This is a genomic window from Chryseobacterium sp. CY350 (genome assembly GCF_027945075.1).
GTDB lineage: Bacteria > Bacteroidota > Bacteroidia > Flavobacteriales > Weeksellaceae > Chryseobacterium.
Window position 1 is genome coordinate 1,211,099 of record NZ_CP116034.1, and the last position, 461,373, is coordinate 1,672,471.

Annotated in this window: 419 protein-coding genes, 9 tRNA genes, 2 pseudogenes and 1 riboswitch (2 of these 431 only partly in view); of the genes and pseudogenes, 149 read left to right on the plus strand and 281 right to left on the minus strand. The window is 35.1% G+C overall.

What is annotated here, in order from left to right; all coding sequences use genetic code 11:
- Positions 1-1,347, minus strand: partial view of a SusC/RagA family TonB-linked outer membrane protein gene (locus tag PGH12_RS05520; protein WP_267597121.1) — the 5' portion only. 1,473 nt of this gene lie to the left of the window's left edge; the window shows 1,347 of its 2,820 coding nt (coding positions 1-1,347); the start codon lies at positions 1,345-1,347; its stop codon lies beyond the left edge, outside the window.
- Positions 1,348-1,784: 437 nt separating this feature from the next.
- On the opposite strand from PGH12_RS05520, the gene PGH12_RS05525 reads away from it, so the two are divergent.
- Together PGH12_RS05525 and PGH12_RS05530 are read left to right on the plus strand one after the other, a co-directional pair.
- Positions 1,785-2,462, plus strand: coding sequence for a DUF4197 family protein (locus PGH12_RS05525; protein WP_267597122.1), 678 nt, complete (start codon positions 1,785-1,787; stop codon positions 2,460-2,462).
- A 37-nt stretch (positions 2,463-2,499) separates the two neighbouring features.
- A complete protein-coding gene (locus tag PGH12_RS05530) occupies positions 2,500-2,805 on the plus strand; it encodes a DUF493 family protein (protein ID WP_267597123.1) in 306 nt (101 codons plus the stop codon).
- A gap of 49 nt (positions 2,806-2,854) precedes the next feature.
- Here PGH12_RS05530 and PGH12_RS05535 read toward each other — a convergent pair whose 3' ends face one another.
- The 18 genes from PGH12_RS05535 to PGH12_RS05620 form a co-directional block, all read right to left on the minus strand.
- Complete coding sequence (locus PGH12_RS05535) at positions 2,855-3,205, minus strand: ArsC/Spx/MgsR family protein (RefSeq protein ID WP_267597124.1); 351 nt, start codon at positions 3,203-3,205, stop codon at positions 2,855-2,857.
- Between the two features lie 80 nt (positions 3,206-3,285).
- Entirely contained in the window at positions 3,286-3,900 is a 615-nt protein-coding gene (locus PGH12_RS05540) for a deoxynucleoside kinase (RefSeq protein ID WP_267597125.1), read from the minus strand.
- Positions 3,901-3,936: 36 nt separating this feature from the next.
- Positions 3,937-4,800: a hypothetical protein gene (locus tag PGH12_RS05545; RefSeq protein ID WP_267597126.1), complete on the minus strand. Its 864-nt coding sequence runs from the start codon at positions 4,798-4,800 to the stop codon at positions 3,937-3,939.
- Between the two features lie 43 nt (positions 4,801-4,843).
- A complete protein-coding gene (locus tag PGH12_RS05550; protein ID WP_267597127.1) occupies positions 4,844-5,521 on the minus strand; it encodes a TlpA family protein disulfide reductase in 678 nt (225 codons plus the stop codon).
- A gap of 43 nt (positions 5,522-5,564) precedes the next feature.
- Positions 5,565-6,593, minus strand: coding sequence for a glutaminyl-peptide cyclotransferase (locus PGH12_RS05555; protein ID WP_267597128.1), 1,029 nt, complete (start codon positions 6,591-6,593; stop codon positions 5,565-5,567).
- 25 nt (positions 6,594-6,618) lie between these two features.
- Positions 6,619-7,641 (minus strand): glutaminyl-peptide cyclotransferase, encoded by a 1,023-nt coding sequence (locus PGH12_RS05560; protein WP_267597130.1) that lies wholly within the window; start codon positions 7,639-7,641, stop codon positions 6,619-6,621.
- A gap of 38 nt (positions 7,642-7,679) precedes the next feature.
- Positions 7,680-8,063, minus strand: coding sequence for a VOC family protein (locus PGH12_RS05565; protein WP_267597131.1), 384 nt, complete (start codon positions 8,061-8,063; stop codon positions 7,680-7,682).
- On the minus strand, positions 8,063-8,488 hold the full coding sequence (locus PGH12_RS05570; protein ID WP_267597132.1) for an SRPBCC family protein: 426 nt from the start codon (positions 8,486-8,488) through the stop codon (positions 8,063-8,065). Before PGH12_RS05570 ends, PGH12_RS05565 begins: the two co-directional genes overlap by 1 nt.
- A 24-nt stretch (positions 8,489-8,512) precedes the next feature.
- Positions 8,513-10,201 carry a Na+/H+ antiporter gene (locus tag PGH12_RS05575; protein ID WP_267597134.1) on the minus strand — a complete coding sequence of 563 codons (1,689 nt, stop codon included), beginning with the start codon at positions 10,199-10,201 and terminating at the stop codon, positions 8,513-8,515.
- A 45-nt stretch (positions 10,202-10,246) separates the two neighbouring features.
- Entirely contained in the window at positions 10,247-11,251 is a 1,005-nt protein-coding gene (locus tag PGH12_RS05580; protein WP_267597135.1) for a bestrophin family protein, read from the minus strand.
- Positions 11,252-11,288: 37 nt separating this feature from the next.
- Positions 11,289-11,963 carry a DUF2490 domain-containing protein gene (locus PGH12_RS05585; protein ID WP_267597136.1) on the minus strand — a complete coding sequence of 225 codons (675 nt, stop codon included), beginning with the start codon at positions 11,961-11,963 and terminating at the stop codon, positions 11,289-11,291.
- Between the two features lie 114 nt (positions 11,964-12,077).
- Entirely contained in the window at positions 12,078-12,470 is a 393-nt protein-coding gene (locus PGH12_RS05590; protein WP_267597137.1) for a DUF1398 domain-containing protein, read from the minus strand.
- A 104-nt stretch (positions 12,471-12,574) separates the two neighbouring features.
- Complete coding sequence (locus PGH12_RS05595) at positions 12,575-13,024, minus strand: VOC family protein (protein WP_267597138.1); 450 nt, start codon at positions 13,022-13,024, stop codon at positions 12,575-12,577.
- Positions 13,025-13,082: 58 nt separating this feature from the next.
- Positions 13,083-13,454, minus strand: a complete 372-nt coding sequence (locus PGH12_RS05600) for a VOC family protein (RefSeq protein ID WP_267597140.1) — start codon at positions 13,452-13,454, stop codon at positions 13,083-13,085.
- Between the two features lie 158 nt (positions 13,455-13,612).
- The gene (locus tag PGH12_RS05605; protein WP_267597141.1) at positions 13,613-14,083 is read right to left on the minus strand and encodes a hypothetical protein; all 471 of its coding nucleotides are present in this window, start codon (positions 14,081-14,083) and stop codon (positions 13,613-13,615) included.
- A 221-nt stretch (positions 14,084-14,304) separates the two neighbouring features.
- The gene (locus PGH12_RS05610) at positions 14,305-14,760 is read right to left on the minus strand and encodes a DUF1569 domain-containing protein (RefSeq protein WP_267597142.1); all 456 of its coding nucleotides are present in this window, start codon (positions 14,758-14,760) and stop codon (positions 14,305-14,307) included.
- Between the two features lie 162 nt (positions 14,761-14,922).
- A complete protein-coding gene (locus tag PGH12_RS05615) occupies positions 14,923-15,411 on the minus strand; it encodes an ecotin (RefSeq protein WP_267597144.1) in 489 nt (162 codons plus the stop codon).
- Between the two features lie 42 nt (positions 15,412-15,453).
- Positions 15,454-21,450 (minus strand): alpha-2-macroglobulin family protein, encoded by a 5,997-nt coding sequence (locus tag PGH12_RS05620; protein WP_267597145.1) that lies wholly within the window; start codon positions 21,448-21,450, stop codon positions 15,454-15,456.
- Between the two features lie 98 nt (positions 21,451-21,548).
- Here PGH12_RS05620 and PGH12_RS05625 point away from each other — a divergent pair, with 98 nt between their 5' ends.
- From PGH12_RS05625 to PGH12_RS05640, 4 genes are all read left to right on the plus strand, one after another.
- Positions 21,549-22,310: a UbiA prenyltransferase family protein gene (locus tag PGH12_RS05625; protein ID WP_267597147.1), complete on the plus strand. Its 762-nt coding sequence runs from the start codon at positions 21,549-21,551 to the stop codon at positions 22,308-22,310.
- Between the two features lie 30 nt (positions 22,311-22,340).
- A complete protein-coding gene (locus tag PGH12_RS05630; protein WP_267597148.1) occupies positions 22,341-22,652 on the plus strand; it encodes a hypothetical protein in 312 nt (103 codons plus the stop codon).
- A 287-nt stretch (positions 22,653-22,939) separates the two neighbouring features.
- Entirely contained in the window at positions 22,940-24,043 is a 1,104-nt protein-coding gene (gene recF / locus PGH12_RS05635) for a DNA replication/repair protein RecF (protein ID WP_267597149.1), read from the plus strand.
- Positions 24,044-24,048: 5 nt separating this feature from the next.
- Positions 24,049-24,345 carry a hypothetical protein gene (locus tag PGH12_RS05640; protein WP_267597151.1) on the plus strand — a complete coding sequence of 99 codons (297 nt, stop codon included), beginning with the start codon at positions 24,049-24,051 and terminating at the stop codon, positions 24,343-24,345.
- On the opposite strand, the gene PGH12_RS05645 is transcribed toward PGH12_RS05640, so the two are convergent.
- From PGH12_RS05645 to PGH12_RS05655, 3 genes are read right to left on the minus strand one after another with little or no spacing between them, the layout of a single operon-like run.
- Entirely contained in the window at positions 24,323-26,356 is a 2,034-nt protein-coding gene (locus PGH12_RS05645) for a transporter-like protein (RefSeq protein ID WP_267597152.1), read from the minus strand. The two genes, PGH12_RS05640 and PGH12_RS05645, sit on opposite strands and share 23 nt — an antisense overlap.
- Before the next feature lie 13 nt (positions 26,357-26,369).
- Positions 26,370-27,014, minus strand: coding sequence for a monofunctional biosynthetic peptidoglycan transglycosylase (gene mtgA / locus PGH12_RS05650; protein ID WP_267597153.1), 645 nt, complete (start codon positions 27,012-27,014; stop codon positions 26,370-26,372).
- 39 nt (positions 27,015-27,053) lie between these two features.
- A complete protein-coding gene (locus tag PGH12_RS05655; RefSeq protein WP_324290981.1) occupies positions 27,054-28,010 on the minus strand; it encodes an ABC transporter substrate-binding protein in 957 nt (318 codons plus the stop codon).
- 137 nt (positions 28,011-28,147) lie between these two features.
- Between PGH12_RS05655 and PGH12_RS05660 the strand changes: the two genes are divergently transcribed.
- Positions 28,148-28,221: transfer RNA gene (locus PGH12_RS05660), tRNA-Arg, on the plus strand.
- Here the strand turns inward: PGH12_RS05660 and PGH12_RS05665 are convergent.
- The 25 genes from PGH12_RS05665 to PGH12_RS05785 form a co-directional block, all read right to left on the minus strand.
- Complete coding sequence (locus PGH12_RS05665) at positions 28,187-28,318, minus strand: hypothetical protein (RefSeq protein ID WP_267597156.1); 132 nt, start codon at positions 28,316-28,318, stop codon at positions 28,187-28,189. The two genes, PGH12_RS05660 and PGH12_RS05665, sit on opposite strands and share 35 nt — an antisense overlap.
- Positions 28,319-28,348: 30 nt before the next feature.
- Positions 28,349-28,630, minus strand: coding sequence for a hypothetical protein (locus tag PGH12_RS05670; protein ID WP_267597158.1), 282 nt, complete (start codon positions 28,628-28,630; stop codon positions 28,349-28,351).
- 72 nt (positions 28,631-28,702) lie between these two features.
- Positions 28,703-30,457 (minus strand): TonB-dependent receptor, encoded by a 1,755-nt coding sequence (locus tag PGH12_RS05675; protein WP_267597160.1) that lies wholly within the window; start codon positions 30,455-30,457, stop codon positions 28,703-28,705.
- Positions 30,458-30,465: 8 nt separating this feature from the next.
- Positions 30,466-31,827 (minus strand): PKD domain-containing protein, encoded by a 1,362-nt coding sequence (locus PGH12_RS05680; protein ID WP_267597161.1) that lies wholly within the window; start codon positions 31,825-31,827, stop codon positions 30,466-30,468.
- A gap of 33 nt (positions 31,828-31,860) precedes the next feature.
- Positions 31,861-35,088, minus strand: coding sequence for a SprB repeat-containing protein (locus PGH12_RS05685; RefSeq protein WP_267597162.1), 3,228 nt, complete (start codon positions 35,086-35,088; stop codon positions 31,861-31,863).
- Positions 35,089-35,100: 12 nt separating this feature from the next.
- Positions 35,101-37,206, minus strand: a complete 2,106-nt coding sequence (locus tag PGH12_RS05690; protein WP_267597163.1) for a fibronectin type III domain-containing protein — start codon at positions 37,204-37,206, stop codon at positions 35,101-35,103.
- Between the two features lie 63 nt (positions 37,207-37,269).
- Complete coding sequence (locus PGH12_RS05695; RefSeq protein WP_267597165.1) at positions 37,270-38,691, minus strand: hypothetical protein; 1,422 nt, start codon at positions 38,689-38,691, stop codon at positions 37,270-37,272.
- 205 nt (positions 38,692-38,896) lie between these two features.
- A complete protein-coding gene (locus tag PGH12_RS05700) occupies positions 38,897-39,268 on the minus strand; it encodes a hypothetical protein (RefSeq protein ID WP_267597167.1) in 372 nt (123 codons plus the stop codon).
- 95 nt (positions 39,269-39,363) lie between these two features.
- Positions 39,364-39,924, minus strand: coding sequence for a hypothetical protein (locus PGH12_RS05705; protein ID WP_267597169.1), 561 nt, complete (start codon positions 39,922-39,924; stop codon positions 39,364-39,366).
- 245 nt (positions 39,925-40,169) lie between these two features.
- Positions 40,170-40,412, minus strand: a complete 243-nt coding sequence (locus PGH12_RS05710; protein WP_267597170.1) for a hypothetical protein — start codon at positions 40,410-40,412, stop codon at positions 40,170-40,172.
- Between the two features lie 105 nt (positions 40,413-40,517).
- A complete protein-coding gene (locus tag PGH12_RS05715) occupies positions 40,518-41,015 on the minus strand; it encodes a CPCC family cysteine-rich protein (protein ID WP_267597172.1) in 498 nt (165 codons plus the stop codon).
- Positions 41,015-44,329: a hypothetical protein gene (locus PGH12_RS05720; protein ID WP_267597173.1), complete on the minus strand. Its 3,315-nt coding sequence runs from the start codon at positions 44,327-44,329 to the stop codon at positions 41,015-41,017. Before PGH12_RS05720 ends, PGH12_RS05715 begins: the two co-directional genes overlap by 1 nt.
- A 4-nt stretch (positions 44,330-44,333) precedes the next feature.
- A complete protein-coding gene (locus PGH12_RS05725) occupies positions 44,334-45,392 on the minus strand; it encodes a hypothetical protein (protein WP_267597175.1) in 1,059 nt (352 codons plus the stop codon).
- A gap of 4 nt (positions 45,393-45,396) precedes the next feature.
- The gene (locus tag PGH12_RS05730; protein ID WP_267597177.1) at positions 45,397-45,774 is read right to left on the minus strand and encodes a hypothetical protein; all 378 of its coding nucleotides are present in this window, start codon (positions 45,772-45,774) and stop codon (positions 45,397-45,399) included.
- A 43-nt stretch (positions 45,775-45,817) separates the two neighbouring features.
- Complete coding sequence (locus PGH12_RS05735) at positions 45,818-48,997, minus strand: fibronectin type III domain-containing protein (RefSeq protein ID WP_267597178.1); 3,180 nt, start codon at positions 48,995-48,997, stop codon at positions 45,818-45,820.
- A 64-nt stretch (positions 48,998-49,061) separates the two neighbouring features.
- Positions 49,062-53,765: a hypothetical protein gene (locus PGH12_RS05740; RefSeq protein ID WP_267597179.1), complete on the minus strand. Its 4,704-nt coding sequence runs from the start codon at positions 53,763-53,765 to the stop codon at positions 49,062-49,064.
- Positions 53,766-54,738: 973 nt separating this feature from the next.
- Positions 54,739-55,650, minus strand: coding sequence for a carbohydrate kinase family protein (locus PGH12_RS05745; protein WP_267597181.1), 912 nt, complete (start codon positions 55,648-55,650; stop codon positions 54,739-54,741).
- Entirely contained in the window at positions 55,650-57,191 is a 1,542-nt protein-coding gene (locus PGH12_RS05750; protein WP_267597182.1) for a glycoside hydrolase family 32 protein, read from the minus strand. The genes PGH12_RS05745 and PGH12_RS05750 overlap by 1 nt, the downstream gene beginning before the upstream one ends.
- 11 nt (positions 57,192-57,202) lie before the next feature.
- Positions 57,203-58,597, minus strand: a complete 1,395-nt coding sequence (locus PGH12_RS05755; RefSeq protein ID WP_267597185.1) for a DUF4960 domain-containing protein — start codon at positions 58,595-58,597, stop codon at positions 57,203-57,205.
- Between the two features lie 12 nt (positions 58,598-58,609).
- The gene (locus PGH12_RS05760) at positions 58,610-60,307 is read right to left on the minus strand and encodes a RagB/SusD family nutrient uptake outer membrane protein (protein ID WP_267597187.1); all 1,698 of its coding nucleotides are present in this window, start codon (positions 60,305-60,307) and stop codon (positions 58,610-58,612) included.
- A gap of 18 nt (positions 60,308-60,325) precedes the next feature.
- Positions 60,326-63,427 carry a SusC/RagA family TonB-linked outer membrane protein gene (locus tag PGH12_RS05765; protein ID WP_267597189.1) on the minus strand — a complete coding sequence of 1,034 codons (3,102 nt, stop codon included), beginning with the start codon at positions 63,425-63,427 and terminating at the stop codon, positions 60,326-60,328.
- Positions 63,428-63,438: 11 nt separating this feature from the next.
- Positions 63,439-65,001, minus strand: coding sequence for a glycoside hydrolase family 32 protein (locus PGH12_RS05770; protein ID WP_267597190.1), 1,563 nt, complete (start codon positions 64,999-65,001; stop codon positions 63,439-63,441).
- A gap of 95 nt (positions 65,002-65,096) precedes the next feature.
- Positions 65,097-66,407 (minus strand): sugar porter family MFS transporter, encoded by a 1,311-nt coding sequence (locus PGH12_RS05775; protein ID WP_267597191.1) that lies wholly within the window; start codon positions 66,405-66,407, stop codon positions 65,097-65,099.
- 515 nt (positions 66,408-66,922) lie between these two features.
- Positions 66,923-69,682 (minus strand): substrate-binding domain-containing protein, encoded by a 2,760-nt coding sequence (locus tag PGH12_RS05780; RefSeq protein WP_267597192.1) that lies wholly within the window; start codon positions 69,680-69,682, stop codon positions 66,923-66,925.
- 835 nt (positions 69,683-70,517) lie between these two features.
- Positions 70,518-71,657 carry an Atu1372/SO_1960 family protein gene (locus PGH12_RS05785; protein ID WP_267597194.1) on the minus strand — a complete coding sequence of 380 codons (1,140 nt, stop codon included), beginning with the start codon at positions 71,655-71,657 and terminating at the stop codon, positions 70,518-70,520.
- A gap of 66 nt (positions 71,658-71,723) precedes the next feature.
- Between PGH12_RS05785 and PGH12_RS05790 the strand changes: the two genes are divergently transcribed.
- Entirely contained in the window at positions 71,724-72,524 is an 801-nt protein-coding gene (locus PGH12_RS05790) for a helix-turn-helix domain-containing protein (protein ID WP_267597196.1), read from the plus strand.
- 125 nt (positions 72,525-72,649) lie between these two features.
- Here the strand turns inward: PGH12_RS05790 and PGH12_RS05795 are convergent, their stop codons facing one another.
- From PGH12_RS05795 to PGH12_RS05835, 9 genes are all read right to left on the minus strand, one after another.
- Positions 72,650-73,168, minus strand: a complete 519-nt coding sequence (locus PGH12_RS05795; RefSeq protein WP_267597198.1) for a DUF2911 domain-containing protein — start codon at positions 73,166-73,168, stop codon at positions 72,650-72,652.
- A gap of 19 nt (positions 73,169-73,187) precedes the next feature.
- On the minus strand, positions 73,188-74,879 hold the full coding sequence (locus tag PGH12_RS05800) for a sodium:solute symporter family protein (RefSeq protein WP_267597200.1): 1,692 nt from the start codon (positions 74,877-74,879) through the stop codon (positions 73,188-73,190).
- 100 nt (positions 74,880-74,979) lie between these two features.
- On the minus strand, positions 74,980-77,484 hold the full coding sequence (locus tag PGH12_RS05805) for a PIG-L family deacetylase (RefSeq protein WP_267597202.1): 2,505 nt from the start codon (positions 77,482-77,484) through the stop codon (positions 74,980-74,982).
- A 386-nt stretch (positions 77,485-77,870) separates the two neighbouring features.
- Positions 77,871-78,290, minus strand: coding sequence for a pyridoxamine 5'-phosphate oxidase family protein (locus tag PGH12_RS05810; protein WP_267597204.1), 420 nt, complete (start codon positions 78,288-78,290; stop codon positions 77,871-77,873).
- A 188-nt stretch (positions 78,291-78,478) separates the two neighbouring features.
- Positions 78,479-78,712, minus strand: coding sequence for a hypothetical protein (locus PGH12_RS05815; protein WP_271286809.1), 234 nt, complete (start codon positions 78,710-78,712; stop codon positions 78,479-78,481).
- 338 nt (positions 78,713-79,050) lie between these two features.
- Positions 79,051-80,235 carry a hypothetical protein gene (locus PGH12_RS05820; RefSeq protein WP_267597208.1) on the minus strand — a complete coding sequence of 395 codons (1,185 nt, stop codon included), beginning with the start codon at positions 80,233-80,235 and terminating at the stop codon, positions 79,051-79,053.
- Positions 80,225-81,328, minus strand: a complete 1,104-nt coding sequence (gene glf, locus PGH12_RS05825) for a UDP-galactopyranose mutase (RefSeq protein ID WP_267597209.1) — start codon at positions 81,326-81,328, stop codon at positions 80,225-80,227. Before glf (PGH12_RS05825) ends, PGH12_RS05820 begins: the two co-directional genes overlap by 11 nt.
- Positions 81,321-82,448, minus strand: a complete 1,128-nt coding sequence (locus tag PGH12_RS05830; RefSeq protein WP_267597210.1) for a glycosyltransferase family 1 protein — start codon at positions 82,446-82,448, stop codon at positions 81,321-81,323. The genes glf (PGH12_RS05825) and PGH12_RS05830 overlap by 8 nt, the downstream gene beginning before the upstream one ends.
- A gap of 220 nt (positions 82,449-82,668) precedes the next feature.
- The gene (locus tag PGH12_RS05835) at positions 82,669-83,094 is read right to left on the minus strand and encodes a DUF2141 domain-containing protein (protein ID WP_267597212.1); all 426 of its coding nucleotides are present in this window, start codon (positions 83,092-83,094) and stop codon (positions 82,669-82,671) included.
- A gap of 385 nt (positions 83,095-83,479) precedes the next feature.
- Between PGH12_RS05835 and PGH12_RS05840 the strand changes: the two genes are divergently transcribed.
- From PGH12_RS05840 to ade, 6 genes are all read left to right on the plus strand, one after another.
- The gene (locus tag PGH12_RS05840; RefSeq protein WP_267597214.1) at positions 83,480-83,695 is read left to right on the plus strand and encodes a hypothetical protein; all 216 of its coding nucleotides are present in this window, start codon (positions 83,480-83,482) and stop codon (positions 83,693-83,695) included.
- A gap of 42 nt (positions 83,696-83,737) precedes the next feature.
- Positions 83,738-84,334 carry a Crp/Fnr family transcriptional regulator gene (locus PGH12_RS05845; RefSeq protein ID WP_267597216.1) on the plus strand — a complete coding sequence of 199 codons (597 nt, stop codon included), beginning with the start codon at positions 83,738-83,740 and terminating at the stop codon, positions 84,332-84,334.
- A 437-nt stretch (positions 84,335-84,771) separates the two neighbouring features.
- A complete protein-coding gene (locus PGH12_RS05850; protein WP_267597218.1) occupies positions 84,772-85,341 on the plus strand; it encodes a hypothetical protein in 570 nt (189 codons plus the stop codon).
- Positions 85,342-85,422: 81 nt separating this feature from the next.
- On the plus strand, positions 85,423-86,133 hold the full coding sequence (locus tag PGH12_RS05855) for an ABC transporter ATP-binding protein (protein WP_267597220.1): 711 nt from the start codon (positions 85,423-85,425) through the stop codon (positions 86,131-86,133).
- 50 nt (positions 86,134-86,183) lie between these two features.
- Positions 86,184-86,618 carry a hypothetical protein gene (locus tag PGH12_RS05860; protein WP_267597222.1) on the plus strand — a complete coding sequence of 145 codons (435 nt, stop codon included), beginning with the start codon at positions 86,184-86,186 and terminating at the stop codon, positions 86,616-86,618.
- 73 nt (positions 86,619-86,691) lie between these two features.
- On the plus strand, positions 86,692-88,320 hold the full coding sequence (ade, locus tag PGH12_RS05865) for an adenine deaminase (RefSeq protein ID WP_267597223.1): 1,629 nt from the start codon (positions 86,692-86,694) through the stop codon (positions 88,318-88,320).
- Between the two features lie 2 nt (positions 88,321-88,322).
- Here the strand turns inward: ade and PGH12_RS05870 are convergent, their stop codons facing one another.
- From PGH12_RS05870 to PGH12_RS05930, 14 genes and pseudogenes are all read right to left on the minus strand, one after another.
- Entirely contained in the window at positions 88,323-89,114 is a 792-nt protein-coding gene (locus PGH12_RS05870) for a patatin-like phospholipase family protein (protein WP_267597225.1), read from the minus strand.
- A gap of 138 nt (positions 89,115-89,252) precedes the next feature.
- On the minus strand, positions 89,253-89,867 hold the full coding sequence (locus PGH12_RS05875; RefSeq protein WP_267597227.1) for a PH domain-containing protein: 615 nt from the start codon (positions 89,865-89,867) through the stop codon (positions 89,253-89,255).
- A 289-nt stretch (positions 89,868-90,156) separates the two neighbouring features.
- Positions 90,157-91,545: a dihydrolipoyl dehydrogenase gene (lpdA, locus tag PGH12_RS05880; RefSeq protein WP_267597229.1), complete on the minus strand. Its 1,389-nt coding sequence runs from the start codon at positions 91,543-91,545 to the stop codon at positions 90,157-90,159.
- Positions 91,546-91,718: 173 nt separating this feature from the next.
- Positions 91,719-91,991, minus strand: a complete 273-nt coding sequence (locus tag PGH12_RS05885) for a hypothetical protein (protein ID WP_267597231.1) — start codon at positions 91,989-91,991, stop codon at positions 91,719-91,721.
- 122 nt (positions 91,992-92,113) lie between these two features.
- Entirely contained in the window at positions 92,114-93,424 is a 1,311-nt protein-coding gene (locus PGH12_RS05890) for a PQQ-dependent sugar dehydrogenase (protein ID WP_267597233.1), read from the minus strand.
- A 210-nt stretch (positions 93,425-93,634) separates the two neighbouring features.
- On the minus strand, positions 93,635-94,357 hold the full coding sequence (locus PGH12_RS05895; protein ID WP_267597234.1) for a YqjF family protein: 723 nt from the start codon (positions 94,355-94,357) through the stop codon (positions 93,635-93,637).
- Between the two features lie 213 nt (positions 94,358-94,570).
- Entirely contained in the window at positions 94,571-94,984 is a 414-nt protein-coding gene (locus PGH12_RS05900) for a hypothetical protein (protein ID WP_267597235.1), read from the minus strand.
- 149 nt (positions 94,985-95,133) lie between these two features.
- Positions 95,134-95,637: a GbsR/MarR family transcriptional regulator gene (locus PGH12_RS05905; protein ID WP_267597237.1), complete on the minus strand. Its 504-nt coding sequence runs from the start codon at positions 95,635-95,637 to the stop codon at positions 95,134-95,136.
- A 108-nt stretch (positions 95,638-95,745) separates the two neighbouring features.
- On the minus strand, positions 95,746-96,783 hold the full coding sequence (locus tag PGH12_RS05910) for a vWA domain-containing protein (RefSeq protein WP_420710258.1): 1,038 nt from the start codon (positions 96,781-96,783) through the stop codon (positions 95,746-95,748).
- Positions 96,771-97,244 carry a von Willebrand factor type A domain-containing protein gene (locus PGH12_RS19125; RefSeq protein WP_420710259.1) on the minus strand — a complete coding sequence of 158 codons (474 nt, stop codon included), beginning with the start codon at positions 97,242-97,244 and terminating at the stop codon, positions 96,771-96,773. Before PGH12_RS19125 ends, PGH12_RS05910 begins: the two co-directional genes overlap by 13 nt.
- Positions 97,224-97,637, minus strand: a pseudogene (locus PGH12_RS05915) (thrombospondin type 3 repeat-containing protein); the annotation flags it as partial. The gene PGH12_RS19125 and the pseudogene PGH12_RS05915, both read right to left, overlap by 21 nt.
- A 291-nt stretch (positions 97,638-97,928) precedes the next feature.
- The gene (locus PGH12_RS05920) at positions 97,929-98,519 is read right to left on the minus strand and encodes a hypothetical protein (protein WP_267597239.1); all 591 of its coding nucleotides are present in this window, start codon (positions 98,517-98,519) and stop codon (positions 97,929-97,931) included.
- 5 nt (positions 98,520-98,524) lie between these two features.
- A complete protein-coding gene (locus PGH12_RS05925; RefSeq protein ID WP_267597241.1) occupies positions 98,525-101,041 on the minus strand; it encodes a vWA domain-containing protein in 2,517 nt (838 codons plus the stop codon).
- An 11-nt stretch (positions 101,042-101,052) separates the two neighbouring features.
- On the minus strand, positions 101,053-101,571 hold the full coding sequence (locus PGH12_RS05930; RefSeq protein WP_267597242.1) for an RNA polymerase sigma factor: 519 nt from the start codon (positions 101,569-101,571) through the stop codon (positions 101,053-101,055).
- Between the two features lie 156 nt (positions 101,572-101,727).
- Between PGH12_RS05930 and PGH12_RS05935 the strand changes: the two are divergent.
- Positions 101,728-101,886 (plus strand): annotated as a pseudogene (locus PGH12_RS05935) (C1 family peptidase); the annotation flags it as partial.
- A gap of 158 nt (positions 101,887-102,044) precedes the next feature.
- On the opposite strand, the gene PGH12_RS05940 reads toward PGH12_RS05935, so the two are convergent.
- Positions 102,045-103,049, minus strand: a complete 1,005-nt coding sequence (locus PGH12_RS05940) for a hypothetical protein (RefSeq protein ID WP_267597243.1) — start codon at positions 103,047-103,049, stop codon at positions 102,045-102,047.
- A 261-nt stretch (positions 103,050-103,310) separates the two neighbouring features.
- Entirely contained in the window at positions 103,311-105,743 is a 2,433-nt protein-coding gene (locus PGH12_RS05945) for an alpha-ketoacid dehydrogenase subunit alpha/beta (RefSeq protein ID WP_267597245.1), read from the minus strand.
- 138 nt (positions 105,744-105,881) lie between these two features.
- Between PGH12_RS05945 and PGH12_RS05950 the strand changes: the two genes are divergently transcribed.
- Positions 105,882-106,178, plus strand: coding sequence for a hypothetical protein (locus PGH12_RS05950; RefSeq protein WP_267597246.1), 297 nt, complete (start codon positions 105,882-105,884; stop codon positions 106,176-106,178).
- A gap of 57 nt (positions 106,179-106,235) precedes the next feature.
- Here the strand turns inward: PGH12_RS05950 and PGH12_RS05955 are convergent, their stop codons facing one another.
- From PGH12_RS05955 to queA, 4 genes are all read right to left on the minus strand, one after another.
- Positions 106,236-107,213 carry a polyprenyl synthetase family protein gene (locus tag PGH12_RS05955; RefSeq protein ID WP_267597248.1) on the minus strand — a complete coding sequence of 326 codons (978 nt, stop codon included), beginning with the start codon at positions 107,211-107,213 and terminating at the stop codon, positions 106,236-106,238.
- A gap of 242 nt (positions 107,214-107,455) precedes the next feature.
- Positions 107,456-108,334 carry a hypothetical protein gene (locus tag PGH12_RS05960; RefSeq protein WP_267597251.1) on the minus strand — a complete coding sequence of 293 codons (879 nt, stop codon included), beginning with the start codon at positions 108,332-108,334 and terminating at the stop codon, positions 107,456-107,458.
- A 186-nt stretch (positions 108,335-108,520) separates the two neighbouring features.
- Complete coding sequence (gene rlmN / locus PGH12_RS05965) at positions 108,521-109,555, minus strand: dual-specificity RNA methyltransferase RlmN (protein ID WP_267597252.1); 1,035 nt, start codon at positions 109,553-109,555, stop codon at positions 108,521-108,523.
- Positions 109,556-109,654: 99 nt separating this feature from the next.
- Positions 109,655-110,704 (minus strand): tRNA preQ1(34) S-adenosylmethionine ribosyltransferase-isomerase QueA, encoded by a 1,050-nt coding sequence (gene queA / locus PGH12_RS05970; protein ID WP_267597253.1) that lies wholly within the window; start codon positions 110,702-110,704, stop codon positions 109,655-109,657.
- 198 nt (positions 110,705-110,902) lie between these two features.
- Here queA and PGH12_RS05975 point away from each other — a divergent pair, with 198 nt between their 5' ends.
- Complete coding sequence (locus PGH12_RS05975) at positions 110,903-111,595, plus strand: AIM24 family protein (protein WP_267597255.1); 693 nt, start codon at positions 110,903-110,905, stop codon at positions 111,593-111,595.
- A gap of 36 nt (positions 111,596-111,631) precedes the next feature.
- Here the strand turns inward: PGH12_RS05975 and PGH12_RS05980 are convergent, their stop codons facing one another.
- From PGH12_RS05980 to PGH12_RS06015, 8 genes are all read right to left on the minus strand, one after another.
- Positions 111,632-112,312 carry a hypothetical protein gene (locus PGH12_RS05980; RefSeq protein ID WP_267597257.1) on the minus strand — a complete coding sequence of 227 codons (681 nt, stop codon included), beginning with the start codon at positions 112,310-112,312 and terminating at the stop codon, positions 111,632-111,634.
- Between the two features lie 255 nt (positions 112,313-112,567).
- Positions 112,568-113,245, minus strand: a complete 678-nt coding sequence (locus PGH12_RS05985; protein WP_267597258.1) for a hypothetical protein — start codon at positions 113,243-113,245, stop codon at positions 112,568-112,570.
- 49 nt (positions 113,246-113,294) lie between these two features.
- Entirely contained in the window at positions 113,295-113,966 is a 672-nt protein-coding gene (locus tag PGH12_RS05990) for a hypothetical protein (protein WP_267597259.1), read from the minus strand.
- A 32-nt stretch (positions 113,967-113,998) separates the two neighbouring features.
- The gene (locus tag PGH12_RS05995; protein WP_267597260.1) at positions 113,999-114,655 is read right to left on the minus strand and encodes a hypothetical protein; all 657 of its coding nucleotides are present in this window, start codon (positions 114,653-114,655) and stop codon (positions 113,999-114,001) included.
- 56 nt (positions 114,656-114,711) lie between these two features.
- Complete coding sequence (locus tag PGH12_RS06000) at positions 114,712-115,200, minus strand: DNA-deoxyinosine glycosylase (protein WP_267597261.1); 489 nt, start codon at positions 115,198-115,200, stop codon at positions 114,712-114,714.
- A 192-nt stretch (positions 115,201-115,392) separates the two neighbouring features.
- Positions 115,393-117,387, minus strand: a complete 1,995-nt coding sequence (locus tag PGH12_RS06005; protein WP_267597263.1) for a S9 family peptidase — start codon at positions 117,385-117,387, stop codon at positions 115,393-115,395.
- 218 nt (positions 117,388-117,605) lie between these two features.
- A complete protein-coding gene (locus tag PGH12_RS06010) occupies positions 117,606-117,950 on the minus strand; it encodes a phage holin family protein (RefSeq protein WP_267597265.1) in 345 nt (114 codons plus the stop codon).
- 52 nt (positions 117,951-118,002) lie between these two features.
- On the minus strand, positions 118,003-118,425 hold the full coding sequence (locus tag PGH12_RS06015) for a PaaI family thioesterase (RefSeq protein WP_267597266.1): 423 nt from the start codon (positions 118,423-118,425) through the stop codon (positions 118,003-118,005).
- Positions 118,426-118,740: 315 nt separating this feature from the next.
- Between PGH12_RS06015 and PGH12_RS06020 the strand changes: the two genes are divergently transcribed.
- The gene (locus PGH12_RS06020) at positions 118,741-119,163 is read left to right on the plus strand and encodes an ester cyclase (protein WP_267597267.1); all 423 of its coding nucleotides are present in this window, start codon (positions 118,741-118,743) and stop codon (positions 119,161-119,163) included.
- Between the two features lie 253 nt (positions 119,164-119,416).
- Positions 119,417-120,721, plus strand: coding sequence for a DEAD/DEAH box helicase (locus tag PGH12_RS06025; RefSeq protein ID WP_267597268.1), 1,305 nt, complete (start codon positions 119,417-119,419; stop codon positions 120,719-120,721).
- A gap of 65 nt (positions 120,722-120,786) precedes the next feature.
- Here PGH12_RS06025 and PGH12_RS06030 read toward each other — a convergent pair whose 3' ends face one another.
- Positions 120,787-121,677, minus strand: coding sequence for an SMP-30/gluconolactonase/LRE family protein (locus tag PGH12_RS06030; protein WP_267597269.1), 891 nt, complete (start codon positions 121,675-121,677; stop codon positions 120,787-120,789).
- A gap of 83 nt (positions 121,678-121,760) precedes the next feature.
- Between PGH12_RS06030 and PGH12_RS06035 the strand changes: the two genes are divergently transcribed.
- Genes PGH12_RS06035 through PGH12_RS06045 form a run of 3 tightly spaced genes read left to right on the plus strand, consistent with a single transcriptional unit; the run spans position 121,761 to position 123,641 of the window.
- A complete protein-coding gene (locus tag PGH12_RS06035; protein WP_263002568.1) occupies positions 121,761-122,105 on the plus strand; it encodes a MerR family transcriptional regulator in 345 nt (114 codons plus the stop codon).
- 12 nt (positions 122,106-122,117) lie between these two features.
- Positions 122,118-122,285 carry a hypothetical protein gene (locus tag PGH12_RS06040; protein WP_267597270.1) on the plus strand — a complete coding sequence of 56 codons (168 nt, stop codon included), beginning with the start codon at positions 122,118-122,120 and terminating at the stop codon, positions 122,283-122,285.
- A gap of 57 nt (positions 122,286-122,342) precedes the next feature.
- Positions 122,343-123,641, plus strand: a complete 1,299-nt coding sequence (locus tag PGH12_RS06045) for a ComEA family DNA-binding protein (protein ID WP_267597271.1) — start codon at positions 122,343-122,345, stop codon at positions 123,639-123,641.
- 164 nt (positions 123,642-123,805) lie between these two features.
- Here PGH12_RS06045 and PGH12_RS06050 read toward each other — a convergent pair whose 3' ends face one another.
- Both PGH12_RS06050 and PGH12_RS06055 read right to left on the minus strand, forming a co-directional pair.
- Positions 123,806-125,929: a type IA DNA topoisomerase gene (locus PGH12_RS06050; protein WP_267597272.1), complete on the minus strand. Its 2,124-nt coding sequence runs from the start codon at positions 125,927-125,929 to the stop codon at positions 123,806-123,808.
- A gap of 57 nt (positions 125,930-125,986) precedes the next feature.
- Complete coding sequence (locus PGH12_RS06055) at positions 125,987-126,301, minus strand: hypothetical protein (protein WP_267597273.1); 315 nt, start codon at positions 126,299-126,301, stop codon at positions 125,987-125,989.
- Positions 126,302-126,851: 550 nt separating this feature from the next.
- Here PGH12_RS06055 and PGH12_RS06060 point away from each other — a divergent pair.
- The 4 genes from PGH12_RS06060 to PGH12_RS06075 all read left to right on the plus strand — a co-directional run bounded on the left by PGH12_RS06060 (position 126,852) and on the right by PGH12_RS06075 (position 131,992).
- Positions 126,852-127,880: a methionine ABC transporter ATP-binding protein gene (locus PGH12_RS06060; protein WP_267597274.1), complete on the plus strand. Its 1,029-nt coding sequence runs from the start codon at positions 126,852-126,854 to the stop codon at positions 127,878-127,880.
- The gene (gene metI, locus PGH12_RS06065) at positions 127,873-128,529 is read left to right on the plus strand and encodes a methionine ABC transporter permease MetI (RefSeq protein WP_267597275.1); all 657 of its coding nucleotides are present in this window, start codon (positions 127,873-127,875) and stop codon (positions 128,527-128,529) included. Before PGH12_RS06060 ends, metI begins: the two co-directional genes overlap by 8 nt.
- 49 nt (positions 128,530-128,578) lie before the next feature.
- Positions 128,579-129,388 (plus strand): methionine ABC transporter substrate-binding lipoprotein MetQ, encoded by an 810-nt coding sequence (metQ, locus tag PGH12_RS06070; RefSeq protein ID WP_267597276.1) that lies wholly within the window; start codon positions 128,579-128,581, stop codon positions 129,386-129,388.
- 342 nt (positions 129,389-129,730) lie between these two features.
- Positions 129,731-131,992 carry a glycoside hydrolase family 3 C-terminal domain-containing protein gene (locus PGH12_RS06075; protein WP_267597277.1) on the plus strand — a complete coding sequence of 754 codons (2,262 nt, stop codon included), beginning with the start codon at positions 129,731-129,733 and terminating at the stop codon, positions 131,990-131,992.
- Between the two features lie 68 nt (positions 131,993-132,060).
- On the opposite strand, the gene PGH12_RS06080 is transcribed toward PGH12_RS06075, so the two are convergent.
- Positions 132,061-133,005 carry an aldo/keto reductase gene (locus PGH12_RS06080; protein ID WP_267597278.1) on the minus strand — a complete coding sequence of 315 codons (945 nt, stop codon included), beginning with the start codon at positions 133,003-133,005 and terminating at the stop codon, positions 132,061-132,063.
- A gap of 256 nt (positions 133,006-133,261) precedes the next feature.
- Between PGH12_RS06080 and PGH12_RS06085 the strand changes: the two genes are divergently transcribed.
- Positions 133,262-134,692: an SDR family oxidoreductase gene (locus tag PGH12_RS06085; RefSeq protein WP_267597279.1), complete on the plus strand. Its 1,431-nt coding sequence runs from the start codon at positions 133,262-133,264 to the stop codon at positions 134,690-134,692.
- Between the two features lie 816 nt (positions 134,693-135,508).
- On the opposite strand, the gene PGH12_RS06090 is transcribed toward PGH12_RS06085, so the two are convergent.
- From PGH12_RS06090 to PGH12_RS06125, 8 genes are all read right to left on the minus strand, one after another.
- Positions 135,509-135,859 (minus strand): hypothetical protein, encoded by a 351-nt coding sequence (locus PGH12_RS06090; RefSeq protein ID WP_267597280.1) that lies wholly within the window; start codon positions 135,857-135,859, stop codon positions 135,509-135,511.
- Positions 135,856-136,335, minus strand: a complete 480-nt coding sequence (locus PGH12_RS06095; RefSeq protein ID WP_267597281.1) for an ankyrin repeat domain-containing protein — start codon at positions 136,333-136,335, stop codon at positions 135,856-135,858. Before PGH12_RS06095 ends, PGH12_RS06090 begins: the two co-directional genes overlap by 4 nt.
- Before the next feature lie 6 nt (positions 136,336-136,341).
- Entirely contained in the window at positions 136,342-138,012 is a 1,671-nt protein-coding gene (locus PGH12_RS06100; protein WP_267597282.1) for a GH-E family nuclease, read from the minus strand.
- Positions 138,013-138,016: 4 nt separating this feature from the next.
- Positions 138,017-138,823 carry a hypothetical protein gene (locus PGH12_RS06105; protein WP_267597283.1) on the minus strand — a complete coding sequence of 269 codons (807 nt, stop codon included), beginning with the start codon at positions 138,821-138,823 and terminating at the stop codon, positions 138,017-138,019.
- 4 nt (positions 138,824-138,827) lie between these two features.
- Entirely contained in the window at positions 138,828-141,038 is a 2,211-nt protein-coding gene (locus PGH12_RS06110; protein ID WP_267597284.1) for a type VI secretion system Vgr family protein, read from the minus strand.
- A gap of 196 nt (positions 141,039-141,234) precedes the next feature.
- Entirely contained in the window at positions 141,235-141,639 is a 405-nt protein-coding gene (tssD, locus tag PGH12_RS06115) for a type VI secretion system tube protein TssD (RefSeq protein WP_267597285.1), read from the minus strand.
- 371 nt (positions 141,640-142,010) lie between these two features.
- Entirely contained in the window at positions 142,011-142,409 is a 399-nt protein-coding gene (locus PGH12_RS06120; RefSeq protein WP_267597286.1) for a response regulator, read from the minus strand.
- Positions 142,399-143,949, minus strand: a complete 1,551-nt coding sequence (locus PGH12_RS06125; protein WP_267597287.1) for a sensor histidine kinase — start codon at positions 143,947-143,949, stop codon at positions 142,399-142,401. The genes PGH12_RS06120 and PGH12_RS06125 overlap by 11 nt, the downstream gene beginning before the upstream one ends.
- 399 nt (positions 143,950-144,348) lie before the next feature.
- On the opposite strand from PGH12_RS06125, the gene PGH12_RS06130 reads away from it, so the two are divergent.
- Positions 144,349-144,843 (plus strand): hypothetical protein, encoded by a 495-nt coding sequence (locus PGH12_RS06130; protein WP_267597288.1) that lies wholly within the window; start codon positions 144,349-144,351, stop codon positions 144,841-144,843.
- A gap of 20 nt (positions 144,844-144,863) precedes the next feature.
- Here the strand turns inward: PGH12_RS06130 and PGH12_RS06135 are convergent, their stop codons facing one another.
- Positions 144,864-145,295 (minus strand): hypothetical protein, encoded by a 432-nt coding sequence (locus tag PGH12_RS06135; protein ID WP_267597289.1) that lies wholly within the window; start codon positions 145,293-145,295, stop codon positions 144,864-144,866.
- Positions 145,296-145,549: 254 nt separating this feature from the next.
- Here PGH12_RS06135 and xth point away from each other — a divergent pair, with 254 nt between their 5' ends.
- A complete protein-coding gene (gene xth, locus PGH12_RS06140) occupies positions 145,550-146,329 on the plus strand; it encodes an exodeoxyribonuclease III (protein ID WP_267597290.1) in 780 nt (259 codons plus the stop codon).
- 55 nt (positions 146,330-146,384) lie between these two features.
- Here the strand turns inward: xth and PGH12_RS06145 are convergent, their stop codons facing one another.
- Together PGH12_RS06145 and PGH12_RS06150 are read right to left on the minus strand one after the other, a co-directional pair.
- Entirely contained in the window at positions 146,385-147,842 is a 1,458-nt protein-coding gene (locus PGH12_RS06145) for an OmpA family protein (protein WP_267597291.1), read from the minus strand.
- A gap of 366 nt (positions 147,843-148,208) precedes the next feature.
- Positions 148,209-148,487 carry a hypothetical protein gene (locus tag PGH12_RS06150; RefSeq protein WP_267597292.1) on the minus strand — a complete coding sequence of 93 codons (279 nt, stop codon included), beginning with the start codon at positions 148,485-148,487 and terminating at the stop codon, positions 148,209-148,211.
- 250 nt (positions 148,488-148,737) lie between these two features.
- Between PGH12_RS06150 and PGH12_RS06155 the strand changes: the two genes are divergently transcribed.
- Positions 148,738-149,115: a PEGA domain-containing protein gene (locus PGH12_RS06155; RefSeq protein WP_267597293.1), complete on the plus strand. Its 378-nt coding sequence runs from the start codon at positions 148,738-148,740 to the stop codon at positions 149,113-149,115.
- 46 nt (positions 149,116-149,161) lie between these two features.
- Here PGH12_RS06155 and PGH12_RS06160 read toward each other — a convergent pair whose 3' ends face one another.
- From PGH12_RS06160 to PGH12_RS06205, 10 genes are all read right to left on the minus strand, one after another.
- Positions 149,162-149,389, minus strand: a complete 228-nt coding sequence (locus tag PGH12_RS06160) for a hypothetical protein (protein WP_267597294.1) — start codon at positions 149,387-149,389, stop codon at positions 149,162-149,164.
- Positions 149,390-149,392: 3 nt separating this feature from the next.
- Positions 149,393-150,334: a hypothetical protein gene (locus PGH12_RS06165; protein ID WP_267597295.1), complete on the minus strand. Its 942-nt coding sequence runs from the start codon at positions 150,332-150,334 to the stop codon at positions 149,393-149,395.
- Positions 150,335-150,339: 5 nt separating this feature from the next.
- Positions 150,340-152,274, minus strand: a complete 1,935-nt coding sequence (locus PGH12_RS06170; protein ID WP_267597296.1) for a type VI secretion system Vgr family protein — start codon at positions 152,272-152,274, stop codon at positions 150,340-150,342.
- A 263-nt stretch (positions 152,275-152,537) separates the two neighbouring features.
- Entirely contained in the window at positions 152,538-152,942 is a 405-nt protein-coding gene (gene tssD, locus PGH12_RS06175; RefSeq protein ID WP_267597297.1) for a type VI secretion system tube protein TssD, read from the minus strand.
- A 230-nt stretch (positions 152,943-153,172) separates the two neighbouring features.
- Entirely contained in the window at positions 153,173-153,367 is a 195-nt protein-coding gene (locus PGH12_RS06180; protein WP_047445827.1) for a cold-shock protein, read from the minus strand.
- Positions 153,368-153,437: 70 nt separating this feature from the next.
- Positions 153,438-154,082 carry a DEAD/DEAH box helicase gene (locus PGH12_RS06185; protein WP_267597298.1) on the minus strand — a complete coding sequence of 215 codons (645 nt, stop codon included), beginning with the start codon at positions 154,080-154,082 and terminating at the stop codon, positions 153,438-153,440.
- Between the two features lie 430 nt (positions 154,083-154,512).
- Entirely contained in the window at positions 154,513-155,052 is a 540-nt protein-coding gene (locus PGH12_RS06190) for a helix-turn-helix domain-containing protein (RefSeq protein WP_267597299.1), read from the minus strand.
- A gap of 189 nt (positions 155,053-155,241) precedes the next feature.
- Positions 155,242-156,753: an acyl-CoA dehydrogenase family protein gene (locus PGH12_RS06195; RefSeq protein WP_267597300.1), complete on the minus strand. Its 1,512-nt coding sequence runs from the start codon at positions 156,751-156,753 to the stop codon at positions 155,242-155,244.
- Positions 156,754-157,035: 282 nt separating this feature from the next.
- Complete coding sequence (locus PGH12_RS06200) at positions 157,036-157,299, minus strand: SemiSWEET transporter (RefSeq protein WP_267597301.1); 264 nt, start codon at positions 157,297-157,299, stop codon at positions 157,036-157,038.
- Between the two features lie 25 nt (positions 157,300-157,324).
- Positions 157,325-157,639 carry a hypothetical protein gene (locus tag PGH12_RS06205; RefSeq protein ID WP_267597302.1) on the minus strand — a complete coding sequence of 105 codons (315 nt, stop codon included), beginning with the start codon at positions 157,637-157,639 and terminating at the stop codon, positions 157,325-157,327.
- 235 nt (positions 157,640-157,874) lie between these two features.
- Between PGH12_RS06205 and PGH12_RS06210 the strand changes: the two genes are divergently transcribed.
- Complete coding sequence (locus PGH12_RS06210; RefSeq protein WP_267597303.1) at positions 157,875-158,468, plus strand: YciE/YciF ferroxidase family protein; 594 nt, start codon at positions 157,875-157,877, stop codon at positions 158,466-158,468.
- Between the two features lie 70 nt (positions 158,469-158,538).
- Here the strand turns inward: PGH12_RS06210 and PGH12_RS06215 are convergent, their stop codons facing one another.
- From PGH12_RS06215 to PGH12_RS06240, 6 genes are all read right to left on the minus strand, one after another.
- Positions 158,539-159,042: a CinA family protein gene (locus tag PGH12_RS06215; protein WP_267597304.1), complete on the minus strand. Its 504-nt coding sequence runs from the start codon at positions 159,040-159,042 to the stop codon at positions 158,539-158,541.
- 140 nt (positions 159,043-159,182) lie between these two features.
- Positions 159,183-161,330, minus strand: a complete 2,148-nt coding sequence (locus PGH12_RS06220) for a catalase (RefSeq protein WP_267597305.1) — start codon at positions 161,328-161,330, stop codon at positions 159,183-159,185.
- A gap of 288 nt (positions 161,331-161,618) precedes the next feature.
- Complete coding sequence (locus PGH12_RS06225) at positions 161,619-161,831, minus strand: hypothetical protein (RefSeq protein WP_267597306.1); 213 nt, start codon at positions 161,829-161,831, stop codon at positions 161,619-161,621.
- Between the two features lie 152 nt (positions 161,832-161,983).
- Positions 161,984-162,436: a PA2169 family four-helix-bundle protein gene (locus tag PGH12_RS06230; protein WP_267597307.1), complete on the minus strand. Its 453-nt coding sequence runs from the start codon at positions 162,434-162,436 to the stop codon at positions 161,984-161,986.
- A gap of 299 nt (positions 162,437-162,735) precedes the next feature.
- Complete coding sequence (locus PGH12_RS06235; RefSeq protein WP_267597308.1) at positions 162,736-164,268, minus strand: carbon-nitrogen hydrolase family protein; 1,533 nt, start codon at positions 164,266-164,268, stop codon at positions 162,736-162,738.
- A gap of 488 nt (positions 164,269-164,756) precedes the next feature.
- Positions 164,757-166,484, minus strand: coding sequence for a helix-turn-helix domain-containing protein (locus tag PGH12_RS06240; protein ID WP_267597309.1), 1,728 nt, complete (start codon positions 166,482-166,484; stop codon positions 164,757-164,759).
- 232 nt (positions 166,485-166,716) lie between these two features.
- On the opposite strand from PGH12_RS06240, the gene PGH12_RS06245 reads away from it, so the two are divergent.
- Positions 166,717-166,986 (plus strand): hypothetical protein, encoded by a 270-nt coding sequence (locus PGH12_RS06245; RefSeq protein ID WP_267597310.1) that lies wholly within the window; start codon positions 166,717-166,719, stop codon positions 166,984-166,986.
- A 282-nt stretch (positions 166,987-167,268) separates the two neighbouring features.
- On the opposite strand, the gene PGH12_RS06250 is transcribed toward PGH12_RS06245, so the two are convergent.
- Positions 167,269-172,533 carry a GEVED domain-containing protein gene (locus PGH12_RS06250; RefSeq protein WP_267597311.1) on the minus strand — a complete coding sequence of 1,755 codons (5,265 nt, stop codon included), beginning with the start codon at positions 172,531-172,533 and terminating at the stop codon, positions 167,269-167,271.
- 415 nt (positions 172,534-172,948) lie between these two features.
- On the opposite strand from PGH12_RS06250, the gene PGH12_RS06255 reads away from it, so the two are divergent.
- The 3 genes from PGH12_RS06255 (at position 172,949) to PGH12_RS06265 (ending at position 175,325) form a co-directional block, all read left to right on the plus strand.
- Positions 172,949-173,953, plus strand: coding sequence for an aldo/keto reductase (locus PGH12_RS06255; protein ID WP_267597312.1), 1,005 nt, complete (start codon positions 172,949-172,951; stop codon positions 173,951-173,953).
- Between the two features lie 15 nt (positions 173,954-173,968).
- Entirely contained in the window at positions 173,969-174,865 is an 897-nt protein-coding gene (locus PGH12_RS06260) for a helix-turn-helix domain-containing protein (RefSeq protein ID WP_267597313.1), read from the plus strand.
- Positions 174,866-174,992: 127 nt separating this feature from the next.
- Complete coding sequence (locus PGH12_RS06265; RefSeq protein WP_267597314.1) at positions 174,993-175,325, plus strand: hypothetical protein; 333 nt, start codon at positions 174,993-174,995, stop codon at positions 175,323-175,325.
- Here the strand turns inward: PGH12_RS06265 and PGH12_RS06270 are convergent, their stop codons facing one another.
- The gene (locus tag PGH12_RS06270) at positions 175,326-176,618 is read right to left on the minus strand and encodes a cryptochrome/photolyase family protein (protein WP_267597315.1); all 1,293 of its coding nucleotides are present in this window, start codon (positions 176,616-176,618) and stop codon (positions 175,326-175,328) included.
- A 154-nt stretch (positions 176,619-176,772) separates the two neighbouring features.
- Here PGH12_RS06270 and PGH12_RS06275 point away from each other — a divergent pair, with 154 nt between their 5' ends.
- On the plus strand, positions 176,773-177,231 hold the full coding sequence (locus PGH12_RS06275) for a PA2169 family four-helix-bundle protein (protein ID WP_267597316.1): 459 nt from the start codon (positions 176,773-176,775) through the stop codon (positions 177,229-177,231).
- Between the two features lie 190 nt (positions 177,232-177,421).
- Positions 177,422-178,477 (plus strand): 3-oxoacyl-ACP synthase III family protein, encoded by a 1,056-nt coding sequence (locus PGH12_RS06280; protein ID WP_267597317.1) that lies wholly within the window; start codon positions 177,422-177,424, stop codon positions 178,475-178,477.
- 54 nt (positions 178,478-178,531) lie between these two features.
- Here the strand turns inward: PGH12_RS06280 and PGH12_RS06285 are convergent, their stop codons facing one another.
- The 6 genes from PGH12_RS06285 to egtD are packed head-to-tail and all read right to left on the minus strand — an operon-like array spanning position 178,532 to position 185,090.
- Positions 178,532-179,215 carry a phosphatase PAP2 family protein gene (locus PGH12_RS06285; protein WP_267597318.1) on the minus strand — a complete coding sequence of 228 codons (684 nt, stop codon included), beginning with the start codon at positions 179,213-179,215 and terminating at the stop codon, positions 178,532-178,534.
- A gap of 53 nt (positions 179,216-179,268) precedes the next feature.
- Positions 179,269-180,432 (minus strand): MalY/PatB family protein, encoded by a 1,164-nt coding sequence (locus tag PGH12_RS06290; protein ID WP_267597319.1) that lies wholly within the window; start codon positions 180,430-180,432, stop codon positions 179,269-179,271.
- A 1-nt stretch (position 180,433) separates the two neighbouring features.
- Positions 180,434-181,999 (minus strand): ABC transporter permease/substrate-binding protein, encoded by a 1,566-nt coding sequence (locus tag PGH12_RS06295; RefSeq protein ID WP_267597320.1) that lies wholly within the window; start codon positions 181,997-181,999, stop codon positions 180,434-180,436.
- Positions 181,996-182,904 (minus strand): ABC transporter ATP-binding protein, encoded by a 909-nt coding sequence (locus tag PGH12_RS06300; protein ID WP_267597321.1) that lies wholly within the window; start codon positions 182,902-182,904, stop codon positions 181,996-181,998. Before PGH12_RS06300 ends, PGH12_RS06295 begins: the two co-directional genes overlap by 4 nt.
- A gap of 6 nt (positions 182,905-182,910) precedes the next feature.
- Positions 182,911-184,083: an ergothioneine biosynthesis protein EgtB gene (gene egtB / locus PGH12_RS06305; RefSeq protein WP_267597322.1), complete on the minus strand. Its 1,173-nt coding sequence runs from the start codon at positions 184,081-184,083 to the stop codon at positions 182,911-182,913.
- A gap of 17 nt (positions 184,084-184,100) precedes the next feature.
- Positions 184,101-185,090, minus strand: a complete 990-nt coding sequence (gene egtD / locus PGH12_RS06310; protein WP_267597323.1) for an L-histidine N(alpha)-methyltransferase — start codon at positions 185,088-185,090, stop codon at positions 184,101-184,103.
- A gap of 222 nt (positions 185,091-185,312) precedes the next feature.
- On the opposite strand from egtD, the gene PGH12_RS06315 reads away from it, so the two are divergent.
- The 3 genes from PGH12_RS06315 to PGH12_RS06325 all read left to right on the plus strand — a co-directional run bounded on the left by PGH12_RS06315 (position 185,313) and on the right by PGH12_RS06325 (position 188,640).
- Entirely contained in the window at positions 185,313-186,107 is a 795-nt protein-coding gene (locus tag PGH12_RS06315; protein WP_267597324.1) for an alpha/beta fold hydrolase, read from the plus strand.
- A complete protein-coding gene (locus PGH12_RS06320; protein WP_267597325.1) occupies positions 186,100-187,209 on the plus strand; it encodes a PAS domain-containing sensor histidine kinase in 1,110 nt (369 codons plus the stop codon). Before PGH12_RS06315 ends, PGH12_RS06320 begins: the two co-directional genes overlap by 8 nt.
- Before the next feature lie 834 nt (positions 187,210-188,043).
- On the plus strand, positions 188,044-188,640 hold the full coding sequence (locus PGH12_RS06325; protein WP_267597326.1) for a Crp/Fnr family transcriptional regulator: 597 nt from the start codon (positions 188,044-188,046) through the stop codon (positions 188,638-188,640).
- Positions 188,641-188,694: 54 nt separating this feature from the next.
- On the opposite strand, the gene PGH12_RS06330 is transcribed toward PGH12_RS06325, so the two are convergent.
- The 17 genes from PGH12_RS06330 to PGH12_RS06410 all read right to left on the minus strand — a co-directional run bounded on the left by PGH12_RS06330 (position 188,695) and on the right by PGH12_RS06410 (position 201,662).
- Complete coding sequence (locus PGH12_RS06330; protein WP_267597327.1) at positions 188,695-189,699, minus strand: SDR family oxidoreductase; 1,005 nt, start codon at positions 189,697-189,699, stop codon at positions 188,695-188,697.
- A 54-nt stretch (positions 189,700-189,753) separates the two neighbouring features.
- Positions 189,754-190,008, minus strand: a complete 255-nt coding sequence (locus PGH12_RS06335) for a GlsB/YeaQ/YmgE family stress response membrane protein (protein ID WP_267597328.1) — start codon at positions 190,006-190,008, stop codon at positions 189,754-189,756.
- A gap of 41 nt (positions 190,009-190,049) precedes the next feature.
- The gene (locus PGH12_RS06340) at positions 190,050-190,505 is read right to left on the minus strand and encodes a hypothetical protein (RefSeq protein ID WP_267597329.1); all 456 of its coding nucleotides are present in this window, start codon (positions 190,503-190,505) and stop codon (positions 190,050-190,052) included.
- A gap of 48 nt (positions 190,506-190,553) precedes the next feature.
- On the minus strand, positions 190,554-191,075 hold the full coding sequence (locus PGH12_RS06345) for a CinA family protein (protein WP_267597330.1): 522 nt from the start codon (positions 191,073-191,075) through the stop codon (positions 190,554-190,556).
- Positions 191,076-191,199: 124 nt separating this feature from the next.
- Complete coding sequence (locus PGH12_RS06350) at positions 191,200-191,790, minus strand: ferritin-like domain-containing protein (RefSeq protein ID WP_267597331.1); 591 nt, start codon at positions 191,788-191,790, stop codon at positions 191,200-191,202.
- Between the two features lie 71 nt (positions 191,791-191,861).
- Positions 191,862-192,677, minus strand: a complete 816-nt coding sequence (locus PGH12_RS06355) for a KGG domain-containing protein (RefSeq protein ID WP_267597332.1) — start codon at positions 192,675-192,677, stop codon at positions 191,862-191,864.
- Between the two features lie 197 nt (positions 192,678-192,874).
- Positions 192,875-193,120: a hypothetical protein gene (locus tag PGH12_RS06360; protein WP_267597333.1), complete on the minus strand. Its 246-nt coding sequence runs from the start codon at positions 193,118-193,120 to the stop codon at positions 192,875-192,877.
- Positions 193,121-193,361: 241 nt separating this feature from the next.
- The gene (locus PGH12_RS06365) at positions 193,362-193,979 is read right to left on the minus strand and encodes a hypothetical protein (protein WP_267597334.1); all 618 of its coding nucleotides are present in this window, start codon (positions 193,977-193,979) and stop codon (positions 193,362-193,364) included.
- A 28-nt stretch (positions 193,980-194,007) separates the two neighbouring features.
- Entirely contained in the window at positions 194,008-194,661 is a 654-nt protein-coding gene (locus tag PGH12_RS06370; RefSeq protein ID WP_267597335.1) for a DUF6766 family protein, read from the minus strand.
- Positions 194,662-194,685: 24 nt separating this feature from the next.
- On the minus strand, positions 194,686-196,170 hold the full coding sequence (locus tag PGH12_RS06375; RefSeq protein WP_267597336.1) for an alpha-amylase: 1,485 nt from the start codon (positions 196,168-196,170) through the stop codon (positions 194,686-194,688).
- Positions 196,171-196,175: 5 nt separating this feature from the next.
- Positions 196,176-196,928, minus strand: a complete 753-nt coding sequence (locus PGH12_RS06380; RefSeq protein ID WP_267597337.1) for an SDR family oxidoreductase — start codon at positions 196,926-196,928, stop codon at positions 196,176-196,178.
- Positions 196,929-196,933: 5 nt separating this feature from the next.
- Positions 196,934-197,731 (minus strand): SDR family NAD(P)-dependent oxidoreductase, encoded by a 798-nt coding sequence (locus PGH12_RS06385; protein WP_267597338.1) that lies wholly within the window; start codon positions 197,729-197,731, stop codon positions 196,934-196,936.
- An 11-nt stretch (positions 197,732-197,742) separates the two neighbouring features.
- Positions 197,743-198,234 carry a CinA family protein gene (locus PGH12_RS06390; protein WP_267597339.1) on the minus strand — a complete coding sequence of 164 codons (492 nt, stop codon included), beginning with the start codon at positions 198,232-198,234 and terminating at the stop codon, positions 197,743-197,745.
- A gap of 50 nt (positions 198,235-198,284) precedes the next feature.
- The gene (locus tag PGH12_RS06395; RefSeq protein WP_267597340.1) at positions 198,285-199,451 is read right to left on the minus strand and encodes a zinc-dependent alcohol dehydrogenase; all 1,167 of its coding nucleotides are present in this window, start codon (positions 199,449-199,451) and stop codon (positions 198,285-198,287) included.
- A 324-nt stretch (positions 199,452-199,775) separates the two neighbouring features.
- On the minus strand, positions 199,776-200,393 hold the full coding sequence (locus PGH12_RS06400) for a DUF4142 domain-containing protein (RefSeq protein WP_267597341.1): 618 nt from the start codon (positions 200,391-200,393) through the stop codon (positions 199,776-199,778).
- 210 nt (positions 200,394-200,603) lie between these two features.
- Complete coding sequence (locus PGH12_RS06405) at positions 200,604-200,963, minus strand: response regulator (protein WP_267597342.1); 360 nt, start codon at positions 200,961-200,963, stop codon at positions 200,604-200,606.
- A gap of 105 nt (positions 200,964-201,068) precedes the next feature.
- The gene (locus PGH12_RS06410) at positions 201,069-201,662 is read right to left on the minus strand and encodes a Crp/Fnr family transcriptional regulator (protein ID WP_267597343.1); all 594 of its coding nucleotides are present in this window, start codon (positions 201,660-201,662) and stop codon (positions 201,069-201,071) included.
- Positions 201,663-202,332: 670 nt separating this feature from the next.
- Here PGH12_RS06410 and PGH12_RS06415 point away from each other — a divergent pair.
- The 3 genes from PGH12_RS06415 (at position 202,333) to PGH12_RS06425 (ending at position 204,093) form a co-directional block, all read left to right on the plus strand.
- Positions 202,333-202,863 (plus strand): Crp/Fnr family transcriptional regulator, encoded by a 531-nt coding sequence (locus PGH12_RS06415; RefSeq protein WP_267597344.1) that lies wholly within the window; start codon positions 202,333-202,335, stop codon positions 202,861-202,863.
- A 110-nt stretch (positions 202,864-202,973) separates the two neighbouring features.
- Positions 202,974-203,327 carry a response regulator transcription factor gene (locus PGH12_RS06420; protein WP_267597345.1) on the plus strand — a complete coding sequence of 118 codons (354 nt, stop codon included), beginning with the start codon at positions 202,974-202,976 and terminating at the stop codon, positions 203,325-203,327.
- A gap of 298 nt (positions 203,328-203,625) precedes the next feature.
- Complete coding sequence (locus tag PGH12_RS06425; protein ID WP_267597346.1) at positions 203,626-204,093, plus strand: hypothetical protein; 468 nt, start codon at positions 203,626-203,628, stop codon at positions 204,091-204,093.
- 35 nt (positions 204,094-204,128) lie between these two features.
- On the opposite strand, the gene PGH12_RS06430 is transcribed toward PGH12_RS06425, so the two are convergent.
- Positions 204,129-205,355, minus strand: coding sequence for a cation:proton antiporter (locus tag PGH12_RS06430; protein WP_267597347.1), 1,227 nt, complete (start codon positions 205,353-205,355; stop codon positions 204,129-204,131).
- A 120-nt stretch (positions 205,356-205,475) separates the two neighbouring features.
- Positions 205,476-206,078, minus strand: coding sequence for a YciE/YciF ferroxidase family protein (locus tag PGH12_RS06435; protein WP_267597348.1), 603 nt, complete (start codon positions 206,076-206,078; stop codon positions 205,476-205,478).
- 485 nt (positions 206,079-206,563) lie between these two features.
- Here PGH12_RS06435 and PGH12_RS06440 point away from each other — a divergent pair, with 485 nt between their 5' ends.
- Positions 206,564-207,193, plus strand: a complete 630-nt coding sequence (locus PGH12_RS06440) for a hypothetical protein (RefSeq protein WP_267597349.1) — start codon at positions 206,564-206,566, stop codon at positions 207,191-207,193.
- A gap of 12 nt (positions 207,194-207,205) precedes the next feature.
- Positions 207,206-209,326 carry a cation:proton antiporter gene (locus tag PGH12_RS06445; protein WP_267597350.1) on the plus strand — a complete coding sequence of 707 codons (2,121 nt, stop codon included), beginning with the start codon at positions 207,206-207,208 and terminating at the stop codon, positions 209,324-209,326.
- Between the two features lie 107 nt (positions 209,327-209,433).
- On the opposite strand, the gene PGH12_RS06450 is transcribed toward PGH12_RS06445, so the two are convergent.
- Positions 209,434-210,066, minus strand: a complete 633-nt coding sequence (locus tag PGH12_RS06450) for a helix-turn-helix domain-containing protein (RefSeq protein WP_267597351.1) — start codon at positions 210,064-210,066, stop codon at positions 209,434-209,436.
- 116 nt (positions 210,067-210,182) lie between these two features.
- Here PGH12_RS06450 and PGH12_RS06455 point away from each other — a divergent pair, with 116 nt between their 5' ends.
- The 5 genes from PGH12_RS06455 (at position 210,183) to PGH12_RS06475 (ending at position 219,383) form a co-directional block, all read left to right on the plus strand.
- Positions 210,183-210,584 carry a type III secretion system chaperone family protein gene (locus PGH12_RS06455; protein ID WP_267597352.1) on the plus strand — a complete coding sequence of 134 codons (402 nt, stop codon included), beginning with the start codon at positions 210,183-210,185 and terminating at the stop codon, positions 210,582-210,584.
- Positions 210,585-210,602: 18 nt separating this feature from the next.
- Entirely contained in the window at positions 210,603-211,238 is a 636-nt protein-coding gene (locus PGH12_RS06460) for a PspA/IM30 family protein (protein WP_267597353.1), read from the plus strand.
- Positions 211,239-211,305: 67 nt separating this feature from the next.
- Positions 211,306-211,953, plus strand: a complete 648-nt coding sequence (locus tag PGH12_RS06465) for a hypothetical protein (protein ID WP_267597354.1) — start codon at positions 211,306-211,308, stop codon at positions 211,951-211,953.
- Between the two features lie 253 nt (positions 211,954-212,206).
- On the plus strand, positions 212,207-214,216 hold the full coding sequence (locus PGH12_RS06470) for a flotillin family protein (protein ID WP_267597355.1): 2,010 nt from the start codon (positions 212,207-212,209) through the stop codon (positions 214,214-214,216).
- 355 nt (positions 214,217-214,571) lie between these two features.
- Entirely contained in the window at positions 214,572-219,383 is a 4,812-nt protein-coding gene (locus tag PGH12_RS06475; protein ID WP_267597356.1) for a DNA repair ATPase, read from the plus strand.
- A gap of 136 nt (positions 219,384-219,519) precedes the next feature.
- Here the strand turns inward: PGH12_RS06475 and PGH12_RS06480 are convergent, their stop codons facing one another.
- The gene (locus PGH12_RS06480) at positions 219,520-221,544 is read right to left on the minus strand and encodes a BCCT family transporter (protein WP_267597357.1); all 2,025 of its coding nucleotides are present in this window, start codon (positions 221,542-221,544) and stop codon (positions 219,520-219,522) included.
- Positions 221,545-221,817: 273 nt separating this feature from the next.
- Here PGH12_RS06480 and nhaA point away from each other — a divergent pair, with 273 nt between their 5' ends.
- Positions 221,818-223,143 (plus strand): Na+/H+ antiporter NhaA, encoded by a 1,326-nt coding sequence (gene nhaA, locus PGH12_RS06485; RefSeq protein ID WP_267597358.1) that lies wholly within the window; start codon positions 221,818-221,820, stop codon positions 223,141-223,143.
- 9 nt (positions 223,144-223,152) lie between these two features.
- Positions 223,153-224,442: a DUF389 domain-containing protein gene (locus PGH12_RS06490; RefSeq protein ID WP_267597359.1), complete on the plus strand. Its 1,290-nt coding sequence runs from the start codon at positions 223,153-223,155 to the stop codon at positions 224,440-224,442.
- A gap of 54 nt (positions 224,443-224,496) precedes the next feature.
- Here the strand turns inward: PGH12_RS06490 and PGH12_RS06495 are convergent, their stop codons facing one another.
- The 3 genes from PGH12_RS06495 to PGH12_RS06505 all read right to left on the minus strand — a co-directional run bounded on the left by PGH12_RS06495 (position 224,497) and on the right by PGH12_RS06505 (position 228,899).
- Positions 224,497-225,264, minus strand: coding sequence for a 4-hydroxy-tetrahydrodipicolinate reductase (locus PGH12_RS06495; protein WP_267597360.1), 768 nt, complete (start codon positions 225,262-225,264; stop codon positions 224,497-224,499).
- A gap of 166 nt (positions 225,265-225,430) precedes the next feature.
- On the minus strand, positions 225,431-226,816 hold the full coding sequence (gene mnmE, locus PGH12_RS06500) for a tRNA uridine-5-carboxymethylaminomethyl(34) synthesis GTPase MnmE (RefSeq protein WP_267597361.1): 1,386 nt from the start codon (positions 226,814-226,816) through the stop codon (positions 225,431-225,433).
- Positions 226,817-227,129: 313 nt separating this feature from the next.
- Positions 227,130-228,899 carry an aminopeptidase P family protein gene (locus PGH12_RS06505; protein ID WP_267597362.1) on the minus strand — a complete coding sequence of 590 codons (1,770 nt, stop codon included), beginning with the start codon at positions 228,897-228,899 and terminating at the stop codon, positions 227,130-227,132.
- A gap of 234 nt (positions 228,900-229,133) precedes the next feature.
- Here PGH12_RS06505 and PGH12_RS06510 point away from each other — a divergent pair, with 234 nt between their 5' ends.
- From PGH12_RS06510 to PGH12_RS06605, 20 genes are all read left to right on the plus strand, one after another.
- A complete protein-coding gene (locus PGH12_RS06510) occupies positions 229,134-229,640 on the plus strand; it encodes a DUF6526 family protein (RefSeq protein ID WP_267597363.1) in 507 nt (168 codons plus the stop codon).
- 209 nt (positions 229,641-229,849) lie between these two features.
- On the plus strand, positions 229,850-230,953 hold the full coding sequence (locus PGH12_RS06515) for a DNA topoisomerase IB (protein ID WP_267597364.1): 1,104 nt from the start codon (positions 229,850-229,852) through the stop codon (positions 230,951-230,953).
- 882 nt (positions 230,954-231,835) lie between these two features.
- Complete coding sequence (locus tag PGH12_RS06520; protein WP_267597365.1) at positions 231,836-233,416, plus strand: AMP-binding protein; 1,581 nt, start codon at positions 231,836-231,838, stop codon at positions 233,414-233,416.
- Positions 233,417-233,448: 32 nt separating this feature from the next.
- Positions 233,449-234,315 carry a beta-ketoacyl-[acyl-carrier-protein] synthase family protein gene (locus PGH12_RS06525; RefSeq protein WP_267597366.1) on the plus strand — a complete coding sequence of 289 codons (867 nt, stop codon included), beginning with the start codon at positions 233,449-233,451 and terminating at the stop codon, positions 234,313-234,315.
- Positions 234,302-235,336 (plus strand): 3-oxoacyl-ACP synthase III family protein, encoded by a 1,035-nt coding sequence (locus PGH12_RS06530; RefSeq protein WP_267597367.1) that lies wholly within the window; start codon positions 234,302-234,304, stop codon positions 235,334-235,336. Before PGH12_RS06525 ends, PGH12_RS06530 begins: the two co-directional genes overlap by 14 nt.
- A gap of 12 nt (positions 235,337-235,348) precedes the next feature.
- Positions 235,349-235,594: an acyl carrier protein gene (locus PGH12_RS06535; protein ID WP_267597368.1), complete on the plus strand. Its 246-nt coding sequence runs from the start codon at positions 235,349-235,351 to the stop codon at positions 235,592-235,594.
- Positions 235,595-235,773: 179 nt separating this feature from the next.
- Entirely contained in the window at positions 235,774-237,267 is a 1,494-nt protein-coding gene (locus tag PGH12_RS06540; protein WP_267597369.1) for a phytoene desaturase family protein, read from the plus strand.
- A complete protein-coding gene (locus tag PGH12_RS06545; protein WP_267597370.1) occupies positions 237,264-238,289 on the plus strand; it encodes a diiron oxygenase in 1,026 nt (341 codons plus the stop codon). Before PGH12_RS06540 ends, PGH12_RS06545 begins: the two co-directional genes overlap by 4 nt.
- The gene (locus tag PGH12_RS06550; RefSeq protein ID WP_267597371.1) at positions 238,286-239,278 is read left to right on the plus strand and encodes a 3-oxoacyl-ACP synthase III family protein; all 993 of its coding nucleotides are present in this window, start codon (positions 238,286-238,288) and stop codon (positions 239,276-239,278) included. The genes PGH12_RS06545 and PGH12_RS06550 overlap by 4 nt, the downstream gene beginning before the upstream one ends.
- A 14-nt stretch (positions 239,279-239,292) precedes the next feature.
- Positions 239,293-240,168 (plus strand): MBL fold metallo-hydrolase, encoded by an 876-nt coding sequence (locus PGH12_RS06555; RefSeq protein ID WP_267597372.1) that lies wholly within the window; start codon positions 239,293-239,295, stop codon positions 240,166-240,168.
- A complete protein-coding gene (locus tag PGH12_RS06560) occupies positions 240,165-241,319 on the plus strand; it encodes an FAD-dependent monooxygenase (protein ID WP_267597373.1) in 1,155 nt (384 codons plus the stop codon). The genes PGH12_RS06555 and PGH12_RS06560 overlap by 4 nt, the downstream gene beginning before the upstream one ends.
- A gap of 7 nt (positions 241,320-241,326) precedes the next feature.
- Positions 241,327-242,082: a 3-oxoacyl-ACP reductase FabG gene (fabG, locus tag PGH12_RS06565; RefSeq protein WP_267597374.1), complete on the plus strand. Its 756-nt coding sequence runs from the start codon at positions 241,327-241,329 to the stop codon at positions 242,080-242,082.
- Between the two features lie 13 nt (positions 242,083-242,095).
- Positions 242,096-243,340 (plus strand): beta-ketoacyl-[acyl-carrier-protein] synthase family protein, encoded by a 1,245-nt coding sequence (locus tag PGH12_RS06570; RefSeq protein WP_267597375.1) that lies wholly within the window; start codon positions 242,096-242,098, stop codon positions 243,338-243,340.
- Positions 243,327-244,370, plus strand: a complete 1,044-nt coding sequence (locus tag PGH12_RS06575) for a beta-ketoacyl synthase N-terminal-like domain-containing protein (protein WP_267597376.1) — start codon at positions 243,327-243,329, stop codon at positions 244,368-244,370. Before PGH12_RS06570 ends, PGH12_RS06575 begins: the two co-directional genes overlap by 14 nt.
- 3 nt (positions 244,371-244,373) lie before the next feature.
- Positions 244,374-244,856, plus strand: a complete 483-nt coding sequence (gene fabZ, locus PGH12_RS06580; protein ID WP_267597377.1) for a 3-hydroxyacyl-ACP dehydratase FabZ — start codon at positions 244,374-244,376, stop codon at positions 244,854-244,856.
- Entirely contained in the window at positions 244,857-245,585 is a 729-nt protein-coding gene (locus PGH12_RS06585) for a thioesterase II family protein (protein ID WP_267597378.1), read from the plus strand.
- A 15-nt stretch (positions 245,586-245,600) separates the two neighbouring features.
- Positions 245,601-247,001, plus strand: coding sequence for an anthranilate synthase component I family protein (locus PGH12_RS06590; protein ID WP_267597379.1), 1,401 nt, complete (start codon positions 245,601-245,603; stop codon positions 246,999-247,001).
- Positions 246,998-247,567, plus strand: coding sequence for an anthranilate synthase component II (locus tag PGH12_RS06595; RefSeq protein ID WP_267597380.1), 570 nt, complete (start codon positions 246,998-247,000; stop codon positions 247,565-247,567). The genes PGH12_RS06590 and PGH12_RS06595 overlap by 4 nt, the downstream gene beginning before the upstream one ends.
- A 7-nt stretch (positions 247,568-247,574) precedes the next feature.
- Positions 247,575-247,973: a DUF3995 domain-containing protein gene (locus PGH12_RS06600; RefSeq protein WP_267597381.1), complete on the plus strand. Its 399-nt coding sequence runs from the start codon at positions 247,575-247,577 to the stop codon at positions 247,971-247,973.
- Between the two features lie 6 nt (positions 247,974-247,979).
- A complete protein-coding gene (locus tag PGH12_RS06605) occupies positions 247,980-249,206 on the plus strand; it encodes a cytochrome-c peroxidase (protein WP_267597382.1) in 1,227 nt (408 codons plus the stop codon).
- 138 nt (positions 249,207-249,344) lie between these two features.
- Here PGH12_RS06605 and PGH12_RS06610 read toward each other — a convergent pair whose 3' ends face one another.
- Entirely contained in the window at positions 249,345-250,877 is a 1,533-nt protein-coding gene (locus PGH12_RS06610) for a tetratricopeptide repeat protein (RefSeq protein ID WP_267597383.1), read from the minus strand.
- A gap of 492 nt (positions 250,878-251,369) precedes the next feature.
- Between PGH12_RS06610 and PGH12_RS06615 the strand changes: the two genes are divergently transcribed.
- The 13 genes from PGH12_RS06615 to PGH12_RS06675 all read left to right on the plus strand — a co-directional run bounded on the left by PGH12_RS06615 (position 251,370) and on the right by PGH12_RS06675 (position 260,229).
- Positions 251,370-251,939 (plus strand): Crp/Fnr family transcriptional regulator, encoded by a 570-nt coding sequence (locus PGH12_RS06615; RefSeq protein WP_267597384.1) that lies wholly within the window; start codon positions 251,370-251,372, stop codon positions 251,937-251,939.
- Positions 251,940-252,003: 64 nt separating this feature from the next.
- Positions 252,004-252,528, plus strand: coding sequence for a heme-binding protein (locus PGH12_RS06620; RefSeq protein ID WP_267597385.1), 525 nt, complete (start codon positions 252,004-252,006; stop codon positions 252,526-252,528).
- 19 nt (positions 252,529-252,547) lie between these two features.
- Positions 252,548-252,955 (plus strand): hydroxyisourate hydrolase, encoded by a 408-nt coding sequence (uraH, locus tag PGH12_RS06625; protein WP_267597386.1) that lies wholly within the window; start codon positions 252,548-252,550, stop codon positions 252,953-252,955.
- Positions 252,956-253,325: 370 nt separating this feature from the next.
- The gene (locus PGH12_RS19130; protein ID WP_442867869.1) at positions 253,326-253,691 is read left to right on the plus strand and encodes a recombinase family protein; all 366 of its coding nucleotides are present in this window, start codon (positions 253,326-253,328) and stop codon (positions 253,689-253,691) included.
- Between the two features lie 15 nt (positions 253,692-253,706).
- Positions 253,707-253,883 carry an AAA family ATPase gene (locus PGH12_RS06635; protein ID WP_267597387.1) on the plus strand — a complete coding sequence of 59 codons (177 nt, stop codon included), beginning with the start codon at positions 253,707-253,709 and terminating at the stop codon, positions 253,881-253,883.
- A 106-nt stretch (positions 253,884-253,989) separates the two neighbouring features.
- On the plus strand, positions 253,990-254,628 hold the full coding sequence (locus PGH12_RS06640) for a hypothetical protein (protein WP_267597388.1): 639 nt from the start codon (positions 253,990-253,992) through the stop codon (positions 254,626-254,628).
- A gap of 252 nt (positions 254,629-254,880) precedes the next feature.
- Complete coding sequence (locus tag PGH12_RS06645) at positions 254,881-255,375, plus strand: GNAT family N-acetyltransferase (RefSeq protein WP_271286810.1); 495 nt, start codon at positions 254,881-254,883, stop codon at positions 255,373-255,375.
- 263 nt (positions 255,376-255,638) lie between these two features.
- Positions 255,639-256,190 carry a hypothetical protein gene (locus PGH12_RS06650; protein WP_267597390.1) on the plus strand — a complete coding sequence of 184 codons (552 nt, stop codon included), beginning with the start codon at positions 255,639-255,641 and terminating at the stop codon, positions 256,188-256,190.
- Positions 256,191-256,580: 390 nt separating this feature from the next.
- Positions 256,581-256,886, plus strand: a complete 306-nt coding sequence (locus PGH12_RS06655) for a hypothetical protein (RefSeq protein WP_267597391.1) — start codon at positions 256,581-256,583, stop codon at positions 256,884-256,886.
- A gap of 49 nt (positions 256,887-256,935) precedes the next feature.
- On the plus strand, positions 256,936-257,628 hold the full coding sequence (locus tag PGH12_RS06660; protein WP_267597392.1) for a helix-turn-helix transcriptional regulator: 693 nt from the start codon (positions 256,936-256,938) through the stop codon (positions 257,626-257,628).
- A gap of 72 nt (positions 257,629-257,700) precedes the next feature.
- Positions 257,701-258,093, plus strand: a complete 393-nt coding sequence (locus PGH12_RS06665; RefSeq protein WP_267597393.1) for a RidA family protein — start codon at positions 257,701-257,703, stop codon at positions 258,091-258,093.
- A gap of 152 nt (positions 258,094-258,245) precedes the next feature.
- A complete protein-coding gene (locus PGH12_RS06670; protein ID WP_267597394.1) occupies positions 258,246-258,830 on the plus strand; it encodes a hypothetical protein in 585 nt (194 codons plus the stop codon).
- Positions 258,831-259,674: 844 nt separating this feature from the next.
- Complete coding sequence (locus PGH12_RS06675) at positions 259,675-260,229, plus strand: Crp/Fnr family transcriptional regulator (protein ID WP_267597395.1); 555 nt, start codon at positions 259,675-259,677, stop codon at positions 260,227-260,229.
- Between the two features lie 388 nt (positions 260,230-260,617).
- On the opposite strand, the gene PGH12_RS06680 is transcribed toward PGH12_RS06675, so the two are convergent.
- Positions 260,618-261,214 (minus strand): Crp/Fnr family transcriptional regulator, encoded by a 597-nt coding sequence (locus PGH12_RS06680; RefSeq protein WP_267597396.1) that lies wholly within the window; start codon positions 261,212-261,214, stop codon positions 260,618-260,620.
- A gap of 462 nt (positions 261,215-261,676) precedes the next feature.
- Between PGH12_RS06680 and PGH12_RS06685 the strand changes: the two genes are divergently transcribed.
- Positions 261,677-262,162, plus strand: coding sequence for a YcxB family protein (locus PGH12_RS06685; protein ID WP_267597397.1), 486 nt, complete (start codon positions 261,677-261,679; stop codon positions 262,160-262,162).
- Between the two features lie 130 nt (positions 262,163-262,292).
- The gene (locus tag PGH12_RS06690; RefSeq protein WP_267597398.1) at positions 262,293-262,844 is read left to right on the plus strand and encodes a hypothetical protein; all 552 of its coding nucleotides are present in this window, start codon (positions 262,293-262,295) and stop codon (positions 262,842-262,844) included.
- A gap of 333 nt (positions 262,845-263,177) precedes the next feature.
- Here PGH12_RS06690 and PGH12_RS06695 read toward each other — a convergent pair whose 3' ends face one another.
- The 14 genes from PGH12_RS06695 to PGH12_RS06760 form a co-directional block, all read right to left on the minus strand.
- On the minus strand, positions 263,178-263,624 hold the full coding sequence (locus PGH12_RS06695; RefSeq protein WP_267597399.1) for a DUF3872 domain-containing protein: 447 nt from the start codon (positions 263,622-263,624) through the stop codon (positions 263,178-263,180).
- 10 nt (positions 263,625-263,634) lie between these two features.
- The gene (locus PGH12_RS06700) at positions 263,635-264,168 is read right to left on the minus strand and encodes a conjugal transfer protein TraO (RefSeq protein ID WP_267597400.1); all 534 of its coding nucleotides are present in this window, start codon (positions 264,166-264,168) and stop codon (positions 263,635-263,637) included.
- A gap of 22 nt (positions 264,169-264,190) precedes the next feature.
- Positions 264,191-265,090, minus strand: coding sequence for a conjugative transposon protein TraN (gene traN, locus PGH12_RS06705; protein ID WP_267597401.1), 900 nt, complete (start codon positions 265,088-265,090; stop codon positions 264,191-264,193).
- A gap of 20 nt (positions 265,091-265,110) precedes the next feature.
- Positions 265,111-266,427, minus strand: a complete 1,317-nt coding sequence (gene traM, locus PGH12_RS06710; protein ID WP_267597402.1) for a conjugative transposon protein TraM — start codon at positions 266,425-266,427, stop codon at positions 265,111-265,113.
- Positions 266,424-266,666: a hypothetical protein gene (locus PGH12_RS06715; RefSeq protein WP_267597403.1), complete on the minus strand. Its 243-nt coding sequence runs from the start codon at positions 266,664-266,666 to the stop codon at positions 266,424-266,426. Before PGH12_RS06715 ends, traM begins: the two co-directional genes overlap by 4 nt.
- Positions 266,667-266,677: 11 nt before the next feature.
- On the minus strand, positions 266,678-267,301 hold the full coding sequence (traK, locus tag PGH12_RS06720) for a conjugative transposon protein TraK (protein WP_267597404.1): 624 nt from the start codon (positions 267,299-267,301) through the stop codon (positions 266,678-266,680).
- 12 nt (positions 267,302-267,313) lie between these two features.
- Positions 267,314-268,306, minus strand: coding sequence for a conjugative transposon protein TraJ (traJ, locus tag PGH12_RS06725; protein WP_267597405.1), 993 nt, complete (start codon positions 268,304-268,306; stop codon positions 267,314-267,316).
- A gap of 1 nt (position 268,307) precedes the next feature.
- Positions 268,308-268,940, minus strand: coding sequence for a DUF4141 domain-containing protein (locus PGH12_RS06730; RefSeq protein WP_476384900.1), 633 nt, complete (start codon positions 268,938-268,940; stop codon positions 268,308-268,310).
- Positions 268,941-268,962: 22 nt separating this feature from the next.
- Complete coding sequence (locus PGH12_RS06735) at positions 268,963-271,470, minus strand: TraG family conjugative transposon ATPase (RefSeq protein WP_267597406.1); 2,508 nt, start codon at positions 271,468-271,470, stop codon at positions 268,963-268,965.
- On the minus strand, positions 271,467-271,799 hold the full coding sequence (locus PGH12_RS06740; protein WP_267597407.1) for a DUF4133 domain-containing protein: 333 nt from the start codon (positions 271,797-271,799) through the stop codon (positions 271,467-271,469). Before PGH12_RS06740 ends, PGH12_RS06735 begins: the two co-directional genes overlap by 4 nt.
- 11 nt (positions 271,800-271,810) lie before the next feature.
- Positions 271,811-272,116, minus strand: coding sequence for a DUF4134 domain-containing protein (locus PGH12_RS06745; RefSeq protein ID WP_267597408.1), 306 nt, complete (start codon positions 272,114-272,116; stop codon positions 271,811-271,813).
- A 316-nt stretch (positions 272,117-272,432) separates the two neighbouring features.
- Positions 272,433-273,065, minus strand: coding sequence for a conjugal transfer protein TraD (locus PGH12_RS06750; RefSeq protein WP_267597409.1), 633 nt, complete (start codon positions 273,063-273,065; stop codon positions 272,433-272,435).
- A 1-nt stretch (position 273,066) separates the two neighbouring features.
- Entirely contained in the window at positions 273,067-273,498 is a 432-nt protein-coding gene (locus PGH12_RS06755) for a DUF3408 domain-containing protein (RefSeq protein WP_267597410.1), read from the minus strand.
- 3 nt (positions 273,499-273,501) lie between these two features.
- The gene (locus PGH12_RS06760; protein WP_267597411.1) at positions 273,502-274,269 is read right to left on the minus strand and encodes a ParA family protein; all 768 of its coding nucleotides are present in this window, start codon (positions 274,267-274,269) and stop codon (positions 273,502-273,504) included.
- Positions 274,270-275,051: 782 nt separating this feature from the next.
- On the opposite strand from PGH12_RS06760, the gene mobA reads away from it, so the two are divergent.
- Positions 275,052-275,489 (plus strand): conjugal transfer protein MobA, encoded by a 438-nt coding sequence (gene mobA / locus PGH12_RS06765; protein WP_267597412.1) that lies wholly within the window; start codon positions 275,052-275,054, stop codon positions 275,487-275,489.
- 1 nt (position 275,490) lies between these two features.
- Positions 275,491-276,783 (plus strand): conjugal transfer protein MobB, encoded by a 1,293-nt coding sequence (gene mobB / locus PGH12_RS06770; protein ID WP_267597413.1) that lies wholly within the window; start codon positions 275,491-275,493, stop codon positions 276,781-276,783.
- Between the two features lie 20 nt (positions 276,784-276,803).
- On the opposite strand, the gene PGH12_RS06775 is transcribed toward mobB, so the two are convergent.
- A complete protein-coding gene (locus tag PGH12_RS06775) occupies positions 276,804-277,691 on the minus strand; it encodes a PDDEXK nuclease domain-containing protein (protein ID WP_267597701.1) in 888 nt (295 codons plus the stop codon).
- Positions 277,692-277,987: 296 nt separating this feature from the next.
- On the opposite strand from PGH12_RS06775, the gene mobC reads away from it, so the two are divergent.
- Positions 277,988-279,979, plus strand: a complete 1,992-nt coding sequence (gene mobC, locus PGH12_RS06780; RefSeq protein ID WP_267597414.1) for a conjugal transfer protein MobC — start codon at positions 277,988-277,990, stop codon at positions 279,977-279,979.
- Between the two features lie 115 nt (positions 279,980-280,094).
- On the opposite strand, the gene PGH12_RS06785 is transcribed toward mobC, so the two are convergent.
- Both PGH12_RS06785 and PGH12_RS06790 read right to left on the minus strand, forming a co-directional pair.
- A complete protein-coding gene (locus tag PGH12_RS06785) occupies positions 280,095-280,943 on the minus strand; it encodes an RteC domain-containing protein (protein WP_267597415.1) in 849 nt (282 codons plus the stop codon).
- Between the two features lie 42 nt (positions 280,944-280,985).
- The gene (locus tag PGH12_RS06790) at positions 280,986-282,701 is read right to left on the minus strand and encodes a helix-turn-helix domain-containing protein (protein ID WP_267597416.1); all 1,716 of its coding nucleotides are present in this window, start codon (positions 282,699-282,701) and stop codon (positions 280,986-280,988) included.
- Positions 282,702-282,976: 275 nt separating this feature from the next.
- Between PGH12_RS06790 and PGH12_RS06795 the strand changes: the two genes are divergently transcribed.
- Genes PGH12_RS06795 through PGH12_RS06810 form a run of 4 tightly spaced genes read left to right on the plus strand, consistent with a single transcriptional unit; the run spans position 282,977 to position 285,224 of the window.
- Positions 282,977-283,204: a hypothetical protein gene (locus tag PGH12_RS06795; protein ID WP_267597417.1), complete on the plus strand. Its 228-nt coding sequence runs from the start codon at positions 282,977-282,979 to the stop codon at positions 283,202-283,204.
- A gap of 10 nt (positions 283,205-283,214) precedes the next feature.
- Positions 283,215-283,388, plus strand: coding sequence for a hypothetical protein (locus PGH12_RS06800; RefSeq protein WP_267597418.1), 174 nt, complete (start codon positions 283,215-283,217; stop codon positions 283,386-283,388).
- A 17-nt stretch (positions 283,389-283,405) separates the two neighbouring features.
- A complete protein-coding gene (locus PGH12_RS06805; RefSeq protein ID WP_267597419.1) occupies positions 283,406-284,926 on the plus strand; it encodes a MauE/DoxX family redox-associated membrane protein in 1,521 nt (506 codons plus the stop codon).
- A 25-nt stretch (positions 284,927-284,951) separates the two neighbouring features.
- Entirely contained in the window at positions 284,952-285,224 is a 273-nt protein-coding gene (locus tag PGH12_RS06810; RefSeq protein WP_267597420.1) for a hypothetical protein, read from the plus strand.
- A 30-nt stretch (positions 285,225-285,254) separates the two neighbouring features.
- Here PGH12_RS06810 and PGH12_RS06815 read toward each other — a convergent pair whose 3' ends face one another.
- From PGH12_RS06815 to PGH12_RS06825, 3 genes are read right to left on the minus strand one after another with little or no spacing between them, the layout of a single operon-like run.
- Positions 285,255-287,747, minus strand: a complete 2,493-nt coding sequence (locus tag PGH12_RS06815) for an alpha/beta hydrolase family protein (protein WP_267597421.1) — start codon at positions 287,745-287,747, stop codon at positions 285,255-285,257.
- Positions 287,747-289,123: a RagB/SusD family nutrient uptake outer membrane protein gene (locus tag PGH12_RS06820; protein WP_267597422.1), complete on the minus strand. Its 1,377-nt coding sequence runs from the start codon at positions 289,121-289,123 to the stop codon at positions 287,747-287,749. Before PGH12_RS06820 ends, PGH12_RS06815 begins: the two co-directional genes overlap by 1 nt.
- Before the next feature lie 53 nt (positions 289,124-289,176).
- On the minus strand, positions 289,177-292,170 hold the full coding sequence (locus tag PGH12_RS06825; protein ID WP_267597423.1) for a SusC/RagA family TonB-linked outer membrane protein: 2,994 nt from the start codon (positions 292,168-292,170) through the stop codon (positions 289,177-289,179).
- 1,062 nt (positions 292,171-293,232) lie between these two features.
- Here PGH12_RS06825 and PGH12_RS06830 point away from each other — a divergent pair.
- Positions 293,233-293,601, plus strand: coding sequence for a helix-turn-helix domain-containing protein (locus PGH12_RS06830; protein WP_267597424.1), 369 nt, complete (start codon positions 293,233-293,235; stop codon positions 293,599-293,601).
- A gap of 68 nt (positions 293,602-293,669) precedes the next feature.
- Here the strand turns inward: PGH12_RS06830 and PGH12_RS06835 are convergent, their stop codons facing one another.
- The 6 genes from PGH12_RS06835 to PGH12_RS06860 form a co-directional block, all read right to left on the minus strand.
- A complete protein-coding gene (locus PGH12_RS06835; RefSeq protein WP_267597425.1) occupies positions 293,670-294,512 on the minus strand; it encodes a restriction endonuclease in 843 nt (280 codons plus the stop codon).
- A 21-nt stretch (positions 294,513-294,533) separates the two neighbouring features.
- A complete protein-coding gene (locus tag PGH12_RS06840) occupies positions 294,534-295,226 on the minus strand; it encodes a hypothetical protein (protein WP_267597426.1) in 693 nt (230 codons plus the stop codon).
- A 31-nt stretch (positions 295,227-295,257) separates the two neighbouring features.
- Positions 295,258-296,184 carry an AbiTii domain-containing protein gene (locus tag PGH12_RS06845; protein ID WP_267597427.1) on the minus strand — a complete coding sequence of 309 codons (927 nt, stop codon included), beginning with the start codon at positions 296,182-296,184 and terminating at the stop codon, positions 295,258-295,260.
- Positions 296,185-296,201: 17 nt separating this feature from the next.
- A complete protein-coding gene (locus tag PGH12_RS06850) occupies positions 296,202-297,026 on the minus strand; it encodes a hypothetical protein (protein ID WP_267597428.1) in 825 nt (274 codons plus the stop codon).
- A gap of 254 nt (positions 297,027-297,280) precedes the next feature.
- Entirely contained in the window at positions 297,281-298,162 is an 882-nt protein-coding gene (locus tag PGH12_RS06855) for a hypothetical protein (RefSeq protein ID WP_267597429.1), read from the minus strand.
- Entirely contained in the window at positions 298,163-299,428 is a 1,266-nt protein-coding gene (locus PGH12_RS06860; RefSeq protein ID WP_267597430.1) for a hypothetical protein, read from the minus strand.
- A gap of 61 nt (positions 299,429-299,489) precedes the next feature.
- On the opposite strand from PGH12_RS06860, the gene PGH12_RS06865 reads away from it, so the two are divergent.
- The 5 genes from PGH12_RS06865 to PGH12_RS06885 all read left to right on the plus strand — a co-directional run bounded on the left by PGH12_RS06865 (position 299,490) and on the right by PGH12_RS06885 (position 305,750).
- Entirely contained in the window at positions 299,490-299,927 is a 438-nt protein-coding gene (locus PGH12_RS06865; RefSeq protein WP_267597431.1) for a hypothetical protein, read from the plus strand.
- Positions 299,928-300,141: 214 nt separating this feature from the next.
- Entirely contained in the window at positions 300,142-301,122 is a 981-nt protein-coding gene (locus PGH12_RS06870; protein ID WP_267597432.1) for a nucleoid-associated protein, read from the plus strand.
- Between the two features lie 10 nt (positions 301,123-301,132).
- Complete coding sequence (locus tag PGH12_RS06875) at positions 301,133-302,353, plus strand: hypothetical protein (protein WP_267597433.1); 1,221 nt, start codon at positions 301,133-301,135, stop codon at positions 302,351-302,353.
- Positions 302,354-303,016: 663 nt separating this feature from the next.
- The gene (locus PGH12_RS06880; protein WP_267597434.1) at positions 303,017-304,939 is read left to right on the plus strand and encodes an RNA/DNA-binding domain-containing protein; all 1,923 of its coding nucleotides are present in this window, start codon (positions 303,017-303,019) and stop codon (positions 304,937-304,939) included.
- A 292-nt stretch (positions 304,940-305,231) separates the two neighbouring features.
- Positions 305,232-305,750 (plus strand): hypothetical protein, encoded by a 519-nt coding sequence (locus tag PGH12_RS06885; RefSeq protein ID WP_267597435.1) that lies wholly within the window; start codon positions 305,232-305,234, stop codon positions 305,748-305,750.
- Positions 305,751-305,840: 90 nt separating this feature from the next.
- Here the strand turns inward: PGH12_RS06885 and PGH12_RS06890 are convergent, their stop codons facing one another.
- The 3 genes from PGH12_RS06890 to PGH12_RS06900 form a co-directional block, all read right to left on the minus strand.
- Positions 305,841-306,095, minus strand: a complete 255-nt coding sequence (locus PGH12_RS06890; protein WP_267597436.1) for a hypothetical protein — start codon at positions 306,093-306,095, stop codon at positions 305,841-305,843.
- 227 nt (positions 306,096-306,322) lie between these two features.
- On the minus strand, positions 306,323-306,499 hold the full coding sequence (locus PGH12_RS06895; RefSeq protein WP_220180099.1) for a BF3379 family histone-like protein: 177 nt from the start codon (positions 306,497-306,499) through the stop codon (positions 306,323-306,325).
- Positions 306,500-306,583: 84 nt separating this feature from the next.
- On the minus strand, positions 306,584-307,936 hold the full coding sequence (locus tag PGH12_RS06900) for a DUF3945 domain-containing protein (RefSeq protein ID WP_267597437.1): 1,353 nt from the start codon (positions 307,934-307,936) through the stop codon (positions 306,584-306,586).
- A 426-nt stretch (positions 307,937-308,362) separates the two neighbouring features.
- Here PGH12_RS06900 and PGH12_RS06905 point away from each other — a divergent pair, with 426 nt between their 5' ends.
- The gene (locus PGH12_RS06905; protein ID WP_267597438.1) at positions 308,363-308,908 is read left to right on the plus strand and encodes a hypothetical protein; all 546 of its coding nucleotides are present in this window, start codon (positions 308,363-308,365) and stop codon (positions 308,906-308,908) included.
- A gap of 348 nt (positions 308,909-309,256) precedes the next feature.
- On the opposite strand, the gene PGH12_RS06910 is transcribed toward PGH12_RS06905, so the two are convergent.
- Together PGH12_RS06910 and PGH12_RS06915 are read right to left on the minus strand one after the other, a co-directional pair.
- Positions 309,257-309,541, minus strand: coding sequence for a hypothetical protein (locus tag PGH12_RS06910; protein ID WP_267597439.1), 285 nt, complete (start codon positions 309,539-309,541; stop codon positions 309,257-309,259).
- 348 nt (positions 309,542-309,889) lie between these two features.
- Positions 309,890-310,165 carry a hypothetical protein gene (locus PGH12_RS06915; RefSeq protein WP_267597440.1) on the minus strand — a complete coding sequence of 92 codons (276 nt, stop codon included), beginning with the start codon at positions 310,163-310,165 and terminating at the stop codon, positions 309,890-309,892.
- A 421-nt stretch (positions 310,166-310,586) separates the two neighbouring features.
- Here PGH12_RS06915 and PGH12_RS06920 point away from each other — a divergent pair, with 421 nt between their 5' ends.
- Complete coding sequence (locus PGH12_RS06920) at positions 310,587-312,566, plus strand: ATP-binding protein (protein WP_267597441.1); 1,980 nt, start codon at positions 310,587-310,589, stop codon at positions 312,564-312,566.
- Between the two features lie 6 nt (positions 312,567-312,572).
- On the opposite strand, the gene PGH12_RS06925 is transcribed toward PGH12_RS06920, so the two are convergent.
- Positions 312,573-313,130 carry a helix-turn-helix domain-containing protein gene (locus PGH12_RS06925; RefSeq protein ID WP_267597442.1) on the minus strand — a complete coding sequence of 186 codons (558 nt, stop codon included), beginning with the start codon at positions 313,128-313,130 and terminating at the stop codon, positions 312,573-312,575.
- Between the two features lie 450 nt (positions 313,131-313,580).
- On the opposite strand from PGH12_RS06925, the gene PGH12_RS06930 reads away from it, so the two are divergent.
- The 5 genes from PGH12_RS06930 (at position 313,581) to PGH12_RS06950 (ending at position 317,524) form a co-directional block, all read left to right on the plus strand.
- Entirely contained in the window at positions 313,581-314,672 is a 1,092-nt protein-coding gene (locus PGH12_RS06930) for a sensor histidine kinase (RefSeq protein ID WP_267597443.1), read from the plus strand.
- Positions 314,673-315,213: 541 nt separating this feature from the next.
- Entirely contained in the window at positions 315,214-316,272 is a 1,059-nt protein-coding gene (locus PGH12_RS06935; protein ID WP_267597444.1) for a 3-oxoacyl-ACP synthase III family protein, read from the plus strand.
- A gap of 170 nt (positions 316,273-316,442) precedes the next feature.
- Positions 316,443-316,712 (plus strand): hypothetical protein, encoded by a 270-nt coding sequence (locus PGH12_RS06940; RefSeq protein WP_267597445.1) that lies wholly within the window; start codon positions 316,443-316,445, stop codon positions 316,710-316,712.
- 143 nt (positions 316,713-316,855) lie between these two features.
- Complete coding sequence (locus PGH12_RS06945) at positions 316,856-317,221, plus strand: hypothetical protein (RefSeq protein WP_267597446.1); 366 nt, start codon at positions 316,856-316,858, stop codon at positions 317,219-317,221.
- Positions 317,222-317,305: 84 nt separating this feature from the next.
- Positions 317,306-317,524, plus strand: a complete 219-nt coding sequence (locus PGH12_RS06950; RefSeq protein ID WP_267597447.1) for a hypothetical protein — start codon at positions 317,306-317,308, stop codon at positions 317,522-317,524.
- 256 nt (positions 317,525-317,780) lie between these two features.
- Here the strand turns inward: PGH12_RS06950 and PGH12_RS06955 are convergent, their stop codons facing one another.
- Positions 317,781-318,233 (minus strand): PA2169 family four-helix-bundle protein, encoded by a 453-nt coding sequence (locus PGH12_RS06955; protein WP_267597448.1) that lies wholly within the window; start codon positions 318,231-318,233, stop codon positions 317,781-317,783.
- 426 nt (positions 318,234-318,659) lie between these two features.
- On the opposite strand from PGH12_RS06955, the gene PGH12_RS06960 reads away from it, so the two are divergent.
- Entirely contained in the window at positions 318,660-318,953 is a 294-nt protein-coding gene (locus PGH12_RS06960) for a hypothetical protein (protein ID WP_267597449.1), read from the plus strand.
- Positions 318,954-319,330: 377 nt separating this feature from the next.
- On the opposite strand, the gene PGH12_RS06965 is transcribed toward PGH12_RS06960, so the two are convergent.
- From PGH12_RS06965 to PGH12_RS06995, 7 genes are all read right to left on the minus strand, one after another.
- Positions 319,331-320,293 carry a YihY/virulence factor BrkB family protein gene (locus tag PGH12_RS06965; RefSeq protein WP_267597450.1) on the minus strand — a complete coding sequence of 321 codons (963 nt, stop codon included), beginning with the start codon at positions 320,291-320,293 and terminating at the stop codon, positions 319,331-319,333.
- A 572-nt stretch (positions 320,294-320,865) separates the two neighbouring features.
- On the minus strand, positions 320,866-322,722 hold the full coding sequence (locus PGH12_RS06970; RefSeq protein ID WP_267597451.1) for a PAS domain-containing sensor histidine kinase: 1,857 nt from the start codon (positions 322,720-322,722) through the stop codon (positions 320,866-320,868).
- Between the two features lie 33 nt (positions 322,723-322,755).
- Positions 322,756-323,544, minus strand: a complete 789-nt coding sequence (locus PGH12_RS06975) for a cyanophycinase (RefSeq protein ID WP_267597452.1) — start codon at positions 323,542-323,544, stop codon at positions 322,756-322,758.
- A 55-nt stretch (positions 323,545-323,599) separates the two neighbouring features.
- On the minus strand, positions 323,600-326,164 hold the full coding sequence (gene cphA / locus PGH12_RS06980) for a cyanophycin synthetase (RefSeq protein ID WP_267597453.1): 2,565 nt from the start codon (positions 326,162-326,164) through the stop codon (positions 323,600-323,602).
- A 98-nt stretch (positions 326,165-326,262) separates the two neighbouring features.
- Positions 326,263-326,847, minus strand: coding sequence for a DUF1989 domain-containing protein (locus PGH12_RS06985; RefSeq protein WP_267597454.1), 585 nt, complete (start codon positions 326,845-326,847; stop codon positions 326,263-326,265).
- Between the two features lie 3 nt (positions 326,848-326,850).
- Positions 326,851-327,528, minus strand: a complete 678-nt coding sequence (gene gntA, locus PGH12_RS06990; protein ID WP_267597455.1) for a guanitoxin biosynthesis heme-dependent pre-guanitoxin N-hydroxylase GntA — start codon at positions 327,526-327,528, stop codon at positions 326,851-326,853.
- A gap of 1,064 nt (positions 327,529-328,592) precedes the next feature.
- Positions 328,593-328,916 (minus strand): hypothetical protein, encoded by a 324-nt coding sequence (locus PGH12_RS06995; RefSeq protein WP_267597456.1) that lies wholly within the window; start codon positions 328,914-328,916, stop codon positions 328,593-328,595.
- A gap of 862 nt (positions 328,917-329,778) precedes the next feature.
- Here PGH12_RS06995 and PGH12_RS07000 point away from each other — a divergent pair.
- Complete coding sequence (locus PGH12_RS07000; protein ID WP_267597457.1) at positions 329,779-331,251, plus strand: phage tail-like protein; 1,473 nt, start codon at positions 329,779-329,781, stop codon at positions 331,249-331,251.
- Positions 331,252-331,856: 605 nt separating this feature from the next.
- Entirely contained in the window at positions 331,857-332,810 is a 954-nt protein-coding gene (locus PGH12_RS07005) for a manganese catalase family protein (protein WP_267597458.1), read from the plus strand.
- 359 nt (positions 332,811-333,169) lie between these two features.
- Here the strand turns inward: PGH12_RS07005 and PGH12_RS07010 are convergent, their stop codons facing one another.
- The 14 genes from PGH12_RS07010 to PGH12_RS07075 all read right to left on the minus strand — a co-directional run bounded on the left by PGH12_RS07010 (position 333,170) and on the right by PGH12_RS07075 (position 345,328).
- The gene (locus tag PGH12_RS07010) at positions 333,170-333,364 is read right to left on the minus strand and encodes a hypothetical protein (RefSeq protein ID WP_267597459.1); all 195 of its coding nucleotides are present in this window, start codon (positions 333,362-333,364) and stop codon (positions 333,170-333,172) included.
- A 10-nt stretch (positions 333,365-333,374) separates the two neighbouring features.
- Positions 333,375-335,636 carry a cytochrome-c oxidase, cbb3-type subunit II gene (gene ccoO / locus PGH12_RS07015; RefSeq protein WP_267597460.1) on the minus strand — a complete coding sequence of 754 codons (2,262 nt, stop codon included), beginning with the start codon at positions 335,634-335,636 and terminating at the stop codon, positions 333,375-333,377.
- A gap of 61 nt (positions 335,637-335,697) precedes the next feature.
- A complete protein-coding gene (locus tag PGH12_RS07020; RefSeq protein ID WP_267597461.1) occupies positions 335,698-335,946 on the minus strand; it encodes a hypothetical protein in 249 nt (82 codons plus the stop codon).
- Positions 335,947-335,979: 33 nt separating this feature from the next.
- Positions 335,980-336,435: a hypothetical protein gene (locus PGH12_RS07025; RefSeq protein WP_267597462.1), complete on the minus strand. Its 456-nt coding sequence runs from the start codon at positions 336,433-336,435 to the stop codon at positions 335,980-335,982.
- A gap of 290 nt (positions 336,436-336,725) precedes the next feature.
- Positions 336,726-337,094, minus strand: coding sequence for a hypothetical protein (locus PGH12_RS07030; RefSeq protein WP_267597463.1), 369 nt, complete (start codon positions 337,092-337,094; stop codon positions 336,726-336,728).
- Positions 337,095-337,127: 33 nt separating this feature from the next.
- A complete protein-coding gene (locus PGH12_RS07035) occupies positions 337,128-337,556 on the minus strand; it encodes a Crp/Fnr family transcriptional regulator (protein WP_267597464.1) in 429 nt (142 codons plus the stop codon).
- A gap of 310 nt (positions 337,557-337,866) precedes the next feature.
- Positions 337,867-338,628, minus strand: coding sequence for an SDR family oxidoreductase (locus tag PGH12_RS07040; RefSeq protein WP_267597465.1), 762 nt, complete (start codon positions 338,626-338,628; stop codon positions 337,867-337,869).
- A gap of 46 nt (positions 338,629-338,674) precedes the next feature.
- Positions 338,675-339,163 (minus strand): CinA family protein, encoded by a 489-nt coding sequence (locus PGH12_RS07045; protein WP_267597466.1) that lies wholly within the window; start codon positions 339,161-339,163, stop codon positions 338,675-338,677.
- Positions 339,164-339,220: 57 nt separating this feature from the next.
- Entirely contained in the window at positions 339,221-339,847 is a 627-nt protein-coding gene (locus PGH12_RS07050; protein WP_267597467.1) for a hypothetical protein, read from the minus strand.
- Between the two features lie 207 nt (positions 339,848-340,054).
- Complete coding sequence (locus PGH12_RS07055; RefSeq protein WP_267597468.1) at positions 340,055-341,221, minus strand: zinc-dependent alcohol dehydrogenase; 1,167 nt, start codon at positions 341,219-341,221, stop codon at positions 340,055-340,057.
- Between the two features lie 41 nt (positions 341,222-341,262).
- The gene (locus PGH12_RS07060; RefSeq protein WP_267597469.1) at positions 341,263-343,404 is read right to left on the minus strand and encodes a catalase; all 2,142 of its coding nucleotides are present in this window, start codon (positions 343,402-343,404) and stop codon (positions 341,263-341,265) included.
- A gap of 68 nt (positions 343,405-343,472) precedes the next feature.
- Positions 343,473-344,129 carry a DUF6766 family protein gene (locus PGH12_RS07065; protein ID WP_267597470.1) on the minus strand — a complete coding sequence of 219 codons (657 nt, stop codon included), beginning with the start codon at positions 344,127-344,129 and terminating at the stop codon, positions 343,473-343,475.
- A gap of 1 nt (position 344,130) precedes the next feature.
- A complete protein-coding gene (locus PGH12_RS07070; protein ID WP_267597471.1) occupies positions 344,131-344,934 on the minus strand; it encodes an SDR family NAD(P)-dependent oxidoreductase in 804 nt (267 codons plus the stop codon).
- Positions 344,935-345,067: 133 nt separating this feature from the next.
- Complete coding sequence (locus tag PGH12_RS07075; RefSeq protein WP_267597472.1) at positions 345,068-345,328, minus strand: hypothetical protein; 261 nt, start codon at positions 345,326-345,328, stop codon at positions 345,068-345,070.
- A gap of 200 nt (positions 345,329-345,528) precedes the next feature.
- Between PGH12_RS07075 and PGH12_RS07080 the strand changes: the two genes are divergently transcribed.
- The 3 genes from PGH12_RS07080 to PGH12_RS07090 all read left to right on the plus strand — a co-directional run bounded on the left by PGH12_RS07080 (position 345,529) and on the right by PGH12_RS07090 (position 346,908).
- Positions 345,529-345,927 carry a DUF2383 domain-containing protein gene (locus PGH12_RS07080; RefSeq protein ID WP_476384928.1) on the plus strand — a complete coding sequence of 133 codons (399 nt, stop codon included), beginning with the start codon at positions 345,529-345,531 and terminating at the stop codon, positions 345,925-345,927.
- Positions 345,928-346,114: 187 nt separating this feature from the next.
- Entirely contained in the window at positions 346,115-346,303 is a 189-nt protein-coding gene (locus PGH12_RS07085) for an SDR family NAD(P)-dependent oxidoreductase (protein ID WP_271286812.1), read from the plus strand.
- A 47-nt stretch (positions 346,304-346,350) separates the two neighbouring features.
- Complete coding sequence (locus PGH12_RS07090; protein ID WP_271286813.1) at positions 346,351-346,908, plus strand: SDR family oxidoreductase; 558 nt, start codon at positions 346,351-346,353, stop codon at positions 346,906-346,908.
- A gap of 116 nt (positions 346,909-347,024) precedes the next feature.
- Here PGH12_RS07090 and PGH12_RS07095 read toward each other — a convergent pair whose 3' ends face one another.
- Positions 347,025-347,621, minus strand: coding sequence for a Crp/Fnr family transcriptional regulator (locus PGH12_RS07095; RefSeq protein WP_267597473.1), 597 nt, complete (start codon positions 347,619-347,621; stop codon positions 347,025-347,027).
- Between the two features lie 420 nt (positions 347,622-348,041).
- Here PGH12_RS07095 and PGH12_RS07100 point away from each other — a divergent pair, with 420 nt between their 5' ends.
- On the plus strand, positions 348,042-349,559 hold the full coding sequence (locus PGH12_RS07100) for an FAD-dependent oxidoreductase (RefSeq protein WP_267597474.1): 1,518 nt from the start codon (positions 348,042-348,044) through the stop codon (positions 349,557-349,559).
- Positions 349,560-349,850: 291 nt separating this feature from the next.
- Here PGH12_RS07100 and glf (PGH12_RS07105) read toward each other — a convergent pair whose 3' ends face one another.
- The 3 genes from glf (PGH12_RS07105) to PGH12_RS07115 all read right to left on the minus strand — a co-directional run bounded on the left by glf (PGH12_RS07105) (position 349,851) and on the right by PGH12_RS07115 (position 353,354).
- A complete protein-coding gene (glf, locus tag PGH12_RS07105; protein WP_267597475.1) occupies positions 349,851-350,954 on the minus strand; it encodes a UDP-galactopyranose mutase in 1,104 nt (367 codons plus the stop codon).
- Positions 350,947-352,074 (minus strand): glycosyltransferase, encoded by a 1,128-nt coding sequence (locus PGH12_RS07110; RefSeq protein ID WP_267597476.1) that lies wholly within the window; start codon positions 352,072-352,074, stop codon positions 350,947-350,949. Before PGH12_RS07110 ends, glf (PGH12_RS07105) begins: the two co-directional genes overlap by 8 nt.
- A gap of 515 nt (positions 352,075-352,589) precedes the next feature.
- Positions 352,590-353,354 carry a succinate dehydrogenase/fumarate reductase iron-sulfur subunit gene (locus tag PGH12_RS07115; RefSeq protein WP_267597477.1) on the minus strand — a complete coding sequence of 255 codons (765 nt, stop codon included), beginning with the start codon at positions 353,352-353,354 and terminating at the stop codon, positions 352,590-352,592.
- Positions 353,355-353,538: 184 nt separating this feature from the next.
- Between PGH12_RS07115 and PGH12_RS07120 the strand changes: the two genes are divergently transcribed.
- Complete coding sequence (locus PGH12_RS07120) at positions 353,539-353,772, plus strand: glutathione synthase (RefSeq protein WP_267597478.1); 234 nt, start codon at positions 353,539-353,541, stop codon at positions 353,770-353,772.
- A 111-nt stretch (positions 353,773-353,883) separates the two neighbouring features.
- On the opposite strand, the gene PGH12_RS07125 is transcribed toward PGH12_RS07120, so the two are convergent.
- From PGH12_RS07125 to PGH12_RS07140, 4 genes are read right to left on the minus strand one after another with little or no spacing between them, the layout of a single operon-like run.
- Entirely contained in the window at positions 353,884-354,051 is a 168-nt protein-coding gene (locus tag PGH12_RS07125) for a hypothetical protein (RefSeq protein WP_267597479.1), read from the minus strand.
- Between the two features lie 60 nt (positions 354,052-354,111).
- Positions 354,112-354,954, minus strand: a complete 843-nt coding sequence (locus tag PGH12_RS07130) for a cyanophycinase (RefSeq protein WP_267597480.1) — start codon at positions 354,952-354,954, stop codon at positions 354,112-354,114.
- A gap of 44 nt (positions 354,955-354,998) precedes the next feature.
- Positions 354,999-355,820, minus strand: coding sequence for a Type 1 glutamine amidotransferase-like domain-containing protein (locus tag PGH12_RS07135; protein WP_267597481.1), 822 nt, complete (start codon positions 355,818-355,820; stop codon positions 354,999-355,001).
- A gap of 10 nt (positions 355,821-355,830) precedes the next feature.
- Positions 355,831-356,037: a hypothetical protein gene (locus tag PGH12_RS07140; RefSeq protein ID WP_267597482.1), complete on the minus strand. Its 207-nt coding sequence runs from the start codon at positions 356,035-356,037 to the stop codon at positions 355,831-355,833.
- Positions 356,038-356,562: 525 nt separating this feature from the next.
- Between PGH12_RS07140 and PGH12_RS07145 the strand changes: the two genes are divergently transcribed.
- Positions 356,563-357,159, plus strand: coding sequence for a Crp/Fnr family transcriptional regulator (locus tag PGH12_RS07145; RefSeq protein WP_267597483.1), 597 nt, complete (start codon positions 356,563-356,565; stop codon positions 357,157-357,159).
- A 37-nt stretch (positions 357,160-357,196) separates the two neighbouring features.
- Here PGH12_RS07145 and PGH12_RS07150 read toward each other — a convergent pair whose 3' ends face one another.
- Positions 357,197-358,465, minus strand: coding sequence for an NAD(P)/FAD-dependent oxidoreductase (locus tag PGH12_RS07150; protein WP_267597484.1), 1,269 nt, complete (start codon positions 358,463-358,465; stop codon positions 357,197-357,199).
- Positions 358,466-359,051: 586 nt separating this feature from the next.
- Here PGH12_RS07150 and PGH12_RS07155 point away from each other — a divergent pair.
- Both PGH12_RS07155 and ccoG read left to right on the plus strand, forming a co-directional pair.
- A complete protein-coding gene (locus tag PGH12_RS07155; protein ID WP_267597485.1) occupies positions 359,052-359,648 on the plus strand; it encodes a Crp/Fnr family transcriptional regulator in 597 nt (198 codons plus the stop codon).
- A gap of 62 nt (positions 359,649-359,710) precedes the next feature.
- Complete coding sequence (gene ccoG / locus PGH12_RS07160) at positions 359,711-361,165, plus strand: cytochrome c oxidase accessory protein CcoG (protein WP_267597486.1); 1,455 nt, start codon at positions 359,711-359,713, stop codon at positions 361,163-361,165.
- A gap of 203 nt (positions 361,166-361,368) precedes the next feature.
- On the opposite strand, the gene PGH12_RS07165 is transcribed toward ccoG, so the two are convergent.
- The 3 genes from PGH12_RS07165 to PGH12_RS07175 all read right to left on the minus strand — a co-directional run bounded on the left by PGH12_RS07165 (position 361,369) and on the right by PGH12_RS07175 (position 362,546).
- Complete coding sequence (locus PGH12_RS07165) at positions 361,369-361,884, minus strand: CinA family protein (protein WP_267597487.1); 516 nt, start codon at positions 361,882-361,884, stop codon at positions 361,369-361,371.
- A gap of 59 nt (positions 361,885-361,943) precedes the next feature.
- Positions 361,944-362,282: a CCC motif membrane protein gene (locus tag PGH12_RS07170; RefSeq protein WP_267597488.1), complete on the minus strand. Its 339-nt coding sequence runs from the start codon at positions 362,280-362,282 to the stop codon at positions 361,944-361,946.
- A gap of 114 nt (positions 362,283-362,396) precedes the next feature.
- Positions 362,397-362,546 (minus strand): hypothetical protein, encoded by a 150-nt coding sequence (locus PGH12_RS07175; protein WP_267597489.1) that lies wholly within the window; start codon positions 362,544-362,546, stop codon positions 362,397-362,399.
- Between the two features lie 658 nt (positions 362,547-363,204).
- On the opposite strand from PGH12_RS07175, the gene PGH12_RS07180 reads away from it, so the two are divergent.
- Both PGH12_RS07180 and PGH12_RS07185 read left to right on the plus strand, forming a co-directional pair.
- Positions 363,205-363,801, plus strand: a complete 597-nt coding sequence (locus PGH12_RS07180; protein ID WP_267597490.1) for a Crp/Fnr family transcriptional regulator — start codon at positions 363,205-363,207, stop codon at positions 363,799-363,801.
- Between the two features lie 62 nt (positions 363,802-363,863).
- A complete protein-coding gene (locus tag PGH12_RS07185; protein WP_267597491.1) occupies positions 363,864-364,778 on the plus strand; it encodes an NAD(P)/FAD-dependent oxidoreductase in 915 nt (304 codons plus the stop codon).
- Between the two features lie 119 nt (positions 364,779-364,897).
- On the opposite strand, the gene PGH12_RS07190 is transcribed toward PGH12_RS07185, so the two are convergent.
- The 11 genes from PGH12_RS07190 to PGH12_RS07240 form a co-directional block, all read right to left on the minus strand.
- Positions 364,898-365,350: a PA2169 family four-helix-bundle protein gene (locus tag PGH12_RS07190; protein ID WP_267597492.1), complete on the minus strand. Its 453-nt coding sequence runs from the start codon at positions 365,348-365,350 to the stop codon at positions 364,898-364,900.
- 50 nt (positions 365,351-365,400) lie between these two features.
- A complete protein-coding gene (locus PGH12_RS07195; protein WP_267597493.1) occupies positions 365,401-366,018 on the minus strand; it encodes a DUF4142 domain-containing protein in 618 nt (205 codons plus the stop codon).
- A 63-nt stretch (positions 366,019-366,081) separates the two neighbouring features.
- A complete protein-coding gene (locus PGH12_RS07200; RefSeq protein ID WP_267597494.1) occupies positions 366,082-367,047 on the minus strand; it encodes a gluconolaconase in 966 nt (321 codons plus the stop codon).
- A gap of 5 nt (positions 367,048-367,052) precedes the next feature.
- Positions 367,053-368,231, minus strand: coding sequence for a PQQ-dependent sugar dehydrogenase (locus PGH12_RS07205; RefSeq protein ID WP_267597495.1), 1,179 nt, complete (start codon positions 368,229-368,231; stop codon positions 367,053-367,055).
- A gap of 58 nt (positions 368,232-368,289) precedes the next feature.
- Positions 368,290-368,850, minus strand: a complete 561-nt coding sequence (locus tag PGH12_RS07210; protein WP_267597496.1) for a YciE/YciF ferroxidase family protein — start codon at positions 368,848-368,850, stop codon at positions 368,290-368,292.
- A 612-nt stretch (positions 368,851-369,462) separates the two neighbouring features.
- Complete coding sequence (locus tag PGH12_RS07215; protein WP_267597497.1) at positions 369,463-370,059, minus strand: Crp/Fnr family transcriptional regulator; 597 nt, start codon at positions 370,057-370,059, stop codon at positions 369,463-369,465.
- Between the two features lie 522 nt (positions 370,060-370,581).
- A complete protein-coding gene (locus PGH12_RS07220; RefSeq protein WP_267597498.1) occupies positions 370,582-372,678 on the minus strand; it encodes a type IA DNA topoisomerase in 2,097 nt (698 codons plus the stop codon).
- A gap of 83 nt (positions 372,679-372,761) precedes the next feature.
- Positions 372,762-374,237 (minus strand): DUF3945 domain-containing protein, encoded by a 1,476-nt coding sequence (locus PGH12_RS07225; RefSeq protein ID WP_267597499.1) that lies wholly within the window; start codon positions 374,235-374,237, stop codon positions 372,762-372,764.
- Positions 374,238-374,321: 84 nt separating this feature from the next.
- Positions 374,322-374,636, minus strand: coding sequence for a helix-turn-helix domain-containing protein (locus tag PGH12_RS07230; protein ID WP_267597500.1), 315 nt, complete (start codon positions 374,634-374,636; stop codon positions 374,322-374,324).
- A 28-nt stretch (positions 374,637-374,664) separates the two neighbouring features.
- Complete coding sequence (locus PGH12_RS07235; RefSeq protein WP_267597501.1) at positions 374,665-374,925, minus strand: helix-turn-helix domain-containing protein; 261 nt, start codon at positions 374,923-374,925, stop codon at positions 374,665-374,667.
- 643 nt (positions 374,926-375,568) lie between these two features.
- Positions 375,569-375,703, minus strand: coding sequence for a hypothetical protein (locus PGH12_RS07240; protein WP_267597502.1), 135 nt, complete (start codon positions 375,701-375,703; stop codon positions 375,569-375,571).
- A gap of 530 nt (positions 375,704-376,233) precedes the next feature.
- Between PGH12_RS07240 and PGH12_RS07245 the strand changes: the two genes are divergently transcribed.
- Complete coding sequence (locus PGH12_RS07245; RefSeq protein ID WP_267597503.1) at positions 376,234-376,677, plus strand: JAB domain-containing protein; 444 nt, start codon at positions 376,234-376,236, stop codon at positions 376,675-376,677.
- A 93-nt stretch (positions 376,678-376,770) separates the two neighbouring features.
- Here PGH12_RS07245 and PGH12_RS07250 read toward each other — a convergent pair whose 3' ends face one another.
- From PGH12_RS07250 to PGH12_RS07355, 22 genes are all read right to left on the minus strand, one after another.
- Entirely contained in the window at positions 376,771-378,018 is a 1,248-nt protein-coding gene (locus PGH12_RS07250) for a site-specific integrase (RefSeq protein WP_267597504.1), read from the minus strand.
- Positions 378,019-378,547: 529 nt separating this feature from the next.
- Positions 378,548-378,621, minus strand: a tRNA-Asp gene (locus PGH12_RS07255).
- A 32-nt stretch (positions 378,622-378,653) separates the two neighbouring features.
- Positions 378,654-378,727 (minus strand) — tRNA-Asp (locus PGH12_RS07260).
- Positions 378,728-378,760: 33 nt separating this feature from the next.
- A tRNA-Asp gene (locus PGH12_RS07265) sits at positions 378,761-378,834 on the minus strand.
- A 133-nt stretch (positions 378,835-378,967) separates the two neighbouring features.
- Positions 378,968-379,285 carry a thioredoxin gene (trxA, locus tag PGH12_RS07270; protein ID WP_034741495.1) on the minus strand — a complete coding sequence of 106 codons (318 nt, stop codon included), beginning with the start codon at positions 379,283-379,285 and terminating at the stop codon, positions 378,968-378,970.
- 70 nt (positions 379,286-379,355) lie between these two features.
- Positions 379,356-380,531: a cysteine desulfurase family protein gene (locus PGH12_RS07275; RefSeq protein WP_267597505.1), complete on the minus strand. Its 1,176-nt coding sequence runs from the start codon at positions 380,529-380,531 to the stop codon at positions 379,356-379,358.
- Between the two features lie 2 nt (positions 380,532-380,533).
- Entirely contained in the window at positions 380,534-380,992 is a 459-nt protein-coding gene (locus PGH12_RS07280) for a hypothetical protein (protein ID WP_267597506.1), read from the minus strand.
- A gap of 22 nt (positions 380,993-381,014) precedes the next feature.
- Complete coding sequence (locus PGH12_RS07285) at positions 381,015-381,602, minus strand: HAD family hydrolase (protein ID WP_267597507.1); 588 nt, start codon at positions 381,600-381,602, stop codon at positions 381,015-381,017.
- Positions 381,603-381,609: 7 nt separating this feature from the next.
- Complete coding sequence (locus PGH12_RS07290; RefSeq protein WP_267597508.1) at positions 381,610-382,335, minus strand: SDR family NAD(P)-dependent oxidoreductase; 726 nt, start codon at positions 382,333-382,335, stop codon at positions 381,610-381,612.
- Entirely contained in the window at positions 382,332-383,651 is a 1,320-nt protein-coding gene (locus PGH12_RS07295) for an FAD-binding oxidoreductase (RefSeq protein ID WP_267597509.1), read from the minus strand. Before PGH12_RS07295 ends, PGH12_RS07290 begins: the two co-directional genes overlap by 4 nt.
- A gap of 82 nt (positions 383,652-383,733) precedes the next feature.
- A complete protein-coding gene (locus PGH12_RS07300; protein ID WP_267597510.1) occupies positions 383,734-384,621 on the minus strand; it encodes a decaprenyl-phosphate phosphoribosyltransferase in 888 nt (295 codons plus the stop codon).
- 111 nt (positions 384,622-384,732) lie between these two features.
- Positions 384,733-385,422, minus strand: a complete 690-nt coding sequence (locus PGH12_RS07305; RefSeq protein ID WP_267597511.1) for a YiaD family glycine zipper/OmpA-like lipoprotein — start codon at positions 385,420-385,422, stop codon at positions 384,733-384,735.
- Between the two features lie 22 nt (positions 385,423-385,444).
- Positions 385,445-385,936: a lipocalin family protein gene (locus PGH12_RS07310; RefSeq protein WP_267597512.1), complete on the minus strand. Its 492-nt coding sequence runs from the start codon at positions 385,934-385,936 to the stop codon at positions 385,445-385,447.
- Positions 385,937-386,119: 183 nt separating this feature from the next.
- The gene (locus PGH12_RS07315) at positions 386,120-387,796 is read right to left on the minus strand and encodes a S8 family serine peptidase (RefSeq protein ID WP_267597513.1); all 1,677 of its coding nucleotides are present in this window, start codon (positions 387,794-387,796) and stop codon (positions 386,120-386,122) included.
- 10 nt (positions 387,797-387,806) lie between these two features.
- Complete coding sequence (locus tag PGH12_RS07320; RefSeq protein WP_267597514.1) at positions 387,807-388,415, minus strand: WbqC family protein; 609 nt, start codon at positions 388,413-388,415, stop codon at positions 387,807-387,809.
- Between the two features lie 67 nt (positions 388,416-388,482).
- A complete protein-coding gene (gene lepB / locus PGH12_RS07325) occupies positions 388,483-390,138 on the minus strand; it encodes a signal peptidase I (RefSeq protein ID WP_267597515.1) in 1,656 nt (551 codons plus the stop codon).
- A 109-nt stretch (positions 390,139-390,247) separates the two neighbouring features.
- Positions 390,248-390,949 carry a 4-hydroxy-tetrahydrodipicolinate reductase gene (dapB, locus tag PGH12_RS07330; RefSeq protein WP_267597516.1) on the minus strand — a complete coding sequence of 234 codons (702 nt, stop codon included), beginning with the start codon at positions 390,947-390,949 and terminating at the stop codon, positions 390,248-390,250.
- A gap of 32 nt (positions 390,950-390,981) precedes the next feature.
- Complete coding sequence (locus PGH12_RS07335) at positions 390,982-391,629, minus strand: DUF5683 domain-containing protein (RefSeq protein ID WP_267597517.1); 648 nt, start codon at positions 391,627-391,629, stop codon at positions 390,982-390,984.
- On the minus strand, positions 391,630-392,520 hold the full coding sequence (locus PGH12_RS07340; RefSeq protein ID WP_267597518.1) for a ParB/RepB/Spo0J family partition protein: 891 nt from the start codon (positions 392,518-392,520) through the stop codon (positions 391,630-391,632).
- A gap of 90 nt (positions 392,521-392,610) precedes the next feature.
- Positions 392,611-393,384: a ParA family protein gene (locus tag PGH12_RS07345; protein ID WP_267597519.1), complete on the minus strand. Its 774-nt coding sequence runs from the start codon at positions 393,382-393,384 to the stop codon at positions 392,611-392,613.
- A gap of 166 nt (positions 393,385-393,550) precedes the next feature.
- Entirely contained in the window at positions 393,551-394,384 is an 834-nt protein-coding gene (locus tag PGH12_RS07350) for an energy transducer TonB (RefSeq protein WP_267597520.1), read from the minus strand.
- A gap of 252 nt (positions 394,385-394,636) precedes the next feature.
- Positions 394,637-395,923 carry an adenylosuccinate synthase gene (locus tag PGH12_RS07355; protein WP_267597521.1) on the minus strand — a complete coding sequence of 429 codons (1,287 nt, stop codon included), beginning with the start codon at positions 395,921-395,923 and terminating at the stop codon, positions 394,637-394,639.
- Between the two features lie 160 nt (positions 395,924-396,083).
- On the opposite strand from PGH12_RS07355, the gene PGH12_RS07360 reads away from it, so the two are divergent.
- The 8 genes from PGH12_RS07360 (at position 396,084) to PGH12_RS07395 (ending at position 403,107) form a co-directional block, all read left to right on the plus strand.
- On the plus strand, positions 396,084-397,085 hold the full coding sequence (locus tag PGH12_RS07360; protein WP_267597522.1) for a hypothetical protein: 1,002 nt from the start codon (positions 396,084-396,086) through the stop codon (positions 397,083-397,085).
- Positions 397,086-397,172: 87 nt separating this feature from the next.
- Entirely contained in the window at positions 397,173-397,769 is a 597-nt protein-coding gene (locus PGH12_RS07365; protein WP_267597523.1) for a hypothetical protein, read from the plus strand.
- A 293-nt stretch (positions 397,770-398,062) separates the two neighbouring features.
- Positions 398,063-398,617 carry a hypoxanthine phosphoribosyltransferase gene (gene hpt / locus PGH12_RS07370; protein ID WP_267597524.1) on the plus strand — a complete coding sequence of 185 codons (555 nt, stop codon included), beginning with the start codon at positions 398,063-398,065 and terminating at the stop codon, positions 398,615-398,617.
- Between the two features lie 127 nt (positions 398,618-398,744).
- On the plus strand, positions 398,745-399,323 hold the full coding sequence (locus PGH12_RS07375; RefSeq protein ID WP_267597525.1) for an adenylate kinase: 579 nt from the start codon (positions 398,745-398,747) through the stop codon (positions 399,321-399,323).
- A 79-nt stretch (positions 399,324-399,402) separates the two neighbouring features.
- Positions 399,403-400,386, plus strand: a complete 984-nt coding sequence (gene obgE, locus PGH12_RS07380) for a GTPase ObgE (RefSeq protein WP_267597526.1) — start codon at positions 399,403-399,405, stop codon at positions 400,384-400,386.
- An 89-nt stretch (positions 400,387-400,475) separates the two neighbouring features.
- Complete coding sequence (locus tag PGH12_RS07385; RefSeq protein WP_271286814.1) at positions 400,476-401,114, plus strand: porin family protein; 639 nt, start codon at positions 400,476-400,478, stop codon at positions 401,112-401,114.
- A gap of 80 nt (positions 401,115-401,194) precedes the next feature.
- Positions 401,195-401,683: a DUF6438 domain-containing protein gene (locus PGH12_RS07390; RefSeq protein ID WP_267597528.1), complete on the plus strand. Its 489-nt coding sequence runs from the start codon at positions 401,195-401,197 to the stop codon at positions 401,681-401,683.
- Positions 401,684-401,847: 164 nt separating this feature from the next.
- On the plus strand, positions 401,848-403,107 hold the full coding sequence (locus PGH12_RS07395) for a DEAD/DEAH box helicase (protein WP_267597529.1): 1,260 nt from the start codon (positions 401,848-401,850) through the stop codon (positions 403,105-403,107).
- A gap of 47 nt (positions 403,108-403,154) precedes the next feature.
- Here the strand turns inward: PGH12_RS07395 and PGH12_RS07400 are convergent, their stop codons facing one another.
- The 7 genes from PGH12_RS07400 to PGH12_RS07430 form a co-directional block, all read right to left on the minus strand.
- Positions 403,155-403,919 carry a TatD family hydrolase gene (locus PGH12_RS07400; protein WP_267597530.1) on the minus strand — a complete coding sequence of 255 codons (765 nt, stop codon included), beginning with the start codon at positions 403,917-403,919 and terminating at the stop codon, positions 403,155-403,157.
- A 5-nt stretch (positions 403,920-403,924) separates the two neighbouring features.
- Entirely contained in the window at positions 403,925-404,452 is a 528-nt protein-coding gene (locus PGH12_RS07405) for a DUF4269 domain-containing protein (RefSeq protein ID WP_267597531.1), read from the minus strand.
- 6 nt (positions 404,453-404,458) lie between these two features.
- Positions 404,459-405,409 carry a GSCFA domain-containing protein gene (locus PGH12_RS07410; RefSeq protein ID WP_267597532.1) on the minus strand — a complete coding sequence of 317 codons (951 nt, stop codon included), beginning with the start codon at positions 405,407-405,409 and terminating at the stop codon, positions 404,459-404,461.
- Between the two features lie 77 nt (positions 405,410-405,486).
- Positions 405,487-406,458 carry a polyprenyl synthetase family protein gene (locus PGH12_RS07415; RefSeq protein ID WP_267597533.1) on the minus strand — a complete coding sequence of 324 codons (972 nt, stop codon included), beginning with the start codon at positions 406,456-406,458 and terminating at the stop codon, positions 405,487-405,489.
- A gap of 102 nt (positions 406,459-406,560) precedes the next feature.
- Positions 406,561-407,703 carry an inorganic phosphate transporter gene (locus PGH12_RS07420; RefSeq protein ID WP_267597534.1) on the minus strand — a complete coding sequence of 381 codons (1,143 nt, stop codon included), beginning with the start codon at positions 407,701-407,703 and terminating at the stop codon, positions 406,561-406,563.
- An 18-nt stretch (positions 407,704-407,721) separates the two neighbouring features.
- Positions 407,722-408,360 carry a DUF47 domain-containing protein gene (locus PGH12_RS07425; protein WP_129536417.1) on the minus strand — a complete coding sequence of 213 codons (639 nt, stop codon included), beginning with the start codon at positions 408,358-408,360 and terminating at the stop codon, positions 407,722-407,724.
- Between the two features lie 246 nt (positions 408,361-408,606).
- A complete protein-coding gene (locus PGH12_RS07430; protein WP_267597535.1) occupies positions 408,607-410,331 on the minus strand; it encodes a DEAD/DEAH box helicase in 1,725 nt (574 codons plus the stop codon).
- A 274-nt stretch (positions 410,332-410,605) separates the two neighbouring features.
- Here PGH12_RS07430 and PGH12_RS07435 point away from each other — a divergent pair, with 274 nt between their 5' ends.
- The 3 genes from PGH12_RS07435 (at position 410,606) to PGH12_RS07445 (ending at position 413,675) form a co-directional block, all read left to right on the plus strand.
- The gene (locus tag PGH12_RS07435; RefSeq protein ID WP_267597536.1) at positions 410,606-411,283 is read left to right on the plus strand and encodes a DUF2461 domain-containing protein; all 678 of its coding nucleotides are present in this window, start codon (positions 410,606-410,608) and stop codon (positions 411,281-411,283) included.
- Positions 411,284-411,398: 115 nt separating this feature from the next.
- Positions 411,399-412,190: an FkbM family methyltransferase gene (locus tag PGH12_RS07440; protein ID WP_267597537.1), complete on the plus strand. Its 792-nt coding sequence runs from the start codon at positions 411,399-411,401 to the stop codon at positions 412,188-412,190.
- Between the two features lie 6 nt (positions 412,191-412,196).
- Positions 412,197-413,675 (plus strand): lipopolysaccharide biosynthesis protein, encoded by a 1,479-nt coding sequence (locus PGH12_RS07445; protein ID WP_267597538.1) that lies wholly within the window; start codon positions 412,197-412,199, stop codon positions 413,673-413,675.
- Here the strand turns inward: PGH12_RS07445 and PGH12_RS07450 are convergent.
- From PGH12_RS07450 to PGH12_RS07465, 4 genes are all read right to left on the minus strand, one after another.
- Positions 413,668-414,738, minus strand: coding sequence for a hypothetical protein (locus PGH12_RS07450; RefSeq protein ID WP_267597539.1), 1,071 nt, complete (start codon positions 414,736-414,738; stop codon positions 413,668-413,670). The genes PGH12_RS07445 and PGH12_RS07450 overlap by 8 nt on opposite strands.
- 80 nt (positions 414,739-414,818) lie before the next feature.
- Positions 414,819-415,673, minus strand: a complete 855-nt coding sequence (locus PGH12_RS07455; protein WP_267597540.1) for a glycosyltransferase family 2 protein — start codon at positions 415,671-415,673, stop codon at positions 414,819-414,821.
- Positions 415,674-415,782: 109 nt separating this feature from the next.
- Entirely contained in the window at positions 415,783-417,183 is a 1,401-nt protein-coding gene (gene aspA, locus PGH12_RS07460; RefSeq protein ID WP_267597541.1) for an aspartate ammonia-lyase, read from the minus strand.
- Between the two features lie 21 nt (positions 417,184-417,204).
- Positions 417,205-418,230: an N-acetylmuramoyl-L-alanine amidase gene (locus PGH12_RS07465; RefSeq protein WP_267597542.1), complete on the minus strand. Its 1,026-nt coding sequence runs from the start codon at positions 418,228-418,230 to the stop codon at positions 417,205-417,207.
- Positions 418,231-418,365: 135 nt separating this feature from the next.
- Between PGH12_RS07465 and PGH12_RS07470 the strand changes: the two genes are divergently transcribed.
- The 5 genes from PGH12_RS07470 (at position 418,366) to PGH12_RS07490 (ending at position 419,633) form a co-directional block, all read left to right on the plus strand.
- A tRNA-Ser gene (locus PGH12_RS07470) sits at positions 418,366-418,452 on the plus strand.
- A gap of 14 nt (positions 418,453-418,466) precedes the next feature.
- Positions 418,467-418,541: transfer RNA gene (locus tag PGH12_RS07475), tRNA-Pro, on the plus strand.
- 342 nt (positions 418,542-418,883) lie between these two features.
- Positions 418,884-418,957 (plus strand) — tRNA-Arg (locus PGH12_RS07480).
- Positions 418,958-419,347: 390 nt separating this feature from the next.
- Positions 419,348-419,422: transfer RNA gene (locus PGH12_RS07485), tRNA-Pro, on the plus strand.
- A gap of 137 nt (positions 419,423-419,559) precedes the next feature.
- Positions 419,560-419,633: transfer RNA gene (locus PGH12_RS07490), tRNA-Arg, on the plus strand.
- Between the two features lie 82 nt (positions 419,634-419,715).
- On the opposite strand, the gene PGH12_RS07495 is transcribed toward PGH12_RS07490, so the two are convergent.
- The 8 genes from PGH12_RS07495 to PGH12_RS07530 all read right to left on the minus strand — a co-directional run bounded on the left by PGH12_RS07495 (position 419,716) and on the right by PGH12_RS07530 (position 430,299).
- Positions 419,716-420,213: a hypothetical protein gene (locus PGH12_RS07495; RefSeq protein ID WP_267597543.1), complete on the minus strand. Its 498-nt coding sequence runs from the start codon at positions 420,211-420,213 to the stop codon at positions 419,716-419,718.
- 68 nt (positions 420,214-420,281) lie between these two features.
- Positions 420,282-421,118, minus strand: coding sequence for an SH3 domain-containing protein (locus tag PGH12_RS07500; RefSeq protein ID WP_267597544.1), 837 nt, complete (start codon positions 421,116-421,118; stop codon positions 420,282-420,284).
- Positions 421,119-421,134: 16 nt separating this feature from the next.
- Entirely contained in the window at positions 421,135-421,962 is an 828-nt protein-coding gene (gene prmA, locus PGH12_RS07505) for a 50S ribosomal protein L11 methyltransferase (protein ID WP_267597545.1), read from the minus strand.
- Positions 421,963-422,259: 297 nt separating this feature from the next.
- Positions 422,260-422,973, minus strand: coding sequence for a 3-ketoacyl-ACP reductase (locus PGH12_RS07510; protein WP_267597546.1), 714 nt, complete (start codon positions 422,971-422,973; stop codon positions 422,260-422,262).
- A gap of 250 nt (positions 422,974-423,223) precedes the next feature.
- Positions 423,224-424,807 (minus strand): calcineurin-like phosphoesterase C-terminal domain-containing protein, encoded by a 1,584-nt coding sequence (locus PGH12_RS07515; RefSeq protein ID WP_267597547.1) that lies wholly within the window; start codon positions 424,805-424,807, stop codon positions 423,224-423,226.
- Positions 424,808-424,827: 20 nt separating this feature from the next.
- Entirely contained in the window at positions 424,828-426,279 is a 1,452-nt protein-coding gene (locus PGH12_RS07520) for a SusD/RagB family nutrient-binding outer membrane lipoprotein (protein WP_267597548.1), read from the minus strand.
- A gap of 13 nt (positions 426,280-426,292) precedes the next feature.
- Complete coding sequence (locus PGH12_RS07525; protein ID WP_267597549.1) at positions 426,293-429,268, minus strand: SusC/RagA family TonB-linked outer membrane protein; 2,976 nt, start codon at positions 429,266-429,268, stop codon at positions 426,293-426,295.
- Positions 429,269-429,552: 284 nt separating this feature from the next.
- Positions 429,553-430,299 carry a glycerophosphodiester phosphodiesterase family protein gene (locus PGH12_RS07530; RefSeq protein WP_267597550.1) on the minus strand — a complete coding sequence of 249 codons (747 nt, stop codon included), beginning with the start codon at positions 430,297-430,299 and terminating at the stop codon, positions 429,553-429,555.
- A gap of 228 nt (positions 430,300-430,527) precedes the next feature.
- On the opposite strand from PGH12_RS07530, the gene ligA reads away from it, so the two are divergent.
- Together ligA and PGH12_RS07540 are read left to right on the plus strand one after the other, a co-directional pair.
- Positions 430,528-432,525 carry an NAD-dependent DNA ligase LigA gene (ligA, locus tag PGH12_RS07535; RefSeq protein ID WP_267597551.1) on the plus strand — a complete coding sequence of 666 codons (1,998 nt, stop codon included), beginning with the start codon at positions 430,528-430,530 and terminating at the stop codon, positions 432,523-432,525.
- Between the two features lie 55 nt (positions 432,526-432,580).
- Positions 432,581-435,202, plus strand: a complete 2,622-nt coding sequence (locus tag PGH12_RS07540) for a DUF7619 domain-containing protein (RefSeq protein ID WP_267597552.1) — start codon at positions 432,581-432,583, stop codon at positions 435,200-435,202.
- Positions 435,203-435,274: 72 nt separating this feature from the next.
- Here the strand turns inward: PGH12_RS07540 and PGH12_RS07545 are convergent, their stop codons facing one another.
- Both PGH12_RS07545 and PGH12_RS07550 read right to left on the minus strand, forming a co-directional pair.
- Positions 435,275-435,928, minus strand: coding sequence for a DUF1349 domain-containing protein (locus PGH12_RS07545; RefSeq protein ID WP_267597553.1), 654 nt, complete (start codon positions 435,926-435,928; stop codon positions 435,275-435,277).
- Positions 435,929-436,034: 106 nt separating this feature from the next.
- Positions 436,035-436,595 carry a sugar O-acetyltransferase gene (locus PGH12_RS07550; RefSeq protein ID WP_267597554.1) on the minus strand — a complete coding sequence of 187 codons (561 nt, stop codon included), beginning with the start codon at positions 436,593-436,595 and terminating at the stop codon, positions 436,035-436,037.
- Between the two features lie 76 nt (positions 436,596-436,671).
- Here PGH12_RS07550 and PGH12_RS07555 point away from each other — a divergent pair, with 76 nt between their 5' ends.
- The 4 genes from PGH12_RS07555 to PGH12_RS07570 all read left to right on the plus strand — a co-directional run bounded on the left by PGH12_RS07555 (position 436,672) and on the right by PGH12_RS07570 (position 441,254).
- Positions 436,672-437,424, plus strand: a complete 753-nt coding sequence (locus tag PGH12_RS07555; protein WP_267597555.1) for a response regulator transcription factor — start codon at positions 436,672-436,674, stop codon at positions 437,422-437,424.
- A gap of 73 nt (positions 437,425-437,497) precedes the next feature.
- The gene (locus PGH12_RS07560; RefSeq protein ID WP_267597556.1) at positions 437,498-438,142 is read left to right on the plus strand and encodes an MgtC/SapB family protein; all 645 of its coding nucleotides are present in this window, start codon (positions 437,498-437,500) and stop codon (positions 438,140-438,142) included.
- A gap of 187 nt (positions 438,143-438,329) precedes the next feature.
- Entirely contained in the window at positions 438,330-438,911 is a 582-nt protein-coding gene (locus tag PGH12_RS07565) for a Crp/Fnr family transcriptional regulator (protein ID WP_267597557.1), read from the plus strand.
- A 201-nt stretch (positions 438,912-439,112) separates the two neighbouring features.
- The gene (locus PGH12_RS07570) at positions 439,113-441,254 is read left to right on the plus strand and encodes a S46 family peptidase (protein WP_267597558.1); all 2,142 of its coding nucleotides are present in this window, start codon (positions 439,113-439,115) and stop codon (positions 441,252-441,254) included.
- Between the two features lie 140 nt (positions 441,255-441,394).
- Here PGH12_RS07570 and PGH12_RS07575 read toward each other — a convergent pair whose 3' ends face one another.
- Complete coding sequence (locus PGH12_RS07575; protein WP_420710254.1) at positions 441,395-444,274, minus strand: M16 family metallopeptidase; 2,880 nt, start codon at positions 444,272-444,274, stop codon at positions 441,395-441,397.
- Positions 444,275-444,463: 189 nt separating this feature from the next.
- Between PGH12_RS07575 and PGH12_RS07580 the strand changes: the two genes are divergently transcribed.
- From PGH12_RS07580 to PGH12_RS07595, 4 genes are all read left to right on the plus strand, one after another.
- Positions 444,464-445,021: a YdeI/OmpD-associated family protein gene (locus PGH12_RS07580; RefSeq protein ID WP_267597559.1), complete on the plus strand. Its 558-nt coding sequence runs from the start codon at positions 444,464-444,466 to the stop codon at positions 445,019-445,021.
- Positions 445,022-445,085: 64 nt separating this feature from the next.
- A complete protein-coding gene (locus PGH12_RS07585; RefSeq protein ID WP_267597560.1) occupies positions 445,086-445,796 on the plus strand; it encodes a hypothetical protein in 711 nt (236 codons plus the stop codon).
- Positions 445,797-445,825: 29 nt separating this feature from the next.
- A complete protein-coding gene (locus PGH12_RS07590; RefSeq protein WP_267597561.1) occupies positions 445,826-446,389 on the plus strand; it encodes a DUF4256 domain-containing protein in 564 nt (187 codons plus the stop codon).
- Positions 446,390-446,621: 232 nt separating this feature from the next.
- Positions 446,622-447,020 carry an immunity 22 family protein gene (locus PGH12_RS07595; RefSeq protein WP_267597562.1) on the plus strand — a complete coding sequence of 133 codons (399 nt, stop codon included), beginning with the start codon at positions 446,622-446,624 and terminating at the stop codon, positions 447,018-447,020.
- A gap of 55 nt (positions 447,021-447,075) precedes the next feature.
- Here the strand turns inward: PGH12_RS07595 and PGH12_RS07600 are convergent, their stop codons facing one another.
- The 11 genes from PGH12_RS07600 to namA all read right to left on the minus strand — a co-directional run bounded on the left by PGH12_RS07600 (position 447,076) and on the right by namA (position 458,777).
- Positions 447,076-447,345, minus strand: a complete 270-nt coding sequence (locus tag PGH12_RS07600) for a hypothetical protein (RefSeq protein WP_267597563.1) — start codon at positions 447,343-447,345, stop codon at positions 447,076-447,078.
- Between the two features lie 119 nt (positions 447,346-447,464).
- Positions 447,465-450,329 (minus strand): DNA polymerase I, encoded by a 2,865-nt coding sequence (polA, locus tag PGH12_RS07605; RefSeq protein ID WP_267597564.1) that lies wholly within the window; start codon positions 450,327-450,329, stop codon positions 447,465-447,467.
- Between the two features lie 131 nt (positions 450,330-450,460).
- On the minus strand, positions 450,461-450,916 hold the full coding sequence (locus PGH12_RS07610; protein ID WP_267597565.1) for a tetratricopeptide repeat protein: 456 nt from the start codon (positions 450,914-450,916) through the stop codon (positions 450,461-450,463).
- A 30-nt stretch (positions 450,917-450,946) separates the two neighbouring features.
- Positions 450,947-451,510: a hypothetical protein gene (locus PGH12_RS07615; protein WP_267597566.1), complete on the minus strand. Its 564-nt coding sequence runs from the start codon at positions 451,508-451,510 to the stop codon at positions 450,947-450,949.
- 16 nt (positions 451,511-451,526) lie between these two features.
- Complete coding sequence (locus PGH12_RS07620) at positions 451,527-452,822, minus strand: PAAR-like protein (RefSeq protein ID WP_267597567.1); 1,296 nt, start codon at positions 452,820-452,822, stop codon at positions 451,527-451,529.
- 12 nt (positions 452,823-452,834) lie between these two features.
- Positions 452,835-453,893: a hypothetical protein gene (locus PGH12_RS07625; protein ID WP_267597568.1), complete on the minus strand. Its 1,059-nt coding sequence runs from the start codon at positions 453,891-453,893 to the stop codon at positions 452,835-452,837.
- A 2-nt stretch (positions 453,894-453,895) separates the two neighbouring features.
- Positions 453,896-456,055 carry a type VI secretion system Vgr family protein gene (locus PGH12_RS07630; protein WP_267597569.1) on the minus strand — a complete coding sequence of 720 codons (2,160 nt, stop codon included), beginning with the start codon at positions 456,053-456,055 and terminating at the stop codon, positions 453,896-453,898.
- A gap of 202 nt (positions 456,056-456,257) precedes the next feature.
- Positions 456,258-456,662 carry a type VI secretion system tube protein TssD gene (gene tssD, locus PGH12_RS07635; RefSeq protein WP_267597570.1) on the minus strand — a complete coding sequence of 135 codons (405 nt, stop codon included), beginning with the start codon at positions 456,660-456,662 and terminating at the stop codon, positions 456,258-456,260.
- Positions 456,663-457,049: 387 nt separating this feature from the next.
- Positions 457,050-457,379, minus strand: a complete 330-nt coding sequence (locus tag PGH12_RS07640; RefSeq protein ID WP_267597571.1) for a CCC motif membrane protein — start codon at positions 457,377-457,379, stop codon at positions 457,050-457,052.
- Positions 457,380-457,412: 33 nt separating this feature from the next.
- A complete protein-coding gene (locus PGH12_RS07645; protein ID WP_267597572.1) occupies positions 457,413-457,694 on the minus strand; it encodes a DUF2752 domain-containing protein in 282 nt (93 codons plus the stop codon).
- Positions 457,695-457,724: 30 nt separating this feature from the next.
- A complete protein-coding gene (namA, locus tag PGH12_RS07650) occupies positions 457,725-458,777 on the minus strand; it encodes an NADPH dehydrogenase NamA (RefSeq protein WP_267597573.1) in 1,053 nt (350 codons plus the stop codon).
- 63 nt (positions 458,778-458,840) lie between these two features.
- On the opposite strand from namA, the gene cdd reads away from it, so the two are divergent.
- Complete coding sequence (gene cdd / locus PGH12_RS07655; RefSeq protein ID WP_267597704.1) at positions 458,841-459,362, plus strand: cytidine deaminase; 522 nt, start codon at positions 458,841-458,843, stop codon at positions 459,360-459,362.
- A gap of 135 nt (positions 459,363-459,497) precedes the next feature.
- Positions 459,498-459,674: riboswitch (cobalamin riboswitch) on the plus strand.
- 32 nt (positions 459,675-459,706) lie between these two features.
- Positions 459,707-461,373 carry the 5' portion of a TonB-dependent receptor plug domain-containing protein gene (locus PGH12_RS07660; RefSeq protein WP_267597575.1) on the plus strand. Its footprint extends 169 nt past the window's final position, so only the first 1,667 of its 1,836 coding nucleotides appear in the window; the start codon lies at positions 459,707-459,709; its stop codon lies off the right edge, out of view.

Below are 461,373 nucleotides of genomic sequence, written 5' to 3' on the forward strand. Positions count from 1 at the left end.
TACATCAATATTATGACTACCAAAAGTTCTGTTATAGTTTAAGAAATTTGTAAGTGACCAGTTATAGTAATCTTGTTTAGTATTGGTCAAGGTATTCTGAGCATTTCCGTCGAATAAAGAAGGAACTCTAGTTGGGTCTGAAGCCAGCCAGATTGCTAGATCGTTTGAAAAATTATATGATTTGAAATTTGAGTACTCACCTGAAAATTGAGAGGTAAATTTCAATCCTTTCATAATTTCTATATCCAATTTAAGGCCTCCCTGCATTAGCATGGTTTTATTTTGCTCATTATTGAAATCTAGTTGACTCACAGGATTGCCGACATTATTAAAGCGTGATCCTGAATAAGAAATATCGCCACTACCATTTATTATAGGAACTCCATATTGTCCGGAAGGAAAAAATACAGGAACTAAAGGTGACTGTTTATAAGCAGTTGTAAAAGCACCAAGTGGTTTAGGACTAACTCTTGTAAAAGCAACACTTAAATTTTGTGATAATGTAATTCTTTTAGAAAGTTTAAATTCGTTATTTGTTCTGAAAGTACTTCTATTGTAGTCAGTTCCTCTTAGAATAGATTGTTCGTCATAATTATTTAAACTAAAAAAATATTTCACAGCTTCTGAAGAACCAGATACCGCAACATTGTGTTGGTTGTAGACACCCGTTCTGGTAATTTCTTTAAACCAATCTGTGTTATATGGTTGGTTTGTAGAGAAAGATCTACCAGGAGTAGTCAAATAACTGTTAGCGGTATTATTATAATTAACAAACTCTTGAGAATTTGCCATCTCTACTTTTTTCAAAGGATTTCTAATACCTATAAGACCATCATACTCTACATTTATCTTTCCTCTACCAGATTTTGTTGTAATGATTATCACACCATTAGCAGCCCTGTTACCATAGATCGCCAATGCAGAAGCATCTTTTAAAACATCATATGAAAGAATGTCATTAGAATTAATATTGTTGATATTATCCATAAACATACCATCAACAACATAAAGTGGAGTTCTGCCTCCCAAAACAGTTCCAAGTCCTCTAATCATTACCGTCGGCGTAGAACCTGGCAGATCTGAAGCCGTTATCTGAACTCCCGCCGCTTTACCTTGTATTGCCTGTGAAGCATTAAGAACTTTAGTCTTTGTAACTTCATCTGCAGAGATTGAACTGATAGAAGTCGTATTATCTACTTTCTTTCTGCTACCATACCCAATCATCACAACTTCCTCGATCTTCTGCTCTTTTGGGAGTGTATCTTGAGGAGTTGTCTGTCCGTTGACGTTCATACCGAAGTAAAGAACAGCAATCAGACCAGAATACTTTAAATTAGTTTGTTTCATATAGTTTAATTTTATCTTGTACAAATCAAATGAGCTACCGTCAATTATTAGATGTTATTTTCTCAAAAGAAGACGTTGCTCAAAAATATGAAAAATATCAAATGATGTTAATATTCGTTAAACATTTTAAAATTAGGACTTTATATTGTAAAATCTCTTAATATAATTGATATTTTAATAAATTTAGATTCTTAAAACTTTATTATAAATGAATATTTCACAATGAAGCAAAGACCATTTTATCGCTGAATTTAACCAAAACTTAACATTAACATCTCATATTTTCCAAAATACAGAATTAAATAAAATTTTAACATTATGAATCTACAAAGCTCATTTTCCAAACACATATTTTTAATCTCAAGTGCCAATTTTTGTTAAACATATATTTGTTTTTACCTTTGGTGCAGTATTTGACAATGTTAAAAAAATTGAAAATGAAAAAATATATTATAGCCATTGCATTAGTTTTCGGAACAGGAGCAGTAATAACTTCCACTCTGCAGTCTTGTTCTAGTATTGCTACTTCAGATTTAGGTTTAGCAGTGATCAAAAGAGTATTATTGGGCGGCATCAATAAAGGAATGAATATCTACGGTAATAAAGAAGCATTTTTGCAAAACAATCTTGTTGACAAGGCTTTACCGAAACAGCTACGAGATATTAACTCCACTTTAGAAAAAATTGCTCCTTCTTTGGTTGCCAAAGAGAGAGAGTATATTGCAGATGCGGCTGTATATACTGTCAATATCTCAAGACCGATTCTTGAAAGCGCAGTCAATAGCTTAAATGCTCAGGATGTTTCAAGAATTATTCAGGGCGAAAAAGGAACAGCTACATTAATTCTGAAAGAAAAAACATCTCAACAACTTGTTGCGGCAATCGCACCTAGAGTAGAGCAAGAGCTTAACAAATATGGTATCGTAAAAACGATCAATACAGCATTATCCGGCAGCAATCTTTTAGGAAGTTTGCTAGGTGGAAGCAAAAGCAATGTAAACGCAGGCGGATTAAGCATGCTGGCTTCTGAGCAAATTGTTGATGGATTATTCAATATTATTGAAGATCACGAAAAGCAAAACTCGGCATCTCTGCTGGGACCACTTGGAAAATAATTAAATTTTCATTATATTTATATAAATAAGAACAATAATGGACATATTACAAGGAAATCAGCATGCGAATCCTGAAGATTTTTATATTTCACTAAAGGAGAAACTGGAAGGTCATCACGACTTTCCTGAAGATTATCTTTTTAAATTTATAATTCCTACTGATGAGGCAAAACTTACCGAGATTTACAGAGTTTTTGATGGTATAAAGTTTACATTAGGGAACCGCGAAAGCAAAAATGGAAAATACACAGCATGCAATATTAATGCTTTTGTGCTTGATGCAGATCAGGTCGTTAAGATTTACAAAGAAGTAGCAAAAATAGAAGATGTTATCCTACTATAAACGTAGAAAGTCAGCAATTTAGCTGACTTTTTTTTATTTTGGAATACAATTAATGCTCTATAAAAAACTTTACATTTTCCACCGGCCTGCCGAGCATTGCTACGGAACCTTTAATCAGGATCGGCCTTTGTATTAAAGAAGGGTTTTCTGATAAAATCTGTAACCATTCTTCTTCCGAAAAATCTTTTCCGGCGTACTTATCCAGATAGAGTTTTTCTTCTTTTCGAATAATGTGAAAAACATCTTGGTTAAGCTTTTTTAAGACGGTTTTCAGCTCTAAAATACTCAATGGATCTTCCACAATGTTGATGATTTCAAACGGCACTCCATTCTCATCCAGATATTCTAATACCGCGTTTGATTTTGAACAATTTCCGTTATGAAGAACTTTTACCAACATTTTTATACTTTATTTAATTCCCTTGGTTTAAAACAAATTTAGCACCAAATTTTGTAATACTTTTTTTTCACTACAATAGTTTAAAACAAACCATTGAGTTCAGTCTCAATTTTTTCTAAAATAACACCAAAATCCTCAGGTTTCTCCACAAAATCAAGATCATCGACTTCAATGATGAGAAGTTTTCCTTCCGTATAATTGGTGATCCACTTCTCGTATTTTTGATTGAGCTTAGAAAGATATTCGATACTGATAGAAGCTTCATATTCCCTTCCTCTCTTATAAATTTTCTTTACCAGATTCGGAACATCAGATTTAAGATAAATAAGAAGATCCGGAGCCGAGACGAAAGTTTTCATAAGATCAAAAAGTGACGCATAATTAGTAAAATCACGATCCGAAAGAAGTTTCATATCATTAAGATTTTCGGCAAAAATATGCGCATCTTCATAAATTGTACGATCCTGAATAATATTTTTTCCGCTGTCTCTGATCTCTTTTACCTGTCGAAACCTGCTTCCCAGAAAGTAGATCTGGAGTGCAAAACTCCATTTGCTCATGTCTGCATAAAAATCTTCGAGGTAAGGATTATGATCTACATCTTCGAACTGCGCATCCCAACCGTAATGTTTTGCCAGCATCGTGGTCAAAGTCGTTTTTCCTGCTCCAATATTTCCGGTCACTGCAATATGCATATTCGTATGTATGTATTATATTTAAAATTATCCCGTCTAGAAACCCAAATCCTGAATTTCCTCCAAAAGTTTAATAACATCAGGTGTTTCAGATTTCTCTTTCATCAATTCTTCTACCGTTTTTTCGGTGTCGTTTTTACGACTCTCAATCACAGGATCAATTTTAGAATCTGTGCTGTTTTCGAAGTTGTAAAGATAAAGTTTGTTGCCCTTGATTTCAAAATAAGCAAGCGAGTTTTTTTCCACAATCTGTACATCGGGATCTTGAAAAATTTTGATCAGCTCTTTCTCAGGAATATATTTGAAAATTGAATTTTTAGATACCACCAAAATAAATTCGTTTTCTCTCCGCAGCCGTTTTGCGTTTTCAACCGGAGCTTCATAAAGTTTTTCAAATTTCAGATTATACACTCTGAATTGATTTTTCGTTAAAATATAAACCTTATTTTCAAAAACCAAAAGATCAATCAAATCATCAAAACTGGCATCAAAAGGATAAGAATTGATTGTAGTATCATTTCTAAAATTGTATTGCAGAAGCCGTTTTGTACTTTCATCAAGCAACCATACCTGTTGCAAATCTTCTGCGTACGCATGCTTAATATAAGTGAATTTTTGTTTAAAATCTAATTTCTGAATTTCATTTAAATTTTGATCAACAAATTTCATTTCCTGAGCATTTTCAGAAAAAAGCGCGATACTCAAAGGATTTTGCACGCCCTGGACTTTAAAAGGAACTGTAAACATGAGCTTACCAAGCTGCTTACCTAGAGAATCGTACTTGGTGAAACTGAAATCTTTATTTTTATACAGATAAATATTTCCGTAGTCATCAGCAAACAGATCTCTCACCTCTTTGATTTTCAACGTATCAAAAGGGAGAATTCTCTGTGCGGACAAAGAACAGAAAATAAAAATGAATAATAATTGTAAGATCTTCAAATTAATGATTGATAACTCTGTTTAAGATTTCTTTAGTATACTTTTGGCTTTCCTGATTTTGGTAATTTACAAATTTAATAAAGTTACCGTCTTTATCTAAAATCAAACTGACAGGATATGACATGATTTCCATTTTATCTAAAAGCTTTTTCTGATCAGTCAAATGAATAAAATTAAAAGCAGTTCTATTGAGAAAGTTTTTAACTTTATTTACATCATCAAAAGTTAACGCTACAAAATTTACTTTTCCAATATATTCGGACTGAAGCTTATTCAGATCAGGTATTTCTTCAATACAGGGACTGCAGTTTACGTACCAGCAATTGATAAAATAAGGTTTTGAATGATCAATCTTTTTATTACTTTTAATTTCTTTTAAAGCTGTAAAATCGACTTTATTTTTAAAAGTTTTTTCGAAAAAAACATCCTCATCAAAATATATTCTGGTACTGTTTTTCTTAGCATTGTGAACTTTCAATCTAGGTAAAAAAATCTCAATTCCGTTGTCAGTATAGCTAAACACTATTTCTTCACTTAGTGTATATTCACTAGAAATACTGTCTTTAAAATTTTGATATTTTGTTTCTTCAAACTGAGTACCATTGATCAAAAAAAACTTTTTCTGCGAAAACACTAAAGTCGCAATCATCAAAAAACCAAGGCACAATATATATTTCAACAAATTATTTTAAATGTAAATATAGATTAATAATTTAATAGTTTTACAAAATTTCAACTTCATAGATTTTTGCCCAATTCTTTCCAGTTATAACCATATTTTCACCTTTAAAGGCGATTCCGTTTAAAACATTTTCGGGATTATTTTGAGCATTGTCTTCGGTAATCCTTGTAAAATCAAATTTTCCTACCGTTTCTCCAGTTTCGGGATTGATTTTTAGAATAGTTGGCCGATGCCAAAGATTTGAATAAATAAAACCGTTATGAAATTCTAACTCATTGACCTGATTATATACTTCTCTGTTTCCACCGACAAAAATTGTTTTGATAACTTTTGAAGGATTATCGAGATCCAAATAAAAGAGCCTGTTTGTACCGTCGCTTGCAATAAGATTTTTCCCGTCGAAAGTGAGACCCCAACCTTCATTCATTTCATTAGGGAGAGGGAATTCAGCTATTTTTTTTAAAGTTTTTTTATCGTATACAAATCCTATTTTACTCTGATAAGTAAGCTGAAAAATTTTGTTTCCTGCAATCGCACAGCCTTCAGAAAAAATCCCTTCAGCTTGTTTTTCAGTAAGTAAAGGCTTTATTTCACCTAATTTATATTTGATCAATTGTGAAGAACCGTTCAGCCCATCGCTTTCATAAATGATACTGTCTTCCATCAGAAATCCCTCTACAAAATTATCTTGATTGTGAGGATATTCTGCTGAGATTTTATAAGAAAGATTTTGCTCGGGATCTTTTGTAAAAACATTAATGGTAGCATCCTGATTTAATACTTCACCACTTTTAGTTTTGATGATGAAAGTGACCTTATTTTCTCCAAAAGTAAAAAATTGATTATTGATATTCAGACTCTGAGTTTCTTTATCACCAAAGCTAATTGCAATACTTTCCGCGTGATCTTTCACGTCTTCCGGTAAAATTAATTGATCTCCGAAGTGATAACCTTTTTGCTCCATAAAATTGTTGTAATCTGCCAGAGAACTAAGAATTTCCTGATCATTTTTACAAGAAATCAATAACAAAAAAACCGAAGCAAAACCAATAATGAAGGATTTCTTCATTTAAATATATTTAAAATTGAAAAAATTACTTAATGACAATTTCATATATTTTTGACCAGTTTTTACCCGTGATCACCATGTTGTCACCTTTAAAAGCAATCCCGTTCAATACATCGTCACTTCCTTTTGTATTTTCTTTTGCAATATTGGTAAAGTCAAATTTCCCGACCACTTCCCCGTTTGCAGGATTTATTTTGAGTACAATTGGTTTTTGCCAAACATTGGCATAAATAAAGCCTTTGTAAAATTCGAGCTCATTCAACTGATCGTAAATTTCAGAATTTCCGGCGACAGAAATATATCTTACAACTTTCGAAGGATCGCTTGCATTGAGGAAATAAAGATTTTTTGTTCCGTCTGAAGCAATTAAATTTTTACCGTCATAAGTAAGTCCCCATCCTTCTCCCATCACATCCGGATAGGGAAATTCTGACAATAAACTTAAAGAATTTTTGTCGTAAACAAATCCTTTTTTATTCTGCCATGTTAACTGATAAATTTTGTCGCCAACGATTGCGCTTCCTTCAGAAAAAATGTCTTCAGCTTGTTTTGTAGAAGCAATTGGCGTGGTATCTCCAAGGTTATACTTCAAAATTTGAGAAGAGCCTTTTTGCCCGTCACTTTCATAGATTGTATTTCCTTCAATCTGAAAACCCTGAACGAAATTCGCAGGATTATGAGGATATTCTGCTACAACTTCATAATTGATATTCCTTACCGGAATTTTGGTAAAAACATTGATCGTAGCATCCTGATATAAAGTTTCGCCGCCTTTCGTTTTAATATTAAATGTAACGGCATTATCTCCCAGTGTAAAATATTTTGAATCTACAACAAGACTAGACGTTTCTTTGTCTCCGAAACTAATCGATATGCTTTCTGCATTTTCTAAAACATCTTTGGGAAGATCAAGTTTATCACCAAAATGATATCCTTTGATTTCCATAGAATTGTTGTAGTCGGCTAGAGAATTAAGTATTTTTTCGTCACTATTACAAGACACGAACAAAAGAAGTGCTGCAAAACCTGTTATTATTTTATTTTTCATTATTATTTTCTAAAATATTTCCCCAAAAATAGCAAAATTTATTCCTCCTTACTAATTTCGGATATAGGTTGCCCAAATTGCAGTATATAACCATTGTTGTCGTAAATTGAAAATTCTCTCATTCCCCAATCTGAAGTTTCGATTTTGGTACAGATTTTTGTGATCGTTTTCAGGTCTTGCCAAAGATCATCCACATCATTTACATTGAAATAAAAGGAGCCAGAAAAACTGATTTTATTAAATTTTTCGTTCTCACTTGGCTTCGAAATCATAATTTTCACACGATCTTTTTGTAAGAAAGCCCACTTTTTTTCAGAATTTGCGTCAATTAGCGAAAATTTTAGAATATGAATATAAAAACCAACGGTTTCCTCAAAATTCTGAGTCCAAAATACCGGAAATGAGGAATTAAATTCTGCCATTAGTTTTCCATGTAAAGTTTTAGGCTTTGTCCCACAATCTCATTCCATCCCTTAGTAAAACTTTCTTCTGAAAAGCCTTCTCCCAAATCTTTAAGATTTTCTGTCCCCTCGTGTGTTAATGAGACTTTAGTTCCGCCTTCATCATTTTCGAGTTCCCAGGTAACTATGGTTTTTTGATCTGAAAATAGAGGATAAAACCACGTATGTTTCAGCTTCTGATTTTCAATAATTTCCAGAATTTCGATTCGGTGCAGATATTTTTTTTCTTCCCCTGGTTCATAAAAGTCAAATGATTTTCCGACCACAGCTTCAAAATCAGCGATATTAAAATACCATGACGGTATTTCATTTTTATCTGTCAGGGCTTTCCAGACTTTTTCTATCGGTGCTTTGATCTTTTTTGTAATGACAATCGGCGTTTTCATGTTTAATTTTACTTTAAATAACCGTTAGCTGTGAGCAAATCCTGTAATTTTAGCTTCATCAAAATCTAGCTGCATCTCGATTGTTCTCATCACATGATCATCAAAAATTTTCTCACGCTTCATTCTGTGAAGTTCATTTCTTTGAGCCTGAATAAGTTGTCTGATGACATCTTTATTTTCGTTCATTGCAGTAACATAGTCGCCTGTAGATGCCATACATTGAGATTTATCCTGCATCATCAGCATTTCGTTTTCCAGTCTTCGTTTCTGATGTCGAACCATACTATTTGTTTCCGTTAATTCAGAAAAATCAGATTCCAACTTATTTAATGCGGTTTCTTTCAGCTTTTTCATCAAAATAACTTCCTGCTTTTCTTCCGGCAAATCGCTTCCGGCATCATTGACTTTTAAAAATTTTAAAATTGGAGCAAGCATTAATCCTTGTCCGACTAAAGTTATCAAAATAATCACAAAAGTCACAAACAAAATAATATTTCGATGCGGAAAAGCTTCTCCATTGGGTAAAAATGCAGGAATGGAAAGTGCTGCAGCCAATGAAACCACGCCTCGCATCGCTGCAAAACTGATTATAAAAGGTTCTCGCCAGTCAGGCTTCGGATTTTCGGCTCGTAACTTTTTAGATAAAAACCAAGGAAAATACATGATAGAATAGCTATAAAATAACCTCGTGAAAATAATAGCTCCACCAATAACGACACTGTAGAAAATACCCTCAGAAATAGTATAATCTTTCATTGCAGCCACCACAACAGGCAATTCTAAGCCAATCAGTATGAAAATTATGGTATTCATGACGAAGATCAGCACACTCCAGACATTACCTGATTGTATTCTGGAGGTATGACTCAAATAACAATGAGAGTTGTAAGACATAAGTAAACCGCCTGCAACTACTGCCAGAACGCCGGAAAAATGAAAATGCTCTGCACCCACATACATAATATAAGGCACGATGAGCGTAATTACCGTATCAATGTTTGAATTAGAAGGAATCATTCTCAAAAAGAAACCAAAAAGCAAACCTGCAGCAACACCGACTGCAATTCCGCCAACTGCCATGCTGAAAAAATCACCAATTGCATTTCTCCAGATAAACTGCCCGGAAATCACTGCGGCTAAAGCAAATTTAAATACAATTAAACTCGAAGCATCATTTATTAAACTTTCGCCCTCCAAAATACTTGTTATTTTTTTCGGAATTTTCATGTGCTTCAACACTGAGGTTGCGGCAACAGCATCCGGCGGAGAATTGACGCCACCCAACAGAAATCCCATTGCGACGGTAAGCCCCGGAATTATTGATGAAGAAAGGTAAGCAACGACAATCGAAGTCAGAAAAACCAACCCAAAAGCCATTGAGAAAATCTGCTTTCTCCACTTGTGAAAGTCCTGCCATGATGTAAACCATGCTGCCTCAAATAAAATCGGAGGTAGGAAAATAAGGAAAACCAGATCCGGCTCTATCTCAATATGTGGCATTCCCGGAACCAGACTGATGATCAATCCTGCAATTACGAGAAAGATCGGATAAGCTACTTTAAGCTTTTGCCCGATCATTACCAATATCATCACAGACAGCAAAACTGCAATAGATATAATGACGTAGGTGTGAATCATATTATTTTGTTTTTTAATGGTTTTCAGGTAACGATTGAAGCATTTTTTAGTTTTAATATTGTCAATGTGAAACATTTTGACTTTAATTAAACCTCTTTTCTAACTACCGCATCTTATATTTTAAAGTACAATATTATTTTTCGGGGTAATAGCAGCCGGAAGGTCAGTTTCATCCAGCATATCTCTCATGTCAATTTCTATTGTTCGGCTGATCTGAGTGATCGGAACATCATTCGGGCTTCCTTCAAACGGATTTACAGACGCTTCACCCACACTGTCTAAGGTGTGAAAACACCACGTGACCAATAAAGAAAACGGAATATTAAACCACAAAGTATAATCTGCCAATGCCGTTCCCTCTCCCATTTTATCAAACTCCCTGATTAATCCGAATGGAACGAAAACGATAAATATATGCAGAAGATAGGTTGTGATCGAAGAAAAATTTCTTGGGTAAGGAAAGTTTTTGATACGTTCTGCTTTCCCCTGATCATCGGTAAATTTCACCAATTGTTGATTGATCTGCGTCCACTGAAAATCATTAATTTCATTGTTAGCATAAGCTTCAGACAAATCTTTGCTCTGCAAAGCCATCAATTGTGTGGCGCGGTTTTTTTTACCTAAAACATATTGTAATTCGTCTTGCGAAAGATATTTTTCCAACTCAGCATCAACAGTAGAAAGTCTCTCGGGAATATCATATTTCTGTGCATATTCTTTAAACTGTGCCGTACTCATGTTTTCCCAATTTCGGGATTCACGAAGCTGAAAACGAAGTGCCGTCAACCAAGCATAATGACGTCTAAACATCAATTTTACTTTATCTGAATTTTTCTCTGATAAAGAATCTCTCAGAATATATCCGAAACTACGGCTGTCATTAATGATCGCCCCATAGATCTGTCTCGCCTCCCAAAGTCTGCTGTAACTCGCATTATTTTTGAAGCCGACAATGAAAGCAACTGCTGTACCCATGATCGCAATCGGCTGCCATGGAAATGAAACGAAAACAAATCCCAAATAATAAAGAACGGTAGGAATTGTTGACATAATTAATAAAATGTACAGACTTCTTCGCGTCCACATCATAAATTCTATCGGCCCGAATCTTTTTCCTGAATGCATTTTTTTAGTTTTTAGTCATTAGTTTTTTAATGTTGGATCAATTTCTCGTAAACGGAATATTGTTGTAAAATCCTATCTGTATTTGTCCGCGGTTTTTATTTTCCTGAATCTGATTCATGTAACCCGCTTCAATTCTCATATTTTTATTGATAACGAAACCTAAAGCACCAAACACTCTGTTTCTGTCGAAAACCGGACTGTCAAGATTTAGAAAAATCTCGTTGTAAGCTGAAAGATACAATGTTTTTGGAAGCATTTCTTTATTGGTAATCGGAATATTAAATCCTAAATAATAACGGAATCTCATCCGGAAATCATCCTGAAGAAAACGTTCTTCAAGTCGGTACCGGTGCTGAAGATTGAAACGTCCAAATTTTTGCTTTGTAATAAACTGCTGGAAAACACGGTGCTCTATATTTTCTCTTTTTTCACCGTTCAAATAGGGCTGACTGAGAATAAAACCGTAACCTACTAAAACATTATTGTTGTTTTCAGTAAGATCATAACCAATTCCGGTACGTATGAGAAGCTGCTCAAGATCTCCGATTCCATCAAAATTACGGTACTGAATTTCATTATGGAAATTAAGTTTTTTACTGATTTTATTGTTTCCAAAATACATATACCATGCACCAAGATCACTTTTCTGGGCATATGTTGGTAAAGAAAAACTGATCAATATTATAAAAATAAAGTGCCTGAAAATTCTCATAAACTATTTCTTTATTACTATTATCTATCGCAAGTAACAAAATTAATACTTTAAATCAATAATAGCAAATAAAAAATGTTAATGCAAATTTTCAGGCAATGATTCAGTGACCGTTTAAGCTGGAACTTTTTCTTCCAATATATCAATATCTTTCATGTCAAAATAAGTACAGGTCATTTCAGCTAAATCCATTCTCCAGCCTTTCACGCCATTTTCAGCGCAGTCTTTGCAAAAGGTCGGATAATCTGTACCGCCTTGTTGGTGAAGATGTAGTTTTAATTTAAATTCATCAAGATTCGAACTCTCTGAAATAGATAATGTTTCATACTTACTTCCCGTATTTGCAGAGTTCTTCTCAGAATCAAAATATTCTGTATTACCATCTTTTACGTACGCGATGTAATGAGAAACGCCGAGATTTTTTATTGCCTGAATGTACTTTGGGAAATCTGCACCACTTTTTACTTTCTGATGTTCTGATTTAATTTCTTCAATTGTGAATTTCATTTGTCTTTTTTTGTGAGGGTTTAAATAATTTTTCCTGAATTTTATTTAAATAATAAACGACAAACAAATCTGCCGGTTATTATTAATTGTATCCGTATATTTAATTATGGATGTTGCTGCATCTTAGAAGGATCGTCGTAATTGACCATCCAGTTGATGCCGAATTTATCGGTTAACATCCCGAAATAAGCGCCCCAAAATGTATCTGCAAGAGGCATTGTAACTTGCCCTCCGTGCGATAAACCATTAAATAATTTGTCTGCTTCATCTTTAGAATCTGCATTGATGGAGACTGAAAAATTGTTCCCGATTTTTAGGTTTGAGGCCCATTCTCCTCCGGTATCACTTCCCATCAAAACAGTTTCTTTTGAGATCGGAAGTGTGACGTGCATAATTTTGTCTTTGTCTTCCTGCGAAAGTTCTTTTCCTTCCTGCGGAGGCATTTCGCCAAAAGTTCCCATGTAAGGAAATTCGCCGCCAAAGACTGATTTGTAAAATTCGAATGCCTCTCTGCACTCGCCGTTGAATGTTAAATAAACATTTACTGTTGCCATAATTTTAATTTAAATTTTTGTGTTTATCGTTAAAAAAATCACTAATAATTCAGGCTAATCATCTGTGTTGATCAATCAGAATCATATTTCCGTCGGGATCTTTCAAAAAAATATGTTCCGGTCCTGAAGTTTTCTCATCGGCTTCCTTTTCGAGTGTAATTTGATTTTCCTTTAAATGACTCTGAATTGTCCGTACATCATCAAAGGTGTCCAGATTTTGAGCATTTTCGTCCCATCCGGGATTGAAAGTGAGCATATTTCCGTCAAACATTGCCTGAAAAAGTCCGATTAAAGTGGTTCCGTTTTTCATGATAAGATAATTGTTATCTAAACTTCCACCCATTTCACTGAAACCTAATTTTTCGTAAAAATCTTTAGATTTCAATAAATCTTTAACACTTAAACTAATGGAAAATGCGCCTAGTTTCATCTTTATTTTTTTTAAGTTAGATAGTTTTTTTTAAACCAATAATATTAAATAAGATTAATCGCTTTTAATCATAAATTTTACAAAAAGCCAGCGAAGATTCTTTTTTAATTATTTGTAAATCATTAATGATAATCGAATATTTCTGATTTTTTAACGTCTTATTGATTAAGTAATTTAGTTTTAAAATCTAAAGTATTGTCATAGCTTTTCCAGTTACCAAACAGCTCAATATAAGGGTTTTCTATTTTTTCGGTCTTTTTATTCCAATTAAATGTATAAATAAATTTGCCTGAAAATACGCCGGAATGTTTACCTTTATTTTCTTCAGCTAATTCATAATCGCCATATACCACACTTCTTTTTTTTCCGTCTTTATATTTGGTAATGATTAATTTACCTTCGTATTTAGATTTGTTTTTATCTATAATCGTATATCCTGAGACAAAATATTCCTGATCATTTTTCCTGTTCTGTTCAGAAATTTCAATTTGAAGTTTTATCGTCTGATTTTCGTTGCCAATTGTACCGATGTATGGCTTTGAATTATTCGTCCAGACATTGGCGATATTTGGCATTTGAGCCCATGCAAAATTGGAAATCAGAATTAGAAGAAGTAAAAGCTTTTTCATTATTTGTTTGTGTTTATTTAAATATTACATCGTAATTTTTACAAAAATTTGAGAGTCAAATGTAAGATTCTTTCCTTTTTATGAAAATAAATAGATTGATTGCTAACATTACCTTCAGCAGTTTTGTTATTCATCCTCATGACTAAGAAGATTGATTGAAGTCCGCTTTAAGTGAAATCAATACCATCGTTTTTCAATCCAAAAAACTATGGATTACAATTTTAAACTCCGAACTGAGACAAGTGATGGTTCAGATGTTTTGCAAACATATTGTTCCATTCATCAGATTTTAATTTCCCAAATGAAAAAGATTCTTTCTCATGAAAAGCTGATGCACCCAATTGCTGAGTTTTTTGAATAAAACCGATGAGTCTTTTCTTCTCATCGTCGAAATTTTTCCTGCCTGTGATGACAAACTGAGGTGCCGTAGGAGAATCTCGCGGATACGCTTTTTCACCAACCACTTTAGGTTTTACAAATCTCTTTAAAATAAATTTTGCGATCGCTCCCGGTTTTTTGTGCTTTTCAGGTTCGTAAATCATTTCGTAAGTGATACAGCAATGCGCCAACATTTGATCTACCGTCATTCTGCCCCACAAACCGTGTGTATCTTCTACTAAATTATTTATTCTATTGATGTAATTCTGAGCGTCTTTCGCATCAAATACGTTTTCCATAGCTTGTTAAATTGTATAGAAACAAATATAATATTATTTCGGATGATTTAAAAAATTGTTTTCAATCATAAATTGTGAAATATCCGATGATGAAAGTTTTCGGCGCAACAAAAAACTCCCCACAAAATCTGTGAGGAGCTGAATATTATAATTTTTGAGATTTTATTTCTGAACTGCTTTTTTCATTCCAACATCGGGACGTAAGACTCTGTAACGTACTTCAAAATCTTTGGGAACATAAAAAACCAGTGGCAATTTGCTGTTGTATCTCACAATTTCCGGTTGCAGAGAAACAAATTTCTTTTTCTTTTTCTGATCCGGACAACCCATCAGAGTTCCGCCTGTCTCACCGTTGGATTCCACTTCATAGTAATTGTAACCCCAACCTTGTAAATCCTGAACGTTAACTTTTCCCATCAAAAAATGTTTATTGCAATCTAGCATTTTTTCAATTCCTACAAAAAACTCGACTTTCAGATCAGATTCATTTTTCGCAATCGGCAATTGAATATAGACCTGTTTAAATCCTTCTTTAGCTTTTGGAAACATATCAATCTGAAGCTTTTCAAACTTTTCAATTTTCTTTTGCGCCGAAATATTCATGGCAACAAACAACATCAAAAATCCAGATAAAGCTTTTAAAAATTTCATATTTAAATTATTTTAAAATTACACATTCCGTAATGTCAAAAATTATTCCGCAATTATAATAGTAGTTCCCTTTGTATGAGCATTCATCTGCGGAGCATAATAATTTTGCATCGTCGTAATTCCGTTTGAGAATTTTCCAGAAGCATTCGTAACAAAATCATATTCAAATACATATTTTCCTTTAGGCATCGATTCAATATAGAAGTTGGTAGATGCGTCTTTGGTCGATTGATAATAGCCAAGATTATTTTTCCACTGGTATCCTGAAATCACGTCCAAAGGCTCAAATCCTGCCGCTCTCATGTCTTTTATATGAATAAATTCCATTGCTCTGTCGGTATTTAAAATCATTCTTACCGTTACTTTATCACCAACTTTTAATGGAGTTTCCGGTAATATCTTCTGTAATTCTTCACCGTTTACCGTTTTGACTTTTTTATACAGTTCCTTCGTAATTGAAATGTAATTTTCTGAAGATTTTATCTTATTTAAATCTTCATAATATTGCCAGAATAAACCTCCCTGAACAATTCCCGCGCCTAGTTTTGTAACGGTTACGGTTGCTAAATTTGTATCTAAAATATCAGTTTTCACCGTAGATTTTACATACCCTGTTGCCTGAGTTTGCGGTTTCAATTCTTTTCCGCCCCAAATGATGGTTGCTTTATCGCTTTGTGCTGAAGTCCAAGATTTTCCTGAATTTAAAATCGTGAAAATCACTTCTGCAGTTCCTCTGGAGCTTCCCCAAGAATTCACTTCTTTTTGCGTGATCAGCCAGATTTTCATGTCTTCAATGAATTTTTGGTCATTTGGCTTTAATTTATTGAAGACTTCCAAGGCGCCGGCATGATTCACCACTTTTGAGCTGAACCAACCCCAATCATCGAGATTCTGTTTCCAGTAAGTTCCCTGAGATTTTGAATCCACCGAAGTTTCTTTTAAATAGTTTAAAAATTTTTCTGAAACATCTTTTATACCATAATCATTCATTAATAAAGCTGTACGATGCAATCCAAAAAACGTAAAATCAGTAATCTTCGCAGTTGTCGCTTTTTGTTTAACCAAAGATTTTAAACTTGCTCCTTTTCCTTTCAGAGGATATTCTTTTTCCCAATAATTTCTGGTGTCGAGATAATCTAAACTCCAGTTATTCCAAACATTGTCTCTTTTTGCATCATAATATTTTTCAATCTCGCCATCAACATATCTTACCAAATTAGCAACTAATTCTTTCTGCTCAGAACTTTGATAGTCTTTAACATTATCTTTCAGCCAAGCATTGATTTTTCCTAAATTTTTAAGAATATAAAGTGAGGTAGAATATGAGCTCGGATATCCGGAATACCAGGAGAAGCCACCGTCTGGATTTTGAAGTTTTTTGAAATCGTCCCAATCCTGATTGATCGAATTCTTCATTGTATTGGCATCAAAAAGCAACGCTAATTTCTGCATTTGTTCTTCTTCATTTTTACTTTCCAAAACCCACGGAGTTTCTTCCAGCAACAATTGCTTCAGTTCCTGATTTTTTTCAAGATTTGAACCCAATAAACCTTTATTCTGATATTCTTCGAAAACAGTTTTCAGCTTAGGATTAGATTTAAAAATCTCAGAAGCCAATACATCTGCAAACCATTTATTAAAAATTACATCCGCAGAATTATTCTGATCATTTTTCAGACTCGGAAGCGCAAACATAATTTCCCAAATCGGGTTGGTCGTCAATTCTAACGTATTTGAAACATTCGAAATCGTTGTAGAATTAGCATTTTTAAGATTTTCGAGTTCAAAAGTTTTCGTTTCGCCTTCTTTTACAAAAATTGGCAAAGCATCTGTCACCAACATTCTGTTTGGAAGAATAGCAATTGCTTTTTGTTCTCCATCAGAATATTGACCGCCTTTGGCAATTACTTTTAAAATAATTGATGAAACGTTATTCGGAACTTTCACTTTCCACATCAAAGCAGAATTGCCATTTTCATTTAAATCAAAATTTTGAACGCTTGAAATTAAACCAAATTTTACTGAAATATCTTCATTCGTAAATGCATCAAGAATTTGCAACTGTGCAGTACCGCTTAGTTTTTTGCTTGTTAAATTTGATAATTTAGACTGCAAATTCAGCTCATCACCTTCTCTTAAAAATCTCGGATAATTCGGCGTTACCGAAAATTCTTTTTGCGTTACCACTTCTTTTTCCAATGTTGCTGCTCTTGCTTCTTTTGTATGAGCTAAAAACATTAATTTCCATTTTGTCAGAGCTTCCGGAGACGTGAATTCGAAATTGACATTTCCTTCTGCATCGGTTTTTAAATCTGGGTAGAAGAATGCTGTTTCGTTTAAGTTTTGACGGACTGGGATCTTATCTAATTCTTCTTTGGATGATTTTATATCAACCATACTATCTGCACTTTGCACAGTATTACTTGCTACAGTACTTCTTTTTGTAATTGTTTTATTATACCCTAAAACTACGACTTCTTCAATATTTTTGCCCCCAGCAGCCATTGGCGCAGGTGAGGCAATACTAGATTCTATCTCATTTGCTGTAACCATTTTTGGTTTTGGACAACCATTGTATTCTGAATAACCTGGAACGGTAGGACATGCATCATCTCTATCTAAGACACCATCACCATCGTTGTCTAGGTCTGAACCAATAATTCTCCCATCAAACCAATTAAATTGTGGAACAGATACAAATTTTCCATTATAATATTGCACTCTTCTCTGGTAATTTTTCTGAGATAAGTACTCTCTAATTTCATAAGAGCTAATAATTGAATACGGCATATACAATTTTTCCCAACCAAAAGTATTCACAGCAAACTGATCTAAAGACTTATCATACATATTGGCCAGAACTTCTGCGTTGATTTTTTCTTTGCCAGTTCCAACAACTTTCACTGTCCATTTTTCTTTAGAATTGGGTTCTAATTTATCTCTAAATGTCACCGTTTCTATTTTCAAAGGCTGTGCGGTATCTTTTATTTTTAAATCAACCGTTTCTGTCTGCACATCATTAAAAGCGACAACCTGAAACTGAACATTCAAATTGGTTACGCTTTTTTCTTTCGGAATATCAACCGTAAATTCTAAAATTCCATTTTTAAATTTTTGAACTTCAGAAATTGTTTTTCCTGAACCATCCTGCACAAAAACATTAACCAAAGCATCAGGAATTGCAGAATACACATAGATTTTTGCTTTCTCTCCTCTTGAAAATTCATCTTTAGGTTCTAAAACCGTTAAGAAAGTTTTCTGATTGGGTTTCAAAGATTTTTTATCCCAAACATTAAAATTCTGAGAAGATTTTATCGTGTCTTTTCCTTCAATATTGTACAATTCCAACATATAATCCCCAGCTTCTAATTTTCCTAAATCTAGGTTGGCTGATTGTTCTTTTTTGTCGCCAACTGGTTTCTGAGTTTTTTCAAAAACAATTGTAGACTTCCAGTTTTTCAATTCATCATTTTTATCATACAAATCGTGCGGGAATTTCTTGATAAATTCTTCTTTCGACAATTGAGGAAAATTTTGGATATCAGATTTAAAATTATTTCTGAAAATTCTCTCGGGAGACTCGAGCTTTTTTAATCTTACCTGATAAGCTTTTTTCAGATTTTGCTCGTTATAATTTTTAGTTTCAACCTTCAGCTTTACATTTTCGTCTGCGAAAATATTTTTAATATCATCAGCTTTGATGTAATGAGAAACTGAAGAAACTTTCAGATTGGTATTTGCAGTTTGTGTTTCACCGTTGATGTCGGTCGCAGAAGCACTGATTTGATAATTATCAATTTGAATACCTTCTAATTTTTCGTCTTTTTTAAGATCTAGTTTTATAATAAATTCTCCCTTTTCGTTCGTTTTTGCTTCACCTAAGATCGAATTTTCGTTATCATGGTTATTTGGATACCAAGGAAAGTATCTCCATCTTATATTCTGCTTTTTAATTTCGTAATTAACGTTGGTATTACTCAGGGCAACTCCTGAAAACATCATGGCTTTTCCTTTCAATTCGATGGTTTGTCCATATTTGTATTCATCTTTTACAGGATCAAATGTGACTTCAAATTTCGGACGTTTGTATTCTTCTACCTGAAAATATGCCACACCCAAATATTGCATATCATCATCACCTTTATTCACAGACAGAGTAAATTGTCCGTTCAATTTTCCTTTCGGTAAAATAAAACTTCCGTGATAAGAACCAAATTCATTTGTAGTAAAATCCTGTGAACTCACCTCTTCGTCGTTAGAATCTTTCAATGTAATTCTCTGTTTCAGATTAGAAATTACGTTTTCTTTTTGACCAACAGATTTAGTATTAATAGCTTTAAAATAAACCGTTTGTCCGGGTCTGTAAATCGCTCTGTCTAAAAATATCTGAGCTTTTTCCAGATTATTTACCTCGTAATTTACAGCTTCATTAGATTGATTTCCATAAACTTCCATTATCTGGAAATCATTACTTTTTTGCTGCTGAACTAAAAAAGTTCTGTAATATTCATTGTTTGTAGTGACAGGAAATTTAAAAACTCCCTTTTCATCTGTTTTTCCGTTAGCTTTATTTAAATTTTTATTCTGCACAAACTCATGGAAAGTCAAATTTTCATTATTGATTGGTTTTCCGTTTTCAGAATTCACCAATTTTAATACATTCAAAAGCTGGTTTCTGTCATTTCTAGACTGATAAATAATCTTGTGATTTGAAACTAAAAAGTAAAAATTCTGTCTCGATTCCATATCTTTCCCATCTACTCCTGCAACCGCGTATTCTGCAACATAAATTCCTGAAGGCAGCGGCTTTATTTCAAGCGAAGTTTTGTGAAGCTGATAATCTTTCGTATCAGCCAAATTAAAAGTTTCTGTTTTCAACAAACTCTTTTTAACCTTTGAAAAAGCATTGTTATACGGATTTTTAGCATATTGAATGAAAGATAAAAGATCATCTTTTACTACATAAATCTTCACAGAAAATTGTGAAACGTTTTTATATTCTGCAACCAAGTGAATAGGAAGATTCGGTTGAGTTTGCTCTTCGTATTTTATGGCTAAATAAGGATTAATGATCTGATTATCTTTATTTTTAATATTGTTAAGAAAAGAAGATTTCGGATATTCATTCTTGGCCTGATTTCCGATTGCTAAAGCCTCACTTTTTTTATTTTTTAAAATCAGTTCATTCATGACCTCTTCCATTACAAGAACTTTGTAATCGCCGTCAGTATTTGATTTCACTAAATTCTGAAGTTGCTCAAATTTATCTTTACATTGCGTAAACTGGCAGTTTTCAGATATTTTCTGATGCATGAAGTACAACTTAGAATTTCCTGAACTCTCACTAATTAACTCATCAAAAACACCATTGATTAGAGTTCTGTTTTCTATTAATTCATTTTTGGTAAACAATTCGTTATTAGATAAAAAATTCACTTTTCGAAGCGAATACCAATCAAGCAAGGTCGGGAAATAAGCTGCATCATTTGTATTTGAAAAAGCATCTTTATATTTTGCAAAAGAGATTTTTTTCATCTCAGCTTTTTGGCGATCCAGATCTTTAAAATTTTTACTCAAATAATTTTTAAAATCAAGTTTACTCCATGTTTCAATTTGCGAAATATCCTGAGAATTCATATTCGTTCTGCCATCAATTTCCCAAGAATGCTCATTATAATAATCGAACATAAAGCCAGATAACAATACTTTATAAACCAAAAGATCATCACCCTTCAAATTCTTTTCCGCATTTTGCAGCTTCGCAAAAAACTTTGAAACAGAATCATTTTTATCATCATCGGTTGTCTGATTTACAATACTGAATTCTAATTTGAGAGAGCGAATGAGCTGAAGTGCATTATTTTCTTTCATGGCTTGTTTTTGTATTTCCAGAATAACAGGAAGGTTGGATTTGAATGTCCCTTTCTTGCTGTTTTCTTCTATTTTCTTCCATTGCTGGTCGTAATAATTTTGCGAAAATGCCACCGAGAAATTAACGAGCATCAGTAGAAGGAATAAAAACTTAGGAAATTTTTTCATATTTAAATGTTTTTCTATTAACGGAGAATATTGAATCTTTATTTAAAATTGTTTACGCTGGCTTTGTTATAAAGAATCATAAATGTTATTTTTGATCAATGAATTTCTTAAAAGTACTGAAAAAATATGTCATAGACAGCCAACTTTACGTATCCTTAATGGGAACGCTTTTTTCGGTATTTTTCATGGAGGAGCAAAACACATTCCGTTTTCCAACTATATGTCTGATATTCATTACTTATTTCAGCGGTTACCTCTACACGAAATATCAAAATACGCGACATTTTTACAAAATTTTTATCTTAAATATATTTGCAGGACTTATTTCTGCAGTTTTAATTATTCTTAATCATAATGAAATACGTCTCCTGAAATGGTTTATTATTGTCGTTTTAGGCTTATTGTACAACAGCTTTTTTCTTGAAAATTACATCCGTAAAATTCCTTTTCTGAAGGTTTTTTATGTAGGATTGGTTTGGGCTTTGGTCAATTGCTGGCTGACTTTACCTCAATTTAACCTTCCTATTTTTTTGATCAGTTTTTTTTTCATCACAGCTTTGGTTCTGCCATTCGATATACGTGATATGAAAAGCGATACCGTCGAAACTTTTCCAAAATTGATCGGAATTCAAAACACGAAATATATTGCTTATATATTGGTTTTTGTTTCGTGCATTTTATCTGTTTTTTATCTGGATGTTCTGTTTTCTGTCGGCTATTTTTTAACCACAATTTTTACCTTTATTTTAATTTATTTTTCTGAAAATAAAAGAAGTGACTCCTATTATTCTTTTTGGGTAGAATCTTGCTCGGGTTTGCCCTTATTGTTTCTTTGGTTTCTCAATTATTTTGTGAAATGAAATTTTTATCTTTACTGAAAATTTGAAGTCATGGAAAATATTAATGATATTAAAATAAAGCTGATTCAAAAAGTTTGCGAGTTGGAAAATTATTATCTGTTATCTTCTTTTCTGAAAAATTTAGAAAATCAGTCAAAAGATATTGTGAGTGAGCAAGATCTGCTCTACAAAAGTGAAAAACCTTTGACGGATGAAGAGGTGGAAGAATATTTTAAAGAAGATGAAATCGTTTTACCTGATTATGTAATGAAAATGATTGAGCGAGGAATGAATGATATAAAAAACGGAAGAGTTTATACGGAAGAAGAGATAGATAAAATGGATGAAGAATGGTTAAAATAAAAATCGAATGGTCTCATTTTGCAAAACAACAGAGAGATGAAATTTTTATATATTGGAACAACAGAAACAAAAGCACAGTTTACTCAAAAAAACTAAAAAGTATAATTAAGGAGAAAACAAATCAATTAAAAACCACTTTCAGGCAAAAAAACTTCTGAAGAAAATATCCGAATTTTAGTTCTCAAGAATTATAGCTTGTTTTATACAATTACACCAGAAACTATTTACATCATTTCATTTTGGGAAAATCATCAAAATCCTGAAAAATTAAACACCATTTTAGGATTATGATCATTAAAAAACTCACCCTTTACAATTTTAAAAACCATTCTGAGAAAAAGTTTGAGTTTTCACCGCAGATCAATTGTTTCGTAGGAAACAACGGTGCCGGAAAAACCAACATTCTTGATGCTTTGCACTATCTCTCTGTAGGGAAAAGTTTTTTGGGAAATACCGACATCAATAACATCAAAACAGACGAAGATTTTTTCACAATCGATGCTGAAATTCAAAACGAAGACAGCGAAGACAGTATCAAAATTTCGCAGCCGAAAGAAGCCAAGAAAATCATTAAAAAAAATGATAAAAGCTATGATAGAATGGCAGATCACATCGGTTATTTGCCAAGCGTGATGATTTCTCCGTACGATTCGAATCTTATCTCAGATTCGGGAGAAAGTCGTAGGAAATTTCTTGATTCGATGATTTCTCAGACTGATTCCGGTTACCTTTTTGATCTCATTCAATACCAAAAAACGATTCAGCAGAGAAATGCTTTACTGAAATATTTCGCAAAAAACCGAGTTTGGGATAAAGATTCTCTGGAAATTTATGACGATCCTATTACAAAATCCGGAACCAAAATTTTTGTAAAAAGAAAGGAATTTGTTGAAAAACTGAATCCGATTGTTCAGAATTTTTACGAGATAATCTCTGGCGGAAAAGAAACAGTTTCTGTAATTTATGAATCTCATCTATTGGAAAGCTTCGATGTTGCTCAGCCAGAAAAGAAGTTTCGTGATCTTTTAACAGAAAGTTTAGAGCGCGACAGAATGCTTACCTACACTTCAAAAGGAATTCATAAAGATGATTTGCTTTTTGAGATGGATTCTGTTCTCATTAAAAAAATAGGTTCGCAAGGACAGCAGAAATCGTTTTTAATTTCATTAAAACTCGCTCAGATGAGTTTGGTGAAAGAACTTACCGGAAAAACTCCGATTCTTTTGCTTGATGATATTTTTGATAAATTGGATGATACTCGTGTTGCTCAGTTGATCAAATTGGTTAATCAGGAGAATTTCGGACAGATTTTTATTACAGATACTCACAGAGAACGTACGGAAAGTGTGGTGAAGAAAATAAATGAAGAAAGTATAATTTTTGAGATTTAAAAGTAATGAAACGGAATAAAAAACGCGAATTTCAATCTTCTGAACTTGTGAAATCTTTTGCGAGAATTTATGGTTTTGAAGATAAGCTGTTGGCTTTCGAAATTAAAGATTTTCTTGGAGAATATCTTGATGAAAGCTTATATAACGAAATCGAAAGCGTAAATATTGCTGATAAAATAATTACTATAAAAATCGATTCTCCTTTACTGAAAAATGATTTCCAGATGCGAAAAAGCTTCTATCTCAAGAAGTTTCAGGAGAAATTTGGAGAAGAAAAATTTACTGATCTTCAGATTTTGTAGGAATTGTCTTTTTTACCATATCCGAGGTTTTAAAGTCAAAACTTGAACGCAACGGAATAAAAAATTTCAGCGGATTTTTGATAAAATACCTGAAAATCTCTTTATAAATCTCACTAACCTCGCCAAAATTCAGTTTTCTGGATCTAAATGCCAAAAACATCGATAAGCTAAAACTTACCAAAAAGTTGAAAAATCCGATAATAAAAACGGTTAAAAGTGCAATCCAGAATGTGTAAGAATCTACGCTAAAATCTTTACCATACAATCCTAAAGCAAAATTTCCTGCGGCAAATGTAATGTGACGAATGTCTAGATCTAAACCAAAAAACAAACCTATCGGCGCCGTTGCACCCAGGAAAACACCAAACCAAAAATTTGAAATGATACCGGCCCAATTCTTCGCATAATAAACTGAAAGTCTGTTCGCAAATTTAGCTCCGAAAACCCTTTTAATTGATTGGTTTTTCGCAATTCTGTCCGGAATCTGAAAAAACACCGAGTTATTACCAATATTTCCTGAGATAATCCCGGAGATAAATAGATAAAATCCCGCAATACTTGCGTGGAGAATCGCCTTAGAGTTAAAGGGATCTAAATCTTTCAGTAATTTCTCAGATCTTTCAACCGCTAAATTTTGTGAGAAAAAAACATCCAAACCATAAATAATTGCTAATGCCACCGGAAAAGCCAGCAATACATTCCCAACAAAAGCTATAAACTGGCTCCTGAACAGTTTTGAGACAAGATCTGCAAATTCTGTATTATTTCTTTTCGTATTTCCCTGTTCAGAAAGTACCTTAGTCATTGTTGCAGCCGTCATTGCAGGCTGTTTTGTAGCAAGTGTAAATCCCATGAGATAGATCATCACAAATCCCATTGCATAATTTAACGAATATAAAAATGCATGGTAAAAATCACTTCCCGGCATGAAACCATACAACATTTTCAGCACACACAAAGCACCAACAATGATTCCTCCGCCGCTTGCTTTCATAAACATTTTCATGTACTGCTTGCGGTTTGAGGTAATGTAATGACTGCCCGTTTCCGCTGTATGATTAGTGATGAGATGGGAAATCATTCTCGTACTGTCGTTGAAAAGCTCAGAAATATTATTTTTATGAGATTTGTAACTTAATACATTAAACATCAACTGTTTAGACTTAATAATAACATCGGCGTTGCTATCTATAATCAGCAATTGAGCGATTTCAGAAATTCTTTGTGTCTGCTGACGTATTTTGATCAGCGACTGATTGATCTTCCCAGATATACCGTATTTTGAGGAATTCTTGAACGCAATATTCACAAAGTCAAGACATTGACTGATATAAATTTTTATTTGCTTGTATCTGCTGTCTTTGGAATGTAGTTGTATTTCCGGATTTACTTTAAACTCTTCTGCTAAAGCTTCAAGCTCATTCTGTAAAGCCAAAAAAGGATTATCGAAATTTCTGTACTCAGGCGCCATTCTTACGACCTCAACTTCGAGAGCCATCCCTGTAACACGCCAAGAAAGAATATTCATAGAAAAGATAAGCTCTCTTTTTACCTTTTTTTTCTGAATAAAATCTGAGATACCGAGAACATCAAAAAACTCATTCATCTCATTTTCCGGTAGATTATGCAGATATTCCAAATCTTTTTTGGGTCTGAAACTGATGTTATCTACCATATACCAAACCGTTTTTTCATGCTCTACGGGCGGTAATATTTTATTTAAAATCCGTTTTTTTAATTCAGGAAAAAAGGCGTTTTCTGATAAAATATTGGCCTCGGTAAGCGATAAATTGAAAGGCCGGTCTTCAAAAATGTTGTGAATATAGTATTTGAAATGGTCAGCAAGATTAGGATTTGCCTTAAAGCAATTGAGAACATCAGTAAAATCTGCTTTCTTAATGGCTTCCAGAAACTCAGCAAAAGGCTCCAGAGAAAGCGTTTCGTTCTTAAAAGAAAAGTATTTTTTAAGAACAGCTTCAAAATTTTTTGTACTTGTACTGAGAAATTTCATTGGTACAAAGATACTACTTCAAAGTTACATTTCTCATTTGTCGTACGATCCAATTATGTTTCTTTCTCAAGTAAGAAGAAGGATTTTTTGGATCGTATTTTTTAGGGTTGGGCAATACAGCTGCAATCCACGCTGCTTCTGAAGTATTTAGGTCTTTTGAAGATTTTCCAAAATAATATTGTGAAGCAGCTTCTATACCAAAAACTCCCTGCCCCATCTCAATAGAATTTAGATATCTCTCAAGAATAATGTCTTTACTCCAGACTTTTTCGATGATAAAAGTATACATTGCTTCAAGCCCCTTCCTAATCCAGCTTCTTCCCTGCCAAAGAAAAACATTTTTTGCGGTCTGTTGCGAAATCGTGCTTCCACCTCTCAGCTTTTTCCCTTTTTCATTGTTTTTCATCGCTTTTTCGATCGCAGTATAATCAAAACCATTGTGGTTAAAAAACTTTTGATCTTCGGAAGCTATTACCGCTTTTTTTACATTATTTCCCATTTCATCGTAAGAAATGTAATCGCGACTGAGTTTACCATACTCAAACAGTCCGCCAATTTGCGTAATCGTGATGGGCGGATTAAAAAATCTTCCCCAGATGATGAATACTACGTTCAAAATAAGAACGATGAAAATAAGTTGTTTTATTTTTTTCCACATAAACTAAAAACTTCTGCAAAAATAAAAAATTCCTGCGAGCTATTGTAATTCTTTCAGATAAGTGAGCTTATAATCCTGCAAAAGCTCCGGATGAAAGATTTTTATATAATCTTTAAGAATAAGATCTGATCGCACCACTCCGCTTTCAAAAAAATCATTGGCTTTTTGCCGCTCTTTCTCTGTAACGCCGTAGATTTTTCCATTTTTAAAAACTTCAAGTTTTCCATAATATGGGTTGATATTCAGCAATTCCTGTTTAGAACGATGATTTCCTGCGTTGATCCAGTATTTTGTCTCCATAGATTTCGAATAAACTTCTTCAAAACTCATCGTAACTGCCTTATCTTCCATGTTATCTTTTAGAATATAATCGGCGTTTGCATCTGCGATATAGTTAGCTGTAAAAGTTTTTCCGCCAGGAAGATACCACACGTCTCCATACATTTCGTTAGCTAAAACTTTTGGCCGCGACTGTGATTTTAGTGCTAATTGCTTTAATTCTTGATAATTTTTTTTAATCTCAGCATATTTTTTTTCCGCTATATCAACTTTTCCGAATAGTTTCCCGAAAAGCTTGATGTATGCAGTTTTCTCTAAAGGCTTTTGCTCAAGATATTCATCGAGAAAAATAACCTGTATTCCATTATTTTTTAGAAGTTGGTAAGTATTTTCAAAACTTGCTATATAATTTGTAAAAACAGCATCTGGCTTAAGTGAAATAATTTTCTCAACATCGTATTTTTGGTCGTTTCCTACAGTTTCAATTTTTCCGTTTTTAATCAATTTTTTAATTTTTTCAGAATAGATATATTCCGGACTTGCAACTCCCATTATTGAGTTTTCTGCTTCTATTTCAGACATGTATCCTAGCAAACTGGAATTGAGAAAAATAACTTTCTTAAAAGGAATTTGATTTGTAGTAAAAACATATTTAAATTTACCTGACTCAAAATGAAAGTTTCGCCCTTCTACTTTATAATTAAGCTTTGAAGACAAAGAAACAACATCATTTTGCGATTTTTTTTGTTCTTGTTTACAGCAGATTACCGCTAGAAATGCAATAATTATTAAAAATTTCAGTTTCATCTTTCAAAGAAACTAAAAAAGTCTTATATTTGCAAACCCTTAAACAAGGCCTCGTGGCGCAACTGAATAGCGCATCTGATTACGGCTCAGAAGGTTACAGGTTTGAATCCTGTCGAGGTCACAAGACCGACATTTGAAGTTTTTACTCTCTTATGTCGGTTTTTTTTATTTCCTAATCCATTGTTATACTGATAGATACATTGAGCAACGATGTTCATTTTGGTGTTTGAAAACTTTTCCCGTCAAATTCAACTTTTTGAGGAAATATCAAAACACCCTATCGTTCTTATTGTTAGCAGGTCACCCTGCTGGTAAAGGTTTACAAGATTTTCCATTGAATCAAAGGTGTTCTCTATTTTTGTTCTGATATCAAGTTCTTTGCTTTCCGAGACGATCTGCTGTATATCCAATTCTAGCTTTTCAATCTGTGATTTTGAAATTCTTTCAAAATCTTCAACCAAATATTTCGATATTTCTTCGGTTATGGGTACAACCAAAAAATGGCGCCAACTAAAGACAGTTGGCGCCATTTTGTTTTAAAATATTTTGATAATTAGGAAATTAAAAAATTTAGCAACGATATTAAGTAAGTGGTTTGCCTATTAAAAATTATAATTATACCCTAATGTACAAGTCATCTCATTGAGATTTGGATTTTCAATGGCCTGGTCTGTATTTCTGAACAATTGGATAAAGTTCAGATTAAAATTATGCTTTTTCCAAGGCATATAATTGGCACCCAATCTAAAATTCATCACGTTAATATTAGAAGTCGTACTTCCTGAATGATTATAAGATGCTCCAAAATTAGTTTTTAGCTTTTCATCCTTCAATAAAGATTTGGTCACATTTATACCTGGTCCCCAAATTGTAGAAGTTTGTGATGCGGCATAAGTGTGGGTGAAATTAAATGATGTGGCAATGTTCATTTTCCTTTCAGGAAAACCTAAATTGTAATTCACATTGGCATTATGAAATCGCGAAAGTCCTCCCCTTCTTACAATCCCATTTTCTCTATTGACCATATCATTCAATGAATAAGTAAAGTTGATATTCTGTACTTTTTCTTTGGTGCTGGAAAGGATATAATTCACATTAATATTGGTGTTCTGTGAAATCTGCTTATAATCTATCGAATCTTTAGGTTGTTGAATGAGCAAAGGATTATTATTAACAGTGTTGAACTGGTTTAACTGGTTGCTGGTAAACATCGTAAAGTTGGAATAACTTGCGGTAATCATTAGTTTATCCGAAGCTTTCAGATTGGCATTCACTGCACCCACCCAACGACTGGTCTGCTTTGCTTTTTTATTATCCAGATTATCTCTTTGTCTTCCGATGTTTGCAGAAAGAGCCAATCGATCTTTCAGCATTGTGAAAGAAGAATTAAGCGTGATGTTTTCCAGATCATTATTAAAATAATAGGCTCCTAATGTTCTGTATCCTGGATCAATTTTTTCATATCTAACGCCTACCATTCCTTTTTTAAGTTTGAGATTGACTCCTCCATTATAAGCAGAATAGTTTTCCATAGAAGAATTGGGCGAAAGAAATTTAGAAGCAATTCCTTTTTTTATAGCACCGTTTGGTGTAGCTCTCAAATCATTTATGACAGAAGTATTGGCGTATTCTCCAAATGCCTCAAGATTTTTATCTAATTTAAAACTTCCTGTCATTGAAAGCACCAAGTTTTCCTGTGGCAAAATTCCTTTTGCATCAGGTGCGGTCTTCAAAGAACCTACATCATCTTTTGCATAGAATCCAATCAGTCCTAATTTATACCTCTCTTTTTCCCATTTCAGATGAGCACCATACCCAATTCTTTTGTAGGCGGGAATTGTATTGGGATTTCCGTCATCTTCTACAGCTTTGTTGAGCCTTCCAGTCATTAAGGCAACTTTCAAAGGTATTTTGGGTGTCAGCTCCAAACCGGCTCCGGTAAATAGTAACCCATTAAATGTATATGGTGAAAAGGTCATATTAGCATCTCCAATATAGACTTTTACCCATTTATATTTTGGAGCAATACTAATCCGGTTAAATTTAAAGGGAACCTGATATCCTAATTGGCTGCCTTGATTTGTTAAACTATAAGAAATAGGCATTGACCATTTGTAGAGACCAAGATTAAGATTTCCATTGAGAAAATAAGTAAATGGAGCTCTTCCACTATACACATTTGAGCTGTAAAAAACAGAATTTGCTGAAATTCCTCCACTAATTTTAAAGGGATTTTTTTTCAATTCTTCCATCGTTTTTTTTCCTAAATTTTCCAAATTTACTTCTTGAGCTTTGTAGAACGTAAATGTTGAAATCAGCAGTGATAATGCTAAACTTTTGCTATAGATCTTCTTCATAAAAAGCATTATGGTTGTTTCTGAACTTTAATATCAACAAGTATATATGAGCCTGTTCCTGCCGATACAAAATCTGTGATTTTTATTGCTCCTTTTCTGCCATCCTCCGTTTTAAACAAAACCACTCTTGGAACAACCGTATTGTTAAATGGTGTTTTTCCTGTATTAGTTTCATTCACATTAATGGAATTAAAATCACTTCCTACATTAATAGCATTGAACCCTGAAATCGAAAGCTGTGCTCCCACCAATTCTTGCGAGTTGATGACTTTACTGTGGGTTGCATTTGGAATTGAAGAAAACGCCGTATTCTGTACTTCATCCGGAGATACAAATTGGTTGTAGTTAAATGAAGAGTTAAGCCCGAAAAATCCAAAATCTATTTTAGAACCATTTGCAGGAGTAACATCTCCTTGTTTAATAACTGTGCCTAAATAGGAAGAAAAGAAGCACCCAATCGTAGAGTGAGCAGTACTGATTCCCAATTTTACATTGCTAAAAGAAAGCAAATTGGTATTCGGCTGTATGGTAACCTGTTTTTGAAGTATTTTCGTTTCTTTATCGTTGGTAGCTTTCAAAATAATGGTATATGTTCCGGCAGCACTGAAATTAATATCAGGATTGGTTACCGTGGATAAAGAAGGCGTTGCTCCTACTATTTCCCATTCATATGTATATGCATTAGTAGACAAGTTATTTAGATGCAGCAATAGCGGTGCTTCGTAGTCATTGTCAATAGGATCTACACTCCAGTTAAAATCAACGGTCATTGCAGGTTGTATCGTTACCGTTTTTTGGGTAGAGTAGGTTTCCAGCCCATTTGAAATAGTCAACTTGATAATATGATCTCCAGGAGTTGTAAATACTACACTTGGATTTTGAACATTAGAAGTAGCAGGATTTCCCCCATCAAATTCCCATAAATATTGGGTCGCTCCCAATGATTTATCTACCATCTGCAAAGTGACCGGAGAAATATCACTTCCCTGCATCTGCCATTCAAAATCAACTTTCATAGAAGCATCTGCTTTCACCTCTATTATTTTTTCTTCTTCATTACCGTCTTTGTTGGAGGCTTTTAGTTTTATTTTATACACTCCCGCTGCTGCATATGTAATTGGCTGGGGATTTTTTTCTGTGGAACTCGTTACAGTTGAGCCATCAAATGACCATTCGTAAGTATCGGCTCCTGTAGATTTGTTAGTAATTTCTACTTTTACAGGTACGGAATAGTCATTGTTAACCACTTTTATAGTGAAATCGGCCTTTACCGGAATTCCTTCTTCAATTGCACATCCATTGAACGTGATAGCGAGAATCACTAAAAGAACTACAGAATATATTGTTTTTAAAATTTTATGAAAATTCATAGATTGCATTTTGTCTTTAATCATCAATTGTTTTTATTGTACAAGCATTCTTTTTACCAGTACTTCATTGCCTGTTTCCAGAATAAACAAGTAAGTTCCTGCAGGAAGAGAGGTATTATAAGGCACAGCAAAATAAGCAGCTTTCGGCTGTGTAACCGCAGGATAAGCTTCGTGGGAAACCATATCGATAATTTTTATTTTGATTGGTTTTTCCTCGCCTAATCCTACTAAAACTTTGAAAATTCCGTTATTTGGATTTGGCAGAAGTGTAAATTCTGTTATATTGGAGGCTTTTGTAGGATTAAGTGTAACTCCTGAAGTGTTTTCTTCAACAATAACTTTTTTATAGAAAGTCTTCACACATTCTCCCTGAATTCCCTTCAATCCTATTTCATAAGAACCCGGAACAGAGAATTTAAGTTCTAAAAGATTATTTGTTTTTTGTATAATCTGAATACTATTACCTGTTGGAATTATCCATTCCACTGCTTGCGGCTGTGTTGGAGAAGTATTTACCAATACCACACTGGCTTCTGAATAAGCGTGGGTAGCCAACATAAACTGAGGATTTAATACTTCAGATGAATTTTTAATTTTAACACTATCAGTAGCTGTGCAGCCTTTAGAATCAGTTATAATTACGGTATAAGTCCCTGCATTCGACAAAGTAATAGTTGCCAAAGTACCAATTGTATTTCCGTTTTGATCTTTCCATTGGTAGGTGGCAAGAGGATCATTTATTGCTACATTATAGACTTGCGTGTCTCCTGAACATAACGTTACATCTGCTCCTAAATCAGTCGTAAGCTGCGCAGGGTCAGTAAGTGTATATTGTTTTGATGAACTACATCCATTGGAATCGGTAACTGTCATCGTATAGGTTCCAGATGGAATTCCCATATTGTCTGCTGTAGTTGCTCCATTAGACCAACTGATGGAATATGGTGCTTTGCCTCCCGTGATACTGGTTTTAATTTCTCCGTTGCTTGCTCCAAAACAAATAGGATTTTGAACAGACTCATCAGTAATGATAATTTGGTCAGGCTGAATCACCTGTACATTGCCTTTTACTTTACAGCTTTTAGAATCGGTAACCAATACAAAGTAATTTCCGCCCGGTAGTCCTGTAACCGTAGGAGTGGTATGAGAGGTATTCCATTGATAAGAAAGTGTTCCCGTTCCTCCTGTAGCATTAACCGAAACCATACCTGTATTCTGATTATAGCAAGATATAGTATTAGCCGATAAGGTAATTGATAATTGTGGAGGAAATACGAAAGTATATTCTGCATTCGCCGTATTACCATTGATATCATTTACTAAAACTTTGAAAGTTCCTACAGAACGATTGGCTAAAACTGCTTGCGTTGCTCCAGGAATATTCTGAAAAGTTCCTCCGGTTAAAACCTGCCATTGATATTCATATGCCCCCACACCTCCGGTAACTACTACTTTCAGGTTGCCATCTTCGGCTTCATCAGGAACTCCATTGTTGTCTAAATCCAACTTATTGGGATAATCATTGGCGAGGTTACAAGAAATCTGTTTTTCAATTTCTATAGTGGCAACCAAAGGTTCCGGCTGTAGTACAATAAATTCTTGTGAAATAATTCCACAATTTCCTAATTGGGAGGTTGCGTTAGCGTAATTTTTATCTTTAACAGTTAAATAATATGTTCCGGCAGGAAGATTTGCAAGTTTGATGGTGTATGGATTATTTACTGCATCAGTGGTAATTCCTGTTGAAATAACAGTTCCGTTAGGCGCATCTTTTCTCCATTCGAAATTATAACTGCCGTCCGTATTAGGTGTTCCACCTGTTACTTTTACCGATATATACCCATTGCTCAATCCAAATCCTGTAGGCTGAACAATTTCAATATCAGCAGTTGGAAGAGCAATAGCTGCAGAAGGCTGGGTAATGGTTACCGTAATTTCTTTTTCTATACTGGAATTGGTAGGGTCTTTTGCGATACAAAGGTTAGAATCTCTTACTTTTATTTTATACACACCTGCACTCAGATTTTGAATGGCAGAAGTATTTCCACCGCTGAAATTTGTCCAATCGAGAAAAGGCTGTCCATCTTTGATGACTTTATAATGGTATTGGTTTTGCCCGCCACTTGCGGTAAGATTGATAATACCATCATTTCCTTCAAAACAATATACATTGGTTTGTGACGACATAGAGAAAATTACTGGAGTCGGTTTTGTAATCTCAAAGTTGATGGTATGGGTAGGACTGTCAGTGTAGGTTGCATTTCCATTATAAGTACCCAAAATATCTAATTTATACGTTCCGGGAGGAAGGTTTTGTAAAGTATATGAGGTACTGGTCTGTAAATTACTTGTAATATCCTGGTTAAGAACTGCAGCTCCTGTAACGGTATTGACCAACGAGATTTTTAATGTTTCACCCGCAATTAAAGTTCTGTCAAAATTAAGTGTTGCTGTGCCATCTGTGGTATCAAAACATTTCGTCGGAGTCACTGAACTGGTAGGAATATGAGGTGCAGACTGAATGAGCGTTAAAACTACCGGAGGAGAAACTGACTGATATGTTCCGCCTGATAAACAAGACACAACTCTAAAAAAAATATTTTGTCCTACATATTGTGTATAATTTGCTCCGAAAAGATCTTTTGCAGAAACGCTCAATTTATTTAAAACAGATAAAGAAGGATCAATATTTACCCTATTGATATTGTCTGTGCTATATTGATAGCTATATAGATTAGCTGCAAAGCCTTGTTTTGCGTATACATTTACCTTATCGTCACTAGGCAAAAAGGTATTTGCGGCTCCTGTCGCTGTCACAGATATCAAAGTATGAACAGGGGTAACTCTTGTTTTAAAAGTAATTGCAGACATTCTTGGAGAATTACTTGGGACAGAAAAACTCTGCAATGGGCACGTTGTCAAATTATTCGTAACATTATAGCTTGCATCCGTACCAGATCTGAAGTTTACAAAGCCCGAAACACGAATGGAAACAGGTCGCTTAGACCGAATTATCGGCGGATTCAAATTCCAATCCCACTCATCATGTTCTTCTTCTGAGATTCCTCTGTAATAGATTTCTTCTTGCGAGTTATCATCATAATTAATAGTAAGTGCAACATGTGAGCTTGTGTTATTTTTGACGGGATCTGTAAGTTCAAATCTTAAATTATATAATTCAAATTTATACTCCGCTTGTCCGCCCTGTCCCCAAAGTAAAGCAGCATTAATAATCAATAATAAAAATAAAATCTTTTTCATTTTGGTGTTTTTTTAATATTCTATGGTTATTTTTTCAGTTTTAGTGACCTGATTGTTTTTTAACATTGGTTTTAGCAGATAGCTGTAAGAATTTCCTGTTTGTACCGATTTGTCTTCCAAGAAGTTTTGTGATCCTGTTAATGTTCCCCAAAGCGTTGGTTTTTCTGTTCCTTTTTGGCGGTACACCAAAATTTCTCCAACATCTTTGTTATCTACTTTCCAGATCAGTTCTATTTGCTTTTTGTTTCTATTGGCAGAACCTGATAAATTGGTTAAAACAGATTGTGCTTCAAAACTGTTGCTCCTTAATGTAATTTCGGGCGATTTGTCAGATTTCAATTTGTTTTTGTCAATCGCCAGCAAATAATAAACATACCGTTTATCCGGCTCTACATTTTTATCTGTATAAATAAAATCGGACTGAATATCTTTCGTTTCATAAATCATTTTCCAACTTTTGTCAGTGCCATCTTTATCTTGTCTGTAGAGTTGATGCAATGCAACATCATCACTATAACTTCTTAGCCAGTGCAGGGTAATTTTACCGTCCTCTTCCAGCTTATATTCTGTAAAAACCGGAGATTGCGGCTTGACTTTGTCAGGCTTTTCCAATTCCAAAATGATAGATGGTTTAGACTGGTTTTTCCTTATATCTGTAGCAGTTAAATAATAATATACTTTGGAATTAAGGTTCTCTAAAACCACATTGTCTTTATACATATTTTTCGAAATGGCTTGAGGAGTAATTCTTACCATCTCATCTCCTTTTTGTATTCCCCTGAAAATATGATAACCTTCCAAATCCTTCTCGGTGTTGGCTTTCCATTGCAGATGTACAACTCCTAGAGAGTCTATTTTTCCTTTAAATTCTATAGGGATTTCCGGTGGTGTTGCATCATTGGGTTGTGCGAGAACTGAGAAAGATTCTCTTTTATCTTTGTTCTTTCCTATCGCCTGAATTTTATAATAATTAGAAGGAGCTAAACTTTTAGTCACTAATCCCCTACTGTTCACCGGAATCCTATTTTTAACAACTTTATAAGTATTTTCCAAATCTGTCTCTGAATGAAGCAACTCAAAAGAGACAATATCTTTTTCGGCTTCCTGTGGAAATTCCCAATTGATGGTTATGGTTTCATCTTCAGCAATATTAAAGTTTGAAATTCTCGGAGTTGTTTCAAGACTCTTCTTTCCTTCTCCTGAAACAGCATCGGAATAAGGTCCATAATCTTCAAAAATAGTTTTACCTCGTATTCTATAACTGAATTTTGAATTATTTTGAGCCAGCGAATCTACAAATGTCATTCCCTGTGCTTGTCTTCCGTCAGCATCATTCATATTCATAACCGGAAGGTCGCCCAATGACTTAAAAGCGCTTCCATTTTCAGATTTTTCTACATAATACGAGGTGTAAGTATCTCTCAATTGTAAATATTCCCAGGAAAGCGTAACGGTTTTATCTTTAAAAATTCCAATAAAATCCAATGGTTTGGGGAGTTCGGTATTCGCTGAAACAGAGGCCACAGCATCTCCTTTTTCTACCATTACCATAGTTCCGGATTGGGTGTTTTGGTTAATAGTGACTGTATAAAGGTAGCGTTCATTAGGTTTTACGTCCTTATCGGTATAAGCCCATCCTGCAAGTTTCGCTACTTCAAAATCTAAATCGGCAGCCATCAAAGCGTAGGCAAAACGTTGATCTGTTTCCTGTGATTTGTTAATGACACCCTCCAGCTTTCCTTGCTTCTCACCGATCTCCACTTCGAAAGTGTCGCCGAAAAGTGATTGGGCAACAATGGCCGCATTATCATTTTTTTCAACAACTTTTTCCCATTCTGTCTCGGAAGCGGGTTTGAAAATACCCAGATCTTTTTCTTCGGGTTTCTGAAGGAGTTTTCCATCCCTCATCAAGACATATCTTTTGAGCTGAAACCCTGTTTTGTTGGCTTTCTGCCAAGCCAAAGGTTCATCTACAGCCCATCGCAGGGAGATATGGTCTTTCTTACTGTCTGCTTTCAAACGGATATGTGGAATAATAGCTTTGTCTTGTTTTTCCTGCGAAAAGACAAAAATTGAGATGACTAGAAAGCAAAAACTAAATAGGTATTTTTCACTCATAAGATGTAAGGATATAATCTTCCTGCCAGAAATAGGCAGGAAGATGAATTGAATTAATTGGGATTATTTTTTACATTGGGAAGAATAATCGGCAAGAACCTGTACCAATCCTTCTTTGGTTTTGGTGTCATACTTAGAAAAATCCAAAGATGGACAACTTACATATTCATCAAAAGCTTTTTTGATTTTCTCAGGCTTTCTTTTTCCGAAACCACCTTTCTCACCCAGATAAACTGCTTTGGGCTGATTGGCTAATTTCAAATAATAATCTTCCGGATATCTTAAATCTTTAAGAACATAGCTTCCATTATTTTCGGAAAGAATTTCGCAAAATATACTTCCTCCCAATGAGCTTGTACCAGCAACACCCAGAAAACATCTTTCTCCTGCACAGAATTTCACGCCGTCTTTTGCTTTAAGAAATTCTGTTTTATCACTACTATGTAGTGTAGCTGTATCTCCGTAAGCTTTAGTATCGTTTACCCCTAATTTCACAGCGATAGATTCAAACATTATAGTGATTTTTCCATTTTTTTTAGTTCCGTCTTTATCTATAACATATCCGGGAATGTTGTATATGTTTTTGGAATTGGCTTTTGCTTGGCTTTCAGCATCATTATTCTGTTGGTTATTAGCTTCTGCATTTTCCTGATGGGCAATCTCGGTCGTCGATTTCATATCACCCAAAGTGTAACCATTGGCGTATAATTTTTTGACAACTCTTGGTGCAAGCTCATCGTATTCTAATCTTTCGGAAGTATAATTAGCCAATTTGATCGGGAAGGATTTTCCGTCAAATGTTTTTAGGACAAGTCCGCTTTGGATATTGGCTTTGTCATAACTGGAAAAATCAATCTGTGCAACAGGGATTTTGTTGATATCCAAAACCGTATAGGAAAGGAATTTTTGTATCCCATCAGTTCCTGTTACTTTGCGAACAATGTAGCCGATTTTCTGGTTGTTAGCACTGATGATCCCAACACTGCTAATCAAGATTTTGTTGTCGGCTGCCAAAGCATCTTCTGAACGATTTGTTTCTTTATCTTTCTCTATTCTAATATCTTCTGCTGCAGAAATACTGCGGTCTTCGGTTTGGAAAAAGCTGTTGATTTTGTTTTCATCAATTCCGGAAGCAGGCAGCAAAGGATCACTGCTTTTTGTAAGATTTTCTGTAATTGGTTTTTCAAATCCGAATGAGAAGCTGGTTTTGTCGATCAGCTCCAGTTCTCTTACCACGCCATTGCTTCCCGTCAATTGTAACCAGTTTTTGGAAACATTATTCTTTAAAGGGGTTTGACTGGTAATCGTAGCAGTGAATAATGCTTTTCCCGACAAATCGCTGATTGTATAATTGTTTTTCTCTTTATCGATTTTGGCAACGGATTTCCCGTCAATCTGGATTTCGCCTTTCTTTACTTTTACTTCCTGTGCGTAAACAAATGTGCTTACAGCTACCAATGCTATTGGTAAAAATTTTAATTTCATCTTTTTTGTGTTTTTAATTTTAATTATTTTTTCTTATATATTAAGCTTTACTTGTATTTCTTTCTTATTTGAAAACCCTTGAATAGTAAGTAAAGTGATATTAAAGCAAAGGTTAAGAAATACAGTAAATCGGGTAAAAGCGGCGGGCTATATGAATAATTATATTTAGTATTTGTTAAAATGACTAATCTTATTATAGTCGGAATCAAAAGACTAATCCCAATAAAATGAATATTCTACCTTTCCCTCTGAATTCTGAAAATATATTTTCTATATACTCACTCCCAATATTGTGTTTATCACTTACTTTTTTAACAATAAAATTTTTGCTTTGATTTCTCTCAATATAATATTCAATATCAGCAAAAATGTTGTTTTTAAAGTTATTTAGCTTTTCTATCTTTTTGTTGACTAGATTTAATTCGGAAGGTCTATTTTCAACAGATCGCTTTGAATTATCTACAAATTCTTCAAATTCAATTTTTCTTTTTTCAAGTTCTAATTTTAATATTGGAACGATTTCACTTCTTAATTTATATTTTTCATTCCATAAATTAAGAAGTTGCTCATCATTCATTTTAGAGTAGTTTTCAGAAATATATTTAAAGTCTTCCACAGTGATTCAATATCTTAAATGTTTATTTTGTTGATGTCGGATTAGGATCTATTTTTTTAATTTTTACCATAATGAATTAAATCTCCAATTTCTCCTGTTTCAGGATCTAAAACTCTAGTTTCCCATAACTCTCCGTCATAATCAATTGCTATAAAATTGACAATTTTTCCATTATCTAATCTATCCCAACCACAACCAGAAAAGCATAATGCTCCTTCGTATCTAGCTATATGAAGAGGAGGATTTTCATCATTTAAAAATTCTATTCTTTTTACAGCTAGTGGAGATTTTAGCGGAGGAATTTCTAGGATTTTGTGAATGCTTCCATCTAAATTGTAAATAACACTGTTATAAGGAGGCTTATATTTTCCAGTTAATCCTATATAAGTTGCCACAATATATTTGAAATCTGTACTAGGACGACCTATAATCCTTGTATTTTTATCATTCTTAGATATTTCCTGTTTATTAAATGTCCACATAATCCCTTCTTCCAATTTACTATTACGATATTCATTCACTAACCTAGGATCAGCTAATTCTTCTATTTTTATTAAAGTTCCCATTCTAATAGGGATTTTTATATCTCCTTTGAAAATTTTAAAATTTAATTCCATTGCTTTTTATTTTAAAATTAAACCTTCAACAGTCTTAGGTTTTAAATACTTCACCCAGCCATCTCGATATTTTTTAAAAAATCAAGTATTCCTTTTGTTTTCCCAATAGCATAACCTTGAGCAGATGCTATTTGAAAGGCATCAGTAATATTTAAAACCTCACAATAATCAATTGTATTATTTTGTTTAAGTTTTTTAATAATTTTTTATTTGCTCCTCAATCATAATGATTATTAATGAAGATTTTAATCAAAGATTATTTTTGTACCTATTTTCTTTTCGCTATCATTTTCGATAAAATTTATAATCTGTTTTTTAATGTCCTCTGATACATTTGTTACCCTTCCAAAAACAGCTAAATCCACATAAAAAGTAGGAGGCTGAAATATTAATTCTCCTGTAACTTTTATTGAAAGATTTACTGCATTATTGTTATAAAAAATAATGATTTTACCTATTGAAATTATTGAATATGTTATTTTCTCCATTTAATTTTATCTTGTAAATATTATGGTTAATTTAATTTTTCTAACAAATCTATTTTCAAAATTTAGCCTTTCTACTTTCTTTTTTCTTCTATATGTTTCATAATTTTATTTATCAAAAATTACCTCAATATTATTTATTTTTTTTTCAAAATCACTTCTATAATTATTTAATGTATCTCCGTTTACGTGACTAAATTTATTTATTTCATTAGATTTAGTGCCATCATCTTCCCAGCCACACAATCTACAAATATCATATTCACTGATACTATCTAGGGTAAGATATCCACAACAATTACATTTATAAAGTTTTTCATTTTTACCAATAATCTCTATATCAGAATTGAAAAGCAACTTTTCCATATTTATTTTTAAATAAGAGTTAGAAACTCCTTTCAACACTATTTCTTTAAAATAATTAATTAAAAATTTTGAAACCGCCTTATCATAAATTGTTTTATACTCTATATTTTCACCTTCATTTTTACCACTTCTATAAATATAGTCTGCGCTTAAGATTTGCTTTAAGTTGTCTTGATTCGAGTTTATAATTCTGTGAATTGCTAATTGAGTTTTTGCGTATTCTCTTCCTATTTTTTTCATTATTTATAAATTACGTCAGCTTTTGTTAATCCAGTTTCTTTTAACGCTACATCAATAGCATCTGTTAAAGGGTCTTTTGTTGTATATTCTGGTAATGCTTTATAAAATGATTTAACTTCTTTATCTTTAGCGTGACCAACCAACATTCGGCTTGTATTTGGGTCATACTTAATTACTTGATTACCAATTCTAACTTCTTTAAATTGTGAAGAAGATTCTTTGAGAAAGTTCTCCATTTGTGTATGATATTCATCCATTGTAATATCACCAAATTCTTTTCTATCTATTACGTGCTTATTCCAATGCTCACTCAGTTTCCCTTTTTTCCATATACTTTTCCCTTTTTTCCACGAAATATTATCAAAAAATTCAGCTATACTCTGTGCTGCTTTATTTGAAATTATTTCCCCAGTTTCTTCTAAACCATCTTTTAATCCATCTGCACCTTTTTTAAAGAAGCCAGCTCCCATAGCCATCGAAACAACTGTAACACCATCTTTACCCATTTCGTGGTAAGTAATATGTCCGGGACTATTAGAATAAGTATTCCATTTATCTTTTATAGCTCCTGTTGCAGCAGTTTTTATGCTTTTAAGATTAATATTTTTAACACTATTCCAAAGACCTTCTCTAACCTCTGCTTCTGTAGCTACATCATACCCAAGTTTTACTAATTGAGGATAATCTGTAATCTCTCCTATTACTCCATCACCAACTCCTGCAAAGGTTGGAGGGATATGGATATTTGCATAATTATAATTTTTATCCTTGTTCCAATAACTCTCTGGCATTACAGCATTTTCCCAAACACTTTCTCCAAGATCTCCAATAGTATTTAACCATCCTCTGCCATTCATTTTTCTTACCCAGAATTCACCACCATCTTCAGTTTGCTGTTTTTCTTCGGCAGATTCATTTCCGTCCAAACCACCAAGCTCATTCAGTTTTTCTTCAGAAAGTTGCTTCATCTGCTGTTCGATAGCTGTCTTCTGTTCAGCAACTTTACTATCTTTTGGAGCCCCAGTTAGCTCTACCTCTACTTCATATTTTCCTGTTTTTTCATTTTTGTAAACTTTTATCTTGAAGTCTTTTCCATCTTTTGTGCCGCCTACAGTATCTACTAGTGATCTTCCATCTCCTTTTATCTTATTTTTTCCTTTTGTTTTTGTAGGTATGCCAGAATCACTACAAGTACTCGCAGAAAAGTCAATAGATTCTACTATATCTGTTGGAATAAAGGAACTAAAATAATTAGTGTACACAAATTTATTTGCTGTAATAGGTATGAAATCAAAGCTTTTTATTTTGATAAAATTTACAAAATGTGGTTCAGAGGCTTTAGCTGTGTAATTTAAGAATACAATATCTTTTTTTGCTTTAGACTGATTTCCTATTTCGTATTTCTGATTTTGATATTGATTATTTACAACCAGATAATATCCTTCGAAAATATGACCTCCACTACTAAAAGAATATTTCGGCGCATAATATTTTTCATTTTCGGTAAACCCATATAATGCCCCATTTGGAAAATCTCCTTGTCCATTATTTTTAACATCTATATTGATACAAAATTGATGAATTTTTGCACCTTTTGGAAGCTGTAATATTTTCCCATCTAGAGTCACAAAATTAGATAATTCATCTAAAATAAATGTTGCTCCTTCAACACTTTCACCACTACTTTGCCCTTGGAATGTATACAGTTTAAACGCAGGGTTGTTTATTTGCTTCCAATCCAAATGAGACAATTCCTCTCCCGTGCTGTAATCCATCAATAAAGGAGTTGCACTTTGCGTAGTTCCGTAGGCTTTCCAAGGGTGTTCCAGTTTAAACACACCGTGTCCCAGTTCGTGCGCTCCTGTTTTATCTTGTGCGTTGATGTACACATAGCCAAACTGTCCGTTCAGACGCATATAGCCTTTTTGTCCGGTAGAAGATTTCTTATCGGTTACAAACAATACATACCTTGCATCTGTACCTTTATAAAGCGCATTGATCTGTTGCTGTTGAGGACTGTAGGTACTCATCAAATCAGCATCTTCGCTGTTGATTGTATCCCCATTCACAACGCTGTTAATGTCTAAAACAGATTCTTTCTTAACATTAAATTGAACTCCAATTTTTTTGTAAATCTGGTTCAACTCATCGCCTTGCGATTGCAATTTAGATTGCGAACTAGCATCCAATGGTACTAAACTTACATCAATCGTTTTCGGGCTTAGGTGTACCAATCTGAAACTGCTGATTACTTTCTGTTTTGAAGTGCTGTCTTTCGGCATTAATACCGCAATCACTTCCTCTTCAGCGTAATCAAATGCACCAATTAATTTTAACTGATAGTTTCTTTCTGTATCGGTTTTATTACTTTCTGTTGCTTCAATTGCTTTACCGATGCTTAATGTTTTGAAGATGATGGTCGCATCTTTCAAGGTAGGGTCGGTAATGCTTACTTTGGCATCAAAGAGTTCAGTTTTTTTATTGACTGTTGCTTTGAAAGGAACATAAACAGTATTATTCTCCGAATCTTTTACAGAAGGATATTTGTCTTTTGGCAGTTTGGTTTTCTCTGCTGTATCATAGGCAAATTGTCCATTGGCATTTTCCTTCCATTCTATTTTAATACCTTTTGCAGTATATTGGTTTATGGTAGCATTGCTTCCACTTCCTGTTACGCCATCGGTATTGGTAGAAGTAGATGCTCCACCTTGAGCAACTGTTCCTCCTTGTGTTACAGTTCCGTTTTCATCAACTGTCCAGATATTTCCGTCAGGGTCTGTAAAGGTGTAATCTTTTCCTCCCGGATATTCTGTTGTGCTTCCGGTTCCACCATTGCCATCGCTTCCTGTAATGGTAATTTTTCCCGGTGGTGGTGTTGCAGAATAAGTAATATTACCAATTGGGAAATTAACAAAAACGTCTTTCACGCCAGCATCACCAAATGTTTCCCCAATTCCTGCAGATGCATAATTTACCGCAGTTTCATTCGGATCGTACGTGGTTTCAATAATACCTTCAATTAATTTCTTGTCGGTATTAAGCATAATATTATTGAAGCTTACTTTCACCTTGTTATCGGCTAAATAAGGAACTACAATATAACCTATACCACTATAGATGCCATTACTTCCTTGCGCAGAAAGTACCGTAACAGGAAAATCTCCTGCGGTAAATACTTCGTTAACGCCCAACATTGTCTGTAAAGGATTCTTGTTGGCAATGTCGTACTTAGGATAAATTTTTGCAGGTAGATTTTGAGCAAAACTGAAAGTAATGCTTAGGAATAAAAATAATATGGAAATAAATTTTTTCAAAAATTTATTTTATTACAATTCTCTTTTTTTCTTTTAAAATGTAATCATTATTTTTTTCTTTCATTTGACTAAAAATATCAGTTAATTTTGAATTATCTATAATTTGATTATTTACCATTTGAAATATTTTTGTTTCTTTTGCTTTAGTTTCAGTATTTTCTAAATCATAGGAGAAAATATAATTTTCATTGTTCTCTAAATTAAATTTGTAATAATAATTTGGGATAATAATTTCCTTTTCTTTTTTAGAATTTTCCGCAAAACTGATTAAGGAATTTAAATTATTGTCAGTATAATTACTGTTTTCATTAGGAAAAAAATAACAATAAGATTGTTTGGAAAGAGGAACAATCCCTTTTACAATATCTAATTTAATATCATTTTTCTTATTTGCTTTTTCGTAAGATGATTTTTTATAATTCCCACTAAAAAGAATTTGAGAAAAAGAATTAATGAAATTATTGTAATTGAAATTATTTTGTACCCAAGAATTATTTATTGCATTAGATAATTCTTTTTCACCTTCTTGACTGTAATTTCCAAATACTTTGGATAAATCGTTTGTTGAGAAGAATGTAAAAATAAAATTTGCATCTTGTAGTAAAGTATTATCAGAAAATTGCCATCTCTCTTTATTTTTCTCCATAATTATAGATATTGATTTCGGCGTTTTATCTCCGAGCATATTCATTTTTAATATACAATAGTCAATATTATTGTAACGAATAAACAATTTGCATAATAATTCTAAAGAGTTGCCCTTCTGGTTTAATCTATCAAACTGTTCTTGACTCCAATTCATTTTTTTTCCATAGTTCAAAGAAAGCCAGTCGTTATTTTTAACAGAATATTGCGATTTCATCAAATCTTCTACATTTTCATTTTTGACATCTAGGATAGATGAATATTTTGTATCAATTTTATAATCTTGATATGTTGAAAATTCTAGTAACTGTATTGCATATCCTATATTATTCACCCCATTGCATATCCCATCCATTTTTTGGGAATATATACTAATGTTGAATATTGAAATACATAAAATGATTATTGTTTTTTTCATTTTTTTATTTTTTTATTTTTTTAAAAATTATTCGCATTACTATAATTAAAATCACCAAGCAAAGTATAAATGAAAGTAAATCTAAAAAATCATAATCAGATTGGATTTTTTCACCATTTACAGATAATATTTTTATACTTCTATCACTAACAAGCCTGCCTTTGATTTGGGCTTTAATAATGAAATCATATTTTAAATGATTTGATGACAACAAAGTATCTCTGCTTTTCGTTAAAATTTTGTACTGAAATTCAGAATATCCTCTTGTTTGAGAAGAAGAACTATATTCTGTTTTCCTATCAATAATAACTCCGTCTACATAATGTTTGTAATATCTCACATTACTATAAGTTATTGAAAATAAATATGCTGCAATGCTCAAAATTATAATGCTCAATAATGAGACATATATGGTATTAATAATTCTATTCAAGGTATATATCTTTATTTTTTAAATCAAAAATTAATTTTTTTGAACTTTCCCAACTTGTATCAAAAAGCAAATAATTAATTGGACCAAAGTTTTGTTTCCCTCCAAAAATCCAACCATCAAGGTATCCTTCAACAGTTAGATATGTATTTCCTAAAAAGAAATAGGAACTAACTTTGGAATAATTACTATTATATGGATATACAGTTTTTAAACCAGCAGCAATATTTAAATTCGCATCTAGAAAAACGTAATTGTCAAATTCTGGATTTGTTTCAAATCCACCGCTAAAAGTTAAGGACATTCCTCCTGAAATTTCTGGCTCAGATTTGACTGTTTGTGATTCATTTTTAGTTTTAAGTTTATACTTAAAATCAATATTTGACCCTAAACTTGCTTTTAAATATAAATCACCCAAAGAAAAAGAAGACCATCCAATACTTTTAGAACATTTCAATGAAGCGATATCGGCAGACTTTAGTTGTATTGTTGTTTCAAAAATATTGAATAATTCTCTAGAGTTTGGGTCTTCTTCATTAGAGGTTCCTAAATTAAAAACAGCTTTTTGAACCCCTTTCAAAGCATCAAAATTTTTCATTATATTAATTTCACAAGGAAGAATTTTCCCAAACTTTGCACTATAGGAATTGAATTCTTGGAGAAAAGTTATTATTCTACTCATTTTTTGAAAAAGGTCAACATTCGTTTCTATTCTATCTTCCCATTTAATATTTGCACTTTTTGTGGTTTTATCTGGCGTTCCAGCAGTAACAGAAACATTTAAACCTTTTTCCTTTACAGAATAATCATTGATAATTATTTTTCCTTTGCCTTCAGAATAAACATCACTATTTAGCTTCCAAATAATATTCTCTTGTTTTATTTCATTTTCCGCAATACTTACATCTGTAGTAAATTTAAAATCAGTTTTCTTAATATCAGTAACTCCTTTCTTATTTATATAATAAAGCGTTTCTCCATTTTTAGCAATTCTATTAGCATTTTCAGAGATAGAAAAATCCTTGATTTTAAATTTTTTCTCATTAAGTAAAATGTCTAAAAATACTTTAGGTTTACCATTAAGTTCATTCGCTGTTGCACCAATTTTTACTTTTTGTACAGGATAATCCAAATTCCAATCCTTTATCAGATTGATACCTGGAATGGTATTATTTACACTTGGTTGCTTTTGATTAGGCAAAGACCAAGCTATTTTAGTTTTGTTATCAATGTCCTTGCCTACAATTTCAAATGTACCTTTCAAATCTCTTTTGTATGGTATCGTAATAGAAGAAGCATCTTTATAAGATTTATTTTTATATTTTATTGCATAGCCTACTTCTGTATTATTGTTGGAACTGCCATTATTTTCTCCATCATTGCCATCATTATTATTTCCGTTATCATTATTCCCTGTATTTCCATTATTATTTCCGTCGTTATTGTCTCCATTATCATTGTTATTTCCATCATTGTTTCCATTATTGCCAGTATTATTACCATCTCCATTATTATTCCCATTGTCTCCGTTATTATTCCCCTCCCCATTGTTTCCAGTATTACCATTATTGTTATTGCCATTATTATCAGTATTGCCTCCATCATTCAGTCCGTTTCCGTTAGAAGCATAATGTACTGCACTTTCATTCGGGTCGTAAGACGTTTCGATAATCCCTTCAATCAATGTTTTATCGGTATTTATAGAGATATTTTCGAAATTTACAACAATCTTAGTGTTAGCTAAATAAGGGACAACAATATATCCATTGCCGGAATAAATCCCATTACTACCCTCGGAAGAAATTACCGTAACAGGAAAGTCTCCCGCAGTAAAAGTCTCACCAGGATTTAAAAATTCTTGGTAAAGATTTTTGTTGGCAATATCAATTGCAGGCATTATCCCGCATTGATAGTTATTATCTACATCATTGGCATTGGTCGTAAAATATTGTATTGCGCTGTAAGAGTACGCATTTCCCGAAGTATTCCCATCTGTATTACCACAAACAGAACCTACACGGTATTCGTATTCCGTAAGGTCTTCCAAACCTGTAAGAGTTGCCGGAGATTGGTAACTTTGCTGGGTCATCCATTCTGTATTGCTGTTCTTTTTACGGTATTGTACGTTGTACAAGCCTGCAGGCTGCCCACCGAGACTCCAACTGATCTCAACTCTTCCTCTGCCCACATTTTTTGCCATCAGAAGCGTAGGAACAGTACAGTTTTCTACATAATCAAAATAATAAATCTCAGAAAATCCATTGTTTTTATAAACACCATTATCTTCTGTCGGGTTGGCTCCCAAAACAGGATTTCCGCTTTTGGCTTGTACCTGCCAAGTATATCTTTTTCCGGGAATGAGTTGGGTTTTATCCAAGCCGTAATATAATGTGGGTGCATAAGTTTCTTCCTGCCAAAGTGGTGGTGAAGATAAAAACCCTGAAATTGGAGATTGTCCGGTATCCCACAATTCTTTTAGGGTGAAAATGTATTTTGTATTAGGAGCGATCTGTCTCGGCATCCACTGAAATACGATTCCGCTTCCTCCAGCATACGGAGACATTGCCTGTACTTTTTCTGCATTTTGGGGAAGATTAAGCATTGGTGGATCGTACTGTGTAAGGAACACCGTTGCACAGGTCTTGGACGAAAGATTGTTTTTGGTGTAATAATCATACGCCTGAAAACAGAACTGATACACGCCATCCGATAAAGGCTGGGCGTATTGCAAGGCATTGATTCCTCCTAAATTCTGTAATTCAAATAAAGCTCTTAAATCTACATTGGTAAGCGTAACATTACTTCCAGGATAGAGCATAAAAGGATTAAGTCCTAAGATAAAATCATTGCTCCGAGCAAAAGGAACGGCATTTAATCCTGCTTCCAGAGTGAACTTGATGCCGGTTTGGTGTTGCGGCTCCATCAAATCGGTCATCAAGACCTGCAATTGTAATTTGTTGTCCGTCGAAGTAGCGTAGTCACCTAAGCGCATACTATACGGTGGAATTACCACAGGAACTAGCTTTACAGGATATTGCTGTGATTTCACAGAAATAGACTGCAAGCTAAACAGCATAAGCATTGTCACTGCCCACATTTTAATTCCGAAATCTTTAAATTTCAGCCTGGTATATGAATTAAATTTTATTTTATCGTTGTAGGAATGGTTCATCATTCTAGTTTGTCTTGTTGTGTTTATTGGCTTTTAAATTCTGTTTTTATTACCTTGATGTTTAAGATCACTTAAACTCGTAGTCTATTTGTTTTTCAGAACCTGCTTTATCTCCAGGCAAAGTATATTTTGCTTTTACTTTATATATTATGGTTGGGATAACACCATAAGTAGAGAGAAGTAGGTTGTTAATTGCCTGCGGTCTTGCATTTACCGGCACACCTACATATTTTGAAGCAGATTTAGAAACCAATTCATACCAGTCTGATTTGTACAATCTGAGCAAATCGTATTTGTATGGGAAGGTTTGCTTCAGGAATGTATTTCCTTTGTCACTTCCTAAATATTGCATATAAGCTGTAAAAACAGGGAATGCTTTTACAGGAGGAATTCCTGCAAAATCTTCTTCATTTTCTGCTCTGTCCAATGTCAATTGGTCAATAGGATATGCATCATAGAACAAGCCTCTGAATTTATTGGCAAAAGAATCATCCATTAAAGCCGTAAGGTTGATAAGCGGTTTGTTATCTGTGTATTTAGTTCCTGTAATTTCCGTAACATCAAAATATTCATCGGCATTCATATTGTTCTGAAGTGTTACTACATCCGAACTTAGTTTTATCCATAAAGGATTAAAGTTCAGTGCAGACAACTTATCAGACATCGTATTATATTTACTTGTTCTGAAAACAAACGAAAGTCTGTCGATCTCACCATCTTTGGAAAGACTCTGTGCTACTTTTGTTTCTGTCTCAGTAGTTACAGACGAATCATCATCATTATTTCCTGTTGTTGTTGTGGTAACCTGTGTGGTATTTCCTCCCTGTGTCTGTCCTCTGTTTTTATTTTTTGCAATTAAAGCCAGTGTATAATCTTTCTGCTTGCCAAGATTTGGAACATTGAAGTTTACTATATTATCATTTCCGTCATAAAAGAAGTTACTTTCCGTTTGAGAATCTGCTGCGAAAACCGTTTTTGTACTCCAGTTAGGGTCGTCAAACAAGTAATCTTGTCCTCTTTTCAGTTTGATATATCCTTTGTTACTTTCCTGGATGTAATAATTTTCTTGTTCAGCAACTGGATAAGCATATTTAATATTAGACAAAGGAATTACATTTGGTGCTGTCCCCGTGGTAAAGCTGCGTTCTTCCACTTCAATCGCTTTTTGTCCGTCTACCATTACCACTTCATACATCCCGTTCTTTTTCTCCATAAAACTTACTTGCGCTAGTGCTTTTAATGTTTTATTTGGAGGAAGAATATCATCAGAAACAAAATTGGCAGCGTCTTTAGAGTTTGCATATTCTATGACTCCTTTTATCTCTTTTCCTTGATCGTCTACAATGGTCATTTTTTCCAATACGATCTTATAGGTGTGATCACCATCATCTTCAGGAATAACAATCGGTTCGTTTACTCTCATTGCAAATGTTGCTTGCGGAATCGCAAATACATCAACATTAGTATCATCTTTCTTAGGAGTAAGGTCGGTAATGATTTTCATTCCTCCTAAAACAGAAGCATTTTCTAATACACATTCTTCTCCAAATTCCATTTTGAATCTGAACCTTCCTTTGATCATTCCTCCTAGTAAATTATAATATCCACCCAGATACCCTCTTACCCAGTAAGGGTTAGGTCCTTTTGCCTGAAGTAATGATGCAACACCTGCCTTAATAATTGGAATTTTCTTTTTAATAAACCATAATTTTATTTTAATTCCAAGTTCTCCCTGAAGATAAACGTAAGCCTGTCCATTCGCATACCATCCGTTGATTCCAATTTGGTCTCCTCCTCGGTTGGAACATTTTGTTTCTCCGTAATCCTTCAACATATTATCGGTTCCTAAACCTGCCTGAAACCTTGCATAAAGGAACAAGGCTGTCATATCACCTGTATCAAATTTAAGGTGTGTTCCGAATGCAAAACCTTTTCCGTCTCCAAGAGCATTTAAGCTGCTCATATAGTCAATGTCGCTCACTTGAAGTCCCAAAATCTGGGCAACTTCTGGTGGCGGTGGCGGACTTCCCGGAATACGTGTTCCGACCATAAAATAACTTCCTGATTGTAAAGAGAAGCTTCCGAAACCTACTTTCAGACCAATCATATCCGTTGGTGTCCCGATATGCATATACCATTCACTTGGTGCAATATGTACGACCGCCCATCCTGCTCTTCCATTCGGTCCGATACCTGCAATAATTCCATTAGCAATATTCACAAAAACGTCTAAACTTGCGTGGAAAACACTGTTGTTGAAGTCATAATTCATCGCCAATTTGGCATAAATAGCACCCTTAACATCTTTGGTTACTGGATATTGTTCATCAACCACTTGGGTATCCAGAAAAGAATTAACGTGGGCATTGTCTTTCAGCTCGTTAAGAAAGTTATTGTTACCCGTCATTTCTTTGAACTTATCCTTAACTCCCACTAAAGGATCTCCGGGAATCAGTTTAGATAAATCAGCCATAACCAGTGCCTCTCCAATAAACCCAACATTGGCTAAACCACCGTTTGGATTGGTTGACATATTGAAACCAGCCATAATACTAATTGCATTTTTGCTGGCAACAGATCCATAAATACCCGCTCTCAGTGCCAAACCAACTGTATTATCCGGTTTCAATACCAAAGCTTTATCTTTATATGTAGGATTCAATGACATATCCCTGTCCGGAATCATCCTGTAAAATGCACCACCCGTAAATCCGGTAATGGTTAATGCTGATGCCTGAATTTTAAGTCCGTCGACAGAGCCTTCAAATCCCCAATATCGGAAAGTACTGAATCCATAGGCTGCATTTACATTGACTTCAATATTCAACTGCTTTAGCTTTGCATTTAAATGCGCCGTAAAACCATCTCCGTATAATGGATCATTACGCATAATCTGGAATTCTCCCGATACGATTGCGACCCCTATGTCTACATTTTTCAGACCTAATTTGGTTAGATCGAATCCGTCATACTTCCATCGCTGGCGATTGTTTTCATTGACAATCAAACCATTTATTTTCATTCCTCCTGACGCAGAGAATCGTTCTTCCTGTAATCCCACCGTTATTTCGAAGCCCAGATTAGCATAACCATTGTCTGCTTCGACGAAAATATTCTTTATACTTGCAGGGAAACCTACCAGTTTTTGTTCTCCCTGTACTCCAAAATATTGTGCTGTAATGTAAGGCGCTTTTGTCTGAAGTGTAAGTTCTCTAAATTGGATTCCTTTAAAATCAGCATCTTTTTTTGCGTTTGGGTCCGTATTATTATCATCGGATTTTCCATTAGCTCCAATTGCCAAGCTTCCGGTAAGGACTGCTTTTGGTAAGAATTCTCGGTTTTTCACTTTCAATTCCAAATATGAGCCAGGAGCAATCGTTGCTTTTGCACTCCAAATATCAAAATTAATAGTATCCAATGTTGCTACCGTAATCATATATTCTTCTTCGGTAATTACGCCTTGATAACCGAGGTGATTAGGTAAAGTATTATTCGGATTAGCACTGTCTTGTTTCTGAACAGGTAATTGAATTTGTCCTTTTAAGTTGGCTCCTATGATTTTGGAAGCGGCTAAGTCTACACCAATTTGGTCAAGAGAGTATCTCCAGGAATTTTGCTCACTCGTAATTCCTTTTTCTAAAGGAAACAAATTATTTGCAGAGAAACTGCCTGAAACTCCATAAGAGTCTATGAGAAGATTTTGTGCCTGAAATGAAACTCTGTTATCTATATGGTCTTCTGTTTTAAATTCCTGTGGAAGACCTACATATAATGACTCTACATAGAGACCTCGCCAGGTTTCTGTACCTCCTATCAAATATCCATGAGTGGCATAATATTGTGGGAACAGCACGCTGGAATCTGTTCTCAAATCACTTAAATCTAAAACTGCATTATTGACATAGAAAGAGAAAAAACCTTTGTCCTGATTTTTAATCTGTGATGTTATCGCAAAAGGGGTAATGCTTACATTGACTAAAATATCATTCCAATCACTTGCCTTTAAAGCAAAATCACTACGTACCCTATTGGTAAATCCATCACTTCCAATTTCAGGAAGCAAGGCTCCATTACTATCCAAAGGAACGAGAACGTTTCGGGAAATCTGAACATTTCCTTTTAAAGATAATTCTTTGATACCGTCACAATCTATTACGACATATGTTTTATCATTTATGCTTTGTCCATTGATTTTATTAATTACTCCTCCCTCAAGAGTAAGCATCCATTGATTTTGATTAAATGGAATATAAATATCGCCAAGCAATGAAAGCTTTGCATCGCCAATTATTTTTCCGCCATAGGAAAGCTTAACTTCTTCTGCTCCAAAATAAAGAGTCCTGTTACCGCCGTCTGCTCCGGCCTGTGGTGTAACCACCCTTGCATACACATTAATTAAAGCATACTCCGGGGTAAAGGTGGCTTTTGTTACAACGATACCGTACTCTACATTTGATACATTCTCTTTAAGTCCTATAGGGAATTCGGTAAGTTCGTTTGGATTAATTGTATTTGTGAAATTTCCATTTTTTTCTAACTCTCCAAATGCTCCGATTGCTTTTCCAATTTCTTTGTCAGTATCTGGATCATTTTTTAAAGCAAGAGAAAATAGGTCGGATGGGAAATTGGAAACAGAAATGTTTCCTGAATTATTATGAAACGTATTTCTATTTAACAGCAGTGAATCACCTATTTTGTAGCCGTTATTAGCTTTAACATTATTAAAAAAAAGGCAGAGTAAGGCAATAAATAGAGAATATATTTTGGTCATCAATTTGAGTTTTTGCAAATGTAGCAAAAAAAGAAAACAGTACTGACTGTCAACAAATTAACAATCAATACAATTAGTTATCAAACAATTTATTAAAAATTATCATATTGACAATACACTTAATATATTTTAAAAATAATTGATTATTAAAATCAAGTTCATGTTTTATGTAAGAAAAGTAAATAATCCACTAAAGTTAGAAATCTAAAACTTATTTTTATTTTTATAATTATAAACTATTATTATTTTCAGTTTGAATAAAAATTAAATCTCAACTTGCCTGCTTCAGTATTAATTAAATTGAGACGCAAATTTACATCTTGCTGATTTTTTTTGAATAAAGAAAATTTTAGCCAGTTTTATTATTGGAGTAACCCTTACATAACCGTCCTGGATTTTCGCAATTTGGAAATACAAAATCATAAATTTGAAATAGTTTAATGGATAAAGCAGCTTTTTACTCTCTCACATCGCACATTATCAACTTTATCGTAAAAATTTTCTAATATTTTAATAGATAAAATATTAAAAATTATCGCTGAAAAAGACCTTTATTATTTTTCCTTTAATCTAAATTATAACCACTAAATCATCTTTATAATGCTGTAAAGATAATTCCCGTCTTTGTCACAAGGCAGGATTGTTTAGTTAACATTTCCGAAATCCTTTCCAAATCTTCAACCAAATATTTCGATATTTCTTCGGTTACGGTACAAGATAGGAATAGCCAACTAAATATTTACTGTTCCAATACTGATTATTATTAATTTTTAAAATTAAATTGCATTACGTATAAACTAAAAGATATTATTTGATAAGACTGGGGTTTGTAATTCCTGTTTAATTTGACTTAATCGAACCAAATCATCGATAAAAGTGTTTGAAGATACGCTCGTTTTAGCACAACAGCCAAATGGCACAAACTAAAAAAAGTTGGTGCCATTTTTTGTGATTATAACTTTAAATTAAAATTTCAGCAAGTCCTCTCTTTCATAAAACTTTCAACTTCCACATTCTCAAGATTAGGATTAGCTCCCGAATAGCTGGCAACCAAAGCACCGACAGCACTAGCAAAATTAAGAGCTTCATCTGGATTTTGATCTGAAAGCAGTTTTGCAATCAGGCTGGCCAAGAAAGAATCTCCTGCTCCTACCGTATCTGCTACTTTCACGGGATAACCTTCATGTCTGTACATTTGATCATTCCAAAGCAAAATAGATCCGTGTTTTCCTAAAGTTACACAGATTGCAGGCGTGTTTGTTTTTTCTGACATAAACTTAATATTGGCTTCGAGATTTTCAGATTCAAATCCCATCCCGGCAGCAATTTCCAATATTTCTTCATCATTAAATTTGATAAAGTCTGCCCTGTCCATAAGATTTTCCAGAAGCTGAATATTGTAAAAGGGCTTTCTTAAATTCACATCAAAAACTTTAAACATTGTATCATTGGAATCTAATAGGGAGAAAAGCGTTTTTTGAGAAACCTCATTTCTGCAAGCGAGACTTCCATAGAAAAAGACATCGGCCTCTTTTACAACATCCATTATTTTCTCATCAACACTGATAAAATCCCACGCAGAAGGAAACCTGATCTCGTACGTTGCAGAGCCACGTTCATTTAAAGAAACCTGAACAATGCCTGTTTCATAATCCGGAGAAACAATAATTCCGGCAGTTTCAAGAGCATTTTCTTTAGTATAATCCAGAATTACCTTTCCATCTTCATCATTTCCTACTGCACTTATCATTGTCACAGGAAAGCCATACGAAGCTGTTCTGAGAGCAAGATTAAGAGGCGCTCCGCCAATTTTTTTCTCTTCTCCAAAAACATCGAAAAGGACTTCTCCAAAACTTATTACATTAATTTTCTTATTGATAAACATTAATTGGGATTTTTGATATTTATATTACTGAATGAACTCTCTGAAGAACTAAAAATACTCCATTTTTTATTAACAATATTATAAATTCTGTTGGTGAACGCTATTTTATCATTGATATAGACCACACAAACATCGTTGCTTATGGAAGCCGTTACAGTATATGATGTCCCTGAAACCGCACTTAAAGAATAAGAATTCATAAGATCCTCTGACCCGGCATTCATTACATAAGCTGCAATTCTTTTATTTGCAGGTTCAAGGGCAATCTTAACTCCACTTCCGGTGTCGGAATCCTGTGCCAGAATAATTCCTGCTTTTCCGGCAGATACATTCAATGTAAAGGTAATCTGATCGGCTTTCTGAAGTTTCGAAAAAGTGACCTGAGAATTGGCGGATAAATTAAAGCTACTTCCATTCTGAGAAGCATTTCCAGTGATCTTATCAACGGTCAGCGCGGCATTCTGAGCAAATACAGATTGTAATCCTGAAACCGGTTTCACACCAAGTGTTCCGTCCGAATTCTGAACCAGTTTGTGAGCAACAATATTTCCTGCCCAGTCTTTTCCACCGGTATTATTTTCAGGGGTTTTTCTTGCAGTCCATCCTACCAGATAACGGTTTGTATTATCCGAAACCGTTTTGGCAGCATACAGATAAGAACCGTCAAGACGGTCATTTTGAGGCGTAGTCCAAGGTCCGTTTGGTGAAGTCGAAATGCGGTAATGTGTTCCGGGATTGCTGCTCCAGTTTTCAGAAAAAACAAGATACCAATAATTGCCCATTTTGAAAAGATCAGGACATTCCAGCATAATATAATTTTCGGAAGAGCTGGTTGTATAAATCGGATTTTCTACAGTCCAGTTTCCGGTTGACGGATTGGTGGTGGTAAATTTCAGTACGACTGCTTTTTTATCAGAGGTCTGAGCAGAAACCAGCATCCAGTATTTCCCGTCTTCAGAATTAAAAAAAACGTGCGGGTCACGGAATTCATAATCATAATACCCTGCCGGAGCAGCGATTTTAAAATTCTTGACCTTCGTCCAGTTTTTCATATCCGTACTTGTTGCCAGGAGAACACTCTCCCGTGGATTACCTGAAAGAAACGATGCTACTTCATTATGACCGGTGTAATAGTAATAATAAGTATTTCCAACCTTTACAAGGCTTCCTGTTCCCACTCCAAAATCGGCTTCTGATGATGTTCCGTAAGAAATCTGTCTTCCCTGATAAGTAAAATCTGTAAAATTACCGGTCTCATAGCTGTGAATATCGTGAAATCCTTCTCCTGCAGGCTTTGTTTTTGCATCGTGAAGAAAGAATAGATGGAACTTTTCATTTTCATAATAAGGCATCACATCGCCTGCGTAACCTTCGGTGTAATAAGGATTATACCCTCCCATCCACTGGCTGGGTGGCTGCGGAAAAATATTGGTTTTGCTGAAGATATCTTCCGGATTAACCTCCGTATCCGAGTCGTGATTCTGACAGGAAAATGTTGCCAGCGAAAGTACGGCTGCGATATATATTTTTTTAATAGACATAGGTTCTGATATTAATGGGTTACAAGGTAATTGAGACTGTTCTCCGTCATTTTTTTGATATTATCCTGAAACGAATTGGACTGGCTCGGATTTCCGTTTACTGTTTCATTGTACCAGTCGTAGGCACCTGTACAGATGACCATACATTTTTTGTTGGCCGTTCCGCCGGGAAATTCAGCAATGGCGACACGTCCGTCCAAAGTATTATCCCAAGCCTCACTGGCAAGATTATTACCACCTGTCTGGCTTCTCCACCCGGCACCATTGACGTATCCACCCCAGTCAGGAAGGAACCACCACGCTGTATGATTCAAACGGAATGTACCTTTTTCAAGCATATTAGCTTTACCCGGTTCGTATGTCTGCAGACCATTGAAAACCGGATGATTCTCATATCCTTTGAAAGAGATTCCCCAATCACTTCCTGTATCTACAAATCCGTTTGGAAGAAAATCTCCAAAAACATTATTCGGTCCTTTTCCTGCAGGAACTATTCCCAATGCATCAACATATTGTGCAGCAAAGCTTGTTAGCAAAATATTTCCTCCGCCATTCAAATAGGTTTTGATTTTGGAAGTCACATTCGTATTCAGCGCATCGCCCGGTAGAGCGGTAGCCGAGTCAAAATGCCACCAGATCACATTGATTCCCGTAAGATTGACTGCACCACTTGCGACATCTGCCAGCGAAACATAGACTGCTCCTGAATATTTTCCGAAAAGCCAGTCAGAAGCTGCAATCTCATCCGGATTTGTCAATCCTGTTCTTGTAGCAGCCGTTCCAAGGAATGCAACGGACGGGCCGGAAACAGGTGTTGTTACTTTAGCAGTATATATTTCCGTAAGATTGCCATTAGAAACAGTAAACGCAACCGGATTGGTAAAGTTTAGAGTCGTTCCCGATGCGGGGCTGATGCTGACGCCATTTCCTGCTTCTATGATGGGCTGCAATGCAGTAAGATTTGTTCCTTCCGGCACTGTAAGAGAAATGGTTTTGCCAGAATTATTGATCGTAGCAGACAAGCCGTTGATCTTAAAGCTGATAATCGGATCCTGAGCTTTTACAGTGACCTGATAATCTTTATAAATATTGCCATTTTTAACTTTGAATTTAACCGGCTGTGAAAAATCAACCGTTGCTCCTGAGGCAGGCGAAACTGTTGCACCTTGCGGAAGTTCAATAGCCGGAGCCAATGTCTTTACGCTTGTACCGTAAGGAAGCGTTAGTGTAATTTTATCATTCTTATGGTCAATTTCTCCAGAAACACCATTTACTCTGAAAGAAGAAATATTGACCGAAACATCCGTAACAAGTCCATCTTCCACCTGGCTGTCGCAAGACCAGACAAAAGCCGCAGACATCAGCAGGATAATGATTATGTGAGTTTTTTTGAATATAGTTTTCATTTGTACCTTGTTTTAATATCCGTTATTTTGTTTGTACAGTCCCTGACTGAAATTGATCTGTGATAAAGGAATCGGACAGTATTCTTCAATTCCGTGGTCAAACCCCGCCTGTGAATAGAAAGATCTTTTAGTTTTCTCAACAGAATAATAGGTGTTCATCGTTCCTGCTGTAACGCCCCATCTTACGAGGTCAAAGAATCGGCTTCCTTCCATTGCAAACTCCATTCTTCTCTCCCATCGCAGTGCTTTTCTTGCAAAATCCTGATTCCACGTGCAGTTCACGCCCGGTTGATATTGGCTGATGAGATTGTTGGTGGTGTAGCTTCCTGTCAAAACCGTACTGCCAGCCGCACGCTGTCTCACCTGATTGATTAATGGCAATGCTTCGTTGATTTGTCCCAATTCTATCATTGCCTCGGCTTTCATTAGCAGAACATCGGAATATCTGATAATAATTCTGTTTTTCGAATTTCCGTAAAAAGGATCTACATTAACGGTACAGCCACATCCTACAGGCACATTTTCTTTTAATGAAGCATAATATCCATAAGTTCCGGGACTTCTGCTCCAGCTTTCCTGAAATATTTTGTTTTCTTCGTATTTCCAAGGCAGTCCTGGCAAGGCAACGGTGTGATACAATCTCGGATCTACTTTGTAACTGTTCAGTTGATTGTAATTAAGATCCGTATCGTTAAAAGTATCAAACATCGGTAATCCCTGCGGTGTCGTTTTGAAAGCGTTTACCAGATTCTGACTTGGCTTATGAAAATCGCAACACCCCAAACCTTGCGGCAGAGAAAGCATATCACCGTAATTCAGCCTTCCGAAAAGCGTTCCGTCATTGTCAGAATATTGAATGGAAAAAACCGCCTCCGAACCGTTTTCGTGTGTCCCAGGCATAAAATTATACCCGAAATCCGGCTCCAAAGTGTAATTTCCGATCACCTGATTGGCCGCGTCAATAGATTTTTGAAGCGTAACCGGATTTACCTGCGTTACCGTATAGTTATCATCCTGCTCATACGCCTGATACAGCCTTACTTTAGCAAGATAAGCATAAGCTGCACTTTTCTTTGGTCTTCCGACTTCTGACTGTGTTGCAGGCAGATTAGCCGCAGCGAATTCAAAATTAGAAGCAATCGCTTCCCATAACTGTTGGTCGTTCTTTGCCCTGTTGGAGATTTTCGGATAATCTTCAATCGGTGTGTTTTCATCTACATAAGGCACATATTTAAATAATGTTTTCAGTAAAAAGTAATAATGTCCTCTTACGAAACTCATTTCAGCGATCCGCCTTTGTTTGTTCGGATATTCTGAATCTGAAAGCTGCTTCAGTGCAGCAATCGCTTTGTTACATCTGGAAATCCCTACATAATTGAGATACCATAATCTGTCTAATTCACCAAAATCGGGACGGATATTGTTTGAAATTTCAAAAAAGTGAAAGGTCTGGATATCGTTGGTTCCGCTTCCTCCTTTGTATGCGTCATCAGAACGCACGTTTCCGTATGGCCAAAGACTGAAAGGGGTGTCATAATGGTCGTTTCCGAGAGATGCGTAGGCTGCAACTACAAAACCATCCACATTCTGAGGTGTTACCACATCGGCTTCCGACAGAACGCCTCTTGGCTCATTGTCCAGAAAATCGTTGCAGGAGGTAGTTCCCAGCAAAAAGGCAAAAGCTATTGTTAAAAGTATATTCTTTTTCATTTTTTTATTATTTATAAATTATAGGGAAAAATTAACTCCAAAATTGATCGTCAGCGGTAACGGATAACCGAATGCCGGTGTTTCAGGATCTATTCCTGTAAAGCTTTTTGATTTTATCGTCCAAAGATTCTGAACACTTGCATACATCCTGAAATTGACAATGTGATACTGCTCCATTAAAGATTTCGGGAACGTGTAGCCCAACTGTAAAACCCTCAGCTTCAGATAACTTCCGCTTTCTACATAATACGATGAGAATCTGGATTCTGCATTGCTGTCCACTGTCGTAAGCGCAGGAATATCCGAATTGGGATTCTGTGGCGACCACGCATTCAGAAGCCTTGTCCCTTTATTAGAACCTACATCATCCACACTCCAGAAATCGGTCTGGTATTTTTTTGAATTAATGACATCTACATCGCCGATGCCCTGCCAGAAGGTTGAAAGATCAAAGTTTTTGTATGAAAAGTTGAGGTTGACACCGTACATAAACCCCGGATTCGGATTGCCGATCCACGTTCTGTCTTTGTCGTCAATCATTCCATCACCATTTAGATCTGCATAACGGATTCTTCCTAAACCTTTACCTGACTGAGTTGCAGAATTATCCACCTCTGCCTGAGTCCTGAAAAGTCCATCAGCAACATAACCATACATTGAGTTGACGGGGCGTCCCAAGATATTATCCGTTGTTCCGTTTCCACCGTAGTTGTTGATAACGGATTGAGGAAGTTCGGTAATTTTGTTACGGTTCATCGAGATGTTTCCTGAAACCTCGTAGCGGAAACCACCTGCGGTTTCATTCTGATAAGACAATGCAACTTCAATCCCTTTGTTTTCCATAGATGCACCATTGATCCATCGATCTCCTCCTTCTCCGATCACACCAAGATAAGGTGGCAATACCAGAATGTCTTTTGTTGCTTTTTTATAGATATCAACACTACCCGTCAGTTTTTGATTTAAAAATCCGAAATCCAGTCCAAGATTGGTCTGCGTGGTGGTTTCCCATCTCAAGTCGTCATTTTTTGTCTGCGTTGCGATAAATCCTGATGGCAGTAATCCGCTTCCGACACCGGAAATATCGTAAGCCGTCCCGTAAGATGTTGCCCACGTTGGATTTCCTCCTGCATAGTTCGCTATATAAAGCGAGTAAACCGCCGAATTGCTGATTTCCTGATTCCCGGTTTGTCCCCAACCTGCTCTTAATCTCAAATCTGAGAAAAACGGAATCAGATTTTCTGCAAAATGTTCTTTATTGATTCTCCATCCTGCCGAGAATGCAGGAAAAGTTCCAAAACGGTTATTTTTACCGAATCTTGAAGAGCCGTCATAACGCATTGTTGCAGAGAAAAGATAACGGTTGTCATAATCGTAAGAGAATTTTCCGAAGTAGGACAATAGGCTGTAATACGTGGAACTTCCGCCGTTGAAAGCGTCCCCAGTTCCCGCATCGGGATACATATAATCCGGTGTTTCTATCAAAAATCCTTCTTTTCTCAGCCAGGTGTTTTTAAATGTATCCTTGTACATTTCCATTCCGCCCAAAACATCAAAATGGTGTTTTCCTGCTTTTGCAGTGTATTGTGCGGTATTTGACCACGTCCATTTTTCGGTGTCCGACTGGTCGATGTTCACTGCATTGGTTTTGTTTTGCAGATAACCCGAAACATAGCTTCTTTGCAGCATTCTTTTGTAATAATTGGAAAGATCTATTCCGAAGCTTGATTTTAAGGTCAAATTTTTCACAGGCTGCAATTCGGCATAGACATTTCCGAAGAATCTTTGGTATTGATAGCCGTTGTCTTTATTGTATTCCAAAAGTCTGACAGGATTTTGCCTGTCATTCATTCCGCCAACCGGTCCTCCCCAGCCGATTCCATCTACAGTATGAACCGGAATGATGGGCAAAGCACGTAAAGCAGGATCCAAAACGCCGGGATCCATCAGTTCATTGGTTTTATTAAAGGTGAAATTTTCACCGATTTTCAGTTTTCCGTCGAAAAAGTTATACGAGGTATTGACACGGGCAGACAATCTTTTGAAATTAGTCAATTTCACGATTCCTTCATTGTCATAATATCCCAGAGAGAAGTAGTAAGAACCCTTGTCTGAAGCACTCGAAGCAGAAACATCCAGTGAATTGGCAACACCAGTCTGCGAAACCTCATCGTACCAGTTGGTATTGGCCGACTTAATCGTTTTTCCGGCATCCAGATATTCGGGCACGAAACTATTGTATAAAGTTGGAATGCCATTCTGGACACCCCAATCGAAATTGTAGCTGAGATTATTCAAATTTGGGTTCAGTCCGTCATTAATATTGGCCTGCCAGAGAACCTGTCCGAACTGCTTTGCATTCAGAACCTCAGTTGTTCTGGCATACTGTGAATATGCCGTATAATAATTGAGGTCGATTCTCATCTTCCCTTTTTTTCCTTTTTTGGTAGTAATAATGATAACGCCATTCGCAGCCCTGGATCCGTAGATACTTGCAGAAGATGCATCTTTGAGAACCTGCATCGATTCGATATCACTTGGATTAAGCTCGTGCATCCCAGCTTTAGTGGGAACTCCATCTATTACATAAAGTGGATCTGTATTATTCAGAGTTCCAACTCCACGAATCAGTACTTTTGTGTTACTGCCTGAAGGAGATCCGTCGGCTGTGATATTAACGCCGGCTACTCTTCCCTGCAAAGATTTTATTGGATTGGGTTCGGTCTGCTTGTTCAGGTCTTTCATATCCACCACTGAAACCGCACCGGTAATATCTGCTTTTCGCTGCTTCGTATATCCGGTTACGATGACCTCATCTATACTTCTTATTTTCTCTGCAGCTAAAATGATGTTAAGAACCGTTTTTTCATCTACCACAACTTCACGGGTAGAATAATCCGGATAAGTGAAAATTAAAGTGTTTCCTTTTTGCAGGTCATTGATCTGAAATGCACCGCTGCTGTCTGTTGTGGTATTGGCTCCTGTTTCCGAAACGGTTACAATAACCCCGCTCAACGGTTTCTGATTTGAGGAAACTACCTTACCTTTAATGACTTCCTGCGCAAATACATACGAAAAAGGCAGAAGGCAAAAGGCGATGGCTATTTTGTATTTCTTCATAGTATAGTTTTTTATTTGATATTAATCTGATGAGCATTGAAGTTCACTGTACTTCCTTTGGTATCTGTGGATAAGCTTAGCTCCGAGAAGCTTTCATTAGGGAAGAATATTTCAGTCATTACTTTTTCGCCATTATTGAAGAAAATCTCGATGGAAGTTTTATCCAATACAATTTTGATTGTTGCATTTTGGTAGCTTTTTGATAATGGTGCTTTTGAAATTCTGTCTGCAAAATTGTTCTTAAAATCGGTTTTCCCGGATTTGGTACGGTCAATAAAAAGTTCCTGCTTATTATTATCAATTCCGAAAATTACCTTTTCTCCCAATGAATTTTTCAAAGCAAAATTGTATACTCCTTTGGTCATTTTTTTGAAATCAACATCAATTACCGCTTTGGAAAGATCTATTTCTCCTTTGCTGATGAGCTTTTTATCGGAAACAAGGTTAATTTCTTTTTTAACTGCCTTCCCTTTGTAATTTTTAAGCTGGGAAACAGGAATATTTTTCAGAATGTAACCTTCTTTTGATCTTTTCAAAATCACTTCACGAGGAATAGTAGAACTTCCTCTCCATTTTTCTGTAGGCACATTCGGTGAATAATCCCAATTTGACATCCATCCGATAATTACTCTTTTATTATCCGGAACATTATCAAAAGAAACACTCGCATAATTATCGCGTCCCCAATCCAACCAGACTACTTTTTCTTTTTCGAGCTGCTTTGTAAAAACATCATCCATTTTGAAGGTTTTTCCGTCAAAATCACCTACAAAATACTGTGCGGCAGAACCACCGTTCGGACCACCCGGATTAATGTTGACGATAAGCACCCATTTTTCTTCATTGGTTCCTTCTACCTTTATCGGGAAAAGATCCGGACATTCCCAAACCCCACCGTGTCCCCCGAAATCTTTACCAAATTCCGAAAGGAAGGTCCAGTCTTTCAGGTTTTTTGAGGCATAAAAATGCTGTCTGTCCTGTGCCGCCAATCCCATGACCCATTGTTTTCTTTTGGCATCCCAGAAAACTTTCGGATCCCTGAAATCTTTGATACCCGGATTTTTCAGTACAGGATTGTTACTGTATTTGGTCCAGGTTTTTCCATTATCCAAAGAATAAGCGATTGCCTGAGACTGTGCATCGATTGCTCCAGCCTGCTCTTTTTTCATATCGTGATAGGTGAAAATTGCGACCACGGGAATATTCTTTCCATCACCGAAACCTGATGTATTATCCTTATCCACAACTGCGCTTCCGGAAAAAATTGCGCCTTTCTCATCATAGGCAAGTGCAGGAGCTAATTCTTCCCATTTTATAAGATCTTTACTGATGGCGTGGCCCCAGTGCATCTTACTGAAATCCGGAACGCTTTGAAATGGCGTATATTGGAAAAATAAGTGATATGTTCCGTTGAGATAAAACATCCCGTTCGGATCATTCATCCATCCTTTTTGAGGAGTGAAATGATAGTTGGGTCTGTAAAGCTGCTCTTCGGACGTCTTTGAATCCGACTGTGCATTGAGCCCGGAATAAAACGTTGCAGCGATGATTAAAGTTGATATTATTTTCTTCATTATGATTATTTAATAAGAGATTTTTGAATTATTTAAAAACACTTTATTCTATTTGGAGAGGTGTTCTTTCTGATGATTACATTGATTTTTTAAATCTATTTCGTCAGTGTTTTGCTTAATTTTTCAAGTGAGATACCTTTTGTCTCCGGCATCATAAACATCACGAATAATAATTGGAATACCATGGCAACGGTAAAGACTAAAAACACGGTTCCTGCTCCAATCGTGGAAAATAATGTAGGAATTAACGATGGAATGATCGCTGCCAAGAGCCAGTGTGTGGAACTTCCGAAAGCCTGTCCGGATGCGCGAAGGTGATTAGGAAAAATCTCTGAAATGAACACCCAGATCACCGTTCCCTGACCGATAGCGTGTGAAGCAATAAAAAGGAACAGGAAAATAGGAATCGCCAATCCCGACCAATGAAAATAAAAAGCCATAGAAACCAATCCTAAAGAAATGATATAACCTACAGAACCCAAATACATCAATGTTCTCCTCCCGACTTTATCAATGAGGTTGACCCCTACCAAAGTGAAAACCATATTCACAACACCAATCCCGATACTGCTGAGAAGTGCTGTTTTCTCACCCAAACCTGCTTCACCAAAGATTCTTGGTGCATAATACAAGAATGCGTTGATTCCCGACATCTGATTAAAAAAGGCTACAAGAAAAGCCAGCATCAGCGGAAAACGGTATTTTTTCATAAAGATATTTTCCTTTGGCGATTCTGCGTGGTTATCCTCCATCTGTGTGATCAAGGAGTCAGAATCCTGATCAGGACTCAGAATTTTCATCACTTTTTTTGCTTCGTCTATTCTGGATTGCGAAACCAGCCATCTCGGACTTTCCGGAATGGTAAATACACATAATGTATAAATAGCCGCAGGAATTGCCTGCACACCAAGCATCCATCTCCAGTCGTTGTCACCGATACCGCTTAATAAATAATTTGATAAAAATGCAATCAGAATCCCCAGAACAATATTAAACTGATACAGGGAAACCATTCTGCCACGGTCTTTTGCAGGCGCAATCTCTGAAATATAAGCCGGTGCAGCAATTGTAGAAGCACCAACACCCAAACCACCCATAAACCTGAAAAATGCAAACAGATAAGGATCATTGGAAAGTGCAGTTCCTATCGCAGAAAACGCATATAAAACACCAATAATCAGGAGTGTTTTTTTACGTCCTAATTTATTGGTCGGGATTCCGCCAAAAATGGCGCCTATCACTGTACCCCATAATGCCATTCCCATTACGACAGCTCCGTGAAATGCATCTGAGCTGTTCCAGAGTGCCTGCAATTTTTTGTCTGCACCGGAAATTACTACAACATCAAACCCGAAAAGAAATCCTGCCAAAGCTGCCGTAATAGACCACATAAGAATTTTATTCATCTGTTAAAAATATTTATTTGTTTGTGGCTAATATATCCCTAGGCGGCAATCCAAAGGTCTAATTATGTAACTAAATATTTCGGCAAGGTTAATTATTTGTTAATTAATTACAACTAATTTAAAATCAATAACTTAAATTTAAATAATTTCATTAAAGTTTCATCAGGTTTCAAAAATGTAACATTGTTTTATAAAAATGTTACATGTGTTTTGGTGTTTTTATGGTTTAAGAACAATTAATGTTATGAAAATTTTAACCGAAAAACCGGTCAAGGCATATAGTTTTGGGTCAGAAACTTTTATGAATTATAAATCGTTCCAAAAGCTGTTTATTCGTTTACATGAAGGTACGTTGTTGAGAAAGTGTAATAAAAAAGCAGCAGTTTGATTTACTGCTGCTGAATATTGTAAAAATATTAGATGTCAAAATTGATTTTAAATATAAATTAAAGCTTCAGATTTTGTCACTATACTATTGTATTCAAATATATAATCATTTGATTTCGTAATTTTTATCACTCCTTACCTTCAAACTTTCTAAAAGCATTTGGGGATACGCCAAACTTATTCTTGAAAACAGTAGAGAAATAATTAGGGGAAGAAAAACCTGTTTTGTATGCAATCTCAGAAATCGTTAGTTCATGATTTTGCAGCATCGATTTGGCCTGTTCCAGACGGAAATTGTTGATATAATCGCTCACATTCACATCAAACATTGCTTTTATCTTTCTATACAGCTGGATTCTGGAAATATTAAGCAGGTCTGCAAGATTTTCTACTGAAAAATCTGCATTGTCGATATTAGTTTTGATAAGTTGATTGAGATTGTTCACAAACGTCTGTTCTATGCTTCCGAACGATTTACTGTCCACAATCCTGCCGATATTGTTTGTATAGTAATAACGTAGTTTTTCACGGTTGTAAAGCAACGCACGCAGCGACTGTATCAGAATCGTGTAACTGAAAGGTTTCGTAAGATAAAGATCAACCCCGGATTTTAAACCTTGCAGATAAGATTCTTTATTGTCCAAAGCTGTCAGAAGAATGACCGGGATATGCGAGGTGCGAAGATCGTTTTTTAGGATTTCACAGATTTCAAAACCATTTTTGTCCGGAAGATTGACATCACATACGATAATATCTGGAATTTCCCTCAAAGCCTTATCAATCGCATCCGTACCGTCAGAAACCATCACCTCAAACTCATTCTGCAGCTTCTTGCTTAAAAAGAAGGACAAATCTGAATTATCCTCTACCAAAAGAAGCGAATAACGTTCGCCCTGAGATTCATGATTTTGGATAATCGTCTCATTTTCCAATCCTGTAAAAAAATCATCTTTTGCCAGACTTTTAGCATCTGAGAGACTAGGTTCTTTTATCATTTGGTCTTCGTTGAAATGCTTGTTTCCCTTATAAAGACTGATGACAAACTCCGTTCCCTGAAAAGAGTTCACTTCTATTTTCCCAAGATGAAGCTCAATAAACTGTCTGCTAAGATGAAGTCCGATTCCTGAACTGTTTTTTCTGTTGTTGGAGCCTTTGAAATAAGCTTCAAAGACATTGCTGATCTCTTTTTCGGGAATTCCGATTCCGTTATCTCTGAAGCTGATGACCACCTGATTTCCTTTTTCCTGAACCGTGATTTCAATCTTTCCATTGTCCGGTGTAAATTTGAAAGCATTGGACAAAAGGTTGAAATAAACTTTATCCATCAGGTTTCTGTCGATGTAGAGCTCAAGGTTTTTATTCTGTGAATGGATTTCGAATTTGATATTTCTTTTCTTAGCTTCATTTTCAAAATCACGAAAAATTGCATAAGTAAAATCGTAAATATTCGTTTTTGAAACTCTTAGGTTAAAATTTTGATTTTCTATTTTTCTAAAATCCAGCAAGTTATCTACCAATCGTAATAATCTGTTGGAGTTTTTATTTATCAGCTCCAGCTCGTATGATGGTTTTGTACTTTTAGATTTGCCAGAATCCATCAAAGATTCCAATGAACTGAGAATAAGCGTAATGGGTGTTTTAAATTCGTGAGACAATCCGGTGAAAAAATTAACCCTCGCTTCATTACTGTCTTTCAACTCATTGGCAATGGTTTCAATCTGGTTTCTTTGAATAGTAATTCTGTCGTTGGTAAGCGTAAGCTGTTTATTTTTTATCTTGATCGCATAAATAAGGTAAATAGAATAAGCAACCAGGCAAAACATCAATATCAACAATACTACAGACCATCGGAACAATTCTTTTTGAGAAGAATAAAGCTCTATCTGTTTTTTAACCGCCTGTACCTGATTTTCTATAACACCCTGCTGTTCGATGATTTTATCAAACTGATTGCGCATAATTTCAGCATTCATTCGGTCAATGATCGTTGTGCTGAGCTTGATGCGTTTAGGAACGGCAACACCGTTATAAATTTTAATTGCAGTCTCAATGGCTTCTGCTCCACCACTCGGGTAAAGTAAAGTAGCGTTCAGCTTTCCGTCCAGAACCATTTGGATTCCACCGTCTTTTGTATTTAATCCATCAACACCGATAAATTTGATTTGATTTTCCAAGCCGGAATTCCTTGCAACCTGCCACGCATTGGTGGCAAGCTCATCATTAAAGGCAAAAACATACAGACTTTGATTCCCCAAGGAATCCAGCGTTTTCCCGAAAGCGTCCGCCGGAAGGCCTCTAAATGTTTTGATGAGATCTGTATTGGGATTATTTCTGATGATTTCCTGAAAGCCGAGACTTCTTTCTATGGTCGGGGAAGATTGGTCATCGCCTCTTATTTCGATTACTTTTTTATAATTTTTAGAATCTGAAAGAATATAATTTGCCGCTTCTTTACCAATTTCCACGTTATCTGCGCCAATGTAGGTCGTATATTTTTCTGAATTGATCTTCCTGTCGAGCAAAATAACTGGAATATTTTTGGCAGTCGCTTTTTCCACTACAGGAACCAAGGATTCGGGATCAATTGGTGAAATGATAATCACATCCACCTTGCGATCAATCATTTTTTGTATATCCTGAACCTGCTTATTAACAGAACTTTCTGCTTTCTGTATATTCAGCTCCACTTCGGAATGAAGCGATGCCTGTATCTCCATTGAATGGTTCATTGCCAATCTCCACGGATGATTTCCCAAGCCCTGCGAAAATCCGATAGTAATTTTGTCTGAAGTTTTCTGCGATTTTTTACAAGAAAAAAAAATAAGGAAAAACAGAAGGAATAACATTCTATAAGCCTTAAGAAAACTGAAAAATTTTAGTGCTAACATATTAACACAATATTAATGAAGATGTTGCAGAGAGACAATTTTTAATGATATTATTTTGCATTAAATCTGCTGTATTGATTATATGTAATAAAAGACAAATAAGACCAATTGAAGACTGGCTATACCAAGATTGCCTTTGTTTAATGATTAAAATTAAATTGTACTAAACTTAGTCTACAATAAAATTACCTGATAAAAATGAATCTTTTAATTCTTGTTTAATTTGGCTCAAACGAACCAAATCATCTATAAAAGTGTTTGAAGATACGCTCGTCTTGGTCACAAGACCGACATTTGAAGATTTAACTCTCTTATGTCGGTTTTTTTTATTTCCTAATCCATTGTTACACTAATAGATACATTGAGCAACGATGCTATTAATTTATGCTGCTCCAAACCTTTTAATTCTTTCGCCATCTCTTTGGGTATTATTCAGGGAATGCTATCTTGAATATATGTGAAACGCTCATTACCAACACCTACTGAAATGGTAATCAATAATTTCCACTTTCCATTAATCATATCCAATGCGTCACGCACCGGTTTAACGCTATCCAAGCAAGATAAGTAAGGACACCTTCAAAAAAATTTATGCAGGAATTGATTTTGATCTCGTAGTAAATTCAGCAACAATTGGCAATGGTGTAGTGACTGAGATTTATGATTAAATCTTGAGTTGAAGTTCTTATTTTGTTTAAATTTAAGTATCGCTACTAAAAATAAAATCCCCATAAATTGGGGATGAAATTATAGTCCTTAAAATTTTTAATGAAAAGCAGTCTTAATAAATACTGTGACACTTCGTTATAAATTTCTGCTATCTGTATACGCCTTATTATTCAACTTCAAAAATTGCCTGGATCTCTACAGTCGAATTTACGGGCAGAGAATAGGCTCCTAAAGTTCCTCTAGCGTGCTTTCCCTTTTCGCCGAAAACATCTACAGTAAGGTCGGAAGCAGCATTCATCAATGCCGCATGATCTGTAAAATTACCATCCGTATTGAAAATGCCGGTAAGCTGTACACATTTTTTTACTTTATTAAGATCTCCTCCCACAGCTTCTTTTAAAACAGATATAACGTTCAGCATCGTTTGCCTGGTTGCTTCCTTCGCTTGCTCGTTAGTTATATCTACCCCAACTTTCCCTGGATTTAGAATTTTTCCATCTTTCAATGCCACCTGGTTGATGAAAACCAAATTACCCGAACGCGAAAACGGACTGTAATTTCCCACCGGAGCCGGTGCTTTTGGAAGAATAATATGCCTCTCTTCTAATACTTTGTTGATGTCTTTCATTTCTTTCATCTTCAAATTCTTTTTTTCGAAAGTACCTTTTAGTCCCAACACAATTTTGGAAAAACTCTCGCCTTGCAATTCGGCCAGAAAACGCTCGCTTTTACTTGGACGTTCTGTGCTTTTTAGTGAGGCCAGGCTTGTTGTCCCCAAAACCGAGTTGCCTTGCGGAATCTCTTTATCAATTTTTTCATTCCCGCGGATTCCGCTTGGCATCAATACCATTCCATGCACTGCAAGGCTGTTCCAGAATGATTGCAGCGCCAGCTCTTTTCCTGCGCCACTTCCGGCAGACATAAAAACGGTTGCAGGCATTCCCTCCAGCGAATGACTCGTCCAAAGATCTACTGTTTTTGCCAAAAACGCACTCATTCCAGTACTTATATTTCCAAAATAAACGGGAGATCCGAATGCTATTCCGTCATAAGTTGGCAATTCTTCTACCGTTGCAACAGGGATATCCTTCAGCTTCGCATTTGCAGAAGGCATTACCTGCTTTATAACTGCCGAAACATTGCCTCCGCTTTCTATCCCTGTTTTGACTTCTTTCGCCAGTTCATAAGTACCGCCGCTATCCGAATAAATCAGGACAAGTACTCTTGCGTTATTATCTTGTGCCATTGCTTTTATTGTTGTTATTAATAAAAAAATCAACATCAAATATATTTTTGCTCGTCTCATAGAACATATAAAATTAACTAATACAAAGTTAGAAATGCTGTTTTAATTAACTTTGCCAAAAACAATATGCAGAACGACAATCTGAAATGCGGAATGACCGAGATTCAAAAAGGTATATTTACGGATGACGCATTACCTGCTCCGTACGTTTGGTACGAGAAAGATTGGCAGCACGATGAGTACATGCACAGCCACGAACACTACCAAATGACTTATGTTGCCGAAGGCTATCAGTATTTCCATATTGAACAGAAAATTTATCTCGTACCAAAGAATCACGTGATTTGGATCCCAAAAAACAAGGAGCACCGTACTACTTCGGAAGCGGACACAGTGGATCTAATGGTGGTATTATTCCGTTCTGTACCAACGCAGGATTTCTACAGAGATGTACACGTGTTCTCCGCACCTGCAGTCTTGAGAGAAATGTTGTTATACGCCTCCAAATGGAATAAACACCGCGAAAGAAATCCGGAGAAACTTACTTTTCTGAGAGCAATTTTGGTAAGTCTTCCTAATTTCTGCGACGAAAATGATCGCCTTCAAATTCCTGTTCCCAAAAATGTGCGGCTTATAAAAATTTGCAATTATATCAACCAGAATTGCAAGTATGGATTTGACATCGACGAAATGGCTGCTAAAGCACAGATGTCAGTAAGGACGTTACAACGATCATTTAAAAAAGAAACTGGAATAACGATCCAAAAATACCTGCAGCTTGTGCGGATTCTTAAAAGCGTTGAATTCCTGGATGCCCAAAAATACACGCTTAGTGAAATCGCATTTAAAGTGGGATACAAGAGTTTGCCTGCATTTACATCCTCTTTTTATTCGGTGATGAAAACAAAAATCAAACAGCGGATTTGAATGCAGCTGGAAAAACTAAATTTATGTCAGATTTACTTTGATGAAACACCTAATTTTAGATACAATTTAAAACAAAAAAAATCCCGCAAAAACGGGATTTTAATTTTCTTCTGATAATATCTTATCTATTTAATTTCTACAGGAACTGAGATTTTATCCCAATCCATTGTAAAACCTTTGCTGTCTACCTTGTACATTAAAGTTTCCTGCGTTGACGATAGCGGTTTTGTTCTGACATCAACGCGCAAAGCATCTTTCGATTCTTCGTATTTATAAGCGCCCCATTGTTTTGGTTCTTTATTAAAAACCGCAGTCCACGTTCCTGATTCTTTCGGAATTAAGAAAAAACTGTATTTACCTGCAGGAAGTTTTTTCCCCTGAACGGTAATATCCTTGCTTGTTTCGAAAGTAGTTGCATCATTCGCACCTGCACGCCAAACTTTATTGTAAGGAACTAATTCGCCCCAAACTTTACGCTCTTTTACAGACGGACTGCTATAGGCGATCGTGATGTTTGCATCTTTAATTTTTCCGGTTGCAGTCATTGCAGGACTCGCCGGCTTTTTGGCTTCCTGTCCGAATGCATTGACAGAAATTGTCATTGCGGCTACAACCATTGCAGCAGATTTAATTATTGCTCTCATAAATTTTATTATTATTCTTTTACGAAGATACTGCTTTCGGCTTATAAAAAATCAATCCAACTGCAGAAAATATTATGACTGCCGCAGCTCCAATCACATTGAGCCATAGGAAAGAAACAATATCAAAATTATAGATGGCAATGACTGTGATTTCTGATAAAATTGCCGAAATAAACACATTCGCTCCTCTAACTTTTTTAAAGTAAAAAGCAACAAGGAAAATACCCAGTATCGGGCCGTAGAAAAGAGAACCCAATACATTCACCGCTTCAATAAGCGAACCCATCTGAGTGGCAAACATCGCAACGCCGATGGAGAAAATCCCCCACGCTAAAGTATGAAGACGGCTGTATTTCAGTTCGGTTGCATCATCTGGAATTTCTTTTTTGAATATTAAATGAACATCTTTCAGTGAACAGGCCGCAAGAGAATTCAGTGCTGCAGAAATTGAACCCCAACTCGCCAGAAAAATCACGGCAAACAGTAAACCGATCATCCCGACAGGCAAAGTATTTTTTACGAAATACAGGAAAATATAATTGGTATCCGTTTTTTCTGCATTGTATTTTAAATTGTTGATGGCTTCTTCTACCCTGCTGTGAAGTGCTTTCACCTGAGTTTGTGTATTTTTAAAATCCTCAATTTTATTATTAAGTTGCGGAGACTGAGTTTCCTTTAACTTCAAAATTTCTTTCGATTCTGAATTGAATTTGGCTTGCAGATCCTGATGTTCTTTTTCAAAAACCGCGGCCTGTTCAGGTTTTGTTTCCTTTAAATGCTGATAAGAACGTTCATTAAAATAAACCGGCGCCGGCTTTAGCGAAAAGAAAGCAAAAAGCAAAGCACCAATTAAAAGAATAGCAAACTGCATCGGAATTTTAACCAAACCATTCAGCAGCAAGCCCATTTTTGCATTCGTATTGTCTTTCGCCGTAATATATCTCCCAACCTGACTCTGGTCGGTTCCGAAGTAAGAAAGTGCCAGGAAAAAACCGCCGATCAGCCCGCTCCAGATGTTGTATTTATCCTTCCAGTCGAATTCTGTGGTGATGACATTCAGCTTTCCAGATTTTCCTGCCAGATAAAGCGCATCTTTAAATCCGATTCCATTCGGCATATTCTGGATCAGCAGATAACCTGCAAAAGCCATTGTTCCGAGAATAATGAGAAACTGTAATTTTTGGGTGTGGGCAATTGCTTTTGCACCGCCAATGTAGGTGTAAATCAACAGAATCCCGCCCGTCAAAACATTAGTCAGATAAATATCCCAGTTTAAAACACTTGAAAGGATGATGCTCGGTGCGTAAATGCTTATTCCTGTCGATAAGCCTCTCGAAAAAAGGAAAAGCAGTGAAGTGAGTACTCTTGTTTTTTTATCAAAACGGTTTTCCAGATATTCATAAGCCGTATAAACATTTAAACGCTGAAAAATTGGGATGAAGGTGATACAGATGACAATCATCGCCAAAGGCAGACCAAAATAATACTGCACGAAACGCATTCCGTCTGTATAAGCCTGACCCGGTGCCGAAATAAAAGTAATTGCGCTTGCCTGAGTCGCCATAATACCGATCAGCACAATGTACCAGGGCATTTTATTGTCTGCTTTCAGGTAAGATTCGTTGCTTTTCTGGCCACGGCCGATCCATACGCCATAAACGACAACGCCAACCAGCGTAAAAATAAGAGCAGTCCAGTCTATCGTACTCATCGCCAGAAATTAGTAAAAAGATAATAAAATACAATCTGCAGTATTAAAGCCACGGCTAGTAATACGTACCAGAGATTCCAGTTTTTAAGTTGATTGCTCATCAGTTTTTCTGTGCAGATAAAAAGTTTAAAAATAAACGCGCCGCGCCCACATTTCCTGCAGGCAACTGTCTGAAAAATGCCAACGGAGTATAAATAAAATTGCCTTTTCCATATTTCGTATACAAAGTTGAACCCTGCAGAGGTTCTTCGCCCGTATCGTGCATTTCAAAAAGCGGTTCGTATGCCGGATCCCATTTGTCCGGGAAGTAAGCGCCACGCTCCTGCACCCAACCATTAAAATCATCTGCAGTAATTTTGTTTGGAAAGTTGAGTAATTTATGATTTGGATTTAAAAACTTAACCTCAGCATTTTCTTCGGTAACCCGTTTATTGGCAATACTGAAGCTGTACATTCCCAACTGGTCAACAGTTGTATCCTGATTGGTGTTGTACTGCATCACCAGATTACCGCCGCCTTTCACGTAAGACCATAAAAAAGGCATCCAACGACCCAGTTTTTTCTCAGTATTATTTGCACGAACACCCAATACGATGGCATCATATTGTGATAACTTGTTTTGACTTCTGTTTCCTGCAGATTCATCTAAGTTGCCATAAAAATCTTCATCTTTCAGTACATCAACCTGAATACCCGCAATACGTAAAAACTCAGGAATAAAATCGCCCGCACCTTGTATGTAACCCACTTTTTTAACCTTCACCTGAATATCACCTTTCATCACGGGTACCATCGCAGGCGTAAAATATTGTAAGGAAGGAAGATGCGGATACTGAATTAATACCTGTTTTTTGTTATAACTGATCCCATCTGCAACAAAATTGGCTTCCAATTGTAACTGATTTGATTTTATGGCGGCCAATTTAGCTTTTGGAATGACATAATCGACCGTAAAATCTTTTCCATTAATGGATTTTAAATCACCGCCGCCTAATTGTTCTCCTTTATATAAAAGGTTTAATTTTCCATTACTGAACTTTTTGTTCGAATTAACCTTAAAATTTAAACTCAAACGTAAATCTTCATTTTCTTTGACTAAATAAAGCGGTTGTGTAAATTTCAGTTCCAATGCAGGAACAATGCGCAAGCCTTCAACTACATCACCACGCACCGGGTCTAATTTTTTGAAAGATAAAGGAAGTTTAACCTGAAATGTTTGCGAACCTATTTTTAAACCAACTAAAACATTCAGTGATGATTCTGCTTCGGGCAAACCGATTAAAGTATCATTCGGAACAGAGAAAGTGGCCGCATCTTTGGCTGGTTTAGCTAACCAGTAAGGTTCCGTGAATGCTGCATCAGCAGGAATCTGAATATCGTGCTGAATGGTAATTAAAGAATCTTTAGACAGTTTTCTGTTGACGTTTTCTGACTGATTCAGCCATTTTACATTTTCTAAAACAACAGGATTTTCAGCTCTTGAAATTAGATTTAATTTAAAAATATACTGGTCTCCGGCAACCGCTTCAGCCTGATTGGTCACGACCTCGCCCATAAAACCGGCACAGCTTAAAATAATATGATCAAGAGATTTGATTTTATCCTTTTTTAAATCTGAATCTTTCAGCGCCATCACTTTTTTTCTTAAAACCAATAAAGAGGGTAAGCTCAAGTCAGGTTGATTAAAATTGAAAGCGGAAATAATTTTGTCCAAAGATTGTTCAATATCAGCGTTTCCTTTTGCAGTCCAGTTTTTAACTACGCCATCAAAAAGTGTTGATTTTGCGGGCTCACCGGCAACGTGACTGAAATATTCAGTTTTGATTCCTGCGACAGACTGTGTTCCTGCGCCTTGACTTTTATGTAAGCTTCTGCTCAATCCTGCCAGTTCACCATATCCTAATCCCAGTTGTGCGTCGTATTGCCCAACGGTAATTTTCATTTGATTTTCGGCAGTCGTATTGACAGAACCAAAGCGGAAAGTATTCCACAACAAACGTTTAGGCTGCCATACATTCACATATTTCAATTGATTTGGGAACGCAGTTTTATCACCCGCTAACTTAAACGCTTTTTCCGCAAGTACAGCCGAAGCAGCATGTTGCCCGTGTCCCGCCGCCGCAGTAGGTGGAAAACGGCAAATAATCACATCAGGACGGAAATTGCGGATAACCCAAACGACATCGGCCGTAATGGTGTTTTCATCCCATTGTTTAAAAGTGTCGGTTGTATTTTTAGAAAAACCGAAATCAATCGCGCGGGTAAAAAACTGTTGGGCACCGTCTAATTTTCTTGCCTCCAAAAGTTCGTGTGTTCTGATCAAACCCAACGCTGCACCTTGTTCTATTCCTAATAAATTCTGTCCGCCATCACCTCTCGTTAAGGACAAATAGCCTGTTTCCACATTCTGGTCATTGATTAACCAGGAGAGTAATCCCGTATTTTCATCATCGGGATGAGCGGCGAGATATAAGACTTTCGGAATATTTTTGAGGGTTTTGAGATCGCGGTAAATTTCAGATGATTTTGAGGGCCGAACCTGCTGGGCCGAACAAAAAACCGTGAAAAAGCCGAGAATAAATATCGTAAGTACTTTTTTGAACATTTAGATTTGCTTTGCTGAGCAAATATAAGTAAATGGTTTTTCTTTAAGCTTAAAGAATAATAATCGGCTTTTCCATCTTTAAAAGGAAGTAAATTTTAATAAATTCAGACTAATTGTGGAACATACTTTTGTCTTTTTCGCAATTAAATTTGAACTCTTTCTTATAAATTAGAATTCTTGGTAAAGTTTCCGTTTTTGTTCTTTTTAAAATAAAAAAGGTTCCAATTTTCACATGGAACCTTTTCTTATTACTTAGGACTATCAATTTGCTGAAAATAAATAACCATAAGGTGATTTTCTATAAGATCATTTTAAATAATCATTTAGTTAAAAAATATTTAAATTTTTAATATAATAATATGCTGTAATACTAAATGATGCCATCTTTATGAAGAAATATATTCGCCTTCTTCTTCTTTATGCCAGAAGGAAACACGTTTGGATGTTACTTTTACCAAACAAATTCCGGGTGTGTCGATACCTTCGGGAAACCATTGTTCGAGTTCATCAATCCACTTTTCCTGTAAAACTTCTTTATCTTTTACGATAGTTGCTGTGCCATAGCAATCGATGAACAGCATATCATCAGTTTGATAAATCAGGCTAACTCTGTGATCATTTTTAATCTGTTGAACTTTATTACTGTCTTCATACGTGAAAAACCATGAGTCGCCATCATATTCAACTTTTCCGTTATTACTCATAGGTCTTGAGTGAGTAATTCCTTTCCCGTCAACTGTTGTCATCATACAGAAGTCGAGATCTTTCATTTTTTTTGCAATTGTTTGCAGTGATGCTTTTTTCATTGTAAATTTATTTGTAATTGTGGTGTTTGAGTATTTGTATTTAACTCAAATTCTTATAACCAAATGACGTACCGATTCCTGCGCACTGCATACATTTTGTTCTATGCTTTTACAATTAAAAAATTTAGAAATAAATAATTCAACAGAAGATGATTTTATAAATTCAAAAGATTTAATTCAAAAAATTATTAAGTTATCATTCTGAATTTACGCTGGTTCCATTTTCTTCTGAATACTTTACCATCTTCAAATCTATAAAAGAAGGTTTCTTTCTCTTTTTGATAAGGTTTTATGAGTGTAAAGCATTCTCCATCCGGAAGCTCAAGAATCTCATGAATTGTTTTTGCCGGAACGAAATGCGTGGTTCCTTCTTTTTCTGTGATGATCTGAAAACGTGTAAGATCCGTCATCGTGAATCTCATAAATTCTTTCTACATAACTCCCTTTCAAAATGTAAGTGGTAAAACTAAAAGGATGATCATGTACATGATCGTGTTGATCTTTCCTGCTAAAATGATGAATGACTGCATCAAAAGGTAAACCCAGCAAATGATGTTTCGTAAAAACGTCATTCATTTTCTCTCGCTTTATCTTTATTTTAATCATTTCTAAATTTATTGATGTTGAATTTTCTTTTAAATAAATTAAACTGCCAAAATTTGAAACTTAAAGCTCAAAATATCTCTCCAAACTATCCTGTTTGAAAATGATAATCAAAGCCTTCGTCATAAGGAAGACTTTGATTTCTTAACTACAAAACTTAAATTGATACCACTGCATCAATTATGTTTACATTATTTTTAAATTCTAAAAATGCATCAATGCTTTCTGCATCCGGAATTCTCTCCAGAGAATTTTTATCATAGATATCAAAAATCCCGCTGTGATGCCAGTGATCTAAATGATCCCAGTCTGGACGGTCGATAATCGGGTAATAACAGCACCCAAAAAGAGGAATACCAGAACTTAAGATAGATTTGCACTCTTGATTAATTTGCCTGATCCACTTCGCTCTGTCTTCAGCGGGATGACTGGTCTCTGCAATAATTATAGGTCTGCCATATCTTGAAAAAACATTTTCTACCAAAGAATGCAGCGACCTGAATAAATGGTGTGGCGGCTCATCAGCCCAAGGCAGAAACTCGTGAGTTTCGTTGATCCATTGGTTGTTGTAATAATAATTTGCACCGATAATATCCAGATATTCCGGCTTACCTCTGAGTTCCGGGCACATCGCTCCCGATAAAATATCGTGAACCTGAAACTGCTCAAAATGTTTCTCTTCTGCGGACAGCAAAGAAATATCATTACCGATATTATTTGAAACGATGTTGACCAAAGGCTCGGTGATAAGAATTCTAACCGATGGATCTACTTTCCGCATCATCTCAATTCCTTCAATATATGCTTTCATTAATGCATATTTTACTTCCCAACCCTGACCGACACAGTATGGTGAAGTTCCTCGTACATCTCCGCCCAGCCATGATATAAAACTGACTTCATTAATCGGAGTGACAATTAAAGTATCGTAAGGAACAATGCTTCTGTATTTTATTACAAATTCGCGACACAAATGACTGAATCTTCTTGCAAACATTGGGTGAAGCGGTGTAAGATCATCGGGAAAACCAAAATGACAGATATCCCACATCACCTGAATGTTTTTTAAATGAGAAACTTTTATGATACGGTCAACTTCAGACCAATCGTACTCGTAAGGCTTCGTTTCTACCGCGCTCCAGCGAATTCCTTCGCGCACAGTTTTTATTCCTAAATCGTCTAAAAGATCATAATCTTCTTCCAGAAAGCGGTCGTGTCCCGACAATTGGTACAAATCTACTCTTTCCCCAAATGCATTCTGATGGTCTGCACACTCAAAACCGCCCATCAGAAAACTTCTGAAAGGATTATTGTTAGATTTTAGATAATCATTACTGAACATAAGCTTCCCTGCTTTTTAACTTTTTAAACAAAGCCAGTGACTGCGCAACTACCTGATCCATATTGTAGTATTTGTAAGTTCCCAAACGACCTGTAAAAAAAACATCAGGATGATCTTCTGCCAGTTTTTTGTATTGATTGTAAATTTCCTGATTCTGTTTCCTTGGGATCGGATAATAAGGATCTCCCTCGGCAGTCGGATATTCATATACAATAGTGGTTTTATCGTTTTTTTGCCCCGTCAGAAATTTAAATTCAGTTATTCTCGTATATAAATTCGATGTTGGATAATTAACCGTTCCTGTCGGCTGATAATTTTCCTGATTCAGTGTTTCAAATTTAAAATCAATAGAACGATACGGTAATTTACCGAAACAATAATCAAAATATGAGTCGATCGGGCCTGTATAAATCAAAGTTTTAAAAGGAATTACATCCATAATATCCTTATAATCAGTCTGAAGCATAATGCTTATATTTTTGTGTGAAAGCATTTTCTTAAACATTTCTGTATAGCCAGTTTTCGGCATGGCCTGAAATGTGTCTGTAAAATAGCGATCATCTCTATTGGTTCTGGTAGGAACACGCGCAGTTACGGATGCATCAAGTTCTGAAGGATCAAGATCCCACTGTTTTTTTGTATATCCTTTAAAAAACTTTTCGTAGAGTTCTTTCCCTACCACATTCAGAACGACGTCTTCCGAAGTCAGAATCGGATTTCTTTTTTCAGCTTTTGAAGCCAGAAAATCTGTGATCTCATCTGATGTAAGATTCTTACCGTATAATTGATTGATCGTCGTAAGATTAATAGGAATCGGAACCAGCAATCCGTCAACACTTCCGAGAACCCGATGTTCATAAGGCCTCCACTCTGTAAATTGCCCTAAATATCTGAATACATCTTCTGAATTGGTGTGAAAAATATGAGGACCGTATTTATGAATGAGAATTCCGTCTTCGTTATAATAATCAAAAGCGTTTCCTGCGATATGATTTCGTTTATCGACAATTAATATCTTTTTTCCTTCATTCGCAAGGCGTTCTGCTAAAACTGCTCCGGCGAAACCGCAGCCTACTATTAAAAAATCATACATGGTTGATCTGCTTTTTATTATTTGTAATTTGTAATTTTTTCGACTCTACTGCATTGATGAGTGCATTCATTTTGCTATATGTATTATCCCAGGAATCATTTTTCAGAAAATGATCGACATTTCTGAGCCAACTGTCGTTTTCTGTATCTGCAAATATTTTTTCGGCAGCAGAGACAAATGAATCAGCATCTGAAACAATTTCCACTAAACCAGCATTACCGTACGGTTGTACTACATCCTTGATTGGTGTTGATATCACAGGTTTACCGGCAGCAAGATATTCGGGAGTTTTTGTAGGACTTATAAATTCAGTTGATTCATTTAAAGCAAATAAAATGAGGGCAATATCCCAATTTGAAATGTACGAAGGCAATTCTGCATAAGTTTTTGGTCCTAAATAATGAATATTGGAAGCTTTTGGTAAAACTTCGGGATCAATTTTTACGACTGGACCGATGATCACAAACTGCCAGTGAGGACGCTTTGCAGAAATCTCACGCAGAAGCTCAATATCAAACCTTTCGTCTACAACGCCAAAAAATCCTAATCTAGGAAAACCGATCGAAATCTGATCTTCAGGATCATGCTGAATATTTCTAGCCAGCCCAAAGTGAGCTTTATCAATACTGCTCGGCATTGCATGAATATTGTGGTGTCTGTTTTTTTTAGCCTGATAAAGAGAGTTACCGCCCGTGAAAACTACGTCAGCTTTTCTGAAAAGTTCATTCTCTAATTCTAAAAGCTGTGGCGGTGCAAATCTGAACGCAGAAAGCTCATCCATAGAATCATAAATAACAGTCTGAGGAGTAAGATGATCAGTAAACTGAAGTGCCATTGGTGTATAATACCAAACGGAATATCTTCTAATCTGATATTCTTGCAAAACCTGATCAATGAGATTTCTGACTCTCTCATTTGTGGTTTCATCAAAAGCAGTGACTGTAAGTTCTACTATAAAAATTCCGTCTTGAGTATTTACAGAAAATTGATTGAAGTCACCTATTTTTGGTTCTTCAAAATAAAACACCTGATATTCTCTGGAAAACCTTGTCAAAAGGTGTTGAGGTCGTTGGTACACAAAAGTCCACGACAGATGGCTGAAGCACAGTAAATATTTCATATAATAATGTTGATTTAGAAAAACAATTTAGGCAAATCATCTTCTGCAATCCTATGATTGTGATCATAGCCATTATAATATTATTGGTTAGTACAACGCCGTCAACATGATTAAATGATGAACTTTGTACTGTTGACATGAGGAATATATATCAAGCACTACTGTTTCGTAAAAGCTAGTATGCGATTACGTAGTGATTTTCTTGATACAAAAAGTAAGTTTAATTTCCGATTAAAGAGATGTTGGTTTTAGTAGAATTTTTAATATTGATTTTAACATCGTCAAATTTCGGAGCAGAAAATTTAGGTTTATAGTTATTTGAGAAGCCAAATCCTTCGGTTGGATATCCTATCATATTTTTGTCGCATCTCTCATTATTGTTTTCATCCTGATACACTGCAACTGCGTAATCTCCGACAGGCAAATTTTTGAAAGTATAACTGACTTTAGTACCTGTTGCTTTCACTTTTGCATTAGCAAACGCAGCATCTTCATTCAAAAATGCAGATTTTTTATCAAACAGACCAAAATAGACATATCCTTTGTCAGCCACCAACCGTGAAACCTCAACTGTAAAATGATTTTGCGCAATAAGAGTTGTATTGACTGATAATAGGAATAATATCCCGATGATTTTCTGTTCCATAATTTCTACTTTTTTCTGATTGATGAATGTAAACCAATACTATTTCAACGAACAATTTCTAAAGTATGCTACTGTCAAATAGTATTCCGCAAAAAATAATTCCATTTTCTCAAAACAGTTTTTTAGAAAAAAGAAGAAGATTAATTTAAAGCTAAAATAAAAGTATTACGATACGAAATACTACAATAAAGTAGTATCCATAATCATTTAGGTAATAAATTTGATTATCAATGTAGTTTTAATTCTTCCTTTCGTAATTAATTTATGCTTTTTATTTATTTTCATATATTTTTTATCAATAGTTTATTTTAAAAAAAATTGCAATATGTCACTATATTTGTAAGCTGTATTCACGCATTCAAATATTCAAACAAACGCACATATCATGGATCCTATCGAAATGGAAGATCAAATTCTTAAAATAGTCAAAAAAAAACATAATGACACTGGTGGAAATAATGGCAACTTTTTTGGAGACTTTGATCATATCCTCAAGATGGATATCTCCGAACGAAACAACTTTTTACAAAATATGGTTACCAGAAAGCTGATCGTCATCAGAGAAGGTCAGAATGCCAGAATGATTATGTTGCCTAAATAATGATATATTAACAGTTTTTTTAATTTTTAACACCAAATAAAAATGCTTATTGATAGTAAATTACTCCTTGAATACGGAGCTACGACTGAAAAATTTACTCCGTCCGAAATTATTTTCAATGAAGACAGTACCCCAAAATATTATTACCAGCTCGTTTCTGGAAGAGTAAAGCTAAATCACATTGATGAAAGTGGTAAGGAGTTTATTCAGACAATACTCACCTCCGGACAGAGCGTGTGCGAACTGATGCTTTTCATAGACGAATCATATCCCGTCAATGCAATAGCACTTACCAATGCTTCTGCTTTAAGAATAAAAAAAGAAAATTTCTTTAAGCTTTTAGATGATCATCATCAGATTTCTCTCGACATTAATAAATTTCTTGCAGAGAGATTATACCAGAAATTCCTGATGCTGCAGAACAATTCTTCTCTGGACCCCGAAGTGCGCATTATGGGAATACTTCGATACCTTAAAAGTTTTACTGAAAACAAAACGCCTCACACCTTCGAGGTTTTGCATACGAGACAGCAACTGGCCTCACTTACCGGACTCAGGGTAGAAACCGTTATTCGTACCATAAAAAAAATGGAAGAAAAAAACATTGTCAAAATCGAAAACAGGAAAATTCTTTTATAATCAGCATAGGTAAGATTATCCTATAAAGTTGATACATTTAATTACTTATTGTAGATTATCTATTAGACATAACGAGTTTATGATTTATAGTCGGAAAGTCAAAATAATTCTTCCAATTTCCAACATCCGGATAATATTTAAATTGAAAAGCAATAAAATGGGCTATTCATTAATTTAAATGAAGATTTTAATTATCTTTGCACACTTGAATAAAAAATTATAGTCGTTTTTTTGAGTCAGCAGCTTTACAAAATATCTTTTCAACAGATTTGATTTCTGAGATTTTGTAGCAATGTGACGAAGGTTAAATTTACCTTAATGTTGCCATTGCAAAAGACTGATTCAAAAATTTACATTAATTTTGTTCGAGAAAAAACGTTGTTGTGGTATAATATAATTAAATTAGCATACCATATCAAAATATTAAAATCAATCGCATGAGAAAAATAATTCTACTATTTGCCTGCATGTTCAGCATTTCTGCGTTCTCGCAGATCAAAGTTCTGAAGAATGAGACCTTGGTGGAAATCGGAAAGGATAATTCGGTCGGCCTATATAAAAAAGAAAACAGATTTACTTTCAACTATCAAGATATAAACACGAGTAATCTTAATACTTTCAGATCTTTTTCTTTTCTGGACGTGAACGGTGATGTTATGGATCTTTACAAACTTTTGACCGACGGCTTTATAGATGAGCCTGTAGGAAATGTTATGCTTGAGCTTCCTAACGACGTCATTGAACTTCATTATGAGAAAAACTACGGTCAACCTACCGTACAGTTTATCCATTTTATCAATAAAAACAGAAAATATGTAGGAAAGTCACAGTTTCTGAATAAAAAACAAATCGATAAGATATTCGGAATCGGAACTTCCAAAGCTGCACTGTACAATAAACAAAAACAAGCGGTACATCCTGTTTCTAACATGGCAAATACTCAAAACCGTTATGAGACGGCCACACCAGCGAAAAGTACAACACCTAAAAAGAAATCAAAAAAATAACAGTTATTTCTTTATAAATACATAACTCATTCTTCAAGAATGAGTTTTTTTTATTTTATTTTTGTAAAAAGATTAATAATTATGTCTCTTCACGTAGTCAATTTAACCAAAAACTTTGCCGAGCAAACTGCACTCAACAATATTAATATTTCGATTGATAAAAATGAAATCATAGGCCTTCTTGGTCCCAACGGAGCCGGAAAATCTACGCTGATGAAATCTATTGTTGGTGCATTAAAAATTGATGAAGGCGAAATTATTTTTAATGGAAAAAACATTTCGGAAAACGAAATAGAAAGCAAAAAGAATATTGGCTTTCTCCCGGAAAACAATCCGTTGTATCTGGAAATGTACGTGAAAGAATATCTGCAATTTGTTGCAAATATTCACAAAATTTCAGAATCAAGAGTTGATGAGGTGATCGAACTTGTAGGAATTACTCCGGAAAAATCAAAAAAAATAAGCCAACTTTCTAAAGGTTACAAACAGAGAGTAGGTTTGGCTCAGGCGATCATACACCAACCTGATTTACTAATTTTGGATGAACCCACAAACGGTTTAGATCCCAATCAAATCATCGAAATAAGAAATGTAGTGAAGGAAATCGGCAAAGAAAAAACAGTTTTACTTTCTACGCATATCATGCAGGAAGTTGAAGCACTTTGCTCAAGAGTGATTTTAATTCATAAAGGAAATATTTTGCAGGATTGTGCGATTGAAGAATTTAAAGGGAAATTTGACAGCCTGGAAGAAGCTTTCGCCAGTTATACTCAAGGAGAAATTATTTCGTAATTGGCTTTAAATTTGATAATGTTCACGTACAAACTTAAAATACATCAAAAATGATTAAGAAATTATTATTAGGAACTTTCTGCATTGCTCAGTTTTCATTTATTCTGGCAAATGATCTAAAACCAAGCCCCGGAAACGCAAATGGAATCGAATATTTACAAACCGTACCAAAAACGGTTATCATTAAAACTAAAAAGTTTAAAATAAGAATCGATAAGCAACCCAACGGAAATTACCTTTATCAATCTTGGGGCGCAAATACAAAAATTACTGCAAAACCAAGCATGATTATCTCTAACGGTGACATGATTCCTGATGGTTCGGGTGGTAATTATTATTTCGAATTTAATAATAATGGTACTATTTATCAGGTTTGGAGAAATTATCTCACCAATTCTTCTAAGAAAGCACCTTATACTTTGGTGGTGATTGACAGTAATGGTAAAGAAGTTGTAAGGCAAGATGCGCAAGTTGTAAAAAATTAAATCTAAATAGAAAATCAAAAAATAAATTCCTAATTTTCACAATTAGGAATTTTTCATTTTAAATAAAAACACGATGAATTTTAAAATTAAAGCCAATTTAATAGACATCATTGCAAGAGAAACTTTTCCTGCAGAAGTTATAATTTCAGATTCAAAAATCACTTCAATAAAGCGAATCAATGAAAAAGTAGAGACCTACATTCTACCCGGTTTTATCGATGCCCATGTTCATATTGAAAGCAGCATGCTTGTACCATCAGAATTCGCAAAAATTGCAGTAAAACACGGAACCGTAGGCACCATTTCTGATCCGCATGAGATTGCCAACGTCTTAGGAATTCCGGGTGTAGATTATATGATAGAAAATGCTAAGCAGGTTCCTTTTCATTTTTACTTTGGAGCGCCATCGTGTGTTCCGGCAACTCAGTTTGAAACTGCAGGAGCGGTAATTGATGCTAATGACATTGATCAATTGCTTAGCAGAAAAGAAATTGTTTATCTGGCAGAGATGATGAACTTTCCAGGTGTTATCTATAAGGATGAAGAGGTTTTGAAAAAAATTGCTTTTGCAAAAAAACATGGAAAACCAATCGACGGTCATGCTCCGGGATTAATGGGAGAAGGAATGAAAACCTATTTTGATGCCGGAATCACTACAGATCATGAATGTTTTGGTTACACAGAAGCTTTAGAAAAATTAAAACATGGTGTGAAAATTTTGATCAGAGAAGGTAGTGCCGCGAAAAATTTCGATACCTTAATTCCTTTATTAAAAGAATTTCCAGAGCAGATCATGTTTTGTTGCGATGACAAACATCCCGATAATCTAATTGAATCTCATATTAATGATCACGTAAAACGTGCCTTAAACCAAGGTCATGACTTATATGATGTTCTTCGTGTAGCTTCTTACAACGTCGTACAACATTACAATTTACCCATTGGTTTACTGCAGATTGGCGACAAAGCAGATTTTATTGAAATTGATAACCTTAATGATTTTAATATTTTAAAAACATACATCAGCGGAGAATTGGTGGCAGAAAATGGAGAGTCGTTTATTCAATCTGTAAAAGCTCCGATTGTCAATAATTTTAACTGTAATCTCAAAAAACCTTCTGATTTTGAAATTAAAAGTGAAGGTAAAAAATTACGTGTAATAGAAGCTTTAAATGGACAATTAATCACCCACGAAATTCTAACAGACACGTTGGTAATTAACGGTTTTGCAGATTCAAATATTGAGGAAGATATTCTTAAGATTGCTGTAGTCAACCGTTACTATGATGCTCCTGTTTCTATAGCTTTTATTAAAAATTTAGGTTTAAAAAGTGGAGCAATCGCCTCTTGTGTTGCGCACGACTGCCACAATATTGTGGTGGTGGGAACTAATGATGAAGACATTTGTAAAGCCGTCAACGCCATCATTAAAGCAAAAGGTGGTATCTCTTTAGCAAATGGTAATGAAGAAATCGCTTTGGAATTACCAATTGCAGGAATTATGACCGATCTACCGGCTGAAGATGTCGCAGAATTATACATCAAATTAGACCGAAGAGCTAAAGAGTTAGGAAGCAAACTGAGAGCGCCTTATATGAGTTTATCATTCATGGCACTTTTGGTAATACCCGAATTAAAATTGAGCGATAAAGGTTTATTTAATGGTAAAAGTTTTGAGTTTACAGATGTCTTTGTCAAGTAAAATTAGTTTTTCAATTCTTTCATAAAATTACTTTCCGAATAACTGTTTTTTGCGGCGTCATAACCGATGTTGTAAATTTGTTCGAGGCGTTCTTTTTTCCTTTCGAAATTCCCGAAAGGTGAGAGATCTTTTGAAGAAATGAGCCAATCACAATATTCAAATTTTACCTTTTCAACTCGGTACGAAAACAAATCGAAAGAACGTGAAACAATTGATTTGATGGTTTTCAGATCACTGATTTTGATGTCGTGTGGCGGCGAAACAAAAACTCCGATCAATTTATCACAGTCGTTTCTGATGATGTCAGCCGGAAAATTATTGAGAACTCCCCCATCGCAATACATTTCTTCACCCAAAATATAAGGCGTTGTTATCCCGGGAATTGAGCAGGAAGCAATCATTGCATCGATTACTTTAAAATCTTTATCAAATATTTTTTCTGTTCCGGAAACCAATTCTGTGGCAACTATTCTTACCTCTTTATCTAAATCACCAATTTTCATATCCTGAAAAATCGGTTTAAGATAATTGGCAAAAATAATAGAAGAAACCAGTCCGGGCTGATTAAACGTGAAGTGCTTCCAGTTAAAGAAATAGATCGACTGAAAAAAGTCTAAAATTTCTTCAGGTTTTTTTCCGATCGCGTAAAGACAGCCAACGATAGATCCCGCGCTGCAACATGACAGGATATCTACATCAATATTTTTTTCGCTGAGAAATTTTAAAACTCCGGCATGCGCAATCCCTTTGGTACCGCCACCAGATAAAACCAATCCTGTTTTTTCAAAATTCATTGAATAAATTTAATGAAAACTCTCTGTAAAAAAAGAAATAATGATATTAATATTATGCAACACTAATAATCTTTCGCCTCTTAAACGAAAAAACCACACATAGAATCTATGGTTTTTTCATTCTTCAGAATTTTAGTTCTAATTATTAATATATTTTTCAAAAATTCTTGAGAAATCTTTTTGATTATATCTGTCGAAACTATTGGTATTCCATGCGAATATATATTCGTTGATAGCTTTTAATTCCTGGCTTTTAGAAACATTTTCCTGTTTTCCGGATGCTACACTTGTAATTGCTTTCTGGATGCTGTCATTAGAAAAATTCAAAAGAGAATGATTGTGGTGAACTTCCTGCTGAATCGCCAAAAGTGCTTTATACAAATCTTTCAACTGATCGATCTGACCTTTCGCCACACTAATTAACAAAGGTACATTTCCCACGTTAAAGGAAATTTCAACATCCAAATCGATTGTTCCCGCAGTCTGCAAGGCAATATTTGAAAAAGGAAACTGATAATATTCGTATCTTTTAAGCACTCTTTTTCGGTCTAAAGCACTTGCTCCGTCAGTGTGAATAAGCGCTCTGTTTGTAAAACAGTACTCATCTCTTTTAGATTTAATTAAAAAGAAAATCTTCTCATTATCTTCAGATAAAATATAATCGTCAGAGTCTACTTTATCATAATCCTGAGATGGGATGATTTTACCTATATCTCCCAATCCTAAAGCTTCGGCAGCTAATTTTTTAAACATAATTTATTTTAATTTGTATTTATTACGTGAATAAAATTAAGAAAATAACTGAAATAAAATATAACGTAAGAAAAATTTTAATTATCACACATAATTTGAACACAGAGCACACAGAGTTTTTTTCCTATTTAACCGTTTTTAAGGCTCACAAAGGCGCTGACACTTCACCAAGATCACAAAGATTTTCCGATTAGTGTATTTTAATGAATATCAAAAAAAAAACATTTCGGTAAAAAAGAAAAACCACAGACGAATCTATGGTTTAAATATTAAAATAATAATTTTTTAATTAGATGTGAATCACTTCACCATAAGCAGCAGCAGCAGCTTCCATGATAGCTTCAGAAACCGTTGGATGCGGGTGAATAGATTTGATGATTTCGTGACCTGTAGTTTCCAGTTTTCTTGCAACAACCGCTTCAGCAACCATATCGGTAACACCTTCGCCAATCATGTGACAACCTAACCATTCGCCATATTTGGCATCAAAAATTACTTTAACGAATCCGTCTGTATTTCCGTTTGCCGTAGCTTTTCCACTTGCAGAAAGAGGGAATTTACCAACTTTAATTTCGTACCCTTTTTCTTTAGCCTGCTTCTCAGTAAGACCAACAGAAGCTACTTCAGGATGACAGTAAGTACATCCAGGAATATTGCCGTAATCAATTTTTTCAACATGCAATCCTTTGATTTTTTCTACACAAGTAATTCCTTCGGCAGAAGCAACGTGCGCTAAAGCCTGAGTCGGGATGATATCTCCAATCGCATAGTAACCAGGAACTGAAGTTTCGTACCATTCGTTAACCAAAACTCTTCCTTTATCTGTCTGAATGCCCACTTCCTCAAGACCAATGTTCTCAATATTTGCAGCGATCCCGACAGCAGATAATAATATATCAGCTTCAAGAGTAATATTTCCTTTTGCTGTTTTTACAGTTGCAACTACACCATTGCCGCTGGTATCTACGCTTTCAACAGATGCGTTGGTCATAATTTCGATCCCTGTTTTTTTCAAAGACTTCTCTAAGTGTTTTGAGATTTCTTCATCTTCTACAGGAACGATATTTGGTAAAAATTCAACAACAGTTACTTTCGTACCCATTGTGTTATAAAAATCGGCAAATTCTACTCCGATTGCTCCGGAACCTACAACGATCATAGATTTCGGCTGCTCAGGAAGAGATAAAGCCTGTCTGTATCCTATTACTTTTTTACCATCTTGTGGCAAGTTTGGTAATTCTCTAGAACGAGCTCCTGTAGCTAGGATAATGTTTGTTCCGGTATATTCAGTTACTTTTCCGTCTTTGTCGGTTACAGAAACTTTTTTACCTTTCTGCACTTTTGCAGTACCAAGAATTACGTCAATCTTATTCTTTTTCATTAAGAACTCAATTCCTTTGCTCATTTTAGAGGCAACTCCACGGCTTCTCTGGATAACATTTGGAAACTCAAAACTCGCTTCCACTTTATTTAAACCATAATCTTCAGCGTGATTGATGTAATGAAAAACCTGAGCAGACTTCAATAAAGCTTTTGTAGGAATACATCCCCAGTTAAGGCAGATTCCTCCTAAATTTTCTTTCTCGATAATTGCAGTTTTAAAACCCAACTGTGCCGCTCTGATTGCTGTAACATATCCACCAGGACCACTACCGATGACAATAATATCGTAATTCATTAGCTTAAAATTTTTATGCGAATTTACGGAAAAATATTGGATGTTTTGTCTTTCAACCGATGCATATGGCAATACTCCGTAAAAGTTTTAACGATTTAATTTTAAACACAAAAAGAGAACACTTTCGCATTCTCTTCGGTATTGTTGTTAATTCTTAATGAAATAAAATTTATTTATCTAGCAGCCCGCAAGAGTTTCTTCTCATTCTGATATCGGAGATTTAATGCTCTTAACTGCTCGTTTTTCATTTTCTTGGTTGCAACAGGATGGTTCATAATTAGTCTTTTTTCGTTCCTGTATCTTCTATCCAATTCACTGGTTTTACTGCTTGCCATCTGACTTTTTGACGGATGTGGCGGAGCAGGCGGTCTCGGCGGTCTTCTTTGTCCATAAGCATTGAAAGACAAACCAATGAGAAAAACTGCTGACATTAATAACTTTTTCATACTATTAAACTTTAATAATTAAAATCTTATGAATTCTAATTTGTTATATACGATCAACGTTGCATATTTCATACCACAAAATTTTTGCTAAATCATTGAGGATTAAATAAAACCTTCTGATTTTAATTTTTAGCGTATGCAACTCTCCAGACGATTCCGCTTACATCATCGGCAACAAGCAGCGAACCGTCAGCAATCTGCAAAACACCTACAGGTCTGCCGTAAACATCTCCTTTTTGTTCGTTTGCAATAAATCCGGTTAAAAATGGCTGATATGATCCTGAAGCTTTTCCGTTATTGAATGGGACAAAAGCCACCTGATAACCTGCGAGTGATGAGCGGTTCCAAGAGCCGTGCTGGCCGATAAAAGCTCCGTTTTTATATTTTTCAGGAAACTGATTACCGGTATAAAACGATAAGCCTAAAGAAGCAGTGTGCGATCCCAGAGGAACATCAGGCACTAATGTTTTTGCTACTAATTCAGGCTTCTCTCCTTTTCTTCTCGGATCTTCATTCTTTCCGAAATAAGCATACGGCCATCCGTAAAACTGACCCTGTTTTACGCTTGTCAGATAATCGGGAACAAGCTCGTCACCAAGCTCATCTCTTTCATTAACAACCGTATACAGTTCACCTGTAGCAGGATTCCAACTCATACCGACAGGATTTCTAAGACCTGCTGCATATATTTTTTCGCCACTTCCATCAAGATTTACTTCCAGAATATTGGCTCTTCTAACTTCATTCTCCATTCCGTTTTCTCCAACATTACTTCCGGAACCCACGGAAATATAAATTTTCGACTGCTCTTTATTGGCAATTAAATTTCTCGTCCAATGATTGTTGTAACCACCTGCCGGAAGATTTACGATTTTCTTTCCAGGCTGGGTAATCTTGGTGTCACCTTCTTTGTAAGGGTAAACCCAAAGTCCGTCGGTATTGGCAACATAAAATTTATCTTTAATAATCAACATTCCGTAAGGCTGATTTAATTGATCAAGGAACACAGAAGATGATTCCGGGATACCGTCTTTGTTCGCATCCCTGTATAAGATGATGCGGTTTGCAGATTTTCCGCCAACTTCAGCATCACTTTTCCCGCTGATATCATTTTTTATTTTCTCCGTTTTTGTGCGTTCAGAATTAGAAAGTACCACAAAAACATCTCCGTTAGCAGCCTGTATCATGTTTCTTGGGCTTTTAATATTTTCAGCAAAACGTGTAACAACAAATCCTTCGGGCGCTGTCGGAGTTTTTCCTGCAGGCCAGCCGATAACGTTGCTAAATTTGTTTTTGGAAGCCTTTTCATCAGGCGCAGGAAGTTTTAAGGTATCAGTTTTAGTAACGATTTCACTTTCCGAAGTTTTCTGCTTTTTATTGTCTTTACAACTGAAAAACAGCACTGCGACTGTCGGGAGAAGATATTTTTTCATAAATAAAATGTAAGGTTATAAAATATTGAGCAACAAAAATTACAAGAACCGTTCCCAAAAATGAAAACGGTTGCACATTTTTTAAATAGATCTTTATTTAATTTGTCTTTCATGCTAAGATTTACTTTTAGAGAAAATCAACTAAACAATTCAAATCACGTTTTTTTAAAATTTACTGTTAGGATAATTTCTATATTTATTTTTAAAAAATTAAACTTTTTCTGTCTTTTCACACAAGATATTTTTGGTTTTCACTGTAATTTCTGAACCTTCTGCGAGCATTACAGATATTGGTTTCTGTTGATTCAAATTTTTAAAATCCGTGCCGTAAAGCTTCTCAAAATCTACATTCATCTGATAATCTTTTACTCTGTACCAGTCCCACTTTGGATGACAGACTTCATACTCTGATGTCTTTTCGGATCTTTTTGTGTAGCCGAAATAATGCTCTGTAATAAATTCAAACTCTGAATCATTCTCCATCGGAAGCGCAACATTATCCGCTGTAATTTCTACAGAATGCCAGTTTTTATCTTTCCAGGAATATCTGATCATAAAATCGTTTTCGTTCTGTTGAATTTTATTTTTCATGCGCATCGTCTGATAATTTTCTCTGTAAACTGAGTTTGCAACAAAACTTAAAGCAGGCTTAGGAACGATTTCTTTGATAAAAACAACTCCTCTTTTCCACACATTTCCTTCGTTTTTCTTTACATAAAATCGAAGATTCACTTCCTCAAAGTTTCTGTGATACGGAACAGGAATTCCTAACAATTTGGTATTTAAAAACATAAAACCCACCAGACTAACATAACATTTTCCGTCATAATAATCGAGCTCAGTTCCTTCAGGGAGATATTTTTTTAATATTTCAGGATTTATATCGTAATTAATGATTGCTAATTTGCGCCATTCGGCTGTAAGGAAATTCATAATTTTTGTTTTAATTTTTTTTAAATCAATGACTTTTGGCTGGTTATGTATTCTTCTTGCATTGTAATAATTCTGCTGTTTTTCTGATCAGATTATTTCTCTCCAAAAGAAAAGTCATCATGTAATTTTTCTAAAGGGAAATCAGGAACCACGGCAAACTAATGTTATTTAATTCGAGGTAATTCTTTTATTTGGTTTAATTATTTTTGAATTTCAATCAATTAAATTCAGCTTTTTAATATTATTTTTATCATCAAACCAACTGATGTAAAGAGATATAAAAATCAATATCGGAGAAAGAATGATCCACGTTATGCCGATTGCTCCCAAAATATCCATCAAAGTTTCAGCATTAAATTCTTCTGCTAATAGATAAATCACGTAAGTAATCACCACAAAAGTTGCAGCGTAAATATAAAAATTGCGGAAATCTGTTTGTAAATACTTTTTGTTGAAAAATTTAGTGATATTCAAACCATATTGAATGAAAGCCAAAATAAAAAAATCAACAATAAAGATCTTCGAAAATAAGCGATCTTCTGAGTAAATATACGTTGCGAAACTTAACAACAGAATAATAATGAGAATGATCTGAATAGTAAATTCATACTTAAAAAGAGTTTTCATGATCGTAAATTTTAAAAGGTTATTCTTTTTGTTTTTCTTCCGAAATAAAAAATGAGTACTAAATGAATGATTAAATTTTTCATAATTATAATATTTTCAGTAATTATTGAAAGTTAATTTGAAATAAAAAAGGATTTTTGAAGTCCTTTCTATTTTAATAAATTGGTGATCTTCCCGACCAGCCAATGATCGTCGCTCTTTATCGCGAGATCCATTATATTGTTAATTTTGCTGGTGACATTGCTGAAGTCGTCCATCAACTTGATAAATTCTTTTGCTTCGTCAGAATTGTTATCTTCAATATTTTTCAGTTCATCCAGAAATGCGACAACAGGTTCTATTTCTCTTTTTCTGCGCTCTTTGGTAATTTGTTTAAATAAAAACCATACATCTTTTTCAGCAGTGAAATATTCTTTCCTATCGCCTTTGATGAATTCTTTTTTCACAATTCCCCAATCCATTAGTGCGCGGAGATTCATATTGGCGTTTCCTCTGGAAATTTCCAATAATTCCATTACCTCATCTGTTGATAATGCCTTTCCGTTGGCCAGAAGTAAGGAGTGAACCTGAGCCATAGTGCGGTTGATTCCCCAACTTGTGGCAAAAGTTCCCCAAGTCTGAATATATTTTTCTTTGGCTTCTGAAAGTTTCATTTCTTATCTGATTTTCTATTACAAATATACTCATAGTTTTTGAATTTTCAATAATATTTGAAACTTTATTTTAAAAAAGAAATCTCCGGAGAAATTTCTTTTTAAATTTTACTTTTTAGAGGCTTTATATTTTTCTACAAGCTTAATGAATTCTGCACGATACCCTTCTTCATCTTTCCCCTTATTCTGTTTTGCCAGATTTAGAATTTCATTGAGGTTTTTCCTTTTAATCAGTTTAGAATCTCTTAAAACCAATCCAAACCAAGCTACGGAAGATGCAAATTTAAAATCGGAACTCACTTTAGCATCTGAAACAGCAGAATTTTTAACAACTTGAGAAATCTCTGCACTTTTTGATCCCGCAGGTTTTTTATAACGGAATTTTATAGTGGCCAGTTCTTCGCCGTACTTTTGTGCTGTTGAAGCTTTTGAATATTTCAATTTATTAGCCTTCGGTAGAAATTCGGAGCTGGAATCTGGAGAGATGATTTCATACAAAGCGGTTACAGTATGCCCACTTCCCAATTCTCCTGCATCAATTTTGTCATCTGAAAAGTCTTCATTTCTCAGTTTCCTGTTTTCGTATCCGATTAACCGATAAGATTTTACATATTTAGGATTGAATTCGATCTGAATCTTAACATCTTTTGCAATCGTATAAATATTTCCGGCAAACTCTTTTCCTAAAAATTTATTTGCTTCCTGAAGATTATCAATGTAAGCATATTTTCCGTTGCCTTTATCGGCTAAAGTTTCCATTTTATTGTCTTTGTAATTTCCCATTCCGTATCCCAGACAGGTAAGAAAAATGCCTGTTTTTCTTTTTTCCGTAATCAGTGTTTCCAGATCACCTTTTGATGAATCTCCTACATTAAAATCTCCGTCTGTTGCCAAAATTACACGGTTGTTTCCACCTTTCACAAAATTTTCCTGAGCGAGTTTGTATGCCAATTCTATTCCGGCTCCTCCAGCAGTGCTTCCACCTGCATATAATCTGTCTAAAGCTTCTGTAATTTTCCCTTTTTCCTTCGCCGAAGTTGGCGCTAAAACCATTCCTGCACTTCCTGCATAGACAACAATCGCGACTTTATCCTGAGGTCTTAACTGATCTAATAAAATTTTAAAAGATGATTTTAATACGGTAATTTATTCTCCGCAGACATGGAGCCGGAAACATCAATCAGGAAAACAATATTCGAAGTGGGAAGATTCTTTAAAGGAATATTTTTACCTTTTAAACCTATTTTCAATAATTTGTGATTCGGGTTCCAGGGTGAAACACTGTATTCTGTATTAATAGAAAACGGATCACTATTTTTTGGCTGAGGATAACTGTAGTTGAAATAATTGATCATCTCCTCTACTCTCACAGCATTTTTATAGACTTCATTACCATCGTTAATCATACTTCTGACATTCGAATAAGAAGCATTATCTACATCAATTGAAAAAGTTGACAGCGGCTGGTTTTTCGTTAATTCAAAAGGATTTTCAACTAAAGCCTCATATTCTTCATTGCTGTAATCTCTCTCTGTACGGATTATTTTTTTGTTTCTTTTTTTAGCTCCGACATGATTGTTATAAACTTTGCTTGTATAATAGGACATCTCATTATAAGAACTGGAAATTTCCATAGCAACCTGTGTTTTAGGCTTTGGACAACCATTATATTCCGGCATTCCGGGAACTGTAGGACACGCATCGTCTTTATCCAAAATACCGTCTCCATCTGTATCCGGCCAAGGACAGCCGTTGTTTTCGGCAGGTCCTGCAACGGTAGGACACGCGTCATCTTTATCAATCACGCCATCTCCGTCAGTTTCCGGCCACGGACAGCCGTTATTCTCAACTAATCCCGCAACGTCTTTGCACAAATCATCTTTGTCGGGAACACCATCATTGTCTAAATCTGGCCACGGACAACCTTTGTTTTCAACGAATCCGGCAATTTCAGGACATTTATCTCGGTTGTTCTTCAGACCATCTTGATCTTTATCCTTTTTGATGCTTAATTTTTGAGATTCCTTTGTAGAATCGGGAACATTTTTGGTTTTGCAACTTCCTAAGAAAGCCAACGCAAGCGCTATGATATATATTTTTTTCATACTCTTAACTAATGGAAATTTAATAATCCACTATTGTATAGATGCGAAAATTTGAAAAGGTTGCAGTGTAATGTTAAGCTCTAAGGATAATTTCTAAAATAAAAAACAATTTAAATATAAGAATTCATAATAATAACAAAGAAATCTCCGAAGACATTTCTTTGTTAGCATATATCTTTCTTTACTTCAACGAATATAAATTACATTTGCTTCCTTCACGTTTTTCGGTGTCCTTGTAAGAATTTTCAAATATATAAGATCACCGTTTTTATCAACTTTATCGAGACTAATAGCTTTGATTTGCATTAAATTAGATTCATCAAATTGCATCATATCTGCATTTTCATTGATTATTTCTCCGTCAATTGAAAAAATCAATCTGTTACTTTTCGGAATTTTATATTTTTCGATCAAATCATGCAGGGAAATTATTTTAACTGACCTCTTAGATTTAGTTGTTACAATCATTCTGTCTTTTGTTTTAGAACCATTTTCGTTGCGCCCTTTCTCAACAGAAAAAGATTCAATTTTGTCAGGATTTATCGTTTTGATTATCTCAAAAGTTGTTTCGTTCCCATTTAAAATAATGGCCGGTTTTTCCTTAAGGTGATCATTGGGATAGATAATTCTAGGCGTTTTGTCATCCATCGTATACGGTTGAAAAGCACTACTTTTTAATCCGTCAGACCTTTCATTTATTTTTCCATATTCGTCTTTCTGTGCAGCTATTGAAATGCTGAACATCATTAAAAATAAAATCAAACTTTTAAACACCATTTCAATCATTTTAAACTTGACAAATACGTTTCCACTAATCTTACAAACTCAGCTCTGTACCCTTCCTCATCTTTACCTTTTCCCTTTTTTGCAAGCTCTTCAATTTTATTGAGATCCTTGATCTTAATTAAATTTGAATCTCTCAAAACCAATCCAAACCAGGCAACAGATGTAGCAAATTTAAAATCGTCACTCGCAGAAGAAATTGATTCATGTGAGCTTTTTACGACCTGTACAATCTCAGAACTCGCGTCTCCATCAGGTTTTTTATAACGGAACTTCACCGTTGCCAATTCATCTCCGAAATTATCCTCACTTGTGTTTTTAGTATATTTTAAATTCGTTTCTTTTGGTAAAAATTCAGAATTTACATCATTCGGAATCACTTCATATAAAGCCGTAACAGTATGTCCGCTTCCCAATTCTCCTGCATCAATTTTATCGTTGGTAAAGTCTTCATTTCTCAACTTTCTGTTTTCGTAACCTATTAACCTATATGACTTTACGAATTTCATATTAAATTCAATCTGAATTTTAACATCTTTCGCAATGGCATACATACTTCCTGCAAACTCTTTTCCGAGAAATTTATTGGCTTCCTGCATATTGTCGATATAGGCGTAATTTCCGTTGCCTTTATCTGCTAAAGTTTCCATTCGGTTGTCTTTGAAATTTCCCATTCCAAAACCTAAACAGGTAAGAAAAACTCCCGATTTTCTTTTCTCTTCAATTAAAGTTCCCAGATCTCCGGTAGAAGACGTACCGACATTAAAATCTCCATCGGTTGCGATAATTACACGGTTATTTCCACCTTTGATGAAGTTTTCCTGAGCCAATTTGTAAGCTAATTCGATTCCGGCTCCGCCTGCTGTACTTCCACCCGCCTGTAGATTCTCAAGAGCATTCAGGATTTTATCTTTTTCCTTTGCGGATGTGGGTGGCAAAATCATTCCTGCACTTCCTGCGTAGACTACAATTCCAACTTTATCCTGCGGTCGCAATTGATCTAAAAGAACTTTGAAAGAGCTTTTTAATAATGGTAATTTATTCGCAGCATCCATCGAACCGGACACGTCAATCAAAAAGACAAAATTTGAACTTGGCAATTTATCCATCGGAATTTTTTTCCCCTGAAGTCCGATTTTCAACAGTTTATGTTTAGGATTCCACGGAGAAGCATTATATTCTGTATTGATTGAAAACGGCTGATTATTTTGAGGTTGTGGATAATTGTATTTAAAATAATTGATCATTTCCTCAATTCGCACTGCACTTTTATTCACAATTTCACCATTATTAATCATTCTTCGGATGTTGGAATATGCCGCATTATCAACATCAATCGAAAAAGTAGAAACCGACTGATTTTCGGTCAGTTCAAAAGGATTTTCTACCAATGCATCATATTCTTCAGTATTATTTTGTTGAATTTGCTTTGAAAGATTAATACTATCCTGAACTTTCTGAAGTTTTTTGAATGCTTTTTTCTCTTTTCGGGAAAGTTTTTTGGTTATAATAATGATAACACCATTCGAAGCTCTGCTTCCAAATATTGCTGTTGCAGAAGCATCTTTTAAAACCGAAATACTTTCAATTTTATTGGGGTTTAATGCTGCAAGAGAATTTTGATCTGAAACTACTCCATTTATAACATATAAAGGATTTTTACCACCGCTTAAGCTTTTGCTTCCTCTTATTAAAATACTTGCTGATCCCGGAGTAGCATCTACAGACGAAATCTGAAGACCCGAAACTTTTCCTGCTAAAGCCTGTTGAACGTTGTTACTCCGTTTAAATTCATTTCTGATATTTGATGTCTCCGAGTAATTATTAAAGCCGCTATTTCCAAAACCATTCACGGCAATCGTTGAAGACGCAATGATATTTCCTTTTGCTTTTTTTGAACGCCTGCCTTCCAAACTTTGTGAGCTTACCACAGAAACGGCACTTGATGTATAGGATTGCTTTTTCACAGGTCGTAGTCCTACTAAAACTACCTCATCAATACTTTGAACTTTATCTTTATCCAAAATACCGTCTCCATTTGTTTCTTCATAAGTTATTGTTTCTTTTGGAATATCTGCATTATGTGGTGCTAAATCATTGTGATAAATTGGAGAAATTTCAGGTTTAGGAATAATTGTTTCGTAGGCTAAAACTTCAGGTTTTTGAATTACTTTTTGAGATTGAATTCCCTCCTCAATATTAGATTTCACAATACTGTCAATTACCTGAACATTAGGATTTACTTTAGGTAAAATAGTATTTTGAGAAATTTGAGGCTTAGAAATATCAACAATATCCTTTTTATTAATAAAATAAAATGCTCCCAAACCAATAACCAAACTCGCTGCAATTCCGTACGGAAACCAGATTGGGACGATTCTCTTTTTGTCTTCTTTTTTATCTAATTTCTCTTCTACTCTCGCCCAAACTTTATCAAAACCCGGAAAAGTCGCAGGTTCTTCTACAGATTGAGAAGCGTCATTGAATTTTTTATCTATATCGTGATTGTTTTCCATTGTGTAAAAGTTTAAATGTTGTGATTAACCAATAATTCCTGAAGTTTTTTTCTGGCGAAATTGAGCTGCGACTTTGAAGTTCCTTCGCTGATAGAAAGCATTGTCGCAATTTCTTTGTGCGGATAACCCTCAATTGCAAACAGATTGAAAATAGCTCTGCAACCTTCCGGAAGAAAATTGAGAAGCTTCAGAATATCTTTTTCGAAAGAAATACTGTCTGTGGGAGAACCTGTGGATTCTACAAATTCGTCTTCCAAAGAAATTTCGAGTGTTTTCATGCTTCTTAATTTCTGCAAACATTCGTTGACGGCAATTTTTCTTGCCCAGGCTTCAAAAATTTCGTGGTTTTGCAACTGATTAAGCTTTGTGAAAATTTTATAAAAAGTATCGGCCAATACTTCTTCTATATCTTCATCGTTTTTCAGATAGCGTTTGCAAACTGAATACAGCTTGCCCGCCATTTTTTCGTAAACTTTCCGCTGTGCATTGCGATTGTTCCGTTGGCATTCTAACAGTAATTCTTTTTCCATAGTCAGGCTTTATACTCTTATAGATGCAGAAAATTTCAAAATGGTTGGAAACATTCTAAACTTTTTCTAAAAATAAGGAAATACTGAAATGATTAGATACAAAACTTTTACTTAATCTTGATTGCAAATGATTAAATAAACATTGAACTATTTGTAAAATCTCAAACCGGAAAAGAATACTATATGGTGAAAAATTCTTGGGGTGTAACCAACGATTTTGATGGATATTTGTATGTGACAAAACCGTATGTTGAGTATAAATCAACTGCAATTCTGGTTCATAAAAATGCAATTCCAAAGAACATCAGAAAATAATTGAAACCAAGCAAAAGTATTGGTTTGTAGGAAATCATTATTGTCATTCACTTGACAATTTTAGATATTTTTAAACTTGTTAATAGGCCGCTTTGAGATTTTCTTGAGGCGGTTTTTAAAATCAAAGCTGTCAGAATTTGACAGCTTTGATTTGTTTTCTATCCCTTAATTTCATCATCATCTTTTATTGTATATGTCTCCAACAACAACTGTTTATCTTTCGCTTCAAGAAGGTTAAATCTTTCACGAACAATTGATGTATTCTCTCTCAGTTTATCAGCTAATTCTTTCGTATTTTCTTCTGAATTATCTCCATCTAAATCTTTATCATCTTGCGTCCCATAGGTTAGTAATTTAATTTCATTACCCTTAATAATATGCTCTGCAATAACCTTACTAACTTCATCAATTTTTTTATCTACACCTTCTTTACTGATTCCCTTATCGTTTTTAACATTTTCTTTATGTTGCTCACTAATAGTATCTCTTAATGTTTCATAGATATTTAAAAGCATTAATTTTTCTCTTTCTTTTTCTGTTGATATTAACTTTCTATTTCCCATATAAGAAGCTATTATTTCTTTAGCCATTTTAGATTTATACAACAAATAAGCACCATAAACAGCTAAACCTTTCATAACAACTTTGGTTAAATCTAAAGACACATCAAAATCTATATTACAAACAACATCAATAGACCCATTTTGAATTTCAATTAAATCAATCTCTTCAGGAGAATCTGACTTAAGCAATGTATAATACAGAAGCAAAGCTCTATTCCACTTATTAAGACTTTTTGTAAATTCTTTAAGAGTTCCTGTAGACTTTAAATCTTTAAAAATAATAGAAACCAATGCATTTCCTTCAGATGCAAATTGGTCTGAATCTGTTGCAGAATATTTATTTAATAAGTTCTTTAAACTCTTAACCTCATTTTCATTTTCGGTAATAGACTCTAATAAAGTATTTAATATAGTATACAGCTTAGAATAATATTCACTTGCATCAATTGAACTATTGTCATCAAGCTTGTCAAGCTCAGAAATTGTTTCTTGTTCTGTAAAAGGAAGAGTATCTTTTAATAAATAAAATAAATCGTTATTTAAAGAATTATTTTCAAAATTTTGAAAAGAACTCTTTATTCGCAGAGATATGTCTTTCATGTAGACTAGATTTTGATTCTGCGATTGCTGAATAGACTGAAAATAATCTGTAATATCTCTCTTAAAACCAGAAACGATCACTAAAGATTCGAAAAGATGTACTTTACTTAATAAGGATTCAATGTTCATTGTTTTTTTATATAGTTATGTAAAATCAAATTTACAAATTTCTAATAATAAACAAGTTACGGTATACCGTAACTATACATAAAAAAACCGCTCCCAAAACGAAAGCGGTTTCAATTTTATAAAAAATCTCAATTAAAATATCGCGGGATATTTCTCAGGATTTGTTTCATTAAATAAAGCATAAATTCTTTCAACCATATCATCTGAAGATGGCTTAGAGAAATAATCGCCATCACTTGCGTAGGCAGGTCTGTGATCGTTTGCAGCAATCGTCAACGGATCTGAATCTAAATATCTGAAAGCCTTTTGCTTTTCTAAAATCTGCTGAAGAATAAACGCTGAAGTTCCACCTTCCACATCTTCGTCGATTACAACCAATCTGTTTGTTCTTTTCACAGATTCAGCAATTTCATGCGTTAAATCAAAAGGAATTAATGACTGAACATCAATAACTTCCGCAGAAATCCCTAATTTCTCTAATTCTTCTGCTGCTTCCATCACAATTCTCCAAGTCGAACCGTACGTTACCAAAGTAACATCTTTTCCTTTTTTTGTCACTTCGATTTTCCCTACAGGAACAGTGAACTCACCTAAGTTATCGGGTTGTTTTTCTTTTAATCGGTATCCGTTCAGACATTCAACAATCACAGCAGGATCGTCGCTTTGAAGCATCGTATTGTAAAATCCGGCAGCTTTCGTTAAGTTTCTTGGTACCAAAACCAAAATACCTTTAGAAAGATTCAGAATTCCCGCCATTGGGGAACCAGAATGCCAAACTCCTTCCAATCTGTGACCTCTTGTTCTGATGATTACAGGAGCTTTCTGACCGCCTTTAGTTCTGTACTGAACTGTCGCCAAATCATCACTCATTCCCTGTAAACAATACAGAATATAATCTAAATACTGAATTTCAGCAATTGGTCTTAAACCTCTCATCGCCATCCCAATTCCTTGTCCAAGAATGGTCGCTTCACGAATTCCGGTATCGGCAACACGAATGTCACCGTATTTTTCCTGCATTCCTTCTAATCCTTGATTAACGTCACCGATATTTCCGGCGTCTTCACCAAAAACCAAAGTTTGAGGATATTTTTCAAATATTTTATCGAAATTATTCCTCACCACTACTCTTCCGTCAACATCTTCAGAAGTTTCAGAATAGATAGGTTTGATTTCTTTAATATTTTCAGCCTTCCATTGAGACTGAGAGTATAAATGAGACGAGTAATTGTCTTTTTCAACTTCAAAAACTTCGTTGTATTTATTCATTAACGCAGTTCTTTCCGCTGAGCTTGTACCTCTTGTGGCCAGTAAAGATTTTCTGATCAAATGGAAAACGTCTTTCTTCGCTTTAGAAACCAATTTGTTGTATTGATTGATATACGTTTCGATTTCAGAATTTTGACCTTTAAGATTTTCAACTAAAGGTAAAACTGAAAAAGCCAGCTCTGTAAGTGTTTTCTGATAATTTTCCCAAGCCGTCTTTTGTCCGTTCTTTACTTTCTTCTTAGCTTCCTCATCAATTGCCTCCAACTCTTCTACAGTTGCGATGATTTCATCTTTTCCTTCAATTTCGATGGAATAATTTAAAATCCATTCTCTGAATTTAATTAATCCGTCAAAATCTGCTTCCCAAGACAAACGGTCTTCATTTTTATATCTTTCGTGAGAGCCCGAAGTTGAGTGACCTTGCGGCTGCGTTACTTCAATTACATGAACCACCACAGGAACAGATTCTGTTCTGGCAAAATGCTCGGCTCTTGCATACGCATCCAATAAAGCAGGATAATCCCAAGCTTTCACCTGAATAATCTCACAACCTTGATCTTCACCTTCCTTTCTTTGGAAACCGCTCAACATTTCAGCAATATCAGCTTTTGCTCTCTGTTTCATGGTAGGAACCGAAATTCCGTAACCATCATCCCAAATTGAAACAATCATAGGAACCTGCAATGCACACGCTGCATTCAAAGTTTCCCAAAAATGACCTTCAGCAGTTGATGCATCACCAATTGTACCGAAAGCTATTTCATTTCCTTTGTCAGAGAATTTTTCAGCGCCTTCAAAATGCACGGTTTTATATACTTTAGAAGCCTGTGCTAAACCTAATAATCTTGGCATTTGTCCGGCAGTCGGTGAAATATCTGATGAAATATTTTTTTGCGCCATCAAATCTTTCCAACTTCCGTCTTCATTCAAACTTCTTGTTGCAAAGTGACCGTTCATCTGTCTACCTGCAGAAGCTGGTTCTCTCTCGACGCTTGTATCTGCATACAACTGCGCAAAGAAACTCTCAACAGACAGAGCGTCTATTGCCAATGCAAAAGTTTGGTCTCTATAGTATCCCGAACGGAAATCTCCATTCTTGAAAACCTTTGCCATTGCCAGCTGCGGAAGCTCTTTTCCGTCACCAAAAATTCCAAACTTCGCTTTCCCTGTAAGCACTTCTCTTCTACCAAGATACGACATTTCACGAGAGATTCTCCCTAATTTATAGTCTTCAAGTATTTGATTTTTAAAGTCTTGAAAAGAAATTTGTTGAGTTTCAATATAGGTTGTCTGCATAGCCAAATATTAAATATTGTTTATTTATGAAGTATTTTGCTAATATACACTTTTTATATTAATTTTAATTTTAAAGAATATTTTTTAAAAATTTGATAATGAAAAAAAATGTATTTACTTTGAATAAAACTCTGTAATATGGAAAAAAAGTCAACTCACATCCTGAATGCATCGACCAATCTTTTAGGCTTTTCAATGATCATTATCACCTCATTAAAGATAACTAAAACGAGCCATCATACATTTCTAGACGAGTTTGCAGGTATTGCGTGTGTATTTTTTGCGTGTAGCAGTTTATTTTCTTTTATGTCGATAAGATCTAAAAAAGAAAGTGCAGGAAATAGATATGAGAGTATTGCGGATTATTTATTTTTAATCGCCTTATTTTGTATTATTCTGTCTGTGACTATTATAACAACGACAATAATGGATTAAAATTACAGTTTTTTTGTTTAGTTTTAATTTCTAGATAATTTACTATCAAATAAATTATTAAAATTTTCTTTCGATCACATAATCCAGCATCATGTGTAGAGATCTTCTCACTTCAGAATCAGGAAATTCATCAAGAATATCTTTAGCTTTCTGCTGAAAATCTTTCATCACCTGAATTGCGTAATCCAAACCGCCTGAACTTTTCACAAAAGCAATCAGTTCTTTCACACGTTTTTGATCGTTGTTGTAGCGCTTGATCGTATTGAAATAATATTTTCTATCAGTTTCGCCAGCAATTTTTAAAGTATGAATTAAAGGTAAAGTCATTTTCTGCTCTTTAATATCAATTCCAACCGGTTTTCCGATCACATTTGAACTTAAATAATCGAATAAATCATCTTTAATCTGAAAAGCCATTCCGGTATACGTTCCGAACTGCATCATTTTCTTGGCTAAATTTTCATCAGCATCGTTGGATAAAGCTCCGATTTCACAACACGCTGCAATCAAAGTAGCTGTCTTCTGACGGATGATTTCATAATAAACATCTTCAGTAATATCCAATTTTCTGGCTTTTTCCAATTGAAGAAGTTCACCTTCAGACATTTCTCTGATGGTTCTTGAAATCACAGATAGTAAATCGTAATCTTTATGGTCTGTAGAAAGTAAAACTGCTTTTGATAGTAAGAAATCACCAACTAAAACGGCTATTTTATTTTTCCATAAAGCATTAATAGAGAAAAAATTACGTCTCTTAAAACTCTCATCCACAACATCATCATGAACCAAAGTTGCAGTGTGAATCAGCTCAATCATTGAAGCCCCGCGATAAGTTTTTTCGTTGACGTTCCCAATCAGTTTTGCACATAGAAATACAAACATCGGACGCATCTGCTTCCCCTTTGTGGTAACAATAAAACGGGTAACTTTATCGAGTAAAGCGACTTTGCTCTGCATAGATTCATAAAACTTCTGCTCGAAAAGTTTCATTTCCTCATTGATCGGTCGTTTGATTTCTTCTACAATATTGGCCACTATCTGAGAATGATGGGTGAGTATTTATTAATTATCACAAAGATAATTTTTTTAAACCAATTTTAATAAAAATTCAAAGTCTTTAAAATTATTCGATACAATTCAACCATTAAGAAAATGAAAAAGATAAGAATTATTATGGATCAATAAATTCAACTAAGCGTAATGCTTAATGATTCAACTTTTTTGAATTTTATGTATTTAGATTATTTTTGGCCTTAAAACTTCTTGATCTAAATGGTTTAAAATTTAAATTTATCATTAGGAACAAAATAGAGAAACGGTTTAGTTTTCTTGATCGGCGAGTAAAATTTTTCCCCCGAAATATAAATTCCTTTTTCATCAATAGCAATTCCTTCGATTTGCCCAATCGTCAATGCACTTCCTAAATAAAAGTGTTTTGGATTTTCTCTGAAAAATATTCCCGGTTCCGTTTCATTAAAAATATCTAAAAAGACTTCTGTTTTCTTGGTATATCCAACAACATAAAGCCTCTTGTCATAATAAGAAGCATCAGTAACCACATAGCCGGTTTTGTAAGATTCTACTTTTTGTGCTGCCTGATTTTCAAAATTTTCAGGATCAAGTGTGTAATGAGTTGTAGATTTTGAAGCCCATTCTTTGGTGAAAATGTGAATTTTTCCGTTCAAATAAATCATCGACTCCAAATCGTAATCTGTTGAAATATTTTTTGAAGTAAAATCGTTTTGTTCTGGATAATAAAAAGAAATGGTTTTCATTAAATCGTTATGCAATCGATCATTTCGAAAAGGAATTTTATAAATTTTTAAATCTTTTCTGGTTCCTGCATTGTTGCCAAAATCTCCAATGTAGAAGTTTTCTCCATTATTTGTTAAAGCTTCCCAGTCTTTATTTTCAGCATTTGTTTTTAAAACTTTGACAATTTTTCCTGAGTTTTTATCAATTTCATACAATTCTGGAGAATTTCCGCTGTCGTTGAAGGTGTAGAGTTTGCCGTCAAAGAAATTAAGTCCCGAAGTTTCTTGAATTGAATCATTTAAAACTGAAACTCTGAATTTTTTAAGCTTAAAAATTTCCGCCTGTTGAGAAAATGCAGTTTGGAATGTAAAAATTACGATTAATAGAAAAACCTTCTTCATAGCACAAAATTACGGATTTTGGTATGAATGGATTGTTAAGAATTTGAGTATGATTTTTAGTTGAACCACTTCGTGGTTCTGCGGATATTCTTCATAATTTCACATGGGTTTCACCCACGGCTATTGATGTTGAACCACTTCGTGGTTCTGAAATTATTTAATAAAAGAAAAAGTTATGAAAAAAAATTATTCAGCGTTTTTGTTGGCTAATTGTCCACAAGCCGCATCTATATCACCACCACGACTTTTTCTAACCATTACTGTAATTCCTGCTTTTTCAAGTTCACGAACATATTTTTCTTCGGCAGCAACGCTTCTATGGTCAAATTTTCCTTCACCAATCGGGTTATATTGAATTAAATTAACTTTAGAAGGAACCTGTCGGCAATATTTAATTAAAGCTCTGATGTCTTCATCTTTGTCATTAATACCTTTCCAGACACAATACTCAAACGTAATTACAGAGCCCGTTTTTTTGTACCAATGTTGAAGCGCCTCCATAATATCCGTTAAAGGAAATTTATCAGAAAACGGCATAATCTCATTACGGGTTTTTTCAACCGCAGAATGTAGTGATAGGGCAAGCTTTACTTTTAACTCGTCATCAGCCAGCATGTTAATCATCTTCGGAATTCCTGATGTAGAAACAGTAATTCTTCTAGGTGACATTCCCAAACCTTCCGGCTGAGTGATTTTACGGATGGCTTCAACGACGTTTTTATAATTCATCATTGGCTCACCCATTCCCATAAAAACAATGTTGGTCAACGGACGGTTGTAATATTCTTTACTCTGTCTGTCTATCAAAGCAACCTGATCTACGATTTCGGCGACCTCAAGATTTCTCATTCTTTTGAGTTTGGCTGTGGCACAAAACTCGCAATTTAACGAACACCCTACTTGCGAAGAAACACAAGCTGTAGTTCTGGTTTCCGTAGGAATAAGAACAGATTCCACCATGAGTCCGTCATGAAGTTTCACTCCGTTTTTTATCGTTCCGTCTGTAGATTTCTGAAATTGATCTACCGCTGCCGGATTCATGAGGAAATCACGGACAAGATGCTCTCTCAGATCTTTTGAAAGATTCGTCATTTCTTCAAAAGAATGAAGATTTTTACTCCAGATCCAGTCATAGACCTGCTTGGCACGAAAAGGTTTTTCACCAATAGTACCAAAGTAATCTTTGAGTTGGTCTAGCGATAATGTACGGATATCTTTCAAAGTATTGTTTATTACAGATATTAAATTATAAATTTTAGATCAAAAACCTTTAAAAAATCAGGATTCAATCTAAAATTTATAATCTATAATTTAAATTAATTACAAAATTAACATTGCGTCACCGTAAGAATAGAATTTATATTTTTCTCTTACCGCTTCTTCGTAAGCCTGCATCAAGAAATCTTTTCCTGCAAATGCCGCAATCATCATCATTAGAGTAGATTTTGGCGTATGGAAATTCGTAATCATTGTATTCGCAACTCCGAAATCGTGAGGCGGATAAATAAATTTATTAGTCCAGCCATTGAATGCAGAAATTTTTCTATTTGAAGAAACTGAAGTTTCAATTGCTCTCATCGTGGTAGTTCCTACTGCACAAACTCTACGGTTTTCCTGAACCGCTTTGTTGATGATCTCAGCATTTTTCTCGTCGATGATAATTTCCTCAGATTCCATTTTATGCTTAGATAGATCTTCCACTTCGATCGGGTTGAAAGTTCCCAAACCAACGTGAAGCGTCACTTCAGCAAAATCAATTCCTTTGATCTCCAATCTCTTCATTAAATGTCTTGAGAAATGCAGACCAGCTGTTGGTGCCGCTACAGCTCCTTCTACTTTAGCATAAATAGTCTGATATCTTTCAGCATCTTCAGGTTCTACTTCTCTTTTGATATATTTTGGAAGTGGAGTTTCTCCTAATTCTTTCAATTTAGTTCTGAATTCTTCGTAAGAACCATCAAATAAAAATCTCAAAGTTCTACCTCTTGAAGTTGTGTTATCAATTACCTCCGCAACCAAAGACTCATCTTCTGTGAAGAATAATTTGTTTCCAATTCTGATTTTTCTTGCCGGATCTACCAAAACATCCCAAACGCGGGTTTCTTTATCAAGCTCTCTTAAAAGGAAAACTTCAATTTTAGCTCCGGTTTTTTCTTTATTTCCATACAGACGAGCAGGAAAAACTTTTGTATTATTGAAAATGAAAAGATCTTTTTCATCAAAGTAATCTACAACGTCTTTGAATGTTTTATGCTCAATGGTTTGAGTTTTTCTGTCAAGAACCATTAATCTTGCTTCATCTCTGTGTTCTGATGGATGTTCTGCCAATAATTCTTCAGGGAGATCAAAATTAAAATCGGATGTCTTCATTTTTTAAATTACGGTTTAAAAATTATGTAAAAATTACGGATGTAATTTTCGGACTGCAAATATACAACATTCGATACCCCTTTGTCAAGTCTTTATTTTACAATCGTTACTGACAGGGAATTTGAAGCATCATATTTTTTTATTTAATGAAATTACATTAGAAAAAAAGAGTATTTTAGTGAAATTAAATTTACACTTATGAGCAAATATTCTTTAGAAGAATTCGTAAAAGAAACCAAAGAAAATCCTCTAGAAAGAGATTATTTTGAGTTGGAAAAGCCTGCACTTTTAGAAATCAACCTCAATAATCAGGCAGTCTGGACAAAAACAGGAAGCATGGTAGGATACATTGGAAATATCAATTTTGAAAGACAAGGTATGCTTTCTGGCGGATTGGGAAATCTTTTGAAAAAAGCTCTCAGCGGAGAAGGTGCAAAACTAATGAAAGCTGAAGGAACCGGAAAACTTTATGTAGCCGATTCAGGGAAAAAGGTTAGAATTCTTTATTTAAATAACGAGACACTATTCGTGAACGGAAATGATGTTTTGGCACACGAGCAAAGCATTAAAAGCGATATCACGATGTTGAAAAGCATTGCCGGAATGATGTCTGGCGGATTGTTTCAGGTAAAACTTTCGGGAACGGGACACATTGCAATTACGACTCATGGCGAACCTTTAACATTATTGGTAACTCCAGGCGCGCCTGTTTTCACAGATCCCAATGCAACTGTTGCTTGGTCTGGAAATTTAAGTCCGGAACTGAAAACCAATGTTTCTTTCAAAAGTTTGATTGGAAGAGGAAGCGGTGAAGAATTTCAAATGAAATTTTCCGGGAATGGTTGGGTTTTGATACAGCCGTATGAGGAGGTTTATGTGGTGTCGAAATAAATGTTAGAAAAAGCGACTATATTAAGTCGCTTTTTTCTATTCTTCAAAATCAGTTGAATAATCAATTTTTTTATATTTTAATTTTTGAGGTATTACAATAATTAAACTAGTCTTTTGAATCTTTTGAATTTTATCTTCAAAAAGATGACCCGAAGAATGATAATTCTTTTGCACGCTAGTTACAATGTACATAAATTTAGGGTCTAAATCTTTTTTTATTTTTTCACTTACCTCTTCATCTCTACAGTTCTCAGTAGAAAAATACACTTTATTAAATTCATTCTTTTCAATCTTTAGTCTTGTTGACATCTTCTTTTTATTTAATTTAGAATTTTTAAAAAGTATCACGTCATAGAGCAATGAATCTATTTTCTCGACTTTAAAAACATCTTTATTTTTACATTTCCTTTTTCTTTTTTTGGGAAATTGATTAGAAAATTTATAAGTTAGAGTCAATTTATCTTTATATTGATCTACTTTGAAAACATGTCTCTTGCGATTTTCTTCCTCATATATAATACCAATAATTTTATCATTTTGAGTTCTTAAAGATAAACTTTTATTCGTAAACGGATCATAGAATGACTCATTAATCCACTCCCTTTTCTGAGGTTTAATGTCAGTATGTTTCTCTGTTATAAAATAATCAAAGTGGTATTCTTGTGAAAAAGTGATACTCGAAACAAAACAAAGGAACAATAAAAAAATTTTCTTCATTACAGATTATTTGTGAACCACAAATATATCTTTTTTATTAAAAATATTTTAGTTTTATTTGAATCTAACATCTTCTAACATTCTCAAAACTTTCTTTAAAAGTTTTGATTTGAAGAGGAAGCGCTAAAGAATTTCAAATGAAATTCTAGGGTAATTGATGATATTGGTACAGTCGTATGAGGAAGTCTATGTGATAACGAAGCCACTTACATAATATATTATAAATAACATCCAACAACATAGGCTGACATTTTTTTAGTCTTCAAAATCTGACCAATGGGTAGGTTCTTTTAAAATCTTTGGAACAACCAGTGTTAAATTAATTTTCTGAACATTTTCTATATAAGTAGAAAATGATTTACCATTACTATATTTATAATCAATTTTTCTTGTAATAAATTTAAAATTAGAATCTAGTAGTTTTTTCAATTCAGCTTCTATACTGTTTGATATTACATGATCTACTTTAAACTCAATATCTTCAAATTCAGCTTTTTCCAAATTTACAATGGCATTAATTTTCCATTTCTTTGATTTTGAATTTTTGAAAACAACGATATTATATTTCAATGAGTCAATTTTCTTAATCTGAAAAACCTGTTTGCTCACGTATGGTGTTTTAGGCTGATAATCTTGATTAATTTTACTTGAATGTTTATAAATAAAATTAAACTGATTATTTAGTTTCCTAACATTAAAAACATGCTTTAATTTGTTATTGTCAACATAAAGTATGCCCGTAATTTTATTATTTTTATTCCACAAATAAATTGTTGTTCCTGTTTCTGAATTCACAATTTTCTCCGTAACCGACACATTTTCAATCGGTTTCACATCTGTTGACTTTTCTTTTACAAAATAGTCAAAATGATATTCCTGTGATAATGTGAGTGTTGATGTAAAACATAATAATATCAAAAAAAAGTTTCTCATTGTAAAAATATTTATCGGAAAAATGTAATCAAAGGTATCTTTAAGATTATCAACTTGTTGAAGACTGTAGAGTTTTTATATTTAATTTATCTGGTATTATCAATTTCAATTCGACTTTTTTAGTAGTATTGGTAGTGGAAACTACATTGTTTTTTCTATAAGTAACAGCATATTTTGCTATTCTATAACAGCATCCATCTTTATTTACTTCCTTTTCTAACATTGTTGATATAGCAAACCTTTCTGGCGAATCAATAAAAATGTCTAAAAAATTAAACTCAGATTTCTCTAAAATAATATCTACACTGATTCTACTTTTTTTTGATCTGTTTTTACTAAATAAATTGACTTTATAGTTTAAATCGTCAACTTTATATAATTCTATATTATCATGATTTGCATATTTACTATCCAAATTACTTGTTTTTATTGGTGAATCACTTGGATATGAGTCACTGTAAACGGCAGTATATTTACCATCTTTTTCATATATATAAAAATAGTGTAAGAGTTTTTCATCCATATCATTTAGCGATCCTATAAATTTCTTGTTATGTCTACTTACAGAGAGAAACTGGTTTGTCTGAGAATTTAAAAATGTAAAACTTTTATACTTTTCTCTTGAAACACTTGTCTTTTCTATCAAATAATCAAAAGAGATTTCCTGTGAGAAGCTAAATATTGATATAAAAAAGAATAGTATAGAAAGATTTTCTTTCATATTATGAATATTTGATTTGGAATTGCAACTTTCTAATTAGATTTCGGGCTAGCTAAAAACTTCAAATTTATTTTTTCACATTTTGAAAGATCATCGTGCATAATTACTCTATTTTTATAATTAGTCACAACATCAACAATTCTATATTTTGGGGAGTCTAACTTCGATAAAAGTGCCTCATAAATTTTGGAATGGATGTTAGGAGTAAGATCCATAAATTGAATTTTTGGCATTGAATATTCGCTCTTCTCAGTAAGTACTTTTAGTTCAATATTAGGTTTTTTAACGTTTTGGGATGAAAACGTTCTTATCAAGAATAAATTCTCCTCAAGTTTCTCGACGTCGACTCTTTCTATTTTTTGTTCATCGGGATATATTTTAATAGGAACCATCTGTATATAATTTAAAGTAGAGAACTTGCTATCATGGCTAATTGAGTAAGAGAACATCATATTTAATTTATAATCATCAAGCAAAAAACTTCTTGTTGATTGTTGTGAAAAGAAGTAATCATAAGCCATTACATTTTCATTTTCTGAATTGAAATAAATGATATTGGTTCTTTTATTTCCTTTATAAGATCCTTTGAGTTGCGTCTCATTGTCATAGCACTTGTAATCGAAGTGATATTCCTGCGAGAAACAGAATATAGAGAAATAACAAAATAAAGCTAGAAGATTTTTTTTCATTCTTGAGAAACATTTGCGAACCACAAATATATCTTTTTCAAATGAAATAATAAACTTTAAATATATTTTAAAATCTTTTTCCAATCTTCAAATTTTCTCTCAAAAGAAATTGTGTGAAGTGGACTTGTAGAAGGCAACAAATAGATAGGAATTCTAAAATTTTTGCCTAATAATTTCTGCAAATCTTTGTAAGATTTTCCACCGTTACAGAAAATTGCTTTGATATTTGGGTATTGTTCTAATAAATTACCAATCTGATTCGCTTCTTCATTTTTTATTTCTGAATCTAAACTTCCTTTTCTCTCGCAAGAGTCAATGACATCCCAAAGTGCAATGTGGTTTTTTTTTAAAACAGCAATTCTTTCGGAATAATCTTCTTTAAATTCTTCATTAAATAATTCAAAAATAATCTTCCAGAATTTATTCTGTGGATGTGCGTAATATTGCTGTTTTTCCAACGATTTCACACCAGGAATTGAGCCTAAAATTAAGATCTTAGAACCTGAATCGATAATTGGTGGAAATGATGAGATACGATTTTGCATAATTTAAAGATAAATTTTGGCTGAAGCCTAAGATCTTGAAAACAAAAAGCGGGCTAAAGCCCGCTCTTATTACGTTTTTTAAAGAATTAAAATCAGGTATATTTTTAATTATTCATCTTAAAACCACCCCGTCAAAAATTCTTCGAATTTTCGCCACCCCTCCAAAGGAGGGGAATTTTCTTGTGGCTATTACTATAATGTTTCTTTCAGCCAGTCAAAAAATTCTCTCTGCCAAACCAAACCGTTTTGCGGATGTAGCACCCAGTGATTTTCGTTTGGAAAATAAACCAATTTAGATTTCAAACCTCTTAATTTCGCAGCTTGGAAAGCTTCCTGACCTTGCTCATAAGGAACACGGAAGTCAATTCCACCTTGAACAATCATGATGGGTTTATTCCATTTGTCAACAAAATTGCTCGGATTAAAATCTGTGTATGCTTTCGGCAGTGGTTTTTCCCACGGCGAACCCAAATCCCAATTCGCAAACCAAAGTTCTTCAGTTGTCAAATACCAAGATTTCATATCAAATAGTCCGTCGTGAGCGATGAAAGTTTTGAATCTGTTGTTGTGAACTCCAGCCAGCATAAATACGCTGTAACCGCCATAACTTGCTCCAACTGCCGCAACTCTATCACCGTCAACATACGGTAAAGTTTTTGCAAAATCTGTTGCTGCCAAATAATCTTTAATCGGTTGTCCGCCCCAATCTTTTGAAATTTCTTCATTCCATTTTGTTCCCCAACCCGGCATTCCGCGACGGTTTGGTGCAACAACAATGTATCCGTTTGCTGCCATCAAAGCAAAATTCCATCTTGTGCTAAAAAATTGGGTTAATGCAGATTGGGGACCACCTTGACAGTAAACTAAAGTCGGATATTTTTTATTCGGATCAAAATTGGGTGGATAATGAAACCACACTCCCATTTCTTTTCCATCTGTAGTTTTTACCATTTTCAGTTCAGATTTACCCAGAGCTAATTTAGAATACATTTCTTTATTAGTTTCGGTAATTGGCATTAATTCTCCGTTTTTAAGATTTACAGAAAAAATTTCTGATGCGTGATTGATATCTGTTTTAGATACCAAAAGCGAAGATTTGTTGTCAGCAAAAATCTCGTTAATGTCAAAATCACCTTTTGTAATCTGCTGAACTTTAGAATCTTTAGGATTTAAAGAAAACAATTGTTTTGTACCTCTAAAAGCTGCTGTAAAGTAAATTGCTTTAGAATCTCCGCTCCAGAAGACATCACCGGAAACGCTTTCGTCCCAACCTTTCGTTAAGTTTGAAGTTTTTCCTGATTTCCAATCCATCAATTTGATGTCATTTTTATCGGCTTCAAATCCGTCTCTTTCCATACTTTGCCAAGCGAGAGATTTTCCGTCGGGACTGAATTTTGGGTTTACATCATAACCTTTATTGGTTTCAGTTAAATTTTTTGTTGTTCCAGAAGACAGATCATAAGCAAAAATATCAGTATTGGTGCTTGTAGAATATTCTTTTCCACTTTTTGGTTTGGTAACATATAAAAGTTGTGCAGAATCTGGACTCCAGATAAAATCTTCAGTTCCACCAAAAGGTCTTTGTGGAGAATCCCACGTTTTTCCTTCCAGCAGATCTTTTGCAGAATCTACATTTGCAGAAATATCAACAACAAAAACATGATTATATTTCCCCTCGTTAAAATAATCCCAATGTCTGTGATTCAAATCTGTATAAACTTGAGCAGTGGTTTTCGGAGTATCCGCATATTTATCTTTCCCCATTAGTTTTTCAACTAATACCTGCTTACTGAAAGCTATTTTCTTTCCATCAGGAGAAACCACGATGTTATCAACCTCCCCGATCGTGTAAAATTCTGTCCAGGTTTTTCCGCTGTCTTTTGAAAGGAAGATTTTATCGCCTTCCTGAGCATACAATCCGTTTTTATCCCACTGAACCAAAGATTTTATACCCAAATCAATTTTAGAAGACTGATTATTGAGAACATTCAGGAAGTAATTTTCGTTTTTTGGTTTTTCAGTCTTTAAATCAACTTGTCCCACTTTATAAATCAGTGAAGAATGATCGGGTGAAACGGCCTGAACTCCGACTTTTTTTAAAGTCCATAAGATTTCTGGCGTCATCAGTTGTTGTGCATTCATTAAAAAAGGAGCTGCCAAAGCGAGCAGACTATATTTTAGTTTCATAAATTTTTATTTTAAACATATAAATTGAAATAAAATTCACTCTACACATTTCTATTAATCCAAGGTTGCCAAAGTTAATATTTTAAATAAAAATGAACTAAAAAATTAACAGTTTAGTTTTGAGTTTGAAACTATAAATTCTATTTTTTTTCGCAAACGACACAAAAAAAAATCACCAGCTGCAAACTGGTGATTGATATTTAAATAATTTTTCAGATTTAATCTTTATCTGCAAACATTGAATTTGCTAAAGACGTGATGATTGAAAGCAATATACTGAAAATAAATGCTGACCAAAAGCCATTCACTTCCATAGAATCTACAAAATAATCGGCTACCAGAACAATAATTGCATTGATAACAAGAGCGAAAAAACCTAATGTGATAATGGTCAGCGGAAGTCCGAAAAGACTCAAAATAGGTTTCAAAATTAAATTTAAAAGTCCCAAAACAATGGCAAAGATTACAGCTCCTGTAAATCCGTCGAAATGTACGCCCGGAAGGATTTTTGTCAATAAAAAAGCGACAATAGCCGTGATGAAAAGTCGGATAAGTAAGTTCATGATTTATATTTTTAATGAGTTTCTTTTAACAAAATTTGTTCCACTATCATTTCTATTTAATCTTCATCATAGTGACCAAAGAAGTGGCAACATGACTTTCAGATGTGCGGTCGCTGCTGACTGTATAAATCTCAGTTCTTATGACGCTGATTTTACTTCCACCCTTCACAACATACGCTTTTGACACTAATGCATCACCAATTGCAGGTCTTAAATAATTCACTTTCAGCTCTACGGTAACAACATAACAGTCTTGATCATAATGGCTTACGGCCGCATATCCTGAAGAAACATCGACCAAGGAAGCAATCATCGCACCATTGAACATTCCTGCAGTTCTGGTCATCATTTCCATTTTTGGAATTTTTATGGAGACAAAATCGGTTTCTACTTCCAAAAGTTCGGCGTTGTAGAATTTCAACGTTTCAGAGCGGTTGAAACTGTCGGTCATGAGTTTTCTTTTTTCGGGAGTCATAGAATTTGATTTGGAAATTTTAGATCACTTTTCTGTTAGCGAATTTAATCAAAATCCTAATGCAATACTACGTTTGCAAAATTTTGGAAAGTCAAAGTCAAAAGCAATAGCATTGCATCTTCCATAATTAATGATTTCTTTTCTAAAGAGATTTATCTAATTTTTTTATATCGTTGTGATATGATTTTTTTATATTTGGAAGTTAATCAGCAATTTATAGTTTGGATTGACGCATTGCGTAAAGACAGACGTTGGCTTCCATTTTAAAACCGATACCATATAACAACTGACAGACTAAAAAAATAAAAAACAGAAATGAAGATAATAGAAACAAACAAAACTATTATGAACCGCTTTGTAACGTTCATAAATACAGCAAGTGAAAATCTTGCAGAAGAACTTATTAGTCCAAAAGCAATATTTCATGTTCCAGGACAAACTGATCCGATGAAAGGTCCAGAAGGTTATCTTACAATTATAAATATGATGAGAAGTGGATTCCCCGACATTCAATGGACACTTGAAGACATAGTTGTAGAGAGCGACAAAATAGCTGCTCGTTTTACAATGCGTGGAACACATCAAGGGAATTTTTTTGGCGTTCCTCCAACAGGAAAATCGATTAGTGTTCAAGCAATAAATTTTTATTACTTATCAGAAGGACAAATTATTGGAGAACACGGACAACCCGACTTTCTTGGATTATTGCAACAAATTGGAGCAGTACCTACAAATTAAAAACAACGTTCCAACAAAAAAACGGCAGCCAACAAGGGTTTTCAAAAAGCGCTGCTGAAGTGCTTCGTTTGAGCATTTGTGCAAGGTTCAATAGTAGTAATTCTATTGAACTTTTGTGCTAAAAATTCCCCCTTCGGCAAGCCAAAAACGTTATATCTTTCTTACCTTAATTACAGACAATGAACAAAAACAACCATTTTTAAGGCTATTAAAAGAGGTTTAGTTTTACGTATAAATCCCCTACCTTTGCAAAATGGAATTAGAATCTATTTATAAAAAACTGCAGATTCAGGATATGAATCAGATGCAGAAATCTACATACAAAACTACGGAAAACAATACCGATGTTGTTTTACTTTCTCCTACAGGATCAGGAAAAACATTGGCTTTTCTGTTTCCGGTTCTTAGAAATTTGAAGAAAGAATCTACAGGAATTCAGGCATTAATTTTAGTTCCGGCGAGAGAATTAGCTTTACAGATTGAGCAGGTTTTCAAATCGATGGGAACAGATTTTAAAGTGACTGTTTGCTATGGCGGTCATGATAAAAAAATTGAGATGAACAATCTTAAAGAAGCTCCTGCTGTATTGATCGGAACTCCTGGAAGAGTTGCTTATCATATGAGAAATAAAAATCTTGATGTGAAAACGATCAAAAATCTGGTTTTAGATGAATTTGATAAGGCTTTAGAATTCGGTTTCCACGATGATATGGAATACATTATCGAGAATATGTACAATCTGTATCAGAGAATTCTCACTTCCGCAACATCAATGAACGAAATTCCTAAGTTTACTGGATTAAAAAACGAAAAACTCGTTGATTTCTTAAAACTGGAACACAAACCCGATATTCAGTTAAGAAAAGTAATGACGGTTTCTGAGGAAAAATTGGATACTTTATTTCATCTGATCTGCAAAATAGGAAACAAAAGAACGTTGATTTTCTGTAATCACAGAGAAACCGTTGACCGTATTGCGGATTTACTTTTAGACAAAGGTATCGCCCGAGAAACCTTCCACGGCGGTATGGAACAGGACGAAAGAGAACGTGCTTTGCTGAAATTCAGAAATGACACAGCGAGAGTTTTAATTACAACTGATTTGGCTGCTCGAGGTTTGGATGTTCCTGAAGTTGAATCAATTGTGCATTATCAATTGCCGACTACTGAAGATGCATTTATCCACAGAAATGGGCGAACTGCAAGAATGAATGCAAAAGGTTCTGCCTATATCGTGATGACCGAAGATGAAAAATTTCCGTTCATCAAAAAAGATACGCCTGAAGAATCTGTAAAGGAGTTTTCTAAAGTTCCTGCAAACCCACCGTTTCAGACGATTTACATCAGTGCGGGGAAAAAAGACAAGGTCAATAAAGTTGATATCGTTGGATATTTATTAAAAAAAGGAGAATTGCAGAAAGAAGATCTTGGGCTGATTGAAGTGAAAGATACAACATCTTACGTGGCTGTTTCAAGAACCAAAGTGCGAGAATTACTGAAAAAACTGAGTACTGAAAAACTGAAAGGTAAAAAAGTAAAGATGGAAGTTGCATATTAGTTTTAAAGTAAAGGTTGAGTTTTAGCGAAATTTCTTTCAATCTAAACCTCAACCTTTGCTTCAATCTATTTTAATCCACTTGTTTTTGTTGGTAAAGTATAGACTGATTTTGATGCGGTGATAAATAAGATGTTATTTTTTTCTCCACCAAAAGTAACATTTCCCGTCCAGTCTTCCGGAATTTTAACATGATGAACTTTTTCACCTTTTGAATTAAAGACCGTAACTCCGTCGCCTGTTAAATATAGATTTCCTTCTTTATCAAGCGTCATTCCGTCTGAACCCATCTCACAGAATAGCTTCTTTTCAGAAAGCTTACCATCACCCAGGATATCGTAGACATAAGTTTTTCCGCCGTCAATATCTGAAACATATAATTTTTTCTGCTGAATGCTTCCAATGATTCCATTTGGCTGAGTAAAAGTTTCGATTTTAGAAACAACTCCTTCTTTATTTCGATAATATAAATTTTTCTCGGGAATTTCGACTTTAAAATTCTCCCAATAATCTCTTTCGTACAAAGGATCTGTAAAATAGATACCGCCATTACCGTCTAGCCAAAGGTCATTAGGACCGTTTAATCTCTTCCCTTCAAAACCTCTGGACAAAACCTCAACAGACTTATCTTTCCCGATTTTCCAGATTTCCCCTTCATTATCTGAACAAGTAATTAGATTATCATTTTCATCAAAATACGTTCCGTTTGCACGACCTGTTTTGTCTAAAAACAAAGAGATTTCATCCGTTTTCCAATCCCACACAAAGATCTTGTCATTTGGCTGATCTGTGAAGTAAACGTTTCCTGATTTATCGGTCGCAGGACCTTCCGTAAATTTGAATTGATCTGAAAGTAATTTCGGCTCGGTGTTTTCAAACATAGCATTATAATTTTGTGATTTGCAACTTAGAAATGCCAAAACCAAACCAAGAAGACTTAAATTCAATATCCTTTTCATTATTTTTTATTTAAAGCTTACAATTTACGATTTGCGAAGTAGTTTAAAAAATATTTATCTTTGAATTTTCAGGATCAGCTACAATGAAGACAAATTTACCCGACAAACTGTATTATTCGATAGGAGAAGTTGCTAAAGCATTCGACGTAAACGCTTCATTGATAAGATATTGGGAACAAGAATTCCCTATCATCAAACCCAAAAAAAACAAAAAAGGTAACCGCTATTTTACTCCTGAAGACATCAAAAACCTGAAGATCATTTATCATTTGGTTAAGGAAAAAGGCTATACTTTAGACGGAGCGCGCGTTGCTCTGACTACAAATTCAAAAATTTCTGAAACAATTTCTCTCATCGACCGTTTAGAATTCGTGAAAGCAGAACTTCTTAAACTGAAAGATTCTTTGGTTGAAAAAGATTCTGAATAAAGATAATCACGCATGGCAAAAATCAAAAGAAAATATCTTATAATCATAAGTGGTATTTCGCTGCTTGCATTAATTATAGGAATTATTTTTAATGCAAATACAATTGTAATGAGTGGCTTGATTGGGATATTTGTCAGTTCTCTGGTGCAGTTGTTCATTCACAACAAAAGAACCGAATAAGTTTAATTTTTCCGGTAAAATCATTTTATAATTAAAATTTATTTTTAATTTTACGAAATGATGAAAAAAAATTACTACCAAAGAATAGCAGTTCTAGGATTGCTTTTGCTTTTTCTTCTAGTTTATCAGAAATACTCAACTAAAAATACTGAAAAGTTTCCGCAAGTAAATTTCGTTTCTGAGAGTCTCCCTTCAGATATTCTAAATGAATTTGATCCCAATGATCTCGACGAAAACCAATGGCAAAAGCTAGGATTCTCTGAAAAACAAACAGCAACAATCTTAAAATACAAACAAATTGTAGGCGGAAAATTTCTTTCGAAAGAACAGTTTAAAAAATGTTACGCTATTTCTGATGAAAAATTCTCTCAATTGCAGGAATTTATACTGCTTCCGGAAAATAATAAAGAAGCGAAATCAGATTCCTATCATTTTAAAAAAAAATCTATCTCGGTTTCAGGAAAATTTAATCCAGATCAGTTCTCTCAAAATGACTGGGAAAATATGGGTTTTTCAGAAAAACAAGCTGCGGCGATTTTAAAATATAAAAATTATCTGGGCGGAAGTTTTGTCAGTAAAGAAAAATTTAAAGAATGCTTTATCATCAATGATGAAAATTATCAAAAGCTTGCACCTTATTTACTTCTCCCGGCAAAAACTCCTGCAAATTTTAATGCTTATGAAGGAAAATCTAATTCATTTAAGACTAAAACTCGGCAAACCACTTTTGACCCTAATACTTTAGACGCCGAAGGTTGGATGGCTTTAGGATTTACTGAAAAACAGGCGAATGTGATCGTTAATTATCGGGACAGAAATCTGAAAGGCAGTTTTAAAACGTTAGAAGACATTCAGAATTGCTTTGTAATTTCTCCTGAAAAATTTGCCGAGTTGAAACCTTTTATAAGGCTAAATGCTGTAACAATGAAAAGTTCTGTCGATAAAAAGACTGATACAAAACAGGAAAAGACAGATTTCTCAAAAATTGACATGAATACCATCACTTTCAGACAGCTTCTGGAGTTTGGTCTAGATGAAAAAAGCGCAGGATCAATGATCGGATTCAGAAAAAAGCTGGGTGGGTTTATGACGAAAGATCAAATTCTTGAAACCTATAATATCGATAAAGAACTTGTGCAGAAGTTACTCAGTATTGCACCTCTTGACAATTCAAAAGTGGAAAGATATTCTTTAATAGATGCTCCCGAAGAATGGCTTAGAAATCATCCTTATTTTAAATATTCTGCGGATAAAATTATCTTTTACCGAGTGAGCAATCCTGACGATAAAAAGATCTGGAAACTCTTAAAAACAAAACCTGAATATGAACTGAAAATGAGATTGTATGTGAAGTAAGTCACTGATAATCTTTAGAATTTTCAACCATTAAGGATTATTTAGATTTTTAGGATAGTAAGTTTGAGCTTCGCTTTAAGCACAACGCTTAAAAAAATCTTTAGAATTTTCTTAAATTCCTTACCAACTAAACAATCTTAATGGTTAAAAAATTTCAATAATTTTTAGCTTAGAGTTATCAAAAATTCCGGAGAAAGCGAAACAATTCCTTCGCTTAAACTTTCCGGATGCATGGTAAAACCTTTTAATTTTGAAGTTTTTCCTTTTAAAACTAAGTCCATTAATTGTTTATCTGAAAGTTTTTTTCCGAAAATATCAAATGAAACTTTGAAGCCGCAGTTTTTAAAATCCGAACATCCAACTGCGGTTTTCCCTTTCATCAGCTGATGTTCTTTACATTTCGGGCATTTTGTTTCTTCCCACGATTGCAATTCTTTTTTTACGGCTGGTTCACGTTTTTTCTTTTCTTTAACTTCTTCTTTTTCCTCATGTAAAGTGAAAACTTTTGCCTTTCCGTCGACGACTTTTTTAGTCAGTTCCCTAATCATCTGAATCAACTCATCTTTAAAATGATTGGCTTCATATTCACCACTTTCAATTTTACGAAGTTTCAGTTCCCACTCCCCTGTCAGTTCCGGACTTTTTAAAAGTTCGTCTTCAATTGTGTCGATCAGCTGAATTCCCGTGGAAGTTGCGACTAAATTTTTCTTTTTCCGTTCAATATATTTTCTTTTGAAAAGCGTTTCTATAATGTTTGCGCGCGTTGAAGGTCTTCCGATGCCATTGTTCTTCAACATTTCCCGAAGCTCTTCATCATCAACCTGTTTTCCGGCAGTTTCCATCGCCCGGAGTAAAGTTGCTTCCGTATATGCTTTTGGCGGCGAAGTTTTTCCCTGATGAATCATCGGTTCGTGAGGTCCGGTTTCTCCCACTTTAAATTCCGGAATCGTCTGCTCTTCGTCCTTATCTTTTTCTTTATCAGTCGGTTCTTCTTTGGCATCTTTAGCATAAACGGCTCTCCAGCCTGGTTCCAGAATCTGTCTTCCGCTTGTTTTAAAAGGAATCGTTCCCACCTGCGCTTCCACCACCGTGTTTGAAATTTTACATTCAGGATAAAAAACGGCGATAAAACGTTTGGCAATCAGATCATAAATCAGTTTTTCTTCTCTGCTTAAATTCTGTGTCGGCGGAACTTCAGTCGGAATAATTGCATGGTGATCGGTCACTTTCGCATCATCAAAAACCGCTTTCGATTTCGGAATTGGCTGTTCAAGCAAAGGCGAAATTAAATCTTTATAAATGACCATGCTTTGAAGAATTCCACCAATTTTCGGATATAAACTTTCTGATAAATAGGTCGTATCAACACGCGGATAAGTGACGTGTTTTTTCTCGTATAGACTCTGAATGTATTTTAAGGTGCTGTCTGCCGAATATCCGTACTTTTTATTGGCTTCCACCTGAAGTCCGGTAAGATCAAACAATCTCGGATTTTTTTCTTTTCCTTCTTTAATTTCAAATGAAAGAATTTCAAAAGGATTGATTTTTAAATATTCCAAACCTTTTTCGGCTCGGTTAAGGGTTTTTAAACGGTCGATAGCTGCATTAAAGATGACGTCACGGTATTTGGTTTTAAGTTCCCAATATTCTTCGGTAGAAAACGCGTCAATTTCTTTCTGACGCTGCACGAGCATTGCCAAAGTCGGAGTCTGCACCCTTCCGATAGACAAAACCGCTTTATTGCCGCCAAATTTTTTGGTGAAAAGTCGGGTTGCATTAATTCCTAATAACCAGTCTCCAATTGCTCTTGCGTTCCCCGCGAGATAGAGATTTTTATAATCTTCAGCAGGTTTTAATTTTTCAAAACCTTCTTTGATCGCTTCTTCGGTAAGAGAGGAAATCCACAAACGCTGCACCGGTTTATCGCATTTTGCTTTCTGCAAAACCCAACGCTGAATAAGTTCTCCTTCCTGTCCCGCATCCCCGCAATTGATGACTTCATCACATTCTGCAACCAGCTTTTCGATAACTTTAAACTGATTTTCAACGCCTTTGTTTGGAATTAATTTAATCCCGAAATTTTTAGGAATGATCGGCAGCAAAAACAGATTCCATGATTTGTATTGCGGACCGTAATCGTGGGGTTCTTTGAGGGTACAGAGATGTCCGAATGTCCATGTTACGCAATAGCCGTTTCCTTCCATATAGCCTTGTTTTGGCATAGTTGCGCCCAATACTTTGGCAATATCTCTGGCAACGCTGGGTTTTTCGGCAATACAAAGTTTCATGAATAATCGGGTTATAGAAAGGGGTGCAAAAATCGGGATTTTTTTTGGATTATCAGTTTAGGATTGCTTAAAAAATTTCGTAAAAGATAATCGTTTTCCGTTAGCCAAAGTTCTTTCCAAAGTAGCAACATCATTTTCCAAAGCAGGAAGATCACTTCCCGAAGCAGGAAAATTGTTTTCCGACGCAGCAAGATCGTTTTCTGAAGTAATGAGCTCATTTTCCAAAGCAGTAAGATCTCTTCCCGAGATAGGAAGATTGTTTTCCGAAACAGCAAGATCGGTTTCAGAAATGGTAAGCTCATTTTCCACAGCAGTAAGATCTCTTCCCGAAATAGGAAAATTGTTTTCCGAGGTAGAAAGATCATTTTCCACGGTAACAAGATCATTTTCCGCAATAGTAAGATCGTTTTCCGACGCAGCAAGATAACGGGTTTGTCGGGAATTTTATTTTTAATCCACTCAATTCCTTTCATACCTAAATTGACGTCTCCTTCCAAAACAACAACATCCGAATGATCAAAAAATAGATCGGTAAAGCCAAATTCCCGGTGCAAATCGCTGATGATCTGAATTTTCATTTTTTAAAAATAATTTAATTCAAATAAAAACGGAAATCATTTATTTCAAAAATAAACACCTTAAAAATCAAATGCTTAAATATGAATCAATAAAAAGTCTACCAAAAAAGTAGACTTATAAAAATTTATGTTCTATATTTGCATCCGTAATCAGGTTAAGAAATGAAAATGACAGCAAAATGCAGATATAACTTTATGAAGATGAACATCATGCGTATGATGATGCATTGCTGCGCGCGCGTATATATGAATTTTAGTGGATGACCTTAATTTTATGATGACATATTTTTGAAAGGCTTTACCACGTTGTAAAGCCTTTTTTATTTTAATAACAATTCAGGAAAATGATAGAAATTAAAAATATATCCAAAACATTTCGTCAGAAAAAACAATCTTTTAAAGCTTTGGATGATGTGAGTCTAACGATCGAAAAGGGCGATATCGTAGGAATCATCGGATTTTCGGGAGCCGGAAAAAGTACGCTGATCAGAACGGTGAATCTTTTGGAGAGGCCAGATTCCGGAGAAATTATCATCAACGGGACAGATTTCACGCAGTTAAATTCAAAACAACTGGCGAAAGAACGTAAAAAGATCGGGATGATTTTCCAACATTTTAATTTGCTATCGTCAAGAACGGTGTTCGAAAATATAGCGCTGCCGTTGGAACTAGATCAACTTAAAAAAGATCAGATCCGGGAAAAAGTAAACGAACTTTTAAAAATTGTAGGACTTCAAGACAAAGCCAATGAGTATCCTAAAAGTCTGTCGGGCGGACAAAAACAGAGGGTCGCGATTGCGAGAGCTTTAGCCAATGATCCGTATTTACTGCTTTGTGACGAGGCAACAAGTGCACTCGATCCGGCAACGACAAAGTCTATTTTAGAACTTCTAAAAGACATCAACCGCCGCTTGGGAATCACCATTTTATTGATTACTCACGAAATGGATGTTATAAAAGCAATCTGCAACCACGTTTCTGTTATCGATAAAGGAAAACTGGTCGTGAAAGGAACATTAAAGGAAATTATCTCAAACAGAGATCACCCGATCATCAAACAATTTATAAACTCAGGAAACATGACAATCCCTCAGGAATTTACAAAAACACTTCAAAAAGAACCACAGGAAGGATTATTCCCGTTAGTTGAAGTGGAACTCAACGAAGATATCAGTGTCGAAAAACTGCTTTCGAAAATATATGACGAATACAAAATCCCTTATCAACTCCTGAAAGCAGATGTTGAATATTTGGGAAGTGCAAATATCGGAACGCTATTGCTTCATTTAAAAGGAAAATATGAAGACAACCAAAAGGCGATCTATTATTTTAACCAGAATAAAATTCAAAATACACTGAGAGGATATGCTTAATGAAACCGTGATTTCTCTTTTGTCTAAAGGACTTTGGGAAACGATATTTATGACTTTTGCATCAGGCTTTTTTGGATTTGCTTTAGGATTACCGGTCGGAATTCTTTTATTTTTAACAAAAAATGGTCAGCTTCTGGAAAATGTAATTTACAACAGAATCTTGTCTGTTTTAGTCAATATTTTCAGATCAATTCCCTTTATCATCTTGATTGTCTGGATGATTCCTTTCACAAGATCTTTGGTAGGAACTTCGATTGGAGTGAATGCCGCTTTGGTTCCTCTAAGTATCGGTGCTGCTCCCTTTATCGCAAGGTTGGTTGAAAACAGTCTGCTGGAAATTCCACAGGGACTGATTGAAACAGCAAGAGCTTTGGGCGCGAGTCCGTTTCAGATCATTAAAAAAGTTTTGCTTCCTGAAGCTTTGCCTTCGCTCATTAACAATGCAAGTATTACGCTGATTACACTTGTCGGTTATTCTGCAATGGGAGGCGCAGTTGGTGCAGGTGGATTGGGACAGATCGGCTATCAATACGGATATATTGGTTACGATGCATTGATTATGAATTTGGTTCTTGGTCTTCTTGTGGCTTTGGTTTTTATCATTCAGTTTGCGGGAGATCGATTGGCGAAAAGGTTTGATCATCGATAAGCCTAAATAGTTTTACACTTAAATAGTCTAACAGTTAAAATAATTTATAATGAAAAAAATAAAAATTCTAAATTTTGTCGCAGCAGGTTTGCTGCTATTCACTGCATGTAATTCGCCTAAAAAAGAAGATCCGAATTATATTAAAGTAGGAATCACATCAGGTCCCGAACAGGAAATTGCCGAAACTGCCAAAAAAGTGGCCAAAGAAAAATACAATCTTGAAGTTGAGCTGATTTCATTCAACGATTATGTCATTCCGAATGAAGCCCTGAATAACGGCGATATTGATGCGAATGCGTTTCAGCACGTTCCTTATTTAAACGAACAATCCAAACAACGTGGTTATAAATTAGCTGTAATCGGAAATACTTTTGTCTATCCGATTATTGCGTATTCAAAAAAGATCAAAACCATTTCCCAACTTCAGAACGGAAGCACAATTGTCATTCCGAATGATCCCACGAACGGCGGAAGATCTTTACTCCTACTTCAGAAAAACGGACTTTTAAAACTGAAAGACGGTGTTGGCTTATTGCCAAAAGTCACAGATATCACAGAAAATCCGAAAAAGCTGAAAATCCTTGAAATTGAAGCTCCGCAGTTGCCAAGAGTTTTGGATGATAAAGAAGTGGTGATTGCGATCATCAACAATAATTTTGCCGCACAAGCTGGTCTTGATGCCAATGAATTTGGAATTTTTAAGGAAGATAAAGATTCGCCTTATATGAATGTGGTGGTTTCCAGAGAAGATAATAAAAATGATGCTAAAATAAAAAAATTTCTAAAAGCGTATCAGTCTGAAGAGGTCGCGGAGAAAGCAAAAATGATTTTCAAAGGCGGTGCTGTGAAGGGATTTTAAGAATGTTATCTGAATATTGATTTTATTCAGCACCAAATTTTAATTCAAAGTCCGCAAGTTTTTTTAATTTTTACAATTTATGAATAATCAAAAAGTGTTGTGGAAATTTAAGATAAACGTTCTTGTCACTTCAAAAAAATTCCATCTTTACGGTGGAATTTTCATGTGAAAAAATAAAAATACATAATTTTTTAAAGTAATCACTGCTGTTTTAAATATCATCAACTTTTTAAAGCATCTCATTTAATCACATTTAACCATATAATAACCAAATTACATTTTCTCAATTTGAGATAATAAAAAATTTTAGTACTTTTGTTTTTAATCAATAAAAAGGTTTTTATGCTAAAGAAAACTGCCATTGTAGGTTTATTCACTTTAATATCTGCTTCTTCTATGGCTCAAAATACAACACTTCCAATTTACCTTGACGAATCAAAACCTGTAGAACAGCGGGTTCAGGATGCGCTTTCGAGAATGACTTTGGAGGAAAAAGTGGCAATGCTTCATGCACAGTCAAAATTCAGTTCACCGGGAGTTCCAAGATTGGGAATTCCAGAATTCTGGACTACCGACGGACCTCACGGAGTGAGACCTGAAGTAATGTGGGACGAATGGAACCAAGCTGGATGGACGAACGATTCAATTATTGCTTATCCCGCTCTTACAGCATTATCTGCAACCTGGAACAAGAAAATGTCGTGGAATTACGGTAAAGCTTTAGGCGAAGAAGCACGCTACAGAAAGAAAGACATTCTTCTGGGACCGGGAGTTAACATCTACAGAACTCCACTTAACGGAAGAAATTTTGAATACATGGGTGAAGATCCTTATTTAACTTCAAAAATGGTGGTACCTTACATCAAAGGTGTACAATCCAACGGTGTGGCGACTTCTGTGAAACATTATGCGCTCAATAATCAGGAAATGTTCCGTCATACGAGCAATGTGAATGTTGACGACAGAACTTTGTACGAAATTTATCTTCCGCCTTTTAAAGCGGCCGTAACTGAAGGAGATTCGTGGACGATCATGGGTGCTTATGATATGTATAAAGGTGAATACGCCAGTCAGAATCAATATCTTCTGAATGATATTTTAAAAGGCGAATGGAAATATAAAGGTGTTGTCGTTTCCGACTGGGGCGCAGTAAATAACACCGAACAGGCAATTCACAACGGTTTGGATCTTGAATTCGGAAGCTGGACTAACGGACTTTCTGCCGGAACCAAAAATGCATACGACAATTATTATTTGGCTCAACCTTATTTAAATTTAATTAAAGAAGGAAAAGTGGGAACAAAAGAACTGGATGATAAGGTGACAAGACTTCTGAATCTGGCTTACAAAACCACGATGAATACCAAAAAACCTTTCGGAAACGTGGCTTCTGAAGAACATAAAGCCGTTGCCAAAGAAATTGGTGAAGAAGGAATTGTTTTGCTAAAAAATCAGGGAAATGTACTTCCGATAGATTTAAATAAAGCAAAAAAAATTGCTGTCATCGGTGAAAATGCCATCAAAATCATGACTGTTGGTGGAGGTTCATCATCATTAAAAGTAAAATATGAAACTTTACCTTTAGATGGAATTAAAAATAGATTCGGGAAACAGGCAGATGTACAGTATGCGAGAGGTTATGTAGGTGATATCGGCGGTGAATACAATGGTGTAAAATCTGGCCAGGATCTGAAAGACGACCGTTCTGCCAATGAATTATTAAATGAAGCTGTTGATTTAGCTAAAAAATCTGATTATGTAATTTTCGTTGGTGGTTTGAATAAATCTGACTTCCAGGACAGTGAAGGAAACGACAGAAAAAGCTACGGATTACCTTACAATCAAGACAATGTGATTGCTGCTTTAGCAAAAGCCAATAAGAATTTTGCCGTGGTTTTAGTTTCAGGAAATGCAGTTGCCATGCCGTGGATTAAAGATGTTCCTACCGTTTTACAATCTTGGTATCTCGGTTCGGAAGCAGGAAATTCTATTGCTTCTGTTTTGGCAGGCGATGCCAATCCTTCAGGAAAGTTACCTTTTTCTTTCCCTGTTAAACTTGAAGATAATTCGGCTCATCAATTGGGAGAGTATCCCGGAAATAAAGAAGAACTGGCTGCAGGAAAAGGGAAAGACCAGAAAAACCCGATCAACATTACTTACAATGAAGGAATTTTTGTGGGTTACCGTTGGCACGACACAAAAAAAATTAAACCTTTATTCAGTTTCGGACACGGCTTGAGCTACACTACTTTTGAGTTCGGAAAAGCTAAAAGTGACAAAACAACGATTGGCCAGGATGATAAGATTACATTTACAGTTAACGTTAAAAATACTGGTAAAAAAGCAGGAGCTGAAGTGGTACAGTTGTACATCAGCGATCTGAAATCATCCGTTCCGAGACCGACAAAAGAACTTAAAGGTTTTGAAAAAGTATTTTTAAATCCCGGAGAAGAAAAAGAAGTCAGCATTACGGTTGATAAAACCGCGCTGAGTTTCTTTAATGCCGATAAACACGAATGGGTTGCAGAACCCGGAGATTTTGAAGCTTTGATCGGAAATTCTTCTGATGCCATAAAAACGAAAGTAAAATTTAAATTAAAATAAAAAGCAAAATAATCCACAAAAAATCCCGGTAATTTTCAGTACCGGGATTTTATTTTATAACGCTTAATCTACGAACTTACATTGTTTAAAAGCTCGATATCATCGGAACTTAGACTTAATTTTGGTGCTTCAAACAACGTTTTCAACTGAGACTCGCTCGTCGCACTCACAATTGGAGCTGTAACCAGCGGATTTGCCAACAGCCACGCCAAAGCCACAGAAGCCTGCGTCGTAGCGTGTTTTTTACTAATTTGGTCTAAAGCTTTTAAGACTTCAATTCCTTTTTCATTCAGATATTTTCTTACACCTTCTCCTCGTGTGCTTTTCGCGAGATCTTCCTCAGTTCTGTATTTTCCTGTCAGAAATCCTGCTGCCAAAGACCAATATGTGAAGACACTAAGATCATATTCTTTCACTAAATCAGCGTATTCTGTTTCAAATTTTTCTCTTTCCAATAAATTATAATGCGGCTGCAGAGCTACATATTTCGGAAGGTTATTTTTTTCAGCAACTTCAAAAGACTCTTTTAATCTTTCGGGAGATACATTCGATGCAGCAATATAACGAACTTTCCCTGCTTTAATCACCTCATCGTAAGCCTCTAAAGTCTCTTTAACAGGAGTTTTCTTATCATCAAAATGAGTGTAATATAAATCTATATGATCGGTTTGAAGCCTTGCTAATGACTCATCCACAGATTTCAAAATGTGTTTTTTACTGATGTCAAAACCATGTTCCTTCGTCTCAGATCCTACTTTTGTGGCAATCACGAGATCATTTCTGTTTCCTCGCTGTTTCATCCATTTACCAATGATTTCTTCAGATTGTCCGCCTTGGCCATTCACCCACCATGAGTACGTATCGGCAGTATCAACAAAGTTAAAACCGGCTCCCGAGAACTGATCCAAAATATCAAAAGACTGCTTTTCATCAAGTGTCCATCCAAATACATTTCCTCCAAAATTGATAGGAGCTACTAACAAATCGGTATTTTTAATCTTTCTTAATTCCATAAATATTTTGTTTTGAGATTCTAATTTACGAAGTCTTTGTGCTAAAATATAGTTAAGAGATTATTAAATAACAGTTATGATGATAGAAACGATATATTTAAATTGTTTGCTAACCAGATTTTATTTATTAAACTGTTTAAGAATCTGTTGGTACTAGTTTTGTAACTGTTGGAATAGAAAATCAGCGCATCGTATTTTTCATTTTTAAATTGAAAATTAAAAGCTGATCAACAATTTCTCCAATACACTTTATAAAATGAAAATACTACTTACCGGAGCCACAGGATATATCGGAAAGAGACTTCTTATCCAGCTTCTGGGAAGTGGCCATGAAGTTATCTGTTCTGTTCGCGATAAAAAGCGATTTGATCGTTCGCTTTATCTAAATTACGAAAACCAATTAAGTGTAATTGAGCACGATTACAACGATGCCTCAACGCTTTCGGCAATTGATAAAGATATTGAAATTGCATTTTACCTGATACATTCAATGTCGGCAAATGCAGATTTTAGCAAAGCCGAAAAAATATCTGCCAAAAATTTTGCAGAAACTGTAGAAAAAACTGATTGCAAACAGGTGATTTATCTTACCGGAATCGTCAATGATTCTCAATTATCAAAACATCTGCAGTCGCGCAAAGATGTAGAAGATGAATTAAAATCAGAATCTTACGCATTGACGGTATTACGGGCCGGAATTATCATCGGTTCGGGATCTGCGTCGTTTGAGATTATTCGCGATCTTGTAGAAAAACTTCCTGTCATGGTTGCTCCAAAATGGCTTAAAACTCTTTGTCAGCCGATAGCAATTAGAAATGTGATCGAGTTTTTGATCGGCGTTATGGGAAAAACCTTTACTTACAACAAACATTTTGATATAGCAGGCCCGGATGTTCTTTCATACAAACAAATGCTATTGATCTTTGCAAAAGAAAGAAAATTGAAGCGCACAATTATATCGGTACCCGTATTGAGTCCAAAAATATCCTCTTACTGGCTGTATTTTATTACTTCAACATCTTATGTTTTGGCGAAAAATCTTGTTGACAGTATGAAGGTAAATGTGGTGGCTGAAGAAAATGATCTTGCAGAAAAACTAAACATTAAACTGCTCTCATACGATGAAAGTCTTAAGCTGAGTTTCGATAAAATAGAACAAAATGATGTACTCTCAACCTGGTACGATTCATTTGGTAATTACCGATATTCTAAAAACGTGTGGAATTTTCTTGAAGTGCCGTCTATGGGAGTTTTTAAAGATAAAAAATGCAGAGAAATAAAAGACGAAGAGAAAACTCTCGATAAAATATTCGGGATTGGCGGAAAAAACGGGTGGTATCATGCCAATTATTTATGGAGTCTGAGAGGAAGTATTGATAAGCTTTTCGGAGGCGTAGGTCTCAAAAGAGGCAGAAAAAATTCGAAACAGATCAATGCGGGAGACAGCGTAGATTTCTGGAGAGTTCTTTATGCGAGCAGGGATGAAAAAAGACTTCTCCTTTTTGCTGAAATGAAACTTCCGGGCGAAGCCTGGCTTGATTTTAAAATCATTGACGGAAAGCTGATTCAGGAAGCTACATTCCGGCCGGTTGGTATTTTTGGCCGACTTTACTGGTATACCGTCTTGCCTTTTCATGGATATATTTTCAGCGGAATGATCAAAAAACTAACTGAAAATGATTTATAAATGAATTTTGGTGAGAGATTTAATATTCCGATCTTTTTTAATTAAGTTAAATTTGGCATAAAAGTTGAAACTTTATTCATAACTATTAAAAAAATTCTGTTCTTGGAATTTAAAATATTCCTGGCTTCGGTCGGGAATATTTTTTTTGCAAAAAATCATTTATCACAACAAAGACATGCTGGATTTAAGTTGATTACCTGAGTTTACTGCATAAAAAATCCCCGAACTCCTCCGGGGATAAAAACTAATAACCATGAAAACTCAATTAAACATGAGTACTATATTGTATTGAAAAATTGTGCCAAAATATAGGGATTACAGGGTTTTAACACTATTTAATACTTTTAAAATCAACCTTAAAATAAATATCTCTGAGCTTTAAATACTTATGTTTTTTCTAGTTTTAAAATCACAAAATAAATTGTAAAAGTTGTTAATATTTGATGACTTATCAGACCTATTTTTCAACTGTTTATGTCAGAATCTTCTTGACTTAGGTTGACAACTCCAGAATCCATCTTCTGTTACATAATAGATTTCAGTATCAAAATTATAAACTTTTTCGTGATGAGGCAAGGTTTCAATGCTGATAATTATTGTATAATCTCTAACATTTAAATGTAAAATACTAATATCTCCGATGGTTTCAGAAATAAACCTCAATATCAAAATTATCAACTTTTCGTAATGAGGCAAGATTTTAATACTGGTAATTGTAATTGAAAATCAATATTTTGTCTAAAACAATATATCCTCATATAAATAACAATACTTCAAAAATATAAGTATTAATATTGTCTTTATTTACGTGAGAAATTACTCTTTGTCAAGAACATCTTCTAATGATTCTACTTTAATATTTATTAGTTTCATATTTGGTAAAACTTCAATCAAATGTTTTTCATAAATACTTTTAATGATATCTATAGACTCATTAACATCTGCAAACATTTGATTATTAATCATATTTGAATTTATGATTTCTACAAGTATCTTATTATTTTTTTCTTTGTAAAACTGAACAGTCTTTTCATTAATAATTATACCTAGTGAATTATTTGAATGTTTCATAACATCTAAAAACATCTGACGACATTGTTCAAAATCCGGTTTTAGATTCTTCAATGTCAAACTATTAAAATTATCATTAAAAAATAAAGAAATCATGATGCAGAATATTCGGTAATTAAACTGATTAACTCAGGAAATTTCATAATATAAGCCAAATCGTAAGGTGTTTTTCCAGCGATATTTACCGATTTTAAATCTGCATTATTTTCTAAAAGAAGCTTTACAAATCCATAATCTCCTCTCGCGTTAAAAATAGCTGTCCATAAAGGAGAATTACCATATTTATCTTTAATTTCAATATCTGCATCTTTTTGAAGAAGTACTCTCGCTAAAGTTAAATCATTTTTATATACAGCAATATAATGAAAAGCAACCATTCCTTGATTATCTTGGTTGTTGATATCAACACCTTTTTCGATTAAATAATGTGCAATCTCATCTTGTTTATTTTTAAGTGCTTCTTGTAAAAGAGACATATTATTAACGTTCAAAACATTGATGTTGGTCTCATTAATTTTTTCTTTTACAGCTTTAAAATCACCGTCTGTTATGATATTAAAAAAGTTTTCCATTAAGTTTTAATTTGTATATTTATTACTTCGATTACTTGAGGGGCTCTCCGGCCAATAATTACTTGAATCTCTATATTCTTTTAAAAATTGTTCATATGTAATATCTCCTCTTTCATATCTATCACATAAATCTTTATATGAATGTCCTGGCTTGTGCCCCATATCCCATTGACCTATTCTTGGCTGTGTTTTATCCCAAATCAAAATCTCTCCTGTATTTGGATCAATTACATTTCCATCAGCATCTCTAATAGCATTATTCCAAACATCATCAACTTGCGTTCCTCCATAACTCGGTCGATTATCTCTTAAATTTGAACGAGAAGTATTTGGATCATTTGCAAAACTTCCATCATCATTTCTCAACCTACCGCTGCTGTCTCTAAAAGTTCCAGGAGGATCACCTCCTAAATCATCTGCCGCACTACCATACCCATTATGCACCAAGATCCCATCCTCAGTCACATAATAATTCTCGTTATCCTCAATATCAAAATTATAAACTTTTTCGTAATGAGGCAAGGTTTCAATGCTGATAATTGTAGTGTAATCTCCACCTTTTAGATGTAATAAATCTCCTGCTCTTAGGCTTCCAGCTTCAATCCATTCATCATTACAGTAAAATCTGTGCTCTGGAGTGACACGAACAAATTCTCCGGTTGGTAACTCTAATGAAAGCATTTGCTGGGTAAATCTTTCGTGTTTTACCAGAATAGGTTTGTATTCCTGCTTCTTAGTTTCTTCATTGTAGGTGAGTACAAAATCTCCTTCGTACAGATCTTCAATATTGGCTAATCCGTTTTGGGTATGAACTTTCGTGCCGGCAGGGAAACAAACCAAGGTTGCACCTTTAGCTGCAAAAATACCTAATATAAGACTTACACCACTTTCCTGTAATTTTTCAACAGCACTTTTATCGCTGCTCCAAATGTTGTACTGCTCATAGTATGCTCCGCCAATTCCCAGTCCACGCATGGTTTTACAGAAGAGTGAAGCGTTTTTAAAACCTTTAAAAGTAAACTGTTCAATTAATTCTTTTCGTGCCGTATTTACAAACTGTTTACCAAATTCACGCCCGAATGTAACAGCAGTTTGTCGCGCTCCTGTAACCCCTGCTGCTGTAGTCGCACCTGCTGCACCGCCTACCATTCCTACCGCGCCACGACCAGCAAGAAATCCAAAGGCAAAATTGGCTACGTGACCCAGATTGGTGAGTGCAGCACTTCCCCAAGCTTCCCAAGCTGTTTCTTTCGGAGTGATTGTTCCGCCTTCAGCGTTGCAAATCATAACTGAAGATAAGGTAAGCGCATTATTGCCTTCTATCTCAAATTTTTCTGCTGTATTTTCCCATTTTCTACTTGGTGCTGCTGCTTTACATTTTAGTGCTCCTATAGCCACCGCTGCTAAAATAGCTGCTGCAATAATGGCCGCAACCAGCCATCCCGGACCGGGAATCATTGCGCAAATTCCTACAGCAATTCCGGCAACGGCTCCGGCAATAAACGCGGTTTTGCCAAGACAAATGAAATTATTTCCTTTCAAGGTATCAAGCTCTGTTGCCGCTTTATCCCCACTGAAGGTTACAAAATCCTGGCTTGTGACTTTCATCTTCTTGGGAGACATCCCTTTGTCACAGACAACGTAATGCTTTTCGGTAAGATATTGTTCGTCTGCCATACCATTAGAATTCTAAATGAGTATCCATATAACAATGATAATAGAAAAACTCGCCAAGCTGCTCTGTGATTGTGAAATCAGACTTCAGCAAGATTCTGTCATCATATAAGTACTTTCCTTTTACTTTGTAATCGGGATGCATGTAGTTGTCTTTTGCAAAATCCCGTAACCTTCGGATCATTTTTTCATCTCTGATCATCATTCCTTCAACATTCCATTCGCTTAACTGCTGTTCATTCAGTTTTTCATTAACCGAAATATTTACAGGAATAACAACGCCGGCCCCAAACCTGTCCATATCTTCTCTTTTCTGGTAGCTTTTACTTCCTTCAGCAAGCGGTTCTTTCCCGAAAATATAAAAGAACTGATACAAAAAATGGATATATCTTATGCTTTTGATTTCCATCTCTTCATTGGTGAGTTCATATTCTTTTGCTCTGATAATTTCGTACGCTTCAATAGGATGAGCATTGGTGAGCCAGTCTTTCACCTCTTTCCATTTATCACGAATCATTTCACCGTTATAGATCTTTGCAATTTCACCCTTTTTATTGACACCAACCTCAAGCGTACTGTAAATGCTGCAGACCTTATTGGTCATTTCAGTGATCTGCACGATTAACGGATCTTCGTACATTTCAAGATTATATTCGTTTTCAGTAATTTCAAAAATGTGATAATCTTCATCGGGATCTTTTCCTTTGTAAGTGACTGAAGTTTTAATATTAATTTTATAGTTACTGTCTAAACTGTGAACTTTAGTTTTACCAATAATATCTGTGTTATATAAATATTCTTTTCCTACTTCCATCAGATTACTTATTTATATTGACTTTGTCACCACTAATCTGCACTTCAGTACTTCCGGTAACTTTTACATTTTTCCCTCCAACAGTTGTTTCATTGGTTGCAGATAAATTAATGGACTGTGTGGCATCGACTTTAATTTCTTTCCCATTGATCGTTATCATACCTGTTTTATCAATAACGATGGTACTTGCACCTACAACAATTTTGAACTCAGTAGTTGCAGTGAAAGATACATTTCCGGATTTATCCATTTGAAAAACTGAATTCCCTCCAACGTCTATCATGTTGGTATTTCCTGCCTTAATGGTATTGTTGTTGGTAACGTTAACAGCATTATTGTTTCCAACCGTTACTGTTTTATCATTATTGGTATTGGTTGTAGCGTTTCCGGCACCGTCAAATTTCATATTGGCACCGCCCTGATCAGTTAGAAATACCGAGCCTGCACCATCATCGAGTTCAAGTTTATTTCCACTTCGGCTGCTTAAACTTTTAATATTATTCCCTGTACCACCGCCACCTCCAACTCCGCCATGGAACATCCCGCCCATCACGAATGGTCTGTCGGGATGTTGATGTGCAAAATTGACAACCACCTGATCGCCAACTTCGGGAATTGCCATAAAGCCTCGGTTTTTGCTTACCTTATCGCTTCCTCCTGCATCCGGAGTCATCACTCTGATAAATTCTGAAGTATCTGAACCGCTTTGCCAGTCAAACTGAACCTGCACACGACCCTGGTTTTGAGGATCTGTGTTGGATATTACTTTAGCAAATTGTGCATCAGCTTTTGGCACTTCAAATTCCGGCCGCGGAATATAGCCGCAATCTGCTGCAATTGCCTCAAAGTTTCCTGTGTAATAACCTCTGGCATCCACAACATGACTTACTTCTGTTATCATAAGCTTTGTAAAATACGAGGTCTGACTGCTCTCAGTCTGCCTCATTTCTATATCTGCAGCACAACCAGGATACAGAAACGGAACCGTAGTTGTGCCTGAAGTAACAAAAACCTGAGAAGCATTGCTTCCCGCCGTTCCTTTTTGAGATGCATCAACGTCCATAAAAGATGATGCTTTTATGGGAGCCACTCTCAGTGATGGTGTAGTAAAAGTTTTTTCTGAAATTTCGTATGCTCTTTTGGCAATATCAGAAGTATGCGCGATTTTTGAACTTCCTGTGGTCAGTTTTTCATTTTTACTGCTGTTGTAGCCGTAGAATGTCGGATTGACGTGTTGTGCTTTCATTTTGATTTTTACATCACTTACACTGCTTCCGTATGTCAGTTTTACCGGTTGTTCAGATGGAGGCAGTTTCCCAAAATGAAGAACTTCGCCGTCATAAAAAAACTGCTCACCATATGCTTCAGCTATTCTTGCCAAATAATTGTAATGAGTCTCTTCATACTGCGAACTGTAAGATACATTACCGTGTTTTGCATCAACTCTGAAATCAAATTTATTTCCGCCCAAACCTTCCTTTATCACCCGATCGGCAATACTGTTTAAGCTGATTTCCTGTGATCCGCCGAAACTTTGAATGTGCGGAGCTGCATCTAAAAGTACAGTCGGACTAAAACCTGTAAGAACAATATTTCCCAGATTCCCTTTTTCCTGGCTAAAACCGACTTCTGTAATTACACCTACAAAATTTCTTTCGGGGCCATCTGCGACATCTTTATATTTAAAAATAACAGTCAGCCTTTTCCCTAAAAAATTCTGTGCTTCCTCCAGATTATGATTTTCTGCACTGCCGAGGCTGTCGTGAGCAAGCATCAAACTGAATTGATGATGTCGTACTGCACTTTGTTTCAGCTCAAAATGTTTGAAATGCTTGATCAGCTTTCCTTCTATCACAACGTCTAGCCTTACAACTCTGTTGATTCCCAAAATTTGACTAGAGGGAATTGCATTGGCATTGTGAATCTTCGATGTGGGTTGTTGTGACCAGACTTTGCCTTCAGAAGTCATAGCATTATTGGTGTGAATATCCTGATTCATGAACATCGCAGAAGCACCTTGTGCCGAGCCCGCGACTGAATTTATCTGAGAAGCCTTATCAGAAACTTTTTTGATATTGCTGTTGGCATTTTGCAGCTTTTTTTCTGCTTTGCTTTTTGCACTGTTCAAAGCTGAGTCCTCAAGATCCTGAAAATCATCTGCAGCTTTTATATTCTTCGGAGATTCCGGTTTTGATGGTTTATTATCCTGAAACATGGTGTATTATTTTTGATTATACATCTGTGTTTACTCTCACAAGAGATATCGATCTACAGTACAAAACATCTGCACGTAACATCCTGATAAGTTTTAAACAAATACATTTTAAAACATTATCATACTCAAAGACAGAATAGCTTACTTGTTCTAAGTATGCTATTCTGTAAAAACTCGATTATAAAATTAATCAGATTTATACTCCCGGCCACAGACCTTTGTACTCAGAATTTCCGTAGTTGATTGTTTCTGCGCTTACAACAAAGCTGATCAGCATAGAATTTTCATCAACCGCGTCGAAATCGACTTCGTGTTGAATAACATATCCGTTTTCCCAATTTAGAGTAATTAATGTACCTTCTTCGTGAGATTTGTTGAAAGTAATTTCACCAGATGTTGGTTTATACTTACCATTCAGTAAAGATTCAAGGATTTCAGATTTCTCTGTTGCCTCAATTGTAAGTTTGATCAGTGCATTTGAAGGATCTGATGCTACACGCCCAGAAACGTCTGTAGATCTAGATACGCTGTAATTCAGCTTTAATAACTTTTGCCCTTCACTACCGTTGAATTTTAAGATTCCTCTTGAATTTGCTGCCATAATGTAAATTTTAAACTGTTAATATTTTTGTTTAGTGATTGATTTGTATTTCAAAGATAGGCAGCGAATTGATATTTAATTTAAAAAAAATAGGTTATTTGAAATTTTGTAGTAGAACTACGATTTGATGTCGTAATTCTACGACTTTTAATTTTAAATCAGCGGTAATTTAAAGAAAATACGTATGTTAAATCACTGATAAATAGTGATTAACGCAGTAAATGACAATTATTAAACTAATTGTTACGAATAATGTCTAATATGAATGCAAAAAACCGAAAAATGATTTACTAATTAATCAGGAATTAGTAAATCAATTTCCGGTATATGAGGAATTTAATTAGATAAAATATTATTTCTGGTAATGGAAATTAACCAGTAGTTTCGATAACTCTGTCAATGTCAGAATTTGAAAGTAAGCCTCTTATTTTTATGATAAGATCATCCATATCAAAAGGCTTAGGAACAAAATCTGTGGCGCCCGCACCATTTGCGATGCTACTTCCATCCACACTTGCAGAAAGCACTATTACAGGTAAATTTTCAAATTCTTCTGTTGTGCGTAACGTTTTTAAAACCTGATCGCCCGATAAAACCGGCATCCAAAGATCCAGAAGCAGAAGATCTGGCATATATATTTTCATTTCTTTGATAAGATTTGTGCTGTTGATCTCGGTAATTACCTCAAATCCTTCAGACTCAAGCAACATCTGCAATACATCCAGAATTCCCTGATCATCATCACAGACCATTATTTTATTATTTTCCATTTTCATCTTTCATTATCGGTAATGTAAAGCTAAAGGTTGATCCTTTGCCTATCTCGCTCTCTACCCAAAGAGAACCTTTGTGGTTGGCAATAATTTCGTGAGAAATATAAAGACCAATACCTAAACCCGGGAATTTTTTTTGAATATCTCTAGCTCTGAAAAATCTTTCGAAGATTTTCTTTTTGTCCTGCGGACTGATTCCCATGCCGTAATCTGTGACCGAAACTTTTACAAAATTCCCCACTCTACTTACATGTACGTCAACCTGGTCGTTGCCTGGTGAATATTTAATCGCATTGGATATCAGATTATTAATCACCTGTGAAACCTGCAACTCATCTCCTAAGATCATTGCATCAGAATTTCCTGACAATATAACCTTATAGTCGGGTGTTGCCAAAGAAAGACTTTCAACAGTATCTTTTATCGTTTTATCAATGTTAAAAGGTTCATTATGAAGTTCGATATTTCCTGACTGAATCTTTGAAGTATCCAGCAGTTCTGTAATCAGATTATTGAGTCTGTCTACATAACTTCCCACCTTATCTAAAGTCGAAAGATATTTCTCTGAGGCACCATTGGGCGGCATTCTCTGAAGAAGTTGCACCAAACCTTTTATGGTTGTTAAAGGAGTTTTCAGTTCGTGACTTGCGATAGACAAGAAATCGTCTTTTCGACGGTCGATTTCCGTTTTATCGGTAATATCTTCTATCGCGATGAGAATTCTATCTTTGTACTGACCCTCAAATTCTACTCTGTATGCGTTGAGCAACATGATTTTTTTTCCTATATGCGGAAAATCATGTTCAACTTCAAAATCTATCACAGGATTATTGGTAGGAAGAATCTTAATTAAAAGTTCTTTTAACGCTTCGATATCCCATTGATGATTTCCCAGTTCGAATAGAAGCGTACCAACTGTATCTTCCGAAGAAACTTTAAATGTATTTAAAAAATGAGTATTGGCACTGATAACTGTAAATTTAGCATCAAGAACCAATAAACTTTCTCTTACAGTATGAATAATACTTGAAAGAAAAGCTTGATTGTCAACAAGCTCCTGAGTTCTCATCTGAATTTTTCTTTCCACAGATGCTTTTTCTTCTCTCAGTTCGTATTCAGCTTTTTTACGGTCGGTTATATCATTCTGAACTCCTATAAAGTGAGTAACTTCCCCGTCATCATTATAAACAGGAGAAACGTATAATTCGTTCCAGAAGAGTTTACCGTTTTTTTTGTAATTTCTTATCTCCACGCGACATTCTTCACCTTTTTCAATACATTCTTTTAAAATGTCTCTTTCCGGTTGTGCGCGATCCTGTGCCTGCAAAAACCGGCAGTTATGACCAATAATTTCATTGTGGTGGTATCCTGTGATGGTCTCAAACGCTTTATTACAATAGATAATAGGATTATCAGGCTGAGTATTGTCAGTAATGATAATACCTGAATTTGCGGAATTGAGCGCCTTAAGATAAATTTCTAGATTATTTTTTAAGTTGCCTTCTGACCTTTGTAAGGCCTCACGTGATGTTTCCAATTCTAAGCGGTTTAATTAACACAATTCTGCAATAATAGTAAGAAAAATAAATACTAATCAACTATTTTTATGACAGATATTGTTACTCACCAAATATTATGCCCAGAGTTAACAGAAAATGATAAATTTTACAATATTATTTACCGAATAGTATTATCAAGCATCTTTTCTTCAATTTTTTTTAATTATAAAAGCAGGAAGTTAATCTTTTTGCTTTTATGGGAGTCGTATTCACGGTTTTAAGTGCAGTAAGGTAAATTCAGCTTTTTAATGATTGATCAGTTTTATAATTTAAAACTTTCTTGCGACAATTATATTTTGTGAAATTTTAAATTATTTCACCGATGTAAACTGTATATTTGCGAAAAATTATTTTAAAAAATATTGAACGATATCAATATGCAGAACTTTGATTTCCACAGACTGATACCGATGACCAGTTTTGTGATCGACTACTATTCCCATGAAGGATATGCCGATTTGCAGACTTTGCAACTAATGAAAAACTACGCAAGTTTTCTGAAACAGCCATTATCATTAAAAATGTTTGTTCCCACTGATCATGAAAATGAACTTTTGAAAGAGCCTGAAGACTACCTTCTTTGGAAAGAGTCATCACCAAAATTTAGAAAAGAAAAATTTTCTGATCAACAGACGGAGCAGATAAAGCTGTATGAAAAGGCTAGAAAAAAACTACTTTTCGAAGGCTTTAAAATTGCATACAATGGGTATTCTGTAGTAAGAATCGTAGCAACCTACAACGATTCTATAGAGTTGTCTTTTAAAAAAGATAATCTAAGTTCTCAAATCCCTGCTGATGTTGAGTCACTTACAAATTTCGACATCATTTATCTCAGTGCGGCCTCTCTAAAATTAATAGGAATACGGAAATAACTACATTCTCAAATTTCCGTTTATCTAATTGAGTTTCCTGAATGTTTTCTTGAAGAGTTTATCCCATGAAAATTGTGATAGGTGTGATAAAGATCCTGGAAATAAAGGTCAGATTCTATTTCTGCAAAATCTGTAGGATTAAAATAAGAATATTCTGCTTTAGCTGATGTTGCAACATAATTATCTTTACGCGTTTTTTTAGCCTTTTTACATGCGCAATATTTTCTGTCTTTTATTCTGTGAACCTGTAAATCTAAAATTCGCACTTCTATTCCTTGAAAATCAGATTTTGCTTCAAAAGTCTTTTGATCGAATGTAAACCAAGGCTCACCATGGTAAAAAAACTGGTCTACGATCTCTGGATGATCATGATCTTTTTTGTCAACAGGAGTTGATGAGCAATATCCTTTACAACTTGTACAAAAAGCTACTTTAATAGAAATCGACTTCATAATTTTGATTTTGGATTTGTACTTCTATATATCAGAAGTTGTGCCACAAAAGCCATCAGCATTGATAAAAAGAGGAAAAATTAGATTTAATATGTTTGAAATACAAATGCTGAAATTCCGCTGTTCTCTTTTAGTTTTTAAATCAAATATATCGCTGAATTATTTCTCTTACTTAGTTTTTTATATTCTGTTTTAGAAATTATATTTGATGGAATAATCTTTGTCGGAATTTCAGTGAATTTAAATTTAAGCATATGAAAATTGCTACTTACAACGTAAATGGCGTCAATGGTCGTCTTCCTGTTCTTTTAAAATGGCTTAAAGAAGCAGAACCAGATATTGTCTGTTTACAGGAATTAAAATGTCCACAAGAAAAATTCCCAATTGAAGAAATAAATAACGCAGGATATAACGCAATCTGGAAAGGACAGAAAAGTTGGAACGGAGTTGCAATTTTAGCAAAAGGCCACGAAATAACTGAGGTTCAAAATACGCTCCCTGGTGATTCTGATGATGAGCAAAGTCGTTATATTGAGGCGATTATAAACAAGATCGTGATTTGTTGCCTTTATCTCCCCAACGGAAATCCATATCCCGGACCCAAATTCGATTATAAACTCTCATGGATCAAACGTTTCAAGAGAAGAACCAATCAATTAATAAAAATGGAACTTCCCGCGATTCTGATTGGCGATTTTAATATCATTCCGACCGAAAAAGATGTTCATAAACCTGAAAAATGGGAAGATGATGCGCTTTATAGAAAAGAAGTGAGAAATGCTTTTAAAGATTTAGAAAAAAAAGGATGGATTGATTCTCTGAGAAAAATTTACCCTAACGAAACGATCTATACTTTCTGGGATTATCTTTACAGAGCGTACGACAGAAATGCAGGTATAAGACTTGATCATATTTTGCTGAGTCCTTATCTTGCCGATTCATTAATTACTGCGGGAGTTGACAAGCATGTCCGAGGATGGGAAAAAAGCAGTGATCACGCTCCGACGTGGATCAATATAAAAACTGATTTATAATAACAAAAAAAGTCATACTTGCGTATGACTTTCTTATTTGAAATATCTTGAATACTTATTTAGCTTCGAAGTAAACTCTTCTGTTTGCTCTGTTTTTCCATTCAGGACATTTTGTAGCAGGATCACATTCAGGATATTTAAGGTCTTTTTTACCTTTACCCATTGCATCCAATTTCGTAGATTCTACACCGTTTTTGATCAAATAATCTTTAACGCTGTTTGCTCTTCTGTCTGATAATTTTTGGTTATATTCTTCAGAACCTCTTGTGTCTGTAGCACCAATTACTGTATAAGAACCGTTTGAAGAGTTGATATAATTTACAGCATTGTTAAGAACTGGTGTGTTTGAAGGTAAAATTCTGTCAGAATTTAAATCAAATTCAATTCCATCAAGTTTTGTTTCAGCTTCTGTTACTGTACCAGAATTAGTAGTTGTAGTAGGACAACCATTGTTTTCTACAGGACCAGGAACTGTAACACATTTGTCATAAAGATCGATCACTCCATCCATATCAACATCTAAAGCTACACCAGAACCATCAACTCTTGCACCTGCAGGAGTATCAAGCTGTCTGTCCCAGTCATCACATACACCATCATTATCTGCATCTCCGCTTTTACAAACTTCAACATCCATATTTTTAGCAGCTAACTCATCAAGTTTGTAGTAAATTTCCTGCAAAGGATCGTGCCACATTAGATGAGACTCATGCTTACCTAATTTTACAGAAAGACCAAGAGTTGCATTGAAGAAATTGTCAGAAACCTGATCTTCTCTCATGTTGATCGCACTGTAAGGAGCACCACCACCATCAAATTGATCGTCTGTAGTTACCACATACATTACTCTACCTTCAAGATCTAGTCTGTTGTTAATTTTATATTTTAATCCCGCTCCGGCTTGTCCGAAGAAATCTAAAGTTTTAAAAGGTTTGATCTCAGTCATCAATCGCTGTCCCGATTCATCTTTAAGAAATGCTCTGTAAGCGATAGTACCAATACCTGCATAACCGTGTAAAGCCCATCTGTAAGGAGATTTATTATCAACACGTCTCATCAAGTTAGAGAAATTAATATCTCCCAAGATTGAGATTGCGTCATATTGAGTTCTCGCACCTTGCTGTCCGTTGATCGATGCATTTACCGGAGCAGCATCTTTTGTATTAAACCATCCTTGTCTGGTTTCTCCACGATCGTACTGAAGGTTCAGACCGAAAGCATGAGTAATCGCTTTATCAACACTTACGTAAGCTGAGTAACCGATAAGATTTTTACCGTTTCCGTTTTTAATGGAAGTTAAATCTGCAGATTGCAACAACGGAACTCCAGCACCAAATGATACTGACCAGTCATTAAATCTCTTAGAAGATTGTGTGAACTTACTTACATTTGCAGAGCCTGAGCTGAAAGTATTCGGATACTCTCCGCTTGTTACCACTTGTAAACTGTCTTGAGCAAATGCCGTAGCTGGCAATGACAATGCTAATGAGAAAATTGCTAAACTTAATTTCATATTAAATTTTTTAAGATTAATTATTCGATTTTTTTAATAGTAAATCATTATATAAGGATTTACCTCTCTGTTCCTTTTTAGAACTGCAGTGTAGTACAAAAGCCTGCTGCAGTAATTTATCGTACGTGCCATTTGGTAGACAATTACTATACCAAAAAGGAATTAATCTGAAAATTTGAGAGAAAAATCTTAGTAAAAATTATGAAAAATTATGAAATAGCATCATAAATTATCAAAAAAATGGAGCATAACTCACTCAAAATAAGAGGCTTCATAGCAGTTGAAAATACTTAAAAATATATTTAGAAAAAATAATCATTTATTATTAAATAAAATTAATATAGAATCACTTTAAATAGGAAATCGCTATTCTATAATATGCATAACTTTCATTTTAGCATAATTGTAGGCATTTTTTGCTTCTTGGTATTCGATTTTGAGTGAAATTTCGAACCCATTATTCATAAAAAAAGTTACATATCCTTCATTATTAAATGCCAAAAAACAAATTTGTTGAGAATCGAGAATTATTGGGGCACCTAAAGTTTTTGCGCCTTCTGCGGAATTTGCACGTCGCATAGATTGCACTGATGACGGGTAAATGATGATGAGACCCTCGACGGTCGTTTCGAGTTTAGCTTTCATAATTAATAAATTTGGTGGAATCGAAGATCTCTCTGTAGATATTCTGAAATCGAATACAAATATAATGTTTTCAATATTTGTGCATCATAATTTAATGATGAAAATTTGCAGTGAAATATAAATATATGTTTTTAAATGTTCATCCCCATTAGTATAGTTAATGATGTCAAACGTTATTTTGAGTCATAATAATTTCTTCATTAAACCGTGATAATTTCGTATGTTCGCAACTGAAATAAATTTAAATTTTATGAAAAGAAAATTGACTTTTTTACTATTATCATGTATGGTATTTTCTGCAACTTCTTGTGCCAGTATTTTTACCGGAACGAAAGACAAAATATCATTCACCTCGCAACCTGAAGGTGCAAAAGTTCTGCACAAGGGAATAGAAAAATGCACTACACCTTGTACAGCTGAAATCAAAAGATCGTTGGCAAAACAGGTTGTGGTATTTGAAAAGGAAGGTTTTGAAAGTAAAGAAATGAAACTTACCAAGACGTTCAACCCGGTATCACTTCTCAACATTCTTCTTGGAGGTGCGATAGGAATCGGGATCGATGCTGCTACAGGTTCTCTAACGAAATACTCACCAAAAGCATATACTGTAGAATTACAGCCAAAATAATTTAGTAAAAATGATCGCAACAGAATATAAAAGTCTGTGCGATCGTTTATCTTTTAAAAATAAGTCTTTTGAGAAAAAGTAATGCCAGAAAAACGATGGCACCAATTATAGCGTAGGTAACTAAAATAAGGTAATCAATATTTCTGAATAGTTCCTGCGTATTTGGATCTATTGATGAAACTTCAGAATTGGAAATCATCAAATTAAAAAAGTAGAATATGATCCCCATCAAAAGACCAAGAATTACTACTATATAATTGGAGCGACTTTGCATATTTTATTCATTTAAAATTTTTGGAGGGAAGTACACATTACTTTCATCTCTTGCGAGTAAAAGAACCTGCATCTCTTTACCATCTCCGAACGCCAGTTTTTTGATTTTATTGGTAATCTCTTTCCATGTGCTATTGGAGGTAATGTCATCATAATTATCATCGTCAGAGGCTTTCTCGGCCAACTCTGGTGTAGCATAAATGTCATCTTTCGGAATGTAAGCGAAACAACCGTAAGACCCTCCAAGATGATCGTATCCTTTCATCTCGTATGTGCCACCAATATGAATCATCACATCTGTAGCAAAATTTTCATTAGCTCGGGGCGAATCGATACTTGTACCGTCTAATCGCTTTTGGGTTCTTAAAGGCTTCGCTGGAATTCTTCTGCTTCCGAATCTTGTAAAAATAAAGGCATCCATATCAGATCTTATGTACCTTGCAGATACGTTCGGGTAGCTTGGAAGCCATTGCAAACCGTACAGATTTCTAGAATAATTATCCGGAATGAAGGCTCTGTTGAGAAGTTCATATTTACCGGCTGTATTTTTCCCGACACTGTACCAAGCATCTCTCGTGACATCAAATTCTCCTTTATTTTCCTTCTTTACCTCTTCATCTTTTGTGTTCTTTTCAATATAATAAATATTCACTTTGTAAGTTGGGACCACCACAGCCGGATCAGAAAAACTGTAATCTAAACCTTTAACACCCTGTATACTATAACCCGTAATAGTATCAGTGATCTCTAATCTTATAATTTTCTTTAAAATCGGCTCTATTACCGGAGGATCGTCATTTTTACCATATGACACTCCATTTTGCAAACCTTTTTGAACAAATTGATTTTCCAGAGACGAATTTTCAATATTCGCACCTGCAAAATTTTTGGCTGAACCTCCGGTGATTTCTATATAATCGCCGCCTATGAAAGATTCTTTGCTCATAATACTTAGTGGTTTTTTGAAATTTCTGCAGAATTATTTTTTATCTCCGCTTGAGAATGTTGTTCAAAAACGCCCTGACTCTGGTTAGAAATTTTTCCGTTTGCCACACGCAGCCTGTCTTTTTCTGTATGAGATTCTTTATTACCCTGAATGAATTCCGTCATTTTTCCGGTAACATTGGTAATAAAGTCGGTTCCCACAGAAAGCATATTAAGCATTCCCACACCTGTGTTTTTATTAATTCCCGCTGTTTCAGAAATATTCATTCCTGCTGTTGTATTGATATTTTCAGCGATATTAATATTCATATTTTTCGCAGTAATGTTGATTGTTTCAGGTGCAGTAATATTAATATTGCTTCCTCTTGTATCAAGATGAATTTCGTTTCCTGACTTATCGGTAATAATAATACTTTCATCTTCTGTAAAAACAACTCTGTGGCCACTTCTGGTTTGTATCGATTTTACACGGTTATTCATTCCGCCACCAAGACCAATTCCTCCATGGAACATTCCGCCCATCACGAAAGGCCGATCCGGATGATTATGAACAAAATTTACCATTACCTGATCACCAACTTCAGGAATCGCGACATAACCTCTATTTTGTGTAATCTGATCTGTTCCTCCTGCATCCGGACTCATCATTCTAATAAAATGTGTGGTGTCGTTTGTCTGCCAGTCGAATCTTACCTGAACCCTTCCCTGCCCTTCAGGATCACTATTTGAAATTACTGTAGCGATCTGCGGTTCTGCTTTAGGAACCGAGAATTCTGGTTTGGGTAAAAACCCGGTATCTGATGCAATTCCGTGAAATGTTCCCGAATAATGCCCGATAGTGTCAATCTCATGAGTAGTCTCCGTTACCATAATTCGGGTGAAATACGAAGTCTCATTGCTATCTGGTTTGCGCATTTCAATATCAACTGCACATCCAGGATGTAAGAAGGGAACCGTCGTAGAACCCGAAATATTAAAAACGTTGACAGCCTCGCTTCCGGAAGTGCTTTTCTGACTATATTCTACATCAAGATGAGTGGTTGCCTTAATAGGAGCTACTCTTAAAGATGGTGTTTTATAAATAGTTTCATTATGTTGATAAGCTGTTTTTGCGAGATCGCCAACATGCTGAATCGGAGTATTTCCTGAAGTAAGCTTTTCGTTTTTGCTGCTGTTATAACCGTAGAATTGCGGTTTTGTATGTACGGCTTTCAATTCAACTTTAATATCACTAGCACTGCTACCGTAGGTAAGTTTAATGGGTTTATTCTGTGGAGGCAACTTTCCAAAATGCAAAACTTCACCATCATAATAAAACTGTTCGCCATAGGCTTCTGCCATTCTAGCTAAATAATTATAATGCGTCTCATCATACTGGCTGCTGTAGATAATCTGCGAATAATCATTAGTATCAATTCTTACGTCAAAACGGCTGTTGTCTAATCCTTGTTTAATTACCTCTTCTGCAATAATTCCCATATTAACAGCCTGATTTCCGCCAAAACTTTGAATATGAGGAGCACCATCCAGCAGTATAGTCGGGCTGTATCCTGAAAGAATAATATTACCGAGACTCATTTTTTCCTGACTGAAACCTACACCAGTAATCACACCAACAAAAGTTCGTTCCGGACTTTTATCAATGTCTTTATATGCAATAACGGCAGTAAGACGTTTTCCCAAAAACTTATTGGCTTCTTCTAAAGTATGCGTCTGGCGGTCACCAAAGGTATCATGCGCCAGAGTTAATGTAAACTCGTGATGGCGCTGTGCACTTTGTTTAAGTTTGAAATGTTTATAATATCGGATAACTTTACCTTCAATAACCAAAGATAATTTTACCAAGCGGTTAATCCCGTTGTGTTGGCTGTCTGAAATTCCTGCCGCATTCTGAGAAGGGCGAAAAGCAGAGCCTCTTGATGTTTCTGAGGTACTTGACATATTTTGTGATTGTGTGGTGGTTTAAAGTTATAAAAATTTTATGTACTTCAACAGGTTTTCTATATTAAATTTTTACAATTTAATTATGAAACACCTGAATGTCTTGTTTTTACGACAACTTGAATCTGCTTTTTTCTATAATTAAATATAAACAGATAAGCTGTTTTTTGAAATTATAAATTCTAAATTTCAGCGAAAAGACCGTCTTTCCGGACGGTCTTCGTATAACATAATACTATAATTAAACTACTTGCAAGACAGATTTAGCTTGATGGCCAAAGACCTTTGTATGCAGAATTACCATAATTAATGGTTTCTGCACTTACTATAAAGCTGATCAACATTGAGTTTTCATCTACTGCATCAAACTCTACTTCGTGCTGTATAACGTATCCGTTTTCCCAGCTTAAAGTGATTAATGTACCTTCTTCGTGTGATTTGTTAAAAGTAATTTCACCAGATGTCGGTTTGTACTTTCCGTTAAGCAATGACTCCAGAATATCAGATTTTTCTGTTGCCTCAATTGTAAGTTTGATTAATGCATTTGAAGGATCTGAAGCTACACGCCCCGAAACATCTGTAGATCTAGATACGCTGTAATTAAGCTTTAATAATTTTTGCCCTTCGCTACCGTTGAATTTTAAGATTCCTCTTGAATTTGCTGCCATGATAAAGAAATTTTAAACAGTTAATATTTATTAGTGATTGATTTTTGTATTTCAAAGATAGATACGCAAAAAATGATTTTCAAAAATTCTGTTACTTATTTTATTATTTGTAGTAATTCTACGATTTTATGTCGTAGTTCTACGATTAAAATATCAAACCAAACCCGCAAAAATTCGGACAAAAAAAAGCTGCTTCTTGCGAGGCAGCTTAGTTTAACGATATATATCGATTATGCAAGTCTTACATTAACTGCATTTAATCCTTTTTCGCTTTTTTCTACGTCAAAAACTACTTTATCATTCTCACGAATCATTTTAGTGTTTAATCCTGAAGAATGTACAAAAATGTCTTGTCCTCCTTCTGCTGGAGAGATAAATCCGAAACCTTTTGTTTCGTTAAAAAATTTTACTGTGCCTTGTTGCATTGTATTGGTATTAAAAATTGTTTTATTGTTTTTGTCTGATTCGACATCAAACTTTTTTATTTTCTTTAAATTACGAAACTGCAGAATACTCTGTGGCTTTCATGGTTTCTATTCTGCCGCTGCCGATTTTTTCCGCAAAGCTGCTGACATCGTTGCTAATTGCTGACGAATACAATATGTTTTGTCTTTTAGCAGGTAGTTTGGTCATCAGTTTTTTCAGATAATCAGCTTTATTTTCTAACAAAACTTCTAAATCGTCTATGATCAAAACTTCTATTTTTGAAAGACTGATATGTCGCTGATCATCAAGTTCCAAAAGCTTTTCCGGTGTTGCAATCAGAACATCTAATCTTCTTCTGAGCGAAGAAAGCTGTGTTCCGTTTGAAATACCTTCATAAACTGAAAGCTGCGATAAAGGAAGATATTTGGTATAAATCTTAAAATTATCTTCTATCTGCAATGCAGTTTCTTTCGTGGGAGTCAAAACCAAAACTCTTGTATCATTATGATCCGGGTTATTCTTTTTCAACATCTGAAGAACAGGCATTGTAAAAGAAGTCATCCTTTCGGTTCCCCGCGCAATCTGACAGAGTACATCTTTACCATCCAGAATCTGCGGTATCATCTTGATCTGCAATTCTGTAGGCATCGGACATCCTGCTTCTGTAGCAGCGCGAATGATGGGGTTGATTAAGTTTAGATTCTTAAAACTCATGGTATTACTTTGCCGAGTTACGGCTTTCCTTTTTCAATTGATCGGGAAACATTATTTAAATAGTTTGTGATCTGGTGAGATCATATATAGGAATTTAGTATTCTTTTTATAATTTCTTTATTTTTTCACATCATATTCATCGTAGCTCTAAAAACGTACCTTACGCTTACTATGCTACATTATTTGTCTTTCGGAATTATTATTTTTGGAACTCAATAAAGAAAAGGGAATTTTTCTCAGAAGAATTTTTCAATTCTTTTTAGCATCGAGACTTAATGCAAAACGTATAACTCATTTGTTTAAAAACACCTTTGACCAATCCTTTAATTATAAATATGGTATTCAGGTATTTATTTAACAATACAAAGATGAGCTAAAAATATGCATAAAATTTATATAAATAAATATTGAATTTACATAAATCACACATTTATAAATCTTCGAGATTTTTTTTTCTCTTCATTTTTAACTGTTTGTAAAAAGAGGGAGCAAGACCTGTGATCTTTTTAAACTGAAATGACAAGTGCGCAACACTGCTGTAATTCAGCTTGTAAGCAATCTCCGTGAGGTTTAATTCATTGTAAAGCAACAGTTCTTTTACTTTTTCAATCTTATTTAAAATAATAAAATGCTGAATCGTATAGCCGTTGACTTCCGAAAAAACATTGGCCAGATAAGTGTAATCATACTCCAATTTTTCGCTGAGATATAAAGAATAGTTCTCTTTTGGCTGCTCATCAGCAGTATGAATCATCTCCGTAATCGTATTTTTGATTTTTTCAATTAAAATACTTTTTTTGTCGTCCAGTAATTCCAGACCTAAATGCGCCAATCTCGTCCTGAAAATCTCAAGCTTGTCATGATCAACAGCTTCCGGGAAATCCACTGTGCCCAATTGTACAACGGCATGCTGTAAACCAAGCTTGTCAATTTCTTCCTGCACCATCATCTTGCATCGCAGACTGACCATATATTTGATGTATATTCTCATTCGATCATAAAAAAGATAATCTGTAGAAATAGCATTAATTATTTAAACAATCATCTTATAATAAAATGGAAGTTACGGAAATTTAAAATAAGATTAACTGTAATGTTAACATCAAAAAAAATCTCCGCAGAAAATCCTGCGGAGACCTATTTTAAAATGTTTTTTAGATTAAACTAAGAGCATCCAATTGCTGTTTTCAGAATAATCATCCAAAGGTTTAAGATCCTGATGATGATTCATTGATGCAAGAAGGGTAACAATTTCCTGTCTTGTCATTTCCACAGAATTGTCTACAAGTTTTTGGTTGAAACCTGCATTATTCAGTTCTAAAAGATCATTTACCGTAATAATTCTGGCGACAACTTTCCCAAGATCAATCATTTTTCTTTGAGAGATTGCTGTAGTTATTGTGAAGTCTAAATTCTGCGTGTATAATTTAGCAGCATTTTCGCTTAATACATTCTGCTGAAGATATTCTCCCAAATTATCGAGTTTTTTCTTCTTCATATCTTTCAAAATCCCTTCTGAAATCTGCGTGTACAACATTTCGTTTGAACCTTCAAAAATCTGAAACGGACGGCTGTCCATAATTCCTCTTCCACCGATATGGCTCATTCTATAGCCTTTTCCACCACATAGCTGTACCAAAATCTGAGCAGCTTCCTGCATCATGTCGGTCACCAGAGCTTTCATTGAATTTGCGTGTACACCTTCGGAAGAAAGATTATAATCAATCCCGCTGATCTTAGAACTTTTGGCACACATTGCTGAACAAAGCGTAAAAAATGATTCTAATCTTGTCAATTGATATTGCACCTGATCAAGAGCGTACAGATTTGAATTTCCTACAATTCTGCTTCTGGTATGTTGCAAAGCCTCATCAAGCATTCTTTTCAGAAAGCCCATTCCCATTCCCGGAAACTGAAATCTGCTTCTGTGAAGAATATCAAGCATCATTTTCAGACCAGTAGATTCCGGAATAAGTTTGTTTTCCTGAGGAACTTTAATATCGATTTTATTTAATCCGTATGGGATCATATATAATCCCGGATTGTCATAATATTCTAAAACTTCAATATTTTGCTGCCGTTGATGAGTGTCTGCAATAAAAAAGTCTACATCTCTTGAAAGACTTCCTTCAGCGTTTGCACTTCTGGACGTGATTAGCCAATAGTTTGCAAGACCGGTAAGACCTTGCCAGTGTTTTGTACCTTTAATATCATATGAATCTCCATTTTGTACATTTTGCGTTTTCATATTTAAAGCATCGCTACCAAAATCTGGCTCAGTGATCATTAAACCACCCATTGCGCCGTAATTTAAAAAATGCTTGAAAATATCTTCCTTAATAGCTTCATTACCATATTTTGCCAAAGGCTCTAAAAATAATGCGATGTTAATCCCAAAAGTTAAAGACAACGGCAGAGATTCGTAAGATGCAGCCGATAAAATCCCCAAACATTCTTTCACTTTCAATCCTCTTCCTCCAAATTCTGTCGGTACAGCAACAGATAAAGGCTTAAGATTCATAATTTCTTTCCATACGTTCGGCGGCAAACCCCTTTGAAGGCTAAGCTCGTCGATATTTTCTCTCTGAAAAAGGTCGTGTAATGAAGTTTTAAAATGATCAAGAAACTCGGAGTACGTTTCTCCGGATATCTTGTTAGAAGATTCAATCATACAATATAAATATTTTCTGTACGCCATTGATACAGCGGTATTACAAAATGAAGCGAATGGCACAATAAGCTCTTATATAAGCTGCTTCATAAAATATGTGAGCAAGATACAAATTTTCACACTTGTTATCATTCTAAAAAATCAAATTTGACAAATTATTAACGTAACATTATGATTTTTGCATAAAAACCATTATACCAATCAGATTTTAAACATATAACCAAACAAACAACATGCTAATTAGAATAATTCTTTATAAAGTGTAATAATTTTGATAAAGTATTACTTACTTTTCTTTCTGAATGTAATAAAACATATCAGAAGAGTTACATTCACGAGAACAGCAAATGCATTTGATACAATAATTGGCAATTCGTTACGAATAATCCCATACCAAACCCACAGAGAAAGTCCGGTAATTAACACCATAATCATCACCCACGATAAGTCCTCGACATTCTTTTTCCTGATTACTTTGATCAATTGCGGAATCATCGCAACGGAAGTAAGAACGCCTGCGACAATTCCCAATATATTTTCATCCATATTATCAATTATTTAAGCATACATTTTATCTATGCCTGTTTCCTCGCTGGTGATATTCTACATTTTTTGGTCTTGCTTCGTAATGATTGGCTGTATTTTCCCCGTGAAAATTATTGACCTGAGATCTATTATCCGGATTTGGAGTTTCATAATGGAAATCTTTACCGTTCCTGTAAAATTTGCCATCAACAGTTTTATAAATCTGATTTTCTTTGTAAGTATTTCCGTCTGGTGCGGTAAATGTTTTTTTGTTTTGATTTCTTTTCCTTCTTTTTTGATTTAAAAGAAACAATGCGCCTCCCGCCACAAATGCCAACGCTATTTTTGCTGTCTTATTCATAAACTTTTATTTATATGAATTTAACAAAAGCCCTGCCAATGAAAGAGAATTCATTAATTATAAAGAATTTTTGATGCATTTACTTTAAAAAATGTTTACCGCCGTAAATGTTTCTTTTAGACAACAATATATTTTTTGTAAATCTTAATCAAATCGGCTTAAACAAAGGTTATTTTAACAATTTGGTCTTATAATTGAATATTAATAAATATCAAAAATCATAAAATAAATAAATATGGCTACTAAAACAGCAACACCAAAAAAAACAACTTCAGTAAAGAAAACAACGGCTCCGAAAAAGTCCGCATCAAAAACAGCAGATAAAACATCTGCAAAGAGTGATGCTGCATCAGATTTAAGAGATTTTTTCGAAGACGCAATGAAAGACATTTACTGGGCAGAAAAAGCATTAGCTAAAGCTCTTCCAAAGATGGAAAAAAATGCTACTCACCCCGATCTGAAAAAAGCAATCTCTAATCATCTTGCCGAAACCGAAAATCATATTAAGAGATTAGAAGACTGTTTTAAATCGTTAGGATTGAAACCGGAAGCTAAAAAATGTGATGCAATGCAGGGACTTTTAGATGAAGGAAAAGGAATTATGGAAGAAACAAAAGCAGGTGCAATACGTGACGTAGGAATTATTGCAGCTTCTCAAAAAGTAGAACATTACGAAATCGCAACCTACGGAAGTCTTGCAGCTTACGCAAAAGTTCTGAAGGAGAAAACATGCCTTAGTAACTTTCTAGCGACACTAAAAGAAGAGAAAAACTGTGACAAGTTGCTTACTCAAATCGCTGATACGGCATTGAACAGCAAGGCTAAATAAAAATTATTCAAATTAAATAAAAAAAATTCCTCAATACTATTGAGGAATTTTTTATTGGTAAAATTTAACGTTAGTTGTTTAGAATCAGAAGATTATTCAGTTCGCTCTTGAAGCATCCTAAGATAAATTCTGCGTAATAAAGCTGTGCATTCAATGCTTGAGTTTTTGGGTGAAGTTCAAGTTTTTTTGAAACAATTATTTCACCTTTATAAGCAATTGAATAATGTGCAAAGACACTGTAAATAGAGTTTCTCACTGGCGTGCAATATCCTGTCGTTGCAATTGACCAGTCGCTTTCAAACATTTTTGCGACATTGAGAGCCATTGTTTCTGCAATATTTTCTGACACGCAGTCACACACTTCAGCTTCATTCTCATCCACATTTAGCAGACGTACTTTTTCGGGCAATGCATAAGCCGTCATTCCGCCCTTATAAAACATAGATGCATTCGGCATCTGTGAAAAAGCTAGCTGCAGCATTCCTGAAGTTACACTTTCAGCAACAGAAATTGTTTCGTTACTGGTAATCAGACATTCACTGATATAATCGAGAGTTTTTTGTTGAAATTCCATAATAGTAAAATTTATTGGAATATAATTTCAAAATCTGCAATTTCAGTAGAACTGATTTCGATATTCAGAAAAAAATCTAAAACCGAATAATTGCTTTCATAATTATTATATTGATTTGGTTAAAAAAACAATATCTAATTCTATGCCATTGAGTTACGATCTTTCTCTAGATCCCAAACTCTGTGAGCAGCCACGGCAGAAATAAATTGTTCATCAGAAGAATTGTCTCCTGAAGTCTGAATAATTGCACGATCTTTATGAGTCTTTTTTGCAATATTCGTCACTTTATAGATCTCATCAGTATCTTTCCCAAAATAGATCGCCTTACAGTGTTTGTAAGCTTCATTGATGAATTCCGCAACGATTGGTTTGATATCAGGCTTCGTCAGTTGCTCCACAGACTTTTCGCCCGGACAGATATAAAGCGCATCGAAACTCACACTTGCAACACTGGAAATAGAATGATCTGGTACGAAAGTCGTTTGATCATCTGCATTTACAGGCGCAACACTTGTTCCAATAATCTGCACCACTGCGCCTTTACTTTCAAGTTTACTTTTCAGAGATTTTACAGCCTGAGTATTTACACCATTTGCCATTACAAAACCAATGATTCGGCTCTCAATAGTGTCTTTTACGGTATTTTCCATGCTCAAAGCTTCAGAAAATTTTGTAGATGGTTCTCTTTCCTCACTTTGAAGACTTGAAGGATCGGCATCTGCTGGAATACTTCCGTTCGGTTTGTCTAATTTTTTCACCTCAACACCCAATTTTTCCGCAACATTTGCAGCTAATTCTTTATTAATAAAATTAAGTTGACCCACTACTCTTTCTCGGATTTCCGGAATGGTAACTTTCGAAAGCTCAAAAATTAATGCGTTTTGAAGATGTTCTTTTTCCGGTGTAGACTGGCTATTGAAAAATAATTTAGCCTGAGAATAATGATCGACAAAACTTTCACTTCTCGCTCTCACTTTGTGACCATCTACTCTTTCATTGTGAGAAGCAAAACCGCCATCTTTCATCATTGCCTGAAACGGACAACCGCCACCGATAGAATTTGGCTCATAGCTCACTTTGCCTTTTACGATCTGCTGTCTCATATGACCGTCACGCTGATTATTATGTACAGTATTAACAGATCTGTTGATTGGAATCTCGTGGAAATTTGGTGAGCCTAATCTTGATAATTGAGTATCTGTGTAAGAAAATAGCCTTCCCTGAAGCAACGGATCATTAGAAAAATCAATTCCTGGAACCAAATGTCCCGGGTGGAATGCAACCTGCTCTGTTTCAGCAAAGAAATTATCCGGATTTCTGTTTAAAGTTAATGTCCCTACCAACTGCACAGGCACAAGCTCTTCAGGAACTATTTTTGTAGGATCAAGGAGATCAAAGTCAAAGTCGTGTTCATTTTCTTCCGGAATGATCTGCACTCCGAAATCCCATTCAGGGAATGCGCCTTTCTCGATAGATTCCCAAAGATCTCTTCTGTGAAAATCCGGATCGGTACCCGATATTTTTTGAGCTTCAGTCCATGCAACAGAATGCACCCCCAATTTTGGTTTAAAATGGAATTTTACAAAGTGCACCGCTCCTTCACTATTGATAAATTTAAATGAATGAACACCAAAACCTTCCATCATTCGGTAACTTCTCGGGATCGCGCGATCACTCATCGCCCACATAATCATGTGCATACTTTCTGGCATTAATGAGATAAAATCCCAAAAAGTATCATGAGCAGAAGCCGCCTGCGGAATCGCGTTATCAGGTTCCGGTTTTACGGCATGCACCAAATCCGGAAACTTCATCGCATCCTGAATAAAAAATACAGGAATATTGTTTCCTACCAAATCGTAATTCCCTTCATCGGTATAAAATTTTACGGCAAATCCCCGAACGTCTCTCGCTAAGTCTGTACTTCCTGCACTTCCCGCAACCGTAGAAAATCTGACAAAAACGGGAGTTTCTTTTCCTACTTCATTTAAAAACTTTGCTTTTGTATATTTTGCCAAACTTTTATTCAGCTTAAAAACACCATGCGCACCAGAACCTCTGGCATGAACTATTCTCTCAGGAATTCTTTCGTGGTCGAAATGAGTAATTTTTTCTCTCAGGATAAAATCCTCCAGAAGTGTAGCTCCTCTTTCATCAGTTTTTAAAGAATCCTGATTATTGTTAATCTTAAGTCCTTGATTGGTCGTCAGTTTTTCATTGCTATTGTCTGTCGTGTGATCCTGAAGCTGATCAATTTTGTCATTATTAGTGACTTCTTTGTTTTCCATATTATTTAAGTGGTTTGTTATATATGATTTGATTAAATATTTATTTAAGCTGAATATTAAGCTTTCATCTATCGTAAAGTGTTATTTAAATGATTAATAGGAAAATTTACATTGAAATTTTCATCATGTGATTTTCTACTGCAGAAACATACACATGAATATTAAACTTTATAGCATGTATGTTGAAGTGTAAGCAAAACAGTTTATTGCTCAATACATTGTAATTAATGATACCAGTTATTTATGGGATTACCTATGACTCATATAAAATTTTAAACTGATGAAAATTTATCTTGATGTTCCGGTAGAATCTGTTTTTACAGAAGCTGTATCTGATGTAGGGGCCGCAACTAAAGTATCTATAGGATCTGGAGTTGGAACCGAATGTTCGCGGTTCGGCGTTGTAATAGAATCTGTCTCTGTGGAAGCGTTACTCGCCTCTTTCTTACAACTTAGCAGCAAAAAACCGATCGTTAATGCTGATGAGATTAGTAATTTCATAATATTTCTTTGGTGTGTTATCAAATTTACAAATTACTTCCATAAATTTTTTATGATTTGAATCACAACAAAATGCTGGTTCACTGAATTTGTAAGTCCTGTCATCTATTTTTTCATTAAAATGATCGCAATGACCCTAACTGCGATCATATTTATTGATTTAATTTTTCCAGATTTTCAAATTTTTTATAGGACGCTTTTAGATGATGCAATTGATCAAGAACTTTTCTGGAAACTTCATCAGTGAGATCACCGCTATCTAAAGCATCCTGATAGGCTTTTATTGCCGCATCTTCTCCAAATACTACATTTTCTAAGGTAGATTTTTCCTTATCTCCCGTAAAAGAATTTTTGAGGTCGATCCATGCTCTGTGAATTGCTCCTGCTGTGGTAACAGTATCTTCTGCAATTCCTCCATTTTGTCTGATCATTCCTATTAATTCAGATTTAATATCTTGCGATGCGGAAAGCATTCTGTCGAAATCGGGTTTAAGATGAGAATAACTGTTCCAGAGCTGATCTTCAACTTTTAAAAAACCTTCTATTCTGTCATTGGTAATCTTTAGTAAATCATTGAGCACTTCAACTGTTTTTTTGTTTTCCATAATCAAATTTAGTTTGATTACTGAATTTGCAATATTTGTGCCTTATAAACGGTGTGAAATTTTTTAAAAATTATTTAACATAATATAATTTTAGGCACAACTTTTGAATCAATTGTTAACATGAAATAAAATTGACACCAACTACACATCATATTAACAATGAAAATCCCCCAACTTTACGATTGGGGGATTTTTTATTTAAGTATTTAAAGGAAATGTATTTTTAAATATTTCTTTTTAGATAATAATTAAAGAAGAATTACCTTAGATTATTTTTAACTTTAATTGATTTAAATATTTTACATTAAATTTTCCTGATTTTCAGGTTTCTCTTTCAAATTTGTCTCGTAAAGATCTTTTCTTCTGTCATTCAGAATCTGAACCGAACCGTGATAATGCAGATCCTTTAACAGGTTTAAATCAACATCAACAATTAAAGTCATTTCTGTATTAGGAGTTGCTTCCCCTTTTACTGCATTCGACGGGAAAGCAAAATCTGACGGTGTAAAAACTGCAGCCTGCCCAAACTGGATATCCATATTATTTACACCCGGCAAATTACCCACACATCCTGCAATCGCAACATAACACTCATTTTCAATAGCTCTTGCAGCAGCGCAATGACGCACTCTCATGTAGGCATTTTGCGTATCGGTAAGATAAGGCACAAATAAAATTTTCATCCCCTGGTCAGCCAGAAGTCTTGGTAATTCCGGAAACTCTACGTCGTAGCATATAACGAGACCTATTTTTCCGCAATCGGTATCAAACACTTTTATTTCATTTCCGCCTTTCATTCCGTAATACTTTCTTTCGTTGGGCGTAATATGAATTTTTCGATATTCATCAATTCGGCCGTCACGATGAAGAAGATAACTCACATTGTACAAATCATTATTTTCAAATACGGGCATACTTCCCGAAATAATATTGACATTATAACTGATTGCCAGATCCGAAATTTTTGCTTTGATTTCGTCAGTGATTTTTGCCAGCTCGATCATACTGTCGCGTTCAGAAAGATTATTAAAAGGCGCGAGTAAAGGCGTATTGAACAACTCTGGAAACAAGACAAAATCTGATTTGTAATCTCCCATTACATTCACAAAAAATTCTACCTGCTCATAAAATGCATTGATATCTTTGAAATGCCTCATCTGCCACTGCACCAAACCAAGACGAATCGTACTGTCCTGCATCGTATTAGGTTTCTTACTGTAATAAATATTGTTCCACTGCAGTAAAACGGCGTTTTCTCGTGAACCTTCGTCTTCCGGAAGGTATTTTTTTAACACTCTTATCGGTAAAAAATTATTTGAAAGCTGAAAAGAAAGTACAGGATCATAAATCTCTTTGTCTCTGACTCTTCGAATGTATTCTCTAGGCGAAATTTCATGACTGTATTTATGATAATCTGGAATTCTTCCTCCTAAAATAATGGATTTTAAATTTAATTGTTCGCAAAGTTCTTTTCTTGCATCATACAACCTTCTTCCCAATCTTAGTTCGCGATAGATAGGATCTACAAAAATTTCTATCCCGTACAAAACATTTCCCGTAGAAGAATGGGTATTGAATGTGTAATTTCCTGTAATATCACTATAGGTATGCTCGTCATCAAACTCCTCGTAATTGACAACGATTGACAGCGCAACTGCAGCAATTTTTCCGTCGACAGTTATGCAAATCTGACCGGCTTGAAAAATTTTGGTAAGTTTTAAAATGCTCTTTTTGGACCAGACATATTCTGACATTTTAGGATATGCTCGGCGCATTGCGGAGACCAGCTCATCATAATCATCAATATTCAGTGTTCTTGTATCTATCTGCATATTTTTATTTTTACTAAAGTTACGCAAATTGTAGGAATGCCTAAATTAATTATGATTTTTTAGGGATTAAAAGTAATATAAATTTCAAAAATTACAGAGAAATTTAGTTTGAATTTGATATTTAAAAATTATTAGAGAAACCATATTTGTACTTTGATGAAAATTTATAGTCTAATTTTTAAACCACTGATTATCAATACTTTAAATATTGATATTTGAGTTAAAATTTATAAATTATTACGTAAATATTTATAAATGCAAACCACAAACCTTTGTGAGTAAGATGAAAAGTCTATACTTTAGCACTATAATAATTGAGGGACAATTAAAAAACGTAAACTCAATTATAATTTAAATTAAAACATTCATCATTATCACATTAAAATATATTGTTTCATCACTTAGTTTCTATTAGTAGTATGCCAGAATTTTTCAATTCTGGCATCTACTTTTTATATACTTTAGGAAATGATTTGTGAAATGTGAAACTATTCTCCGCCCTCCACTTCTTTGATTCTTTTTTTAATAAAATCTACCGGGCGAATTCCATTGATTTCAAGGAAAATATTAGAAAAACTCTGACGGTTACTAAAACCTGATGCTGAGGCAATATGCTCAATAGAATATTTTCTCCACTCTCGGTTGTGATAGATCTTCTGCGTGGCATAATGAATTCTTAATTGATTAATGTAAACGCTGAAATTACTTCCTTTGTATTCATTAATCACTTGCGAAAGATAAGAAGTGTTTGTTTTAAAGTTTTCTGCAAGCTTTTTTAGGGTTAAACCTTTTTCAAGAAACTTTTCATTGGCTTCAAAATTACTAATGTCATTCAACAGCTTTTCTACAATGTTCTGATCTAGTTTTACATTTTTCGACTGATCAAATTTCAATGGTTCCGGCTCTGTTTCCTGAGACTTCTCGTCTTCAATTTTCACCAGCAGCTCATTGTATTTTTGCTGAATCTGTTTCTGCTTGCGTACTCTGTAAAACATCATACATGCGAGCAATATGATAACCAATCCTGAGACCGACAATAAAACGATTCCAAACGAATTTGTTTTCTCCAGGCTCTCTTTAACCTCTAAAAGTTGTTTGGTATCGTAATCCTTATATATACGTGTCGCGAGATATTTAAAATCTGATGAAATCACACTATCCACTTTGAGAAGCTGATTGGTGTAATAGAGTTCATTTTCCGGACTGTTTTTTTTCTTGTAATATCTTATGAGCTCTTCATAATTTCTACGAAGCTCCGGAAGAATAAATTTATGTTTATTGAATATAGAATCGACCTTTTTGTAGTTTTCTACGCCCAATTCCTGCTTACCTAATTTCGTAAAGCTTTGTCCTTTATAAAAATATACATAGGATATCCAGGTAAAATCATTAACTTTTTTGAGACCGGGTAAAGACTGATCAAAATCAGCAATGGCATCAGAGTATTTCTTATCATAATAGTCGTAAACTCCTTTACTTTTCTTAAAATAACTGTATTCAAGAATAAAATCTTTTGTCTGTGGTGTTGAGGCTGAAGCAATATCTAGCAGCTTTTTAACCTCATCCTTTTTTCCTAATGCCTGATAGCAGATAATTGCCTGATGCAAAGAATTGAGGTAACCTTTTGTATTATTATAAATTACATTCTCATGCAGATCACCTTTAATATTGATTTGGAAAAATGCAATACATTCTTTAAATATTTTTAATGCCTCATCATAATATCCCAAATAGCTTTTTACAACACCAATATGATAAAGATTTTGGTATTTTGGTAATTCGTCTTTAGAATTTTCCAGATATTCATAAGCTGTTAAATATTCATTTAAAGCCAACTGAAATTTTCTGTGATTAAAATAGTAGATTGCACCCTTGCTTAGATAACCATCACCAATAAGATCTCTGTTTCCAGATTGTTTTGCAGCAGCTATCGCACTGTCAGCATACTGCATCTTTTGATTTTCTGAAAACAGAATAGCGTCCTTATATGCCTGAAACAATTCAGAATACTCTTTTTCTGATTTAGCGTAAGAAATATATTGATTGAGATACACGAAAGCACGTTTATCATTTTCTTCATATTCCCAATACTTTTTCCTGAATTGTTCGTAAGCCGGATCTTTAGAATTGCCCTGAGAAAATAATGTTGACGCAAAGAGACATAAGCACAATTGTAGCAGCCTTTTTATCAATACATATCTTTCTTTAAAAATCATGATCAAAAATAAACAAATTCATCTATAACCACAATGATCATCAGTAAATAATTAGTAACAGCATCATTTTCGTATATTACCCTTGATTACAGATGCTTAAAAAGCGATTTACGTAAATATATATAAATTTTTACATGAATCTTTATAAATAATTATATTATTAACTTGCATATTGAACATCTCATTAATATCTTTGTATAAAATTGAATTCTAACATTTAAATCTTGTAAACATGATACAGAAGTATTTTTTTATTGCAATAATATTAGCTAGTGTTGTAGTTGTCTCTTGTCGTCAGGATGATGAAAGTAGCCCTGAAAAAGAAGACATCAGTCTTTTATCTACTGATGAAAATTTGATGCAAAGACCAGATTCAATATCTGTCAGCATCGATCCTAATGAACCTCCTAAAAATGGAACACATTATAGAATCGATTCATTAGGTATAAATGAAGATATAACAAATCCTCCTAAAAATGGAACTCATTATAGAGGTAGATAATTAATACTTTAATAAGTATAGGAACAAAAAGCAGAACTACTAATAGTTTTGCTTTTTTTATTATATATTCTGTAATAAATATAACAATGTAAATTTCAATAGGCTCATCAAACCGTTTTATCATTCAAAATAATCACTAACATTATCCTCACTTCCAGCTAGACTTCACCAATAGAACATCAAGATTTGATTAATAAAATTCTTTTAGGAGAATATCAAGTTTATCGTACAAAAAATAAGCTCTCATTCCTGAGAGCTTATTCTAATTTATTAAATTAACTATTACTGTTTGATAAATTTCTTCTGTACTGTACCTTTTACATCTTCAATATCAATGATATAGAGACCATTAATAAGGCTGGTAACATCTATTTTATTATTCATAATCAGTCCGGTAGAAATTAGGCGACCAGATGAGCTGTAAATTTTGTAATTTGCTTTTTCACTAATGTTCTTCACATTTAGTTCTGAACTAACAGGATTCGGGTAGATAAGAATATCACTTTGATTTACTGAATTTACTACAGGCACTTTTGAAATCTTAACTGTATAATCCTCAACTTCGCCGTCATTAAAATTACTGCAATTCACAGGAATTCCATCTTTCTGCATTGCAACTCGCATCACTACATATTTATAGTCTGTCATACTTACAAACGCATCAGCAGGCACAGTGAATGTTGCACTTGCCGTAGGATTTGCATTTGGTCCGTCGGCAAGTATTCTTTCATCGATATCAAAGTATCCATTTCTGTTAAAATCAATCCATACAGCAACTCCGGCATTGGCACCATTGGCTAATGTTTTGTCTATTATAATTGAATTTCCAACAGAACCCTGAATCATTTCAATATATTTTGTCGGGTCAGCTGTAAAATTAGAATAATTTGAACCATTTGATTCATTGATCATTTCTGGCTTATTAGTTGGCTTAGCTGTAACTTTTGATATGAACTCTGTTGTTGAATTATTCGACGAAACCTGACAATAAATTACAGTAGGAGTTGTAAAATAATAAAGCGGAGTAAAGTTGCCGGAGTTTCCGCTGCAAACATTTGAAACCTGCATCTCGTATTTTGTTAATTCCAATAATCCGGTGATGGTAAATGTATTTGTGCTTACATTAGTAGTCGTCCAGCTCGGAATTCCCACCTTTCGATATCTCAAAATATAATTACCTGTAGCGCCAGTACCTGTAAAAGCATCCCAAACTACTTCAGCACTTGTAGGCGTCAAGTTGGTAATCGTTAAACCTGGTGGTGCGATTTCGCAAATCCTCACCGTTGTAAATACTTGGGTATTTGACCAGGTATTTGGCGTGGTCTCGCCGACACATTGGTTAGCAACCTGCACTTCATAAGAAACGTAAGAATTTAATCCTGTAATGGTATACGAATTTGATGGTGGTTGCGGTATTGCAGGCGTATTCCAAGGAATTGTTCCTTCGGCTCTCCACCTTAAAACATAATTTGCATTTGGAACAATTGGATTCCATGTAATGACTGCAGAATTCGAGGTTACGTTTGTAATCGTCACATTCGGCGGCGTAGGATCACATCTTGTTGTAAATGTTTGTACAGTCGTATAATTTCCGGTGCCACTGTTTCCGCAGACCGCGGCAATTCGCACTTCATATTCCGTTGCAGGAATTAATCCTGTAAGCTGAACCGGTGGATTTCCCCCAATCGAAGAAGCATTGATCACAGTCCAGTTTGAAGCAGGGGTTGTAACTGCTCGATACTCTACCACAAAAGAATTATTATTCGCAGCCGAAGTCCAATTAACCGTTGCCGAATTGTGTGTTATCGGATTGATATTTACATTTGTTGGCGTTACGTTACTGCACGGTCTTAATTTCACTGCATAATCCTCCACCTCACCATTTACAGGATCAACACAAATTACAGGTGCACTACCACGTTTCAGAGCTACTCTCATTGTTGTGGTATACGGTCCTGTATATATACCTGTAGAAGGAACATTAAATGTTGCTGTAACGGGAGTTGTGGTACTTGATGCTGATGTCATTATTCTTTCAGAATCTGTGAAAACGCCATCTCTATTCCAGTCGATCCACGCATAAACAGCATCACCATAAGTTGTTCCTACCCAAGCTTTTGATACTGCAATTTGATTTCCAGACGATCCTACCTCTAAATTGATCATTGTTGCCGGAGTCGTATAACTAATATAGTTGGTCTGAAGCGACGTATTATCCATTAAAGGGAAATTAACCGGAGTTACTTTTACATTTGAAATATAATCATTTGTTCCGGTGCCAGTCATACTGCAATACGTCAGCGATGGAGTTGTGAAATTAACCGAAGCGCTAAATGCACCCCAGTTATTTCCGCATTTTGCCTGAATTTGTACCTGATAAGCAGTTTGTTCCAACAGGTTATCAATTGTATAAAAACTTTGTCCTGCAGCAAGTTCTACATATCCTAAAGGCTGCAGCTGCCAAACTCCTGTAGTTCCCTGTCTCCATCTAATTCTATAAGTAGCATTAGCAGTAGGAATCCAAGAGACATACGCTGTAGACGATGTCATATTTGATACCACAGGAATAGGCGCAACGGTGCTACATGGTTGAAGATCAATAAATTTAACGGCATAATCTTCAACTTCGCCATAAGTGTTTCCTGAGCATGCTCCTGCTGCAGCCGCATATGACACTACCACCCTCATTCTGGTCGCGTTCGTCCCGGTATAAGTAACAGCAGGTACACTGAATGTCCCTGAAACCGGACTTGTTGCATTAGATCCGCTTGTATATATTAATTCAGAGGTATCAAAAATTCCATTTCTATCAAAATCTATCCATACGTTGGTGTAGTTGGCATATTGAGTTCCGGACCAGGTTTTTCCTACAGAAATTAAATTATTCTGGGTATTTCTCACTAATGTCAGTTCCAATGCGGGATTTCCGGAAAAATCCGTGTACTGAGACTGCAAAGAAGTATTATTGAGTATTGCGGAACCTACAGGGTTTACAGTAACATTTGAGATCCAGCCATAAGTTGCACTTGTATACTGCGCAGAATGCGGACACCAGGAAACTGAAGGTGTAGTGAATTGTACAGGCACTGAAAAATTACCCTGAACACTGTTACAGATATAAGCAACTCTGAATTCATACTGAACCTGCTCATTTAAACCTGTAAGCGTATATGAACTCACTGTCGGATTGGGAGTTATGGTTGTCCAGACTGCAGCCGGAGTGGTTACCGCTCTCCATTGTACAACATACGTGGCTCCCTGAGCAGGCATCCATGATAAAACAGCACTGACAGGTGTAAGATTTGTCGCTGTTAAATTAGTTGGTGCAGCGTTTGTACAAGGAACAGGATTCACAAATCTTACAGCATAATCTTCAACTTCACCATAAGTGTTACCTGAACAAGCTCCCGCAGCAGATGCATAAGACACGACAACTCGCATTCTGGTTGCATTCGGACCGTTGTAAGTCACAAGAGGCACATTAAAAGTTCCTGAAACCGGAGATGCAGCGCTTGATCCACTAGTGTAAATTAATTCACTTGAATCAAATATTCCGTCTCTGTCGTAATCGATCCAGATATTCGTATAATTCGCATACTGAGTACCAGACCATGTTTTTGCTACAGAAATGATATTATTCTGAGTTCCTCTCACCAAAGTAAGATCCAATGCCGGATTTGTAGAAAAATTCGTGTACTGAGATTGGGCAGAAGTATTATTTAATGGTGTAGAACCTACCGGATTTACAGTTACGTTAGAAATCCAGCCATAGGTTGCGCTTGTATATTGCGCAGCATGAGGACACCAAGAAACTCCCGGTGTAGTAAAGGCAGTCGGAGTCGAAAACGCCCCCGTCGGACCTGTGTTACAAACGGTTGCAATTTCTACTTCATACTGAGTAAATTCCAACAAACCATCAATTGTATATGTATTGGTGAGAGGTGTTGTAAGATTTACTGTCGTCCATGTTCCACCGGGAAGAGACCGATATCTTAAAACATAAGTTGCTCCAGCTGCCGGCGTCCATGAAACATTTGCTGATGTAGCAGAAATATTACTGACTGCAATATTGGTAGGCGGAGTATTCACACACGGAACTAAAGCAGTTCCCACCATCTGTATGATCGGAATTACAGAATATCTGCTTGTAGCAGTAGGTGGCGTTGCAGGATTAGGATTTGTCGTAGAATTATAATACAACATTCCTTTGTTTGTACCTGCAGGATAACTTCCCCAGTTCGCTGTACACGAAGTTCCTGTAGAATTTTCATCGACCGCGATAACAATATTACTCGTTCCATCCCAAAGGAAAGGTGTGGTGAGAGGAATCGTCACCCAGGTTCCTGCCGTCATTGCAGGTAAAGTACCACTGTAGGCCTGTGATAAATCTGAAAAAGGAACCCAGCTTGTAGTGGTAGCAAAGTCAGTCTGGCTCGTATTCCCCATATAAACTACCCACTGATTATAGTTTGCCTGTGTAGTAGCAGTTGTAGAAACGTAAAACTTTATTGAAGTTATATAATTGTTGTTCCCTACAGCTCCTGCAACTTCTGCAGCAGTGTAAATTTGTTGTGAATAATTAAATCCTGAGCAAGAATAAGCCGGTAAATAAGCATGAGTGGCAGTTCCGCCACCAATCTGACCGGGCGTAAAAGGAATCCCTTCTGACCAGAGAGATTTATCTGTAGCCGAACAAACTGATCTTACCCACCAGTAGTAAGTAGTTCCCGAAATCAGCGGAGTTAAATCAGCCGTCGTTCCTGCAGTAAAGGTTCCTGCAGTTCCTGCAACGGGAGGCGTATTTGTTGTAGAATAATAATATTCATATCCGTTTGCGGGAGCCGGAGCCGGAGCAAGAGGAGCAGCCCAGTTGATTGTTCCTGAATTTGGAGTAACGTTTGTGACAGGAAGATTCACTGGCTCAAAACAGGTGGGAGCCTGAATAACCTTTACTTCATCAAGCAAAATGTCATCATAGAAATATCCGTTTCCAAGCACATCTTTATCAACCGTAAATTTTAATTGAACCGTAGCTCCTACATATGAAGCAGCCAACGGAACACCAACAGTTCTCCACTCAGGGTCATTGGTATTGCCTGCCCAAATCTGAACCCAGCCTGAACCGCTGTTTATTTCGAGTTTCAGTTGATTGTGTTCGTAGTTGGGAACAGTTCCTGTGAGAGAGGTAAGGTGATTTTTAAACCATTCAAATTTCACATAAGGATTCGTCAATCCTGTAAGATTGATTTGGGGTGATAGCAACTCTACAGTATGCTCATTGGCATATGGTGAACTTGCATCTACCCAGGCAAAAGTTCCTGCCGGTCGGCCGCCATTTCCGGTTGCACCATATCCTGCTGCTCCGGAAAACCTCCACTTCACGTAGGTACTTGTTGATGTGGTTGTAGGATTTTGACTGATCCAGCAATTGGGAAGTGCTCCGGAACTGAATGACTGTAAAAACGGCACCGCGACGGGCGCGCACTGTGCATATACTTTAGCAATGAAAGCTAAAAAGAAGATTATAGTAAGTAAAACTTTATTCATATTTAAAATTTTCTTAGTGATACATGATTTCTGATTTTGTTAAAGAGATTTATCTTTCGAATGCGAATTACTACGGTATTTCATCATCTGATGACTGACAAAACTTTAAGAAAGTAGATGATTTTATCATAGGCTAGTGAGTTTGGTTCTTTACAAATCTAACAATTTTTAACAACTTGACAATTATTTTAAGTATAAAATAACATATTTTGCATTATTATCAATAAATTGTAATAAAATTGAAAATATGTGGTATTATCAGTGATTTAGTAAACTTCTTTATGAAGCATTTCTCCCTAGGCGATAAGTAGCTCATTCTTTCATTAGCAATCTGGGTTTTGCTTACAAAATTCTTCATTTAGCAAACATTTGATTTTTTATTTCGGCTGACCTTTGTCTTAATAAAATCAACATTATGAACATCGAAATAATACAGTTAGGAAATCAAGGTTTAATGATCCCAAAAATCGGATTGGGATGCATGGGAATGACCGGTTTTGAAGATGCAAATATGTACGGTGAGGCAGACGAAACAGAAGCAATTGCCACAATACACCGATCTTTAGAATTAGGAGGAAACTTTCTGGATACAGCTGATCTCTACGGCCCTTTCAAAAATGAACAGCTGATCGCAAAAGCAGTAGGAAAGAATCGAGAGCAGTACATTATTGCTACAAAATTTGGTTGGGAAATTGACGACAGCAACAAAGTAACCTGGGCCATCAACGGTAGTAAAGATTATGTAAAAAAATCTGTGGAAAGATCTTTAAAAAATTTAAATACAGATTACATTGATCTTTATTATATGCATCGATTAGACAAAAACACTCCGATTGAAGAAACCGTTCAGGCTATGAGCGATCTGGTTCAGGAAGGAAAAATAGGTTACATTGGTTTGTCTGAAGTTTCATCTGAAACAGTGAAAAGAGCACATTCCGTTCATCCTATTACCGCTGTTCAAAGTGAATATTCGCTTTTTGAAAGAACTGCAGAAGAGCGTGGGGTTTTAAAAACTTTACAGGAATTAGGAATTGGCTTTGTAGCGTATTCCCCATTGGGACGCGGATTTTTATCCGGACAGATCAAATCAATTAATGATTTACCCGAAAATGACTTTCGAAGAGCGATCCCTCGTTTTCAGGAAAAATATTTTCATAAAAATATTGAATTGGTGGAAGCAATAGCAAATCTGGCTGAAGAAAAAGAAGTAACCTCATCACAATTGGCTTTAGCATGGATCATGAGCAAAGGAATCGTGCCAATTCCGGGAACCAAACGCAGAAAATATCTCGAACAAAATATTGAATCTGCCAAGATAATATTAACTGAATCTGATCTTCAGAAACTCGAAACTATTGTACCTTTGGGAACCGATACAGGAGCTCCGTACGACGAATTCAGCATGGGACTTTTAGATTAAATAAAAAAATCAGCCATGAATACAATACCTTCAATCTCTGCATTTCATAAATTATTGTCATTAAAAGAACCGAAACATCCTCTGGTGAGCGTGATCAATTTAGCAGAAAGTATTTTTCTGGAAGATGAAGTCTGGAAGGGTTTTACGAATAGATTCTACTGTGTGGCGCTGAAAAGAGATGCGGTCGGAAAAGTGAGATACGGGCAGCAACATTATGATTATGACAAAGGTGTGCTAAGTTTTACCGCTCCCAACCAGGTGCAATATTTAGATTTAAATAATATGGAATGCGGATCTGGTTTTCTGCTGATTTTTCATGAAGATTTTATCCTGAAACATCCACTGGCGGGAACTATTTCAGATTTCGGATTTTTCTCTTATGCCGTGAACGAAGCTCTACATTTATCTGCCGAAGAGGAAGAAGATTTAATTAAAATCATGCTGAAGATCGATAAAGAATGTGAGCATATTGACCGACATACTCAGGAAATTATTTTGTCTCAAATTGATCTGCTTCTAAATTATTCTAAAAGGTTTTATGAAAGACAGTTTATCACGAGAAAGAACAGCAATCATCAGCTTTTGGTGAAGTTTGAAAGCTTTCTTAATGATTATTTCAAGAAAGACGATTCGCTGAAAAACGGTCTACTAACTGTGCAGAATGCTGCCGCAGCCATGAACCTTTCGCCAAGCTATCTGAGTGATCTACTCAGAGTGCATACCGGACAAAATACACAGCAGCATATTCACGATAAACTGATTAGCAAGGCTAAAGAACAACTTTCTATGACCAATTTATCGGTAAGCGAAATTGCATATACATTGGGTTTTGAACATGCACAATCATTCAGCACACTTTTTAAAACCAAAACAAAACAGACACCTCTAGAATATCGAAAATCTTTTAATTAATTTTAAAATGTGAAGTAACTAAAGTAATTTTATTCAGCCAATGCGAAAAAAGTTGTTTATGATAGAGAGTAAAAATGAATGTAATTTTTCATAAATTCGTTTCTGGCTAATCAATTTACTGCTTCACATGAAAATAAAACCGCAATTTACAGCACTTCTCACCTATCTTCCTGCTAAAGACGGCGTAAGAACGACTCCTGTATCATCAGGTTACAGACCAACAATCAAATTCCCTTTTGATCTGGAATTATATACTGGAATTCAGAATTTTATTGATGCAGAACTGGTTTTCCCGGGAGATACCGTTACGGCCGAAATTGCAATTTTAAAATCTGAATATGCTACCGGAAATATATATGAAGGTCTCGATTTTGATTTTTTTGACGGCGAAAATTTAATCGGTCACGGTGTTGTCACGAAAGTAATCAGTCCAACTTCGGAACGCTCTCCTGAAGAGTGATCACTCAGCTTTTTCGAGACCTTCTTTATAAACCTTTAAAGCTCTTTCCCTGGCTGATTTATGTTCCACGATTGGCTTTTCGCTGTAATCTTCGGGCAGCCATTTTTTAATGTATTTTAAATCTTTATCAAATTTTTCGGTTTGCGCTTCCGGACTGAAAACTCTGAAATACGGCGCTGCATCACAACCACAACCTGCTGCCCACTGCCAGTTTCCGTTGTTGGATGACAATTCATAATCCAGAAGTTTTACGGCAAAATAAGCTTCACCCCATCGCCAGTCGATCAACAAATGTTTTGTGAGAAAACTGGCAGTAATCATCCTTACTCTGTTGTGCATAAATCCGGTTTCGTTGAGTTGTCGCATTCCCGCATCAACAATAGGATAACCGGTTTTTCCTTCGCACCATTTTTTAAATTCCTTTTCATCGTTTCTCCATTCGATATTTTCATATTTCTTTTTAAAACATTGATTGACAACGTGGGGAAAATGAAACAAAATTTGCATGAAAAATTCTCGCCAGATCAGCTCGTTAAGCCAAGTTCCGTTATGCTTTAGTGCAAATTCTACGCATTTTCTCACGGAAATTGTACCAAAACGCAAAGCAATCCCTAAGCGTGTTGTATGATCCAGAGCAGGAAAATCTCTTTTTTTGTCGTAAGAATCTACTATTTCCTTTGCTAAAACGGGCTTGATGAATTTAAAATCTGTTTTTTGAAATCCGATTTCTTTCAGGCTGAGAATTTTTTCAGATTTTAAAGGAAGAAAATTAGCGAGATCACACTTGTATTTCTCAATTTTCATTGCATGGAGCTGTTCTTTCCATTTTTTTGAATAGGGAGTATAAACGGTGTAGGGTGAATGATCACTTTTCAATACATCATTTTTTTCAAATATCAACTGATCTTTAAAATCTAAAAATTTAATGTCTTTTGTTTTTAAAAAATCAGCAATCGTTTGATCTCTTACAATTGCCTGTGGCTCATAATCTCGATTACAATACACAGTATCAATATCATACTCGTTGGTTAGCTGTTTAAATATTTCCTCCGGTTTGCCATAAAAGGTTTTTAAAGTACTTTTGTGTTGATGAAGATCATCATTGATTTCACTTAAAACCTGCTGAATATAATCTACTCTTTTATCTGCTTTTTCAGTTAGCTGATCAAGAATATCCTGATCAAAAATAAATATAGGTACCACCTTCAGACCTGAATTTAAAGCTTCAGACAAACCGGCGTTATCTTCAAGTCTTAAATCTCTGCGAAACCAAAAAATATTAATCTTACTCATGTAAAAAATTCAAAATTATGACGTGACAATATACAAATCTTAAACCACGATCATAATCATTATTTAATGCTTAAAAAACAGTTAGATGAAATAAATATGGTACTACACAAGGCATAATTGTTGTATCTGAAGATAATAACCAAAAAAAAATATTATGAACAATGAAAGAAATGCAGAAATTTTAAATGATCTTCTGCACATCACCAATGACCGAATTGCTGGTTTCGAAACAGTAGAAGGTCAGGTTTGGGAATCCTATTCTGATCTTAAAGGAGAATATGACAGAATGATTTCGGAATCAAAAATCATGAAAAACGACCTGATCAATCTTATTCAGGAAGACGGAAAGACAGCCGACGATTCTGCATCAGCGGCGGGAGCAATCCACCGTACCTGGATTGATCTTAAAAACTCTTTTGTAGGCGGAAGCAAAGAAAAATCGACTCTTGAAAATGTAGTTTACGGTGAGCAAAACGCAATTAAAGCTTACGAAGATGTTTTAGCAAGTGGAGAACTGAATACAAAAAGCGCAAAAATTGTCGAAGATCAGCTATATCTTATCCGACAATCGTATACAAAGTTTAAAAACATAGAAGATTATAAGAAAAAGTAATAATTAATGACAAAAATCAATATAGCTTTAAACTACTGATATTCAGCAAGTTTAAATTATACTATGTTTAGAATTTAAAATTTATACATAATAATCTCCTGAAATCATTAATAAGACAGGGAATTATCATAATTTTGAATATTACTCCATAAAAATGACTATCAGTGGGTATGTATTAAAGACATTTATGATGAACATTAAAATAATAGGTTCCGGCAGCTACACACCTGAAAATGTAATGAGAAATGCAGATTTTTCAGATCATGTTTTTCTTAATGAAGAAGGTTTAGCCATAAAATTTCCTGAATCGATCATAGGAAAGTTTAAAGATATTACCGGAATTGAAGAGAGGAGATATGCTGACAATCAACATGTAACATCAGACCTTGCACTCTTTGCTGCTGAAAGGGCTATCGAAGATGCCGGTATCGACCGTGAAACGATTGATTATATCATCGTTGCTCACAATTATGGTGATATTTCAAAGGGAAAAGTGCAATCTGATACTGTACCGAGTATTGCTACACGTGTTAAAAATAAATTACGCATACAAAAACCTTACTGTGTTGCTTACGATCTGCTTTTTGGCTGCCCTGGATGGAACGAAGCAATGATTCATGCAAGTTCATTTGTAAAAGCAGGTATAGCAAAACGCTGTCTTGTCATTGGTGCAGAGACGTTGTCGAGAGTTACAGATCCTTTTGATCGAGATTCTATGATCTACGCCGATGGTGCAGGTGCTGTTATCGTAGAAGCTACAGAAGAAGATAATGGTATTCTTTCGCACGAAAGTGCTACCTATTCTTATGATGAAGCAAATTTTCTGTTTTTCGGAACTTCCTATAATCAGGATGATCAGTCAGACATCCGTTATATCAAAATGAAAGGCAGAAAGATCTATGAATTTGCTCTTACAAAAGTTCCTTTAGCCATGAAGTCTTGTCTTGAAAAAGCCGGAGTGGAGATTAAAGATCTTAAAAAAATCCTTATACACCAGGCAAATGAGAAAATGGACGAAGCCATTATAGAAAGGTTTTACAGCCTCTACGGCTTAGAAGCACCTGTGGATATTATGCCAATGTCTATTCATAAATTTGGAAACAGCAGCGTTGCAACAATACCAACCTTATATGATCTCATTATGAAAGGCGAAATGGATGAGCATTCTTTTAGCAAAGGCGACATAATACTTTTCGCATCTGTAGGAGCAGGTATGAATATCAATGCATTCACTTACAAAGTATAAATTTAACTCAATATTACAATACAAACGCTGTCATACATTTTGTGACAGCGTTTTTTATGCTGAATTTTTGCTTCTTATATATATACTTCCTGAAACCATCACAAAAAGGATTCCCACAATAAACCCGCCGATAACATCTGTAAACCAATGCGCACCGAGATAAATGCGCGACACTGCGCCCAAGATGATCATACCCAAACAAAGAACCGAAGTCAAAATTTTTAGTGATATTTTAAGTATTTTCGAGTAAATAGCTATGATCATGATAGATCCAAAAAATACGGTGTAAAACAAAACGTGACCACTCGGGAAGCTTTGGTAATGAGTCTCTTCCACCACTCTTACAAAATCTACCGTGGGTCTGGGACGATCAATAAGCATTTTTAGGACATAACTTACGCCGCCAGATAAAATACACGACAACAAAAATAAGCCTTCTTTAAAATATTTAAAAATAAAAAAAACAGCTGCAAATGAGAAAACCATAATCGCCGCAACATAAACTGTACCTATCCAACTGAAAGCTTTCATCACAATATCTAAAATCAAATTCTGATCTTCCTGAATCTCTTTGCTAACGGAAAGATCCCAGGCTTGCGGAGAAAATTTGACTACAAAAAGAGTAAGGAGGAGAAATACAATGATAAAAAAAACAGAAAAGCAAAGGAAAAAGGTTTTCTTCCTGTCATTAAAATAGGCAGATAAATTTTTATATATATTTTCGTTTTCAAACTTCATAATAAAATCTTTGTAATAAATACTCTTCTTAAATATAGCAATGTGCTTTATGGTTACCTTTTCAAATAAAAATTTTCCAGTTTTTGCAAACCTTGAATTAAAATTTCTCGCGGACAGGCGATATTAATTCGCAAAAACCCCTCACCTGCTCTGCCATACATTGTTCCGGAATTAACCCAAAGCTTTTCCTCGATTAACAATAATTTTGAAATTTCGTCAGATTCCTGACTAAGAAAACTAACATCAAGCCACACAAGATAGGTAGCCTGGAGTGGAATAACTTTGATTTCAGGTAAATATTCAGCACAAAATTTTAAGAGAAACTGATAATTTTCCCAAAGATATAATTTCAGCTCATCAAGCCAGTTTCTTCCTTTGGTATAAGCAGCAATCAACGCGTCAGCAGCCATCGGATTTGGATATATGGTTTCCTGAAATTCTAAAGTTTTATAGATTTGATTTAAAATATTTTTATCCTGTGATATAATGTATGAAATCGACAAACCCGACAAATTAAAAGTCTTGCAAGGCGAGCCACAAGTGATGGAAACAAGATGATAATCAGCAGCAATCGAAGCGAAAGGAATATGTTGATGATTTTCGAAAACCAGATCAGCGTGAATCTCATCCGACACGACGATAACTTGATGTTCGGAACAAATTTCAGCGATTTTTTCAAGTTCAGATCGAGTCCAGACTCTTCCGACAGGATTGTGAGGATTGCTGATTAACAGCATTTTGGTCTTAGAATCGGAAGCTTTGATTTCCAAATCGTCAAAATCTATCTCATAATTTCCGTTTTTGTAAATAAGATTATTTTCAATAAGATTGCAGCTACAGCTTTCAATAATCGTGAAAAAATGATTATAAACAGGAGTTTGCAAAATTATATTTTCTCCTGGTTTTAAAAAAGTCCGTACGATTGCCGAGAGAGAAAGAATCATTCCCGGAACCGGCAACAAACAATCTTTTTGGATGGTGAACTGATGATAATCTTGCCACCAATCAATAATTGACTGATGGAAATTTTCCGGAATATTACCATAACCAAAAACCCCGTGAGCAATTTTTTCAGAAAGTGTTTCTATAATTTCCGGAGCGGTTTTAAAATCCATATCGGCAACCCACATTGGCAGAACTTCTGCATCTTCTGCCAGATCCCATTTTACAGAATCGGTATTTTTTCGTGATATGATTTCGTCAAAATTATACTTCATTTTACTTGGAGTCAAGATATTTTTTCAGGTCAGAAATTGTTTTTATTTTCAGTTCTGCCGCTTGTTTTTCTCGCATCATTAGCGCATAAGAATTATTAAAACCGAGCGGTTTTAACCATCGGATTCCGTATTGTTTCTGAAATTCATCATCAACATAATTATACGTACTTTCAGCGCTTTTTGTAACCTTCATGACTTTTTTTTCGTCAGGTTTTAATAGAACTAAAAGTCCTGTTCCTGTATATTCGGGATAAAAATCGATAGCGTCATTCATCAAAGCATCAAAGCATATTTTCGTTCCGCCCAATCCTGTTTTTGTTTCTACCTGATAATTAGTGTAGCCTTCGATCAACATTTTATAAATCTCTGCGAGAATGTATTGCTCACCAAAAATCTTAGAACCAATTCGAACCGTACCTGAATTTCCGTTATTTGAAATTTTATATAATTTATTTTTAATTAAAAAATCTTTCGCGATTTTTTCAGGTGTTTGATTGAGATAATCTGAACGGTAATTTAAATCTGTCATTATCGAATCATTAAATTTTCCTGCTAACAAATTCAGCGTTTTTTCAAGCTCGGGAAATTTTTGCAAAATCTTTATTTTAATGATTGGCGCAGCAAAATAAGGAGGAAAAATCTTCTTGTCATCTTCCAATACATACAAATCAAAAGCCTTGATTCTACCGTCTGTAGAATATCCGCTGATTAAATCCAATTCGCCTTCATAAGCCGCTTTGTACATTACCGCATCATTCACAACTTTCGGATTTACATTTAAATTATAAACAGATCGCAAACCGAGATCACCGTCTTGCCGTCCCATAAATTCGGGCGTAAAACCAGCTTTAAGTTTAGTATCTGATTTAGTATTAAACCAATAAACTGCACTAATAATTACTAAAATTGCCGGAAAAACATACCAGAATTTTCGAAGATCGTGATAATTTATTTTTTGAAAAACAGCAATGAGCTTATCCAACAAAACTGCCAAAAGTGCCGCGGGAATTGCTCCGGCGAGAATCATATTGGTGTTGTTGAGTGAAATTCCACCAAAAATAAATTCGCCCAAACCGCCTGCTGCAACAAACGAAGCTAAAGTCGCGACACCAACATTAATTACAGCTGCAGTTCTGATTCCTGCAATGATGACAGGCATCGCCAGCGGAAGTTCCACTTTATAAAGCAGCTGTTTGCGGCTCATTCCCATTGCTTTCGCTGATTCTATAACGGCCTGGTTTACACCTGTAATTCCTGTATACGTATTTCTGATAATCGGTAAAAGTGCGTAAATTAACAAAGCGACAATCGCAGGAGTGGCACCAATTCCAAAAGCGGGAATCATAAATCCCAACAATGCAATGCTCGGAATGGTCTGTAAAATTCCTGCAACACCCAAAACCGAACCTGCTAACTTTCTTTTTCTGGCGATGAAAATTCCCAGAGGTAAACCGACGATAATTGCCAATAGCAAAGACAAAAACGTGAGTCCCAAATGCTGTGTAATCTGAGTTAATAATTTTTCGTGCTGTTCTGAAACAAACTGCCAAAGACTCTGCTGTGTCATACAATTTGTAGTTTTCGGTAATCATTGAACGCTTTCATTATCTTTTCATAATGAACTGTATTTTGCGGGTCAGAGCTTAATTTTTGTAAAATATTCCAAATATTAGAATCTTCAGTAAAGTCGTTTTGAAAATCAGAAAGGAAAGGAATTACATCTCTTAAGACAGTAACCTTATATTCCAACAACAATCGGTTTGCAGCAAAAAAGTCTTTAACGAAAGCATTTTTTGGATGATAAAGCATTTCTTTTGGAGTTCCGGTCTGGACGATTTTTCCTTTGTCCATCAAGCAAATTCTGTGTCCCAATTCAAAAGCTTCCTGAACATCGTGTGTAACCAGAATGATCGTTTTATTTTTTAATTCCTCCAAAGATTTGAATTCCGAATGAATATCGGCTTTCGTAATATTATCCAAAGCTCCGAAAGGTTCATCCATCAGTAAAATTGGAGAATCAGCAATCAAAGCTCTGGCAATCCCGACTCTTTGCTGTTGACCGCCGCTTAATTCATTTGGAAAACGGGACAGAATATCGATTGAAAGATTGAGTTTATTTAAAAGTTCCTTTGTTCGGTCATCTATTTTTTTTTGATTCCATTTGAGAAGTTTGGGAACAGTTGCGATATTTTCTTTAATGGTATAATGCGGGAAAAGTCCGGAATTCTGCATTACGAAACCGATTCCCATTCTCAGATTTTCGACTTTTTGTTCACGAATGTTTTTCCCATTAATTAAAATATTCCCGGAATCGGATTCTATCAGTCGATTGATCATTTTCAAGGTCGTTGTTTTTCCGCAACCGCTTGTGCCCAAAAGCACTAAAATTTCCTTATCATTTGCCTGAAAGGAAATATCATCGACCGCCGGTCTTCCGTCAAAATATTTAGAAACCGATTCAACTTTTATCATAGAAAATTATTTCGCCAAACGGATTCCTGTGAATTGCCATTGCAAATTGGTCGGGAAAAAATTTCGGTAGGTATTTCTGCTGTGCCCTTTCGGAGTTGCCTCTGATGCACCACGCAAAACAGTTTGATTGACCATAAATTTCCCATTATATTCACCAACTGCACCAGCTTCTTTTTTGAAACCCGGATAAGGCAGATAGGCAGAATTCGTCCATTCCCAACGTTTTCCCCAATCGAAATGATTTGATGAAACTTCCCACTCTGCTTCCGTTGGCAAGCGCATTTCTTTCCAAGATGCAAAAGCTGAAGCTTCGAAGAAATTGATATGGCAAAGTGGTTCATCGGGATTGATTTCCCGTAAACCGTTTAAGGAATAATGCATCCATTTTCCATCGATAAAATGCCAGTATAACGGAGATTTTGTTTGATTTTGTTTTACCCAATCCCATCCTTCGGCGTGCCAATGTCTGAAATCTGAGTAGCCGTCAGCTTTCATAAATTCCAGATATTCTCCGTTGGTTACGAGCTGACTTGAAATTTCAAAATCATTTAAATATACTTTATGTCTTCCCAATTCATTATCAAAACAAAATCCTTTTCCTTCAAAACCAATTTCATAAACACCTTCCGGAAAACTGATCATTTCAGATTGAACTTTAACCTTATTTTGCTCAGTATTTTCCTTTCTATAAACCGGAAAAAGCGGATTGTGACCCAAAATATATTTGATGTCTGTCATTAATAATTCCTGATGCTGCTGCTCGTGATTAAGACCTAATTCCATTAATGATTGAATGCTGTCATTCATCAGATTACTTTGAAAAAATTCCTGCATTTTTTCGTCAACATATTTTCTGTATTGATAAACATCAGAAACAGATGGACGGCTCAAATTTCCTCTGTCTGTACGGATTACTCTCGCACCAACCGTTTCGTAATAACTATTGAAAACGAAATTGTACTGCGCATCAAAGACCTCATAATCAGGGATATTTGGGATAAGAATAAACGTTTCAAAAAACCAAGTTGTGTGTCCCAAATGCCATTTCGGCGGACTCACGTCAATAATTGGCTGAACAACGTAGTCTTCAATTTCTAGAGGTTCGCAAATATCTACCGAGTGCTGACGAATCTCTGTATATTTTTTGACTAAATTCTGAGTTAGTATTTCTGCTTCCATTGTTAACTTCTTTTAAATTAAATTACCTGCCAGATTGAATCTACGTACCAGTTTTTAGAATCCTTTATTTGCCCTATAATTTTAAAACCAGATTTTTCGGCCAATTTGATGATGTCAGTTTCAGAGAATTTGTGGGAAACCTCCATGTCGATTAATTCATTTTCTTTAAATTCAACAAATTCATCAGAGATTTTTACGTTTTGATCTTTCAGGCTGACAAGATAACTTCTGCAGGCTCCACTTACAGGATCATAGGTCTGAAAATGCTGAAAATTTTTAATTTCAAAATTGGCATTCAGTTCACGATTGATACGTGTTAAAAGGTTGAGATTGAATGCGGCGGTGATTCCTGTTTGATCGTTATAAGCATTGAGAATAGTATGCGGATTTTTCTTTAGATCAAAACCAACTAAAACAACATCACCAGAATTGAGATTTTTTTTGAGTTCTATGCAAAAATTTTCTGCCTCATCGGTATTCATATTTCCGATATTGCTGCCTAAAAACAGAACGACCTTTTTTCTTGAGGACATTGCAGCCGCCTTATGAAGCATCTCAAAATAGTCGCCTTCCAGAGAAACTATTTCAAGCTTTGGAATTTTAACACTTAATTTTTCATTTAAAACTGACAAAATATTTCCCGAAATATCGATAGGCATGTAGGTGAAATCTCCTCCCTGCTCGACTAAATATTGCAGCAGATAAGTAGATTTCATCGCATCGCCGGCTCCCAACTCAATTAAATCGAAAGCTTCATTTCCTGAAGCGATAAAATCTGTAAGTTTTTCTGTTTTATTTTTAAATATATCGAGTTCGCATTTTGTAAGATAGTATTCCGGCATTGCCATTATTTCCTGAAAAAGTCGGTCGCCGGTTTTATCGTAAAAATACTTTGAAGATAATTTCTTTGGAGTATTTTTCAGTCCTTCTAAGACATCTGCCTGAAATTTATCCGAATTGATCACATGATTTTGTGTGTGAGCATCTGTATCTAACTGTACATTCATGGTGTATATTTTGATGTTGGTGACTGACTACTACAACTATCTTGCCGCCATAGCCATCATCGTTCCTGAATTTTGGAATTTTGATTTTCATGGTAATATAAATATACATTTATTTTCGGAAGACCACCAAACCTTCAGCATTTCAATTTGAAAATGTGCTGATTGCGAAAATTTAATTACTAATCCACATTTATTCATTAAATTTACAGAAACTATTGATTAATGAGTGTCCTCAAGAGAAACAACGTCACAATCACAGGAAACGGAGAGAATGTTATGCTTTTCGCTCATGGTTTTGGTTGCGATCAAAATATGTGGCGGTACGTTTCACCTGCTTTTCAGGACAATTACACTACAGTTCTCTTTGATCATGTGGGTGCAGGAAATTCAGATCTTTCTTCCTATTCTTTCGAAAAATATGATGAGCTTGAAGGATATGCGCAGGATATTGTAGAAATTGCCAACGAACTTAATTTAAAAAATGTAGTTTTCGTAGGGCATTCCGTAAGTGCCTTGATGGGACTTATTGCCGCAAAAATAAAACCTGATCTTTTTAAAAGCTTAGTATTGGTATCTCCTTCTCCATCTTATATTAACCAAGACGATTACGTAGGCGGATTCAGCAGGTCTGAGATTGAGGAATTATTAGAATCACTCAACAAAAACCATCTTGGCTGGTCTGCAACGATGGCTCCTGTGATCATGGGAAATCCTGACAGAAAAGATCTGAATGAAGAATTAACCAACAGCTTCTGCAAAACCGATCCTGAAATAGCAAAACATTTTGCACGCACAACATTTTTATCAGACAAACGAGATATTTTACCTGAAACTAATATTCCGGTAGCTATTTTACAATGCAGCAATGATGTGATTGCACCAGTAGAAGTAGGTAATTACATGCATCAGCAAATCCCTGAAAGCAAACTTGTTATCATGAACGCGACAGGTCATTGCCCCAACCTGAGCGCGCCTGAAGAAACCATTGCAGCGATAAGAAATTTCTTGAATGACTAACAGCAGTTCGCCAATACACTCTCCTGACTTTGATGATTTTTTCGAATCTTCATTATGCGGTTTTGTGATCACCGACGGAGAAGGAAAAATTGCGAAGATCAATTCCTGCGCCGCGCAATGGCTTAGTGGTTCTCCTGCTCAGTTTACAGGCAAAAGGTTCTCTGAAATACTGTCAATTGGTGGTAAAATATATTTTGAAACCCATCTTTGGCCTCTGCTTCGTATGCAAGGTCATTTTGATGAAGTTTCTATAGAACTTATTGATACCGGAAAAGGCAAGCTGCCGGTTTACATCAACGGTTACGAAAGAAAAGACGAGAATAATCAACCCATTTTTATGCGGTTTACAATTTTCAAAGCATCTGACAGACGTCTTTACGAGGAAAATCTTGAAATTGCCAAAAAATTAGCTGAAAACAATCTTAATATAGAACAGCAGAATGCAATCATACGTGAACAGTTCATTGCTGTGCTTGGTCATGATCTTCGAAATCCGCTGGGCGGAATTATGAGTGCAGCCCAGTTGCTACAAAGATCAGAGTTGAACGAGCGCGATAAAAAACTGATGAACGTGATTCATTCCAGCTCAAAAAGAATGTACGAGATGATTGATAATATTATGGATCTTGCACGAGGCAGACTTGGCGGTGGCATCCCGATCAACCCGAGATCTGTTGACCTTACAGAACTTCTGAATCAGGTAAGCGATGAATTACAGGTCGCATGGCCGGAAAGAAGAATCGAGGCAAACTACAACATCAGTACCGAAGTGCAGTGTGATCCTGCAAGAATTGCGCAATTGGTTTCAAACCTTTTAGCAAATGCCATCACTCACGGCTCCGTAGAAACTCCGGTAACGATCAATGCACAAGCAAACAAAGAATTCTGGGAAGTTTCTGTAATCAATGAAGGAAAACCTATTCCGGAAGAGGTCATGAAGAATCTATTTCATCCTTTTCACCGCGAAGGCTCAAAATCTAATCACAACGGGCTTGGTCTCGGTCTGTTTATAGCTTCAGAAATAGCAAAAGCTCACAACGGAACTTTAAATGTTACTTCAGACAAAGTGAAAACTTGCTTTACATTTTCTGTCAAAAAATAATCTTATTTAATTTCAATATTGAATAAAGTATTTTTCAATCCAGATTTCATTTTTTTTGGTAAAAAATTTTTTAAAAATATCAATGTCATAAACTAAATTTTAAAAATTAATATGACCTAACGCATATAGAACAAAAATTCTAATTGATTAGTTTTGTTCGTCCGTACAAAACGGAATAATTTTTTTTCATCATTTGTGTTTTAGCCTTCTCAATTTTTTGAGAGGGCTTTTTATTTAATTGAGCATAACGACAAATTTATAGTGAAAGTCAATATTTAGATTCAACCTCATAGTTTTAAATATGATCTATGTCATAATTTAAGAAAAAACCTTTCGATAAATTTATTGCATTGTACCATTCTAACTGACCACCCACAATGCACAAAAAATCAAATTATTATAAAAATCACACCTTAAAATACTGCATTACACGATGTGAAAAAATGACTTTCATGCACTTTGAGAAGTATTTCAGTAAATGATAAATATTTTATAAAGATTGAGAACATAGAAAATCGCTTATCTATATCTTCAAACTTATTAAACCTACAGATTGATGAATTGTAGCTCGTGAAATTTAAATTTACAAAAGCATATTAATACCAATATTATAAAAATACAGAAGCTGCACCAATTTGTAAAATTTTATATTGAAACGCAAAAGATGCATCAATGAATGGTTTGAATCATGACGGGGAATAGTATAAACCGCAAAATAGGTCATCAATTTCAGAATCTTTTCTTTTGGCAGAGATTCATTTACCTAAAAACATAAATCGAGGGAAATCTTATTTCATTTTCCTAATAATCCTAAATAAACCAAAAACTAAATGTATGCTTGTTGACATCGAATTATTAAAATCTTACGGCGGAATAACAGAAGATTACGCGCCTTCGGAAGTCATCTTTAATGAAGGAGAAATTCCCAGATATTATTATCAGATCGTTACCGGAGCCGTAAAATTAAATCATATTGATGATGGTGCAAAAGAACTTATTCAAAGTATTTTGAATAAAGGACAAAGTGTGTGCGAACTTTTACTTTTCATTGATGAAAATTATCCCGTTAGCGCAATTACCATTTCTCATTGCACAGTTATAAAAGTTTTAAAATCAAAATTTATGTCACTGTTAAACGATCATCATCAACCTTCTGTAGATGTAAGAAAGTTTATCTCTGAACGTCTTTATCACAAATTTATCATGATGCAGAATAACGCATCAAAATATTCTAATACTCGGATTAAAGGAATTCTAGAATATTTTAAAAGCTTCAGCGAAGACCAGAGTCCTTATACATATGAAGTTCCTCTCACGAGGCAGCAACTGGCATCAATCACCGGATTGCGGATAGAAACCGTCATCAGAACTGTAAAAAAAATGGAAAAGGATAAAATTTTAAAGATCGAAAACCGGAAGATATATTTTTAATTAAAAAAAAGAGACTGCCAAAAAAGCAGTCTCTCACTCAAATAATCCATGGCATTACGGTTGGCCATTTCCTCCGGCCGCTCCGTAAATCTGTCCTGTTGCAAAACTGGCGTCATCTGCTGCCAATTGTACAAAAATAGAGGCAAGTTCGGCGGGCTGTCCCGGTCTTCCCAATGGAGTATCGCCTCCGAATTTCACTAAATTTTCCTGTGTTTGACCGCCACTCACCTGCAATGGCGTCCAGACTGGTCCGGGAGCAACGCCATTTACTCTGATTCCTTTTGGCCCCAATTGTTTGGCTAAAGATTTAACATAATTGGTTGTAGCAGCTTTTGTCTGAGCATAATCATAAAGATCCGGCGAAGGATCGTACGCCTGAACTGATGATAAACCAATAATGCTAGAGCCGGGTTTCATATGAGGCAAGGCTGCTTTTGTAATCCAGAATGGCGCATAGATATTGGTTTTTATCGTCCAGTCAAAATCTTCTGTAGTCATATCAAGTATCGATTCTATGCTTTTCTGATGTCCGGCATTATTAACAAGAATATCTAAACCGCCAAGCTGCTGCACAGCCTGATCAACCAGTTTTTTACAGAACATCTTGCTGCGTATGTCACCCGGAATTGCAATGGCTTTTCGGCCTTCTTTTTTGATAAGCTCAATCACCTGCTGTGCATCTTCTTCTTCGGCAGGAAGATAATTGATCGCCACATCTGCACCTTCTCTTGCATAAGCTATCGCTGCGGCACGGCCAATACCGGAATCACCACCTGTAATAAGTGCCTTTCTTCCGGCAAGTCTTCCGGAACCGACATATGTTTTTTCACCATGATCTGGAACTGGGGTCATTTTGCTTCCCAAACCCGGAAAAGGCTGCGACTGACTTTTAAAAGGTGGCTTGGGATATTTATTTCGAGGATCAGTAAGATCCGGTACCGATGTATTTTTAGGTTTATTATTTGGGGTCTGCGCCAAAGTAGATGGCGCTACGGCTGCAACAGCGATGGTGGCTGCTATTTTACCGATTGCTTTTCGTCTTGTGATTTGATCTTCCATAGGATAAAATTTGATGCTAAAAAGTTATATATATTGATAAATTTTAAAATAATATTACCGGTGCCTGTCATAGCTGCGGTAAAGAAGTAAGAATAATATAGCTCCGGAAATTGGTGCGATAATCGTGAGAAAACTCCACAGATTTTCATAATAGAGATCGGTTATATTAAGGATCACTCCGGCTGCCACTGCTCCTATAATACCGAAAAGAACTGAAAAATTATGATCATCGTCAGTCGGTTGATGGGTTCCCAACTTTGCAATAATTCCAATTATTAGGCCAACAAAAATCCATGCTAAAATTTCCATATATAATTGATTTAGGTGATTTATCTGTTTTATTTAAATAATTATCTGCAGGTCAGTAATATTTGGTAAGCTCCAATTCCGGTTACATGATCGGTAACTGAAACCGTCATATTTTCTTTTGTGAATTGAGAAACCAAAATATCTTCAGACATTTTCTTTTTACCGGCGTATTGATAGCCTTCTTTTGGCAGTTCTTCTTTTAATCTGGTTATACGAGCTGCAGATCCGTTGACAATGCTGAGAATATTCGAACAAGCTTTTGGGTTTTTTATTACTGTAATAACCATGAGCTTTTCTGTATTGTCACTGTCATTAGTATAAACTTTTTGGTTGACGTCTTCAATATCTTCAAATCTTTTAAAACCAAATCTGGAAATCATTATTCCGTCAAGATCGGCAAATTCGTGCTGAGCAATCTCAGTCATGTGCGAGGCGTTCAGTTCCTGCGCATGATAAAGGTTGAAGAATAATAAAAAATTAAGTAGAAGAAGTTTCATTTAAAAAAAATTAAATATTTAATTGTTATAGCCTTTAAGCTCATCCTATTATTCATCAATTCCCACTTCATTTTTTATGATTTGGTGTAGCTTTAGATGACCGAGAAATCTCTGCAAAATTTGCTCGGTGTAATATAATTTGATGTTGAGAGATTCAGCTTTCTTATCAAGCATCAGTTTATCAGAGAAAACAACAGTTCCTTTGTACAAAATGGAATAATAAGCAAATATCTCGTACGCCGAATCTCTTTCCGGGGTACAGTAGCCGGAAGTTGCAATGCACCATTCACTTTCGAAAATTTTTGATGCGTGGCGACCCATCGTATCTGCCACAAAACTAGAAACGCAGTTGCAGTTTTTAATCTCAGCAATATCCACTTTCAGAAGTTTCACAATTTTATCCGGAGTATGCACGATAATGCCACCTTTATAAAATAATTTTGAATTGATCATTTCTGAAAATGCTACCTGCAAAAGACCTGAAGTCACACTTTCTGCGATACAAATGGTCTCGTTTCCGGACATAAAACTCTCATTGATCTCTTCTAATAGTGCTTTATCGAATTCCATGATTATTTTAATTTAAATATAATTTGTTTCGGTAATATTTTTAAAAGCCGAATAACGTACGATCAAAATATCTTTTGAAAACAAGTCATACATTTATTCTGTATGACTTGTTTTTTTGTGAGATTTAACCTTCCTGCTGTGCATCGAAGTTGATGTGTGTTTCAGCAATCTCAGTAAGATTATAATCGGTATCTTCCTCTTCCTGTAATGTTTTTTCTAAAAGATCAGCCGCTTTATCGTGTCCCATTGTGATGGCAAGCTGTACGAGACCTCCATAAGTAGCAATCTCATAATGCTCTACTTTCTGAGCTGCAATGATAAGAGCTGCATCTCTGGTCATAGAACCTTCTTCTGTAGATTTTATGATCTCTTCGCCTTCTTTGATAAGACCATCCATCGCTTCGCAGGTTTTTTGTTCGGGCGTTTCGTCGATCGATTTAAATACTTTATCTAATCTGCTGATGTGTTTTTTGGTCTGTAACTGATGATCTTCAAATGCATCTTTCAGCTCTTCGGTAGTTGCAGCATCACCCATTTTTTGCAATGCATCAACAAGTTTGTGCTCGGCATAATAAATATCTTTAAGAGCATCAACAAAGAACTTGTGAAGAGGTGCATTTTTCATCTCTTTTTCATTCACTTTTGCGTTGTCTACCTGCATTTTTTTTTCTGTAGAATCTGCTGCTGTACTATTTTCTGTTGTTTTAGTGGCCATAATGTGATTGGTTTTAAGATTATTAAAAATTGCCCCTTAAAATTTTCTAAGAGGCAATCAAGAAAAAAGAATTATGAATTACGTCTGCCTCCGAATCCTGATCTGCCAGATCCTGATGATCTTCCGCCTCCGTGAGAAGCCTGACCGCCCATACGAGCTATTCTTGTACGTTCAGATTTGCTCATCGATGCAAAACCTCTTCTTGAAGTACCACCACCAGAAGAGCCGCCTCTGTTGTTTCCGCCTGAGCCGCTGTTTCGTCCTCTGCCTGAGCCACCATTTCCTGAACGTGAACTGTTACTATTGTTTGAACCTGAAGATCTACCGCCTCCGTGAGAAGCCTGGCCACCCATTCTGGCAATTCTTGTACGCTCAGCCTTACTCATGGATGCAAAACCTCTTCTAGACGTGTCGCCGCCAGATGATCTTCCTCTTCCCTGTCCTGAAGAAGAACCTCTGCCACCGCCTCTCGATGAGCCGACGCCAGATTGCGATCCTGAACGGGAACCGCTAGATCTGCCGCGTCCGCCTGAAGTAAATCTTCCCTGGCTGTCACGCTGCTGGTTTCCGTTTCCTGAGTTTCCTCTTCCACGGTTATCATTGTCGTCTTCGTCGTCATAATCATCATCGTCATAATCATCATCATCGTAATCGTCATCATCATAATCGTCGTCATCGTCGTAGCTGTTTTCATACGAATCATCATCATCGAAGTAATCTTCATAATCTGAGAAGTCATCGTCATAATCTTCATCTTCGCTTCCGTCACTGTATCCGTGATCGTAGCCTAGTTGGTAAGCTTCTTCAAGACTCGACTGATCGTTGTTTGATGAATTTCTTCCAGAGTTTCTACCGGAATTTCTGTTGTTTGAATTTCTAGTGTTCATAACATTTACTTTTTTGAAATTAATATTTAGTGATTCACTACAATCCGTGACTAGTATTGAATTGCAGCTGCTTTTTTGTTTTTAGACATTACTTTACCTTCACACCGCCAAGACGGTATGCTTAAAAAATGACAGTAAAATAGCCGTCAAAGCATCTGATGCTTTGCTTATAGACTGGTTTTAAAAATTAAAATAATTTACCTTGATGTGGTAGTGGTAGCAGAATCTCTATTCTGACCTCTACCAGACATGGTATCGCCTGTTCCAGACGAAGTTCCCGAAATTGTATCAGACGGCATAGGTGAAGAATTAGAAGGATTCATATACGTAGAATCTGCGGAAGTAGAAGTATCTGCACCTGTAGGAGTGGTTGTTTGTACTTCTTTTTTACAACTGATAAGAGTAAGCCCTAAGATGAGTGCTGTTGTGATAATTGATTTCATATAATAGATTTTTTAATTTGGTATTTCAAAGCTATAAAATGCTGAAAAGCCATCCTATGATCATAGTCATACTGAAAAAAATATTTTATAACCTATACATTAACAGCTATTTAAAAATAAAAATAGTTACTTTAATGATAGATATTTCACGCTTTTAAGAAAACAAATTTTTTGCCAAACGATCTTTGATAATAGAAATTTTACTCAAAAATTGTTTTAAAATTTAATCCTAAAAATTAAATTAAAAATCTACAAGACTGTCTGTGAGAATTTGCCACTGTATTTTTGAGAGACCTACCATTCCACCTAGAGCGATCATTAAATTTCTGGCTTTATCGGCAATGTTTGCATCTAAATTCGGAGACTCATTACGACCGTAGACTCCAAACTTTATAAAATCGTCACCTCGGGAAATGATGAATGTCGATGTAGCATCACTACCGTAAAAGTGTGCGGTATGAGTATCGTCTCTGCCTGGAACTCCGGAAGGCCGGCAGACCATCACGTAAGATTCTAAAGTTTCACCGTTTATAAATTCTTCTGAATAAAGATCGGCGATCTCCACCCAGTCGTATCCTCTCGCTTCGAAGTTTCCCGGGCCCGGAATGTCTATTCTGATAAAATCACCGATTTCAGGAAGTCTTTTTTTCAGGATTCCCTCCTTGGTGTGCAGTTTAAATTCTGCACCTTTTGATTTCGAATAATAATCCCAGTAATTAACCGATAAAAATCTGTCTTTTAAAATCTGATAATTTTTACGTGCAAGATCTTGATGATCAAAAAACTTCACGCTTTCTGTATCATGAAAACTTCCTTTTTCCTGCACAGGAACATTTGGAATTTCTTTTGGTTTCAACATAATATAATTTCAGGTTAATAGAATTGATTTAGTTTTCATTGTGTGGCATATCTACGGGTTTTGATTCCGGAGATCCTTTTTTCCTCAGCCAAACCGATAAAATAACGATGGAAGCGACAGCTAAAAATTCGCTCTGCCAGTTCTGGAATGACTCAAACCAAAATCTAGCATCAAAAAAATAACTTTGAGCACTTACAGCCGACAACTTTTTGGCAGACTGACTTTCAAAATAATCTTTATAACTTCCATAAAAATGAAGGGCAAAACTTACTAAAAAAAGCAATGCAAAAGCAATAGAAAGAGAATGCTTGTAAAATTTAAGCCAAACTCCACCTTTTTTGACTGGCCACGGTGCTTTCGAATGCGGTTTTGGCTCTTCGTCAACATCTTCTTTTTTGTCTAAAGATTTTGACTCGCTAGAGCCTCTCTGCCGTAAAAAAACAGTGAGTAAAACATACAGCATCATTTGCAGGAACTCACTTTCCCAGTTTTCGAACGTTGCCTGGATAAAATGGCCGCTCTGCAGATAGTCGCCCATACCCAGAAGTTTCTGACCTTCTTCCGCCAGTTCTTTATTCTCTGTTCTCCAGCCTGTTACAAACTGTCCGTAAAGACATACAAGCATTAAAGCGATCAGTACGATCCCGAGACTGTTGCGATATAAAAAACTATGTTTCGGCATTTCTTTTTATAAAAATTAAATTATTTAGTCAGAATAAAAATCATTTTTTATCCAAACACTCACAGAACACATATTGACCTTGAATATTCCTTTTCCGTTGTCGTCTAAAATAATTTCATCATTTCTAATATTTAAAAAATCTCTGAAGACAGAATTTGCAAATTCTTTCCCCAAGTCTATTTCTTTGTAACCCTCACCGCTGTTAGAAATGATCACCACGCAACCGGGATGATCTTTTTCGCCCTTTCTAACAAAAGCAATACAGTTTTTATGATCAAAATACTTTATCTGTTCACCATGTGCAAAAAGCTTTCTTGCCTCCATAAGTTTTGGTAAAATCTCTACTTTCGGCATTATAATATGCTGCTCTTCGCCATCTTTCTGATCAGTATATTCTGCCCCAAAAAGATCAGGATAAAACACGCACGGATAGGCATCTTTTGTAAGAAGAATAATTGCATACGCAATAGGTTTAAACCAACTGCGTACTGATGATTCTAACGACTGAAGTCTCTGTGTGTCGTGATTTTCAACAAATGAAACAGAAAAAATTGGTTTTCTTTCCAGAAAGCTGCCGTCGAGAACCTTTCTTAAGTCATAATCTTTTCCCTCATTTGATGCATTAAAAAAATTATAATGCAGAGGCGCATCAAAGCATGAGATTAAATCGTTCATCTCTTGCGAGAAATCATTGATTTTTTCGGCTTCGTCTTTCCAAAATTCACCAAGGATAAATAAATCAGGGTTTATTTCTTTTTTAATATAGCTTATCCATTCTTTCAAAAAGTCGAGAGAAATATGCTTGAGCGCATCCACCCTGATTCCGTCTGCCTTGGTGGTTTCCAGATACCATTTGATCCAGGTCTTCATTTCCTGAACAACCTTTGGATTTCTGTATTCGATGTCTGCGCCCATGAGATAATCATAATTTCCAAACTGATGGCTAACTGCATCATTCCATTCTTCGCCGTATTCATTATGAATTTTAAAAATACCTTTGATTTTACGGTTGTCTTTTTTAATATTGTCAATTCCACTGAAACATTGATGGTTCCATATAAATTCTGAATATTTTCCGTTTCTACCTGGGAAAGTAAACTTCGTCAGTGCTTTTGCCATGAAAGCCTCAGCAATTTTTATATTTCTGTCTTCTTCGCTGACCTCATGAACGGTGATCTGTTCCTCTTCATCGCCTCCCATCCGATGATTCAAAACTATGTCGGCATAGACGTGCAAACCCGCTTCATGTGCTTTCTCAATAGAATTTAAATATTCATGCTTAGTCCCGTATCTTGTTGGAATTCCTCCTTTCTGGTCAAATTCACCCAAATCGTATTGATCATAAATATCATATCCACGACCACGCAGATTTTCACTACATTTTGTCGCTGGCGGAAGCCACACAGCAGTAAAACCCAATTCTTTTAGAAAAATTGCTTTATCTGCAAACTCATTCCAGAGATTACCCGGATGATACCAATGAAAAAACTGAATGATAACGCCGTTCATATTATTTATCCATTTACAATCAAACCACCATTCGGATGTAAAACCTGACCCGTCATCTGTACTGACGCATCTGTTGCCAGAAATAAATAACTGGATGCAACTTCTTCTGTGGTAGCCTTTCTTTCAAACGGAGGTTTGCTTTCGTCATCTTCGCTGTCTCCAAAAGTTTCCTCAGTAAGCGGCGTTGCAACAGGACCCGGCGCAACTGCATTTACACGTATTCCTTTCGGCTTAGACTGTAATGCAAGCGAGCGGGTAAAAGAAACAATTGCTCCTTTGGTAGCAGAATAATCAATCAATTCTTCATGCCCCTGATAAGCGACGGCAGAGGTCGTATTGATCACAGAGCTTCCGCTTTTTAAATAAGGAAAAGCTGCTTTTGTCAGCAGAATCATACCGACTATATTTGAATTAAATGTTTTTCTGATATTTTCCTCTTCTATCTCAGCAATATCATCGCATGGAATCTGCGTTCCTGCATTGTTTACAAGAATGTCAATGCCTCCAAATTCTGAAATTGTTTTTGATACCACATCCTGACAAAACTGATTATCATTGATATCACCTCCCAATGCAATAGATTTTACACCTAGCTCCTGAATTTCCTTTTTAGTTTCTTCAGCATCTTCATGATCATTGTAATGAACGAATGAGATGTTGGCTCCTTCTTTAGCAAAAAGCAACGCCACAGCTTTTCCTATCCCACTATCTGCTCCGGTTATAAGAACCGATTTATCTTTTAATTGCCTATTATCCATAACTACTATTTTTGATCTACAGGTTTTTGCATTTCTCCCATTCTATGTGCTGCCATACTGTCTGTTGCAAGGTTTGACATAGCAACGGTAAGCTTATTCTTTAATCCTGAAATAACTCTCTCTTCTCCACTCATCAGTGCCTCAAAACCATCTTTAGCTACTTCTTCAGGTGTCGACAGGTTGTTTTTATCTTCCAAAATTTTGCTTCTGTTCATATCTGCTTTATTAAAGAAATCTGTATCGGTAGGTCCCGGAAGAAGAGCCGTAACGGTAATTCCCGAATCTTTCAACTCTTCCCGGATGGCCTCAGACCACGATAATATAAAAGCTTTTGTCCCATGATAAACAGAATGCCAAGGTCCGGGAGCTTTGCTGGCGATCGATGCCAGATTCAGAATTTTACCAGAACCTTTTTCGAGACGGTCTTGCAAGAAAAGTTTAGTTAAAATTAATACAGAATTGATATTGAGATTTACAATATCCACTTCTCGGCTGATTTCTGTATCCTGAAATTTGCCATAAACTCCCTGACCCGCGTCATTTACCAATATTTCCGGGCTGATTCCTTTTAATTTGAGTTCGGCATAAACATCATATACTTCCTGAATATTAAAAAAATCTTTCGCAATGGGTAAAACTGTTACTCCAAATTGTTCAAATTCTTCGGCTTTCGCAGATAATTCTTCTAAATTTCTTGCAACGATAGCCAGATTGTAACCGTTTTTTGCAAATAATTTTGCCAACTCATACCCTATTCCGCTTGTTGCCCCGGTAACGAGTGCATATTGATTTTTAGTTTCCATATTTCTTGATTTTAGTGTTGAGTATTCAGATTTTTATTTAGCGATTCCAAAATAAATTCTGCATAATATATTTGGGCGTTAAGTGCATCCGTTTTATCATCAAGTTCGATTTTCTCTGCTACAATCACTTTATTTTTAAATACTATTGTGAAGTATGCAAAGATTTTAAATTGAGATTCTGCAACCGGTGTTGCATATCCTGTTACTGCAATTCCCCAATCAGAATTAAAAAGTTTTGCCACATTAAATGCCATCTGATCAGCAATATTCTGTGATACACAATCAACTTTTTCTGCTTCAGTTTTATCTACATTCAGCAGATTTACTTTTTCTTCAAGTGTATATGCAGTAAGCCCGCCTTTATAAAATTCCGAAGCATCCTTCATCTGAGAAAATGAAAATTGCAGATAGCCGGAAGTCACACTTTCAGCTACTGATATTGATTTATGGGTGTTCTTTAACGATCTGCTGATCTCGTTCAGCAAAGAATGTTGAAATTTCATATTTTTAATTGTTTGTGAAAAACTGCTTTAATAGAAAGCAACTCTGTTGATTATCTCCAGGGATCTAAGACTACTTTTACGCAGCCATCCTGTTTTTTGTCAAAAAGTTCATATCCTTTTGCAACGTCATCAAGTGAAAGTCTGTGGGTAATAATATCATCAAGTTTTACCTGTCCCGTTTCTACATATTTCATTAATTTGTCTATGACTGCGTGTACAGGAGATTGACCTGCTTTCAGAGTAATTCCTTTATCGAAAATCTGCCCAACTCTGAAATTATCGTAGTTCATCGGGTAAACGCCTAATATGGAAACAAACCCGCCACGACGCACTCCGCTTATACAAGCTTCCAAAACTTTCACAGATCCTTTTTCGAAGTTGACCAAAGCTTTTGCTCTGTCGATAAGATTTCTATCGGGTTCGAATCCTACTGCATCAATACAAAGATCTGCGCCTCTGCCATCGGTCATACTTCTGATCTGGTCGACAGTTTGCTTAGCATCTTCCCAAAGAATAGTTTCGCAACCCGTAAGATTTTTTATCTGATCTAATCTGTATTGTACAGTATCGACGACGATTACTTTTTTTGCTTTATATAGAAAAGCACTTTTTACCGCCATTGATCCCACAGGACCAGCCCCAAAAATCGCCACAGTTTCGCCTCCTTTTAGATCTGCCCACATCACTCCCGTATATCCCGTAGGAAAAATATCCGTAAGAAATAATACCTGCTCGTCGGTAAGAGAATCTGCAACTTTTCGCGGACCAAAATTAGCATAAGGAACTCTAACATATTGCGCCTGTCCGCCATCATAGCCACCATAAAGATCTGTGTAGCCAAACATTCCTCCGCCCTTTTCAGTAACGAGACCGCCTTCCGGACCGTAATTCTGAGGATTAGAATGTTCGCAACCCGAAGGAAGATCGTGCTGACAGAAGTAGCAACCGCCGCATGCCACCGGGAAAGGCACCACAACACGGTCACCTACCGAAAGATGACTGATATTTTTACCCACTTCCTCTACTATTCCCATAAACTCGTGCCCCATAACCATAGGACGAGGTTGCGGTATACCACCGGAATACATATGCAGATCGCTGCCGCAAATGGCTGTTGAAGTTACACGAAGAATGATATCATTTTGATCCTGAATTTTAGGATCGTCTACTGTATCGCAGGTAATATTACCCGGCGAGTGAAAAACTGCTGCTTTCATATTAATATTTTAATTGGTGTGATGTGGTAACTGATGCGACAACTTCTCGCCGGTCTGCATCAAAAATAAATCTCAGAATCAGATAACTGTGATCATCGATTTATTCGTTATTTCGAAATTAGGACTTTAAAAAAAGAAAGAAAATGATTCAAATCATATAGAAGCGTAATTTTCTCATTTTAGAGAAAAATAACGATCATTTTTTTGAATAAAACATCCAAAGGAGAGAATGCTCTAAAAAGAAAAAAGCTATTTCTGTTGGATTTAAATCTTTTAAATTCAAATCTTCCAGAAATAGCTTATGTAAAGTTGAAAATTAATCTGCTACTTTAATGCTGCTTTTGCCTTTTCAGATTCCATCAAATGATGCTCCAAAGTAGGAACCGTTTTTCCTGCAAAACCTTTAAGCGAAGCTTCAGAACCTTCTGATGCTTCTTTCTTGAAATCTGCAATATCTTTTTTGTGGTCGCTTACCATAAGATCAACATACATTTTGTCAAACTCTGCTCCCTTTTTCATTTTTAATTCATCATGTTTTTTTTGCTGATCTGCATTCATACTTGTTGGTAAAGTGTAGCCTGCAGTTGCAGCCCATTTTTTCAGCTCATCATTAGCTTTCCCATGATCTTTTGCCATCATTTCGCCCAATGCCTTTACAGTTGCATTGGTAGATGTTTTTGCTGCAAGATCACCTAACATCACTTCCATCATACCTCCCTGTGCAGCTGCATCAGCAAATTTTTTATCCTGATCACTTAATGCATTTGCTGTAGCATCTGTGTTTGTACCAGATACAGTGGCAGAATCGTTGAGCGCCATTGATGTGTCTGCAGGAGAAGTCATTGCTGTAGTGTCTACCGTATCAGCAGTTGTTGTGTTTTCTTTTTTGTTACATGCTGTAAGTGCAGCCAAAGCTAACATTGTCAGAATTGAATTTTTCATAATACTATAATTTTGGTTTGGTTTAAGAAAATGCAGTACGTTTTTAGTACTCCGCAAAAGTGGTAACAATTATTTTGCCAAATTAAATTTATGCTAAGGAAATTGGATAAATAATTGACAAAAAATTCCGAAAAAAGTTGAAATATAGAAGATTTAGCTAGAATTATCTAAAAGCAAATAGTGGTTTCCGGATGTAAATCAGATCAATGATTAATCAGCATTTCGCTTCACCACATCGATCATCTCATCAATACCAAAAGGCTTTTCAATATAATCATCTGCTTTACAATCTCTTGCATCTTGTTTAATGCTGCTCGAAGTGGAAGTTAATACAGCGGGAATTTCTTCTGTGTCGGGATCAGATTTAAGTTCTTTAATAACCTCAGAACCTTTCACGTCACCTTTAATGTGATCATCTACTACTACAACATCGGGATCAATTTCTTCAACATTTTCTATGGGCTCAGTGGTAAGTGAACCGATTACTTCAAATCCGGCTTCGTCCAGAACCTGATCCATTATTTCCAGGATTTCAGGATTATCTTGAACGAGAACAACTTTTTTCTTCATAGAAACGAAATGTTTTTGCAAAAATAAATAAATATTTATTCACCGTAGTAGTTATTAAACATAATTCACTTCTTCGGATCAATAATATTGAAAGCACATCAGCTATTAGTAGAAGATCTTTCCGTTTTTAATCATGAGAATCTCACCTCTTTCCATCTTTTTTATCGCTCTGATGGTCGTTTCCAGCGATAGGCCTGTGAGCGAAGCAAGTTGCTGTCTTGTATGTGGAATTTCAAACGAAAATTTCTCCTGATTTTTAGAATCTTTCATAATGTTCATCAATTCGGCTAATCTTTCTTCAGCATTTTTGCTTGCGATCTTCGGCATCAAAACAAATTTATCATGTGCATTATCGGCTAGAGATTTTGATATATCTAAAAAAAGATCGGGATGCAATTGTAAAAGTTGTAAAAAAAGTTCTCTGGCGACTTTCAGGATAATACATTTTGTAAGCGCAATAGCATTCACAGGATATGGTTTACCAAGAATGAGCATAGATTCTCCGAAACACGCATTTGCAGAAAAAATATTCTGAATAAATTCTTTTCCGTCTTCCTTATAACTGTTCAGTTTTACCTCACCGGAAACGATTTGATAGTAATACTGCGGAGTTGCGTCTTCGCGAAATATATAATCGCCGGCGTCGTAATGCTCTTCTATTGCTTCTGCAGAATACAAAAGACTTTCCTGAATAGACATAATTTAATTTTTAAAATTGCTTCTCGTGGTCTTCCAATTCATATTGAGTTGTGTTTTCCGAAGAGCATCATTTTTTTTGTTTTTAGCTTTTAGTTTTTTAAAAAATTTTTATCAGTTGTAATTTCTAAGATTTTCGGTTAAGCGATTACGAAGTGTTCAGATTGATTATGCAAAGTTTTTTAAACTTCTAATATCCTAAGTAAAATATATATATTTCACAATCGAAGCGCGTGATATCTTATTATTTATTTTGAATAATTTTAGTCAAAGATAGACCTTCACTAAAGCATTAATTATGATGTAGGTCATATTTTAAAATCTTTTAGCGATCCAATTTTTAACTTACCGCTAAGCCCTAAATTATTCTTTATCAATAATTTACTCGTATATTTTTATTTTTAGTTATTTAATGAAGCAAAAAAAGTGATATTGAAAATTGCTAAAATCTGCAATTTCAGAATGAATGGGATGAGCAAAGCTTTATCCTAACTACGGTATACATTAAAGACCTTTGATTCAGATCATGTTGCCACAATTATTAATTTGATATATTTGTGGTCATAAAATTCAAAATCACATTATGTGAAATTGTGTAATTAGAAGGTATGGTCATAAAAGAAGACTTGCTCATTACTTTTGGAGCGGAAATTATTCAAAAAAAAAATCCGAATTGCTTTTTGCAGAGAATAGTGCTCCTGCTTACTACTTTCAAATCAAAACGGGTAAGGTAAAACTTACAAACTTCCAGATCGAGAACAGAGAATTCATTCAGAGTATTCAGCAAAAAGGCGAATCTGTAGGTGAGATTTTTTTATTTTCTAAACACAATTATCCTGTCAATGCCGTTTTGATGGAAGATTGCACGATCTTCAAATTAGAGCGGTCTAAGCTACTCAAACTGTTGGCATCAGATTTTGAAATTCAAATGAAGTTTCTAAATTACTTAGCTGAAAGAACATATTTCAGCTATATTTTTTTGAATAGTCTAACTTCTGAAGATGCTACCCATCAATTGCTGACTCTCCTTAAACATCTGAAAGATAGTCAAAACAAAACAGATCGTTTTTCCTACAAAATACCGTACACAAGAAAAGAACTTGCATTTCTTACAGGCCTTAGAATAGAAACAGTCATCAGAACTTTCAAAAAGATGGAAAGTGAAAATCTTGTAAAAATAGTGAGAGGAAGAGTCTACTATTAAAATTCTCTCGGAAAGATAGACAGGTATTTTTTTATTTTTCGTGAATCAAATATTTTTTAATTTAATTCATTTTCGTACTCACATTGGCTTTGTTTTTGCCAACCAACGGTATGAAAAATATTTTTATTGTAGAAGATGAGACAGGCATCAGAGATGCATTACAATTGCTCCTGTCATTCGAAAATTATGACGTGCGATCATTTGCAAACGCAGAAACTTTCAATAAAAGAGATCATTCTGTAGTTCCCGATATTTTTATTTTGGATGTCATGCTTCCTGACGGATTGGGGACAGATTTGTGCAACCAACTAAAAACAGCACCCGAAACAGCCAATATTCCGGTAATGATCATCAGCGCACATGCCAAAAGCGATAAGGTTTTGGAGTCTTGCAACGCAGATGAATTTATCGCAAAACCATTTGACATTGATGATGTTCTGGCAAAAATTGAGAAGTTAACCTAGTGTTGACGAAATGTATAACTCTTAAGAGAACCAAGGTCGTTGGATCAAGACAGAATATAATTTAACAACAGTTATTTTACCTTTATGTTTTCCTTTGACCTTTTTTTATAGTTAAAATAGTTTTTATTCTTTTCAATTTAGCAATCATTGGATGTTTACGACTGAAGTATACTTTTAAAACGACAAAATTTTGAGTTTTAGAGTTGATCAGAAACGCTGCAAACAATTTGAATGAAGAATTCTGCATAAAGTTGGAAAGAAAACGCCAAATTTTCCGTTTAATTCTTAAATTTGAATTATGCGAAAAAACCTTTATCTCATTATTTTGTCGTGCTCTCTTGTAAGCTGTTATACTTATCAAACTAAAAGACAAACAGATATCGTTGTCGAAGATAACAAAACATCTAAAAAAAGTACCGAACTTGCTGTTAATACATCTGCATCAGAGAAAGGTGAAATTCAATCAAAGAATGTAAAACCTTTACAACAGCCTATACCTTTTAATGTGCAGGAGCAAATTACATCAAACAATAGATATAAAATTGATGTAGATGGAAAGACTTACAAAATAATAGCTGACAAATGGGAAGGTGACAGCCTGGTCGCGCATTATGTTAATAATCCCAATATGAATTTGAAATTCCATAAAAATCAAATTAATAACGAAAAAATTTCGGAAAGACGCTTTTCAAAACCTTTATCAGATATTATTACTGTCGCTGCTTACGCCGGCATCGGCATTGGAATTTGGTCTTTGTTGCGCTAATTTTATTTAAATTAAATCCTACTTTAAAGCATACATCAATCTTTCTCCTTTAAATTTTCCATCACAGATGTTGCCGTCAATCCATGAATGAGAATAGAAAGAACAATAGTGAATGAGACAATTGCCCACAACTCGTCTTGGTGATCAAAATTAAATTTACTGATACCAAAGGCAAGATAAAAGATAGAACCCATTCCTCGAATTCCAAAAAAACCGATTGCAAATTTTTCGATATTTTTCATTTTTGAAGAACTTAATGCCAGCCAGCCGAACAGAGGTCTTACGATTAAAAGAAAGACCACTGAAAATAAAATCATTTGCCAGGTGAGTGGTTCGAGAATACCCAATGCTAATGTTCCGCCAAAAATAATGAGCAGCAAACACAACAAAAGCCTTTCGATCTGATCTGTAAATGAATGAAGTTTATCATGATATTGATGTTCTTTCTCAAAATGCCTCAACGTGATGGCACAAATAAATACTGCAATAAAACCGTACCCATGTACAATTTCTGTGATTCCGTATACCAACAAAGTTGCCGCAACCGCTACAAGACCATCTCTCGTCCTGAGAATCTCATATTTTTTAGAAATTCTAAATAGCAGCAAACCCACTCCTTTACCGGAAATATATCCTATTAAGATCCCGGCAGCAATTCGATAGATCACATCTACAGCAAACCATTCGAAAAAACTTCCTTCTTTTCCCGACAGTACCAAACCTACGGTAATTGCGAGCCAGGTAAATGGAAAAGCTACTCCGTCATTTAGCCCCGCTTCTGAGGTTAGCGCAAATTTAACTTCAGACTTTACACCTTCATTTGGCGGACCAACTTGTACATCAGAAGCCAAAACAGGATCGGTCGGTGCAAGCGTGGCTCCCAACAGCACCGCTGAAGCAAGACTTAATCCCAGAAAATAATATCCCATTGCAGTCGCCGCTGCGATACATAACAACATGGTGAATCCTATCAGTTTTAATGGTGACGACCAGCTTCTGAAAGAAAATTTTCGGTCGATTTTTATACCCGTACCCATAAGCGAAATGATGACAATCAATTCACTCAGATGAAGAGTGAGATTTGGACTTTTTTCGGGTAAAGGATCGGGCAGAAAATCCGGTGCCAGAGAATAAAGCAAAAATCCTGTTGCTACATAAAAAATAGAATAAGAAATACCCGTTTTCTTTGAAATTTTGGGCATCCACGCAACGCTGAAAGTGGCAGCACCAAGTATCACTAAAATGATCAGATATTGATCCATAAAAAAAATAGATTTAAATATTATTGTGATCACATTTCACAAAAGAGACTTAATAACATTCTTATAATACAAAAAAAGTAACCCGTACAGGTTACTTTTTTTTGTTTGTTCTGTGAAATTTTACTTCTCTTCCTGAGCAGCTTCCAGATTGATTTCAGAAATTGCAAGGTCTGTTAATAAAACATCACAAGATTTTTCTTCATCCAGAGTTTGCTGAAGAATCTTCATCGCCTCATCCTCTTCAAGCAGCTGACAGTAAGCTACTAAAGTTCCGTACGAGGCAATTTCGTAATGCTCTACCTTCTGTGCAGCAGCAATAATTGCCGCATCGCGTACAGCACCAGCTTCTGTTTCTTCCATGATGCCCTCACCTTCTTTAATGAGACCTTCCATCGCGTCACATTTCTCTGCTTTTGCTTTTTCATCTAAAATTTCAAAGACCTCTTCAAGACGGGTAATCTGCACATCTGTTTCAGATTTGTGGTTATTGATCGCATCTTTTAATTTAGGAGAAGATGCGTTTTTTTCCATCTTTACCAATGCTTTAGATAAATGCTTCTCCGCCCAGTATAAATCTTTAAGCCCATCTACCAAAAATTCTCTCAAATTCTCAGCGGCATCACTTTTTGCCTTGATTTTTCCTGTTGAAGTACTCTTTTTTGTTGTTGTTCCTGACTTTGCAGGTGTACTTTTGCTTGTCTTAGATTCTGTTGTCTTTGCCATAATAATATTAAGTTTGGTTTCAATTTTCTCAACTAATATTGAGCCACTTTAAACATGTGTGGTACATAAAGTATTGAATTTCTTACACTACACTTATAGCTTAATGATATTGACTCGAGATTTTTTTTAAATTCTTTTACGTAAATTTAAAGTCTACAATTATAAAATTTTAACCAAAATGATTAATATTTTAGGTAAAAACTACTCATAAATGTATCATTCAGTAAAGACAACAAAAAAAAAAGATTTGGTCAAAAAGTAATATGAGGGAGTTCAATGATTATATAATAATCTTGGCATTATTTTGATGGTTTTATTGCGAACAAAATTATTGTTTAATGCACTTTAATTTCATACTAAATAATCAAGCTTAATTAAATTATATTCTATTAAAATGAATTAAGCAAACGTTCAGAATTTAAACAGCTCAATGATTTTATTTAAATAAAAAACTTTTTTTTGCATTGATTAAAACACAGTAAACGATGAAAGATAATTTAAAAACAAACTTAGAAATCTCACAATACACCAAATACATGAACATTAAGTCAGGAAAAAAAATTCTTCACACTATTCTTATCCTACTATTATTCGTAAGTTGTAACGATAAAGCAAAACAGCAAGAAATTGCTGACAGAGAAGCAAAATTACTCGAGAAAGAAAAATCATTAGCCAGTAAAGAAGCCGATTATGCATTTCTGGTTAAAATGCGAGACAGTATTTATAAAATTCAGAAAAAAGATACGTCTTATGCCACTAAAAAATGGCCAGCTGCAATTTTATCTCCGTGGACGGGAAAGGTGATCTGTACAGAATCGAATTGTACAGATTATGTAATTGGGGATCAAAGAATCGACTCCTGGGAATTTACAAATGATGAAACACAGCTTTTGTGTAAGATTATCAACAACAATAAATTAATAAGACTTTACAACGGCAAATATGATGGTAGTGAGATCAACCTGAGATATGTAACAGATTCTACAGAGAGTAAAATTGTGGAAATGAATGTTCTACTAAATGATATTAAGCCAAATAAAATAAAAGGAACCAGAACGGTAACAGTTAATAATCAATGCATTGCCAAGTTTACTGTTGAATTAACGAGACCTTAAAAAAAAACACTTATGATTTTAAGTTTACAACACCTCAGCCTTCCTATTGAAGATCCTGTACTTAAATTTTTTTTAGTTCTTGTCATTATTTTGGCAGCACCGCTTTTACTGAATAAGATTAAGGTTCCGCATTTATTGGGATTGATTATTGCCGGAGCGATTATTGGCCCGAACGGATTTAATGTTCTGTCAAGAGACAGCAGTATTGTGGTTACAGGAACTACAGGATTACTGTATATCATGTTTCTCGCAGGTCTGGAAATAGATCTTGGCGATTTCAAGAAAAATAAATGGAAGAGTTTGGGATACGGAGGCTACGCTTTTATATTTCCTTTTGTACTGGGATATTTGGGTGCTTACTATCTTCTTGATTTTTCAGTACTCACTTCTGTTCTTTTTGCGAGTCTTTTTTCTTCTCAGACGTTGATCACGTATCCTTTAGTCAGCAAACTGGGCATTGCAAAGAATAAGGCTGTCAATATTACTGTCGGCGGAACCATGATTACGGATGTTGCGACACTTCTCGTTTTGGCTGTTGTGGTTGGGATGGTTCAGGGAGATGTCAATACGGCATTTTGGTTAAGGCTTGGAGGCTCATTTGTCGTTTTCGGGTTGATTGTTTTACTTATTTTTCCTATTATAGGCCGATGGTTTTTTAAAAAGGTGGATGATAAGATCTCACAATACATTTTTGTACTGGTAATGATTTATCTCGCAGCTTTATTGGCTGAACTTGCGGGTGTAGAAGCCATCATCGGGGCGTTTTTTGCAGGTCTTGCTTTGAACAGACTCATTCCGCATACATCATCGCTTATGAACAGGGTAGATTTTGTTGGTAATGCGATATTTATACCTTTCTTCCTGATCAGCGTTGGTATGCTGATTGACTTTAAAGTTTTTTTTAACAGTCCTGATACGTTAATTGCGGCAGGAATTATGCTGGTTGCTTCTATTGGCGGAAAATATATTTCATCAGTAGTAACCCAGAAAACGTTTCGCTTTACGAAAGATGAAGGAAGATTAATTTTTGGGCTGAGTTCTGCCTCAGCAGCAGCCACACTAGCAACCGTGATGGTAGGTTACAACATCATTATTTCTGAGACAGAAACCGGAGAACCCATCAGATTATTAAACGAACATGTGCTAAACGGGAGTATTTTACTAATACTTATTTCATGTACAATATCCTCATTCGTCTCAATGTCGAGCGCACAAAAAATAGCAGATACAGAGAATGATGCCACCGTTGCAGGAAATAATCATGACCAAGAAAATATCCTTCTGGCTGTAAATTACGAAGAGACGATCGAACGTATGGTCAATCTAGGTATTTTGATAAAAGCCCATACCAATACTGAAGATTTTTTTGCAGTGAATGTTATCAACGAAGATAAAAACGAATCATCTGTTAAAAATGCCGATAAACTTTTGGGCTACGCCACTGAAGTTGCCGCAGCAGCAGATGTGAAATTAACAGCTTTAAAAAGATTCGATAATGACGCCGTGAACGGAGTTTACAATGTTATTAAAGAACAGCAGATTACAGATCTTATCATTGGTTTGGGAGATCTCAAAGGATTTTCTTCCTCGTTCGCCCATAATTTATACAGCGGATACCTTCAGCATAATCATGTGAATGTATATGTTTATCAGGCAAGACAGCCACTTTCGACAATCAAAAGATATACAGTGATTATTCCTCAAAATGCCCAAAAAGATGCAGGATTTTTTCACGCTCTAGTCAGAGTTTGGAATATCGCGAGAAATTCCGGATCGACAATGGTTTTTTATGCACCAAACGCAATTATCAGCATATTGCAGAGGATCATTAAGAAATCAAATATAGAAGCAGAATTAATCATTATGGAAGAATGGAAAGATGCAGAAGAAACTGTTACAAAAATCAAAAGTGATGAAGGATTAATTATTTTTATGGCAAAGCGAGGCATGCAATCCTACAATCCGCGAATGAGACTGGTACCGGAATTTCTTAACCGTACAGTTCCCGATAAAAATTACCTTCTGATTTATCCTTTTTCGGAATATCCTGTTGATGGAAATGAAAGAAGATCAGTAGGAAATCATGATGATTTTATTGAGATCGGAAGCATTATAAAACGTGTTTTTAAGTAAAAAACATGATTGACTTTAGTTATCTAATTTTTTAGCGCAGAAAGTCTCTAATGTATTATAATTTAGCGTATTAGTATTTATTTTGCTGATTTTTTACACCAAAAAAATTATTCCTTTTTGTTTGACAAAGATTTCTGTTCAAGAAGATCAAGTCGCGCAAGAATTTCTGAAATTACATTTTTTTGCTTACCAGAAAAATAACCTGCTATCTTGAAAATATCTTTGGCATTTTTATCTTTTCCAGGAATGGCTGACAGATATTTTAAAGTGCCTTGTTCAATAACAACAAGAGTATCTACCCCATCATAAAGCATTTCTGACCGTACTAAAAATAAAAAATCCCCTTTCTGATATCCTGCTAAAACGCTATCATCTTTACATTCATAAATAACATCTACTTCTGCTAATATTTTTTGCATAAATTCAAAATTACCTGAATCTACATCAGAAGATGTCTGTGCTTTGAAATCTCCCGGATGTTTTGTGGGAGAAAACATCAAACGGTCTATTACAGATCCACTTACCAAATTATTGACCTGCAACGGCTTGGTAAGAAAGTCATCTAGATCTAAATTAAAATAACGAGCAACCTTTAGTAAAGTATCAATCTTAGGTTCTGCTCGACCTTCTTCGTAAGCACTTATCACACCGCGGTTAAGATCAAAAAGATCCGCAAAAGCCTTTTGACTCAATCCTTTAACCTGCCTTATTTTTTTAATGTTTGTTCCAAAAAAACTCATAAGTCTAATTGTTTTTGCAAATGTACAATATTTAACATTTTATTTTGCTAAAAATATTTGCAATTTAACAAAATTTTATTATTTTTGTTTAACAATATGAGCTAATACACATGAATATGAGTGAAAAAAACAAAACATTCAATACAGTAAAAACCTGGCTGCTGGAATATGATTTTGCAATCAGTTTTCAGGATGAACTTCAGAAAGTATTGATTATCGAAAAGGAATCCAGCGGGATCAAAAACATGATCCTTATTATTTCAGATCCTATTTTAATAATGGAACAATTTCTTTTTGAAATTAAAAATCCTACTGAAGACATTTACATGACTTTGCTAAAAAAGAACCGTGATATCGTACATGGCGCATTTGTACTAGACAGTTCCGGCAAGAAAGTAATTTTCCGAGATACTCTTCCTACAGATAATATGGCGCAAAATGAAGTGATGGCCTCTATTAACTCATTGGGAATTTTGGTCGGGGAATTCACCAACGAAATCATCGAAATGAGTAAATAAAATTTAAAAAAACGTAAAATGAACATTTTTAAAAGATTATATACAATAGGAAAAGCAGAACTCAATTCGGCTTTAGAAAACTTTGAAGATCCCATAAAGCTGACAGAAAACGGAATTTCTGAGATGAAAGATGAACTCAGGAAAAGTACTGAACAACTGACTCAGTTAAAAGCACTTCTCATCCGAAAAAAGAATGAAAAACAGGCAGAAGTTGATGTAGCCAAAGATTACCAAAATAAAGCTATCCTACTCATTCAAAAATCTGAGAACGGAGAAATGCCGTCCGAGGAAGCGGATCGACTGGCAATCGAAGCGATTAAGAAGCAAAACATTTCAAACGAAAAAGCAGAGCAGTTACAGGCTGAAAGTCAAAAACTCCAGCACGAATGCGAGAAAATGCAGACCAATATTCATCATCTCGAATCCAGTATTTCAAAATGGGAAAATGAACTTCGAACACTGAAATCAAGAGTGCAAATCAGTGAAGCGACAAAAGATATCAATCGAAAGATGACACAAATAGACAGCAACAGTACGGTGTCGATGCTTGAGAAACTAAACGAGCGTGTTGCTGAGCAGGAAGCTCTCTCAGAAGCATATGGAGAAATTTCGAACGACAAAAAAACTGTAGATCAAGAGATCGATGATATTTAAAAAAATACAGATCAAGAAGCAGAAAAGGCTTTAAAAAAATTAAAAGAATCCTTAAAAAAAGAGTGATATGACATATCAGGAATTTATAAACATTGCATTTTCTCCGGTGAATACCGTGTTAAGTGTTTTGTTGATTTTAGCCTTGTTGTACTGGGTTTTCACCATTATTACGGGTCTTGATATTGACGTTGGAATTGATGCCGATCTGGGATCAGATCTCGATGCGCCTGATGGTCATTTACACGTTGCTGATGATCCGTCGGAATTTATTCAGTTTCTCAAATTCTTGAATTTAGACATTGTTCCGATTTCATATTTTGTAACACTTTCTCTGCTTTTTACATGGGTAAGCTCGTTTTATCTTGAAGTTTATTTTTCGCCAAAAATCTGGATCGCAGCAGTAATGATTTTACCACTTTTTATAGTAAGTATGCTATTCACAAAACTACTTTTAAAACCGTTAAATCCCTTTTTTAGGGAGATTAATCATAAAGGAGAAAAGCCACATGATTTTCTCGGTCGCCAAGGCAGAATGAAATCTACCATCCATGGAGATAAAACCGGTATTCTTGAAGTTTTTATAGGAAGTGACCCAATGACTTTGATGGTGAAAAGCAAAGGCGGCGAAAAAATAGACCACGGAACCACGGTTTTTATCGTAGACGAAGATCCGCACAGGAAGTTCTATTTTGTCGCCACAGAAATCCGTTTTTAAATTTAATAACATGAGCACTTTTGTCCTGACACTTTTTAATTATATTTTGGAACTTTTATTATAAAATAGAAGAGCGTCTCTATATAAAACTCATATTCTTTTGAGCTTAAATATTTATCATTCTGAAATTTAATTACTTATGCTATTAAAGTAAGCAATTTAAAATTTCGCAAAACCAATCTCATTTAAATTTCGACAACACATATCTTCTAAAAACATTAGAAGTATTAAAAATTTATAAATAAACTAAAAAATGAACACAACTTTAATTGCAGGCATCATCATTATCGCGGTGGCTTCCATAGGATTAATTTTCTGGATTTTATCGATGTATAAAAAAACCGTTCAGGGAATTGTTATTTTAAGAACAGGCTACGGCGGAACAAAGGTTTTCTTTAATGCGGGAATCGTTATTCCGGTGATTCACAGAATGGAATCGATGGATATTTCAGTCAAGAAACTTGAAATCGCCAGAGAAGGACGGGCGGGTCTTATTTGTAAAGACAACATGAGAGCCGACATTCAGGTAGCTTTCTTTATCAGAGTGAACAAATCAGTAGATGATATTGTAAATGTAGGACAAACAATCGGCTGCCAAAGGGCTTCAGACATTCATACACTCAGAGAATTATTTGAGGCTAAATTTTCTGAAGCTTTAAAAACTGTCGGTAAAAAATTTGAATTTATCGAATTGTACGAAGCGAGAAGTGAATTTCGCCAGGAAATCTTGGATATTATCGGAACAGATCTTAACGGTTATGTTTTGGATGACTGCGCGATCGATTATTTAGAGCAAACTAAAATCGAGAATTTAGATAAAGACAATATTTTAGATTCTGAAGGGATTAAGAAAATTACGGAATTAACGGCCACTCAGAATATTAAAGCCAATCAGGTTCGCAGAGATGAAGAAAAAACCATCACCAAGCAAAATGTTGAGGCTCGTGAAGCAATTTTAGAGCTGGAAAAACAGCTGGCCGAGAAAGAAGAATCTCAAAAAAGAGAAGTTGCCAATATCAAGTCACGTGAGAATGCGGAAATTCTGAAAGTAACGGAAGAAGAACGCTTAAAATATGAAACCGTTCGTATTGCAACAGAAGAAAAATTACAGATTGCAGAGGAAAACATGCAAAGACAGGTTGTTATTGCGGCTAAAAATAAAGAACGTGCCGATTTGGTAGAAACCGAAAGAGTGCAGAAAGATCAAATGTTGGAAGCAACAGAAAGAGAGAGAATTGTTTCTCTGGCTCAGATTGAAAAAGAAAAAGCCATCGAACTTGAAAAGAAAAATATTCAGGATGCGATTCGTGAGCGCTTGACCATGGAAAAAACCGTTGTTGAAGAGCAACAGGGAATTAAGGATTTGGAAGCTTTCAAAACGGCCGACAGAACAAAGCAGGTAGAAATTACTTTTGCTACGCAGGAAGCGGAGAAAAAACTAATACAGGAAACAAGAGCTGCGGAATCCAGAAGATTAGCTGCAGAGAAAGATGCTCAGAAATATGTCATCGAAGCGCAGGCAAAGCGTGACGGAGCTGAAAAAGAAGCTGAAGCCCGCAAAATTATCGCTGATGCAAAAGCTAAAGAAGAAGCAACTGTAGGTTTATCTGAAGCTCAGGTTCTTCATGCAAAAGCTGATGCAGCTGAAAGACAGGGAATTGTAGAATCGATTGTTATCGAGAAAAAGGCAGAAGCTGAAAGAAAAGAAGGTATTGCTCAGGCTGAAGTCATCAAAGAAAAGGCTTTTGCTGAAGCGGCCGGAATTACCGAAAAAGCAGAAGCAATGAAAAAGCTGAACGATGCAGGAAAAGACCACGAAGAGTTCAGACTGACTTTAGCGAAAGAGAAAGAAGTGGAATTGGCTCAAATTTCGATTCAGAAAGATATTGCACAGGCTCAGGCTGGAGTTTTAGCGGAAGCGTTCAAGTCTGCAAAAATCGATATCGTCGGCGGAGATAATACATTCTTTGATAATGTCGTTCGTCAGGTTTCTGCCGGTAAAGGTTTAGATAAATTTATCAGCCACAGTGAAAATGCTACATTGATTAAAGAAAATCTTTTGGGTGACGGCGAAAACATTATCGGAAAAGTGATGGGAATGGTTGATAAATACAACATTTCTTCTGAAGATATCAAGAACATGAGCATCGCAAGCCTTATTTTCAAACTAAACGGCGTTGCCGATCAACAGGAAAAAGGTCTTCTGTCCAAAGCACTGGATATGGCAAAGCATTTAGGTGTTGACCAAAAGCCAATCAGATAAAAAAGGAACGTCACTTTAAACTTACTGGAAAGTCCCAAAGGGACGGTTTAACAAAGGATAGGATGTAATCCTATCAAAAAATAACAAGCTAATCAACAACTAAATTATATTGTAAAACTCTCATTGTGTGATTTTCAATGATGCTTTGGGAGTTTTTTACAATATAAATTTTTAAAATTTAACCATTAAGAATTATTAAGATGTTAAGTGTAGTTAAGAAAATCTAGATTTTGTATAGCGTGAAACTTAAAGCTAAGCTTAATAATTCTTAATTACTTAAACCTTTATGGTTAAAAAATTCAACAGAATGATGATAGTCTAAAATCTAGCATCTAAAATCTAAAATCTCAAAACTATGTCAGAAAAATTAAATTCAGGGACATACGAAATAATTCAGAGCCGTCTGAATGAACAGAAAAATGATCTCATTCAAAGGCTTCAGAAGCTGAACGGAAACCGTAAAGAAATTTTCGGCGGCGTAGATTTTTCTCTCATTGCCAATGAAAGAATTTCTACTGAGCACAACTGCGTTGCCAAGGATATTTTTTCACTGAAAAACACGTTGATTTTCGGATCGAATGCTCATTTGGGTCTGCAGAATGAAATCAATATTACGGATGTTTTCTCCATTTACACGCTTAATAATCACCGTTTTGAACCCCGTGATTTATCTCTTATCAATGATGAAATCTTCGTAGAAGAGTTTAAAAACCTTTATAAATATTACAGAAATACTTTTTTCGCGCGCTTTCATTTTACCGAAAACTATCTGTATATGGTTTTCCAGTTGTCTGAAAGTACGTCTGATATCAAGGCTTTCAAATGGCTGATTAAGGAAGATCTGTTGGTTTATGTAGACTCCAGAAGTGCTTCGGAGGTGACATATCCGCCGCAGCACGGTTTTGCATGGACAAAAGCAACGAGAGATATGCAGCGTAGTGGAAAATTTCCGCACGTTTCTCTGGCAGATAAAGTTTTTGTGGAATCGATCGGTGGCGACATTACGATAAAAATCGAAGACAATACCGATACCGGGAAAGGAATTTATTCCGAAGATGTTATTCATAAAGATCAGAATCTCGATGATGCTGAGATTCACTTCTGCGACCTTGATAATTTAGTTTTATTTAAAATTAAACCTTATCAGGAAACGGAGCGGTATTTTATTTATAATCATAAAGAAAAGGTTGTTTCGAGGGTCGATACTTTAAGACATTCGGCAGTTTTGCTGCCGGAAAATCAAGGTGTTTTGTTCTCGAACGGTTATGCGTTGCAGACGGGCGGTTTAAAGGTGATTTCTCAGGATTCAAATCGACTTCATTATCTGAAGACGATCTCTGAACCGAACGGTGAAAATTTTATGTATGTTTTTTATGATGATAAAACGAATAATTATCAGCTGATTTCATACAATATCATCACGCAAACCATCGAAACACCGATTCGTTGCAGCGGATATTCAATTTTAAATGATGGAAAACTCATTTATTTACGAGAAAGTGTTGAAACTACGAAACATCATTTAGCTCAGATCTGGCAGACGCCGTACGCAAAGGAACTGTTACACAATACCGAAAAATCAGACACGCTGATTTACAAAATCGGGAATAAAGATATCGTGCGCGTAATGGCGGAAAGTCAGGAGTTGATCACTTTGCTGAACAAGGAAGATTCCTACAGTGGATTGTATGATGATATCGTCAAACTTTCGACGACGATTTTAGATGCTTATTATTTCCTCGGTGATGATGAGGTTGAGAATCTAGATCGGCCTTTAAAAGAAATCAGAAGCATCGCCCACTCGGCGATCAATGAGTTTGAAAAAGTAGTTGAACAGAAAAAAAATACAGCAGAAGCCGTTGAGAAAATCAAAATTGCCTGTGGAAAAATTCTGGATGATACGAAACGGATTCATTATTCTGAACTGACGGATTACATCGATATACTTTCGCAAATCAGGGCGTTGCGTGGTGAAATTACAGGAGCAAGAGATCTGAAATATGTGGATTTGAAAATTCTTGATGCTTTAGATCAGTCATTGGCTGCAAGATCAGAAGAGCTTTCCAACGCCTGTGTGAATTTTCTGTTGCAGGAAAATTCTCTGTCACCTTACGAAACCAGAGCTCAGTCAATTTCTGAAAATATAATCAATCTGCAGAAAGCAATCGACGCCAAAACCATTGAAGAAGAAATCACCAATTTATCTTCGCAGCTCGAACTTTTGGTGGATATTGTTAATAATTTAAAAATCGAAGATACTTCGCAATCGACGCAGATTATTGAAAATATTTCGGTGATTTTTGCAAGATTAAATCAGGAAAGATTAGAACTTTCAAAAAGGAAGAGAGAAATTTCCGGTAAAGAACTGTCTGCTGATTTTCAGGCACAAATGACTCTGTTTGATCAGTCGGTGATTAATTTTCTCGAGCTTTCTCAGACTCCCGAAAAATGTGATGAATATCTCACCAAACTTTCTATTCAGCTGGAAGAAATGGAAAGGAAATTCATTGATTTTGATGAGTTTATCCAGAAAATCGGCGAAAAAAGGGAAGAAGCCTATAATCATTTTCAAAACAAAAGAGTTCAGTTAACAGAATCCCGTAACAAGAGAACGCAGAATTTGTATGATTCTGCAAAAAGGATTTTACAGTCTGTAAAAACAAAAACCGAATCTTTCGATGCTGAAAATGAGATCAACGGATATTTTGCGACCGATTTGATGGTTGAGAAAGTACGTGATATTTCCCGACAGCTGATGGAAATGGAAGATTCTGCCAAGGCGGAAGAAATTCAGACTTTGTTGAAAACCTCGCAGCAGGAAGCAGTCCGAAAACTCAAAGATAAAAAAGAAATTTACGCAGACGGCGACAATGTGATTGCTTTGGGTGATTATAAATTTGCCGTGAACCGTCAGAAATTAGATCTCACTTTAGTGCTTAGAAATGCTCAGTATTATTACCATTTAACCGGAACCGGATTTTATGAGCCTCTGAATTTTGATGCTATTGCAGATTATAAAGACGTCTGGAATCAGGAATATATTTCTGAAAATTCAAATGTTAAGCGTTTAGAATATTTAGCATGGAATGTTTTTTCGCGGAATAAAAATATCCATACTGAAGAACAAAACCGTAATGCGATTCAGCAGTTTATGACTGAGCATTTTGGTGAAGGTTTGGTGAAAGGGATTCATGATGAAGATGCGTTGACTATTGTTTCAAAACTTCAGCAGATGCACAATGAACTGGGATTGATGCAGTTTACGCCTTCTGAAAGAGCATTGGCGCAGCTGTTCTGGTACTATTTGAATCAGGAAAGAAAAGAATATTATCAGAAACAGTTTGAAGCGGCCAATTTAATTTCAAAATCTTTTGTAACAGATAAAGGCTTTCAATATCTGAAAGACGAACTGTCGAATGAAATTAAATCTTTTGCCAAAACCCATCATCTTTTTGCTGAGGTTAATGATTTCAATGCTGCCATTTATTTAAAAAAAGAAAATAAATCAGCATTTATAGTTTCTGAAAAGGCATCTTCTCTTTACGAATCATTCTTGAAAAATTTAAAAGAAAAAGGAAAAGATCTTGAGTTCACCGATCAGCTGAATGCGTTGAAAAATTATCCTTCAGCCTGCTTTTCAATTGCTGAAAGTGCTTTGAATGCGTTCTTAATCAATTCAGAACTGAATTTTGAGGATGATATTAAAAAAGAAGCCGCCGTGTTTTTTGCAACACAGCAATTTAACGCTGACAATATTCTGCATGTCACTTACGAAGCGGATTTAAAAGGTTTAAAATCATTGGAAAAAGACCTGGATTATCATTTGAATTATTATGAATTCAATTTCCGTTTATCCAATTTCAGTGAAGTGGTTGTTCCAAAATACAGACAGTTGCAGGAGTTGAAAGCAAAATGGGTGAATGATAAAAAGAAAAGTCTGAAAATTGATACGTTCAAATCTCAGGTTCTGAGCTCATTCGTAAGAAATAAATTGATCAGCGACGTCTATTTCCCTTTGATCGGAGCGAATTTGGCCAAACAATTAGGAACTGTAGGAAACGACAAACGTACCGACAGAATGGGAATGTTGCTTCTTGTTTCGCCGCCAGGTTACGGAAAAACCACTTTGATGGAATATATGGCCGACCGTATGGGATTGGTTTTTATGAAAATAAATGGTCCGTCAATCGGGCACGATATCGTCTCTACAGATCCGAATGAAGCAAAAAATGCCGGAGCAAAACAGGAACTGGAAAAATTGAATTTAGCTCTGGAAATGGGTGATAATGTGATGTTGTACCTCGATGATATTCAGCATTGTAATCCTGAATTTTTGCAGAAGTTCATTTCTTTAGCTGACGGACAGAGAAAAATTGAAGGAATTTACAACGGCGAAAGCAAAACCTATGATTTAAGATCAAAACGTTTCTGTCTCGTTATGGCAGGAAATCCTTATACGGAAAGTGGCGAGAAATTCAAAATCCCGGATATGTTGGCCAACCGTTCCGATACTTACAATTTAGGTGAAATTTCAGGAAGCAAAACGGAATTGTTTGATTTAAGCTTAATTGAAAACGCTTTGATGTCCAACGATTATCTCACGAGACTCACCAATCAGGGAATGGAAAATCTGTACAGTTTATACAAAAGCATTCAGACCAATTCTCCAAATGTTGATCTGGCCGGAAATTTCAGTTCAAATGAAATTTCAGACTTCAGAAAGGTGTTGGGAAATACTTTAAAAGTAAGAGATATTGTTTTAAAAGTCAATAAGCAGTACATCGCTTCCGCCGCAATGGCTGATGATTACAGAAATGAACCTTCGTTCAAACTTCAGGGTTCTTACCGGAATATGAATAAGCTGATTTCGCAGATTCAACCTATTTTAAAAGAAGAAGAAGTGACGCAGATTGTTTTAAATCATTACCAAAACGAATCGCAGACACTGACAACCGGAGCAGAATCGAATATGCTGAAATTAAAAGAGCTGATGAATATGATTTCCGAAGACGAAAAAAATCGGTGGGAAGAAATCAAAAATACTTTTGTCAAAAATAAAATGATAAAAGGTTTGGGAGAGAATGACCGAATGACACAAATCGTGGCTTTGCTGGCGCAATTCAGTGAAGGTTTAAGCGGAATTGAAGATGCTTTGAAAAAAGAATGATTCTTACTTTAAAATAATAGAAATGCTGCAGAAATTGCAGCATTTTTTTTACTTCGCCATCAAATTATTATCTTCAAGATTAAAGTTTTGCAGGCTTAAAGTTGTGAAATTCCATCACATATAAATATCAAACTTTTTAATTTTTCACAAAATTACCGTCGCTGCTGATAAACATCTCGTTAGATTCTTCAGCTACAATTTTTAGAAAACGGTCATAATGTTTCAGCACATCGCTGATGAGTTCGTTCTTGGTAAAATACTGCACATCATATCCTTCACGAGAATCTCCAAAATATGTTTTTGGAAAATAAGTTAAATTACTTTCCAAATTGGGCAGATTGTCGTCGTTGACCATATATTCTGAAACAATTCTTTTTTGACTCATCACACCATAAACAAAATTGTTGACAACATCGTGATGAATCTCTAAATTGATATGTGAAGAATCCGGAATATGTTTTATTTCTGCAGTAATTCCGTTCAATGCAAATTCTTCTTTTAATTCAGTAAAAGCAGTGAATACCTGCCCTTCTATGAATTCCTCTACAGATTCTTTAGTTTTGTAGGAGACTATTTTTTTCAGACGCTGTTTCCAAAATTCGCCCGACCACGGCACGGTAGAAACAGATAATCCTTTTTCATAATAGCTGTAATCGATAACGAGGGCTTTCATTAGAGAAACAACGAATAAAATCATGATGATGGCAAACGGAAGAGCAGTAATGAGCGTCATGGTTTGCAATGCTTCTAGGCCGCCTGCTTTGAGGAGCATCAGAGCTAAAGTTGCCAACAAAACTCCCCAGAATATTGTCTGAATTTTGGGAGATTTTGTAGAATTTTTAGATGAGATACTATCCATCACCAGCATTCCCGAATCTGCAGAAGTGACAAAAAAGATCATTATGACCAGCAAAACAATGAAACTCAAAATTTCAGACAAAGGTAAATAGTCTAAAAAGCGAAACATAAGCGCATCCGGATCAGAAACCAGGGCACTCAACGCTCCGTTTGCAACATTAAAATCAATCCAAATGGCACTGTTTCCAAAAACTGACATCCAAATAAAATTGAAAAGCGTGGGAATAATTAATACTGCTGCGATAAATTCCCTTATACTTCTGCCTTTTGAAATTTTTGCAATAAAAAGTCCCACAAACGGCGACCAGGAGATCCACCATGCCCAGTAAAGAATAGTCCAATTGTAAAACCACGGCAGTGTCTTTTCCTCATAAACGTGTGTATTGAAAGTGAGATCGAAAAAATTATTGATGTAATTACCGAGACCATACGTAAAACTTCCGATAAGATAAACCGTAGGACCCAACGTTAAAACAAACAGGAGCAATATGATCACAACGACCACGTTGATATTACTTAAAATTTTAACCCCTTTATTAACCCCGGACGTTGCGGAAATCACAGCAAAAGAAACGAGCACCACGACAATTATTACCTGATACATAAAACCTGTCTCCGGTAAAATATTCAGAGTTTCCAGTCCGGAATTTATCTGAACAACTCCGAAACCTAATGTTGTGGTAATACCAAAAAATGTACTGCACAAGGCAAAAATATCAATAACATCTCCCCATTTCCCGGTAATTTTATCTTTTAGTAACGGATAAAGGCAACTTCTGAGCGACAGAGGAAGACGATAACGATAGGCAAAATAAGCCAGACAGAGGCCGACAAGTCCGTAGATTGCCCACGCATGGATTCCCCAATGAAAAAATGTATATAGCTGTGCATTTTTTGCCCTGCTTATGATATGACTCTCTGAAAAAGCATCTGTAGAATAGTGTTGCATAGGTTCTGCAACGCTGAAATACATCAAACCAATCCCCATTCCGGCAGCAAACAACATTGAGATCCACGAAAAAAAGGAATGTTCTGGTCGGCTGTCATTAGATCCCAATCTTATTTTTCCGAATTTGCTAAACATCAGAAAAACAAGAAAAATCACAAAAATTGTAACGCACCATACATAAACCCAATTTAAGTTGACAAAAATAAAATTCTTCACCTCATTAAGCACAGAATTAATTGTAGAAGGAAACAAAACTGAAAACAAGCACACGCTTATAATGAAAATAAGGCTGGGAATTGTAACTCCTTTATCGAATGTAAATTTAAATCTTGATACTTGTTTTGGTGCATTCATAATGATCGTTTACTATCAAATATACAGTTTTTAGGCAGAGAAAAGAACAAATATGATTGCTTTGTGACGTTACCAATAGATTTATTTAAAAATATATTATTAAATTTAAAAGTAAAAATTAAAAATCGACACAATTCTTAAACTACGTCTGGAAAGATTTACTTGTTTAAACTGATAATAATGATGTGAATATAAATTATTCTAAAAACAAGGGATTTTTGAGGCAACTAATAGTTTAATGATTCATAAATTTGTATTTTCTATTGATAAACTATGATCTACAATTACAAAAATAAACCCATCGACAAAATAACGCAGCCCGTGCAAAGATTCATACAGCAGGAAAAATCTGGCGGACTGCTTTTGGGAATCAGTGTTATACTGGCGTTAATTCTTGCTAATATTCCACTTTCTGAAGGATATCACCATTTATTAGAACAAAAATTTGGCTTTAAGTGGAATGATCGTGTTTTCTTTGATTTCACAATTCATCACTGGATTAATGATGGTTTAATGTCGATTTTCTTTTTTGTAGTCGGTCTTGAGCTGAAACGGGAAATTATTGGAGGTGAACTTTCTAATCCGCGAAAAGCAATTCTGCCAATTATTGCGGCTGTTGGCGGAATGGTAATGCCTGCATTGATTTTCCTGATCCTGAATCCTTCCGGAGAAACCCAAAAGGGATGGGGAATTCCTATGGCAACGGACATTGCCTTTGCTTTGGGAGTTCTTTTTCTTCTGGGTAAAAAAATTCCTCTTCCGCTAAAGGTTTTTTTAACGGCACTGGCAATTGTAGATGATTTGGGAGCAGTTTTGGTTATCGCTTTTTTTTACACTTCGAATATCGAAATGACCTATTTATGGACTGGTCTATTAATCTTAGCGATTATGTATTTGGGAAATAAAATGGGTGTAAGATCGATCTTTTTCTACGCATTTCTCGGCATCATCGGTGTCTGGACATGTTTTGTGATTTCCGGAGTACATGCCACGATTGCCGCCGTTTTAGCTGCGTTTACGATACCAGCAGATGTTAAGATTAAAGAAACTGTTTTTATTGCAAAAATAAACTCTTACCTCACCATTTTTAAAAATATTGATCCTGACGAAAATACACCAACGCTTACCAATGATCAGTTGCACATTCTTGAAGAGATCAACGAAACCACTATTGCGGCTACGCCTCCGTTGCAGAGATTGGAAAATGCAATGCACCCAATTGTCACCTTTGTCATCATTCCCATATTTGCTATAGCCAATGCCGGAGTTTCTTTAGATATTGATTTTGACAGTCTTTTTAATACCAATGTGGCGATCGGTGTGGCACTTGGTCTTCTGATTGGTAAGGTTTTGGGAGTGGTAGGTTTCACATGGATTTCTGTAAAATTAAAACTAGCCTCTTTACCCGCCGGTATGAATAACCGAAATCTATTAGGTTTGGGCTTTTTGGCTTCGATAGGATTCACTATGTCTCTGTTTATCACCTCGCTGGCATTTAGCCATGAAGAATATCAGACTCAGGCAAAAATTGGTATCTTCGCTGCATCTTTGGTCGGAGGGATCATAGGATATATGATCCTGAACAAGAAACCAAAGTAACAGAAACTGATGAGAAACATTTTTAATTTCATAAATCTTCACAACGGCGAGGAAAAGAAAGATAAGGTTCTGGATGATGTGATGGCCAACATATCTTTTAGAGGATCAAACCTCTGGATTTTGGCCTGCGCCATTTTTATCGCATCTATTGGTCTGAATGTCAATTCGACAGCAGTAATCATAGGAGCCATGCTTATTTCGCCATTGATGGGACCTATTGTGGGAGCAGGATTTGCTTTGGGAACGTACAATTTTCCACTTCTAAAAAAGTCGTTTAAAAATCTATTGATCGCCACCGTGGTCAGTTTATTGGTTTCGGCATTTTACTTTTACATCAGTCCGTTTAAAGATGTACAGTCGGAACTTTTAGCTAGAACGGCACCCAATATTTATGATGTCCTGATTGCTTTTTTTGGAGGATTGGTAGGTGTTATCGCCATAACAAGAGTCGAAAAAGGAAATCCGATCCCCGGCGTTGCCATCGCAACTGCGCTTATGCCGCCGTTGTGTACAGCAGGTTTTGGCTTGGCAACTTTTAACTTTTCGTTTTTTTTTGGAGCCTTTTATTTATATACAATCAATTGTTTTTTTATCTGCATTGCTACGTTTTTGGTCGTAAAATATTTAAATTATCCTTCCTCTATTGTAGACAGCAAATACGAAAAAAGAATCAGATACAGTATATCATTTCTCATCATTATTATGATTGTTCCAAGCTCATATCTGGCGTACAATTTATTTAATGAAAAGAAATTTACCAAGACCGCAGAGTCTTTCCTTCAAAAAGAATTTGAGAAAAAAGGATATACATTAATTTACAAAAAATTAAATTACAGTACAGATCCTAAAACAATTGATGTTGCATTTTTAAATAAAAAATTTACTCCGGGCGAGATCGAATCTTTCAACAAAATGCTTATAGACAACGGCCTTTCGAATACCACTCTTACCATCAGACAAAATGATTCTGATCTAAAATCAGAAATTCTAAATGAAATTAATAAAAACAATAACAATATATCTGAAAAAGATGTAGCCATCTCAAATTTACGCTTAGAACTGGACAGCTACAAAATCTCCGATTCTACGTTACGAAAAGAGATCCAGATTCTTTATCCGGATATTTCAAGTTTGTCTTACGGGAAAATAGAACAGTATCCCAGAACAGATAGCATGAAATTGCAATTTGTAGTCATTTATTCCGGCGAAAACATCAATCAGCTACAATTTAAAAACTGGCTGAAGAGTCGATTAAATGAAGAAAATGTAGAGATTATTAAAAATTCAGAAATTGATTAACCCTTCAGGATTGCTAAGAACAAGTGATCCTGAAGGAATATGTTTTCTGAGAGATTATGATATTTCTTTTTGAGATTCGCTAAAAAAATAAGGTCTTAGAATATCCTCAAACTTGTAAAAGCCCACCTTTTTATCTTGTAGATTTTCGGCTACAAACAATGCTCCGCTCCCGAATGCTTCACGAGAAATTGATTCATGTACCAACCTTACAGTCTGATAAGGAAATCCGAAAATAACCTCATGTTTTCCGACGATTCCACCAGCTCTTACCGAATTGATACTCTCGGTTTCGACATCCAGAGCCTCCGCGATTTTAATTGCAGTTCCTGAAACGCCTGTTTTAGCTTTAAAGTGTTCTTCACTAATTTCTATATCCACATCCGGAGCAATATTTTTCAAAAGTGAAGAGGCAAAAAGCAGATAATTGACGCCTAACGTGATATTTGGAGACCAAAAAACAACAGTTTCATTTGATAATTGCAACAGAAATTCATGTTCATTCTCCTTATAGTGCGAAATTGCTGAAACAATCGTGATTTTTCTTGTCGCAGCTTCTTTTCCATAATCATAAATACTGTATGACGAAGAAAAGTCGATGATCAGATCTACCGGATTTTCATCGAACAGATCCGCAGCAGATTTTTCTTCCAAAGAAACAATTATACCGGGATCTTTGGTTGCTATTCCCAAATAATCTTTTGCTGTAGAGACGGTGGTGGTGGTGCTTTTCAGTACCCACTCAAGAGAATGTTTTTCATTTTGCAAAATCACATTTGCAACAGCCTTACCAGCTTTCCCAAAACCTATTAAACCTATTTTCATATGTATAATTTTTCAATTTTCCTTACAATGCAATTCATTCGAATATTGTGCAACCGTAAGATACAAAAATATTATTTCTTTAAAAATATCGCTGTAAAGCAGGTTTAAAAATGATTATTTTGAATACAGGTGGTAATTTTAGTTAAATGCAATTTTACGGAGATCATTACTTTCCGATACAAAACTTAGAAAAAATATTTCCCAATACTTCATCATTTGTTACCTCACCAGAAATCTCGCCAAGGTGTTCCAAAGCGTTTCTCAGTTCATAAGCCAAAAGCTCTGTGGAGATTTGAGTTGTGATTGCTTCCTTCACTTTATTGACGGCATCAAGAGATTTACCTAAAGCTTCATAATGACGTTGGTTTGTAATGACAACATTATTTTCCTGTGATTTAAGCTGTTCTACGTATGATGACAATTCGTTTTTAAGATCCTGAATATTTTGGTTTTCGACTGCTGAAATTTTAATAAAATCAAACTCCTGAGAAATTGCATTCCTGAAAATATCTTCTACTTTATCATAATACGATGGAGAAACTTCATCAATTTTTGTAGCGCAGATGATGAGCTTAAGATCTTCTCTCATTAGAGATTTGATCATCTCAATATCTTCAGAGAAATCTGGTGTTGCTGCATCTACCAGATAAACCAATATATTGGCATTTGCTACTTTTTCTTTGGCTTTTTTTACACCAATCGCTTCAATTTCATCCACAGTGTCACGCAATCCCGCTGTATCGATTAATCTGAACGCATGTCCTTTTATGTGAAGAATTTCTTCAATTGTATCTCTTGTGGTGCCCGCGATATTGCTTACAATTGCTCGTTCTTCTTTCAGCAAAGCATTGAGCAAAGTAGATTTTCCGGCATTAGGTTTTCCAATAATCGCAACGGCAGTTCCGTTTTTGATGGCATTACCGTACTGAAAACTTTCAATCAGCGAATTGAGTTTAGATTCAATTTTATCAAGCAATTTGTTTAAAGCCGATCGGTCTGCAAATTCAACATCTTCTTCTGCAAAATCTAATTCGAGCTCAATAAGTGACACAAAATTCAAAAGATCTGTACGGAGAAAAGAGATTTCATTGGTAATTCCTCCTTTTAGCTGTGTTAAAGCTACTTTACGGGAAGATTCATTTTCAGAAGCAATAAGATCTGCGATCGATTCTGCCTGGCTAAGGTCTATCCTGCCATTGATAAAAGCTCGCATTGTAAATTCGCCGGCTTTTGCCATTCTCGCCCCGTTTTTAATTAAAACTTCAAGAATTTTTTTTGCAATATGCGGCGAGCCATGAAAAGATATCTCTACAGAATCTTCTGCCGTAAAAGTTTTTGGAGCTTTAAAAACTGAGACCATCACTTCATCGATGATTTCTTCATCTTCTTTAATAAATCCGTAATGAACAGTGTGAGAAGCTACTTTTTCTAGATTCTTACCGTCAAAGATCTTCGAAGAGACAGAGATTGCATCGTCTCCGGAAATTCTTATGATTCCTATGGCTCCAATTCCGTTAGCAGTTGCCAGTGCGCAGATAGTGTCGTGATTCATACTGCAAAATTACACAAATTTAACAGGTGAAAAAAAGCAATTTTTATTTGATATTTAAACAAAAATCACCTCAACGATGAGATGATTTTGACTAATTTTTATTTAAATAAGTATAGGAGTGACTTGGTCATACAAAAGTAAAATGAAAATTTAATTTATATCACAGTAAAAAACCTGAAATTAAAACCGTAAAAACACGGTTGCAAATCTTAAAAAAACACCACAATTTCATAAATACAAATAGTGCACGATAAGTAAAAAAAATAAAGCCTCACATCAATTGACATGAGGCTTTGCTTTAATTTTAAATTAATTAAATAGGCTTTACCAGCTCCAGGAACCAGTCGCGTATTTCACCTTCCAAAAACGGAGCAATTTTCTCTTCGCATTTTCTGTGATAGTCATTAAGCCATTTAATCTCGTCTGTTGATAAAATTTCTTTTACGATCGTATCTTTGAGAAACGGACAGAACGTTAATGTCTCAAACTCATAAAAAGTTCCTGAATTTGTGGTTTCAGATTCTTTTACTGCAATTAAATTCTCATGACGAATTCCGTATTCACCCTCTACATAAAACCCAGGTTCATTTGAGCAAACCATTCCGGGAAGTAATTCCTGCGGATTCAAATCTTTTCTGATATTTTGCGGACCTTCATGCACGTTCATAAAACTCCCTACTCCATGCCCGGTTCCGTGATTGTAATCTTTACCATGCATCCACAAAGGTAGTCTCGCAATCGCATCCAGCTGAACACCTTTTGTTCCCTTTGGAAATTTTACCATCGAAAGACGAATCATTCCCTGTAAAACTAATGTGGAATTTGTTTTAAATTCATCAGAAACATCACCCAAAGCCAAAGTTCTGGTGATATCTGTCGTTCCTTCAAGATACTGACCACCAGAATCTACAAGAATCGTCGCCTCATTGGTCACGCTCTGGCTTCCTTCTTCTTTTGCGGAATAATGAATGACTGCGCCGTTTGCTTTAAAACCGATAATACTCCCAAAACTTTCTCCTACAAAATTTTCTCCTTCAGCACGGAAGCTTTTCAGTTTTTGTCCTATAGAATATTCATTCATTTCTTCTTTTCCGACGTTATGAGTAAGCCAGTAAAGAAATTTCACCATTGCTACGCCGTCTCTCACCATCACTTTTCTGAACCCTTCTAATTCTGTTTCATTTTTCTGGGCTTTCATAAGATTTCCGGGAACTGAAGACTTTAAAAATTCGTTTCCAATTTTCAAAGCTTCAAAAATTGACTGATTACTATTAGGAGAAACCAAAACTTTTTCGTTTTCAAATTCTTTCAGGCAATTGTAAAATTCTTCGTAAGGCATCATTTTTACCCACGCCTCATCTAATTGCTTTCTGGCTTCTACTTCAAGCTTATCAAGATCTGTGAATAATTTTGCATCGTTCTTTGTGATAACCAGATAAGCTAAAAATACAGGATTGCTTTCGACATCGCTTCCTCTGAGATTTAATGTCCATGCCACATCATCAAGACTGGAAATAACATGAATTGTCACTTCCTGCTCCTCCATTTTTTGGCGAATTGCGGCAATTTTATCATTCACAGATTTTCCTGATCTTTCGACCGGATGAGTGTAGATAGGATTTTTTGAAACCTCTCCTCTTTCTTTCCAAATGTACTTCAGTAAAGGAATATCAGCTAGTGTAATATTTTTTGAATTTAATTTTTCGAACAATAACTCCCAATTTGCATGGGATGTTGCGAGCGCGTTTACTGCAACTTTTCCGTTGGCAGGTATTTCAGATATAATCCAGTCGATATAATGTGGAGTACCTTCCATGCCGTCTTTAAAAAGGTCAATCCCAGAACCTTCCAGCTCGGTGGGAGCCTGAGTAAAATATCTTCCGTCTGTCCAAAGTCCAGCTTTATCTTTCGTAACCACCACAAAACCGGCAGAACCTGTAAAACCTGAAAGCCAAGCTCTTTCCTGCCATTCTGTGGGCAGATATTCGCTCATATGCGGATCGGCAGAATATACGATAAATGCATCAACATTATTTTTTTGCATCTCTTCACGAAGTGCGGATATTTTTTCGTTTGAAGTCATTTTTATAATTTTTAAAAACCGAAAGTTACAAAAAAATCAAGTTGGTTTTCCCAGTTTAGCAGAGCTTAAGTTTTTATTAATACTAATTCTAAGACTTTCTATTTACAATTTATCTACATTTTATTTAAATTCTTCTTAACATTAAAAATAATTAATACAGTTTTAGCCAACATGAATATTGATCAATAAGGAAGTCCTTGTGAAACTTGTACTTATCTATATAGGAAAATAGACATGTACCACAAAATCATTATTGATATAAATACTACAATGATTTGGAAAGGTTATTGCTATATTCTGAAAATGGAAACTCAAAACTACGGTAATTACAGAAAATTTTATCCGCCCCATCACTTTATTTATCTTCCTCTCCTTCTTGTTCTCGAGGGATACGGAATTTATAAAATATGGAACCATGAAGATCATCAATTAATATGGATACTGTTTTCAGTCATCATCTTTTTGATTCTGTACTTGGCGATCATGCTAAGACAACACTATGCTTTAGGAAATCAAAATCGTATTGTAAAGTTAGAATTCAGACAAAGATATTTTGAGATTTTTAACAAAAGATCTGATGATGTGTGCGAAAAATTAAGTTTCAGCCAGATTGCAGCACTCCGATTTGCTTATGATGAAGAATTTAAAGAACTTTTAGAAAGAGCTTTAAAACAAAATATTTCCGGTGATGAGATTAAAAAATCCATCAAAAACTGGAGACCTGATAATGACAGAATTTAATATATAACAATCACTAAACATACACTATTATGAGAAAATTAACTTTATACAGCATGAGTCTTCTTAGTATGCTATTACTAACAAGTTGTGAGGCAGTAGAAACAATCTTCAAAGCTGGAATGTGGTGGGGAATCATCGTCGTAGTGGGCATTATTGCTTTTTTATTGTGGCTTTTTTCAAGGGGTAAGAACTCTTAACCAAATTATCTTATGGATCAATCAGACTTAGAGATTATTTCTCACCTTAAACCGTCGAAGATTGTCAAGATTATGAAAGATCCGGTGGCGTCTGCAAAAGCAGTGAATCTTATTTACACTTCGGACGCAGAAACTGCCGGTATTATTCGTAAAAAAAGAGGCAAAAAATACTCTTATTACAAAGACGGCGAGAAAATTAAAGATAAGGAAGAAATTACCCGTATCAACAGTCTGGTGATTCCTCCGGCGTGGGAAAATGTTTGGATATGCGCGCTGGATAATGGCCATCTTCAGGCCACAGGATATGATGCACTAAAAAGAAAACAGTACCGATATCATTCGCTCTGGAGTGCATTAAGAAATCACACGAAATTTTACAGGATGCTGAAATTTGGATATGCGTTACCGGATATCAGGCTTCAGCTCGAGAAAGATTTAGCATTGCGAAGCTTTGAAAAGCGGAAAATTCTTGCGCTCGTTGTAAGTCTTATGCAACGTACAAATATTCGAATCGGGAACAGTATTTATGAAAAACTCTACGGTTCTTTTGGTTTAACGACCTTGAAAGGCAAACACGTTAAAGTTCAGGGACAGAAAATCAATTTCTCTTTTAAAGGTAAAAAAGGTGTTATGCATAATGTTGATCTGAAAAGTAAAAGACTTTCGAAATTGATCACTAAATGCAAAGAAATTCCCGGAAAGGAGCTGTTCCAATATTATGACAGTGAAGGAAACCGTCATGCTATAGATTCTGGAATGGTCAATGATTACATCAAAGAAATTAGCGGTGATGACTTTACAGCAAAGGATTTCAGAACGTGGTCCGGAACAGTAAATGCTCTAATTGCCTTTAAAGAAATCGGATACGCTGAAAATAATACTCAGTATAAAAAGAAGGTGAAAGAAGCGTTGGATATTGTAGCTTCACACCTTGGAAATACAAGTACAGTATGCAGAAAATACTATGTGCATCCTTTGGTGATCAATTTATATGAGAACAATTCTATCAAAAAATACATTGACGAGCTAGAGGTAATTGAAGAAAATGACGGTAAGGCAGGTCTTACACACGAAGAAAAACTGGTTTTGAAGATGCTTGAAAACGAAAAATTGTAGTTAAATTACTTCCAAATTTTTAAGCATGAAAATCAAATGTTTTACAGATCAAAATTTAACGCATTTCTGGCTTGATAATTGTAACTTATCGTTGGCAATAAATTTAGAAGATAAAAAAGAATATATTCAGATAAAAAAATATAACATGAGAGAAATTCTGAATATCTCTCATTAACATTGCTATATAAATCATTCTTTTATAAATAGTTGTGAAGATTTTATTATTTAAAATTTTGTTCTATATATTTTCTCTAATCTAGTGTGATTTCCAATAATTGACTATAAATAAAGTGTGCGCTTGCATAATTTTAAACAGTTTTTATAATATTTATCTTTCTCCGATTGAACACATAAAAATAGCATTAAAGCTTAAATATCTATTTCGCTATTTATGTCTCTATTTAGAATAAAAATTCAGAATTATTTAGTATTTCTGACTTTTCCTATTCATATTAATTCTTCAATATAAGTACAAATTTTTTCCAATAAATCTTTGTTGATGAAATTATATCAACATATTACTATTTACTTTATTGATTATCAAAACTTCTTTCACTGACACAATAATTATTATCGACCACCAAAGAAATATTTATTTTTTACATAAATCATTACATGTTTTAACATATGTAGTCGGTAAAAATGAATACTTTTGTACATCTCTTAGTACTTAGATTTACATCTAGTTGTAACATTTTAGCCTAAGAAAATTTCTTTAAAAACGCAAACACAATGAAAAAAAACAAACTTAATTTCCGCCTATTTTATTTACTCCGGTAATTACACGATCTAGGATTCTTTATCTAGATAAATAATCATTTTTTAATAATCATTCACATACTCCAACATATAATTAATGTTGAGTGTAATCATTTGTACTCTATGAACATATCAAGCAATATCATTAAAAATTTATTGTTGCATAATAATAAAAACCAAATCCTTTATGATCTTAACAGTATATCTGGAGAAGAAATTGCTAAAGAAATAATAACTTTAGCAACGTTTTTTAGATCCACGACCAAGTTCAGCAATGGAGACAGGGTGATACTAAGTATGAATGATTCACCGGAATTTATTTATTCTTTCATAGCGCTAATATCGATTGGCTGCATTCCCGTTCCCCTTAATCCTTTAATTCAAGAATCGGAATTAGAATACATTTTGAAAGATTCAAAAGCAACAGGTGTTATTATTGATAATCACCAGTATTTAAGGCTTTATCAGGTCATACATAGCTCATCGTACATCATCAATGATTGTGTTTTAGTGAATAATCCGTCAGTAAAAGAGTATGGATCGATCAATTATTTGCAAAAATATCTCTCATCTAAAAAAGCATTTAATACTTCTTTAATTTCTGAATTTGTATACGCAGAGAATAATCCTGTCGCCTTTTGGCAATATACATCCGGAACTACAGGAAATCCCAAAGCTGTGCAACACGGGCACTATACAATGCTAACTAATACGGAACTCTTTGCACAGAAAACATTAGGAATTGGTGAGGACGATGTTATTATATCTGTTCCGAAAATGTTTTTTGGATACGGTTTAGGAAACAGTTTATTTTTTCCTTTACTTTCTGGAGCTACTGTGATCATTGATGAGAAGTGGTTTTCTCTTGATAATCTGAAAAAGAATATCCGTCTTTATAAGCCTACAGTTATTTTCGGAACTCCGAAAATCTACTCTGATATATTGCATAATTATGAAAGTTTTTCAGAAAACGATTTTAGCAGTGTAAGATTGTTTGTGTCGGCTGGCTCTTCCCTTCAGCACTCCATTATTAAAGAGTGGAAATCAAAATTTGATAAAACCATCGTTAATGGAATCGGCTCAACAGAAATTGGTCATATTTTCATGTGCAGTAATCAGGTAAAAGAAAATGATGAAAATTCTTCGTTAGGAATTCCTGTCACGGGCTACCAAATAAAAATTTGTGAAATAGATAAACCTGATTCGGTGGTAGAAAATCATGAAGAAATAGGTGAATTATGCATATTTCCACCAGAAAAAACGCTCAGTTCTTATTGGCAACAAGAGAATACCAATACAGCAAAATATAAGAACGGATGGTATTTTTCGGGGGATCTTTGCTCAAAAAAAGAAGATGGCACGTATGTTTATCATGGCAGAAAAGACGAATTATTCAAAGTAAACGGACGTTGGGTGAATCCTCTTGAGATAGAAAATACTGTTTTACAGAACTTTCATGAGGTACGTGAATGTGCGGTCACTTATTTTATTGATGATGACGGTCTAGAAAAGCCGATACTTTATATCGTGCGAAAAACAGATATAAACAAGGATCTTCTTTCAGACGATATTCAGAAAAAGCTTGCAGAAAATTTTTCTTCTTACAAACTTCCTACAAGAACTCATTTCTTAAACACATTGCCACGTAACAGCAACGGAAAGGTGATTAAGAAGGGATTGGAAAATAATTTAACTGAAGCTTAAAACAATTACTAACATCAATTTAAAAATATAAAATGCAGATTATAGATGCCATAAGTGAAGTTCCGGGTCTTAATATAAAAGGAAACCATGGTAAAATGCAGCATGGTTTTGAGTGTCAGATTTTTGAAGCTGATAAAGAAAAATCTTTATCTGAATGGGCTGTAGATGTAAGCAAAAACTTACTACTTAAAAACAATATTTCAGCTGATGATTTGGGCGTTATTATCAATGCATCAATATCGCTTTATGATACTACTTCTTTAGGAAACACTTCAGCTCCGGGAATAGGTCATGAGGTTCAAAAACATTTATCTGCAAAAAATGCATTCGTTTTCGAAATGTTTCATAATGATTTAGGAAATATGATAAAGATTGCGTCTGATTTTTTAACACATATGGATCATCAGTATGCTTTAATTATTCAATCAAATAAATTTTCAACATTTCTAAAAGATGATGAAAATGGATTTTGTATTCCTGATGGTGTAAATGCACTTTTAATAAAATCGAGCAACAAAAAGATTGAGCTTGAGAATATTCATATCTCCCACCCTGAAATGTCAAAAGCAAGTTTAAGCTTCAACGCAGGAAATAAAAATGCTTTAAAAAATAATCACATTTTCAGTCTAAACTGGAATTATGATCCTTTGTTTAAAGAGGCTTTGAATTCTGAACTGAAAAATATATTATCTAAAGACAAACAGGCAACCGTTATTACAGAAAAGTGGTTTTCGGAACATTTATCATCACAAGACACTGAGAATGCTCTAGCTATGAACACTATTCCATCTTATTTGCAGGAGCACAGCGAAATAAAAAAACAGCCAATCACTCTGATATCTTACAACCCGTTTCTAGCCCATTATTCAATTCTAAAAATAACACATGATGAAATATAATGCCTCTATAAAAAGCGTCGCTGTAGGATTTCCGGAGAAATACTATACCAATGATATGGCACCTTTTTCCGAGATTCCGAATTTACCAAAAAACTGGTGGAGAAATTGGGGAATGGAAGGAAGATATATGGTAGACAAAGAAAAAGGCGAAACCTGCTCTCAGCTTGCCAAAAAAGCGTCTTTGGGAGCGATAGAAAAAGCTGGTCTTGCTGCAAACGATATAGATCTTATTATCGGAACTACGTGTACCATCACTGGATGGTCTGATAAGGAGGAGAATAGAATTTTCCCTGGTATTTCAGAATATCTGAAAACAGAGCTGCAATGTAATAATTCGACGATGTGTATTGAGGTAAATCAGGCCTGCATATCATTTCTTGTCGCTATGCAAATGGCTTCAGATTACATAAAATCTGGAATGTATAAAAATATCCTGATCTGCTCGGCAGAGACCTTCACACAGATTGCAGACTTCGCTTTACCTTCTTCTACACTTTTCGGAGACGGCGCGGCATCGGTAGTTGTAGGAAGATCAGAGCAAGACGGACAATTGGTATCGTCTCATTATAAAAGCATCCCCACCTACAACGATATTGCAACATTACAGTGGAAAACAACTGTAGGCAAGCCAGGGATAGAATTTACCCGTCCTTATTTTTCATTAGGAGAAGATGCGCCCACCCAAATGCAGACATTCGTACCTCAAAATGTTCCTGAAGTTACTTTTAAAGCTTTAGAAAAAGCGGATACCACCGTTGAAGACATACATCATTTTGTATTTCACCAGCCATCAAAAATGCTGATCAGAATGTGGGCAATGGGCATTGGGATAAAAAAAGAAAAGTACACAACTACCGTAGAGAAATATAGTTGTCTGAGCTCTGCTTCTATCCCTGTAACGCTATATTTTGCATTAAAAGATGAAAAAATAAAACCTAATAATAAAATTGTACTTGCCGGAGCAGGAATCGGATGGGGCTTCGGAGCACAGGTATGGAAAACAGAAAATATTAACTATTAAAAATTTTATATAATGGAAAATCAAGAATTATTCAACAAAGTGTATGCTATTTTAGCGGATATCGCAGAATGCGATGTTAATATCATTAAACCTGATACAGATTTATTAAATGAGATAGGTGTTACCTCTCTTATGGGACTGGAAGTTTTGGTTGAACTTGAAAGAGAATTTGACCTTAGTCTAGATGAGGGAATTCTTATTAAAATGAAAACTCCAAAAGATATTGTAGACGTTCTGGAAGAAGAATTAGCAGTTTAAGAGTTACAAGCCGAGTTTTTGGGTTCTTACAGATATGTATGAGCCCAAGGCTTTTTAATAGATTTTGACTTCACCAATATTTATCTGAAAATGATTGGTTCATAACAGACACTCATAAGAAACTCCTTTATCAAAGCAAAGGAAAAATTTTTTTGAAAAATCAACAAAATAATCTCGTAATGATTGAAAATTTAGAAGTCGATGAATTGGTAATTGGAGCCGGACTGTGCGGCCTAATGTACGGGATTTCGGCAGCCACCGAAGGAAGTTCGGTTGCCATCAGCGAAGCTCATCACAAAGTAGGCGGCTATGCTACCAATTTTTACCGGAACAAAAGAAAATTTGTTTTTGACTGCAGTCAGCATAAAGTAAGCGGACTTAAAGAAAATGTAGGAAACCTTTGGAATTCCCTGAAAAGACTGGGATTACAATCATTGCTGGATGAGTTTGAACTGCATGAAGAAATAGGAACCGTAGTTTATAAAAACCAATTTATAAAACTACCTTCTGAGCCTGAAGATATTAAAGCGACTCTCATCGCTCATTTCCCTGATGAAATAGTGGGAATTGAAAAACTTTTTTTTGATATAGAATCTCACGGATATCAGCACTATATGTTTTTTAGAAAGCTGATGAACGAATATACGATTAACAGAAATATTCTGCGCGAAAGCCGCAGCCTCGCAAAAATTACTGCGAGAGATTATTTTAACACCATTTTTAAAGGACAGGATATTATTGAGGTTCTGAGCCCAATTGCTATATATTCTGGATCGATATCTAATGAAGTGAATGCATTTTATTTTCTTCACTGTCTATATGCAATGTTCTACGGCGGTCCTGCATTTATGAAAGGAACGGGACAACGCATTTCAGATTTATTATTGAAAGAATTTGTTGATCGTGGCGGGATTCTTCTGAAGAAAAATGAGGTGCTGGAAATGGAAGACGTAGGCAATCACATGATGGTAACTACCAGAAAAAATATCATAAAAACAAAAAGAGTCATAGCAACCTGCCCTCCGGAAGATGTGGTAAGAATGTTGCAAAAGGATGAAAAAGCACAGGAATTCAAAGAAGTTCTTAACAACTTTACAGTCGGATGGGGACACTTCTGTGTATTTGCCGTGCTTTCAGTTGCACCAGAGGAATTAGGAATCATTTCACCAGAATATCTTTTAGTTTCAGACACGGGCGATGACTTTACAGAAGAAGACTTTGAGAATGACACCTACTATGATCTTTTTACTCTGAGTGTAAGTAACTATCATCGTGTAGATCCTGAAGGAGGTTATATTCTTCAATTTATTGTTTTAGATCATGGTGACCGATGGTTCCATTTATCCGAAACAGAATACAACGAAAGAAAAGAAAAAATTCAGGAAAAATTAATTAAGAGAGTCCTTAAAACATTTCCTCAGATAGAAGACAAATTAATATATACAGAATCTTCAACCCCGAAAACCAATTATAAATTTACTTTGGCAACCAAAGGTTCGGCTTTCGCATATAAGATGCTTCCGAAAACCAATCTGGGACTATTAAGCAATTTTTCTAATGACAAAGTGAAACTGGTGAGCACGTGGTCCGGAGGTCCCGGTTACGAAACAGCAATGTGTTTCGGATATACACAGGGGAAATTATTAAACATGAAAAACACACTGAATACATGAGCAATCTAAAAAAAACATTAAGCCCAAAATTTACAAGTTTACTAGAAAAACTGAATAAAGCTTCCGAAAAAAAACAAATGAGCCTTCTTCTTGATCATCCTTGGGACGAACCTTTAGAAAATGCATGGCTTAAAAAAAGAGAGAATATTGCGATCTACGGAACGCCTTATTACGATCTTGCCTCAGAAGAAGAAAGAAGACTTTTATCTGTTTATGAAACAGGGTCATGGTGGTACACCTTCATCGTATTCGAAAACCTTGTGTCAGAATATTATATGAAAATTGTGAATCATGGTTCTCTTAAAAGATTTCCTGAAGTCGTAAAATATATCCATCATTTTTGTAAGGAAGAGATAGTACATGCAATGGTCTTCAAAAAGGCAATGGCGCATTTTCAGATTACACCGTTTCCTAGCCCATTAAATCTTCAGGAAATATACAGCCACAATGCATCAATGTCTGAATTTCCGCTTAAGGCAATTTATCTAACAATTCTTATCGAATGGCTGGCGGAGAATAATGCAATGGAAGATTGCAATAGCAAAGAAATCTCGCCATTGTCTAGAGCTGTAGCCGTAGAGCATCATAAAGAAGAAGCAAGACATATTGAATGGGGGAAAAACATGATCCGTGAATTTCTGGATGCAGTTCCTGAATTTTTGAAAGAAGCACAGGAAAGTACTGCTCCGATGCTAAGAAGCATGCTCGATATGTCGGTTTGCAGTATCGTGGTTTATTCTCGGGTTGGCTTTCAGAATCCTGCTTTTAGAGATTATAAAAAACTAATACCTGCAGTATTGGAAAGTGAAAACCGTCAACAGATCAACGCCAGAATTATGGCTCCTTTGATGAGATATTTTATCGAAATGGGAATCTGCGATCCTTATAATGATGAAAATATGCAAATATGGAGAGACAACAGATTTGGAAAAGATGTTGAAGATGCCGTGGAGTATTTCAGAAAAAAATCTGCCGGAGCAGAAGATATTGATAATGTAATGAATAAAAATTACGACGAATGAGAACCGTCATATCAGGATTTGGTCATGCCCTACCCTTTAAAACCGTAGATAACAAAACTATTGTGGAATTGATGAATACAACGGAAGAATTCATCGAAACCCGTACCGGCGTACTTACCAGAAAACATATTTCTGAAAATGAAAGTACAAGCGTCTTGATGGTAGAAGCCTGCAAAAAAGCAATTGAGAGAGCAAATCTTTTACCTGAAGACATTGATATGCTGATTGTAAACACTTTAAGCCCGGATTATCATGATCCTTCGCAGGCGTGTCTTATTCAGCCGTTACTTTCATTGAAAAATACAATTCCTGTATTTGATATCCGAGCGCAATGTAGTGGACTTCTCTACGGAATGGACATCGCAAGACAATTTATAGCAACAGGAACGCATCAGAATATATTAGTGTGTTGTGGAGAGGCTTTATCAAAAAGAATGGACTATTCTGATGAAGGGAGAAATTTATCGATATTGCTTGGCGACGGAGCCGGAGCAGTGGTTTTAAGCAGTTCCAAAAATGAAGATAAAGGAATTCTTGATGTCAGCATCCATGCAGATGGAAGCTATTTTAAATTACTATGGACAGAAAGTCCGGGAACATCTGGCAAAACATTCAATGGAGACGATAGTAAGTGCTCATATTTCAGGATGAATGGTAAGGAAATGTTCAACCACGCTGTGGAGAAATTCACAGAAGTTGCTGTTCAGATATTAAAAAAGAACAATCTTACCCTCGAAGATATTGATGTTATTATTCCTCACCAACCCAATATGAGAATTTTGGATGCCGTAATGAGCAATCTTGAAATTCCAAAAGAAAAAATGCAGATTAATGTACACAAATACGGAAATATTGCATCCGGTTCATTACCTGTAACATTAAGCGAATATATGTCGGATACTCCTGAAGAAGAGAGAGCCGGAAAACTGGGATTGATTATAGGATACGGTTCCGGAGCAACATGGGGAAGTATTTTATATAAATTTTAGATTACATAATAACCATGTGGATCAATAAAACAGGACAGGTAGATGATACTTTAACCATCTTGGGAACAACTTCTAACCCGGTTTATCTCTTAAAAGGTGATAACGAATATTCATTGGTAGAAGGCGGATTGACCCGGGATGCTGAAACTTTGCTGAGTCAATTAAAGGAACATATTCCTGATCTTTCGTTAGTAAAGCATTGGTTTATTACACATTCTCACTATGATCATTGCGGCGCCGTTGAGTTCTTGTATCCTTATCTGAGAGATACAAAAATTTACGCCTCAGAAAATGCAGTTAAAAACTTTAGTAATGAAAAGTACGTAAAAAAAATACGGCAACTTAATTCCTCGATCTCAGACAAAGAAATTGTTCAGGAAGGCAGTTTATCAGATATCCGATTTGAGATTGTAGATGACAAACAAATCTTAAAAAATAATTCGGGAACGTGGAAAATTATGTACACTCCAGGACACAGCAACTGTTCTATGAGTATCATCAATGAAGAAAAAGATATAATCTTCGTATCTGATGCCTTAGGTGAGATCATCAATACTAAAAATTGGTTTCCGTTGGCTTTTGATAATGTAGTGCAATTTATTGACAGCATTAACAAAATTGGGAGCCTGCAAATAAAAACCATTGCTTTAGGACATAATGGTATTCTCACAGGATCGGAAGCTTTATCGGCATCAGTCGAAAGTTTGCGAGGATGCAGCGAGGTTATTGAATTTATAGCAACCCGTAAAGATTACTTATCATTAGATGAGTTGGTAGATGAGCTTTACAAAAAATATGATGTGGTAGATCATTCTTTCATTCCTGAAAATGTGTACAGAAAAAGTATAGAAATATTAATCTCACTTTTAAAAACAGAATCATTTGTATGAATCAAAATCCGAAATATAAAGAATATGATGTATGTATCGTAGGAGCGGGAATCGCCGGTATTTTCCTGGCGTGGCTGCTTGGCTCAAAAGGTAAAAAAGTATTGATTTTAGAAAAAAATGCTAAAATCAATATGAACGGTGCAGATATTTTAAAACCTTCCGGAATCAATGTTCTGGAAAAACATGGTCTGCTGCAGGAGCTTATGAATAAAGAATGCAGAGTGAGAGACGAACTTCGTGTTTTTCATAATGGTATTCAGGTCGATCATATCAATTATAAGGCAGAAAACGAAAGAGGATATTTTATGGTTTGCCCATATAATGTTTTGCTGGAAACGATCTATGATAAAATTCAGGCGATCGAAAACGTAGAACTATTGGTGAACCAATCTGTATCAAAAATAAAAGAAGTAGAAAGCGGAGTTTTTGTCACTTTAAATTCAGGTGAAGAGATATTTTGCAATATTCTTATCGGAGCAGACGGAACAAAGTCTATCGTTAGAGAATATGCCGATATAGAAGCCCATTTTGATTATTACGATCATGTAATGTATTTCAACAAATATCCTGTCACAGCAAGCGTTGAAGAGCTCAACAGATTGTATGTTGATGAAAAAGGAGGACTTGCTTACTTTTACCCCATTAATAACAGAGAATCCCGATGTGTTCTGGGTTTTAGTATGGAAGAAGGTAAAAGTTTGAGAGAATCAGGAAACAGAGACGTTTTAATCAACCGACTAAAAGAATTTGTTACCGAAAGTGATGATATGGTGGATCAGATTACCTCAATGGACGATTTTCTTACATTTCCATTATGTAAAATGCATACTGAAAAATATTTTAATGGAAGAATACTTCTTTTAGGAAACGCAGCACACTCTATTCATCCAATAACCGGACAGGGAATGAACTTAGCCATTGAGGATGTTGGTGAACTGATCATCTGGCTCTCAAAATATTTTGAAGCTGAAATTTCACTGGAAGAAGCATTATCCGGTTATCAAAAACAGAGGTTAGAGCTCAATAATAAAGTTCTCAATTACGGTCACCGCTTGGCAAATAGTTTTGGAAGTGCAGAAAATTTCATGAATAGTCTAAATTCCAAGATACAGACCAGCAGCCGGGATCTTTCTATACTTAATAAGATTTAAAATAATTATGCAAATAGATTTAACAGACAAACATTTTTTAGTAACCGGCGGCGGAAGAGGAATAGGTAAAGCTATTGTTTTGCAATTGCTTACATCAGGCGCATCCGTATCATTTACCTATAATCACGGTAAAGAAACGGCAGATGCTTTTTTGCAGGAACTTTCGATAAAATTTCCTGGAAAAGTTGCTCTTTATAAGGCGGATATAAAAGATGAAGAACAATCAAAATCGTTAATTGCTGAAATTGAAAAATCTCAGCTTGGTTCATTGTACGGTTTGGTTAACAATGCCGGAATAACTATGGATGCTCCATTCTTCAGTATGACCACAGATATGTGGAAAGACGTATTGGATACCAACCTAAGCGGAACGTATTACCTCACAAAAGCAGTTGTAAAATCGTTGATCAGGAAGAAAAATTCAAAAATTATTAATATTTCATCTGTTTCAGGAGTAAGAGGTGCTATGGGACAAGCCAATTACGGAGCTACAAAAGCTGCTGTTATTTCTTTAACTAAAACTCTTGCGCTGGAATTTGCAAAATTTAATTTGCAAGTAAATGCAGTTGCACCCGGATTTATTGATACCGAAATGGTCGACAAAATGAATGAACAGGATAAGAAGAAGATTGATCAAATGATCCCTATGAAAAGAATGGGAAAAACGGAAGAAGTTGCCAATCTGGTCACATTTTTATGTTCAGAAAAAAGTAATTATATCACCGGACAGACCTTTATCATCGATGGAGGACTAACGTTATAAAAACATAATAAATATGAAAAGAATCGTCATTACAGGAATGGGCGTTGTAAGCCCGTTAGCTTGTGAAAAAGAAATCTTTTGGGAAAAAATCCTGAATGGAGAATCTGGTGTAGGAGACCTTACAAAGTTAGATTCATCCAATTATAAAGGTGCAACCCGCGCTGCCGAAGTAGATCTTGAGAAAGATTATAACAATCCGGAATTACTGAAGCATTTTAAACCTTACGGAAAAGCTGTGACTTATGCTGCTGCTGCTGTAGATATGGGACTGAAAGATGCCGGTTTTGGTAAAAGATTTACAGAGAAAAACAATTATGGAATCATCTTAGGCACTACAAATGGCAATCAGGACATTGTAGAACGCATCGTAGATAAGTGGAGTCTGGAAATGGAACATGAGGATTTAACTACTAAAGCAGCTAAAACCCTTACCTATTTCAGACCCATAGAACTGAGTGCAAGTATTGCAAAATTTTATAATCTTGGCGGAACAAATATGGTGATACCAACTGCCTGTGCAGCAGGTAATTACGCGATTGGTACTGCGTATTCTATGATCCGTGAAGGTAGATCTTCGATCATTATTGCCGGAGGAGCAGATCCTTTCACAAGATCATGTTATACTGTTTTTTACAGATTGGGAGCAATGTCCAAAGACAACTGCAAACCATTTGATCAGAACAGAAACGGAATGGTTGTAGGAGAAGGAGCGGCAGTTTTAGTTCTTGAAGAGCTGGAACACGCACTGGCGAGAGGCGCAAAAATATACGGCGAAATTAAAGGATACGGTTTGGCTTGTGACGCTTATGATCCTACAGCACCGGAACCTTCCGGATCTGGAGCTACCCTTTCGATGAACAATGCATTAAAATCTAGTAATGTTGATAAAAACAGCATTACATATGTTAGTGCGCACGGAACAGGAACTAAGGCAAATGATGCGCATGAGATCAATGCGATGAGCAATGTATTCGGTGAAGATATCAAAACAATGTATGTAAATGGAATTAAATCTATGTTAGGACATTGTATGGGAGCTGCAAGTGCATTGGAAGCTGTTACAGCAACTCTTTCTTTACATTATCAAAAAGTTCCTAAAAACCGTAATACCGTAAAGATTGATGAGGCTTTCAAAACCCATTTCCTTATCCAGCCTTCTTCTGAGATTGAAAATAAAGTAGATCATGTCCTTAGTAATTCGTTCGCTTTTGGCGGAAATATATGTAGCGTAATATTCAGTAAATATGACAGCAAATAATACTTCAAATAAAGATATAGTAATTTCCGCTATCGGTTTTAACAGCCCGTACGGAACAGAAATAGATAATTATTTCTGCCAAAATGAATCAGAAAATAAAAATTTAATTATAGAAGATCATGATCCGCAGAAGTTTTTAAAACCAAAAGGACAGCGATTTCTTAATAAAGCAACATTAGTCTACGGAAATGTAGCCTTTCATGCTATCAACAATAGAGATTTAAAATCAAAAATTGATGAAACTCCTGAGAGAATTGGTCTTTATGACGGAACAGAACTTTCTAATCTGGAAGACTGCTTTATATTTGATTTAACAGCAAAAAATCAAGGTCCGGATCGTGTGAGCCCAATGAAAGCTCCAAGCACTATTGCTAATGCAGCAGCAAGCCAGATGGCTATTCAGGCGGGAATAAAAGGCCCTAACTTCAGCGTCTGTGCAGGTATGGCGGGTAGTCTTCAGGCTTTGGATATCGCTACTCTCCACCTAAAGCAAGGAATTACAGATTACGGCGTGATTGCTTCTACCGAGATCAGAAATTATTATCAGGAATCTATTCGCAGAGGGAATGAAAGTCATCATAGAAACATATCTCCGGAACTGGGAATTGCTATGGTATTGGAACGTAGAGAAACGCTGATACTGGAAGGAAAAAAACCTTTAGCTACAATAAAAAAGATACATTCTGAAACTCACACTGAAGATTTACCGATAGAAGCATTTTTATTCCAAAATATTTCAAATATGGCGGATCAATATAGTTTCGATACTGTAATTTTTTCCGGAGGAACCTCTACTATCAATGAAAAAGTATTCGAAGAAGTGCTGAAAAAGAATGGTTTAAATATGTCTGTTATTTATCCGGAAACTTTATTCGGTGACAATGATAATGCAGGAGGAATGCTGGGAATTGCTTACGGTATTGCAATATTTGAAGGGAAAAACGTATACAAAACTGATAAAGAAAACATACTTGTACTTTCCTCAGATAAGACGGGAACAGTGATTTTAACCGTAATTGAAAAAGCATAATAAATGGAAACAATATTAGAAGCATATCAGATCACTCAAATTTTAAAGTATCGTCATCCCTTTCTTCTCGTTGATAAGGTAACGGGATATATTCCTGGTAAAGAGCTGACAGCGGTAAAAGCAGTTTCTATGGGAGAACCTTATTTTGCAGGTCATTTTCCGGATTTCCCGATCATGCCGGGAGTACTTATTACTGAAGCATTAGCACAGGCATCGTCTCTGATGTTGGCTTTAGACGATCTTGGATGGGAAGCTGGAAAGCCAATTCCGTCAGCCGATAGACCAGTGATAGGTGTTTTGGGAAGCACACAGATCAGTTTCCTGAAATCTGTATTGCCGGGAAGCATGTTACATCTTGAGGTAAGCATAGACTGGCGAAAAGGTTCTGCGTGTTCCATTAATGTAAAAGCATCAGTAGAAGGTTCTGTTTGTGCCAAAGGAAAAGTAACAGTGATGTCTATTGATAAAAGTAAACTTTTCGGTTAAATGAAGCATAAAACACTATTGTTCTGTATTCCTTATGCAGGTGGGTCGTCCACTTCAATGTCTAATGTAGCCAATGTTTTGAACTCAGAAGACTTGGAAGTGCATTATGTAGAATTACCGGGAAGAGGAATGAGAAGTGAAGAACCCTTCCACTCAACATTAGAGGAAACGATAGAAGATATATCGGCGAAGATCAAGAGCACATTACAAAGTACAGATCAACCTTTTATATTGTGGGGACACAGTATGGGATCGGTTTTATCATTACTTGTATCGTTTAAAATTCAGGAGGATTATAATTGTAGAGGATTAATCGTGTCAGGTATGCGCGCTCCTCTATTTAAATCAACAAAGCAACCGTTATCCCGAGAAAAACGAAACGCATTGCTTGTTGACATTCTCCCCACAAAATATGAAAGAAGCAAGAACGCTCCACTTTTTCAGAGGGTGCAACAGAAACGGATAGAAATTATGGAAAAAGATGTTGCTCTGTTAGAAGAGAATCCTATTGCAGACTGGTCTTCGATCATCATTAAAAGTCCTTTGGCAGTAATCATAGCAGAAGACGACGAACTTTATGACAACAAAGATTGTTATCTGCGATGGAATCATCATACATCCAGTGCGACAAGTTATTTTCCGGTCAAAGGCGGTCATTTCTTTATGTTTCAGTATCCTTCGCAGACATCTGCTTTGATCAAAACAATAATAAATGATTTAAAATATTAAATCCATAAAAAAAACATGATTTCTTCATTACATATAGATTCTGAATACTCAGAGAACTTCGACATAAAAAATTTTTATGTCCATTTGAGAGAAAAAAGCAATAGCTCGATTTGGTTTGAAGTTTCCGAAGCGGTAAACAGTGAAAATCACAGGCTCATCTTTATTGCGGCAGAACCTATCGCTTCTTTACAGTCAAATAATGTTAATGAACTTCAATGTACATCAGGAAATGATGTGGTAACATATAACGTAAGCGGAGAAGTTTTTTGGACTAAAGTTGGTGAATGGCAGAAAAAACATAATCCTGATCATTCTCATCCCTATAACGGATTGCTGGGTTTTAGCAGCTATGGTTCTATACAGCTTGTTGAAAATATATTTTTGAAAAAATATGACGAGGAAAGTCATCTCGGCCAATTACCTCTTTTTAAGTTTTCCCTTTATCGGTATATCTATGTTTTTAATGTCACGCTTTCTAAGGTTGTTTGCATCAATAACTTTTATGAGGGTGAAAACCGAGAAATTGGCGATATGAAGAAATGGCTTGAAAACAGTCAAGTCAGTGATTTAAAAGAATTTTCAATTTCCGAAAATGAAGAAATCGACTGCACGGAAGAAGAATTTTTAGAGAAAGTTGACAGGGCAAAACATCATTGTCAGGTAGGTGACGTTTTTCAGTTGGTTGTTTCCAGACGATTTTCCAGGAATTATGTTGGAGATCCCTGGACATTTTTCATCAAATTAAAAAACAACAGTGCGCAATACTATTTCTTTTTGGATGAGGAAAATTATAAAATCGCAGGAGCGTCACCAGAAACCCATTTCAGATCTAGCAACGGTGTAGGAGTCGTAAAGCCTATTGCAGGAACGTACCGAAAAACGATGAATAAAAATGAAGATGCATTACTCGAAGAAAAGCTTTTAGCGGATCCTAAAGAAAATGCAGAACACAATATGCTTATTGACCTGGCAAGAAATGATCTGAGTAAATATGCAGATAATGTATACATCAGCAAACTGAAAACCATTGAGCATTACAATAATGTCATTCATATTGTGAGTGAGGTTCAGGGGAAAATGAATACAGACTGCAATCCTATTCGATTAATTAAGGAATTTTTGCCTGCAGGAACTTTAAGTGGCGCCCCAAAATACAGAGCTATTCAGCTTATTGATGAAATAGAAAGCAGCTACCGCTCGTATTATGGTGGATTACTCGGATGGATCGGTTTTAATAATGATATTAATACCTGTATTCTTATAAGAAGCGCGCTGTTCGAGAACGGAATGATGATTTATCGTGCAGGAGCCGGAGTCGTTATATCTTCTGAACCTCAAAAGGAACTGGAAGAAGTAATCAATAAAATCACACTGATACTAAACACTTTAAAGGAATTTCCATCCTATAAATTATGAAAAAAATATTACTTGTAGATAATTATGACTCATTTACTTACAACCTCAAACAACTTGTTTCTGAATGTTGTGACTATAAAATTGATGTCTTTAGAAATGATACATTTCAGATGGAATTAGTTGAAGAGTATGATGCTGTGATCCTTTCTCCGGGTCCCGGTATTCCGCAAGATGCAGGACAATGCATTCCATTGATTGAGAATTTCAAAGATAAAAAAAAAATATTGGGAATTTGTTTGGGACATCAGGCAATTGGGGTGGCTTTCGGTGCCAACCTTATTAATACGTCTCATGTATATCATGGTGTAAGTTCTATAATAGCACTGAATAACAATGAAAAGATATACACAGAACTCCCTGAAAACATACAAGTTGCAAGATACCACAGTTGGGTGGTAGAAAATAACAATTTACCTGATGATCTTGTCATAACATCTAGTGATGATAAAAATACCATCATGTCTATCCGTCATGATAAATATGATATTACTGGGTTGCAATATCACCCTGAAAGCTTTCTTACTCCGGCGGGAAAAAAGATCATACAAAACTGGATTAATTCTTAAAAGTAAAATGAACGTTCCGGGATATTTTTTAATCACTATTTTTCTTTCTATTGCTCTCCTGCATATTTATTGGGCAATAGGAGGATCATGGGGAAAAAATCTGGCAATACCTACTACAGAAAAAGGAATTGCTCTTTTTCAACCAAGTGCTTTATCATGCGCTTTAATAGGCGCTTTATTTATCCTTTTTTCACTTTCTATTGCATTTCGCGGTAGATTCTCATCATTCATATTTTGGGTCATGGTCTTCATCTTTTTTTTGAGAGCCATTGGCGATTTCAGATATGTCGGGTTCTTCAAGAAAATAAAGAAGACTCCATTTGCTGAAAGAGATACTCATTTCTACAGTCCATTATGCTTATTAATAAGCCTTTTAATACTATTACAACTAAAATTATTTAAATAATTACGCATGAAAAACAAAAAATTATTTTTTCTACCCTTAATATTTTTGGGTATGGTATCTTGTCAGAATGACGATATCTATGAGCCAATAAGTGAGGCAGACGTTAATGTTTCGGCATTATCCAGTGCAAGGATCTCAAGCACGATGATGGCTGCTTTCGGAGATAATATTGATCTTGATAACCTTCAAAATTATTCAAACCAGGCTATACCAAGCTATGCGAATAAGGATAATACGCCATTTTTAAATCCCATTACGAATGCAGGAGCTACATTGGGGAGAGTTTTGTTCTACGATAAGAAACTTTCTTCAAATGACGCCATCTCATGCTCCAGTTGTCACAAACAAGAGTTAGCATTTGGGGATAACGATTTAGCAAGTCAGGGTGTTAACGGACAAACCGGAAGACATTCAACAAGATTAGTAAACGCAAGATATTCTCTTGAAACCCGATTCTTTTGGGACAAAAGAGCATCTTCATTGGAGACTCAGACCACAATGCCTGTGAAAGACCATATCGAAATGGGCTTTAGCGGTACAAATGGTGACCAGTCGATAAGCGATCTGATTATAAAACTTCAAGCTGTGCCTTATTATCAAGAACTATTTACTAAAGCCTATGGCAGTTCTGCTATCACTGAAAAAAAATTGCAGAACGCTTTAGCTCAATTTGTGAGAAGTATTGTTTCTTTTGATTCTAAATATGACCAAGGTAGAGCTGCTACATTTTCAGATTTTACGCCCTTCCCTAATTATACTGCAGAAGAAAATTTAGGCAAAAAACTTTTTATGGACATACCGATTTTAAGCTTACTTGTTACAGGTGATCGTCTAGCTGGCGGACTTGGATGTGCAGGTTGTCATGGCGCACCAGAATTTAGCATGTTACCTATCTCCGGTAACAACGGGATTATTAATAAGATCGATGGTAGCGGGCTTGATCTGAATGTGACCAGATCTCCGTCATTAAGAGATCTTGTAAACAGCGCCGGCGTACCAAACGGACCAATGATGCATTCTGGTCTTATTACTACTTTGGAAGGCGTGGTAGATCACTACAACAATGTTCCTAAAAATATCCAAAATACTAATCTGGATATTCGTTTAGCCTTAGGCAATAGTTTGAGAGTTACAGATAAAGAAAAGAAAGCACTTGTTGCATTCCTTAAAACACTATCTGGAAATAATATTTACACAGATAGCAAATGGTCAAATCCTTTTGTTACTCAATAATCCAAATTTTTATTGTTAATGTAAAAACGAGTATTCCTAAGTGATTACTCGTTTTTTTTATAAAAAATTCAATATTTGTTTGCTGAAACTAATGGATGACTACAAATAGAAAGTAAGCAAACCTTAAAATAAGAATAATCATTTTAAAGGTTTATTATGAACAAAATCTTTATCTAAACTATTAATAAAATAGGATGGGTTTACGCCTGTTTCCTTTTTAAATGTAGCAGCAAAGACTTCTCTGGAAGAAAATCCGCATTCTTCTGCAAGATAACTTATTTTGTATTCACGGTAAATCGGGTTTTCAATAAGTTTATTTTTTATGTACTCAATGCGCAGATTGTTGATGTAATTATTGTAATTTTTATCTTTATATTGTTTTATGGTTTCAGAAAGATATCTTGTATTGGTATTAAGATCTTTAGCAAGAGAAGTAAGACTGAGATCTTTTTTTAAAAACTTCTGCGATTTTTCAAATTTATTGAGTTTTAGCAATAATGATTTTGATGTATGATCAGGAATAGTAATATTTTTCTTAACCAGATTTCCAGTCGGAGAATCATCAGTATCCTCTTCATCTTTCGGTACTTCGTCGACCTCTGAAATATCTACACTTTCTGTTGCTGTAATGTTTTTTTTATCTCTGTTTTTAAAAACAAAAATAAGCACTATAATAGCTAAAATGATGACAATAATCAGCAGAGTTTTAGAAATCAAACTTTGATTGGCTTGCTCTTCATTATTTTGATTTTTTTTAGAGTATAGATTTGCATTATTGCTTTCTGAACTTACAAGGCTATCATTCAACTTGATATAAAGATTGGTATATTTTTTTGAAGATTCCACCTTTTTCAATGCCGAATATGCTTTAAACGACACTTCATAAATATCTCGTCGGATATATGGCAAATCAATCAGCTTTTCTTTTTTCTCTGCCTCCTCAGCAAATTGTGCAGCTTTAATATATTGTTCCTGTTCATAGTAGATCCATGCTAGTTCATTCAATACACTAACTTCAAGATCACCTTTTAAACTTTTTTGATTCTGACAGATTGAAAGTGCCTGTTTTAAATATACTAAAGCATTCTCGACACGTCCTGAAGCCACGTTCATCATTCCTAAATTCAGATAAGTAATGGCAAGCAAAGCGTATTTTTTTTCTACAAACGATTTATTATCCTGTATTTTCAGTGCATTTTCCAAAGATTGATTATGGTAACACATCACAAGATCTACAGAAGCATTGATTTGGGAATAATACGTTGCAAATTCGCGGGATATAAGAGCTTTGGAGTAATATCTATCGTTATCAGAACTAATTTTTTCTGCAACATTGCTGGCTTTATTAAGGGTTTCGAGTCCTTCTTTATTTAAATTTAGCTCAATATAAGCTGCAGCTTTAAGTCTATAGGAACTTGCTAATGCTGTATCATTTTTTTCTTTAATAGCACGATTCTCTATGTTTTCACTTATCTGTATTACTTTTTTGTAATTTTTATTCTTAGAAACGCGATAAATATCTTTAGACAGCTCTACTAATTCTCCTGAATTATTGGCCGAGCTTTTTTGAATGATCTGTATTTCATCATTTACTTGTGATTTCCTTGATGATTTTATGTCAGTGAATATAAACATAAAACCAAAAAGGATCAGTGTGCTTTTTTTAATCATTTATCATCATTTGTGTAAACAAAATAAACAATAAAAATGATAAATGCAAAATAGCACTCACATTTCTTGGTTTTATAATTATTCCTTAATTACAAAAAATCAAAATAATCAAAATATGAACACTAAAAATCTATACATAATTAAATATAGATTAAAACTTATTAATTTTTTTTAACTAAAACAACTATTATTTACATATCAATTCTTTGAATCACCACTGTGTTTCACATTCATATCTTCTCACTTGATTAATATATTCAAAAATCCTTATAACAAGATTTGTAAAGAAGATTTTTGAGTCCTCAATATGCGACCTTTGCAAAAAAAAAATATATTTGTCAATAAAAGAAAATTTTAGAAAAAAAGATCTGTAAGCATTTAATGATCACAATGAATATTATATTGTATCACAACTTTACGACATACAGAACTTATATTTGATATTCTGCTTATTTTACGTAATAAAGTTTAACTTTTACACAAATTAAACAAATGTATTCTATCCTCGAAAAGTTTATAAAAAGTAGAGCTAACATTGATGATGAAAAACTTCAGGAAATTTGCTCTTATTTTAAGTTGATAACGACGAAGAGAAACGAAATACTTCTGGATTACGATCAGATTTGTGGGCAATATTATTTTATTAATAAGGGCTGTATCCGGTTATTCACCATTGATGAAAATGGTAACGAGAATATAAGATATTTTGCGTTTAAAGGAAATTTTGCGACAGCTTTACCAAGTTTTATAGACCAAAAGCCTGCAGAAGAGTTTTTGCAAACAATCGAAAAATCTGAGCTATTGTACATTTCACGTACAGATTTTTATTATTTAACGAGTACAATACCTCAATTTGCGAAAATATACACCGAAATTTTGGAACTCGGTTTTATATCGGCACAGAAAAGGATTTATGGTTTCCAAGGATTTGATGCTTTAGCTAAAGTAAAATGGATCATTAAACATCAACCGCACTTATTGCTAAATGTATCAAATAAAATGGTAGCAGCATATCTTGGGATTTCTCCTTCTACCCTAAGCAGACTAAAATTGAAATTGTAAAACGTTGCCTCAGGACAACGTTTTACAATTTTTCAGTACTTAGCTTTGTACAAACAAATATAGAATGAGAAGTATATGTATTTTATTATTAATAACATCAACAAAATTATTTGGACAGTCTGTTACTGAAACAAAAAGAGCGCAAATAGTAGCCAGTAATTATGTAAAGCCTATCGAAAGCTTAACGTTAGAAGGTGCATTTGAGCTAACAAAACGCATAACGAAAAGTGCGTCCTCATTAAACAAAAAAGTTTCCATTGCAATATTAGACTCTTCAGGAAATATACTTTTGATTGCTCGCGGAGACGGAGTCGGCCCACACAATACAGAAGCTGCCCGAAGAAAAGCCTACACAGCTTTATCAACCAAAACATCTACTTTACTGCTCTTGAGAAATGCAGATGCAAGTATTGACTCAAAAAACCTAAATACACTTCCCGAATTGCTTTTATTAAGTGGCGGAGTACCCATATGGTACCACGGAAATATTATTGGTAGCGTAGGCGTTGCTGGTGGTGGAAGTCCGGAGAATGATGACCTGATCGCTAGAGCGGCATTTATCGAAGAAATAGGAATAATAACAAAATAGATAATTTAAATATCAAAAAATGAATAAAATAGTTTTCGCGTTGCTTTTATCAATAGCATCCACCCTAGCATTTGCTCAAAAAAAAGAGTATCAACTTTCAAGTCATATACTGGATGTTTCCAAAGGAGCACCAGCTACCGGAGTTGGTATCAAATTAGAAAAATATAATGAAAATAAAAAAGTCTGGGATTTTGTGGATCAAAAAAACACCGATATCAACGGCAGAATAACAGATTTCCTTCCTGCAGAAAGATCGAACATCGGGATCTTTAAATTGACTTATTTTACCAAAGAATATTTTAAAAAAGCAAATACAGAAAGTTTCTACCCTTTTATTGAGGTTGTTTTCCAAATAAAAGACGGAAATCATTATCACGTTCCTATTACGCTTTCTGCCTACGGTTATTCTACATACAGAGGTAATTAAAAATAGAAAGCGGTTCCAACTACTTCTTATCTCCAGACTGCTGAATATTATCTTGAATGAATTATTTAAATTAAAAAACCCTTAAAACGTTTGTTTTAAGGGTTTTTTTCTGAAATTTGAATAAACTTCTGCGATCCGGACGGGACTTTGAGCAATTCCACCAACCCTCTATCACAAAGGTTTTCAGTAACTTAAGGTCTTTTAGGTCTCGAATTCGTCCCTTAAAATTTATGTAATTTTATTACGTTTTGTAGATAGAGTAAATTTATAAAATTTATCAATAATAAGCTTAAAAATTTTATAAATTTTAGCGAAATTAATATTCTATGATTCTACTCTATCACAAAATATATTTGAAATTTTAAAAATCATCACTTTTAAGTTTAAGGAAAACTGTCTTGTAGATGGTGTAGATACTTCTACTATTAATGGTCGACTATTTCTTAATATAATGGCCTCTTTGGCTGAATATGAACGAGAGTTGATTAGAGAGCGAACCAATGCTGGATTGCAATCTGCAAGGGCAAGGGGGAGATTAGGCGGAAGACCAAAAGGTTATACTGCGGAAACAATATCCAAACTGTTATTACTACGTTCTTTATATAAAGATGTTAGTAAACGTCCTGAAGATATTTATAAACCATTAGGTCTGACCAGGGCAACATTTTATAGATATGCCAAAATTCTTGAGAATCATTCTGATGAAGAAATAAAGAAAATGGGAATTAAAAAATAAAAGATTAAAGATAAAATGCAGCTATTCATTATCACAGGTGGCTCGGGTGTTAGTAAGACAACATTAATTAATTTTTTAAAAAGTAAAGGATTTGCAATTGTTCTTGACTCCGCTCGAACTATTATCAAAGATCAAGTTAATATAAATGGTGAAGGTCTCCCATGGAAAAATAAACATTTATATAAATACTAGATTTTAAGTATTTTAGCAAATAATTGGTATTACGTATTTTGCATATTGTTTGGATTTGCGAAATACGTGAATACGAATGACATTTCACCTAAAATTGCGGATGTAAATGAAGATATTAAGCACAATTATCTTAGTTTTAATTTCTACTATATGTTTTTCTCAAGATTTGGCACTTGAAAAAAATTCAAACTGGAAAAAATATAAGAAAGTTATAGAAACGAATTTTGAAAATAATTCAAAAACAGAATTTTTTTTAGAAGATGGAAAAATAAAAAATATTAAAATTTTCACTAATAATTTACTGATAAAAACAATATTTTTTAATGAAAACGAGATGAATGCTAAAGATTCAACAAAGAATATCTACAATGATGGAGAATTTAATTATTTCTACAATGAAAAAAAACAGTTAACTGAAAAAAGAAGTTTTGAAACGCTGTTTTTGACACAATATTTCTATGATAAAAATGGACTTTTAAAAAAGACAATTGGAACAGATGTTAAAAATAGATATAGACATATTATTGAATACAGTTACGACAAATGTTCAAATATAACAGAGGAAAAAGAAGAAGAAATAGGAGAGTCAATTAGAGGATATTTGTTTAAACCTTCTGTTTTAAATTATGAGTATAAATATAATAATAAAGATTGTATTTGGACTAAGAAACATTTAACAATATATGGAAAGAAAAAACTAGTAAAAAAAAGATTTCTAAAAAAAAATATTCGACAAAAGTGGTAACTGTTGTATAACAAGAAATTTAAAAAAAAGTATAAAAATCACGGATTAAGTGCTAGTCTCAAAAAACGATAGCTTATAAATAGGGTTTAATCCAAAATGAGAAAAAATTTAAACATTGATCGATAATCATTTTGTTAATTATTTTGCGTTTTCTGATTATTAGTTCTCTTTTAAATTCCGCAAAAACGACAACTACTTTGATTCCTAAACCCAAATCATAGATGAAAAACAATTAATTAATAGATTAAGATAATGAAATTGAACAAAAATATTAGAATAAAAACAGATCGATTGTTATTGAAACCAATAGAAGTATTGTATATTGACGATATCAATGAATATTTCGATTCAGAACTTACAAAGTATATGCCTCTTAATCCGACAGGAGATAGAGATGACATTATTTCTTTCATACAAGAATCAAAAAAAGGATTGGAAAAAAATACTGACCTAGTAATGGTTGCCTTAGATTCAAATAATCAGTTTGTAGGTTGTTGCGGAATCCATAATATATCCTCAGAATCTGTAGAACTTGGCCTCTGGATCAAAAAAAGCATGCAGGGTGTTGGGTTGGGCAAAGAAATTATAATAAACCTTATTAACTTTTTAGAAAATAGTTTTACTTTCAAATATATACTCTATCCAGTTGATGAAGAAAATATAGCTAGTAAAAAAATACCAGAAAAATTAGGTTTTGTTCCTTATAAAAAAATATCAAAAAAACAAAAGTACTTCATCATTTCTTAATATAGTAGAATATAGAAAATATTATCCAGTTTAATTTCGTCTAATACATGAAGTGCTGCTATGTGTGCTAAAAATAATCAACATTGCAGCGCTTCAGATTTTAATAATAAATAGTACGAATCTCAAAAAAGGATTATTTTTATTTTTCAATTAATAATGAATTAATTTCTTAGTTTTATAGCATTAAAATTGATGCTGGAAAATACAAAACTGTGACTTCCCAGAAATCAAAATTATTAAATTTAAGATAAACAAACATAACTATGAGAAGACAAATCTATTTAGCAGCTCTTTTTGCTATACCTTTTTTTGGGAATGCACAAAAAGTAAATGTTGAAAAAAATATTGCAGGTGCACAAGTCGGTTTATTCGGATTGGATTTATATAACGAAACAAAAATTATACACAAAACTACTTTAAGAGTCGAAGCAAGTCTCTTTCCTGCAATTTGGGGCGGAGATTTATATGCAAAAACTGGTTTTGCGTTTTATCCATCTATAACGCTACAGCCAAAATATTATTACAACATTTCTAAACGTGCTGAAGAGGGGAATAATACAAATAATAATTCAGCAAATTATGTAGGACTACAAATTCGCTATACACCAGATTGGTTCGTTATTTCAAATACAAATAATCTGTATCTGACCAATCAGTTAAATATTATTCCTACCTATGGATTAAGAAGGAATTTTGCAGGGAATTTTAATTATGAATTCAAAGCTGGTGTGGGATATGGTGCAGCGTTTAAAAATGGCAATACAGTTTCAGAAGCCGTAGTTGATCTCAGCTTCAAAGTTGGATATGATTTTTAATTTTCTTTTGATTTGGAACTTCAGTAATTAATTCGAAAGAACAATTAATATTTTTAGCCAATAGATTCGATCCGGTTTAAAGAATTGGTGGCAATGTGGCGCATTTTATACGATATATAGTAAGATAGCTTATCTCACTAGTTTTGAAATATATAAATGTGGTTATATAATAAACTGAGATTATACTTCATCATTCATGCATTACAATTTTTTAAGATCTAAAAAAATAAGAAATGATTATTACTAGTAATTTCAGAACAGAAAAAATATTCCTCTAAAAGAATTTCTTATTGAATTTCAGACTGGTGAATAAGTATATTGTTACAGCATAAATATAATATATATCGAAAATTTAGACAAAATTTAAAATTAGTCTCACAAAACGATAATATGACAGAAAATTATATTCAATTTGCAAGCGGTTATAAAAAAAACAATATTGAAGAAGAGGATATAGTAAAAGCTATATCAGACATTCAATTGATGGATGACGAACATGGAGCATTCTGGGTTTCAGTTATTACCAATGATGATAATGTTATTGAAGTAAATAAAGATTTATCGCTTTATGTAATTTTCGATGGACAACAAACCAACTATCAGGCTAAAGATTGGAACGAAGTCACAGAACTTTACAAGTTATTATTAAATGAAAAATTTGATGAAATAGCCGAAAGAGTTAATAGAAATAAGTAATCTCAAAAAACGATTATTAAAATTAATCATTTTAATATAGAATCATACAATGAATGATAATGATACTAAGCGTCTTTCAAGGCTTGCAGCAATTATTACGCAGCTTCAGACAACAAGACTTTTAACAGCCACAAATCTTGCTGAGAGGTTTGGCGTAAGCATAAGAACAATATACCGTGATATCAGAGCTTTGGAGCAGGCTGGAGTTCCTGTATTGACGGAAGAGGGCAAAGGTTATTATATGATGGAAGGCTATAGAATTCCTCCACTAATGTTCACAGAAAACCAAGCGAATGCACTTATTCTTGCTGAACAATTAGTGTTAAAAAACAAAGATCAATCTTTTGTCAAAGACTATTGTGATGCAATCGACAAAATCAAAGCAATCTTGAGAGAGTCTGGGAAAGATAAAGTTAATCTATTAGGGGAGCGAACGCGATTTGATCAAAATGTCAACAGAGAGCGAAATAGCAGTAATATTTCTGAATTACAGTATGCATTAACTAATTTTTTGTTAATCAGTATTGACTATATGAACAAAGAGAATTTAGCATCAAATCGTATAGTAGAGCCATTTGCCTTAATCAATACCACCGAAAACTGGCTCCTGATTGCATGGTGTCGCTTAAGAAAAGAATTTAGATATTTTAGGTTAGACAGAATATCAAAAACTCTAGTTATGACAGAGAAATTTGAGCCACACAGGATGACTTTGCAGGAATATTTTGATAAATTTTATTAGCTTTTTTCACCTCTGACATAGGGCTGTCACAGCTGCATTTTACCTTTGTTGCTCATAAATAAAAATAATAAAATGCAAAAAACATCATTTGACCCGTGGGCTTGGGGTAAAAACACAAATTCAGTACAAGCGGTAGAAGTTAAGCAATCAGAAGGAACTTTATATTGTTCGGGACAAGTAGCAATCAATTTGGATGGTATTCCTAGTTCTGAAGATATGAGAAGTCAGTTAGTACAGACAATTGCTAATTTGGAGCAACTTATCAGTGAATCAGGTTATGAGTGTAAGAATATTGTTAGATTAAATGTTTTTACAACTAACACTAATGATTTTTTTAATACCTGTATGGACATTTATGTACCGTTTTTGATGAAGCACGGTATACAGCAGGCAACGACATTACTTGAAGTAAAAGGTCTTTTTGCAACCTTGACCGTGGAGCTTGAAGCAACCGTCGTTAAGTAATTAACTTGAGTTCGTTTTAGGTGTAGCTTAGAAACAGCAAACCGTCATCTACCTTATTAAGGTTGGATGACGGTTTTTTTATTTTAAAAAATATGCTTGAGATTTCATAATCTTGCTTTTCTTGAAAAAATCTTAAAAAACGATTATATTAAATGTTAAAAACAATTCCCTTTTTTCTATTTGGATTTTCATTAGTTTTCTCACAAACACCTATTGAAAAATGCAAATTACCAAAGTCGCATTACGAAAAAATTTACTCAGTAACGGTTGATGATGTGAGGTGTTTAGCTGAAAATTCACCCCAACCCAATACGTTGTTTTTCACCTTTGCAAGTTGGTGTAAGCCTTGCATCTATCATATACCTACTTTTTTCGTCATACAGAAATTTTATAATGTTGATCTTTATGTTTTGTTGATTGATCAGGAAAACAATGATTTTACAAAGCGATCAAGAGACATGGTTTTAGAGGCCTATCCTGATGCAAAAATTCTTGTTATTAAAGACATAGAAAGTAGACAGAAATCAAAAAAGTATAAAGATTTTCTTAAAAAAATTACTCCTGCACAATTTGAAAATATTGACGATATGTCAAAATTTATCCTCTTAAACCGAAAAGGAGAAGTACAAATGGTAACAAATTGGAAAGACTCTAAAGATGATCCTGATTGGAAAGATGATAAACCGATGGTGAGAAGAATTGTTTTGCCATTATTAGAAAAAAGAAATGCAAACTGAATAATAATAAAGTCAATAATAAAAATTTTTCATAAAAACTTCACAGATTACTATGAAGTTTTTTATGCGGAAAATCAAAGCAAACTGTAGAAAATTCTAGTCCTTACCTTTGGCAATAGCCAAACCGTTATAAATTGGTAACTTATCTCAAAAAACGATAATTTGTATAATTAATGTAGCAACCGAAAATCTTTTCGATACCTGCAATGAAGTTAGACTTAAAGTATTGCTTAGACGATGCCTAACGTTCGATGCATATCTGTTATGGTTATTAAACGAAGATTGATATTAGAAATTATAATTTTCAGATATTCTTTCACACTAAGATTCTCGTTCTGTTCCGATAAATTCAGAATAACAATCATCTTACTTGAAACGATATTTTTTGTAAATGTTATTTCATCAATCATATTGCTTGATGCGTTAAAGTCCTCGGCAATTAAAAATTCAAGGTACTTAATCACTACCATTTTAAATTTATGTGATTGATGAATAATTTATTCTAATTTTTTCAACATTTATTGAATTACTAATCATATGTCAGTTACAATATATAATAAAGTTATTTTTATAAATTTTTACTGTATAATGTCCCAAAACAAATCAAAGCTAAATTAACTTCTCAAAAGAAAATTCATCTAAAGCCATAGGTCAGTGAACTTCTGGAAGATGATTTTTTTTTACATTTGTTAAAAACCAGTTGACAAATTAAAACGTATATAAAAATACGTACTGTTTTATATTGAGATCAATAACTATTAAATACTTATTGATCAACAAATGATGTTATATGGTTTTCATTAGAAAACTTAAATTGTTTCATGATAAATAAATCTTTGCAGCAATGAACATTAAGATTACTACTGAATGGGAAAAATACAGTCATTTATTTGAAAGATTAGAAATTCCCGCTTATACAAAATTATTATCAGAAGGGCAGTTTTCTGAGCAAGCATTTATAATTATAAAAGGTGCCTTGAGAAGTTATACAAATGATGATGCACCAGATATCACCTATCAATTTTTTTTTGAAGATGAATTCTTTTTTTCTGTGGAAAGTTTTCTTAATGGCAGACCGAGCTTATTAAGTGTAGAAACTATTGAACCCTCTACTGTCTATTCAATCTCTAAAAATAATTTTCACCAAATTATTACATCTTCCGATATACTACAGAAGCAAATTGATGAATTCACTGTGCAGACGATGATCCATTTTCATGATATAGCCACATACAGAATTGAACATGATCCTGAAAAGAAATATTTGAAATTACAAAAAGACAATCCCCGAATTTTATTAAGAGTTCCTCAATATTACATCGCTTCTTTTTTAGGTATATCTGTAAAGGAATTAAATCAAGTTCAGAATAAATATGATTCTGAAAAAAAACTGAACTAAAAGCATTAATATAAATGTAAAAAAGAGATCTATAAATCACCACTAAGCATGTGAAAACAATAATAATAATAATAATAATAATAATAATAATAGATTATTGAAATCTTTTCCAAAATATCTTAAGGTCTCCATGCCTTATCTATTATTAGAACAGTGACTGTTTATATTTAATTTAAATACATATTTGAAAAAGAATAAGGACTTAAATTTTGCTACTGTAATTCCATTAATTGTTTTTACAGCCAGTAACTGTAAGTTTTAGTTAAGTTTTGTACTAAAATCAAGCTAAAAATAATTGCAACTATGCAGTGTAATTATTTTAATACTTGTGATCGCATCAATCTCTAAAAATTGATATCATTATATAATTTACCATAAAAAAGGTTAATTAGTACATTATTTTACGGTTTTTAATGAGAAGCATCTTATCATGCTCCATTCTTTTAATTGTTCTGATGGTGGTTTCAAGACACAGACCGGTAAGTGATGCCAATTGCTGTCTTGTGAGTGGAACTTCGAATGTATAACGTTCTTGATTTTCCTTTTCTTTTTTCATCATTTCTATGACCTCTTTTAATCTTTCTGCTGCGTTATGAATCGAAATTTTTTGTATTAAAATATACTTTTTGTAAAGTCTCTCCGAAAGAGATTTACAGACTTCCATGTAAATGTCTGGGTGTAAAGCCAAATAAGAAAGCAGAGTTGTCTTGCAAATCTTGATGATGGTACATGAAGTCAAAGCAATAGCATTCATAGGATATGGTTTTTCTGTAAAAAGCATTGCTTCGCCAAATGCATCTTCACACGTCACGATATTTTGAATGAATTCTTTACCGTCCCTATTGTAATTGTTCAATTTCACATCGCCTGTCACTACCTGATAGTAGAACTGCGGGCTGCCGCTTTCACGGAAAATATAATCTCCGGGCTTATAATCTTCTTCTGTCGCTCCCATGGAGTGCAGAAGTTCTTCTGTAATAGACATAATATAATTTTTTATGGTTGGTGTAGCTGGAATTGCTGTATAAATCTACAGATAGGTGTCATCACATTAATACGCAGTTCGCAGTGTGCTGTACGTTGCCAAATGCTGATGGTAACACTCTAAAGAGAAAATATAAAGCGAGTCATAAAGATCAGGTGTATTGTCTCTTTCATTATTATGTACGAGACGACTTCATTTATAAGATTGCCATTGCTCCTTTATTTGATTGGAGACAAGATGTTAAATCGTTAACAATAAGTATTTTATATAGTCGCAATAATTAGACCAATGCTATGTTTCGAATCATAATATTATTAAATGAAAATTGGAAAATACTTAAATTGATTTTGTAAATTAGCGAAAAACCATACTCCTGCTGTAAACTTAAATACTTACTGCACTATTTAAATCGACAGTATGTTAAATTAGCAGCAAGTACAAAAGTCTCAAAAAAAGGATAGAATGAAGTTAAAAGCAAAAGTGACCATCCGACAATATTTAAAAATATTATTTAGCTTAACATATTCAAAGCCAATAATGATATTTCTTATCTGTTTTGCGTTATTACTCGTGCTATGGATTGCGCTTTACCACTTAAATATTTTAAATCTTCCAGAACCTATAATTTATCAATATATCACTTTACTTTTAATTGCTGTAATTCATCCAACCGTGATATTTACTACAATTCTAAGAAACTATTACTCGAGCAATCATTTAAGGGAAACGCTGGATATGGATTTAGCCGAAGATAAGATAAAAATCAGAGGTGAATCTTTCTATATGGAAATTCTCTGGACGAAAATCTATAAAGTTGTTGAAAAGAAAAATTGGTTTCTAATCTATCAAAACAATTTATCTGCGATTTTGATTCCTAAAAAAGAGCTATCGCTAGAGCAAATAAAGCAAATTCAAAAAATTTTAGAATCAGTAAAAACTATTAAATGATGAGACGAAATACAATCTGCGCACTTGAGCCGATAAAAATAGTATTAGTTTATGATTGCTTGTAAACAGTTGTCAAAATTTTTTCTAAGATTCTCTCGTAATAATAACCAACCCTTTAAAAATGTGTATATTGAAAATAGAGCATTTACTCATATTATTTTTACTTACTATTACTTCTTGTAATGGGCAAAATAATCAAGACTGTTTAAATTCTTTAGATAAAAAGTTATCACCAAAGATAGATCAGGAGAATAAGATTGGAGAAATAATTAGCATGAGAGATAGCATTAATTGTTTTGAGTGGGATACTCTAATTGTCCATTCTACAATAGGGAATAAAAAAAATATAGAAAAGGATTTGGGAATAACAATTCCATTTGAATACAGTTTCAGTTCTGGTGATGAAAGGGCAGCAATGTTACTGTTTTTAAAGGACAATAAAGTAGTCAACTATATTTTGCAAAAGCCAACTGTAGATCGAAAAACTTACGACCAAGCAAATTCCATCAAAGTTTATTATTTTATCTACCTAGTAAATAATTACGGTAATGATGTTTATGCCAAAATCCCTAAAGAGCTTGCTGTTTTTGAGACGTATCCAGTAATTTATCATGATGAAGAAGAGGAAACAAAATGGGCGCTAAAGTATGGACTTGGTATTAAAATCAAGGAACAGAAATAAATTTACAATATTTCACGTTTTATCTGTTTAGCTAATCAAATATAATAGGCTTAGATTTTAAAATCTAAGCCTATTATTTTTATTTTTGAAGAAATAGTTTACAAACGTATCTAAAATATTCAAAAACAAGTTTCGCAGTTTGTCCTCGGTTCAATACGATTAATTTGCTTGTGCTGAAATATTAAGACTGATGTATGGATTATAGTAATCATTATCCAAAGATCTTATATTCTTTCAATGATATTACATGTGCAGTATTTTTAATAGCTCTTGCTTGAAGATGTAAAAAGTAGCATAAAAAACGGCTTATTCTTAGATAAGCCGCGTGATGAATTAATCTTTGCTATTGAATTGAAATTCAATTTCTTTCTCATTTCCAAAGCTATCCGAAATCCAAATTTTAAAACTTTGCGACACTGTTGATGTTGACGTGTAATATAGGCGAAACTCTTTAGCCTGTAATGCATAAGAATCATTTTGGGAGTAAGGAATATCATTATAGTATTTTAAAATTCCTGTTCCGTCAAACTGAAAATATCTAATATAATACTGAGTTCCCTTAAAATTTCCACCTGATAGAATCTTTAGTCTGATTTCTACCGTTTCACCATTAGAAATATTTTTTGATACTGGCATAACAGAGACTTCAAATGGGAAGTTCTGCTTGATTTCAAGTTCTTCATCAGTGCACGATGATAATATTGTTTCTGTTAAAAGAAGAATCGGGATGACATACAAAATCTGTAAAATTCGTTTCACTTTATTAATATAATTTTTCATATTCATTGTTTTATAAATTAACTCTTAGCCCGATTCCTGTTGATGCCCTCAAGGGATCCCGAGAAGTATTCCAAAGCAATTTCGTTCTGGAAGAAGCTATCACTGAAAAACGATCTGAAAGATAATATTCAACACTTAATCTTCCCTCTGCTCCATACACAAATGAAGATTCATTAATGAGTAATGATCCATCATTAAGAAGGCGCTCTCCCCTATTTAAACTTTCATAGCCTGCAACAGCAGATAATGTTACATTAAACATTAAACTTTTCTTATTATTTGCAATCATATTAAAGATATAACCTGCCTCGGCAAAGTAAGTTTCAATGGCGATATCATTAGTTCTGTAGGGGACTGTTTCTTTGGAATATTCTAATACATAGAGCATATAATTTCCTTTTTTGGAATGAACGACAAGACCGGCATTGAGAAAAAAGTTATCTGAATTTTCAGAAAGTAGCTTTCCACTACTGATTTCAATACCCTTTTGTTTTGGAAGCATTCTTTGTGCGCTTATGGTATTACCTATTAAAAGTAGTACCATGATCATTATAAACCTTTTCATCCTAGTTTAGTTTTAAATGCATGTCCTTCACAAACGTTGCATGGATCAAGTCAGCATTTTCTACCTGAATTTTCTGATGTCTTCCACCCTCTTTTTCAAAAACTTCAATTTCCAATACCTGATCTTCCAGTAAAGTGAATTGATCCAGAAGAAAAACCACCTTTTCATCGGATTGATGATTAATTGTTTTGGTAATCATATATTCACGAATTGGAGTCAGCACTTTATCCTGTACAATTGTCCGCTTTAGATTTTTCTTATCGACGATCTTGAAACTGACAAAATCGATATTGTATGGAAGATTGCTTTTATTTCTGAATTTAAGTACAAAATAAAATTTTCCATCATGTACATTTAAGGATTCCAACAGAAAATGCATTCCGAAACTTTTATTTCCGATATGCTTGATCGTTCTTTTGGGATTTCCGTACAATGTTTTCATCAACAGCTCTGTTAATGAAGCTGATTCTCCTTTAAGATCTTCCAATAAAACTTCTGTAGAATGTTCTTTTTCATGCTGTCTTTGCAGTTTAAGAAGATCATAATTTAAAGTCTCAGGATACGAACTGTAAAATACATCAAAGCTGTAAAATTTACCGTCCTGCGTAATAACTGAGAAATTGGTCTCTTCTTCAAAATCTTTTACTCCTGCTTTAATCCGTAGAACATTTCCTACATCCTCTGCTTTGTTGGCAATAAGATTTTCGCTTCCCAAATCAACATAGCGGATCGGTGATGGGAATAACAAATGGGTTGTTTTATTGTAGGTGACTTCCATTTTATACGGCTCTAATCTGGCTTCACTCAAAGAAGCAAATTGAGGCATTTCCTGAGATAAGATTGGACTTATTGAAAACGCTATAAGGATAAAGGTCACCCATTGTTTAATTATATTATTCATTGTTTTTATTTGTTGTTATATTATTTTTTTGAGACCAGAAAAACATGATGTCCTGCTTTTACAGTAACTTTAGGAAGCCTGATCTTTTTCTGGAAATATCCTGATACACCCTGAACAATTCCTTTTGTCAAGTCTGCCGCAATCTGCTGTCCTGCTGATTGGGTCATCATAATATTGGTTCCCGAATTTTGTCCCATATTCGCTAAAATATCAGTGGCTGCATTTTGTTCCGGAGAATAAGGAATATTGAGTCCTAATTGACCGTCGTTATCATGCACATTGATTTCAACCTGCTGAATATTGCCGTTGTATTCAATAGTTGAAATTTTCAACAATAACCTTCCCCCCTGAAATTTTGCAGTTGCTTTGAGTATAGTGCCTGCCGGTATGTAAGTCTTTGCTAAAAGCATCGGCTGTGAGAGCCTTAAGATGACCATACTTTCGGCGGTAATGGTTTTTGTTTCATGGATCACCGCCCCTATGCTGTTTGGATTGGGAAGATTATTTTTTTCCTTACTGCTTTGCAGGTCATTAAAACTGTTTTGATGAAAGCTTGCTAGAAAAGCACTGTCACTGACTTCACGATACAGACTGGATACGATGCTTTTTCTTGCTGGTAAGGCAGTAGTCACTTGAAGTTTTTTATCTTCATCCTGCTTTTCAAAAACTTTTTTTTCTTCTGAATTCTCTGAGCTTGCATTCGTCGGAAGATACTTGGCAGCCATCTGATAGGACTTTTCCATCAGTTCAAGCTGATCATTAATGCTTGTTCCAGCAGGTGCTGTATCTTTTTGCGATGATTCATTTTTCAGTCTGTTAATCTCCCTCTTCAGTTGACTAACTTCCTGGTCATCTCTGCTGTAAAAAGATCCCAATGTCTGCTGTGCATTTCGGTAGCTGTTGACTGCATTTTGGTCACCTGACTGCATTGTACCAGCAGTTCCTAAAGATTGCCCGGTTAAACTTTTAGAACCTCCGTTTTGTACATTCATCGGGTCTTTCCAGTAATCTGACAGCGTCGTAAGAGCATTTTTCTTCTCTTCATTTTTCTGCTCCAGCAATTGCTGTTCGTAGGCTTTCTGCTTATCCGACTGTAATTTGTCTTCTGCTGCCTGGGGAATTGCCGAATTAAAACCCACATCTTCAAGAATGGTTTTTTCTTTTGGTTTAAAAATAAGATATAGGCATCCTGCACAGACGACTGCCATGAGAAAATAAATCAATGGTTTCTTCAGTTTTTCAAGCTGTTCTTTTCTGCTTTCATGAAGTTCATTGTTCGATGACAATCCGGAACTTCCTTCAGTAACCCTCACTTGGGTTGTATTCTGATCTTTCATTTTGTTGCTTTTTGATTGATGTTGACTCCTGCCGGAATGTTGCTGATGTGACCACCGATTGGAATTGGTTCATTGTGAGCCGCACTCCACCAGATCTGTACAAATGCAGCAATAGTGAGCAAGGTGTACACTGCAAAAAAGATTTCGGTCAGTATTCGTTGACGTGCTTCTGGCAAGGCTTTCCACTTCTGCTCTGCATTCAGAACCTGTTGATCGATGGTTTGTCTAAACTTTTTCATAGGTGCTGATTTTAACGGTCAACTGTTTCAACATCTTTGTTCTCGACTACGTTGAATTTTTCAATGGTAAATCCCTGAGGATTGCTGTCTGATCTGACTGAGTTTACTAAGGAACAGTTCGTGATCAAACTTCTTATGGTCAGATTACTGGATCTGATAATAAATTGACGGGCAAAAGTTTGTACTTGATATGGATAGTTATTGAAGTTGGCAACAACACTGTCGACTTCAATTCTCTGCTGAATATTTCCTGAGATTATTCTGTTGTAATATCCTTTTTCAGAAAGGTCTTTGTAGTAATTGAAGGCAGACTGATCAGCCAGATTGAATGCTCTTTTGACATTGCTCTCAATCGCATTTTTATCAGGAGCAATCGTGAAGAAAAGCTCATGAAAACGCCTCACATGTTCTCTTGCCTCTACAGGACGGTTGATCGACATGTCCTGAGAAAGCGCCACCATCAAAGATTTTCCGTTGTCCAAAACGTAAATCTTCTGTCGCTGGTCTTCTGCAAATTGATAAGATTTGAAGATGACCAGTCCCACTATCCCAAAGCATAACAAGGCAAAAACAAAGGTGAATAACCGGATCTGCTTGAAACTGTTTTCTATATTTCTTAAAGTTTTAAATTCCATTGTTGTACGATTTTATTTTAATAATCTTCCTGAAATATTTCCTGTCGCTGACCCTGCAGCCGCTCCGGCAATGTTTCCTGATTTCTGCGCAGTCTGATTAACGTTTCTCGTGAAGTTTCCGGCTCCTCCTGCCTGTATGATCCAGCCTGTTACCGTAGGAATGGTAAAATATCCGATGATGCCGATGATCATATAGATAATGTACACGGTGTTGGAGGTATCGGGAATGAAGTTGGGGTCAGCCAGCATCTCAATATCTTTTTCGATGATCAAGGACTGAATCTTGGCAAGGATTGCACTGAACATGTCGGCAACCGGAAGCCATAAATACACACTGATGTATCGGGTAAGCCATTGGGTGAGAGTACTCTGAAATCCATCCCATACCGATATGGCAAATGCGATGGGACCAAGTATTGATAGAACAATAAGGAAAAATGTTCTTATGACATCAATCACCAGTGTAGCGGACTGAAACAAGATCTCGAGAAATTCCCGGAAACCGTCTCTGATGTCTTTTTTGATGGAGAACATTTCTCTTTCGATGTACATTCCGGACATGGTGACCAGATCTGAAGGTGACCAGCCGAGTGCTTCCAGTTTTTTGTCAAATTCTTCATCGGAGATCAGATAGGCCATTTCAGGATTTCGAAGCATGGCCTCTCTTTCCAATAAGTCTTTCTTTTGCTGGAGTTCGTTGAGATCCAACACCTGATCTTCCAACATGGAATGGCTTCCCTGAACGATGGGACTTAATACGCCGTTAATGCTTCCGAGCACAAGCGTTGAAAAAAACATGATGCAGATTCCAATCGCAAAGGGTCTTAACATCGGAAACAGATCAATAGGTTCTGCACGGCTTAATGCCTGCCATACTTTGATGGCAACATAAAACAGGGCTCCTAATCCTGCAACCCCTTTTGCAACAGCAGCCATGTCTGCACATAACGGCATCATCTCATCGTAAACAGAGCGAAGTAATTCGTGTAAGTTATCGGGTTCCATCTTACCAGTATTTTTGATTGGCAGTTCCGTACAAATTCAATACTCTCTGGGTATTGTTCTGTTTTTTAGCTCGTAAATAGCTGACAGAAATATTCTTGTTCGTATAATAGCGAACCAGATTGTGATAGTCTTTTACGTCTTTGTAAACACGGTCAATAATGTCCATTCTTTCTTTGTCATTCAGGGAAAGGCTGCTCGTATTGACAATCTGTTTAAGATCCTTCAGCAGCTCGGTGCTCTCATTCAGGAGTTGAGAGTAGCCATTGGCAATAGCGGTCAGTTCCTGAGCATTGAAATTGGGATCGTTCAGCATCTTTCCGAAATTATTGACATACATTTCCGAAACATCGCCAACCATCAGTACGGTCTGCTGAACTTTTCTTGCATCTTTGACCAGATTATTGACGGCTTTCAGTTTATCATAATATTCCTTTCCCTGTTCATAGACTTTTTTGACTTCATTGAAGTTTTTAACGACATTGGAAACGGTGTTGGAAGTTTGTACAATCTCATTGGCGGAGTTCAGAATTCCTGAAGCGAGATTGGCAGGATCGGTCACTACGAATTGTGCTTTTAATGAGGTTGTTGTAGCAAGAACTGCTACCATTAGGGTTTTAATGATTAAATTTTTCATTGCTTTTAATTTAATTGATTGATTAATTTTCTTTGTTCGATTTGATTCTCTTTAAGGAGATCCTCTTGATGGCGTGTTCAACATTGCCATCCAGTTCCGAAGCCAGATTCATGACTTCCAATTTCTCAGTTTCCTCAGTGGTGTATGCGAGATATTCTTCGGTGGATACTTCAGTAGCATAGACTGCGGAATGGGTTCCGCCTAATCCGATCCAGACTTCTTTATAAAGTCTATTCGGATCATTGTTCATATTAATTGAAAGTACCTGGGCTTTTTCCTTATCAGTGAGTCCGAGCATCGCCTGAATATCATCGAACTTGTTCATATACTTTCGTTGATCAAGTAAGATCTTGCAGTCGGAATTGTTAATAATGCTTTCCTTAACAATCGGTGACTGAATGATGTCATCGACTTCCTGCGTGACGACAATGGCTTCCCCATAGAACTTTCTCACCGTCTTGAAAAGATATTTGATGTATTCTGCCATCCCTTCTTTAGCAATCGCTTTCCACGCTTCCTCAATCAAAATTAATTTTCTGATGCCTTTGAGTCTACGCATTTTGTTGATGAAGACTTCCATAATAATGATGGTCACAATCGGAAATAGAATTTTATGGTCTTTGATCGCATCGATCTCAAACACAATAAACCTTTTGGATAATAGATCCAGCTGCTTGTGTGAGTTGAGCAGATAATCGTATTCTCCGCCTTTGTAATAAGGTTCTAAAACATTTAGAAAGTTCGCAATGTCAAAATCCTTTTCTCTGACTTTCTTTTTTTCAAGGATAGATCGATAATCATCCTTTACAAATTCGTAAAAGCCGTTAAATGAAGGATATTCATTGTTATTTTTAATCTTTTCGATATATCCGCTGACGGCATTGGATAAGGCAACCTCCTCTGACCTTGTGGGCGGTTCGTCATCTCTTTTCCAAAGAGTAAGAATCAACGTTTTGATGCTTTCTCTTTTCTCAATATCAAAGATTCCGTCATCGGTATAGAATGGATTGAACGCAATCGGATTGTCTTCAGTATAAGTAAAGTACACCCCGTCCTCCCCTTTGGTCTTTCCTTTAATGAGTTCACATAATCCCTGATAGGAGTTTCCGGTGTCTACTAATAAAACGTGGGCTCCCTGCTCATAATACTGTCTGACCATATGGTTGGTGAAAAAAGATTTACCGCTTCCAGAAGGTCCGAGAATAAACTTGTTACGGTTGGTGATAATGCCCTGCTTCATCGGCAGATCAGATATATCCAGATGAATAGGTTTGCCGGTCAAGCGGTCAGCCATCTTGATCCCGAATGGTGAGGGTGAATTTTGATAGTTGGTCTCTTCGGTAAAGAAGCACAGCGCGGGCTCAGTGAAGGAGTAAAAACTTTCTTCGCTTGGAAAATCTCCTGCGTTTCCAGGTATTCCGGACCAATACAATGTGGCAACATCTGTTGTATTATGACGTGGTTTGCATTCCATCAGTGCCAGAGCACTTCCAGTATCATTTTTCAGCTGTTTGAGTTCAGCTAGCTGATCTGACCAAGACATCACATTGAAATGGGCTCGGATGGATTGAAGTCCAAATGAATGCGCTTCATTGAGGTATTTTTCAATCCATTCCTTGTTGATCTGATTCGCCCGGCTGTATCGAGCCAATGAGTGCATGTTCCTTGCAGACTTTTCAAATTTGCTGAGATTATCTTCACTGTTGTCAATAAAAAGATATTGGTTGTAAATATGATTGCAGTTGAGCAAAAGTCCAACCGGAGAGGCAAATGACAAAAGACAGTCGCTGCGGTCTGTGCTCAGTTTTTCATAGCGGCTGTGAGAAGATACCGTTCCGGGAAGATCATCAGTATCAGATAGTGTGTGCATGCTGATCCGATTATTGCCGATTCTCATTTCTTCTGCGCCTAAGTTGATGTCCTGAAGAGATGGATTGAGTTCTCTGGATAAAGTAAGGTACTGTTCCAATAGTCCTGACTGATCTTTGGTTCCGGTGATTTCATCTTCCGTCATTCTTTCCAGTCTCACATAACCGCTGTCATTCATAATTCTTTCGAACTGATCGACTGCTTCCATAAATCTGCTGATCAATTCTTTATCCCTGATTTCTTTGGGAATGAGTTTTCCTTTGCATAAAGAGGAGAAATTGCTCTGCATTCTCATTCGTTCTTTACTGGTTTTGGTGATGAAGAGATAGCAGTAATGATTTAGAAAAGGTCTTTCATTGAAATGCCTTTCAAATGATTTGGACAGAAAACTCTGATCCTCTTGTGATAAGTCAGGAGTATAATTTTCTTTGATAAACCAATCCTGCTTATGAACGATGCTGTAATCAGGTAATGTTTTGATGGCCTTGAACCACGCGGAATGAATGGCTTCATATTCTGCTGAAGCAACGGTAAAGAGCTCGGGTAAGTTGACTCTGAAACAAACCGTAACATCAGCATCTTTTGAAATAATACAGTTTTCTTCTACTGCAAGCAAAGGAAATCTACTTTCCAGGGTTGCTGCTTTCGATGTATTTCTCATGCTTCAGCTTTTTTAGAATTGATCTTAATGTATCTGAAAATGCACTTTCGGCTGATGATGTATTTAGGATGCTTTTTCTTAGCACCCAATTTCATCAATCCGTGTTCCCCGTATTTTCTGTTTAATGAGAAGGTCTGCCAGATCAATACACTGCTGGTCAGTCCTCCAATAGATAAACAGATGTAGGTATTGACTCCGGCCATGTACATAATCATGACCAGAATTAAAAGCCCGAGCAATCCTCCTGCAAAGATGAAGAGGTACTGCGCTTTCAGTCCCTTGAACTCGACCGTCCTTCCGATTCCTTTGTTAATATGATACGTATTCATAACATTGGTTTTTAAAGGAAAAATGAACGCAGAATGGTAGCGGCAACAATTAGGAAAATACAGGCACCGAACCAGCTGGCTGCGGTCTTGCTGGTGTCAGGGTCACCACTGCTGAATTTGTTGTAGACCTTTACGCCCCCTATCAATCCGACGACGGCTCCGATGGCATAGATGAGTTGGGTGGCTGGTTCGAAATAAGAGGTGACCATCTGGGTGGCTTCATTGATTCCGGCAGTACCGTTGCCTTGGGGAAATACTGAGGTAAAACTTCCTACAAGCAAATAAACTGTCAATAATTTGATTTTAAGTTTTTGCATAATTGATACATTTTGAGTTATAGAAAACTGCTCTTTGCGGCTTTCGGAAACAAATGTATCGGGAGCATTAAAGTATTATCTAAAAATGGAATGATCTGATAGCCATTGGCTTTCGGTTGCTTTCACTTACTCTAAAATTCAAAATTTCAGCTGATAAGATTCAATTGAAAATATAAAAAAAACCCAGCAAAAGCTGGGTTGAAAACTAATAACCATAAAAACTCAATAAGTTGAGAATGGTACGAAGGTAAGATATAGAGAAAGCATCAAATACATAAAAAAACAACCAGAATTATCTTTATGTTAAAATGATCACCTAAATGAATTGGTTGATATCAAATTCCGTTGGATCATCTGTATGATGATAGGTAAAATTTGCTTTATCGCTTTCAGAGAAGCTTGCTTCCAGAAGTTCAGCAATTTTTTTAGAGGCTCCTTCAACAGAGTCCTTCAATAGATTATATAGTTCCGTACCATGTATTTTCTGCACTAGCGTTACAGCTACTTTTTTTTCTGCTGAAGGTAATATATCACATCTCAATAATCTTCCTGCATCGTGCATTTCTTCAAAAGTAACGCCTTGTGCCAAATTAGTATGATTATCCATGATCCCTCGCCTTATCCACTCCTCTTCTTCCGCCTCCAAGTCAACCGGATCAGCAAAAACCTCATCTAATTCTTCTTTCTGCATTTGAATAGGGCTCGTTCTTTCTTGATGACTTACATCTTCAGTATGAGATGATGTTATCTCACTGATGACATCTCTTTCGAAGAATTCCTTGTTATCTGAACGAACGATTAATCCTTTTGCCGCGCCCATAATTGATCGAAGTTTCTCCTTTTTAACTTCGCTTGTTTGATCTACAGGTGGTCTTTTTTTATTCGCTGCTTGATCTTGCATAAGCAGGAAAATAATGATCAGCAGACATATGATAATTACTGTTTCCATGTTAAAAAAGGGGTTTAAACTTGTTGTTGAAATCTTCAGTTATTGCTTTTTCGAACAGATCAAAATGATGTTGAAGGATATTATCCAGATATGCATATAAAGGAATGTTGTCGTTCCCGATTACCTGGACAATGCGCGTCAGTCTTTCATGATACTCCTGCCTGATATAAATACTTTTATCTCCCCGCTTGGCCATAGAGTGAGTACCTAGAAAATGTTCGCCATACTTTTGAACCGATGCATTTTTTGATTTATTTTTTTCTTTTAATGCGGATTTTTTATCCGGTTTTGGTGCTTGTACTTCCTCATCAGTTTTGGTATCTTCGAAATTTCCGGGAACTTGTAACCCTTCTTTCTTTACGCCGTCGACCATCAGATTCATCATCATCTGTTCATCGATATCTTGCCCTAATTTTTTAGTATTCTTTTCCATTTTCTACAATTGAATGATTTTTAAAAATTCTACAACAAAGGCATCTAATTGGCAGACCCTCATCAAGCGTTCATCAGGTGGCAGCAAAGTAGAACGAAAAGCATTCTTACTGTCCAATTCACTTTCTTTTCGAAACCGTGTACTGTTTTTAACACGGCTTTGCATCAGGCTCAGTCCCAGTTGCTGGATAAGCAGTTCGTAGATGGAATACACCGGTGTGCTTTCCCTGCCATCCACCTGATTCCAGAATAGATTGACTGTTTCGATCGAAGTCTCTCCTTTTTTCATAACCACATCTTGCAGCAATTGTGTAAAGATCAGGGTGCTCTCCATCACCAATCGATCCGCTGTAATGGGTGTGAAAATATGATGCATGCCTGCCAGTGCATTCAGTATACCCGAACTGTTGACCGTTCCGGGAAGATCAAAAAAAATAACATCTGGAGTTACTGGTGCAGAACGGATAAATTCATTGGCAGAATCTAAAACCATGTCTGCCTTCTGCTGAATGATTGGGTAGGCTTTTTTGTTGATTAACGTAAACTGCCTATAGGCCTGTTTTTTTAAATTCTCATTTTCCATGACCATGGTCAAGTCACGAGATTTCATTTTTGATAAACTGTATTGAGGAAAATCCGCATCAAATACAGCAACATTATAACCCATGCGGTAATGAAGCGTACTTGCTAATAAAGTCGTAAATGTACTTTTTCCTACACCTCCTTTTTGAGATGAAAATGCAATGAACAGAGTTTTCTTTTTTGTATCCATATTTAAAAATTTTTGTATCTATACGAAGGACGGACTGCTATCGATCAGCCAGAACATCAGTCATCCGCTCGATGCCGGCTTCAGGGTTGATCAATAGCATGCTCGCTGTGAACCTCCATCTTTTGCAGGCTTGATATTAAGGTGAGCCGCTTGATGGAAACGCTGAGGTCATCGATCAGATCATGCTTTCAAGAAGATGATCAGAAATGGGATCTTGCGCTCATGCATACGCTGGAGACTGTTATAACTACTTCCCTCCCTTTAATTTGCCTTCTGACTTTCTGTCATGCTCAAAGACCTGAATTCGTGCAATCTTGCTTTCCTGCATTCCTGCACTCTGCAACAATGATCATCACTAAAGCAGACAATCGATCAAATCGTTATTCAGTATGGTGAATCTGCCTGCCAACATTCTGCTACAAAGCAAAACACTTATTGCGTACTATCACTTACTATAGAAGTTCATGTCATCAAAAAGAACAGTTTGTCTCTATCGATAGCAACCATACCGTTCTTTAGAAGCGTTTACTTTGCTTAACGACTTTAGATTATTGAAAGCACTTAAATTTTATGAGGACCTTTATGAATAGAAAATTGCTGATCACAGGTGTTGAGGTGTAATCAACATCATAACTAAATGAAAAAGGGTGTTCATCAGAACACGGCAAGTTGTGTTTTGAGTGCCTCATAACTGTTTTTAGTGCCTCAAAACAACTTGCCCTGCCAGGAGCTGGAAAACATTCTCCGAAGTCGAAGTTTTAACAATTTATAAGACGTACGTTATGGATGATCATCATAAAAATTACAAGAATAAAGGTGGCAGAAAGCCTAAGTCAAAGCCAAGTATCCACCGTCATGTTTTTAGACTTAACGATGAAGAAAATGATCAGTTGATGATGCTTTTTGAAGAATCTGGTCTTTCGAACAAGGCAAAATTCATTGTTTCTGTTTTGTTTTCTAAAGAGATTAAAACCGTGAAAATTGATAAGGGAGCGATGGATTTTTATATGAGATTGACTTCTTTTTATAGTCAGTTTCGGGCGATCGGCGTCAATTATAATCAGGTGGTCAAGTTATTACACACTACTTTTTCTGATCGGAAAGCTGCAGCATTTTTGTATAAATTAGAAAAACAAACGATAGAATTGGCTGTATTGTGCAAAAAAATCATGGAATTAACTGAAGAATTTAACAAAGTTTATATGAAAAAAGAAGAATGAAATGATTGCAAAAATTGGAAGAAGCAGCAATCTTTATGGAGCCTTAGCCTATAATTATACAAAGGTTGAAAAAGGAAATGGAACGATACTGCATACAAATAAGATCATTGAAAGTGCTGATGGACTGTATACTGTTTCAAAATTAGCCCAATCGTTTGAAACGTATTTATCGGTGAATAGGAATACTGAAAAGCACACGTTGCATATTTCTCTCAATCCTAACCCAAAGGATTCTGTCACTGATGAAATCTTGATCCAAATGGCTGAAGAATACATGCAGAAAATGGGATACGGGAAACAACCATTTATATTATTTAAACACACCGATATTGAACGCAGTCATATTCACATTGTTTCGGTAGCAGTCGATGAAAATGGAAGAAAGATTTCAGATCGCTTCGAGAAAAAAAGATCAATGGAAATCTGCAGAGATCTTGAAAAAAAATATGGACTTTTGCCTGCCACCGAAAATGCTCAAAATAAAGTTGAAATGATTTTTAAACCAGTCGATTACGAAGCTGGAGATTGTAAGAATCAAATCGCTTCTATCATCCGGCATCTTCCGAAATACTACCGTTTTCGTACATTAGGTGAGTATAATGCACTGCTTTCCTTATTCAATTTGACCACTGAAAAAGTGGAGGGAGAATGGGAAGGAAAACTTCAAAAGGGTCTCCTATATTGTATCTTGGATAAGGATGGTCATAAAGTAGGACATCCTTATAAGGCTTCTTTATTTGGTAAAAACTCAGGTCTTCCTGCACTGGAAAAACATCTTCTCAAATGCCGTGAAAACATGAACGATGAAAATTTAAAATCTCATCTAAAAGAAGTGATTGCTAACACTCTGGAATTAATTGGTACTGAAAATGATTTTAAAAACAGCTTGATCAGACAAGGTATTAATACTGTGATTCGTAAAAATAACAGTGGTATGATGTATGGAATAACATTCATTGACCATACCTCAAAAACGGTGTGGAATGGTTCAAGTTTGGGCAAGGAATTTTCCTCAAATGCTTTGCGTGATCGGTGGATGTATCAAAATGTACAGGAGAAGAAATCATTGATGAAAAAAGAAAATAAAAGCGCTGAGCGAAAAAATTCTTTAGCACCATCTTTAGAAAAGCCACATCTGCTTTTCGATTTTTTAGACAATCAGCAAAAAAGCATTCAATCGGAAGACGGAATTTTTGAATCAATCGGTGGTTTACTTTCATTTCAGAGTGAAGCTAATCATAAAGAACAGGAATTTGCTTATCGAATGAGAAAAAAACGAAAAAGAGGACGCTGAATTATGATATAAACTTTTTCCTAATTTTCCTTTTCTAATATAGCCTGCACTTTCTTTTGAAGCTCTTTTTTGTCAGGTAAATATAATTGATATTTTGAAACAAAAATCTTGTTGGAAATTCCTCCGGTAGCATATTCGACCAATACTTCATCTTTCTCTGCGGAAAGGATAATTCCTATGGGTTCATTATCATCTTCTATATTTTCTTCAGCCTTAAAATAGTTCAGATAGAGGTTCATTTGCCCGATATCATTGTGCTCAACCTGTTTTATTTTTAGGTCGATTAAAACAAAACATTTTAATATACGGTGGTAGAAAACCAGATCAATGTAAAAGTGTCTATTCCGAAGTGATATTTTATATTGTCTACCCACAAAAGCAAAACCTTTTCCTAACTCAAGAAGAAACAATTGAAGGTTGTCAATGATTTTTTGTTCTAATGCCTTTTCTGTTACCTGATGGCTCTGGGGAAGTTTAAGAAAATCTAATACATAAGGGTCTTTAATCACTTCTGACGAATCGGTGATAACATGACCTCGTTCAGCTAATTGCAAAACGCCTTTTTTATCTTTACTCAGTGCCAATCGTTCAAATAACGCTGAATTAATTTGTCGGTCAAGTTCTCTATACCCCCAGTTTTCCAGTACGCTCTGCTTTTCATAAAACTTTCTTGCGTTATCATCTGTGACCCCTAATAGAGTAACTATATGAGTCCAGCTTAATTTGGCAGGCACTGCCTGCCATTTTTGATAGGATAAATAAAATCTACGCATATCAAGGATGTTCCGCCTGCCAAATCCTTTACCGAAACGATGTTTCAGATCCTTGGCAAGCCTCGCTAACAAGCCACTTCCATACTCTGCACGCTCTTGACCAAGTTGCTCAAATTCTACAATGTGCCTGCCAATTTCCCAATTTGCTTAGACAAGCTCACTATTGACAGCTTTTACAGCATTTTGCCTTGCGATTTCAATAGATGAACCAATATTATCGAGAAGTTCATTGTAAGTGGCCTGTGTTGGTATCATTATTCTTTCTTAAGCAAACAAATTTAATCAATATTCCGAAAAACAGGATGTAAAATCGACACCAAATATTCTTCAGAGCTATTAACAAATGCCGCCAAATCATGACAGTAAGGACACCATTAAGGATTGCAATGTTGACGTAATTTATATTCGCTCCCAATAATTATAAAGTACTTATGGGAGAAGATGATGCGAAAGCACTCGCTAAAATAATGGGGTTCATAAGAGCAATCAGTATTCTGTTAGTATTGATGCATCTGTATTGGTTTTGTCATGGCTTTTTTTTAGAACGTGGCTGGACTTTAGATCTTATTAATAAAATATTGTACAATTTTGATCGTACGGCTGGTCTATTTTCAAATCTTTTATATTCCAAAATATTTGCCTTGGTACTTCTGGCATTAAGCTGCCTGGGAACTAAAGGAGTCAAAAACGAAAAGATCAAATGGTCCAAAATTTACCGTGCGGCAGGAAATGGATTTGTCTTATTTTTTTTAAATTTTCATTTATTGACTATCGGATCACCGATTGGTCATTTTCTTTACATTCTGTCAATGGGTTTAGGCTATGTTTCCTTAATGGTTGCAGGAGTCTGGATGAACCGTATCCTCCGTAGTAATTTAATGGACGATGTTTTTAACAATGAAAACGAAAGCTTTATGCAGGAAACAAAGCTCATGGAAAATGAGTTTTCGGTGAATCTGCCGACAAAGTTCTATTATAAAGGAAAATGGAATGACGGATATATCAATGTTGTGAATCCTTTTCGAGCGACCATTGTTTTAGGAACACCCGGATCCGGTAAATCGTACGCGATTGTCAACAATTATATCAAACAGCATATCGAAAAAGGATTTTCCATGTACATCTATGATTTTAAGTTTGATGACCTTTCAATGATTGCATATAATCATTTACTAAAGCATACTGCCCAATACGAAGTTCAACCCAAGTTTTATGTCATCAATTTTGATGATCCAAGGAAAAGCCATCGCTGTAATCCTTTAAATCCTGCTTTTATGACGGACATCTCAGATGCATATGAAGCAGCCTATACCATTATGCTGAATCTGAACAGGAGCTGGATTCAAAAGCAGGGCGATTTTTTTGTAGAGTCACCGATTATCCTTTTGGCAGCAATCATCTGGTTTCTGAAGATCTACGAAAATGGAAAATACTGTACATTCCCCCATGCCATTGAACTTTTGAATAAAAAGTACTCTGATGTATTCACTATCTTGACTTCGTATGCTGATCTTGAAAACTACCTCTCCCCTTTTATGGATGCATGGCAGGGCGGTGCACAGGATCAATTGCAGGGTCAGATCGCTTCTGCTAAAATTCCGTTATCACGAATGATCTCCCCGCAGCTTTACTGGGTCATGACAGGGGACGATTTTACATTGGATATCAACAATCCGAAAGAGCCCAAAATACTGTGCGTCGGAAACAATCCGGACAGGCAAAATATTTATTCAGCTGCATTGGGTCTTTATAACTCAAGAATTGTAAAGCTGATAAATAAGAAAGGACAACTGAAAAGTTCCGTAATCATTGATGAATTGCCCACCATATATTTCAGGGGATTGGATAATTTGATTGCCACAGCGAGGAGTAATAAAGTGGCAGTTTGTCTAGGATTTCAGGATTTTTCACAGCTGACCAGAGATTATGGGGATAAGGAAAGTAAGGTAATTCAAAATACGGTGGGTAATATTTTCAGCGGTCAGGTTGTTGGTGAAACGGCTAAAAATTTATCTGAACGTTTTGGTAAAGTTTTACAGAAAAGGCACAGTATTTCCATTAACAGAAATGATACCTCTACCTCAATCTCTACCCAATTAGACACCCTGATTCCTGCTTCAAAAATATCAACATTAACGCAGGGAGTTTTTGTCGGAGCAGTTTCCGATAATTTTGATGAAAGAATTGAACAAAAAATGTTTCATGCTGAAATTGTAGTGGATAATGAGGTGGTTGCCAGAGAAACAAACAACTACAAGAAAATACCGGAGATTTTAAGTTTCGTTGATGAGGATGGAAATGATCAGATGAAAAAGGTAATTGATGAAAATTACCTCAAGATCAAAACGGATATTTCAACCGTTATCAATAATGAATTGGAAAGAATAAAAATTGATCCGGATTTACAGCATTTGATTCAATGAAGATTTCTTAAAGACAGGATCTGATGAATTTTCAGTCAAACTTGAAGCCTCAAATATATTTTGAGATCAAAACAATTTTTGAGGCTTTACTTTATTACACTACATCTCAAACGTGCTACTCCCCTTCAGTATTACGAAAATGTTGATTGAGATTATCATTGACCATCTGGAGAAATTTCGTGGCTCCAGTTTTCCGATTTCTAATTTCAAAAATGGTTTTATGATAATTACCCAAGTTGATGTCCAATGATTTTTCCACAAACTTGATTACCTCGCTCAGCTCTATATTTCCACCGTTAAAACAGTTTAATTTATAAAGACCATACACTACTTCTACAAGTGCTACTTTAGATTCGGACCACACGAGTGGGGAATTTAAAGAATTGACTTTATCTTTATTTCGAATTTTTTCAATTTGCAATCTGAGAAATTCCTCCAGTTTTTGATTTGCTTTGATCTCAGAAATCTGATGATCATGTGAAGTTGTAAAGTTTTCATCATAATCATAGAGTCCTGACGGAAGATTCATTTTGAGATCATAACGCTTTCTGACAAAATATTTTTGATCTAAATAGGTGGCTTCACGTCGGTGGTAGCTGTAAAATTCTGCATAATCTTGATAGTATATGGTAAGCTTATCAATTTCTTTAGTAAAATAGCTACGTTGTGCCTCTTCTCCGGCAGCAGGTTGATAGGTAAGAATTTGAATAATTTGTGAATGAAAAATAAATTGTGAAATGAATAAAGGTTTGATTTCTTTAAAAAAATGTATTTCGTCTGCAGCCGATTCAAATTCATGAGGAATTACCAGAGCTTTTAAATTCCTGATAGATTCGTCAATCTTCCATAAACTTAATTCTGAAATTCTGACCAGATCGCTGTGCTCAAATTCAATCAGCTCCAGATCATCCGTTAAACGCGCATACAAATGTTGTGCTTTTCTAAAAATTGTTTTGTTAACCATGTCCTTTTTTTTAGAAAATTACAAACTTCCTGTGGTATTCTGCTAAAGCTCCCGTTCATTATCTTTGAGTTTCATCTTTATAAAGTCAGCAATTCCTATCCCATTGATTGATTTAAAATGGGCTGTAAAATTATTTCGCGAAGCAATTCCGCACATTTCAGACAACGCTTGTATTGTAAACTTAGGATAATTTTTATCTGAATTCAGTTTATGGGTGATATAATTAATTCTTAATTGCATTAGATAGACAGAAAAATTGACGCCTTTATGTTCATGAATAAATGCTGACAAATAAGTGGGATTCGTTTTGAAACGTGTCGCAAGTTTGACAACTGTTATTCCAGCTTCAAGAAATTGATTTTTATCTTCAAAAAATTGAATCTTCATTTTGAGCATTTCGACTAAATCATCTGGCAACTCACCTTTAGTCTTTACGGAAGATTGCTCCTTTCCGGGCAATGCTTCTTCTGGTTTCTTTATCCCATTGAGTCGATCGATGAGCTCGGCATATCTCTTTTTTAAATTTTGCTCTCGTTGCTGGTATCTCCAAATCAGGAAAAGCACAAGAATTACAGAAAAAATGATAACAAGCACTATGGTCACCTGCTGTGTATTGATCGATTTTTCCAATTTATATTTTTCTTTAATCAGTCCCGCTATTTCAACGTCTTCGTAGATCTTTTCAGCCAAGTAGGCAAAGTCTTTCCTTATACCTTGGTTTACCTCCAAGAGTTGATTGGTATAATACAACTGCTCTTTTTCATTCTTACTTTTTTTATAGTAGTCAATTAGACACATATAAGCTTCTGTTGCTTCAGGCAAAATGAATTGATGTTTATTGTAAATAGAATCCACTTTCTTTAATTCCAAGATTCCTTTTTTCTCATCATCATTCTTTAGGTAAATATTTCCAAGGTAAAAGTGGATTACAGATGCCCAAGTAAAATCATTTTTCTGATTGAGAATAGGTAAAGCCTTTTTCAAATAATACAGTGCATCATTGTATTGATTGTTCTTATAATAGATAATTCCCGCACATTTGAGAAAATAGGCGCGCTCAAGTGTGAATTCTGATTTATTTTTTGTTGCTGCTAAACCTACTGTTAATAAACTGTCAGCCTTAGCATCTTGATTAAGATTCCGTTGGCATATTATCATCTGGTGCAAACTGTTCAGGTAGCCTCTGCAATAATTATAACGCAAATTCGCATTCACCTCATCTTTTACCTTATTTTCATTGAAGTCGATGGATTTATTAAAAAGCTGCAGTGCCTTGTTATAATAACCAAGATAGCTTTTTACAACTCCCAGATGATAAATGATTTTATTTTGAAGATATTCATCATCAGTTTTTATCGCATACTGGTGTGCTTTAACGTATTCATTAGAAGCTAACTGAAATTTTCTCAAATTGAAATAGTAAATGATACCTTTCCCCAAATAAGCATCACTGATCAATTCATCTTTTTTAGACTTGAATGCAGCAGCTATTGTACTATCAGCATAAGAAAGCTTAGCATCTGTATCCTGTGAGAAATATACAGCGTCTTTGTACCCTAAACAGAGTTTTTCTAGGTTATTCTCTTTTTTCGCTTTCTCAATAAATGCACTGACATAAGGCAGGGCATTATGGTCTTCTTTTTCTAGATTTTCATATTTATTTCTTATATCAGCGTAGGACGGACTGACAGTTTTTTGTGACAGCAGCATCTTTCCGACAGTTAAAAGAAAAAAAGTTATTACTGTTTTTTTTGACATCAAGTAAATGTGATTGGTATTTTTCAAAAATAAATAAAAATATGTGAATTATCTTGAGTTTATAATGGAGATAATGGACTTTAAATGCAAAATGAAGAAATACGGTGACGTGGTGCTTGTTTTTGGAATTTTTTATCTGCACCAATATTGAAATAAGGGCATCCTAATTTTAATATCTGCTCCGTAAACCCTTTTATCAGGCACTTCTACCACATACCTTTGGCTTAAGAATTCTAAATAATCCGGCCGGGACTAACCACAAAAATTTTATTAAAATGAAAAAGTTAATCCCAATAGTAAGTTTAATAAGTGTAAGTTTTGTACTTCACAATTGCACCAATGAAGATCATGAATATTCGGTTACAGAAGAGGTTTATCATGAAGTTTCTGATCATCCCCCAATTAGTAATTCAAGTAGGATCGATTCAACCCAATCTGAAGATGATGAATTGTATCCTGACCCTCCCGTTAAAGACACCCATGATTGGAGAACAAAACCTTAATCGAAATATCATGAAAACCAATCCCCATATCTCTGTACAACGAACTTCGGGTCAATCATGTCCGACCAGCGGAACGTGGCAGTGTATGGGGAGTTTTGTAACAACAATCACTATTGCAAAAGGTTCGAAACTTCCTGATTACTGCGGAATCCAAGTTCGATGGATACTAATCAGTATAAATTAACGATAAAAAACATTCCCATGAAAAAGTTAATCAGCCATATTCCTGTCTCAGTAAGTTATTTTTTTGTCTTGCTTTTCTGTTATGCAGCTATCAGCAAAATGCTGGATTTTGAAAACTTTCAGGTACAGATCGGACAGTCGCCTTTGCTCAGCGCTTATGCAGGATTTATATCTTATGCAGTTATTATTTTAGAAATAGTAATCGTAATACTGCTTATTTTTCCAAGAAGCAATCTATTTGGATTGTACGCATCAACAGCACTCATGTCTGCATTTACAATCTACATATTCCTCATATTAAACTACAGCGAATTCGTTCCGTGCTCATGTGGAGGAATTTTAGAAAAAATGGGATGGACTGAACATTTTATTTTTAATATTCTGTGTGTAATTATGGGAGGTTTATCCGTTTTTATCACTGAAAGAGCAGGTCATATGACCAACCTTAAAACATCATTAATCTTGGGAATGTCCAATATTTTGAGTTGTATTCTTGTCATTGTATTGTTTTTTAAGTCAGAACACGTTATAAAACAGGAGAATAATTTTACAAGAAGGTTCCTGATGCATCCTATTTTAAAAATAAAAAGTATGGACTTGGATAGCCATTCATTTTATTTTGCCGGTGCTAAAAATGAGGAGTTGTACTTAGCTAACCGAAATCTCCCTCAAAATATATTAGCAGTTGATTCCCTTTTAAATAAAGTTAAAAACACCAAAATTGATCTGGAACTTAGCAAATATCCATTTAAAAAAATAGAGATTAAAGTTAAAAATAACGACTATTATATCTATGATGGAAATGTTCCCATTATATTAAAAGGCAAATTAGGTGATGCACAAAATAAAATAATAAGTTTAAACGATGCATTCTTTAGCCAGCTTGAAATTATTGACAGTACTCAAATTGCAATTCGAACTCTTTCATCTGAAACCAAGAATTTAACGCTGGGAACCATCTTCATCAATAACAGTGGTAAAAATCAGGTAAAATTACATTCTGATTTACTTGAGAAGCAATTGGACGGTATTTTTGATTCTGACGGTTATCTGTCATCTGATCCAAAAACACAGACAGTCAGCTATATTTACAGTTATAGAAACCAGTTTCTTGTAATGAACCATTCAATGCAGATTAGTCACAGATTGAGAACTATTGACACGACTAAAACCGCACAAATCAAAGTATCCCCGATGTCCAATGGAAAATTTAAAATGTCTCAACCGGCATTAAAAGTAAATGGACATGCGATTGTATACCGAGGTCTGTTATTTAATCCCGCGCAGTTAAGAGGAAAACATGAATCTTCAAACAGATGGAAGGAAAGCAAAGTTATCGACATCTATAATACCGCATCTCAGGAATATATTGGCAGCATGTACATCGACAATATTAAAAACAACAGCATGTCAGATTTTAGAGTTACCGATGAGTATTTGTACGCAATTGTTGGAAATCAGCTGGTACAATATAGAATTACCCAGCCCTTGAAAAAACATTTTAAAAACGGGGAAGCCGAAAACCGTGTTTCAGAGTAGGCAACAAATCAAATATTTTTTTATTATGAAAAAAATTCTTTTTCCTGTCATCCTGGTAGCACTGGGAACAGGGTCAGCGTTTGCCACCATGTTGGCAAAGAAGAGTACACGAGCTTTAGAGCCCGCTTACAGAATTGTAAGCTTGGGTGGAGGTCAGTTCCAATGTGAGGATGCTGATCAGGAATGCAGCAATATCGTTTCAGGTGATGCCTGTGAATGGGCATTGGATACCAATGTTGAACTGCATAGAATCGGTTCAGACACGATGTGTGGAACACCGCTTTATAAAATTCCTTAGTGCTTTGTAGTAGGTACAAAGTTAGGGACGCTATTCAGCGTCCCTTTTCATTTCTTTATCAATCCATTTCATATCCTTCATGCTTTTCAGATGATAGTCCCACCACTCTATGATTTTAGTATTAAGATCCTTGATGTCATCAGAATTTTTCTTTATTGTGTGTTCCTGATCTGAATACATCAGTACCACCACCCTTTTTTTGTTTCTTAATAATCCCATGTAAAAACTCATGGTTTGCGTTGGTGGAATATTAGTATCCTTCTTGCCTGCCCAAAGCAATACCGGTGCACTCACTTTTTCAATAAAATTGATAGGATTATTTTTATAATACAAATCCTTATCTTCTGAAAAAGGAACTCCCATTGAAAACTGTCCGGTTTCAAATCTGGAATAGTCTGCGATTTTAAACAGTTCATTAAATGAAAAGTAAGTATTCACGATATCACTAAGACCTGCACCCGAGACATAGGCTGCAAACCTCTCTGAATGGGTAGCAATAAAGTTCGTCTCATAACCTCCGAATGAGTGTCCTGTCAAACCGATACGCTTGAAGTCAATATTTACATTTCCTTGAATCGCATCTAGTCCGGAATGAATACAATCAAGCGCTGAAATTCCAGGACCCCTGCCATCTGAAACAATATCGGGTTGAAAGACCATATAACCATTCTGAAGCAGCAGGCGGATATTGAAGCCACTGGATCCCCAGACAGGATACAGATATTTGTTGGATTCATCATGCTGAATACTGTAAACCTGTACTACCATAGGATATTTTTTTGTGCTGTCGAATTTGATAGGATAATAAAGAACTCCTTTCAGATGCTTACCTCCACTGTTGGTATAAGAGATAACATCCTGTCGTAGGTTTACAGTCTCTTTATCATGACAGTTGGTATTATAAAGTATTTGCTTTTGATCTGAAGACTTACTCTTGCTGTACAACTGTGGTGACAGGTTGTAGTTTTCTTCAATCGCATAAATCAAATCCTGCTTGTCCTTAGAAAAGAACATTTTGATCCTGTTGCTGCTGTACGGCATTATCTCTTTGAGTTTACCTTTATAATAAGAATAATATCCTGAATCATTACGGTCTTCTCTCCTGATATGCAGTGCCAACGGCTGAGACATTTCAGCAGTTCGCCGAGTTATCTTAAAAGATTCCATTTGATGAACCATTTTTCCACTATATTCATAAAAGCTCACTTTGCTGTTCTCTTGCTCGAATACAGTTTTTAAAATACTTGTTTTCAGATGATAATTGATCAGGCGGTTTTCTCCTGTAAAGAGTAAGCTCCCATCTGGCATAAAGATCGGATAGCTCAGTGTTTTATTATAGTCGATAATTTTAGTCTTCTCTAGAAGATGATCATACACCATCCATTGATTCCTGTACATCAGAAATCCAATAGTGTAACGGCCATCCTTTCCTACTACCATTTCTGAAGTATTCTCAAAAATAAGTTCAGATTTGTTTTTCAAAATATCATAGCGATATATATTGAGGCTTCGAAATCCCCGGTAATCATTTTCTTCCTTAATATTATACGTCCAAAAATAACGTGGATTTTCTGTCGCTAGAAATACCTGCCGTGCTTTGAAAGGGATTGAATAAACCTCATTATTTTTAATATTCCATACGATATATTGATGCTCAACCCATCCCTGATCTTTGTTCCGCAGATACTCATCACCTCCATACCATATATCAAGTTTTCGTACTTTCTTAGGAGCTTTCTTTACAACAATATCAATCAAAAAACTTTCAGAATGACCTGCTTCGGTTACTTTCACGTTTTGGTCTTTTCCGAGGCTGATCTGATTGTTATTAAACAACTGCCCGTCTGATATCCTTAACAATGTTATCCTGATCTTTCCATTGGGATCTGTTTTTTCTTTTTCCTTTAAGACAATAAATCTGCCTGATTCTAAAAGATCCATCGCAATAATTTTTGTTGCAGTAGAATAAAGTAGTTTCATGCTGCTGCCATTCCATCTCAATATTTTATGAATCCCTCCACTTTCGGCAAGGATATAAACTTGTCCTTGCTCTGAAATAGTATAGTTCAATGTTCCTGCCTCATGGTGAAGCACTTTTCCTTTAGCATTATAAACTTTCAGGTTTTTATTAATACCCAATATTACATATTGCTTTAGGGATTCATTGACATTACATCGCTGTATGCTACTGTAAATTTCTCTTTTTTTGGTCTCCAAATCAATCATTTTTGCCCCGCCCTCTCCTGAAGCAAAAACAGTATGATTATTCAGAAAACTGATGTTGCTGTTTTTTAAAATGGTATCGGATGGACTTATTGCTGATTGACGGTCAAACACAAAAACTGAATCAGAGTTATTTGCATACATTTTGGTCAGCAAAACGAATCGCTGATCATCCGATACTTTCATCTGACCAATCATCGTTGAAAAGTGAGACATCCACTGATCCAATTCACTAATCGTCTTCTGCGCTTTATAGCAACTCACAAAAAACAGCATAATAATACAACAATATACTCTCATTAATAGCCTACATTTTGGGGATTCAAATTGGAATTGAGCTGCAGCTCCTGTTGTGGAAGAGGCCATACTTTATGGTTATCTTTCCAGTTGGGTTTGGTCTGCTGTAGTTGATTAAGCTTTCCTGCTCTTTTCAAATCAAGAAAGCGATGTCCCATTTCTGTAAAAAACTCTTTTCTGTTTTCATTAAGGATTTCTTCGAGAAGCTGCTGTTGTGTAACAGAACTGCCAAGCAATGGCTGTCCTGCCCTCTGTCTGATAGGATTAATAAACGGTATAGCCTCAGCCATTTTATTTTGCTGTGTCAGAGCCTCAGCCAAAAGCAGATAGGCTTCTTCCAGTCTGAAGACAATGGAATTCTCTGTGGAGTTGGCAGACCTTGCTTTGTATTTTTCTGCTCTGTACCAGGTACTCCCTCCTACCGTAACCGTTCCCATCCAATATTGCTTGCGAAGGTCACCATTCTGAAATGAGCTGACCAAAGATGAGGAAAGTGCCATGGAGGTCGGAGCAACATTAACAAAATAATAAATAGTTGCTTCCCTTACCGCGTCACCATTATTCTTAGGTCTGAGCTGCCAGATAATATGGCTGCCGTTTTTAAGAAAGACTTTAGTGATATCATTTTGAAATTGATACAGCGGGCTCTGAACAACTGTTTTTAATGTTGCTTCTGCCTCCGCCCATTTCAGCTGTTGCATCTGAATCTTGCTTAGCAGAAGCTGTGCTGCTTTTTTATTGATATAAATGCGTTCATTATGACGATAAGTATCGGAAAGCAGTTCTATCGCTTCTTTAACATCAGATTCAATTCTCATCAACACTTCTACAGAAGGGGTTTTTGAAATGCTCTGATTGATCATGTAATTGGTCGTCACAGGATACGGAATATCTCCGTACACCTGATGAACATAGAAAAAGAGTAAAGAACGGATAACCAATGCTTCCCCTTTTATCCTTGCTTTATCTGCTGCCGGAATATTATTTGCTCCTTCGAGTCCTTCGAGTATCGAATTGCTGACATATATTTTCTGATACGCAGCATTCCAAAACGAACTGACAAATTGATTGGAATCAATCTGGGTATTATTGGATAATTCAGGCAGTCCGTTTGTTGCATTGAGTGCATAGTAGGTCAGATCATCGGTATAAAGACCTAGAAGCCTTCCGCTTTGATCACCTGTGACAGGCGATGACTCCCATAATCCGGCATACAATCCTGATAGTACCGCGTTAGCAGTCTGAGTATCACTGAAGACTGTTTCTGACAACATTTGGTTGTCGGGCAGTTCCACTTCCAGCATTTTTTCACACGATATGGCTGTACTCATCAGATAAATGAGCGCAGCCATTATTATAATATTGAATATTGATTTCATTGTTTTTTGAATTAGATTAAATGATAATAGTCCCTTTCCCCGTTATACATTCATCATAGCGTAAGCTGAACGCCGAAGGAATAGGTTTTCAAAGGAGGCAGAAATCCAAAAGTGGTCATCTCGGGATCAATTCCAAAGAACTTCGTCCATGTCAGAAGGTTCTGCCCCTGAAAATAAAGCTTAACTTCCCTGAAAACCCCTGAATTTAAACTAAGATTGTAGGTAAGCTGCACATTTTTTAGCCGTATAAATGAGGCATCAGAAACACTGGCATCACTGTTTTGAAACAGGCTGTGAGAAGAATTAGACGTTGAGCGGTAAGGCATATAAAGACCGTTCGGATTTGAAGGTGACCATACATTCAGTGCCTCCACAGGAAGATTCGCCATGATTCCCGGAGAAGACATCGCTGAATTGTAGTTTCTGCTCTGCTGTTTTACAAACTGCAGCAGAAAAGAAAAGTTCCAGTTTCGGTAGCGTAATTCATTGCTTAACCCTCCGTAAAACTGCTGTCCAAGGTTTCTGATCACCTGTCTGTCATCCGGTGATGCGATCTTTCCGTCGCCATTGAAATCGGTAAAATCATAGACCATACTATTGGGATTAACACCCTGAAGTTGGTAAAGCTTAACAATATTAACTGGTTCTCCGATGACGTAGGTATTGGCGTAGGACGAGCCTTCAAGTCCCGGAAATGAAATCAGCTTATTTCTGGGAATGGTGATATTGAATGAACTGCTCCATGAAAAATTTCCTTTATTGATAACTTCTCCACGAGCCTCCAATTCAAGACCTGTGTTTTGAATAACTGCATCCAAATTGGCCAGTACACTGCTGAATCCAGTTACTGAGGAAAGCTGATAACCTACCAATTGATTTCCTGAACGGTTTCGGTAATACGCAGCACTTAGGTTAAGCTTGTTGTTGAACAATCCCAGTTCAAGAGCAGCTTCTGTCTTGACGGTTCTTTCCCAGCTGAAATCAGGATTGTACAATTTCGTAGGAGCCAATCCTGTACTGCCATTATAGATGAGGTTAGCAGTGGCAAAAGTATCGAGGTACTGATAGTCCCCGATATTATCACTTCCCGAGGAACCATAACTTCCTCTCAGTTTTCCAAAACTGAGCCATGAAATGTTCTTCATAAAGTCCTCTTCCGAAAACAACCATGCGGCTCCAATGGCACCAAACATTGCATATTTATTATTGGGACCGAATCTGCTGCTTCCGTCCCTCCTTCCCGTGATGTTTAGAATATATTTTTTGTCATATTGATAGTTGATTCTCCCGAAAAAAGCACCGTATCGGTATTCGGTACTGATCTGGTCAAGAACTACTTTATTCATTGCAGCACCTATATTGTAGATAAATGCATTACTTTCAAACCCTGATCCCTGAATTTCACCTCTGTCTGAAATATCTCTTTGATAAGTGCCTCCTGCCAGGACATCAAATTTGTGATTATTAACTTTATGCATCCAGCTTATCTGTGGTTCTATCACCATAGACAATCGGTTCTGATTGGATTTTGAAGCCAAGGAATTAAGAGGTGTTGCTCCTGCGGAAGGACTATACGCCGTACTCGGACGAAGTGACCATTCTTCAAAGGTCTGATAGGTTAAACCTCCGTTGAGCTTGAGCTTAAAATTTTTAAAAGCTTCGTACTCCATACTGAGATTGTTAAGGAATTGAATATTATCATTGGAATAAGAATTCTCAAAGGCTGCCGCAGGATTGGTGAAGGTGTTGTTTTCCCAGTTAAGGTTACCTTCTGCATCATAAAGAGCCGGAGCATTTGGAGCCAGAATATACGACTGCCTCGTTGCATCAGAGGTAATCAGATTATTGTCTGTTGCTGTAATGATATTGGATGAGTTGAAACTGAATTTTCTGTCGGCAGACCTGTGACTGATGTTTCCTGAAACGGTATTAGTTCTGTACCTGAAATCCCTACTGAAAACCGTTGTTTGCTCGTTGTGACCAAGACTTACTAAGAAATTGGTGTTTTCACTTCCTCCACTTAGTGACAGTTGGGTATTAGACAAAGCAGCGTTATTACCAATCAGTTCCTTTCGCCAATCGGTATAACGGTTGGGATCCCAGGTTCCGTTGATGTCGTAGGCGTTGGCTGGATAGACAGAAATATTGCTGTTGGCAAATGCCTGTTGTCTCATATCAAGATACTGAGCAGTATTCATCATTTTGAGGTTTGAAACGGCATGGCTCAGACCGTACGAAGAATTCAGGGTCAGCTTTACCTTTCCTTTTTTTCCTTTTTTAGTGGTAACCAACACCACTCCATTTGCACCTCTTGAACCATAGATAGCGGTCGCATCAGCATCTTTCAGAATCTCGAAACTTTCAATATCGTTAGGATTAATATTGTTTAGCGGATTAATATCTGCATTGGGAAGAATACTTCCAGCATAGGATGAACTGATTCCTGTACCAACCGGAACTCCATCAATAATATAGAGCGGCTGATTCCCATCAATCACGGAATTGCTTCGTGTTCTCAAACTGTTTCTGCCTCTGATCTGAATATCAAATCCACCTCCCGGTGTTCCCGAGTTCTGTGTAATCGAGACCCCTGCCATCCTACCCTGCGCCGAAGCAAGGACATTGGTGACGGGTTGGTTTTCGATATCCTTCGCGGAGATCTTGGCGATGCTTCCGGTTCTTTCTTTGTCTTTGACTTTGTAGTAGCCCGCATTGAGAATAACTTCTTCGATGCCTTTGACTTTTTGGTCAAGGATGAGGTTGATGACAGATTGGTTGTTGACGGAGATTCTTTGTTCTGCATATTCAGGATGTCTGAAGATGAGGCATTGGTTTTCTCCCGTGATCTGTAGCTGGTAGCTGCCTTGGGTATTGGTGACAGCGGTCTGGTCACTTCCTTCCTGGGAGACAGAGACTCCTGAAAGGGGCTGGTCATTCACGGCTACTTTGCCCGTGACGGTTTTGGTCTGAGCCTTTAGGTTGCCGCAAAAAAGGGTCAATATAAAGGCAAAGCCAATACTTCCTATAGTATTATAGGATTTTTTCATAGTTTTGTAATGTTTTTAATTAAACAGTTCAATAATCATTGCTCCTTCCAATTGTTTTCGACGACGTATGGGAAGGGGCTTTTTTATTGAATACTTTTTTTGTCAGGCTGAGCCTGATGTGCTATTTCATTTTTCTTTAATTTATAGGCTAGGGATTGTCAGGCTGAGCCTGCCGAAGCCATTTCTACCGAATTCATGTATTTGAAAACAAAACTTTCCTAAGTGCCTTTTGGTTTGAAAAAGGACATGGTGAGGTCTTTGAGCAGTGACCAAAAGACACCGGAAAGCATTAATTAATATGAATGAAAATTTGTCCCGTGTAAGCTATTTAAAGCCGCAATAGGTTGTACACCCTATTGTATCGTGCATTACTCAATGAGAAAACATTTTACTGAAATTTAAAACAGCTCTTACCATCTGACCCATGCAGACCGTTCACATTTATTATTTTTTTGTATTAAATTCCCTTCGTGCTGAAAAATTATTTGGAAAATTGAAAGAAAGCCTGTACTTTTAAGGTGTGAGTTTAAAGCGTAGTCTGACTTTCCTTTTACTATTAAAGGAATTTCGGAGTGTGGCGGTTATTAGTGAGGCTATACCTCATCTTCCTGCTTTATTGCGGGCAGTGTTGATATAGAGCTGTAAGTTTTTTTATCTGCAATGCTTACGGACTACTCCGGTGGGCAAATAAGCAGCATGGTTGAAAATGTCGTCCTCATAAAATATTGTTTAATATTTGGAACGATGCTGTAAGAATGAGTGGATTACATGCAAAAATAGCATGGAACGGTCTCACACTTTAGAACCAAGGACGACCAAGCCCTATTACATTATTACTAATGCTTTCACCTAAAGATACGTGAGAACCGCCCACATGCCCTATACAAAAGTAAGAAACTTTTAGACATGGAGCGATTTCACGATAATCTCGGTGAAAAATTGGTCGTTTTGGTTCGAGATACATCGTTTTATTAAACCATTGTAGGTTAATAATCAATTCGCTTTCACAAATATACAAAATTAATTATAACTCCAACATATTGGAGTAAAAAAATATTAAATATGAACAAAATATTTATTTTTGAAACCACTCATTTTGATCATGATTTTATCAATCACGTTAAAAATTTGCGCCAGCAAAAACGTTGGTCTCAAGAAGAATTAAGTATAAGAATGGGAGTTACCAAAACTTTTGTTGGTAATGTAGAGTCTTACACGCAACGTCACAAATATTCTACACGTCATATTGTGTTATTAGCTAAAGCTTTCGGCTACACAAATGTTTCTGAATTGATGGATTTTCCTACTCCAGAATATGACAGGATAAAAGTTACAGTGAAGAAGATTTATAATGAATGCGAAACAAAGATTATGGATAGTGAAATACTGAAAATAGAAGATATTACCAATAATAAAAATCTTAAACAATGACATGTTAAGTTCAACCTTGAAAGCATTGACAGTAAACAGCCATTAGTAATAAAAGATTTAACAATATTTTAATCTTTGGACTTATGTTCTTTAATTTTACCGTTATTTAGTACTTTTAAAGTTTTGTCTTCAAACATTGCTTTCAATATCATATATACGTCCTCTCTACCCACAAAATTAAATTCATGAGATTGATATAAGAATTCAACTTTTAGTTTGAATCCTAAAAAAGGTATTTCTTCATTGGTTTTATTATATATCATATATGCATTGTCATAATTAACTTCTTTTTCGAAAATACCTACTTCTTTTTTATCAAATATTTCTTTTCGAAAATCTTCAAATACTGTATGAAAATTATAAACCTCATCATCTGATGTTCTAAATTCTGTAATATCTTTAGTGATTTCAGCATTCAATCCCATTAAGTATTCCAAATTTTCAGGTTTAGTATATGTTTTCAGATCATTAACTAAAGTAACGGGTAAATCCTTTTTGATATTTATTGGAATAGAAATATCTTTCCAATCCTTATCATTAGGTTCTCTTAACTCGATTAATCCTATTTTATGAAACTTTGCTACTTTAATAGCATCTGGCGTAAAACCTAATTTTGAAACTATTATGCCTTTATTTGCATCTGTTTCATCTACAATAACTTTGACTTTCATTATGATGTCCTTGTTAATGTTTTCATTCCAATATTTGCATTCAATAATGGTTTTGTATTCATGTAGCCCATCAGAATGAGAAGTTAAGACATCAACTTGATGTTCCACACCGGATTGCCCCATTATTTTACAAGAGTTACCGTAGCATTCAACTTTTACGCCTGTTCTTTGACCTAACGTTTCATATATTGTTTTAGTAATTTTTTCATATTCTTTCCAATCAATTTCTTCTGGTTTCATAAAAATGAATTTTAAAAGTTATTATAAATTTTGTTTAGAATGTTTCTTTCTGATTTCCTCCATAATATCAACTTCTAGCCATAGTTTTTTTTCTTTATCGAAAATATAAAAATCAGCGGGATATGATAATTTATGAGACATTTCTTGTTCGTCAGATTTATTTGATTCTCTAATTATATTAAGGGATTGATCTAATGCTGTTGCTATTGTATTTTCTGATAATTCACTATCAAGGTTCAAACTAATACTTTTACCTTCTTTTGTCTTGATTCTCAATCCAAAATTAATCTTATGTTTTTTAGCCTCCTCAGTATCCCAATGACGTTTTTTTATTGTTTTCCAGATAAAAATACTCGTTTTTTTGATTGACTCCCAAACAATGTTTCCTGCTACACCGAGCAAAACATTTTGGACAATAGTGTTATTGAGATACAACGAAACTTGCAATGTAAAATCATCTATAGAATTATATGCAAATCCATTTTTATCAAATCTACTTAATTCCAATTTACCATCTCCAAGCAAATTTTCGATTTCAGATATTTCATTTCTAATTATTAATCCTTCAAAATAATCAAGGTGTATAACATTATCTCCTTGTTTGACAGTTAACATCTTATTATACATCTTCGTTGCATAATTGATGATCTCTTCCTCAGACCAGTTAGGATAATCCTCTTTGAAACGTTCTATGTATTCTTGAAGTGATTTCATTTTATTATAAATAGATTTGATTATTACGTTTTTACATTCCGTAGTAAGATTGAATTGCGGTAGCAAGTAAACCACCTGCGGCTCCTATTGCTACATCCCAACCTCCCTCAGCTGTTTTTGTGACCATTTTTGCTATCCATCCATTTACTCTATTTCCAAACTTATTCTCATTATAATTAGGTTGCTCTTCCTGAACTAATTGAATAATTTCCGAAATATCCTGTTCAGGAACTTTTATTTCTCGCAATTGCTTTTCAAAATTTTCAATACTGTTTTTTTGAATTTTGGGTCTGTTTTCAATAGAATTACTGTTTCCAGTGTTTAAAACATTTCCATCGCCATTGTTATTAATTATCGTATTATTCACAATCTTAGATATTTCATTTTGTTTATTTCGTAGTTCTTTAATTTCTGTTATGTTTCCAAATTCTTCATCAACTTTAAGCATGAAATCCAGAAGTTTATTTCTTACATTTGATAAAATTCCTTCAATAAAGGATTTAGACAAAATCCGATTAACTCCTTGAATGCTCAAATAAGGATTTCCAATGTTTATCCAATTTGCTTCTATCACAGCTACGTGCTCCGGTCGAATAGGTGAACTAAGTGTTGAACCTTCCGTTGAACATAAATTCTCTAACTCTGTTACACTGTTTGGAAAATCCATGTATCTTAAGAAATGTTCTAAATCTTCACTCAAACCCATAGTCGGAATCTCGTGATTTTTATACATCATGTGACCGTTCATATAATTACCTTGCAATCCATTAACAATTCTTTTTCGATATTCAGGCATTGTCTCCATATCCTCATATCCTGTCAATTCAGAATTGACCCATTCCAATAACTCTCTATTTTGAATCCGAGTTGCTAAAACTTTAGTTTTTAACAATGCTGAATTTAGGCTATAATCTTTTGTATTGATTAATTCATTAATAATTTGCTCAAGTAGTTCCATGGAATTATAATTTGATGTTAAACAGACAATCTTTCGAATGAAAATCCATTTTGTTCTGTATGATAAAGAATATTTACTTCCCTTAAACTTGTTTCATCCTTGGAGGGATATTTTATTTTGAATCTGTCTGTTCCGGTTAATGCTATGATATTTTTTCTATCATTATAAGATTCTTTTAATAAATAATAACACAATAATATGCTATAACAAAATCTTTCGCTCCAATCATCAAACGAAATTTCTTGGATGTCCCATGATTGTCCTTTATATGTATCTAAGTGAATAATATTTTCTAAAATGTGAAATTCTGAATGTGCAAATGCATTTCTTAACGAAGTATGAAATCCTTTTCGAATAATGTTTGCCAAGTCATTTGAAGAATCAGTAAATTTTGTCCTAATATTATTTCTAATAAAATCATGTTTACTCATCTCCGGAACTTCAACCTTCCAGTCGTAATCTTCATTGTTTGCCAGAAGAGCAAAACGATATAATTTTCGTAAATAAGGCTTAGATTCCCATACATGACAATAAACCATTAACTCCATATAGATTCTATATTCATCATCAGTAACCTCCTCAACATCAGGTGGGAAGCTGTAAAAAGTAGTCATGAACCTTGTTAAAAAATTTATCCTTGTATCATCTTTATATAAATCTATTCGATTATCAATTATATAGGGAGAAAATTTAGGATGAGTTGCAAAATCATCATTATAGTCTCCATCTGCTATATAAAGTATATAATTTTCAAAATTATTTAGTCTTATTTCATCTAAAGTTTTTCTTATTAATGATTTTATTTCATTGTCAATTTCTCTAAATCTCGTTCTGGTTATCATTTTATTTATAATTATAATTTAAGTAATTTATAGCACTTTACTTCCAAGTCTCTAGACTTTGAAATTTTTACTTGCTGACGTATAAATGATCAAATAGCGGATAATTAGAAAAGCTGCTTTCTAAAATCCCGATATATAGTGACGATCAGGACAGAAACTATAAGATTAAATCGTATTCTGACAAGGATTGTAAATTTTTGTAACATTCTTTCAATGTATTTCACAAATGTGGTACTTACATAGTTTTTTAAACCTTATAACTGATCAAAATACAATAGGTTTTCTTCCAACTTATCAAAATAATATCTAAATTTTCCCATAATAATAGTTATTAAGCTTTGGTCTGCGGTATTATTATCAATTCTGTATCTTCCATGATTAATTTCATCAAATTGATTAAGATTTATTTGAATGCCATAATGGCAAACCAGTAACATATGCAAATTGGCACCACCATTTTCTGTACGATGAAAATTAATAAATTCATTTCCAAATGCATGTGGAATTCTACTCCAGGCTTCACATTGAATATTAATTTCCCTTTTTGCCTTGAAATCGTCATTAGGCCAATATTTATACGCTAGCTCAGAAATCCATTTAAAAACAGTTTTATTAACTTCTTGAATATGTCTTGAATATGGCATCAAACCATCATCTACCTGAAAATTTGTTAAAATACCATCTTTAAAATATAGATAAGTTTTAATCTTTTCAGAGTAGAACATTCCATTTCTAGATATATCTTTTAAATGTAAAACTTTTGATAAAAATTCTGCCGTAAAACTTCCGTTTTCTACTGCACTAGTTAAGATTTCATCTGTTCGAAGGGCATTAAATTCTTTAGTGGCAGAAAATTTTTTTAAATATTTGTTAATATCTTTCTCAGTAATAAAGGTCACATTAGCATCTGCTAAAACAAAAGCAATTTTACGAGTAAAAACTTCAAGTTCAATTGAAAAAATTTTAGGCTTTATATACACAGAAAAATATTCAGAATGTAATTGATCACTATGATATCCTAAAGAATTGGCAATCGACATCATTGATCCATCTCCAGTATCTCCTGTGTATTCAACAAATCCATTTCCACTAGGTATGAAAATCCCACTTGATTTACGTTTATTAAAATACGACATCTAATTATTAATCTCTTTAGTTATATTATTAAGTTTTTGGCTCACAAAATCATGAACGTTATTGATTTCTGAGTTTGTGAAATTCACTCCAAAAAGACGCTCAAAATGCTTTAATTGCTGATTTATAGCATTACTGTTTTCGAATAACTCCCAAATATTTGTTATACCTTTAAATCTATTAATAACTTTTCTATCACTATACCAAGAATAACCTTTTGTTATTACGTTACCTAAAATTTTACCAAAATTTAAATCTTTTACAGAATCTGTAAAAGTGCTTCCATCAATAAAAGTATCTATACCTTTATCTAGGTCAGAATTTGTTGTAAAATCAAAATCACCGTACATAATCCTATGTTTACTTTCTACATATTTATTATTAAATATATTCCAAAAGTCTTTAAACTTCCTAAAGGCTTCCAGCTGTTGTTTCATAGTTGCTGATTCATTAATATCAATTTCAAGTTGAACAAATTGATCTCTCAATTCTTGAAAATCTAATCGAAGTTGTCCAAGTTTATGTGGAATTTCACTAACAGAGGTCACACTGCTAAGTAGTATATTAGTAAAAGATGGAATAGGTAAGTATTGATAATTTAAGCTACTTTTCAAATCTTCAACTTTGGCATTATGGATTTTAGCTACCATTTCTAAAGACTGTATGGAATAAGGAGTTCTATTTAGACTTCGAATTTGCTTTCCATAAAGTGATAGTGGTAAAGATGTTTGTATACTTGAAGACCTAGATACATTCATCAAATTTGATACAAGTTCATCTAAAGAATTTTGTGTTTCAGATACTACAAAACAATCATCCTCAAATTTTGATGTAGCCAAAGGAATTGTTTCTAAGACTAGATTAATATCATTTTTAATAAAATATTTTTCTTGAATTTTTTGGCCATATTCTAAGACAAAATCTTGCTGTGCTTCTCTCTTGCTTCTTACAAGAATATTACCTCTATAAATCTCCGAACCTGGATTGTCAACGATTCCATTGACAAATTTCAGCCCTCCATGACGTGCTATCAAATTTAAAATAGGTCTCCCATTTGGGAACAAAACAGGTGTTGTTAAATTGAGATGATTCAGTTCATCTAAAGAGGTGTAAAATTCGGAAGATGCAATAAAAGTCTCTACAAATGTATTCAAGGAGAATAAAAATTCAACAGTTGGCTTTCCGTAGCCCCCTAGACAATAGTCTAAGTCATCAATTAGGTTAAGATTTACATAAGCACTGTTATGTCCTATTTTGTCATCTATCATTTAAGTAATAAATTAGTTTTTTATAAATTTAGCAAATCATAACAACAAAAGATATAATATTTTGAAAAAAACTGAAATTACTGACGAAGATATTGATCAAATAAGCAATAATTCACTTGGTCATTTATATTGGGAATTTCAACTGGGGGTTGGCTTGAAATATGAAAATGTATCTAATGATATTAGATTTCATGCACCATATCCAGAACTGGGTAAAAAATTATGGAAGGCTTTTCGTTATGAATTGTACATTTTTTTATGCGATAGCAAATCAAAGGAGCCCCAAGAATGGCTGAATGATTTAATTTCTGGAGATATAAGAAATTTAGTCGTAGGTATATGCTCAATAATAACAACAAAATATGACGTTTCATTGGGAATTGCTTTACCGGCGGCGGCACTCGTAATTAAGCAAGGAACTCTAAAGTATTGTTATAATAAACCAAAAAAGTCAAAAAAAACAGTTTTGCAAATTCTTGGAGAAATGAGAAGACTATAATTTTATACAACTATACATTTAAACCCTATGATATAATCTAATCTTCAATAGAATTGCGAATTTATAAAATCGCTAGTTTTCTTTTCAATATCTCTGGAATCACTTGGTACTCATTTAACCCTTGAGAAAATAGTAAAAAAAAGATAAGGTTAGATATTGCAACATAATAATAATTCAAAATTATTGTAAAATACGTATTTTTATAAAAAAAACCATGAAACTTAAAAATATTATATTACACCAAATTATTAGGGAGAATGAGGATGAACCAGAATTGAATTGTTCTGACCATAATTTAGTTCAAAATGAAACTGTTGATGAATTTGTTGAAAAACTCGTTAAAATTTATTCTTCCAAAAACCCGACTTTTGGATCATTTGAAGATGATTCTGTAAATTATCCATTTCAGAAAAAGGTTAGAGAATATCTAAAAAAAACCGATTTTTTAAGTTTTTCTGTAGAATCAATGAATATTCTAAAGAAAGAAATTAAGACACCAAAAGCTACAGGTGGATATGTCGTTTTCGTACATTACGAAGAAAAAAAAGTAGATTTTATAATAACTGCGATGTTAGATAAATCAACTCAATTTGCAGTTGATGATACCAGTCTAGGAATTGAAAAATTGAAAACACTTGACATTGATAAACTTGCTAGAGCAAATAGAATTAACATTAAAAAATGGAATGATAAAGAATCTCAATACTTGACATTTATTAAAGGTACAAGAGATGTTTCGAAATATTTTCAAAAATTCATTGGCTCCACAGACATAACTTCAGCAAAGATTAATTCGAGAATCATTGATAATGCAGTGAATAGGTATCTGAGAGACAAAAAAATTGTAGGTGAAAGAAAGAACTACGTCAAAGAAAGAATTTCTAATTATTTTGAATCACAATTTGCATGTGGCGAAGACATCTATCTTGATGCCATTTCTTCGCTCATTAATGCAGAAAATCCGACAGCCTTTACTGAATATTTGACAGTAAATGATATTGAGGTTAGTGCCAATTTTAGTCTTTCAAAAAAAGATGATTTTATCCTTTTCAGAAAAAGCAATGTTAAAGAAAAAGGATATAATTTTAATTTTGAGAAAGAATTAGCCAAAAATGGTAAGATAGTTAGGGATGGGAATGATATTATAATTAGAGACGTTCCAACTGAACAACTTGATTCTGCATTTGACGTATGATTTAAATAGTATGGCTGATCTTCTTAAAAATATAATCCTGCTAAAACACAGACTGTCTGACTCACAGACGGCTGAGTTCGGAATTAAGGGCAATATTGAAAATTTAAATCCATCAGATATAAGTGTTATCAAGAAAATATGGGAATTCATTGATGAGTTTTATAACATTGTCGATAATGAAACAATCTACATAGAAGATATAAATAATTATATATCGGCAAATGTCAGAATAGAGATTAAAACAGGGAATGTCCCAGGTTATTATAATACTTCAAAAGATTTTTTGTCTGGTAATAAAATTAAATGTGTTTCCACTAAATTTTACATCGAAGAACTTAACTATATAGAAGGTTCTGGTACAATAATTCCTCCCATTATACAAGCATACAAACTTAACATTGAAATTATTGCACTACTTTCTGAAATTGCCGATTATAAAAAAGAACAGGGAAACAAATTAGAATTATTTTTTTATAAATCAGAAAAAGGGGTTTCATTAAATATCGATTATAATGAAGATGATTTGCAGAACTTGAAAGCAGTCAAAATACTAGATTTAAAAGCACAACTATTAGATAGTATCGACTCCATTGAACGGAAGCAATTATTTGTAAATGAGCTAATTTCTGATTTAGATAAAAATGGTAACACTTATGCAAATCTTCTTAAAGATTGGGAAGCTATCATTGGAAATTATGAGAAAAGTTTTAAATTATATTTATCAGGATTTTCATTTGACAAGATAAAAACGTCTTCTCTGGAATATTTTCAAAAACTTACAGACAGGCTATACGATAGTATCAATAAAGTTTCCAGTTATATATTTGGAATTCCTATTGGCTACATTTTATTGATTAACAATTTTGATTTTAAAGGTGAACAAATATTAAAAAATGTTGCGCTTCTAATCTTAGGTATTTTATTTTTTTTGATCATGTGGTTTGTGTTTTTTAAGAATATTGAGGAGTCTATTTCTGCTATAGAAGCAGATATTAAGAAATTTAGAGAAAAAATTGACAGCAAAATTGAATTAAAAGAAATTACTTCTGAATTATTACACTTAGAACAAACTTCAATTAAAAATCAAAAAAATAAATTGCTTTTAGTTAAAATTTTATCTGGACTGATAATGGTAGTAACAATTTTAGTATATCTAATGATCTTTTTTTGCACTAATGGGAAATTGAATCATACAGACGAAGGATACTTTCATTTTGTAAAAATATATTAGTGGTGTCTACCAAATAAGTACACTTTCTAAAAACACTCCGTTCTCCAAAGTCTATAGACTTTGGAGATTTTGTTTACTAAAACATTAATATATTGTTATGAAATCCATCGTGAAAATATATTATAAATAGAATGAATCAGAACATTGTACTGTTTCTTTTTTCATTGATGATCATCTTTTTATTCTCCCAGAACTTCAACAAAAAATGTACCTAAAGTAGTTATGATATACTCAAAAAACGCAGTGTAGCTGGTTTTGGTTTAGAAAATTCAATATAGAAGAAACGTAGATTAACTTTGAAAAGTTTGTGTACTATTAGTTGTACTTATTTTATCAATAATTATTTCATTTTATATTAAGTAAAATCACTTTATTGTTATCTAAAAAAAATATTTCTTTGCCACTATTTGTTTATATCACGAAATTCTAAATTTCAAACAATATTCTTAGTTATTGTAATCATGCGTTTCACTACTGAAAATAGATGATAATAACCTGACAAAGTATTAGCACAGGGCGTAGATTTGAGTGTTATCCAAATGTCTAGAGAATTTTGAGATTATCATAGTTATTTTTTAATTTATGATTTGAATGTTTATATGTGAGTATATTCGTCAGCTTTAAATTTGTAAATTTGACACACTGTATACCCAAGCTTTGATTATGGCTAAACAATTAGAATTATTTGATCTATTTAACGAATCTTTATATTTAATTCAGTCAGATTTATTTCCAGATACCGAATCAGATGAAGTTGAATTTAAATCTGCTGAAGGTGGATTTCCTAAAGATTTTTGGAAATCATATTCTTCTTTCGCTAACACTAATGGCGGAATCATTGTTTTAGGTGTAAAAGAAAAAAAAGGCATCTTTTTTTATGATGGATTGAGTAAGGAGCAGATTATTAATTATCAAAAAGAATTCTGGAATAACGTCAATAACTCACAAAAAGCTTCTGTAAATCTTCTTCAAAATAAGGATGTATGCGAGTATGAGTTAGATGGTAATAAAGTTTTGTGTTTTAATATTCCTCCAGCTGAAAGAAAACTCAAACCTGTTCATTTAACGCCTAATCCATTTGGTAATACTTACAAAAGGAATTACGAAGGTGATTATGTTTGTCGAGATGAAGAAGTAAGAAGAATGCTGGCAGATGCAGATTTATCATTTAGTCCTGACAGTCGTATTCTTGATGGATATTCTTTTGACGATGTTGATGCTAATTCACTTAAACAATACAGACAAATTTTCGCAACAATCCGACCTTCTCATCCTTGGATATCACTGCCAGATATTGAATTTTTAGAGCAAATTGGAGGTTACAAGAAGGATCGAAAATCAAGAAAAGAAGGCTTTACATTAGCGGGTATATTGATGTTCGGGAAATTTTTGAGCATCACAGATGAAGAATGTTGTCCTAAATTTTTCCCTGATTATAGAGAAGTTTTTTCTGAAAGTGAAGAAACGAGATGGACTGACAGAATTTATCCTGATGGCACTTGGGAAAGTAATTTATTTCAATTTTATAAATTAGTTTATCCAAAGCTTTCATCCAGACTACCAAAACCATTTCAATTAGTAAAGGGTCAAAGATTAGAGGATACACCAGCACATACTGCATTAAGAGAAGCTTTTGTTAATGCACTGATTCACGGAGACTACAGTGCCCCTGGAAGTATTATTATTAAAAGTTCTTCTAATTCATTTACATTTACTAATCCTGGAACTTTACTCGTTACATTATCTCAGTTTTATAAAGGCGGTGTTAGCCAATGTCGAAATACCAATCTTCAAAAAATGTTTTTAATGATGGGTACTGCCGAACGAGCCGGAAGTGGTGTTAGCAAAATTTTATCGGGTTGGAGCTCATTACATTGGAGAAGACCTTATGTTTTAGCAGAAACAGAACCTGATAGAATTGTTCTTGAGTTACCAATGTTCAGTATTATTCCTGATGAAACTCTAAGTGACTTAAAAATGATGTTCGGTGAAAATGTGGAAACTTTAGGTAAAGACGAATTGACTGCTCTTGCTGTTTGTCACATCGAAGGTGATATTACAAACATTAGACTGCAATATTTAGTTGAACGTCATAAAACTGACATTACAAAGATGCTCCAGAATCTTTGTAAAAATGGATATTTACTATCTGAGAACAAAAGTCGATGGACTACTTATCATCTAAATTACGAAGATAATATGGATAGTTCTGCTTCTAATGTGGATAGTTCTGCTTCTAATGTGGATAGTTCAATTACAACTGTCGTTAATCCTGCAAATGTAGATGTTAGAGATTTTGATAAAAAGAGTCTGGATAGTTCTGCCTCTAATATGGATAGTTCTGATGATAATGATGTGGACAGTTCCAGTAGTAAACAAACGAGATTTACATTTGAAGAAATTGAGTCAAAAATTATTGACATCTGTCTAATGGAGTATAAATCTGTAGCTCGAATTGCTGCGGAGTTAAATAAATCAGAAAAGTATTTGAAAAATAGTATTTTGCCTAAGATGATATTAAACGAAAAATTAACAAAGCTTCACCAAGATAATCATCCGAATCAAAAATATATGGCGAAAAAGTAATATATCTCATTACGTGAATTAAAAGCAAAGTTTGAACTGTGTGACCAACCCTGCAAAATCAGAAAGTATTTTCAGTTATATAAAAAAGGTGCGTAAAAATTGTTTAAATAAAACAGAGATAATCCATTGTACTATTGCGGACAGTTACGAAAGAATATATTTTTTTTCAATACTATCAACTCTCTCTAAGAATGTGAAATCGGTACATAACTTTTTCAAATTGTGGTATTTTTGATAAGACATTAAGAGTTTGTAAAGCTTATAAAACTATCAAATTATTAATCCTTTAATTATGACATCATCAGATTTAGTTGCAATATTAACTGTACTAATTTCATTATGTGCACTTCTTGTTGCAACTCTTAGTTTCAGGCGGGATCGTAATAAATCAAACCAAGATTTTCTATTTCAGGAAAAAATTTTGATCTATAAGGAATTGATCTTTCACGTAAATTATATTTTTGAATCATTTTACGATCTCATCGAAGATCTTCAAGATCATAATGGGTCTGCGAAAAAATGGGATAAATATTTGGATAAAGAAGCAGTAGTATATGATAATTTAGTAACAGAATTTCAAAATTGCATCTATAAAGCGTTACCAATGATTCCCAGCGAAATTTACAAGCAGCTAATAGAATTTGGTTTGGAGTCCAGACATTTCATTACTTCTGCTTTCAATAAGGACGAAGCGCTAACAATTGAAGCTCATAAAAAACTTGAAATGAGTTTAAGAAATGTTATTAATATGGTCAGAAAAGACTTAAATGTTGATAAACTAAATATTGAATTATCACATAGATTGAAATAATTTAAATCCACGACCATTAATTTCGATAACTAATTGGTAATCATTAAATAACACGATAACCTTATTCTCATGATTTTTCCTTAACAATTTTTAACCTGCTGTCAAATTAAGAGGTTTCTTTAATTGATCTAAAACTTCATCGAATCGATTATCTAGAAAAGATATAGTTTCTTTTTCTTTGATAATTTTAATAACATTATGTGAAACATGAATCTCCACATTTCTAATCTCAAATATAAAATAGTCATATTCATATCTATGTGACCATTTTACAGCTCTTTCTTGTAGCATTGAACCTATTAAATCCAAATTAGACTTTCTGTCTTTGTTTTTCTGTGTTGCCATTTTAAAAAAAATTTATATTGACAAATATATGTTATCTTATATTTTTTCACGGTTTGCTAAAGGATGGCTGTAGAAGAGCCTAAAGTATATATTTACATTAAACTCAGCTGCCAAATCCCATAGGAAGCAAGAAAAGGATAAGGAACATATCTTGAATGCAAGAATAATTAAGAGATATAAAAAAAATACCCTTCATAAGATGATGGGTATTTTGCGGTAAGAGAATATTACTTTTTTGATTCCTCAACAGAAACTTTTCTGAAATCCTTAAAAAGTTTGCTTAGTTCTAACGCTGATTTTCTGGCTCTTGTTCCGGCAGCTTTATTTCCTTTTTCAGATTGCTGATTTGCTTCAGTTGAAAATGCTTCAAATTCAGCGTTGATTTTTTCGATAAGTTCTTTCATAACGTGATTATATAAAATTTAATTGGATGACAAATATATTATTTTTTTTAAGTTTCACATGGGTTTCACCCTTGTTTAGAAAGTTTACATTTTGCGACCTTTAGATTTAACAATAGTATTTTTATTGCCTTCACTTAGTTTATTCGGATTCTTAAACGAGAACTCAAATTTTCCTACGTTCTTATCATAACTGATGTAGCCTTGGTAATTCTTTCCTTTGCTGTCGGTGAGTCCGTTGATGTAGGCGGTATCCCCTGCTTTAAGTTTTTCGATCTGCCATTCGTGGAGGGGTTTGCCTCTGAAGTTGTTGGGTACTTCTGCTTTGAGGATGGTTTGGAGGGTTTTGTTTAGTAAATGGTTTTGTAAGCTATTGATGCTTTTGTTGATGTTTCTGTTGAATAGGAATTCTACATATCTTTTGTCTGCATTGAATTGGACGGTGGCATTGAAGAGGGTTCCTTTTTTGGAGATCATGTTTTCGATGTATAAAGGTTTGCCTTCTTTGAGGGTTTTGTTTTGTTGTTCGTTGAGGGTCACTCCGCAAATGACTAATGGGATTCTGATATGTTCTGTTCTTAATGCGATGAGCTCATTGGTCAGTCGGTCTCTGCTGATGACGGATGGGGTCGGTTCATCGGTCATGGGATTGATCAGGTTGACGACCCTGCCCATGTTTCCGGTTTCAAGGAGATTGATCTGGTCTTCTTTAGTGAACTCATGACCGAAGAGTTTTGTTGTGAAATCGGGTTCTTTTCTGATGGGATGGATGCGGACTTCTAAATATCCGACATCGTTGAGTCTTAAAGAAAGTCTGACATCCATGGTCGTTTTGATGGTTCCCTGATTGAAGGTGATGGGGACTAAAGTATTTGTTTTATGACCTTTGAGTAGATCGTCTAAGACCTTGAGTTGTTCGAGTTTCTCCTGATTGACATTGAGCTTGCTCATGATGTTCCAGTCGATCTGTTCCGGAAGATAGCGAAATTGTTGATCGGTAATAGTTGGGGTATGGGATTTGGTTTGCTCATTTTGCTGGCTCTGTTGGTCTAATTGCGCCTTAACGGTATCGATGGAAACTGCGTAATATTTGAGTTGGTCGATCTCTTCTACGGTTGCCTGATCGATGTAGTTCTGGAGGTCTTGGGCGGTTTCTTTGGCTTCGTATTCGGTGACTTTGAAAAAAGTGAATTCTTCAGGGTTTTTTAGCTGGTGGTAGAAGTCTGAATAGAATTGGAAGAAACTGTCTTCTTTTGGGTTGATCTTGAGGATTTGATCTGAATGTTCTTGATTGGGTGACGTTTGGTTGATGGTACCGTCCGGGTTGATGTTCTGGATGATGCCGATGGTATTGCTGGTATTGTGGAGAACCAAGAGCGTGTTGGAGGACTGGAGATCTTTATTGGGTTGTTGTGATTGAGGTTTTTTAGTCTTTTCCATAACTTTTTACTGTTTAATGTTTAAGATACAGGATTTAAGCAAGAGATATGGAGCAGATGATTTGGCTGGCACTCGTTGACACTGTATGGCTTTAGTAACTTGAATTAATAGATCTTGCAACTGAATCAACGGTATGAGGATGCAATTATTTATGTATATTTGATTAAATAGTAATTCTGAACTTCAAGCTGTGAAAAAGTGTGGATCTATAGAACTGATTTGATCAATTTTTAATACGCCTACTCATTGAACCTAACAAAGACCTTTTTTTACCGAGCCATGAGCAATTCAGTCGAGCTGGAATCGATGAACGTTGTATTTTTGAAATACATCAGTTCAAAGAAAAAATATATTTTCAAACTGGTTAATGAGCAGAGTGAAAAAATTGATTTTCTGGAAATAAGGGTCTATTTTAATCGGAAGTGTATGATTTGTACTTTAAAATCAGTACATGACCAGTCTTTGTATGAAAAGGATCTGCCATTTCATTCAGATGGCTTTTTCAACAGACATACTTTTTTGTTCAATTCAAAACCTATTGATAGTTGGTTTCCTGAATCTGTTACCTATAGATTTGATCATACTGTGGAATCTTTGACAGCATCCCTCAATCAGATGAGTCAGGATCTTACAAACCAGGGAAGATCATTCTTTGAGGCAGATGCAGAACTCAATCCGGTCTTTTTATTTGGTAGGAATTATATCAATGACCTGCAAGTAGACAAAGATGAACTGGCCAATGAACTACAGCAAGAGACAGATAGCGGACGATTTTTCAAAATGATCGAAAATGAAACGTTTAAGGATTTAATAGAGCATCTTTCTGAAGTTTGGATATTTCCGAAGGAAGATGATCTGAGAGATTATTCGCTGGAAGACAAAAAGTATTATTTTGCATTTAATTTACTGTACTACTACATTAATCAGGGGATAAAAAAAGTAATAAGAAATTCGATCTATCAAGACCAATAGAGAATAATCCAGCAGCTATAATAGGATTAGGAAAAGATTTGAAAGCAGACGAAAAAAGAAGACATAACTGCAATCAATTCCTTAAATACAATAAGAAAGGACATTGATAAAGTTTGAAATATTTTTGCGGAGGGTTTGGAACGCTCCGTTTCAGGATATCCAAAAAGATTTTTCCGCAGGGACAACGGAATATATTAGCCATAGCAAATCGGCTACCCTCGTAAGTAATGTTGAACTTTAAATTATGATTTCAATATGACGGAATGAAGTAAATAACACAGATGTTGTCGATACTATTTTATGAGTATATTGGCTTCCTGACTTTTTTCTTTAGTAGTAAAAGATTTATTAATAAAATGAGATTTCTTTAAACTCTGGGTTTTTTCCTTCAAAATAAAAGATATTTTTCACTTCAATCGCCAAGAAGTATTCGTAAATACAGATATCTACGACAATATCTTCTTCAAAGATGAATATCGTTTCGTAATTAATTGGACTTAATTTAAAGTTTCTGTAAAACCAGATAGAATGTTCTGATTTCTTCGTTGGACTACCAAATCTTTTTTGGATATCACTTTTAGATTCGTAAAGATTTTCATTGATTAATTTCCTGAGTCTTTCTACTTGCTTCATAATTTATTTTTCTAATTGTTTTTGACTAATTGTTATCGTGCGTAGGGAATGATAAAAAAAAATAATTTTTAGTATTAGTAAAATTTGCACTGATTGAGGTTCTGAGGTTCAAATATGTAAATATTATATTCTCTTAAATTTGAAAAGTTAAAGTACAACTTTTTTACAAGTTGACGATTAATGTAAAGAGTTGGATGTGTAAATTAAAATTAGAGATATTTGGAAACAGCAAAAAAAGAAGAAACAGTGATGCAAGAATGTATGATTTTGAAGGTTCACAATTATGGTATATCTTCACTTAAAAGGTCACGGTATAATATTATTACCAAGAAAATGTGGGCAATGATTTTAATAATTATCATGGTAAGGAGACTGTATTAATTCAGCTTTTTTGCACAACAGATGGGTATAGTAAGATTTCCGACCACTTTGTGGATCGATCTGGATTTCACTTTCTATTTTAATGTTCAAAAGCCAAAGATCTGATTTTTTCATTTCCATATAAAATGGGCTGAATAAACACAGCACTTTAAACTGTTGTTTTTTTACATCACCTACAAAATCGACAATGATCCATTGGTCTGTTGTTTTAATATCTTCGCGAATAATTGCCTTTAACTTCATAGTTGAAAATCACTAAATTCATATCATAAATGTACTCATTTTATTAGCACAAAATTTGTATCTGTTTCAGCACGAGATTCAACCTATTAAATATTTCTTACAACGACCAAGGAAGATACATTAACACTTTTACAGGAAGCAGCCGAAGGATTTGCAGGTGAGCCTACTTTACTCTTTGAGCACGCAATTGGTTTACTTCAGTACGCAGCGGTACAGAAAAATATTGTGGACTCATGCCGAAAACTAAGAATGAAGTTTGTCACTTATCATTCGTTCTTTGCGATTGAAGATTTGCTTTGTACTTCATAAAAATATCATTCCAATAAAGCTTTTTGTAACACGTATTCCCGAACATTTATAGAATTTCATCTACCCTATTTGGAGGAAAATAAAAGGACTTTTATTTATCTTTGTAAGAGTTATGATTACCGAAGAAAATTTGTCCGATAAAAATTTCAGCCCTGATTTAATCATCCAGGCACTAGTTACATCTCCTGCACCGACATCCATCTATTCGGGAGAAAATATGGTCATACGTTTTGCAAATGAGGGCATGCTGGCTCTATGGGGCAGAGACTCATCAGTCATAGGCAAACCTTTGATGGAAGCAATTCCGGAACTTGAAGGACAACCCTTTTTAGAGTTGTTGCGGGAGGTTTGGCGCACGGGTAAAACCTATTCCGTTCATGAGGCTCCCGCAAAACTGATCAAGAACGGCGTGGAAACACTTGATTATTTTGATTACGAGTATAAGGCACTGTCCGATCACAACAATAAAACGTGGTGCATTCTAAATACTGCGCTGGAGGTAACTTCGCGCCGGGATTTTTTACAACAGATAAAACAAAAGGAGGAAATTGAAAAAGCACTTAACGAGGAAATGGCCGCCACCCTTGAAGAGCTTACAGCTACGAACGAAGAACTCAACAACTCGCTGCAGCAGCTGGCAGAAAGCAGAGAATACATCAGGACAATCATTGAACAAGCCCCTGTCGGAATTGCCATGTTGAAAGGTCCTGAACATATTATTGAGATCGCAAATCCAGCAATTCTTACCATCTGGGGGCGTAAAGAATCGGAAATCATTGGCTATCCGCATGAGACAGCAAGACCGGAAATGCTCAACCAACCTGTCAATACCTGGCTAAAAGAAGTATACCGAAGCGGAAAGCCCAAGATCAATACTGAATTTACGGTCAATTTATACCATAATGGGGCTTTGAGGGAAGCCATCGTTAATTCCATTTACCAACCGATCTTTAATGATCGCGGTGATATTACAGGTGTTCTTATGATTATCGAAGAAATTACTGAGCAGGTTTTGGCGCGCCGGAAGAATGAAAATGATCAGCAGATGCTGGCTCTTGCCATAGATGCCGGTCAACTTGCCACCTTCTATTACCAGCCTGCTACAAACCTATTTTCAGGTAATAATCTGCTGAAATCATGGTTCGGCTTGTCTTCGGATGAACATTTAGACCTTTCCATTGCGTTGGCGGCGATCTTGCCGGAAGACCGTGACCGTGTTGCTACAGCAATCACAGATGCGCTTGACAGAGACTCTGACGGCCATTATTCTATAGAATACAGAATCCAAAATAAAAAAGACAAACAGATCAGGCTGCTTCAGGCAAACGGACGAGCTTTCTATGATCAGGACGGCAATCCGATGAGTCTTAATGGTACTCTTAGGGATATTACGATACAAAAAAAAGAGGAAGAACGAAAAGATGATTTTATGGGCATGGTCAGCCATGAACTCAAAACCCCATTGACATCACTAAAGGCATATATCCAGATTTTACAACGAATAGGACTAAAAGAAGAAAACACCCAGCAGCAAAATATACTCGAAAAATGTTTGAAGCAGACTGATTATATGAACAGTATGATCAATGGTTTTCTTAATGTATCCAGACTCGATACCGGACAAATGCATATAGAGAAGAAAGCTTTTGATTTTCAGGCATTGTTCTCGGAGATCGAGGACGAAGTAATTTCAACTAACCATTCCCGTGATTTTGTTTTTAAATATTCCGGGCAGACGATGATTCTTGCAGATCGGGAAAAAATAGCGCAGGTGCTCCACAATCTTATTGGAAATGCGGTCAAGTATTCTCCGTCGGGCACTTTGATTACTGTAGAGTATCACATATATAAGCATACCAATTTGATCATTACCATTCAAGACCAGGGAATAGGAATACCCACAGAAGATCTAGACCGAATATTCGACCGTTATTACCGCGTAAAAGATATAAAAAGCAGATCCATAGCAGGATTTGGTATAGGCCTTTACCTTTCTAAAGAGATTATTGAACTGCACGACGGTATTATTCAAGTGGAAAGTTCAAAAAATGAAGGAACCGTATTCTCAGTGGTCATTCCAGTTATGACATAAAAATAATCAATTAAATGTCTTTCTGAACTCCAGAGGCGATACGTTTGTCTTTGACTTGAAAAGTTTGCTAAAAGATTGTGAATGTTCAAAGACCAATCCATATGCAATTTCCGAAAAGAATAGATTCGTCGTTGATAATTTTTCTTCAGCTTTTCTATGAATGTATTGCTGTGTGTTTAAGCCTGTCAGTGAACTCAACATGTCACTTACATAGCGTTGGGATAGATTTAATTCCGTATAGAATATTACCGATGGCATACCATTTTTCAAACTATTTTCTTCTTTAAAATAGTTGGTTAAAAGTTTGTCCAAAGAAGTGATAATGTCGTGATTGACCGCTTTCCCTGTAATACATTGACTATTGTAAAAAAGATTGCTGTAATTCAACAACAGCACTAATTGCGACACCCTAACATCCTGGCTGAAAACGTCAATATTGTTTTCTAATTCATTTGCTACAGTAACAAATAAATTGGCTGTAATTTCTTTTTCCTTTGCTGATAAAAACAAGGCTTCTGAAACATCATAAGAGAAAAATCCAAATTGATTGATTGTTTTTCCCAATAGATAATTTCGGATAAAGTCGGGATGGAAATACAAAGCGATCCCTTATTTAACTTTTTAGATAGTACACCATCTGACAGGTTAGAATTAAATTTAAATTACGACACCAACGATAATATAGTGTTTGTCTTAAAAAAGTTGTCGTTAGCACATTTAATTAATGATTCATATGGTATTCATCATAATCAAGTATCATTATGTGCAAATAAGAACTTTACAGTGGCTATTTTCAAACCAGGCCCACTGCCATTAAAGACTGTTCACAGAATCAAAATGCAAACAAAAATAAAGTAATAGGCCCTTCACAATAGTTTTTTAGCGATATTGCAACAGAATGAAATATAATTATCATATTCCAATTTTCCAATCATTGACGTAACTTCATTAGGGTTATATTATATCACCTTAATTTTGTACTTTAGTAATGTAGTAATGCTAAATACTTTCTTTATGCAGAATAAAAGTCAACAAATAATCTCGTTAATTGAACTCAATGAAGAGCTGGAAAACTATTTTAGCAATACGATCATCCCTCAGCTTTTCGTAGATGCCAATCTGGTACTACGAAAATTCACCCCTCCTGCGATGAAGCATTTTAAACTGAAAGATGAGTTTATCGGAAGGCCACTGGAAGAAGTAGAAGAAAATTTTCGTTACCACTCTATCATTGATAATATCCAAGTAGTGATTGCTACAGGAAAAATTTTGGAAAAAGAGATACAGACAACGGATCTTCGCTGGTATCAGATGAACATTCTACCTTATATTGTTCGTAAAGAAAGTAAAACGAATGGGGTCATTATCACTTTTATTGATATCACTTCCCGTATACGTGATCTGAAAGAGCAGGAAAGTATGATTGCTGAACACGAGCTCTTACTCGATACCGTTGCCCATGACTTAAAAAATCCGATTCATGGAATTGGAATGGTTACCGAGCTGCTGAGAAGATTGCAGGAAAAGAAAAACATGGAAAAGCTTCCGGTTTTACTCCATAATATAGAGAACAGTTTGGAGTCTATGAAGAAAGTTATTGGTGATTTGATGGATTTCCGTTGGAAGGAACCTAACAAGGTGGCAGCTGCGGAATTGATTGACCTGGAGAGTATACTGGAAGATGTAAGGTTGACCCTTGCCCCGCAGATTCAGGAATCACAAGCTGTGATTACCGTGAATCTCGAATGCTCAGAAGTCACATTTGTCAGACGAAAGCTGCGCAGCATTGTTTATAATCTTGTGAGTAATGCGATCAAATATACACGTGCAGACCATCATCCGGAAATTACGATCACAAGTGTCAGAGAAGAAGATTATGTTGTATTCAGTGTTGCTGATAAGGGGATTGGCATGAATGAAAATGAGTGCACGCTTATTTTTGAGAAGTTTCAAAGGGTAAAAAGTACGTTCGAAGGTTCTGGCGTCGGTTTATATTTGGTAAAAGCTATGGTAAATGCTGCAGGTGGCAAAATTGAATTGGAAAGCAAACCCGGGAAAGGCTCTGTTTTTAAAGTATTCATAAAGATGGAACCATCTCTGATTTAGATATCCAACCTTATTTAGCACATATTCCAAAAGTCTGCCGCACATTTGATCTTGTTTGTTCCGTGTTTATGCGTTCCTGGCTTTATGAAATATTACTAGAAAATCCATCATCAATGATTCGCTAACTTCCTTTTATTCATTAAAATATGCACAGGGGGGACAAGCGTATAAATTCAGCTCTATTCAAGTTGTTTGAAAGTTTAATATTTAATCCATGCTTTTAATATAGAATCAAAATCATTTTATAATACATCTAATTTAAAAATATTCTAGACACATTTCTACTACACAAGTTTTTAACGTACCTAATTATTTTTAATTAACATTATTTATTTCTTCATTTTTTATAATTGTAAAAAATTTACGAATACCTTTTATTACCACTAGAGAAATTATTTCAACAGTATAACTCTTAATTATCAGCTACCCATAGCTCCACTGAAAATTTTATGACAATAATCATAATTTCAACTTAATCCTTTTTTTTAAATTCGAAGAATTTTAAAAGATTTGAACAAAACGAAGAGCTTAAATATATATCATGACAAGTAAAATTATTGGTGTGGGAAGCTATCTACCCTCTGAAATCATACCCAATTCATTTTTTCAGAATCATCATTTCCTCGATGAAAATGGCAAAGAGCTCATGCAGAATAATGCTGTTATTGCAGAAAAACTTACAGAAATAACTGGAATACACGAACGGAGATATGCCTCCGAAAATTTGGTTGCTTCAGATTTAGGATTTTTTGCAGCTCGGGAGGCGATAAAAGATGCTCAGATCGATCCTGAATCAATCGACTATATCATATTTGCTCAGAATTTCGGCGATATTTGCTACGGCAAAATACAGTCCGACGCAGTTCCTAGTTTGGCAGCACGAGTTAAACATCAACTTAGGATTAAAAATAATTACTGTGTTGCCTACGATGTTTTGTTCGGATGCCCTGGATGGATAGAGGGTGTTATTCAAGGTCATGCATTTATTAGAGCTGGTATAGCCAAAACCTGTCTTATTATCGGCGCAGAAACGTTATCAAGGGTTGTTGATGCTCATGACAGAGACAGCATGATCTTTGCAGATGGTGCAGGAGCTGTTATCATTCAGGCTTCCCGCGGCGAGGCGGGCATTCAATCTCATACCTCGGCGTCTTTTACTCTTAATGAAAAAAACTATCTTGATTTTAGAAATTCTTATAATCGAGAAGATCGGTCGGCTACAAAATTCATGAAGATGAATGGACGAAAAATCTACGAGTTTGCTCTTTCAAAAGTACCACAGGCTATGAAAAAATGCCTTGACGACAGTGGCTTTGCAATTCACAACCTAAATAAGATATTAATCCATCAGGCTAATGAGAAGATGGATGAGGAAATTATCAAGCGTTTTTACAAATTATATGATATACCCGTACCGGATGATATCATGCCAATGATCATAAGTAAGACTGGAAATAGCAGTGTAGCAACCATTCCTACTCTGCTCTCAATGATTTTAAATAACGAATTACCCAATCATCAATTAAGAGAAAATGATATTGTGTTATTTGCATCAGTAGGAGCAGGAATGAATATTAATGCTTTTGTTTATAAATTTTAGTAATAAATCTGCAGATTGAAGATTAAGTAAATTTTGTTGTTCTATCCAAAAATGATACGTTGATTATACGCAATAATGTATGTCAAAAAAAATTTCATTTGGAATTATTTTTGATTGTATCCATGAAGTGATGTTTATTTCATATCCCACAATAAAAAAAATACTGAAATATGTTTAAAAAGACAATTAAAGAACTTTTGCTACAGGATTTGATAGAGACTAAACAGATGCTGATAGATGCATTTGACGACAAAGACGTTCCCTTTATCAAAGGTGGAGCAATTGACCAGTTTTTTACGAGTAAAGCTTTGGAATTTCAACGAAATGTCATTTTTTACAATTCTATAAGTTCAGGATCTTTAGAGGAGAATGAAGAAAATAAATCTGAGATTTCACCACCTGTAGAAAAGATTGCGAACGATCTGACAGATATCAAGTAAAAACTCGTCTATTGATCTTATGCAGCGAGACCAAAATAAATAAAAACAGAACAGATCAAAGAAGACCTAATTTTTCAATAATTACTTTTTGTTACAGGTTAATTTGTGAAATTACTCAGTCACAATTTCAAAACAATAGATATATGACTCAGGCAGCTACATTGACATTGCTTCGTCAAATTTCAGAAGATTACAAAGATAATCCTGAGCATATGTACGATGAAGCCGTCGCATTGTTACAATATGCAGCGGTACAGAAGAACATAGAATTTGACGGCTATTTTCGGACAAAGTGGGAAATTGAAGAGGATCATCCTATGACTTTTGGAGATGAATATTTTGAGAATGAAAACCGAAGTGAATTGTATGTTTATTTGGCTGCTGATGCGAGTAAAGAAATCTATGAATGTCTGGAATTCGCTTACAATTTAACCCATCAGCCAAACTTGTCAAAAGAACGATTACATCAGGAGATTAATTTGTTAAGAGAAGAAGGTGTAACCTTCTGAATTGGCAAGCGGTCTTCACTACATTTAAATACGTTTCTATAATCGTAACCCACTTTTTTACTATCTTAGAGAAAACTGATCACCATGAAAAAACTTCTATTTTTTCTCATGCTTTTTCCTGCTTTTCTATTTGCTCAAAGTGACTGGGAATACGTGGGTACCGATTCCGAAAATGCTAAATATTATATTAAGGACATTAATAAGAAAAAATATTCGACAAAAATTACAGTTTGGATTAAGATTGTAGACTCTGACAAAACTGTTAAATCGAAGAAGGGCAATATTATAATAAAAGGATTGTAGAATGCGATGATAAAACGATTGAAATAACCTCAATAACAAATATAATTTTGAAGGAAAAGTAATATTAAGTGATAGAGGAAGCTACAGACCCCAAGCGGTTGTTCCCGATTCCATTGGAAAAGCAGTAGTTATTCAAGCTTGTGCTCATCAGGATTAAAAAAGAATCTGAACTTAGTTATCTAAATGGAATTATTGATCAAAAAAAACTCCTAAAAGACTTCGCTTTCAGGAGTTAACCAAATGATAACTATATATATTAATCTACATTCGTGTTAAGTGTTTCAAATTTCGCATAAGAAGATTTTAATTGTTCCAACTGATGGGCAACTACGCTCGTGCTCAGAGGGCATAAATTACCATCTTCCAATGCTTCTTCATATGCATCGATCGCAGCGCTTTCACCAAATACTACATTTTCTAATGTAGATTCCGCATGGTCTCCACTGAATGCATTTTTAACATCGATCCATGTTCTATGCAATGCACCTGCCGTTGTAGATGTATCATCCACTTCACCTCCCTTTTCACTGATTAATGCTATCAAATCGGATTTCATGGTCTGTGATTCTCTCACCATCTGATCATAATCATTTTTCAAAGATGAATACGTTTCCCATACTTTGTCTTCTACCTTACTAAATCCCTTGATTCGGTCGTTTGTAATATTCAACAAATCGTTTAAAGTTGAAACTGTTTTGCTGTTGTCCATAATAATATTTTTTGTTAGTGTACTCACATATTTGCAATAGCCGTACCATGTGGTATCTGTACAAATGCTAAATTTTTCATAAAAAATATAGAGGTATTATAAGCTGTTTTATAGTTCCTAAAACATTTTAGTGAAACATAGCCACTGTTTCCTAAACACTAAAAAACTTAATTTTTCTTGTACGTCGAAAAAGATTTCCATTTAAAAAGTAATAATAAAGGATACTACTAAGGGTTATCATTTAGTTATTAAAATCTGCGTTTGATCGTATCAAGCTAAATGTTCCTGTACTTTCAAATATTTTTAAATAAATTTAGAAGACCATTTATGACAATAACGATAATCTAGTATGTTTAGCTGTACTATATTTAACATCCAGAACATTATCAGCAAGATGCTGATAATCCTACCAAATCTAAAGAAGATATGAAGAACAACACATCTTATAGCTTGACAAAAATTATATCAGCAGTTAATAATCAATTTGCAATATTAACTGAAGAGGAAGTCGAATTGTGTATTAGTAATGAAAGTGTATTATATATAAAACTAGGTAGTCTTACTTATCCGATTAATCATGAAACACTCTCCAGCTATTTGAAAAAAAATAATTATGATCAAAATAGTGAGGATGAAAATGAAGTCATAAGCAAATATTTAGTCAACAAATTAATGACGTTGGTGAATGAAATGAGCTATGCGCATTCGCAAAAAAACTGATACTGCGAATAAGAAAGTGAAATTAAGTAAACTTATTTATGCGGACCATTAGATGACCATTTAGTGGTCAACATGTACAAAACCCATCTAATTTAAACCATTTTTCGATCAATAGTTTAAATCAAGTTACATGTTCAAAAGGAGTCCTATGGAATTATTTTATTTAATAATCACCGATTATCTTTGAAAGCGGTTTTGCATACGATCAACACAAAATAAGTTAAGTTGATCGTCCTTCATTATCGAGCAATTTATTATTACAACAAGAAAAAGATAGTATAAAAAGTCAATTAATGTAAAAAGAGCCAATATCTAACTCGTTTTTACATTAAATTTGAAGACCTACTTATCTGTAAAATTTTTTTACAATAATTGTACTAATTAATAGTTTTGCCAGCTTTACTTCCAGCAGGCTCCGCACCAGGTACTATTTCCTTAGCGTCTTCTGCCGGAATGATTTGCGGACTCCATTTAGCATGTTTTGCGGGTTTAAGTTGATAACCCATTGTTTTAGTATAGACTTTTGTAAATTCCGCCCCGAAGAAAATAATCTGGCAGGTATAGTTGATCCAGAGGAGCAGTAAAATAATGGTTCCTGCGGCGCCAAACGATGAACTAGGATTGAACTTATCAAAATAGAAAGTCAAAATATATTTTCCAAGCGTAAAAAGCACAGCTGTTACTGCCGCTCCTACCCAAACAGACTTCCATTGGATCTGAATATCAGGCAAAATTTTAAACATAGCTGAAAAAAGAACTAAAGTCACTAAGAAGCCTACTGATAGGTTAATAATATTTACAAAAACAAGAGTCTCAAAACCAAACCTTCGGATAACCCAATCATTTGTCAGACCGATAAAAGAACTTAACAGCAGAGTAATTAGTAAAAGAAAAGCTATGACAATGATCATTCCTAACGAATTGGCACGGTCCAGCAAATATTTTTCCCATGCCTTCTTAGGGGCGGCTACTACATCCCAAAGTTTATTCAAAGTTTTTTGAAATTGAAAAAACAACGAGGTTGCACCAAAAACAAGCGTTACAATCCCGACAATCTTCATGATTACATTTTTTTTGTCAATCATTCCACCTATAACCATATCCTCAAGACTTTTTCCGACATCCTTGCCCATCATGCTGCCGATTAGTTTAGTTATTTCGCCTTGTACAGCTTCTGCACCAAAGAATATTCCTGTAATCCAAATAACAATAATCAGAAGTCCAGGTATTGAAAAAATTGCACTGTACGCTAAACTCGCTGCTTCTGTACCTAGATCGCGTGCGCTCCAATCTTTATAAGTATCCTTTAAAATGTTCCAAAAGTTTTTTAGTTTTATCATAATTAAGTTTTTATTTGCAAATCAATAATGGTCTAATACTACAGATTTATCATTCAATTTAAAGACCTTCAAATTCCGTACCTTGGATTGTTTTGAACAGCCATGGATTGATTTATTCATTTGGATAGGGTTAAGAATTACCAATTCCAGGAAGCTCTCCCTAAAGAAATATACCATGACGATTATAAGAACTCTATAACGGAGAAATGAATTTCGATTTCTGGATACCGGTCTATGAACAATTGTCCAGCATGATATGGTTGTTCCAATTTCGCAGAAAGAAGAATTTACCATACCCATTATGAAGAAAAGACACTTCGTGGAAATCTAGAGATTCCAAGGCCATTGCTCACATCAAAGTTTTAATCAAGAAGTTTATCTGACACTTCCTCAAGTAATGTGATTCAGTATATAGTGCATACAATTATTTATTCCAAACAACTTAATGGTAGTTTGAATAACTTCTGAAGTAAATTCATTAGGATACGAGATATAAAATGTCGCGTCATAAACTTTAAGGCAATACAGGAATTTTATAATTAAGAATTTATCAAAATTTATATACCCAAAGACTAAAGGTGTTGATCCAGATAAAATCGAAAAATAGTCCCTATGCCCTTTTGACTTTTCACTTCTATTTCCGTATTATGGCTGCGTAGAATTTCTGCTACGATATATAGACCTATCCCAAATCCTGAAATGGTTCCTAATTCTTGGCTTTCAGCTCTAAAAAAACGATCAAATAAATTTTTCTGGTCATTTTTGCTTATTCCGATACCTTCATCACTGACATATACCAAAATCCTCCCCTCTTTTTCTTTACATCCTATATTGATCGTACCACCGGAAGGCGAATATTTTATAGCGTTAGACAACAAGTTGGTGAATACCTGCCCCATTTTATCCCGATCCGCAAAAATTTTCATGGTCTCGCTGCAAGATATTTTTATGCTGTGATTTGAGCTTATAAGCTCTGCCTCAGTTCTAGCCTCTTCAAATAATTCTTTTATGTCGAAGACTTCCTTCCGTATATGTAATTTTCCTTCTTCAATTCGAGCCAAGCTTAGAAAATCGTGAACCATAGAAACCATTTTCTGGGTTTGAGTTTCAATTTTGGCACTGATTTGATAAGCAATCTCCTCAGGCTTCATTTTGTATTTTGTTTGCAAGACCTGAGAATATAATAAAATTGAAGTTAAAGGTGTTCTGAGCTCATGACTGACTATGGACACAAAATCATTCTTCCTTCTTTCTTCCTGTTTTTTTTCAGTGATATTACGCGCAATCTTTGAAACACCCAATATTTCACCTTCATCATTTTTGATTGGTGAAATCGTTAGCGAAACATCAATCAGCTTATTGTCTTTGGTAAGACGTTTCGTTTCAAAATGTTTAATAGATTCTTTCGCTTTTATTCTTTCAATGATGTAGTCCTCCTCATTTTTACGGTCTTCAGGAATAAGCTGTAACACGGACTTACCGATAATTTCATCCGCTGTATAGCCGAACAGTTCTTCTGCAGCATAGTTCCAACTTGTGATTACTCCATTCAATGTTTTTCCTACTATGGCATCATTGGAAGAATTAATTATGGCTACCAATTCAGCATTTTTTGTTTCTGTTTTTTTAAATTCCGTAATATCAACCATCGTACCGATGATTCTTCGAAGGCTTTTTGCGTGAGTAAAATACGTTGAGCCCTGAACTTTTAACCAAGCTATCGACTGATCAGATTTAAGAATGCGACATTCAAAGTCGAAATGGCTGTCACTTTTACTTTCCATTAAATTTCTGAATGTCTGATTGACATTTGCAAGGTCATCTATATGAATTAAGTTTAAAATCGATTCGTTATTAAATCGGTCTAAAGTAAGATTCATGATTTTCATTGATTGATCGGAAAACAGTATTTTACCTTCCTCAAAATCCCAGTCCCAAGTTCCTAATTGGGTAGCTTGAATAGCCAACCTTAGGCGTTCCTCACTTTCTTCCAATAAAAGCAGAAGTTTGTTTTTCCTTTCTTCTTCTTTGATCAAAGGCGTCACATCTTTCGTAAAACACCTAGAATGTACAAATGTCCCGTCTTTAAATAATGCATTTGAGCTTATGGTGACATATTTTATACCTCCATTTTTACATTTAAGTTTCGCCGGAAAATCGTTTAAGATTTCATTATGTGTTAACCGATGGAGAATTTCATGAATAACATCAGCATCATTATGAAACTGACTGATTGGTAAGCCCACATACTCATCTTTGCTATACCCTAGCAAATCAAGTTCGGCTTGATTAGCCCAAATGATAATGCCGTCACCATTTACCCTATGTAAGGGTACTGAACCATTCTCGATAAAATCAGAAAGCTCCTCAAGTCTCTCTCTGAGTTTTTCATTTTCTTTTTCTATCATTATTGCCTTCTGGTTATTCATAACATTCAGTTTAGAAAAAATATTTTTAGAGTCTTAATCAGACATTTTAATTTTCCGTTCTGCAATAAGAAATTGTTTAGAAGGACCCAAGATATGTACTTTTATTCCTTCTACCGTAATCGGTTCGCCATCTTTGATATCTGCAAGATCAGTATAGTCGATATCGTCTCCATCAATGATTGTTACCAGCCCGGATCCTACTACTTCCATCATCCCATTCTTAATGATCACACAAGTGTCCTCTCCCAATCCAAGACCTAAAATACCCGGATTACAAGCGACCATTTGAATAAGCCTTCCGATCCTACCCCGTTGTGTAAAGTGAGTGTCAATAGTAACATTATTGATAAGATCCAGCCCATTGGTCAGCTCTAATGAACCTTTGATAAGCGCTTCCGGTGGACTTCCGGTAATAATCATTGTATTCGACATTGCGGAAGCTCCGGCACTGGTCCCCGCAAGAACAAATTTAGGCTCATCATAATACCGCTGTGTAATAAGGGTCAAAAGATCAGTACCTCCTAAAAGGCTGCTCAATTTTAACTGCTTCCCACCACTGAACAAGATCAAGTCGCACTCTTTTACTTTTTTTAAATTATCCTGATGATCTGCCTCTTTACGACCAGTGTAGTGAATAATAGATATTTTTGAAATGTTCAAGTCACTGAATACTTTGTTATATACTTCTGCAGCTTTTTCCGGTACATCGGTCGCAAGAGTGATCAGGCATATTTTAGGGTTTGTCTTACCGGTTTCACTTATAACTCGGCTCAAGATATCTTTTGATTCCTTCTTATCCTCTCCTCCTCCTATTGGGATCAATATTCCTTTTGGAATTACATTTTTCATGATAAAAGTTTAATTAATAATTTGATGTTTACAGTTTAATTTGGTAATGTGCAGCGACGTTCCTAGTGAGTCCCAACGTATGGATGGCATTATCCGCACAAATAACAACGTAGCTTCCTTTCTCCTCATTGTCAACAGCATACTGAATAGCAGTTTGCGTATCTGCGATGACTTTGTATTCCAACTCAGACTTAATATCTCGAATGCCCCGTGATAAAAGATCTACGATTGATTCCTCGCTTCTGCCTCTGGTATCACGATCAAACCTGATGATAATCTTATCATACATTGAAGCTGCGATCTGACCAAATTCAATAATATCAGCATCCCTTCGGTCTCCCGGAACCGCGATAATCCCGAGTTTTTTTGCCGGAATATTTTTAAGATAACCAGCAAGTGCTTTTAGTCCGTGCGGATTATGAGCATAGTCAACGATTACATTTACACCATTGATTTCAAATTCGTTGATCCGTCCGGGAGTATGTTCTTGGTCAGGAATGAAACTTCTTAATGCAGCTAATATTTGTTCCAGTTGAATCCCTGAAAAATAGGAGGCTAGAATTACAGGCAGTATATTCTCTGTCATAAAATTTGCTTTTCCTTTACGGGTAATTGGCGCATCTGCAGCATTAAACATGAAAATGTTACCTGTTCCGTTATAAAAGAAAATATCTTGATTGCTGTCTGCATAGACCGCATAACCGCCATCACTCATATGATTCTGAAGGTGAGTATTATTTTCATCATAACAAAATAAAGCCACATTACATGTCACCTTATCTTTCATCGCATATGCATAATCATCAGCAGCATTTAAAATAGCCCAGCCATCTTTTCTTACTGCCGCCGGAACCACTGCTTTTACATTTGCAAGATCCTCCACCGTATAAATATCTTTTAAACCCAGATGATCAGCTGCAACATTGGTAACAATAGCAATATCACACTGGTCGAATCCAAGACCTGATCTGATAATCCCGCCACGGGCACATTCCAATACTGCAAAATCGACGGTTGTATCTTGTAAAATAGTGCGCGCACTTTGCGGACCGGAGCAATCTCCTATCTGAATTTTCTCACCACCTACATAAATACCGTCAGTAGAACTAAACCCAACAGTATAACCTGCAGAAGCAGCCAGATGTGCCATCAACCGGGTGGTTGTTGTTTTACCATTGGTTCCGGTAATTGCAATGAGGGGAATACGACCATCATCTCCTGCGGGGAACATTAAATCAACTATCGGTTCACCAACATCACGTGCTGTTCCTTTGGTTGGATACTTATGCATCCTCAGACCTGGCGCAGCATTTACTTCGATAATCGCTCCTCCATTATCGTTGATGGGCTGACGAATGTCAGAACTCATGACATCAATACCGCAGATATCAAGACCAATTACTCTGGCTACTTTTTCCGCAAGCAATATATTGGATGGATGAATTAGGTCTGTAACATCTTCTGCTGTACCTCCTGTACTTAAGTTAGCCGTAGACCTTAAAAATATCTGCTCGCCTCTGGCAGGAATAGAATTGAATGTAAGCCCTTTCTTTTGAAGATGTAATTCTGTAGCGTGATCCAGACTGATTTTAGTTAAAATATCCTCGTGACCATGTCCACGCAAAGGATTAAGGTTTTCTTTTTCCACAAGTTCATAAATCGTTGAAAGACCATCACCAACAATAAAAGCAGGTTGCCGTTTAGAAGCAGCAATAAATTTATTCCCAATCACTAATAATCGATAATCTTCACCTTGAATTTCCTTTTCAACAATCACAAGTTTTGATATTTCCGCTGCAAACCGGAATCCTGCGAGAAGTTCTGCATGATCAGTAATTCCACAAGTTACGTTTCGCCCTTGATTACCATTAAAAGGTTTCGTGACCAATGGAAATCCCAGCTGTTCAATAATCAGTAAAAGTTCATTTTCATCGTGCACCAATTTACCTTTCGGGACCGGTAAATTGGCATTTCCCAAAAACTTCTTAGTATCTTCTTTATCACACGCAATATTTACTGCAATACAAGAAGTGTTGTGAGACATTGCTGCACTAATCCTTTTTTGGTTTTTGCCGTACCCTAAGATCGTATATCCCGCAGGACCCTTATTTACAGGAATATTTCTTCTCCTGGCAGCCTCGATAATCATAGAGGTTGAAGGCCCTTCACGATATTTTAGAGAAACTGCCTCTACTTTCACCCTGGCTTGATTAATTTTCAAAGGGATGTCTTTTAGAAATGATGATTCCATAATTTCTGATGCCAGGGTGAAAGCTTCTAAACCAACTTCCTCAATTTCATATTGCAGAAGTCCGTAAAAAATTCCCGGAGAGGGTAAAACTACATCATGGTAAAATGATGATCCCTGAAGAATAGCAGCTAAATGTAAAGTATATTCGAACACACACAACTTCATGTCTTCGTAAGAAGATTCAATTTGATAAGTGGTCTGGAAAAAATCGCTTATCAACTGCTGCTGTTTCCTTTTTATTTCCGCAATAGCCAAAGAATCATATTTAATAGCAATAAGACGGTGATGAGTGCGTGACCACATATTGGGTCCGCGCATAATTCTTATCTCATTCGTAATCATAGGGTGTTGTTTTTAATAAACAGAAAAAAAAGTAATCACTAAAATATCAGCCTCAAGATCTTGACTGCATTTTCTAAGCAGAAGAGAAGTATAATAAATTATTCTATCTTATATTGTATTGGTTTAAAAGACCCGCCATTACTGTCTTCTGCAGAACACGCCGTTAAGCAAACAAGTAAATCCATCTGTGCCCTAAATCTTATGAAGTCACCAGCTGTAGAGGTTGGCGGCAAGACGGTTAGCTTCCCTTGATTATCAAACTGCACATTCATAAATATATTAAAGGCCGTTGGGATGTCATCTTGTTTGATCCCTTTCGGTTCTAAATTTTTAGATAGATTTTCCAAACAGCTTGGGTGATAGCCCTCATAATCATACATGATTTCGAAAGTTTCTTTACTGCATGGTGCTAAAAGAAAATCATTTCTACCATTTGTATCTTCCAATATTTCCATCATCTTTCTGGATCTGTTGCTCCAAAGAAAGTTGCCGGTCGTAATAAGAATTGATTCTTCAAAATCAAGAGTTTTCCCCGACGAGAGCTTTTCGCCGAAATCTTTACTGTTGAAGAGAACCATGTCACTCACCTGCATTCCCTGCGGATCAATGACCGTTAAAATTTCATTTTTTTTTAAATAAAATGCTTTACCGCTCTGTCTTTCAATCGTTTTAATGTTACTCATTAATTAATTTGTTTTTTTGTGAAAAGGGCATTTCCATTGTGCTTCTACATTACGGCCACTGTACTGCCGAGTTTCAGAATCATCTCCGAAATCTTTTAATACCGGATTAATACTCCCTTGCAAAACTTGATCATTTTTACGGATGGTATCCCGGACTGCGTGATAAGTTCCCATTTCTCTCAGTTTGTCAAACTGCCAATGAAGATTAAATACCAGCGTTGTATATGGCGCCTTTCTAGCTATTCTCGAACTCGAAGGATGCATACCTATGATATAAAAAGCACGACCTTTTAAACTGAAACTAAAATAAGGATTATCCGGATCGTCACTTACTCTTTCATCCCATTCACAGTCGTCGAGTTCATGTAGTTTTTGAAGGGTAATCCAAAGATTTTTTTCAAAACTAATCTCATCCTTAAAATGATTATTAGGAAAAACTGCTAAGAATGACTCGAAGCTATTTCCTTCAAAATTATATTGGCTGATGTAATGATATAGATTAGCAATGAGCAATTCCAAACTTCCGGGATTGTGCATATCATCATAAACGTGCAGATGATATTTATCCATCTTAAACATTGCTTTCGCCATTATACAGGGATGCTGGCCATTTAAAATAAAGTCTTTATATTGATTCTCTATATTTTCAACTTCAGCTTCTGCTTGTACTATTGCTTTCATATCTACTCTATCTTTTAATGTATTAAGCCTAAAAGGAATTCTTAGCATCTATTTTATGAGTGTACACTCGCCATTGCACAACGTTTGCTGCTGTCTTTAACCGTACAAAATCAGCTGTGGCGAACAGGAAACCTATTATTTGCAAAATCCATACTCTAATTAAATTCTCCTTATGATGCAACTATGTGTTGAAAATTCTTGTAATCTTCATACCATAATTTCTGTTGTGAAAAGGTAATGAGTAAAACTAGCCATTCGACGATGTATAACTTTATGATAAAAATCATAAAGTATCTGCAACATAAAATATTTTCACCTCTAGAACAAGGCAATGATCATATTATAACTGGAGAGCAATTTTGAAAGGGCATTTCGTAAAATTTTCTAGTATTTTGGAATGACAGTAAAAAGCTATTTCTGCAAATCTGCATACTCACACACACTTGATTGATAAGCTCTGAAAACTCGAAATATAATTTTTCATTGTTTACTTTACCAGATTCCAGACGTGACACATCAAGGAAACCGTTGATCATATCACACATACGTTTGATTTGTTGCAGAGACTGAGTATAAGCCTACTTCAAAAATTGATCATCTGTATTCTCCGCTTTTCTTAAAAGAAGTTGTAAGTAAGAAAGTCAATTGGGTTGTGGGTCAACGTTTTATTTTGAAATACCTGTAAATAATTATTAGTCTACACAACAGAATGGAAGTAAGACTAAGCGACGAAAGTCCTCAAGCTCTACTCCTGTTGAAACTTCATACAGTCCTTTGTATTTGTAATCGACTTATACCTTTATAAGCACATGATATATAAGATATCCCAAAATACTATTTAAATTTGGCTATAGAATTGTTTCGACCATTAACCTTACACAAACTCTTATAAATTGTATCGAAAAAAAATTATTATCAGTTATTGAAGATGAGTTAAACCCTTTGAGGTCTTAGATCTTTTTTGAAGCATTACTGCTTTGACATTTAATAAACTTTGGTACTTCTAGAAAGACTATCGCTAGTCATTTTCTTTAGAGCTTCTGTTTATGACTTAATCCTTATGATTAAAATCTTATTCCTATGTCCTTAAATCGAAAAATTTCCCTGCGTAGAACATTTTCCGTGAGAACTTCCCCATGGACCGCAAGCCAAATATATTCCAGAGCCACGAAGATATCATTATCCTGAACTGCGGAAAGAAACACATACATATCACGTCGATCAGGATCATCAAAGTATTCCGAGTCAAACGTCATCACATTTTCAGCTTCCAAACCCCATTCGTCTCTAAAAAACTTATCGAAACTAATATTCTTTTCGATTGCTCTAGCCTGTACAAGTTGCATCCCGTCATTATAAAACTTCACCATATCAGTCGGCTCATCCATTAAATAATCAACTAATATTTCAATAGTGTAATCTGTATTTTTCATAAATTAATATAATGTTAAATTGTGTAGTCCAACAACATTGCTAATCCCAAGGTTCTTTACATCGATTAAAACCACGATCACTCACACACCGCTTTATTATATAATCCATATAATTTCTATAAAACTAGTCTATGGAACCTTGAGCACATCTACTGAATGTTACCGATGATGAATATACCAATACAAAATGACTATGTTTTATGACTATAGTCGCATGCGATCGCGTTAATTTCATAGTTATCAATCATGAATAATTTCTTTTAATTGTACTGACAAGGAATCAAAGTCATCTCAACAATATAAAAAATGTCAATACTGCTAATACATATACATTAAGTCAAGTATCTTTATTCAACGCTATCGTCAAAATCCCCCAATAAATAACGGTAGATCCTGAGAGATTCATCGTTAGTTTTAAATTTTTATGATCGCATCCTTAAAATATTAGCGGTTAATTCTAATATTTTAGTTTCTATTTTGACCATGACACAATGCTGATAAGTTAAGGAAAAGTCTATCATAAATTATCTTCACCTTACCCGAAAGTAAATTTCCCTTAAAGAATAGCAATTCAAAATTATTTTCTAGATCTGATCCATCATTAAATATGATTTGGTTGTTCATGTTTCAGCACAGATGGCGTAAAGCTCCTGGCAAAAGGGCGACAACTAGTAATTCACTGGAATATAATATTTTAGATGATTCAGGTCATACTCAAATTTTTCAACAATGATTATTTTTGCACCGTCAAAATCACTATAGAATTTAGATGTTCTAATCTTGATAGGAGCTTTTGACTATAACTAAATTTATTCTTATGAACAAAATTTTTATTTTATTACTAATCATGTTAGCGGTACTGCTAAAGTCACAGGTGGGAATCAATACTATCCTACCTCATCAGTCTTCAGCATTGGATGTTCAGTCAGGGGTTGCTCCAAAAGGTTTTTTAGCTCCGCGAATGAGTTCTACTGAGAGAATTGCAATCTCAGCACCGGCGGAAAGCTTGCTTGTATTTGATACAACAGAAAAAGCATTTTTCTTCTACAACACAGCAAGCAGTTCATGGATCAAGCTTGCAACTGATATCGGTAGCACACGGAATAACTACAGACTGATTAAATCCGCATCCGATCTTTCGGCCGAACTTACAGCTGGAGGAGGTAACTCTTATCTTCTTACATCCAATACCTACTACGAGATCAACGGAACGGTAACACTTTCTAACTCTATTAATATTAACAATGCATACGTCTCAGGTTTGGATGCGAATGAGGACATTCTATCGTTCCCGGGAGGAGTCGTTTTTAGAGGTAATACGGGAGGTAGTATAAGAAATTTAACAATCACCGGAGGAAAAGCTTTTGAAATTACAGGTCCAGGTGTATCTTCTAGTTCATCCCTTTTAATCCAAAACACAATTGTTCAGAACACGACCATTGGGGTTGGATCTATTACTGGTTTAGGACTTTATTTTGGAAATATTGTAAATTTTATCAATAATGCAAACGGTATAATATATTCCAATATCGGAAATTTGCTTCTGAATAGTCAGGCATGGCTTGATTCTAACAATGGCACATTTGAAACGTTTTCAGGAACTTTTGGATCTATCCAGAAAGCTAGTGGTTTTAGTACAGTGAATAATGCAGATGTAGCACTAGATGTAAGTAATGCCAATCTGGTTGTTGGGACAGGTGTTATTGAGGGAACTGTTTTTTCTGGAACGTCAACAACTCAGCCTGGTTACATAAAGGGCTACACTAGCGGATCATATCCTGGTTTTAACTTCAGCAATGCCTGGACGATTGACGCTCCTGGTATACCGCGTGAAAGTGACAGTGAGGCTACAGGAGATATAAATTTAAGTGCAGAAGTAGGTGTCGGACAATCTACAACTTTCGTAGGAACTGGTACACCCAGTCGAATGAAAGTAAATGGCACAACAACTTCCAACAACCTTTTTCGATTCTCTACCGATAATTTAAATAACCGAATTACTTACAGAGGTAACAAAACAAGATATTTTCAGGTTGCTGCTTCTCTTTCTTATCAGGGTAATAATGATCTGACCGTCATTGTCTACATTGCACGAAACGGTACCGTTATCAACCAAACTAAAGTCTACGGCAGAGGAACAACTGGTTTTCTGGTAACTTCAGGGATTATAGCACTCCCCGTAGTTGGAACAATACAATTAAAAAAAGATGAATACATTGAAATATGGGCAGAACGTTATGCCGGTTCCGGGGATATGCAGACAGTATCACTTAACTTAACAGCAAGATAACAGATTAGAACTTTAGAACCACCGATAAAGTTATTATATTGATATAGAATTAAGCAATATTTAGGGAAGAAACTATAGATCTAAGTAAAATTTGGCCGGTAATTTTAAAATATTTTTGATCATTTTTTAAGTTCACTATTATAAATTTGAAAAATTAGCTGTAAATTGTCATAAATAATAAATCATATTTTTAATTAGGTTTAAGCGGCTATCGTAATCGGTGGCCGTTTTTTTTATTATTTGATGTTGAAAAACAGAACCATAAACTGTATTTATTACTTATGTACTTCTCTTTAATTAGTGATTAAACATAACCACATATAAAAATCACCATTACAGATATCTAGCCCAAGTCTTAAGTGTAAATCCTTAAAATTAATCTTTATTGCTACCCCTAACTATTTATGGCAAAAGCAACAAATAAGCTGGCAATAGTTGTTCAGTTAGAGATTCCAAAGCTGTCAGTCACAGCATACATTATTTTTTTAAATAAGAGTATGATTTAAGTCGTAAACCTATTAATTATCAGACAATTAAACACCTTAATCATCAACGAAATGGCACGATCTTAGTTCCTTCTAGATTACACCTAAAAAATTAAAGTTATGTTTTACCATTCACAAAATTTGATTAATCCAATTGTACCTGATGAACCGGATCCGTCTGCTGCCAATGCATTGCAAGAAGGACTTGGAGGTCAATTCGGTGAAATGCGCACAATGATGCAGTATCTTTTTCAAAGCTTCAATTTCCGTGGAAAGGCTACCCCTTACATGGATTTGATTCAAGGCGTAGGAATTGAAGAAATTTCACATGTAGAGTTGATTACTAAAACTATTTCCCAGCTGTTAGACGGGTCACCAAGATATCAAGGTGACAAATATGAAGCTCCAAGTGCAGGCGGAGGAATTGCGCTTGAGATGGCGAAAGAACAACAAAACCCACATCATTACATTGTTGGGGCCCAAGCAGCACTCCCTGTTGATGCTGCAGGAAATCCATGGAGTGGAAGCTACGTACATAATCACGGAAATCTTGTTCTAGATTTGATGGACAATTTAGTTGTGGAGGCTACCGGAAGAATCCAGAAATGTCGTATCTATCAGATGAGCAGTAATAAAACATTGCGAGCTACTGTAGCATTTTTGATAGTTCGTGATGAAGCTCACCAAGCTGCTTTCGCAAAAGCATTGGAAACATTGGGAGTTGATTGGGGAAAGGTTTTGCCAGTACCAAAATTTGATTCTTCTCAATTTCCGGAAGTTAAAAGATTACTGGATTTAGGGCTGCATCGGGAGCAGTATACCTTCCGTATGGATGGCTCGTTGATGGAACAAATTTTCAGTGGCCCATCCCCTTTTAATGATGGTACAGAGTTGACCACTCTCAAAGAGCCGAGAGAATCTTATCCAATACCCGAGGCACCGGAAAGGCCTGAAGAATTTGCGCCAGGTTTAGATGAAGAAATGCAGGCCTTGGCAGATGCATTTAATGAATTTAAGGAATCTGGAGGAAAAGTCAAAAAGAACGTTGCGATAAAAGGTAAAAAGAAAAAATAACCCTCTCTGAAAAATATTTATTATACAATTTATTGATTTCAAAAAAGAACATTTTGTTCAAGCAGGCGACACAGGTATTTTCTATCTTCAAATATCCAAGAATGAGGTCGGATATAGAGAAGTTAGCGTATTAGTAAAACAAGATAATGATACTTACAAAAAAGCAGAGTACAAACTTGTTGATGAGAATACAACAGTAATAATTAAAATGGAAGATCCTGCTGACATCAGAGTAAATTTTTAAATTAAAACTCCAACGTGCATAACGTTGGAGTTTTAATATTATTACTAATTTTTTGATTTGACTTTGCGTTGGCATTCTTATGACCCTTTTCCAGTTAATTCCAGGACATTATATTCTATTTCTTAAATGATGATTCTTCTGCACCATCATCTTCCAGTGGCGCCCTTATTTCATCTTTACTATATTTTTTGATAAAAACATAAATCACAAAAGCTAAAAGCAGCAGCATGATTGCGATGACAGAAAGTACTTCATATGGCAAAGCACTGTCCTTCTGCCTAAAAAGTAGAGTAATGACTTTAAGTTTCATAATAGAACATTTATTGATTTGAAGCTGTTTTTATTTCATTGGTTCTTATATCTGTTCCTAATCTTTGGAGATAGGAAATTAAAGCGACAATCTCTTTTTTCTCCAGGTCACTTGAGGGTCTTGCTGAATACGCAGCTTTCAGATCAGGAGCTTCGCTGAAAATATCACGCACAATTGCTGCGGCCTGATGATCTGCCCACTGATTTGCGGAATCAATCTGACTTTTGGTGTAAGGAACGTCAAATGTCTTTTGTAAGAGCTTAATTTTATCCACCATGAGAGAACGGTCTAGATTATTGGAGATCAACCATGGATATCTAGGCATAATGGAACCGGCAGAGGTACTTCGTGGATTGTACATATGCTTATAATGCCATGAACTTGGATTACGTCCGCCTTCTCGATGCAAATCCGGTCCAGTTCTTTTAGACCCCCACAGAAATGGACGGTCATAGATAAATTCACCTGCTTTTGAATATTGACCATTTTTTCCATTGAATCTTATAATTTCATCTCTGAACGGTCGAACCATTTGAGTATGGCAGGCATTGCATCCTTCCCTGATATACAAGTCCCTCCCCTCGAGCTCCAAAGGAGAATAAGGTTTCACCGCTGATATGGTGGGAACGGATTTTTCCATTGACAACGTTGGAACGATTTCAACAATACTACCTACCGAAATAGCAAATAAAGATAAAAAGCCCAGTAATACAGGCATTCGTTCCAACCAGAGATGAGCACCTTCTCCTTCTTTACGTTTATTGCTAATATCTGCAAGCGCATGGGCTTCAGCAGGAACATTTTTTTGAAAAGATCCGGTTCTAATCGTTGCGACCAAATTAATCACCATCAGTATGCCTCCAGAGAAATAAAATAATCCGCCGACAAATCTTAACTGAAAATAAGGTATAATAGCAGTAACGGTGTCAAGCCAGTTTTTCCATAAAAGCGTTCCATCCGGATTAAACTGTTTCCACATTAAGCCTTGTGTAAAACCTGATATATACATCGGCACAACATAAAAAATAATCCCCAAAGTACCTAGCCAAAAATGATAATTGGCAAGTCTCACTGAATAAAGTTTAGTCCGCCATAAAATCGGAATCAGATAATAAATAACACCGAAGGCCATAAAACCATTCCATCCTAATGCACCAACATGTACGTGACCAATGACCCAATCAGTAAAGTGACCAATTTTATTGATATTTTTAGTTGCCAACAATGGCCCTTCAAAAGTAGCCATACCATAGCATGTTACTGCGACTACGAAAAATTTTAAAATAGGATTGATTCTGACCTTATCCCAAGAGCCTCTTAAAGTAAGAAGACCATTCAACATACCACCCCACGATGGAGCGATCAACATGATTGAAAAGCCAGTTCCGACAGCTTGCGCCCAAGCAGGAATTGATGTATATTGTAAATGATGCGGACCTGCCCAGATGTAAACAAAGATCAAAGACCAGAAATGAATGATGGATAGTTTGTACGAAAAGACAGGACGATCTGCAGCCTTGGGCAGAAAATAGTACATAAGTCCAAGTACAGGAGTTGTCAGAATAAACGCTACGGCATTATGTCCGTACCACCACTGAACAACTGCATCTTTAACCCCAGCATAAGCTGAGTATGATTTCCAACCCGTAAAACTTAACGGGACTTCCAGATTATTGAAAATATGTAACATAACAAACGCAATCCAGGTTCCGGTATAAAACCAGATTGCCACGTACAAATGTCTGACCCTTCTGATCGTAATAGTCAGGAACATATTGAGTCCGAAAACAATCCATGAAAATCCTATTAAAATATCGATCGGCCATTCGTGCTCAGCATATTCTTTAGAAGTATTAATTCCCATAAAAAAGCTGATATATGTAGCGATAATCATTAACTGCCACGACCAAAAATGGATCCATGAAAGTACATCACTATACATTCTCGTTTTCAATAATCTTTGCAGGGAATAATAAACCCCTACAAAAACATTATTACATACAAACGCAAAAATGACACTTGTTGTATGGAGCATTCTTATCCGACCAAATCCAAACGCGCCCTGGGTATTCATAAGGCCCTGTATATTTTGCACGGACAGAGACTTAATTGTTGAATCATCCGTTCCAAACAAAAATTCGGGAAGTTCCGGATAGAACAGCAAGAGCGCTGCAGTTAAGCCGAAGATGAATCCAAATAATGAAAATACAACGGTAGCATATAAAAATGCTTTAACGATTGAGTTATCATAACTAAACTTTTGAGGTTCCATACAAATTTGTTTATTTTATAATTAGGAGTAATGATGCTGTAAACTTAAATGAGTTATTGTATTATTTAACGGAAATTTGATAAAGTAGTAAAACTCCTACTGCTCCTGAGATCAAACTGCCAACAGGGTATATTTCAGAAGTGATTTCAGTATTTAAGGATATGATGTAATTAATAAGACCTCCACCTATCGCACCAGTAACAGCAAGCAAAATAGTATCTCTCCATGAAACTTGCGAAAAGTCTTTCAAAATAAGCTTGGCTAATGTACCAACGATAACTCCGACTAAAATCCATGCTGAAACCTCCATTTTGCTGTGATTTAAAAAAACTTAAAATTTTATCTATTTGCACATTGACAAGATCTGAAATGCACCTGTAGGAGTGGTATTATCGGTAATTAAAATATAATCCCTTCCTTTTGAGTATTCGGAAACTACGATTTCTGGTGCAAGCAGTTTCTTTCCTTGGTATACAAACCCGATCATTGATAAATCTTTTCTTATCTCCAAGGTATTTGCTAAAGATTTAATCACAATACTTGTAATATTGGCACAACTCTTTAAATTTTTTATTACAGTAACCACAATCAATTGATCGAGATGCTCACTATCATTTGAATACACCTTTTGATTAACATCTTCCAAATCTTTCAATCTTTTAAAATCATATTCAATAACCATCAGATCATCTATATCTTCAAACGAGTAGGTCGAAATCTGATGAACTTGGAAAGCAGTTAGCGATTGTGCATTAACCGAATTGAAATATAACGCTAAAATTATGATCAGATATTTCATAGTTAGTATTTTAGTTAAAAAAACTCTTTATTGAATATCAAGTGGTGACTACTTTTGATCTACTGAGTCATAAAATTATTTTTTTTCTTTTATGTAGCGAGTAAAATTTTCCAATTTAAATATTGATTATGAGTAAAACTCAATTACAGTGATTCACTACTTCCGCAGAACTGCATAATTTATAATAAATCAGTACGAATTATGACTAATAATATGTTCCACAACAAGTACTAATGAAGAATATTGAAACTAACATCAATCTAAAAAAACAAATTAACCACCTACTATGATCACTCAGTTTTTTTTCCACTAGAACTAGTACGACCAGAATTAGCCTCTTTTTTATTTCCCTGAGATCCCTCCTCTTTTTTGGCAATGATGTCACGAACTTCTTTATTAGTCAAGTCAAAATCTTTTGGGGTTTTGGAATTTTCTGTATATAAAGTTCGAGCCTCTCTGGCCGTTATTTTAGAGATATCTCGGCTTGAATTAGAAGCTGCTTCATCAATAAATTCTCCACTGTCGTTAAACTCTTCATCATACTCATGTTGATAATCAAGAAAATAATTTTTATATTCTGTTGATTCTTCAACATCAGCAGATTTTTGATCATCAGCAGATCCTTGAGCAGAATCTTTTTGTTTCAAATTTCTTCTCATGATATTTTCTTTTAATTATATTTTGTGGGTTCTTTATAAACAATCAAAAAGTTTCATAAACCTTTGCGCTGAATTTTCAGAATCCATTTCAGCTCTTTCATATTGTTTATAACAGTGTCGAGCTAGTTCTTTACATAGTCCATTATACAACTGCGGATATACCTCTAGCATAGAAAAGAAATTATATTTACATAAACGAATAACGTCACAAGCTTCAACAGCGAATGCCGTTACAGGATATGGCTTATCAAAAAACAGAAGAGCATCCCCAAAACTCTGTCCCTCACTCACAGAGGATTGATAGAGTGTACCACCCTTGCTATGACAGCACAATTTTAATTTTCCTTGTATCAATTGATGGTAATAGACCAAAATTTCGCCCTCTTGGAAAATCATATCACCGGATCTGTATTGTATCAACTCGGCTCCTGCTGAGTATAAAAATTTTTCTTCAATAATCATATGTCCTTTTTTTTTTGAAAGATGTAGACAATGTTTACCTTGCTTATGCCGGCAGTGCCAATCTTCTTATTTCTATAAGAGTTTCATTTTGAATATTGTATAACTATTGCATTTGGTATTTTCAAACTGCTTGAATCAAAGATAATTTTCTTTAAATCCACATGTTATGACTTTTATCATAATGAGCAACTTCTTGACATACCAGATTCTTCATTCATGTATAGGAACTACCTGGCGTTTTAAATGACAGAAGATTTTATTAAAATGTAGAATGATCTGTTTACCAAATTAAACATTAAGTCTCACTCAATCATCCATTGATGATCATGCCGCCATTGGGATGTAGAACCTGGCCGGTGATTTGAGCTGAACCGTTCGAGACCAGAAAAAGAAAACAAGATGCGATTTCTTCAGTAGAGGCATTGCGTTCAAGCGGAGGTTGATGAGGATCCTCCTTTTCTTCCCCAAAGGTTTTTTCGGTCAAAGGAGTAGATACAGGGCCAGGTGACACAGCATTAACACGAATCCCTTTAGATTTTGCCTGAAGTGCCATTGATCTGGTAAAAGAAACTATGGCTCCTTTCGTAGCAGAATAGTCCAATAGTTCTTCATGACCCTGATAAGCTACTGCTGAAGTTGTATTCACAATACTGTCACCCATCTTCAAGTGGGGATACACTGCTTTTGTCAGCAATATCATTCCAATAATATTTGAATTAAACGTACGACGCACATTTTCCTCCTTTAAGTTTTCTATACTAGTTTCCGGAAACTGAATTCCTGCATTATTGATCAATATATCAATGTTTCCCCACAAGTTGATTACTGTTTCACAAATTTCCGTACAAAATGCGTCCTCATTAATATCTCCCGAAAACGTCATGCATTTCCTACCAAATTTTAAAATTTGTTCTTCAGTGTCTTTTGCATTTATATTATCCTCCTGGTCATTATAATTGACAATAGCAATGTGCACTCCATGCTTTGCTAATAGAAGAGCAACCTCTTTCCCAATTCCACTATCTCCTCCTGTTACGATTGCTACTTTATCTTTCAATTCCGAATATTCCATTATCTGTTTTTTAAAAATTATATGAATTTGATACAATCAATTTTTTTCAGTTGTCTGACTGTATTTCAAGCTGTTTTTCAAAACTCTTCATTATTGACTCTGCATAAAAGATCTGCGCATCCTCTGCAATTTCTTTCTCACTAGTGATCTTCTCGGATACAATCACTGTATTTCGGTACACAATAACATAGTATGCAAAAGTCTTAAAATCTGATGTATCAACAGGAGTTGCATATCCTGTAACTCCGATTCCCCAATCTGTTTCAAACATTTGAGAGACTTCTAATGCCATTGTCTGTGCGATCTTTTGAGAGACACAGTCAGTTTCTTCAGCCTCTTTTTTATTTATACCCAGATGCTTCACTTTTTCCTGTAGAGTGTATGCTGTAATGCCACCCTTAAAAAATTTAGATGCTTCAGTTATTTGTGAAAGCAGGAACTGTAGATAACCGGATGTGACTCTTTCAGCGACGCTCACGGTATTCCCTTGAGCATTTAAATATCTGCCAACTGTTTCTATAATACCTTTCTCCATCGTTTTTAAAAATATTTTCTGTATTAAAATTTTATATTTTAGACATTCAATTTCATGCTAAACCTTTATCATTGAATTGACAAAATCTTCCCATTGCAGTTTACTCCCACCAAATATTCCGCCTCCTGCTACGAATATATTACGGAGCATATCCCAAAGTCTAACATTCGACGTATTTGGAGATTCATTTCTGCCATGAACGCTCAACTGGATATCACTACCTGAACGGATTAGAATAAAACTATTCGTGGCATTTTGCTCATAAAAATGCGCAATACCACCTCCTTTATTGTCTAAACAAGGGCAAGGACGCATTTGAAGATGTATGTATTCAATGTTTTCTTCATGATAATTCTCAACTTTTTCTATGACCACCCAATCATAACCATTTCCAGTCTTATTTTTGGGTGCAGGCATTTTAATTTTGACGAAAAGATTTTCAGCAGCATGAAAATGCCCACCTTTTCCATTGGAATCAACTAAGTCGAATTTCGTAGGTAATTTTCCAGCGTTAATATTCCAATGACTGATGTTAAGGAGTTGATCCGCAAGTTTTCTATACAAATCCTCTGCGATGCCTTGAGACAGGCAGGGTTTTGTTGCTGCAGCATCGCTAGACGATCCACTATCGTGTTTCGGAAGAAGATGATCTATGTTAATTAAATATTTTACGGTTTTTGACATAACTACATAATTTTAGTACTAACAATTAAGCTGACTTTTTAAGTGTTAAAAAAGTGGTTGAAGTTCAAAGCTATTACAATCGACGGCGTCATGCTATGACATTAATCATAAAGCTTTTGGTATAATAAAAAGGGTCTCTACTACGAGAGACCCATGATCAAAATAAGAATATAATACTTATCAAAATCCAATATTTTAAGTTCGTTATTATTTCCAGGGATCTAAAACAACCTTCACACAGCCGTCTTCTTTTTTATGAAATATCTCGTAGCCTTTTGCCACTTCGTCCAAAGCCAAACGATGCGTGATGATATCATCAAGTTTCACCTGTCCTGTTTCCACATAATTCAAAAGCTTATCGATAATCGGATGTACAGGAGCCTGACCTGCTTTTATAGTCAAACCTTTGTCAAACAGTTGACCTACTTTAAAATTATCATAATTCATCGGGTATACTCCTAATATTGAGACAAAACCTCCTCTTTTCGCTCCACTCATACATGCTTCAAAAACTTTCACAGAACCTTTTTCAAAATTGATCACTGCTTTAGCGCGATCAATTAAATCTCTATCTGGTTCGAAACCTACTGCGTCAATGCATACATCTGCACCACGACCATCGGTCATATCGCGGATCTGCTCTACGGTTTGCTCTGCATCTTCCCACAAAATAGTTTCACAGCCTGTCAATCTTGCGATCTGATCTAATCTGTATTGTTGGGTGTCGATGACAATTACCTTTTTGGCATTGTGTAAAATTGCACTTTTTACTGCCATTGATCCCACTGGTCCGGCACCGAAGATAGCCACGGTTTCATCCCCTTTCAAATCTGCCCACATTACCCCAGTGTAACCTGTAGGGAATATATCGGTAAGAAATAAAACCTGTTCATCTGTAAGGGAATCTGACACTTTTCTAGGTCCAAAATTAGCATACGGTACACGAACGTATTGCGCCTGACCCCCATCATAACCACCGTACAAATCTGCGTAACCAAACATACCGCCACCTTTTTCAGTTAAAATACCTCCCTCTGGACCATAGTTTTGAGGATTGGAATGTTCGCAGCCTGAAGGCAAATCGTGTTGACAGAAATAGCATCCTCCACATGCGATAGGAAATGGAACGACAACACGGTCACCCACTTTAAGATGAGTAATATTGGTTCCGACTTCTTCAATAATCCCCATGAATTCATGACCCATCACCATGGGACGAGCCTGGGGAATTCCACCTGTGTACATATGCAAGTCGCTTCCGCAAATAGCGGTTGATGTCACTTTTAAAATAATATCATTCGGATCTTTGATGATCGGATCATCTACAATATCACAGGTAATTTTACCAGGAGCGTGAAAAACTGCTGCTTTCATATTTTTATATTTTGATTTGGTTAAATTTAATTTCTGAAAGTTTAATCTTCCATTCCGTTTCTTTCTTTTTCGAACTCCCAAACTCGGTGTTTAGCTATTGCATCTACAAATAAGTCATCGGCATCTGTGTTATCCGCCGTGATTACTCCCGGATCGTCATGTTTTATCAAAGCCACATCGGTTAGATTTTTAAGCATATCAGTTTCTTTTCCGAAATAAATGGCTTTACAATGACGGAATGCTTCATTGATAAAATCTACCGTCATATTTTTGTTTCCAGACCTTACAAAACCTTCTGCAGACCTTGCTCCACCACAAATATATAATGCATCAAAACAAACGCTTGACGTCGTGGACAGAGCATGATCAGGGATATAGGCCTGTCCGTCCGATGATTGTACAGGCGCAACTGAATCAGCAATGTATTGTACCACTGCTCCCTGACCTTCGAGTTTTTCAATCAAACGGTCGGTAGACGCTGCATCGAAACCATTGGTCATCATAAAACCTATCACGCGGCTTTCGATGGTATCTTTAACTGTATCTGCCATGCTCAATGCCTTTGAAGATTTTGTTTTGGGTTCTATCTCTGCACTTTGAAGGCTTGCAGGATCTGCATCTGCCGGAATACTCTGATTGGGCTGAGCAAGTATTTTCACTTCAACACCTAAACGTGAAGCAACCTCATTCGCAAGATCTCTATTTACAAATGCAAGCTGCCCTACCATTCTTTCTCTGATTTCCTGAATTGTTACTTTCGACAGTTCAAATACCAATGCATTCTGCAAATGGGTCTTTTCAAATGTCGACTGACTGTTGTAGAATAATTTTGCCTGAGAATAATGATCTACAAAACTTTGGCTTCTTGCCCTTACTTTATGACCTTCAACTCTTTCTTCCTGAGAAGCAAAACCACCATCTTTCATCATTGCCTGGAAAGGACAGCCGCCTCCCATAGAATTGGGTTCATAACTCACCTTTCCTGTTGCAATCTGCTGACGCATGTGACCGTCTCGCTGATTATTGTGAACAGTGTTGATTGATCGATTGATAGGAATCTCATGGAAATTCGGCGATCCCAACCTTGTCAATTGAGTATCTGTATATGAAAACAGTCTGCCCTGTAAAAGCGGATCATTACTGAAGTCAATTCCGGGAACAATATGACCTGGGTGAAAGGCTACCTGCTCCGTTTCCGCAAAGAAATTATCCGGGTTTCTGTTTAACGTTAAAGTACCAACCAACTGAACCGGAACAAGTTCTTCGGGAATCAGTTTTGTAGGATCCAGAAGATCAAAATCAAAATCATGCTCATTCTCTTCGGGAACTAGCTGTACACCAAAATCCCACTCTGGGAAAGCTCCGTTTTCAATCGCTTCCCATAAATCTCTTCTGTGGAAATCGGGGTCGTTCCCCGATATCTTCTGTGCCTCCGGCCAAGCAACCGAATGTACTCCCAATCTCGGCTTCAAGTGGATTTTCACAAAATGTACTTTCCCTTCTTCATTAACAAACTTAAAGGAATGAACACCAAATCCTTCCATCATACGATAGCTTCTTGGGATGGCTCGATCGCTCATCAGCCACATAATCATATGTGTACTTTCCGGCATTAAGGAAATAAAATCCCAGAAGGTATTGTGTGCCGATGATGCCTGAGGAATTTCATTGTCCGGTTCCGGTTTTACCGCATGCACCAGGTCAGGAAATTTGATGGCATCCTGAATAAAAAAAACAGGAATATTATTGGCTACCAAATCATAAATACCTTCCTGAGTGTAAAATTTAACCGAAAAACCTCTAACATCACGGGCCAGATCTGTACTTCCTCTACTTCCTGCAACCGTAGAAAATCTCACGAAAACAGGGGTCTCCTCATCAACATTATTTAAAAATTTTGCCTTTGTGTATTCTGAAAGGCTTTTATTTAATTTAAAAACCCCATGCGCTCCCGAACCCCTTGCATGAACTACTCTCTCAGGAATTCTTTCATGGTCAAAATGGGTAATTTTTTCTCGCAGGATAAAATCGTCCAACAGAGATGGCCCGCGCTCACCTGCTTTTAAAGAATCCTGGTTGTTGTTGATTTTTAAACCTTGGTTAGTGGTTAGCGCTGCGTCCGAATTGTCAGTGATTACATTTTGAAGCTGACCAATTTTTTCATTTAAATGTTCATTTTTCATAAAAATTTCTTATTTGTCGTTTATCGTATTAATTATTAAAAGTCAGTAAGCTTTCCGAATGCTTTTGATTACGCATTTTCCTGATGCGGCATGTCAACCGGTTTTGATTCCGGTGAACCCTTTTGCCTGAGCCATATTGATAAAATTACCAGAGAGGCAACAGCCAAAAATTCGCTTTGCCAATTCTGTAAGGATTCAAACCAGAATCGGGAGTTCTGCAAGTAAGCCACCCAAGTGATCGATGGTTTGTTCTTCATCACTTGTTCACTGTTATATTCATTTAAGCTTCCGTAAAAATGAAGAATGAAGCTTGTAAGAAAAAGAATCCCGAAAGCAATGGATAAAGAATTTTTGTAGATCGTTAAAACCAGGCCTCCCTTCTTCACAGGCCAGGGAGCATTTTTATGAGCCATCGGAACCCTGTCAACATCCTCTTTTCCTTCCAATGATTTGGATTCGCTTGATCCTTTTTGACGCAGTGAAACAGTAAGTAACACATACAGCATCATCTGCAAAAACTCACTTTCCCAATTTTCGAAGGTAGCCTGAATAAAATGACCACTTGACAGATACCGTGTCATATTAATAACGGGCTTTCCATTTTCTGTCAATTCAGTGTTAAGGGTATGCCAGCCCGTTAAGAACTGACCGCCCCAACAAACCAACATCAATAGAAGCAGCACAATGCTCAATCCATTTCTGTATATAAAAGAATAAGACTTCATGCTATTCCTTTTCTGATTTCGGCTTTTGCATTTCGCCCATTCGATGTGCTGCCATAGTATCTGTACTAATATTACTCATAGCAACTGTCAATTTATTTCTGATGCCTGAAATAATTTTATCATCACCATTCATCATAGCCTTATACCCATCTTTTGCAACGTCTTCTGCTGAAGAAAAGTTTTCCCAATCTTCCATGATCTTACTGTCATTCATCAATGCTTTATTGAAAAAATCTGTTGAAGTCGGTCCCGGAAGCAACGCTGTTACAGTAATACCAGAATTCTTCAATTCCTCACGGATCGCTTCAGACCACGATAAGATAAAAGATTTTGTTCCATGATAAACCGAATGCCATGGCCCAGGTGCAGTACTGGCAATTGATGCTAAATTCAAAATCTTCCCAGGACCTTTATCTGCTCTGTCTTTGATAAACAACTTGGTTAATATCATCACAGCAATGACATTTAAATTGATGATATCGATTTCACGGTTAAGGTCGGTCTGCTCAAACTTTCCATAAAGTCCCTGTCCTGCAGCATTAATTAAAATAGAAGGACTAATATTGCTCACCTTCAATTCAGCGTACAATGAATATACATCATCCTGATAAAATAAATTTTTATTGAAAGCTGCTATCTTGACCCCATGCACTTGCAGTTCGGCTGCAGTTTTATCCAGTGTTTCCTGATTTCGGCCTACAATTGCTAAATTATATCCATTACTTGCTAAGAGTTTTGCTAACTCCAATCCTATTCCACTCGTAGCTCCGGTAACCAGTGCGTACTTAGTATTATTATCAGTCATATTATTTGCTTAAGTTTAGGTTAGGTTTAAGTTTAGATAAATCATGCCTTGTACCGGTAATATTTGTTTGATTACGATTCCGGTTTCTAATAAAATCCGCTCAATATAGTCGAAGTATTGCCTTGAATTGCCTTTATTTTTTATACGCCCCAACATTAGAAGAATCGCTTTCGGCATTTTGAGAAGAATTTTGAGACGGTTTATTCTGCAACGCAGCATTTTGTGATTCAGTGTTCAAACTGTCAGTTGACATTGCCGAGGAGTTGTTGGTAGGCATACTGTTATTATCATAAGCAGATGAAGAATCCGCATTGGAATTTTTTGCAGAAGCCTCCTTTTTGCAGCTGATCAATGTCAAAGCTAAAGTGATTGTGGTTGTGATTAATAATTTCATAATATTATTTTTAGGTTTATTTCAAAGTTATTACTGTATAACAAGCGAGATTATGACTAAGGTCATAGTACCAGAATTAAAACCTCTATATTTTTATAAAAGAAGTGCAGAATTGAATTGCAATACCTTAAACGATTAATATGGAATATGATAGAATAGTATTAGTACTTAATGATCTGCTTTAGATCACGAATAACTGAATCGAAGGCTTTGGAAAAGTAGAAGGAAAAGTTTGGGAAAGCTATCCTGATATTAAAGCTGAATATGATCGGATGATTTCTCAATCCAAGATGATGAAAAATGAACTCATCAATATGATCAATGAGAAAGGAGGGCATCCCATTAACTCTCCTTCGATCCCTGGATCTTTACACCGCACCTGGATAGACATCAAAAATTCCTTTACGATTGGAAACATTGAAGAATCAACTTTATCTAACGTGGTTTTCGGCGAGCAGGCGGCCATGAAAATTTATCAAGCTGCGTTGGAGAGTGGCGATCTTTGCCATAAAAGCACGGAACTGGTAAAAGAACAGCTCAACAGTTTAAAAGTTTCACATGAGCAGTTTAAGAAGATCGAGGAATATAAAAGTCAATAGCTGAAATTCTGATTATAAAAAAAAATGTATTAAAAAAAAATTAAGTATGAATAGAGATGACCAAAATTCAGTTAAATCCGACTGGAACGTACCGAGCGAAAACTCCCCTCTTGTGGATCCCACTACGAAACATCCAAAGCCACCATTTCAACAACAATTTTAACCGTTTTCCGGCTTGGTAAGTAAAATGATACCGATACCCGATCATGGAGAAAAATCATATAAAGGTTCTGGAAGACTCAGCGGAAGAAAAGCTCTAATAACGGGAGGAGATTCCGGAATCGGAAGAGCTGCTGCAATTGCCTACGCTAGGGAAGGTGCAGATGTAGCAATCAACTATTTACCAAATGAAGAACCTGATGCACGGAAGTTATAAAACTCATAGAAGAAACAGGAAGAAAAGCTGTTGCGATTCCCGGCGATTTGCGAGATGAATTTTTTTGTAATACACTGATTTTAAAGGCAGTTGAACAACTGGGCGGTTTGGATATTTTAGTAAATAATGCCGGTCATCAGAAAACCCATGACAGCATTTTAGATATCAGTACCGAAGAATTTGACCGAACAATGAAGACCAACATCTACGCGCCTTTCTGGCTAATCAGGGCAGCACTTCCGCACCTAAAGCCAGGTTCTTCAATCATTGGACTCTCTTCTGTTCAGGCATACGATCCATCAAAAGATTTATACGATTATGCGCAGACCAAAGCAACTACCAGCTACATAAAATCATTGGCGAAACAATTAGGACCAAAAGGGATTCGTGTCAACGGTGTCGCACCGGGACCGGTATGGACCGAACTGGAAATTAGTGGCGGACAAACGCAGGAAAATATTGAAAAATTCGGAGGAGATACCCCACTCGGAAGACCGGGACAACCCGCCGAGTTAGCTTCCATCTTCGTGCAACTGGCAGATAACGACGGTAGTTTTGCAACCGGGCAAATCTATGGTTCCGCCGGTGGCAGCGGGCAACCGTAATTTAATATATCTATTAAACTTTAAATTGATCTTAGATGATCAAAGATAATGTTAGCTCTAGAGGAAATCTCTAGAGGTGTTTAATACAATCGCAATTATGTTTATAAAAAAATGATTTAATAAAAAATTTTACTGTTAATGATTTTTACAATATTTACCCGTTCCATCCTTTTAAACACGCGAATAACGGTCTCGACACGAAGCCCCGTAAGAGAAGCAACTTCGAGTCTTGTGTAAGGGATTTGATATGAAAAAGGCTCTGTTATTTTATGGTATTGTTTAAGGCTGTCCATCACACAAAGTACTTTAATAAATGGGTTATTAGAAGATAAATTATTAAGCATTACATATCGGTAATGCATTCTTTGTGCAGTATATTGGTATAGTTTGAACAAAATCTTTTTATCACTATGAACCAAATCCAAAAACTTTGAAATAGATAAACGTATTATTGCTGTATCTGTCATTGCAACTGCATTAACTGGATATGGGAGTTCAGAAAAGATAAACGTTTCTCCGAGACAATGTCCAGTTGAAGGCAGACTATGAATAAATTCCCTACCTTCTTCGTGATAATTGGCAATCTTCACATCTCCTGAATGGATTTGATAATAAAATTTGGGAGTTTCTGATTCTCTAAATATAAAATCGTTTTTCTTAAAATTCAATAACTCTCCTCCATGACGAAAGAGTAGATTTTCATCGACTAACATGTTCCAAAAAAGTTTTTAAAAGATATCAAATTCATGTAAATACATAACGCTGGCGACTAACTAACAGTAGATATTATATCACTTTAAAGTGTTATAATTTTAATTATTATAAAGATAATAGTATAAGATATTTTAATCGTATGACCTTAATCATACATCCGGAAACAATAATCTAACCCATTAACTTTCAATTAACTATTGGTACGGATTTAGTATCATTTTAAAATATATGTATAGCTTTTAGGCTCCTTCAAAATTTACTACAGAGATGTCAATTTTTTTAAATCGCAAACCATCAATTTTTCATGTTCATCATACAGAAAAATTTAGTGCTTCTTACACTTAAGCTTAAGTTGGAGCAAAAGAATTCTTCCAAATGCAATATCATCAGATTTACTAACCAATCACAAAATAATTATTATGAATCGAGACGGAAACACAATCAGTTTTTGGCAATCTACGACTAACGTAAATCAACATCAAACTGCAAAAGCAAATAATCCCCAACATTATGACACCATAATTGTAGGAGCAGGGATAACCGGCGTAACGCTGGCGAAGGAACTGCAAAATAGAGGGCAAAAATGCCTAATCATAGAAAAGGCTAACGTTGGATTCGGAACGACAGGTGGAACGACAGCGCATATCAATAATTTTTTCGATTCTTCTTATGACGAAATCATCTCCGATTTCGGAGAATATGGGGCAAAGACTCTGGCCAGTGCAGCGAAACAAACTATAAAATATATCCAGTCCAACATTCGTAAATACCATATTTCCTGCGAATACAATGAGTGCAGTTCTTTTGTTTTCAGTGCAGAAGAAAAACAAAATGACATGCTTGAAAAAATGTTCGATGCACATCAGCTGGTTGGAATTGACACTGTAAAAGTTCATAGCATCCCTTTTACACTACCATTCGAAAATGCTATCGAAATAAAAGGTCAGGCACAATTTCATCCGTTACGGTATATTAATAAGCTGATTAAGGAATTTGAAAGGGAAGGTGGAGTAATACTTACCGCTACTCAAGTAACGGATTTCGAAAACAAGGACGGAAAAGTAAAAATCTTTGTTAATGAGGACGATTACTATACTGCAGATAATTTGGTCTGGGCGACTCATATTCCTCCGGGAAATAACCGTTTTAGTATACTCTTATCACCATACAGAAGTTATGCGGTAACCGCAAAATTAGGTAATCCGGTATCGCACATGGCTCAGGCCGCAGATTTATACGATCCCTATCATTATGTCAGATATCATAAATCAGATGATGATTATTTTATCATTGTAGGTGGATATGACCATATGACAGGAGACGAGGATGACACTGAAAAACATTTTGCAGATCTTTTATCCTATGTTGACAAAAATTTTAAATACAGAAATATCACTGCGAAATGGTCTTCTCAATATTATGTACCTGCAGATGGACTGGCGTATATAGGACAGATGCCGGGGGAAAGAAACATTTACATCTCAACGGGTTACAACGGTAACGGTATGACCTTCGGATCTATGGCATCACTCATAATTCCGGAATTGATGGAAGGGAAAATAACGCCCTTATCCAATCTGCTTGACCCCGGACGAATAAAACCTATAGCTAGTGCCCGAAATGTTCTAACAGAAGTTTTTAATGCGTCAGCGCATTTTGTTAAAGATAAATTTTCTGCGGAAAAAATAAAAGATCTTGATACCATAGTTGCGGGGGAGGGAAGAATAATCAAACACGATGGTGATACTATTGCCGCTTATCGTGACCAAAAATGTGAACTCCATCTGCTAAGCCCTGTATGTCCACATACAGGATGTAATGTTGTTTGGAACCCCTCAGAAGTTACTTGGGATTGTCCATGCCATGGATCCCGTTTTGATATCGATGGCACTTTATTAAATGGTCCAGCGATGTCAGATCTAAAAAAAATAGATTAAGATTATTAATAACAAACTTTCAAAAATAATAAAAGCCTTCCACTCAGAAGGCTTTTATTAATAAAGTGAATGGAAATATATAAGTGTTGCACACTTATTGATTAATCATCAAAAATTCAATCATAGATTTGCTTTTAAATATATGATATGAGTAAGAGATATTGATTCACCAAAATACCAAGTTCCACTGTGAACCAATAATCCTCCTACATAAGAACTTACTGATATGCCCCGACAAAACAACCACCCATCAGAAAACTTTATACGGATTTGTATTTGAAGCCAAAAACATTATTGTACATACGCTTCCCTAGCTTTTAACTTTTTAAAAAGTGCCAGAGATTGCGCCACCACCTGATCCATATTATAATATTTATACGTTCCTAAGCGTCCTGTGAAAAAAACATCAGGATAATCTTCAGATAGTCTTTTGTATTGATTGTAAATCTCCTGATTCTGTTTCCTCGGAATAGGGTAATAAGGATCTCCTTCTGCAGTGGGATATTCGTAAACAATGGTTGTTTTTTCGTTTTTCTGTCCGGTCAAAAATTTAAACTCAGTAATTCTGGTATACAAATTTGAGGTAGGATAATTTACCGTTCCCGTAGCCTGATAATTTTCCTGATTTAAGGTTTCGAATCTAAAATCAATAGAACGGTAAGGTAATTTTCCATAGCAATAATCAAAATAAGAATCGATAGGACCTGTATAAATTAAAGTTTTAAAAGGAATAACATCAACAATATCCTTGTAATCGGTCTGAAGCATAATGCTAATATTTTTGTGCGACAGCATTTTCTTAAACATTTCGGTATATCCATTTTTTGGCATCGCCTGAAAAGTGTCTGTGAAATACCGGTCGTCTTTGTTGGTTCTTGTGGGAACACGAGCAGTTACGGAAGCATCCAATTCTGAAGGATCTAGATCCCATTGTTTTTTAGTATACCCTTTGAAAAATTTCTCGTACAATTCTTTTCCGACAACATTCAACACGACGTCTTCTGAGGTAAGGATAGGATTTCTTTTTTCAGCTTTTGAAGCTAAGAAATCGGTAACTTCATCTGACGTTAGATTTTTGCCATACAACTCATTAATGGTTGTTAAATTAATCGGAATTGGAACTAATAATCCGTCAACACTTCCCAAAACCCGATGTTCATAAGGTCGCCAATCTGTAAACTGTCCTAAATATTTGAATACATCTTCAGAATTGGTGTGGAAAATATGAGGCCCATATTTGTGAATCAGAATTCCTTCTTCATTATAAAAATCGTATGCATTACCTGCAATATGATCACGTTTATCAACAATTAAGATTTTCTTTCCTTCGTGAGCAAGACGCTCTGCTAAAACTGCTCCGGCAAACCCGCAGCCTACTATCAAATAATCATACATGGTTGATCTGTTTTTTTAAATTTTCTTTTGCCATTTTATTTATTTGAACCTGACTGATGAGCCTGTTCATTTTCTGAAAGGTATTATCCCAGGAATCATCCTCTATAAAATGATCAACGGTTCTAAGCCAGTGATCCTTCTCTGTTTCTGAAAATAGTTTTTCTGCAGCCAAAATGAACGAGTCTGCATCTTCAACAATTTGCACCAGACCTGCGTTACCATAGGGTTGCACCACATCTTTTATTGCGGTGGATATCACAGGTTTTCCAGCCGCCAGATATTCCGGAGTTTTAGTTGGACTGATAAATTCTGTTGATTCATTTAACGCAAATAAAATCAGCGCTATATCCCAATGGGCAATGTACAACGGCAGTTCTGTGTATGTTTTTGGACCTAAATAATGAATATTGTCTGCTTGCGGCAAATCATCCGGATTAATTTTGACAACGGGACCGATAATCACAAACTGCCAGTCTGGGCGCTGCGCAGAAACCTCACGGAGAAGTTCTATATCAAACCTTTCGTCAACAACCCCAAAAAAACCAAGCCTTGGAAAACCGATATGCGCTTGATCTTCTGGTTCATGCTGAATCTTTCGTGCTTTTCCGAAGTGAGCTTTATCAATACTGCTTGGCATTGCATGGATATTATGGTGTCGATCTTTTTTTGCCTGATAAAGAGAATACCCACCAGTAAACACCACATCAGCCATCTTAAAAAGCTCTTCTTCCAGTTCTAACAATTGCGGCGGTGCAAATCTGAACGCAGACAGCTCATCCATAGAATCATAGATGATAGTCTCAGGATTTAATTGATTGGTAAACCGCAATGCCATTGGTGTGTAGTACCAACTTAAATAGTCTTTGATGTCATATTCTTGCAGAATTCTTGAAATTAAATTTTCAATTTTGGTATTCGTGTGCTCATCATGCTGTGTTACAAATAATTCAACGATATAGACACCATCCTGTACATTGACGATGTACCTATCCGAATCTCCAATCTTGGGCTCTTCAAAATAAAATACTTGATAATGTTTTGAAAAGCGTGTTAATAAATGTTGAGGTCTTTGATAGACAAAGTTCCATGATAGGTGACTAAAACATAGTAAATATTTCATAGTGTGATGTATTTAATTATGAACAATTTAGTGAAACATGAATCCAAACATTATGACTTTAGTCACAACATCTCAAATAGGACATTATCATTATAAATATTACAATATGAATACAATATCTTCAAATACAAACAATTATATTTACAAAACACTTAAAATTATAAATATATTTGGGAGCGTAAGCCTGAATATTCATCTGAACCACAAACAGGTCGTAATATTTGTTATATTTAACTGAGAAATATATTAAAATATCAATTCTATAAAACCCTTGATCATAAAAAAAGAAAGCAAAGATCTAGACTATGTGAAAATTTTTCACTTGAATATATTACATATCCATCATGAAAATAATATTTTTGCCGGTATTTAATGATATGCCGAAATATAGAGTAAGTATTAAAAAAACGAGTAGTTATCAACCACCCGCTATATTTAAATAAAACTTTCGGAGTTATATAGTCCTCAAAAAATCCTTCTTATAATCACTTGCATTATTACATTTTAATAAGTGTTTATTTATCTAACAATGCGGACATATATTCACGATTCATTCTGGCAATGTTATCTAGTGAAATATGCTTTGGGCATTCGACTTCGCACGCACCAATAACCGAGCAGTTTCCAAAACCTTCATCATCCATTGCTTTAACCATGTTCAACACTCTGCGTTTTGCCTCTACCCTTCCCTGAGGCAATAGTGCCAGATGAGATACTTTTGCACCTACAAAAAGCATTGCCGCACCGTTTGGGCAGCATGCTACACAAGCGCCACAGCTAATACAGGCAGCAGCATCCATTGCTTTATCTGCATCATCTTTATCAACAAGAATCGAGTTGGCGTCCAACGTATTCCCCGAGGTATTTACTGAAATAAAACCTCCTGCTGCCATAATCCTGTCAAAAGAACTGCGATCTACGATCAAGTCTTTAATTACCGGAAAAGCTGTACTTCGAAATGGTTCGATAACAATCGTTTGGCCATCATGGAACATTCTCATGTGGAGCTGACAAGTGGCAATTCCTGTGTCCGGACCATGAGCTATACCATTGATATATAAGGAGCACATTCCACAAATTCCCTCCCGGCAGTCATGGTCGAAGGCAATTGGTTCGTGATTTTGGTCAATTAGATTAGCATTGAGCATATCAAGCATTTCCAGAAAGGACGACTCTGTGGAAACGTCAGATATTTTGTAAATCTCAAACCGTCCTTTTGTACGGCTATTCTTTTGTCTCCAGATTTTTAAAGTTAAATTCAGGTTTTGTTTAGTATTCATCATAATAAGGTTTAAAATTGGTTGATAGTAATAGGTAATATAAAGTTACAACCGAACAAACTGCCTTACTATGAGGATAGTCATAATCTAAGGCAGTTTTATCATGTATCTTTATCTGGTGAAACACGAGGATGAATTCAAGGTTATGATGGACGTGGATAAAATAACTAAAAACAAATATATTATGGCAACTGTAGAATTTAAGAAAGAAGATTGTGTAAAAGGAGATTTCGACGAATTCCATGTCAAATATAAGATGAGCGAAATTGGAAACGGCAGTAATCTTTTAGTGGAAATATTACATAAAGACGGTATATACAATATGGTTCAAGTGCCCATTAGACGTTCTGATAATTCTATTTTTATATGTTTTTCTGAGCCCACTGATGGAAGGCTGATTTTTGAGAAATATGATTAATTAGATTGTGTTTTCATACTTGTTATTATTTGAGTTTTTAATTGAGAAAGAGAGCGAGACAGTAAAGTTTCGCTCTCTTTGTTTAATTAAATGCTATCCTATCAAAATTAATTACTTTTCCGGATGCACTGGCTGAACTTCTCCAGTAGGCATAGACTGAAATAGTCCCGGGAATATCATTTGCAAAATAAAATATATTACGATCGTCAGAGGTATTAACGAAAATAAAATAATGATCCAGACATTAGGTCTGTTTTTTTTTTCAGATTTTTGTTCCATAGTATTTATTTAAAGGTTTATTATTTCAAATTATCCAAAACAATTTTAAAAATTAAAATATCAATGACCCATCACACCTTTTAAACTGCCATTTTTTAAATCAAAACTGCATCCATCCGTAAGAATATGAACTTTTAAATTTTCAGCATATACTGCTTCACCCTTAGTTACGGTACCAATATTTGTTTGCATTAATTCTTTACCTGAAAGAATAACTGCCATCCCGGAGCCGATGCATTTCGCAATATTCCCCCGTTCAATCATGAGCGCAGTATCTTCTCCCAACCCAATCCCCCAATGGTCTTGATGTAGAATCGACGCATGTGCCAATCTGCTGAACCGCCCTCTGTGAACAAAATGTGTATCGATAATACACTTATCTATCAGACCTAAGCCTGACATCAATTTAATATCGCGATTCAGCATCGCTTCCCCATTTACGGCATCACTGATAATAATTTTAGGCATACACATGGCTCCGGCACTTGTTCCTGCAATAAGGAAACCTTCTTCCGTTTTATATTTCTTGATTAAGATTTCACTAATCGCAGATTCCTTCAAGTCATCACATATCTTATTCTGGTCACCACCTGTAAAAAAAACTGTGTTCGCAGCTTCCAGACGTTTAAAATAATGATCCGAATGTAATTGCTGATCGCAAAAATGTAGAAAATCATAATTTGTAAATCCGATCTCATTAAAAGTTTCGGTATAGATTTCCCGCATACTTTCCGGTTCTGAACTTGCCGTAGTAATGACTTCAATGCGGTCACCTTTGTGACGGGTTAAAAGCTTTAAGATTTCATGCGGTACAAAATCACGGTTAATCTTTTCCATCTCATTTTCTGAATCGCTCCTGTCTTCATTTCCTCCGATTATCAATAATTTTCCTTTTGGCATCATACTTTTACCTATTTTAAGATTTAAATATTATTAATTATTATATATTACACTGAATAACCTCCGTCCTGAAGGTTAATAGTTGAGCCATCAATCATCACTCGACCTTTTAAATTTTTCACATAAAAAGAACGATTCGGATTTTTAAAATTCCCGCTTAAATGCTTTGTGTCCATTGCGTTGACCAGCATAATTGTACCATCACCTTTACACATCCCGACAAAACCGTTCTGCACAATCAATACCGTCCCACTTCCCAATCCGATACCTAATAGGTCATGATGTTTAACTACGGTATAAGCAAGCTTATCATATCCTGTCCGTTGTGAATATTGTGAATCAATAATACAGTTATTCAAAAACCCCAATCCCTGCGTCAACTCAAGACATTTCTTGAAAGAATTTTCAGAAGTTGTGTTACAAATCATTTTACCGGGTATGTATAATGCCCCTTTGCTGACACCACTGATGGTAAAATACTGTTCCTGCATATATTTCATATGTAAAATATTTAAGATAGTGGTATCCTTTAACAAGGAATATAATTTTGAATGATTCCCTACAAACAGTACCACGTTCGTTTTGGTTATTCTATTCACTACCTCAGCATTTGAAATACAATCTTCGGTAAAATGGATGCAATCAAAGTTTTTAAATCCAGATTGCGCCAACGCTTGTTTGTAGAACTTCTGATAAGATACATAAGATTCGGAATCCGATGTAATAATCTCTATTCGATCGATTTTCCTCTTAGTCAAGAAAGTCAACAATCCAGAAGATGCAGATTTTTTCGACCATTGATTATCTTCATTATCCAAACCTTCATTACAATTAATAAATACCAGTTTTCCTTTTGGGTGTATTGCCATGATCAATAATTTAATGTTGTGATTCATCCTGATCGTTTATCCTTTTGTTATCAAATGGCTGGCGACTAAGCGTATCTGATATTTCCGGTACTGTCTTTATAGTGTCAGATTTTCTGTCATTAACGCTTTGTCTTGAATTATCCTTATCCTTGTATTGGGTTTCAGATTTTGTACAGCTTATCACTAAAAAGAGGCTGAATGCTAATGTAAGTTTCATATCAATATATTTTGGTCTCCAAACCTACAAAAGATCATAACCTATTTTTATGACAAAAATCACATCCAATTCTGAAAGCAATCTATTCTTACTATGCTGCAATCTTTTAACAGCAAGAATCCATTTATAAATAACAATCCTTTGAACAAGTTTTGAAGATTAACAGATATATAATTTTGTCTCTAAGCAGAATTTTCGGTATAAAACATTTTAGAAGTGTGATCGAAATCATACGCATAAGCATGTCATTCTAGGTACTTTTGTACGATCACTTTTCACTACGGTGAAACACGGGCTTTTATAAAGTTCGGAAGATAGAAAACAACTCTGACTGGAGTCGTCTCATACATATTAATAAAAGAGACACAGCTTCTTATCCTATGATTTTCATTCCACATTTTCTCCAACGGATTGCTATCCTTTATACCAGATAGCATACAGCACATTGCGATCTACGTAATAATCTGATGATTCTTTGACAGTCTACATTAAGGAATTTCCTTAACCTACCAATTTAACTATACGATGTCTATCAAAGAAGATCTTCTTCACTCTGCAGGAGCAACAGAAGAAAACTATAAAACCGGAGATTATATTTTCCACGAAAGTACCAGCGCACTATTTTATTATCAAGTAGTTACAGGCGAGGTTAAGCTTAACAATTATAATACAGACGGAAAAGAATTTATCCAGAATATCCACTCTGCTGAAGCTGCACTGGGAGTATCCATGCTTTTTCTGGAAAAATCCTATCCTATGAATGCCGTTGCTATAAACAACTGTACGATATTAAAATTACGCCGAACCGACTTCTTCAAACTTTTGGAACTCCATCCAAAACTCTACAATGACGTATGCAAATCATTATCAGACCGTTTATATAAAAAATACGTTGTTATGAAAGCCATCTCCTGCCATAATGCAGCGGAAAGACTTAAAGAGGTAATGCGGCTGATGAAACTTGAGCAGCCAAACCAGTTACCGTACACATTTGAGGTTCCACTGACAAGGCAGCAATTAGCATCACTAACTGGGCTCTGTTTGGAAACTACCATCAGAACGATTAAAAAGATGGAAAAAGAAAATGTACTGCGAATTCATAATCGGAAAATATTATTTTAGCAGAGAAAATATTACCCACAGTAAACTTTGACTTACACTATTTTCTGCTCACATCTTTTTTTGGATGTAAAATCAGCCTTATAGAAGGATTATTGGTTATAAAAAGGATAAACCAGTCAATTGCCAATCGAATTTTACTTCTGAATGATACCAGCGGTAAAACGTGAATAAATAACCATGTCATCCATGCAAAAAAACCTTTGAAGGAAAATGTGGGAAGATCGACGACCGCATTAAACTTAGAAATAATTGCCATACTACCTTTGTCATTATATGTAAATTCCTTCAGAGGTTTACCCGCGTTTATATTACGGAAATTCCTGCCTAAATTTTTTGCCTGCTGGATCGCAACTTGTGCCAATTGCGGATGTCCTTTGGGGAAATTCTTATCATTCAATTGTAAACATATATCTCCAAGGGCAAAAATGTTTTCGGCTCCTTTCACTTTATTATAGGCATCGACATGGATTCTGCGCCCCTTACCAATGCTTATTTCTGGAAGTCCCGGTACTTCACGCCCTAGGACACCTGAGGTCCAAATTAGAGTCTCGGTATCAATTGTTTTTCCATCTGATAAAATAACTTGATTGTCGACAAAGTCCTGAACTGAGACGTCCAAAAGAATTTGCACGCCTAACTTCCGGAGAGCATCATATGCTGTTTTCTGAGCAGTTTTACTCATTGGCGACAATAGTGTAGGTAAAGCATCGATAAGATATATGTGAGATAAGCTTAATTTAATTTCAGGATATTCTTTCTCTGCAATGAATCTACCCATTTCAGCAAGCATCCCCGCTAACTCTACCCCTGTAGGACCGCCCCCAGCTATTACGATATTCTGCAATTTTCCAGAAAGATGTTTAATTTTATTACGTGCGGCCTCTTCTAAAGTCAACAGGAGGTGATTTCTTAAGTACAAAGCTTCCTCAATATTTTTCATAGGCAATGCACATCGCTTAACATTCTCCATTCCGAAAAAATTTGTTTCTGTGCCAAAAGCTATGATGAGATAATCGTAGTGTATATTTCCAGTATCGGTTTCAATAAAATTCTCTTCCTGATGAACATGAGTCATCGTACCCATATGAAAAGACACATTCTGGTAATCAACAATATACTTTCTGAAAGGATAGGTAATGTTCGATGCCTGGATAAATGACGTAGCAACCTGATATATCAGGGGCGGGAAAAAGTGATAATTATTCTGATCAACAAAGGTTACCTGAAAATCAGAGTTATTCACCAAAGACCTTATTAGATTAATACCTGCAAAACCTCCACCAACGATAACTATGTTTTTTTTCATATTATTCTAATATTATATATTTAAGATCTAAGTTCCGAAGGAAAAGGCTTACCTACTACCTCCAAATTCAGAGTCTTTCTTAGATTTCACAAAGAAAATTGTGAACTTATCATATTTTATCTAATCAAGCCCCCCATATTTCTTGGTATTACATTATCTATTTTTGTCGTAGTAAACACGCAATATTATATTTACATTTTTTTCTTCATCGAAGTTTCACCCTATTTAGAGAGTCGGTTTTAGCTAGGATATAGTGACGAATTGACATTTTACACTCAAAATAGTTATTGATATTAAAGACTAAGGATCTCAGGTATGACGCTTAAATTTCTCATTTTGAAAGGTAACATATCAAATATGGTAGTTCTATGACAAGAGTCATAAAGTACTATTTGATAAGAATTTTTTTTTACATTTAAAGTACTCGGTGATCGTAGTTTATGACTAAAGTCATACCTGCTTAAATCATCTTCCTGTATTTTTACTGAGAGGGTTGCCCTCTACCTAAGGGATCCCTAATAAGCTAACCGCAAATTAATACTATTGATGCTTTACAATTTTACAAAATCAGAAAATCTCACACACTATGCTGATCGATAATGAACTTTTACACCGTTATGGCGCACAGACAATAACGGTCAACTCGTTAGAAATTATTTTTTCTGAAGGAGAAAAACCAAAATTTTATTATCAGATTAAGGTAGGTAGAATTAAGTTAAGTCACTATGATGAAAATGGCCGAGAACTTATTCAAAGTGTTCTTTCAAAAGGTCAAAGCGTTTGTGAATTAATGTTATTTATTGAGCAAAATTACCCTGTCAATGCGGAAGCCATATCATATTGTGAGGTAATTAAAATCCCCAAAGAGAATTTTTTTAATATGTTAAATGATAATCTACTACTTTCGTTGGATATCAACAAATTTCTCTCTGAAAGGCTTTATCAGAAATTCCTGATGATGCAGAACAACTTATCACTACAACCAGAAGTTCGATTAGCAGGAATGATGAAATACTTAAAAAGCTATAGCAATTTCCAGGATCAATATTCATTTGAAATTTCCTTAACAAGAAAACAATTGGCGTCCTTAACCGGATTAAGAATTGAAACCGTTATCAGAACAATAAAGAAAATGGAAAAAGAAAATACCCTACGGTTGGAAAATGGTAAAATCTTTTTTTAGTCAATCTCCTATTCGAACAAGCCACAAATACTTAGGTATAAGTACATAAACTAAACAACCATATGTCAGAAATTGATGAAACAGAGCTCCGAGGAGGTCAGGGACAGGTTCTCGACCCAGAAACTTATCGTGATTCGATTGGTACAATGGAGCAGTCCGGAAAAAGAAAATGGGTCTTCCCAAAAAAACCTAAGGGCAGATATACTAATTATAGAAATTTAGTAGCTTATACATTATTATCATTTTATTTTGCTGTTCCATTCATTACCATCAACGGAAATCCTTTCCTGCAATTTGATCTTATTAACCGCCAGTTTTTCATTGTTGGACTCCCCTTCTATCCTCAGGATTTCTACCTTCTAACTTTAGGTGCCATCGTATCATTAATCTGCATTATCATATTTACGATTGCATTTGGAAGAATTTTTTGTGGCTGGATATGTCCTCAAACTATTTTTCTTGAAAACGTATTTAGAAAGATTGAGTATGCAATTGAAGGTGATCGTAACAAACAGATGAAACTAGATCGCCAGGAATGGAATGCAGAAAAGATATGGAAAAGAGCTTTGAAGTGGACAATCTATGTAATTCTTTCTTTAATTTTCACCCACTTCATGTTCATGTATATTGTAGGATATAAAGAGGTTCTCCGGATAGTTTCCGAAGGTCCATTTGCTCATCCTACTAATTTCATTGCCATGATTTTGCTAAGTGCCGCATTTTATTTTGTATTTGCCTGGTTCAGAGAACAGGTATGCACTTTAGTTTGTCCATATGGGAGACTTCAGGGTGTGCTGATTGACAAAGAAACCATCAATGTTTTCTATGATTTTAACAGAGGTGAAAACCGCTCAAAATGGCGCAAAGGTGAAGATCGAAGAGCAGCTGGAAAAGGAGATTGTATCGACTGCTATCAATGTGTGGTAGTATGCCCGACCGGTATAGATATTCGAGATGGACAGCAATTGGAATGTGTTAACTGTACTGCGTGCATAGATGCATGTGATGAAGTAATGGATAAAGTAGGACTACCGCGGGGTTTGGTACGATATGCAACAGAAACGGAGATTGAAACCCAGAAGCCAACTAAGTTCACGACCAGAATGGCTAGTTTTCTTGTAATACTGATAGGGTTACAATTTATCCTTGGTTTCATGTTGTACAATCGAGGTGAAATGGAGGTTAAATTCATCAAACCTGCCGGAAGCACATTTTTCGTAAGAGATCAACATATTACCAATACCTACAATTATACCTTTTTAAATAAATCGAATAAGAAAATAACAGTTACTATAAAAGTTTTAGAACCGGCGAACGGCGAGATTACGTACAGTGCCTCAAGTAAGATCATCGTACAGCGAGATCAAATTACAAAAGGGTCAGTTAATATCAGTTTTCCTGAGAATGAGATGAAATTATCTAAACAGAATATCAGCATCGGGGTATTTAACGAAAAAGGTGAGATGTTGGATACTTATGACACCTATTTCGAAGGTCCATTTAAACTTCAATTTTAATCCAAGAGATCATGGTTTAAAGCTATAAAATTGCCAACAGATTTTGCCTGTTGGCTTTTTTATTGATGGCTAATAATGTAAATCAGATTTTGAAAGATTAGTAGATCGCAATAGTCAAGCTCAATTACTATATGAAAATTAAAAGTTCAAAAACTTTGCAGGATTATCATGCTTAATGATTATAAATCATATCATCACAAAGCTTAATCAGTAATTTCATTTTTAAGAATACGCATTAATTTAAGTTGTCCAAGAAATTTTTCTAAGATCTCTTCAGTGTAGTATAACTTGATAGCAAGAGAATCTAATTTCTCCGATGATTCAAGCCTATCTGAATATATTACCTTACCTTTGTGAGAAATCGAGTAATATGCGTAAATCTCGTACGAAGAGGATCTCTCAGGAACACAATATCCTGATGTAGCAATACACCATTGGCTTTCAAAAAGATTACAAGCATGACGACCCATTGTCTCAGCAACAAAACTCGAAACGCAATTACAGTTTTTAATTTCTGCGACATTTACCTTCAGTAGATTAACAATCTTCTCCGGCGTATGCACTGTGATACCGCCTTTATAAAATAATTTTGAATTAGGCATCTCCGAAAATGCGAGCTGCAACAATCCACCTGTTACGCTTTCAGCGATCGATATCGTTTCACTGTTGCACATAAAATGTCCGCTGATTTCATCTAATAAGTATTGATTAAGATCCATGCTGTTTCTATTTTTTGGTTACATTTCCTATCTAAAAGAAATTCACTTATACGATTAGATTATCTCATTTTTTCAAATAAAAGTTTAGGATTGGAAACTGCTTCCATACCATATATATTCAGAACAACGACCAGATAAATGATATAGGTGGAACTCATTACAATACCAATAATACTGAGCATTCTTCCCGTCTTTAGGCTATCGAAATTGTCATATTTTTCTTTATTTTTACTATATGTCGCATAATCTTTCTTATAGAGTATTAATGAAATAATTCCGGTAGCGATCCCGGGAACCCCATAACAGCAGCAAAGTGCAATAGAAGAAATTCCTAAGACCAGAACGGCTGTACTGTATGGCAGCCGGGTTTTTCTACTGTCAATTTTCGTCAATTTCATATTTCCTTGATATTTGTAACCAATAATTATAATATGATGATGAGAACCTTTATCTACAATTAGTAATATATTAATATCTAAAGCGCAAGATCTCTTCAACCAGCTAAATCAAAACTACCTTGTTCTTAAAGTATCACTTATTTTTGTATTTTCTACTAAAGATTTTTTAGGTAAATTATCATCTTGTTCATCAGGATCACATCTACAAGAAAGAACCGCAAGCATTACCATTAATGTGGAAGTTAATATTTTAATAGGTCTCATTATACTTGATTTAACGTTGTTAATTATTAATAAATGAAAGCAGATCGTGCAAAGAGCTTATTATAGAAATTTCATCTGCGACATTTCAAATGTAAAGACATGTATACACTTATTCTATGATAATAATCATAAGATAATTTTCTATGGATAGAGTCTGGGAATGAGATTTTCTTTTTAATAGAGGATTAACATAGAATTGATTCTCTAATCTCGCTTAACCTGGAAAAACTTTTCAACTGCATAGGTGTCAGATACCCCTGCTTAAACAGATTAGTATTTCACAAATTATTATTTTACAAAAGAAACAATATTATCATTGTTAATTATTCATAAAAATAAACATTATGATCTAAAACATATTACTAGTCAATTTAATAAATGTAGATTTGTTAAATACTTATTGTTATCGATTTAAAATCTCGTCTCCGATCTAACTGAGGAGCAATGGCAATCTTATAATGAAGTCGTCTCGTACATATTAATGAAAGAGACAATACACCTGATCTTCATGACCCGCTTTATACTTTCTCTTTAAGACTGTTGTAATAAACAACCGGCAACATGCAACACCGTACGATCTTCGTACTTAGTTGATGATCTTTTCGCAGATTTTAAAAAGTGCTTTTCTATCCTCAACACCACCATAAAAAATTACAATATGTCAATCAAAGAAGAACTTCTGCACTCCATGGGAGCGACAGAAGAAGATTATAATCCCGGAGATTACATCTTCCGGGAAAACGGAAGTCCGCAATTTTATTACCAAATAATTTCAGGCGAAGTGAAATTAAACAACTACAATAGTGACGGTAAAGAATTTATTCAAAATATCCTGACCTGTGAAGATGCATTCGGAGAAGCAATGTTGTTTACTGAAAAAGCATACCCTATGAATGCCATTGCTCTGAGCCAGTGTATCATCATTAAAATTTGTAAGACCACCTTATTTGCCAATCTTACATTACATCCTGACCTCTACATGGAAGTTTGTAAATCGCTGTCCGAACGTCTTTACAGAAAGTTCGTATTAATGCAAAAAATATCTTGCCATAACGCTTCTGAAAGACTAAGAGAAGTGATAGAACTGATGAAAAAAGAACAGGAAAATCAAACACCCTACTCCTTCGAGGTTCCACTTACCAGACAGCAATTGGCATCACTTACAGGTCTTTGCTTAGAAACTACAATCAGAACCATTAAAAGAATGGAGCGCGATAAAATGCTGCGGATTCACAACAGAAAAATTCTCTATTAAATCCGTTTTTGATACTGAGGAACTTCTCTACAGTTTATCATCATCAATCATAAAATAATTAAATGACCAAAATTAAAAACAAGATATTTGATGTTATAGTGATTGGTGGCAGTTATTCCGGATTGTCAGCAGCATTAGCCTTGGGGAGATTTTGTAGAGATATTCTGATCCTTGATCACAATTTCCCTACCAATCGTTCTTCTAGGAACACACAGAATTTTTTGACTCAAGATGGGGCAAAACGAAAAGAATTAGTGGTTAGAACTAAGGAGCAGATACTGAAATATCCCAGTATTACTTTCCTCACCGATTTTGCTATTGAGGGTGAGCGTACTGCTGATAGATTTTTAATTAAAACTGAAAAAGGCGATTTTTTTACCTCTAAAAAACTGATATTTGCTACAGGCGTTCAAGACATGCTTCCAGAAATTCAAGGTTTTAAAGAATGCTGGGGAACGTCAGTAATTCACTGTCCTTATTGTCATGGATATGAACTGCGCAATCTTAAAACTGTTATTTTTGGGAGCAGCGAATTTGCATTCAATACAGCAGCATTAATTCATACCCTCACATCAGACCTAACCATAGTCACTAAATCTTTATCTGATTTCACAGATGTTCAGCTGGAAAATTTAAGACATTACAACATTAGAGTTTTTGAAAGTGCTGTTACAGAAATTCAACATTACCAAGGTCGTATGAACAAAATTAAACTAAAAAATAAAAATGTACTTGATGCCCAAGTTCTTTACACTTCGCTTCCCTTTTCACAAAGTTCAAAAATCCCGCAACAACTTGGCTGTAAAATCACCGACGCGGGCCTAATATCTATAAATCATGAACAACAAACCACGATTTCCGGAGTATATGCCTGCGGGGATAACTCATCGGGTATGCGCTCTGTGGCAAGAGCTGTATACACTGGCAGCTTAGCCGGAGCAGTGGTCAATCGAGAGCTAAGTAAAGAATCAACTTAAATTATATGAGCAGAAACACTATAATAAATTTATATATTTAAGATTGAGGGTCAAATATTCTTAAAGAATAACTCCTAAAAACATCATTTTTTAGGAGTTATTAATAAATAGATGCTTAATTAAATGAGAGTTCTTTCCAGACGGTCAAACTTGCTGTAGGAAGATTTTAGTTGTTCCAGTTGATCTGCGACCACGAAAGTGCTTTCGGAACACAAATCTCCACTTTGCAGGGCTTCCTGATAACTATTGATTGCAGCTTTCTCGCCGAATACGACGTTTTCCAATGTAGATTCTGCATTATCTCCAGTAAATGAATTTTTTAAATCAATCCAAGTTCTGTGAATAGCACCAGCGGTAGTGGATGTATCATCAGCCTTACCCCCTTTCTCAGTAATTAAAGTAATTAAGTCGGTCTTCATACTTTGAGACTCTCGAACCATCTGGTCGTAGTCATTTTTTAAATAGGAATAACTATCCCAAACTTTTTCTTCGACTTTGCTAAAGCCTTGAATTCTGTCGTTCGTAATGTTAAGCAAATCATTAAGAGTTGCAACTGTTTTTTTGTTGTCCATAATAAATATTTTAATTGGTGTTAATAAATTTTCACTACAGCTAAAACTGATTATTTTACAGCAGTTTTTGCCTTTTCAGATTGCATCAGATGATGTTCTAATGCCGGGATCTTACCTTCTGCAAAAGCTTTTAAAGAAGTTTCAGAACCATCGCTGGATTCCTTTTTAAATTCAGAGATCGTCTTTTTATGATCTACAACCATCTGATCTGTGTAAGCACGATCGAACTCAGCACCTTTTTTGGTTTTTAATTCATCAAACTTTTTCTGTTGTGCAGCATCTACATTCGCAGGCAAAGTGTACGAGTTTGCAGTCGCCCATTGTTTAAGCTCGTCATTTGCTTTCGTATGATCTTTGACCATCATTTCGCCCAAAGTTTTAACAATAGGATTTGTACCATTCTTCACGGCAAGCTCTCCAGCCATTACTTCCATCATTCCTCCCTTCGCTGCAGCATCTGCAAATGTTTTGTCCTGATCGCTTAAAGTCATAGTTTCTTGACTTGCAGAAGTAGTCGTAGCTGAGTCACCTGTCATCGCTGATGAACCTGAGTCAGGAGATACAGACATTTCTACAGAATCATTCTGATCACTGCTGTTTGTTGTTTCTTTCTTGTTACATGATACCGCTGTAGCTACTGCTAAAAGCATTACAATTGATTTTTTCATAATAAAATTTAAATAGATTAGATGTATGTTGATATTGTTTAATTTTTCTCACTTTGCCGCAATTTATTTAGGCAGAGGCATTAATCTGGCATGCTGTATCGCAAATATCTTGGATGGGACGGAAGTACTGTCAGTAAGCTCAGAAAATTTCGCATTCATTACGAAAATTTTATCCTTCACTAGAGTTGCGGTTGAAGGATAGGTAAAACGATCTGCAACCAGAGTTGATGCCGATAATTTAGCAGAAGACCAATTATCCTTCGAAGTCAACTCGTATATTTTGTCGCTTCCGCCATTTTGCACTACTACCAATGTATCATTACTCGTTAATAAGAGTCCGTCGCCATTCATAAAAAATTGTTCGGTCATCACCTTTGAGATTTTCTTTGGATTATTGAGTTCAATTTTATAGATCGTTCCTGTCCCGCTACTAACAGTAAGCAGATAGCCGGAGGGATGATAAACAATGCCATTTAAACCTATCCCTTCAGTTTTAAAAAGTGGACTATCGGCAAAAACAGAGGCATTTCCACCGGGCGTGATTTTGTAAATTACATTTGCAAAACTATCTGTGACATAAGCATTCTGCTGATGATCAAAAACAAGATCATTCGCAAAATGCTGACCAGGAACCAATTTTGAAAGATCAATATCATCTGTTTTTTTGCCTGTTAAAATATCAATCCCGATTAGCCGAGACATTTTCTTTCTGGTGTCGGGAGATGTGAATTTGCTGTAATTAGCATCTCCAATACATGCAAAAAGGCGTTTTCCATCCGGATGCACTTTAAGACCATACGAGGATTTAAATGTTGGATCATTAATCAGCGGACTATACGTACCTTGAGCACTCACTTTTCCAATACTACCCAATCTTGCTGAAGAAACGAAATACACATTGGAGATACTGTCATAAACCACTCCTTCGGGATATGTTTCAGGAGCAGTGAAATCAATTCTAGTTGTCGGCTGATCAGGGATTGCAGATGCACATCCTGCCAACGCAATACAGAATACTAACTTTTTCATATCGTTTATTTTTGCCTAATTGAGTATAGAACGCCATTAGCGTCATCAGAAATCAGAACAGTGCCGGAAGAAGTAATAAAAACCCCTGCCGGTCTTCCAAATCTAGCTCTTCCCTGTAAAAAACCTGTCAGGAAATCTTCGACTGTTACTGGCTTCCCATTTATAAATTTAATTTTCTGAACTTGAAAGCCCACAGGTTTACTTCGGTTCCATGACCCATGCCAATTAACCAATGCATCACCGGTGTATGGGGATCCTGAGGGAAAAAACTGAAATCCTATGGGTGCCATGTGCGCCTGAAACTCCATTGATGAAGGCTCTGTAGTTTCAGCCCATTTTTCCTTACTGTCTCCTGCGGGATCTTCGCGACTCTTATCAACTTCTTTTTTTGCATAAGCAAAAGGATATCCGTAATTTTTTTCCTGCTTGATATTGTTTAATTCTTCAGGCGGCCAGTCGTCACCTTTCGCATCGCCGCCGTTATCCATTCCCCATAATTCATTGGTTTGCGGATGCCAGTCAAATCCTATGGTATTCCTAAGACCAGATGCGAAAATGGTTCGTTCCCAAGTTGAGGGATCTACCTGTACTATTGTAGCAGCTTCACGATCACTTTCCTTGCAATCATTACATAAAGTTCCGATTGAGAGGTATAACTTACCATCCGGACCAAAATCCATTGTTCTGTTTGGATGTTGTCCTGCACTCGGCATATCATTAAAAAGCATTTCTTTGTTTGAAAGCGTTCCGTCCGGATTTATTTTATATCTGCGTAATTCATTATTGTTGCACAAATAAAGAAATCCATCTTTCATGGTAATTCCGTGAACACCTTTAAACTCTGCCACGACAGTTATTATATCTTCAAATCGACCATCTTTGTCTGCATCCTTCAAAAGCAGTACATCTCCCGTATCACGTCTTGTAACATAAAGATGACCATCAAGAGTTTGATAGAGCATCCTTGGTTTTCCGAGACCTGAAGCAGCGACGGAAACAGTCCATCCCTCGGGTACTTTTAGCAACTTAACCATTTCAGGAAGGAAATCAAGATGTTGAGGGTAATTCGTCGAATGCGTTATTGTAGTTACATCCTTTGGCGGTATTCCGCGTTGCGCCGGCACATTAGAAAATGTAAGAGCGGCAAGAATAGGTAGCCCTTTAAAAATAATATTTCTTTTCATAAAGAGTTTGTTTAAAGAAAACAATCAGACTGAATGATACAGTCTGATTGCTTTTTTATTAATCTTGATCAGCTTCTGCAGCTTCAAAATTGATCGAATTGTAAGCGGACTCAGTCAGCAATGCATCTGCCTCTTTCTCTTCAGCTAACGTAGCTTCTAGAAGAGAAGCAATCTCGTTTTCACCCAAAGTTTTTGCAAAAGCAAGCAAGGTTCCATAAGAGGCAATTTCATAATGTTCAATTTTCTGTGAAGCAGAAATAATTCCCGCATCTCTAACCGGACCCTCTTCTGTTTCTTCCATAATGCTCTCTCCCTCTTTGATCAGACCTTCCATAGCATCACATTTTACCCCTCGATTTGATTCACCAAGAAGTTCAAAAATCTTTTCAAGCCGATCAACTTGTCCTTGAGTAACTACGACGTGCTTTTCGATCGCTGTAACCAGTTTTGGCTCGCTTGCATTCTTCGCCATTTTTGGCAAAGCTTTTAACAATGCTCTTTCAGCATACACGATGTCTTTCAGTTCATCCACAAATAATTCTTTCAATCCTTCAGCAGCTGATGATTTGGCTTTAATCTTTCCCGTCGAATTGCCATTTTGATTTTCTGTCTTTTTCATAATAGTAGATTTAAATGATTTTGTAAATTGTTATACACAAATATCTATCATCTAAAAATGGGATTTTATGACATTAGTCATATAGATATGATACAGATCATTTAATAATACAATACTCTCTAATTAAATGAGTATTAAACAAATGAACAGCTCATAATAAATAATGAAGAAAAATGCAATTTTTTGGAAAAGAAGTACTATACAATTTAATCCTCAATAATATTATTCACTGTTCATGGAATTATAGAAGAATATGGTCTTTTACATGGATACTTTACTAGATGTGTAAATTAAAGGTGGAGATAAAGGTAGAAATAATGAATCAGAAGACTGTTTTCATGTAGTTTGTATCAGATTCAATACTGCGGAACTCTTAATTCAAACATTATATCAATACGAGTGATAATCATATTAAAAAAATATTTGGATCAGCAGTAATTTCAGAACTGAAGATAGATTTTATGACTGAATATTTTTGCTTTAAAAAGACATTCTATGACCATATTGAGAATTATCAGAAGATTCCAGTAATCTACAGGTTGAAAAATCCATTGACCGAGTCACATCCCTAATATTAGTTCGAACTTTAACGATCTATAGAATTTTATAAAATCAAATGAAGACTTTACCGTTAATAATCTCAACTAAGTTCTCACACTCCATTATTTTAATGGTTCGTATGACAGTCTCAACCCGCAAACCTGTTAATGAAGCCAACTGCTGCCTTGTGAAGGGAACTTCAAATCTCTTAGATATTGAGTGATTATTCATTTTTTTAAAGTGGTCAATTACAGTAACTATTTTAGTACGGGGCTCACCGTAGGCGATTTTGTTAATCAGTGTCATTCTGTAAACGTCATTTTCAGAGATGTAGTGAAGAAGTCTGTACATTAAGCCTGAATAATCTTTTATGAGTTCTTTAAACTTCGTTTTAGACAGTACATAAATGTTACACTGATTTAAAGCTACTGCATTAATACTATAGTGACTCTCTGAAAATAGAAATGTTTCACCAACCGGATCACCGGCGTAGGCAAAACCATGAATAAATTGATTGTTCCCCTTTTTATCGCTTGTAAGTTTCATACATCCACTTTTAACCTGAAAATAATGGTCTGGAATTCCATCTACTGAAAATAGATGTTTATCCTTGGTAAGAGTTATTAATTCAGCGTCATATGCTGTGAGCAGCTTTTCATTAATAATCATAATATAACTTTATTTGGAAGTTTACTACAATAATGATTTATAAATATCATACGTTATAGAATAATCTAATATATAAAGTATCTGCTAGCTACAGTATGACCATAATCACGTTATAGCAAGCTATTCAAAATAGAAGAATAATTACTTAGAATACAGTTATTAAGACTGCAGGATGATAATAATCAAAATTCAAAATTACGTAAAGTAGTGACTTTAAAATTATAATTTGGGATATCATCGGCTTGACCACACCATCTAACTTTATTGATTTAATTGCATGTACAAAGCTTAGATATCTAGTTTTATACAGACAGGTTCAGGTCAAGAAAAGGGTTGGTTAGAATTCAATCTAAGCTTTATTCAATTCAGCTTTTAATATGAAAAAATCATTAATCATTATTTCACTATTGCTTTTAACAGAGATCATTGATGCACAAGCACAAATTAATCATCTAAAACAACAGAAAAATATGAACAACATATCGATGTTATAGTGATTGTCTTCTTGTATCTTATGGAAGCTTATCTGCTTCTCTTCTTTCTATCCGGAAATTCAAATTTCGTCGTTTGGTCATCTTGCAGAACGATGATGGCGTCGAATCTTTTACCACCTTTGCTTTTCATATTTTTTATGAGTGGTGTTCTACCTTGGGATATAAGTAAACTAATATCATTCACAGAGAGCTGAACACCGCAAATGGTGCGGAACTGAATCCATGAACAGGTTTCATCAGAACATTTGATGAATTTTTTATTGATGAACAAAGGGTGACTTTTACACCTTGGGCAGATCAACAAGGGTAATCTTTCCTTCGGAATGTCAGTGGCTAAAAGTTCCTCTGTAATTTGAGAAGTATATGCCCTAATCCTATGAAGAAATAGGCTTGGATCAAGGTTTCCCTGCTCGATTTCATGTAATGCAACCTCCCACTCTGCGGTCATCTGTACATTCGCAATTTTCTGATCTTTAACAAAATCATATACCTGCAATCCTTTTTGAGTCGGAATCATTCGTTTGTTTCGTCGCTCAATGTACTGTCGTTTAAGGAGGACTTCAATAATCGATGCTCGGGTAGCGGAGGTGCCAATTCCTGTATTTTGAATGGCTTTTTGTTCTTCTTCGTTTGCAATAAGTCTGCCTGCATTTTCCATTGCTGATAAAAGATCAGCTTCTGTATATAATTTTACCGGTTGAGTTTTTTTTTCCAAAATTTCCGGATTTGAAAACTTAAAAACATCTCCGATCTTTACTTGAGGAAAGTCGTTGAATTGCTCACCATTACCATGGTTTTCGTCCTCCCAGAGAATACCTCTCGCTGCTCGCCAGCCCTGCTGTTTGATGGTAACAGATTTTGATAGAAATTCATAGTGATTTACTTGTAAATTAACCTGGGTCAGCTCTTTTAGACAGTGATCAGACAGTGATTCCAAAAGACTGAACGCAATCATGTCGTAAATGGAATTTTCTTTAGCAGATAATGATGATGGAATTTTACCGGTAATTAACAAGGCGTGATGATCGGTCACCTTAAGATCATTAACTATTCGTCTGTTAAAGTTTCCAAATTTCAGATGGGAGATTCCATCTTTAAATTTTACATGATTGTTCAGGCTTCTTATGAGTTCAGGTATTTCCGGCCATATATCTTTAGGGATGTATCGGCTACCGGTTCTTGGATACGTGATGAATTTCTTTTCATACAGACTTTGAGCGATCTGTAAAGTTTCATCTGCTGAAAATCCAAGTTTGCGGTTGGCTTCTTTTTGCAAAGCAGTCAGGTCAAAAAGCAAAGGAGCAGGTTCCGTAACCGATTTGATTTGAACATCGGTCACCTCAGCTTTTCCTTCCCGCTCAATCGACTTTAAAATATGTTCAACTGATTTTTTATCTTCCCATCGATTCGAGGACTGACTCTTAAAATCAAGATAATTTATCCGATGGTATAGCTGAATCTGCCAGTATTTTTTTTCGGTGAAATTCTGATGCTCTTGAAATCTTTTGCAGATCAATGCCAAGGTGGGTGTTTGGACTCTTCCTAATGAATACACCTCATCCCCCGCTGAAATACTCAAAGCCTTAGAAGCATTAATGCCCACCAGCCAGTCAGCTTCACTTCTTGCTTTTCCGGCTTCATACAATCCGTCGAAATCTTTGCCCGGTTTTAAATTCCTGAACCCCACAGCGATTGCTTTTTCAGTTAATGAGCTGATCCAAAGTCTTTCAAATGGTTTCGTGCATTTTAAGAAATCGTAGATATACCGAAAGATGAGTTCTCCTTCCCGCCCGGCATCAGTTGCTACAATAATACTGCTGCATTGATCAAAAACTTCTTTGATCACTTTAAGTTGCTTTGTTGCCACTGGATCAAGCTGATGAGATTTTTCTTTCTTGATTTTCTTTTGGGTTAGTATGAAAGGGTCAGGAACAATGGGAAGAGATTTTTTGTGAAAAGATTTGATATTGTAATCTTCCGGCATGGCCAATGTGACCAGATGCCCCAGTGCCCATGTTATACAATAACCGTTTCCGGTCAGATAGCCGTTTTTTTGTTCCGTGACATGAAGGAGCTGGGCAATTTCTCTGGCGACACTTGGTTTTTCTGCGATGATTGCTTTCATAATATATAATGATTAATGGATAGTGATTGGTCGTAATAGTAATGGATTGATAAAATGATTATGAGCAAAGAAAATTTTAATCCTTAGACTCTGCGACCTTTTGATCGGGTTGTTTTTTTCTGCTGATCTTCCTGTTGTTTATTCACAGGCTCTTTTTGTTTAGACTGAAGTGGTTCTTTGATGTTTTTGGTCGCTTCATTCGTTTTACCGTCTGTATTTACTGCAGTCTGGGTTTTGTGATCCTCAGATGGCTTTGCCTTTTCTCTTAATTGAGTAGGATTGGTAAAGGAGAATTCTGTTTTAGCAGTCTCCTGATTAAAAGTGATGTAGCCCTGATATTCTTTTCCTTTGCTGTCTGTCAATCCGCTGATATAAACCGTTTCTCCTGCCTTGAATTTACTGTATTGCTCATGGTCAAGTTCTTTTCCTCTGAATACTTGAGGAGCTTCAGCAACTGAGGTTGGAGATTGATTCTGAGATTTTGACCGGATTTGAGTTTCTGTTTGAGTTTGACGCTTATGCTGGGTTCTGTCAAACAGAAACTCCACATATCTTTTGTCGGCATTAAACTGAACGGTAGCATTGAAAGGATCCCCTTTAGTGGAAATCATTCCTTCAATGTATAGAGGCTTTCCACCCAGCAAAGTTTGTTTCTGCTGATCATTAAGTTGGACGCCTTTGAGTTCATCAGGGATTTTGATGTATTGGGTCTTCAAAGCAATCAACTCATTGGTTAATCGGTCAACACTAATAATCGATGGAATAGGTTCGCCGGTCTTGAAATTTTGTAATTCTACTACTCTTCCCATGTTACCGGTTGTTAACAGGTTTTTCTTGTCTTGTTCTGTAAACTGGTGTCCGAAAAATGGAAAGTGCAGTTGCGGCTCCTTTCTGATGCCATGAATGGCCATCGTTACTTTTCCTTCTTCGTTCTGTTGCAGAGAAAGTCTAGCATCCAATTTGGTAATGGCGCCCTCAAAGTTGAGACTGATCGAAATGAGATCATTGGTTTTATAGCCCTTTAATAAAGGTTCTAAAATATTTAATTTTTCCAGACGCTCTTTACTGAGCCCCAAATTGGACATGGTGTCCCAATCGATCTGTTCAGGTTTGTAACGGTATTCATTGTTTGATGTGGTGGGTTCTTTTGCTTCCATTTTGGTTGTATTTTGAGTTATTTCTGTTGTATCTGTTTTTGGTAATTGTACTTCTGTAATATCAAGTGGTGAAGTGCTCTCCTTGGTTGGGTGATCTACCTTTTGTTGCAGTTCCTTGGCTTTGGCTTCTGCCTCTGCTGCCGGAACTTTAAAAAAGGAGAACTGCGTTGGATTTTTCAACTGACTGAAAAAGTTGGAAAAGAAATTTGAAAAAAGGTCACCGGATTTATCAACCCTCATAAACTGGTTTTGATTTCTTTTACTGGGAGCAACCGTTTTCAGTTGACCTTTTTCATCAATTCCGGTGACGGCCTCAATCTTCATTCTTTTCTTATTGTGAACCAATAAAATATCAGACAGTTCTTCTAAGTCGGGGATTTTCTTTGCATCTGCTTCGCTCATAATTGTTGTTTGTATTGTATGTTAATATGTGTCCGAAATTACCGGTCTTTTAGACCATTAAGTGAATTTGAGCAGCGATAGGAATCATTTGTCATCACCTTTCTCTGTAATCCGCACAGCACTGTGGAAATTGTTACGGATGAACTGATCAACATCCGATTTCTTGTAGTAGAGTTTTCCACTGATCGTATAGTACGGCAGCTTTTTATCTGACCGATATCGCTGCAATGATCTTGAGCTTATTTTTAGGAGTTGAAGGACGTCTTGGTTATCCAACAACTGTTCTCCGTCTATCTCGGTACTTTGTAATTGCTTTCTGGCAATCGACTCTTTTAGGATGTCAAATCTTTCCATAATTCTCTCCATCCATACGATAAATTCTGTTCTTTCGATATGCATCGTTTTTCCTTTTTTGTGGTTGTTATACTTATTTTGACTGCATGAGTTTCTGGATCTCGTCATGACTGTAATACAGACTTCCACCCAGCTTTTTATAGCTCAGCGTTCCATTAACCCTGTAGTTTTGCAGAGTGCCGGATGATACATTTAGAAGTTTTTTGACTTCTGAAGTTCTGAGCCATTGTTTTTGAATAGGACCTTTGTTCTCGAGTAAACTGGTGATTTCTTGGAGAAGTTCTTTTTTAAACTCCTGCAAATCTTCTTTGGTGAGTAGGGATAATGTGACCATATTTCTAAATTTTGTTGAAGCAAAGTTTATCAATGGACGGCAGATTAAATCACTACCTTTTCGGAGTACCGAGGGATTTTTTTTTAATTGTTACCATTTTGATGGTTCGGAATAGAGAGGAAATTGTACCCTATATCGGTAACAAGATCATTTTAGAAAATGGTTTTATTTTTAATTTTTTGATCAGTGAAATTGCTTTGGGCATAAATGAGAAAAAATCAAGGTATGCTACTCTACCAAAAATTAAAGTATGTAAATAAAAACCAAATCGAGCTTTGTTTTTTCTGGAAGGAGCCAGATAATAAAATACTTAAGTTTCATGATCAGATCATCAAAATAGAGGAACTTAACACCAGTGAAGTAAGCGAAGTAAGTTTTGTACAATATTAAATTATTTGGCAAAAGATGGTTCAAAAAAGATCACTTTCAAAAGAGGAAACAAGGAATTCGATTATATATTGAATTAGTAATGCTTATCAGAAAAAAATGTTAGATACTAATTGGATTTTATGATCTTATAATTATGCAGCATCATCCTCATAGGTCTTCACTGTGCCATCGAAGAACTGTATTATGATTTGTTCAGCAAGGTCAAAATCGATGATATGTTCATGATTTTCCGTACTTTGCTCATCTAATATATTCACCTCAAAAGGTTTATATTGTACAGCGGACAGTTCACCGTTGCGTTTCTTTTTCTTTCTATAACAACCTCAACGTGTTTAATCAATCCTGTATGAATAAGAAAGTCATATCTGATATCAGTCGTTATTTTCATGCTTAAATAATTTTGGGTTTTCAATAGTTCACAAATTTTAAGCCATCACTGAATTTGATTGACATTGGTATAATTCACAGTAATTTTTCCTATACACATGAATCACTGGAAGGAATCTCAAAGTTCAATTTTACATGTAAGGCTATCCGATTTTCGATAGCAAATATATTCCGTTGTCCCTTCGGAAAAAAATCTTTTTGGGTATCCGTAATCGGAGATGACAGAACCTCCGCAAAAACATTTCAAGCTTTATCAATGTTCTCTCTTATGGCTTTCAAGGAATTGATTGCAGTTTTCCTTGTGCCTGCCTGAATGGTAATCTGCATAGAAAAGTCAGAAACCTCACAAGATGCAAATGCAGTTCATTGAAATTTTGATCCCTATGATTCTCAAAGTTATAGATCATTTGATTTGGATTTACAATCAGTCGAAAAAAAAGAAAAGGTCAAAATTTCCTTCAATCTGCAATCAACAGTTTTTTTATTTAAGTGCGGGAAATATAAGTCTCTGCCGTACTCGGAGCAAAAAAGATGAAATTCAACATTGTTAACGAAATCAAATTGAGCTATTCAAGAAACGGTAATTGTGAGAAATCTATTGCATCGTCGGTTGATGCGGTAGGTATTTTCAGAGAGCATTTTGACGCTGATGAAATGGATTATAGAGAATCATTCTTTGCCCTCTATCTCAATCAAGCAAACAAAGTTTTAGGAATTAAGAAAATTTCTGAATCTGGAATCTCATCCACCTTAATCGATGTACGAATTATAATGCAGGCTGCACTTTTATGTAATGCGTCAGGAATTATTATTTCTCATAACCACCCCTCAGGGAATCTTAAACCATCGGAATGTGATATCAAAATGACAAGAAAGATTAAAGATGCTGCACAAATTCTGAATATGAATCTGTTAGACCATTTTATTTTAACCTCTGATTCACATTTTTCTTTTGCTGATCATGGAATACTGTAAATAATAGAAACCCGAAAAATTTCGGGTTTCTTCGTGCTTTACCTTTCGTTTGGTTAAGCACGAAGAAACAGAAATTTTCAATGAGGTTTTTTATTAAATATTTTTAAAGGATTTTTCCTTTCTTTCCAGTAAATTACTCAATGAATCCATCTCATCACTCACCTTTCGATCCATAATTTTAGCATAAATCTGCGTTGTTTTTATACTTTTATGTCCCAACATTTTACTTACACTTTCTATGGATACTCCGTTTGAAAGAGTTACTGTAGTCGCGAAAGTATGTCTCGCAATATGAAAGGTTAATTCTTTTGATATGCCACAGAGATCAGCTACTTCTTTCAAATAAGCATTCATTTTTTGATTGACTGGAATTGGCAATAACTTTTTTGCTCTATGACCTCCCATCGGATAATCTTTATATTTAAAAAGGATTTTTTCCGCTTTTTCTAACAAGGGTATATTTGATGCGATTTTCGTTTTCTGACGTGCAGTAAATATCCATTTTCGACCATCTATTCCTACTCCAATGTTATCTGCTGTAAGATTGCGAACATCGATAAAAGATAAACCCGTATAGCAACTGAAAACAAACATATCACGAATAATCTCCATACGCTCGATATTGAATTCTTTAAGTTCAATTTTTCTCAACTCTGCGTCATCTAAAAATTTTCTGTTAACTTCCGTGTATTTCGATTTATATCCAATCAGAGGATCTCGGTCAAGCCATTCATTAGCGAGACAGATACGGATCACCTTACTTAAATTTTTAATATACTTAACTGCAGAATTATTACTGCACGGGTTTTCTTCCTTGGTTCTTAGATAATGCTCGAAATTATTGATAAATTCGAGATTGACTTTGGAAATATCAATGTCAGATACATTATACTTGATTCTCAGGAAATTTTTTAAGTGACGATAACAGCTTTTGTATCTAACTAATGTTCCCTTCGCATATTCATTCCCTACCAACTGTTCCATCTTAAGGTTATGATCATTAAGGATTACCAGAAGCAGTTTTTTATTGTCTTCTACCCCAGTTAGCTTATTTCGGATCTCTTCAACGGATATGGTCTCTCCTGATTGAATCAGCTCGTTTTGTATAGAGTAGACTCTAGATCTTAAAATATCAAGATAGGTATTAGTTTCTCGGACATCAGCCGATCTCCCTTTAACTTTACCGGATTCAATGCACCATTTGTCGGGTTCAATAAATCTGCCGGTTGTAATTTCAAGCCTCTTCCCATCAAAGGTCACACGTAAGTGAATAGGACATAGCCCTTTTGATGAAATCTTTGATCTTTTCATTAGGAAAAGAATGGATAAATGCGTACTCATAATTAGATAATTATAGATTAAAATGAATTTTTACTATTTTTTTATCTACAAATTATTACATAAACAAAATTCTCTGTATTAAAAGGCCTTAACCTATCTCTTCTTGGCTTCAATTTTCTTTATTCGGGACCAATTTTTTGTCGATTCGAGCCCAATTTTGTCGTTGGTCCCTCGATTTTTGCTAAATTGAAAATACAAATCACTACTATATGATTAATTAAATTCAAAAATCAATAATTAAATGGTAAATAAGACTAAATTTAACACTTAATTCGGGACCAATTTTAGCTCAATTCGGGACCAATTTTGCCATAGGTCCCTCGAGATTCTGGATTTTTAAAAATATGCTCACCCAAAAGAGAAGTAAAATTTTAAAAGTCGAGGGACCAATTTTGATTTTTCGAAAACTGGTCTCGAATTAGCCCCTCCTAAATTGCTTAATATTACCTTTTAACGAAAAATTGACAAATAAAAAACCCCTTAAAACATTCGTTTTAAGGGGTTTTGATGAAATCTGAAAATCATCCTGCGATCCGGACGGGACTCGAACCCGCGACCTCCGCCGTGACAGGGCGGCATTCTAACCAGCTGAACTACCGGATCAATTTTTTTAAAGTAAATTGAGAAAACTTCTGCGATCCGGACGGGACTCGAACCCGCGACCTCCGCCGTGACAGGGCGGCATTCTAACCAGCTGAACTACCGGATCAATTTTTTTAAAGTAAATTGAGAAAACTTTTTGCGATCCGGACGGGACTCGAACCCGCGACCTCCGCCGTGACAGGGCGGCATTCTAACCAGCTGAACTACCGGATCTTTTACAGCAACTTCAGATAATATCTTCCGTTATTGTGGTTGCAAAAATACAACTTTAAAGCGAATCTGCAAGTATTTTATAAAAAAAAATGCTCCCCAAAGCGGAAAGCATTCATTATCAAAGTGATTTTTTTTATAAGTGTGCACTTAGTTTCTCTGCGATGACCTCTTTTGGCGTTACACCTACCAACTTATCTACTACCTCACCATTCTTAAAAATAAGAACTGTAGGGATATTTCTGATTCCATACTGCATAGAAATTTCCTGATTGTTGTCTACATCTACTTTTCCTACTACAGCTTTTCCTTCGAAATCTGATGCTACTTCTTCGATGATTGGTCCCAACGTTCTGCACGGTCCGCACCATACTGCCCAAAAGTCTACCAATACTGGTTTATCTGATTTTAAAACTGTTTCCTGAAACGAGCTGTCCGTAATTTCTAAAGCCATTTTTTTATCTTTTAATTATTAATATTCTGTTTAATATTGAGATCAAAATTACAATTTTTTACTGATAAGCCTATCTATGCTCAACATTTGCATTTTCTATGATTAAATCTTTTGAAATCTTTTGCAGAGCATTGACAAATATATCAATATCCTCTTTCGTCGTCATATGACTAAATGAAACTCTCAACGGAGTGCAATCATCCATCTCATCTTCAGAAAGCACCATCATCATCACCATTGAAGGTTTTGAAGCACCAGAAGAGCATGCGCTTCCCTGCGAAACGGCAATTCCTTTCATATCAAGCTGCAAACCGATCAACGGATTTTTATATGGTAATAGAATACTGATCAATGTGTACAGACTATTAGCCTGTTCAGCACTTCTTCCATTAAACTTTACGCCAGGAATTACTTCTGATACCCTATCAATTGTATATTGTTTTATATTCTGCATATGCTCTGTATACGCATCCATATTGTTAAGTGAAATCTCCAGAGCTTTACCCAAACCTACTATTCCACTCACATTTTCTGTACCCGCTCTTAAACTTCTTTCCTGCGGCCCACCAGTTATTATGCCTTTCAACCCACTTGCTTTTCTAATAAATGCAAAACCGATTCCTTTTGGGCCATGAAATTTATGTGCACTGCAAGAAGCAAAATCAACAGGAATTTCAGAGAAATCCAAATTCATGTGTGCCATTGTCTGCACCGTGTCAGAATGAAACAATGCATTATTTTCTTTGCAGATCTGAGCAACTTTTTTAATATCTATAATATTTCCGATCTCATTATTTGCGTGCATCAGACTTACCAAAGTCTTTTTATCAGAAGCTTTTAAAAGCTCTGCAAGTTTATCCAGATCAATATCTCCTTTGTCATTCGGGCGGATATATGCTACCTCAACACCCTTTCTCTTTTTCATATCAAGAATACTCTCAGAAACACATTTATGCTCCATCGGCGAGCTGATAATCCTTTCAACTCCTAAATGCTCGACAGCAGATTTGATGATCATATTATTCGATTCTGTTCCGCAAGACGTGAAAATAATTTCTGCCGGACTTACATGAAGATATTCTGCGATTTGCCTTCTCACGTTTTCGATAAGAATTTTAGCATCCTGACCAAAACTGTGTGTTGAAGAAGGATTTCCGAAATTCATTTTCATGGTCTCAACCATAGCATCAATAACTTCTGCTGAAAGAGGCGTCGTTGCAGCGTTATCTAAATATATTTTATTCATTGTTATTTTGAATATTTTAATTCTACTGAAGTAAACTGAAAATTCGAAGGAACCGAGAAAATAAACCATGGATTAGACATTACCTGAATCTCCATTCCTCCTGATTGATATTCAGGAATTTCAACAAATAAAACATTATCTTTAACAGAAATGCTTCTTATCTCTGAAACTTTGTGCTCTCCGGAATTGAAAGTTCCTAAATTATATAAAACAAACTTCTTATCTTTTCGAAAAACAGGTATCTCCATTACAGGCTGCATTCCTGCTCTTCCAAAATTTTCCGTGATCGTACTTTTAATTTCGGTCTGATCTTTTATAATTTTAAAACCAGCCTTTTCCGCTCCCCCCTGAGATTCGGAGGCTAAAATCTCCCCTTTTTTCTGCATATCTCCTGACTTTTGTGACGAGGCGTTTGTACAGCTCATGATGAGTGCCAAAAGCAACATAAGAAGTTTATTCATATCAAATATTTATCTCTCAAAATTAGTGAAAAAATTGATAATGACCTTCATTTGCCCACTTTAGCATATATTTATCTCCGGAAGTATCACCGAACGCTATGATTTTATCAAATTTAGAATCAGTAATTTCAGCTTTTATCCTTTCTAATTTCTCTTTTCCGTTGCAATTTTTACCGATAAAGTTTCCTGTAAAAACTCCATTTTTAAACTCGGCTTGAGTGGCAACGAGGTTCATTTGAAGTTTTTCGGCGAAGGGTTTTGCCCAGATATCCAGAGAAGCTGTCACAATAAGACTTGCGGTGTTTTCTCTGTCGATGTTATTGATAAAATCAAGAGCATTTTCTCTTAAAATATTAGGATAATGCTCATCGAAAAACTGTTTAGACTTTTCCTCTATTTTAGTTTGCAACTGACCTTTCAAAATTGAACCAATGAAACTCTTTTTCACTTTTTCAGTCTCAGCAAGTTTTAATTTTAATAAAATGAAAAGCGGAATATGTTTTATAAACTGCATCCGGAATCTCGACGGGTTGTAAAATTTTAGATACATAAACATCGTATCTTTATAGGTAATAGTGCCATCAAAATCAAAACAATACAATTTTTTCATCGTCTATTTACAGCTTTAATTTTTTAAAAATAAACTCAGGAATATTTCTGATAATCATCATTATAACGCCCCAAATCGGTAAAACGTATGTCACATTCTTTTGTTTTTTGAATGCGTTGTAAATACAATCTGCAGCCTGCTTTGGAGTAGCCGTTAATTTCGGATTCAGTGGTAAACCTTCCGTCATTTTCGTTGCCATAAAGCCTGGCTTTACCGTCATTACATGTACTTTTTTATCAAAAAGATAATTTCTTAATCCACTTAAATATGCAGTAAAAGCAGCTTTTGCGCTACCATATATAAAATTACTCTGCCTTCCTCTTTCGCCTGCAACCGATGAGAGACCTATAATTGTACCCGATCTTCTGCTCTCAAATTTCTGAGCAAAATAATTAATAATTGGTACAAGTTTAGAATAATTAATATCAATAATACGCTGTGTATTTTTATTGTCATAAAGACCTTCATCAGTTCCTTCACCTAAATATCCGGTTGCACAAAACAACAGACTTGAAGTGATATAATCAAAATTCTGATAGTTAATTTCTTTTGTAAGATCGAGCTCAATAATTTCAGATTCCTGTAGAAACTTCACGTCGATATGCCTCGCAAACCGCTCTGTTGTTTCTTTATTAGAGGTGAAAAGATAAATTCTTTCAAACCTCTCTCCTTCCCGCAAAGCCTTTTCTACAAAAGCCTGCGCTACTTCGGATGTACTTCCCAGAACTATCATTTCGTATTATTTAAAATTCTTTTGTGCTGTAAAGAAACAAATTTTGAGCTTTGCACATTTGTGAGATAATTTGTTAATGAAGATCTGCTCATGCTATCTTTGGTCAGATAAATTCTGCCGCCAAATGCCTCCACGATCTCGTCTAATTGATCTATCAGCTTTTTTAATTTTGAATTTACCTTAAAATCTAAGGCCAAAGTGTAGCCTTCCACCGGAAAAGAGTTGTAAGCTTCGGGATTGTCTTTTCCAAAAAGCTTCAAAACTGCTAAAAAAGATCCGTTTCCGCTATTGGCAATGGTTTCAAGGATTTTCTTCATCCCTCCTTTTCCTGTTTCTTTAGGAATAACCATTTGATATTGAATAAATCCTGATTTTCCGTAGATTTTATTCCAGTCATTCACCACATCCAGAGGATAAAAAAACGTTTCATAATCGGTAAAGTTCTTTACTTCTTTCTTCGATTGTTTTTTATAATATAAAAAATTGAAAAGTCTTACAGTTAAAGCATTTAAAACAAATCCCGGAAAATAAAACGGCACTGTTGGAGAAAATTTCTTCTTTAAAACTAACGGATTTTTATTTTTATTTTCAGGTAACTCGTAACGAAATGCATGTTCGCCTCGCATTAAAATACTTCTTCCTATATTTTTTCCTTTCTGAAGACAGTCGATCCACGCAACGGTGTACGTCCAGCTTTCACTTTCGTCAAAAAGCCTGAATATTTCATCTAGATTTTCAGCTTTGATGCTTTCCTGACGAATATATGCAGTTTCGATGTTTTTGAGTTTAAATTTAGCTGAAAGAATGATTCCTGTAAGTCCCATTCCGCCGATAGTTGCCCAAAATTTCTCCGAATTCTCTTGTCTGGAACAAATGATGATTTCACCATTCTCTACCATCAACTTAAATTCCAGAACATATTCCGAAAAACAACCTTCAGCATGATGATTTTTTCCGTGAACATCTGAAGCGATCGCGCCACCCACAGAAATAAATTTTGTACCAGGAGTTACATATAAAAAGTAGCCCTGCGGAACAGAAATCTCAAGAACTTCAGAAAGTAGCACTCCGGATTCGCATTCTATAACACCATTTAAACGATCAAAACTTATAAATTTATTTAATTTTTTTGTAGAAAATATATTTTCACCCAATGAAGCATCGCCATAACATCTACCGTTTCCTCTTGCAATGACTTCATTATGATCCAGCACAAACTCCTTTATTTTTCTGAAGCTGTCTTCTGACCTCATTTCTTTTTCCACAATCGGAAAATTGCCCCAATTGGTCACTTTTTGTATGAAATTTGGCTTCATCTGTTGTTTTGTATTTTTGTTATTTCAGATGAAATTCCCACATAACTTTCCTTGACGATTATCTTTTTCAGTCTGCGTAATTTCATTTTTTAAAATAAATAAGAATTAAAAATGCGGCAACCCAAAGCACTAAGGTAACCTGAATATAACGATCTCTATACACAATTTTTGTTGGAGATTCGGTTCTGTTGTAAACCAATGTCTGCTGCAAATATCTTAAAAAAGCAAAAACGACAAATATTACGGTGTAAAAAACGGCCTTATGTAGTTTTAGCTGAATCTCAGGAGACAATGTAAACATGAGGTAACAAACGATTGCCAGCGTTACTGAGATAGAAAGTGCAATATCTGCAAACTGTACATTGTACCCATCAAGAGCTTTTCTTGTTTTCCCCGAAACCTGAGCGTTAATTAACTCCCCTCTTCTTTTACCGATCGCTAAAACTAAAGCTAGAACGAAAGTAAGTAATGTCGCCCATTGTGAAATAAAAATACCCGTAATATATCCGCCGGCCTGAACTCGCAGTACAAAACCAGTAGCTATAATAAAGATATCAATAATCGGAACGTGCTTTAGCTTAAAGGTATATGCAAGATTTAATATAAAATAAATCCCAATGATTGTCGCAAATTTCCAGAGAATTTCGTTAAAATAAAACTGAGCGAAGAAGATTAAAGCGATGTCGATAACAACAAGAATTCCTAAAATTGATAGTGCTTTAGATTTTGATATGGCGCCGCTTGCCATTGGTCGTCTCCTTTTTTCCGGATGTTGCCTATCTGCTTCTATATCATTATAATCATTAAGAATGTAAACAATACTGGCTGCAAGCGAGAAAATAATGAATGCGAAAATGCTTTTGCTCAGTAAATCTAAATTTTTAATATTACCTGAAAAGAACAAAGGCACAAAAACAAAAAGGTTTTTAACCCATTGTTCTACGCGAAGTAATTTTAGATATTTTTTCATTTATGTTATTTCAAATGCAAAAATAGTGAATTTTATGTAAAAAAATGTTGCCTATAAATACAAAAAAAACCGCCTCGGCGGTTTTTAATAATAATATTTGTATGTTAATGATTATTGTCCTTGTTGAGCGTCATTAATCATTTTTTCGTTTGCGGTAATCGCAAATTCTACTCTTCTGTTTTTCGCACGACCGGCATCGGTATCATTTGACGCAACTGGCATCGCTTCACCTTCACCTAATGCAAAAAGTCTGTTTGAAGAAATTCCTTTAGATATTAAATATGATCTTACAGAATTTGCTCTTCTTTCAGAAAGTTTTTGATTATAATCATCACTACCTTTACTGTCTGTATGACCGTAGATATTGATATTTGTGTCCGGATTATTAACCAAAATAGTATTTAGTTTATCAAGATTAGTTTTTGCTAAAGAAGTAAGATCTGAAGAATCGAATGCGAATGTTACGATGCTTTCATTTAAAGTAATTTTAATACCGTCACCTACTCTTTCTACTTCAGCTCCCGGTAAAGTTTCTTTAATCTCTTTAGCCTGCTTATCCATCTTATTTCCGATAACATTACCTGCAACACCACCGATAACTCCACCTAAAACAGCACCTAACGCTGCATTTTTACCTTTCCCTACGTTATTTCCCAAAATACCACCCAATACTGCACCAGAAGCAACTCCTACTGCGGTACCTCTTTGCTGATGATTAGAATTTTGTACAGCCTCACAACTTGTAAGTAATAATGCTGATGATAAGAAAAATGCTGATATATATGTTTTATTAAATTTCATAATGTTTATTTTATTGTTTAAATTATTTCACTCCGGTTCTTTCGAAATTGTAAACCACTCTCACGGTGCTTCCGTCAAATGGTACATTTTGTTCTAAAGCAAACTGATCTGTAGTCATATTGATGACATTCATTGTATAACCAGCCGTATTTTGTTTAGCTTTAGTACCGTCCTGAATTTTTTTGAACATAAAGGTATTGCCTCCTTTTACTTCGAATTTTATTGGTTGCGTGAGTGCCGGACAGCTTCCACCACCATTTAGTGTGTATGCTCCTGTATAATTATTCGGAATAAATCTCCAATGACTGCCCACAAAACACTGAGCATCTGCTCCCTCATCAAAAGGTTTTATTTTGTACTGTTTATCGTATTCGATGCTAACAATCTGAAAGTCGCCTTTCATCTTCAAAAATTCTGATCTGTTATTCTGTGCGTCTCCTGCTTTTTTAACTGAGGAACAAGATACTGCGAAAAGTGATGTTCCCAACATCCCTGCAAGTACTAAATTTTTCATATTGTATATTTTTTTGTAATATAAAAACTGATTTGAGAATTGATTAAATATGCCAAATCATGGATTTTTATATTGTTGTTTATTATTCTTAAAGTTAATACAAAAAACCGTGCCAAATTAAAATAACCACAAATAAAAGCCCGAATATATCGGGCTTCCATTTCAATCAATAAAAAAATGATTTTATTTTTTTGCTTTTTTTGTTTTTGTAGATTTCTTCACCTTTGTCGTTTTTCCATCGTAGAAGTTAGTAAAAGCATACTCAGCCGCTTTTCTCACATCAATAACTCCTCCAGCCTGAGACTTTTCACCAAATTCGTTTTCTGTACTCGCATTGCTCGTCTTCACCAAAGCCTCAATGATTTGTGCCGGCTTCAGATTTGGCATATACGCTAACAATACTGCAGCGGCACCTGCAACAACTGGTGATGCCATTGATGTACCCTGAAGGTATCTATATTCATTTTTTGGAACGGTAGAATAAATTTGATCTCCTGGAGCAAAAACATTTACCATTTTTTTGTTGTAGTTAGAGAATCCTGCTCTTAAAGCATCATTCTTGTTTGTACTTGCTCCAACAACTAAAACATTGTTTACAAAAGGAGCTGCATCACTTATATTCTTAAAATTTGTAGGATATGCTAAATGTTCTGCAACATCTTCATTTTCATTCCCCGCAGCTTTCACAAGAAGAACGCCTTTATCTTCGGCATATTTAAATGCATCCCAAACAACATTTTTACCCGGAGAAACAGGTTTACCAAAGCTCATATTTAAGACCTTTGCGCCATTATCAACTGCATATTTTATTGCATTAGCAACGTCTTTATCTCTCTCATCACCATTTGGAACAGTTCTTACAGACATTATTTTCGCAACTTTAGAAGCCACTCCATATTGAATTTCTTTTCCTTGAGGAGCTCCTGCTATAATTCCCGCAACGTGAGTCCCGTGCATTGCATCCGGACCTTCATAATGGTTGTTTCCGTAATTTTTCTCTGAGTAGTCATCGTAATTATCACCAACAATTTCCTTTCTAGGATCATAAGTGATGTCATACTGTTTTGAAGAAGGTCCGGTCTCATCGATCGCTTCCTTCATTTGCGCTCTCATTGCTTTTTCAAAATCTGATGATGATTTCCCCGCGAATTCAGGACTTCTGGAAACCTGGGTCAGAATATTTAGAGCAATTGCATCTTTCTGATCTGTAGGGGTTTTGATTGCTGCAATATTTTCGGGAGTTACAGATTTTCCACCTAATAATTTTACCATATTAGGAATAAGCTCTGTAATCATTGTATAAGTCTGAAAACCCTGTTTAGCTTCTACACTTTTTTTAGAATAAATCTCTTTAGACTTCATGTACATTGCAAATTCTTCCGGCATTTTGGCCTGATTTGCTTTGTTTTTTGTAGAATCATCGCCTTCAAAAATTGGTTTATATTTAGCCACAACTCTTGTTACTTCCATGTTGTCTACATCAATATCACCATTTTTACCACCTATAAAATTCCAACCGTGAATGTCATCAATATATCCGTTTCCGTCATCATCTTTTCCGTTACCCGGAACCTCATTCGGGTTAGACCACATATTTTTTACAAGACCAGGATGATCAACCTGAACTCCACTGTCTAAAACACCCACTACAACTGTTTTAGGCTTCAGACCTTTTGATTCAAGATATTGATACGCGTTTGCTGTATTTACTCCATAAACCTTAGATGTAGCAAAATCTTTATGATACCACGTCATAAGATCTTTATCTTCTTTCGGATCAAGAGCCGCAGCCTTTGCATCCTGTGCGTAAGTAGAACTGAATCCTGCTAAAAAGACAGCAGCTAATACTATTTTCTTCATTATATAAGAATTATTTAATATTTTTAAGATAAGTCACAGATTCCGGTCCTTTGTTACAAACAAGATCTATTATTGATAAATCTTTTAAGAAACCATATTTATCTGTAAATGTTTGATAATATTCTTCCATTTGAAATTCTGTCCGTATTTTCGTAGAAAATTTTTCTCGAAAATTAATCTCAGAAGGATTTCTGATGTACTCTTCATTCAAAGATTGTGCCTTTTCGACTTTTAAGATCTTTTGAATAATATCTATACTTTTCAAATTAAAATCTAAAAGATATTTTTCTTTTTTCTCATAAAGAATTTCAAATTTATCTTCATAATATTCAAAGTATGCCGAACCTTGATACACATTTTTTATAGATTTCCAATGAATTTTCAGCCAGTCTTCTCTGTAAGAAATTTCAATATCTTTCATTTCCCTTTTTCCTGTATGATTGATAGGAATAATAAGCGACAGCTTACCGTTAGCTCCGTAAATATTGGTTCTGTTTCTGTAGGTTTGTTTCGGAAAACTTTCGTATTGCTCAAAAACAACGTCATTTTCAGGATCTAAAAAAACTGAAAACCATGAGATTGGTGGTAAATAAAATACCGGTAATAATACTTTCTTCATTGTTATTATATATAAAAATGAAGTACTTTTTCAAATACTTCATTTTATTTTTATTCTACAAATTTAGTTATAAATCTTCTTCTGACTTTTTCTTTCCGAAAAGTTTAACAAAATACTCCCAGCCAAAGAAAAGTACAAGAATCATAGCTGCGATCCACCAATAAGAAGTTTTGTTGGCTTCACCAGTATTTGTTGCTTTGAACATTCTATCCCAACGAATTTTAAATGGCGCCTGGTAAGAAGAGCTTGAATCTTTAAATGCTCCCTGAACGCTCATCCATGTAAACATCGGCTTTCCAACAATATTTTCTTCAGGAACAAAACCGAAAAATCTCGCATCTAATGAAGCATCTCTATTGTCTCCCACCATCATATAGTAATCCTGCTGAATTGTATATTGATTGGTTTCCTTTCCGTTGATGAATATCTTACCGTTTTTGTTTTCAAGTTTGTTGTGCTCATACTCGGAAATTATCCATTGATATTCTGGTAATGTTTCCTGATTAACAGCCACTATATCTCCTTTCTTAGGAATTTTCAGCGGACCATAAAAATCCTGATTCCAAGGTTTGTTGATTGGGAAAATAGATTGCGTGGTATCTATACTTTTCGTGTAAGCATTTTTTTCAGCGTTCAATTTATGAGAAACCGTTCCGGAGTCTTTTGGAAAGATATTTTCTTTCATATCAACAACGTTGGGCAAAGCTTTTATATCTTTTGCTGTCTTATCCGTCAAACCTTGAAATATGTATTCAAAACCAGTGTTGGTTTGATTTTCTCTTACAGGTAAGAATCCGAACGTATTGTATAAAGCAGGAATATCTAGCTGAGTTCCTGTATTTACGGTGTAAGAATGCTGAACTTCCTGATCGCCCAAAACAGTCTCAGGTTTACCATTCACAAAAAGTCTTCCGTTTCTCATTTCGAAAGTATCTCCTGCAACAGCAACCAATCTTTTTACATAAGGATCTCTTCTGTCGATTGATGTATGTACAGAATCTCGAGGATAGTTGAAAACTACAACATCATTTCGTTGAGGCTTATTAAACTGAAATATTCTTTCATAAGGCAATTTTACAGCTTCTACATAAGATTTCGGATCGTCTTTCGGATTTCCCTTTTCTCCTGTATCAAGAATGGTACCTTGTAAAAAAGGAATTGCTAAAGGGCGCATCGGTAGTCGGTAACCGTAGCTCCATTTATTGACAAATAAGAAATCACCTACCAAAAGCGTTCTTTCCATCGAACCGGTAGGAATTCCAAAAGGCTGTGTGAAAAAAACATGAATGATTGTTGCAAAAACAACTGCAAAAGTAATAGAACCTGCAAAAGTATCTTTCTTTCTTGAGTTTTTTTCTTCTTCAGTTAAATATAAATCGTTTTCATCTTCTATTTCAGCATCTTTAGAATAATTAACTGTCGCCATGTAGATGAAAGGAAGAACAACCGTTAGAAATTGATCTTTAAATAGAGTTTTTCCAAATTTTCTCATTAAATATAAATGAAAAACAGACATCATGATGGGACCAACGATCGGCAAATACGATAAAATCGACCACCATTTAGGATGTTTTGTTTCTTTTAAAATAACGAAATAATTGTAAAAAGGTACAAAAGCCAATATCGGACTATACCCCATTTTTTTGAACAGCTCCCAAGTGGAAATCCCCATCAATACTGATAAAACGAGAACATAAACTGCGTACGTTAAAAAATAATTCATAAATTTTTGTGCCTAATCTGTAATATAAGTAAAGAATAATTTGTAATGAAAATTGAGTCATCTACAAATTTCTATTATTAGTTTGCAAAGTTGATGTTTTGTTACAAAATTAAAGTCCCAAAACGTTTTTCATTGTAAAATTTCCCTTTTTACCTTTAATCCATTCTGCAGCAACCACTGCTCCTAAAGCGAAACCATTTCTATTGTACGCCGTGTGTTTTATCTCAATTTCATCAACTTCACTTCTGTAAAAAACACTGTGCGTTCCCGGAACTTCGTCTTCACGAATGGCAAAAATCCCCAACTCTTTATCCTGAGTTTCTTCAAGTTTCCATGCGTCGAATTTCGGATTATGATTTATAATTCCTTCCGCCAAAGATATAGCAGTGCCGCTTGGCGCATCTAATTTGTGAATGTGATGAATTTCTTCTAACTGACAAGAATATTCGTTAACATTTTTCATCAGATCTGCCAGCTTTTCATTTAAAGCAAAAAATAAATTCACTCCCAAACTAAAATTTGAACCGTATAAAAATGCTGTACCGTTCTGAACAGCAATATTTTCAATCTCAGTTTTTCTTTCGAGCCAACCTGTGGTTCCGCAAATTACAGGAATTTTATTTTCTAAACAGGTTTTAATATTATTAAATGCTACTTCGGGAAGAGAAAATTCGATAACTACATCCGGATTATTGAGGTTTTCTGCAGTTGGCGTTTCTTTTAAACGGGCAACAATTTCATGACCTCTTTTGGTGGCAATTTCATCAATAATTTTGCCCATTTTCCCATATCCGACTAATGCTATTTTCATGGTAGCTATTTAATTATTACTTCAAAAACTTTTTAAAATTTGAAATTTAAACTCAATCCTGTTTTTGGAGGAGTATTTCCGAAATCATCATAAATGACAGCCGGCGCAAAAGTAAGATCAGGATCTTTACGCCCTTCATATAAATGTGCATCTACAACAGCGTCAACAATATTCAAAATATAGATCAATCCACTGATTGCAATTGCATAATCTCTCTGCCTTTTTGATCTGTCTTGCGCATTTGCTAATGCAATTTTGTCCAGATAAGGTCTTTGATCTATAAACTCATTCGGCGTTCCGTTGAGCTTTGCGATGTAATATTCTCTGTATTTTTTATACTGATTTTGATTCCAAAGTGCAATTCCCACTCCGGCTCCTACAGCTCCCCAAACGATCGGGATTTTCCAATATTTTTTATTGTAAAACTGTCCTAATCCGGGCAAAACGGCAGAATATAAACCCGCTTTGGTAGGATTTAATTTAGTCACAATAATTTTTGACGGTGCATTTGCTTTCTCTATTGTTTCAACAATAGATGTCTCAGGAATTTTATTGAGCATTGCGCTGTCACTCGCGACAGTTTCCACTTTGGTCTCAGTAATTACACTGTCACGCGGAATCACCTGCGAAAAAGCGATCGCAGAAAGACAAAGTAAAAATGTGAAAAATACTTTTTTCATTTATTTAATATGAGATAAAATATACTCCAGTTCGTCTTCATTTTTGAAATCGAGTACAATTTTACCTTTTTTACCGTTTCCGGTGGTTTTAATTTCAACTTTTACATCCAAAAGATCAGAAATAGTTTTCTGTGCTCTTTTGTAATTATTAGAAAGTTCGGTTTTCACCGCTTTTGCAGCCAGTGATTTTGGATTTTTGAGAGCCGTGGCAGCTTGCTCGGCCTGGCGAACATTCAATTTATCTTTTATAATTAAATCAAATAAAATCTGCTGAAGCTCTTCATTATCCATACTGATAATCGCTCTTCCGTGCCCTGCAGAAATCTCACCGCTTCTGATCGCATTCTGAATATCCGGACTCAATCTTAACAATCTGATAGAATTGGTAATTGTACTTCTGTCTTTACCAACTCTTTGGCTTAGATTTTCCTGAGTCATGCCGATCTCGTCTAAAAGTCTCTGATACGTCAACGCAATCTCAATAGAATCAAGATCTTCACGCTGAATATTTTCAACTAGAGCCATTTCAAGCAATTCCTGATCGTTAACCAGACGAATGTATGCCGGAATAGAAGTTAAACCTGCAATTTTACTCGCTCTGAAACGTCTTTCTCCAGAGATAATCTCAAAATTCTCACCTTCCTTTCTTAGGGTAATCGGCTGAATTACTCCTAAATTTTTTATAGACTGTGCAAGCTCGTTTAATGCTTTTTCGTCAAAATAAGTTCTTGGCTGAGTGGGATTCGGATAAATATCTTCAATTGAAACTTCTACGATATTTCCTACAAATTTATCTGCGCCTTCATCTGTTGCAGAGTTTACAGTAGCTTTGGATTCTGCACTAAGAATAGCACCCAAACCTCGTCCCATCGCTCTTTTTTTGTCTTTCATATTGCAAATTGCAATTAGCTAATAGCTTCTTGCTTTAATGTGTTAATAATTATTTGCAATCAGCCAAAAGCCAATTGCTATAAGTTATTTTTAATTTTTAACTAAATTTTCGTTCTTCAACAGCACTTCTTCAGCCAACTGAAGATATTGAATTGCGCCTTTGCTTTCTGCATCGTAGTTCAAAATGCTTTCTCCGAAACTTGGTGCCTCGCTAAGCCTTACATTTCTGCTGATGATGGTCTCAAAAACCATTTCCGGAAAGTGAGAATTTACCTCTTCTACAACCTGATTAGACAATCTCAATCTGCTGTCGTACATGGTCAGCAGTAAACCTTCGATATCCAAATCTTTGTTGTGAATTTTCTGAACGTTTTTGATTGTATTTAAAAGTTTCCCCAAACCTTCCAAAGCAAAATATTCGCACTGAATAGGAATAATCACCGAATCGGCTGCAGTAAGAGCATTAATGGTAATTAAACCCAAACTCGGTGCGCAATCAATGATGATATAATCGTAATCTGCTCTTACAGATTCCAATGCTTTTTTCAGCATGTATTCACGATTGTCTTTATCTACCAATTCAATTTCTGCGGCAACCAAATCAATATGAGAAGGAACGATGTCTAAATTCGGAGTTGTCGTTTTCTGTATACAATTTTTTGTTTCTACGCTGTGCTCCAACAGATTATATGTAGAATACTGCACCTCTTCTACCCCAAGACCAGATGTCGCATTAGCCTGCGGATCTGCATCTATAATTAATATTTTCTTCTCCAATACCCCTAATGCTGCGGCTAAGTTTACAGCGGTAGTAGTTTTTCCTACACCTCCTTTTTGATTAGCGATACCTATGATTTTTGCCATTGCTTGAACTTTAAGTTTCAAAAATACACTTTTTTCTCTGCTTTCAAGGAACTGGTAAATCGAAAGATGAGTTAAAATATTGTTAATAAGGATTTTAGATATTAAAAAAATTATCCACAAAATATAGTATTTTGTGGATAAGTGAAAAGATTTGATTTGAATATATTTAATTGTCGAACTTCATCGAAATCGGAAATTTAAAATAACTTCTTACAGGTTCTCCTTTTTTATTCTTTCCAGGAATCCATTTTCCTTTAACGGCTTTAATTGTTCTTAAAGCTTCTGCATTGAAATCCGAATCTCTTCCATCTGCTTTGATTCCGGAAATCGTTCCGTCTTTTTCAACAATAAAAGTTACTGTAGTTTTCATCACATCATCTGAAGAAAAACCAGAACCATCAAACTTATTCATCACTTTATTTCTGAAGGATTCAATACCGCTTTCAAAATTTGCAGAAACACTCAATTCTGTCTCAATTTTAAGAGGATCTTCTACTGGAATAGAAGGAATTATTTTTGGTGCAGTAAATTTTCCAGGTCCAGAATCTGCACTAATTGGTATATAAACATCTGGAGTAGCAGGCTTTGCTTCGAAATCATTTTTGAATCCTGCAACCGCATCTTTAGGAATATCTTTCACAATTTTACTTTCATTAGCATTTCTTGTCGGAGTAACAACCGTTGCATCATATTGCTTCACTCGCTCTGGTTGAACTACTGGTTTAACCGGCTGAACTTTCACCGGAGGCAATTCAACTTCCACGATATCCTTTAAAATGAACGGAGGAGGATTTTCTATAATTCCATCCGTTGTTTTAAACGCCGAAATTACCATCGGTGTAAGCGAAATTGCAGCCAATAAACTAACACCTATAAAAAGTGCTTTGGTTAGAATTCTGTCTGATTCATTTCTTAAAACATAAGCACCGTATTGCTTGTTGCGGCCTTCGAAGAGGATTTCATTAAAACGAAAATCCTGATTGGTTTGTAGGTGTTTCATCACGATAAAAAAATTAAAATTGTTAATATATTGTAATTATTAGTTTTCTATACAGTTTCTATTAATCATTGAAACAATATCAAAATATTTGCCAAAAAATTATTAAAACAAGAAGATTTAACAAATAATAGTGTTAAAATAAAAATTTAACTATGTAAGAAATAATATTATCGTGATATTCAGGAACTCTATATCCATAACAAAAAAATCCCGCTACGAAAGCGGGATTTTATATATGTTGAATTTATTTTTTTAGAATAATTCTTTTCTGATGATGTTCTGACTTCTTTCCGGACCTACGGAAACCAGGTAAACATTGATTCCTAAATACTCTTCGATGAACTCGATGTATTTCTGAGCCGTATCAGGAAGTTCGTCATAACTTCTTACTTTCGTTAAATCTTCATTCCAACCCGGTAAATCTTTGTAGATCGGTTCGTAGTTGTATAATTTTTCAGTTGAAGAAGTGAAATAATCGATAATTTTTCCGTCTTCAGTTTTGTAATGCGTAACAATTTTCAGGTTTTCGATTCCTGTAAGAACGTCTAATTTTGTGATCACCAAGTTATTGATTCCGTTGATCATACAGGCGTGCTTCAAAGAAACAAGGTCTAACCAACCTGTTCTTCTTGGTCTTCCAGTAGTCGCTCCGAATTCACCACCAATCTGTCTGATGCTTTCTCCTAACTCATTATCCAGTTCAGAAGGGAACGGTCCGTTTCCTACTCTAGTACAATATGCTTTGGCAACACCGATTAAGTTTTTCAATGAAGTTGGCGGAACTCCCGCTCCTGTACAAACTCCCCCTGTAGATGGAGAAGATGAAGTAACGTAAGGATAAGTTCCAAAGTCGATGTCTAACATCAAAGCCTGAGCTCCTTCGAACAATACGTTTTTACCGTCTCTGATCGCTTCGTTCAGTTCCAATTCAGTATCAACGATTCTTTCTTGAAGCTGTTTTCCGATTTCTAAATATTCGTTGTAGATTTCTTCAACGTCTAAAGTCGGTTTGTCGTAATATTTTTCGAAAAGAGAGTTTTTAACCTTTAAATTTTTCTCAATTTTGTCTCTTAAAATTTCAGGGTTTAGAAGGTCAACCATTCTGATACCAATTCTTGCAATTTTATCTTCGTAGCAAGGCCCAATTCCTTTTTTCGTAGTTCCTATCTGTGTTCCTCCGTGCTCTTCCTCACGGTAAGTATCCAAAAGAATGTGGTAAGGCATGATGACATGCGCTCTTCTGCTGATAAAAATGTGGTCTGTTCTCAAGCCCTTGCTTTCGATCTGACCAACTTCTTTAATGAAAGATTTAGGATTTACCACTACTCCATTGGCAATGATACATTTCCCTTTACACTGCAAAACTCCTGAAGGAAGAAGGTGTAAAACAAATTTCTCTTCACCCACATAAACTGTGTGACCAGCGTTGTCTCCGCCTTGGAAACGTACAACGTAATCAGATTTTGCCGATAAAACATCAGTGATTTTTCCTTTACCTTCATCTCCATACTGAAGACCTACAACTACGTAAGTTGACATATTTTACTTTTATTTTAGATTCGTACAAAATTACTTTTAAAAAATTGGGTGGGCAAATTTGAGGGGAATTTTATTTTTGGGTGGTGGGAATTGTGGGGCTGAATCTTGAAATTTCCTCTCAAATATATTATATTTGAAAATCAATTTTGAAAAAAAACTAATGACAGTAAAAGAAGCTATTTTAAAAAGTCTTGAAGATTTAATAATTCCTGTTTATAATGTAGAAGTGTTAAATCACATTGTAGAAAAAAATTATTACGAATTTTTAAAGGGAAAAACTCCTGCATCTACAATATCTGCACAACTTGGAGATTACATAAGAAGTGGAGATACTAGAGTCAAAAGAATTAAAAAATCTAATGGAATTTACTACTATTATTTAACTAAAAACGAACAACAAATTGAAGTTGATATTTTAAATGATGAATATATTATTCCACCTCCTGTAATAAATGAAGAGATTAAGATAAAGACAAAAGTTTATGAAGAAAGAGATTTGCATAAACTTTTAAGTAGTTTCTTAAAAAACACTGAAACATTCTCAAAAACTATTTTTCATGAGCAATCTAATGGAAAGGATAGTAATCAAATTTGGACTCATCCTGATATGGTCGCAATTAAGTTTCTAAATCTTCAAACAAAAGCAAGTCAGAATTTTCTTAAATCAATAAATAGAGTCGATACATTTAAATTAAGTTCCTATGAACTAAAAAGGGAAATTAATAGTGATAGCGAACTTAAAAAAGCTTATTTCCAAGCTGTTTCAAATTCAAGTTGGGCTAATTATGGTTATTTAGTAGCTTTTGAATTCAGTGATAGTCTTCACGAAGAAATGTCAAGATTAAACCAATCTTTTGGAATTGGAATTATTGAATTGAATGCAAATCCTTATCAAAGTAAAATATTGTTTCCGGCTATTTATCGTGATTTAGATTTTAAAACAATTGATAAACTTTGTAAAATAAATAGAGAATTTGAAAATTTTATTGAACAAACTGAAAAGTTATTAACTGCCAGTGAAAAGTATATAACTGGTGCAGAAAAGGAATTAGACGAATTTTGTGACAAGTATTTTCTAAATGATTCTGAAATTGAAAAATATTGTAAAGATAAAAATATACCTTTTGAAAAATATTGGAATAACATTATAGAAATAAATTGAATCGATGAACAGCAAAAAATTCAGGTTTCATAAAATTCAATCGCAAAAACTTTTTAAACAATCTTCATAAAAAACACTTAAAATAAAATGCAGGAAAACACTAGAGATGAATTTTTAAAAATAGCCGAAGAATATGTATTAAATAATGCAGGAGATCATGTTGAAGTTAGTTACACAGAAGATTATGATGATCTCTTCGTTTTTGGTTATCAGGCAAAGGATAAAAAGGTATGTTTAATAGGTCAAGGTCCAATACTTCTTGTAAAAAAAGATGGGAGAATATTTGAGTTTGGAAGTGCTACAGGTCACAAACAAGCTTTACTTGAAGTAATCAAAAAATTAAATAAGGAAAGATTAATAAGAATTTTTCAAGAAGATTATAATATTCAAAACAATAATTATGATTTAATAATCAATGACATTCACAAAGACGAAGAATATGAAGATTATAAAGAACTTGACGAGTTAACAACTGTTTTGCTAAGAAACAAAATCAATTATCTTGTACGTAATGAAAACAATGAAGTTAAATGTCATTATTACACTAAAGAACAATTGGAAGAAGCTTTAAAACAAACACCTGCGAATTTAGGTCACAATTTTGATGAATATTTAGAAGACGTTCTTATTGATCTCATCAATACTAATATTTATTTTAGATGGACACTTTCAGAAATTAAATAAATACCATTCGCAGAAATATTATAATAGCTTAGATTCCTTCGGAATGACAAACATTATGGATATTTCTTACTTTAACAAAAACTTAAAACCAATCCAACTTCGCAAAAAAGTTCATTCTTTAAAACCACCCCGTCAAAAATTTCTTTGAAATTTTCGCCACCCCTCCAGTGGAGGGGAATTTTAATGCCTCAATATTTATCGATTTCTTTTATAAAAACAAGTTTTGTAAACCTGACAGACCTCACAAAAAACTTTCATCAAAATTCCGTAACTTTGCCGACTACTAAAATTTTATGGAAAGTATACAAGTTCACGACAAAACTTTTGTTCCTTATTTAAAGGATGCCGAAATTCAGGAAATCGTAAAAGCTACCGCTCTGAAAATTTATGAAGATTACAAGGATGAAGTTCCTGTTTTCATTGGTGTGCTCAACGGAGTGATCATGTTTTTCTCTGATCTTCTTAAACATTATCCTGGTGAATGCGAAATTGCTTTTATCCAAATGAGTTCTTACGCAGGAACAGAATCTACAGGAATCGTTTACCAGAAAATGGAACTAACGAAAGACGTAAAAGACCGCCACATCATCTTGGTAGAAGATATCGTTGACACAGGAAATACGGTAGAAAGTCTTTTCAAATATTTCAACGAAACGCAACGCCCGAAATCTGTAAAAATCGCTTCATTCCTTTTAAAGCCGGAAGTGTATAAAAAGGATTTTAAGTTGGATTATATCGGAAAAGAAATTCCAAACAAATTTGTTTTAGGTTATGGTCTTGACTACGATGAGTTGGGAAGAAATCTTCCGAACCTGTATCAGTTGGAAGAAGGAACCATCAACCATTAATGATTGCTACTGGCTTTTAGCTTTTGGCTATTAGCTTTTAATAATATATCTAAGTAAAAAGTAAATATTAACTAAAAAAGCTAAAGGCTTAAGCATATTGCCCAAAGCCTGATGCAGAAAAACAATTATGATAAACATTGTTCTGTTCGGCCCTCCAGGAAGTGGAAAAGGAACTCAAGCTCAAAATCTGATTGAGAAATTTAATTTAAAGCAAATCTCCACTGGTGATCTTTTCAGATTCAACATGAAAAATGATACTGAACTGGGAAAATTAGCAAAATCTTATATCGACAAGGGAGAATTGGTTCCGGATCAGGTAACAATTGATATGCTGATTGACGAATTAAGAAAGCCAACCGATGCGGCAGGATTTATTTTCGACGGATATCCTAGAACTGCCGTACAGACAGAAGCTTTGGAAAAAATCGTAAAAGATGAGCTGAATGACGACATTGATGTTTGTCTTTCATTGATCGTAGAAGATCAAATTTTAGTAGAAAGATTGCTGAAAAGAGGTGAAACAAGTGGAAGAACCGATGACAGCAATGTAGAAATAATAGAAAATAGAATTAAAGAATACTACGCAAAAACAGCAGAAGTTGCCGAGCTTTACAAACAACAAGGCAAATATGTAGAGATCAATGGCGTTGGCGAAATCAATGAGATTTCTGAAATGCTTTTCGCTGAAGTAGAAAAAATAAAATAGTTTAAAGTTGTGAGTGATGAGTTATAAATAGATACAATTCATTCTCATAATTCATAACTCATAACTCAAATTGTAAGAAATGTCAAATTTTGTAGATTACGTAAAGATTCATTGTAAAAGCGGTCATGGTGGCGCAGGTTCTGCCCATCTTCGCCGTGAAAAATATATCCCCAAGGGTGGCCCCGACGGTGGTGACGGTGGTCGCGGCGGTCACGTGATCATGAAAGGAAATTCTCAGGAGTGGACTTTACTTCCACTTCGCTACACGCGCCATGTAAAGGCAGAACGTGGGCAAAACGGAGCGAAAAACCAGCTTACCGGAGCGTACGGAGAAGATGTTTACATTGAAGTTCCGATCGGGACGATTGCTAAAAATGAAGAGGGCGAAATTGTAGGCGAAATAATGGAACACGGTCAGGAAATCATCCTGATGGAAGGTGGAAAAGGTGGAAAAGGTAACGAACATTTCAAATCTTCAACCCATCAGACTCCAAGATACGCACAACCCGGTATGGACGGACAGGAAGGTTTTATTGTTTTTGAACTGAAAATCTTAGCTGACGTTGGTTTGGTAGGTTTCCCGAACGCAGGAAAATCAACGTTATTATCTTCGGTTTCTGCAGCAAGACCAAAAATTGCTGATTATGCATTTACAACCCTGACACCAAATTTAGGAATTGTAGATTACAGAAATTATAAATCTTTTGTAATGGCAGATATCCCCGGTATTATCGAGGGTGCTGCTGAAGGAAAAGGCTTGGGACACAGATTCTTAAGACATATTGAGAGAAACTCGATCTTGCTTTTTTTAATTCCTTCAGACTCTGAAAGTCATTTTCAGGAATTTAAGATCTTAGAAAACGAGCTTAAAGAATACAATCCTGAATTACTGGATAAAGATTTTATTATCTCCATTTCAAAATCTGACCTTTTGGATGAAGAGCTGAAAAAAGAAATTTCAACGGAATTTCCGGAAAACCGAAAGCCTCTTTTCTTTTCAGGAATTACAGGCGAAGGATTGATGGAGCTGAAAGATGCGATCTGGAAAAGACTTCACGGATAAAAAAATACTGATTGTGCTGTAAATTCTTTTTTTTACAGCACAATTTCTTTAGAAAAACAACGTTAGATTTGAAATTAACTATGAAAAAAATGACAAAGAATTTTTTTTTGACCCTATCGGTCACAATTTCGGGATTTATGAGTGCGCAAACTGCTGATCAAGGTTCAGAATCTCAATTTAAATTTGGCGCAAAAGCCGGATATAGCCTATCTTCTATGAAAATTTTTGACAACAAGATCGATTCAAAATCTTACTTCTATGCAGGATTTGTAGGCGAAATGCCTGTTTCTTCGAAAGTGGGTATCCAGGCAGAAGTATTATATACACAATTGGGCGGTACAGAACATCTTCCATTGGTACAGTTGATTGGCAACGAAGTTACAGAGTTAGGCGATGTGGCTTTTGATTATCAGTTTTCTCAAATTCAGATTCCGGTTTCGGTAAAGTACTATTTTATCCCAAAATTGTCTGCAGCAGTAGGGATGAATTTTGGTTTTAATTTTTCTGAAAAACTTAAAACTGACGGTATTGTGAACGGCACAGATTCACAAGATCTTCAAGATTTTAAAACTTTAAACCTATTCCCTTTTTTGGGAGCAGAATATAAATTGACTGACCGATTTTTTGTCGATGCGAGATACAATTTTAATTTTTTCGACATGCACAAAAATGGTTTCACCACAAAAATAGGTTTCCTGCAGGCCGGCGTAGGCTACAGATTTAACTAAAAAATAATAAAGAGAAACTCACAAGGTTTCTCTTTACTTTTGGAACACTTATTGAGAGACTCCACACAAATTTAAAAAAAATGAAATATTTATTAAGTCTATTCGCTGCAGTACTTTTACTCTCATGCAGCACCCAAAAAAGTCAGTCAAAATATTCAACAATAGAATATGAGGCAGGAGCTTGTTTTGGATTTTGCCCGATCTATAAAATGACAATACAGGCAGACAGAACCGCTGTTTTGGAAGCTGAACATTTTAATTTTTCTAAAGGTACCTCAAAAGACGAGTTTTCAAAACCGAGAGAAGGAACTTTTACCACAACCATTAAAGAAGCAGATTACAATAAACTTGTTGCTTTATTAGACGGACTTGACGTAAAAAATCTTCAGGATAAATACGGAAGCAAAAATATAAGTGATCTTCCAACTTCTTATTTAAGAATAAAATTTGCAGACGGAACTTCAAAAAACACAGAAGATTATGGTAAAAGAGGTTCTGAAAAATTGATAAAAGTATATCAGTTTTTTGAGGATTTGAAGACGAATCAGCAGTGGAAAAAAGTGAAATAACGGGAATCAATTAATTTAGTTTATCTTTGCAGTATATTTCGCGGCATTCTCAGCCAGTAAAGTAATTTTTTACTTAAAAATTCTGTTAAAAGTTTTTAGCAGATTTTGCTAAAAATGATGAAGTATACTGCTTCAACCGCACTATTTTAATACACAATACCATTTTGTTATTTACAGACTTAAACATTATCAAGCCCATTTTAGATGCGCTTCAAAAGGAAGGTTATGAAAAACCAACTCCTATTCAGGAACAATCAATTCCTTCAATTTTAGAACACAGAGATCTTTTGGGTACTGCGCAGACAGGAACAGGGAAAACAGCAGCTTTTGCGATCCCAATCCTTCAGAATCTTACAGAAAGAAAAGGCCCCAAGAACAATCATATAAAAGCTCTTATTCTTACTCCGACAAGAGAATTGGCCATTCAGATCGAAGAAAGTTTCAATTCTTACGGTAAAAATTTACCTTTAAGAAAATTGGTGATTTTCGGAGGAGTGAAACAGGGAAGTCAGGAAACGGCTTTGCGAAGAGGTGTTGACATTTTGGTGGCAACTCCGGGAAGATTATTAGATTTTATCGCTCAGGGAATTATCAGTTTAAAAAATCTTGAAATTTTTGTATTAGACGAAGCCGACAGAATGTTGGATATGGGTTTTGTACATGATGTAAAAAGAATTATTAAACTTTTACCTCAAAAAAGACAGACTCTTTTCTTCTCTGCAACGATGCCTACAGAAATTCAGAAATTGGCAGATTCAATTTTGAATACACCGATCAAGGTTTCTGTTACTCCTATTTCTTCGACTGCAGAAACGATTAAACAGGCTGTATATTTTGTTGATAAAGAAAATAAGTTAGAACTTTTGACTCATATTCTTCAAAATAATATCTCAGATTCAGTTTTAGTTTTCTCAAGAACAAAACACGGTGCAGATAAAATTGCAAGAAAATTACAAGCCAATAACATCTCTGCAGAAGCAATTCACGGGAACAAATCTCAAAATGCGAGACAGAATGCTTTAAATAATTTTAAAGCAGGAAGAACACGTATTTTGGTTGCTACAGACATCGCGGCGAGAGGTATTGATATTGACGAACTGAAATACGTTGTTAATTTCGAACTTTCTGACGTTGCAGAAACCTATGTTCACAGAATCGGGAGAACAGGACGTGCAGGAGCAGAAGGATCTTCAATTTCATTCGTTGACGGATTAGATTTATTAAATTTAAAAGACACCGAAAAATTGATCGGAATGAAAATTCCGGTTGAGAAAAATCATCCTTTCCATACTGATAATTTGGTGGTAGAAAAAAGAGATTCCAATAACAAACCTTTTACTCCAAGACCAAAACCTGCAGGTCAGCAAAAATCTGATCATAGCAAGAAACCAAAAAATAAAAGTAATTTTTCTAGAAAGAAATAAAAATTGAAGCCTTCCAAAATTTGGAAGGCTTTATTTTTTCAGCTAATTTAGTTTACAAACATTCGTTTTGCATTCTCAGTCGTAATCATGTCAATATCAGCAAAATCTTTATTGTAAATATTCACCAATTTTCCAGCGACCAAATCAAGATAAGAACTTTCATTTCTTTTTCCTCTGAACGGAACTGGTGCGAGGTAAGGAGAATCTGTTTCTAAAACAATTTTATCTAATGGAATTTCATTTAAAAACTGATCAATTTTTCCATTTTTGAAAGTGACTACTCCACCGATTCCTAAAATAAAATTTAAATCGATGGCATGTTTTGCGTGCTCCAAATTTCCAGAGAAGCAATGGAAAATTCCTCGCAATTTCGGATGTTTTTTTCTTTCTAAAACTTCAAACGTTTCATCAAAACTTTCTCTGGTATGAATTACAATCGGCAAATCTTTTTCAATCGCCCAGTCAATTTGCTGTTCAAAAGCTTTTACCTGAATATCTAAAGTCGTTTTATCCCAATACAGATCGATCCCGATTTCTCCGATTGCAGGGAAATGACGTTCATTCAGATAATTTTTTACTATTTTCAGTTCTTTTTCCCAAGATTCCGGTTTTACATAACATGGGTGAAGTCCCATCATTGAAAAAATCTGGTTTGGATAATCACTTTCCAGCTGAAGCATTTTTTCGTGAAATTCTGAATCGATTGCCGGTAGATAAAACTCTGTAATTCCTTTATCTAAAGCTCTTTGAATCGTTTCTTTTCTGTCTTCATCAAACTCTTCCGAATATAAATGGGTATGCGTATCAATCATTATTTTTAAAATTTTAATAGATCTTCGTAAGGATTCTCTAAATTCAGCAACATTCCGAAAGCTGGTTCTGTTTTGATTCCTTTTTTCTTCAGTTCTATTATTTTTTGTTTAAAATCTTCTCCTTTCTCCTTTAATATTTTGTGTTCAGCAATCATGTGCAGATAGGCATTTTGGTGAGTTGTTGGTTTGTTTTGTGCAAAAATTTCAATTGGAAACTCTTCCAACATAAAATTTATCACAATACATTTTTCGCCATTAATAATCGGATATTCAACTTTTACATCTGCATTAGAAGGAATCATTTTACTAAATGCAATATCATCTAAAAAATCTTCTTCAAATCTGAGATCAACTTCACAAATAATATCTAAATTACTTCCCTCAATATCAATTTCTATCGGAATCGTTCCTGCTAAAATCGGCGAAAAATTAGAAAGCTTTTCAAATACTTTATAACTTGTAAGAACGTCAAAAGCTCTTTTCTGTCTTTCATTTCCATATTTCAGATAATCAATTTTAGTAAAGTCAATCATTCGAAATCAGAATATTTTGTGTTTGGTTTTCTTTTGCTGAATTTCAATTCTTTGATTTAGTTTGTCTCTAAACTCAATATATTTTGGATCTTTTTCATCATCAGAACGATGTTCTAAAGCTTTGTTAATTTTAAAATTTTCTTTAATAAAATCTTTAGTTTCATCTGAAAAATAAGCATTTCCAAATTTCTCAAAAATATAATTAACTGCCTGAGAATTAGGATGAATCATATCTTCTTTGTAAAAACGGTAATCACGCAAATCATCCATCAAGATCTCGTAAACAGGAAGATAATGACAGTTTTCTATCTCTGAAATCACTTCATGAATGGCCGTAATCAGTTTTGATTTGCTCAGCTGATTTTCAATCATTCCGTCTTTTGTATGACGAACCGGCGAAACGGTAAACAAAATATGAAGATCATCTTTGCAAATATCTTTCAGATTTAAAATTGTATCGTAGATAGAATCTGTAAGCTCCTGATGCGTCAGCAATCTTTTTTCAAAAAACTTCTGCGGAATTTTATGGCAGTTGGCAACAAGCTTTTTCTTGGGTTCAAATTCATAAATAAATGAAGTTCCATACGTGATAATCACCCAATTTGAATCTTGAAGAAACTGATTTCCATCAACAATTTTCCTATTGATTTTGTCTAAAGTCTGATAAATAAACCTTGTATCAAAGCTTGAATGATGATCTAAAGAAATATATTCATCATTAAAAATAATCAGTTCTTCCTCGTGATAAAACTCAGAATCATGGAGTCTTTTAATGGAATTATTAATTGAAAAAGGATTAAATAAAGTCCCAAAAGGATTATTAAAGGTCCGCAACTGACCTTGCTGAAATAATTCAGACATTTCAGAAGCGAAACACGAACCTATTGAAAATATTTTATCTTCAATATCAATTTTCTTGTCAGATTCTGCGATATTAACTTCTGTCCTGAATTTCATTTTTATTAGGTAAGAGATTGAATATATTAGATTGTAGATAAACTGTTAAGTAAAACCTATTATCTGCAACCTGAAAATTAGCTTTCTCTTCTCAAAAGGTAATTTGCCAACTCAGCAAACGGTTTTTTCTTATCTTCGGCAATGTCTATTTTTGAAAGATAACTTTGACCGATTTCATTATGCTTTTCGATCAGACGTAATGCTTTTTCGTCAACTTTTGTTCTTCTGAAAATCTTTTCAACACCGTAGACTTTATCAATATTATCCGTTTTTTTGGAATACCAGTAATCCAGTTCTTTTTTCTCTTCTTCTGTACCGTGTTCTTTGGCTAAAAGATAAAGAACAGTTTTTTTATTTTCGTAAATATCACCTGCGTGTTTCTTACCAAACTGTGCCTGATCTCCGAATACATCCAAATAATCATCCATAATCTGAAAAGCGATTCCGATGTGTTTTCCGAAATTGAAGATCGCTTTAGCATCTTTAAACTGTGCTTTGGCAATCAAAGCACCAATCTCAAATGAAGATGCGCTTAAAACTCCGGTTTTATAAGTAATCATTCTGATGTAGTCATCAAAAGTCACATTTTCCTGAGTTTCAAAATTGATGTCATATTGCTGACCTTCACACAGAAGCAAACCTGTATGGGTGAAAATTCTGATACACGCTTTAAAAATTTCCGGTTCAAGATCTTCAAAGAATTTGTAAGCTTTCAGCATCAATCCATCTCCGGAAAGAATTCCAACATTGATTCCGTGTAAAGTATGGATGGTAGGTTTATTTCTTCTTAGTGGTGCTTCATCCATAATATCATCATGAATCAGCGTAAAATTATGGAAAAACTCAATCGCCAAAGCGGGCTTTATAGCCTGTTTCATGTCACCTCCGAACAAATCACACGCCATCAATACCATGATCGGACGAAGGCGCTTTCCTCCGTGCGAGATGATATAATTCATCGGTTCGTATAACTCGGCGGGTTTATCTTTAAACGTATATTTAGTAATGGCATCAGCAACAATCTGTTGGTAGGTGTCTAAGAATTCCATAAAAGATTTTAATTTGAACAAAAATACGATTTTCTTAGGGGTTTCAAAACAAAAAACTTTGCCTGTTGAGACAAAGTTTTGTGATATGATTTATTTCTTTAATTAAGTCAAATAAGTTACTGCAAGATACGTAAGCGCAGCAACAATTGCCGAAATAGGAATCGTTAAAACCCAAGCCCAAAGTAAGCTTACTGTAATTCCCCAACGTACTGCAGAAACTCTTTTTGTTAATCCAACACCGATAATAGAACCGGTAATCGTATGTGTCGTAGAAACCGGAATCCCGAAGTGATCGGTAATAAAAAGCGTTATTGCACCAGCAGTTTCAGCACTTACACCTTCTAATGGAGTTACTTTTGTGATTTTTGTTCCCATTGTTTTGATGATCTTCCAGCCTCCACTCATGGTTCCTAATGCGATCGCGATGAAAGAAACTAACGGAACCCACATATAATGCTGTGCAAAATAATTAAAACGTTCAGCAGTTTCAATATTTAGATAAACAGGATCCTGAAGCATGTTCACGTGGTAGTAAATTAAAGCAGCTCCGATGATCCCCATTACTTTCTGAGCGTCATTCAAACCGTGCCCTAAACTGAACAAAGCCGAAGAAACCAACTGTAATCTTTTGAAAGATTGATCTGCTTTATGAGGATTCGACTTTTTATAAAGATGCACAATGATTAAAGTAATGATAATCGAAATTACCATCCCGATAATCGGTGCCAGGAAAATAAATAAGAAAATAGGAATTACTTTGCTGAATTTCACAACATCCTGACTAGCAACCTTTGACACGGTCTGCGTTACAGTTTCCCACATTCCTAAATCCGGAGTGGCAGCTACAACTTCGCGGTAATCCATTAAAAAAGCATGCATTAATGCTGCTCCTAAGAAACCACCAATCAGCGTGTGAGATGATGATGAAGGAATACCGAACCACCATGTTAAAAGGTTCCATGCAATTGCAGCAATTAAACCTGAAAAAATAACTTCTAGCGTAATAAAATTTTCGTTGACGGTTTTAGCAATCGTGTTACCGATTTTAAACTCACCAATGATATACGCAGCGATAAAGAAAGCGGCAAAATTCCAGAGTGCTGCCCAAAGTACAGCCTGAAACGGCGTTAAAACTTTTGTAGAAACAATCGTCGCAATAGAATTGGCTGCATCATGAAAACCATTAATATAATCGAAGATTAAAGCCAAAGCAATAATAACCGTAAGTAAAATAGGAAATTCCATTTTTGTTATGTATTGTTTTTAAGCGTATTTAATCATGATGTTCTCAATCGTGTTGGCAACATCTTCTGCTTTATCGGTTACGATCTCAAGATAGTTTAGAACTGAGGATATTTTGATGATATTGATGGCATCATTCGTCTCAAAAAGCTCTACCATAGAGTTTGAAAGAAGATCATCAGCAATATTTTCGATAGAATTTACTTTGATACAAGCTTCCTTCACCTGCTCCATGTTTTTAAAACCTTTGAGATTTTTCATGGCATTCTGAATTTCAAGACAAGCCTTGTGAATCAATAATGAGAAGTCTGCATAAGCCTTCATCATCGGAGATTTGTATAAGAAAATATATTTCGTAGAAGCGTAGATATAATCTGCAATATCATCAAGACCTGTTGCCAAAGTGTGAATATCTTCACGGTCGAAAGGTGTGATGAAGTTTTTCCCCAATTCAATAAAGATCTCATGAGTGAGCTCATCATTTTTGTGCTCATAGTCGCTCATCAGTTTCAACATTGCGTCGTCATTTAGATCGAAATCTTTTACGCCGTTGTTGAAGTCATTAGACATTGCAACTAAGTTCTCTGTTACTTTTTCGAAAAGCACAAAGAAAATTTTATCTTTTGGCTGAAATGCGTGGAAAATATTACCAATTGCCATTTGTAAATTGTATTTAATTTATTCGTGTGCAAATTTCCTAAAAAAGCATCTTAACAAAAAGCAACTTGCATTAATTTTTGTTAATATTGAATTAATATTTGTTCACACACATTGCTAAATATAATATCGAGCGCGCATCAATTTAGCAGTCAAAGAATTAAGATTAAGTCTTACTGTTTATTTAAATTGTTCAAAATAAAAAAAGCCGACAAATTGCCGGCTTTTGATATATTTATAAGTTTCAGATTAGTTAGCCTCTTCAGCTCTCATATCTTTTCCTTTAAATTTCATTGACTGAATGTTTCCAAGAAGTTCTCCTTTGAAAGCCTTTTCAACTTCAAAGAAAGAGAATTTTTCAAGAATTTCGATGTTTCCGATCTCAGCTCTTTTATTTCCTTTGCTTGATGTAGCTTTATTGATTATTTCCAATACATCTAGTTTTTTCAACTGGTCTTTTTTACCAAGGTTGAAGAAAAATCTAGTCATATTTTCGTCTCTCTGTCTTGGTTTACCACCACGATCGCCACGATCTCCTCTTCTTTCACCTCTGTCGCTACGTTCTCCTCTGTCACGATCTCTTCCTCTGTCACGATCTCTTCCACCTCTGCTGTCTCTCTCTCTTCCGCCTCTGTCATCATCACGGTTGTTGAACTTCTGATCCAATAGATCCTGTTTGTCTTTGTAATATAGAGCAAGATCTTTTAACTGGAATTGCAACAACTGAACAACCAATTCTTCTTTGGTGAAATTACTTAAATCCGGAACAAGATTTTGATCAAATTCAAAAATATTTTCGTGCTCTGTCATTAATTTTTCAAAAACTCCTGTTACCTGAGCCGACATTACCTCGTCACCTGTAGGAATTTTCTTTTCAACGATATCAATCTTCGTAGTCGATTTGATCTGCTTCAGTTTTCTACTTTCTTCCGGCTTGATTAAAGCCATAGAAATACCGTCTTTTCCTGCTCTACCCGTTCTTCCGCTTCTGTGTACAAAAACTTCAGGATCATCTGGTAAAGAGAAGTGAATAACGTGAGTTAGTGAATTCACATCCAAACCTCTAGCAGCAACGTCTGTCGCAACCAAGATATCAATATTTTTTAATCTGAATTTCTTCATTACCGTATCTCTCTGCGCCTGAGAAAGATCACCATGAAGAGCATCAGCTGCATAGCCATTCTGCATCAAAAAGTCTGCAACCTCCTGAGTTTCCATTCTTGTTCTACAGAAAATAATGGAGTACTGATTCGGGTTTGCATCAATAAGTCTCTTTAGAGCTTCTTTTTTATAACGGTAACCTACAACATAGTATTCATGCTTAATGTTCTTCTTAACTTCGTTAATAGAACCCACAGAAATACGGTGAGGCGTTGTAAGGTAGCTTTTAGAAATTCTTTCTACTTCTTTGCTCATCGTTGCAGAGAACAAGAAAGTTTGTTTTGTTTCCGGTGTTTCTCTCAGAATTGTTTCCAACTCATCTTTGAAACCCATCGATAGCATCTCATCTGCTTCATCTAAAACCATCCAGTGGATTTCAGAGAAGTCAAGAGCTTTTCTGTTGATCAAGTCGATCACCCTTCCCGGAGTACCTACAATTACTTGAGGTTTATCTCTCAAAGAACGCATTTGATCCGTAATACTGCTTCCACCATAAACTGCTGTAGTTTTGATGTTTTTCATGTACTTCGAATAGTTGTTAATGTCTTTAGAAATCTGTAGACATAGTTCTCGTGTCGGGCAAAGCACCAAAAATTGGATTTTGCGACTCGTATCGTCAATCATGTCCAAAATCGGAAGCGAAAACGCTGCTGTTTTGCCTGTCCCTGTCTGCGCAAGTGCGATTAGATCGCGAATATCTGATTGAATAAAAGGGATAGTCTGTTTTTGGATTTCTGTCGGGCTTTCGTAACCCAGTTCGCCAATGGCCTTAAGGATGTCAGGACTTAAATTGGTCTCCGTAAATAAATTCATTAATTGATATAAAATTTTTGCAAAGATACAACATATAATTGGATAATGCTTTATCTAATATTAACGAATTGATAAATTTATTTTATAAAACTCCAATTATTTTTCTGTTTATGCAAAAAAAGGACAAAAATTTTAATTTAAATTTAACAGATTCTCAATAAACCTTGCAACAGACGGTTTATATAATTCGACAATGATTATGATAAATCTTCAAAAGCAGCCATAAAATCAGAAGTCTCATATGTTTTATTTAATTTTGACCAAAACAAACAAAATGGCAGCAGCAATTTCAGCGAAAATCTTCAAATATCTCGACGAACTCAATAAAAATAATAACCGTGAATGGTTTAATGACCATAAAAATCTTTACACAGAAGCGCAAAACGAATTCGAGATTTTTGTAGAAAATCTTATTCAGGAACTCGGAAAATATGATGAAAAAGTCGCTAAGCTGGATGCCAAAAAATCTCTACTCAGAATTTACAGAGATATTCGTTTTTCTAAAGATAAAACTCCGTACAAAACCTATTTTGGCGCATCACTCGGGATGGGAAAAAGTAATGAAAAAGCGGGTCACTATCTTCACCTCGAGCCGGGAAAATCTTTCGTAGCAAGCGGAATTTATCTTCCCGAAGCAGCAGTTTTAAAAATAATCAGGAAAGAAATTTCAGTTTTTAAAGATGATTTTCTGAAAACAGTTGATGATAAAGATTTTAAAAAGCATTATGGAGAATTAGATCGTGAACATGAACTGAAAAAAATTCCGCAAGGCTTTGAAAAAGAAGATCCGATGGCTGAATATCTGAAACTCAAAAGTTTTATCGGATCTCATCATCTTAGCAACAAAGATATTATGGATAAAAATGCTGTACAAAACCTCACTGCTATCATGAAATCTGCAAAACCACTGAAAGATTTCTTAAATGCACCATTTTCCGACAGGGCAGAGTAATTCACCATTATCAAATAATATAAATCCTTATGAGACAATAGTTTGCATTTGATTTAATTTAACATCATTTTAACATTTTTTACTACCTTTGTCGGTCGTCAAAAAAAAGAAATCAATGTCTTTATACCAGCAACTCGCAGAATATCTACAATACATCAGTCCGACCTTTTATAAAGAGCGATATTTTAAAAATTTAAAATATCTTACTAAAGACAATTTTTCACAGCGTAATGTAGAGCCGGAGTTGGTTTGGATTAGAGAATATTTAAATGATGATGCAGTAATTTTCGACATCGGAGCCAATGTAGGAACTTTCCTTTATCATTTCGAAAGCAAACTTAAACATCAAAATATTTACGCTTTCGAACCTAATAAAAAGCTTAATACGAGATTGAAAAGACTTTTTCCGTCGATGAATATTTCATCTGTTGCACTTTCTGATGAAAATACAACTGCAGAATTTAAAGTTCCTGTCATTAAAGGAAAAATGGTTGCTTCTAGAGGCACACTGAATACTTCATACAAAGAAAAAGGCGAAGAAAGAAGCTACACCGAAACTGTAGAAGTCATAAAATTGGATGACTGGACGAAATCTAAAAACCTTCAAAAAATTGATTTCATCAAAATTGATGTTGAAGGAAATGAAATGAAAACGCTTTTCGGAGGAAAAGAAACCATACAGCATTACAAGCCAACATTAATGGTTGAGATGGAGCAGCGGCACCACGACGAGCCAATCTGGAACAAAATCTCGGAAGTCGAAAGCTGGGGTTTTGAAGCCAATTATCTTAACAGAAAAAGTTTTGCTCTCGAAAAATTAACTCACGAAATTTTACTGAAAAACATCAGCGACGAAAAAAATAAAACCGACTATATCAACAATATCATTTTTATCCCGAAAAACTAAAATCTTATGAGTGTAGTTGCAAGACAGGGATTTAAATATTCAATTATTGGGTATTTTGGCTTTTTAATAGGAACCATTTCAGCGATATTTATTTTCCCTAATGATTTTGAATTTTACGGAAAACTGAGATATATTCTGCCTACCGCAGAGATGCTGGTACCTTTTGTAGTACTGGGAATTTCTTATTCTAATGTGAAATTTTTCCATAAAGTTGAAAAAGACGGCAAAAAACAGAACATGCTTTCTCTTTCTCTTGCAGCAATTTTGGTAAATTTCATCATATTTTCCATTATCTTTTTCGTTATTCCTTTCCTATTTCCGAACTTTAAAAATACAGAAGCGTGGAAGATCAAGCAAGTGATCTTGCCTATGATTCTACTGCTGTCATTTTGCACAGTTTTCAATAAATATACTTCCAATTACAAACGAATCGTAGTTTCTAATATTTTTGATAATTTATTTCCAAAAATAGCCAATCTTGGAGCGTTCTGTTTGGTTTTTTACTTCGCATTATCAGAAAAAATTGCCTATGCATTTTTTTTCGGAATGTTCGCATTAATGCTATCAGGCTATATTTATTATACCAACAGACTCGAAAAAATTAATCTTGATTTCAGTACAGATTATTTTAAAAAAGATTCTTTCTGGAAAGAATTTTCAAATTACAGTTTTTTTGGTTTTTTAGGAACTTTCGGGAATTATTTAGCGATCAATAGTTTCATGATCGGTGAATTTTTAGGAATGGAAGAAAACGGAATTTATTCGGTTTTGTATGCGTTGATCTCATTAATATCTATCCCGCAGCTTGGTTTATTTAATATTTCTGCACCTATCATCAGTAAAAATCTTGCCGAAAATGATATGGAAGAACTCGACAGATTCCACAAGAAAACCTCATTAACGCTCTATTTTTTAGGCGCAGTTCTTTTTTCTTGTATTATGGTAGGATTTCCTTTTCTCACGCACTTTATGCCTAAAAACGGTCTTCAATTGCAGGAATACACTCCCGTTATATGGATCTGGGGTTCAGCAGTTTTAATTGATCTTGCAACAGGTTTTAACGGCAATATTATCTCTCTTTCAAAATATTATCGTTTCAATATTTTAGTAATGCTTTTACTGGCAGGTTTGACGGTGGGTCTCAATCTGTATTTTATCAATCATACTGATCTCAAATTGATGGGAATCGCTTTGTCTACGGCAATTTCTCTTACGACTTATAACGTCATCAAGATAATCTTCAATTACATTATGTTCAAGGTCTCTCCTTTGAGTATAGAGATGATTTTTGTTTCGATCATTTGTACACTTGCAATTACGGTTGCTATTGTTTTACCCAATTTTGATAATCAATTCATCAATCTAGTTTATAAACCAGCCGTTGTTCTGATCCTCATTTTTATCGGAAATCATTTCACGAAAATTTTCCCTATTGAGGAATATCTGAATATAAAATTCATCAAAAGCGTACTAAAATTTAAATAGCCATTAACTGATTGAGAAGGATTTCCGCATCTTTTTGAATTTTTTCCCGGCCAAAATCTTTTTGAAAATTGTATTGGAAATTTTTTAGTTTTAAAAATTGCTCTATCAAATTTTCTTCTTCCGGAATGATAAATTCAAGTTTTGAAGAATAATTTTTCGGGAAAACTGCAGGTTTACCATATTTAATAGCGTCACCTAAATTTCCTGTCATTTTTGTTTTGCCATAAATTTCTCTGTTGCTGAAAAATTCAGCCTCCCCCTGAATCGGACACCACAAAACATCGGCTTTTCGCATCCATTCGTCAAAGATACTTGCTGAAACTCTTTCTGAAAAATATTGAATATTGACATTTTCCAGAGAACGCTCTAAGTCTACCATTTTTTTCAGCTCATTTCCTTTAGCTTTTCCAAGAAAAACAAATTCGATAAGCTTAGTTCTGAGAGCCAATCCATTTTTAATTTTGATCTCCAGATCATTAATTTCTTTAATAATCTTATCGTAATCTCTTCGCTTCTGAGAAACTCCGCCCGGAACAACTATTGTTAGAATATCACTACTTATTTTCTTGAAATTTTTAGTGTAAAAAAGAGGTAGGAATTTATATCTGCCATCAGCCAATTCTTGATCGAGAACTAAATAATTTTTAGCATTTTCGTATGCTTTCTTCGTGCAGAACAATCCTTCTTTCAACCACAATTTCAGCCTGAACATCAGATCATTTTTAAATATATTTATGATTAAATCTGATTTCGAAATCTTCGAAAAATTGATATTATGAACAATAATTGATGTATTGTGTTTCTCACTAATCGCCAAGAAGATATTAAAATAACGATGAACAGTTCCGATAATCACCAAATCATACTTTTCCGTCGATAACTGATCCAAAATCATTGAAGAATCGGAAATATGAATATTTTTTCCGTTTCCCAGAACCTGATTTTTAATCTTTTCTGAGAAATAATAGCTCACATCAAATTCTGTAGATTCTTGCATTAAATCCATAAAAACCTGTGCAATTTCAGCATGAGTATCGATTTCTATGTATGCTATTTTTTTCAATCTAAAATTTTAAGTTTTGGCTAAAGCCAGATATGATATTTGCTTCCAGAAAAACGGGCTAAAGCCCGTTGCTATTGAATTTAAAGTTTAAACCATTTCTTCTTAAACATATTCCATCGCTGCTCATTAATGACTTTTTGTTCGCTTTTTGAAATCTTCAATTCGAGATTTTGAGATTTACATTTTTCATATGAACTGATAATTTGAAAAAGAAACCAAGGTGAATTTATTTTCATAGCTTCTTTTCCGGCTGCGACATACGTCAAAAACCTATTTAACCCTAAAAAATAAAAGTATCTACCATAATAATCTGCGGGTTTTATTGTGTAATCTGCGCCTTTTATCTTGATTAATTTAACTTTCAAGTCGGGTAAAACAATTTCTTCCCAACCCAAATTTTTAAGCAAAACAGAATCAATATTATCCCAGCCTAAAGTTTCTCTCAAACCTCCAATTGCTTCAAAACACTCTTTTCTATAAGCCTTCATCGGACCACGAACATGATTTTTATTGGAATTACCTTCATAAACCCACGCTCCGTTTTTTTCGATGTACAATAAACCTCCAACCAATCCATATTTAGGATTATTGATAAATGCTTTTTCGATTTCAAAAAGGTAATTTTCTTCTAAAATAATATCAGCATCAAATTTACAGATGATGTCAAAATCACGAGTGTTCTGAGTTTCCAATCCTTTTTTAAAGGCATTCACCACTTTAGAACCTGGCTGATGGGCAGATTTTTCTAAATTAATGGTTTCAAAGCGAGAATCTGCCAATGTAAATTTTTGTATAACCTCAGAAGTATTATCCGTAGAACCATCATTCACGATGACCACCTTAAACTCCTCAAAACGTTGTTGTTGTAAAGAATCTAAAGTAAATGAAAGGTTATCTTGTTCGTTGTGCGCGGGAATGATAATTAAAAACTTCACAAAATAATTTAATTAATTGATGCTAAATAATAATTTAAATTGATTTTAACAGAGCATATCTATGCAATGTTATTAATATAAGGATCTAAAAATATGTATCTTAAAGTAATTACATTTTGTGAGGCTTCAACATATTTCGTGGATCCAGAATCTCATCTAATTGTAACTGAGAAAGTAGATTTTTCTCTAAAACAAGATTATATACGCTCTGTCCGGTTTCTAAAGCTTCTTTTGCAATCTGAGTAGATTGTTTGTATCCAATGTAAGGGTTTAATGCTGTTACAATTCCGATGCTGTGTTTTACCATATTGAGACAAACTTCTTTATTAGCGGTAATCCCGACAACGCATTTTGTACGGAGAGTATCTAGCGCATTACAAAGAAACTGAATGTTTTCCATGATGGCATGAGACAAAACAGGCTCCATCACGTTCAACTGCAATTGTCCTGCTTCTGCGGCAAAAGTAACCGTAAGATCATTACCGATTACTTTGAAGCAAACCTGATTCACTACTTCAGGGATTACAGGATTTACTTTTCCGGGCATGATTGATGATCCTGGTTGCATTGGCGGCAAATTGATTTCAGATAAACCTGCCCTCGGACCAGAAGATAACAATCTTAAATCATTACAGATTTTCGAGAGCTTTAAAGCGAGGCGCTTCATGGCTGACGAGTAGATAACATAAGAACCCGTGTCCGGAGTCGCTTCCACCAAATCGGGAGCAGAAACTACAGGATATCCCGTGATTTCGGCCAGGTTTTTTGCACACAATGTTGCATAACCTACCGGAGCATTAATCCCCGTACCGATGGCGGTTGCCCCCATATTAACTTCTACAAATAAATTTGCGTTATTATTTAATTTAGAAATATCTTCTTCCAGTGTAGCAGCAAAAGCTTCAAACTCCTGCCCCATCGTCATCGGCACCGCATCCTGAAGTTGAGTTCTACCCATTTTGATTACACCCTGAAACTCCTGCCCTTTTGCTCTAAATGCTTCCACTATGTTTTTCAGCTTTTCAACCAAACCTTCATTCATCTGCAATAATGCCATTTTGATAGCCGTCGGATAAGCATCATTGGTAGATTGTGAGAGATTGATATGATCATTTGGTGAACAAAATACATATTCGCCTTTATTTTTACCAAGCTTCTCCAAAACCCTGTTTGCAATTACTTCATTGGCATTCATATTAACAGAAGTTCCTGCGCCACCCTGAATCATGTCTATCGGAAACTCAGCATGAAGTGATCCTTCAACCAATTCGTCACAAGTCTCAGCAATTTTCATATAAAGATCTTCTTCAAGTAAACCAAGTTCGTAATTGGTTTTTGCAGCAGCCTTTTTCACGAAAGCCAGACCTTTGATAAATTCGGGATAAGACGAAAGAAGCTGGCCTGAAATTTTAAAATTATCAATCGCTCTCTGTGTCTGTACTCCATAATAAGCATCTATAGGAACATTAAGTATTCCTAACAAATCGCTTTCCTGTCTATAATTTTCCATTGATATTTTTAACAGTTTAAATTATTTTGTTGGATATTTCTGGTTGAGAGCCTGCAAAATCGCCCACATTTCAGCATCTAAAACTCCACTGTAATTCTGTGGTCTGAAATGATACTGCAAAGCTTCGATTGTCTTTTTTGTGGCGTCATCCCACTTTCCATTTGGTAACAGATCGTACCCAAATTTTTGTAAAGCCGTCTGTACTACAAAAATAAATGATGGTTCATTATATTTAACCTCAATATCAGCTTGTGCTAAAGTTAAAAAGTTCTGTTTTGCCATTTCATCGTACCACATTCCAATTTGATATTCATCATAGAGTTTTTTCCACGGAAAAAGTGGTCCCGGATCCTGTTTTCTCGTTGGAGCAATATCTGAATGTGCCAAAACATTTGTCGGCGGAATATTATATCTTACAACAATATCCTTTGCCAATGCAGCAACTTTTTTGATCTGGTCATCACCAAATGGTTCGAAAGTTTTTGTTCCTGCGGCGTCAGCTTTGTAACCCATATTTACAATTTCGATACCTATGGAAGTGTCATTAAGGTTTTTATCTGATCGCCATGCGCTTACACCAGCGTGATATGAACGTTTATTCTCATCAACTAACTGATAAATTTCATTATCTCCAAGGTTATTTACCAAATAATGCGCACTAACTGATTGTTTAGTAAGAACTTCTACAGATTTATCATCAGGTAAAACCGTATAATGCAAAATCAGATACTTCTGTCTGAAATTTTGTGCAATTGCCGGAAAATGCGTTTTCACAACTTTATATCCAGCAGGTTTTGCAGAAACGATAGAGCCATAACTTGCAGTATTGTCGTTTTTTGTGATATCTGCAATATTGGTTCTGAAAAATTCCACACCATGCTCTGTGTCAATTTCAGATTTATTTTTCACAGCAGTACTGGTCTTAACTGGTGTTTTTGACTGTGCAGTAGCTGTTCTTGGCTTAATGGTATTTTTCTTTACATTTTTCTGTGAAGTACACGAAAAAACGAAAACACTTAAGCCGATGATATATAATGTTTTACGCATTAGTTTATATTTTTAACCTATTATTTGCTCAAAAATACACAATTTTTTTCTTAAAATTATTTGGTAAATAAGGAAATGTATTCTATATTTGCACTCGCAATAACGGAATAGCGATCATTCAAAAACGTTATAACAGGAGAGTTGCCTGAGAGGCCGAAAGGACATGTTTGCTAAACATGCGTACTGGTAACGGTACCAAGGGTTCGAATCCCTTACTCTCCGCAGCAAGACTAATTCGGGGCGTAGCGTAGTCCGGTCATCGCGCCTGGTTTGGGACCAGGAGGTCGCAGGTTCGAATCCTGCCGCCCCGACTGTTTTAATAGTTTTCTCAAAACTATTCAATGGGTGCGTAGCTCAGCTGGATAGAGCATCCCGATTCATCGGGACGGTCTTAAGTTTGAAATCTGCCACTCGAAATGTTTTAGTAGTTTTCTCAAAATTACAAATGGGTGCGTAGCTCAGCTGGATAGAGCATCCCGATTCATCGGGACGGTCTTAAGTTTGAAATCTGCCACTCGAAATGTTTTAGTAGTTTTCTCAAAATTACAAATGGGTGCGTAGCTCAGCTGGATAGAGCATCCCGATTCATCGGGACGGTCTTAAGTTTAAATCTGCCACTCGAAATGTTTAGTAGTTTTCTCAAAATTACAAATGGGTGCGTAGCTCAGCTGGATAGAGCATCTGCCTTCTAAGCAGACGGTCTCAGGTTCGAATCCTGACGCGCTCACAAAAGAGAAATCATTATTGGTTTCTCTTTTTTTATTTAATTACTCACGTGTTTCTGTGAAATACTTTATTATTCAGAATTTTTCATAGAAATCCAATCTTTTGAAGATTCAAAGAATTTATTTTTGAGAACACCTGTGACAATTCGCTTTCAATTTTTGAATTAGTGATAAACGATGCTAAAATCATGAACAACATTGAAAATTTCAAAATTCTTTTATTCATTTTTTAACGAGATAAATCAATGATTACTAATAAGGTAAAGTTAATTTCAAAAGTAATTCAACATCTTCATGAAAACTTATTTAACATTTTATTTTTTAATTACAAAAAAAAACATATCTTTGCACCCACAAAAAACAAGGTAATATTTGTTTTAGATGACCTTAATCGGGGCGTAGCGTAGTCCGGTCATCGCGCCTGGTTTGGGACCAGGAGGTCGCAGGTTCGAATCCTGCCGCCCCGACTGTTTTAATAGTTTTCTCAAAACTATTGAATGGGTGCGTAGCTCAGCTGGATAGAGCATCCCGATTCATCGGGACGGTCTTAAGTTTGAAATCTGCCACTCGAAATGTTTTTAGTAGTTTTCATAAAACTACAAATGGGTGCGTAGCTCAGCTGGATAGAGCATCTGCCTTCTAAGCAGACGGTCTCAGGTTCGAATCCTGACGCGCTCACAAAAGAGAAATCATTAGTGGTTTCTCTTTTTTTATATTATTTACTTCTCTTATAGACTGTACTCAAATTTATTTATACAGTTTAAAATCCTGTAGTCCACAATTGGTTATTTAAAGTAAATCTACCTATTATAAAATCGTCTTTATGCTTTTTAAATCCTTTCTTATTTTTGAGATCATCTACGATTTCTTTAGCATTATTTTCATCTAAAAAAACTCCAATTATTCTTTCATCATCTAAAAAGTTATGAATTGTGTAGGTGTGACTTATTTGAAAAATATGTTCTAAATTCAACTCTTTTATTGATCTGCTCCCTTCAGTAATAACATCTAATTCATTTAAATAATCTCTTCCAATCTCTCCTATAACGCTACAAAATCCGCTTTGCCAATGAATTTTATTTAATTGATATTTCCTAATAATCAACCCTTTAGGATAGGTTCTAAATCCCGGAAGTTTCAAAGCATTTTCTTTTGCTTCTTCCAGCTTTTCCATATCATCAAAATATCCTAAAAATTTACATGAAGTATGAGTTTCATCTGTATACATATGTTCAAGAAAATAAACAAAGTAATTCATCATATTCAATTTGCTAAACAAAAACCACCGTAAATGTACAGTGGTTTTCAATTTTATTAGTAAAAATATTATTTCAACTTATAAGAACTTCCATTCCAAAGATATGTTTTAGACAAACGTTTTACTTTCTCCTTGTCATTTTCGTCCTTTTCCATTTCTTCCATTTTAAAAATAAAAGCGTTTGGAATTCCGCCTTTATCGTTTGGAAAGATAAATTCTTCACTGTGATGATAGACATCAGCATCACCAACGTTCATTAGTTGAGGAAGAGAAATCAATTTTTTATCTTTAAATAAAATATATTGATCATAACCAGCGATTCCGCATGCTTCTCCGGAAACGATTGCTTTTAAAGTGAAATCAACATTCTGTAATTTGTGATTGCTTTCGATAGTGAAAGTTCCATAACTCAAACTTTCGCCGGAACCGGTTTCAAAGAAAACCTCATCGATTAATGAATTTCCTTCAACAACTTTTACACTTGCAATATTCTGTTTGTAATTTTGATTAAAATTTTTGTCTATTTTATTAACCGTTTTTGAAATTCCGAAAAGAAAATCATAACCATTTTTGTTTCTGTAACCGATACAAAGATTTGCTCCCCAAATGTAACCTTCCAAAGTTTTATTCTCTTTACGATAAGAAACTTTATACCAATTTGAGTTTCTTTGACCTAATTGCAAAACAGTGTCATCTTTTTTAATGATTGAAACCTGCTGATTAGATTGCAAAGAATCTAAAATCTGGGCACTTACATTCGGTTGCTGTCTGACTCTCGTTTGATCCGTAAAAATCTTCTGCGTTTTGTTTTCTTCAAAATTAAAAACACCATTTGCGTATAATTCTTCCTGCGCAGAAAAAAACTGAACAACAAATAAAAGTAAGGTGATTAAAAAAGATTTCATATTAATATTTGTGTGATTATTTTTCAAGTAAAAGACTTACCCACTCTTCACGCTGTAATTTCTTTTTCAGATCTAAATTATTCTCTTTACAAACTTCAAGAATATCATCCACATCAAAGAAACATAAGCCCGAGAGTAATAATTTTCCGCCATTATTTAAGACAGAAACATAGGTTGGGATATCAGAAATCAGAATATTTCTGTTGATATTGGCTAAAATAATATCATAATTTTCTTTTCCTAAATTTTCAGCAGTTCCCAGTTCGATATCCAATTCAACATTGTTTCTTACAGCATTCTCTTTAGAATTTTCAACGGACCATTCGTCGATGTCGATTGCTTTGGTTTCTCCGGCTCCGTTTTGTTTTGCATAAATTGCTAAAACAGAAGTTCCGCAACCCATATCCAGGACTTTTTTTCCATTAAAATCAATATCCATCATTTGCTGAATCATCAAATGTGTTGTCGGGTGATGACCGGTTCCGAAAGACATTTTTGGCTGAATGACAATTTCGTGCATTCCGGGAACAGAGTTGTGAAATTCTGCTCTTATTAAAACTTTATCATCAATATTGATGGGCTCAAAATTCTTTTCCCATTCTTCATTCCAATTGATATTTGGCATTTCTGTGAAAGTATAATCGATTTTTACTTCTTCGTTCTGAAAAAGTGGTAAAGCCTTCAATTCTTCTTCTTTAAAAAGATCTTTCTGAATATATCCTAAAATACCATGAATTTCTTCTGTGAAACTATCGAAACCTATCTCTATTAATTCGGCCATCAATATATCGCTCCAAGGTTGAAGAGGTTGTATTTTAAAATCGAATTCTAAATAATTTTGCATGTGAGTAATTTGTTACAAAAATAGAGAATTTAAAAATTAGAGGTCATATAATTGAATTATTTAACCATTAAGCAATAAATGAAGTTATAGAAAGTATTAAGTTTTGGCTAAAGCCGATTAGTAATACACAAAAGAGCGGGCTAAAGCCCGCTCCTAATGATTTTATTGGTTGTAATTGAAGAATTGCGTATTTTTAACTACCCCGTCTTTTTGTTTTACAAAAATCCACCCCTTCAAAGAAGGGGAATTCAAGCGAATCTGATACTAATTTCTAAAATCTAATTTCTAACGTCTCAATTAAGGATTTGTAGAGAAAATAGAACCGTTTGCGATCAATACGCGTCTGTTCATTTTCAAAATATCTCTTACCCATTCTGCGAAGTCTTCCGGCTGAAGAACTTTATCCGGATTTCCGTCTGTTAACCCTCCCTCAATTGACATATCTGATGCAATTGTACTTGGCGTTAAGGTTACAACACGGATGTTTTGTTTTCTCCATTCAGCCATCATCGATTGCGAAAGCGAAACTACTGCCGCTTTCGAAGCTGCGTACGCTGACATATTTGGTCCGCCTTTCAATCCTGCAGTTGAAGCCACATTGATGATATCACCTTCACCTTTTTCTTTCAGGAAAGGATAAACTGCTTTAGCAGCATAATACACTCCGAAAAGATTTGTTTTTATCACTTGCTCCCAAACTTCAGACGACATCTCTTCAATCGAGCCGAAATCACCAATACCTGCATTATTAATTAAAATATCGATTCCGCCTAATTGTTCTGCTAAAGATTCTATTCCTGCTTTTACGTGAATTTCGTTATCTATACTGAAAACTGCATATGAGGAATTCACACCCAGTTTCTTGATTTCATCAACGGTCATTTTTAGGTTCTCCTCGTTTCTACCTGTGATTCCAATATTGACACCTTCACTGGCGAGCAATAAAGCAACTGCCTTTCCCAAACCTCTTCCGCCACCTGTTATGATGGCACTTTTTCCCTGTAAGTTCATTCGTTTAATTTTGATGGAACAAATTTACGAAACGCAATTTTTAAACAACCGTTTATATTTTTGATTTAATGAAAAACAATTATCATCTTACTCTATATTGTTTACCAAAATATTTTTAGCACTACAGAAAATCTATTAAAATAACGATTACATTTCTAGTTTTTTTTTTAAAGCTAATCGTATTTAAAATCAAAACCGGCAACATTTCTGAGGCCGGTTTTAACTGAAGTAAAGTAAAAAATTGAAATAATTAAGGAATCAGAATTGTGTTCTGCACCTCAAATTCTTCTGATGAAGAAAACTCATTTCCGTACATGTCATGAGCTTTTACCTCAACTTTATGTTTTCCTAGCGATAATTTGTTTCCAAATCCGCCTGTCCAGATGTGTTTCGATTGTTCAGGATTTGAAGGTCTTCTTCCGGGAAATAAATTATCTGTAGAATCCCATTTGAAAACAGATTGCGCAAAATTGGGGTCAATCGTTTCGCTGTATTCCATTTCTTCCCATTTTCCACCATCAATTCTGTATTCTACTTTGTCTTTCTTACTTCCCATAAAGAAATTAGCCAAAACCTTCGCCGATGTCTTTGATGGGAAAGGAATAACTTTCGGTACATACAGCTGAATCTGATAATCATGAGGCTTTCCTGCTGTTTTGTATTTTACTTTGTATTGATTATCATTAAAACTGATAAAAGAATAGCCTTTTGCTGTACCGTCTCTCATGGTAGAAGTAGGTAATCCTATTTCGTCTGACGTTCCCGACCACCAATCACCGCACGTTGTTCCGACGTTGTATTCGTGAAGATCTTTAGCGCCGTTCCAGCCTTGCGGCTTGCCATAAAAAATCTGTTGCTGAATGTGTGTGTGAGCAGACAACATTAAAGCATTCTGAAAAGGTGCAAGCGCATCAAAAAGCATTTGGCGATCTGCATTTCTGAAATTATCTTCGTTATTATGCTCTAAAGGTATGTGGAACGAAATGACAATAAGTTTATTTTTGTCGACAAGTTTCAAATCGTTCTGAATAAACTGCATCTGATCTTCTCTAAAACCTCCCCAATATCCTTTTCCGTCTCTGGGATCCGGATACAGTATATTGTCAAGGATTAGAAAATGTACATTCCCATAGTTGAAAGAATAATTTGCAGGACCAAAAGTAGCTTCAAAAGTTTCATCTGAAAGCAGATCTTCTTTTGCATCATAATTCATATCATGATTTCCCATCACGTTGAACCAAGGTAAACCGATCTCTTTCATAACATCTGCGTAAGGCTTTTGCAGACTCAAATCATCACCTACCAAGTCACCCAAACTGATCCCGAAAACTGCATTTTGTTTATTAGATTTCACCTCGTTCACAATGGCTCTTTTAAAATAGTCTAGCTGTTTTTCTGTGTAAGGCTGCGGATCTCCAAAGACCAAAATATCAAAGTTCTTGCTTTCTTTCTGTTGATGTAATGCGAAATTTAATTCTTTGGGAAGCGCTCCAGTAGGTGCAGTTCCCTTATATTTAAAATCTGAGGGCGAACCTTTTGGTTTGTACTGATAATAATATTGGGGTAGATTATTTTGATTTAAATCCATCATATATCCTGAAGGTTTAATCACAAAAACCGTCTGCCCTTCTGAAATCGGCAAGCTGTATTTTCCGTTTTTATCCGTTAAAACTACTTGGCTACCGTTAGATACAGCTACATTTTCAATTCCTTTTTCGCGGTTTTCTTTCTTCTGGTTTTTGTTGCCGTCTTCAAAAACATATCCTGAAACCGAAGTCTGAGAGAATGCCATTGCTGAAATAAGCAGACTTGGCAATACTATTCTTATATTCATTTTATTTAAACTTAAATTAATTATTGATTCCACCAGTTGATTACGTTGATATTATCTCCGCCAATCGACTGCGCTGCCGCCTGATAATTTGTTGTATTAAGAATCTTGGTCTGAACCGGATACATGAGTCTCTGCGGTAATTTTCCGTCATTCAGTAAGCCTAAATTGTTTGGAAGTACAGGAAAGCCTGTTCTTCGTTTTTCATACCATTGCTGCTGATCTACGAAGAAAAGTGCAACGTATTTCTGAAGCATAATTCTCTGTAAAGTTCCGTTGTAAGCGACATTCGGATTGGTAAAATAATTCGCAGGAACTACTCCGCCCCACTGTTCTACAGCTGCTTTTACTCCGTTTTCATAGAAAGTCTGCGCACTACCTGAGATAATTCCTTTCTGAGCAAATTCGGCAAGAGTCAGCTGAAGTTCTGCGTAAGGATAAATAAGAATTTTAAGCGGTGCTTTAGCCAGATTCTGATTCATATTTGAAGGCTGATAAGTAAATACTGTTCCCTGGGCATATCCTGCAGGAGCACCTTTGTAACCAAGATTTGCCTGAGAGGCAATATCTTTAGCCTGAGAAAAGAAAGTAGCAAGTCTTGGGTCGTTATTACTTTTAAGAGTTTCTACAAAAAACTCTGCAGCAGCTCTACCCGTTGTGAAATCCTGAGGTCTTGCGATCGGTGGCAAAAGTGGTGCAACACCTGTAATATCAAGACCTGCAGTATCTGCATTACTCGTCATTAAAGGATACGTTGTAGGATTATTTACGATTTCCTGAATTTTTCCATAGACATCTATTTCCCCATTTTTCTTTAAAATTCTGCCCAATAACCTTAGTGATAGAGAATTACAGAATTTTTTCCATTTAATAGTTCCGGCAGCAGAAGTATTCGCTCCGAAGAAAAGATCCGGATCTGAAAGTGTTGCTGTAGTTACAAATAATGAATTTGCAGTTTTTAAATCTTCAAGAAGTTTAATGTAAATATCTTTCTGTTTATCAAATTTTGGCTGGGTAATTCCTTCCTCAACTCTTGATGCCTCGCTGAACGGAATATCACCAAAAGTATCGGTAAGATTTGCAAACATCCATGCGTTCATAACCAAAGAGATCGCCTGATAGTTTTTATCATTTTGTTTTTTTGCAGCCTCATACATTTCTTTATTTTGCTTCAGCCATTTGTAAGAAGTATTCCAGTAAGAATTTCCTGTAGATTCTGTAATATAATATCTGCTGAGCGAGTTTCCTTCATTTGGAAAATCAATAGCGACCTGCATGATATCAAAAGTGAAATTATTGGCTCTAGTGTAAGCATTTGCCGCCATGTTATATTGTATCGGCATCAAAAGACTTCCCGCTGTAGGGGTATTGATTTTGCTGGTGTCTGTATTTATTTCTTCGAAAGATCTGTCGCATGAGGTAAGCATTGCGGCAGCCAAAATCACTGTACAGAATTTTGAAACTTTATTTTTCATAATTTTTCCTTTTTTAAAATTTAGCATTCAGTTGTATCCCGACCGTTCTTGCTGTTGGTAACTGGCCAACCTCAACTCCCGGGGTAATAGAAGAATCATTAAGTGTTGCTGCTTCCGGATCGAACAGCGGGAAATTTTTCGTCAGCATCATTAAGTTTCTTCCATATAGAGAAAGACTCAGATTAGACATTTTAAGATTTTTCACAATATCCTTCGGGAAATCGTAGGTAATTGTTGCTTCTCTCAGTTTAATAAAACTCGCATCAAAACTGTTGGTTTCTATATTTGCTCTTCTGTAATAATCTCCGTAATATGTGTGAAGTGCAACTGCTTTGGTATTGGTAGAAAAACTTCCGTCTGCATTTTGTACTACACCTGCACCAACAAAAGTTCCGTTCGGGTTGTCTCTTCCCGGCAAAGTATTTTCCAGCTTACCTTGCTCAGACATTTTGTGATGAGACTGAGAGTACACCATTCCTCCGTACTGACCATCGATACTGAATGAGAAAGAAAGATTTTTATATTTGAATGTGTTTTGTAAACCTCCTCTCCATTTGGCATAAGCATTTCCTACATATTCTATTTTTGTAGATTTTGCCGTTAAACCATCCGAGCCATAAATCACCTGACCGTCCGGTGATCTCTGTAATTTCGCTCCATACATATCTCCTAAAGATCCGCCCACTACAGCATTGAAGAAAACAACTCCTCCTACAGATGACATCGTGTAAGGTTCTCCATTAAATTCACCCGGTAACGAAAGAATTTTATTTCTGTTCATCGACCAGTTGGCATTTACGTTCCAAGAAAAATTCTGAGTTTTTACAGGGTATGCTCCCAATGTCATTTCGATCCCTCTGTTTCTGATTTCTCCGGCATTGATAATTCTTGTAGAATATCCGGTTTCTATCAATGTAGGAACAGGAATAATCTGATTATCTGTATTATTTTGATATACTGTAAGATTGTAGGTTAATCTGTTTTTAAGAAAACTAAAATCCATCCCTGCTTCTATATTGGTGTTCATTTCAGGTTTTAGATTTGGATTAAAATAAATTGACGCAATCTCCGCAGAGTTATTAAAATCGCTGGTATTGTAAGTTTGCAGCAAGTTATAAGGATCCGTATCACTTCCTACCATCGACCAAGAAGCTCTCAGTTTCCAGAAGTTAAAATTGTTTGATTTTAAATTAAATATATCTGAAAGTATAAATGATGTAGCTACCGATGGATAAAAATATGACCTGTTTTCTTTTGGTAACGCACTACTCCAGTCGTTTCTAGCTGTAACATCTAAAAACCATACGTTATTGTAATTTAAAGAAGCTAATCCGTATAAACTATTCATCTCTTTATCTCTTGGCTGAGGAACTTTCGTAATAAGAGCAATAGCATTGGTAAGTTCATACAAACCAGGAATTTTCAATCCTGTAGCACGATAATCGTTCAAAACATATTCGTTGTATCTAAGATTTCCACCTGCGGAGGCATTAAACCCAAATTTTCCGAAATTATTTTTATAGCTGAATAAAACATCTGTATTGAATTCAGAATTTTTAATTTGCTGCTCTCTATAATATCCTTGAAGATAATTTGCAGAACTGTAAGGTCTTTTTGTTGTTCTTAGCTCATCCGTAAGTTCTAAACCAGAACGCAACATCACATCAAAATTTTTGGCAAATTTGTAAGTAGCAGTAACATTTCCGGTGATAAATTTTTTATCTAAACCATTCAGCATTTCGTATGCAATCAAATACGGATTGTCTATAAATGAACTGAAAGGATGTATCTGATCGATCTGATTTTGCCCGTTTTTCCAGATTGGTTTGTACCAATTAAGATCTACATTCGGATTTTGAAAAATCATGAAATACGAAATCGATTGATTGTTATATCCTGTAGCCGGAAGGTTATCACTTTCTGTGCTGTTGTAAGAAAATTTCGTTACAATGTGAAGTTTCTCGTTGGCATTATGATCTATTGATAAAGCTCCGCTGAATCTGTCGAAACCTGTATTAGGCATCATCCAGTTATTTTTTGTGTAATTCAATGATGCTCTGAAAGCTGTTTTTTCTGTAGAACTTTCAACCGATAAATTATTAGCATAGGTAGTTCCTACACCCCAAAAATCTTTAATATTATTTTTATACGGTCTCCACTCTTGTCTTTGAAGGCTCTGCCCTTCTACCGTGGGATCGTACTGGAAATAAGACTGTCCGTTAAATTTTGGTCCGAAAGCACTACTTGTAGAACCAGTATTTACACCATCCGGAGAAGCTCCGTAAGAATAGTAAAACTGACCCGCCGTATTTTTCTGTAAAGTTCCCTGGCCATATTCATACTGATAATCCGGCCAATGTAAAACAGAATCAAAGCTTGTATTAGAATTAAAAATAACATTTACTTTTCCATTTTTTGATTTACCTGCTTTGGTAGTAATCATAATAGCTCCATGCATTCCTCTCGAACCGTACAAAGCTCCGGCAGTAGCGCCTTTCAATATTGTAACTGATTCTATGTCCTCAGGATTGATGCTATTAAAATTATTTCCGAAATCTACCGGAAGGTCACCACCGGTTCCTGCTCCGTAAGCTGCATTTCCTGTTCCTGTGTTTGTGCCTCCCAAAGGAACACCATCAACAACAATTAAAGCCTGGTTATTATCCATATTCATCGAAGCGCTACCTCGTAAAGTAATTTTTGCAGATCCAAGAGGTCCTGCTCCTGCCGTCTGAATTTTCAAGCCCGCTACTTTACCTTCTAAAGCCTGCGCCCAGTTGTTGTTCTGAGTTTTTGTAAATTCTTCTCCATCTACCTTTTCGGCTACGTAGCCTAATGATCTATCTTGTCTTTTAATTCCGAGAGCTGTAACAACAACCTCTTCAATATTCTTCACAGTATCTCTCTTTATCTGTTGCTGAGCAGCCATATCGACGCTTACCAACCCTAAAACGGATAACAGAAGTAATTTTTGAGTCTCCTTACGCATATCTAATTTTTGTTTGCGCAAAATTAGAAAGGCATTATGATTATGGGTTTAACACGGTTTTAACATATTTTAAACAATTTTTGAACGCTATATTAATTTATTTTAACAAAACAAATTATCTGCCTATCATACACTCAGTTAGAGACATTAACGAAGTTTAATGCTATGCATATAATAATTAGTGAATAACTTTGTCGCCTTGCCTTCGATCTTAAGTTTAAAATACAAAAATGCCTCACAGAATTACCTGTGAGGCATTTATATAGAATTTTAGTTAAAAACTGTTATTTATTTTTAAGCTGATCCGGAATATTTGTAGTCACAAAATCTATCCCTTGTTTTTTAAGTTCGTCGTATACTTCAATTTTATTGACTGTCCAGGAATTGGTGATCAATCCCAACTGGTTTGCTTCAGAAATCCAGGCCGGATTTTTCTCAAAAACGCTGTAATGATAATCTATTCCGTCTAGACCCAGTTCTTTAATTTGCTGTGGTGACAACTCACCGTTTAAATACTGAACCTTAAATTCCGGGGCGATTCTCTTAATTTGTTTACAGACATTCAGACTAAACGAAATGTACTCGCTTTGGGATTCCAGCTTCATATCTTTGATCGTCTTTATCGTCTTTTCTACAATTTCGTTTTCCAGAGCTTCCGTTTTTGCAGGTTTTATTTCTACAATCAGTTTTAAAGCTTTGTCTTTTTTTCCCTGTTTTAGATAATCTTTCAGAGTAGGAAATTTTTCTCCGTTTGAAAGCTTTACATTTTCAAGTTCTTTAAAATTAAAATCAGAAATTTCCATTTTGCCGTGATGCTCATCGTGATTGATAACCAAAACACCATCTTTTGTCATTCTCACATCAAATTCGGCTCCGTAAATTTTAAGATTCTGAGCATTTTTCAACGACTGAATAGAATTTTCAGTAGTGGGAGGCTGCGTCTGAAAATAACCTCTGTGGGCGATAATTTGGGTCTGTGCATTCATGATTCCTGCGCTTAAAACTGCAAACCCTAAGATAAACTTTTTCATAATTAAATAACCTCTACATTTTTAAATTAATATATAAACATGATCAAAAATACAAACTTATTATTTTCTGACCGTTGTTATTGGCAAACCTTGAGAAGATCGCCGCAAAAATAGGAAGAGATATGCGAAACTGCTTTAACGTTACCTGAACATTTTTTAAATAGAATATTAAATTTTAATGGTTAAAATTTCACGAAGACTTAGTATTTTTGCCTAAAAGACAAGAAAATGCCCGAGAATATCAAAGCAAAAATAGATCAGCTCCGTAAAGAACTTCAGCAGCATAATGAGAATTATTATCTTCTGGATGAGCCGAGTATTTCTGATATGGAATTTGATCTTTTACTGAAAGAACTTCAGGATCTTGAAGCCAAACATCCTGAATTTCACGATGATAATTCTCCAACAGTACGTGTTGGCGGTGGTGTTACGAAGATCTTCCCGACCATTCAGCATCAGTTTAGAATGTATTCTCTGGATAATTCTTATGATTTTGATGATCTTGCAGATTGGGAAAAACGTATTATTAAAACTATTGATGAGCCTGTAGAATTTGTTGCCGAATTGAAATACGACGGTGCATCAATCTCTATTTTATACAAAAACGGAAAACTGGTACAGGCAGTGACTCGCGGTGATGGTTTTCAGGGCGACGAAATTACTTCTAACGTCCGCACGATTTCAGATATTCCGATTACTTTGAAAGGTGATTTCCCGGATAGTTTTTTTATGCGGGGAGAAATTTATTTAACGAGAAAAAACTTCGATAAAATCAATAAACTTCGTGAAGAAGAGGGTCTTGATCCTTTTATGAATCCCAGAAACACCGCCAGTGGAAGTTTAAAGATGCAGGATAGCGGCGAGGTGCGGAAGCGCAGATTATCTTCTGTGCTCTACCAGTTTGTTTCCCAGGAAGTTCCTGCAGAAAGTCATTGGGAGTTGCTTCACCAAGCTCATGATTGGGGTTTTACAATTTCAGAACAGGCAAAGTTGTGTAAGAATTTAGAAGAAATAAAAGAATTTATCAATTTCTGGGATGCTGAAAGACACAATTTACCTTTCGAAATCGACGGAATCGTATTAAAAGTCAATTCGTTAAAACAGCAGAGACAACTTGGTTATACGGCAAAATCTCCTCGCTGGGCGATGGCTTACAAATTTAAAGCAGAAAAAGTAGAAACTAAATTAGAAAAAGTAACGTACCAGGTCGGCAGAACCGGAGCGATTACTCCAGTAGCCAATCTGAAACCCGTTTTATTGGCCGGAACAGTTGTAAAACGCGCTTCACTCCACAACGAAGACATTATAAAAAAGCTCGGTCTTCACGAGCATGATTTCGTGTACGTAGAAAAAGGAGGCGAAATTATTCCGAAAATAGTGGGCGTGAATACTGAAAAAAGAACTTCTGACAGCAAAGAAATCGAGTATATCAAAAATTGCCCGGAATGCGGTACAGCATTGATAAAACTCGAAGACCAAGCCATTCATTTTTGCCCGAATGATCTTCATTGTCCGCCACAAGTTGTTGGCAGAATGATTCATTATGTTTCAAGAAAAGCTTTAAATATCGATAATCTTGGAAGCGAAACCATCGAACAATTATATAAAGAGAAACTGATAGAAAATCCTGCAGATTTTTACGCTTTAACGAAAGAACAAATCCTTCCTTTGGAAAGAATGGCCGAAAAATCGGCTCAGAATATCATTGACGGAATTGAAAAATCTAAAGAAATATCGTTTGAGAAAGTATTGTTCGGAATCGGAATTAAACACGTTGGAGAAACCGTTGCGAAAAAATTGGTGAAAAATTTTAATACGATCGACGATCTTAAGAAAGCTACTGCCGAAGAACTTTGTCAGGTAGAAGATATCGGGATGAAAATCGCAGTAAGCATCGTAGAATTTTTTGCCAATCCTGAAAATATTGTGATGCTGGAAAGATTAAAATCTTATGGCGTGCAGCTCGAAAAAGGAGAAAACACCAATGAAGTTTTATCAAATGCTTTGGAAGGCAAAACATTTTTGTTTACCGGAAAATCATCTTTATTTACAAGAGAAGCAGCCGAAGAGATGGTAGAAAAACATGGCGGAAAAAACATCTCGGCAGTTTCTAAAAACCTGAATTACCTGATCGTCGGCGAAAAAGCAGGAAGCAAACTGAAAAAAGCTCAGGATATTGGTACGATTATTATTATTGACGAACAGCAATTTTTGGATTTGATATAGAAAAAGCGATATAATTAAAATTAATTCATATATTTGGTGATATAAACCAATTATCATGAAAAATATCTACCTATTAGCAACACTGCTATTTTGCTCATCTTTCAGTTCTCAAATTGTAAATATTCCTGATGCAAATTTTAAAGCCAAGCTTGTTTCTGCGAATCAGTGGAATTTTATAGCTAATGATCTTATCGGAAATATGACCGTTATTGATACCAATGGAGACGGGCAGATACAGGTAAGTGAAGCGGCGAACATTTCGCAGTTGACATTGAATCAAACTCAGATTCATGATTTAACCGGCTTGCAGAGCTTTAGTAATCTCCAAAATATTGTCATACAGGGAAATACGTACATTGACGAGGTGAATGTAAGCAATTTGGCATATCTTAAAAATCTGAGCCTGATCGGAAACGGCATCGATCTTATTAATACTCAAGGCTGTACGCAGCTGGAATATGTAAATCTCACCAATAATTCCGGTTTTTTATATAATCTGAACTTTTTGCAAAGCAATATATCTTCGCTGAAAAAGCTTAAACTAATCAGCAACCAACATTTATCCGGAGTAGATCTTACCAGCCTAATCAATTTGGAAGAATTAGACATATCCGGCACATCGCATCTCAATACAGCTTTCACAAGCCTTAATCTGGCTAACAATGTCAATCTGAAGAAAATCATCATCGAAAAGCCAAATCTTACTTCTCTTACCCTGAATCCGCTAAGTCAGTTACTGGAATTTACACTGCAAAAAACGCCTTTAACATCATTGAATCTAAGCAGCGCGGGTATAATGGAATATTTGCATGTTGCAGATAACGCATTGATGACTTCAATCAATATTCAAAACTCAAATGGGTTGGAAAATATTTTAGTTTTAAACTGTCCTTTGATAACATCGTTAGGCATTCAGAACAAGCCTAACTTAACTTCGATGAGTCTTGGAGGTACAGGAGTTACCTCGCTGAATTTCACAGGAACGCCAGGAATTGGAAATTTAGCAATCAGTAATAATGCCCTGACATCATTAGACCTTTCACCCATTACCTCTTTGGCTGCGCTCAATTTAAATGAAAACATTTCTAGTTTAGACGTCAGCCAGAATACAATGCTACAAGGTATGAGCGTAAACGGACTGGGACTTACCTATGTTAACGCAAAAAATGGAAATCCTAATTTGCAGGCTTATTTGGGGTCTTCCGTTTATTCGCCAAACCTCGCCTATGTATGCTGCGATACAAATTTGGTACAAACTATATCTAACCAACTTTTAGCAAACGGACATACAAATGTACAGGTCAACAGCTACTGCTCTTTTGCTCCTGGAGGTACAGTATACACGCTGCAGGGAAATACTAAATATGACATCGACAATAATGGCTGTAACTCTACTGATCTCAATAAACCACTCCAACAATTCAACATTAGCGGAAATGGCACAAGCGGATCTTACGTTACTAATGCAATGGGTAATTATTCAATCCCAGTACAATCTGGCTCATATACCATCACACCGGTGATGGAAAACCCAACGTACTTTTCTATATCTCCGACCAGTTTGAATGCAAATTTTCCTACACAAACAAGCCCGCTATCTCAAAATTTCTGTTTGACTGCAAATGGAAATCATAATGATCTCGAAATACTTATTATCCCGATTACTACGGCAAGACCCGGCTTCAATTCAAAATATAAAATCATTTATAAAAACAAAGGGACAACTACACAGTCGGGAACATTAGTTTATAATTACAATGATAACCTAATGAATTATCTAAGTTCTACACTCGCTCCAAATTCTCAGTCGACAGGAGTTTTAAATTGGAATTTCGCCAATCTTCTTCCATTTGAAAGCAGAGAATTTACTTTAACGTTTACTCTAAATACTCCGACACAAACTCCACCCCTGTTGGGCGGCAATATTTTGAATTACACTGCTCAGATTAATGCCGCTACTGACGAGACACCTTTAGACAATACTTTTGTGCTTAATCAAACCGTGGTAAATTCATTTGATCCGAATGACAAAACCTGCCTGCAAGGCGCGACAATTACAACTTCACAAGTAGGAAATTATGTACATTATTTAATTCGTTTCGAAAATACAGGTACAGCAAATGCTCAAAATATTGTAGTGAAAGATGAGATTGATGTTTCAAAATACGATCTTTCTACACTGCAGCCGTTATCGGGAAGTCACGATTTTGTAACACAAATTACCAGCCCGAATATTGTAGAATTTATCTTTGAAAATATTCAGCTTCCTTTTGCAGATGCCACGAATGACGGCTACATTTCATTTAAAATCAAGACCAAATCAACACTTACTATTGGTGACAGTTTCAGCAATACTGCAAAAATTTATTTTGATTATAATCATCCTATCGTTACAAATACATACACAACTTCTGTACAGAATGTTTTAGGAACTTCGGAAATCACTAAAGATAAAGTTGAGGTCGGCATTTACCCAAATCCTGTAAAAGATATTCTTTACTTTAAATCTAAAGAGAAAATTGTAAAAGCTGAAATATACGACAGCGCAGGAAGAATTACGAATTCTTTAGGTGTAAAAGACGACAGCATTAATCTTTCAGAACTTCCTAAAGGAAATTATATCATTAAATTTTCCACAAAAAATCAATCTGTGAGTCAGAAATTCATAAAAGAATAATCTGATTACAAACAAAAACAAAAGACTGTCAAAATTGGCAGTCTTTTGTTTTTCTTAAAAATGTGATGATTATTAGTTCTGATTTTTCTTCAGCCAGTCCAAACGCCGTTGATCCGGCAGATGTTTGACAGAAAAATTTTCGAAAGTGGCCTTGAAACCATTTCCGTCGGGACTTGCAGCCATAACTCCGACTTTTACTGGAGTATTATCTTGCAGATAAGCATTTCGCATCATTATATATTCTTTATCATCGAAGGAATAAAAAATCTCTACCGCATCAAGTCTTCGCACAGCTTTTATCCAGACAAAAGATGGTGTTTTATCCAAAACAATAACACTCCAGTCACTGGTTTTATGAGTAACAACAGTACTGAGATTGAATTTCCCGTCGACGAATTCTACTCCGGCTTTGATGTAATTTTTTTCATCAATTCTCAACATTAATCCCATTTGATCAAACCTGGCTTTATAATCGCCGGTAATTTTGACTTTGGTTTCAAATTCTCCACCATAAGTTGAATAAAAAAACGGCGCATCGTCAACTGTAAAACCATAATGCGAAATGCGCCAGTAATCACTTTGCGGCGTTACACTCATGATGAGCTTTTTATCTTTAATCTCCCATTGCTGCGGCTCATTAAACCACGTCATTTTCTCAAGAGACTGTGCTTTTACAACTTGTAGTATGTTTAAAGTTATAATTGATGTCAGTATTATTTTTTTCATTTTAAATTATTATTTGTTCTCGCACATTGAACTGATAAAGCAGATTTTTAAAATATGAATCCGCTAAATTTGCACAATCTGCGAGAGTTTTTAAAACTTTAATATTCTAAATTTCCCTAACTACTTTACAGGGATTTCCAACCGCCAGAACATTGGCAGGAATATCTTTGTTTACTACACTTCCTGCTCCAATTACGGTATTATCACCGATCGTAACGCCGGGAAGAATACTGCTACCAGCACCGATCCAGACATTATTTCCGATACTGATCGGATACGCATATTCGAGAGCTTTATTGCGCTGTTCTACATCAAACGGATGACCCGCAGTGTAAAATCCACAATTGGGTGCGATAAAAACATTGTCACCAAAAGTCACTTTTGCACAATCTAAAATCACGACATTCACATTGGTGTAGAAGTTTTCGCCAATCTCAATATTATAACCGTAATCGCAGTAAAAAGGCTGTTCGATATGGAAACTTTCTTTCGTTTTACCCAAAAGATCTTTAAGTAAAGTTTTTCTTTCTTCAATTTTTGAAGGCTGAAGATGATTGTACTCGAAACAGAGATCTTTTGCCCTTTCCCTTTCTTGAATTAATAGTTCGTCTGTGGCATCATAAATTTCTCCACGCAGCATTTTTTCTTTTTCGTTCAGATTATTCATTGTATTTTTACTTTGATAATGAGCAAATCTACAAGCTTACAGCAAGAAAATCAATACTGATTAATAACCAATTTAAATGAAACCCATTCAATCTGACCTCAGCAAAAAACTTCTTCAACAGGATTTCTCAGATTTAAATATTGAAAATTTGCAGTTGAAAAAATGTCAGCAACTCGCAGAAAATTTTGTTGAATTAGAAAATGGAATTGCAGTTTTAAGCGATCTTCAGTTTAATAAAAGCTATGTTTACTCCGGGAAACTTGCTGATGAACTTGGTGTTTTTCAGGACAAAAATATTCAGGAAATTGAGAGCATTTGGGAAGAAGAACTTTTTGCAAAGCTGGAAATAGAAGATGTCTTGCAGAAACATTTGCTGGAACTTCAGTTTTTTCAATTTATAAAAACCATTCCTTCTGATCAACATCGAGATTATTGCGTGGTAAGCAGATTGCGAATAGCCGAGGATCAAAAAGCAATTCTTCACAAGATGTTTTACTTTACAAATGCCACCGACAAAAATGTAGAATTGGCGCTTTGTCTTTATCATTTTGATTTTCTCAATTCATCACTTCATCACGGAATGATCATTAATACTGCAAACGGCTCAATAATCCATCAGACAGAAGACAGTAATTCAGCATTTTTATCAATTCGAGAAAAGGAAATCCTGAAGCTAATAAAAGACGGAAAGAGAAGTAAAGAAATTGCTGAACTTCTATTTATCAGCATCAATACTGTAAACCGTCACAGACAGAATATTTTGGAAAAAATGCGTGTAGGAAATACGACAGAAGCATGCACAATGGCGACGAAGCTGAAATGGATTTAGCTAAATATTCTCAGAACCAATTTTTATAAAATCAATAAAAATTGTATTTTTAGTATTAATAAAAAAAAGATCAATGGAATTTCTGAAAGATCATTCTGTACAAAACGAACTGCTTTTAATTTTAATTTCAGTTATTCTGGGACTTTTTATAGGAGCCGAAAGAGAGTATCAAAATAAGTCTGCGGGACTGCGTACTTTCATTCTGGTCTGTTTCGGGTCTTGTCTTTTTACAATTTTATCAATAAAAATCGGGGTGCAGGATCCCGATCGTCTTGCTGCAAATATCATCACCGGAATTGGTTTTCTGGGAGCTGGAGTTATATTCAAAGGCGACAACAAAATTGACGGAATTACTACTGCAACTACAATCTGGGGAACTGCATCGATAGGGATGGCTGTAGGATCGGGATACGTGTACCTCTCTTTATTGGGAACAGTATTGGTTCTTTTGATTTTAAGTTCGCTTACCTATTTTCAGAATATTATTGATAACAATCATAAGATCAGGGAGTATAAAATCATCGTTACGAGGCTGGAAGATATAGCATACTTTGAAGAAATATTTAATAAACATCATCTGAAACATTTCGTTGCAAGGCAAAAATTTACAAAAGAAAACATTACCACAGCTTGGATTCTTACGGGTAAACATACCAATCATGATCTTTTTATCAAAGAGCTGCAGACAGATGAGAAAGTCTATGCTTATGAATTTTAATTGATCTTCTTTTATTTTCTTTAAAGCTGAATGTGACCTTTTTTTTCATCAGCAGATAATCACTTCTTGTCTGCTTCTCTAGCCGTTGTTGATTAATTTATTTGGACTGTTATAAAAAATTTTCATTAAATCTTCAATTGCTAAACCTTAGATCGTTTATGAATCAGTAATTTTGTTTTCCATAAGTATGGAAGATTTAATACATTTTTACGTTTCAGTTTTAGGAATTCCCAAAGATTTGGCACTACTTCACACCGTGAAGTTTGAGAGGATAGAAATTCCGAAAAAAACAATCATATTAAATCACGGAGAGACAGAAGATTACCTGTATTTCATATCTGAGGGGATCGTGCGATTCTTTGTTCACAAAATGCATCCCACAGAACCACCGAAGGAAATTACTTTTTCTTTTATAGTTAAAAATATGTTTTGCAGTGCTTACGACTCATTTATTACCAGAAAGCCCTGTCACTATAACATTGAAACTTTAAAAGACACCATAATTTACAGAATTCATCACCGTGATCTTCAGGATCTTTATAAAACTACAGAAATTGGCAACTACATTGGCAGAATTTCCGCAGAAGGTCTTTATGTAAGAAAAGCGCAGCGGGAGATGTCCCTACTGATGTATTCCGCAGAAGAAAGATATCTAAATCTAATGAAAACATATCCTGAGTATATTCTTCAGATTCCATTAAAATATATAGCCTCATATCTCGGGATTACGCCGCAGGCATTAAGCCGAATAAGAAAGAAAATTTCTTAACCTAGATTCATTTTATGACATTAATACATTTCTTAGTTTTGCTACATCTTAAGAGACACAAATGATGAACAATATTTGTACAATTAAGAAGATTACTAAATTAAAGATATCATTTCCCAAACCCTTTCTGAATTAAATTTCGAGAGGGTTTTCTTTTTCTGTAGAAGATTAAATCCGTATTTTAGTCAAAATTTTTTTGTAATGATAAAACGTAATTTTTTGATTGCTTCGGCTTTCTTCAGTTTTTCGCTGGGAATGGCTCAGCAATACGGCGGAATGTGGATTCCCACAGAATTGAATGAAAAGGAAATGAAAGATCTCGGAATGAAAATCTCTGCCAAAGATATCTTCAATACCCAAAAACCAAGCATAAAAGATGCTGTAGTACAGTTCAACGGGGGTTGTACGGCAGAAATAATTTCTCCAAAAGGTTTGCTTCTTACCAATCATCACTGTGGTTACGGGCAGATTCAGGCTCATTCTACCGTTCAAAATGATTTGCTATCAAACGGATTTTGGGCAAAAAATATAGAAACCGAACTTCCGAATCCCGGAGTAACTGTTGATTTTATCGTTGATATTAAAGAAGTTACAAATCAGATTTTAGAAGGAACAGATAATCTTCAGGAACCTGAACTTTCAAAAAAAATCGCCAACAATATTGAGATTTATAAAAACTCTCAGAAAACAGAGTCTTACCAATCAATTTCTGTAAAATCGATGTATTACGGAAATAAATTTTATGCTTATGTAATTGAAACCTATAAAGATGTACGTTTGGTAGGCGCTCCACCACAAAGCATCGGAAAATTCGGAAGCGATACAGACAACTGGGTTTGGCCTAGACATACGGGAGATTTCTCTATGTTCAGAATTTACGCTGATAAAAACAACAAGCCTGCAGAATATTCAAAAGATAACATTCCTTATGTTCCGAAGCATTATCTTCCGGTTTCTATAAAAGATAAGGCTGAGAATGATTTCACATTTGTATTTGGCTTCCCGGGACGAACTACAGAATACCTGCCCGCAATTGCTGTTGAAAAAATCATGACAGAAATTGATCCTGCAAGAATTGCCGTACGCGATGTTGCTTTGAAAACTTTAGATGAAAAAATGCGTGCAGATGATGCCACACGTATAAAATATGCTTCAAAGTTTGCTTCAGTTGCCAATTACTGGAAAAAATGGATTGGTGAAGTAGAAGGTCTTAAAAAATCTAATGCTGTACAGAAAAAAGTGATGTATGAAGGTTCTTTGGTTTCCAAAAATCCTCAGATAAAAGTAACCTTAGATGAACTCAACAAACTGTACAAAGATCAGGCTCCTTTTGCTCTCAACAATGCTTATTATTCTGAAGTTGTAAGAAATGCTGAAACGCTTATGCTTGCCAATCTATATTCAAACTATATCACATCGGTAGAAGCAGGGAGGATGGATGAGAAAGGTATTGCTGCTTTTAAAAACAGACTTACCTCTTTTTACAAAGATTACAGTGCTGAGCTAGACGCTAAAGTGACGGCCAAACTTTTGGCTCTATATGCAAATAAAACAGCTCCCCAGTTTTTACCTTCTGGTTTTGATAAGTTTAAAAATGAAACTCAAAATATCGCATCGATTGAGGAAATGTCTAAAAACTCTGTCATCACTGGAAGATCAGAAGTGAATGGAGCTTCTCTGAGCGCAGATATAGACAAAGCTTTTTCTAACCAGGACAAACTGATCAAGACCATTAAAAAAGATCCTGTTTACCAACTTTTCAATAATATGAAAGATACATATATGAAAACTGCTGATCCTCAGTTCATGTCATTACAGGTAAAAATCGATGCTTTGCAGAAAAAATATATGGCTCAGCAGATGTCGACAGATAAAGACAGAAAATTCTTTCCTGATGCCAATTCTACACTTCGTGTGACGTACGGAAAAGTAAAAGGTTCAACACCGAAAGATGCCGTAACTTATGATTACCAGACGCATTTAGCAGGTGTGATGGAAAAATATGTTCCGGGAGATTATGAATTTGATGTTCCGAAAAAGTTGATTGATCTTTATGACAAAAAAGATTTTGGAAACTACAAAGATAAAACCGGAGACGTTCCTGTAGGATTTACCGCGACCAACCATACGACAGGAGGAAATTCCGGAAGTCCGGCACTGGATGCACACGGAAACTTGGTAGGACTGAATTTTGACAGACAATGGGAAGGTACGATGAGTGACATTAACTACGATCCGCGTTTTAGCAGAAATATCATGGTTGATACAAAGTACATTCTTTTTATCGTTGATAAATTTGCCGATTCTAAATGGCTGATTAATGAGATGAAGATTGTGAAATAACATTTAACTGTATATATAAAGAGCGGGCGAAATCTTTGATTTCGCCCGCCTTTGTTTGTTTTGACTACTTTTTTTTCGACTCGATTTTAGATTCAATCAATTATAAATCCGTTCGATCTCTATAATATTTATGACAAAAATCAATACCCAAAAATTTCTTCCAGATCAAGTTCTTTGAAACTTCCCATTTGTTTTACAGCTTCGAGATTCAGGTTTTCTTTCTTCCCGATAATTGCGGTATTGAATTGAATTGGTTTAATTTCTGTCTGATAAAAATTCTTAATTTCATCAAATGTGAGACTTTCAATTTGTCTGTAAATGTCTTTTCTGAAGTCGTGGGAAATGCCCAATTTTTGTAATCTCAGAGTATTAAAAAATATATTGGTTCTCGTGATTCTTGTTGATGCAATTTGCTTTAAAGCAGATTTTTTTGCATTTTCAAACTGAGTCGTCACTTCCGGAAGTTCATCCATCAGCTCGGTCATGGTATCGACTGCAATTTGTAATTTATCGGGCTGAGTTCCGATGTAAGTTGTGATGTAATCCGGATGTCCTATTTCTGCATTCGGAGTATATGAAACGTACGCAGAATACGCTAAACTTTTACTCTCACGAATTTCCTGGAAAACAATTGACGAAAGACCTCGCCCGAAATATTCATTAAAAACATTGATCTTACCAAAGTTTTCTGTGTTTACGGTGTGTCCTTTTCCTATTTTACTCATTTCCATCTGAACCATGTCGTAGTTGGTGAAATATACATTACCTACAGTTTCCGGTTCAGGATATATTTTCGGATCTGCTATTGTACGACTTTGCGGCTCAACGAAATATTCTATTTCATTTTTTAATTTCTCAAAATCTTTTCCATAGAAAAATATTTGATATTGGAATTTAAATAAATTTCTAATACGTTCTGTGAACTCCTCTACTTTGGCGTTCTGAAGATCATCTTTCGAAAGAAAATCTAAATATCTTGAGCTTTTTCCGAACTTCGTGTAGTTCGTCAAAGCATTCATAATGCGGTTTTTATCTTTCTTTACAGCTTCACGGTTTTCAAGTACCGTTTCTACAAACTGAAGGTATATTTTCTGATCGGGCTGCACGTTTTTCATCCAATGCTGAAGCAATTCAATACCTTGCTCCATATTTTCTTCAAGTCCGCTCAGCGAAATAAGAAGCTGATCTGAGGTCGTCTTAAAATCATTGGTAATTCCAATTTTAAAAAATTCTTTCTTAAGATCTTCAGAAGAATATTTATCGGTTCCAAGATATTGCAAAATCTGGGTAGAAATTCCCAGTTCACGGTCGTTATCACTTCCAAAAGGAAAAATAAAATGAAGCTGTGCAAGTTCGTTATATTTATTTTTAACGAAACTTATCTTTTTGTCTTTTACTACATCTGTTTTTATTTCTTTCTTATAATCAATGAATTCCGGATAAACATCATCGCTTTTATCGTTAAGAATTTCCTTTAAAAAATCAGATTGGGCATCACGGTTGATCTTTATTGCTGTAATTCCGGGGTTATCTACTCTCAATAATTGATCATTAACTCCTTTTTCTTTTTTAACGATCACATAATTATCTTTAAAGAAATTATTGGCAAACGCAATCACTTCATCTTTGGTGATTTCAGCATACTCGTCCATCTCATTAAGTTCCTGCTCCCAGCTTCTGTCTTTGATAAAAATATCGTACAGATTATTTGCTAATCCGCCTGCAGTTTCTAAAGCTTTCATTCTCTGCAGTTTAAAATCGTTAATGATAGCGGGAAGCATCCAATCCGGAAATTCTCCTGTTTTCACCAATTCAATTTGCTCCAAAATCATTTCTACAGCTTCAGCTAATGTTTGATTTTCTTTAGGAACCGCAACCATGGAGAAAAATCCATAACTTTTTAAACCTAAAGAATATGCTTGTGCCCAAAGCATTTTTTGAGTCTGATTGATATTTAAATCAAGCAATCCCGCTTCTCCTCTGTTGCTTAAAATATTGGCGACAACATCAGCAAGCATAGCTTCTTTTGAGCCGTAACTATCGGTTCTCCAGGCTAGTTGCACACGCGGTGTTGTGGGACTATACACTGTTCGTTCAACGATTTCGGTCATTGGTTGCTCAGTAATTGCCTGTTTTTTCGGCAATTCTCTGTAAGGAATAGATCCAAAATATTGGTCAACGAGCCCGATTGTTTTTTCAAATTCTAAATCTCCTACTAAAACAATCGCATAATTATTAGGAACATAATATTCATCAAAATATTTATGAATCGCCTTCATAGAAGGGTTTTTCAGATGTTCGGGTTTCCCCAAAGTTGTTTGCTGACCGTTCGGATGCGTCGGGAAGAGTGCTTCCATCAGAGCATCATTCACCAACCGAGAATCGTTGTCCTGCGCACGGTTGAATTCTTCATAAACGGACTCTAATTCTGTATGAAAAAGCCTTAGAACCATTTCAGAAAATCGTTCTTTTTCAACTTTCAGCCATTTTTCGAGTTCGTTGTTCGGAATATTGTTTTTGTAAACCGTTTCGTCAAACCATGTGTGAGCATTAGTGCCGCTTGCTCCCAGCGACGAAATGATCTTATCATATTCATTGGCAATTGCAAACTGACTGGCTTCCTGAGAAACCTCATCAATTTTTTTATAAATCTCCTTCTTCTTTTCAGAATTCTGCTCGGCTTTATGCTGTTCATATAGTTCTGAAATCTCGTCGATCAGAACTTTTTCTTTTTCCCAGTTTTGAGTTCCGATTTTCGAAGTTCCCTTAAACATCATATGCTCAAGATAATGCGCCAAACCCGTATTATCAGAAGGATCATTGTTACTCCCTGTTTTTACGGGAATGAAAGTCTGAATTCTTGGAGCATCAAAATTTTGAGCCAAAAAAACCTTTAATCCGTTGTTGAGGGTATAAATTCTGACTTTATTTTCGTCGTTAGCGACTGTAGTATATTGGTAATTATTTGTATCTGTATGAATCGTTTCCCTATATTTTCTGTCTATCATATCTAAATTCATTATCATTCTTTTTATAAAAACTGAATGCCTTACAAATGTAAGGATTCAAAAAATAAGACCTACCACAATTATTTACATTAAATCTATGATGACGATTTATTTTTAAGTGATAATTAAATATATTTCTTACATTTAATTGAGATCAATTTATCTTAAAAATATAACATTGATTAACTTTAAATAACTGTAATGAACGCAACTTTCTTCCAGACTCCGCAAGAATTCAGAAATTGGCTTGAAAAAAATCACAAGACAAAAAAAGAATTATTGGTCGGCTTTTATAAAGTCGGAACAAAAAAACCTTCTATGACGTGGTCTGAGTCTGTAGATCAGGCTTTATGCTTTGGCTGGATAGACGGAGTGAGAAGATCAATTGATGAAGAAAGCTACAGCATTCGCTTTACTCCCAGAAAACCGACGAGCATCTGGAGCGCAATCAATATTAAAAAAGTTGAGGAACTCACAAAAGCCGGACTGATGCAAAATGCAGGTATTGAAGCTTTTAAACTCAAAAAAGATAAGAAATCCGGAATCTATTCTCATGAAAATGAAAGCGTAAAACTTTCTGACGAATATGAAAAACAATTTAAAACCAATAAAAAAGCCTGGAAATTTTTCGAGAATCAAGCTCCATCGTACAAAAAAGTTACCATTCATTGGATCATGAGCGCTAAACAGGCAAAAACACAACTTTCACGTTTAGAAAAAACAATCTCGGAGAGCGAAAATGAAAAAAGAGTATCTTAAAATCACCTCGGCTCGAGTTTCAAATCATTAATTTTTATTATTTTTAAATTCCAAACAAAAAGGTATGAAAGAAGCTTTTGCTATATTAATTCTAACGCTCTGCTTTTCCTGCACTCCACCTGAAAGAAAGATTCAGCAAAAAAATAAAACCAAATTAAAGGCAGTTCCGAAGATCGTAGCAAAAAAGGATTCAATAAATAAAGATACTATTGAATTTGTATCGTACAATGACAACTTTGATTATACTCAACTAAACGGTAAAAAAGGAAAAGAAGAGATTGATTATATTAATGATCAGAACAATGACCGAAGTTTTCTTCGTGGTGATCTCATTGCCATAGAGTGGAAAAATGACACCATCTACATTGCAGGAGACGGTGAGACTCCGCAAATGGCTCAATGGATCGTGTCGGCAAAAAAATTAAAAGACGGAAATGTCTCAAAATTCAGAAAACAATATGTCAAAGAACTCAAATATCTTTTATCAAAAGACGATGAATTATCAGACAGTTATCGGGATCATCTCTATAAAATAGCAGAATATTACATTGCCAATTCATATAAAGAACTGATTAAATTATCTGTTAAAAATAAAGAAGATCTCGGATATTCTGTAGAAAAACAAAACAGAGAAGGCAAAGATTACTATGTTTTAGGATTTTTCACAGAGTCTGAATACAAAATCAATACTTTTCAATGGGTTTACATTGATCCTGACACTGACAAAATCTATGAGTACGATCTTGCAAACGACAGGTTGATCTATTTTCCTTAAAATTTAAAACACATAAAAAACACTAATCAATGTCAACAAAAAAACAATTATCAGAAAGAGAGAGCATAGAACTTTTGGATATCCTTCAACAGCGTTTTGAGAAAAATAAAACCCGCCATCAAAATTTAAACTGGACTGAAATTGAAGAAAAACTAAAAGCGAATCCTTCAAAACTTTGGTCACTCAACCAAATGGAAATCTCCGGTGGCGAACCTGATGTTGTAGATTATGATAAAAAGACCGATGAATTTTTATTTTTCGACTGCTCTCCCGAAAGTCCTAAAAACAGAAGAAGTTTTTGCTACGATCGGGAAGCTCTAGACTCTAGAAAAGAAAACAAACCTCAAAACGATGTGTTGACCTACGCTTCAGAAATAGGTATAGAAATTCTTGATGAAACTCAATATCGATTTTTACAAACCTTAGGAAAGTTTGATCTCAAAACATCAAGCTGGATCAAAACACCCAAAGAAATAAGAGAACTTGGCGGTGCACTTTTCTGCGACCGGAGATACGATACTATTTTCGTCTATCACAATGGAGCCAATTCTTATTACGCAGCAAGAGCTTTTCGTGGAGTTTTGAAAGTTTAATCGATATTACTGCGTCAGTTCGAGTGTTTTTCGGAATGAATGGAGAAAACTATCGAGAACCTGTGAACTTCTTACATAATCTAGTAAATTAATCTAATTCCATATGTTCTCGATACGATTTTTTCAAAAACTACTCGAACTTACGGTTTACGTATTTTGTTATTTGTAAAATCATCAAAAATTTTTAATATAAAAACTATAAATCTTATCTTTGACGCTTCAAAAAAGCAGTATGAATACACAGATCTTAGATTTTTGGGTAGGAAATTTTAATTCGGAAGAACAGTTTTTGCAGTTCGTGGAAGAAGACGACAATTATTATCTGAATGAAGAAGATGACGACAATTACATCTCAAAATTTGCAGAATCGCAGGACACCGTTTGGTTTGATGGAGATTTGGCAGAATATGGTTTTGAAAATCAGAGCAAAAATATTTACGAAAACTTTTCAGAATATTCATTTGCCGATCAATGGCTTCCGGAACTGGTTCACAAAATCAATTTGTCTGAATTAAAATTTGACATAAACTCTTTGATATTTGTCAGTCAGGGACAAATTCCTAAGCCTGTTTCTGTGGAAAATGATGATTTTTCTTTGGTTTATATGGGTGGAATTGAGTTTGAGTATTAATTCATAAATTAAAAAGCTTCTCAATATTTGAGAAGCTTTTTAAAATGTTTAGTTATTAAATTCCCACAAATTCATCAGCTTTTACAGCTATTGCTTTTTCTAATGTAACTCTTAAACCATTACAAGTCTTTTTTAAATCATCCATTGCTTGGTCAGAAGATTTTGATCCGTGCCATAAAGATGTATTTGGTAATTGATAAATTTTAGAACTTCCTGAAAAACTAAAGTTAGTTTTATAACCAAAACTTTCCATTGAAGATTTTACTTGAGTATGTAGTCTGTCAACATCGTATGATATGACTACATGACTAATTGTTGTTCCCATAGAGTATATTTTAAATTCTATACAAAGTAAATTCTATATATCTATATTTATTTACTGGAACCCGTATGGTTTATAAATTTAATTTATTTCATTTAAAATTTATTTAACAATATATTTTTCTAATGCGCTTCCAGCCAGTTCTTCCCTACTCCAACCTCAACCAATAAAGGAACTTGCGTTTCGATTGCATTTTCCATTTCGTTTTTAATGATATGTGTAGCCACTTCCACCTCATCAATCGGAGATTCGAAAATTAATTCGTCATGTACCTGAAGAAGCATTTTGGTCTGCAGTTTTTCTTTCTCTAATTCTTTTTGAATTTTAATCATCGCCATTTTCACAACATCAGCCGCACTTCCCTGAATGGGAGCATTTACGGCATTTCTTTCGGCATGCGCACGCACCACAAAATTTCCGGAATTGATGTCTTTTAAATGTCGTTTTCTTCCTAAAATAGTTTCTACATAACCAATTTCACGGGCTCTTTTCACTTGCTCAGCCATGTATTCTTTCAATTTTGGGTACGTTTCATAATAGGCTTCAATCATTTGCTTTGCTTCAGATCTCGATAATCCGGTTTGTTCTGCCAAAGCAAAAGCTCCCTGACCATATAAAATTCCAAAATTCACGGTTTTTGCCTGCCCACGTTGAGTCTTTGAAACTTCTTCCAAAGGAATATTAAATAATTTTGCAGCCGTAGAAGCATGAATATCTTCACCATCCTGAAAAGCCTTAATCATATTGTCTTCACCCGAAATTTCGGCAATCAAACGCAATTCGATCTGAGAATAATCGGCAGAAATAATTTTCTTTCCTTCAGCAGAAACAAACGCTCCACGAATTTGCTGACCTCTCAACGTACGAATCGGAATATTCTGTAAATTCGGATTCACACTCGCCAAACGACCTGTTGCAGCCGTAGTTTGCGAGAAATTGGTATGAACACGTTGATCATCTTTGTCTATCTGCGAAGGTAAAGCGTCAACATAAGTTGATTTCAGTTTTTGATAGGTTCTGTACTCTAATATATGCTGAATTATCTCGTGTTTTGAAGATAATTTTTGTAAAACATCTTCGGAAGTTGCATACTGTCCGGTTTTTGTTTTTTTGGCTTTCGGGTCGAGCTGCATTTTATCAAATAATACATCGCCCAATTGTCTTGGCGAATTCATATTAAATTCTTCACCGGAGATTTCAAATATTTTGGATTCTAATTGTCTTAAATCATTTTCAAGATCGATACTTTCCTGAGCAAGCCACTTTTCGTCCAGAGAAATTCCTTCCAATTCCATTTTAGCCAAAACTTCCATCAATGGCATTTCTATGTTGTAGAAAAGATCCTCGAGGTTTTCTTTTTTCAGCTGAGGCGCAAACAATTCATATAATTGAAAAGTTACATCTGCATCTTCTGCAGCATAATCTGTTTGAGTTCTTAAATCTGCATCTCTGAAGTTCCCTTGATTTTTTCCTTTTTTACCGATAATGGTTTCTATGGAAACAGGTTTGTAATTTAAATAAACCTCTGAAAGATAGTCCATTCCGTGGCGTCCGTCAGGATTTAGAAGATAATGCGCAATCATAGTATCGAACATCGCACCTTTTACTGTGATTTCGTATTGTTTAAGAACTTTATAATCGAATTTTAAGTTGTGAGCTATTTTCAGCAGATCTTCTTTTTCAAAAAATGGCCTGAAAATTTCTAAAGTCTGCAATACTTCCCCCTGATCTTCAGAAAGTGGAACGTAATAGGCCAAACCTTTTTTGTAAGAAAAACTCATCCCGACCAATTCGGCTTCGAGCTCGTTCAGAGAAGTTGTTTCTGTATCAAAACAGACCGCTTTTTGCTTTAAAAGGTTTTGAACCAGTATTTTCTGCGCTTTGGGATTATCAACAAACTGATACAAATGATCATTTTCTATAATCGTTTCTTTGGTAGAAGTTGCCTGATCCAATTCTTCAAAAGTGGCAAAAAGATCAAGCTGGCCAACATTTCTTGCAACTTTCTGCTGCGGAGTTTCGGTGGAAACTTCGGTTTCAGTAATTACTACGCCGTCTTTTTCAACAACTGTCGTTTTTACAGTAAACGTTTCAGCCGGAGCAAAAGCACGATACAAATTTTCGTAAAGTCTTCTGAATTCTATCTCGTCAAAAATTTCTTTTACTTTTTCAAAATCCGGAGTTTCAAGATCATATTGTTCCTGATGAAATTCTACGGGAGCATCACAGATAATTGTTGCTAATTTTTTAGACAATATTCCGCGTTCTGCAGATGCTTCTATTTTTTCTTTAATCTTTCCTTTTAATTGATGTGTGTTTGCCAGAAGATTTTCTATACTCCCATATTCTTTAAGGAATTTCATGGCTGTTTTTTCGCCAACTCCTTCTAAACCGGGAATATTGTCTGATGAGTCACCCATCATTGCAAGAAAATCAATCACTTGTTTTGGATGTTCAATTCCATATCTCGCCTTTACTTCTTCGACTCCTAAAATCGAAATTTCACCACCTCTGAAACCTGGCTTGTAAAGTTTAATTTTGTCAGTAACCAGCTGAGCAAAATCTTTATCTCCACTTACAATAAAACTTGTATAATTTTCTTTTTCTGCTTTACAGGCAATTGTTCCTATGACATCATCAGCTTCATAGCCTTCTACACCCAAACTTGGGACGTGCATCGCTTCCAAAATACGATGAATATATGGAATGGCAAATTTAATTGCTTCAGGTGTTTCACTTCGATTAGCTTTATAATCAGCATAATCATTAGTACGAATACTTGCCTGGCCAACATCAAAAATTACTGCTAAATGAGTCGGTTTTTCTTTTCTAATGAGCTCGATCAAGGAATTCATAAAACCAAAAATAGCTGTTGTCTCCATTCCGGAACTGGTATATCTTTGGTTTTTTGACATTGCGTGATATCCTCTGAAAATCATTGCATAAGCATCGATCAAAAAAAGCCTTTTGTCCTGTGTTGCGTCCATATTTTGAATAATGAACAAATATAAGAAAATAGGAATGTTTCGGGATAGAATTGTATGGCAAAAAAAAGATTAATGCCGCTCGAAAATGGAAATTCAGAACAATTTTAAGAAAAAGATAAATATTTTTACAGTTATTTATTTCTCACCTGCTCCAGCGAATCTAAGATTTTCAGATTGATCTCACTGTCGGGATTTCCCTGTTTTTTTGCTTCAGATAAAAAATATTTTGATTTTTTGAGATCACCCGTCTGCATATAGCAAATACCTAATGAGTTGGTAATCTTATCAAAATAGCCCTCGTTTTTACCGATTCCGTTCTCATATGCGACAATGAGGTTAGAAATTGCATTATTGTAATCTTTTTTTTCCATGTAGGAAAAACCTAGTGGCGCAACAGCGTCTGGATATTTATTTTTATCGACATGATTAAGGTAAAATATAGTTAAATCATACTGCTTATTTTCGTACGAGTCCCAACCATCTTTATAAAATTTCTTATCATTGTCTGTAAAAAAATAATATTTGATGATGATAACAAAAAATAATACTGATCCTATTAATAAGATAATCTGAAATACTCTTTTCATAATAAAAGTTTAGCTTTTGAGAAAAAAATTTTACCAAAATAACATCAACAGCAGGTAAATAATGTCGATGCCGAAAATGACACCAACGTATTTTAAATGTGTGATCCCGCCGTAATAATCTATCAGCCAGCCTGCGCCAAAAACGTACAGCAGGAATACAATTAACAGAGCAAAAAAATATTTCTCTTTTACAAATTGAAAAATATCAAAATAGTAAGAAAAATTCTTTTCTTCATTGTTTAAACTAAAAAAAGATTTCTTTTTATCAGTTGTTTTGCCAACTTTAATTTCTCTGTAAAAATTTAAAGTGCTGCTGTTTTCAAATCTCTCATAATTTTCCAAAACTTTCCAGTTGGTGATCAATCCGCGATAGTTTCTTTCATATCTCGACTTATCCGAATCATTCAGGAAAAAGTAAACTCTTCTTTTGCTGGCATGTTTGTCGATAAATAATTTCTTTTTGAGATTTTCTTTTGAAACCGGGTTTTCCTTTACTAATTCCAGCCTAGAATCTACTTTGATAATTCCTGAAACGATGATTGCAGTAATTATTAACGGAAAAATAAAAATTAATATAAAAACTAAATTTTTCATACGATATTAAGATATTTTAGTCTTTTCCAGCGATTACTGAAATTTTTGCTCTCGCTGCGGCTTCCTCATTTTTCATGGCGTTATTCAGGTCACTAATTTGTGAAGCCAATGCCCAGTTTGAAGCTGCACGCATTAAATCGATTCCGAAATTGATTGCCAAACCGTTGAGTGCACCGCCCAAAGTTGTTTTAACACCTGTTGACGCATTACTTCGTAAAGAATTATTATATTGAGTTCCCTGTACAGCATTCACGTTGGTAGAAGTTGCCGTCGTTGTACTTTGAGTGATTCTCACACTGGTGCTTGAAGCATTCACGCTGCTCTGAGAATTTCCTATACTTGAATTGGGAAGTTGGTTATTGACAGAGATTGTCGTATTGCTGATTGTGGTTCCCGGCGAAGTGACATTGCCGCGGCTATCTGCAACAAAAACCCTGTTTTGTGATATGGTTGATTGATTAACGGTTACACTCTGATACCCCGAAGTTTGTGCATTTGCAACATCTTTTCCGGATCCCAAAGCATCTGTAGCGGCACCGTATAATTTGTCTGTGACTTCACCCATCTCCTGATTTGCCGGCATTTCATTTAAATTAAAAGCTTCACCGGTTACATAATTTTCAAAGCCTGTAAAGTCTTTGGCCTCATCGTAAATACCATTTATTAAATAAGAAGTACCAAAAACCGTGGCCATACCTGTTCCCTGCGCAAGTGCCGATGCAAGACCAAACTCAGCATAAGTAGCAAGAACCGAACTTCCTGCTGCGCCTACAGCAATAACTAATCCTGAAACTAAATACGATACACAGACAATAGCACCCACCGTCAACGCCGTTTCTGCAATTACTTTATCCGTAAATTCATCTGCAGCCTTTTCTGAATAGAGAATCATCACATTACCGCCTAAAGTACACGGTATCATTGAATTTTCAATTAATGGATGTTTTCCTGCGGTCAATACATTGGTATCGTAAGGTTTCCAGTCTTTCAGTAAAATTCCACATATAGAAGGGATCAGTGATACTCCTGCTCCCGCTGCCGCGCCTGCAGCAGCACAAGCTGCAACCGCCAAAGCACCGCCACTCAGTACAGAGCCGGCAACCAAAGCGGCACCGACGATTGCACCAACGATTGCACCGGCGATCACCATTTTCGCACACATAAAATTACCTCCCGGTCTGTCATCTATTGTTGCTTTAAAATGACCTCCAGCAATAGTGACTGTACTTTGACTGGTCACTTTTATCTGTTGCTTTTTCATTCCGTCAGAGCACACCAACCATGCTCCATCTGGCACATATAATTTACTCATTGATTTATAAATTTATGTTAGCGTTATCTTGTGTTCTGTAGAATAGATATAATTGCGACTCGCCTGCTCCTTAACTTTTGAATGACAGAAAAGCATTTTTCCCTTTTCAATATCAAAATGATATTCGATTGTCCAAAGTAATGAATAATCAAAATCTTCTTTCAAAAATTCTTTTAATTTAGAATTATAAATTTCTCTCAAATGTCTATTTTGCTCAGAATTGCCTTCGCACAAAAATTTAATTTTTGCTAAATTTCCTTCTTTTTCAGCTTTTCGTTTTACGGTAATATTTACCTTCTCATTACTAAAAGCCTGAGAATTATATTGCTTTTTTTCTTCTCCTACAAACGTTCCTGTTTTATGATAATCCTGATAAACATCATTGAAAAACAGATTGTACAGAATATTGTTTTTGATGAGTGGCAAAGTATCTCTAAAATCCTTGTCGCCACCTTCTATTATATTTTTTTCTTCGAGGGTGTTCCCTACTTCATTTTGCATCGATTGTTTGAGTATCATCCATTCAGACCAAATTTCATCCTGATTTGCGATTGACTTTATACTTCCTGCGGTATTTAATTCAAAATTAAGATGATCAATTGGTCGGTTAAATTTCTGCATATATTCCGCAAACTGTCGGTATATAGATTTTATATATTTTACCTGATGTGATATTTGTCGCAAATCGCCGTAAAAAAACCCATCTTTTTTCTGTTTAATATATTCCCAGATAATGACCGTTTCAGAATCAATCATACTGTTTCCTGAAACCTGAAGATCATTTCTGGTCATAATCGTATAACTACTGACATCAATATCCGATTGCTTTAAACTGATAAAATCTAAAGATTCTCTTTCTTTTCTAATTTGAGTGAGATTAATAACTGAATCAGGTATATAAATGTGGTTGAGCCAGGTTGGAAACTGATCGTCATCTTTGATCCACTCGTGCGGTAAAGCATTTGAATTATGAAAATCTTTTAGTATTTTTGGTTTTAAACCTAAAGTTTCTGCAATTTTCGCAAGACTACTGGATCGGTCAATCGGGAAAGTATTTAAATCTGATCTCATGCTTAATTTTCGATGATTTTTCCTCCTTTGATCGTGACATCTGATTCTATTTTTATCCCTGCATCTGCCCCTGCCTTACCAATCTCTGTTGTCGTACTTCCAATTATTTTTGTAGTTTGACCTTCTACCGTTATATTGATTCCTTTAATAACAATATTTCCACTTTCATCCATTGTGATCGAACTGCTGCCTGTTTCCAATTTGATCTGGTTCGTACTTTTTAAACTTATGTTCCCGGCGTTATCCATTGTAAGAATGCTTTGATCATGCCCTACATTAATAACCGTTTTCGTCTTCACATTTGTCGTATGATTATTACCGATATCTTCTTTATTATCGTTACTTACAAAGGTCGTAATGTCTCCGGTTCCGCTTAAAGTAACATGATTTCCATTTCGGTCTCTAATTTCAATTCCGGCTCCGTCATTCAGCTGAATAATATTTCCACTCTTACTGCTGAAGCTTTTCACATTATTCCCGGCTCCGCCGCCGCCGCCGATTCCACCGTGGAACATTCCGCCCATCACAAAAGGCCGATCCGGATGTTGATGCACAAAATTAATAATAACCTGATCATCAACTTCAGGAATAGCCATGAAACCACGATTTTTACTCACCTTCTCACTGCTGCCCGCATCAGGAGTCATTACTCTGATAAATTCTGATGTATCCTGACCGGTTTGCCAGTCAAACTGCACCTTTACTCTACCTTGATTGAGAGGATCTGTATTATCTGTAACTTTTCCAAATTGCGGATCAGCTTTTGGTACTTCAAATTCCGGTCGCGGTATGTAACCGCAATCTGCAGCAATAGCCTCAAAATTTCCTGTGTAATATCCTCTGGCGTCTACTTCATGATTAACTTCGGTAATCAATAGTTTGGTAAAGTATGAAGTTTGGTTGGTATCTTGCTGTCTCATTTCTATATCGGCCGCACATCCCGGATATAAAAACGGAACCGTAGTCACCCCGGAAGTCACAAAGACTTGTGAGGCTTTGCTTCCGGCTGTTCCTTTTTGAGATGCATCAACATCCATAAAAGATGATGCTTTAATAGGAGCCACCCTTAAAGATGGTGTTGTAAAAGTTTTTTCTGAAATTTCGTAAGCTCTTTTAGCAATATCTGAAGTATGATTAATTTTTGAACTCCCAGTCGTCAGCTTCTCATTTCTACTGCTGTTGTAACCGTAAAAACTAGGGTTTACATGCTGAGCTTTCATCATTATTTTTACATCATTTACACTGCTGCCGTATGTGAGTTTTACAGGTTTTTCCTGCGGCGGAAGTTTGCCAAAGTGCAAAACCTCACCATCATAGAAAAACTGCTCGCCGTAAGCTTCCGCAATTCTTGCAAGATAGTTATAGTGAGTTTCCTCGTACTGACAGCTGTATGATACATTTCCATGCTGCGCATCTACGCGGAAATCAAATTTGCTGTTTCCCAAACCTTCTTTGATCACCCGGTCAGCAATACTGTTTAAGCTAATCTCCTGCGATCCTCCAAAACTCTGAATATGCGGTGCTGCATCTAATAAAATAGTCGGACTGAATCCGTTTAAAACAATATTTCCGAGACTTCCTTTTTCCTGACTAAAGCCTACTTCTGTGATCACACCTACAAAGTTCCTTTCAGGACCTTCAGTGATGTCTTTATATTTAAAAACAACCGTCAGTCTTTTTCCCAAAAAATTTTGAGCTTCTTCAAGATTATGGTTTTCTGCGGAGCCCAGCGAATCATGAGCGAGAGTAATGCTAAATTTGTGATGTCTTACCGTACTTTGATTGAGGCTAAAATGTTTAAAATGTGTAATCTGCTTCCCTTCAACGAATAAATCGAGTTTCACCACTCTGTTAATTCCCAAAATCTGACTTGCAGAAATTGAGAGTGCATTATGTATTTTGGATGTTGGCTGTTTTGACCAGACTTTGTTTTCAGTCAGCAACGAATTATTAGATTGTAGATTCTGGCTCAAAAATTTATCTGAATGATCCTGAACGGTATCTGAATAGGACTTTGCGCCGGCAATTTTTTGATTTGCTTTCTGAATTCTTTCATCAACCATTTCAGTCGGAATGTTATTCTGAATTTCACTTAAATCTGAACCAAAATTATCTGAATAATCCGGTTCTGAAAATTGGGTCGGCTTGTGATCCTGAAACATAGATGTGTTTTAATTTGTGATTAATAATTTAAAATTTATGGTAGCAGATATTACACCAAATTCCCTTACAAATGAAAAATATTTAAATTTTTATGATATTGACCTCCATATCGGCAATAACTTTAATAAAGAATAGGAGAAAAAAATAGCCTACTTTTTTACAAGTAAGCTATTATTAATTTTAATGTAACTAAATACGTCTTTAAACTCCCGGCCAGATTCCTTTGTATTCAGAATTACCGTAGTTGATTGTTTCTGCACTTACGATAAAGCTGATCAGCATAGAATTTTGATCTACTGCATCAAAATCTACCTCATGCTGAATTACATATCCGTTTTCCCAGTTTAATGTAATGAGCGTACCTTCTTCGTGAGATTTGTTGAAAGTAATTTCACCAGAAGTTGGTTTATATTTACCATTCAGCAAGCTTTCCAAGATTTCAGATTTTTCTGTAGCCTCAATTGTAAGCTTAATGATTGCGTTCGAAGGGTCTGATGCTACTCGTCCTGAAACGTCTGTAGATCTTGATACGCTGTAATTCAGCTTTAATAATTTTTGCCCTTCGCTACCGTTGAATTTTAAGATTCCTCTTGAATTGTCTGCCATGATTTTGTAAATTTTAAACAGTTAATATTTTGTGATTTGATGTTTTATCTATAGCGAAGATAGAGCCAAAGATCGGCTGAGAAAAGTGTTTTCTCTTTTAATTTACATTTTGTAGTAGAACTACGACTTTGTGTAGTAGTTCTACTACACGTACTTTTAAAAAGCAAAAAATCATTTACACAAAGGCGATTCCGTGGATTTCGACATATTAAAAATCACAGATATTTGAAAATTTTAAGATAATTTATTGCTATTTGGGAAAATTTAGGAAAGATACTTTCAAGTAAAAATTTAAACTGAAAAATGGCGAAATAACCCAAATGAAAATTTTATAAAAATAAAAAAAACCGCACTGCTGCGGTTTTCAATATTGTGAGATTAGAAAAATTAATTTTGCAGATCTCTGATTCTTTCCTGCATTAATTCCGGATCTGAAAGCGCATCAAATCCTATAAATGCAATCGCAAATATTAGATATAAAATATACAGTACGCTCAATACGATACCAATAATACTTAATATTCTACCAGTTTTCAAATTATTGTAGTCTGAATACAAAGTTGGGTTTTGCTGATACAGATCATTGTCTTTCTTATAAAGTACAAGACCGATAATCCCGGTGATAAGTCCCGGAATACCGTAACAACAGCATGAGACGATTGAAACAATTCCTAAAACGAGTACCGCAGTGGCATTAGGTAATTTTTGTTGATTCATAATTTCTGATTTTTTAATGTTTAATATTTTGATTTAAAAAAAATGTTTATAAAAATAAGAAAATACCATGATTAGTGAGTTAATTATTGCTAAAAATATTAACACCTGACCGTAACTTCTTTTTCTGTCGATAAAATTGATGATCACAAAACCAAAAAACAGGAGTAAAGTGTAGACCGCCGGAAACATATGAAAAGCTTCTGTAAATTTCCCCTCAAAAACCAATACGATTGCTCTCTGAGTGCCACATCCGAAACATTCTATTCCTAAGAATTTTTTTGTAGGACAGGGCAGCATAAAGTCTTCAATCTTCATATTATATTCTGTATTTTGATTTTGCTAAAATTAAGAAGAAATTTTCGCTCTAAGGTATTGATGCGGAAAAAAATTATCTTCATTCATCTCAAAAGATCCCTGAACTGCAATATACGGATTTCTCAAAATTTCTCTCGCTATAAAAATCAAATCGGCATCACCTTTTTCAAGAATCTCTTCGGCCTGTTCTACTTTAGTAATTAAACCTACAGCTCCTGTTTTTACATCAGCCTGATTTCTGACATCTGAAGAAAAAGGAACCTGATATCCTTCATAAACAGAAATTTTCGCGCCGTGAATATTACCACCGCTGGAAACGTCTATTAAGTCTACAGAATGATTTTTTAATTCCTTTGCCAACTTTACGCTGTCTTCAATATCCCAGCCATTTTCAGCATATTCGGTCCCGGAAATTCTTACAAAAAGGGCTACATTTTCATTCAGTTCTTCATTTACTGCATCTACAATCTCCATCAAAAATCTACTTCTGTTTTCAAAACTTCCACCATACTCGTCGGTTCTGATATTTGAAAGGGGAGACAAAAACTGATGCACAAGATATCCGTGTGCGCCATGAATTTCGATAACATCAAAACCGGCAGCGACCGCTCTTTTTGCAGCGTCCTTAAAATTTTTAATTAAATCTTTGATTTCTTCTACAGACAGTACATGCGGAATTCTTTCACTAGGATGATACGGAATCGGGCTTGGTGCTACAGTTTCCCAACCTTCTTCCAGAGAAATCTGTTTATTTTCCCAGGTCGAACCTTTTCTTCCTGCATGAGCCAACTGAATTCCTATTTTCGAATCTGAATTTTTGTGAACAAATTCCACAATTTTCTGAAGTTTTTCGGCCTGTTCATCATTCCAGATTCCCATACAGTGATTGGTAATTCTGCCACGAGGTTCTACTCCTGTTGCTTCTACGATGATCAAACCCGTTCCGCCCTGAGCGCGACTTCCGTAATGTACATGATGAAAATCATTGGCAAGACCGTTTTCGCAAGAATACATGCACATTGGCGACATTACCCATCGGTTGGCAAGTTCTACATTTCTAAATTTTATCGGAGTGTATAACATTGAATTATTTTTAAAGTTTAAAATTACAAATTTACTACTGTAACAAAGATATTGCCAGCTTCCATAAAAAGGTCTACATTTATCACCCTTTTGACGAAATCAATGAAAAAAGACATAAATATAAACTACGAGCATTTTAAAAGCAGCAGCGAACTGAATGATATTGAGAAAAAACTCTTCGATAAAGCAAAAACAGCACGCGAGAAAGCGTATGCACCCTATTCGAATTTTTTGGTGGGATGTGCCATTCTTTTAGATAACGGGGAGATTTTCACAGGAAATAATCAGGAAAATGCAGCTTTCCCATCCGGATTATGTGCCGAGCGAGCGGCTATATTCTGGATTGGCGCTAACTTTCCGGATCAGAAAATCAACAAAATTTTTATTATCGGCGGGCCTAGAGAATTCTCAGAAAATACGCCTCCAATTCCACCGTGCGGAGCCTGTCGCCAAAGTTTAATGGAATACGAAACGAAACAGAACGAAAATATTGATGTTTATTTTTCAAATTTAAATGAAGAAGTTTTTAAAGTAAATTCTATTAAAGATTTGCTTCCGTTTTATTTTGATTCGACTTTTTTATAATCCAGATTCAACATTTTATTATGAAGATTTAGAAATCTTAGATTGAGATAAAAGTGAAATTACTGAAAAAGGATTCGTATTATTAATAAAACATCAGATCCTTTATTTGGAATTTTATATTTCTTTTTAAAAGCCTATATTTGCAAAAATTTTGGTTTCCAAATTATTGGAATTAATAGGGAATTGGGCGAAAATCCCAAGCTGTCCCCGCAACTGTAAATCGTAAAAAAAATTTCTACAAAAAACCACTGCCAACGCGGGAAGGTGTAGAAAAGCGAAAGTCAGGAGACCTGCCAATATTTAAACAAATTAGTCATTGCTTTCGGAGGAAAAGCATTCATAATATGGGTATAAAAAGATCTTTAGTCTTCGCTTTTGCCGTATGCAATCTGTCTCTTTACTTCGGTCAGGGGAAAAGCATTGATACTGTATATATTTTTGATAATCAAATGAATAAGGTAAAACTTTTTCACAAGATTACCACTTTAAATCCAGCCGACATTCAGAAAAACTCTTCTAATCTTTCTGAAGTTTTACGTTTTCAATCGCCTGTTTACATTAAAGAAAATGGCCGTGGTGCAGTTTCTTCACCATCATTTCGGGGAACTACAGCGCAACAAACCGCTTTTGTGTGGAACGGAATCAATATCAATTCTCAGTTTTTAGGACAGGGAGATGTAAATAATATTGCACTTTTTGGCTATGACCAGATGGAAATAAAACCGGGCGGCGGAAGTGTAATTTACGGAAGCGGTGCGATTGGAGGAAGTATACATTTAAATAATGATTTAAGCTTTAATCAAGGTTTTCACGGCTCATTAAATTCTGAAATTGCATCATTCGGAACTTTTAATAATTTTCTGAAAGCTTCTTACAGCAATGAAAAATTTAGTTTTAAAGCTACAGGAAGTCACGCGATCAGTCAAAATGAATATGAAGTTCCGGAATCCCGAAATTATATCAACAAGAACGGAAAATATTACAAATCAAACATCAATATTGCGGCAGCCTATAAAATTGCGCCTTATCACCAGATCTCATGGATCTCGGAGACCTTTGATGGCAATCAGCATTATCCGATATTTTTTGAAAGTCAGACTTCGACGAGATATGAAACTCAGAATTTCAGAAGCTTGCTTTCATGGGACTGGAAAAAATCTAAGTTTAATAATATCCTTAGAGCTGCCTACACGGAAGAAAATTTCCAATATTTTGCTAATCTCAATCAACCGAGAACAAGTGGCGGTGTAGGAAAAAACTACATTGTAAAAAATGATTTCAATTATTTCATTACTCCAAAATGGAATGTGAATATCATCGGAGAGTTTCAGCAAAATCATGCAGAAGGAATCGGAACTTCAGGAATTGGAGACGAAGTAAGAAATATAGCTTCAATAGCGGGTTTATTACGATATATCACTTCATCCAATATTAGCTTTGAGGCAGGAATAAAGAAAGATTTCGTGGAAGGATTTGATTCTCCTGTATTATATTCATTTTCAGGGAAATGGAAAGCAGCAAATTGGTATCAAGTGAATTTAAACCTCTCAAAAAATTTCAGATTTCCCTCATTTAATGACCTTTACTGGCAACCGGGCGGAAATCCGAATCTTAAACCGGAAACTTCTGTTCAGGCAGATATGAATCATGAGTTTAAAGTCGGTGATTTTAAACTGACCATGAGTCCATATTACATCAGGATAAAAGATATGCTTCGGTGGATGAGTACTCCGATGGGATATTGGGCACCGTTCAATACTAATCAGGTGGAATCTTATGGTCTGGAATCTCAATTGACTTATCAGAAACAAATCAATCAGCATTATTTTAAACTGAATGCGGGTTACATTTTTACAAAATCTAAAGATCTGGAAATCAACAAGCAATTGATGTATGTTCCTCTTCACAAGGTTTTCGTAAATGCAGATTACAATTACCGTTTTGTGAGGTTTTATATTCAGGGAATGTACAACGGACTCACATATACAGACAGTAACGAAAAAAAATCTGA

Coding starts and splice junctions, on each gene's coding strand:
- PGH12_RS06610 (WP_267597383.1), bottom strand. CDS start 250,877: ATGATTAAAAAAAGCACACTGATCCTTTTTGGTTTTATGTTTATATTC.
- PGH12_RS06445 (WP_267597350.1), top strand. CDS start 207,206: ATGATTTTAAGTTTACAACACCTCAGCCTTCCTATTGAAGATCCTGTA.
- PGH12_RS07075 (WP_267597472.1), bottom strand. CDS start 345,328: ATGAAATTATTAATCACAACCACAATCACTTTAGCTTTGACATTGATC.
- PGH12_RS07030 (WP_267597463.1), bottom strand. CDS start 337,094: ATGAGAAGAAATTTGAAACAAAAAGATTCTGCTCAAGGATCTGCTGAT.
- PGH12_RS06400 (WP_267597341.1), bottom strand. CDS start 200,393: ATGAAAAATTCAATTCTGACAATGTTAGCTTTGGCTGCACTTACAGCA.
- PGH12_RS06020 (WP_267597267.1), top strand. CDS start 118,741: ATGAAGATAATAGAAACAAACAAAACTATTATGAACCGCTTTGTAACG.
- PGH12_RS06440 (WP_267597349.1), top strand. CDS start 206,564: ATGAAAGATAATTTAAAAACAAACTTAGAAATCTCACAATACACCAAA.
- PGH12_RS07515 (WP_267597547.1), bottom strand. CDS start 424,807: ATGAATATAAGAATAGTATTGCCAAGTCTGCTTATTTCAGCAATGGCA.
- PGH12_RS07235 (WP_267597501.1), bottom strand. CDS start 374,925: ATGGTCACATTATCCCTACTCACCAAAGAAGATTTGCAGGAGTTTAAA.
- PGH12_RS06160 (WP_267597294.1), bottom strand. CDS start 149,389: ATGCAAAGTCGCTCCAATTATATAGTAGTAATTCTTGGTCTTTTGATG.
- PGH12_RS07175 (WP_267597489.1), bottom strand. CDS start 362,546: ATGAGACCTATTAAAATATTAACTTCCACATTAATGGTAATGCTTGCG.
- lpdA (WP_267597229.1), bottom strand. CDS start 91,545: ATGAATTACGATATTATTGTCATCGGTAGTGGTCCTGGTGGATATGTT.
- PGH12_RS07320 (WP_267597514.1), bottom strand. CDS start 388,415: ATGAAGAAAGTATTATTACCGGTATTTTATTTACCACCAATCTCATGG.
- PGH12_RS06135 (WP_267597289.1), bottom strand. CDS start 145,295: ATGAAGTCGATTTCTATTAAAGTAGCTTTTTGTACAAGTTGTAAAGGA.
- PGH12_RS07155 (WP_267597485.1), top strand. CDS start 359,052: ATGCTGATCGATAATGAACTTTTACACCGTTATGGCGCACAGACAATA.
- PGH12_RS05960 (WP_267597251.1), bottom strand. CDS start 108,334: ATGAAGAAGGTTTTTCTATTAATCGTAATTTTTACATTCCAAACTGCA.
- PGH12_RS05665 (WP_267597156.1), bottom strand. CDS start 28,318: ATGAACATCGTTGCTCAATGTATCTATCAGTATAACAATGGATTAGGA.
- PGH12_RS06830 (WP_267597424.1), top strand. CDS start 293,233: ATGAACAAAATATTTATTTTTGAAACCACTCATTTTGATCATGATTTT.
- PGH12_RS07540 (WP_267597552.1), top strand. CDS start 432,581: ATGAAAAATATCTACCTATTAGCAACACTGCTATTTTGCTCATCTTTC.
- PGH12_RS05715 (WP_267597172.1), bottom strand. CDS start 41,015: ATGAAAAAAATAGGAAGAGAATACGCAAAAACTCAATTAGCAATTCAC.
- PGH12_RS06935 (WP_267597444.1), top strand. CDS start 315,214: ATGACAAGTAAAATTATTGGTGTGGGAAGCTATCTACCCTCTGAAATC.
- PGH12_RS05690 (WP_267597163.1), bottom strand. CDS start 37,206: ATGAGTGAAAAATACCTATTTAGTTTTTGCTTTCTAGTCATCTCAATT.
- PGH12_RS05980 (WP_267597257.1), bottom strand. CDS start 112,312: ATGAAGAAAATTTTTTTATTGTTCCTTTGTTTTGTTTCGAGTATCACT.
- PGH12_RS06460 (WP_267597353.1), top strand. CDS start 210,603: ATGAACATTTTTAAAAGATTATATACAATAGGAAAAGCAGAACTCAAT.
- PGH12_RS05595 (WP_267597138.1), bottom strand. CDS start 13,024: ATGGCAACAGTAAATGTTTATTTAACATTCAACGGCGAGTGCAGAGAG.
- PGH12_RS06810 (WP_267597420.1), top strand. CDS start 284,952: ATGAAAAAAATTCTTTTTCCTGTCATCCTGGTAGCACTGGGAACAGGG.
- PGH12_RS05580 (WP_267597135.1), bottom strand. CDS start 11,251: ATGCATTCAGGAAAAAGATTCGGGCCGATAGAATTTATGATGTGGACG.
- PGH12_RS06480 (WP_267597357.1), bottom strand. CDS start 221,544: ATGAATGCACCAAAACAAGTATCAAGATTTAAATTTACATTCGATAAA.
- PGH12_RS06840 (WP_267597426.1), bottom strand. CDS start 295,226: ATGAAATCACTTCAAGAATACATAGAACGTTTCAAAGAGGATTATCCT.
- PGH12_RS05875 (WP_267597227.1), bottom strand. CDS start 89,867: ATGTTTAAAAAATTAGCTGCCGAAGCTTTAGGATTGGGAGATATAGGT.
- PGH12_RS06755 (WP_267597410.1), bottom strand. CDS start 273,498: ATGGAAAAGAATACTAAAAAATTAGGGCAAGATATCGATGAACAGATG.
- PGH12_RS07065 (WP_267597470.1), bottom strand. CDS start 344,129: ATGAAGTCTTATTCTTTTATATACAGAAATGGATTGAGCATTGTGCTG.
- PGH12_RS07095 (WP_267597473.1), bottom strand. CDS start 347,621: ATGTTAGTCGATGAAAATCTACTCTTTCGTCATGGAGGAGAGTTATTG.
- PGH12_RS05610 (WP_267597142.1), bottom strand. CDS start 14,760: ATGGAAAACGTATTTGATGCGAAAGACGCTCAGAATTACATCAATAGA.
- PGH12_RS06145 (WP_267597291.1), bottom strand. CDS start 147,842: ATGAAATTAAGTTTAGCAATTTTCTCATTAGCATTGTCATTGCCAGCT.
- PGH12_RS06435 (WP_267597348.1), bottom strand. CDS start 206,078: ATGGCAAAGACAACAGAATCTAAGACAAGCAAAAGTACACCTGCAAAG.
- PGH12_RS06530 (WP_267597367.1), top strand. CDS start 234,302: ATGATGAAATATAATGCCTCTATAAAAAGCGTCGCTGTAGGATTTCCG.
- PGH12_RS06620 (WP_267597385.1), top strand. CDS start 252,004: ATGAGAAGTATATGTATTTTATTATTAATAACATCAACAAAATTATTT.
- PGH12_RS07200 (WP_267597494.1), bottom strand. CDS start 367,047: ATGAAAAAGTTAGTATTCTGTATTGCGTTGGCAGGATGTGCATCTGCA.
- PGH12_RS06525 (WP_267597366.1), top strand. CDS start 233,449: ATGCAGATTATAGATGCCATAAGTGAAGTTCCGGGTCTTAATATAAAA.
- PGH12_RS07250 (WP_267597504.1), bottom strand. CDS start 378,018: ATGAGTACGCATTTATCCATTCTTTTCCTAATGAAAAGATCAAAGATT.
- ccoG (WP_267597486.1), top strand. CDS start 359,711: ATGTCAGAAATTGATGAAACAGAGCTCCGAGGAGGTCAGGGACAGGTT.
- PGH12_RS05940 (WP_267597243.1), bottom strand. CDS start 103,049: ATGAAAGACATATCTCTGCGAATAAAGAGTTCTTTTCAAAATTTTGAA.
- PGH12_RS05735 (WP_267597178.1), bottom strand. CDS start 48,997: ATGATGAACCATTCCTACAACGATAAAATAAAATTTAATTCATATACC.
- PGH12_RS06170 (WP_267597296.1), bottom strand. CDS start 152,274: ATGTCAAGTACCTCAGAAACATCAAGAGGCTCTGCTTTTCGCCCTTCT.
- obgE (WP_267597526.1), top strand. CDS start 399,403: ATGTCAAATTTTGTAGATTACGTAAAGATTCATTGTAAAAGCGGTCAT.
- PGH12_RS06280 (WP_267597317.1), top strand. CDS start 177,422: ATGAACATTAAAATAATAGGTTCCGGCAGCTACACACCTGAAAATGTA.
- PGH12_RS07510 (WP_267597546.1), bottom strand. CDS start 422,973: ATGAACTTACAGGGAAAAAGTGCCATCATAACAGGTGGCGGAAGAGGT.
- PGH12_RS06890 (WP_267597436.1), bottom strand. CDS start 306,095: ATGGCAACACAGAAAAACAAAGACAGAAAGTCTAATTTGGATTTAATA.
- PGH12_RS07005 (WP_267597458.1), top strand. CDS start 331,857: ATGTTTTACCATTCACAAAATTTGATTAATCCAATTGTACCTGATGAA.
- PGH12_RS07110 (WP_267597476.1), bottom strand. CDS start 352,074: ATGAAATATTTACTATGTTTTAGTCACCTATCATGGAACTTTGTCTAT.
- ade (WP_267597223.1), top strand. CDS start 86,692: ATGAATTTTAAAATTAAAGCCAATTTAATAGACATCATTGCAAGAGAA.
- PGH12_RS06670 (WP_267597394.1), top strand. CDS start 258,246: ATGTTAAAAACAATTCCCTTTTTTCTATTTGGATTTTCATTAGTTTTC.
- PGH12_RS06375 (WP_267597336.1), bottom strand. CDS start 196,170: ATGAACGGCGTTATCATTCAGTTTTTTCATTGGTATCATCCGGGTAAT.
- PGH12_RS06995 (WP_267597456.1), bottom strand. CDS start 328,916: ATGGATGAGCCGACTGATATGGTGAAGTTTTATAATGACGGGATGCAA.
- PGH12_RS05705 (WP_267597169.1), bottom strand. CDS start 39,924: ATGGAATTAAATTTTAAAATTTTCAAAGGAGATATAAAAATCCCTATT.
- gntA (WP_267597455.1), bottom strand. CDS start 327,528: ATGAAAGCAATAGTACAAGCAGAAGCTGAAGTTGAAAATATAGAGAAT.
- PGH12_RS06345 (WP_267597330.1), bottom strand. CDS start 191,075: ATGGAATTCGATAAAGCACTATTAGAAGAGATCAATGAGAGTTTTATG.
- PGH12_RS06855 (WP_267597429.1), bottom strand. CDS start 298,162: ATGTCGTATTTTAATAAACGTAAATCAAGTGGGATTTTCATACCTAGT.
- PGH12_RS05570 (WP_267597132.1), bottom strand. CDS start 8,488: ATGAAAACGCCGATTGTCATTACAAAAAAGATCAAAGCACCGATAGAA.
- mtgA (WP_267597153.1), bottom strand. CDS start 27,014: ATGTGGAAAAAAATAAAACAACTTATTTTCATCGTTCTTATTTTGAAC.
- PGH12_RS06695 (WP_267597399.1), bottom strand. CDS start 263,624: ATGAAAAATTATATTAATAAAGTGAAACGAATTTTACAGATTTTGTAT.
- PGH12_RS07350 (WP_267597520.1), bottom strand. CDS start 394,384: ATGAAACACCTACAAACCAATCAGGATTTTCGTTTTAATGAAATCCTC.
- PGH12_RS05995 (WP_267597260.1), bottom strand. CDS start 114,655: ATGAAAAAAAATCTTCTAGCTTTATTTTGTTATTTCTCTATATTCTGT.
- PGH12_RS05780 (WP_267597192.1), bottom strand. CDS start 69,682: ATGTTAGCACTAAAATTTTTCAGTTTTCTTAAGGCTTATAGAATGTTA.
- PGH12_RS07555 (WP_267597555.1), top strand. CDS start 436,672: ATGAAACCCATTCAATCTGACCTCAGCAAAAAACTTCTTCAACAGGAT.
- PGH12_RS06520 (WP_267597365.1), top strand. CDS start 231,836: ATGAACATATCAAGCAATATCATTAAAAATTTATTGTTGCATAATAAT.
- PGH12_RS06060 (WP_267597274.1), top strand. CDS start 126,852: ATGATAGAAATTAAAAATATATCCAAAACATTTCGTCAGAAAAAACAA.
- PGH12_RS06490 (WP_267597359.1), top strand. CDS start 223,153: ATGAGAAACATTTTTAATTTCATAAATCTTCACAACGGCGAGGAAAAG.
- PGH12_RS06190 (WP_267597299.1), bottom strand. CDS start 155,052: ATGGTCAGTCTGCGATGCAAGATGATGGTGCAGGAAGAAATTGACAAG.
- PGH12_RS07050 (WP_267597467.1), bottom strand. CDS start 339,847: ATGTCAAAAACCGTAAAATATTTAATTAACATAGATCATCTTCTTCCG.
- PGH12_RS06665 (WP_267597393.1), top strand. CDS start 257,701: ATGCAAAAAACATCATTTGACCCGTGGGCTTGGGGTAAAAACACAAAT.
- PGH12_RS06750 (WP_267597409.1), bottom strand. CDS start 273,065: ATGGAAACAGTAATTATCATATGTCTGCTGATCATTATTTTCCTGCTT.
- PGH12_RS06715 (WP_267597403.1), bottom strand. CDS start 266,666: ATGAAAAAGTTTAGACAAACCATCGATCAACAGGTTCTGAATGCAGAG.
- PGH12_RS07520 (WP_267597548.1), bottom strand. CDS start 426,279: ATGAAAAATAAAGTTTCAAAATTCTGTACAGTGATTTTGGCTGCCGCA.
- PGH12_RS07195 (WP_267597493.1), bottom strand. CDS start 366,018: ATGAAAAAATCAATTGTAATGCTTTTAGCAGTAGCTACAGCGGTATCA.
- PGH12_RS06195 (WP_267597300.1), bottom strand. CDS start 156,753: ATGATTGAATCTTCTAACAAGATATCCGGAGAAACGTACTCCGAGTTT.
- PGH12_RS06080 (WP_267597278.1), bottom strand. CDS start 133,005: ATGGAATTAAGAAAGATTAAAAATACCGATTTGTTAGTAGCTCCTATC.
- PGH12_RS06510 (WP_267597363.1), top strand. CDS start 229,134: ATGTACCACAAAATCATTATTGATATAAATACTACAATGATTTGGAAA.
- glf (WP_267597475.1), bottom strand. CDS start 350,954: ATGTATGATTATTTGATAGTAGGCTGCGGGTTTGCCGGAGCAGTTTTA.
- PGH12_RS06885 (WP_267597435.1), top strand. CDS start 305,232: ATGACATCATCAGATTTAGTTGCAATATTAACTGTACTAATTTCATTA.
- fabG (WP_267597374.1), top strand. CDS start 241,327: ATGCAAATAGATTTAACAGACAAACATTTTTTAGTAACCGGCGGCGGA.
- PGH12_RS06645 (WP_271286810.1), top strand. CDS start 254,881: ATGAAATTGAACAAAAATATTAGAATAAAAACAGATCGATTGTTATTG.
- PGH12_RS07060 (WP_267597469.1), bottom strand. CDS start 343,404: ATGAAAAATGAACATTTAAATGAAAAAATTGGTCAGCTTCAAAATGTA.
- PGH12_RS06505 (WP_267597362.1), bottom strand. CDS start 228,899: ATGACTTCAAACGAAAAAATATCCGCACTTCGTGAAGAGATGCAAAAA.
- PGH12_RS06805 (WP_267597419.1), top strand. CDS start 283,406: ATGAAAAAGTTAATCAGCCATATTCCTGTCTCAGTAAGTTATTTTTTT.
- PGH12_RS07025 (WP_267597462.1), bottom strand. CDS start 336,435: ATGAAATATCTGATCATAATTTTAGCGTTATATTTCAATTCGGTTAAT.
- PGH12_RS06165 (WP_267597295.1), bottom strand. CDS start 150,334: ATGAGCAAAGAATCTTTCATAGGCGGCGATTATATAGAAATCACCGGA.
- PGH12_RS05890 (WP_267597233.1), bottom strand. CDS start 93,424: ATGAAAAAATATCTTCTCCCGACAGTCGCAGTGCTGTTTTTCAGTTGT.
- PGH12_RS06700 (WP_267597400.1), bottom strand. CDS start 264,168: ATGGTACTACTTTTAATAGGTAATACCATAAGCGCACAAAGAATGCTT.
- PGH12_RS06515 (WP_267597364.1), top strand. CDS start 229,850: ATGGATCAATCAGACTTAGAGATTATTTCTCACCTTAAACCGTCGAAG.
- PGH12_RS06790 (WP_267597416.1), bottom strand. CDS start 282,701: ATGTCAAAAAAAACAGTAATAACTTTTTTTCTTTTAACTGTCGGAAAG.
- PGH12_RS07130 (WP_267597480.1), bottom strand. CDS start 354,954: ATGATGCCAAAAGGAAAATTATTGATAATCGGAGGAAATGAAGACAGG.
- tssD (WP_267597570.1), bottom strand. CDS start 456,662: ATGGCAGACAATTCAAGAGGAATCTTAAAATTCAACGGTAGCGAAGGG.
- aspA (WP_267597541.1), bottom strand. CDS start 417,183: ATGGAAAATTATAGACAGGAAAGCGATTTGTTAGGAATACTTAATGTT.
- PGH12_RS06320 (WP_267597325.1), top strand. CDS start 186,100: ATGACTAACAGCAGTTCGCCAATACACTCTCCTGACTTTGATGATTTT.
- PGH12_RS07405 (WP_267597531.1), bottom strand. CDS start 404,452: ATGATTGACTTTACTAAAATTGATTATCTGAAATATGGAAATGAAAGA.
- PGH12_RS07530 (WP_267597550.1), bottom strand. CDS start 430,299: ATGAAAAAGTTTATCTTAGGGTTTGCAGTTTTAAGCGCAGGAATCATG.
- PGH12_RS06225 (WP_267597306.1), bottom strand. CDS start 161,831: ATGAAATTACTAATCTCATCAGCATTAACGATCGGTTTTTTGCTGCTA.
- PGH12_RS05605 (WP_267597141.1), bottom strand. CDS start 14,083: ATGAAAAAGCTTTTACTTCTTCTAATTCTGATTTCCAATTTTGCATGG.
- PGH12_RS06095 (WP_267597281.1), bottom strand. CDS start 136,335: ATGGAAAACTTTTTTAATATCATAACAGACGGTGATTTTAAAGCTGTA.
- traK (WP_267597404.1), bottom strand. CDS start 267,301: ATGGAATTTAAAACTTTAAGAAATATAGAAAACAGTTTCAAGCAGATC.
- PGH12_RS06090 (WP_267597280.1), bottom strand. CDS start 135,859: ATGATTTCTTTATTTTTTAATGATAATTTTAATAGTTTGACATTGAAG.
- PGH12_RS06365 (WP_267597334.1), bottom strand. CDS start 193,979: ATGTTGAAACCAAAAGAAATTCCAAATGTTCCTGTGCAGGAAAAAGGA.
- hpt (WP_267597524.1), top strand. CDS start 398,063: ATGGAAAGTATACAAGTTCACGACAAAACTTTTGTTCCTTATTTAAAG.
- PGH12_RS19125 (WP_420710259.1), bottom strand. CDS start 97,244: ATGTCCTATTATACAAGCAAAGTTTATAACAATCATGTCGGAGCTAAA.
- PGH12_RS06005 (WP_267597263.1), bottom strand. CDS start 117,387: ATGAAACTAAAATATAGTCTGCTCGCTTTGGCAGCTCCTTTTTTAATG.
- PGH12_RS06950 (WP_267597447.1), top strand. CDS start 317,306: ATGAAAAAACTTCTATTTTTTCTCATGCTTTTTCCTGCTTTTCTATTT.
- PGH12_RS07415 (WP_267597533.1), bottom strand. CDS start 406,458: ATGGAATTCTTAGACACCTACCAACAGATTGTTGCTGATGCCATTACT.
- cphA (WP_267597453.1), bottom strand. CDS start 326,164: ATGATTACGAATGAGATAAGAATTATGCGCGGACCCAATATGTGGTCA.
- PGH12_RS07120 (WP_267597478.1), top strand. CDS start 353,539: ATGGCAACTGTAGAATTTAAGAAAGAAGATTGTGTAAAAGGAGATTTC.
- PGH12_RS07240 (WP_267597502.1), bottom strand. CDS start 375,703: ATGAAAATAACGACTGATATCAGATATGACTTTCTTATTCATACAGGA.
- PGH12_RS05630 (WP_267597148.1), top strand. CDS start 22,341: ATGGAAAATATTAATGATATTAAAATAAAGCTGATTCAAAAAGTTTGC.
- PGH12_RS06250 (WP_267597311.1), bottom strand. CDS start 172,533: ATGAATAAAGTTTTACTTACTATAATCTTCTTTTTAGCTTTCATTGCT.
- glf (WP_267597209.1), bottom strand. CDS start 81,328: ATGTATGATTTTTTAATAGTAGGCTGCGGTTTCGCCGGAGCAGTTTTA.
- PGH12_RS06985 (WP_267597454.1), bottom strand. CDS start 326,847: ATGAGTAACATTAAAACGATTGAAAGACAGAGCGGTAAAGCATTTTAT.
- PGH12_RS05640 (WP_267597151.1), top strand. CDS start 24,049: ATGAAACGGAATAAAAAACGCGAATTTCAATCTTCTGAACTTGTGAAA.
- egtB (WP_267597322.1), bottom strand. CDS start 184,083: ATGGAAGCAGAAATACTAACTCAGAATTTAGTCAAAAAATATACAGAG.
- PGH12_RS07600 (WP_267597563.1), bottom strand. CDS start 447,345: ATGGGAACAACAATTAGTCATGTAGTCATATCATACGATGTTGACAGA.
- mobA (WP_267597412.1), top strand. CDS start 275,052: ATGGATGATCATCATAAAAATTACAAGAATAAAGGTGGCAGAAAGCCT.
- PGH12_RS05675 (WP_267597160.1), bottom strand. CDS start 30,457: ATGAAGAAGATCTATAGCAAAAGTTTAGCATTATCACTGCTGATTTCA.
- PGH12_RS07565 (WP_267597557.1), top strand. CDS start 438,330: ATGGAAGATTTAATACATTTTTACGTTTCAGTTTTAGGAATTCCCAAA.
- PGH12_RS07645 (WP_267597572.1), bottom strand. CDS start 457,694: ATGAAGATTGAAGACTTTATGCTGCCCTGTCCTACAAAAAAATTCTTA.
- ligA (WP_267597551.1), top strand. CDS start 430,528: ATGCCCGAGAATATCAAAGCAAAAATAGATCAGCTCCGTAAAGAACTT.
- PGH12_RS07440 (WP_267597537.1), top strand. CDS start 411,399: ATGTCTTTATACCAGCAACTCGCAGAATATCTACAATACATCAGTCCG.
- PGH12_RS06420 (WP_267597345.1), top strand. CDS start 202,974: ATGAAAAATATTTTTATTGTAGAAGATGAGACAGGCATCAGAGATGCA.
- PGH12_RS06875 (WP_267597433.1), top strand. CDS start 301,133: ATGGCTGATCTTCTTAAAAATATAATCCTGCTAAAACACAGACTGTCT.
- PGH12_RS05785 (WP_267597194.1), bottom strand. CDS start 71,657: ATGAGACGAGCAAAAATATATTTGATGTTGATTTTTTTATTAATAACA.
- PGH12_RS06295 (WP_267597320.1), bottom strand. CDS start 181,999: ATGACACAGCAGAGTCTTTGGCAGTTTGTTTCAGAACAGCACGAAAAA.
- PGH12_RS06555 (WP_267597372.1), top strand. CDS start 239,293: ATGTGGATCAATAAAACAGGACAGGTAGATGATACTTTAACCATCTTG.
- PGH12_RS06905 (WP_267597438.1), top strand. CDS start 308,363: ATGATTTGTACTTTAAAATCAGTACATGACCAGTCTTTGTATGAAAAG.
- PGH12_RS05670 (WP_267597158.1), bottom strand. CDS start 28,630: ATGGCGCCAACTGTCTTTAGTTGGCGCCATTTTTTGGTTGTACCCATA.
- PGH12_RS06450 (WP_267597351.1), bottom strand. CDS start 210,066: ATGAGTTTTTTTGGAACAAACATTAAAAAAATAAGGCAGGTTAAAGGA.
- PGH12_RS07170 (WP_267597488.1), bottom strand. CDS start 362,282: ATGAAATTGACGAAAATTGACAGTAGAAAAACCCGGCTGCCATACAGT.
- PGH12_RS06335 (WP_267597328.1), bottom strand. CDS start 190,008: ATGGAAATTTTAGCATGGATTTTTGTTGGCCTAATAATTGGAATTATT.
- PGH12_RS07550 (WP_267597554.1), bottom strand. CDS start 436,595: ATGAATAATCTGAACGAAAAAGAAAAAATGCTGCGTGGAGAAATTTAT.
- PGH12_RS05590 (WP_267597137.1), bottom strand. CDS start 12,470: ATGAAATTCACAATTGAAGAAATTAAATCAGAACATCAGAAAGTAAAA.
- PGH12_RS06010 (WP_267597265.1), bottom strand. CDS start 117,950: ATGAACTTACTTATCCGACTTTTCATCACGGCTATTGTCGCTTTTTTA.
- PGH12_RS07245 (WP_267597503.1), top strand. CDS start 376,234: ATGAAATTCAACATTGTTAACGAAATCAAATTGAGCTATTCAAGAAAC.
- PGH12_RS06550 (WP_267597371.1), top strand. CDS start 238,286: ATGAGAACCGTCATATCAGGATTTGGTCATGCCCTACCCTTTAAAACC.
- PGH12_RS05585 (WP_267597136.1), bottom strand. CDS start 11,963: ATGAGAATTTTCAGGCACTTTATTTTTATAATATTGATCAGTTTTTCT.
- PGH12_RS07560 (WP_267597556.1), top strand. CDS start 437,498: ATGGAATTTCTGAAAGATCATTCTGTACAAAACGAACTGCTTTTAATT.
- mobC (WP_267597414.1), top strand. CDS start 277,988: ATGGGAGAAGATGATGCGAAAGCACTCGCTAAAATAATGGGGTTCATA.
- PGH12_RS06235 (WP_267597308.1), bottom strand. CDS start 164,268: ATGCAGATAGATACAAGAACACTGAATATTGATGATTATGATGAGCTG.
- PGH12_RS05840 (WP_267597214.1), top strand. CDS start 83,480: ATGGATCCTATCGAAATGGAAGATCAAATTCTTAAAATAGTCAAAAAA.
- PGH12_RS06590 (WP_267597379.1), top strand. CDS start 245,601: ATGATTTCTTCATTACATATAGATTCTGAATACTCAGAGAACTTCGAC.
- PGH12_RS07040 (WP_267597465.1), bottom strand. CDS start 338,628: ATGGAATATTCGGAATTGAAAGATAAAGTAGCAATCGTAACAGGAGGA.
- PGH12_RS06230 (WP_267597307.1), bottom strand. CDS start 162,436: ATGGAAAACAAAAAAACAGTTGAAGTGCTCAATGATTTACTAAAGATT.
- PGH12_RS05565 (WP_267597131.1), bottom strand. CDS start 8,063: ATGGCAGAATTTAATTCCTCATTTCCGGTATTTTGGACTCAGAATTTT.
- PGH12_RS05985 (WP_267597258.1), bottom strand. CDS start 113,245: ATGAGAAACTTTTTTTTGATATTATTATGTTTTACATCAACACTCACA.
- PGH12_RS06675 (WP_267597395.1), top strand. CDS start 259,675: ATGAACATTAAGATTACTACTGAATGGGAAAAATACAGTCATTTATTT.
- PGH12_RS06455 (WP_267597352.1), top strand. CDS start 210,183: ATGAGTGAAAAAAACAAAACATTCAATACAGTAAAAACCTGGCTGCTG.
- PGH12_RS05800 (WP_267597200.1), bottom strand. CDS start 74,879: ATGAGTACGATAGACTGGACTGCTCTTATTTTTACGCTGGTTGGCGTT.
- PGH12_RS05830 (WP_267597210.1), bottom strand. CDS start 82,448: ATGAAATATTTACTGTGCTTCAGCCATCTGTCGTGGACTTTTGTGTAC.
- PGH12_RS06285 (WP_267597318.1), bottom strand. CDS start 179,215: ATGAAGTTTGAAAACGAAAATATATATAAAAATTTATCTGCCTATTTT.
- traM (WP_267597402.1), bottom strand. CDS start 266,427: ATGAAAGATCAGAATACAACCCAAGTGAGGGTTACTGAAGGAAGTTCC.
- PGH12_RS07585 (WP_267597560.1), top strand. CDS start 445,086: ATGAAAGAAGCTTTTGCTATATTAATTCTAACGCTCTGCTTTTCCTGC.
- PGH12_RS07390 (WP_267597528.1), top strand. CDS start 401,195: ATGAAATATTTATTAAGTCTATTCGCTGCAGTACTTTTACTCTCATGC.
- PGH12_RS05810 (WP_267597204.1), bottom strand. CDS start 78,290: ATGAAAAAAGCATCACTGCAAACAATTGCAAAAAAAATGAAAGATCTC.
- PGH12_RS06130 (WP_267597288.1), top strand. CDS start 144,349: ATGCAGAACTTTGATTTCCACAGACTGATACCGATGACCAGTTTTGTG.
- PGH12_RS07365 (WP_267597523.1), top strand. CDS start 397,173: ATGCAGGAAAACACTAGAGATGAATTTTTAAAAATAGCCGAAGAATAT.
- PGH12_RS07640 (WP_267597571.1), bottom strand. CDS start 457,379: ATGAATCAACAAAAATTACCTAATGCCACTGCGGTACTCGTTTTAGGA.
- PGH12_RS06570 (WP_267597375.1), top strand. CDS start 242,096: ATGAAAAGAATCGTCATTACAGGAATGGGCGTTGTAAGCCCGTTAGCT.
- PGH12_RS06585 (WP_267597378.1), top strand. CDS start 244,857: ATGAAGCATAAAACACTATTGTTCTGTATTCCTTATGCAGGTGGGTCG.
- nhaA (WP_267597358.1), top strand. CDS start 221,818: ATGATCTACAATTACAAAAATAAACCCATCGACAAAATAACGCAGCCC.
- PGH12_RS07385 (WP_271286814.1), top strand. CDS start 400,476: ATGACAAAGAATTTTTTTTTGACCCTATCGGTCACAATTTCGGGATTT.
- PGH12_RS05530 (WP_267597123.1), top strand. CDS start 2,500: ATGGACATATTACAAGGAAATCAGCATGCGAATCCTGAAGATTTTTAT.
- PGH12_RS05835 (WP_267597212.1), bottom strand. CDS start 83,094: ATGGAACAGAAAATCATCGGGATATTATTCCTATTATCAGTCAATACA.
- PGH12_RS06795 (WP_267597417.1), top strand. CDS start 282,977: ATGAAAAAGTTAATCCCAATAGTAAGTTTAATAAGTGTAAGTTTTGTA.
- PGH12_RS06395 (WP_267597340.1), bottom strand. CDS start 199,451: ATGAAAGCAGCAGTTTTTCACTCGCCGGGTAATATTACCTGCGATACA.
- PGH12_RS05900 (WP_267597235.1), bottom strand. CDS start 94,984: ATGAAAACTCTTTTTAAGTATGAATTTACTATTCAGATCATTCTCATT.
- PGH12_RS07300 (WP_267597510.1), bottom strand. CDS start 384,621: ATGAAAAAATATCTAAAATTACTTCGCGTAGAACAATGGGTTAAAAAC.
- PGH12_RS07230 (WP_267597500.1), bottom strand. CDS start 374,636: ATGCATATCGAAAGAACAGAATTTATCGTATGGATGGAGAGAATTATG.
- PGH12_RS06110 (WP_267597284.1), bottom strand. CDS start 141,038: ATGTTTCAGGATAATAAACCATCAAAACCGGAATCTCCGAAGAATATA.
- PGH12_RS06260 (WP_267597313.1), top strand. CDS start 173,969: ATGAATACAATACCTTCAATCTCTGCATTTCATAAATTATTGTCATTA.
- PGH12_RS07290 (WP_267597508.1), bottom strand. CDS start 382,335: ATGATAGTTCTGGGAAGTACATCCGAAGTAGCGCAGGCTTTTGTAGAA.
- PGH12_RS06410 (WP_267597343.1), bottom strand. CDS start 201,662: ATGTCTATTCAGGAAAGTCTTTTGTATTCTGCAGAAGCAATAGAAGAG.
- PGH12_RS07085 (WP_271286812.1), top strand. CDS start 346,115: ATGATACCGATACCCGATCATGGAGAAAAATCATATAAAGGTTCTGGA.
- PGH12_RS06960 (WP_267597449.1), top strand. CDS start 318,660: ATGAAGAACAACACATCTTATAGCTTGACAAAAATTATATCAGCAGTT.
- PGH12_RS07410 (WP_267597532.1), bottom strand. CDS start 405,409: ATGAAATTCAGGACAGAAGTTAATATCGCAGAATCTGACAAGAAAATT.
- PGH12_RS05820 (WP_267597208.1), bottom strand. CDS start 80,235: ATGTTCAGTAATGATTATCTAAAATCTAACAATAATCCTTTCAGAAGT.
- PGH12_RS06220 (WP_267597305.1), bottom strand. CDS start 161,330: ATGGAAAACAAAGAAGTCACTAATAATGACAAAATTGATCAGCTTCAG.
- PGH12_RS06820 (WP_267597422.1), bottom strand. CDS start 289,123: ATGAAATCAATATTCAATATTATAATAATGGCTGCGCTCATTTATCTG.
- PGH12_RS07620 (WP_267597567.1), bottom strand. CDS start 452,822: ATGAGTAAATTATATGTGCCAGATGGAGCATGGTTGGTGTGCTCTGAC.
- PGH12_RS06845 (WP_267597427.1), bottom strand. CDS start 296,184: ATGGAACTACTTGAGCAAATTATTAATGAATTAATCAATACAAAAGAT.
- PGH12_RS07340 (WP_267597518.1), bottom strand. CDS start 392,520: ATGAAAGACAAAAAAAGAGCGATGGGACGAGGTTTGGGTGCTATTCTT.
- namA (WP_267597573.1), bottom strand. CDS start 458,777: ATGTTATACACTCCGATAAAATTTAGAAATGTAGAACTTGCCAACCGA.
- PGH12_RS07625 (WP_267597568.1), bottom strand. CDS start 453,893: ATGAGATCAGATTTAAATACTTTCCCGATTGACCGATCCAGTAGTCTT.
- tssD (WP_267597285.1), bottom strand. CDS start 141,639: ATGGCAGCAAATTCAAGAGGAATCTTAAAATTCAACGGTAGTGAAGGG.
- PGH12_RS07055 (WP_267597468.1), bottom strand. CDS start 341,221: ATGAAAGCAGCAGTTTTTCACGCTCCTGGTAAAATTACCTGTGATATT.
- metQ (WP_267597276.1), top strand. CDS start 128,579: ATGAAAAAAATAAAAATTCTAAATTTTGTCGCAGCAGGTTTGCTGCTA.
- PGH12_RS06325 (WP_267597326.1), top strand. CDS start 188,044: ATGCTTGTTGACATCGAATTATTAAAATCTTACGGCGGAATAACAGAA.
- PGH12_RS07070 (WP_267597471.1), bottom strand. CDS start 344,934: ATGACTGATAATAATACTAAGTACGCACTGGTTACCGGAGCTACGAGT.
- PGH12_RS07315 (WP_267597513.1), bottom strand. CDS start 387,796: ATGAAGAAAATAGTATTAGCTGCTGTCTTTTTAGCAGGATTCAGTTCT.
- ccoO (WP_267597460.1), bottom strand. CDS start 335,636: ATGGAACCTCAAAAGTTTAGTTATGATAACTCAATCGTTAAAGCATTT.
- PGH12_RS05870 (WP_267597225.1), bottom strand. CDS start 89,114: ATGAATTTTGAAAAAACAGGATTGGTTTTATCTGGTGGCGGTACCAAA.
- PGH12_RS06015 (WP_267597266.1), bottom strand. CDS start 118,425: ATGACTCCCGAAAAAAGAAAACTCATGACCGACAGTTTCAACCGCTCT.
- PGH12_RS06965 (WP_267597450.1), bottom strand. CDS start 320,293: ATGATAAAACTAAAAAACTTTTGGAACATTTTAAAGGATACTTATAAA.
- PGH12_RS06605 (WP_267597382.1), top strand. CDS start 247,980: ATGAAAAACAAAAAATTATTTTTTCTACCCTTAATATTTTTGGGTATG.
- PGH12_RS07425 (WP_129536417.1), bottom strand. CDS start 408,360: ATGGCAATTGGTAATATTTTCCACGCATTTCAGCCAAAAGATAAAATT.
- PGH12_RS05745 (WP_267597181.1), bottom strand. CDS start 55,650: ATGTTTATCAATAAGAAAATTAATGTAATAAGTTTTGGAGAAGTCCTT.
- PGH12_RS07100 (WP_267597474.1), top strand. CDS start 348,042: ATGAATCGAGACGGAAACACAATCAGTTTTTGGCAATCTACGACTAAC.
- PGH12_RS07180 (WP_267597490.1), top strand. CDS start 363,205: ATGTCAATCAAAGAAGAACTTCTGCACTCCATGGGAGCGACAGAAGAA.
- xth (WP_267597290.1), top strand. CDS start 145,550: ATGAAAATTGCTACTTACAACGTAAATGGCGTCAATGGTCGTCTTCCT.
- PGH12_RS06205 (WP_267597302.1), bottom strand. CDS start 157,639: ATGAATAAGACAGCAAAAATAGCGTTGGCATTTGTGGCGGGAGGCGCA.
- PGH12_RS06535 (WP_267597368.1), top strand. CDS start 235,349: ATGGAAAATCAAGAATTATTCAACAAAGTGTATGCTATTTTAGCGGAT.
- PGH12_RS07580 (WP_267597559.1), top strand. CDS start 444,464: ATGAACGCAACTTTCTTCCAGACTCCGCAAGAATTCAGAAATTGGCTT.
- PGH12_RS06045 (WP_267597271.1), top strand. CDS start 122,343: ATGATGAAAAAAAATTACTACCAAAGAATAGCAGTTCTAGGATTGCTT.
- PGH12_RS06540 (WP_267597369.1), top strand. CDS start 235,774: ATGATTGAAAATTTAGAAGTCGATGAATTGGTAATTGGAGCCGGACTG.
- PGH12_RS06425 (WP_267597346.1), top strand. CDS start 203,626: ATGCGAAAAAACCTTTATCTCATTATTTTGTCGTGCTCTCTTGTAAGC.
- PGH12_RS06465 (WP_267597354.1), top strand. CDS start 211,306: ATGACATATCAGGAATTTATAAACATTGCATTTTCTCCGGTGAATACC.
- PGH12_RS06575 (WP_267597376.1), top strand. CDS start 243,327: ATGACAGCAAATAATACTTCAAATAAAGATATAGTAATTTCCGCTATC.
- PGH12_RS06215 (WP_267597304.1), bottom strand. CDS start 159,042: ATGGAATTTCAACAAAAAACTCTCGATTATATCAGTGAATGTCTGATT.
- PGH12_RS05945 (WP_267597245.1), bottom strand. CDS start 105,743: ATGCAGACAACCTATATTGAAACTCAACAAATTTCTTTTCAAGACTTT.
- traJ (WP_267597405.1), bottom strand. CDS start 268,306: ATGGAACCCGATAACTTACACGAATTACTTCGCTCTGTTTACGATGAG.
- PGH12_RS07045 (WP_267597466.1), bottom strand. CDS start 339,163: ATGGAGAAAGGTATTATAGAAACAGTTGGCAGATATTTAAATGCTCAA.
- PGH12_RS06370 (WP_267597335.1), bottom strand. CDS start 194,661: ATGCCGAAACATAGTTTTTTATATCGCAACAGTCTCGGGATCGTACTG.
- PGH12_RS07375 (WP_267597525.1), top strand. CDS start 398,745: ATGATAAACATTGTTCTGTTCGGCCCTCCAGGAAGTGGAAAAGGAACT.
- PGH12_RS06265 (WP_267597314.1), top strand. CDS start 174,993: ATGAAAATAAAACCGCAATTTACAGCACTTCTCACCTATCTTCCTGCT.
- PGH12_RS06955 (WP_267597448.1), bottom strand. CDS start 318,233: ATGGACAACAGCAAAACAGTTTCAACTTTAAACGATTTGTTGAATATT.
- PGH12_RS07430 (WP_267597535.1), bottom strand. CDS start 410,331: ATGAATTTATTTACGGAGACCAATTTAAGTCCTGACATCCTTAAGGCC.
- PGH12_RS05975 (WP_267597255.1), top strand. CDS start 110,903: ATGAGCAAATATTCTTTAGAAGAATTCGTAAAAGAAACCAAAGAAAAT.
- PGH12_RS06470 (WP_267597355.1), top strand. CDS start 212,207: ATGAACACAACTTTAATTGCAGGCATCATCATTATCGCGGTGGCTTCC.
- tssD (WP_267597297.1), bottom strand. CDS start 152,942: ATGGCAGCAAATTCAAGAGGAATCTTAAAATTCAACGGTAGCGAAGGG.
- PGH12_RS05925 (WP_267597241.1), bottom strand. CDS start 101,041: ATGGAAAACAATCACGATATAGATAAAAAATTCAATGACGCTTCTCAA.
- PGH12_RS07360 (WP_267597522.1), top strand. CDS start 396,084: ATGACAGTAAAAGAAGCTATTTTAAAAAGTCTTGAAGATTTAATAATT.
- PGH12_RS06405 (WP_267597342.1), bottom strand. CDS start 200,963: ATGAAGAAAAAAGTTGTTCTCGTTCAAGATAATCCTGAAATCCTGGAA.
- PGH12_RS07035 (WP_267597464.1), bottom strand. CDS start 337,556: ATGATTATTGAAGAAAAATTTTTATACTCAGCAGGAGCCGAGTTGATA.
- PGH12_RS05895 (WP_267597234.1), bottom strand. CDS start 94,357: ATGAATTTCCTTACAGCCGAATGGCGCAAATTAGCAATCATTAATTAC.
- PGH12_RS06915 (WP_267597440.1), bottom strand. CDS start 310,165: ATGAAGTTAAAGGCAATTATTCGCGAAGATATTAAAACAACAGACCAA.
- PGH12_RS05560 (WP_267597130.1), bottom strand. CDS start 7,641: ATGAAAAATAAAATAATAACAGGTTTTGCAGCACTTCTTTTGTTCGTG.
- PGH12_RS05540 (WP_267597125.1), bottom strand. CDS start 3,900: ATGCATATTGCAGTGACCGGAAATATTGGAGCAGGAAAAACGACTTTG.
- PGH12_RS05575 (WP_267597134.1), bottom strand. CDS start 10,201: ATGTTTCACATTGACAATATTAAAACTAAAAAATGCTTCAATCGTTAC.
- PGH12_RS07125 (WP_267597479.1), bottom strand. CDS start 354,051: ATGGAACAAAAATCTGAAAAAAAAAACAGACCTAATGTCTGGATCATT.
- PGH12_RS06850 (WP_267597428.1), bottom strand. CDS start 297,026: ATGATAACCAGAACGAGATTTAGAGAAATTGACAATGAAATAAAATCA.
- PGH12_RS05680 (WP_267597161.1), bottom strand. CDS start 31,827: ATGAATTTTCATAAAATTTTAAAAACAATATATTCTGTAGTTCTTTTA.
- PGH12_RS06685 (WP_267597397.1), top strand. CDS start 261,677: ATGAAGTTAAAAGCAAAAGTGACCATCCGACAATATTTAAAAATATTA.
- PGH12_RS07435 (WP_267597536.1), top strand. CDS start 410,606: ATGGCAGCAGCAATTTCAGCGAAAATCTTCAAATATCTCGACGAACTC.
- PGH12_RS06380 (WP_267597337.1), bottom strand. CDS start 196,928: ATGGATAATAGGCAATTAAAAGATAAATCGGTTCTTATAACCGGAGCA.
- PGH12_RS07630 (WP_267597569.1), bottom strand. CDS start 456,055: ATGTTTCAGGATCACAAGCCGACCCAATTTTCAGAACCGGATTATTCA.
- PGH12_RS05930 (WP_267597242.1), bottom strand. CDS start 101,571: ATGGAAAAAGAATTACTGTTAGAATGCCAACGGAACAATCGCAATGCA.
- PGH12_RS05700 (WP_267597167.1), bottom strand. CDS start 39,268: ATGAATGATGAGCAACTTCTTAATTTATGGAATGAAAAATATAAATTA.
- PGH12_RS05695 (WP_267597165.1), bottom strand. CDS start 38,691: ATGAAATTAAAATTTTTACCAATAGCATTGGTAGCTGTAAGCACATTT.
- PGH12_RS05760 (WP_267597187.1), bottom strand. CDS start 60,307: ATGAAAAAGAATATACTTTTAACAATAGCTTTTGCCTTTTTGCTGGGA.
- PGH12_RS06200 (WP_267597301.1), bottom strand. CDS start 157,299: ATGGATGAAAATATATTGGGAATTGTCGCAGGCGTTCTTACTTCCGTT.
- PGH12_RS05815 (WP_271286809.1), bottom strand. CDS start 78,712: ATGAGATTCACGATGACGGATCTTACACGTTTTCAGATCATCACAGAA.
- PGH12_RS07305 (WP_267597511.1), bottom strand. CDS start 385,422: ATGAAATTTAATAAAACATATATATCAGCATTTTTCTTATCATCAGCA.
- PGH12_RS06900 (WP_267597437.1), bottom strand. CDS start 307,936: ATGGAAAAGACTAAAAAACCTCAATCACAACAACCCAATAAAGATCTC.
- PGH12_RS07500 (WP_267597544.1), bottom strand. CDS start 421,118: ATGAAATCTTTTTTAATCACCTTACTTTTATTTGTTGTTCAGTTTTTT.
- PGH12_RS06120 (WP_267597286.1), bottom strand. CDS start 142,409: ATGGAAAATAATAAAATAATGGTCTGTGATGATGATCAGGGAATTCTG.
- PGH12_RS06275 (WP_267597316.1), top strand. CDS start 176,773: ATGAACAATGAAAGAAATGCAGAAATTTTAAATGATCTTCTGCACATC.
- PGH12_RS07275 (WP_267597505.1), bottom strand. CDS start 380,531: ATGAATAAAATATATTTAGATAACGCTGCAACGACGCCTCTTTCAGCA.
- PGH12_RS07310 (WP_267597512.1), bottom strand. CDS start 385,936: ATGAAAAATTTAGTACTTGCAGGGATGTTGGGAACATCACTTTTCGCA.
- PGH12_RS07185 (WP_267597491.1), top strand. CDS start 363,864: ATGACCAAAATTAAAAACAAGATATTTGATGTTATAGTGATTGGTGGC.
- PGH12_RS07140 (WP_267597482.1), bottom strand. CDS start 356,037: ATGAAACTTACATTAGCATTCAGCCTCTTTTTAGTGATAAGCTGTACA.
- PGH12_RS06860 (WP_267597430.1), bottom strand. CDS start 299,428: ATGATAGATGACAAAATAGGACATAACAGTGCTTATGTAAATCTTAAC.
- PGH12_RS07575 (WP_420710254.1), bottom strand. CDS start 444,274: ATGAATTTAGATATGATAGACAGAAAATATAGGGAAACGATTCATACA.
- traN (WP_267597401.1), bottom strand. CDS start 265,090: ATGAATAATATAATTAAACAATGGGTGACCTTTATCCTTATAGCGTTT.
- PGH12_RS06735 (WP_267597406.1), bottom strand. CDS start 271,470: ATGAGAAATACATCGAAAGCAGCAACCCTGGAAAGTAGATTTCCTTTG.
- PGH12_RS06945 (WP_267597446.1), top strand. CDS start 316,856: ATGACTCAGGCAGCTACATTGACATTGCTTCGTCAAATTTCAGAAGAT.
- PGH12_RS07220 (WP_267597498.1), bottom strand. CDS start 372,678: ATGAAAGCAATCATCGCAGAAAAACCAAGTGTCGCCAGAGAAATTGCC.
- PGH12_RS06085 (WP_267597279.1), top strand. CDS start 133,262: ATGAAAATACTACTTACCGGAGCCACAGGATATATCGGAAAGAGACTT.
- PGH12_RS07590 (WP_267597561.1), top strand. CDS start 445,826: ATGTCAACAAAAAAACAATTATCAGAAAGAGAGAGCATAGAACTTTTG.
- PGH12_RS06745 (WP_267597408.1), bottom strand. CDS start 272,116: ATGCAAAAACTTAAAATCAAATTATTGACAGTTTATTTGCTTGTAGGA.
- PGH12_RS06895 (WP_220180099.1), bottom strand. CDS start 306,499: ATGAAAGAACTTATCGAAAAAATCAACGCTGAATTTGAAGCATTTTCA.
- PGH12_RS06105 (WP_267597283.1), bottom strand. CDS start 138,823: ATGGAAGTAGGAAAAGAATATTTATATAACACAGATATTATTGGTAAA.
- PGH12_RS05790 (WP_267597196.1), top strand. CDS start 71,724: ATGCAGAACGACAATCTGAAATGCGGAATGACCGAGATTCAAAAAGGT.
- PGH12_RS06920 (WP_267597441.1), top strand. CDS start 310,587: ATGATTACCGAAGAAAATTTGTCCGATAAAAATTTCAGCCCTGATTTA.
- PGH12_RS06355 (WP_267597332.1), bottom strand. CDS start 192,677: ATGAACACTAGAAATTCAAACAACAGAAATTCCGGTAGAAACTCTGGA.
- PGH12_RS07210 (WP_267597496.1), bottom strand. CDS start 368,850: ATGAAAAAGACAGAAAATCAAAATGGCAATTCGACGGGAAAGATTAAA.
- PGH12_RS06650 (WP_267597390.1), top strand. CDS start 255,639: ATGAGAAGACAAATCTATTTAGCAGCTCTTTTTGCTATACCTTTTTTT.
- prmA (WP_267597545.1), bottom strand. CDS start 421,962: ATGCAAAATTATTTAGAATTCGATTTTAAAATACAACCTCTTCAACCT.
- PGH12_RS06880 (WP_267597434.1), top strand. CDS start 303,017: ATGGCTAAACAATTAGAATTATTTGATCTATTTAACGAATCTTTATAT.
- PGH12_RS07225 (WP_267597499.1), bottom strand. CDS start 374,237: ATGAGCGAAGCAGATGCAAAGAAAATCCCCGACTTAGAAGAACTGTCT.
- PGH12_RS06760 (WP_267597411.1), bottom strand. CDS start 274,269: ATGGATACAAAAAAGAAAACTCTGTTCATTGCATTTTCATCTCAAAAA.
- PGH12_RS06000 (WP_267597261.1), bottom strand. CDS start 115,200: ATGCAAAATCGTATCTCATCATTTCCACCAATTATCGATTCAGGTTCT.
- PGH12_RS05740 (WP_267597179.1), bottom strand. CDS start 53,765: ATGACCAAAATATATTCTCTATTTATTGCCTTACTCTGCCTTTTTTTT.
- PGH12_RS07205 (WP_267597495.1), bottom strand. CDS start 368,231: ATGAAAAGAAATATTATTTTTAAAGGGCTACCTATTCTTGCCGCTCTT.
- recF (WP_267597149.1), top strand. CDS start 22,940: ATGATCATTAAAAAACTCACCCTTTACAATTTTAAAAACCATTCTGAG.
- PGH12_RS06430 (WP_267597347.1), bottom strand. CDS start 205,355: ATGGATCAATATCTGATCATTTTAGTGATACTTGGTGCTGCCACTTTC.
- PGH12_RS07190 (WP_267597492.1), bottom strand. CDS start 365,350: ATGGACAACAAAAAAACAGTTGCAACTCTTAATGATTTGCTTAACATT.
- PGH12_RS05535 (WP_267597124.1), bottom strand. CDS start 3,205: ATGTTGGTAAAAGTTCTTCATAACGGAAATTGTTCAAAATCAAACGCG.
- polA (WP_267597564.1), bottom strand. CDS start 450,329: ATGGACGCAACACAGGACAAAAGGCTTTTTTTGATCGATGCTTATGCA.
- PGH12_RS06300 (WP_267597321.1), bottom strand. CDS start 182,904: ATGATAAAAGTTGAATCGGTTTCTAAATATTTTGACGGAAGACCGGCG.
- PGH12_RS06640 (WP_267597388.1), top strand. CDS start 253,990: ATGAAGATATTAAGCACAATTATCTTAGTTTTAATTTCTACTATATGT.
- PGH12_RS06940 (WP_267597445.1), top strand. CDS start 316,443: ATGTTTAAAAAGACAATTAAAGAACTTTTGCTACAGGATTTGATAGAG.
- PGH12_RS05860 (WP_267597222.1), top strand. CDS start 86,184: ATGATTAAGAAATTATTATTAGGAACTTTCTGCATTGCTCAGTTTTCA.
- PGH12_RS06025 (WP_267597268.1), top strand. CDS start 119,417: ATGGAATTAGAATCTATTTATAAAAAACTGCAGATTCAGGATATGAAT.
- PGH12_RS05685 (WP_267597162.1), bottom strand. CDS start 35,088: ATGAAAAAGATTTTATTTTTATTATTGATTATTAATGCTGCTTTACTT.
- PGH12_RS06475 (WP_267597356.1), top strand. CDS start 214,572: ATGTCAGAAAAATTAAATTCAGGGACATACGAAATAATTCAGAGCCGT.
- PGH12_RS07420 (WP_267597534.1), bottom strand. CDS start 407,703: ATGGAATTTCCTATTTTACTTACGGTTATTATTGCTTTGGCTTTAATC.
- PGH12_RS05645 (WP_267597152.1), bottom strand. CDS start 26,356: ATGAAATTTCTCAGTACAAGTACAAAAAATTTTGAAGCTGTTCTTAAA.
- mnmE (WP_267597361.1), bottom strand. CDS start 226,816: ATGAATCACGACACTATCTGCGCACTGGCAACTGCTAACGGAATTGGA.
- PGH12_RS05710 (WP_267597170.1), bottom strand. CDS start 40,412: ATGGAGAAAATAACATATTCAATAATTTCAATAGGTAAAATCATTATT.
- PGH12_RS05600 (WP_267597140.1), bottom strand. CDS start 13,454: ATGAAACTAGGCGCATTTTCCATTAGTTTAAGTGTTAAAGATTTATTG.
- PGH12_RS06660 (WP_267597392.1), top strand. CDS start 256,936: ATGAATGATAATGATACTAAGCGTCTTTCAAGGCTTGCAGCAATTATT.
- PGH12_RS06835 (WP_267597425.1), bottom strand. CDS start 294,512: ATGAAACCAGAAGAAATTGATTGGAAAGAATATGAAAAAATTACTAAA.
- PGH12_RS06100 (WP_267597282.1), bottom strand. CDS start 138,012: ATGGCAGACGAACAATATCTTACCGAAAAGCATTACGTTGTCTGTGAC.
- PGH12_RS05525 (WP_267597122.1), top strand. CDS start 1,785: ATGAAAAAATATATTATAGCCATTGCATTAGTTTTCGGAACAGGAGCA.
- PGH12_RS06185 (WP_267597298.1), bottom strand. CDS start 154,082: ATGAGTTTTAAGAATCTAAACTTAATCAACCCCATCATTCGCGCTGCT.
- PGH12_RS06330 (WP_267597327.1), bottom strand. CDS start 189,699: ATGGAAGATCAAATCACAAGACGAAAAGCAATCGGTAAAATAGCAGCC.
- PGH12_RS06245 (WP_267597310.1), top strand. CDS start 166,717: ATGATACAGAAGTATTTTTTTATTGCAATAATATTAGCTAGTGTTGTA.
- PGH12_RS07610 (WP_267597565.1), bottom strand. CDS start 450,916: ATGAAAAGAGTATTTCAGATTATCTTATTAATAGGATCAGTATTATTT.
- PGH12_RS05555 (WP_267597128.1), bottom strand. CDS start 6,593: ATGAAGAAATCCTTCATTATTGGTTTTGCTTCGGTTTTTTTGTTATTG.
- PGH12_RS06930 (WP_267597443.1), top strand. CDS start 313,581: ATGCAGAATAAAAGTCAACAAATAATCTCGTTAATTGAACTCAATGAA.
- PGH12_RS06385 (WP_267597338.1), bottom strand. CDS start 197,731: ATGGAAACTAAAAATCAATATGCACTCGTTACCGGGGCAACAAGCGGA.
- PGH12_RS06350 (WP_267597331.1), bottom strand. CDS start 191,790: ATGGCCACTAAAACAACAGAAAATAGTACAGCAGCAGATTCTACAGAA.
- PGH12_RS07615 (WP_267597566.1), bottom strand. CDS start 451,510: ATGAAAAATTTAGTTTTTATATTAATTTTTATTTTTCCGTTAATAATT.
- PGH12_RS07135 (WP_267597481.1), bottom strand. CDS start 355,820: ATGGCAATACACCCAAAAGGAAAACTGGTATTTATTAATTGTAATGAA.
- PGH12_RS06270 (WP_267597315.1), bottom strand. CDS start 176,618: ATGAGTAAGATTAATATTTTTTGGTTTCGCAGAGATTTAAGACTTGAA.
- PGH12_RS06180 (WP_047445827.1), bottom strand. CDS start 153,367: ATGCAACAAGGCACAGTAAAATTTTTTAACGAAACAAAAGGTTTCGGA.
- PGH12_RS06635 (WP_267597387.1), top strand. CDS start 253,707: ATGCAGCTATTCATTATCACAGGTGGCTCGGGTGTTAGTAAGACAACA.
- PGH12_RS07595 (WP_267597562.1), top strand. CDS start 446,622: ATGAATACACAGATCTTAGATTTTTGGGTAGGAAATTTTAATTCGGAA.
- PGH12_RS07400 (WP_267597530.1), bottom strand. CDS start 403,919: ATGATTGATACGCATACCCATTTATATTCGGAAGAGTTTGATGAAGAC.
- lepB (WP_267597515.1), bottom strand. CDS start 390,138: ATGAATTATTTTTTAACGTACGCAGTTTATGTTCTCGTTTTATCAGTA.
- PGH12_RS07215 (WP_267597497.1), bottom strand. CDS start 370,059: ATGATTATTAATGAAAAGCTGCTCACAGCATATGACGCTGAATTAATA.
- PGH12_RS06800 (WP_267597418.1), top strand. CDS start 283,215: ATGAAAACCAATCCCCATATCTCTGTACAACGAACTTCGGGTCAATCA.
- PGH12_RS06785 (WP_267597415.1), bottom strand. CDS start 280,943: ATGGTTAACAAAACAATTTTTAGAAAAGCACAACATTTGTATGCGCGT.
- PGH12_RS06495 (WP_267597360.1), bottom strand. CDS start 225,264: ATGAAAATAGGTTTAATAGGTTTTGGGAAAGCTGGTAAGGCTGTTGCA.
- PGH12_RS07355 (WP_267597521.1), bottom strand. CDS start 395,923: ATGTCAACTTACGTAGTTGTAGGTCTTCAGTATGGAGATGAAGGTAAA.
- PGH12_RS06040 (WP_267597270.1), top strand. CDS start 122,118: ATGGCAAAAATCAAAAGAAAATATCTTATAATCATAAGTGGTATTTCG.
- PGH12_RS06825 (WP_267597423.1), bottom strand. CDS start 292,170: ATGAAAAAATCCTATAATACTATAGGAAGTATTGGCTTTGCCTTTATA.
- PGH12_RS06290 (WP_267597319.1), bottom strand. CDS start 180,432: ATGAAGTATAATTTTGACGAAATCATATCACGAAAAAATACCGATTCT.
- PGH12_RS06035 (WP_263002568.1), top strand. CDS start 121,761: ATGAAGACAAATTTACCCGACAAACTGTATTATTCGATAGGAGAAGTT.
- PGH12_RS07295 (WP_267597509.1), bottom strand. CDS start 383,651: ATGAAGCCAAATTTCATACAAAAAGTGACCAATTGGGGCAATTTTCCG.
- PGH12_RS07285 (WP_267597507.1), bottom strand. CDS start 381,602: ATGAAAAAATTGTATTGTTTTGATTTTGATGGCACTATTACCTATAAA.
- PGH12_RS05845 (WP_267597216.1), top strand. CDS start 83,738: ATGCTTATTGATAGTAAATTACTCCTTGAATACGGAGCTACGACTGAA.
- PGH12_RS05905 (WP_267597237.1), bottom strand. CDS start 95,637: ATGAAACTTTCAGAAGCCAAAGAAAAATATATTCAGACTTGGGGAACT.
- PGH12_RS07145 (WP_267597483.1), top strand. CDS start 356,563: ATGTCTATCAAAGAAGATCTTCTTCACTCTGCAGGAGCAACAGAAGAA.
- PGH12_RS05850 (WP_267597218.1), top strand. CDS start 84,772: ATGAGAAAAATAATTCTACTATTTGCCTGCATGTTCAGCATTTCTGCG.
- PGH12_RS06075 (WP_267597277.1), top strand. CDS start 129,731: ATGCTAAAGAAAACTGCCATTGTAGGTTTATTCACTTTAATATCTGCT.
- trxA (WP_034741495.1), bottom strand. CDS start 379,285: ATGGCTTTAGAAATTACGGACAGCTCGTTTCAGGAAACAGTTTTAAAA.
- PGH12_RS06740 (WP_267597407.1), bottom strand. CDS start 271,799: ATGAATACGTATCATATTAACAAAGGAATCGGAAGGACGGTCGAGTTC.
- PGH12_RS07570 (WP_267597558.1), top strand. CDS start 439,113: ATGATAAAACGTAATTTTTTGATTGCTTCGGCTTTCTTCAGTTTTTCG.
- PGH12_RS07020 (WP_267597461.1), bottom strand. CDS start 335,946: ATGGAGGTTTCAGCATGGATTTTAGTCGGAGTTATCGTTGGTACATTA.
- queA (WP_267597253.1), bottom strand. CDS start 110,704: ATGAAGACATCCGATTTTAATTTTGATCTCCCTGAAGAATTATTGGCA.
- PGH12_RS05805 (WP_267597202.1), bottom strand. CDS start 77,484: ATGTTCAAAAAAGTACTTACGATATTTATTCTCGGCTTTTTCACGGTT.
- PGH12_RS06050 (WP_267597272.1), bottom strand. CDS start 125,929: ATGAAACTTTGTATTGCCGAAAAACCCAGCGTTGCCAGAGATATTGCC.
- PGH12_RS06150 (WP_267597292.1), bottom strand. CDS start 148,487: ATGAAAGCTAAACTCGAAACGACCGTCGAGGGTCTCATCATCATTTAC.
- mobB (WP_267597413.1), top strand. CDS start 275,491: ATGATTGCAAAAATTGGAAGAAGCAGCAATCTTTATGGAGCCTTAGCC.
- PGH12_RS06255 (WP_267597312.1), top strand. CDS start 172,949: ATGAACATCGAAATAATACAGTTAGGAAATCAAGGTTTAATGATCCCA.
- PGH12_RS06155 (WP_267597293.1), top strand. CDS start 148,738: ATGAAAAGAAAATTGACTTTTTTACTATTATCATGTATGGTATTTTCT.
- PGH12_RS05625 (WP_267597147.1), top strand. CDS start 21,549: ATGAATTTCTTAAAAGTACTGAAAAAATATGTCATAGACAGCCAACTT.
- PGH12_RS07010 (WP_267597459.1), bottom strand. CDS start 333,364: ATGAAACTTAAAGTCATTACTCTACTTTTTAGGCAGAAGGACAGTGCT.
- PGH12_RS06870 (WP_267597432.1), top strand. CDS start 300,142: ATGAAACTTAAAAATATTATATTACACCAAATTATTAGGGAGAATGAG.
- PGH12_RS06970 (WP_267597451.1), bottom strand. CDS start 322,722: ATGAATAACCAGAAGGCAATAATGATAGAAAAAGAAAATGAAAAACTC.
- PGH12_RS05620 (WP_267597145.1), bottom strand. CDS start 21,450: ATGAAAAAATTTCCTAAGTTTTTATTCCTTCTACTGATGCTCGTTAAT.
- PGH12_RS05885 (WP_267597231.1), bottom strand. CDS start 91,991: ATGAAAAAGTTATTAATGTCAGCAGTTTTTCTCATTGGTTTGTCTTTC.
- uraH (WP_267597386.1), top strand. CDS start 252,548: ATGAATAAAATAGTTTTCGCGTTGCTTTTATCAATAGCATCCACCCTA.
- metI (WP_267597275.1), top strand. CDS start 127,873: ATGCTTAATGAAACCGTGATTTCTCTTTTGTCTAAAGGACTTTGGGAA.
- PGH12_RS06560 (WP_267597373.1), top strand. CDS start 240,165: ATGAATCAAAATCCGAAATATAAAGAATATGATGTATGTATCGTAGGA.
- PGH12_RS07115 (WP_267597477.1), bottom strand. CDS start 353,354: ATGAATACTAAACAAAACCTGAATTTAACTTTAAAAATCTGGAGACAA.
- PGH12_RS07280 (WP_267597506.1), bottom strand. CDS start 380,992: ATGAATAAACTTCTTATGTTGCTTTTGGCACTCATCATGAGCTGTACA.
- PGH12_RS06240 (WP_267597309.1), bottom strand. CDS start 166,484: ATGATTTTTAAAGAAAGATATGTATTGATAAAAAGGCTGCTACAATTG.
- PGH12_RS05775 (WP_267597191.1), bottom strand. CDS start 66,407: ATGAATAAAATTCTTATGTGGTCTATTACGGCAGCTTTGGCAGGATTT.
- PGH12_RS07465 (WP_267597542.1), bottom strand. CDS start 418,230: ATGCGTAAAACATTATATATCATCGGCTTAAGTGTTTTCGTTTTTTCG.
- PGH12_RS05755 (WP_267597185.1), bottom strand. CDS start 58,597: ATGAAAACTATATTCAAAAAAACTCACATAATCATTATCCTGCTGATG.
- PGH12_RS05990 (WP_267597259.1), bottom strand. CDS start 113,966: ATGAAAGAAAATCTTTCTATACTATTCTTTTTTATATCAATATTTAGC.
- PGH12_RS05615 (WP_267597144.1), bottom strand. CDS start 15,411: ATGAAATTTTTAAAAGCTTTATCTGGATTTTTGATGTTGTTTGTTGCC.
- PGH12_RS06390 (WP_267597339.1), bottom strand. CDS start 198,234: ATGAAATTTCAACATTCTTTGCTGAACGAGATCAGCAGATCGTTAAAG.
- PGH12_RS06600 (WP_267597381.1), top strand. CDS start 247,575: ATGAACGTTCCGGGATATTTTTTAATCACTATTTTTCTTTCTATTGCT.
- PGH12_RS07345 (WP_267597519.1), bottom strand. CDS start 393,384: ATGGCAAAAATCATAGGTATCGCTAATCAAAAAGGAGGTGTAGGAAAA.
- PGH12_RS05920 (WP_267597239.1), bottom strand. CDS start 98,519: ATGGTGTTTAAAAGTTTGATTTTATTTTTAATGATGTTCAGCATTTCA.
- PGH12_RS05855 (WP_267597220.1), top strand. CDS start 85,423: ATGTCTCTTCACGTAGTCAATTTAACCAAAAACTTTGCCGAGCAAACT.
- PGH12_RS07150 (WP_267597484.1), bottom strand. CDS start 358,465: ATGAAAAAAAACATAGTTATCGTTGGTGGAGGTTTTGCAGGTATTAAT.
- PGH12_RS06815 (WP_267597421.1), bottom strand. CDS start 287,747: ATGAGAGTATATTGTTGTATTATTATGCTGTTTTTTGTGAGTTGCTAT.
- PGH12_RS05725 (WP_267597175.1), bottom strand. CDS start 45,392: ATGAAAAAAACAATAATCATTTTATGTATTTCAATATTCAACATTAGT.
- PGH12_RS06360 (WP_267597333.1), bottom strand. CDS start 193,120: ATGAAATCAATTATCACAACAGCACTCATCTTAGGGCTTACTCTTATC.
- PGH12_RS06910 (WP_267597439.1), bottom strand. CDS start 309,541: ATGAAGCAAGTAGAAAGACTCAGGAAATTAATCAATGAAAATCTTTAC.
- PGH12_RS06315 (WP_267597324.1), top strand. CDS start 185,313: ATGAGTGTCCTCAAGAGAAACAACGTCACAATCACAGGAAACGGAGAG.
- PGH12_RS05765 (WP_267597189.1), bottom strand. CDS start 63,427: ATGAAGAAATACAAAATAGCCATCGCCTTTTGCCTTCTGCCTTTTTCG.
- PGH12_RS07445 (WP_267597538.1), top strand. CDS start 412,197: ATGAGTGTAGTTGCAAGACAGGGATTTAAATATTCAATTATTGGGTAT.
- dapB (WP_267597516.1), bottom strand. CDS start 390,949: ATGAAAATAGCATTAGTCGGATATGGGAAAATGGGCAAAATTATTGAT.
- PGH12_RS06030 (WP_267597269.1), bottom strand. CDS start 121,677: ATGAAAAGGATATTGAATTTAAGTCTTCTTGGTTTGGTTTTGGCATTT.
- fabZ (WP_267597377.1), top strand. CDS start 244,374: ATGGAAACAATATTAGAAGCATATCAGATCACTCAAATTTTAAAGTAT.
- PGH12_RS05770 (WP_267597190.1), bottom strand. CDS start 65,001: ATGAAGAAAATAATATCAACTTTAATCATCGCTGCAACGTTTTATTCC.
- PGH12_RS07335 (WP_267597517.1), bottom strand. CDS start 391,629: ATGAAAAAAGTATTTTTCACATTTTTACTTTGTCTTTCTGCGATCGCT.
- PGH12_RS05795 (WP_267597198.1), bottom strand. CDS start 73,168: ATGAGAGCAATAATTAAATCTGCTGCAATGGTTGTAGCCGCAATGACA.
- PGH12_RS06615 (WP_267597384.1), top strand. CDS start 251,370: ATGTATTCTATCCTCGAAAAGTTTATAAAAAGTAGAGCTAACATTGAT.
- PGH12_RS06595 (WP_267597380.1), top strand. CDS start 246,998: ATGAAAAAAATATTACTTGTAGATAATTATGACTCATTTACTTACAAC.
- PGH12_RS06680 (WP_267597396.1), bottom strand. CDS start 261,214: ATGTCTATTACAGAAGAACTTCTGCACTCCATGGGAGCGACAGAAGAA.
- PGH12_RS05950 (WP_267597246.1), top strand. CDS start 105,882: ATGGAAAAAAAGTCAACTCACATCCTGAATGCATCGACCAATCTTTTA.
- PGH12_RS06730 (WP_476384900.1), bottom strand. CDS start 268,940: ATGAAAAATTTAATCATTAAAACCCTAATGGTAGCAGTTCTTGCTACA.
- egtD (WP_267597323.1), bottom strand. CDS start 185,090: ATGAATGTACAGTTAGATACAGATGCTCACACACAAAATCATGTGATC.
- PGH12_RS07165 (WP_267597487.1), bottom strand. CDS start 361,884: ATGGATCTTAATCAATACTTATTAGATGAAATCAGCGGACATTTTATG.
- PGH12_RS06655 (WP_267597391.1), top strand. CDS start 256,581: ATGACAGAAAATTATATTCAATTTGCAAGCGGTTATAAAAAAAACAAT.
- PGH12_RS07525 (WP_267597549.1), bottom strand. CDS start 429,268: ATGCGTAAGGAGACTCAAAAATTACTTCTGTTATCCGTTTTAGGGTTG.
- PGH12_RS06340 (WP_267597329.1), bottom strand. CDS start 190,505: ATGAAACTTCTTCTACTTAATTTTTTATTATTCTTCAACCTTTATCAT.
- PGH12_RS06545 (WP_267597370.1), top strand. CDS start 237,264: ATGAGCAATCTAAAAAAAACATTAAGCCCAAAATTTACAAGTTTACTA.
- PGH12_RS06210 (WP_267597303.1), top strand. CDS start 157,875: ATGGCTACTAAAACAGCAACACCAAAAAAAACAACTTCAGTAAAGAAA.
- PGH12_RS07545 (WP_267597553.1), bottom strand. CDS start 435,928: ATGAAAAAAATAATACTGACATCAATTATAACTTTAAACATACTACAA.
- PGH12_RS05750 (WP_267597182.1), bottom strand. CDS start 57,191: ATGTCTATTAAAAAAATATATATCGCAGCCGTACTTTCGCTGGCAACA.
- PGH12_RS07495 (WP_267597543.1), bottom strand. CDS start 420,213: ATGAATTACTTTGTTTATTTTCTTGAACATATGTATACAGATGAAACT.
- PGH12_RS07000 (WP_267597457.1), top strand. CDS start 329,779: ATGAACAAAATTTTTATTTTATTACTAATCATGTTAGCGGTACTGCTA.